The organism is Streptomyces sp. NPDC088116 (genome assembly GCF_044741745.1).
Lineage (GTDB): Bacteria > Actinomycetota > Actinomycetes > Streptomycetales > Streptomycetaceae > Streptomyces.
The window spans coordinates 248,395-709,767 of sequence record NZ_JBIUTF010000002.1 but is presented as its reverse complement, the minus strand read 5'-3'; the positions used below and the strand labels follow the sequence as shown (position 1 = coordinate 709,767).

General features: G+C 70.3%; 302 protein-coding genes, 8 tRNA genes, 8 pseudogenes and 1 CRISPR repeat array (1 of these 319 only partly in view). Of the genes and pseudogenes, 132 read left to right on the top strand and 186 right to left on the bottom strand.

From position 1 onward, the window contains the following. The 3 genes from ACIOJD_RS09405 to ACIOJD_RS09395 form a co-directional block, all read right to left on the bottom strand. Window positions 1–8, bottom strand: the beginning of a protein-coding gene (locus ACIOJD_RS09405; protein ID WP_401881099.1) for a TerD family protein. It extends 568 nt beyond the left edge of the window; only the first 8 of its 576 coding nucleotides appear in the window; it begins with the start codon at window positions 6–8; its stop codon lies beyond the left edge, outside the window. A 153-nt stretch (window positions 9–161) separates the two neighbouring features. Then, window positions 162–629, bottom strand: a complete 468-nt coding sequence (locus tag ACIOJD_RS09400; protein ID WP_401910235.1) for a peroxiredoxin — start codon at window positions 627–629, stop codon at window positions 162–164. A 188-nt stretch (window positions 630–817) separates the two neighbouring features. Continuing rightward, entirely contained in the window at window positions 818–1,255 is a 438-nt protein-coding gene (locus ACIOJD_RS09395; RefSeq protein WP_401881095.1) for a DUF3052 domain-containing protein, read from the bottom strand. 557 nt (window positions 1,256–1,812) lie between these two features. On the opposite strand from ACIOJD_RS09395, the gene aceE reads away from it, so the two are divergent. After that, the gene (gene aceE / locus ACIOJD_RS09390) at window positions 1,813–4,545 is read left to right on the top strand and encodes a pyruvate dehydrogenase (acetyl-transferring), homodimeric type (RefSeq protein ID WP_401910233.1); all 2,733 of its coding nucleotides are present in this window, start codon (window positions 1,813–1,815) and stop codon (window positions 4,543–4,545) included. Between the two features lie 170 nt (window positions 4,546–4,715). Here aceE and ACIOJD_RS09385 read toward each other — a convergent pair whose 3' ends face one another. Continuing rightward, window positions 4,716–5,102, bottom strand: coding sequence for a peptidase inhibitor family I36 protein (locus tag ACIOJD_RS09385; protein WP_401910230.1), 387 nt, complete (start codon window positions 5,100–5,102; stop codon window positions 4,716–4,718). A gap of 654 nt (window positions 5,103–5,756) precedes the next feature. Between ACIOJD_RS09385 and ACIOJD_RS09380 the strand changes: the two genes are divergently transcribed. The 6 genes from ACIOJD_RS09380 to ACIOJD_RS09355 all read left to right on the top strand — a co-directional run bounded on the left by ACIOJD_RS09380 (window position 5,757) and on the right by ACIOJD_RS09355 (window position 12,890). Then, complete coding sequence (locus ACIOJD_RS09380) at window positions 5,757–6,977, top strand: alpha/beta hydrolase (RefSeq protein ID WP_401910228.1); 1,221 nt, start codon at window positions 5,757–5,759, stop codon at window positions 6,975–6,977. 206 nt (window positions 6,978–7,183) lie between these two features. Next, window positions 7,184–8,089 (top strand): DUF4429 domain-containing protein, encoded by a 906-nt coding sequence (locus tag ACIOJD_RS09375; RefSeq protein ID WP_401910226.1) that lies wholly within the window; start codon window positions 7,184–7,186, stop codon window positions 8,087–8,089. 243 nt (window positions 8,090–8,332) lie between these two features. Then, window positions 8,333–9,772, top strand: coding sequence for a sensor histidine kinase (locus ACIOJD_RS09370; RefSeq protein ID WP_401910224.1), 1,440 nt, complete (start codon window positions 8,333–8,335; stop codon window positions 9,770–9,772). Then, on the top strand, window positions 9,769–10,452 hold the full coding sequence (locus tag ACIOJD_RS09365) for a response regulator (protein WP_401910221.1): 684 nt from the start codon (window positions 9,769–9,771) through the stop codon (window positions 10,450–10,452). The genes ACIOJD_RS09370 and ACIOJD_RS09365 overlap by 4 nt, the downstream gene beginning before the upstream one ends. A 159-nt stretch (window positions 10,453–10,611) precedes the next feature. Next, a complete protein-coding gene (locus tag ACIOJD_RS09360; protein ID WP_401910219.1) occupies window positions 10,612–11,655 on the top strand; it encodes an alpha/beta hydrolase in 1,044 nt (347 codons plus the stop codon). After that, on the top strand, window positions 11,652–12,890 hold the full coding sequence (locus ACIOJD_RS09355; protein ID WP_401910216.1) for an acyltransferase family protein: 1,239 nt from the start codon (window positions 11,652–11,654) through the stop codon (window positions 12,888–12,890). The genes ACIOJD_RS09360 and ACIOJD_RS09355 overlap by 4 nt, the downstream gene beginning before the upstream one ends. 119 nt (window positions 12,891–13,009) lie before the next feature. On the opposite strand, the gene ACIOJD_RS09350 is transcribed toward ACIOJD_RS09355, so the two are convergent. Continuing rightward, window positions 13,010–14,044 carry an aldo/keto reductase gene (locus ACIOJD_RS09350; RefSeq protein WP_401910215.1) on the bottom strand — a complete coding sequence of 345 codons (1,035 nt, stop codon included), beginning with the start codon at window positions 14,042–14,044 and terminating at the stop codon, window positions 13,010–13,012. Window positions 14,045–14,050: 6 nt separating this feature from the next. Continuing rightward, window positions 14,051–14,515 carry a MerR family transcriptional regulator gene (locus ACIOJD_RS09345; RefSeq protein WP_401910212.1) on the bottom strand — a complete coding sequence of 155 codons (465 nt, stop codon included), beginning with the start codon at window positions 14,513–14,515 and terminating at the stop codon, window positions 14,051–14,053. Window positions 14,516–14,689: 174 nt separating this feature from the next. Between ACIOJD_RS09345 and ACIOJD_RS09340 the strand changes: the two genes are divergently transcribed. Further along, on the top strand, window positions 14,690–15,508 hold the full coding sequence (locus ACIOJD_RS09340) for a serine hydrolase domain-containing protein (protein WP_401910209.1): 819 nt from the start codon (window positions 14,690–14,692) through the stop codon (window positions 15,506–15,508). Here ACIOJD_RS09340 and ACIOJD_RS09335 read toward each other — a convergent pair. Continuing rightward, window positions 15,500–16,234: a pirin family protein gene (locus tag ACIOJD_RS09335; protein ID WP_401910206.1), complete on the bottom strand. Its 735-nt coding sequence runs from the start codon at window positions 16,232–16,234 to the stop codon at window positions 15,500–15,502. The genes ACIOJD_RS09340 and ACIOJD_RS09335 overlap by 9 nt on opposite strands. A gap of 157 nt (window positions 16,235–16,391) precedes the next feature. Between ACIOJD_RS09335 and ACIOJD_RS09330 the strand changes: the two genes are divergently transcribed. The 5 genes from ACIOJD_RS09330 to fabF all read left to right on the top strand — a co-directional run bounded on the left by ACIOJD_RS09330 (window position 16,392) and on the right by fabF (window position 21,278). Then, a complete protein-coding gene (locus ACIOJD_RS09330) occupies window positions 16,392–17,573 on the top strand; it encodes a PucR family transcriptional regulator (protein ID WP_401910204.1) in 1,182 nt (393 codons plus the stop codon). Between the two features lie 89 nt (window positions 17,574–17,662). Continuing rightward, a complete protein-coding gene (locus ACIOJD_RS09325; protein ID WP_401911667.1) occupies window positions 17,663–18,604 on the top strand; it encodes an ACP S-malonyltransferase in 942 nt (313 codons plus the stop codon). Between the two features lie 12 nt (window positions 18,605–18,616). Continuing rightward, window positions 18,617–19,618, top strand: a complete 1,002-nt coding sequence (locus ACIOJD_RS09320; protein WP_401910203.1) for a ketoacyl-ACP synthase III — start codon at window positions 18,617–18,619, stop codon at window positions 19,616–19,618. 66 nt (window positions 19,619–19,684) lie between these two features. Then, window positions 19,685–19,936, top strand: a complete 252-nt coding sequence (locus ACIOJD_RS09315) for an acyl carrier protein (protein WP_401881063.1) — start codon at window positions 19,685–19,687, stop codon at window positions 19,934–19,936. A 79-nt stretch (window positions 19,937–20,015) separates the two neighbouring features. Next, on the top strand, window positions 20,016–21,278 hold the full coding sequence (gene fabF / locus ACIOJD_RS09310; protein WP_401910200.1) for a beta-ketoacyl-ACP synthase II: 1,263 nt from the start codon (window positions 20,016–20,018) through the stop codon (window positions 21,276–21,278). 145 nt (window positions 21,279–21,423) lie between these two features. Here fabF and ACIOJD_RS09305 read toward each other — a convergent pair whose 3' ends face one another. Together ACIOJD_RS09305 and ACIOJD_RS09300 are read right to left on the bottom strand one after the other, a co-directional pair. Continuing rightward, window positions 21,424–22,299 carry an NAD(P)-dependent oxidoreductase gene (locus tag ACIOJD_RS09305; RefSeq protein WP_401910198.1) on the bottom strand — a complete coding sequence of 292 codons (876 nt, stop codon included), beginning with the start codon at window positions 22,297–22,299 and terminating at the stop codon, window positions 21,424–21,426. A gap of 89 nt (window positions 22,300–22,388) precedes the next feature. Beyond that, window positions 22,389–22,883 (bottom strand): DUF3145 domain-containing protein, encoded by a 495-nt coding sequence (locus ACIOJD_RS09300; RefSeq protein ID WP_401910195.1) that lies wholly within the window; start codon window positions 22,881–22,883, stop codon window positions 22,389–22,391. Window positions 22,884–23,256: 373 nt separating this feature from the next. Between ACIOJD_RS09300 and ACIOJD_RS09295 the strand changes: the two genes are divergently transcribed. Then, a complete protein-coding gene (locus ACIOJD_RS09295; RefSeq protein WP_401911665.1) occupies window positions 23,257–24,138 on the top strand; it encodes an SGNH/GDSL hydrolase family protein in 882 nt (293 codons plus the stop codon). A gap of 73 nt (window positions 24,139–24,211) precedes the next feature. Beyond that, window positions 24,212–25,204, top strand: coding sequence for an aldose epimerase family protein (locus ACIOJD_RS09290; RefSeq protein ID WP_401910193.1), 993 nt, complete (start codon window positions 24,212–24,214; stop codon window positions 25,202–25,204). 83 nt (window positions 25,205–25,287) lie between these two features. On the opposite strand, the gene ACIOJD_RS09285 is transcribed toward ACIOJD_RS09290, so the two are convergent. Beyond that, the gene (locus ACIOJD_RS09285; protein WP_401910191.1) at window positions 25,288–27,837 is read right to left on the bottom strand and encodes a glycoside hydrolase family 3 protein; all 2,550 of its coding nucleotides are present in this window, start codon (window positions 27,835–27,837) and stop codon (window positions 25,288–25,290) included. Between the two features lie 189 nt (window positions 27,838–28,026). On the opposite strand from ACIOJD_RS09285, the gene ACIOJD_RS09280 reads away from it, so the two are divergent. Next, window positions 28,027–29,367: a pyroglutamyl peptidase gene (locus ACIOJD_RS09280; RefSeq protein ID WP_401910189.1), complete on the top strand. Its 1,341-nt coding sequence runs from the start codon at window positions 28,027–28,029 to the stop codon at window positions 29,365–29,367. A 137-nt stretch (window positions 29,368–29,504) separates the two neighbouring features. On the opposite strand, the gene ACIOJD_RS09275 is transcribed toward ACIOJD_RS09280, so the two are convergent. Beyond that, the gene (locus ACIOJD_RS09275) at window positions 29,505–30,308 is read right to left on the bottom strand and encodes an EI24 domain-containing protein (protein ID WP_401910186.1); all 804 of its coding nucleotides are present in this window, start codon (window positions 30,306–30,308) and stop codon (window positions 29,505–29,507) included. A 274-nt stretch (window positions 30,309–30,582) separates the two neighbouring features. On the opposite strand from ACIOJD_RS09275, the gene ACIOJD_RS09270 reads away from it, so the two are divergent. After that, a complete protein-coding gene (locus tag ACIOJD_RS09270) occupies window positions 30,583–33,174 on the top strand; it encodes a M14 family zinc carboxypeptidase (RefSeq protein ID WP_401910183.1) in 2,592 nt (863 codons plus the stop codon). 73 nt (window positions 33,175–33,247) lie between these two features. Here the strand turns inward: ACIOJD_RS09270 and ACIOJD_RS09265 are convergent, their stop codons facing one another. The 8 genes from ACIOJD_RS09265 to ACIOJD_RS09230 form a co-directional block, all read right to left on the bottom strand. Next, entirely contained in the window at window positions 33,248–34,744 is a 1,497-nt protein-coding gene (locus tag ACIOJD_RS09265) for a family 43 glycosylhydrolase (RefSeq protein WP_401910180.1), read from the bottom strand. 12 nt (window positions 34,745–34,756) lie between these two features. After that, the gene (locus tag ACIOJD_RS09260; RefSeq protein ID WP_401910177.1) at window positions 34,757–35,731 is read right to left on the bottom strand and encodes an arabinan endo-1,5-alpha-L-arabinosidase; all 975 of its coding nucleotides are present in this window, start codon (window positions 35,729–35,731) and stop codon (window positions 34,757–34,759) included. A gap of 211 nt (window positions 35,732–35,942) precedes the next feature. Next, on the bottom strand, window positions 35,943–37,448 hold the full coding sequence (locus tag ACIOJD_RS09255; protein WP_401910174.1) for an alpha-N-arabinofuranosidase: 1,506 nt from the start codon (window positions 37,446–37,448) through the stop codon (window positions 35,943–35,945). 149 nt (window positions 37,449–37,597) lie between these two features. Further along, a complete protein-coding gene (locus ACIOJD_RS09250) occupies window positions 37,598–38,521 on the bottom strand; it encodes a carbohydrate ABC transporter permease (RefSeq protein ID WP_401910171.1) in 924 nt (307 codons plus the stop codon). Further along, entirely contained in the window at window positions 38,518–39,474 is a 957-nt protein-coding gene (locus tag ACIOJD_RS09245; RefSeq protein WP_401911663.1) for a carbohydrate ABC transporter permease, read from the bottom strand. Before ACIOJD_RS09245 ends, ACIOJD_RS09250 begins: the two co-directional genes overlap by 4 nt. Before the next feature lie 11 nt (window positions 39,475–39,485). Continuing rightward, the gene (locus tag ACIOJD_RS09240; protein ID WP_401910168.1) at window positions 39,486–40,835 is read right to left on the bottom strand and encodes an extracellular solute-binding protein; all 1,350 of its coding nucleotides are present in this window, start codon (window positions 40,833–40,835) and stop codon (window positions 39,486–39,488) included. A 290-nt stretch (window positions 40,836–41,125) separates the two neighbouring features. Further along, on the bottom strand, window positions 41,126–41,554 hold the full coding sequence (locus tag ACIOJD_RS09235; RefSeq protein ID WP_401910165.1) for an organic hydroperoxide resistance protein: 429 nt from the start codon (window positions 41,552–41,554) through the stop codon (window positions 41,126–41,128). Window positions 41,555–41,675: 121 nt separating this feature from the next. Continuing rightward, a complete protein-coding gene (locus ACIOJD_RS09230; RefSeq protein WP_401910162.1) occupies window positions 41,676–42,695 on the bottom strand; it encodes an NADP-dependent oxidoreductase in 1,020 nt (339 codons plus the stop codon). Window positions 42,696–42,814: 119 nt separating this feature from the next. Here ACIOJD_RS09230 and ACIOJD_RS09225 point away from each other — a divergent pair, with 119 nt between their 5' ends. Beyond that, window positions 42,815–43,249, top strand: coding sequence for a MarR family winged helix-turn-helix transcriptional regulator (locus ACIOJD_RS09225; protein ID WP_401910160.1), 435 nt, complete (start codon window positions 42,815–42,817; stop codon window positions 43,247–43,249). A 105-nt stretch (window positions 43,250–43,354) separates the two neighbouring features. Here ACIOJD_RS09225 and ACIOJD_RS09220 read toward each other — a convergent pair whose 3' ends face one another. Beyond that, window positions 43,355–43,852: a hypothetical protein gene (locus ACIOJD_RS09220; RefSeq protein ID WP_401910158.1), complete on the bottom strand. Its 498-nt coding sequence runs from the start codon at window positions 43,850–43,852 to the stop codon at window positions 43,355–43,357. Between the two features lie 594 nt (window positions 43,853–44,446). On the opposite strand from ACIOJD_RS09220, the gene ACIOJD_RS09215 reads away from it, so the two are divergent. From ACIOJD_RS09215 to ACIOJD_RS09205, 3 genes are all read left to right on the top strand, one after another. Then, the gene (locus ACIOJD_RS09215; protein WP_401910156.1) at window positions 44,447–45,055 is read left to right on the top strand and encodes a hypothetical protein; all 609 of its coding nucleotides are present in this window, start codon (window positions 44,447–44,449) and stop codon (window positions 45,053–45,055) included. Between the two features lie 399 nt (window positions 45,056–45,454). Next, window positions 45,455–46,498 (top strand): rod shape-determining protein, encoded by a 1,044-nt coding sequence (locus tag ACIOJD_RS09210; protein WP_401910154.1) that lies wholly within the window; start codon window positions 45,455–45,457, stop codon window positions 46,496–46,498. Between the two features lie 23 nt (window positions 46,499–46,521). Then, entirely contained in the window at window positions 46,522–48,111 is a 1,590-nt protein-coding gene (locus ACIOJD_RS09205; RefSeq protein ID WP_401910151.1) for a GAF domain-containing protein, read from the top strand. 76 nt (window positions 48,112–48,187) lie between these two features. On the opposite strand, the gene ACIOJD_RS09200 is transcribed toward ACIOJD_RS09205, so the two are convergent. After that, the gene (locus ACIOJD_RS09200; protein WP_401910148.1) at window positions 48,188–49,021 is read right to left on the bottom strand and encodes an SAM-dependent methyltransferase; all 834 of its coding nucleotides are present in this window, start codon (window positions 49,019–49,021) and stop codon (window positions 48,188–48,190) included. A 320-nt stretch (window positions 49,022–49,341) separates the two neighbouring features. Between ACIOJD_RS09200 and ACIOJD_RS09195 the strand changes: the two genes are divergently transcribed. The 10 genes and pseudogenes from ACIOJD_RS09195 (at window position 49,342) to istB (ending at window position 63,071) form a co-directional block, all read left to right on the top strand. Further along, window positions 49,342–49,572 (top strand): hypothetical protein, encoded by a 231-nt coding sequence (locus tag ACIOJD_RS09195; protein WP_401910146.1) that lies wholly within the window; start codon window positions 49,342–49,344, stop codon window positions 49,570–49,572. A 521-nt stretch (window positions 49,573–50,093) separates the two neighbouring features. Then, a CRISPR array of direct repeats spans window positions 50,094–50,367; the repeat unit is 24 nt; unit sequence CCCCGCGCCAGCGGGGTTGGTCCC. Between the two features lie 183 nt (window positions 50,368–50,550). Then, entirely contained in the window at window positions 50,551–55,131 is a 4,581-nt protein-coding gene (gene casA, locus ACIOJD_RS09190; RefSeq protein ID WP_401910143.1) for a type I-E CRISPR-associated protein Cse1/CasA, read from the top strand. Window positions 55,132–55,218: 87 nt separating this feature from the next. Continuing rightward, on the top strand, window positions 55,219–55,986 hold the full coding sequence (casB, locus tag ACIOJD_RS09185; RefSeq protein ID WP_401910142.1) for a type I-E CRISPR-associated protein Cse2/CasB: 768 nt from the start codon (window positions 55,219–55,221) through the stop codon (window positions 55,984–55,986). A 92-nt stretch (window positions 55,987–56,078) separates the two neighbouring features. After that, window positions 56,079–57,308, top strand: a complete 1,230-nt coding sequence (gene cas7e, locus ACIOJD_RS09180) for a type I-E CRISPR-associated protein Cas7/Cse4/CasC (RefSeq protein WP_401910140.1) — start codon at window positions 56,079–56,081, stop codon at window positions 57,306–57,308. Further along, the gene (cas5e, locus tag ACIOJD_RS09175; RefSeq protein WP_401910137.1) at window positions 57,305–58,063 is read left to right on the top strand and encodes a type I-E CRISPR-associated protein Cas5/CasD; all 759 of its coding nucleotides are present in this window, start codon (window positions 57,305–57,307) and stop codon (window positions 58,061–58,063) included. Before cas7e ends, cas5e begins: the two co-directional genes overlap by 4 nt. Continuing rightward, on the top strand, window positions 58,063–58,779 hold the full coding sequence (gene cas6e / locus ACIOJD_RS09170; protein ID WP_401910134.1) for a type I-E CRISPR-associated protein Cas6/Cse3/CasE: 717 nt from the start codon (window positions 58,063–58,065) through the stop codon (window positions 58,777–58,779). The genes cas5e and cas6e overlap by 1 nt, the downstream gene beginning before the upstream one ends. Window positions 58,780–58,782: 3 nt before the next feature. Then, window positions 58,783–59,734: pseudogene (cas1e, locus tag ACIOJD_RS09165) on the top strand (type I-E CRISPR-associated endonuclease Cas1e). After that, the gene (gene cas2e, locus ACIOJD_RS09160; RefSeq protein WP_401910132.1) at window positions 59,731–60,093 is read left to right on the top strand and encodes a type I-E CRISPR-associated endoribonuclease Cas2e; all 363 of its coding nucleotides are present in this window, start codon (window positions 59,731–59,733) and stop codon (window positions 60,091–60,093) included. Before cas1e ends, cas2e begins: the two are co-directional and overlap by 4 nt. A 520-nt stretch (window positions 60,094–60,613) precedes the next feature. Beyond that, window positions 60,614–62,248 carry an IS21 family transposase gene (gene istA / locus ACIOJD_RS09155; RefSeq protein WP_401911660.1) on the top strand — a complete coding sequence of 545 codons (1,635 nt, stop codon included), beginning with the start codon at window positions 60,614–60,616 and terminating at the stop codon, window positions 62,246–62,248. Then, a pseudogene (istB, locus tag ACIOJD_RS09150) lies at window positions 62,245–63,071 on the top strand (IS21-like element helper ATPase IstB). The gene istA and the pseudogene istB overlap by 4 nt, the downstream one beginning before the upstream one ends. A 68-nt stretch (window positions 63,072–63,139) precedes the next feature. Here the strand turns inward: istB and ACIOJD_RS09145 are convergent. Further along, complete coding sequence (locus ACIOJD_RS09145; RefSeq protein ID WP_401910129.1) at window positions 63,140–64,078, bottom strand: MerR family transcriptional regulator; 939 nt, start codon at window positions 64,076–64,078, stop codon at window positions 63,140–63,142. Between the two features lie 213 nt (window positions 64,079–64,291). On the opposite strand from ACIOJD_RS09145, the gene ACIOJD_RS09140 reads away from it, so the two are divergent. After that, complete coding sequence (locus ACIOJD_RS09140; protein ID WP_401910126.1) at window positions 64,292–64,570, top strand: hypothetical protein; 279 nt, start codon at window positions 64,292–64,294, stop codon at window positions 64,568–64,570. After that, a complete protein-coding gene (locus ACIOJD_RS09135; RefSeq protein ID WP_401910124.1) occupies window positions 64,564–65,757 on the top strand; it encodes an amidohydrolase family protein in 1,194 nt (397 codons plus the stop codon). The genes ACIOJD_RS09140 and ACIOJD_RS09135 overlap by 7 nt, the downstream gene beginning before the upstream one ends. 430 nt (window positions 65,758–66,187) lie before the next feature. On the opposite strand, the gene ACIOJD_RS09130 is transcribed toward ACIOJD_RS09135, so the two are convergent. From ACIOJD_RS09130 to ACIOJD_RS09120, 3 genes are all read right to left on the bottom strand, one after another. Beyond that, window positions 66,188–66,261, bottom strand: a tRNA-Ile gene (locus ACIOJD_RS09130). A 233-nt stretch (window positions 66,262–66,494) separates the two neighbouring features. Further along, window positions 66,495–66,567: transfer RNA gene (locus ACIOJD_RS09125), tRNA-Asn, on the bottom strand. A 5-nt stretch (window positions 66,568–66,572) separates the two neighbouring features. After that, window positions 66,573–66,645, bottom strand: a tRNA-Asn gene (locus tag ACIOJD_RS09120). 217 nt (window positions 66,646–66,862) lie between these two features. Here ACIOJD_RS09120 and ACIOJD_RS09115 point away from each other — a divergent pair. The 4 genes from ACIOJD_RS09115 to ACIOJD_RS09100 all read left to right on the top strand — a co-directional run bounded on the left by ACIOJD_RS09115 (window position 66,863) and on the right by ACIOJD_RS09100 (window position 72,758). Beyond that, on the top strand, window positions 66,863–67,174 hold the full coding sequence (locus ACIOJD_RS09115) for a YtxH domain-containing protein (RefSeq protein ID WP_401881008.1): 312 nt from the start codon (window positions 66,863–66,865) through the stop codon (window positions 67,172–67,174). A gap of 97 nt (window positions 67,175–67,271) precedes the next feature. Beyond that, window positions 67,272–68,717: an FGGY family carbohydrate kinase gene (locus ACIOJD_RS09110; protein ID WP_401910122.1), complete on the top strand. Its 1,446-nt coding sequence runs from the start codon at window positions 67,272–67,274 to the stop codon at window positions 68,715–68,717. A gap of 385 nt (window positions 68,718–69,102) precedes the next feature. Beyond that, on the top strand, window positions 69,103–70,836 hold the full coding sequence (locus tag ACIOJD_RS09105) for an ABC transporter ATP-binding protein (protein WP_401910120.1): 1,734 nt from the start codon (window positions 69,103–69,105) through the stop codon (window positions 70,834–70,836). Further along, a complete protein-coding gene (locus ACIOJD_RS09100) occupies window positions 70,836–72,758 on the top strand; it encodes an ABC transporter ATP-binding protein (protein WP_401910118.1) in 1,923 nt (640 codons plus the stop codon). The genes ACIOJD_RS09105 and ACIOJD_RS09100 overlap by 1 nt, the downstream gene beginning before the upstream one ends. A 115-nt stretch (window positions 72,759–72,873) precedes the next feature. Here ACIOJD_RS09100 and ACIOJD_RS09095 read toward each other — a convergent pair whose 3' ends face one another. The 7 genes from ACIOJD_RS09095 to ACIOJD_RS09065 all read right to left on the bottom strand — a co-directional run bounded on the left by ACIOJD_RS09095 (window position 72,874) and on the right by ACIOJD_RS09065 (window position 83,443). After that, the gene (locus ACIOJD_RS09095) at window positions 72,874–74,031 is read right to left on the bottom strand and encodes an RNA polymerase sigma factor (RefSeq protein WP_401910115.1); all 1,158 of its coding nucleotides are present in this window, start codon (window positions 74,029–74,031) and stop codon (window positions 72,874–72,876) included. A gap of 221 nt (window positions 74,032–74,252) precedes the next feature. Beyond that, the gene (gene dnaG, locus ACIOJD_RS09090) at window positions 74,253–76,157 is read right to left on the bottom strand and encodes a DNA primase (protein WP_401910113.1); all 1,905 of its coding nucleotides are present in this window, start codon (window positions 76,155–76,157) and stop codon (window positions 74,253–74,255) included. Window positions 76,158–76,225: 68 nt separating this feature from the next. Further along, entirely contained in the window at window positions 76,226–77,503 is a 1,278-nt protein-coding gene (locus ACIOJD_RS09085; protein ID WP_401910110.1) for an NAD(P)/FAD-dependent oxidoreductase, read from the bottom strand. 375 nt (window positions 77,504–77,878) lie between these two features. Further along, window positions 77,879–79,198: a deoxyguanosinetriphosphate triphosphohydrolase gene (locus ACIOJD_RS09080; protein WP_401910108.1), complete on the bottom strand. Its 1,320-nt coding sequence runs from the start codon at window positions 79,196–79,198 to the stop codon at window positions 77,879–77,881. Window positions 79,199–79,317: 119 nt separating this feature from the next. Further along, a complete protein-coding gene (locus ACIOJD_RS09075; protein ID WP_401910105.1) occupies window positions 79,318–80,361 on the bottom strand; it encodes a sirohydrochlorin chelatase in 1,044 nt (347 codons plus the stop codon). Between the two features lie 206 nt (window positions 80,362–80,567). Continuing rightward, entirely contained in the window at window positions 80,568–81,974 is a 1,407-nt protein-coding gene (locus tag ACIOJD_RS09070) for an MFS transporter (RefSeq protein ID WP_401910103.1), read from the bottom strand. Window positions 81,975–81,976: 2 nt separating this feature from the next. Further along, window positions 81,977–83,443, bottom strand: coding sequence for a M20 family metallopeptidase (locus ACIOJD_RS09065; protein ID WP_401910101.1), 1,467 nt, complete (start codon window positions 83,441–83,443; stop codon window positions 81,977–81,979). Between the two features lie 173 nt (window positions 83,444–83,616). On the opposite strand from ACIOJD_RS09065, the gene ACIOJD_RS09060 reads away from it, so the two are divergent. Both ACIOJD_RS09060 and ACIOJD_RS09055 read left to right on the top strand, forming a co-directional pair. Further along, window positions 83,617–84,513 carry a LysR substrate-binding domain-containing protein gene (locus tag ACIOJD_RS09060; RefSeq protein ID WP_401910098.1) on the top strand — a complete coding sequence of 299 codons (897 nt, stop codon included), beginning with the start codon at window positions 83,617–83,619 and terminating at the stop codon, window positions 84,511–84,513. Between the two features lie 313 nt (window positions 84,514–84,826). Continuing rightward, a complete protein-coding gene (locus ACIOJD_RS09055) occupies window positions 84,827–85,492 on the top strand; it encodes a vancomycin high temperature exclusion protein (protein WP_401910095.1) in 666 nt (221 codons plus the stop codon). Window positions 85,493–85,662: 170 nt separating this feature from the next. Here ACIOJD_RS09055 and ACIOJD_RS09050 read toward each other — a convergent pair whose 3' ends face one another. Further along, a complete protein-coding gene (locus tag ACIOJD_RS09050; protein WP_401910093.1) occupies window positions 85,663–86,364 on the bottom strand; it encodes an NADPH-dependent FMN reductase in 702 nt (233 codons plus the stop codon). A gap of 75 nt (window positions 86,365–86,439) precedes the next feature. On the opposite strand from ACIOJD_RS09050, the gene ACIOJD_RS09045 reads away from it, so the two are divergent. Together ACIOJD_RS09045 and ACIOJD_RS09040 are read left to right on the top strand one after the other, a co-directional pair. Further along, window positions 86,440–87,246 (top strand): aminotransferase class IV, encoded by an 807-nt coding sequence (locus ACIOJD_RS09045; RefSeq protein ID WP_401910090.1) that lies wholly within the window; start codon window positions 86,440–86,442, stop codon window positions 87,244–87,246. 439 nt (window positions 87,247–87,685) lie between these two features. After that, on the top strand, window positions 87,686–87,970 hold the full coding sequence (locus tag ACIOJD_RS09040; protein WP_401910087.1) for a hypothetical protein: 285 nt from the start codon (window positions 87,686–87,688) through the stop codon (window positions 87,968–87,970). A 259-nt stretch (window positions 87,971–88,229) separates the two neighbouring features. Here the strand turns inward: ACIOJD_RS09040 and ACIOJD_RS09035 are convergent, their stop codons facing one another. Beyond that, window positions 88,230–89,009 carry a sulfite exporter TauE/SafE family protein gene (locus ACIOJD_RS09035; protein WP_401910084.1) on the bottom strand — a complete coding sequence of 260 codons (780 nt, stop codon included), beginning with the start codon at window positions 89,007–89,009 and terminating at the stop codon, window positions 88,230–88,232. A gap of 379 nt (window positions 89,010–89,388) precedes the next feature. Here ACIOJD_RS09035 and nirB point away from each other — a divergent pair, with 379 nt between their 5' ends. Both nirB and nirD read left to right on the top strand, forming a co-directional pair. Continuing rightward, the gene (gene nirB, locus ACIOJD_RS09030; protein WP_401910083.1) at window positions 89,389–91,938 is read left to right on the top strand and encodes a nitrite reductase large subunit NirB; all 2,550 of its coding nucleotides are present in this window, start codon (window positions 89,389–89,391) and stop codon (window positions 91,936–91,938) included. Further along, a complete protein-coding gene (gene nirD, locus ACIOJD_RS09025) occupies window positions 91,935–92,378 on the top strand; it encodes a nitrite reductase small subunit NirD (protein WP_401910081.1) in 444 nt (147 codons plus the stop codon). Before nirB ends, nirD begins: the two co-directional genes overlap by 4 nt. A gap of 64 nt (window positions 92,379–92,442) precedes the next feature. Here nirD and rph read toward each other — a convergent pair whose 3' ends face one another. The 3 genes from rph to ACIOJD_RS09010 all read right to left on the bottom strand — a co-directional run bounded on the left by rph (window position 92,443) and on the right by ACIOJD_RS09010 (window position 98,193). After that, the gene (rph, locus tag ACIOJD_RS09020) at window positions 92,443–95,151 is read right to left on the bottom strand and encodes a rifamycin-inactivating phosphotransferase (protein WP_401910078.1); all 2,709 of its coding nucleotides are present in this window, start codon (window positions 95,149–95,151) and stop codon (window positions 92,443–92,445) included. A 325-nt stretch (window positions 95,152–95,476) separates the two neighbouring features. Continuing rightward, complete coding sequence (locus ACIOJD_RS09015) at window positions 95,477–96,802, bottom strand: endo-1,4-beta-xylanase (RefSeq protein WP_401911657.1); 1,326 nt, start codon at window positions 96,800–96,802, stop codon at window positions 95,477–95,479. 293 nt (window positions 96,803–97,095) lie between these two features. Then, window positions 97,096–98,193, bottom strand: a complete 1,098-nt coding sequence (locus ACIOJD_RS09010; protein WP_401911654.1) for an ArsR/SmtB family transcription factor — start codon at window positions 98,191–98,193, stop codon at window positions 97,096–97,098. Window positions 98,194–98,781: 588 nt separating this feature from the next. Here ACIOJD_RS09010 and ACIOJD_RS09005 point away from each other — a divergent pair. Further along, window positions 98,782–99,870: a tetratricopeptide repeat protein gene (locus ACIOJD_RS09005; protein ID WP_401910075.1), complete on the top strand. Its 1,089-nt coding sequence runs from the start codon at window positions 98,782–98,784 to the stop codon at window positions 99,868–99,870. A 202-nt stretch (window positions 99,871–100,072) separates the two neighbouring features. Here the strand turns inward: ACIOJD_RS09005 and ppdK are convergent, their stop codons facing one another. Then, window positions 100,073–102,811 carry a pyruvate, phosphate dikinase gene (gene ppdK, locus ACIOJD_RS09000; protein ID WP_401910073.1) on the bottom strand — a complete coding sequence of 913 codons (2,739 nt, stop codon included), beginning with the start codon at window positions 102,809–102,811 and terminating at the stop codon, window positions 100,073–100,075. Between the two features lie 406 nt (window positions 102,812–103,217). Next, window positions 103,218–104,423: a tRNA dihydrouridine synthase DusB gene (gene dusB, locus ACIOJD_RS08995; RefSeq protein WP_401910071.1), complete on the bottom strand. Its 1,206-nt coding sequence runs from the start codon at window positions 104,421–104,423 to the stop codon at window positions 103,218–103,220. Between the two features lie 52 nt (window positions 104,424–104,475). On the opposite strand from dusB, the gene ACIOJD_RS08990 reads away from it, so the two are divergent. After that, window positions 104,476–105,948: an MFS transporter gene (locus ACIOJD_RS08990; RefSeq protein WP_401910068.1), complete on the top strand. Its 1,473-nt coding sequence runs from the start codon at window positions 104,476–104,478 to the stop codon at window positions 105,946–105,948. On the opposite strand, the gene ACIOJD_RS08985 is transcribed toward ACIOJD_RS08990, so the two are convergent. The 3 genes from ACIOJD_RS08985 to ACIOJD_RS08975 form a co-directional block, all read right to left on the bottom strand. Beyond that, window positions 105,915–106,850, bottom strand: a complete 936-nt coding sequence (locus ACIOJD_RS08985; RefSeq protein ID WP_401910066.1) for a helix-turn-helix transcriptional regulator — start codon at window positions 106,848–106,850, stop codon at window positions 105,915–105,917. The two genes, ACIOJD_RS08990 and ACIOJD_RS08985, sit on opposite strands and share 34 nt — an antisense overlap. 127 nt (window positions 106,851–106,977) lie before the next feature. Then, window positions 106,978–107,187, bottom strand: a complete 210-nt coding sequence (locus ACIOJD_RS08980; RefSeq protein ID WP_401910064.1) for a DUF397 domain-containing protein — start codon at window positions 107,185–107,187, stop codon at window positions 106,978–106,980. Next, a complete protein-coding gene (locus ACIOJD_RS08975) occupies window positions 107,184–108,002 on the bottom strand; it encodes a Scr1 family TA system antitoxin-like transcriptional regulator (protein ID WP_401910061.1) in 819 nt (272 codons plus the stop codon). Before ACIOJD_RS08975 ends, ACIOJD_RS08980 begins: the two co-directional genes overlap by 4 nt. 117 nt (window positions 108,003–108,119) lie before the next feature. On the opposite strand from ACIOJD_RS08975, the gene ACIOJD_RS08970 reads away from it, so the two are divergent. The 3 genes from ACIOJD_RS08970 (at window position 108,120) to ACIOJD_RS08960 (ending at window position 111,527) form a co-directional block, all read left to right on the top strand. Further along, entirely contained in the window at window positions 108,120–108,302 is a 183-nt protein-coding gene (locus ACIOJD_RS08970) for a hypothetical protein (protein WP_401910059.1), read from the top strand. Further along, window positions 108,299–108,556, top strand: coding sequence for a hypothetical protein (locus ACIOJD_RS08965; RefSeq protein ID WP_401910057.1), 258 nt, complete (start codon window positions 108,299–108,301; stop codon window positions 108,554–108,556). Before ACIOJD_RS08970 ends, ACIOJD_RS08965 begins: the two co-directional genes overlap by 4 nt. 130 nt (window positions 108,557–108,686) lie before the next feature. Then, window positions 108,687–111,527 carry a TIR domain-containing protein gene (locus ACIOJD_RS08960; RefSeq protein WP_401910054.1) on the top strand — a complete coding sequence of 947 codons (2,841 nt, stop codon included), beginning with the start codon at window positions 108,687–108,689 and terminating at the stop codon, window positions 111,525–111,527. A 401-nt stretch (window positions 111,528–111,928) separates the two neighbouring features. On the opposite strand, the gene ACIOJD_RS08955 is transcribed toward ACIOJD_RS08960, so the two are convergent. Beyond that, complete coding sequence (locus ACIOJD_RS08955) at window positions 111,929–112,120, bottom strand: DUF1918 domain-containing protein (protein ID WP_401910051.1); 192 nt, start codon at window positions 112,118–112,120, stop codon at window positions 111,929–111,931. 323 nt (window positions 112,121–112,443) lie between these two features. Between ACIOJD_RS08955 and ACIOJD_RS08950 the strand changes: the two genes are divergently transcribed. Then, entirely contained in the window at window positions 112,444–113,793 is a 1,350-nt protein-coding gene (locus ACIOJD_RS08950; RefSeq protein ID WP_401911651.1) for an MFS transporter, read from the top strand. A 121-nt stretch (window positions 113,794–113,914) separates the two neighbouring features. Here ACIOJD_RS08950 and ACIOJD_RS08945 read toward each other — a convergent pair whose 3' ends face one another. Beyond that, window positions 113,915–114,169: a DUF6243 family protein gene (locus tag ACIOJD_RS08945; RefSeq protein ID WP_401910049.1), complete on the bottom strand. Its 255-nt coding sequence runs from the start codon at window positions 114,167–114,169 to the stop codon at window positions 113,915–113,917. Between the two features lie 321 nt (window positions 114,170–114,490). Between ACIOJD_RS08945 and ACIOJD_RS08940 the strand changes: the two genes are divergently transcribed. Beyond that, the gene (locus ACIOJD_RS08940) at window positions 114,491–115,513 is read left to right on the top strand and encodes an aldo/keto reductase (protein WP_401910046.1); all 1,023 of its coding nucleotides are present in this window, start codon (window positions 114,491–114,493) and stop codon (window positions 115,511–115,513) included. A gap of 124 nt (window positions 115,514–115,637) precedes the next feature. Then, window positions 115,638–116,222, top strand: coding sequence for a TetR/AcrR family transcriptional regulator (locus tag ACIOJD_RS08935; protein ID WP_401910044.1), 585 nt, complete (start codon window positions 115,638–115,640; stop codon window positions 116,220–116,222). Between the two features lie 100 nt (window positions 116,223–116,322). Here the strand turns inward: ACIOJD_RS08935 and ACIOJD_RS08930 are convergent, their stop codons facing one another. Together ACIOJD_RS08930 and ACIOJD_RS08925 are read right to left on the bottom strand one after the other, a co-directional pair. Continuing rightward, window positions 116,323–116,526, bottom strand: coding sequence for a hypothetical protein (locus ACIOJD_RS08930; RefSeq protein ID WP_401910042.1), 204 nt, complete (start codon window positions 116,524–116,526; stop codon window positions 116,323–116,325). Window positions 116,527–116,617: 91 nt separating this feature from the next. Continuing rightward, window positions 116,618–118,000, bottom strand: a complete 1,383-nt coding sequence (locus ACIOJD_RS08925) for a glycine--tRNA ligase (protein WP_401910039.1) — start codon at window positions 117,998–118,000, stop codon at window positions 116,618–116,620. A 144-nt stretch (window positions 118,001–118,144) separates the two neighbouring features. On the opposite strand from ACIOJD_RS08925, the gene ACIOJD_RS08920 reads away from it, so the two are divergent. From ACIOJD_RS08920 to ACIOJD_RS08905, 4 genes are all read left to right on the top strand, one after another. Then, on the top strand, window positions 118,145–119,128 hold the full coding sequence (locus ACIOJD_RS08920; RefSeq protein ID WP_401910036.1) for a metal ABC transporter solute-binding protein, Zn/Mn family: 984 nt from the start codon (window positions 118,145–118,147) through the stop codon (window positions 119,126–119,128). 185 nt (window positions 119,129–119,313) lie between these two features. Next, on the top strand, window positions 119,314–120,054 hold the full coding sequence (locus ACIOJD_RS08915; protein WP_401911649.1) for a metal ABC transporter ATP-binding protein: 741 nt from the start codon (window positions 119,314–119,316) through the stop codon (window positions 120,052–120,054). Window positions 120,055–120,056: 2 nt separating this feature from the next. Then, complete coding sequence (locus ACIOJD_RS08910) at window positions 120,057–120,983, top strand: metal ABC transporter permease (RefSeq protein WP_401910033.1); 927 nt, start codon at window positions 120,057–120,059, stop codon at window positions 120,981–120,983. Window positions 120,984–121,056: 73 nt separating this feature from the next. After that, window positions 121,057–121,497, top strand: coding sequence for a Fur family transcriptional regulator (locus tag ACIOJD_RS08905; protein WP_401910031.1), 441 nt, complete (start codon window positions 121,057–121,059; stop codon window positions 121,495–121,497). Window positions 121,498–121,582: 85 nt separating this feature from the next. On the opposite strand, the gene ACIOJD_RS08900 is transcribed toward ACIOJD_RS08905, so the two are convergent. Together ACIOJD_RS08900 and recO are read right to left on the bottom strand one after the other, a co-directional pair. Beyond that, window positions 121,583–122,419 carry an isoprenyl transferase gene (locus tag ACIOJD_RS08900; protein ID WP_401910028.1) on the bottom strand — a complete coding sequence of 279 codons (837 nt, stop codon included), beginning with the start codon at window positions 122,417–122,419 and terminating at the stop codon, window positions 121,583–121,585. Window positions 122,420–122,432: 13 nt separating this feature from the next. Continuing rightward, window positions 122,433–123,182 carry a DNA repair protein RecO gene (gene recO, locus ACIOJD_RS08895; protein ID WP_401880928.1) on the bottom strand — a complete coding sequence of 250 codons (750 nt, stop codon included), beginning with the start codon at window positions 123,180–123,182 and terminating at the stop codon, window positions 122,433–122,435. Between the two features lie 185 nt (window positions 123,183–123,367). Here recO and ACIOJD_RS08890 point away from each other — a divergent pair, with 185 nt between their 5' ends. Continuing rightward, a complete protein-coding gene (locus ACIOJD_RS08890) occupies window positions 123,368–124,039 on the top strand; it encodes a PepSY domain-containing protein (protein ID WP_401910025.1) in 672 nt (223 codons plus the stop codon). 124 nt (window positions 124,040–124,163) lie between these two features. Here the strand turns inward: ACIOJD_RS08890 and ACIOJD_RS08885 are convergent, their stop codons facing one another. Beyond that, window positions 124,164–124,859, bottom strand: coding sequence for a TerB family tellurite resistance protein (locus tag ACIOJD_RS08885; RefSeq protein WP_401910023.1), 696 nt, complete (start codon window positions 124,857–124,859; stop codon window positions 124,164–124,166). Between the two features lie 154 nt (window positions 124,860–125,013). Then, window positions 125,014–126,774, bottom strand: coding sequence for a 2-isopropylmalate synthase (leuA, locus tag ACIOJD_RS08880; protein WP_401910020.1), 1,761 nt, complete (start codon window positions 126,772–126,774; stop codon window positions 125,014–125,016). Window positions 126,775–127,068: 294 nt separating this feature from the next. Here leuA and ACIOJD_RS08875 point away from each other — a divergent pair, with 294 nt between their 5' ends. Both ACIOJD_RS08875 and ACIOJD_RS08870 read left to right on the top strand, forming a co-directional pair. After that, window positions 127,069–128,133 (top strand): M4 family metallopeptidase, encoded by a 1,065-nt coding sequence (locus ACIOJD_RS08875; RefSeq protein WP_401910017.1) that lies wholly within the window; start codon window positions 127,069–127,071, stop codon window positions 128,131–128,133. Window positions 128,134–128,205: 72 nt separating this feature from the next. Continuing rightward, window positions 128,206–128,472, top strand: a complete 267-nt coding sequence (locus ACIOJD_RS08870) for a protealysin inhibitor emfourin (RefSeq protein ID WP_401910014.1) — start codon at window positions 128,206–128,208, stop codon at window positions 128,470–128,472. A 30-nt stretch (window positions 128,473–128,502) separates the two neighbouring features. Here ACIOJD_RS08870 and era read toward each other — a convergent pair whose 3' ends face one another. From era to hrcA, 13 genes are all read right to left on the bottom strand, one after another. Beyond that, the gene (gene era, locus ACIOJD_RS08865) at window positions 128,503–129,453 is read right to left on the bottom strand and encodes a GTPase Era (protein WP_401910012.1); all 951 of its coding nucleotides are present in this window, start codon (window positions 129,451–129,453) and stop codon (window positions 128,503–128,505) included. Between the two features lie 60 nt (window positions 129,454–129,513). Next, window positions 129,514–129,879, bottom strand: coding sequence for a cytidine deaminase (locus ACIOJD_RS08860; protein ID WP_401910009.1), 366 nt, complete (start codon window positions 129,877–129,879; stop codon window positions 129,514–129,516). A 146-nt stretch (window positions 129,880–130,025) separates the two neighbouring features. Beyond that, window positions 130,026–130,385, bottom strand: coding sequence for an MmcQ/YjbR family DNA-binding protein (locus ACIOJD_RS08855; RefSeq protein ID WP_401910008.1), 360 nt, complete (start codon window positions 130,383–130,385; stop codon window positions 130,026–130,028). 48 nt (window positions 130,386–130,433) lie between these two features. Beyond that, window positions 130,434–131,723 carry a hemolysin family protein gene (locus ACIOJD_RS08850; protein ID WP_401910005.1) on the bottom strand — a complete coding sequence of 430 codons (1,290 nt, stop codon included), beginning with the start codon at window positions 131,721–131,723 and terminating at the stop codon, window positions 130,434–130,436. Further along, window positions 131,720–132,217 carry an rRNA maturation RNase YbeY gene (gene ybeY, locus ACIOJD_RS08845; RefSeq protein ID WP_401880918.1) on the bottom strand — a complete coding sequence of 166 codons (498 nt, stop codon included), beginning with the start codon at window positions 132,215–132,217 and terminating at the stop codon, window positions 131,720–131,722. The genes ACIOJD_RS08850 and ybeY overlap by 4 nt, the downstream gene beginning before the upstream one ends. A gap of 51 nt (window positions 132,218–132,268) precedes the next feature. Then, window positions 132,269–133,288, bottom strand: a complete 1,020-nt coding sequence (locus ACIOJD_RS08840; RefSeq protein WP_401910003.1) for a PhoH family protein — start codon at window positions 133,286–133,288, stop codon at window positions 132,269–132,271. Window positions 133,289–133,500: 212 nt separating this feature from the next. Then, window positions 133,501–134,613, bottom strand: a complete 1,113-nt coding sequence (locus ACIOJD_RS08835) for a carbohydrate kinase family protein (protein WP_401910002.1) — start codon at window positions 134,611–134,613, stop codon at window positions 133,501–133,503. Window positions 134,614–134,759: 146 nt separating this feature from the next. Beyond that, window positions 134,760–135,668 (bottom strand): ribonuclease Z, encoded by a 909-nt coding sequence (locus ACIOJD_RS08830; protein ID WP_401910000.1) that lies wholly within the window; start codon window positions 135,666–135,668, stop codon window positions 134,760–134,762. 5 nt (window positions 135,669–135,673) lie between these two features. Continuing rightward, window positions 135,674–136,033: a histidine triad nucleotide-binding protein gene (locus ACIOJD_RS08825; protein WP_401909998.1), complete on the bottom strand. Its 360-nt coding sequence runs from the start codon at window positions 136,031–136,033 to the stop codon at window positions 135,674–135,676. A 134-nt stretch (window positions 136,034–136,167) separates the two neighbouring features. Next, window positions 136,168–136,914: a 16S rRNA (uracil(1498)-N(3))-methyltransferase gene (locus ACIOJD_RS08820; protein WP_401909995.1), complete on the bottom strand. Its 747-nt coding sequence runs from the start codon at window positions 136,912–136,914 to the stop codon at window positions 136,168–136,170. Beyond that, a complete protein-coding gene (locus tag ACIOJD_RS08815) occupies window positions 136,911–137,990 on the bottom strand; it encodes a nitronate monooxygenase (protein ID WP_401909992.1) in 1,080 nt (359 codons plus the stop codon). The genes ACIOJD_RS08820 and ACIOJD_RS08815 overlap by 4 nt, the downstream gene beginning before the upstream one ends. A 194-nt stretch (window positions 137,991–138,184) precedes the next feature. Next, on the bottom strand, window positions 138,185–139,324 hold the full coding sequence (gene dnaJ / locus ACIOJD_RS08810; RefSeq protein ID WP_401880911.1) for a molecular chaperone DnaJ: 1,140 nt from the start codon (window positions 139,322–139,324) through the stop codon (window positions 138,185–138,187). Then, window positions 139,325–140,341, bottom strand: a complete 1,017-nt coding sequence (gene hrcA / locus ACIOJD_RS08805; protein ID WP_401911647.1) for a heat-inducible transcriptional repressor HrcA — start codon at window positions 140,339–140,341, stop codon at window positions 139,325–139,327. Window positions 140,342–140,564: 223 nt separating this feature from the next. On the opposite strand from hrcA, the gene ACIOJD_RS08800 reads away from it, so the two are divergent. Beyond that, window positions 140,565–141,308 carry an MBL fold metallo-hydrolase gene (locus ACIOJD_RS08800; RefSeq protein WP_401909989.1) on the top strand — a complete coding sequence of 248 codons (744 nt, stop codon included), beginning with the start codon at window positions 140,565–140,567 and terminating at the stop codon, window positions 141,306–141,308. 65 nt (window positions 141,309–141,373) lie between these two features. Continuing rightward, entirely contained in the window at window positions 141,374–142,198 is an 825-nt protein-coding gene (locus ACIOJD_RS08795; protein ID WP_401909986.1) for a DUF3097 domain-containing protein, read from the top strand. Window positions 142,199–142,415: 217 nt separating this feature from the next. Here ACIOJD_RS08795 and hemW read toward each other — a convergent pair whose 3' ends face one another. Both hemW and ACIOJD_RS08785 read right to left on the bottom strand, forming a co-directional pair. Next, a complete protein-coding gene (gene hemW / locus ACIOJD_RS08790; protein WP_401909984.1) occupies window positions 142,416–143,648 on the bottom strand; it encodes a radical SAM family heme chaperone HemW in 1,233 nt (410 codons plus the stop codon). Between the two features lie 100 nt (window positions 143,649–143,748). Beyond that, window positions 143,749–145,827, bottom strand: a complete 2,079-nt coding sequence (locus ACIOJD_RS08785; protein WP_401909981.1) for a SpoIIE family protein phosphatase — start codon at window positions 145,825–145,827, stop codon at window positions 143,749–143,751. Between the two features lie 269 nt (window positions 145,828–146,096). Here ACIOJD_RS08785 and ACIOJD_RS08780 point away from each other — a divergent pair, with 269 nt between their 5' ends. Beyond that, on the top strand, window positions 146,097–146,681 hold the full coding sequence (locus tag ACIOJD_RS08780) for a two-component system response regulator (RefSeq protein ID WP_401909979.1): 585 nt from the start codon (window positions 146,097–146,099) through the stop codon (window positions 146,679–146,681). Window positions 146,682–146,817: 136 nt separating this feature from the next. On the opposite strand, the gene ACIOJD_RS08775 is transcribed toward ACIOJD_RS08780, so the two are convergent. Then, window positions 146,818–148,746: an AMP-dependent synthetase/ligase gene (locus tag ACIOJD_RS08775; protein WP_401909976.1), complete on the bottom strand. Its 1,929-nt coding sequence runs from the start codon at window positions 148,744–148,746 to the stop codon at window positions 146,818–146,820. Between the two features lie 267 nt (window positions 148,747–149,013). Beyond that, on the bottom strand, window positions 149,014–150,882 hold the full coding sequence (gene lepA / locus ACIOJD_RS08770; protein ID WP_401909973.1) for a translation elongation factor 4: 1,869 nt from the start codon (window positions 150,880–150,882) through the stop codon (window positions 149,014–149,016). Between the two features lie 213 nt (window positions 150,883–151,095). Between lepA and rpsT the strand changes: the two genes are divergently transcribed. Further along, window positions 151,096–151,362, top strand: a complete 267-nt coding sequence (rpsT, locus tag ACIOJD_RS08765; RefSeq protein ID WP_401909971.1) for a 30S ribosomal protein S20 — start codon at window positions 151,096–151,098, stop codon at window positions 151,360–151,362. A 214-nt stretch (window positions 151,363–151,576) separates the two neighbouring features. Here the strand turns inward: rpsT and holA are convergent, their stop codons facing one another. From holA to leuS, 8 genes are all read right to left on the bottom strand, one after another. Continuing rightward, window positions 151,577–152,563, bottom strand: a complete 987-nt coding sequence (gene holA, locus ACIOJD_RS08760; protein ID WP_401909968.1) for a DNA polymerase III subunit delta — start codon at window positions 152,561–152,563, stop codon at window positions 151,577–151,579. Window positions 152,564–152,719: 156 nt separating this feature from the next. Next, the gene (locus ACIOJD_RS08755; protein WP_401880894.1) at window positions 152,720–152,965 is read right to left on the bottom strand and encodes a hypothetical protein; all 246 of its coding nucleotides are present in this window, start codon (window positions 152,963–152,965) and stop codon (window positions 152,720–152,722) included. A gap of 20 nt (window positions 152,966–152,985) precedes the next feature. Continuing rightward, window positions 152,986–153,870: a YceI family protein gene (locus ACIOJD_RS08750; protein WP_401909966.1), complete on the bottom strand. Its 885-nt coding sequence runs from the start codon at window positions 153,868–153,870 to the stop codon at window positions 152,986–152,988. 293 nt (window positions 153,871–154,163) lie between these two features. After that, entirely contained in the window at window positions 154,164–156,686 is a 2,523-nt protein-coding gene (locus tag ACIOJD_RS08745) for a ComEC/Rec2 family competence protein (RefSeq protein WP_401909964.1), read from the bottom strand. Further along, window positions 156,683–157,468, bottom strand: coding sequence for a helix-hairpin-helix domain-containing protein (locus tag ACIOJD_RS08740; protein WP_401909961.1), 786 nt, complete (start codon window positions 157,466–157,468; stop codon window positions 156,683–156,685). The genes ACIOJD_RS08745 and ACIOJD_RS08740 overlap by 4 nt, the downstream gene beginning before the upstream one ends. A gap of 610 nt (window positions 157,469–158,078) precedes the next feature. Next, a complete protein-coding gene (locus ACIOJD_RS08735) occupies window positions 158,079–158,924 on the bottom strand; it encodes a DegV family protein (protein ID WP_401909959.1) in 846 nt (281 codons plus the stop codon). A gap of 99 nt (window positions 158,925–159,023) precedes the next feature. Beyond that, a complete protein-coding gene (locus tag ACIOJD_RS08730; protein ID WP_401909956.1) occupies window positions 159,024–159,797 on the bottom strand; it encodes a hypothetical protein in 774 nt (257 codons plus the stop codon). 240 nt (window positions 159,798–160,037) lie between these two features. Further along, complete coding sequence (gene leuS, locus ACIOJD_RS08725) at window positions 160,038–162,914, bottom strand: leucine--tRNA ligase (RefSeq protein WP_401909953.1); 2,877 nt, start codon at window positions 162,912–162,914, stop codon at window positions 160,038–160,040. 737 nt (window positions 162,915–163,651) lie between these two features. Between leuS and ACIOJD_RS08720 the strand changes: the two genes are divergently transcribed. Beyond that, the gene (locus ACIOJD_RS08720) at window positions 163,652–165,418 is read left to right on the top strand and encodes a hypothetical protein (RefSeq protein WP_401909951.1); all 1,767 of its coding nucleotides are present in this window, start codon (window positions 163,652–163,654) and stop codon (window positions 165,416–165,418) included. After that, window positions 165,415–167,013: an NADH-ubiquinone oxidoreductase-F iron-sulfur binding region domain-containing protein gene (locus tag ACIOJD_RS08715; RefSeq protein ID WP_401909948.1), complete on the top strand. Its 1,599-nt coding sequence runs from the start codon at window positions 165,415–165,417 to the stop codon at window positions 167,011–167,013. Before ACIOJD_RS08720 ends, ACIOJD_RS08715 begins: the two co-directional genes overlap by 4 nt. Before the next feature lie 229 nt (window positions 167,014–167,242). Here ACIOJD_RS08715 and ACIOJD_RS08710 read toward each other — a convergent pair. The 9 genes from ACIOJD_RS08710 to ACIOJD_RS08670 form a co-directional block, all read right to left on the bottom strand. Continuing rightward, window positions 167,243–167,315, bottom strand: a tRNA-Ala gene (locus tag ACIOJD_RS08710). Between the two features lie 183 nt (window positions 167,316–167,498). After that, window positions 167,499–167,732 carry a hypothetical protein gene (locus ACIOJD_RS08705; protein WP_401909945.1) on the bottom strand — a complete coding sequence of 78 codons (234 nt, stop codon included), beginning with the start codon at window positions 167,730–167,732 and terminating at the stop codon, window positions 167,499–167,501. A 514-nt stretch (window positions 167,733–168,246) separates the two neighbouring features. Further along, window positions 168,247–168,319, bottom strand: a tRNA-Ala gene (locus ACIOJD_RS08700). Between the two features lie 94 nt (window positions 168,320–168,413). After that, entirely contained in the window at window positions 168,414–169,067 is a 654-nt protein-coding gene (locus tag ACIOJD_RS08695) for a histidine phosphatase family protein (protein ID WP_401911644.1), read from the bottom strand. After that, on the bottom strand, window positions 169,064–169,519 hold the full coding sequence (gene rsfS, locus ACIOJD_RS08690; RefSeq protein ID WP_401909943.1) for a ribosome silencing factor: 456 nt from the start codon (window positions 169,517–169,519) through the stop codon (window positions 169,064–169,066). Before rsfS ends, ACIOJD_RS08695 begins: the two co-directional genes overlap by 4 nt. A 128-nt stretch (window positions 169,520–169,647) precedes the next feature. Continuing rightward, window positions 169,648–171,546, bottom strand: a complete 1,899-nt coding sequence (locus ACIOJD_RS08685) for an LCP family protein (RefSeq protein WP_401909940.1) — start codon at window positions 171,544–171,546, stop codon at window positions 169,648–169,650. 19 nt (window positions 171,547–171,565) lie between these two features. Continuing rightward, complete coding sequence (gene nadD, locus ACIOJD_RS08680) at window positions 171,566–172,132, bottom strand: nicotinate-nucleotide adenylyltransferase (protein WP_401909938.1); 567 nt, start codon at window positions 172,130–172,132, stop codon at window positions 171,566–171,568. Between the two features lie 212 nt (window positions 172,133–172,344). Then, window positions 172,345–172,509, bottom strand: a complete 165-nt coding sequence (locus tag ACIOJD_RS08675; RefSeq protein ID WP_401909935.1) for a hypothetical protein — start codon at window positions 172,507–172,509, stop codon at window positions 172,345–172,347. A gap of 83 nt (window positions 172,510–172,592) precedes the next feature. After that, complete coding sequence (locus ACIOJD_RS08670; protein WP_401880871.1) at window positions 172,593–172,745, bottom strand: hypothetical protein; 153 nt, start codon at window positions 172,743–172,745, stop codon at window positions 172,593–172,595. Window positions 172,746–172,895: 150 nt separating this feature from the next. Here ACIOJD_RS08670 and ACIOJD_RS08665 point away from each other — a divergent pair, with 150 nt between their 5' ends. Beyond that, entirely contained in the window at window positions 172,896–174,062 is a 1,167-nt protein-coding gene (locus tag ACIOJD_RS08665) for a M48 family metallopeptidase (protein WP_401909932.1), read from the top strand. 67 nt (window positions 174,063–174,129) lie between these two features. Here ACIOJD_RS08665 and ACIOJD_RS08660 read toward each other — a convergent pair whose 3' ends face one another. The 5 genes from ACIOJD_RS08660 to proB all read right to left on the bottom strand — a co-directional run bounded on the left by ACIOJD_RS08660 (window position 174,130) and on the right by proB (window position 179,300). Beyond that, complete coding sequence (locus tag ACIOJD_RS08660) at window positions 174,130–175,254, bottom strand: hypothetical protein (protein WP_401909929.1); 1,125 nt, start codon at window positions 175,252–175,254, stop codon at window positions 174,130–174,132. A 140-nt stretch (window positions 175,255–175,394) separates the two neighbouring features. Next, on the bottom strand, window positions 175,395–175,985 hold the full coding sequence (locus tag ACIOJD_RS08655; protein WP_401909926.1) for a hypothetical protein: 591 nt from the start codon (window positions 175,983–175,985) through the stop codon (window positions 175,395–175,397). Window positions 175,986–176,100: 115 nt separating this feature from the next. After that, window positions 176,101–177,384 (bottom strand): glutamate-5-semialdehyde dehydrogenase, encoded by a 1,284-nt coding sequence (locus tag ACIOJD_RS08650; RefSeq protein ID WP_401909923.1) that lies wholly within the window; start codon window positions 177,382–177,384, stop codon window positions 176,101–176,103. Between the two features lie 136 nt (window positions 177,385–177,520). Continuing rightward, window positions 177,521–178,036 (bottom strand): hypothetical protein, encoded by a 516-nt coding sequence (locus tag ACIOJD_RS08645; protein ID WP_401909920.1) that lies wholly within the window; start codon window positions 178,034–178,036, stop codon window positions 177,521–177,523. 139 nt (window positions 178,037–178,175) lie between these two features. Beyond that, on the bottom strand, window positions 178,176–179,300 hold the full coding sequence (gene proB, locus ACIOJD_RS08640) for a glutamate 5-kinase (protein WP_401911642.1): 1,125 nt from the start codon (window positions 179,298–179,300) through the stop codon (window positions 178,176–178,178). Window positions 179,301–179,725: 425 nt separating this feature from the next. Here proB and ACIOJD_RS08635 point away from each other — a divergent pair, with 425 nt between their 5' ends. Further along, window positions 179,726–181,798 carry a glycosyltransferase family 2 protein gene (locus ACIOJD_RS08635; RefSeq protein WP_401909917.1) on the top strand — a complete coding sequence of 691 codons (2,073 nt, stop codon included), beginning with the start codon at window positions 179,726–179,728 and terminating at the stop codon, window positions 181,796–181,798. 107 nt (window positions 181,799–181,905) lie between these two features. On the opposite strand, the gene rfbC is transcribed toward ACIOJD_RS08635, so the two are convergent. From rfbC to ACIOJD_RS08560, 15 genes are all read right to left on the bottom strand, one after another. After that, on the bottom strand, window positions 181,906–182,511 hold the full coding sequence (rfbC, locus tag ACIOJD_RS08630; protein WP_401909914.1) for a dTDP-4-dehydrorhamnose 3,5-epimerase: 606 nt from the start codon (window positions 182,509–182,511) through the stop codon (window positions 181,906–181,908). Between the two features lie 122 nt (window positions 182,512–182,633). After that, window positions 182,634–184,628, bottom strand: coding sequence for a glycosyltransferase family 2 protein (locus ACIOJD_RS08625; RefSeq protein ID WP_401909911.1), 1,995 nt, complete (start codon window positions 184,626–184,628; stop codon window positions 182,634–182,636). Between the two features lie 171 nt (window positions 184,629–184,799). Beyond that, on the bottom strand, window positions 184,800–185,594 hold the full coding sequence (locus ACIOJD_RS08620; RefSeq protein ID WP_401909909.1) for a class I SAM-dependent methyltransferase: 795 nt from the start codon (window positions 185,592–185,594) through the stop codon (window positions 184,800–184,802). A gap of 96 nt (window positions 185,595–185,690) precedes the next feature. Further along, a complete protein-coding gene (gene rfbD / locus ACIOJD_RS08615) occupies window positions 185,691–186,542 on the bottom strand; it encodes a dTDP-4-dehydrorhamnose reductase (RefSeq protein WP_401911640.1) in 852 nt (283 codons plus the stop codon). Between the two features lie 29 nt (window positions 186,543–186,571). After that, entirely contained in the window at window positions 186,572–187,558 is a 987-nt protein-coding gene (rfbB, locus tag ACIOJD_RS08610; protein WP_401909907.1) for a dTDP-glucose 4,6-dehydratase, read from the bottom strand. Continuing rightward, window positions 187,555–188,622, bottom strand: a complete 1,068-nt coding sequence (locus ACIOJD_RS08605; protein WP_401909904.1) for a glucose-1-phosphate thymidylyltransferase — start codon at window positions 188,620–188,622, stop codon at window positions 187,555–187,557. Before ACIOJD_RS08605 ends, rfbB begins: the two co-directional genes overlap by 4 nt. Before the next feature lie 324 nt (window positions 188,623–188,946). Further along, entirely contained in the window at window positions 188,947–190,206 is a 1,260-nt protein-coding gene (locus ACIOJD_RS08600; protein WP_401909902.1) for a glycosyltransferase family 2 protein, read from the bottom strand. A 217-nt stretch (window positions 190,207–190,423) separates the two neighbouring features. After that, window positions 190,424–192,583 (bottom strand): hypothetical protein, encoded by a 2,160-nt coding sequence (locus ACIOJD_RS08595; RefSeq protein WP_401909899.1) that lies wholly within the window; start codon window positions 192,581–192,583, stop codon window positions 190,424–190,426. 149 nt (window positions 192,584–192,732) lie between these two features. Next, on the bottom strand, window positions 192,733–194,244 hold the full coding sequence (locus tag ACIOJD_RS08590; RefSeq protein ID WP_401909896.1) for an SDR family NAD(P)-dependent oxidoreductase: 1,512 nt from the start codon (window positions 194,242–194,244) through the stop codon (window positions 192,733–192,735). A gap of 385 nt (window positions 194,245–194,629) precedes the next feature. Next, window positions 194,630–196,066, bottom strand: coding sequence for a GTPase ObgE (gene obgE / locus ACIOJD_RS08585; RefSeq protein ID WP_401909894.1), 1,437 nt, complete (start codon window positions 196,064–196,066; stop codon window positions 194,630–194,632). Window positions 196,067–196,189: 123 nt separating this feature from the next. Then, entirely contained in the window at window positions 196,190–196,444 is a 255-nt protein-coding gene (gene rpmA / locus ACIOJD_RS08580) for a 50S ribosomal protein L27 (protein ID WP_401880842.1), read from the bottom strand. A gap of 14 nt (window positions 196,445–196,458) precedes the next feature. After that, window positions 196,459–196,779: a 50S ribosomal protein L21 gene (rplU, locus tag ACIOJD_RS08575; protein ID WP_225017587.1), complete on the bottom strand. Its 321-nt coding sequence runs from the start codon at window positions 196,777–196,779 to the stop codon at window positions 196,459–196,461. A gap of 370 nt (window positions 196,780–197,149) precedes the next feature. Continuing rightward, entirely contained in the window at window positions 197,150–201,304 is a 4,155-nt protein-coding gene (locus tag ACIOJD_RS08570; RefSeq protein WP_401909891.1) for an Rne/Rng family ribonuclease, read from the bottom strand. A gap of 232 nt (window positions 201,305–201,536) precedes the next feature. Continuing rightward, a complete protein-coding gene (locus ACIOJD_RS08565; protein ID WP_401909888.1) occupies window positions 201,537–202,319 on the bottom strand; it encodes a TIGR03936 family radical SAM-associated protein in 783 nt (260 codons plus the stop codon). Between the two features lie 301 nt (window positions 202,320–202,620). Then, entirely contained in the window at window positions 202,621–203,154 is a 534-nt protein-coding gene (locus ACIOJD_RS08560; RefSeq protein ID WP_401909885.1) for a GNAT family N-acetyltransferase, read from the bottom strand. A gap of 329 nt (window positions 203,155–203,483) precedes the next feature. Here ACIOJD_RS08560 and ACIOJD_RS08555 point away from each other — a divergent pair, with 329 nt between their 5' ends. The 4 genes from ACIOJD_RS08555 (at window position 203,484) to ACIOJD_RS08540 (ending at window position 206,341) form a co-directional block, all read left to right on the top strand. Beyond that, window positions 203,484–204,728 carry a helix-turn-helix domain-containing protein gene (locus ACIOJD_RS08555; RefSeq protein ID WP_401909884.1) on the top strand — a complete coding sequence of 415 codons (1,245 nt, stop codon included), beginning with the start codon at window positions 203,484–203,486 and terminating at the stop codon, window positions 204,726–204,728. A gap of 129 nt (window positions 204,729–204,857) precedes the next feature. Then, complete coding sequence (locus ACIOJD_RS08550) at window positions 204,858–205,316, top strand: hypothetical protein (RefSeq protein ID WP_401909881.1); 459 nt, start codon at window positions 204,858–204,860, stop codon at window positions 205,314–205,316. 101 nt (window positions 205,317–205,417) lie between these two features. After that, window positions 205,418–205,756: a hypothetical protein gene (locus tag ACIOJD_RS08545; protein WP_401909879.1), complete on the top strand. Its 339-nt coding sequence runs from the start codon at window positions 205,418–205,420 to the stop codon at window positions 205,754–205,756. A 336-nt stretch (window positions 205,757–206,092) separates the two neighbouring features. Beyond that, the gene (locus ACIOJD_RS08540) at window positions 206,093–206,341 is read left to right on the top strand and encodes a hypothetical protein (protein WP_401909877.1); all 249 of its coding nucleotides are present in this window, start codon (window positions 206,093–206,095) and stop codon (window positions 206,339–206,341) included. 293 nt (window positions 206,342–206,634) lie between these two features. Here the strand turns inward: ACIOJD_RS08540 and ACIOJD_RS08535 are convergent, their stop codons facing one another. The 11 genes from ACIOJD_RS08535 to ACIOJD_RS08485 all read right to left on the bottom strand — a co-directional run bounded on the left by ACIOJD_RS08535 (window position 206,635) and on the right by ACIOJD_RS08485 (window position 222,244). Further along, window positions 206,635–208,557 carry a TIGR03960 family B12-binding radical SAM protein gene (locus tag ACIOJD_RS08535; RefSeq protein WP_401909875.1) on the bottom strand — a complete coding sequence of 641 codons (1,923 nt, stop codon included), beginning with the start codon at window positions 208,555–208,557 and terminating at the stop codon, window positions 206,635–206,637. A gap of 52 nt (window positions 208,558–208,609) precedes the next feature. Further along, window positions 208,610–210,241: a CHAD domain-containing protein gene (locus ACIOJD_RS08530; RefSeq protein ID WP_401909872.1), complete on the bottom strand. Its 1,632-nt coding sequence runs from the start codon at window positions 210,239–210,241 to the stop codon at window positions 208,610–208,612. Window positions 210,242–210,364: 123 nt separating this feature from the next. Further along, the gene (gene rodA / locus ACIOJD_RS08525) at window positions 210,365–211,564 is read right to left on the bottom strand and encodes a rod shape-determining protein RodA (RefSeq protein WP_401909869.1); all 1,200 of its coding nucleotides are present in this window, start codon (window positions 211,562–211,564) and stop codon (window positions 210,365–210,367) included. Between the two features lie 3 nt (window positions 211,565–211,567). Continuing rightward, complete coding sequence (gene mrdA, locus ACIOJD_RS08520) at window positions 211,568–213,745, bottom strand: penicillin-binding protein 2 (RefSeq protein WP_401909866.1); 2,178 nt, start codon at window positions 213,743–213,745, stop codon at window positions 211,568–211,570. A 172-nt stretch (window positions 213,746–213,917) separates the two neighbouring features. After that, a complete protein-coding gene (mreD, locus tag ACIOJD_RS08515; RefSeq protein ID WP_401909863.1) occupies window positions 213,918–214,586 on the bottom strand; it encodes a rod shape-determining protein MreD in 669 nt (222 codons plus the stop codon). Between the two features lie 11 nt (window positions 214,587–214,597). Beyond that, entirely contained in the window at window positions 214,598–215,662 is a 1,065-nt protein-coding gene (mreC, locus tag ACIOJD_RS08510) for a rod shape-determining protein MreC (protein WP_401909860.1), read from the bottom strand. Window positions 215,663–215,763: 101 nt separating this feature from the next. Beyond that, window positions 215,764–216,783 (bottom strand): rod shape-determining protein, encoded by a 1,020-nt coding sequence (locus ACIOJD_RS08505; protein ID WP_030352375.1) that lies wholly within the window; start codon window positions 216,781–216,783, stop codon window positions 215,764–215,766. 253 nt (window positions 216,784–217,036) lie between these two features. Next, window positions 217,037–217,450 (bottom strand): nucleoside-diphosphate kinase, encoded by a 414-nt coding sequence (gene ndk, locus ACIOJD_RS08500; RefSeq protein WP_401909857.1) that lies wholly within the window; start codon window positions 217,448–217,450, stop codon window positions 217,037–217,039. Window positions 217,451–217,574: 124 nt separating this feature from the next. Next, entirely contained in the window at window positions 217,575–217,946 is a 372-nt protein-coding gene (locus ACIOJD_RS08495) for a DUF4233 domain-containing protein (RefSeq protein WP_401909854.1), read from the bottom strand. A gap of 5 nt (window positions 217,947–217,951) precedes the next feature. Further along, window positions 217,952–219,466 carry a bifunctional folylpolyglutamate synthase/dihydrofolate synthase gene (locus tag ACIOJD_RS08490; protein ID WP_401909852.1) on the bottom strand — a complete coding sequence of 505 codons (1,515 nt, stop codon included), beginning with the start codon at window positions 219,464–219,466 and terminating at the stop codon, window positions 217,952–217,954. A 156-nt stretch (window positions 219,467–219,622) separates the two neighbouring features. After that, window positions 219,623–222,244, bottom strand: a complete 2,622-nt coding sequence (locus tag ACIOJD_RS08485; protein WP_401909849.1) for a valine--tRNA ligase — start codon at window positions 222,242–222,244, stop codon at window positions 219,623–219,625. A 137-nt stretch (window positions 222,245–222,381) separates the two neighbouring features. On the opposite strand from ACIOJD_RS08485, the gene ACIOJD_RS08480 reads away from it, so the two are divergent. Continuing rightward, the gene (locus ACIOJD_RS08480; protein ID WP_401909846.1) at window positions 222,382–223,386 is read left to right on the top strand and encodes a hypothetical protein; all 1,005 of its coding nucleotides are present in this window, start codon (window positions 222,382–222,384) and stop codon (window positions 223,384–223,386) included. Between the two features lie 92 nt (window positions 223,387–223,478). Here ACIOJD_RS08480 and clpX read toward each other — a convergent pair whose 3' ends face one another. The 5 genes from clpX to ACIOJD_RS08455 all read right to left on the bottom strand — a co-directional run bounded on the left by clpX (window position 223,479) and on the right by ACIOJD_RS08455 (window position 228,386). Further along, window positions 223,479–224,771: an ATP-dependent Clp protease ATP-binding subunit ClpX gene (gene clpX / locus ACIOJD_RS08475; protein WP_401889348.1), complete on the bottom strand. Its 1,293-nt coding sequence runs from the start codon at window positions 224,769–224,771 to the stop codon at window positions 223,479–223,481. Between the two features lie 181 nt (window positions 224,772–224,952). Next, window positions 224,953–225,627 carry an ATP-dependent Clp protease proteolytic subunit gene (locus tag ACIOJD_RS08470; protein WP_401909843.1) on the bottom strand — a complete coding sequence of 225 codons (675 nt, stop codon included), beginning with the start codon at window positions 225,625–225,627 and terminating at the stop codon, window positions 224,953–224,955. Between the two features lie 58 nt (window positions 225,628–225,685). Then, a complete protein-coding gene (locus tag ACIOJD_RS08465; RefSeq protein ID WP_401889488.1) occupies window positions 225,686–226,291 on the bottom strand; it encodes an ATP-dependent Clp protease proteolytic subunit in 606 nt (201 codons plus the stop codon). Between the two features lie 391 nt (window positions 226,292–226,682). Continuing rightward, window positions 226,683–228,137 carry a trigger factor gene (gene tig, locus ACIOJD_RS08460; RefSeq protein WP_401909840.1) on the bottom strand — a complete coding sequence of 485 codons (1,455 nt, stop codon included), beginning with the start codon at window positions 228,135–228,137 and terminating at the stop codon, window positions 226,683–226,685. 172 nt (window positions 228,138–228,309) lie between these two features. Beyond that, a tRNA-Pro gene (locus ACIOJD_RS08455) sits at window positions 228,310–228,386 on the bottom strand. A 153-nt stretch (window positions 228,387–228,539) separates the two neighbouring features. Between ACIOJD_RS08455 and ACIOJD_RS08450 the strand changes: the two genes are divergently transcribed. Continuing rightward, a tRNA-Gly gene (locus ACIOJD_RS08450) sits at window positions 228,540–228,613 on the top strand. A 105-nt stretch (window positions 228,614–228,718) separates the two neighbouring features. Here the strand turns inward: ACIOJD_RS08450 and ACIOJD_RS08445 are convergent. Beyond that, on the bottom strand, window positions 228,719–228,913 hold the full coding sequence (locus ACIOJD_RS08445; RefSeq protein ID WP_401889354.1) for a hypothetical protein: 195 nt from the start codon (window positions 228,911–228,913) through the stop codon (window positions 228,719–228,721). A gap of 450 nt (window positions 228,914–229,363) precedes the next feature. Between ACIOJD_RS08445 and ACIOJD_RS08440 the strand changes: the two genes are divergently transcribed. Together ACIOJD_RS08440 and ACIOJD_RS08435 are read left to right on the top strand one after the other, a co-directional pair. Then, on the top strand, window positions 229,364–230,674 hold the full coding sequence (locus ACIOJD_RS08440; RefSeq protein WP_401909838.1) for an acyltransferase family protein: 1,311 nt from the start codon (window positions 229,364–229,366) through the stop codon (window positions 230,672–230,674). A gap of 206 nt (window positions 230,675–230,880) precedes the next feature. After that, window positions 230,881–232,101, top strand: a complete 1,221-nt coding sequence (locus ACIOJD_RS08435) for a cation:proton antiporter (protein WP_401909835.1) — start codon at window positions 230,881–230,883, stop codon at window positions 232,099–232,101. Between the two features lie 172 nt (window positions 232,102–232,273). Here the strand turns inward: ACIOJD_RS08435 and ACIOJD_RS08430 are convergent, their stop codons facing one another. Beyond that, entirely contained in the window at window positions 232,274–233,419 is a 1,146-nt protein-coding gene (locus ACIOJD_RS08430; protein ID WP_401909833.1) for a PP2C family protein-serine/threonine phosphatase, read from the bottom strand. A 106-nt stretch (window positions 233,420–233,525) separates the two neighbouring features. Between ACIOJD_RS08430 and ACIOJD_RS08425 the strand changes: the two genes are divergently transcribed. Further along, window positions 233,526–234,761: a GNAT family N-acetyltransferase gene (locus tag ACIOJD_RS08425; RefSeq protein WP_401909830.1), complete on the top strand. Its 1,236-nt coding sequence runs from the start codon at window positions 233,526–233,528 to the stop codon at window positions 234,759–234,761. A 58-nt stretch (window positions 234,762–234,819) separates the two neighbouring features. Here ACIOJD_RS08425 and ACIOJD_RS08420 read toward each other — a convergent pair whose 3' ends face one another. Both ACIOJD_RS08420 and ACIOJD_RS08415 read right to left on the bottom strand, forming a co-directional pair. Beyond that, complete coding sequence (locus ACIOJD_RS08420; RefSeq protein ID WP_401909827.1) at window positions 234,820–235,629, bottom strand: Fpg/Nei family DNA glycosylase; 810 nt, start codon at window positions 235,627–235,629, stop codon at window positions 234,820–234,822. Between the two features lie 137 nt (window positions 235,630–235,766). Further along, window positions 235,767–236,255, bottom strand: a complete 489-nt coding sequence (locus tag ACIOJD_RS08415) for a ribose-5-phosphate isomerase (protein WP_401909824.1) — start codon at window positions 236,253–236,255, stop codon at window positions 235,767–235,769. 211 nt (window positions 236,256–236,466) lie between these two features. On the opposite strand from ACIOJD_RS08415, the gene ACIOJD_RS08410 reads away from it, so the two are divergent. Both ACIOJD_RS08410 and ACIOJD_RS08405 read left to right on the top strand, forming a co-directional pair. Beyond that, a complete protein-coding gene (locus ACIOJD_RS08410) occupies window positions 236,467–237,987 on the top strand; it encodes an amino acid permease (protein ID WP_401909822.1) in 1,521 nt (506 codons plus the stop codon). Between the two features lie 141 nt (window positions 237,988–238,128). Further along, the gene (locus ACIOJD_RS08405; protein WP_401909820.1) at window positions 238,129–239,460 is read left to right on the top strand and encodes an FAD-binding oxidoreductase; all 1,332 of its coding nucleotides are present in this window, start codon (window positions 238,129–238,131) and stop codon (window positions 239,458–239,460) included. Between the two features lie 33 nt (window positions 239,461–239,493). On the opposite strand, the gene ACIOJD_RS08400 is transcribed toward ACIOJD_RS08405, so the two are convergent. Then, window positions 239,494–240,078 (bottom strand): biotin transporter BioY, encoded by a 585-nt coding sequence (locus ACIOJD_RS08400; RefSeq protein ID WP_401909817.1) that lies wholly within the window; start codon window positions 240,076–240,078, stop codon window positions 239,494–239,496. A gap of 244 nt (window positions 240,079–240,322) precedes the next feature. Here ACIOJD_RS08400 and ACIOJD_RS08395 point away from each other — a divergent pair, with 244 nt between their 5' ends. Next, window positions 240,323–240,964, top strand: coding sequence for a superoxide dismutase (locus tag ACIOJD_RS08395; RefSeq protein ID WP_401909814.1), 642 nt, complete (start codon window positions 240,323–240,325; stop codon window positions 240,962–240,964). A gap of 210 nt (window positions 240,965–241,174) precedes the next feature. On the opposite strand, the gene ACIOJD_RS08390 is transcribed toward ACIOJD_RS08395, so the two are convergent. Beyond that, window positions 241,175–241,813 carry a DsbA family protein gene (locus ACIOJD_RS08390; protein ID WP_401909811.1) on the bottom strand — a complete coding sequence of 213 codons (639 nt, stop codon included), beginning with the start codon at window positions 241,811–241,813 and terminating at the stop codon, window positions 241,175–241,177. A 148-nt stretch (window positions 241,814–241,961) separates the two neighbouring features. On the opposite strand from ACIOJD_RS08390, the gene pepN (ACIOJD_RS08385) reads away from it, so the two are divergent. Beyond that, on the top strand, window positions 241,962–244,649 hold the full coding sequence (gene pepN, locus ACIOJD_RS08385) for an aminopeptidase N (protein ID WP_401909808.1): 2,688 nt from the start codon (window positions 241,962–241,964) through the stop codon (window positions 244,647–244,649). A 235-nt stretch (window positions 244,650–244,884) separates the two neighbouring features. Then, window positions 244,885–245,985 (top strand): hypothetical protein, encoded by a 1,101-nt coding sequence (locus ACIOJD_RS08380; protein WP_401909805.1) that lies wholly within the window; start codon window positions 244,885–244,887, stop codon window positions 245,983–245,985. A gap of 68 nt (window positions 245,986–246,053) precedes the next feature. Here the strand turns inward: ACIOJD_RS08380 and ACIOJD_RS08375 are convergent, their stop codons facing one another. Further along, window positions 246,054–247,331, bottom strand: coding sequence for a serine hydrolase domain-containing protein (locus ACIOJD_RS08375; protein ID WP_401909803.1), 1,278 nt, complete (start codon window positions 247,329–247,331; stop codon window positions 246,054–246,056). A gap of 125 nt (window positions 247,332–247,456) precedes the next feature. Then, window positions 247,457–247,912 carry an NUDIX hydrolase gene (locus ACIOJD_RS08370; RefSeq protein WP_401909800.1) on the bottom strand — a complete coding sequence of 152 codons (456 nt, stop codon included), beginning with the start codon at window positions 247,910–247,912 and terminating at the stop codon, window positions 247,457–247,459. Between the two features lie 251 nt (window positions 247,913–248,163). On the opposite strand from ACIOJD_RS08370, the gene ACIOJD_RS08365 reads away from it, so the two are divergent. Further along, the gene (locus ACIOJD_RS08365) at window positions 248,164–249,192 is read left to right on the top strand and encodes an aspartate-semialdehyde dehydrogenase (RefSeq protein ID WP_401909797.1); all 1,029 of its coding nucleotides are present in this window, start codon (window positions 248,164–248,166) and stop codon (window positions 249,190–249,192) included. A 119-nt stretch (window positions 249,193–249,311) separates the two neighbouring features. Here the strand turns inward: ACIOJD_RS08365 and ACIOJD_RS08360 are convergent, their stop codons facing one another. Together ACIOJD_RS08360 and ACIOJD_RS08355 are read right to left on the bottom strand one after the other, a co-directional pair. After that, a complete protein-coding gene (locus ACIOJD_RS08360) occupies window positions 249,312–249,659 on the bottom strand; it encodes a type II toxin-antitoxin system PemK/MazF family toxin (protein WP_401909794.1) in 348 nt (115 codons plus the stop codon). After that, window positions 249,646–249,876, bottom strand: a complete 231-nt coding sequence (locus ACIOJD_RS08355; protein ID WP_401909792.1) for a type II toxin-antitoxin system ParD family antitoxin — start codon at window positions 249,874–249,876, stop codon at window positions 249,646–249,648. The genes ACIOJD_RS08360 and ACIOJD_RS08355 overlap by 14 nt, the downstream gene beginning before the upstream one ends. Window positions 249,877–249,975: 99 nt before the next feature. Between ACIOJD_RS08355 and pepN (ACIOJD_RS08350) the strand changes: the two genes are divergently transcribed. After that, window positions 249,976–252,561, top strand: a complete 2,586-nt coding sequence (pepN, locus tag ACIOJD_RS08350) for an aminopeptidase N (RefSeq protein ID WP_401909789.1) — start codon at window positions 249,976–249,978, stop codon at window positions 252,559–252,561. 260 nt (window positions 252,562–252,821) lie between these two features. Here pepN (ACIOJD_RS08350) and ACIOJD_RS08345 read toward each other — a convergent pair whose 3' ends face one another. The 3 genes from ACIOJD_RS08345 to ACIOJD_RS08335 are packed head-to-tail and all read right to left on the bottom strand — an operon-like array spanning window position 252,822 to window position 255,583. After that, complete coding sequence (locus ACIOJD_RS08345; protein ID WP_401909787.1) at window positions 252,822–253,055, bottom strand: hypothetical protein; 234 nt, start codon at window positions 253,053–253,055, stop codon at window positions 252,822–252,824. A 20-nt stretch (window positions 253,056–253,075) separates the two neighbouring features. Then, the gene (gene malQ, locus ACIOJD_RS08340) at window positions 253,076–255,304 is read right to left on the bottom strand and encodes a 4-alpha-glucanotransferase (RefSeq protein WP_401909784.1); all 2,229 of its coding nucleotides are present in this window, start codon (window positions 255,302–255,304) and stop codon (window positions 253,076–253,078) included. Next, window positions 255,305–255,583, bottom strand: coding sequence for a hypothetical protein (locus ACIOJD_RS08335; protein WP_401909782.1), 279 nt, complete (start codon window positions 255,581–255,583; stop codon window positions 255,305–255,307). 358 nt (window positions 255,584–255,941) lie between these two features. On the opposite strand from ACIOJD_RS08335, the gene ACIOJD_RS08330 reads away from it, so the two are divergent. After that, window positions 255,942–259,031, top strand: a complete 3,090-nt coding sequence (locus tag ACIOJD_RS08330) for a beta-N-acetylglucosaminidase domain-containing protein (RefSeq protein ID WP_401909779.1) — start codon at window positions 255,942–255,944, stop codon at window positions 259,029–259,031. 118 nt (window positions 259,032–259,149) lie between these two features. On the opposite strand, the gene ACIOJD_RS08325 is transcribed toward ACIOJD_RS08330, so the two are convergent. Further along, window positions 259,150–259,686: an HNH endonuclease gene (locus ACIOJD_RS08325; protein WP_401909775.1), complete on the bottom strand. Its 537-nt coding sequence runs from the start codon at window positions 259,684–259,686 to the stop codon at window positions 259,150–259,152. Window positions 259,687–259,965: 279 nt separating this feature from the next. Here ACIOJD_RS08325 and ACIOJD_RS08320 point away from each other — a divergent pair, with 279 nt between their 5' ends. The 14 genes from ACIOJD_RS08320 (at window position 259,966) to ACIOJD_RS08255 (ending at window position 279,845) form a co-directional block, all read left to right on the top strand. Beyond that, complete coding sequence (locus ACIOJD_RS08320) at window positions 259,966–261,033, top strand: mechanosensitive ion channel family protein (protein ID WP_401909772.1); 1,068 nt, start codon at window positions 259,966–259,968, stop codon at window positions 261,031–261,033. A 247-nt stretch (window positions 261,034–261,280) separates the two neighbouring features. Next, on the top strand, window positions 261,281–262,489 hold the full coding sequence (locus ACIOJD_RS08315; RefSeq protein WP_401911638.1) for an ROK family transcriptional regulator: 1,209 nt from the start codon (window positions 261,281–261,283) through the stop codon (window positions 262,487–262,489). Between the two features lie 166 nt (window positions 262,490–262,655). Next, window positions 262,656–263,990 carry an ABC transporter substrate-binding protein gene (locus ACIOJD_RS08310; protein ID WP_401909769.1) on the top strand — a complete coding sequence of 445 codons (1,335 nt, stop codon included), beginning with the start codon at window positions 262,656–262,658 and terminating at the stop codon, window positions 263,988–263,990. A gap of 21 nt (window positions 263,991–264,011) precedes the next feature. Next, window positions 264,012–264,953 (top strand): carbohydrate ABC transporter permease, encoded by a 942-nt coding sequence (locus ACIOJD_RS08305; protein WP_401909767.1) that lies wholly within the window; start codon window positions 264,012–264,014, stop codon window positions 264,951–264,953. Between the two features lies 1 nt (window position 264,954). Beyond that, window positions 264,955–265,869 (top strand): carbohydrate ABC transporter permease, encoded by a 915-nt coding sequence (locus tag ACIOJD_RS08300; protein ID WP_401909764.1) that lies wholly within the window; start codon window positions 264,955–264,957, stop codon window positions 265,867–265,869. A 5-nt stretch (window positions 265,870–265,874) separates the two neighbouring features. Then, a complete protein-coding gene (locus tag ACIOJD_RS08295; protein ID WP_401909762.1) occupies window positions 265,875–267,140 on the top strand; it encodes a 6-phospho-beta-glucosidase in 1,266 nt (421 codons plus the stop codon). Window positions 267,141–267,223: 83 nt separating this feature from the next. Then, a complete protein-coding gene (locus ACIOJD_RS08290) occupies window positions 267,224–268,237 on the top strand; it encodes an N-acetylglucosamine kinase (protein ID WP_401911635.1) in 1,014 nt (337 codons plus the stop codon). A 431-nt stretch (window positions 268,238–268,668) separates the two neighbouring features. After that, window positions 268,669–270,126, top strand: coding sequence for a hypothetical protein (locus ACIOJD_RS08285; RefSeq protein ID WP_401909759.1), 1,458 nt, complete (start codon window positions 268,669–268,671; stop codon window positions 270,124–270,126). A gap of 11 nt (window positions 270,127–270,137) precedes the next feature. Next, entirely contained in the window at window positions 270,138–271,166 is a 1,029-nt protein-coding gene (locus tag ACIOJD_RS08280) for a glutamate ABC transporter substrate-binding protein (RefSeq protein ID WP_401909757.1), read from the top strand. Window positions 271,167–271,305: 139 nt separating this feature from the next. Continuing rightward, complete coding sequence (locus ACIOJD_RS08275; protein ID WP_401909754.1) at window positions 271,306–272,637, top strand: hypothetical protein; 1,332 nt, start codon at window positions 271,306–271,308, stop codon at window positions 272,635–272,637. Window positions 272,638–272,713: 76 nt separating this feature from the next. Beyond that, window positions 272,714–275,425, top strand: coding sequence for a tetratricopeptide repeat protein (locus tag ACIOJD_RS08270; RefSeq protein ID WP_401909751.1), 2,712 nt, complete (start codon window positions 272,714–272,716; stop codon window positions 275,423–275,425). A gap of 3 nt (window positions 275,426–275,428) precedes the next feature. Beyond that, window positions 275,429–276,889, top strand: a complete 1,461-nt coding sequence (locus ACIOJD_RS08265) for a protein phosphatase 2C domain-containing protein (protein WP_401909749.1) — start codon at window positions 275,429–275,431, stop codon at window positions 276,887–276,889. 159 nt (window positions 276,890–277,048) lie between these two features. Further along, window positions 277,049–278,407 carry a VWA domain-containing protein gene (locus ACIOJD_RS08260; protein WP_401909746.1) on the top strand — a complete coding sequence of 453 codons (1,359 nt, stop codon included), beginning with the start codon at window positions 277,049–277,051 and terminating at the stop codon, window positions 278,405–278,407. Between the two features lie 112 nt (window positions 278,408–278,519). Continuing rightward, entirely contained in the window at window positions 278,520–279,845 is a 1,326-nt protein-coding gene (locus ACIOJD_RS08255) for an FHA domain-containing protein (RefSeq protein WP_401909743.1), read from the top strand. Window positions 279,846–279,890: 45 nt separating this feature from the next. On the opposite strand, the gene ACIOJD_RS08250 is transcribed toward ACIOJD_RS08255, so the two are convergent. After that, window positions 279,891–280,952 carry a methyltransferase domain-containing protein gene (locus ACIOJD_RS08250; RefSeq protein WP_401909742.1) on the bottom strand — a complete coding sequence of 354 codons (1,062 nt, stop codon included), beginning with the start codon at window positions 280,950–280,952 and terminating at the stop codon, window positions 279,891–279,893. A 142-nt stretch (window positions 280,953–281,094) separates the two neighbouring features. Between ACIOJD_RS08250 and ACIOJD_RS08245 the strand changes: the two genes are divergently transcribed. After that, window positions 281,095–281,499: a globin gene (locus tag ACIOJD_RS08245; protein WP_401909739.1), complete on the top strand. Its 405-nt coding sequence runs from the start codon at window positions 281,095–281,097 to the stop codon at window positions 281,497–281,499. Between the two features lie 59 nt (window positions 281,500–281,558). On the opposite strand, the gene ACIOJD_RS08240 is transcribed toward ACIOJD_RS08245, so the two are convergent. The 7 genes from ACIOJD_RS08240 to ACIOJD_RS08210 form a co-directional block, all read right to left on the bottom strand. Beyond that, window positions 281,559–282,254: a hypothetical protein gene (locus ACIOJD_RS08240; protein WP_401909736.1), complete on the bottom strand. Its 696-nt coding sequence runs from the start codon at window positions 282,252–282,254 to the stop codon at window positions 281,559–281,561. After that, window positions 282,251–282,682 (bottom strand): acyl-CoA thioesterase, encoded by a 432-nt coding sequence (locus tag ACIOJD_RS08235; protein WP_401909734.1) that lies wholly within the window; start codon window positions 282,680–282,682, stop codon window positions 282,251–282,253. Before ACIOJD_RS08235 ends, ACIOJD_RS08240 begins: the two co-directional genes overlap by 4 nt. A 1-nt stretch (window position 282,683) precedes the next feature. Beyond that, window positions 282,684–284,348 carry an energy-dependent translational throttle protein EttA gene (gene ettA, locus ACIOJD_RS08230; protein ID WP_401909731.1) on the bottom strand — a complete coding sequence of 555 codons (1,665 nt, stop codon included), beginning with the start codon at window positions 284,346–284,348 and terminating at the stop codon, window positions 282,684–282,686. A 398-nt stretch (window positions 284,349–284,746) separates the two neighbouring features. Next, window positions 284,747–286,183, bottom strand: a complete 1,437-nt coding sequence (locus ACIOJD_RS08225) for a Cys-Gln thioester bond-forming surface protein (protein ID WP_401909729.1) — start codon at window positions 286,181–286,183, stop codon at window positions 284,747–284,749. 251 nt (window positions 286,184–286,434) lie between these two features. Further along, window positions 286,435–286,998, bottom strand: coding sequence for a single-stranded DNA-binding protein (locus tag ACIOJD_RS08220; protein WP_401909727.1), 564 nt, complete (start codon window positions 286,996–286,998; stop codon window positions 286,435–286,437). Between the two features lie 264 nt (window positions 286,999–287,262). Then, window positions 287,263–289,209: a GTPase gene (locus ACIOJD_RS08215; protein WP_401911632.1), complete on the bottom strand. Its 1,947-nt coding sequence runs from the start codon at window positions 289,207–289,209 to the stop codon at window positions 287,263–287,265. A gap of 110 nt (window positions 289,210–289,319) precedes the next feature. Then, complete coding sequence (locus ACIOJD_RS08210; RefSeq protein WP_401911630.1) at window positions 289,320–290,909, bottom strand: dynamin family protein; 1,590 nt, start codon at window positions 290,907–290,909, stop codon at window positions 289,320–289,322. A gap of 311 nt (window positions 290,910–291,220) precedes the next feature. On the opposite strand from ACIOJD_RS08210, the gene ACIOJD_RS08205 reads away from it, so the two are divergent. Together ACIOJD_RS08205 and ACIOJD_RS08200 are read left to right on the top strand one after the other, a co-directional pair. After that, window positions 291,221–291,293, top strand: a tRNA-Arg gene (locus tag ACIOJD_RS08205). 928 nt (window positions 291,294–292,221) lie between these two features. Further along, window positions 292,222–293,043, top strand: coding sequence for an endo alpha-1,4 polygalactosaminidase (locus ACIOJD_RS08200; protein WP_401909724.1), 822 nt, complete (start codon window positions 292,222–292,224; stop codon window positions 293,041–293,043). 93 nt (window positions 293,044–293,136) lie between these two features. On the opposite strand, the gene ACIOJD_RS08195 is transcribed toward ACIOJD_RS08200, so the two are convergent. From ACIOJD_RS08195 to ACIOJD_RS08185, 3 genes are all read right to left on the bottom strand, one after another. Further along, window positions 293,137–294,513, bottom strand: a complete 1,377-nt coding sequence (locus ACIOJD_RS08195) for an RICIN domain-containing protein (RefSeq protein WP_401909722.1) — start codon at window positions 294,511–294,513, stop codon at window positions 293,137–293,139. A gap of 97 nt (window positions 294,514–294,610) precedes the next feature. Then, window positions 294,611–298,288 (bottom strand): hypothetical protein, encoded by a 3,678-nt coding sequence (locus ACIOJD_RS08190; protein WP_401909719.1) that lies wholly within the window; start codon window positions 298,286–298,288, stop codon window positions 294,611–294,613. Then, window positions 298,285–299,199: a type VII secretion system-associated protein gene (locus tag ACIOJD_RS08185; RefSeq protein ID WP_401909716.1), complete on the bottom strand. Its 915-nt coding sequence runs from the start codon at window positions 299,197–299,199 to the stop codon at window positions 298,285–298,287. Before ACIOJD_RS08185 ends, ACIOJD_RS08190 begins: the two co-directional genes overlap by 4 nt. A gap of 663 nt (window positions 299,200–299,862) precedes the next feature. Between ACIOJD_RS08185 and ACIOJD_RS08180 the strand changes: the two genes are divergently transcribed. Next, the gene (locus tag ACIOJD_RS08180; RefSeq protein WP_401909714.1) at window positions 299,863–301,209 is read left to right on the top strand and encodes an RICIN domain-containing protein; all 1,347 of its coding nucleotides are present in this window, start codon (window positions 299,863–299,865) and stop codon (window positions 301,207–301,209) included. Between the two features lie 69 nt (window positions 301,210–301,278). Here the strand turns inward: ACIOJD_RS08180 and ACIOJD_RS08175 are convergent, their stop codons facing one another. From ACIOJD_RS08175 to eccD, 11 genes are all read right to left on the bottom strand, one after another. Next, window positions 301,279–302,184, bottom strand: coding sequence for a type VII secretion system-associated protein (locus ACIOJD_RS08175; protein ID WP_401909711.1), 906 nt, complete (start codon window positions 302,182–302,184; stop codon window positions 301,279–301,281). Window positions 302,185–302,259: 75 nt separating this feature from the next. After that, the gene (locus ACIOJD_RS08170; protein WP_401909709.1) at window positions 302,260–303,018 is read right to left on the bottom strand and encodes a type VII secretion system-associated protein; all 759 of its coding nucleotides are present in this window, start codon (window positions 303,016–303,018) and stop codon (window positions 302,260–302,262) included. An 18-nt stretch (window positions 303,019–303,036) separates the two neighbouring features. Continuing rightward, window positions 303,037–366,417, bottom strand: coding sequence for a lonely Cys domain-containing protein (locus ACIOJD_RS08165; RefSeq protein WP_401909706.1), 63,381 nt, complete (start codon window positions 366,415–366,417; stop codon window positions 303,037–303,039). 84 nt (window positions 366,418–366,501) lie between these two features. Further along, window positions 366,502–366,864 carry a hypothetical protein gene (locus tag ACIOJD_RS08160; protein WP_401909703.1) on the bottom strand — a complete coding sequence of 121 codons (363 nt, stop codon included), beginning with the start codon at window positions 366,862–366,864 and terminating at the stop codon, window positions 366,502–366,504. 2 nt (window positions 366,865–366,866) lie between these two features. Further along, window positions 366,867–367,334 (bottom strand): YbaB/EbfC family nucleoid-associated protein, encoded by a 468-nt coding sequence (locus ACIOJD_RS08155; protein WP_401909700.1) that lies wholly within the window; start codon window positions 367,332–367,334, stop codon window positions 366,867–366,869. A gap of 109 nt (window positions 367,335–367,443) precedes the next feature. After that, window positions 367,444–370,962: an AAWKG family protein gene (locus ACIOJD_RS08150; RefSeq protein ID WP_401909697.1), complete on the bottom strand. Its 3,519-nt coding sequence runs from the start codon at window positions 370,960–370,962 to the stop codon at window positions 367,444–367,446. Window positions 370,963–371,095: 133 nt separating this feature from the next. Beyond that, window positions 371,096–371,605, bottom strand: a complete 510-nt coding sequence (locus tag ACIOJD_RS08145; protein WP_401909695.1) for a type VII secretion system-associated protein — start codon at window positions 371,603–371,605, stop codon at window positions 371,096–371,098. An 89-nt stretch (window positions 371,606–371,694) separates the two neighbouring features. Next, a complete protein-coding gene (locus ACIOJD_RS08140; RefSeq protein ID WP_401909693.1) occupies window positions 371,695–372,015 on the bottom strand; it encodes a WXG100 family type VII secretion target in 321 nt (106 codons plus the stop codon). Window positions 372,016–372,121: 106 nt separating this feature from the next. Continuing rightward, a complete protein-coding gene (locus tag ACIOJD_RS08135) occupies window positions 372,122–372,466 on the bottom strand; it encodes a WXG100 family type VII secretion target (protein WP_401909691.1) in 345 nt (114 codons plus the stop codon). 215 nt (window positions 372,467–372,681) lie between these two features. Next, the gene (gene eccB, locus ACIOJD_RS08130) at window positions 372,682–374,130 is read right to left on the bottom strand and encodes a type VII secretion protein EccB (RefSeq protein ID WP_401909688.1); all 1,449 of its coding nucleotides are present in this window, start codon (window positions 374,128–374,130) and stop codon (window positions 372,682–372,684) included. A gap of 22 nt (window positions 374,131–374,152) precedes the next feature. Then, window positions 374,153–375,553: a type VII secretion integral membrane protein EccD gene (gene eccD, locus ACIOJD_RS08125; RefSeq protein ID WP_401909686.1), complete on the bottom strand. Its 1,401-nt coding sequence runs from the start codon at window positions 375,551–375,553 to the stop codon at window positions 374,153–374,155. Window positions 375,554–375,829: 276 nt separating this feature from the next. Between eccD and eccCa the strand changes: the two genes are divergently transcribed. Continuing rightward, window positions 375,830–379,798 (top strand): type VII secretion protein EccCa, encoded by a 3,969-nt coding sequence (gene eccCa / locus ACIOJD_RS08120; RefSeq protein WP_401911627.1) that lies wholly within the window; start codon window positions 375,830–375,832, stop codon window positions 379,796–379,798. 268 nt (window positions 379,799–380,066) lie between these two features. Here eccCa and ACIOJD_RS08115 read toward each other — a convergent pair whose 3' ends face one another. Next, a complete protein-coding gene (locus ACIOJD_RS08115) occupies window positions 380,067–381,260 on the bottom strand; it encodes a S8 family serine peptidase (protein WP_401909683.1) in 1,194 nt (397 codons plus the stop codon). Between the two features lie 375 nt (window positions 381,261–381,635). Here ACIOJD_RS08115 and ACIOJD_RS08110 point away from each other — a divergent pair, with 375 nt between their 5' ends. Both ACIOJD_RS08110 and ACIOJD_RS08105 read left to right on the top strand, forming a co-directional pair. Beyond that, on the top strand, window positions 381,636–384,953 hold the full coding sequence (locus ACIOJD_RS08110; RefSeq protein WP_401909682.1) for a right-handed parallel beta-helix repeat-containing protein: 3,318 nt from the start codon (window positions 381,636–381,638) through the stop codon (window positions 384,951–384,953). A gap of 139 nt (window positions 384,954–385,092) precedes the next feature. After that, window positions 385,093–387,237 (top strand): tetratricopeptide repeat protein, encoded by a 2,145-nt coding sequence (locus ACIOJD_RS08105; RefSeq protein ID WP_401909680.1) that lies wholly within the window; start codon window positions 385,093–385,095, stop codon window positions 387,235–387,237. Here the strand turns inward: ACIOJD_RS08105 and ACIOJD_RS08100 are convergent. Together ACIOJD_RS08100 and ACIOJD_RS08095 are read right to left on the bottom strand one after the other, a co-directional pair. Beyond that, window positions 387,150–387,740 carry a transcriptional regulator gene (locus ACIOJD_RS08100; RefSeq protein WP_401909678.1) on the bottom strand — a complete coding sequence of 197 codons (591 nt, stop codon included), beginning with the start codon at window positions 387,738–387,740 and terminating at the stop codon, window positions 387,150–387,152. The genes ACIOJD_RS08105 and ACIOJD_RS08100 overlap by 88 nt on opposite strands. Window positions 387,741–387,757: 17 nt before the next feature. Further along, complete coding sequence (locus ACIOJD_RS08095) at window positions 387,758–389,011, bottom strand: hypothetical protein (protein WP_401909676.1); 1,254 nt, start codon at window positions 389,009–389,011, stop codon at window positions 387,758–387,760. A 293-nt stretch (window positions 389,012–389,304) separates the two neighbouring features. On the opposite strand from ACIOJD_RS08095, the gene ACIOJD_RS08090 reads away from it, so the two are divergent. Next, entirely contained in the window at window positions 389,305–392,475 is a 3,171-nt protein-coding gene (locus ACIOJD_RS08090) for an AfsR/SARP family transcriptional regulator (protein WP_401909674.1), read from the top strand. An 832-nt stretch (window positions 392,476–393,307) separates the two neighbouring features. After that, window positions 393,308–394,228 carry a phosphotransferase enzyme family protein gene (locus tag ACIOJD_RS08085; protein WP_401909673.1) on the top strand — a complete coding sequence of 307 codons (921 nt, stop codon included), beginning with the start codon at window positions 393,308–393,310 and terminating at the stop codon, window positions 394,226–394,228. 36 nt (window positions 394,229–394,264) lie between these two features. On the opposite strand, the gene ACIOJD_RS08080 is transcribed toward ACIOJD_RS08085, so the two are convergent. The 3 genes from ACIOJD_RS08080 to ACIOJD_RS08070 all read right to left on the bottom strand — a co-directional run bounded on the left by ACIOJD_RS08080 (window position 394,265) and on the right by ACIOJD_RS08070 (window position 396,294). Then, window positions 394,265–395,083: an SAM-dependent methyltransferase gene (locus ACIOJD_RS08080; RefSeq protein ID WP_401909671.1), complete on the bottom strand. Its 819-nt coding sequence runs from the start codon at window positions 395,081–395,083 to the stop codon at window positions 394,265–394,267. 117 nt (window positions 395,084–395,200) lie between these two features. After that, window positions 395,201–395,434 carry a DUF397 domain-containing protein gene (locus tag ACIOJD_RS08075; RefSeq protein ID WP_401909669.1) on the bottom strand — a complete coding sequence of 78 codons (234 nt, stop codon included), beginning with the start codon at window positions 395,432–395,434 and terminating at the stop codon, window positions 395,201–395,203. Continuing rightward, the gene (locus ACIOJD_RS08070; protein ID WP_401911624.1) at window positions 395,434–396,294 is read right to left on the bottom strand and encodes a helix-turn-helix domain-containing protein; all 861 of its coding nucleotides are present in this window, start codon (window positions 396,292–396,294) and stop codon (window positions 395,434–395,436) included. Before ACIOJD_RS08070 ends, ACIOJD_RS08075 begins: the two co-directional genes overlap by 1 nt. 402 nt (window positions 396,295–396,696) lie before the next feature. On the opposite strand from ACIOJD_RS08070, the gene ACIOJD_RS08065 reads away from it, so the two are divergent. Both ACIOJD_RS08065 and ACIOJD_RS08060 read left to right on the top strand, forming a co-directional pair. After that, window positions 396,697–397,158, top strand: a complete 462-nt coding sequence (locus tag ACIOJD_RS08065) for an ATP-binding protein (protein ID WP_401909667.1) — start codon at window positions 396,697–396,699, stop codon at window positions 397,156–397,158. 462 nt (window positions 397,159–397,620) lie between these two features. After that, window positions 397,621–398,313 (top strand): DNA-binding response regulator, encoded by a 693-nt coding sequence (locus tag ACIOJD_RS08060; RefSeq protein ID WP_401909664.1) that lies wholly within the window; start codon window positions 397,621–397,623, stop codon window positions 398,311–398,313. Window positions 398,314–398,343: 30 nt separating this feature from the next. Here ACIOJD_RS08060 and ACIOJD_RS08055 read toward each other — a convergent pair whose 3' ends face one another. The 8 genes from ACIOJD_RS08055 to iolC all read right to left on the bottom strand — a co-directional run bounded on the left by ACIOJD_RS08055 (window position 398,344) and on the right by iolC (window position 410,578). Further along, entirely contained in the window at window positions 398,344–399,201 is an 858-nt protein-coding gene (locus tag ACIOJD_RS08055) for an ABC transporter permease (protein ID WP_401909661.1), read from the bottom strand. Further along, window positions 399,198–401,831 (bottom strand): alpha/beta fold hydrolase, encoded by a 2,634-nt coding sequence (locus ACIOJD_RS08050; protein ID WP_401909658.1) that lies wholly within the window; start codon window positions 401,829–401,831, stop codon window positions 399,198–399,200. The genes ACIOJD_RS08055 and ACIOJD_RS08050 overlap by 4 nt, the downstream gene beginning before the upstream one ends. Window positions 401,832–401,945: 114 nt before the next feature. Further along, a complete protein-coding gene (gene asnB / locus ACIOJD_RS08045) occupies window positions 401,946–403,805 on the bottom strand; it encodes an asparagine synthase (glutamine-hydrolyzing) (protein ID WP_401909655.1) in 1,860 nt (619 codons plus the stop codon). Window positions 403,806–404,130: 325 nt separating this feature from the next. Then, window positions 404,131–405,630 carry a CoA-acylating methylmalonate-semialdehyde dehydrogenase gene (locus tag ACIOJD_RS08040; RefSeq protein ID WP_401909652.1) on the bottom strand — a complete coding sequence of 500 codons (1,500 nt, stop codon included), beginning with the start codon at window positions 405,628–405,630 and terminating at the stop codon, window positions 404,131–404,133. 11 nt (window positions 405,631–405,641) lie between these two features. Beyond that, the gene (iolD, locus tag ACIOJD_RS08035; RefSeq protein ID WP_401909650.1) at window positions 405,642–407,570 is read right to left on the bottom strand and encodes a 3D-(3,5/4)-trihydroxycyclohexane-1,2-dione acylhydrolase (decyclizing); all 1,929 of its coding nucleotides are present in this window, start codon (window positions 407,568–407,570) and stop codon (window positions 405,642–405,644) included. After that, window positions 407,567–408,562: a 5-deoxy-glucuronate isomerase gene (iolB, locus tag ACIOJD_RS08030; protein WP_401909647.1), complete on the bottom strand. Its 996-nt coding sequence runs from the start codon at window positions 408,560–408,562 to the stop codon at window positions 407,567–407,569. The genes iolD and iolB overlap by 4 nt, the downstream gene beginning before the upstream one ends. Window positions 408,563–408,578: 16 nt before the next feature. Then, window positions 408,579–409,496, bottom strand: a complete 918-nt coding sequence (locus ACIOJD_RS08025; RefSeq protein WP_401909645.1) for a deoxyribose-phosphate aldolase — start codon at window positions 409,494–409,496, stop codon at window positions 408,579–408,581. After that, the gene (gene iolC, locus ACIOJD_RS08020; RefSeq protein ID WP_401909642.1) at window positions 409,493–410,578 is read right to left on the bottom strand and encodes a 5-dehydro-2-deoxygluconokinase; all 1,086 of its coding nucleotides are present in this window, start codon (window positions 410,576–410,578) and stop codon (window positions 409,493–409,495) included. Before iolC ends, ACIOJD_RS08025 begins: the two co-directional genes overlap by 4 nt. Window positions 410,579–410,876: 298 nt before the next feature. Here iolC and ACIOJD_RS08015 point away from each other — a divergent pair, with 298 nt between their 5' ends. The 3 genes from ACIOJD_RS08015 (at window position 410,877) to ACIOJD_RS08005 (ending at window position 412,784) form a co-directional block, all read left to right on the top strand. Then, window positions 410,877–411,788: a sugar phosphate isomerase/epimerase family protein gene (locus ACIOJD_RS08015; RefSeq protein ID WP_401909639.1), complete on the top strand. Its 912-nt coding sequence runs from the start codon at window positions 410,877–410,879 to the stop codon at window positions 411,786–411,788. Window positions 411,789–412,084: 296 nt separating this feature from the next. Further along, window positions 412,085–412,282 carry a helix-turn-helix transcriptional regulator gene (locus ACIOJD_RS08010; protein ID WP_401909636.1) on the top strand — a complete coding sequence of 66 codons (198 nt, stop codon included), beginning with the start codon at window positions 412,085–412,087 and terminating at the stop codon, window positions 412,280–412,282. A 190-nt stretch (window positions 412,283–412,472) separates the two neighbouring features. After that, window positions 412,473–412,784, top strand: coding sequence for a heavy-metal-associated domain-containing protein (locus ACIOJD_RS08005; RefSeq protein ID WP_401909633.1), 312 nt, complete (start codon window positions 412,473–412,475; stop codon window positions 412,782–412,784). Window positions 412,785–413,439: 655 nt separating this feature from the next. Here ACIOJD_RS08005 and ACIOJD_RS08000 read toward each other — a convergent pair. Both ACIOJD_RS08000 and ACIOJD_RS07995 read right to left on the bottom strand, forming a co-directional pair. Beyond that, window positions 413,440–414,738, bottom strand: coding sequence for a citrate synthase (locus tag ACIOJD_RS08000; RefSeq protein ID WP_401885481.1), 1,299 nt, complete (start codon window positions 414,736–414,738; stop codon window positions 413,440–413,442). A gap of 365 nt (window positions 414,739–415,103) precedes the next feature. After that, a complete protein-coding gene (locus ACIOJD_RS07995) occupies window positions 415,104–417,341 on the bottom strand; it encodes an ATP-dependent RecD-like DNA helicase (protein WP_401909630.1) in 2,238 nt (745 codons plus the stop codon). Window positions 417,342–417,595: 254 nt separating this feature from the next. Between ACIOJD_RS07995 and ACIOJD_RS07990 the strand changes: the two genes are divergently transcribed. Together ACIOJD_RS07990 and ACIOJD_RS07985 are read left to right on the top strand one after the other, a co-directional pair. Beyond that, on the top strand, window positions 417,596–418,984 hold the full coding sequence (locus ACIOJD_RS07990) for a glycoside hydrolase family 30 beta sandwich domain-containing protein (RefSeq protein WP_401909628.1): 1,389 nt from the start codon (window positions 417,596–417,598) through the stop codon (window positions 418,982–418,984). 306 nt (window positions 418,985–419,290) lie between these two features. Next, window positions 419,291–419,689: pseudogene (locus ACIOJD_RS07985) on the top strand (DJ-1/PfpI family protein); the annotation flags it as partial. A gap of 48 nt (window positions 419,690–419,737) precedes the next feature. On the opposite strand, the gene ACIOJD_RS07980 reads toward ACIOJD_RS07985, so the two are convergent. The 3 genes from ACIOJD_RS07980 to ACIOJD_RS07970 all read right to left on the bottom strand — a co-directional run bounded on the left by ACIOJD_RS07980 (window position 419,738) and on the right by ACIOJD_RS07970 (window position 422,945). Continuing rightward, window positions 419,738–420,529: a sugar phosphate isomerase/epimerase family protein gene (locus tag ACIOJD_RS07980; RefSeq protein ID WP_401911623.1), complete on the bottom strand. Its 792-nt coding sequence runs from the start codon at window positions 420,527–420,529 to the stop codon at window positions 419,738–419,740. A 65-nt stretch (window positions 420,530–420,594) separates the two neighbouring features. After that, a complete protein-coding gene (locus ACIOJD_RS07975; protein ID WP_401909626.1) occupies window positions 420,595–421,797 on the bottom strand; it encodes a dihydrodipicolinate synthase family protein in 1,203 nt (400 codons plus the stop codon). Continuing rightward, complete coding sequence (locus tag ACIOJD_RS07970) at window positions 421,794–422,945, bottom strand: Gfo/Idh/MocA family protein (RefSeq protein WP_401909624.1); 1,152 nt, start codon at window positions 422,943–422,945, stop codon at window positions 421,794–421,796. Before ACIOJD_RS07970 ends, ACIOJD_RS07975 begins: the two co-directional genes overlap by 4 nt. 172 nt (window positions 422,946–423,117) lie before the next feature. Here ACIOJD_RS07970 and ACIOJD_RS07965 point away from each other — a divergent pair, with 172 nt between their 5' ends. The 4 genes and pseudogenes from ACIOJD_RS07965 to ACIOJD_RS07950 all read left to right on the top strand — a co-directional run bounded on the left by ACIOJD_RS07965 (window position 423,118) and on the right by ACIOJD_RS07950 (window position 427,332). Continuing rightward, on the top strand, window positions 423,118–424,206 hold the full coding sequence (locus tag ACIOJD_RS07965; protein WP_401909621.1) for a LacI family DNA-binding transcriptional regulator: 1,089 nt from the start codon (window positions 423,118–423,120) through the stop codon (window positions 424,204–424,206). A gap of 114 nt (window positions 424,207–424,320) precedes the next feature. Continuing rightward, window positions 424,321–425,112 (top strand): sugar phosphate isomerase/epimerase family protein, encoded by a 792-nt coding sequence (locus tag ACIOJD_RS07960; RefSeq protein WP_401909619.1) that lies wholly within the window; start codon window positions 424,321–424,323, stop codon window positions 425,110–425,112. Window positions 425,113–425,166: 54 nt separating this feature from the next. Further along, window positions 425,167–425,283, top strand: a pseudogene (locus ACIOJD_RS07955) (LysR family transcriptional regulator); the annotation flags it as partial. 165 nt (window positions 425,284–425,448) lie between these two features. Continuing rightward, a complete protein-coding gene (locus tag ACIOJD_RS07950; RefSeq protein ID WP_401909616.1) occupies window positions 425,449–427,332 on the top strand; it encodes a glycoside hydrolase family 3 protein in 1,884 nt (627 codons plus the stop codon). A 104-nt stretch (window positions 427,333–427,436) separates the two neighbouring features. On the opposite strand, the gene ACIOJD_RS07945 is transcribed toward ACIOJD_RS07950, so the two are convergent. The 8 genes and pseudogenes from ACIOJD_RS07945 to ACIOJD_RS07910 all read right to left on the bottom strand — a co-directional run bounded on the left by ACIOJD_RS07945 (window position 427,437) and on the right by ACIOJD_RS07910 (window position 439,378). Further along, on the bottom strand, window positions 427,437–428,906 hold the full coding sequence (locus tag ACIOJD_RS07945; RefSeq protein ID WP_401909613.1) for a S28 family serine protease: 1,470 nt from the start codon (window positions 428,904–428,906) through the stop codon (window positions 427,437–427,439). A gap of 209 nt (window positions 428,907–429,115) precedes the next feature. Further along, a complete protein-coding gene (locus tag ACIOJD_RS07940; protein ID WP_401909611.1) occupies window positions 429,116–429,571 on the bottom strand; it encodes a hypothetical protein in 456 nt (151 codons plus the stop codon). A 112-nt stretch (window positions 429,572–429,683) separates the two neighbouring features. Beyond that, complete coding sequence (locus ACIOJD_RS07935; protein ID WP_401909608.1) at window positions 429,684–433,598, bottom strand: ABC transporter ATP-binding protein; 3,915 nt, start codon at window positions 433,596–433,598, stop codon at window positions 429,684–429,686. Window positions 433,599–433,784: 186 nt separating this feature from the next. Next, the gene (locus ACIOJD_RS07930) at window positions 433,785–434,642 is read right to left on the bottom strand and encodes a serine hydrolase (protein ID WP_401909605.1); all 858 of its coding nucleotides are present in this window, start codon (window positions 434,640–434,642) and stop codon (window positions 433,785–433,787) included. A gap of 231 nt (window positions 434,643–434,873) precedes the next feature. Next, a pseudogene (locus ACIOJD_RS07925) lies at window positions 434,874–435,473 on the bottom strand (thiamine pyrophosphate-dependent enzyme); the annotation flags it as partial. Window positions 435,474–435,605: 132 nt separating this feature from the next. Next, window positions 435,606–436,679 (bottom strand): annotated as a pseudogene (locus tag ACIOJD_RS07920) (thiamine pyrophosphate-binding protein); the annotation flags it as partial. Beyond that, window positions 436,679–437,692 carry an agmatinase gene (gene speB / locus ACIOJD_RS07915; protein WP_401909603.1) on the bottom strand — a complete coding sequence of 338 codons (1,014 nt, stop codon included), beginning with the start codon at window positions 437,690–437,692 and terminating at the stop codon, window positions 436,679–436,681. The pseudogene ACIOJD_RS07920 and the gene speB, both read right to left, overlap by 1 nt. Window positions 437,693–437,887: 195 nt before the next feature. Further along, window positions 437,888–439,378 (bottom strand): sodium:solute symporter, encoded by a 1,491-nt coding sequence (locus ACIOJD_RS07910; RefSeq protein WP_401909601.1) that lies wholly within the window; start codon window positions 439,376–439,378, stop codon window positions 437,888–437,890. A 157-nt stretch (window positions 439,379–439,535) separates the two neighbouring features. Here ACIOJD_RS07910 and ACIOJD_RS07905 point away from each other — a divergent pair, with 157 nt between their 5' ends. From ACIOJD_RS07905 to ACIOJD_RS07890, 4 genes are all read left to right on the top strand, one after another. Beyond that, window positions 439,536–441,110, top strand: coding sequence for a PucR family transcriptional regulator (locus ACIOJD_RS07905; protein WP_401909598.1), 1,575 nt, complete (start codon window positions 439,536–439,538; stop codon window positions 441,108–441,110). Window positions 441,111–441,372: 262 nt separating this feature from the next. Continuing rightward, the gene (locus ACIOJD_RS07900; RefSeq protein ID WP_401909595.1) at window positions 441,373–442,824 is read left to right on the top strand and encodes an amidase; all 1,452 of its coding nucleotides are present in this window, start codon (window positions 441,373–441,375) and stop codon (window positions 442,822–442,824) included. A gap of 290 nt (window positions 442,825–443,114) precedes the next feature. Next, entirely contained in the window at window positions 443,115–444,272 is a 1,158-nt protein-coding gene (locus ACIOJD_RS07895; protein ID WP_401909592.1) for an acyl-CoA dehydrogenase family protein, read from the top strand. Between the two features lie 52 nt (window positions 444,273–444,324). Next, complete coding sequence (locus tag ACIOJD_RS07890) at window positions 444,325–445,200, top strand: acyl-CoA thioesterase (RefSeq protein WP_401909590.1); 876 nt, start codon at window positions 444,325–444,327, stop codon at window positions 445,198–445,200. Window positions 445,201–445,505: 305 nt separating this feature from the next. Here the strand turns inward: ACIOJD_RS07890 and ACIOJD_RS07885 are convergent. Continuing rightward, window positions 445,506–445,676: pseudogene (locus ACIOJD_RS07885) on the bottom strand (helix-turn-helix domain-containing protein); the annotation flags it as partial. 258 nt (window positions 445,677–445,934) lie between these two features. On the opposite strand from ACIOJD_RS07885, the gene ACIOJD_RS07880 reads away from it, so the two are divergent. Next, entirely contained in the window at window positions 445,935–446,225 is a 291-nt protein-coding gene (locus tag ACIOJD_RS07880; RefSeq protein ID WP_401909587.1) for a hypothetical protein, read from the top strand. 184 nt (window positions 446,226–446,409) lie between these two features. On the opposite strand, the gene ACIOJD_RS07875 is transcribed toward ACIOJD_RS07880, so the two are convergent. Both ACIOJD_RS07875 and ACIOJD_RS07870 read right to left on the bottom strand, forming a co-directional pair. Next, window positions 446,410–447,189 carry a phosphatase gene (locus tag ACIOJD_RS07875; RefSeq protein WP_401909584.1) on the bottom strand — a complete coding sequence of 260 codons (780 nt, stop codon included), beginning with the start codon at window positions 447,187–447,189 and terminating at the stop codon, window positions 446,410–446,412. 172 nt (window positions 447,190–447,361) lie between these two features. Continuing rightward, complete coding sequence (locus tag ACIOJD_RS07870; protein ID WP_401909581.1) at window positions 447,362–447,964, bottom strand: TetR/AcrR family transcriptional regulator; 603 nt, start codon at window positions 447,962–447,964, stop codon at window positions 447,362–447,364. Between the two features lie 99 nt (window positions 447,965–448,063). Between ACIOJD_RS07870 and ACIOJD_RS07865 the strand changes: the two genes are divergently transcribed. The 10 genes and pseudogenes from ACIOJD_RS07865 (at window position 448,064) to ACIOJD_RS07820 (ending at window position 461,145) form a co-directional block, all read left to right on the top strand. Beyond that, window positions 448,064–449,680, top strand: a complete 1,617-nt coding sequence (locus ACIOJD_RS07865) for a carboxyl transferase domain-containing protein (RefSeq protein ID WP_401909579.1) — start codon at window positions 448,064–448,066, stop codon at window positions 449,678–449,680. Between the two features lie 95 nt (window positions 449,681–449,775). Beyond that, window positions 449,776–451,761 carry a biotin carboxylase N-terminal domain-containing protein gene (locus ACIOJD_RS07860; protein ID WP_401909578.1) on the top strand — a complete coding sequence of 662 codons (1,986 nt, stop codon included), beginning with the start codon at window positions 449,776–449,778 and terminating at the stop codon, window positions 451,759–451,761. After that, entirely contained in the window at window positions 451,758–452,756 is a 999-nt protein-coding gene (locus ACIOJD_RS07855; protein WP_401909576.1) for a hydroxymethylglutaryl-CoA lyase, read from the top strand. The genes ACIOJD_RS07860 and ACIOJD_RS07855 overlap by 4 nt, the downstream gene beginning before the upstream one ends. 7 nt (window positions 452,757–452,763) lie before the next feature. Continuing rightward, window positions 452,764–453,924 (top strand): acyl-CoA dehydrogenase family protein, encoded by a 1,161-nt coding sequence (locus tag ACIOJD_RS07850; RefSeq protein WP_401909574.1) that lies wholly within the window; start codon window positions 452,764–452,766, stop codon window positions 453,922–453,924. 436 nt (window positions 453,925–454,360) lie between these two features. Next, window positions 454,361–454,627, top strand: a pseudogene (locus ACIOJD_RS07845) (ABC transporter substrate-binding protein); the annotation flags it as partial. Then, window positions 454,624–455,613 carry a siderophore-interacting protein gene (locus ACIOJD_RS07840; RefSeq protein WP_401909572.1) on the top strand — a complete coding sequence of 330 codons (990 nt, stop codon included), beginning with the start codon at window positions 454,624–454,626 and terminating at the stop codon, window positions 455,611–455,613. The pseudogene ACIOJD_RS07845 and the gene ACIOJD_RS07840, both read left to right, overlap by 4 nt. Window positions 455,614–455,926: 313 nt before the next feature. Beyond that, entirely contained in the window at window positions 455,927–457,369 is a 1,443-nt protein-coding gene (locus ACIOJD_RS07835; protein WP_401909570.1) for a pyridoxal phosphate-dependent decarboxylase family protein, read from the top strand. Further along, entirely contained in the window at window positions 457,353–458,714 is a 1,362-nt protein-coding gene (locus ACIOJD_RS07830) for a lysine N(6)-hydroxylase/L-ornithine N(5)-oxygenase family protein (protein ID WP_401909567.1), read from the top strand. The genes ACIOJD_RS07835 and ACIOJD_RS07830 overlap by 17 nt, the downstream gene beginning before the upstream one ends. After that, a complete protein-coding gene (locus ACIOJD_RS07825) occupies window positions 458,711–459,298 on the top strand; it encodes a GNAT family N-acetyltransferase (RefSeq protein ID WP_401909565.1) in 588 nt (195 codons plus the stop codon). The genes ACIOJD_RS07830 and ACIOJD_RS07825 overlap by 4 nt, the downstream gene beginning before the upstream one ends. Continuing rightward, window positions 459,295–461,145 (top strand): IucA/IucC family protein, encoded by a 1,851-nt coding sequence (locus ACIOJD_RS07820; RefSeq protein ID WP_401909564.1) that lies wholly within the window; start codon window positions 459,295–459,297, stop codon window positions 461,143–461,145. The genes ACIOJD_RS07825 and ACIOJD_RS07820 overlap by 4 nt, the downstream gene beginning before the upstream one ends. Window positions 461,146–461,373 lie beyond the last annotated feature (228 nt).

The following is a 461,373-nucleotide window of genomic DNA, read 5'->3' as shown; positions in this document are numbered from 1 at the left end:
ACTCCCACGAGTCCTCCCTATGGTTTCTCGGGTCCGGCGACCGCGGTCGGCGACTGGTGCCGCGAGTCGCGCGTCCCCTGAAGCGTTGGCATCGGATCAACGAGTGGATCCTAGTGACCGGTTCCCCGCGGCTGCGCGATTTCGGGGGACCCGGGCGGATTTCAGAGAGCGGCGAGCGCCTTGACGTACTGGTCGAGGTCCCTCGCGTCCGGCAGACCGTTCACCACGGTCCAGCGCACGATGCCCTCTTTGTCAATGATGAACGTGCCGCGCACCGCGCACCCCTTTTCCTCGTCGAACACGCCGTACGCGCGCGAGACCTCGCCGTGCGGCCAGAAGTCCGACAGCAGCGGGTACTCCAGGCCCTCCTGCTCGGCGAAGACCCGCAGGGTGTGGATGGAGTCGTTCGAGACGGCGAGCAGCTGGGTGTCCTCGTTGACGAACGAGGGCAGCTCGTCGCGGAGCGCGCAGAGCTCGCCCGTGCAGACACCGGTGAAGGCGAACGGGTAGAAGAGCAGGACCACGTTCTTCGCGTCGTCGGACCCCCGGAAGTCGGACAGGCGCACGGTCCGCCCGTGATTGTCCTTCAGTTCGAAGTCCGGGGCGAGGGTGCCGACCTCGATCGCCATGGAGAAACGTCCTTTCAGGTGGCTCAACAGATGCTGTCCGATGACATCGGCCCGATGCCGTCGGATGCCGTCAGGCGCCGTCCACCCTACGCACAGGGCCCCCACCGACGGGAGGTCGGCGGGGGCCCTCGAGAGCCGCTCACTGCGAGCCGCTGCGGTGTCTTGCGCGCTCGATACGGCGCTCGGCGTCAGCGCTTCGTCTTCGCCGCCTTGGGAGTGACGAGCCGACTGGCGCTCCAGTCCTTGCCGGCGCTGATGCTCTTGGTCTGGGACAGGCCCGAGGTCTGGGCGGCCTCGTTGATGTCGCTCGGTTCGACGTAGCCGTCACGGCCCGTCTTGGGCGTCAGCAGCCAGACCGCTCCGCCGTCCTCGATCAAACCGATGGCGTCCACCAGCGCGTCCGTAAGGTCGCCGTCCTCGTCACGGAACCACAGAAGGACGGCGTCGGCCACGTCCTCGTAATCCTCGTCGACGAGCTCCTGGCCGATGACGGCCTCGATGGACTCGCGGAGCTCCTGCTCGACGTCGTCGTCGTAGCCGATCTCCTGGACCACCTGTCCGGGTTCGAACCCCAGCCTTGCGGCCAGGTTGGTCCGTTCCTCCGCGTGGTCCGCGGTCGCGCTCACGGATTGCCTCCTGATCATGTTTCGGAAAATGCTTCAGCCACGCGCGCACGCGGGGCACTGGCCGTAGTCCACACGGGCGGGGCGGATCGCGCAAGTACCCGGCCGCCGAGACCGCCGAAACGGTGACGATCCAGGCCTCTTCGTCGCATCTCCTGCCACTTCGATACCTACCCCTGTGACGCAGGCCATATATTTCCTCCTCCTTTGCCATGGTATGCCGTTTCAGTATGCCAATCAGAGCCGAACGACCGAACGAAACGCATAACCGGGTTGAGCGTAAGGTTGCGATTTGAGCGGCGCGAAAACCCGCGCGGATACCGGCCTCGGGCCTGGTTTTCCTGGCGAAATGCGGGTTACTCCTCAGTAGAGGTGACGTTTGCGTCGTTGCGGTACACGATGGAGACGGCGTACGAGTCCACCCCCTTGCGGCTCCGGTGAGACACCCGCAGACCCTTCGGATCGCCGGGCCCGCGCAGAACCCGCTGAGAAGCAGTATCCCGACGGCGTGCACCGCATCGATCGCGTGCGGGGCACGACACGACGAGCGAAGGAAAAGCGTGGCTTCCGGATCCGATCGCACCCCGATCATCATTGGCGGCCTTCCCAGCCAGGTCCCGGACTTTGATCCCGAAGAGACCCAGGAGTGGCTCGACTCCCTCGATGCCGCTGTCGACGAGCGCGGTCGTGAACGCGCCCGTTATCTGATGCTCCGACTGATCGAGCGCGCGCGTGAGAAGCGTGTGGCTGTGCCCGAGATGCGCAGCACGGACTACGTCAACACCATCGCGACCAAGGACGAGCCGTTCTTCCCCGGCAACGAGGAGATCGAACGCAAGGTCCTCAACGCCACCCGCTGGAACGCGGCCGTGATGGTGTCGCGCGCGCAGCGCCCCGGGATCGGCGTGGGCGGCCACATCGCCACCTTCGCCTCTTCCGCCTCCCTGTACGACGTGGGCTTCAACCACTTCTTCCGGGGCAAGGACGACGGCAAGGGCGGCGACCAGATCTTCTTCCAGGGCCATGCCTCCCCCGGCATCTACGCCCGCGCCTTTCTCCTCGACCGGCTGAGCGAGACCCAGCTCGACGCGTTCCGCCAGGAGAAGTCGAAGGCTCCCTACGGACTGTCCAGCTACCCGCACCCGCGGCTGATGCCGGACTTCTGGGAGTTCCCGACCGTCTCGATGGGCCTCGGCCCCCTCGGCGCGATCTACCAGGCCCGGATGAACCGTTACATGGAGGCGCGCGGCATCGCCGACACCTCCGGCTCCCATGTCTGGGCGTATCTCGGCGACGGCGAGATGGACGAGCCCGAGTCGCTGGGCCAGCTGTCCATCGCCGCCCGTGAGGGCCTGGACAATCTGACCTTCGTCGTCAACTGCAACCTCCAGCGCCTCGACGGCCCGGTGCGTGGCAACGGCAAGGTCATCCAGGAACTGGAGTCGCAGTTCCGCGGGGCCGGCTGGAATGTGATCAAGCTGGTCTGGGACCGCTCCTGGGACCCGCTGCTCGCCCAGGACCGTGACGGTGTGCTGGTCAACCGGCTGAACACCACACCGGACGGGCAGTTCCAGACGTACGCCACGGAGACCGGCGCGTACATCCGTGAGCACTTCTTCGGTGACGACCAGCGGCTGCGCGCCATGGTCGAGAACATGTCCGACGACCAGATCCTGCATCTGGGCCGCGGCGGTCACGACCACAAGAAGGTCTACGCGGCGTACGCGGCGGCCAAGGCCCACACGGGCCAGCCGACCGTGATCCTGGCGCAGACCGTCAAGGGCTGGACTCTCGGGCCGAACTTCGAGGGCCGCAACGCGACCCACCAGATGAAGAAGCTGACCGTCGCCGACCTCAAGGGCTTCCGCGACCGGCTGCACCTCCCGATCACGGACCGGCAGCTGGAGGACGGCCTGCCGCCGTACTACCACCCGGGCCGGGACTCGGAGGAGATCCAGTACATGCACGACCAGCGCAAGTCGCTGGGCGGTTACGTACCGACCCGGGTCGTGCGCGCGAAGCCGCTGACCCTCCCGGAGGACAAGACCTACGCGGCGGTGCGCAAGGGGTCGGGCCAGCAGTCGATCGCCACCACCATGGCGTTCGTCCGGCTGCTCAAGGACCTGATGCGGGACAAGGAGATCGGCAAGCGCTTCGTGCTGATCGCCCCCGACGAGTACCGCACGTTCGGAATGGACTCGTTCTTCCCGAGCGCCAAGATCTACAACCCGCTGGGCCAGCAGTACGAGTCCGTGGACCGCGAGCTGCTGCTCGCGTACAAGGAGTCGCCGACCGGCCAGATGCTGCACGACGGCATCTCCGAGGCGGGCTGTACTGCCTCGCTGATCGCGGCCGGCTCGGCCTACGCCACCCACGGCGAGCCGCTGATCCCGGTGTATGTCTTCTACTCGATGTTCGGCTTCCAGCGGACCGGCGACCAGTTCTGGCAGATGGCCGACCAGCTCGCACGCGGCTTTGTGCTGGGTGCGACCGCCGGACGTACGACTCTGACCGGCGAGGGCCTCCAGCACGCGGACGGCCACTCGCAACTGCTGGCCTCGACCAACCCGGCCTGTGTCGCGTACGACCCCGCCTACGGCTTCGAGATCGCCCACATCGTCAAGGACGGTCTGCGCCGGATGTACGGCCCGGACAGTGAGGATGTCTTCTACTACCTCACCGTCTACAACGAGCCGATCCAGCACCCCGCCGAGCCGGCCGATGTGGATGTCGACGGCATCCTCAAGGGCATCCACCGCTTCAAGCGGGCCGAGCGGGGCTCGATCCCGGCGCAGATCATGGCGTCCGGTGTGGCCGTGCCCTGGGCGGTGGAGGCGCAGCGGATCCTCGCCGAGGAGTGGGACGTCAAGGCCGATGTCTGGTCGGCGACGTCCTGGAACGAGCTGCGCCGTGAGGCCGTCGAGGTGGAGCGGCACAACCTGCTGCACCCGGAGGAGGAGCAGCGCGTTCCGTACGTGACGCGCAAGCTGTCCGACGCGCAGGGACCGTTCGTGGCGGTTTCCGACTGGATGCGGTCCGTACCGGACCAGATCGCACGCTGGGTTCCCGGCACGTACCAGTCGCTGGGCGCAGACGGTTTCGGCTTCGCGGACACGCGTGGCGCGGCCCGTCGCTTCTTCCACATCGACGCGCAGTCGATCGTGCTCGGTGTGCTCACGGAGCTGGCCAAGGAGGGCAAGGTCGACCGCTCGGCGCTGAAGCAGGCGCTGGACCGCTACCAGCTGCTGGACGCATCGGCGGCGGACCCGGGCGCAGCCGGCGGCGACGCGTGAGCGCAGCGGCGGCGGAATCGACTGTCGTGACGGTGGCGGCAGGGGTGGCAGCGGCGGCGGCTCGGTAGTACGCGGGGCCGATGTGCGGCCCCGGAGGGCGGCGGAACGTGTCTGTTCCGCCGCCCTCCGGCTTTTCCCAGCCGGTGGACGCCCGCCGCCGTGGAGAACGCTCACGTCTCCCAGACCTTGAACGCCCGTACGCGGTACGGCGAGCGGGGCAGCCAGGTGCCACCTCCCGGATAGGTCTCGAACTCCCCCGTCTCCGCGCACTCCTCGGACTGATAGGTGGTCACCGGCCGCCCGGTGCGGTTGGCCAGCGAGTGGGCGGTGGCGCCGGCCGGGAGCGGCACACAGCTGTCGATGTCGATGCCGGACAGCTCATGCGTCCGCCGTGAGCCCCTGAAGTCGTCCTTCTCCCAGAGGCACAGTTCGCCCGCCGCGCACTCCCCGAGCCGGGGTGGTGCGGCCTCGGCGACGGTCTGAGGCAGCAGGGCGGCGACAGCCAGTACCCCTACGGCGACGGCTTTCGGCGTCCCGGTGAATGTGGTCCTACCCATATGGATCAGCCCCCGTGTCATGTCATGCCGGATGGGATCGGTCGGCGAAAGGTCGATCGACGCCTCGGTTCACGAGCCGGTCGGCGATTCGCTCGACAGCAGCCTGACCTGCGGCGCACGGCCGACGGAAGGGGGTCCGGGCATCCTCCACCCGGATAGGCGACAGCCCCGCCGGAAGGTTCCGGCGGGGCTGTCGCGGGCACGGAGTTCACGTCGGGTCACCCGTGGATTGACATTGGATGCGCACCCTTTGGCCCGCCACGTCCGCGTTGTGGCCGTGCTTCGTCAGCAGGACGCCAAAAACCGCCCCGGCCGCGACACCGCCGCGACCGGGCAGGCCAGTCCCATGCCGGACATGAAGGTCTCGTGGGCGACGGTCGTGATCTTCTCTCCGACCGAAGCCGGGGTGCCCGCGCGGCACGCCACGCCGAATGCCCCTTCGTATCCGTTCCGTTCCCATTCCGTGCTTGCCTCGTGCTTGCCTCGCCGCCGCCGCGCCTTCGTTCCGTTTCCGCTCCGGGCGCCCACAATGCGCCGGAGCGTGAGCGCCGCGTACACAATCGGTGAAGTTACCGGCGGTTCAACCCTCTGGAACCCGTGATCTGCCTCACGAGCGTCGCGAGGGTCCCCACGCTCGGCCTAGGGTTATACGTAGTGACTTCCTTCGACTCCTCCCCCACCCTCAACGCATGGCGCGCTCTGCTCGCTATCGCCGTGGTGTTCGTGATGCTGGCGAGCACCGGATGGACCGCTGTCCAGCATCAGCGCGATCCCGGCGAGCCTTTGAAGGTCGCCCTCTCGGCGTGGGAGCGGGGCCGGATAGGAGCCCACGACCTGCCGTCGCCCAACGCCTCGGCGAAGCGGCTGGCCGCTTTCTTCGCTTCTCTCAGCTCCGCTCAGCAGCGGAGACTGGCCATCCGGTATCCGCTCGTCGTCGGCAATCTCAACGGCGCGCCGGTCACGCTGCGCTACCGCGCCAACCGGCTGGCGCTCCTCCAGGCGCGTGGGGTGGAGGAGCGCCGTATGCAGGACAGCAGACTGTCCGCCGACGGCCGGCAGCAAGCGAGCCGCCGGATGGGCCGGTTCGAGTCGATGCTCGGCAGCGGTCGGCAGATCCTCGCTTTCGACCCGTCGGGGAAGGGCCGGGCAGCCGAGGTCTTCGGCGATCTCGACCGCGCCAAGCGCGTCTCGGTGGTGGTTCCCGGGGTCGACACGAACGTCCTGACGTTCGAGAAGACGAACCGCTCCTACACGGCGCCGGTGGGCATGGCCGAGTCGCTGTACTCCGCCGAACAGAAAGCCGGTCCCGGCACCCGTACCGCCGTCATCGCCTGGGCCGACTACACCTCGCCCGCCGGTCTCGGTGTGGACGCCGCGATCGGCAAGCTCGCCGAGGACGGTGCCGTACGGCTCTCCGCGCTCACCGCTGCGCTCCCGGGGAAGTCCAAGGTCTCGCTCTTCTGCCACAGCTACGGCTCCGTGGTGTGCGGCGTCGCCGCCCATACGCTGCCGGGCCGGGTCACGGACGTGGCGGTCGCGGGCAGCCCCGGGATGCGGGTCGGGAGCGCGGAGCAGCTGCACACCGACGCCCGTGTGTGGGCCATGCGCGACCAGGACGACTGGATCCAGGACGTCCCGTACATGGCGGTCGGCGGGCTCGGACACGGCGCGGACCCGGTGACCCGGGCCTTCGGGGCACGGGTGCTCTCGTCGTCCGGCGCGGTCGGCCACGCCGGCTACTTCCAGCCCGGTACGGAGAGCCTCGACAACTTCGCCGATATCGGGGTCGGTTCGTACCGCGCGGTGACCTGCGCGGACGGGGCGACGGCCTGCCGGAGCGGAATCGCCTCGTCCGGCGTGAGCATGGCGGGCTGACGCCGGAGCCGGCGCAGGGCGGTCGGGAACAGACTCCGCACCGAACGGGAACGGGCTCCATACCGAAAGGAAACGGGCTCGGTGCCGAACAGGAACGGGCTCAAGGCTGGACAGAACGGGTTCGGACCTGACGTACATCGGACGCGCGTAGAATTGGTTCGCTGTGGCAGGGGACTCACGGGCGTGCGCCGCCTACGATGAGGCACATGGGTGATGTGCTGGCGGGGATTCATGCCACCTGGGAGTTCGAAAGCGACTCCGTGCTCATCCGCTTCGAACGGGGGATACGGACGCCGAAGCTCTTTCAGGCGCTCGGCGAACGTCGCATCCCCCACGAGGCGTTGTCATCGGTGTCGCTCACTCCCGGCAAACGCGGAACGGTCGTGCTGCACGCCGTGCCGAGAGCCGGCGCCGACCCCCTCGTGGAGGCGGCGGCCGGGCAGTTGAAGGAGAGCGGCGATCCGTACCGACTGGTGCTGCCGGCCGATCGCGAGACACTCGCGGAATACTACGCCGACGAGTTGCGGGCCGCGCTGGACCGTACGCGCGGCCGGAGCCAGGGGCTACCCCTGGGACAGGAGCCGGCCGAGCGCTATCTGGTGAGCGCGCCCGAACCTCCCCTGAACTTCAAGGCGTACGACGGCAAGGCCTCCTTCGACGGGGAACGGGTCGTCTTCCGCTGGTTCTGGACGGGCGCGTCCTCCGCCAAGTGGAAGGCGGGCGACCAGAATCTCCCCGTAGGGGAGTTGCAAGGGGTCGAGTGGCGCTCCCCCGAACTCTTCGACGGCTATCTGCGTCTGCTGCGGCGCGACGCGGACGGTACGGCTCCGGCGCAGCCGGCCCCGGTCGACCACGACCCGACGGCTGTCGTCTTCGGGCTCGGCTACGGACCGGTCCACGAGTCGCTGCCGTTCGCGGCGGCCGTCCTGGAAGCGGTCCAGGGCGCGGCGACGAACCGCGCGGCGGTTCCGGTGCACGCCGTGGTGTCCGGCCGGCGCGACCCGGCCGATGTCGCGGACCGGATACGGCATCTCGGCGAGCTGCATCAGGCAGGGCTGGTGACGGACGAGGAATTCACGGCGAAGAAGACGGAGTTGCTGGCGGAGCTGTGAGGGACAGCCCTCCGGCCGGGACCGTGACCGGCGCGGGGACAGGAGCAGGGGGGAACAAGAGCAGGGGCAGGGGCGGGGGGGCAGGAGCAGGGGGCAGGAGCAGGGCCTGGGGCTCGGATGCGTCCGGGACCGGTGACGGGTACGGGCCAGGGCGGCACCGGGATGTCATACCCCGGTATGACATCCGGACCAGCTCCCCGGTATGACGCCCGTCCGTTCGCCGCTGCCTACCCTGAGCGGGTCATGAGTAGCGCACCCCCGCCCCCGCGCGGTTCCCGGACTCCGCTCGGCTCGTCGGCGCTCCCCGCTCTACGAGCGCTGTTCGGCGCGCTGCGCACGCCGGCGGATTCCACCGACCCGCTGTTCGCACACGCGCCCCGGCCGTGGCTGCGGCTCGCGCCGTACGTCGTGGCCCTCGGCTTCGCCGTGTCGCTGCTGCCGACCACCGCCTCCGTCCTCATGACCGACTACCGGCTGGGCGGCGCCTGGTCGGGCGCGCTCGCCACCGCGCAGAGCGCGCCACTGCTGCTCGCGGTGACCCGTCCGCTCCAGGCGTGGTGGATCATCTTCACCGCCGATGTCATCGGTGCGGTGCTGCTCCTGGGCGCGGACGGCATCGCGGGCCGCTCCTGGCCGTGGCCCCCCACGGTCGTCGTCGGCTACGTGGTGCTGATGATCTGCCTGGGGCTGCGTGAATCACGCCGTACCCTGCTCGCCGTCTGGCTGGCGACGGGCGCGGCCGGATTCTTCTTCGAGCTGATCTCGCAGAAACACAGCGACGGCTCCCATCTGCTGCTGACCGTGCTCACCGGCGTGACGCTGGTCGTCACGGCCGCGCTGCGCGAACGCGGCGACGCCCAGCGCAGGTTGGTGGAGCAGGAGAACATCAGCGAGGCGGAGCGCGCCCGGCGCACGCTGCTGGAGGAGCGCGCCCGTATCGCCCGTGAGCTGCATGATGTGGTGGCCCACCACATGTCGGTGATCACCGTGCAGGCGGACTCCGCTCCGTACCGGATCGAGGGCCTGCCGGATCCCGCGCGCGAGGAGTTCTCCACGATCGCCGCGAGCGCGCGCGAGTCGCTGGCGGAGATGCGACGGCTGCTCTCCCTGCTGCGCAGTGACGGTACGGAGAGCGAGCGGGCGCCGCAGCCGGGGCTCGGCCGGGTGCAGCAGCTGGTGGAGGCGACGGTACGGGCCGGAGTCCCGGCCGAGTTGTCGCTGGCCGCCGGCCTGGGCCCCGTACCGCCGGCCGTGGACCTGTCCGCGTACCGCATCGTGCAGGAGGCACTCGCCAACGTGGTGCGCCACGCGCCCGGCGCGCGCACCCGGGTCTCGGTGACCTCCGGCGGCGACCGGCTGACCGTCCTGGTCGTCAACGGCCCGGCTGCCGCCCGTACTTCACCGCTGGAGACCACCGGGACGGGGCACGGGCTGATCGGGATGCGTGAGCGCGTACGGCTGACCGGCGGCACGCTGGACACCGGTCCACTGCCCGACGGCGGCTTCCGGGTCGCCGCACAGCTCCCCCTCACGGACACGACCCTGCTCGCGGACACGGCTCAGCAGGCCCGGCTCGCGGACGCGGCCCGGTTGACGGACCCCGCCAGGCCGGACCACACCGAACCGGACTCCGCTCCGGCCCACTCCGCTCCGACCGACTCCGGCCCGAAGGACTCCCCTTGACCATCCGTGTGATCGTTGTCGACGACCAGGCCATGGTGCGCGCGGGGTTCGCCGCGTTGCTCTCCGCGCAGGCCGACATCGATGTGGTGGGCGAGGCACCGGACGGCCGCCGGGGTGTCGAGGTGAGCCGTTCCGTCCATCCGGATGTGGTCCTGATGGATGTCCGGATGCCGGAGATGGACGGACTGGCCGCCGCCCGCGAGCTGTTGAACCCGCCGACGGGCGTGGTCCATATCCCGAAGGTGCTGATGCTGACCACCTTCGACGTGGACGACTATGTGTACGAGGCGCTGCGCGCCGGGGCCTCCGGCTTCCTGCTCAAGGACGCGCCCCCGGCCGACCTGATCGCGGCGGTACGGATCGTCGCGGCCGGCGAGGCGCTGCTCGCGCCGTCCGTGACCCGACGGCTGATCGCGGACTTCGCCCAGCGGCGGCCCGCTCCGCGCAGGGCTCCGTCCCTGCGGCTGAACGGCCTCACCCCTCGCGAGACCGAAGTGCTCGAACTGATCGCCCGGGGCCTGTCCAACCAGGAGATCGCCGACCGTCTCGTGGTCGCCGAGCAGACGGTGAAGACGCACATAGGCCGCGTGCTGTCCAAGCTCGATCTGCGCGACCGCGCGCAGGCGGTGATCTTCGCGTACGAGTCGGGCCTGGTCACACCGGGCGACGCGCCCGCCTGACAACCGCCCCGGCTCGGACGGAGCCCTCTTCCGTTTCCAGGACCACCCCTACCCGGGTATCACCCGGCAGTTGGCTCCCCGGTGTGACGCCCGCCCGCGCACCGTCTCCTTACCTTCCTGCTCGCCACCTCCACGGACGAGCAGCGGAAGGAGGCGCACATGCGCCGCTACAAGAGGACCCTGGTCGCCGCAGCGCTGGCGACGGCCATGGCCGGGGGCACGGTGGGCTGGGCCTCCGGGAGTGCGCAGCGGGCCGTGACCGGTCCGCCCGTGGGAAGCGCCGCCTGGCGTGCGGACGGTTCGCTCGGCCGGGCCCTGCCCGATCCGGCGACGGCCTCACCCGCCCAAGTGTCGCGTTTCTTCGCCTCGCTGACATCACGTCAGCGAAAGAAGCTGCTCCGCGAACATCCGCTCGTCGTCGGCAATCTCGACGGTGTGCCGGTCGCGCTGCGGTACGAGGCCAACTCCCTTGCGGTACGCGCCGCGCACGACCCGCGCTACGACCGGCTCGCGGGACCCGGCCGCCAGATCCTCGCCTTCGACCCGCGCGGCCGGGGGCAGGCCGCCGAGGTGTACGGCGATCTGGCCGCCGCCCGCCATGTGTCCGTCGTCGTACCGGGTTCGGACATCGACGCGGCGAACTTCGACCGTACGCACGATCCGTACGGCACCCCCGCCGGTATGGCCGCCTCGCTGCGGGCCGCGACGGGCGGCCGGACCGCCGTCGTCGCCTGGACCGGCTACACCACTCCCCTCGGGGCCGGCCCGGATGCCGCCGGCGGTGAGCTCGCCGAGGCCGGGGCCGCGCGCCTGGCCCGGTTCACCCAGGGGCTCGCGGCGGCCGGGGCCCGGAAACCGGTGCTGTTCTGCCACAGCTACGGCTCCGTGGTGTGCGGGCTCGCCGCCCATGAGGTGAACGCCTCCGACATCGTGGTGCTCGGTTCCCCCGGTATGCGCGCCGCCGACGTGGCGGACCTCCGTACCGACGCACGCGTCTGGGCGGCCAAGGACCGTTCCGACTGGATCTCGAAGGTCCCGAACGTCGAACTCATGGGCCTGGGCCATGGCCAGGACCCGACCGCCCGGGACTTCGGCGCCCGCCGGGTGCCCGCCGAGGAGGCCCGGGGACACACCGGCTACTTCGCCCCCGGCAGCGACTCGCTCCGCGCTTTCGCCGCCATCGCCCAGGGAGAGATCCGATGAGCCGGACAGATTCCACGAGCCGGACGACGCTCGCCGGGGCCATCGGGAAGATCGAGGCGCGCACACCCGTCCACCGCGACCGCGCGATCGACGGACTGCGCGCCCTCGCGCTGCTCGCCGTACCTACCGGGCACTGGCTGCTCGGCGGCTTCACCCTGGATGGTGACGGCGCGCTCCACAACGCCAGTCCGCTCGCCACCTTCGGCGGCTTCGCGCCCGTGAGCTGGGTGCTCCAGATGCTGGGCATCTTCTTCCTGGTGGGCGGGTACGCCTCCGTGCTCTCGTACCGCAGGAGGCCGTCCACGACCACCGCCTGGCTCCGGCGGCGTCTGGTCCGGCTGGGCAGGCCCGTCCTCGGGGTGACGGCCGTCTGGGCGGTGCTGGTCCCGGTGCTGTACGGGCTCGGGGTGCCCGAGGCCACTCTGCGCACCGGATCGACGCTGGTCGTCCAGCCCCTGTGGTTCGTGGGCGTCTACACCGTGGTGACCGCGTTGACTCCGTACTGTGTGCGCGCCGCGCGCACGATGGGCGCCTGGGCCGCCGCTCCGCCGCTGGTGACCGTCGCCGTGGTCGATTTCCTGCGCTACGGACCGTACGCCGACACCATGCCGTCCTGGCTGAGCATGGTGAACGTGCTGCCGGGCTGGCTCTTCGCCTATCAGCTCGGCGTCTCCTGGGGCGAGGGCAGGATCGGCCGGCGCGGGGCGCGGGTCCTGCTCGTCGGCGGCTCGGTGCTCTTCGCCGTGCTGCTGCTCGTCTTCCACTACCCGGCGTCGATGGTCGGTGTCCCCGGCGAGGTCCGTACGAACTCGCATCCGCCGTCGCTGCTCGTCCTCGCCCTGGCCGCCGCCCAGAGCGGTGCGGCGATCCTGCTGCGGGACCGGATCGGACGTCTGCTGACGAAACCGGCCGTGTGGGCGCCGGTCGTCGTCGTCAACCTCTCCGCCATGACGATCCTGTGCTGGCACCAGACGGCGATGCTCACGGCCGCCGTGCCCGGCTCCTTCCTCGGTCCGGTGGCGGGCCTGACGACCGCCCCCGACTCCCTGGGCTGGATCGTGGCCCGGCTGACCTGGATGCCGCTGTTCGCCACGCTGCTCGTGGTCATCGGGCGGTACGCGCGCGGCTTCGACGGGCCCTGGAGGGCCGGGACGCGCGCGGCGAAAGCCCGCCGCGCGGCAGCGGCGGGGCTGCTCGCGGCGGGCTTCGCCCTGTTCGCGCTGGGGCTGGCGTGAGCCGGAGGTCCCGGCGGCAGCCGACAGGGGCTACGGCGTCACGGCGGCCCCGACAACCCCGGCGGCCACGGGGCCTACTGCGCCTACTGCGCCTACTGCGCCTACTGCGCCTACGAGGACTACTCGCGGCCGGCCGAGGTGAACGTCATGTCGTAGTACCGGCCACCGGCCACCCGCCCCGCGATCGGCTCCAGCAGCTGAAGCTCGCTCTCGGTGAGGATCAGGTGCGTCGCCGCGGTGTTCTCCTCGACCCGGCTGCGCTTGCGGGTTCCCGGGATCGGCACGACGGCCAGTCCGCGCACCGCCGCCTGCTGCTGCACCCAGGCGAGCGCGACCTGCCCCAGCGTCGCGTTCCGCCCCTCGGCCATCTTGCGCACCGGTTCGAGCAGCGCCGCGTTCGCGGCGGCGTTGTCACCCGTGAAGCGGGGCTGCTGACGGCGGAAGTCGTCGGCGCCCAGTTCCTGTTCGGCGTTGACGAACGCGCCGGTCAGGAAGCCACGCCCGAGCGGCGAGTACGGCACGAGCGCGACGCCCAGTTCGGCGGCGGCGGGCACGACCTGCGCCTCGATGTCCCGGCTGAACAGCGACCACTCCGACTGCACGGCGGCGATCGGGTGCACGGCGTGCGCCGCGCGCAGCTCGGCGGCCGTGACCTCGCTGAGCCCCAGGTACTTGACCTTGCCCTCGGCCACCAGCTCCGCCATGGCGCCGACCGTCTCCTCGATGGGGACGTTCACATCGCGCCGGTGCATGTAGTACAGGTCGATCTCGTCCACCCCGAGGCGCTGGAGGCTTCCCTCGACGCACTCGCGGATGTACGGGCGGTCATTGCGGATGATCCGCTTGGTGGGATCGGCCCGGTCCATTCCCAGCGCGAACTTCGTGGCCAGGACGATCTCGTCGCGGTGCTCCCGGACGAACGGCGCGATGAACTTCTCGTTCTCGCCGAATCCGTACACATCCGCCGTGTCGTACAGCGTCACGCCCAGTTCGAAGGCGCGCTCCAGAGTGGCCCGCGCCTCGTCGGTGTCCGTCGGCCCGTACGCGAAGCTCATCCCCATGCAGCCGAGGCCCTGAGCGCCGACCTCCGGGCCCCCGGCTCCGAGCAGCACCTTTTCGATCTTGTCGCTCTTGTCGCTCTTGCTGTCGCTCATCAGGGTTCAGACCCTCTCCGACGCCTTGCGGGCGTCCGCGTAAATACCGATCTTCAGATCGAGAACGGCGACCGTGTCCTGGAGCTCCTCGATCCGCTCCAGCACATCACGCCGCGTGCTCTCCAGCAGCTCCCGCCGCTCCTCGAACGTCTCCTCACCTGCCCGGACCAGCTCGGCGTAACGGACCATGTGGGCCACCGGCATCCCGGTCAGCCGCAGCTTCCCGACGAAACCGAGCCAGTCCAGGTCCTTGTTGCAGAAGCGGCGCTGTCCGGTGTGCGACCGGTCCACGTCGGGCAGCAGGCCGATCCGCTCGTACCACCGCAGGGTGTGGGCGCTGAGGCCGGTGAGAGCGGCGACCTCGCTGATCGTGTACCGGTCCTTGCCGTCGGGGCGCGGATGCGCCGGAGGAGCCGAAGCGCAGTCGTCCACGCGATCCGTCCGTACGGCCCTGCTCTCGGTCAGCGTCATGGTGTCAACGCTAAATCCTTCGAGTGCACTCCAAGCAAGGGGAAAGGGTGCGGGAGTTTCGTGGCGCCCCCGATTGGCCTCCTGCCCCAGGAGCCTCACGGTCCCGGACACCGCTCCTCGACGGGCGGACCTTGACGGGCGGACACCGCCGGGAGGGGCACTAAAGTCGTAGCCATGCAGAGCAAGGCGCTGATCGAGAACTGGCCCGTGACCACCGCAGCGGCCGCCGTCGTACGAGCCGACGGCACCGTCTTCGCGTCCTACGGCCCCACGTCGCACCGCTTCCCCCTCGCCTCCGTGACCAAGCCGCTCGCCGCGTACGCGGTGCTCGTGGCGTACGAGGAAGGGGCGATCGAGCTGGACGAGCCGGCCGGGCCCGAGGGGTCCACGGTCCGTCATCTGCTCGCGCACACCAGCGGTCTGGCCTTCGACGAGCACCGCGCGTCGAGCGGGCCGGGCACGCGCCGGCTCTACTCCAACGCGGGCTTCGAGGTGCTCGGCGACCATGTCGCCAAGGCCACCGACATCCCGTTCGCCGACTACCTGCGCGAGGCGGTGTTCGAACCGCTCGGGATGGACGCGACGTCCCTGGACGGTTCGCCCGCCAAGGACGGCGTCTCGACGGTGGACGACATAGTGCGGTTCGCCGCCGAACTCCAAGCCCCCCGGCTGCTCGACGCGCGCACGGTCCTGGACGCGATGACGGTCGTGCACCCCGGGCTCTCCGGTGTCCTGCCCGGTTACGGCAACCAGAAGAACAACGACTGGGGTCTGGGCTTCGAGATCCGGGACGCCAAGTCCCCGCACTGGACGGGTGGTTCGTCCTCGCCCCGTACGTTCGGGCACTTCGGCCAGTCCGGTACGTTCCTGTGGGTCGACCCGGACGCCGGGGCTGCGTGCGTGGCGCTGGCCGACCGGGACTTCGGCTCCTGGGCCATCGAGGCCTGGCCGCCCTTCACCGACGCGGTGCTGGGCGAGCTGCGCTCAGCCTGACATCTCCCAGAGCAGCACCTCGGCCGGCGACGGGGCCCCGGGTCCCGTCGCCGTGGGATCCCCTCCCACCGGCTCCGGCCCGGTCGCCGTCAGCTCCAGTCCCGCCGCGTCCGTGATCCGCGCCGAGTCGCCGGGCCCCAGCTCCGTACCCGCGCCGGCCGCGGCGCCCTCGCCGCCGTCGATCCGTACCCCGCCGCGCACCACATGGACGTACAGGGACCGCGCGTCCGGCACGGCGGAGCGCTCGCCCACCTTCAGACGCCGCACGTGCAGCATCGCCCCCGCCTGCGGAAGGGCGTACGGTGTGGAGTCGGCGATGCCCCGCACGACCTCGTACGCGGGCTCGCCGCCCGGCTCCAGCGGCGCGAGCCACATCTGTACGAAGACCAGCGGCCGCTCGCCGTCGTTGCGCTCCACATGCCGCACCCCGCCGGCCGAACTGAGCCGCTGGACGTCGCCCGGCCCGACGAGCGTGGCGTGCCCGGCCGAGTCGCGGTGCGTCAGCTCGCCCTCGACGACCCAGGTGACGATCTCCGTATGACTGTGGGGATGCTCGTCGAACCCCGCGCCCGGCGCGAGCCGCTCCTCGTTGCAGGCGAGGACCGCGCCGAAACGCAGGTTGTCCGGATCGTAGAAGTGTCCGAAGGAGAAGGCGTGCAAGGACTCGGTGCCCGCGGCCGGGTCGCCGCCGGCGTAACGCTCCGCCGCGTGCCGTACGAAAATCACGGTCCCACGGTAGTGGAGGGTGCCCCGTGGGCCGGGCCGGTCAGGCAGGATCAGCGCGCGGGGCCCGGTGCCGGAAAGATCCACCGGACGCCCCTCGACCCCGCCCCCTCCACCCCTCCCCCGCGCCGGCCCTTCCCGATAAGGCAGTCTTGTCCCCGTGTCTGAACCCTCGAACGAACCCCATCCGCATCCCGCGACGCTGCGGCGGCTGGAGCAGTCATCAGGACGACTCGCCGCGAACGCCATCGCCCGTATGGACGAGACGCTGTCGTGGTACCGCGCGATGCCGCCGGAGAACCGTTCCTGGATCGGGCTGGTCGCCCAGGCCGGTATCGCCGCGTTCACCGAGTGGTTCCGTCACCCGGAGGCCCCGCAGGCCATCTCCACCGATGTCTTCGGCACGGCACCGCGCGAGCTGACGCGGGCGATCACCCTGCGCCAGACCGTCGAGATGGTGCGGACCACGATGGTGGTCATGGAGTCGGCGATCGAGGAGGTCGCGGCGCCGGGCGACGAGTCCGTACTGCGCGAGGCGCTGCTGGTGTACGCGCGGGAGATCGCCTTCGCGACGGCCCAGGTGTACGCGCAGGCCGCCGAGGCCCGGGGCGCGTGGGACGCGCGGCTGGAGTCCCTCGTCGTGAACGCCGTGCTCTCCGGGGAGGCCGACGAGGGCGCCATCTCCCGGGCGGCGGCCCTCGGCTGGAACTCGCCCGAGCATGTCTGCGTACTGCTCGGCACCGCCCCGGACGGGGACAGCGAACTGATCGTCGAGGCGATCCGCCGGGCCGCCCGGCACGCCAAGCTCCAGGTCCTCACCGGGGTGCTCGGCGACCGGCTCGTGGTGATCGCCGGCGGCAGCGACAACCCCCTCCAGGTCGCCAAGTCGCTGATCGGCCCCTACGCCGCGGGCCCGGTCGTGGCCGGCCCGGTGGTGCCCGACCTGCTGGCCGCCACCAAGTCGGCGCAGGCCGCGGCCGCCGGGCTGAAGGCCTGTTCCGCCTGGCAGGACGCACCGCGCCCGGTGCTCGCCGACGATCTGCTGCCGGAGCGCGCGATCGCCGCGGACCCCGCCGCGCGGGACCAGTTGGTGGAGGAGATCTACAGACCGCTGGAGGAAGCGGGGTCGGCGCTGCTGGAGACTCTGAGTGTCTATCTGGAGCAGGCGAGCAGTCTGGAGGGCGCCGCCCGGATGCTCTTCGTACACCCGAACACCGTGCGCTACCGGCTGCGACGTGTGACTGACGTCACCGGCTGGTCACCCTCCGATGTCAGGTCCGCCTTCACGCTGCGGATTGCCCTGATCCTGGGACGCCTGGCCGACGGGGATCCTCAGTCCTAGACTTTTGTAGTATTCCAACAATTACCCTGACAGTTCTTCGTCCCTGTCCTCACGGGCGCCGAGGACCGTCCGCAAGAGAGAGTGTGAGTGTGCTCGTACTCGTCGCTCCCGGCCAAGGCGCTCAGACGCCCGGCTTCCTGACTCCCTGGCTCGACCTCCCCGGCGCCGAAGACCGGCTGCGGGCCTGGTCCGACGCCCTTGACCTGGACCTTGTCCACTACGGCACACAAGCCGACGCGGACGAGATCCGTGACACCTCCGTCGCCCAGCCCCTGCTGGTGGCCGCCGCGCTGCTGGCCGCCCGTCAGCTCTTCCCGGCCACCGAGGACGTGGCGCGTGAGGTCGGCGCCACGGCGGGCCACAGCGTCGGTGAACTGGCCGCCTCGGCGCTGGCCGGTGTGCTCACGGACGACGAGGCCCTGAAGCTCGTGCGGGCCCGCGGCCTGGCCATGGCCGAAGCCGCCGCGATCACCGAGACCGGGATGGCGGCGCTGCTCGGCGGCGACCCCGAGACCACCGTCGCGCATCTGGAGAAGCTCGGCCTGACCCCGGCCAATGTGAACGGCGCCGGCCAGATCGTGGCCGCGGGCACGCTCGAGCAGCTCGCCGCGCTGGAGGCCGACAAGCCGGAGGGCGTACGCCGCGTGGTGACGCTCAAGGTCGCCGGGGCGTTCCACACGGAGCACATGCTCCCCGCGGTCGCGAAGCTCGAAGCGGCCGCCGCCTCGCTCGACGCCGCCGACCCGGTCGTCCCGTACGTCTCGAACCGGGACGGGCTGACCGTGGCAGCCGGTGCCGACGTCGTGACACGCCTGGTCGGTCAGGTCGCCAATCCGGTCCGCTGGGATCTGTGCATGGAGACTTTCCAGGACCTGGGCGCGACCGCGCTGATCGAATTGTGCCCCGGCGGCACCCTCACCGGCATCGCCAAGCGCGCCCTGCCCGGTGTGAAGCCTCTGGCGCTCAAGACCCCCGACAACCTCGACGCCGCCCGGACGCTGATCGCCGAGCACTCCTCCACGGCTGAATAGGAGTCCGAGAGCATGTCGAAGATCAAGCCGAGCAAGGGCGCCCCGTACGCGCGCATCATGGGTGTGGGCGGTTACCGCCCGACCCGTGTCGTGCCCAACGAGGTGATCCTGGAGACGATCGACTCGTCCGACGAGTGGATCCGCTCGCGCTCCGGCATCGCGACCCGGCACTGGGCCTCCCCCGAGGAGACCGTCGCCGCGATGTCCGTCGAGGCATCGGGCAAGGCGATCGCCGACGCGGGGATCACGCCCGAGCAGATCGGCGGCGTGGTGGTCTGCACCGTCTCGCACTTCAAGCAGACCCCGGCCGTCGCGACCGAGATCGCCGACAGGATCGGCGCGGGCAAGCCGGCCGCGTTCGACATCTCGGCGGGCTGCGCCGGCTTCGGTTACGGGCTGACCCTGGCCAAGGGCATGGTCGTCGAGGGCTCGGCGGAGCATGTCCTGGTGATCGGTGTCGAGCGGCTCTCCGACCTGACCGACCTGGAGGACCGCGCGACGGCCTTCCTGTTCGGTGACGGCGCGGGCGCGGTCGTGGTCGGCCCGGCGAAGGGCCCGATGATGGGACCGACCATCTGGGGCTCCGAAGGTGACAAGTCCGACACGATCAAGCAGACCGTGCCGTGGGACGATTACCGCGACGGCACCGTGGCGAAGTTCCCGGCCATCACGCAGGAGGGCCAGGCGGTCTTCCGCTGGGCCGTCTTCGAGATGGCGAAGGTCGCCCAGCAGGCGCTGGACGCGGCCGGGATCAGCGCGGCGGACCTGGACGTCTTCATTCCGCACCAGGCCAATATGCGGATCATCGACTCGATGGTGAAGACTCTGAAACTGCCGGAGAGCGTCACGGTCGCCCGTGACGTGGAGACCACCGGCAACACCTCGGCCGCCTCGATCCCGCTCGCGATGGAGCGGCTCCTGGCGACCGGACAGGCGAAAAGCGGTGACACCGCGCTCGTCATCGGCTTCGGGGCGGGTCTCGTGTACGCCGCGACGGTCGTTACCCTCCCCTAGGCACACCGGATCTTTCCGGAGCGTGTTCCCATATTTCCGTCAGCTCAATATCGAAGGAGCGCCCACATGGCCGCCACCCAGGAAGAGATCGTCGCCGGTCTCGCCGAGATCGTGAACGAGATCGCCGGTATCCCGGTCGAGGACGTCCAGCTGGACAAGTCCTTCACCGACGACCTGGACGTCGACTCGCTGTCCATGGTCGAGGTCGTCGTCGCCGCCGAAGAGCGCTTCGACGTCAAGATCCCGGACGACGACGTCAAGAACCTGAAGACGGTCGGCGACGCCGCCGCCTACATCCTGAAGCACCAGGCTGCCTGACCCGGGCAGCACGGCTGACGCCACCTGGTGGTGGCGCCGTAAAAATTCAGCACCCTCTACACGTGGAGAAAGAATTCCAGTGAGCTCGACCAATCGCACCGTGGTCGTCACCGGTATCGGCGCAACCACACCACTGGGTGGCGACAGCGCATCGACCTGGGACGGCCTGCTCGCGGGCCGCTCCGGGGTACGGCCCCTGGAGGGCGAACGCTTCGCCGAGTTGCCGGTCCGTATCGCCGCCACGGCGGCGGTCGACCCGGGCGATGTACTGCCCCGTCCGCTCGCCCGCAAACTGGACCGCTCGGCGCAGTTCGCGCTGATCGCGGCCCGGGAGGCGTGGGCGGACGCGGGTTACACCGCCAGGGCCGGCGACGACACCTCCGTCGACCCCGACCGGCTCGGCACCGTGATCGCCTCCGGCATCGGCGGCGTGACCACCCTGCTCGACCAGTACGACGTGCTCAAGGAGCGGGGCGTCCGCCGCGTCTCCCCGCACACCGTGCCGATGCTGATGCCGAACAGCCCCTCCGCCAACGTCAGCCTGGAAGTGGGCGCCCGAGCGGGCGTGCACACCCCGGTCTCCGCCTGCGCCTCGGGCGCCGAGGCCGTCGGCTACGCCGTGGAGATGATCCGTACCGGCCGCGCCGACGTGGTCGTCACGGGCGGCACGGAAGCGGCCATCCATCCGCTGCCCGTCGTCGCGTTCGCCAACATGATGGCGATGTCCAAGAACAACGACGAGCCCACCAAGGCCTCGCGGCCGTACGACAAGGCGCGTGACGGCTTCGTCCTCGGTGAGGGTGCGGGCGTCCTCGTCCTGGAGTCCGCCGAGCACGCGGCGAAGCGCGGGGCGCGAGTCTACTGCGAGGTCCTCGGACAGGGCCTGTCCTCGGACGCCCATCACATCGCCCAGCCGGAGCCCACCGGCCGGGGGATCGCCAAGGCGCTCCAGAACCTGCTGGACTCCACGGATCTCAAGACGTCCGAGGTCGCCCACCTCAACGCGCACGCCACGTCCACGCCTCAGGGCGACCTGGCGGAGATCAAGGCGCTGCGCATGGTGCTGGGCGACGATCTCGAACATGTCGCCATCTCCGCCACCAAGTCGATGACGGGCCACCTGCTGGGCGGCGCGGGCGGCATCGAGACGGTGGCCACGGCCCTCGCGCTGTACCACCGCACGGCCCCGCCGACGATCAACGTCGACGACCTGGACGAGGAGGTGGACGCGGACGTCGTACGCGACGAACCGCGCGCGCTTCCCAGCGGCACGATCGCGGCGATCAACAACTCGTTCGGTTTCGGCGGCCACAACGTGGTGCTGGCGCTGCGTACGGTCTGATCGCACGATCGCTCTGATGCTCGAACGAGACGCCCGGCCGGGGCTCCCCCGGCCGGGCGTCTCGTTTCGTCCATACGTGGCCCGTCCGTACGTGACTCGTCCATACGTGACTCGTCCGCACGTGGCTCGTCCGTACGCGCCGGTCTCAGCTCTCGAAGCTGGCGAAGTACGTCGCCGCCATGTCCTTGTCGCCGTGGCCCTGGGCCTCCGCCCGGCGGAAGCGTTCCGCGCCCGCCGCCGCGACGTCCAGGCGTACGCCTTCGGCCGCACCGGCCTCGACGATCAGGCGGGCGTCCTTGCCCGCCGTGGTGACAGAGAAGCTCGGGGTGTAGTCGTCCCGCATGATCGCGGCGGCCTTGGCGTGGAGGTAGCCGCAGTCCAGGGAGCCCCCGGCCATGGCCTCCAGGAAGTACTGCGGGTCCACGCCCAGGCCCTTGGCCAGCGAGAGCGCCTCGGCGGTGCCGTTGGTGAGGGCCAGCACCCAGCTGTTGCAGACGAGCTTGAGGCGGCTGGCCGCACCGGTGGTGCCGTCGTCGGACAGCCAGACCGTGCGTCGGCCCACTGCGTCGAGTACGGGGGCCAGCGGGGTACGGGCCTCTTCGGGACCCGCCGCCAGGATGAGGAGTTCGCCGTCCTCGGCGGGTGCCTTGGTCCCGAGGACGGGGGCGTCGACGAAGACCAGGCCCTGCCGGCGGGCCAGATCGGCCAGTGGGGCGATGGCCTCGACGCCGGCGGTCGTGGACTGGAGCCAGATGGCGCCGGGGCGCAGTCCGGGGCTCGCGGCCGTCATGGCCTCCAGAGCGGCCGGGCCGTCGTACAGCATGGTGAGGACGACATCGGCGTCGGCCACGGCCTCGGCGGGCGTTGCGGCGACCGTGGCACCGTCGGCGGCGAGGGGTTCGGCCTTGGCGGGGGTGCGGTTCCAGACGCGGACGTCGTGTCCGGCGCGGCAGAGGTTACGGGCCATCGCGGCGCCCATGATGCCGGTGCCGAGGACTGCTACTGCGAGTTGGTCGGGCATGGGACCACGGTAAGACGGCTCGCCCCGGCGCGCTCGGACGACCGGGGGACCCGGGGCTTGCGGGCGCGCGCCCACAGGCTCCTGCGCGCTCAGACGACCTGGTGCAGCCAGCGGACCGGAGCGCCCTCGCCCGCGTACCGGAACGGCTCCAGTTCGTCGTCCCACGGCTTGCCGAGCAGCTTGGCGACCTCCGCCTCCAGGCCGCTCTCGCCCTGCTGGGAACGTACGAGCGCGGCGCGCAGCCGGTCCTCCGGGATCAGGATGTCGCCGTGCATTCCGGTGACGGCGTGGAAGATGCCCAGGTCAGGGGTGGCGCTGTAGCGCTCGCCCTCGGCCGTGGCGCACGGCTCCGCGGTCACTTCGAACCGGAGCATCTGCCAGCCGCGCAGTGCGGAGGCGATCTTGGAGCCGGTTCCCGCCCGGCCCTTCCAGGACACCTCGGCTCTCCAGGTGCCCGGCGAGGCCGGCTGCCGGATCCAGTCGAGCTGGACCCGCTGGCCCAGCACACCCGCCACCGCCCATTCGACGTGCGGGCACATCGCGCGCGGTGCGGAGTGCACGTACAGAACTCCACGTGTCGTCACCGGGACCTCCAGTGTGGGACGAGGTTCGCGTTTCCCAGCGGCCTCAGTAAACAGCATCGGGAGTGAAACCCCGCAAAAGGGACAGCATGTGACGTGATGTAATTTACCGGAGCCCAGAGATCGGGCGCCTCTGGTTCGACGTGGGAAAAGCTACCGTGCGGCGAGGGACCCAGGGTGACGTACCGTCGGTCTCGGCTCCGATATACGCGAAGCTTTCACTCGCCAGGACTCCGCCGGATGTCTGAAGGCACCGTAGGACGACGAAGATGCCAGAGGACGCCAGACGATGCCGACCGGGGAGGCCTTGGTGCGGAAGACCCTTCAGAGCTCGGAACGAGGCGGAAGCCCCGTCCCGCGCCGGGACCGTGGTGAGCTGCCGGGTCCCGGTCACCGCTCACGCGCCGGCGTCGCCGCCGTGACCGCCGGGCTGCTCGCCGTGTCCGGCGCGCTGGCGGGCTGCTCCGGCGACCGGCGCGCCGAGCCGTCCCCGCGCCCCACTCCCGTCTGGAACCGCAGCCCCGCCTCCGTGGCCGCCGTCGGCGACTCGATCACCCGCGGCTTCGACGCCTGTGTGGTGCTCGCGGACTGCCCGCAGGTGTCCTGGTCGACGGGTACGGACAGCGAGGTGCGCAGCCTCGCGTTCCGGCTCCTGGGCGCGCCCGCCACGAAGAACCGCAGCTGGAACCACGCCCAGACCGGCGCCAAGATGTCCGACCTGCCCGGTCAGATGGCGCAGGCCGCACAGCGCGAGCCGGAGCTGGTCACGGTCATGGTGGGGGCCAACGACGCCTGCCAGGACACGGCGAGGCAGATGACACCGGTCGACGACTTCCGCGCGTCCTTCGAGGCGTCGATGCGCCAGCTGCGCGCCGGGGCGCCCAAGGCGCAGGTGTACGTGTCGAGCGTGCCGGACCTCAAGCGGCTCTGGTCCACCGGGCGGGGCAATCCACTGGGCCGGCAGATCTGGAAGCTGGGGATCTGCGCCACGATGCTCAGGGACTCGCAGGACATGAGCGAGCGGGCGAAGAAGCGGCGGGACACGGTCTACGAACGGGTCGTGGCGTACAACGGGGTGCTGAGGGACGTGTGCGCGAAGGACCGGCGCTGCCGGTACGACGGCGGCGCGGTCTTCGATTACCGGTTCACCGGCGAGCAGTTGAGCCACTGGGACTGGTTCCATCCGAGCAAGAACGGGCAGGGCCGGCTGGCGGAGATCGCGTACCGCAACGTCACATCGGCCAAGCCCCCCGTGTAGGGCCTGTTCTCCGGGACTGCGTGAGTGGCCTCGGCCGCGGGTCGCGCGGCGTAGGGTCTCGATCGTGACTGTCATGAACACGGAACGTGTCGGTACGACTTCCGAGGGCACGCCCTTTCACCGCTGGACCCTCGAACGCGCCGGTACCCGGATACGGCTGCTGACATACGGCGGTGTCGTCCAGTCGGTGGAGGTGCCCGACCGGAACGGGGACGTCGCCGACGTGGTGCTCGGCTTCCCGGACGCCGCGGGCTATCCGGAGTCACGGGGGTCGTATTTCGGCGCTCTGGTGGGCCGTTACGCGAACCGTGTCGCGGGCGGGGCGTTCACGCTGGACGGCCGGACGTACCGGCTCGCGCGCAACGACGGGCCGAACAACCTGCACGGCGGCGAGGACGGCTTCGACCGGCGGGTGTGGGACGCGCGGGCGGCCGGCGACCACGGTGTACGGCTGTCCCGGATCAGTCCGGACGGCGAGGAGGGCTTCCCCGGCCGCCTCGAGGTCTCGGCGACGTACACCCTGGACGCGGCGGGCGCGCTGCGGATCGACTACCGCGCGGTGACGGACGCCCCCACCCACGTCAATCTGACGAACCACACGTACTGGAACCTGACCGGCGCGGGCAGCGGCCCGGCGACCGGGCACGAGCTGCGGATCGCGGCCGGACGGATCACTCCGATGGACGGCTCCACCGTGCCGACCGGGGAGCTGGCGCCGGTCGACGGCACGCGCTTCGACTTCCGTACGGCCCGCCCGGTGGGGCCCGGCTACGACCACAACTTCGTTCTGGACGGGGACGAGAGCCAGGACGGGGAGCGGACCGCGGCCGAGCTGTACGACCCGGTGTCGGGGCGGATGCTGACCGTCGCCACCACCGAACCGGGGCTCCAGCTCTACACCGGTGACCACTTCGACGGGAAGCCGTACGGTCCCGGCGAGGGCATCGCGCTGGAGACCCAGCACTTCCCGGACTCCCCCAACCGGCCCGCGTTCCCGAGCACGGTGCTGCGGCCCGGTGAGGTGTACGCGTCGACCACGACGTATGCCTTCGGTGTGCGCCGGTAGGGCCTGTCCGGGGCACACGGCCCCGGGGGCGGTGTCAGGTCCGCTCCCGGGGGCGTATGTCTCTCTGCCCTCGTCGTGCGCGGTTACGCCCGCGCCTCCACCAGGCCGTTCAGCCTGCGGTCGGTGACCGAGCGGGCGGCCTGGACCTCGTACGTACCGGGGACGAACGACCAGGCGCCCGACTCCTCGTCCCAGATCTCGAACGCCCGGCGCCGCAGCGGGATCCGGACCTCGACGCTCTGGCCCGATTCCGCCTCGACCGGGGCGAAGCCCGCCAGCCAGCGCGCGGGGCGTTCCGGGGTGTCCGGACTCCGGCCGGGTACCGGCGCGAGGTAGATCTGGACGACCTCACGGCCCGTGCGCGTGCCGGTGTTGCGCAGGCGCACCCGGGCGTCGCTCGGGGTGGCCGTGAGCGTCTCGTACTCCCAGTCGGTGTAGCCGAGGCCGTGGCCGAAGGGGTACGCGGGTGTGGTCCCCGCCCGTTCCCAGGCGCGGTAGCCGATGAACACGCCCTCGGTGTAGTGGAGTTCGCCGTCGGCCGGGGTGGTCGCCGAGACCGGTGCGTCCGCCAGGGCGACCGGCCAGGTGGTGGGCAGCCGGCCGCCGGGCTCCGCCGCGCCGAGCAGGACGTCGGCGAGGGCCGCGCCGCCCTCCTGTCCCGGGAACCAGCTGAGCAGGATCGCGGCCACCTCCTCGCGCCACGGCAGTTCCACCGGGGAGCCGGTGTTGACGACCACCACGGTGTTCGGATTGGCGGCGGCGACGGCTCGTACGAGGTCGTCCTGACGGCCCGGCAGCCTCAGGTCCGCGCGGTCGAAGCCCTCGGACTCGACGCGCTCGGTGGTGGCGACCACGACGACCGCCGTGTCCGCGGCGCGTGCGGCCTCGACGGCCCGCGCGATCAGTTCGTCGGGGTCGTGGCGCGGGCCGAGGTGGAGGAGGGAGAAGGCGACGGCCTTGATCGGGGCGTCAGGGATCTTGTGGACGGTGTGCAGGAGTGAGATCTCGACCTTCTCGCCCTCGGTCAGCCCGGCGCGGGCGCGCTCCACCGGTCCGCCGAAGAATGCCTCGAAGGGGTCGGAGGACAGGCCCAGTTCCTCCGCGCCGTCGAAGACGGTGTCGCCGTCGACGGTGAGGACGAAACCGCCCAGGCCACGGGTGCCGAAGGCGTGCTCGCCGCTCTCCCGGGGGGTGAACCGGCCCGTCAGCTCGACGGTGTGCAGTTCCTCGTGGGTGACTCCCTCGGGGAGGTCGGCGCCCGCCCACTGCACCCGGCCGCCGGGGACGGTGGAGGTTCCGAGCACCCGCCCGTCGGCCGCGCGGCAGACGGCGGTCAGCTCGAACCCCTTGTCGGCGTCGGCGAGTTCCTCGTTGGGGTCGGCGCCGAGGGAGTAGGTGAGGGCGCCCTCGGGCAGGGCCCGGGTGAGGCCGTCGAGCGGGGAGACGATGTGGTCGGGGAAGACCACGGCCGAGCCGCCGCCGAGGATCCGCGCGTCGCGGGCGGCGGCCCCGATGAGCGCGATGGTGCCGGTCCGGCCGGGCGCGGTCCCGTCGGGCGCGGTCCCGTCGGGCGCGGTCCCGTCCAGCGTGATCGGGAGGACCGGGCGCCCGCCGCCGGAGTCGCCTCGTCCCTCGTTGCGTACGAGGACGAAGGAACGGCGCGCGACCTCGCGGGCCAGGGCCTCGCCGTCGAGGGGCGCGGGGAGTTCGGTGACGGCCGGCGGGGCGCCGTCCAGGATGCCGACGCGGGCGGCCAGCCGCAGCACACGCCGTACGGCGTCGTCGACGGCGTGCTCCGCCACCTCACCGGCACCGACTGCGGCGACGAGGGCCTCCCCGTACACCGTCGTCGGTCCCGGCATCGCGACATCGAGACCGCCGAGGAGTGCGCCGACGGTGGAGCGGGCGGCCAGCCAGTCGGAGACGACATAGCCGTCGAAGCCCCATTCACCGCGCAGGACTTCGTTCTGGAGGTGACGGTGTTCGGTCATGGTCGAGCCGTTGACCTGGTTGTACGCGGCCATGATGCCCCAGGGGCGGGCCTGGGCGACGATGGCCTCGAAGGGCGCGAGATACAGCTCGCGCAGCGGGCGCGGGGAGACGATGTTGTCGACGGTGAAGCGGTCGGTCTCGGCGTCGTTGGCGACGAAGTGCTTGACGGTGGTGCCGACTCCGCCGTCCTGGACACCGCGGACATAGCCGGTGCCGATCTCGCCGGTGAGGTACGGGTCCTCGCTGTACGCCTCGAAGTGGCGCCCGCCGAGCGGCGATCGGTGCAGATTGACGGTCGGCGCCAGCAGTACGTGCACGCCCTTGCGGCGGGCCTCCTGCGCGAGCAGCTGCCCGGCCCGGCGGGCCAGCTCCGGGTCCCAGGCGGCGGCGAGCGCGGTCGGCGAGGGCAGGGCGACGGACGGGTCGTCGGCGGTCCAGCGGACCCCGCGGACACCGATGGGGCCGTCGGACATCACCAGGGACGCCAGTCCGATCTCGGGGATCCCCGGCAGGGACCACATGTCCTGACCGGCCAGCAACCGTGCCTTGGCGTCCAGATCCAGCTTGCCGAGCGCCGCCTCGACGACCGCTTCGCGTGCCTGGTCGGCCCGGGTGGTGGATGCGCCTGTCACGGATGCCACGGACGTACCTCCTCGTCGATGTGTGCTGAATGGTTACATGACGATCCGCGAATCTGTAGGTCTCTTTCCCGGACAGAACTCAGGCCGAGGAGCACCGGCACGCACCGGCAGATGACAGGAATCGGGCGGCCATGGTCAACGGCCCGGCGGGAGGCCATACTGCCGCCAGCCGACGGAAGGACATCCCTCATGAGACTCACGCGCCCCACGGAGCGGATACGCGTACGGACGCGGACACAGGCCCGTGCACGGCCGCGCGTGCAGCTGCGCGTACGGCCTGACCTGCTCGGACTCGTCCTGCTCGGCTCCGCCGCCCTCGCCCTCGCCGCGCCGCCGCCTCTCGCCGCCGCGACGACTCATGAGTCCTCCGGCACACGGGCGTTCACCGTCGAGGAGCGGCGTCTCGACCAGGACGTACCGCGGGAGATCCTGCGGCGCAGTGGTTTCGACGGTGTGGCGCCGGACTTCGTACGGTCGCTGCACGGCGCTCGGTCGTACGCGCAGGCCGAGCGGGCCGTCACGGGTCAGGGCACGCGGCTGTGGCAGCGGGCCGTGGACCGCGCGCAGGGGCGAGGGAGCGCGCACGGCGATCTGAGCCGGGACGACGACCGGCCGCTGTACTGGGCGCGGCTCGGGATGACCCGTGAACTGCGCCAGTGGCAGCCGGAGTTCGCGCTGTCCGAGGCGGCGCGGTCGCGGCTGCTGGGAAAGCTGGAGCGCTCCTCGCGCGGCCAGGACTCGATGGCGTTCCCTTCGGGCAAGGGCGACGCGGGCGTCAAGCGGATCGTCGTGACCGGATTCGACCCGTTCACGCTGGACCGCGACATCCGGATCAGCAACCCCTCCGGGGCGATGGCGCTGGCCCTGGACGGCACGGTCATCAGGACCGCCGACGGCCCCGCCCGTATCCAGGCCGCCGTCTTCCCGGTGCGCTGGCAGGACTTCGCGGACGGCACGGTCGAACGCGCCCTGCGCGAGCCGCTGTCGCGGGCCGACCTGTTCACGACGGTCAGCCAGGGCCGGGTCGGCCGGATCGACGTCGAGCGCTTCAACGGCGCCTGGCGCGGCGGGTTCGGGGACAACGAGAACGTCTCGGAGACCGGGCTCGTGCCGGTGGCCGACCCGGCCTCGCAGCCTCAGTGGACGACGACCAGCCTGCCGTACCGCGCGATCGTGGCGGCGGACACCGGCCGGTTCCCGGTGTACGACAACACGTCGGTGACGGAGGTCCAGGCGGGCGGAACCGCTCCGGTGGTACGGCCCGACGGTCCGACGGCCGGGTCCGCGGCCCGCGCCGGAGGCGGCGGGGACTATCTGTCCAACGAGATCGCCTACCGGGCGACGCTGCTGCGGGACCGGCTGGGCCGGGAAGTCCCGGGCGGCCATGTGCACACGCCGGTACTGGAATTCGGGGCGGGGAACACGGACCCGGCGACGGGGTCCGTGACCGATCCGGAGTTCGTCCGGAACCGGCTGGACATCATCGCGCAGCTGACGTCGATCGTCACGGTGGCCGCCGACGCGTCCTGAGAGCCGCCGGAGGATTCGCCGCACATGAGTCCGCCGCCGGATCCGGGACGGTAGGTACGGCCTCGGATCCGGCGGCGGTGACGTCTGGCTGTCGGCCTTTGGCCGCTTGCTACTCGCTACTCGCTACTTGCTACTTGCTACTTGTCGAGGGTGAGCGGTACGCCCGGCTGCCGCGTGCCCTGCCCGGCGCCGTCGGCGTCCTCCGGCCGCGCCGTCAGCTCGCGCGCCATCAGCGTCGCTCCCGCCACCGCGCCCGGCATCAGGAACACCGCCACGAACGGAACCAGGAAGGCGAGCGTCAGCGGTACGCCGAAGCCGAGGGTGAGCATGCGGCGGCCCCGGAGCAGGCCGAGGCGTTCCTTCAGCTCGATGCCGCGCCGCTGGAGCGCCACCGCCGTCAGCTCCTCCGCCAGGAAGAAGCCGGAGACACAGAAACCGAGCACGGGAACGACCGTCTGCCCGACGACCGGAATGAATCCGAGGCCGAAGAGCAGGATGCCGTACAGCGCCACCCGCACCAGGATCCGCAGGCTGTCCCGCGCGGAGATCCACAGGTCGCGCCAGAACGACAGGCCCGACTCGGGGACTTCGCCGCCCTCCGTACGGTCGACCTCCTCCGAGAGCGACTCGTAGAAGGGCTGGCCGACGAGGAGGGTCACGGCGGTGAAGGTGATCACCGCGAGGAACAGGCCGAGCCCGAAGAGCAGCGCGGTCAGGAAGCCCCGGAAGAGACCGAGCCAGGGCGAGGACCAGTCGTCGGCGAAGGGGGTCGACCAGGCTGTGAAGTCATCGGCGCCGTACCAGAGGCCGACGAGCGCGCCCGCGTACAACACCAGTGTCACCAGACCGGGCAGCAGCCCGAATCCGAACCACCGACCGTGGCCGGCGACCCAGCGCTGGCCTTTCCACAGATAGCCGAAGCCTGCCCCGAGATCACGCATGCGGCTCACCCTACCGGCGGATCGCACGCCCTCTTGTTCTTCGAGGGCATAACAGGTAGACCCTGCCTAACGATCACCGTCGATCGCTTCAGATCAGTTCAGGTCAGTTCAGGTCAACTCGGATCATTATTCAGACCACATCTGATCATCTTGGAGCGTTTCGGATCGTTCCCGTTCTCTCTGGATGATCACGGATCGCTTTGCCCACCACGAGCCACCCGCGCGCCATCCACCCGCCACTCACCCTTTCTCGGAAGCCCGGAGGTACACACGTATGGGGATGCCCAGACCCGTCCTGCTCACCACCGCCGTCACGGCCGGTGCCCTGCTGCTCGCCCCGCTCCCCGCGACCGCCGTTCCCGGCCGCGACGTGCCCCGGCCGCATCCCGTGCGGGAGAACGGCGCCCCCGACGCGGCCACGCCCCTCGGCGCATCGGCGAACCGCGCCGCACCTGCGGCCGGGACGGCGGCCACCACCGCACCCGCCCTGCGCAAGGACGGCGGCTATCCGCGCCGTACGGTCCTCACTCCTCCCCCGGCGAACCCCGCCGACAAGTCGATCAAGCTCGGCCTGACCCCGTACCACTCCCTCGCCCCCAGGCTCAACGCCCTCCAGAAGCTGGGCAATCGGGTCAGTGTGGAGGTGGCGGGCCGGTCCGCGGGCGGCCATGAGCTGTATCTGGTCACCGTCACCGCGCCCGAGAGCACGCGCGAGGCCCGCGAGCAGGACCGGATGCGCGAGCTGATCGAGGACTCCCCCGCGGCCGCCGCGAAGGACCGCCGTATCAAGTCCGCCTACAAGACACCGGTCTTCATCAACAACAACATCCACGGCAACGAGTGGGAGGGCACCGACGCCGCCCTGCGGCTCATCGAGGAGCTGGCGAAGGCGAAGGACGGCCGGACCCGCGACCTGCTCGACAGGAACCGGATCTATCTCAACGTCACCGCCAACCCGGACGGCCGGATCGCCGGGACCCGCGCCAACTCCGAAGGCTTCGACCTGAACCGGGACTTCATCACCGCCTCGCAGCCCGAGGCGCGCGCGGTCCGGCAGATCGGCGTCGACAAGCAGCCCGCCGTGATGCTCGATCTCCACGGCTATGTCAACGGCACACTGATCGAGCCGACGACCCCGCCGCACGGCGAGAACTACGAATACGACCTGTTCCTGAAGAACAGCTATGCCAACGCCCTCGGCATGGAGAAGGCGGTGAACGATCTCGGCTACACGCCCGGCGAGGACGGCGTCGAGGCGCCCGTCATCCCCTTCCGCGACCAGGAGGAGGGCTGGGACGACTGGCCGCCGGTCTTCACCCCGCAGTACATGGCGTTCCAGGGCGCGGTCGCGTCGCACACCGTCGAGTTCCCGATGCGGGTCAACAACAGCGACTACGAGACGCTCCCGGTGGCGGAGCTGCGCCGGCGGTCCGCGATCAACACGGACATCGCGGGCGCGGTGATGCGCGCGACCCTCACCTACGCGCTCGCCCACCGCACGTCGGTGATCGCCGACCAGATCGAGACCTTCCGCCGGGGCGCGGCGGGCGAGGCCCAGCGGCCGGTGTCGGCACAGACCGTGCCGGGCGTGCCGGGCATCGGCCCCGAGGACGTGTACACCACGGCCTTCCCTCGCGCGTACGTCATCCCGGCGGGCGGCGGTCAGCGCTCCGCGCCCGCGGCGGCCCGGCTGGTGGACCACCTGATCGCCAATGACGTACAGGTACGGCGGGCGACCGCGGGCTTCCGGCTGGCGGGACGCTCCTATCCGGCGGGCTCGTACGTGGTCGACATGCACCAGGCCAAGCGCGGTATCGCCAATGTGATCCTGGCCGAGGGCCGCGACATCAGCGCGGACGTCTCCACGATGTACGACATATCGGGGTGGAGCCTCGGGCTGCTGTGGGGCGCGAGCGTGGAGAAAATCCAGCGGGCCGACGGCGCCCTGCGTGTTCCGGGCCGTACCGTCCCGGCCGCATCCCCCACCGGCTCCGTGGCGGGCGTGACGGGCGGCGGCGCCCTGCGGCTGCGCCTCGACGACCCCGACGAGCTGGCGGCGCTCAACTCCCTGCTCGCGCAGGGCGTGAGGGTACGGCGGGCGGCGGACGGTTCGGCGATCGTGCCGGGTTCGGCCCGCCGTCAGGCCGCGGTCCTGGCCGACCGTCACGGCGTGGTCTTCGCCGCGACGAAGGAGAAGGGATCCGGGGAGCTGCGCCGTACGCGCGTCGCCGCCGCGGTGACGCCCGGGGAGCGGTTCGCGCTGCGCGAGATGGGCTTCGAGGTGCTGCCCGTGTCGACGCAGACACTGAACGCGGGCTTCGACTGGTCGACGGCGGATGTGCTGTACGTGTCCTCCGGCCTCGAGTACGGCGGTCTGAACCCGGCCGCGCGCACGGCCCTGGACGGCTTCCTCGACGGAGGAGGCGACAGAGCCGGACGCCTGGTGGCGCTCGGTTCGGCGGGGGCGGCCTTCAACACCGCCGCCGGTCTGCTCACGGCCGAGCCGGTCGCGGGCAACGGCGACGCCAACGGTGTGGTGCGGGTGACCAACGCCGGTGGCCCGGTCACCGGCGGCGCCCCGGCCCACTCCTTCGTCTACTCGCCGCTCTGGTTCACGGGCCTCGGCGACGAGGTGCGCGTCGACCAGTCGTACGGCACCGGCAACCCGCTGGTCTCGGGCCACTGGCGCGCGGCTGAGAACGGTACGGGCGGCCCCACGGACGCGGCGGGCAGGCCGTCGGTCGTCAGCGGTACGGCGGCGAAGGGCACACGGGTGGTGCTGTTCGGCACGGAACCGCTGTTCCGGGCCCACCCGAAGGGTCTGTTCCCGCAGGTCGGCCGAGCGCTGCTGGGCGCGGCGGGCTGATCTGGTCAGGTACGACGTCAGGGGTGTTCTTCGGCAGGGAAGAACACCCCTGACGCTCTGCCGACCCGGTTTGTCAGACGGGCTTCAACTGCCACTGCTGGCACGCGTTGTTCAGCCAGGGCCACTGCCGTACATCGGCCCCGTCCGCCGTGGAGCAGTCGGCGACGTCCGCGACCTTGCCGCTGCGCGCGCCCACCACCCGTACCCAGCCGCCCTGATCGGTGACGACGAGACGGAACGCCTGGCAGATGTTGTTCAGCCAGGACCACTGCCGCAGATCGGCGCCGTCGGCGACGGAACAGTCCGCCGTGTCCAGCACCTTGCCGCTCGCGACGTTGACCAGACGGCTGGTGTCATTACCGAGATCGTCGACGCGCCAGCGCTGGTTCGTCCCGCCGTTGCAGGTCCACTGGAGGACATTGGCGCCGTCCGCGCCCGAACCGCCTTCCACCTCAAGGCACTTGCCGCTGTTGCGGTTCACCAGGGTGTACGCGGCCGGGGTGGCCGCGCTCTCGCCCGAGGGCCCGGCGAGGGTGGTGCCGAGCGCGACCGGGCTGCCGAGGTCCGGTGTGCCGTCCGCGTTCCAGGTGAACTTCTGGGCGCGGGTGGTGCGGCCGTTGTCACAGCCCTCGCCCGCCGCGTCGTTGGCGTGGTAGACGATCCAGCTCTCCGTCCCGTCGGGCGAGCCGAAGAACCCGTTGTGGCCGGGTCCGTAGACGCCCGCCCCGTCATTGCGGCTGAAGACCGGCGTGGACTTCTTTGTCCAGGAGGAAGCGCTCAGCGGGTTGGTCCCGGTGTACGCCAGCTGCCCGAGCTTGTAGTCGGCGGTCCAGCAGCCGCTCGCCGAGTAGACGATGAACGTCTTCCCGCCGCGTTGCAGGACCTCCGGCCCCTCGTTGACCGAGCCACCCGACTTCTCCCAGCCGTACGTCGGTGTGGAGATGGTCGAGAAGGCGCCGCTCGGGGTGTACGGGTTGCTCATCGGGGCGATGACCAGGTTCTGCGTACCGCCGCCGTTCGCACTGCCCAGCAGGTAGAGGCTTCCGTTCAGCGTCAGCAGGCTGGCGTCCAGCATCCAGGCGCTGCCCAGCTGGTTCTTGTACCGGTACGGACCCATGGGGTCGGAGCCCGCGCTCTCCAGCACATGCACGCGCTGTGTGGGGTTGTAGTCCACGATGCCCTGGCCCGCCACGTAGTAGAGGTACCAGTGCCCGTTCCAGAAGTGGATCTCGGGCGCCCACATGTTGCAGCAGCGCGAGGCGGTGGAGTCGGCCCACACCTGCACGCTCGGCGCGGTCGCGAGCCCGGCGAGGGTGGGTGACCTGCGCATGGTCAGCTCGGACGTCCAGGACGTCGTGACCAGGTAGTAGTTGCCGTCGTAGTACTGGATCCAGGGGTCGGCGCCCTTCTGGGACTTGACGGGATTGGTGTACGGACGGCCCTCGGCGGCCCCGGCCGGCTGGGCGACGAAGGCGGCGAGCAGCAGGGCCAGCAGGAAGGCCAGCGAGCGGTTGCCCCTGCGGGTACGAGGGCGGAGGCGGGTGCCGCTACGGCTACGGGTGCGAGTCATGGCCACACCCCGTCAGTACGCCGTCGGCCAACCGCCGGACCAGCTCAGCAGATTGACGCCGAGCTTGGGCGTACCGTTGTCCTGGCCGTCGTAGTAGTGGTAGACGAGCAGGTCACCGTCGTTGTCCGGCATGATCGACTGTCCGCCGGGCCCGATGTAGCGGCCATGGCTCTCCAGCACGAGCGAGCCGCCGTTGTTCATCATGTTCACGCCGTTCTTGTCGACGTAGGGCCCGGTGACGCTGGTGGCACGGCCGACCTTGATCTTGTACGTGGAGCTGGTTCCGGCGCAGCACGTGTCGTACGAGGCGAACAGGTAGTAGTAACCGTTGCGTTTGACGACGACGGGCGCCTCGACCGCCTTGGTCCCGGTGGGCCGTGAGGCGAGGCCGCGGCGGGCGGTGTCCCCCGCGTACTGCTTGCCGGTCGAAGGATCGATCCGGATCATCTTGATGCCGGTCCACCAGGAGCCGAAGGACAGCCACCACTTGCCGTCGTCGTCCACGAAGAGGTTGGGGTCGATGGCGTTGTAGTCGCTGCCGGAGTTGGACGTGTAGACGATGCCCTGGTCGGTCCAGCTGCCGGCCTGCCCGGTGGCCGAGGTCGCCAGCCCGATCGCGGAGGTGCTGGAGCCGAAGGACGAAACGGCGTAGTACATCAGGTACTTGCCGCCCCGGTACGAGATGTCTGGTGCCCACGGGTCCTTGGCCGAGGAGTAGGTGGACCACCAGCCCGGCAGGGTGGTGAAGGCCGAGCGGTTGCGGCTGAAGGCGATCCGGTCGGTGGAGGTACGGGCCTGGAGGCCGTCCCCGGTGGAGTAGAGCAGGTACTGGCCGGACGAGGTGCGGAGCATCGTCGGGTCGTGGACGACGATGTCGCCGGTGACCCGGCCCGGGTTGGGATAGGCCGAGGCGCTGCTCGGTACGAGGGCGAGGAGGAGGGCTGCGGGCAGGGCGACGAGCGTGGTTCTGCGAGAGGTGCGGCTCACGCGAACTCCTTACGGCGTGGAGAGGCGGGGGGACCGTTCGGAATATCGAACTGCGATCGCGACGTCGAACGGGAAGCTAGAGTCGAAGCGCTTCCGCGTCAATGGTTCGCCCGGAATTGGGGCCTGTCCGGCGGGGGCGGCCCTTCGCATGACGTGACGGGCGGCGCGTGGGGCGCCGCCCGTCACCGGGTCGGAGGTCAGGGGGCCGGGATCACGCCAGCCGGATCACATTCCAGGAGAGCGGCTCCAGCGTCGCCCTCAGCGTCCCGTCCGTGAGCGTCGCGCCCTCACCCGCGTGCGGGGCGACCCTGTTCTGGTCCTCCAGGGTGTTCCTGGCCTCCGGGTCGGCGTCGGCGAGCACGCTGTGCTCGACCAGGGTCGTCAGGTCCAGGCCGGACAGCAGTACCTCCAGCGGCAGCGGCTCGGTCAGGCAGCGGTTGACCGCGAAGACGGTGACCGTGCCGTCGTCGGCCCGTACGGCGGTGGCGTGCAGCAGGTCCGTCTCGCCGTACTTCCTCGTCTCTCGCGTCGGCGAGTCGACCCGTACGTCCAGCACCGTCCCCCGCCCGTACCGCGAAGCCTGGGCGAAGGGGAAGAAGGTGGTCTGCCGCCAGGCAGCGCCGCCCGGCTCGGTCATGATCGGCGCGATGACATTGACCAGCTGCGCGAGGCACGCGACCGTCACCCGGTCCGCGTGCCGGAGCAGGGCGATCAGCAGGGAGCCGACGACGACGGCGTCCGTCACCGAGTAGACGTCCTCCAGGATGCGGGGAGCCTCCTGCCACTCCTCGACCTCGTGCGGATTCGGCCGGTCCATGTACCAGACGTTCCACTCGTCGAACGAGAGGTTGATCTTCTTGTCGGACTTCAGCTTGGCCCCGACATGGTCACAGGTCGCCACGACCTTCTCGATGAAGGACTCCATGTCCACCGCCGAGGCGAGGAAGGAGTCCCGGTCGCCGTCCTGCTCCCAGTAGTAGGCGTGCAGGGAGACGTAATCCACCAGGTCGTACGTCTCGGTGAGGACGGTCGCCTCCCACGCGGCGAAGGTGTCCATCCCCGAGCCGGAGGACCCGCAGGCGACCAGTTCGACGCCCGGGTCGATCTGCCGCATCGCCCGCGCGGTCTCGGCCGCGAGCCGCCCGTACTCCCGCGCCGTCTTGTGACCGGTCTGCCAGGGCCCGTCCATCTCGTTGCCGAGACACCACAGCCTGATGCCGTACGGATCCTTGTCGCCGTGCGACCTGCGGCGCTCGGACAGCTCGGTCCCCGCGGGGTGGTTGGCGTACTCCTGGAGTTCGATGGCCTCGGCTACACCGCGCGTACCGAGGTTGACGGCCATCATCGGCTCGGCCTCCGGGCCGGCCTTGCGTACGAAGTCGATGAACTCGGCGAGTCCGAAACGGTTGGACTCGGTGGTCTTCCAGGCCAGATCGAGGCGGCGCGGCCGCTCGTCCACCGGACCGACGCCGTCCTCCCAGCGGTAGCCGGACACGAAGTTGCCGCCGGGGTAACGGATTGCGGTCGGGCCGAGTTCACGGATCAGGCCGAGTACGTCCGTACGGAGCCCCGCGTCGTCGGCGGACGGGTGGCCGGGCTCGTGCACGCCGGTGTGGACACAGCGGCCGAGGTGTTCGACGAACGAGCCGAAGAGACGGGGGTTCACCTCACCGACGGTGAAGTCGGGGTGCAGGGTGAAGCGTGCGGTTCGGGTCATGATTCCTCAACTCGGTAGGACACGGGCACGGGCAGGGCACGGGCAGGGGCACAGGCACGGGCAGGGGCACAGGCAGAACATCGGTGGGACAACAGCGAGGGGACAACAGCGGCGGGACAGGGGCGCATCCATCGCGGAAGCGCTTCGACTCACTGACCCGCCAGGCCCGTATGGGCCACACCGCTGACGATCTGGCGCTGGAAGAAGACGAAGACGACGACCAGCGGGAGCCCCGCCATCAGACCGCCCGCCATCAGCTGCGCCCACTGGATGCCGTAGGAGTTCATGACGGTCGCGATGCCGTTCGGCATGGTCATCAGGTCGGGGTTGTTGGTCACCATGTACGGCCACAGGAAGTTGTTCCACGAGGCGATGAAGGTGAAGATGCCGACCGCCGAGAGGGAGGGCCGTGACAGTGGCAGCACGATGGTGAAGAAGACCCGCCAGCGCCCGGCGCCGTCGATGAACGCGGCTTCCTCCAGCTCACGCGGGATCGACTGGAAGAACTTGTAGAGGATGTAGACCATCGCCGCCGGCGCGCACTGCGGCAGGATCATGCCCCAGTACGTGTCGACCATCCCCATCGACTGGACGGTGGCGAACAGCGGTACGCCCAGTACCGCCGGCGACACCATCAGACCGGCCATGACGAGGGTCATCAGCGCGCTCTTGCCACGGAACTCGGTGCGGGCGAAACCGTAGCCCGCGAGCGCGCCGACCAGCATCACGATGAAGGTGACACAGACCGAGACGACCGCTGAGTTGACGAACCAGTTCGGGATGTTGCCGGTCTCGAAGATGCCCTCCCATGCCTGGGTCGTCCACACCTTCGGCAGCCACCGCACCGGGACGGCGACGGCCTCGGTCTCCGACTTGAACGAGGTGAACAGCGCCCACAGCAGCGGCGCGGTCCAGATCGCGGAGACGACGACACCGGCCGCCGTGAGCACGATCTGGCCGCCGGTCCACTTCCTGCGGACCGTCGGGGCTTTCGCGGCCTTCGGGGCTTTCGCGGCCGTCGGGGCCTTCCGGGTTTTCGGGTCCTCCCGGGAGAACACCGTGTCGGCGGTCATCGCACACCCTCCTCACGCTTGCGCAGCAGCCACATCCGTCCCAGGGCGACGACCGCGATGATCACAAAGAAGATGATGGAGATCGCGGAGGCGTAACCGACGCGATAGCTGGTGAACCCCTCCTCCAGCGTGTACTGGACGAAGGTGCGGGTGCTCTCCTCGGGCCCCGGGCCGAAGTCGTACATCACGACGACCTGGTCGAAGACCTGGAGCGAGGCGAGCACCTGAAGGGTGATGACGAGTCCGGTGATGTTGCGCAGCATCGGCAGGGTGATGCGCGCCATGCGGTGCCAGGCGTTCGCTCCGTCCAGCTCCGCGGCCTCGTACAGATGCCGCGGAATGCTCTGTAGCGCCGCCAGGTAGAGCAGAAAGCTGAAGCCGACCGTCCACCACAGGGTGGCGATGACGACGGCGATCATGGCGGTGGACTTCTGGGTGAGCCAGGGAGTCCCGATGCCGAGGACATGGTTGACCATGCCCGTGCCCGGGTTGAACAGCCACTGCCACAGATTGCCGACGACGGCCGACGGCAGCAGGAACGGGGCGAAGAAGCACAGCCGCCACAGCCACTTGGCGCGCTCGATGTGGTGCGCGAGCATGGCCATCAGGAAGGCGAGGACGACGATGCAGGGCACCACGAGGAGCGTGAAGTACGCGCTGTGGCCGAGCGATTGCCACACCAGCGGGTCGCCGAACGCCTCGCGGTAGTTGTCCAGGCCCACGAAGCGGGCCCCGACGCCGGAGATGTTGGCGTCGGTGAAGCTCAGGACCAGCCCGCGGACCACGGGCAGCAGGACGAAGAGCGTGAACAGCACCAGGAACGGGGCGACGAACCAGCCGCCGTGCTGCGTCGCCCGCCCCAGCCGGGCGCGCGCGGTGTCGTCACCGGCCGCGCGGGCGGGACGTACGGCCTCCACGGCCGGGACCGGGGACTCGGCGGTCGTCGCAGACATCGCGTTCGTCGTCATACGCCGGAACCTCCCTCGGCCGCGGCCTTGCCCTCCATCGGGTTCTTCGTCACCAGGAGCCGCTCCAGGACACCGTTCATACGGCGGGCCGTCGCCGCGGGCCTGGCGGACCCGAGGTTGGAGGAGGTGATCACGGGACCGATACGCGCCGCGAGGGTGCCGGACGAGCCGGCGAACCACGCCTGCGGTTCCAGCGCCATGGTGTCCATGGCCGAGACGTACTCGTGCTGCGGTTCGAGCTTCTTGTACGCGGGGCCCTCCAGGGTCGGCAGATAGGCGGGGATGTGGCCGCCCTTGGCCCACTCCAGGGCGTGGAGCACGACGTACGCGGCCAGTCGGTGCGCCCCTTCGTCGACGGCGCCACCGCGGTCGCTCCGGTGCGGCAGGACGAAGCAGTGCGACTCGGCCTGGGTGGCGGGCCTGCCGAAGACGGACGGCAGCACAGTGGCCCCGTAGTCCAGCTTCGGCCCCGAGTAGACCGGCACGGACCAGTCGCCCTCCCAGACGAAGGGGCTGCCGTTGACGAACTGCTCGGAGTCGGCGGCGCCCACGATGGAGTACCCGTCGGTGACATGCCGGCGCAGGAACTCCAGGACCTCGGTGGCCTTGTCCTCGTCGAACGTGACGTCCGTGAGACCCGCGTCGAAGTACGTTCCGCCGAGCTGCGCGTAGAAGGAGAGGAAGAACCACCAGGAGAAGTTCGGGTCGTTGGCGTGCAGTCCGAGGGTCTGAAGGCCGGACCCGGTCGCCTTCTTGGCCGCCTTCAGCGCGCCGAACCACTCGTCGGTGGAGGTGATCGGCACGAGACAGCCGTCGTCCCCGATCAGCCCCGCCTTCTCGCACACGTCCTTGCGGTAGAAGCTGACCTGGGGGTGGATGTCGAGCGGCAGCGCGTACAGCTCGCCGTCGATGACGGCGCGCTTCCACAGCTCCGGGTTGAAGTCCCGCTCGTGGACGCCGTATCGGGCCAGCAGTTCCCTGTCGAAGGGGTCGAGCAGCCGTCCCGGGGCGAAGCCCGCGATACGGCCCAGATGCATCACGCCGAGGTCGGGCGCGCGGCTGCCGGAAGCCGCCATGGCGAGCTTGGTGTAGTACGGATTGCCCCACTGGAGGGTCGAATCCTTCACGTCGACACCGGGATTGGCCTTACGGAAGGCATCGAGCATGGCGATCATGTTGCCGCCGTCGCCACCGCTGAACAGATTCCAGTAGCGGACGCGTACCTCCGCGTCCGAAGTGAGCGCGGAGGCGCCGCTCCCGGCGGCGGCCAGCCCGAAGCCGCCCGCGACGGCAAGTGCTCCGAGCCCGCCGAGCACACCGCGGCGGCCCGGAAGGGAAGGTGACATAGCGGCTCGTTTCTGTCGTCGCACGGCCCCGCCCGCACCGGTCCGACATACCGAACGGCGACCGTAACTTCGAACCCGGAAACTAAGGTCGAACAGAAAGCACGTCAATGCCTGGCGCAAGAATCCCGAACGATGTCCGGGATGCCGAACATGCGCGAGAGCGGCCTGCGCGAAGAACCGCACGGGAACCACGCGGAACCGCACAAAGGCCGAGGGCCGCACCCCTGGTTCGGGAATGCGGCCCTCGGCCGTACGCCGCGGTCACGGCGTGCGATCGGGCGGAGGGACCGTCAGACGACGGTCAGCTCGACCTTGATGTTGCCACGCGTCGCGTTGGAGTACGGGCACACCTGGTGCGCCTTCTCCACCAGCTCCTTGGCGGTGGCCTCGTCCACGTTCGGGATGGAGGTGGTGAGTTCGACCTCCAGGCCGAAACCACCGTCGGCCAGCTTGCCGATGCCGACTGTGGCGGTCACGGTCGAGCCGGAGATGTCGGCCTTCTGCTGACGGGCGACCACACCGAGCGCGCTCTGGAAGCAGGCGCTGTACCCGGCGGCGAAGAGCTGCTCCGGGTTGGTCCCGTTGCCGCTGCCGCCCATGCTCTTGGGCGGGTTGACGACGACGTCCAGGTTGCCGTCGTCGCTGGAGACCCGGCCGTCACGGCCGTTCTCGGCGGTGGCGACGGCGGTGTAGAGGACGTCTACCTGCTGGATGCTCATGTGCTGCTTTCCTCCTGTGAAACCAACTGGTGAGACCGGTAAGGCTGTTGAGGCCGACGAGACCGGTGAGACTGGCGAGACTGGCGAGACTGGCGAGACTGGCGAGACTGGCGAGACGAATCTAGCTGTCGAGTGTGACGATCATCTTCCCGGCGTTCTCACCGCGGAGGAGCCCGAGGAAGGCGTCGAAGCCGTTCTCGATGCCCTCGACCAGGGTCTCGTTGTACTTCAGCTCACCGGAGGCGAGCCAGCCCGCGACATCCTCGACGAACTGCGCCCTGAGGTCGAAGTGGTCGCCGACGAGCATGCCCTGGAGCCGCAGCCGCTTGCCGATGGCCAGCGCGAGGTTGCGCGGCGCCGGGGTCGGCTCCGTGCTGTTGTACTGCGCGATCGCGCCGCACAGGGTGGCCCGGCCGTGGACGTTGAACGAGGAGAGCGCGGCTTCCAGGTGGTCGCCGCCCACGTTGTCGAAGTAGACGTCGATGCCGTCGGGCGCCGCTTCCCTGAGCTGGTCCCTGACCGGGCCGTTCTTGTAGTTGAAGGCCGCGTCGAAGCCGTACTCCTCGGTCAGCAGCTTGACCTTCTCGTCGGAACCCGCCGAACCGATCACCCGCGAGGCGCCCCTGAGCCTGGCCATCTGGCCGACCTGGCTGCCGACCGCCCCGGCCGCGCCGGAGACGAAGACGATGTCGCCCTCCTTGAAGGAGGCGGTCTCGAAGAGACCCGCGTAAGCGGTCAGGCCGGTCATGCCCAGCACACCGAGGTACGCGGAGAGCGGGGCCAGCGAGGCGTCGACCTTGGCCGCGCGCTCGGCCGGGACTTCGGCGTACTCACGCCAGCCGAGACCGTGCAGGACATGGTCACCGACGGCGAAGCCCTCGGCGCGGGAGGCGATGACCACACCGACCGCTCCGCCGTCCATCGGCCGGTCCAGCTCGAAGGGAGGTGTGTACGACTTCACGTCGTTCATCCGTCCCCGCATGTACGGGTCGACCGAGAAGTGGAGGTTACGGACCAGGATCCGGCCCTCGCCCGGCTCCGCCACCGGGACCTCGCGCAGGGCGACGTCGGCCGGCTCGGGCCAGCCGTGGGGGCGGGCGACGAGATGCCAGGCACGGCCGGATTCGGGAAGTGCGGTCATGGGGGCGAAACCTCCTCAGATAGTCCTGCGACGGTGAGCCATGGGGAAAGCTTCACCACCTGAAACAACCATGCTCCTGAATATTTCATGTTGTCAAGTAAGCGCGTATCCTGCTGCCCATGGCCACACCGCGCAAGGACCCACTGACCCTCGAAGTCATCGAACTCATCGGCTCCGTCGTGGCCCGCTACTACGAGGAGTACGAACGGGCCGCGGCCAGGCACTCCCTCACCGGCGCGCAGGCGCGCGTACTGGGGCTGCTGTCCCTGGAACCTATGCCCATGCGTCGGATCGCGCAGAAGCTGAAGTGTGAGCCGTCGAACGTGACGGGCATCGTGGACCGGCTCGAAGCGCGCGCCCTGGTGGAGCGCCGCCCCGACCCGGCCGACCGCAGGGTGAAGCTCGCGGCCCCGACCGAGCAGGGGCTCGCGACGGCCGCGCAGCTGCGGGACGGGCTGGGCTTCGCCCGCGAGCCGCTCGCCGAACTGTCCGCCGAGGAGCGCGGGATGCTGCGCGATCTGCTCAAGCGGATGCTGGGCGAGGGCGCGCCGTAGCGCGTGGAGCCGCGTGGCGTGACCGGTGCCGCGTGAGGGCGGCCGGCGCCGCGCGGAGCGGCCGGTGCCGCGCGGCGCGGCCGGCGCCCGGTGCAGCCGCCCGGATCAGCTGCACCACCAGAGGAACGGGGTGCAGGTGTCGGACGGCTCGGGATCGGGCTCCGGCTCCGGGTCCGGCTCGGAATCCGACGGAGTCGGCTGGCCGGGCGTCTGCGGATCACCCGAGGTGGGACCGTCCGTCGGCACGGAGGGCCCGCTCGCACCCGTCGTGGGACCGTCGGAGCCGGGCGCTCCGGGTGATCCGGGCGTTTCAGGCCGCGACGAGTCCGCACCGTCGGCGCCCGGCGCGGCGGAGGACGACCCGGTCGCGTCCGGGGACCCCGAAGCGCCCGGCTCCCGGCTGTCGTCCGGGCTCGCGGTTCCGCTCGCGCCGGGCCCCGATGACACGGCGGGCCGGGGATCATCGGGGTCGGCGGGACGGTCCGAGCCGTCCGGTCCGCCGTCGAGGCCGACGGTCGCCTCCTCCTTCACGGAGCTGGCGCCACCCCTGCCCGGCGCCTCCATGGCCAGCTCGGCCAGGCTCAGCGCGGCCGCCGCGAGCACCACACCGAATATGACGGTCCGCGTCCGGCGACCACGCTTGCTGCGTGCCCGGCGCGGTCCGGTACGACGGGAAGCCTCGCGACGGGAGGGGCGGGAGGCCTTGCGCCGCGAGGAACGCGAGGAGTCCGATGAGCGGAACGAGCGGGAAGACCGCGAGGCGGCGCGGCCAGAGGCCCGTCCGCCGCTCCCCCGCCCGTCACTCTCCCGCCCGTCACTCTCCGGTCCACCGCCCTCGGGGTCGAGGCTCACCCGCCCGCACTCACCCTCCGGCGCGACCTCGTACGCTCCGTGACCGCTCCCGGCGTCGCCACCGCGCTCGTCCCGGTCCGAGCGCCGACGGCGTCGCGAACCGGACGGTGCGGAATCTCGCTGCCGCAGCTCCTCGACGGGGGTGCCGCAGTCGGCACAGGTCAACGCCCCGTTGAGATGCCGTCGGCACTGGTGGCAGTAGTCCATGGCGCCCGCAGAGTATGCGGCGGCCGGACAAGCCCGATAGCCATGGCTGTGAGGATCCTGTGTGAACCACCACCCCTCACGGATATGCCCCGTTTCGGCCCGCCCATCAGAAGGGGGCACAGCGGGCAGGATGGCGCCATGACGTCCAACGGGCCGTTCGGGCCGCGCGAATTCCAGCTCGTACTGCTGCGCAGGATGGCCGACCACCAACCGGAACTGGTCGAGGACGCCCGCCGCGAACTGGGCGCGTCCCTGGCCGACATGCGCGAGGCCAACCGCCGCTGGCAGGCGATGGTGCGCTCCCCCCGCGCCCGGGGCACGCTGTCCCGCTACCGCTCCGTACTCGGCGCCCCCGAGCGGACCTTCCGGCGGACGGTCGGCGATCTGGAGTGCGAGGCCCTGCTGTGGCCGGTACCGCTCTGGCCCGACCTGCGCTTCGAGGTGATGGCCGCGCCGGGCGGTGCCGTATGGAACGAGTGGCTGATCCGCGCACCGGAGGCAGCGGACCCCGGGCCGCGCACGGCCGAGGACCTGCGCCCGTGGTCCTGCACCGTGGACGAGGTCGCGCGTGCGTTCCCGCCGGCCCGTCCCCTGGAGGGCACCGCCCCGACCCGGCTGGGGCTGGCGTTCACCCTGCCGGACGGCGGAGAGGGCGTCGCGGAGTTCACCTGGGGGCTGTTGCAGCGCTGGTCGCGCCGGACCGCGCCGGGCGGATCCGACAAGGGACCTGACCGTCCGACCGGGTGACGCGGTCATACGGGTACGACCGGATCGGTCGTACGGTGCGACAGACGCCGTCACACGAATACGCCGGGCGGGTCCGGCCGCACCGACGCCGAACAGGCCGGCGTACGGGCCGGGAGCAGCCCGGCCGCACGGGCGGAAGGCGGGCCCCGTACGCGTCCCGCCCACACATCCCGCACCAGGCCCCCCGCGCGAGCACCGCGTTCGAGTCGGCCATCCGGGTTGGTCGCGCGCGTCGATCGTACGATCCGACGCGTCAGGGTCATGCTTTCTGACGTGCCGTCAGCTTCGTACGCCCGACTGGCGTAGTCCAGCGCGCGTGGCGGGGCCCCTCGACGCACGATGCGAACAGGGCCCGGCGGCCGCCGGTGAACCACCTCAGCGTTCTCGGGAGAACCTGCCGTGACCGTCAGTCTTGAGCAGTTGCGCCGTTGCCACATCGCCGTCGACCTGGGGGCCGCCAGGACTCGGGTCTTTGTGAAGGGAGCCGGTCTCGTCGTCGACGAGCCGAGCGTCGCCGCGGTGAACACCCGTACCGGTGCGCTCATCGCCGTCGGAACCCTCGCCGAGCGGATGACGGGCCGTACACCCGACTACATCCGGGTCACCCGCCCCGTCACCGGCGGCACCGTCGTCGACATCGAGATGGCCCAGCGGATGCTGCGCCATCTCCTCGGCGACAAACTCCGCCGCCAGCTGCGCCGCAAGCCGCGACTGCGCGCCGCCGCCTGCACCCCGCACGACAGCGACCCGCTCGCCCAGCGCGCCACCGTCGAGACCCTCGTCGGCCTCGGCGCGCGCCGGGTCGAACTGGTCGACACCCTGATCGCGGCCGCCGTCGGCTGCGGGCTCCCGGTGGAACAGCCCACCGCCACCATGATCATGGTCTGCGGCGCCGCGACCACGCAGGTCGCCGTGCTCTCGCTCGGATCCATCGTCACCGCCCAGCGGATCCCGGTCGGCGGCAATTCCATCGATCACGCGGTGATCCAGTATCTGCGCCACCAGCACGAGTTGATGCTGCCCAGCCATTCCGTACGCCCGTTGCAACTGGCGCTCAGCGGCAACGGCCTCACCCCGGGCGGCCCCACCACGACCGAGATCCACGGCCGGGACGTGGCCACCGGCATCGCGCGTTCGGTGCTCGTGGACACCGCGGCCGTACGGGCGGCGATCTACACCCCGCTGACCTCCGTACTCGACGGCATCGGCAAGGTGCTCCGCGACTGCCCGCCCGATCTGGTGGCGGACCTGGCCGACCGCGGGATCATGATGGTCGGCGGCAGCGCGCTGCTGCCCGGCCTCGACCAGATGCTGCGCGACGCGACGGGCATGCCGGTGGCGATCGCGGAACGCCCCGACATCTGCACCGTTCTCGGTCTCGGGGCGATGCTGGAGGGCAAGATCCAGCCGATGGTCCTGAACCCACTGGCCGACGCCCACTGAGGCGTCGCGGGCCGGCCGACGCGATGAGCGACGCGCAGGGAGGCGGGACCGAGGAAGCGGAGGCGGCGGCGCCCCGGCTGCCCATGCTGCTGGAGGCGGTGCTCGGCATCGGCACCGACCTCGAAGTGCGCACCACACTCCAGCACATCGTGGACACCGCCACCGAACTCATCGGCGCCCGCTACGGCGCGCTCGGCCTGGTCGACCCCGAACGCGGCAGGCTCACCGAGCTGTTCACGGCCGGCATGAGCGACGCCGACCGTGAGCGCATCCGCCGGCTGCCCGACGGGCACACCGGGATCATCGGAGTCCCCGTCCAGGATCCGCGTCCCCTGCTGCTGGACGATCTGACGGCCGACCCCCGGTCGTCCGGCGTACCGCCCGGCCACCCCCTGATGCACTCCTTCCTCGGCGTCCCGATCCAGGTGGGCGGCGAGGTCTTCGGCAGCCTCTACCTGACGGAGAAGCGGACCGGTCTCTTCACCGAGCGGGACCAGAGCCTGCTGCGGGTACTCGCCTCGCAGGCCGGCATCGCGATCGGCAACGCCCGGCTGTACGGGACGGCCCGGCAGCGCGAGAGGTGGATCGAGGGGGCCGCGGCCGTCACCACCGTCCTGCTGGCCGGGGAGAATCCGGCCGAGGCGCTGATGACCGTGGCCGAGTCGGCACGAGTCCTCGCCGACGCCGACGCGGGCGTGGTGCTCCAGCCCACGGACGAGGGCGGGATGGAGATCGTCGCCGCCTCCGCGGTGGAGGACCCGGGCGACATCATCGGCACCACCATCGAGCCCGGATCACCCGTCCTGGTCCAACTGCTGGGCGGGGAACCGGTATTCATCGAGGACTCGGCGACCGACCCCCGGATGACCACACCTGTACGGGCCCGTTTCGGACCGAGCATGATGCTGCCGCTCCAGAGCGGCGGCAAACTCATCGGCACGCTCGCCCTGCCCCGCCGGCGCGGAGGCCTCCCGTACAGCGCCGTGGACCGGCTGCTGGCCACCCAGTTCGCCTCACAGGCGGCGCTCGCGCTCGTACTCGCGGACTCCCAGCACGACCGGGAGCAGCTCGCGGTGTACGAGGACCGCGACCGGATCGCCCGCGATCTGCACGATCTGGTCGTCCAGCGGCTCTTCGCCACGGAGATGATGCTGGAGTCCACCCGACGGCGCGCGGCCACACCGGAGCTGGACGAACTGCTGGGCCGGGCGGTGGACGAGCTGGACTCGACCATCCAGGAGGTACGGACCACCATCTTCGCCCTCCAGCAGCCCCCGGCCGACGCGCCGACGAGCGTACGCGGGCAGGTGCTGCGCGAGACGGCCGGAGCGGCGGTCCTGCTGGGCTTCCGGCCCTCCGTACGCTTCAGCGGGCCGGTGGACACCCTGGTGGGCGAGCCGGTGTCCGCGCAACTGCTGGCGGCCCTGCGCGGCGCACTCGCGGCCGCGCACAGGCGGGAGGGTGTGACGGGCGTCGAGGTGGAGATCGACGCGGCGGCGGAACTGCCGGACGGGCGGGACGCGGTACGCCTGCTGGTCACGGACGACGGCCTGCGCGAGGACGGCGCACCGGGCGATCGGGGTACGACCGTGACCTGGGAAGCGGCGCATTAGCACCTGCTCTCCCGACTGCTCTCCGCCCGCCTTCCACAGGCCTCCACACCCGCATGCCCGACTGCCTTCGTACGTACTACGGTTTACGGCCCACTGCGCAATAGGCGTCGACGGCCATGGCGGCCCCGGCCCCGCCACCCGGACCGTCCGCCTCCGGACGCCACCGCGTGACCTGCGCGACGCCGGGGTCCACCAGCTCCAGTCCGCCGAAGAAACCGGCGATCTCCTCGACACTGCGCACGTAATACGGGATCGCCCCGCTGGAGTTGTAGGCCTCCGAGGCCGCGATCATGCCCGCGCTGGTGGAAGTGCTGTCACTGATCACCAGGTAACTGCCCGACGGCAGGCCCGCCATGAGGCCGGACACCAGCGAACGCGCCTGTTCGTAGTCGGCGACATGACCGAGCGTGTTGAGGATCATGAGCGCGACCGGCCGGGACAGATCCAACGTCCCCTCGGCGGCCTTCAGGATCGACTCGGGCTCGTACAGATTGGCGTCGAGGTAGTCGGTCCTGCCCTCGGGCGTACTGGTGAGCAGAGCCCGCGCGTGCGCCAGCACCAGGGGATCGTTGTCGACATAGACGATCCGCGCGTCCGGCGCCACACGCTGGGCGACCTCATGCGTGTTGTCGGCGGTCGGCAAGCCGGTCCCGATGTCCAGGAACTGACGGATCCCCTGCTCCCCCGCCAGATGCCGGACCGCCCGCCCGAGGAAGTGACGGCTCGTACGGGCCACATCGACCAGGCCGGGAAATATCTCCTTGATCTGGTCCCCGACCTCACGGTCGATGTCGTAATTGTCCTTGCCGCCCACGAAGTAGTTCCAGAAGCGTGCGGAATGCGGCTTGCTGGTGTCGATCCGCGCCCTGATAGCTGCGGCGGACTCAAAACCGGGGTCACGATCGGACACGGAAACGCCTCCTTGGAACGGACATGGACTCAGGCCATGTGTCACCAACCCTAAAGAATCTTCACGCTTTACGCACACTTCAGATCTTGCCAACTGCCCATCCAAACCTGCGTTTTGGCCTGGATCCGCCTGCCACCGACCGACGCCGACGCACTCACCGGCAGCCCGTCACGCTCCCCACGCGAGCGAGGCAATGGGGTGGCGCCATGATTTATCCGATCTTTTCGGCCGATCGGGTGGGATCAGCCATGGATCGACATCACCCACAGGTCGTCCGGGGCACGCATGCGGTGTTCGCATCAACCGACGTAGGAGTTCGAATGCGTATCCGTACCGCGCTCGCTGCCACCGCCCTCGCCGCCACCACTCTGCTGGGTGGCGCCAGTTCGGCATTCGCCGGAGAGGACCATGGGGGGATCGCTGCGACGGCCGGCTTCCACAAGGAGGCCAAGAAGGGCTCCTACCACAGCGTGGGCGGCGACGCCGGAATCGTCGACGCCACCTTCGCGAAGCGCGACGCCGTCGGCTGGTTCGCCTTCCTGAGCGGCTGACCCTCCGCACTCCCACCGATCACCCCGCCCCCTGCGTACTCAACGCAGGGGGCGGTCCGCTGTCGGCTGCCCGTTCCCACGACCAGCGGCAGCGGCGACTCGTCGGGGGGAGGCAACAAGGGAGCACTTGATCACGCTGACACGCCAACGGGACGCCGACTGAACCGAAGGCCCTCCCACCGCCTACAGGAAGCTGAAGCCTGGCGCCGAAGGAGGGCAACCGGGCGCGTGCGTCCCACACCGCACACAGCCTGGACCGATCACTCCTGCCGCGAGATTGCGGGACGGTGGAAGCTCATCCGAAGCGAAGAGACCAAGCAGGGTAAGTTCAGCGGCAGGCAGGCAGGCAGGCGGGCACCGACGCCGACTCGCGAAGTGGAAGTAGAGGAGGCGGGGATGCAAGTGACGAGCAGGGCAGAGCTCCACGGAATTCCCCATGAGCGAAAAATGACCGCTATGCCGGAATCTGAAGAGGCAAGCAAAAACAGCCGCCTGCCCAAATAAACCCCCAGGTCAGCTCCTGTGATCCCCGCGCCAGCGGGGTTGGTCCCGACTGTGCCATGAAAAGACACAGGTTGGGTCGGTGATCCCCGCGCCAGCGGGGTTGGTCCCCGCGTTGAGTTCGTGCGCTCGGCGCTCGTTGGGTGATCCCCGCGCCAGCGGGGTTGGTCCCCGTGACGGTGCGACTCTCATGTCGGACTGGATCGTGATCCCCGCGCCAGCGGGTTGGTCCCTTGTGGTCGACTAGGTGGGACGACGACGCCAGAGTGGCCCCCGCGCCCGCAGGTAGGTCCCTGTGAGGTCGGCAGCTACCACCCGGAGCTGCCGACCTCCACCGCAATCAGCGACCGCGAGTCGGGCAAGCAGACACACCTGATACTCACGCGCACATGGTCAATTGTGGCCACCATCCGGCCATCCGCGCTCTCTTTCGGAACACCGCACCCTGGTGAGGGTCCAGTCATGTCGAATACGTCCATGAATCAAGATCGCCCCACGTCCGGGGCGCCCTTCGATCTCTTGTCCACGACGGCCCGGCTGGCCTGGGGCAAGCATGACCGCAAGACCGAAGGGTGGCTTCCGCTGTGGCGTCACATGGCGGACAGCCTGGCGGTCTCGGGGAAGCTTTGGGACGAGTGGGTTCCCGGAAATGTAAAAGCGCTCGTCGCCGAGGCGTTGCCGGCCGGGGCGGATGACGCTCGCCGATTGATGGTCTTCCTGGCAGCCGCTCATGACATAGGCAAGGCAACTCCTGCCTTTGCTTGCCAAGTTGACGGTCTCGCGGATCGCATGCGGGCGGCTGGGCTGGACATGCCGTATCAGAAGCAGTTCGGCACCGACCGGCGGATGGCCCCGCACGGACTCGCAGGTCAACTACTCATCCAGGAATGGCTTTCCGAACGGTTCGGATGGGCCGGCAGGGCCTCCGGGCAGTTCGCCGTCGTGGCCGGCGGGCATCACGGAACTCCCCCGGACCACCAGCAGATCCACGATCTGCGCCTGCACCCACACCTGTTGCGTACACCAGGTGCGAGTGAAGAGAACTGGCGCGCCGCGCAGTATGAATTGTTGGACGCCTGCGCTCGGGCGGCGGATGTGGAGGGCCGGTTCCCCGACTGGCAATCGGTTCGTCTGCCGCAGACCGTGCAGGTGGTGCTGACCGCTGTAGTGATTGTCTCTGACTGGATCGCCAGTTCGTCCGAGCTGTTTCCTTACGAACCCTCCTCGTGGTCGCCGCCGGGTGCGATCGGCGAAGCCCGGCGTCTGGAGGCCGCCTGGGCGGGACTTGATCTGCCCAGGCCGTGGGCGCCAGCGGAACCGGTGCACTCGGCCGCCGAGTTGTTCAAGGGCCGTTTTGACCTGCCGGATGGTGCTGTGATCAGGCCGGTGCAGGAGGAAGTCGTACGGATGGCACGGGAGATGCCTGCCGCCGGTCTGCTGATCATCGAGGCGCCCATGGGTGAGGGCAAGACCGAGGCGGCCTTTGCGGCGGCGGAGATTCTGGCGGCCAGAGTCGGAGCGGGCGGCGCTCTGATGGCGCTGCCGACCCGGGCCACGGGCGATGCCATGTTCCCCCGTCTGTTGAGCTGGCTGGAGCATCTGCCCGCCGACGGCCCCCGGTCCGTGGTCCTCGCCCACGCGAAGTCCGCCTTGAACGATGTATGGGCAGGACTACTGCGAGCGGGTAACCGTACGATCGCGGCTGTCGAGCCGGACAGTCCGGACGCCATCGCCGCTGCGAGGACGGTCCGGCGGTCCAGCCCTTCCGGACTGCATGCCCATCAATGGCTACGCGGACGTAAGAAAGCACTCCTCTCGTCGTTCGCGGTGGGCACCATCGACCAAGTGCTGTTCTCCGGTCTCAAGAGCCGCCATCTGGCGCTGCGGCATCTGGCGGTCGCGGGCAAGGTCGTCATCATCGACGAGGTCCACGCTTACGACGCCTACATGAACGCGTATCTCGACCGGGTGCTGGAGTGGCTGGCAGCCTACCGAGTGCCGGTGGTTCTGCTGTCCGCCACACTGCCCGCGGACCGGCGGAGGGAGCTGGCCGCGGCGTATGCCGGGGAGAGCGGTACGGCCTCCGTCGGGAGCGGCGGTGACTCGATGGACGTACCGGAGGATGCCTACCCACTGATCACAGCGGTGGCGCCCGGCCTGCCTGCGGTCACCGCGACCCCGGCCGCCGCGTCAGGTCGTCGTACCGAGGTGGTGCTGGAGAAGCTGGACGACGATCTGTCGTTGCTCGTGCTGCGCCTGGAAAACGAACTGCGCCATGGCGGATGTGCGTTGGTCGTGCGCAATACCGTCGACCGGGTACTGGAAGCGTCGGAGAGGCTACGAGAACACTTCGGTGCGGACGCGGTGACCGTGGCGCACTCGCGGTTCCTGGCAGCCGACCGGGCCCGTAAGGACACCGAACTGCGAGAGCGTTTCGGGCCGAACGGTGATCGCCCCACCGGGCCGCACATAGTGGTGGCCAGCCAGGTCGTCGAGCAGTCACTGGACATCGATTTCGATCTACTGGTGACCGATCTGGCGCCGGTGGACCTGATGCTTCAGCGTATGGGACGACTGCATCGTCATCCGCGCCGCCGCCCAGCTGGGCTGAGGCAGGCGCGATGTCTGGTGACGGGAAGCAACTGGCAGTCGGATCCACCCGAGCCCGTTCGCGGTTCGCTCGGCGTCTATCAGGGACCGCACACCCTGCTGCGGACGCTCGCCGTCCTGGGCCCGCATTTGGCTGGAGCGCCGCTCGTTCTGCCCGACCACATCAGCCCACTGGTCCAGTCCGCCTACGGAGACGGGCCGGTCGGCCCCGCCCACTGGGCATCCGCCTTGGACGAAAGCCGTCGGGAGTATCTGACCCGGCTTGCCGGCAAACGGGAAAGCGCCGACGTGTTCCGGCTCGGGCCCGTCCGCAGAGCTGGGCGGCCGGTGGTCGGCTGGCTGGACGCGAACGCGGGGGACGTGGACGACAGCCGCACCGGCCGTGCCCAGGTGCGGGACAGCGAGGAGAGCCTGGAGGTGCTGGTCGTCCAGCGGCAGCGGGACGGCCGACTGACCACCGTGAGCTGGCTGGACGGAGGGCGCGGCGGTCTGGATCTGCCCGAGCACACTCCACCGACGCGAGTGGCCGCTGAAGCTGTCGCGGCCAGCGCGCTGACTCTGCCCTGGCAGTTCTCCAAGCCGTGGGCGATCGACAGAACAATCCACGAGCTGGAGCGTTTCCTTGTTCCGGCCTGGCAGGTGAAGGAATGCCCCTGGCTGGCGGGCGAGTTGCTGCTTGTTCTCGACGGGGATTGTCAGACCCGACTGGCAGGCTTCGACCTCCGATACAGCTGCGCCGACGGGCTCCGTGTGACACCCGTCGGCGCACCGGAAGCAAAGGTGCTGGATCCCATGCCGCCCTCCTTCGATCTGGTCTCCCGGCCCTGGCTGCCGGCGCAGCGCCTCGACGGAACGACAGTGGAGCTTTCCCTGCTGGAGGTCTTCGCCCAGGCGCACATGCTCAGGCGGCTGGTGGGGGACCTTCCCACGCAGGAGTTCGCGTTGCTCAGACTGCTGCTGGCGATCCTCCACGACGCGGTGGACGGTCCGAAGGAGCTGGAGGACTGGGAAGAGTTGTGGCTGGCGAAGGACGCGGCCGCCTTCGCCGCCGTACCGGACTACCTCAACCGTCACCGCGAGCGCTTCGACCTGCTCCACGTGGAGCGCCCGTTCTTCCAGGTCGCCGGGTTGCGTACAGGGAAGAACGAGGTCGCCTCGCTGAACCGGATCGTGGCCGACGTGCCCAATGGGGAGCCGTTCTTCGCGATGCGCCGCCCCGGTGTCGAGCGGTTGAGCCTCGCCGAAGGGGCCCGGTGGCTTGTGCATACGCACGCGTACGACTCGTCCGGCATCAAGTCCGGTATGGAAGGCGACGACCGGGTCAAGGGTGGAAAGGTCTATCCGCAGGGGGTCGGCTGGGTGGGCGGCCTCGGCGGGGTCTTCGCGGAGGGGGACACGCTGCGCGAGACGCTGTTGCTGAATCTGATCGCCGTGGACGAGGACATTCTGACGGCGGACCGGACGGCCGACATGCCTGTCTGGCGCCGCCAATCCGCCCCCGGCCCAGGCGTGTTGGAGGAAGATCCGTCCGTTACCCGCCCCTCGGGCCCGCGTGATCTCTACACCTGGCAGTCCCGACGACTGCTTCTGCACACCGAGGACAACGCCGTCACCGGAGTGGTCCTCGGTTACGGTGACGCGCTCGCCCCGTACAACAGGTGGAAAACGGAGCCCATGACGGGCTGGCGGCGCAGCCAGGCTCAGGAGAAGAAACAGGGCCGCCCCACGGTCTATCTGCCGCGTCAGCACGATCCGAGCCGTGCGGCGTGGCGGGGTCTGGCCAGTCTGCTGTACGCCCAGAAGTCGGAAACGGACACCACGGGCCGGGGGACGGATCAGAGCATGCCGTCCGGGGTGGTCAAGTGGCTCACCCTGCTGTGCAACGAGGAGACTCTCCGCCCCGACTCGCTCATCCGTACCCGCCTCGTCGGGGCGGTGTACGGAACTCAGCAGTCCGTGGTGGACGAAGTGGTCGATGATGGCGTCACGTTGCCGGTCATCCTGCTTCACCAAGCGCGCCCGCTGCACGGTGCGGCGGCAGTCGACGCGGTCTCGGACGCCGAGAAGGCGGTGTCCGCCTTGGGGCACCTCGCAGGCAATCTCGCCCGCGCCGTCGGTTCGGAGCCTGGCCCCGCCGCAGAGACAGCCCGCGACTTGGGGTTCGGGGCGCTCGACGGCCCGTACCGGAGTTGGCTGCGGACGCTCGGGGAGAGTGACGAGCCGGTCGCTGCCCGCGCCGCGTGGCAGTCCATCGCCCGCCGGATCGTCCATGGCCTCGGCCGCCAACTCCTCGATACCGCCGGCCCGGCCGCAGCAGAGGGGCGCGTCGTCGATATCCCTCGTGTCGGCAAGCGCTGGGTCGACGACTCCCGAGCGGACTTGTGGTTCCGGACCCGGATCAACAAGGTGCTGCCCCCGGAGCCTCGCTCTCAGGATCTGGAGGGCTAGCGAGCCATACGCCCCGGACATGGCGTCCCTCACTACCGCGGATGCCCGGCCCGACGACGACCCCACCAAGAGCACGGAGCCCACCGCATGACGACTACCGGCCAAGGCCCCCAACGGGCGCAGCCCGCCGCATCTTCCTCGCTTCCCTCCCCGGACCGACGTCGCCCTCCAGGTCCGGCCGGCCTGGCCGCCGGGCGCTGTATCTCACAGCTTCAGCGCAGGTACCGCCAGGACAACCCGGCCGCCGTGGCGGACCTCGCCAGACTGCGACGCGGTGCCGGAAAGATGGCACACGAGGTCCAGGACCACTGGGGGCTCGGCGGCTTGGAGGAACTGGCCGAGGTCCTCGCGGACACCGAGAGGCATGTACGACGCGAACACGCCGAGGAGGCTGTGTACCTGGCGGTGACTCTCTGGGCGCTTCACCAGCAGTCCGTTCGTGACAGCGATATGCACAACCCCAAGAGCAGCTTGGGAGGTGCCGTCCGAACGCTGATGCGAAAGAAGAGGAGCGAGAACCGTTCCGAGGACGAACCGAACGAGCCGCTTCGGACACGTCTCGTCCGGGTCGGCACCGCCGAGTCGATCGAATCGGTGGCCGTACGGCTACGGGAGATCGTGCTGCTGCTCCGCGGCGAGCAGGTGCCGCTCGACTACGGGCGCCTCGCCGATCAGCTCTACCGCTGGCAGTCCCGACCGGATCGAGCCGCCGTACGCCGTGAGTGGGGAAGGGAGTTCCACCTGGCCGCTCCCAACCGCAAGACCGGACAGCGCAGCGATGGCAACGATGGCGACGCGATCGACCACACCTTGAGTGCTGATGAGGAGGACAACAGCTACGGGTCCGGAGAGTGACCTCTCCCAACCCGGCCAGTTCTTCACTCTCCGCCGCTCCCCTATCCCGACCACGACAAAGCCCGTTGACCAGGAAAAGGAACTGAGCACGCGTGACCAGGACGATCCTCGACATCCACATCCTCCAAAGCGTCCCGCCGAGCAATCTCAACCGGGACGACACCGGCACACCGAAGTCCGCGATTTACGGAGGCGTACGACGCGCCCGCGTTTCCAGCCAGGCCTGGAAGCGAGCCACGCGCAAAGCGTTCTCCGAACTGCTCGACGACTCCGAACTGGGAGTCCGCACAAAGAAGGTCGCCGAAGTACTGGCCAGGCGGATCACCGCCCTGGACCCGTCAACGTCCACCGCCTCAGGTGAAGAGTTGGCCGCCGAGACGATGCGGATGGCAACCGGCTCAAAGATCGAAGTTCCCAAGCGCAAGGCTAAGGACAACGAGGACGGCGAAAGCGACGCCGCCCCAGAGTCCGCCTATCTGATGTTCCTGAGCGGGCGTCAGATCAACGCTCTCGCAGAGCTGGCGATCGAGGGCGGCAAGGGCGGAGACCTGAAGGCGCTCAAGGAGTTCTTCAAAGCCAGGGAGAACAAGGCTCGCGCACGGCAGTTGGTGAACACGGAACACTCGGTGGACATCGCACTGTTCGGCCGTATGGTCGCGGACTCGACCGACCTCAATGTGGATGCGGCCGCTCAGGTGGCACACGCGATGAGCGTGCACACGGTCGAGGACGAGTCGGACTATTTCACGGCCGTCGATGACAAGAACACGGACGCCGAAATGGGCGCCGGCATGATCGGCTCCGTCGATTTCAACTCGTCGACTCTCTATCGCTACGCGGCGGTCGATGTCGACAGGCTCCAGGAGAACCTGGGTACCGGACTGCGCGAGGGCCGGCCCGTCGAGCCCACGCGGCGGGCTGTGGCCGCCTTCCTCGAAGGCTTCATCACTTCCCTTCCCACCGGGAAGATCAATACCTTCGGCAACCACACACTGCCTGCGGCAGTCATCGTCAAGTTGCGCTCCCGGCGTCCTATCAGCTTCGTCGCCGCATTCGAGAAGCCCGTGCCCATGGGTGCGGAGGGGGGCTATCTCCAGCAGAGCTGCGAGCAGCTCGCGAAGTACGTACCCACGCTGGAAAAGGCGTTCGGGCTCACAGGTAACGGACAGAGTTGGGTGCTTCGGGTGGGTACGGAGACCGAAGCGCTCTCCGCCCTCGGCACCGAGCTTGCGTTGCCCGAACTGGTGACGGCTGTGGGGGACGCCGTAGTCGCTGGACTGGAGCCCGAGTCCGCAGCCGCCGCGCCGGAGACCGAAGCATGAGCGTGCTGCTGCTGCGGCTCGCGGGCCCCCTCCAGGCGTGGGGGTCCGCGGCTCGCTTCACCCGCCGCACCACCGAGAACGCCCCGACGAAGAGCGGCGTCCTCGGGCTCCTCGCCGCGGCTCAGGGCCGCACGCGGGACGCTGACCTCTCCGACCTCGCCGCGCTGGAATTCGGTGTGCGCCTCGACCAGCCCGGTATCCGGCTTCGTGATTTCCAGACCGCGCATCACGCCGACTCGGGCAAGGCCATGCCGCTTTCGGAGCGCTTCTATCTCGCGGACGCGGTATTCGTCGCGGGCGTGGCAGGCGATTCCAAACTCATCAACGCGCTGTACAGAGCGCTGTTGGATCCGGTGTTTCTTCCCTATCTCGGGCGGCGTTCCTGCCCTCCCTCGCAGCCGCTCACCATAGCGAAACCCCTTGACATCAGCCTCGAACAGGCCTTGCGAGAGGCCGAATGGGAGGCATCGGAGTGGTATCGGAAAAAACGCGCCGACTCCTCCCGTCGCCTCACCCGTTCTCCTGGCGAACTGGAGCAGTTGGAACTCCTGCTCGACTGCCGAGCCGGTGAGACCCCGGACATCACGTTGCGCGATCTTCCACTGAGTTTCGATCCGCGACACAGGCAGTACGGGCTGCGCGGCGTGCGCGGAACACACACCCCGCTTCCTGATGAGTCCCCCGCAGCCGCATCGCCGCCTCCGTCCCACGATCCGACCGTTGGGCTTTCGCCCGCCGCACCGAGGACAACCTGATGTATCTGACCCGCTTCCGCGTCAACACCGGACGATCCGATGCCCAGCGGTTGCTCAGCTCACCGCACCTTATGCACGGCGCAGTGAACATGTCCTTCCCCATTCCCCCGCCCCGGGACGGATCGGGCCCCCGGGTGCTGTGGCGAATCGACCGCGACACGGCCGCCGAGACGCTGCTGTTCATTGTCAGTCCCACCCGGCCTGATCTGACCCATCTGGTCGACCAGGCGGGCTGGCCGGCGGCGGACGGCCCCGGCTGGACGACCTTCGCCTACGGCCAGTTCCTCACCGCACTCGCCAAGGGGGACACCTGGGGCTTCCGCCTCACGGCGAACCCTGTGCACAGCATCCACCACCAGCACAGCAAGAAGGGCGAGCCCACCAAGCGCGCCGCACACCGTACCCCGCATCACCAGATGCGCTGGCTGCTGGACCGGCAGGAGCGCGCGGGATTCGAGATCGTTCAGAAACCGGAGGAGCGTCGGCTCCTGGAGCGCGGCGACGAGCACGAACTGATCGTCCGCGATCAGCGGCCGTTGCAATTCCGCAGGCCCCCGGCGAAGGCCAGTCGCGACGACGTCCGCTTCACCAAGGTCACCTTCGACGGACGGCTACGGGTCACCGACCCGGATGTCCTCCGCCGGACGCTCACCCACGGCCTGGGCAAGGCCAAAGCGTACGGCTGCGGCCTGATGACACTCGCACCGGTGCGGTGAACCATGAGCACCGTCAGCCGTCGGGGCGCCTCCTCGCCTCGCGACCTCGCCCGGATCGGTGACCGTCTCTCCTTCGTCTACCTGGAGCGGTGCACCGTTCACCGGGACTCCAACGCGATCACCGCGGAGGACGCGGACGGGGTAACGCACATTCCGTCCGCCACCATCGGAACACTCCTGCTCGGGCCAGGAACACGCATCACCCATCAGGCGATGGCCGTCCTCGGTGACTCCGGCGCGGGAGTCGCCTGGGTCGGTGAGCACGGAGTGCGCTACTACGCGGGCGGACGCGCCCTGACCCGCTCGTCAGGTCTTGTCGAAGCACAGGCCACGGCTTGGGCGAACCGCCGTACCCGCCTGGAGGTCGCCCGCGCCATGTACCGGCTGCGCTTCCCGGACGAGGATCCTGACGGCCGTACCCGGCAGGAACTTCTCAGTATGGAGGGCCGACGCCTCAAGGACTGCTACAAACGCGAGTCCCTGCGCACCGGCGTCCCCTGGCGCCGCCGTGAGTATCACCGTAACGACTTCTCCGCCGGAGACGCCCCCAACCAGGGCGTCACGGCGGCAGCGCAGTGCATGTACGGAATCGCCCACTCCGTCGTCGCAGCCCTCGGCTGCTCCCCCGGCCTGGGCTTCGTCCACTCCGGCCACGAACGTTCATTCGTCCTGGACGTAGCCGACTTCTACAAGACCGACATCGCTATTCCGGCAGCATTCGACGCGGCGGTTGAGGGGGGAGGAAGACGTCGCGGCGCGAACACGGAGGATGCTCCGGGACCGTATCAACGAAACCGGGCTTCTCGACCGCTGCGTCCGGGACATCAAAGGCCTGCTCGGCTACGACGGCACGCGCGACACAGGAGACACGTCTCGGGACCGGGTCACCCTCCAGTCCGACGGAGACCTCCACGTCGAGAGCGGCCGTAACCACGGTGACGAGATCATCTGGTGACCGTCATCGTCCTCACCAACTGCCCCGTCGGCCTGCGTGGTTTCCTCACCCGCTGGCTCCTGGAAATCTCCCCGGGCGTCTTCCTGGGCGCCCCGTCCGCCCGCGTACGCGAAGCGCTGTGGAACGAAGTACGCCAATACGCCGGTCAAGGCCGAGCGCTACTCGCGTACCAGACGAACAACGAGCAGGGCTTCACATTCGAAACCCACGACCACTCGTGGCACCCCGCCGATCACGAAGGCCTGACGCTGATCCACCGACCAAGCTCCAAAACGCAACGCGGCTCACCACCTCCGCCGGAGGTCCCACGCCAAGGCTGGAGCAAGGCGTCCAAGCGACGGAAGTTCGGTGGTAGGTAGATGGTGCCAATGAAAGCGCGAGCACGGCAGAGTTTCACTGGGTTCCACAAAGCAAAGAATGCCTGTTATGTCAGAATCTAAAGAAGTAAGTAAAAACAGGTACCTGCTTGGATAAAAGCCCAGGTCAGCTTCTGTGGTCCCCGCGCCTGCGGGGTTGGTCCCGGGCTCCCGTCGCTGCGGCTGTGCGGGGGTTGGTGGTCCCCGCGCCTGCGGGGTTGGTCCCTCTGTGACATCTGGGTCAGACAATCCCTGGGTGGTGGTCCCCGCGCCTGTGGGGTTGGTCCCATCGCGTGCACGGAGCGCCCCGGCTCCGGTGCGTGGTCCCCGCGCCTGCGGGATGCCCCCAAGTTCGGAGGTTTACCCGGCTGGCTTTATCGAGCAGTAGTGACGTCACTTGTCGATGGGTTTGGGAGGCGCCCCGATCCACGGTCGGGTGATGTTGATGAGTTTGGGAGGCATGGCGGCTATTGCCAGGGCAGCATCGGGATGCTCTTGGTGAAAGGTGCTGGTCATGCCGCAGATGTCGAAGGTCGAGCTGTATGCGGCGATCCGGCGTGATCACCGCGACGGCATGTCGATGCGGGAGCTTGAGCGCAAGCACGGTGTGACCTGGCGGACGGTACGGAAGGCGCTGGACTCGTCCTGGCCGGAACCTCGTAAGAAGCTGCCTCCCCGGGCCACCACGCTGGATCCATACAAGCCGGTGATCGACGAGATCCTGCGGGCGGATCTGGACGCGCCGCGCAAGCAGCGGCACACGGTCACCCGGATCTTTCACCGGCTGGTCGAGGAGCACGGGGCGGACGTCTCCTACGGCGTGGTGCGCTACTACGTCGCCGGCCGGAAGCCCGAGATCCTGGTCGAGTCCGGCAAAGCGCCGCTGGAGGCGTTCGTCCCGCAGACCCACCTGCCCGGCCATGAGGCGGAGGTCGACTTCGGTGACGTGACCGTACGCCTGGCCGGCGAGCTGGTGACCTGCTACCTGTTCTCCCTCCGGCTGTCGTACTCAGGAAAGGCTGTCCACCGCGTATTCGCCTCCTGCGGCCAGGAAGCTTTCTTCGATGGCCACGTCCACGCACTGCGAACCCTGGGCGGGGTCCCCCGGACCAAGGTCGGCTACGACAACCTGAAGGCCGCCGTCGCCAGGGTGCTGGGGCAGAGCCGGGGAAGAGTGGAGGCCCACCGGTGGATCGCCTTCCGCTCGCACTTTGGCATCGAGAGCTTCTACTGCCGGCCCGGTATCGAAGGCGCCCACGAGAAGGGAGGCGTCGAAGGGATGATCGGCTACTTCCGCCGCAATCACTTCGTTCCCGTCCCCGAGGTTTCCTCGCTCGCCGAGCTGAACGAGATGGTCGAACAGTGGGACCGGCAGGACGACGCCCGCCGCATCGGATCCAGGCCCAAGACGGTCGCGGAGTACTACGCACTCGAACAGCCACTGCTGATGCCGCTGCCTGACGAACCGTTCGAGACAGGCCGGGTGTTCACACCGCGGGTCGACCGCTACGGCCAGATCCCGGTCCGCACCAACCGCTACTCGGTCCCGATCCGGCTGATCGGCAAACGCGTGCGGGTCGTGCTGCACGCTTCCCACCTGGTGGTTTACGACCAGAACATGGAAGTGGCCCGGCACGAGCGGCTAATCGCGAAGGGCGCCGTCCGTCTGGACTTGGACCACTACCTGGAAGTCCTGGTCCGCAAGCCCGGCGCCTTTCCCGGCTCCACCGCCCTTGAGCAGGCCCGCTCCGCAGGCAGGTTCACCCCGGTCCACGATGCCTGGTGGGACCAGGCCCGCAAGATTCATGGCGAGCGGGACGGCACCCGGGCCCTTATCGAAGTCCTTCTGCTGGGGCGGCATCTGCCTCACGAACATGTCGTCGCCGGCCTGGCCGCAGCCCTGCGGGCCGGGGCCATGACCGCTGACGCGGTCGCGCTGGAGGCCCGTAAGGCTGCTCAGGCCGAGACCGAACCCACCCCTGCGGCCGACCGGCTGGCTTCCGGCAAGCCGTCGGCGACGCTGACGTCCCTGCACGAATGGCGACTCGCGCACCTTCCCCCGGACACCAGGCCGCTGCCGTCGGTGACCCCCTACGACCAACTACTCCGACGCCGCCGCACCAGCGGCGGCGACCACCGTGAGGGAGAAGCGCAATGACCACTCTGCCCCGCCAGCGCGGCTTGACCGAGCAGGCCGCCGACGCCGCCATCGACAGCGCCTGCCGCCTGCCGCCTGCCGCCTGCCGCCTGCCGCCTGCTGAGGCTGCCCTCGATCCGCAACGTGTTCTCCGACATTGCCGAGCGGGCGTTGAAGGACCAGATGAGCTACCGCGGGTTCCTCGCCGAACTGCTGATGGCCGAGTGCGACGACCGGGCACGGCGCCGCTCGGAGCGGCGGATCAAGGCGGCCGGCTTTCCACGGGAGAAGTCGCTGCGGGCGTTCGACTTCGACGCCAACCCGAACATCGACGCCGCGACCATCCACACCCTCGCCAGCTGCGAATGGATCAAGAAGAGCCAGCCGCTCTGCCTGATCGGGGACTCCGGCACCGGCAAGTCCCACATGCTCATCGCGCTCGGCACCGAGGCGGCCATGAAGGGCTACCGCGTCCGCTACACCCTCGCCACGAAGCTGGTGAACGAGCTGGTCGAGGCCACCGACGAGAAGCAGCTGAACAAGACCATCGCCCGCTACGGTCGCGTCGATCTCCTCTGCATTGATGAGCTCGGCTACATGGAGCTTGACCGGCACGGCGCCGAACTCCTCTTCCAGGTCCTGCCCGAACGCTAGGAGAAGAACAGCGTCGCCATCGCCTCCAACGAGTCCTTCGGCGGCTGGACCAAGACCTTCACCGATCCGCGCCTTTGCGCGGCCATCGTCGACCGCCTCCTTCAACGGCACGATCATCGAAACCGGCACCGAGTCCTATCGCCTCGCCACCACCCGCGCCCGCGCCGAAGAGCAGGCAAAGGCCAACTGACAGCCTCTGCCCACTTGCTCTGCGGTCCGCCATCCCTGCGGCGGATGTGTCCGGGGCTGCGCGGCGTGCTATCGGCTCAGCTGCGAGCGCAGAGCGGTGATGAACCAACTGAAGACCGGCGCGAGAGTAGGCGGTACCGGCCAGCCGTTGATGGTCGACAGAAGCTGCAAGTAGCGCTCCGCCCTGGGGTCCGCACCGGTCTCCAATCGGGTGACGAGCCATCGCCGCAGGTCGGCATCGTCGGCGCGTCCGAACGTCTCGGCATAGAGACCGGCGAGGGAATCGACGATGGGCGCCGCCTGGTCGGACTCCGGCTGGATTCCTGCCGCGAGACCTTCGCCGACCTGCTCACGCACCGCAGTGGTCAGATCATGATGCAGGCCGGTCGTGTCGCCCTGCGCCCGCTCCGCCGCCTGATGTTCGGCCATCCTTCGGACGGCGGCCCGGAAGTCCGTGTCCTGGCAGAGTTCTCCGAGTTCGACCCATGCCTCGACCTGTTCGGGCGCCGGATCGTCGGGGAGTTGGGGCATGGCCGACCGCATCATGGCTACGAACTCCGGGTTGGCGTCAAGCCCGCCGAAGGTGTCATCGATGAAGTCGGTCACCAGCCGCTGCCGTTCGCTGTCGGAAAGCTTGGCGAGTTTGTGCATGAGATCCAGCTCCTCAGGTGTAGGGCCACGCTTGGCTACCGCTCTCAGTACGGATCGACGCAGACGAAGCGTACGAATCTGCACGTCCAAGGCATCGGCGTGCGCTGAAGCCACTTCGGGGACGGAGACTTCCCGGTCGAGGACCTTCCTGATGGCGGAAAGGTCTAGCCCGAGGTCGCGCAGGGTACGCACGAGATCGAGACGTGTGACGGCGTCGATGTCGTAGAGCCGGTAGCCGGCCGGGCTTCGGTCGGTCGGCGGCACGATTCCCGCGTCGGAGTAGAACCGAATGGTCTTCACCGTCAGCCCGGTCCGCCGGGCAAGATCACCAATCGAGTAGAGCGCGTCGCCGTTCATGTGCTCCACCCTGTTGTCTCCCCCTACTGGAGACACAAGCGGTTAAGCCCTCCGGTTGAACGAACCGCGCCTTCAGGGTCCCGACAGGGATCGCACCTGATCTCCCGAAGTGCCGTCATTTCCCGTGAACACTCGCGGGCTCCCCGGCCACTGATCGCCGTTGAAACTCGTCGACAAACGCTGTCCTTACAAGTTAACGAAGCCACCCGGCGGATGGCGGCATATCGCGACGGGCTGGTGGACACAAGTCCCTACTGGGTTAACCAGGCGGACGACAGCTCTGCACTCGACCTCGCCCCAGACGAACTGGCCGACCGGCTCTGTCAGGCGGTCGCAAGGAGCGGGCGGGGCGAGCCCGCGCCGCGTCCGGCCGTTCCGCTGGCGATGTCTCTGGGGCGCGACCGGGAGTCGGACGTCAGACAACTGATCGCGGTGTCGGACGCGCTTCGCGCCTCCGCACCGTCGGCGAAGACCAAGGAGACGCCATGCTGATCACCGCGGACCGAGTCCTGGTGGGCTCCGGAAAGTATCTGGAGGACGGCGCGGTCCTCGTCGAGAGCGACTCCATCGCCGCGGTCGGTCCGCGGGAACAGCTCACTGACCAGGCCGGCCCGAACGCGACACACCTCGTGTTTCCCGGCACCGTCATGCCCGGTCTCATCGACGCGCACGTCCACCTCGCGTTCGACGGCGGCACCGATCCCCGGGCCGTCTTCCAGGGATCCAGCAATGAGACTCTGCTCCAGGACATGCGCCGCCGCGCGGAGCAGCTCCTCCTCAGCGGTGTGACCACCGCGCGGGACCTCGGGGACCGTGACGGATTCGCGCTTCGCGTGGCCGCGGAGATCGCCGACGGCCGCACGCCGGGCCCTCGGATCGTGTCGGCGGGTACGCCCGCCACCCCGCCCGGAGGGCACTGCTACTTCCTGGGCGGCGAAGTCTCCGGCGCGGACGAAGTTCGCGGCCTGGTGCGGCGCAACATCGCGGCAGGTGCCACCGTGATCAAGGTCATGGCCACCGGAGGCGGGCTGACCAAGGACGGGCCGAGGAGCTGGCAGAGCCAGTTCTCCCCGGAAGAGCTTGAGGCCCTTGTGAGCGAGGCCCACCAGGCCGGCGTGCCGGTGGCCGCCCACGCACACGGAGCGGACGGCATCGAGGCATCCGTGACGGCTGGCGTGGACACGATCGAGCACTGCACGTGGATGACTGCCGACGGCTTCGACCTCCGGCCCGACGTCCTGGCCCGAATCGTGGAGCAGGGAATCTTCGTCTCTCCCACCGTGAGCCCGCACTGGCAGATGGCTGCCCGCTTCTTCGGCGAGGAGCGGACAGAGGCGCTCTTCGATGGAGTGCGGCAGATGGTGAAGGCCGGTGCCAAGCTCGTCGCGGGGACCGACGCGGGAGTCGGCCGTGCCGGTTTCGACGGGCTCACCTCGGCGCTGGGTTTCTACGCGCACCTGGGCCTGCCCAACAGCAGGGTCATCGACATGGCGACCATCGACGCCGCTGACGCACTGGGCCTGGGCGCGGTCACCGGCCGGATCGCACCTGGCTTCCGGGCGGACCTGCTGCTCGTCGACGGAGACCCGCTCGCCGATCTCGGCACGCTGGAGGCGGTCAGGGCCGTGTTCGCCGCAGGTAGGCGTCATGAGCCGCGAGAGGTCACCGGCCACGCATAGCTGACAGGAGATGTCCGGGCGCCTCCGCTGCCCCTGACAGCTCCTACAGAGGGGAGACTCCGAAGAGGACGGTCAGACCGTCGAGGACGACTCCGAAGAGCTTCGACATCTGCCGCTGATGCGAGGTACCGCTCCTTGAGCCGCCGGTCCCCTCGCTCCGCTCCGGCCACCCCAACCGACGGAACCATGTGGATGCGCCCGTCAACTGCCCTGCACAGGCGCGGGCATACACCGGGCACTTCTGTCACAGGCACCACCCGCGCGCCGGACGGCCGCGTATGACACGCCGCCAGCTTCGCTTGCGCGGGATTTGCTCGATGTCATGCCTACCATCGCAAGGATCGCCCTGTGAGGTGCTCGTGCGGCGAGCACCTCCCCCCAAGGGAGACGATCTGACACATCGTCGCAGGTCAGATCGTTTCTCCTACGGTGGGGCGGGTGGGACTCGAACCCACGGCCGACGGATTATGAGTCCGCTGCTCTAACCGGCTGAGCTACCGCCCCTAACGGCGCGTCGCGCACATTTGTGCGCGCCGTCTGCCGCAGCATAGCCGCTCATACGATCTCCTGCCTCGGATGGTCGGCATCGCCTGACCTTGAGGACTTCGCCGCGCACCGACCGGTTCCAAGAACTTCACAGAAGAGCCGAAAGAGGGACGGAAACGCGGCGAACGGGTCCGGGTGAACGTCTGTGGACAGACGAAAGAGGACCCCGTAGGGTCCTCTTCGTTTTCCCGCTCCCCCGGCTGGACTCGAACCAGCAACCCTCCGGTTAACAGCCGAATGCTCTGCCAATTGAGCTACAGGGGACCGCGCTCCCCCGACTGGACTCGAACCAGTAACCTGCCGGTTAACAGCCGGCTGCTCTGCCAATTGAGCTACAGGGGATTGCTGCGTGTGCACCGAACGTACCTACCCCGGACGCCCTGGGCGGCGCACGTTCGCTGCGACACATACATTAGCGCAAGCAGGGGGGTGCTTCGCCAATCGCTTACGGGCCGGGGCAGCTCGGGTGATCTCGGGTCCCTACGGGGTAGGCGGAGAGCACACACCGACGGTCCGGCGCTGACGCTGGGTACTCCGACGCACAGGAAGGGTGGCGGCCATGCGGTACCGCCTCACGTTCATCGCTGGCCTGGCCTGCGGATACGTTCTCGGAACGCGCGCCGGACGCGAGCGTTACGAGCAGCTGAAGAAATCGGCGCGACAGGTGTCCCAGAACCCGGCGGTGCGCAACGCCGCCGAATCCGCCGCGCAGACCGGGCGTGAGGTCGCGGGCAAGGCGTACCACTCGGTGAGCGGGGTGGTCGGCGAGCGGGTCGGGGACAAGGTGCCCGACTCCGTCGCCCAGCGGGTGCGCTCGCTGCGGGAGCGCAGCCAGAACGGGCAGGACGACTGGGGGACCAGCAACACGTAGCCCGGCGCCGGAAGGGGCGACGCGTCCGGGTCCGCGTCGGCGGGCCCGGGATCCCGGCAGCGCCCGGCACACCGGGAGTGCGGCAGAATCGGGTGCCATGGGAATAGTCGCCGGGTTGGACAGTTCGTCCGGGTTCACACGTGTCGTCGTCTGTGACGCGGACACGGGTGCCGTGCTGCGGCAGGGGTACGCGCCGCATCCGGTCGAGCCGAAGGCCACCGAGGTCGATCCGCAGGCCTGGCTGCTCTCCCTCGGTGAGGCCGCGTCCGGCGGGCTGCTGGAGGGGGTGCAGGCCATCGGGGTGTCCGCGCAGCAGCACGGGATGGTGGCGCTGGACCGGCAGGGCAACCTCGTACGGCCCGCGCTGGTCGGCAACGACAAGCGGGCGCAGGTGGCCGCCGCGGATCTGATCGACGCGCTGGGCGGCCGGCATGCCTGGGCCGATGCCGTCGGGTCCGTACCGCAGTCGGGTCAGCTCGTGGCGAAGCTGCGGTGGATGGCGCGGAACGAGCCGGAGGCGGCGCAGCGCACCGCGCTGGTGCTCCAGCCGCACGACTGGCTGGTCTGGCAGTTGCTGGGGCGTCCCGCGCGCAGAACGACGGACCGGGGGGCCGCCTCCGGGACCGGCTACTGGTCCGCGCGTACGGGGGCGTACCGCCCTGATCTCGTGGAGCTGGCGCTCGGGCACCAGGCCGCGCTGCCCGAGGTGCTCGGCCCGGCCGATTCCGCCGGGACCACTCCCGAGGGGCTGCTGATCTCCGCGGGGACCGGCGAGACCATGGCCGCCGCCTTCGGGCTCGGCGTGGGGGTCGGGGACGCCGTGGTGTCGCTGGGGGCCTCGGGGTCGGTGATGGCCGTGCATCACGAGGCGCTGGCCGATCCGGCCGGGATGATCACTTCCTTCGCCGACGCCACCGGGATGCATCTGCCGGTCGTCCATACGCTCAATGCCGTACGGACCCTGCGCGGTACGGCGGAGCTGCTGGGGGCGGAAGAGCTGGGCGAGCTGTCCACGCTGGCGCTCAAGTCCACGCCGGGCTCATCGGGGCTGGTGTTCCTGCCGTATCTGGAGGGCGAGCGGACTCCGCAGCTGCCGCACACGGCGGGCACGCTGACCGGGCTGCGGCGCGAGTCGATGAAGCCGGAGCACCTGGCACGGGCCGCGTTCGAGGGGATGCTGTGCTCGCTCGCCGACGCGATGGACGTCCTGCGCGGGCGCGGGGTGGAGGTCCGCCGGGTGTTCCTGCTGGGGGCCGCAGCCGAGCTGCCCGCCGTGCAGGCCCTGGCTCCGGCGATCTTCGGGGCGCAGGTCGTCGTACCGCAGCCCGCCGACTACACGGCGATCGGCGCGGCCCGGCAGGCGGCCTGGGCGCTCGGGGTCTCGCGGGGGTCGCTCGGTCCGCACAACCCGCCGGCCTGGCAGGGCGCGGCGGCGCAGGTCTTCGAGCCGGGTGACGACGTGGCCGTGGGGACGGCGGTACGGCAGCAGTACGGGGCGACGAGGGATCAGATCCACCCGGGGGCGTTCGGCCCCACGGTCTGAACGGCCTCGGGTCTGGGCCTCCGCCCGGCGAAGCGTTCCGCGCCCGCCGCCGCGACCCCCGGGCCCCGGGGGTGTTCGGCCCCACGGTCCGAACGGCCTCGGCGGTCCTCGGTGACCTGGCGGTCCGAGTGGGCGCGGAATTGCGAACCTCCGCCGGTGGGAAGGGTTCAGGAGTCCGGACGTCCGCCGTCGCGAGCGCCCTCGCACCCCGTACGCCCCGTATTTGACCCGTCCTTGGACAGAAACCCTTGGGGTTCGGCGGGCCGGATAACGCAAGATGGGTCGGGACCCCTGATCTTCGCCGACCGATCCTCGACGATGACCTTCGTGGACGATCTTCACGGACGGTCCTCGCCGATTCCGAGCCGACTCCGAGAGACTGCGTGTGCTGCTACGACTTCTGCGAGCCCATCTCGCTCCGTACAAGAGACCGATAGCCCTGCTGGTGGCGCTCCAGCTGTTGCAGACGTGCGCCACTCTCTATCTGCCCACCCTGAACGCCGACATCATCGACAACGGTGTCGTGAAGGGGGACACGGGCTACATCCTGGAGTTCGGCGGCATCATGATCGCCGTCAGCGTGATCCAGGTGATCTGCAACATGGGCGCCGTGTACTACGGCGCGCGGACGGCTTCGGCCCTGGGCCGGGACGTACGGGCCGCGATCTTCGACCGGGTGCAGAGCTTCTCGGCGCGTGAGGTGGGCCACTTCGGGGCTCCCTCGCTGATCACTCGTACCACCAACGATGTCCAGCAGGTACAGATGCTGGTCCTGATGTCGTTCACGCTGATGGTGTCCGCGCCCATCATGTGTGTGGGCGGCATCGTCATGGCGCTCGGCCAGGACATTCCGCTCTCCGCCGTGCTGCTGGCCGTGGTGCCGCTGCTCGGTATATCCGTGAGCCTCATCGTCAAGAAGATGCGGCCGCTGTTCCGGACCATGCAGACCCGGCTGGACACGGTGAACCGGGTGCTGCGGGAGCAGATCACCGGCAACCGCGTGATCAGGGCCTTCGTCCGGGACGAGTACGAGAAGGGACGATTCCGCGGCGCCAACACCGAGCTGACCGATGTCGCTCTGTCGACCGGCCGGCTGATGGCGCTGATGTTCCCGACCGTGATGACGGTCGTGAACCTGTCGTCGATCGCCGTCGTCTGGTTCGGTGCGCACCGTATCGAGAGCGGCGGGATGGAGATCGGCGCGCTGACCGCGTTCCTCGCGTATCTGATGCAGATCGTGATGGCTGTGATGATGGCCACCTTCATGTTCATGATGGTGCCGCGTGCCGAGGTCTGCGCCGAGCGCATCGAGGAGGTGCTGGACACCGAGTCGAGCGTCGTGCCGCCCCGCGATCCGGTACGGGAACTGCGGCGGCACGGGCATCTGGAGTTGCGGGGCGCGGAGTTCCGCTTCCCCGGCGCCGAGGAGCCCGTGCTGCGGAGCGTGTCGCTCGTCGCGCGTCCCGGCGAGACGACCGCGGTCATCGGGTCCACGGGCAGCGGCAAGTCGACGCTGCTCGGGCTCGTACCGCGGCTGTTCGACGCGACCGACGGGGAGGTGCTGGTCGACGGGCAGGACGTCCGGGAGCTCGATCCCGTACTGCTCGCGAAGACCGTGAGCCTCGTGCCGCAGAAGCCGTATCTCTTCTCCGGGACGGTCGCGACGAATCTGCGGTACGGAAACCCGGACGCGACCGACGAGGACCTGTGGCACGCCCTGGAGGTGGCCCAGGCGAAGGAGTTCGTCGAAGCCCTGGAGGGCGGGCTGAACGCGCCCGTCTCGCAGGGAGGCACGAATGTCTCGGGCGGGCAGCGGCAACGGCTGGCGATAGCGCGGACGTTGGTGCAGCGGCCGGAGATATACCTGTTCGACGACTCGTTCTCGGCGCTGGACTACGCCACGGACGCGGCGCTGCGCGGCGCGCTGACGCGGGAGACCGCGGAGGCGACCGTCGTGATCGTCGCCCAGCGCGTCTCCACCATCCGCGACGCCGACCGGATCGTGGTCCTGGACGAGGGCAAGGTCGTGGGGACGGGTCGGCACCAGGAGCTGATGGCGGGCAATGAGACATACCGGGAGATCGTCCTCTCCCAGCTGACCGAGGCGGAGGCTGCCTGATGAGCGGTCCGGGCGGACGCATGATGATGGGCCCGACGCAGCGGTCCATGGACTTCAAGGGGTCGTCGAAGCGGCTGCTGCGGCTGCTGGTGCTGGAGCGGACCACTCTGTGGTGGATGCTCGGGGCCGGTGTGCTGAGCGTCGCGTTGTCGGTCGTGGGGCCCAAGATCCTCGGGCAGGCGACGGACCTGATCTTCGCAGGGGTCGTCGGCCGGCAGACACCGGACGGTGTCACCAAGGCGCAGACCGTCGAGGGGCTGCGGGAGAAGGGCGACGACGGGCTCGCCGACGTCCTCTCCGGCGTGGACTTCACGCCCGGCCACGGCATCGACTTCGGCTCGGTGGGCGGGGTCCTGCTGATGGCGTTGGTGGTCTACGTGGGCGCCGGGCTGCTGATGCTGGTGTCGACGCGGCTCTCCATCCGGGTCATCAACCACACGGTGTACCGGATGCGCGAGGACATCCAGGCGAAGCTGTCCCGGCTGCCGCTGTCGTACTTCGACCGGCAGCCGCGCGGCGAGGTGCTGAGCCGGGCGACGAACGATGTCGACAACATCTCGCAGACCCTTCAGCAGACGATGGGCCAGCTGATCAACTCGTTGCTGACGATCGTCGGTGTGCTGGCGATGATGTTCTGGATCTCGCCGCTGCTGGCGCTGGTCGCGCTGGTGACGGTGCCGCTGTCGATCCTCGTGGCGACGAAGGTCGGCAAGCGGTCGCAGCCGCAGTTCGTACGGCAGTGGAAGGTCACCGGCACGCTCAACGCGCACATCGAGGAGATGTACACCGGCCACGCGCTGGTGAAGGTCTTCGGGCGGCAGCACGAGTCGGCCGAGGCGTTCCGCGAGCAGAACGACCAGCTCTACGAGGCGGTCTTCAAGGCGCAGTTCAACAGCGGGATCATGCAGCCGCTGATGCTGTTCATATCCAACCTGAACTATGTGCTGGTCGCGGTCGTCGGCGGGCTGCGGGTCGCCTCGGGCACGCTGTCGATCGGTGATGTGCAGGCGTTCGTCCAGTACTCGCGGCAGTTCTCGATGCCTCTGACGCAGGTCGCCTCGATGGCGAACCTGGTGCAGTCCGGGGTCGCCTCCGCCGAGCGGATCTTCGAGCTGCTGGACGCGGTCGAGCAGGAGCCGGACGGCGTGGCCGTGGAGCGGCTGCGCGAGCCGGAGGGCCGGGTGGCGCTGGACCATGTGTCGTTCCGGTACGAGCCGGAGAAGCCGCTGATCGACGATCTGTCGCTGTCGGTGAACCCGGGGCAGACGGTCGCGATCGTCGGCCCGACCGGTGCGGGCAAGACCACGCTGGTCAACTTGCTGATGCGGTTCTACGAGGTGACGGGCGGCCGGATCACCCTCGACGGCATGGACATCGCGAGGATGTCCCGCGAGGAGCTGCGGGCGGGGATCGGGATGGTGCTCCAGGACACCTGGCTGTTCGGCGGCACGATCGCGGAGAACATCGCGTACGGCGCCTCGCGCGACGTCACTCCGAAGGAGATCGAGGACGCGGCACGGGCGGCCCACGCGGACCGTTTCATCCGTACGCTCCCCGACGGCTACGACACGGTGATCGACGACGAGGGCTCGGGGGTCAGCGCGGGCGAGAAGCAACTGATCACCATCGCGCGGGCGTTCCTGTCCGACCCGGTGATCCTGGTGCTGGACGAGGCGACCAGCTCGGTGGACACCCGTACCGAGGTGCTGATCCAGAAGGCGATGGCCCGGCTGGCACACGGCCGTACGAGCTTCGTGATCGCACACCGGCTCTCCACCATCCGCGACGCGGACGTCATCCTGGTCATGGAGAAGGGCTCCATCGTCGAACAGGGCACGCACGACGACCTGCTGGCCACAGGAGGCGCGTACGCACGCCTCTACGCGGCCCAGTTCGCGCAGGCGGTCGCCGAGGTCGACTGATCCGCGGCGACTTGTCCTACGGCGCCGGGAGGCTCGTGCGTGCGTCTCCCGGCGCGACCGTGGTACGGGCGTCTCCCCGGCGCGACCGTGGAACGGGCGTCTCCCCGGCGTCGGGTCAGTCGAGGTAGCCGCGGAGCTGGTCGGCGAAGGCGTGGTCGCGCAGTTTGCCGAGGGTCTTGGACTCGATCTGGCGGATACGTTCGCGGGTCACGCCGAAGATCCGGCCGATCTCCTCCAGTGTGCGGGGCCGGCCGTCGGCCAGTCCGTACCGCAGCTGGACCACCTTGCGTTCGCGTTCGCCGAGCGTCGAGAGCACGGCGTCCAGGTGCTGGCGCAGCAGCAGGAAGGCGGCGGACTCCACGGGGGACGCGGCGTCGCCGTCCTCGATCAGGTCCCCGAGCGCCACATCGTCCTCCTCCCCCACCGGGGCGTGCAGGGAGACCGGTTCCTGGGCGAGCCGCAGCACCTCGCTGACCCGCTCGGGAGACAGATCCAGCTGGACGGCCACCTCGTCGGGGGTCGGCTCGTAGCCGCGCTCCTGGAGCAGGCGGCGCTGGACCCGCACCACTCGGTTGATCAACTCGACCACATGGACCGGGACCCGGATGGTACGGGCCTGGTCGGCCAGCGCGCGGGACATCGCCTGGCGTATCCACCAGGTCGCGTATGTCGAGAACTTGTAGCCGCGCGCGTAGTCGAACTTCTCGACTGCCCTGATCAGGCCGAGATTTCCCTCCTGGACGAGGTCGAGCATGGTCAGTCCGCGGCCGACGTAGCGTTTGGCCACGGAGACGACGAGGCGCAGATTGGCCTCGATCAGACGGCGTTTGGCCATCCGGCCCAGGACGACGAGCCGGTCGAGATCCAGGGCGAGCCGGGAATCCAGATCGGCGGCGCCGCTCAGCTTCTCCTCGGCGAACAGACCGGCTTCGACACGGCGCGCCAGGTCCACTTCCTCGACGGCCGTGAGCAGCGGGATACGGCCGATCTCGCGCAGATACTGGCGGAAGAGGTCCGAGGAGGGACCTCCGGTGTCGGCGCGGGCGCCTCCCCGGCGGGTCTGGGGCTCGGGTGTGTAGGGCACGTGCACCGGGTCCTCGGTGAGGGGCTCGGTGGGCGCGCGCGTGATCGTCTCTGGGTGGTACGCGGCGCGGGTCTGGGACGGGACCGCCGTGAGCTCGGGCGGAGGAGCGGGGGCGGCCGGGCCGGGAGGAGTGACGGGCGCGGGGGTGGCAGGTGCGGTCAGCGTCTCGGTCAGGGTCCGGGTCTGCACGGGGGGCGACCTCCAGGGTGATCGCTGCCGGGGCGGGGGCGTGTGCGCCGGGCGTCGCGGGCAGGCCGACGTCTCCGACAGGACCTGGCACCGCACCCCAGTGTGGGGTACGACACAAGGCCGCCACGAGGGGCGTGCGACGACTTTCTGAGTCCGGTACGTAACCGGGCCGTTACGGGAAGAGCCGCGGCCGGACAGGGCCCAGGAGCGCGCCGAAGACCTCAGAGCGCGTCGGCGCCTCGGTTGCGCAGGGACTGGCCGTACTGCTGGAGCACCCACAACTCGTTCTGTACGGCGCCGAGTTGCTCCGGATCGGCCTGCGAGCCCAGCCGGGTCAGGGTGCCGGTGACCTCCCGGACGCGCCGGTCCACGGCGCGCAGCCGGACCTGGACGAGCTGCTCCCCCGCATACGTCTCGTCGATCGTCTTGCCGTGGAACACCTCCACCGCCAGCTCGGTGACCATGGAGCGCACGGCGTCGTTCGGCGCCGCCTCGCGGACCCGGGCCAGATACTCCGGGGCGGACCTCAAACCCTGCTCGGCGCCCCCGGCTTCCTCTATGGCGCGGCGCACGGCCGCGTACGGCGGGGCGGTGAACTCGTCCTCCCCGTAGGCGTCGAAGGCCGGGGAGACCAGCTCGGGCCGCTGGAGGGCGAGCTTCAGCAGCTCGCGCTCGGTGCGGTGGGCGGGGCTGCGGAGGTTGAGCGCGGGGCCCGAGGGGGCCTGCGACGGCTGGTTCTCGTACGACTGCTGCGAGCGGCGCTCGGGGGCCGCCGCCGGGCCCCGGCCGCCCCGGTCGCGCGCCCAGCGCGCCATCTGGGCCACGCGCTTGACCACGAACTGGGTGTCGAGGATGCCGAGGATGCCGGCGAGCTGGACCGCGACCTCGTGCTGCGAGGAACCGCTCTTGATACGGGCGACGATCGGCGCGGCCTCGTCCAGCGCCGCCGCGCGGCCCGCGGGGGTCTCCAGGTCGTACCGGGACACGATCTGGCGGATCGCGAACTCGAAGAGGTGCGTGCGCGGTTCGACCAGGTCCTGGACGGCGTCGTCGCCCTTGGCGAGGCGCAGGTCGCACGGGTCCATGCCGTCCGGGGCGATGGCGATGTACGTCTCGGCGGCGAACTTCTGGTCGTCCTCGAAGGCGCGCAGCGCGGCCTTCTGGCCGGCGGCGTCCCCGTCGAAGGTGAAGATCACCTTGGCGGTGCCGTTGTCCATCAGCAGCCGGCGGAGGATTTTGATGTGGTCGCCGCCGAAGGCCGTGCCGCAGGTGGCGATGGCGGTGGTGATCCCGGCCAGGTGGCAGGCCATCACATCGGTGTAGCCCTCGACGACCACGGCCCGGCTGGCCTTGGCGATGTCCTTCTTCGCCAGGTCGACGCCGTACAGCACCTGGGACTTCTTGTAGATCGCGGTCTCGGGCGTGTTCAGATATTTCGGACCGTTGTCGTCCTCGCGCAGCTTGCGCGCGCCGAAGCCGACCATTTCGCCGGAGATGTCGCGGATGGGCCACATCAGCCGGCCCCGGAAGCGGTCGATCGGGCCGCGCCGGCCGTCCTGGGAGAGGCCGGAGAGCAACAACTCCTTGTCGGAGAAGCCCTTGCCGCGCAGGAAGCGGGTGAGGTGGTCCCAGCCGACCGGGCTGTAGCCGATGCCGAAATGCTCGGCGGCCGCCTGGTCGAAGCCGCGCTCGGCGAGGAACTGGCGGCCGGGCTCGGCCTCGGCGCCGGACAGCTGCTCCACGTAGAACTGCGCGGCGATCTTGTGCGCCTCGACCAGCCGGGTGCGCTCGCCGCGCTGGCTCGCCGGGTTGTACCCGCCCTCCTCGTACCGGAGCGTGATGCCGGCCTGCGCGGCGAGCCGCTCGACCGTCTCGGAGAAGGAGAGATGGTCGAGCTTCATCACGAAGGCGATGGTGTCCCCGCCCTCCTGGCAGCCGAAGCAGTGGAAGAGACCCTTGCTCGGACTGACCTGGAAGGAGGGGGACTTCTCGTCGTGGAAGGGGCACAGGCCCTTCAGATTGCCGCCGCCCGCGCTGCGCAGCTGGAGGTATTCGGAAACGACGGCGTCGATCGGGACCGCGTCCCGAACCGCCTTCACGTCGTCATCGTTGATCCTGCCGGCCACGCGTGAATTCTACGGGGACGCACCGACACCGCCGGACCGTCCCGTCGCCGCCGGGGCGGGTGGGCCGGTCACGTACCGAGGGAGTCGAGCGGGACACCCGGGTCGGCGAGGGCCTCCAGGTCCTGCCGGGCACCGGACCGGATCAGGCGCTGGATGTCTTCGGTGACATCCCACACATTGACGTTCATCCCCGCGAGCACCCGGCGGTCCTTCAGCCAGAAGGCGACGAACTCCCGTTTTCCCGCGTCGCCCCGTACCACCACCTGGTCGTACGAGCCGGGCGGGGCCCAGCCCGAGTACTCCAGGCCCAGGTCGTACTGGTCGGAGAAGAAGTACGGGATCCGGTCGTACGTCACGTCCTGGCCGAGCATGGCGCGGGCGGCGGCGGGGCCGCCGTTGAGGGCGTTGGCCCAGTGTTCGACCCGCACCCGCGTCGTGGCGAGGCCCGCGCCCCAGCCGGACACCGGGAAGGCCGCCGCGTCCCCGGCCGCGAAGATGTCGGGGTCGGAGGTGCGCAGACCGGAGTCCACGACGACGCCGCCGCCCTGGGCCCGGTCGGCGAGAGCGAGACCCGCGGCCTCGGCGAGGGAGGTGCGCGGGGCGGCGCCGATCGCGGCGAGCACGTCGTGGGCCGGGTGCTCCTCTCCACTGTCCGTACGGGCCGCCAGGACCATGCCGTCCTGACCGATGATCTCGGTGAGCCGGGCGCCGAAGTGGAACCGGACGCCATGCTCCCGGTGCAGCTCGGTGAAGAGCTGGCCCAGTTCGGGGCCGATGACGTGGTGGAGCGGGGTCGCCTCGGACTCGATGACGGTGACCTCGGCGCCGTAACCGCGGGCCGCCGCCGCGACCTCCAGGCCGATCCAGCCCGCACCGGCGATCACCAGATGGCCGTTGTCACGGCCGAGGGCCGCCAGCACCTGGCGCAGCCGGTCGGCGTGGGCGAGGCGGCGCAGATGGTGCACGCCCGCCAAGTCGGTGCCGGGGATGTCGAGTCGGCGCGGTTCGGCGCCGGTGGCCAGCAGCAGTTTGTCGTACCGCACGGATGTGCCGTCGCCGAGACGTACGCAACGGGCGTCCCGGTCGACGGAGGTGACGGTCTGGCCGAGATGCAGCTCCACCTGGGCCCGTGCGTACCAGGCACGCTCGTGCACGAAGACGCTGTCGCGCTCCTCCTTGCCGGCCAGGTAGCCCTTGGACAGGGGTGGTCGTTCGTACGGGTGGTCGCGCTCGTCACCGATGAGGATCACCCGGCCGGTGAATCCCTCCGCACGCAGGGTTTCCGCGGCTTTCGCCCCGGCGAGCCCTCCGCCGACGATGACAAATGTCTGATGTGCGTCGACCACTTGATGCCTCCTCTTCGTGCTGCCGCCATCTGCGAGCGTCCCGCACGGAGCGTGATGGCGAAAGAGGGAGCGCTCCACGGGCCGGTCTCACTGCCGTGATCCGGCTACTTTCGTACACGCGTGAGGCGGAAACCGTGAGGCATGAGGGGCATATGTCACCCATCCTCTGCCTCACCGGGGTTCCGCGTGCGCCGGATGCGCTCCGATCGGGCTTGAGTGCTCCGAACGGTCCCGAGTGCGCCGGAGCGACGGAAGTACGCCGGACGGGCAGGAATGCGCCCTGTGCCGGAGCAGGGACTTTGGGGGCCGGGGACTGTCCGGGCACGCGGAGTGTCCGGGGTCTCCGACTGTTCGGGGCTGGGCCCGCGGCGCGGATCAGGGGCGGCCTGCGTGTGCCGTGTGCAGGGAGCGGGCCGTCGCGTCGGTGAGAGACGCGATCTGATCGACGATGACGCGTTTGCGCGCCCGGTCGTCGCGGGCGGCGTCGAACAGCGCGCGGAACTGCGGGTCCAGGCCCTCCGGGGCGCGGGCCGTGAGCGCCTCGGCCAGCTCGGCCAGAACGATCCGCTGGTCGGCGCGGAGCGCCTCCTGTTCGGCGCGCTGCATGACATAGCGGTCGGCGACGGCCTTGAGGACGGCGCACTCGTGGCGGGCCGCGCGCGGGACGACCAGTTCGGCGGCGTACCGGGTGAGCGGGCCCGTGCCGTACGCCTGGCGGGTGGCGCCCTCGGCCGCCTCGCAGAACCGGCCGATGAGCTGGCTGGTGGCGTCCTTGAGGCGGGACTGCGCGACGGCCGAGCCGTCATAGCCGTGCGGCCACCACTCCTGCTCCATGAGCCGGTCGAGCGCGGCCGCCAGCTCCCGCGGGTCGGTGCCGGCCGGTACGTACCGGCCGATCGCCACCGCCCAGATCGCGTTCCGCTCGGTCTCGGAGGAGAGTGCGGCGGGGTCGACATGCCCGGCGTGCAGGCCGTCCTCGAAGTCGTGGACGGAGTAGGCCACATCGTCGGACCAGTCCATGACCTGCGCCTCGAAGCAGGTACGGTCCGCCGGCGCGCCCTTGCGGGCCCAGGCGAAGACCGGCAGGTCGTCCTCGTACACCCCGAACTTCACCGAACCGGGCTGGGTGGGGTGGGAGCCGCGCGTCCAGGGGTATTTGGTGGCGGCGTCCAGAGCGGCGCGCGTGAGGTTGAGGCCGACGCTGACCAGCTCGCCGCTGTCGGGGGACCGTACGAAACGCTTCGGTTCGATACGGGTCAGCAGGCGGAGCGACTGCGCGTTGCCCTCGAAGCCGCCGCAGTCGGCGGCGAAGTCGTTGAGCGCCTGCTCACCGTTGTGGCCGAAGGGCGGGTGGCCCATGTCGTGGGCGAGGCAGGCCGCCTCCACCAGGTCCGGGTCGCAGCCGAGGGCCGCGCCCAGCTCGCGGCCGACCTGGGCGCACTCCAGGGAGTGGGTCAGGCGGGTACGGGGGCTGGCGTCCCACTCCTGACTGCGGGATCCGGGGGTCACCACCTGGGTCTTGCCGGCGAGCCTGCGCAGCGCGGCGGAGTGCAGCACGCGCGCGCGGTCGCGCTGGAACGCGGTGCGGCCGGGGCGTTTGTCGGGCTCCGCGGCCCAGCGTTCGGTGGCCGTGTCGTCGTATGCGCCCGCGGGTCCGGAGGGGTGCGATGTGGTGGTACCGGTGCTGCCTGCCATGCACCGACGGTAACCGGTACGGGTGACAACTGGTCGGGATCCGTCGGACTGGGGTCAGCCCGCGGCCTGCGGGTCCGGGGCCTGCCGGTCCGGGGCCTGCCGGTCCGGGGCCCGCCGGTCTAGGCGGAGGCCAGTTCGCGGTGGCCCGTCTCGTACGGCGTCGCCAGGGCCTCGTCGTAACGGTGGAGCAGCAGCCTGGCCATCGCCGGGTGCGCGCCGAGCGGGGCGGCGGCGATCCAGGGTGCGGCGGCGGTGCTGCGGGTGGCGAAGTGGCCGGGGGCCGTGAAGTACGAGGCGATCGCGGTCCGGTGGCGGCCCCGGGCGGCGAGAGCGCGGAGGGCCTCGGCAACGGTGGGCGAGGCGGCGGAGGCGTATGCGGGGACGACCGGTACCCCGCCGAGGCGCTCGCTGAGCTGGGCGGCCGTGCGGCGGGTGTCGGCCGCGGATTCCGGGTCGCGTGATCCCGCGGCGGCCAGGACGACTCCGGCGCCGTTGCGCGCGCGGGCGCGGGTGCGTGCGGAGCCGGTGGCGTGCGTACGCCAGCCGGCCTCGACGAGACGCGCGTACAGGGTCTCGACCAGCAGCGGATGCGGTCCGAGCGGGGCGGCGATCCGGGCCTTCAGGCCGGGTACGGACGCGGCGGCGGCCGGCAGGTCCCGTTTGATGTGGAAGCCACGGCTGAGCAGCAGCGGTACGAGGACGGCCCGGCCGGTGCCCCGGGCGGTGAGCCTGCCGAGGGTGTCGGACAGCCGCGGCTCGTTGAGCTCGATGTGCCCGAGGCGTACGTCCAGGCCGGGGCGGAGTTCACGGACGCGTTCGAGGAGCGTCGTGATCGTGCGCAGGGCGCGCGGGTCGCGGCTGCCATGGGCGACGAGGACGAGGCTGGGACCGGCGGCGGAGGCGTGGCCCGGACCCGGACCGGCGGAGGCGGGACCGTTGCTGTGCATACTCCTGCGGGTTCCGTTCCGTGCGACTTTTCCGAGCTGGTGGCCAAGCTGGGCGGTGATACGGGTGAACAGCTGCGCGGCGCTGTCGAGCGGGAGGCTGTCGATCGTTGCGGTGTCGAGCGGCGCCTTGTCGAACGTCGCGGTGTCGAGCGGGTCGCTGCCGCCCGGCGGGAGTGGTATGGGCTGGGGCATGCGGTGGTACGCCGACTGCGTCATGGGCCGATCCTGCCGGGTCCTGATTGCCGAGCGGTTGCACGAGGGTGACGGGGGTTTTCCACCACCTCACAGCCGCTGCCGGGGCATTGTCAGTGCCATCACTTAGCGTAATCACCATGAAGCGATCAGAGGCATCGGAAAAGACCGTGTGCGGGTGCGCGCCCGCCGAGGCGGTGCGCACCCGCACACGGCGGGCACGTCACGCGTTACCGCACTCCGAACCGCCGCCGGGCGACAAGCACGGAGGTCAGGCTGAGCAGAGCGAGCGCCATCAGGTACCAGGTGGGCGCCAGCTTGTCGCCGGTCACATCGACCAGCCAGACGGTCACCGCCGGTGTCATGCCGCCGAACAGCATCACGCCGATGTTGTAACTGAGCGCCATGCCTGTCGCCCTGCTGCTGATCGGGAACAGGTCCGCCAGCAGCGCGGGGAGCGACCCGAAGTACCCGGCCTTCAGGACGCCGACCAGGAACATCACGGCGAGGATCACTCCGAATCCGGGGTGCGCGACGAGGAAGGCGAAGGCGGGGTAGAGCAGCAGCAGGATCAGCACGGCGAACGCTCCCATGATGCGCACCCGGCCGACCTTGTCGGACCAGTAGCCGATGAAGGGCGTCATGACCGTGAGGACTCCGCCGGTCACCATGGTGGCCGCGAAGCCCGTCGAGGCCGGCAGATCCAGCTCCTTGACGGCGAAGGTCGGTATGTAGGAGATGAAGTAGGTGATGGCCGTGGACACGGCGAGTGTGCCGACGGACAGGAGCACCCGGAGCTTGTGGTGGCGCAGCACCTCCGCGACCGGCTTGCGCTCGGCCTTTTCCCGGGCGGTCGCTTCGGCGTTCTCGGCGGCCTTGTCCGCCGTCTTCTGGCCGGTGTGCTCGCCTGTTTTCTCCCTTGCCTCCGCTCCCGCTTCCGCATCGGCCTGCCGGGCCCGTTCGAACTCGGGGGGCTCGTCGACGAAGCGGCGGATGTAGTAGCCGATCGGCCCGATCAGCAGACCGAACACGAACGGGATGCGCCAGCCCCAGGACTCCAGCTGCGCGGTGGACAGGGTCGACGTCAGCACCGTTCCGAAGGTCGCGGCGAGCAATGTGCTGACGCCCTGGCTGGCGAACTGCCAGCTCGCCATGAAGCCGCGCAGCTTCGGGGCGTGCTCCACGAGGAAGGCCGTCGAGCTGCCGAATTCGCCTCCGGCGGAGAAGCCTTGGATCAGGCGGGCGAGCAGGACCGCGAGGGGAGCGAGGAGGCCGATGGAGCCGTAGGACGGCATGAAGGCGATCAGCGCGGTGCCCAGCATCATCAGCCGGATCGACAGCATGAGCGCGGCCTTGCGGCCCACGCGGTCGGCGTAGCGTCCGAGCACGATCGCACCGAGCGGGCGTACGAGGTACGAGACGCCGAACGTGCCCAGGGCGAGGAGCAGCGAGACGGTGTCGTCCGTGGCCGGGAAGAAGATCTTGGCGATGGTCGTCGCGAAGAACGCGTAGATGAGGATGTCGAACCACTCGAGGGCGTTGCCTATCGACGCCGCGGCGATGACGCGGTACGCCTTGGCGGGTATCGCCGGTTCCGCCGCGCTTTCGGGCCTGATGTCGGTGCCGGGTGTCCCCATGGTCAGTGCTCCTCTTCGCGACAGGGGCCGTCGCCGGACCCGGTGCCGAGGCGGTCGCCCCGGTCTTCTTCAAGGGCTTCGCCAGGGTCTTCGCCGGGTCCCTCGCCCAGGTCCCAGAAGAGCCCGGCCATGATTTCCAGGGCTTGTCGCGCCAGGGGGGCGAGGAGGTGTTCGTCCGGCGCGTGCTGGGCGCAGGCGGGGTACGAATGCGGCACCCAGACCGTGCTCAGTCCGAGTACGTCGGCGAACGCGTCGTTGGGGATGCTTCCGCCGAGGTTGGGCATGATGGCGGGCCGTTCACCGGTGGTCCGCTCCACCGAGCGCGCGGCCCGGCGCACCCACGGATCGTCCGGGTCGGTCCTGGTGGCGCCCATGGTCCGGCCCACCTCGATCTCGACCATGGGGAAGCCGTGTGCGTCCAGATGGTCACGGAGGACCTGGCCGAGGGTGGCCGGGTCGGTGCCGACCACGAAGCGGAGCTGGCAGTGCGCGTGCGCGGAGCCGGGGATCGCGCCCACCGGGGTGACGGGGTTCCCGGCGGCCAGGGAGAGGACTTCGAGGGTGTTCCAGCCGATGAGCCGCTCGGCCGGGGTGAGTTCCGGCTCTCCCCAGCCCTCGTCGACGGCGGGGTCGTCCTTGCCGCCTCCGACGGTGAGGTCGGCCAGGGCCGCCTTGACGCCGGCCGGGATGTGCGTCGGCCGCAGGCCGGGGACGAGGATCCGGCCCCGGCCGTCCACGATGGTCGCCAGGGCGTTCGCGAGCACGGTCGCCGGATTGCGGAGCAGCCCGCCCCAGTTGCCCGAGTGGTGGGCGCGCTCGCGCAGCGGGACGCGCAGGGTGAAGGCGGTCATGCCGCGCGATCCGAGGAAGAGCGTCGGCCGCTCCGCGTGGATCCGGGGCCCGTCGGAGGCGATCAGCAGATCCGCGGCCAGTTCGTCGCGGAGCAGGGCGCAGACTTCGTTCAGCCCGGGAGAGCCCGACTCCTCGCCGGTCTCGATTATCACCTTGAGGTTGAAGCCCAGTTGTCCGCCCCGGGCGTGCAGCACGTGCTCCAGGGCTGCCAGGTTGATGGTGTGCTGGCCCTTGTTGTCCGCGGTGCCGCGTCCGTACCAGCGGTCCCCCTCGACCACGACCCGCCAGGGGTCGAGGCCGGCCCGCCAGCGCTGTTCCTCGCCCAGGACCACATCGGCGTGCCCGTACACGAGGACGGTGGGCAGCCGCTCGGCCTCGTGCCGATGCGCCACGAGGAACGGGCCGCGGCCGGTCACCGGGTTGTCCACGATGCGGGTGGTACAGCCGAGGCCCACGAGGGCGGGGACCATTTCCTCTTCCAGATACGACCGCAACTCGTCCACCGGGTCGGCGGCCTGGCTCTCGGTGGGCAGGGCCACCCGCCGCGTGAGATCTGCCAGAAAAGAGCCTGAATCAAAGTAATCGACCGCCCGGTCGATTGCCGTGGAACGCGTCATCGTGACCCTTTCTCGTAATAGCCAGGAAACAATTGCCGAGTGGTGAATTCATGTCATTGACATGGCAGGCTACTGACGCCCGAGGGTTGACACAATTGCAATAATCAGAAGGCCGCGTTGCTCGATGGGCAACGTCCTTGGGATTGACAAGCGGGAACGAGGAGCAGATGGACGTGACGGGATCCGGGCTGCGGTACTTCCTGGAAGTGGCGCACATCGGCTCGATCGGCCAGGCGTCCGAGCGCCTGCATGTGGCGGCATCGGCGATCAGCAGGCAGATCGCCAAGCTGGAGCACGAAATCGGCGTGCCGCTGTTCGAACGGCGACCGCGCGGAATGGTGCTCAGCGAGGCCGGTGAGATACTCGCGGCCTACGCCCGGCGCAGCCAGCTCGAATCCGAGCAGATCCTCGCCGATATCCGCGGTCTCGGATCCTTGCGACACAGCACCATCAGGCTCGCCAGCTCGGAGGGATTCGCCCGGGATTTCCTCCCCGAAGCAATCGTCGCATTCCGCGAGAACTACCCGGGGGTGCACTTCCAATTGCATGTCACTTCGCCCGGGGGAGCCACTCAGGAAGTCCGTGACGGTAGCGCCGATCTGGCCATCACGTACAGCCTCGCGCCGGAGATGGATATTCGGGTCGAGTTCTCCGAGGCCCAGCCGGTGTACGCGCTGATGCCGACCGGCCACCCCCTCGCCGGGCGCGAGGAGATCTGGCTCGCCGACCTGCTCCCCTACCCGCTGGCGCTGATGGAACAGGGCACGACCCTCCGGCAGGTCTTCGACATCTGCGTCAGTCTGGAGGGGCTGGCATTCGAGCCCGCTTTCGTCAGCAACTACTCCGGCGCCCTGGAGAGCTTCGTACAGATGAAGGGCGGCATAACACTCGTGGGACATCTGACGATTCGGCGACGGCTGCACGCCGACTACGAGTTGACGGCCGTACCGATCAGAAATCCGGAACTGTCCCGCCGGACCGTCCAGATCCAGTCCATGGCCCGCCGGAACCTCCCCGCGGCCGTCTCCGCGTTCCTCGCCCATCTCATCGCGCACACGGAAGGGCCATGAGGCCGGGCGGCCCTGGCCCTGCCCACCCCCGGACCTCCAGCGCCACCGTCACCGTCACTGCCACCGCCACCGCCACTGCCACCGCCACCGCCACCGCCACCGCCACCGCGAACTGTTCGGCGGTCTCGATCGTCGTACAGAGCAGAACGGACGAGAGCGGAACGGAAATGGCCGGGAAAGCGGGATCCGGCCGAGGGGAACGGGACCGGGGAACATGCCACTGCCGAAGCTGTCGCGACCGCGCCTCACACTGCCGCGACGGGCGCGCCTGCCACGCCTGCGCGGGCCACAGCTACGCGTGCCACGGCCGCGCATGCCACGACTGCCGCGCACAAGACGTGGGCAGCGGCGCGCGGTGCAGGCCGTCATGCTGGGGTGCGCGCTCGCGCTGACGCCGGCGACGTGGATGTACGCGGTTGCCGACGACCGTGTCCGTACGGTCGCCGACGTCCCGGCCCGGGATGTGGCCGTGGTCTTCGGCGCCGGACTGCGCTCCGGCCAACCGTCGCCGTATCTGGCCCACCGCCTCGACGCGGCGGCGGAGTTGTACCGCGCGGGCAAGGCACGGGTGGTGCTGGTCACCGGGGACAACAGCCGCGAGGAGTACGACGAGCCGGACGCGATGCGGACGTACCTCGTCGGCCAGGGGGTGCCGGACGGGCGGATCGTCAGCGACTACGCGGGCTTCGACACCTGGGACTCGTGCGTACGGGCCAAGAAGATATTCGGCGTCGAACGGGCGGTGCTGGTGACACAGGGCTTCCATGTCCGGCGCGCGGTGGCGCTCTGCGAGGCGGCGGGCGTCGAGTCGTACGGCGTCGGGGTCGACGAGCGCCACAACCTGACCTGGTACTACGGCGGGGTACGGGAGGTCATCGCCGCGGGAAAGGCGGCGGCCGACGCCCTCACACGGCCGGACCCCCTGTTTCTCGGGCCGACGGAGACGGGCGTGACCGAGGCGCTGGCGGACGCTCCTTAGGCCCTGCCCGGCCGGGTCTTCGCCGGGCGGGCAGGGCCTGAGCGGCGACGGGGGACGAACTGGCCCGCGTAGAGGCGGGCGTACGCGCCTCTACGGCCAGCAGGCCGTCGTGTGCGCCCCGTTCGACGATGGAGCCGTCCTCCACGGGAGAACAGGTCGGGTCGGGCCGATCAACCCGCGTACGGACGAACGGACTTGGCGTCCCGCAGCGCCTGCCCCCACCAGGCCAGCTGGTCGAGCATCGTCTTGGCGGCCGCATCGCAGTCGGCGGGGTCCTTGTGACGGCCCTCGTCGTCGAAGTGGGCGCCCGCGTTGTGGAAGGAGACCGTGTCCCGCACGGTGACGGCGTGCAACTCCGCGAAGACCTGGCGCAGTTGCTCGACAGCGCGCAGTCCGCCGGAGATCCCGCCGTAGGACACGAATCCCACGGGCTTGGCCTGCCACTCGCCGTAGTGCCAGTCGATCAGGGACTTGATACCGGCGGGGAAGGAGTGGTTGTACTCGGGGGTCAGTACGACAAAGGCGTCCGCCTCGGCCAGCCGTGGGGTGACTTTGGCGAGTTCGGCCCGGACGGCGGGGTCCGGCTGGAAGGAGAGGGCGGTCGGCAGGTCCACCTCGGCCAGGTCGACCAGTGAGGTGGTGAAGTCCTGGCGCGCGGCGGCGTGGGAGAGGAACCAGCCGGAGACGACCGGACCGAAGCGGCCTTCGCGGTTGCTGCCCAGGATGACGGCGAGCTTCAGCGGCTCGGATGAGGATGCGAATGCGGAAGCGGAAGCGGAAGCGGCTGCGGAAGTGGCTGCGGAAGTGGAAGTGGCTGCGGAAGTGGCTGTGACGGCAGATTCGGCTGCGGATTCCCGCGTGGTGGTGTCCATGAGAAGAGCCTCATACCTCAACCATGATTGAGGTCAAGCCGCCAGATGAACCACGCACGCCATACGGTGAGGAGCATGACGACTGTTGCACCGAACCTGCTGATCGAGGTCGACGGCCGGCCCGTCACCGAGGCCGGTCTGCGACTCCGCGCGCTCGACACCTACGGTCACTTCACCGCCATGCAGGTCAGGGACTACCGGGTACGCGGTCTGGCCCTCCATCTCGACCGGCTGGACTCCGCGACCCGCGAGCTGTTCGGCGTGGGCCTGGACGGTGAGCACGTCCGGTCCCTGCTCCGGCACGCGCTCGGTGACGTACGTGACGCCTCGGTCCGCGTGTATGTCCACCGGCCGAACGAGACGGACGAGAGGGACGAGACGTCCGGCACAACTCTGATGGTGACCGTACGGCCGCCCGTCGCCATCGACGGCCGGGCGCAGAGCCTGATGTCGGTCCCGTACCAGCGCCCGGTCCCGCACATCAAGCATCTGGGCGGCTTCGCCCAGATCCACTACGGCCGGCTCGCCGAACGCGCGGGATTCGACAGCGCGCTGCTCACCGGTCGTGGCGGGGTGGTCGCGGAGGGCGCTATCGCCAATATCGCTTTCTGGGACGGCAGTTCGGTGGTCTGGCCGGATGCCCCGGTCCTGACGGGCATCACCATGGCGTTGGTCCATGCCTGTCTGCTGTCCGCCGGTCTCCCGTCGGTCCACCGCGAGGTCACCCTGGCGGACCTGGGCCAGTACCGGGCCGCCTTCGTCACCAACTCGCACGGAGTCGCCCCGGTGAGCCGGATCGACGAGACGGTCTTCCCGGGCGACGCGACCCTGCTGAAGACGGTGACGGAACTGTACGACGGGGTGGAGTGGGCCCGCCTGTGAGGGCGACCGACCTCTCGTCACCCGTTCAGCACGACGGTGGAACGAATCGCCGCCACCTTGCCGTACACGCCCGTGACCTGCGACAACAGCGGCTGTCACGTGCGACACGCCGACGCCGGTAAATGGATCTGATGGTGCATCAGCAGGCGCCGACGCCGAGCCGCGCTTTATCTCGGAGGTGACGGATCCCCCAGCCGCCTCGGAGGACGCTCTATGCGCACGATTGCCCGCCTGCTCACCTCTACCGCACCGGCGTCCGCTTGGATAGCCCTGGCCTCCGCGAATGCGACCGGGGCCGTCGCGGAGGTATCGAGACACTGGAACAGTCTCCCTACGACCGCGCGCCCCGGCGACCCCCGTCACCGTCAACACCAAGGCCCGCGGCCTGGACGGACACGGGAAGTGCTTCCTGGAAGCTGTCGACGCGGCGAAATGGTGAGTGGATCCCGGTACGTGCGGGGAGGCCGTCGTCGGAGAGTGCCGACCGCCGCCCGCCCGGCCCTGTACGTACGGCATCCGCGCGACGTGTGAGAACGGCAACGAGGCCACCGGCGATCTCACCATGGGGTACGCCGGGCCGAGGAGCCGGATGAAGACCGGGGTCGGTGGCACCACCGCCTCCGACACCACCCGGATCGCGGCGGGCACGGCTGTGACGGCCGTGCCCGCCGTCGGCGGGACCCGGCTCCTGCGTCGCCGGGCGAGCGGCGCGCAGGGCAGCTGACGGGGCCGGTATCCACCGCGCCTCGGTTCCGCCCCGCGTCCCCGTCCCCGTCACGCTCGTCGCTGATGGGGGCGGGGAACCTTCATGTGGACCGCCGCGATCACCCGCGATCACCCGCGATCACCTGGACCGCCGCACTCCTCCGTGCCCCCGCCGTTCATCCGAGCCCACGTCACTCGTCCCGGGCTCCCGCCGCTCGTCCCGGGCCACCGCCGCTCGTCCCGGGCCACCGCACGCGTCTTGGCCTCACGACCGGCGATCACGCCGTCCACTGGTCGAACGCCAGCTTCGCGACCAGCGAGAACACCACCACCAGCAGCACCCCGCGGACGAACTCGCTGCCCTTCCTGAGCGCCGTCCGCGCGCCGAACATCCCGCCCGCCAGATTGAACACCGCCATCAGCGCGGCCAGTTGCCACAGCACCGTGCCCTGATAGGCGAACATCGCGAGCGCCCCGGCGTTGGTGCAGACGTTCACGATCTTGGCGGTGGCGGAGGCGGTCACCAGATCCAGGTGGAGTACGGCGGTGAGCGCCAGCACCAGAAACGTTCCCGTACCGGGCCCGAACAGCCCGTCGTAGAAGCCGATCCCGCCGCCGACCAGCACGATCGCCGTGACCGTACGCGCCCGGGTGACCTGGCCGCCCGCCTGCGTCCGGCCGAAGGCGGGCCGCAGCATGACGAAGGCCGCCACTCCCAGCAGCACCACCATGATCACGGGCCTCAGCAGTTCGCTGCTGATCCCGGCCGCGAAGAAGGCACCGCCCATCGATCCGGCGAGCGCCGCGAGCCCGATCCGCACGGCCGCCTTCACATCGACCGGAGCCTTGCGCGCATAGGTCACCGCCGCGCCCGTGGTGCCGACGATGGCGACCGCCTTGTTGGTGCCGAGGATGTACGCGGCGGGCAGGTGCGGCAGCCCGAGCAGCATCGCGGGCAGGAGCAGCAGCCCGCCACCGCCGACGACGGCATCGATCCAGCCCGCCGCGGCGGCGGCAAGGCAGAGCAGAACGAGCACGGTCAGCGATATCTCGGGCATGATCACGAGCTTATGGACGCGATGAGTGCCCCGCCCATGTAACCCGGGAGTCTTGAGCAACGCCTGAGGTTGCGGTGGCGGCTGAGGCAATCCGTAGACGCCGTGGCCGAGTGAGCCCGAAGTCCCGTCCCATCCCCGTCCCCTCCCCGTCCCCTCCCCCTCCCACCTCCCTCCCATCCGGCGGCCCCTGCCGGCCCCCTCACATCCCCGGCGGCCCCGTGCTGAGGGCAGCGTTCCGTGCGGGAAACGGTGGCGATGCGGACGGGTAACAGCCGCCGCGCACGCTTCCGGACATGGCCCCACGATGAGCCGTCCCGCCCGCCACCGCGCTGCCCCCCACTCCCCCGATTCCCCGATCTCCCCGATGGAGGCTCCTGAGATGCCCACTCCCACGATCGTGGTCGTCGGCCACGGCATGGTCGGCCAGCGGTTCCTGGAGGCCCTCGCCGAACGGGGTGTGACCTCACGGGCGCGGGTGGTGGTGCTCTGCGAGGAGCCGCGTCCCGCCTACGACCGGGTACGGCTGACCTCGTACTTCTCCGGCAGTACGCCCGATGATCTCGCCCTCGGCGAGCCGGACTTCCTGACCCGCCATGGTATCGAGCTGTATCTGGACGACCCCGCCGAGAGCATCGACCGCGCCGCGCGCACGGTCACCTCCCGGGCCGGGCTGACCTTCGCCTACGACACGCTCGTACTGGCCACCGGCTCGTATCCGTTCGTACCGCCCGTGCCCGGCCAGGACGCGACCGGCTGCTTCGTCTACCGCACCATCGAGGATCTCCTCGCGATCGAGGAGTACGCGATGACGGCCCGTTCGGGCGCGGTCGTCGGCGGCGGGCTGCTCGGGCTGGAGGCGGCGGGCGCGCTCAAGGGGCTCGGGCTCGACACGCACATCGTGGAGTTCGCGTCGCGCCTGATGCCCGTCCAGGTGGACGACGGCGGTGGCGCGGCCCTGCTGCGCACGATCGAGGACATGGGCCTGACCGTCCACACGGGCGTGGGCACGCAGGAGGTGACGACGGACGCCGGGGGCACGGTCACCGGCATGGCGCTGTCGGACGGTTCGGCCCTCGCCACCGACCTCGTGGTCTTCTCGGCGGGCGTACGGCCCCGGGACCAGCTCGCCCGGGACGCCGGCCTGACGGTCGGCGAGCGCGGCGGCATAGCGGTCGACGAGCGGTGCCGTACGTCCGACCCCGCCGTGTTCGCGATCGGCGAGTGCGCGCTGGCGGCGGACGGCCGCGTGTACGGGCTGGTGGCGCCCGGATACGAGATGGCCACCACCGTCGCCGATCTGCTGGCCGACGGCGGCGCCGACGCCGTCGACAAGGGCTTCACCGGAGCCGACCTGTCGACCAAGCTCAAGCTGCTCGGGGTGGACGTGGCGTCGTTCGGTGACGCGCACGGCGCCGCCCCCGGCAGCCTGGACGTCGTCTACTCGGACTCCCGCTCCGGTGTCTACAAGAAGCTGGTGGTGGCCGAGGACGGCACCCTGCTCGGCGGTGTCCTCGTCGGCGACGCCGAGTCGTACGGCATGCTCCGGCCGATGACCGGCTCCGTACCGCCGGTCTCTCCCGAACACCTGGTGCTGCCCTCGGGCGCGGGAGCACCGGTCGAACTCGGCCCGTCCGCCCTCCCCGACGACGCGGTGATCTGTAGCTGTCACAACGTCAGCAAGGGCGCGATCCTGGCCTGTTCCTCGCTGCCCGAGGTGAAGAAGTGCACCAAGGCCGGTACGGGCTGCGGGAGTTGCGTGAAGGTCGTCGGCCAGCTGCTGGCGGCGAACGGCTCCGGCCCCGCCGACAAGGGGCTGTGCGGCTGCTTCCCGTACACCCGGAGCGAGTTGTACGAGATCGTCCGCACCCTGCGCGTCACCACGTACGCCTCGCTCCTCGACTCGCACGGCCGCGAGGGGGCGCGCGGTGGGGACGGCTGCGAGATCTGCAAGCCGACCGTGGGCTCGATCATCGCCTCGCTGGCACCGGCGCTCGGGGTGAGCGGCTATGTCCTGGACGGTGAGCAGGCCTCCCTCCAGGACACCAACGACCACTTCCTGGCGAACATCCAGCGCAACGGGTCCTATTCGATCGTGCCGCGTATCCCCGGCGGTGAGATCACCCCGGAGAAGCTGATCGTGATCGGCGAGGTGGCCCGGGACTTCGGCCTCTACACAAAGATCACGGGCGGCCAGCGGATCGACCTGTTCGGCGCGCGGGTGGACCAACTGCCGTTGATCTGGACCCGGTTGGTGGACGCCGGATTCGAGTCGGGACACGCATACGGAAAGTCCCTGCGGACGGTCAAGTCCTGTGTGGGGCAGACCTGGTGCCGCTACGGCGTGCAGGACTCGGTCAAGATGGCCATCGATCTGGAGCTGCGCTACCGGGGCCTGCGCTCGCCGCACAAGCTGAAGTCGGCGGTGTCGGGGTGCGCGCGGGAGTGCGCGGAGGCGCGCGGCAAGGACTTCGGTGTGATCGCCACGGCGAACGGCTGGAACCTGTACGTCGGTGGCAACGGCGGCGCGGACCCGCGCCACGCGGACCTGCTCGCCCAGGATCTCTCGGACGCCGAACTGGTGCGGCTGATCGACCGGTTCCTGATGTTCTACATCCGTACGGCCGACCGGCTGGAGCGCACCTCCGCCTGGCTGGAGCGGATCGAGGGCGGGCTGGACCACGTACGGGACGTGGTGGTCCATGACTCGCTGGGGCTCTGCGCGGAGCTGGAGCAGCTGATGGCCGCGCATGTCGACGCGTACCGCGACGAATGGGCGGAGACGATCAACGACCCGGAGCGGCTGCGCCGTTTCGTCTCGTTCGTCAACGCGCCCGACGCGCCGGACCCGTCGGTGAAGTTCGTACCGGAACGCGATCAGGTCAAGCCCGACCTGGTATTCCTCACGCTGGAAGGGGCGACCGCCCGATGAGCACAGAGCCGAGCACGCAGATGAGCACCACGACGTTCTCGCCCGGCACACTCGAAGTCCTGCTCGGCGTTCCCGCAGGCGCGACCGGCACCGAAGGCCCTCAAGGCACCGGCGACGGCGGTGGCGAGGAGTGGTTCGCGGTGTGCGAGCTGTCCTCGCTCACTCCGGGCCGGGGTGTCGCGGCGCTGCTCCCGGACGGCCGCCAGGTGGCGGTGTTCCTGGACCGTGCGGGACACCCGTACGCGATCAGCAACCGCGATCCGTTCTCCGGTGCGCAGGTGTTGTCGCGCGGGCTGACCGGCACCCATGACGGGCGGCCCTTCGTCGCGTCCCCGCTGCTCAAACAGCGCTTCGACCTGGCGACGGGGCAGTGCCTGGACGACGACGAGGTCGCCGTCCAGGCGTACGAGGTACGGGTCAGGGTCCCCGTTTCGGCGTAACGCCGGGGCTTTCACGGATAGGGCCTCCCGGTGTCCCGGTGGGGCCGGTCACGGCGGGATTCGCTCAGGGCAGGATCTCGACGTACCCGTCGGATCCGTGCACGCGGATCCGCTGCCCGTCCCGGATCAGCCGGGTGGCCCGCTCCACGCCCACGACGGCGGGCAGGCCGTACTCCCGGGCGATCACCGCGCCATGGGTCATCAGGCCGCCCACCTCTGTCACCAGGCCCGCGACCGCGACGAACAGCGGCGACCAGCTGGGGTCCGTGAAGGCCGTGACCAGGATGTCGCCCGATTCGAGATCGGCCTCCGCCATGTCAAGGATGACGCGGGCCCTTCCCTCGACGGTCCCGGCGGAGACCGGCAGGCCGGTCAGGGCACCGGCCGGCACACCGTCGCGCCGGTACGCCCCGGTCACGGCCTCACCGTCCGAGGTGAGCACCCGGGGCGGGGTGAGCGCGTGGTACGAGCGGAACGCGTCCTTGCGCCGCTGGATGAGCTGGTCATCCACCCGGTTCGCGCGCACGACGTCGTGGAGTTCCTGGAACGTGAGGTAGAAGATGTCCTCCTTCCCGGGAAGCACGCCGGACCGCACGAGGCGCTCGGCCTCCTCCAGCAGGGCCCGCTTGTAGACGAAGTAGCGGCTGACGATGCCGTACTTCGGGTACTCCCGGTATCCGATGAAGGTTCTGACCCGGTCGATCATCCGCTTGGCCTCGTCGGCCTTCCGGTCCCCGTCCGGCAGGGCCCGCAAGCGTGACAGCACGTCCTGTTCCTTCTTCCGCGCCTTCTGCCGCCCCTGCTCGAAGCGCCGCCCGGCGGCGCCCGGTTCGAAGTTCCTGACGTTGTCGAGGATCACGGGCACGAGGGTGCTGGGGCGCTCGCGCCAACGTGGTCTCGTGATGTCGATCTCGCCGACGCAGCGCATGCCGTACCGGCCGAGGTACGCCTCCATGGCGTCGCGCGCCTCGGTTCCGCCCGCGAGCTTCGCCAGCTCGTCCAGGAAGGCTTCGTCCTCGCTGTACTCGACGCCCCGCAGGAACGCCACCACCTCCGGCCACGGGCGGATCACGTCCGCGACGTCGAGCAGCGCCAGTCCCATCTCCGACGTGACGTTGCCGGGGGCGGACAGCGTCAGCGTGTCGGCCGCGTTCTTCTCGCCCAGCCACTCGTGCAGCTTGTCGTTGAGCCACCACGTGGCCTCCATCCCCGCCGTGATCGCCTGAAGGCTCAACGGATCGCCGAGGGCCCGCTTGTGCTCCTCGAAGGCCTCCAGCAGGAAGTCGAACAGCGCCGGTCCGCTCTTCGTCCGGATGTCGCACTCCAGGGCGGCGACGGACATCCGGCTGCGCTCGATCAGCTCGGTCACGATGGCCGGATCGGTCTCGACGGGGGCGGACGCACCGTGTCCCGGCGGCCCGGCGGGACGCTCGTCCGGGAGTGACGGCACGAAATCGTCGCGGTCGAGGACGGTCTCCAGAGCGTCCCTGGTCAGCGGATCGCCTCTCCCCATGACGTCCAGGAGGCCGGCGCGGCTCGCGGGCGAGGCCAGCCGCCGGGTGACGTCGACGAACAGCCTCCCGCCGGCCTCGTGCATCGGCGCCATGGCCGTCAGCCGCCATACGGAGAGCCCCAGGGGCTTCATGGGGTCGGTCATCATCTGCCCATGACCGACGGAGACGTAGACGCGATTCTCTCGGTCGCCGGTCCCGGGAATGTCGCCGGTCCCGGGAATGTCGCCGGACCCGGGGATGTCGCCGGACCCGGGGATGTCGCCGGTCCCGGGGATGTCGCCGGTCCCGGGGATCGGGAACAGCGTCGTGATCGGCCGGCTCTGAACGATCTGGAAGCCGTCATCGTCCAGGCACCATTCGATGTCCTGCGGGCGGCCGAAGTGCGCCTCGATCGCCCGCCCGAGCCGCACGAGCCGTACGGCCTGCGCATCCGTCAGCGCCGGCTGCTCCTGGCGCCGCGAGTCGATCGCCACTTCCCTCGTACCGCCGGCGGGCAGGGCGTGAACGGCACGCTGTTTCGCGGCGATCTTCTTGGCGACGACTTCGCCGTGTCGCACCGTGAAGACGTCCGGGTTCACCAGGCCGGAGACCAGGGCCTCGCCGAGGCCGAAACCGGCGTCCACGGTGGCGACCTTCCGGTTGCCCGTGACGGGATCGGCCGTGAACAGCACACCGGCCGCGTGCGGGAGGACCATCCGCTGCACGACCACGGCCATGTGGACCGTACGGTGGTCGATTCCGTTCCGCCGTCGGTAGGTCACGGCCCGCTCGGTGAACAGCGAGGCCCAGCACCGGCCGATGTGCTGGAGGATCGCCGTCGGCCCCACGACGTTCAGGTACGTGTCCTGCTGGCCGGCGAAGGAGGCCGTCGGCAGGTCCTCCGCCGTCGCGCTGGACCGGACGGCGTAGGCGGCCTGCTCGCCGAGCCGGGCGAGCACGCGGGTGATCGCCGCCGCGAGATCGCCAGGGACGGCGATCTCTTCGATGGTCCGACGCATCCGCGCGCTGAGCGTGCGGATCGCCTCCCGGTCCTCCGGGTCCACGCGCGACAACTGATCGTGCAGATCGCCGATCGACGGCGCCTGCGCCTGCGCCTGCGCCATAATCCGCCGGAAGGCGGCCGTCGTCACGCAGAACCCGGCCGGCACACGGATGCCCTCGATCCGCGACAGCCCGCCCAGGTGCGCGCCCTTGCCGCCGACGACCGCGACCTGCTTCTCGTCAACCTCTCGAAGATCCCGCACGTACTGCTCGGTCATCGCGACACCTCCGAGCCGAGCACCCGCGACTCCACTGCCGGTCCCACCACTGTTCCGACTGGTCCGACTGGCTCTCCTGGTTCAACTGGCTTTACCGGCTCTACCGGCTCTACCGGCTCTACTGGTTCGACGTCACCGCGTCCCCCATACGTCACCGACAACGCACGCACGTCGGGCCCCATTTCCGCTGGTTGTGGCATCGGCCGACGATTCTGCGCCGTGACCCGGGTCTTGCGGCAAGCCCCCCGGCGCGCTATACGTTGAGAGTGGCAAGGAGAGAGTTCTCCTTGCCTTTGTCATGTGTCGTCCGATGGAGCGCCACGGCCTACGCCGTGGTGCAGGCGGCACCGTTCAGGGTGAAGGCGCTCGGGGCGGTGTTCGCGCCGCTCCAGGCACCGTTGAAGCCGAAGGTGGCCGATCCGCCGGCGGCGATCGCCCGGTTGTGGGCGGCGTTGACGGCGGTGACCTGGGTGCCGGACTGGCCGACGGTGGCGTTCCAGGCCGAGCTGACGCTCTGGCCCGAGGGCCACGTCCACTTCAGCGTCCATCCGTCGATCGCCGAGGAACCGGTGTTCCTGACCGTCACACCGGCGGTGAAGCCGGTGTTCCACTGGCTCTGTACGGCGTAACTCACCGCGCAGCCGGTGACCGGCCCGGGATCACCACCGCCACCGGTCCAGCCGAGGGCTTCCGCGATGCCATAATACGCGGGCTTGGGCTGGAAGTTGGCGTCGTACGGGGTGGCCGCGCCCTGGCCGGGGAAGACGTCCGGGATCCAGGAGTCGGAGTCGGTGAAGCCCCAGACCGTGACGCCCTTGCAGCGCGTGACGGCGAGGCAGGCGCTGGTGACGGCCTTGAAGTCGGCTTTCTGCTGGGCGAGTTTGGCGTCGGTGGCCGGGAGCGTCATCCGGATGTCGAGTTCGGTGATCGCGACATCCACCCCGAGGTCCGCGAAGCGCTGGAGATTCGCCTGGAGCGTGGACGGCACCTGCCCGAGGATCAGATGGCCCTGGAACCCGACCCCGTCGATCGGGACGCCCTGTGCCTTGAGCCGCTGGACCAGGGAGTACATCCCGTTGCTCTTGGCGCCCGTACCGTCGGTGTTGTAGTCGTTGATGTACAGCTTGGCGGCGGGATCGGCGGCGCGCGCGGCCCGGAAGGCGTCGGCTATGTAGGACTCTCCGAGCTGCGTGTAGAACTTGCTGGCCCTCATCGTGCCGTCTTCGTTGAGCGGCTCGTTGACGACGTCCCAGTGGTCGATACGGCCCTTGTAGCGGGCGACCTCGGTGGTGACGTGACCGGTCGTGATCGTGCGCAGTTCGGCGTCGCTGAAGGTGCCGTTGGCCAGCCAGTTGGGCATCTGGCTGTGCCAGACGAGCGTGTGTCCGCGCACCTTCTGCCCGTGGGCCTCGGCGAAGTTCACGATGCCGTCGGCGCCCGCCCAGTTGAAGCTCCCCCGGGTCGGTTCGACCGCCCCCCACTTCATCTCGTTGCCGGGCGTGATCGAGTCGAACTGGGCGCCGGTGACACTCCCGTACGTACCGGTCAGCTTCGACCCGGTGACGGCGGTGCCGTAGTACTTGCCCTTGGCGGTGGCGAGATCCCGCAGGACGGGGTCGGCCGCGTGCGCCGGGGCGGCGAGTCCGACCATGGCGACGGCTACGGCGGTCAGGGCGGAGACGGCTGTCGCGATGCGGGCCGTCACGGCGCGGGCCGTCACGGCATGAGCGGTCACGGCGTCAGCGGTCGCGGCATCACCGGTCGCGGCCCGGGGGCGGGCGGCTCTGGATAAGGCGGGAAGGTTCCTCACGGTCGTCCCTCTCTCTCCTGGGAGCAGCCGGCTCTCCTGGGAGCCTGACTCTCCTGGGAGCAGCTGGAGTTTCGGAAAGTTGACTGAAAGTTTCGAGGACGCTGCTCGGAAAATAGAGGCACGCGTGGGGTTCGTCAACGGACGTGCGCGCAGCCTCGCAGCAGGGCGGCGCCTAGCGGGGTCAGCGTGTGCAGAACGGCGTTCCCGTTCCGCAGGGTGACGACCAGCCCCGCTTCGCGCAGGACGCACGCGTGCTGACTGGCCGAGGCGAGGGACACGCTGGTCCTGCGGGCCAGTTCACTGGTCGTACAGCCGTGTTCGATGGCCTGGAGGACGGCCGAGCGGGTGTGACCGACGAGCCGGCCGAGCGAGGGTCCCGCCCGCTCCGCGACCGCGGGCCCGTCGGAGTGGGTGATGGGGTAGACGAGGACGGGCGGCCGTTCCGGGTCGCGGTGTTCGCGGTGGACCACCGCGGTGGAGCGGCAGAAGAAGGACGGCTGGAGGAGCAACCCACGTCCGTCCAGGCGCAGTTCGCGATCCACCGGATAGTCGGCCTCCAGCACCGGGGAGCGCCAGCGCAGCATCGGCGGCAGGGTGGAGAGGAGGGCGTCCGCGCCGCCGTCGAGCAGGGCCCGGCCGCGCAGCGCGCGGTCCGCCTCGGCTCGGGCGCGGAGGTACGGCCAGTACGGCTCGACGGCGGCCCGGTGGTACGTACGCAACACCTCGACGAGGCGGGCGAGCCGCCCGGTGCCGCCGTCGGTGAACGCGGCGAGGGTGGCGAGCCGCCTGCCCCTGCCCGGACCCGGGTGCCCCGGGCCCGTCCTCCCCGTACGGGCTCTGCCGCCGGCGACCAGGGAGAGTTCGGCGTGGATCCGCTCCGGCGGGGTGGCCCGGACCGCCTCAAGACCCGCCTCAAGGCCCGCCGCGCCGCCCGACTCCAGGCCGGACGGGCCGGACGTACGGGCCGTCTCCAGGCGGGCGCCGCGGCCGGACAGTCCCGGACCCGGCGTCAGGAAATCGGGGAAATAGCCGCGCTGCGGAACGAGCGCGGAGAGGAGCGCCGTTTCACCATTCAACCGGGCACGCGTTTCCCTGCGCCATTCACCGAAGACGAGCGGACCCCGCCGATCCCTTATTCGATGAAAGCTGAGAATCGTTTCCCAGAGCGGGTCGGGACCGGCGGCCATCCTGACCCCGCCGAGATCCCTGCCCGTGAAATGAATACGCAGCATCGAAATTCCCATCTGTGCCAGCCACTTCCATGCCCCGTGTCCCAATCGAAGAGTATGCATGCCATCACAGGTGGTTACCACGGTGTTTCGGCCACAGTTGAAACGGGTCGCGGCGGTGCGCTCCGAAGCGAAATGCTGTACAGCGTCGGACATGAAACCTGAACGACCGAATGGCTCGGTGAAGGCCGTGGGGGGCTTTGCCGACCGCCGGCGGCGGTCGATGACGGTGGCGGCTCGATGTCCGGCCCGCGTAATGGAGCGCGGCCCGTTGGGTGGGGATCCACGGGTCGCGCTCCGAGGCCTGTCCAATTCAGCGAGTCGGCCTTGCGAGAGACGAAAAGGCGACAACACACCGTGCCCGTGGCCGAATACACCGTTCCCGCGGCCGGGAAACCGACTCCCTCGTACGACCTGCTGATGACGATGGAACCTCGTGTAGCACTCCTGGGGGACGCCACAACCCCGTACGCGGAGGGATTCGCCGCCCCCTCCCCACCCCCTAGCTTCGTGATCAAGGCAGCGGCGACCGGTCGGCGCAGCAGGGGACGGCAACCGGTCGGGCGCGCACGATCAGGAGGCCACCCGGACATGTACAGCAAGGCATTCGCTCCCGAATACCAGGGCGAACTGAGGACCGTACTGGGCGTGAACTCGTCGTACGAAGAGGTACTGACGGCGGCGGGCGAGGTACTGCGCACCGCCGTCACCCCGCTGGAACGGGCCCGTGCCTCGCTGGCCGTGGGCGAGGCCAACCGGCGGCTCGGCCGGGTGGACGAGGCCGGCGCGGCATGGCGCGAAAGCTACCGGAGCGCCCGGCAGGCCGAGGACCGGGGCGCCATGGCCTGGGCCCTGTGGAGCGGCGGCACGCTCGCCCGCCAGTGCGGCACGCTGCCGCTGGCCCGCCGCCTGCTGGCCCACGCCGTGAAGCTCGCGGCCGGCAGCGGCGACCGGATCGTGCACGGCTACTCCCTGGCCGGACTCGCCGAGACGGGCCGTATCCAGGGCGATTACGAGGCGGTCGCCGCCATGCATGAGGAACTCCTCGCCCAGGCCAGGGCGCACGGCGAGGCACGGCACATCGTCTGGGCGCTGTCCGGCATCGCCCAGATGCACCGGAACACCGGGGCGCTGGACTCGGCGCTGGAGATGTTCGAGGAGTCCGTACGGATAGCCACCGACGGCGATGACGCGCGGGGCCGCGCCTGGTCGCTGCGCGGCGTCGCGGACGTCCTGTCCGCCCAGGGGCACACGGAGCGCGCTCTGGCCCTGCTGTCCGAGGCCGAGGCCATCTGTTCCCGTATGGACCTCACCAGTGCCCACGCGTACGCGCACAAGATGCGTGGCAACGTCCTCTACCGGGCGGGGCGTTACGCGAGCGCCCGGGATGTGTACACGCAGGCGCTGGTGGAGTTCCGGGCCATCAACGAACCGCGCGGCGTGGTGCTGTCGCGGCTGGGGCTGGTCAAGTCCCTGCATTTCCTGGGGCGTTCGGCGAAGCTGACGCGGCGCGACCTGGACGAGCTGGAGCGCGAGGTGGACCGGATCGGGCTGGGGCACGCCGGGAAGATGATCGGGATCTTCCGGTCGCAGCTGTCGGAGTACGACGCCCAGCTGTCGGAGTACGGGACCGGCCCGTCCGAGTACGAGACCGGCCCGTCCGAGTACGCCGCCGCGTAAGCGGGTTACGCGACGGCCCGGCACCCCGTAAAGCGGCCCGGCGGCCCGGCGGCCCGTAAGCGAACCGGCAGTCGTGGCGAAGGGACGGGCACCCCGCACAAAGGCACCCGCCCCTCCCATGTCCCGGAGCCGCCCGCCGCATCACCGAGGTGAGGGCCAAGGTGACCCGGCGACGGCCGCTCCGGCGTCCTACCGGGCGGCGTTACCGCGAGTCGCTCCCGGTCGACTCGGCCGCCGCGCGACCCGCTTCCAGCCGGGCCACCGGGATCCGGAAGGGCGAGCAGGAGACGTAGTCCAGGCCCACCTCGTGGAAGAAGTGCACCGACTCCGGGTCACCACCGTGCTCGCCGCAGACGCCCAGCTTCAGACCGGGCCTTGTCGCGCGTCCCGCCTCGACCGCGCTCCGTACGAGCGAGCCGACACCGTCCCGGTCGATCGTCTCGAACGGCGAGACCCCGAAGATGCCCTTCTCCAGGTACGCGGTGAAGAAGCTCGCCTCCACGTCGTCGCGGGAGAAGCCCCAGACGGTCTGGGTGAGGTCGTTCGTACCGAACGAGAAGAACTCCGCCGCCTCCGCGATCTGCCCGGCGGTCAGCGCGGCGCGCGGCAGCTCGATCATCGTGCCGAGCGCCAGCTTGAGTTCGACGCCGGTGGCCTGCCGTACCTCCTCGATGACCTGCTCTGCCTCGTCGCGGACGATCTCCAGCTCCTGGACCGTACCGACGAGCGGGATCATGATCTCGGCACGCGGGTCGCCCTTGGCGTTCTTGCGCTCGGCCGCCGCCTCCGCGATGGCCCTTACCTGCATGGCGAACAGCCCGGGGATGACCAGCCCGAGCCGTACCCCGCGCAGACCGAGCATCGGGTTCTGCTCATGGAGCTTGTGCACGGCCTGGAGGAGGCGCAGATCGTTCTCGTTGTGGTCCTTGCGCGACTCGGCGAGCGCGACCCGTACGGACAGCTCGGTGATGTCGGGCAGGAACTCGTGCAGCGGCGGGTCGAGGAGGCGGACCGTGACCGGCAGGCCGTCCATCGCCTCGAACAGCTCGACGAAGTCCTTCTTCTGGAGCGGCAGCAGGGCACCCAGTGCCTCTTCCCGCTCGTCGTCGGTGTCGGCGAGGATCAACTTCTCAACCATCGTGCGACGTTCGCCGAGGAACATGTGCTCCGTACGGCACAGCCCGATGCCCTGGGCTCCGAACCGGCGGGCGCGCAGCGCGTCCTCGGCGTTGTCGGCGTTGGCGCGCACCCGCAGCCGGCGGCAGCGGTCGGCGTACGCCATGATCCGGTGGACGGCCTTGACCAGCTCGTCGGCGTCGTCGGCGCCCGCGTGCATCCGGCCTTCGAAGTACTCCACGACGGGCGACGGGACGACCGGGACCTCACCGAGGTAGACCTTGCCGGTCGAGCCGTCGATGGAGACGACGTCGCCCTCCTCGATGACGGTCCCGCCCACGGTCAGCCGGCGTGCCTTGGTGTCGACCTCCAGCTCCTCCGCGCCGCAGACACAGGTCTTGCCCATGCCACGGGCGACGACGGCGGCGTGCGAGGTCTTGCCGCCGCGCGAGGTCAGGATGCCCTCGGCGGCGATCATGCCGTCCAGGTCGTCGGGGTTGGTCTCGCGGCGGATGAGGATGACCTTCTCGCCGGACCGGGACCACTTGATGGCGGTGTACGAGTCGAAGACGGCCTTGCCGACGGCCGCGCCGGGCGAGGCCGCGATACCGCGCCCGAGGAGCGTCCGCGCGGCGTCCTCGTCGAAGCGCGGGAACATCAGCTGGGCGAGCTGGGCACCGTTGACGCGCTGGAGCGCCTCGGCCTCGTCGATCAGCCCCTGGTCGACCAGCTGGGTGGCGATCCGGAAGGCGGCACCGGCGGTGCGCTTGCCGACACGGGTCTGGAGCATCCACAACTGGCCGCGCTCGATGGTGAATTCGATGTCGCACAGATCCCGGTAGTGCGTCTCCAGGGTCTCCATGATGCCCATGAGCTGGTCGTACGACTTCTTGTCGATGGTGGCCAGTTCGGCGAGCGCCACGGTGTTGCGGATGCCCGCGACGACATCCTCGCCCTGGGCGTTCTGGAGGTAGTCGCCGTACACGCCCTGGTGTCCGCTGGCGGGGTCACGGGTGAAGGCGACGCCCGTACCGGAGTCGGGGCCGAGGTTGCCGAAGACCATGGAACAGACGGTGACGGCGGTGCCGAGGTCGCCGGGGATGCGCTCCTGACGGCGGTAGAGCTTGGCCCGGTCGGTGTTCCAGGACTCGAAGACGGAGCGGATCGCGAGATCCATCTGCTCGCGCGGGTCCTGCGGGAAGTCGCGGCCGGCCTCACTGGAGACGATCTTCTTGAACCGCTTGACCAGCTTCTTGAGGTCGGCGACCTCCAGATCCACGTCGGTGGCGGCCTTCTTGGCCTGCTTGGCCTCCTCCAGCGCCTCCTCGAAGAGTTCGCCGTCGACGCCGAGCACGGTCCTGCCGAACATCTGGATCAGCCGGCGGTACGAGTCCCAGGCGAAGCGCTCGTCACCGGACTGGGTGGCGAGTCCGGTGACGGAGGCGTCCGAGAGGCCCACGTTGAGGACGGTGTCCATCATGCCGGGCATGGAGAACTTGGCGCCGGAGCGTACGGAGACGAGCAGCGGGTCGTCGGCCTGGCCGAGCTTCTTCGCCATCTTCGTCTCGAGGGCGTCGAGATGGGCGCTGACCTCTTCGCGCAGGGCGGCCGGTTCCGTGCCGCTGTCGAGGTAGATGTTGCAGGCCTCGGTGGTGATGGTGAAGCCCGGGGGGACGGGCAGCCCGAGGTTGGTCATCTCGGCGAGGTTGGCGCCCTTGCCGCCGAGGAGGTGCTTCAGATCCTTGTTGCCCTCGGTGAAGTCGTAGACGAACTTCTCGCGCTCGGGCGCGGGGGTGGCTGCGTGGGGACCTTTGTTTTCCGGCACGGGTCTCGACTCCTCGAGGACGCGGTGGCTGCCCTGACGGCAGGGAACATACCCAGATCAAAGGTGGCTGGGTACGTCCACTTGACCGTCATACGGCCTTAACCACCCGTCCGCCACCAGATCGAAAGTGGCCCCTGGAGAGGCGGCGGTTCGCGACTCCTTCACTCCTCGAAGCGGGCATGACTCGCACATGACCAAGTTCGCTCAGACGAGCGGAGACATCGACGTCCGCGTTTAAGACTTGAACACAGAAGGGGTGGCACTGCGTGCCACCCCTTCTGGAGGTACAGCCAGGCATGCTCCGCTCATCTGAGTTGACGATCGATCAAACGTGGCGAGAATCACGCCCTCGAATGGCCGCGTGCACCCCTCGATTCCAGAATCTGGACCAGGACTGCGCGTGCGCTCACCCGCCCGAGGTGTCCAGCTCGGCGTCGGCACCGATGCCCGCGCAGTCGTACGGGTCCTTGAGCCAGCCGTCCGGCAGGACAACCCGGTTGTTCCCCGACGTACGCCCGCGCGGCCCGTCCGCGCCCTCCGGCCACGGCTGGTCCAGATCGAGCCCGGCCATCAGCTCGTCGAGTTCGGCGAGGGACGAGGTGATCGCCAGCTGCTTGCGCAGCTGCGAGCCGACCGAGAAGCCCTTCAGGTACCAGGCCACGTGCTTACGGAAGTCGATCACCCCACGGGCCTCGTCCCCGATCCACTCCCCCAGCAACTGGGCATGGCGCCGCATGACCCCGGCGACCTCGCGCAGCGTGGGCCGCGCGGGCGCCCCCGTACCTTCGAAGGCCGCGACCAGGTCCCCGAAGAGCCACGGCCGCCCCAGGCAGCCGCGCCCCACGACCACACCGTCGCAGCCGGTCTCGCGCACCATCCGCAGCGCGTCGTCCGCCGACCAGATGTCGCCGTTGCCGAGCACCGGGATCTCCGGGACGTGCTCCTTGAGCCGTGCGATGGCGTCCCAGTCGGCCGTGCCGCCGTAGTGCTGGGACGCGGTCCTGCCATGCAGCGCGATCGCCGTCACGCCCTCCTCGACCGCGATCCGCCCGGCGTCCAGATAGGTGATGTGGTCGTCGTCGATGCCCTTGCGCATCTTCATCGTGACGGGCAGGTCCCCGGCGTTGGAGACGGCCTCGCACAGGATCGCCCGCAGCAGCGGCCGCTTGTACGGGAGCGCCGAGCCGCCGCCCCTGCGGGTCACCTTGGGCACCGGGCAGCCGAAGTTGAGATCGATGTGGTCGGCCAGCCCCTCGTCCACGATCATCCGGACGGCCTTGCCGACGGTGACCGGGTCCACTCCGTACAGCTGGATCGAGCGCGGCGTCTCGGTCGCGTCGAAGTGGATCAGCTGCATGGTCTTCTCGTTGCGCTCGACCAGCGCCCTCGTGGTGATCATCTCGCTGACGAAGAGGCCCTTGCCACCGCTGAATTCCCGGCACAGCGTACGGAAGGGCGCGTTGGTGATCCCGGCCATGGGTGCGAGCACCACGGGCGGCCGGACCTCGTACGGGCCGATCGCGAGCGGGGCCGCCGCTGCGGTCACCGGTGCGGACGTCGCGGCGGTCTGAGAGGCATCGGGGCTGGCGAGCGTGGCGAGTGGAGCGGTCATCCGCCCATTGTCGCGCACGACAGGGTTCATTAGTTAGTCGTACTATCAATGAATGTCCGAGCTCAGCCACCGACGGAAAATGCTGGTTCTGGCGATCTGCTGCATGAGTCTTCTGATCGTCAGTCTGGACAACACCGTCCTCAACGTCGCCCTGCCCTCCATGCAGAAGGAACTGCACGCCTCGGTCTCCGGGCTGCAATGGACGATCGACGCGTACACCCTCGTCCTCGCCTCGCTGCTGATGCTCGCGGGCTCGACGGCCGACCGGATCGGCCGACGACGGGTCTTCAAGGCCGGGCTCGTCATCTTCACGCTCGGCTCGGCGCTCTGCTCGCTCGCGCCGAACCTCGAATCACTGGTCGCCTTCCGCATGGTGCAGGCCGTCGGCGGCTCGATGCTCAACCCCGTCGCGATGTCGATCATCACCAACACCTTCACCGCCCCGCGCGAGCGCGCCCGCGCCATCGGGGTCTGGGGCGGCGTCGTCGGCATCTCGATGGCGGCGGGGCCGCTGGTCGGCGGGCTGCTGGTGGACTCGGTCGGCTGGCGGTCGATCTTCTGGCTCAACCTCCCGATCGGGCTGGCCGCCCTCGTACTGACCTGGCGGTACGTCCCCGAGTCCCGCGCCCCGAAGCCCCGCCGCCCCGACCCCGTCGGGCAGTTGCTGGTCATCGGTGTCCTCGGCGCGCTGACCTACGCGATCATCGAGGCGCCCTCGGCCGGCCTGACCTCCCCGCTGATCATCTCCTTCGCCGCCGTCGCCGTCCTCTCCCTGACCGGCCTGCTGCTGTACGAACCGAGGCGCGCCGAGCCACTGATCGACCTGCGGTTCTTCCACAGCGCGCCCTTCAGCGGGGCGACGGTCATCGCCGTGTCCGCCTTCGCCGCGCTCGGCGGATTCCTCTTCGTCAACACGCTCTACCTCCAGGACGTACGGGGGCTGTCCGCGCTGAGCGCCGGGCTCTACATGCTCCCGATGGCGGCCATGACCTTCGTCTGCGCCCCGCTGTCGGGCCGGCTGGTCGGCAACCGCGGGCCCCGCCTCTCCCTGCTGATCGCCGGAACCGCGATGACGGTGAGCGGAGTGCTGTTCGCGGCCTTCGACGCGGAGGCGACCACCGCGCTGATGTTCACCGGCTATGTGCTGTTCGGCGTCGGCTTCGGCATGGTGAACGCGCCGATCACCAACACCGCCGTCTCCGGCATGCCCCGCTCCCAGGCGGGCGTCGCGGCGGCCGTCGCCTCCACCAGCCGCCAGATCGGCCAGACGCTGGGCGTCGCCGTGATCGGCGCGGTGCTGGCGGGCGGGGTCACGGCCGCGGCGGGCTCGGCCCCGTACCGGGCCGGATTCACGGACGCGAGCCGCCCGGCCTGGTGGATCATCACGGCCTGCGGTGTCTGTGTCCTGCTGGTGGGCGCGCTGACCAGCGGCGACTGGGCCCGGCGGACGGCGCTCCGGACGGCGCGGCGTCTGGAGGAGCCGTCTACGGCTCAGGCGGTGACGGGCACCGACTCCAAGGCCTGAGCGGACGGGCGAGCCGGTGCCTGTGCTGATGTCCGCGCCAACGCGTGAAGCCGGTCGAGGCGGAGCCGGGACTCCTCGTCCACGGGAACGTAACTGACCAGCCGGGGGCCGGAGGAGGGCCCGAGCCAGAGGTTGGTGTGCTCCAGGCTGAGCCCGCCCACATGGGCGTTGACGAAACGCTTGGTCCGGTCCCCGACGGGCGCGACCACCTCGTGCCGCTCCCAGATCTCGCAGAACTCGGGCGAGGCCGCCCGCAGCCGCCCGAGCAGCGTCTTCCAGGCCGGCTCGGCGAGGTGCTCGGCCATGGCGGAGCGGAACTTGCCCGCCATGGTCCGGATCGTCTCCTGCCGGTTGGCGAGCGCGGCCCGCCACTCGTCGTTGGTGAACGCCAGCCACATGCAGTTGCGGTCCTCGGGCGGTATCGCGTCCAGGTCGCACATGAGCAGCCCGTACGTCCGGTTGTACGCGAGGATGTCGTACCGCGAGTTCTGCACGCAGGCCGGGAACGGCTCCAGCCGCTCCAGCATCGCCCGCAGCGCCGGAGTGATGGTGGGGCACGGCGTGCCGGGCGCGGGATCGGTGGCCGCCGCGAGCGCGAACAGATGGGCGCGCTCACTGCGGTCGAGCAGCAGCGCACGGGCGAGGGCGTCGAGCACCTGGGCGGAGACCTGGATGGAACGAGCCTGCTCGAGCCACGTGTACCAGGTGACCCCGACGGCCGACAGCTGAGCGACCTCCTCACGCCGCAGCCCGGGAGTACGCCGCCGGGCACCCCGCGCAAGCCCGACCTGCTCGGGCGTGATGCGCTCGCGCCGACTACGCAGGAAGGCGGCCAGTTCATGCCGCCGGATGTCGGTCTCCCGCTCGCGCAGGCTCGCGGGCGAGGTCACAGTCGTACTCATGACTTCCAGCGTGCCGCACGAGCATAAAAACGAACAACTGCTCCCCTGGGGCGCCCGTCGTCAGCGACCGTGTACGGGAATTCCCGTGTGGCGGGAATTCCCGTACGGGAAGCTCTCCCGGCGCGGCTCAGGAGACGTCGAGGCCGCCACGTCGCAGGGCCCGCACGAAGGAGGCGAAGGCGTCGTGCGGGAAGGTGAGGTGCGGGCCGTGGGGGGCCTTGGAGTCACGGACGGGGACGACGCCGGTGAGGCCGTCGGCTATCTCGACGCAGTTCCCACCGTTGGTGCTGTAGCTGCTGCTCCGCCATACGGCAGTCAGGGTGTTGGCACACGTCATCGTTCCAGTCCTCCCAGGTGCGCGCCGATGAGGTCGGCGGACTCTTCGGGCGACAGAGCCACTGCCCTCAACAAATCATAGGCGTGCGAGGCTGCGGCGACCTCGTTCGCATCCAGGGCAGTTCGCCCCTGGGAGAAGCCGTCGACGTAAAGCACATCGGCCCCCTCATCGAAGCCCAGGACCGTGAACGGCCCGGCCAGACCCGCATGGGCGGGGACCGTGCACGGCACGACCTGGATCACACAACGCGGGTCGCGTCCCTGTTCGATGAGATGCTCCAGCTGAACACGCATCACCTCGGGTCCACCGATCAGGCGCCGCAGCGCGTTCTCGTCCATGACGAACCACGTCCGGGGCGGGACGTCCCGCTCGAACACCTCGTGCCGGGACATGCGGGCCGCGACGAGATCGTCAAGATTGTCCGGCCGGACGGCGCTGAGCATCGCGCGGGCGTAGTCCTCTGTCTGTAACAGCCCCGGGATGATCTGGCTCTCGAAGACCCGCATGACGACGGCTTCCCGCTCAAGTTCGACGAACGGCAGGAACCACGACGGGTACGCGTACTTGATCACCAGCGGATAGAGCCGCTTGAAGTGGCCGTCGGTACGGAACGCCGTGTCGAGATCCCGGGCCAAGTCCTCCGACGGCACCCGCCTCGCCGCCTCCACCTTGCTGATCAGCGACTGCGTCGTGTGCGCCCGCGAGGCCGCCTCCTCCTGGGAGACACCGCGCTCCGTACGAATGCGCCTCAACTCGCTGCCGAAGAAGGCCAGAAGCGAGGTGGTCGGATCAGGCGCGTCGGTCTCCACCGTCATCGGTGCTCCTCCTCATGCCAAGCGCCCTGTCATGGGCCGGTACCTGTTGCCCGTACTCGCGACGACCGAAGCTTGAACACAGACAGCGAGTACTCGATGACGGAAGGTACATCCCCGATGCGTGAACAAGCCACCGATACGCGGACCTACGACCCGGAAGAGCTGGCCGCCCTGGCATCACTGGTGGCCGCCGACGGCTTCTGGCGCTTGGCGCCCGAGTGGGTGCCCGTCCAGTTCGCCGTGCCCACGCGGGAGTTGGTGGAGCGCGTGGAGCGCGGGCTCAGGCGGCTGGCCGCATGACCGGGAGCGAGGTGCGCAAGCGCCTGTCCCTGCTCATCGCCACCTTCGGCTCGGACGGCGCCCTCGTCGTACCGAAGTCCGGCCTCGACGCGGACGGCGCGGACCTCGCCCCAGGGTCCGCGCTCAAGTGGCCGCCGTGCCAGTGCGGGAGCCGGAAGTGCCCGGACTACAAGACGCCGGGCGCGCCGTCCGCCGAAGAGCTGAGCGCGCGGGTGAAGGAGAGGAACAGGCGCAGCAGCAGGGGCGGGATGTGAGGGAGCGCTGCCGCACCGGACGGTGTCGGTGGCGGCCGGGGCGCTGAGCCTCTCCCGTGTGACGAACTCGTCATGCGACCCTACGAGTTACACAAGATCGCACAAGAGGTCGGGCGAGCTGGGGGCAGCCATGGAGCACGTACGCGACGCTTTTATCTCGTACAGCCACAAGCGTGACGTAGAACTGGCCCAGGGGCTCCAGCGCGGGCTGCAGCGGCTCGCCCGCCCCTGGACGCGCCGTCAGATGATCAGCGTGTTCCGGGACACCACCAGTCTCTCGGCCAACAGCGATCTCGGCGGATCCATCAAGAGGGAACTGGCCCGGTCCCGTTACTTCATCTACTTGGCCTCCCCCGAGGCCGCGGCATCACGCTGGGTCCGCGAAGAAATCGGCTACTGGGTCGCGAACCGTCCGATGGACCACTTCCTCATCGCGATCAGCTCCGGCTCGATCGCGTGGGACGCGGACTCCGGCGACTTCGACTGGTCCAGGACGACCGCATTGCCGCAGGACGCGCTCCGAAGCAAATTCAGCCGGGAACCCCTCTGGGTGAACCTCACCGACATTCGCAGGTCCGGGAAATTCTCCTTACGTGACGCCGAGTTCCGCGACGCCGTGGCCGCTCTCGCCGCCCCGCTTCACGGCATGGACAAGGACGCGCTGGAGAGTGAGGACCTCCGCCAGCACCGCTTGGCCACCCGTGTGCTCCGTAGCGCCGTAGCGGCCCTTTCCGTACTCCTGGTGACCTCCCTGGTCGCCGGCGTCGTCGCCTGGCAGCAGCGGGGAGAAGCCCTGGCTCGCGCACGTACGTCCGCTTCCCAGGCCCTGGCCGCCCGTGCTCTTGAGGTCGCCGCCTCCGATCCGCGCAAGGCCGCCCAGTTCGCGCTGTACGCGGAACAGGTCCAGCCGACCGGGGAGTCAACCGAAGCTCTGGCCCGCGCGATGACCGCCAACGAAGGCGTGTCACGGCACTTCGAAGCCGGCACGGACGCGGTGGCGGACTTCCGCGGTGCGGGTACGGTGCCCGCCTGCCGGGTGGCGATCAGCCCTGATGGCGGCACTTTCGCCTATTACGTGGACTTCGGTGAGGTGCACGTGTATGACGTGCGGTCCGGTCGGTCCCGGCCGAATCTGCCCACGAACGGGCCGCAGAACGGTGGCGTGCTCCAGTTCAGCGGGGACGGATCTCTGCTGGTGGTGGAGGCGGCCTACAACAAGATCGAGTTGTGGGACGTGGCTCGCTCAAAGCTGTTGCGGACGATCGACACCGGTGACGGCAAGAAGCTTTCCCGGGCCAACCAGAGGCTGAAAGGCTTCGCTCTGTCCAGGGACGGGAAGTGGCTGGCCGCGACCTACTACACCGCGGCGATGGACCGGCAGCACCTCGGTGTCTGGGACACGGCGACAGGGGACCCGGTTCACCAGGGGCCGGCCGAGTCGGACGACCTCACTCTCGCCTTCGACAGCTCCGACCGCCTTGTCACGTTGAGTGTCTCACCGAGCACCACACGGACCTACACCCCTGCCACGCGCACCTGGAGCGCACCACGAGAACTCCCCGCCCGCCCGGCTCAGGACCGCTACGTCGCGCTCTCCCCGGACGGTGACCGCGCCTACGTGGGAACGCCGAAGGGGAGCGACAAGGCCGAGCTGTGGGACTTGCTGAAAGGACAACGCGTCCTGGGCGAGATCGATGAACCTGTCCTGGCCGCCAGCTCGACCGGAACGTTCGCCCTCGCCCTGACGTCCGACGAACGCGACGGGATCGCGATGGCGGACGGCCAGGCTGTCACCCTGTACGACCCCGTACTGCACCGCCGCCGCACCCTTGGATCCTTCAGCTGGCCCATTCTCAGCATCGCCGCGTCCAGCGACGGGAAGTGGGTGGCCGCGGGCACCGAGAACGGGGCTGTGTCCCTCTTCTCCACGTCGAAGGAGCAGAGTCGCGAGAGCCTGCCGAACAAGGACCGGGTGAAGCCCGACGAACTGATCCCACCGGGGCGGATCGCACTGCGACGTGCCAAGAACAGCACAAGCCTGTGGAGAGTCACGGACGGCCCCTCCGGGATGCTGCGGCTCGGGCGCATCCCCCGAAGTGTCAGCACGGAGGAGCCGGTGGTCGCCGCGAATGCAGACGGCACCCGCGTCGCGCTCGTCCAGGACGGGGATTTGACACTCTGGAATCCGCGTACCGGCAGCCAGGTGGGCCCCGGCAAGACCTTCGCCGAGCAGGACTCCGGCGACCGCAACCGCCGCACCCTTCTCTTCATGCCGGACACCATGCATCTCGTCGTGGCAGTCAACGGCCGCCTGCTCCTGCTCGACACCCGAACCTGGGAAACCCGCCAGGACCTGGGCGAGTTCGACACCTTCGCGGACAGCGCGGACATCAGCGGGGACGGAAGCACGCTGGCCGCTCTCGTCGCCGGCGAAGCGATCATGTGGCGCTGGACCGAGGACAGTCGCCTGAAGCAGGTACGCAAGAGCACGTTGAATGTGGACGCCGATTCCATCAATGTCAGCCACGGTGGGGAGAAGGCTGTCGTCATCGACAAGGACCAGGTCATCTCGGTCGTGGACGTGGACACCGGCCGGATCGCCAAGAGTTCGGGCGGACTGCAGTACGGCGGCAACGATGTGGTGTTCAGCAAGGATGTGCGGCTCCTGGTTCAGCGCACCTCCAGCAGCTCGGAGTCAGGGATCCAGTTCTGGGACCCGGCCTCCGGGGATGCCCTCGGCAGTTGGAACGTCCCGTCCTGGAGCAGCGGTGACCGCGATACCACACGGCTGCTGGCCGGGCCGGGCGGAAAAGTTCTCTCGCTCACCCCGGACGGAACTTTCGCCCGCCATGCCGTCGGCGTCGCCGCGTGGCGCTCAGCCCTCTGTGATCTCGTCCCGGACCCGCTTCCGAGTGCCGAATACGACCGCTATCTGGAGGACTTGAAGACGAGCGCCCCCTGTGGCGGTTAGGGTCTTTCGTTTGGATCAGGCCGGATCAGGGAGCGGGGTCTGGTGCCGTGGATCGCAAGGCGGAGGAGTGAGGCGACGCGGAGCGTCGTGGAGTGACGACAACGCGGCGAGGCGCGGTGCCGGGGCACGCGAGCCCGGCAAGATCCAAACGAGAGGCCCTAGGTCCTCCGGCCGAAGGAGGCGCGAGCAGCGAGGGGCAGCGAGACCCGGGACCACTTCGACGGCGTCCGCCTGACATGCCGTTACGTCGAGGTCGGCGTGTCCGATCTGCATGCCAACTCCACGGGACACCCGAGCACTCCCTCCGACATCGGCCACGACTTCCACATCGGCCCTGCCGTCTGGTCGACGGCGTCCCTGTGGGCGCGCGATATCGGAGGGTGCATCCGTGACCGCCGGCGTCAGTGCTTACGACGCGTCTCCACCGCCGTGTCGGGGCCGGGCGAGACGATCGACTCGTGGCCGTCCTCGGCCCGCACCCGGAAGGGCGGCGTACCGTTCGGTCCCAGTACCTCCACGACTTCCACGACCCGGTCCTGCTTGCCCACGACCCTGCCGTGCATCACCAGACGGTCGCCCTTGCTTGCTTTCATCCGCACTCCCACGTCAACACGTCACTTGAGCACCCGATGGTCACTCGACGTAATCGCGAGTGTACGGAACAGCGCGATCGGTGGCACCTCGGGGGCGCAGGCCATTGCCGGGTAGTCCGTGTACCAGGATAAGGACACTCTGGTACCAGGCTCAGTGATGGACGACCGTGGACGCCGTGAGTACAGCATCGACGTCCACGACGTCTTCCACCGCTGCCGGGGCCACCGGCAGGACCGGCCCCGACGGGACCGGCGCCTCCGGCGGCGGCTCGCCCGTCGTCCATGACCACGGGGCCGCCCTCGGCACGCTCGGCCTGTTCACCGTGCTGCTCGGGGCGGCACTGCCCCTGATCGACTTCTTCATCGTCAATGTCGCCCTGCCGACCATCGACCACGACCTGGCCGCCGGGCCGGCGCTGCTGGAACTGGTCGTCGCCGGGTACGGGCTCTCGTACGCCGTACTGCTCGTCCTCGGCGGGCGGCTCGGGGACATGTTCGGGCGGCGCCGGCTCTTCCTGGTCGGCATGGCGGCATTCGGACTCACTTCGCTCGCCTGCGGCCTCGCGCCGACCGCCTGGACGCTCGTCGGGGCGCGGGTCGCACAAGGGGCCGCCGCCGCGCTGATGCTGCCGCAGGTGCTGGCCACCATCCAGGCCGCGACGGCCGGACCGCGCCGCGCGAAGGCGCTGAGTCTGTACGGCGCCACGGCCGGGCTGTCGATGGTGGCGGGCCAGATCCTGGGCGGTGTACTGGTCTCCGCCGACATCGCCGGGAGCGGCTGGCGGGCGATCTTCCTGGTGAATGTGCCGGTCGCGCTGGTGGGTCTGTTCCTGGCGTTCCGTTCGGTGCCCGAGACCCGCTCCGAGCGGCCCGCACCCATCGACGTACCGGGGACGCTGCTGCTGGGCGTCGCGCTGATCACGCTGCTGGCGCCGCTCACGGAGGGCCGGGCGGCCGGCTGGCCGGTGTGGACCTGGGTCTCGCTCGCGGCCTTCCCCGTCGCGGCGCACGCCTTCCTCCGGGTGGAACGGCGGGCCGACCGGCAGGGCCGGACCCCGCTCGTACCGCCGAGTCTGTTCGCGCTGGTTTCGCTGCGGCGCGGACTCGCGCTGGTGGTGCCGTTCTCGATCGGCTTCGGCGGCTTCATGTTCGTGATCGCGGTCGCGCTCCAACAGGGCCTGCGCATGGGCCCGGTGGCGGCCGGATTCGCGTTGGTGCCGATGGCCGTGGCGTTCTTCGCCGCGTCACTGGCGGGGCCTCGCCTCGTACGGCGCCACGGCAGCCTCGTCGTGACGGCCGGCGCGGTGGTGCAGGCCGTCGGTGTCGTGCTGCTGGCGCTCACCGTATGGCGTGACTGGCCGTCGGTCGGCATGCTCGACCTGCTGCCGGGAGTGGCCCTGGCCGGTCTCGGCCAAGGGCTCCAACTGCCCGTCTTCTTCCGGATCGTGCTCTCCGACATACCGGCCGAACGGGCCGGGGTGGGCGGCGGCGTGATGGTGACGACCCAGCAGTCCGCGCTGGCGCTGGGAGTGGCGACGCTGGGCTCGCTCTTCCTGGCTCTGGAGGCCTCGGCGGGGATGCGGGACGCGCTGACCGTCACGCTGCTCGCGCAGTTGGCCACGGTCGTCCTGACGGCGCTGCTCAGTCTTCGACTGCCGCGTTCGGTCACCTGACGGTGCGTCACAACCGGCCGCCCGAGGATCTCCCTGCCGGGTGGCAGACCATGAGATGGGCCCGGATCACGTCGGTGATCCGGGCCCGTGTCGCATGTTTCTACGGGGAGTTGGCGCTACGTCAGCTCTGCGTCGCGGCCCCGTCCGACGCCTGGGCCGCGCCGTTGTCGCCGGCCGTGTCGGTTGCCTCGGTCGCGCTGTCCTGTCGGCCCTGCCCGGCCGCGCGCTCACGCATCTTGCGCAGCAGTTCCTGCTTCTGGTCGGTGGCGACCTTGCGGTCGGCCTCGCGGGCGGTGGGGTTTCCTTGCCGGTCGGCGCGGGACAGCTTCTTGCGCTGTCCACCCACGCCGAGAAGGTTGTTGCGGCTCTTTGCCACGGGGTTCTCCCGATGTGATGAGAAGTGATCTTCGGATTCGTCGGTGGGGGGCGGGTCGTCGCCGCCGCGCTCTCACTCGTAGATCTGGAAGAACATGCCCGTGACGCTACCACCGGGCGGGGGCGGGGCGTTACGCATTTTTCCGGCGCCGCCATGTATTCGATGACAGATATTGAAATCTGTCATCGGTCATGTCATGGTTGTTGCATGAGGCTCAGACGTCGGTCCGGGTCCGGCCCCTGACCGACGTCGCACACGCACCGACAACGCATCGAAAACCGCACCGAGAACCGCACCGAGAACGCACCGGAGGAATCCCGCATGACCCCCATCCCCGCTCTCCCCACCCGCCCCCTCGGCACCACCGGCCCCCAGGTCTCCGCGTTGGGCCTCGGCTGCATGAGCATGTCCGGGATGTACGGAGACTCCGACCGGGCCGAATCCGTCGCCACCATCCACGCCGCCCTCGAAGCGGGCGTCACCCTGCTCGACACCGGTGACTTCTACGGAATGGGGCACAACGAGCTGCTGATCAACGAAGCGCTGGGCAAGGCACCCTCGGACCTTCGCGAACGGGCCCTCACCAGCGTCAAGTTCGGCGCCCTGCGCGACCCGGACAACGGGTGGCACGGCAACGACGGCCGTCCCGCCTCCGTGAAGAACTTCGCCACGTACTCCCTCCAGCGCCTCGGCACCGACCACATCGACATCTACCGGATCGCCCGGGTCGACCCCGACGTCCCGATCGAGGAGACCGTCGGCGCCATCGCCGAGCTGGTCCAGGCCGGCCATGTGCGCCACATCGGTCTCTCCGAGGTCGGGGCCGCGACCATCCGCCGGGCGGCAGCCGTCGCCCCGATCGCGGACCTCCAGATCGAGTACTCCCTGATCTCGCGCGGGATCGAGGCAGAGATCCTGCCGACGCTCCGCGAACTGGGCATCGGCATCACCGCGTACGGCGTGCTCGGACGCGGGCTGATCAGCGGCCACTTCGCCCGCGACCGCGAGTTGGCGCCGGGCGACTTCCGCGCGGCGAGCCCCCGTTTCCAGGGAGAGAACCTCCAGCACAATCTCGGGCTGGTCGATGCCCTGCGCGAGATCGCCGAGCGCAAGGGCGTCACGGTCGCGCAGCTGGCCGTCGCCTGGATGCTGTCCCGGGGCGACGACATCGTGCCGCTGATCGGGGCCCGCCGCCGCGACCGGCTGACCGAGGCCCTCGGCGCCCTCGACATCACGCTGGACGCCGACGACCTGGCCAGCATCGAGCGGGCCGTACCGGCCGACGCGGCCGTCGGAGACCGCTACCCGGCCGCCCAGATGGCCCACCTGGACAGCGAGCACTGACCGTGGCCGGGAGTCACGGGGAGCGGATACCCGCCGCCACGGCTCGACCGTGGGCCCGCCAGACCTGACGGGTAGTGTCGTCTGCCGTGTCCCCTCGCACGCACCACGAAAGGCCGGACATCCCATGGCCGCCGAGACCCTGACCGCCGAGCGCATCCTCGAAGCCACCGAGGAGGTGCTGCGCCGCTACGGACCGGCGAAGGCCACGGTCGTCGATGTGGCGCGGGTGCTGGGCGTCAGCCACGGCACGGTCTACCGGCACTTCCGTACGAAGGCGGCGCTGCGCGAGGCGGTCACCACACGCTGGCTGCGGCGTACGGAGATCATCCTGGAGCGGATCACCGACGAGGGGACCGGACCCGGGCCGGAGAAGCTGCACGAATGGCTGCTGGCGCTGTTCGACACCAAGCGGCACAAGGCGGGTGACGATCCCGAGCTGTTCGCCACGTTCTCCGTGCTCACCGGGGAGAACAGCAGTGCGGTCGAGGCCCATCTGGCGGAGCTGACGGGGCAGCTCACGCGGATCGTCGAAGAGGGCGTGCGGGCGGGCGAGTTCGTGGCTCAGGACCCGGCTAGCGCAGCCGGGGCGGTGTTCGCCGCCACCGCGCGCTTTCACGACCCGGCGTACGCCGGGGACTGGCAGAAGCCCACGATCGACGCCGAGTTCACCGCCGTGTCCGATCTGCTGGTGCGCGGCCTCCGCGCCTGAGACGGGCGTGAGGAGGTACGGCCGACGGCTCTCCGAGCCGTACCGCGTCAGCCCCTTCAGCCTTTGAGCCGCCTCAACCGCCTCAGCCCTTCCGGCCTCCTCAGCCGCCGGGGTTCACCGTCGCCTGATGCGCTTCGGTGAGATGTTCCTCGGCCTTGAGCCACGGCAGGAACTGCGCGTTCTTGCGCCAGCCGCAGGTGTCGCAGACCAACGACCGCTGCACACCCGCCTTCTGGACACGTACGACATGCTCACGGCCGTGCTGATCCCACCGGTTGACCTTGCTGGTGGTCGTGGACGGCATCCGTTCCTCCTGTTGGCGTCTGCGCACAGTGTGCGTCGAAGCCCCCGGTTCCGGTGCGGAACCGAGGGCTTCGACCCACGAACGTAATGTGTCAGCAGCCGATCAGCCGGCCACCCAGGTAGCTCTGGATCTGGTCCAGCGAGACCCGCTCCTGCTTCATCGTGTCGCGCTCACGCACGGTCACCGCGTTGTCGTCGAGGGTGTCGAAGTCGACAGTGATGCAGAACGGGGTGCCGATCTCGTCCTGGCGGCGGTAGCGGCGGCCGATGGCACCGGCGTCGTCGAACTCGATGTTCCAGTTGCGCCGCAGGTCGGTGGCGAGGCCCTTGGCCTTCGGCGAGAGCTGCGGGTTGCGGGAGAGCGGCAGGACCGCGACCTTGACCGGCGCGAGGCGCGGGTCGAGACGCATCACGGTGCGCTTCTCCATGACGCCCTTGGCGTTGGGCGCCTCGTCCTCGACGTAGGCGTCGAGAAGGAAGGCCAGCATCGCGCGGCCGACACCGGCGGCCGGCTCGATGACGTAAGGGGTCCAGCGCTCGCCGGCCTCCTGGTCGAAGTACGACAGGTCGTGGCCGGACGCCTTGGAGTGCGCGGAGAGGTCGTAGTCGGTGCGGTTGGCCACACCTTCCAGCTCGCCCCACTCGCTGCCGCCGAACTGGAAGCGGTACTCGATGTCGGCGGTGCGCTTCGAGTAGTGCGAGAGCTTCTCGGCCGGGTGGTCGTACCAGCGCATGTTCTCCTCACGGAGACCCAGGTCGCGGTACCAGTTCCAGCGCTGCTCCATCCAGTATTCCTGCCACTGCTCGTCCTCGCCCGGCTTGACGAAGAACTCCATCTCCATCTGCTCGAACTCGCGGGTGCGGAAGATGAAGTTGCCCGGAGTGATCTCGTTCCGGAAGGACTTGCCCATCTGCGCGATGCCGAACGGCGGCTTCTTGCGCGACGTCTGCTGCACCTGGGCGAAGTTGGTGAAAATGCCCTGCGCGGTCTCGGGGCGCAGGTAGGCGACGGACCCGGAGTCCTGGGTCGGACCGAGGTGCGTGGAGAGCAGCCCGGAGAACTGCTTGGGCTCGGTGAAGGTGCCCTTGTTACCGCAGTTGGGGCAGTTCAGCTCGGCGAGGCCGTTCGCGGGGGCCTTGCCGTGCTTCGCCTCGTACGCCTCCTCCAGGTGGTCCGCGCGGAACCGCTTGTGGCAGGAGGTGCACTCGGTGAGCGGGTCGGTGAAGGTCGCGACATGGCCGGACGCCTCCCAGACCTCCGTGGCCAGGATCACCGACGAGTCGAGACCGACAACGTCCTCGCGCGAGGTGACCATGTAACGCCACCACTGACGCTTGAGGTTTTCCTTCAGCTCGACTCCGAGCGGCCCGTAGTCCCAGGCGGCCCGCTGACCGCCGTAGATCTCACTGCACGGGTAGACGAAGCCACGGCGCTTGCTCAGGTTGACGATGCTGTCGATCTTGTCGGCGGCCACGTTGCTCTCTTCATTACGACGACGACGAACGGCGAATGCTTCAGATTAGCGGCGGCCGCACCCCTTGGATCAAATCGGTGCGGGGTAAGAGACCTCCCTGGCTCTTGTTGACAACCGTTTCCACTTTTGTTGAAAATGAGTGTCATGAACGTACGACGTCTGATACCCACCGCCACCATCGCCGGAGCGGTCGCTCTCGGCCTGGTGGCGCTGTCCGCCTGCTCCTCCTCCGACGCCTCCGGAGGCGCGGGGAGCGACGGCAAGCTCGCGGTGACCGCGTCGTTCTACCCCATGCAGTACCTGGCCCAGCAGATCGGCGGCGACCATGTCGACGTCTCCACCCTGACCAAGCCGGGCGTCGAACCGCACGACCTGGAACTCAAGCCGCGGCAGACCGCGCAGCTCGGTGAAGCGGACGTCATCGTCTACCTCAAGGGCATCCAGCCCTCCGTGGACAAGGCCATCGCCCAGTCCGGCGTGGAGAACACCGTCGACGCGGCCTCCCTCACCAAACTGGAGAAGCACGGCACCGAGGTCGGCCACGCGCACGAGGGCGGCGAGCACGGCCACGAGGCCGAGGGCGGGGACGAGGCCAGCGGCCTGAACGGCGCCGACCCGCACATCTGGCTCGACCCGGTGAAGTACGCCGAGGTCGCCAAGGGCGTCGGCGCCTCCCTGTCGCAGGCCGATCCGGACCACGCCGCCACGTACAAGAAGAACACCGCGGCGCTGGTCAAGAAGCTCGACGCCCTGAACAGCGAGTTCCGGCAGGGCCTCGCCGACACCGGCACCAAGACCTTCATCACCACCCACGCCGCGTTCGGCTACCTCGCCGAGCGTTACGGTCTGGAGCAGGAGGCCATCGCCGGTATCGACCCCGAGGCGGAGCCCAGCCCCGCCCGGGTCAAGGAACTGGAGACCATCGCGAAGCGCGACAAGGTCAGCACCGTATTCTTCGAGACACTCGCCAGCGACAAGACCGCCAAGACCCTCGCGGGGGACTCCGGACTCAAGACCGATGTCCTGGACCCGCTGGAGGGAATCACGGACAAGTCCAAGGGCGATGACTACCTACAGGTCATGCGGTCCAACCTCACCGCGCTCCAGAAAGCACTTGGCGCGAAATGAACCAGCCGGCAGCAGTATCGGAGGCGCCCGACATGGCGACGGTGGAGAGCGGGGACTCGGCGGACAGCGGTCCGCGAGCGGCTGAGCACGCCGAGCGCTCCGCGCGGGCCGGGAGCGCCCCGGAAGCCGCAGCCACGACGGAGACCGCCGCCGCGCGGCCGGAGGGCTCCGCCCCCGTCATCTCCATGCGTGGGGCCACCGCGACCCTCGGTTCGCGCCCCGTACTGCGCGGCATCGATCTCACCGTGCACCCCGGCGAGGTCGTCGCCCTGCTCGGCGCCAACGGCTCGGGCAAGTCCACCGCCGTACGCTCCGTGATCGGGCAGATACCCCTCACACATGGCGAGATATCACTGTTCTCGACCCCGCTGCGCCGCTTCCGGGACTGGGCGCGCGTCGGTTACGTACCGCAGCGCACGACCGCCGCGAGCGGAGTGCCCGCGACCGTCCGCGAGGTCGTCTCCTCCGGCCGGCTGTCCCGCGGCAGGCTGCTCCCGCCCTCCAAGGCCGACCGTGCGGCCGTCGAGCGGGCCATCGACCTGGTGGGGCTCACGGACCGCGCCAAGGACTCCGTGGGCGCCCTCTCCGGCGGCCAGCACCAGCGGGTACTGATCGCCAGGGCGCTCGCCTCCGAGCCCGAACTGCTGATCATGGACGAGCCGATGGCGGGCGTCGACCTGGCCAGCCAGGAGATCCTGGCGGCGACCCTGCGCGAACAGGTCGCGGCCGGTACGACCGTTCTGCTCGTCCTCCATGAACTGGGCCCGCTGGAACCGCTGATCGACCGCGCGGTGGTGCTGCGCGACGGCTGTGTGACCCACGACGGGCCGCCGACCCGGGCCGTCGGCCAGCACGCCCTGCCCGGCCACGACCACGTCCACCCCCACGCGGCCGGCGAGCCGCTCCGTACAGGACTGCTGACCTGACCATGGAAATCCTCCAGACCGCCTTTATGCAGCGCGCGCTGATCGCGGCCGTACTGGTCGGCGTCACCGCCCCCGCCGTCGGCATCTACCTCGTCCAGCGCCGCCAGGCGCTGATGGGCGACGGCATCGGCCATGTCGCGATGACCGGGGTGGGCCTGGGCTTTCTGCTCTCGGTCAGCCCCGTGTGGATCGCGACCCTGGTCTCGGTCGCCGGCGCCATCACGATGGAACTGATCCGCGCCTACGGCCGTACGCGCGGTGACATCGCGCTGGCGATGCTCTTCTACGGCGGCATGGCGGGCGGTGTCCTGCTGATCAATCTCGCGCCGAACGGCTCGAACGCCAACCTCAGTTCGTACCTCTTCGGTTCTCTGTCGACGGTCTCGCCGGAGGATGTGACCGCGATCTCGGTACTCGCCGCGTTCGTGGTGCTGGTCACGGTGGGGCTGCGGCGGCAGCTGTTCGCGGTCAGTCAGGACGAGGAGTTCGCCCGGGTCACCGGGCTGCCGGTGCGCGCGCTGAACCTGCTGATCGCGGTCACCGCGGCGGTCACGGTCACCGTCGCCATGCGGGTGGTGGGACTGCTGCTGGTCAGCGCGTTGATGGTGGTGCCGGTGGCGGCGGCCCAGCAGATCACCCGGTCGTTCGCGGTGACCTTCGTGCTGGCCGTGGTGATCGGTACGGCCGTGACGCTGGCCGGGACGGTCACCTCGTACTACCAGGACGTGCCGCCCGGCGCGACGATCGTACTGATCGCGATCGGTGTCTTCGTGCTGCTCACCGCCCTCGCCACTCCCCTGGCCAGGCGCCGGGCCCGCGCGTTGCGGGCGGCGCGGGAGCCGGACGCGGATGCGGCGGGGGACGCGTGCGGAGCCGCCGTACGAGAGGTGCCCGGCGCCCGGCGGCCCGCCGACGACGTTCCGGTCTGACCCCGAGCTGGCAGAATGGCCCGTTGGAAGCGGGCAACGCCCGAGAGACACGGGCAAAGGCAAGGAGACACCTGTGACGACTGCGCCCAGTGGTGGATCAAGTGCGGCCCCCGTGCGCGGCCGATCGACCCGCCAGCGCGCCGCGGTGGCGGCCGCGCTCGACGAGGTGGACGAGTTCCGTAGCGCGCAGGAGCTCCACGACATGCTCAAGCACCGGGGTGACTCGGTGGGCCTGACCACGGTCTACCGCACCCTGCAGACTCTCGCCGACGCGGGTGAGGTCGACGTCCTGCGGACGAACGACGGCGAGTCCGTCTACCGGCGCTGCTCGACCGGCGAACACCATCACCATCTGGTGTGCCGGGTCTGCGGAAAGGCCGTCGAGGTCGAGGGACCCGCGGTGGAGCAGTGGGCGGAGACGATCGCCGCGCAGCACGGCTATGTGAACGTGGCGCACACGGTGGAGATCTTCGGCACGTGCGAGTCGTGCGCGGCGAGAGCCGAGAAGAACTAGGCCCTGTCGGGTCGATCTTCGCCGGACAGGCCCCCTCGGCGCCGGACGGGCTCACGCTCAGCCCGTCCGGCGCCGACGACACCGTTCAGGCCTGCTGAGCCTCTGCTTCCCCCGCCTCGCCCTCGTTGGGCAGCGCCCCGCCGAAGCGCCGGTCCCTGGAGGCGTATTCCAGGCAGGCCCGCCACAGATCACGGCGGTCGAAGTCCGGCCACAGCACGTCCTGGAAGACCATCTCCGCGTAACTGCTCTGCCAGATCAGGTAGTTGGACGTGCGCTGCTCACCGCTGGGGCGCAGGAACAGGTCCACGTCCGGCATGTCCGGGTAGTACAGGTACTTGGCGAACGTCTTCTCGTTGACCTTGGACGGGTCGAGCTTGCCGGACGCCACATCGGCCGCGAGCGCCTGTGCCGCGTCCGCGATCTCGGCGCGGCCACCGTAATTGACGCAGAAGTAGAGCGTCATGGCGTCGTTGTCCTTGGTCTGCTCCTGTGCGACCTGGAGCTCCTGGACGACCGACTTCCACATCTTGGGCATCCGGCCGACCCAGCGGATCCGGATTCCCAGCTCGTCCATCTCGTCGCGGCGGCGGCGGATGACATCGCGGTTGAAGTTCATCAGGAAGCGCACCTCGTCGGGCGTGCGCTTCCAGTTCTCGGTGGAGAAGGCGTACAGGGAGAGGTTTTTGACACCCATCTCCAGGCAGCCCTTGAGCACATCGAGGACGACGCCCTCGCCCACCTTGTGACCCTCGGTGCGCGGCAGCCCGCGCTCCTTGGCCCAGCGGCCGTTCCCGTCCATGACGCATGCCACATGCTTCGGCACGAGTTCGCCGGGGATCTTCGGCGGAACGGCACCGGACGGGTGCGGTTCCGGGGTCTTGTACTCGCGGCGGGAACGTCCCAGGATTCCGCGTCGTGCCATGCGCTCTTGTCTCCTAATTCTTCTCTACGTACCTGAGCGAGCGCAGCCCGCGCTCCAGATGCCAGTGCAGATAGGCGGACACCAGCCCGCTGCCCTCCCTGACGTGCCGCGCCTCGCACGCGTCAGCGGTCTCCCAGTCGCCGGTCAGCAGCGCGCTGAGCAGCTGGACGGCCTCCGCCGAGGGTACGACGCTGCCGGGCACCCGGCAGTCGCCGCAGACCACTCCGCCCGACCCGACCGAAAAGAAGCGGTTGGGGCCGTGGAGTCCGCATTTGGCACAGTCGTCGAAGCTCGGCGCGTAGCCGTTGACGGCGAGGGAACGCAACAGAAAGGCGTCCAGGATCAGATGGGGGGCGTGCTCTCCGCGGGCGAGCGTGCGCAGCCCGCCGACGAGGAGCAGATACTGCTGGACGGCCGGCTCGCCCTCGTGGTCGGTGAAGCGCTCGGCGGTCTCCAGCATGGCGGTGCCCGCGGTGTAGCGGGCGTAGTCGGCGACGATGCCGCCACCGTACGGAGCGATGGTCTCGCTCTGGGTGCACAGCGGCAGTCCGCGCCCGATGAGTTCGCTGCCGCGCGCGAAGAACTGCACATCGACATGCGAGAACGGTTCCAGCCGCGCCCCGAACTTGGACTTGGTCCGTCGCACTCCGCGGGCGACGGCGCGGACACGGCCATGGCCGCGGGTCAGAAGCGTGATGATGCGGTCGGCCTCACCGAGCTTCTGGGTGCGCAGCACGATGCCGTCGTCCCGGAACAGACTCATGGACTTCATTGTCCCGCATGGCCGCAGGCCTCATCGCACAGCCCTTTCGCGCCCCTTTCAGGTTCCTTCAGGTTCCTTCAGCGGGGCTTCAGGTTCGGTTCGGCAGTGTTGCGGTTGTCGGAAGGCGCACGGAGCCCCCGGCGAAAGCACCTGGCAGGACCGCAACCATCTGGAGGATCGCCGTCATGAAGGCCACCATCAAGCGCACGTTCAGCAACCGCCGCCGCGTCACCGCCGCCGCCGTCGCGGCCGCCGCGCTGCTCGGCACCGTGGGCGCCACCGCCGCCTTCGCGGACGGGTCCGACGACGGCGGCCGGGACGTGAGCTCGTCGGTGCGAATCACGGAGAACCGCGAACTGGACGACACGGCCAGGGACCTCGCGCTGGTGAAGGCCGCCAAGATCGGTGAGAGCGAGGCGGCGAGCGCGGCGCTGAAGGCCGTCCCGGGCACGGTCACCTCGGCCGGCCTGGACGACGCGGACCGTGACGGCTCGGTGATCTGGGAGGTCGACGTCCTCGGCGAGGACGGCAAGAACCACGACGTGACCGTGGACGCCGGAAACGGCGAGGTGCTGCGGCAGCACATCGACAACGACGACGACACCGCCGAGGACCGGGCACTGGTGAAGGCCGACCGCGTCGGCCGGGACGGCGCCACGCACCAGGCCCTCCAGGCCGTCCCCGGGACCGTCACCTCGGTCGAACTGGACGACAGGGACAGCGGTTCGGTGGTCTGGGGGATAGACGTCCTCGGCAAGGACCGCGAAAGCCACGACGTGACCGTGGACGCCGGCAGCGGCAAGGTCCTCGACCAGCACGTCGACCACGACGACAACGACAGCGGCGACGACAGCTGACGTCCTCTCCCCCACCCCCCACACGGCGTCCCGCCCCACCCTCGCACGGGGGGCGGGACGCCGGACGCGTACGCCCGTGGGCGGGACGCCGGACGCCCAAGCCGTGGGCGGGACCGCGGCAGCCTCAGGACGGCGTGCCCGACGCCGCCAGCAGCAGCCTCTCCCTGTCGTCCGAGCAGAGCCGCAGCGCGCCGCCGACGATGCTGAGCACCTCGCGCTCCGCCGGGCTGTACGGCCCGTCGGCCACGGCGATCCTGGCGCCCTGCAACAGGACCGACTCCCGCCCCGCCGGGGCCAGATGCGGGGCCAGTGGCTCCAGCGCCTCGTGCAGCTCGATGGCGAGCGCCGCACCGCACGGGCCCGGTTCGACGATGAACCTGCCGGTGTCGGCGGCCAGCGCCTCGACCAGGTCCGTCAGCCGGTCCTCCGTGCAGTCCTCGAACCCCGCCGACCGGACGATGTCGACAGCGGTCTCCCGGACCGCACGGGAAGAGATGCCACCGGCCGCGAGGACGGCGAGCGCGACCGTATGGACCGCGTCGCGCAGCATCGCCGAGAAGCGGACCGTGGTCGGGTGGTCGAGGACATCCATGCCGAAGTGGGCGTGGCAGGCCGCGCATTCGGCGACGGGCCCGGCGAGGCCGCGCGAGAGCAGCGGGACGCCGAGCACGGTGAAGCGCCGACGGCCGGTGCGGCGGCGGTAGTTGCGGTCACCGCCACAGTCGGGGCAGAAGAACTCCCCGTCGCCGACGGTGTTCCACGACGTATGAATGCCGCAGACGCGCACTTTTCGGCCGCTTGATCCTTGAGCTGGCAGCACGTCGCGCACCTCCGTAACGCTCCGGCAACATTGCCGCGTTGACGTGATGTTAGCCACATCACGTGGGTGCCGTCAGCACCACGGCGTGAGCTCGCCATGACATGGCTGAACCCCGCCCTCCGGGTCCGGTGAGCGGGGTTCGTGAAATATCAGGTCAGCGGGTCGCGCGGTTCACCGCGGAGATGACCGCTTTGAGTGACGCGCGGGTGGTGTTCGGGTCGATTCCGATGCCCCACAGCACCTTTCCGTCGACCGCGCACTCGATGTACGAAGCGGCCTGCGCGCTCGCGCCCTCGCTCATGGTGTGCTCCTGGTAGTCCAGCAGCCGGGCATCCACCCCGACCGTGGCCAGGGCCTCGAAGAAGGCCGAGATCGGACCGTTGCCGGTACCGGTCAGTACGGTCTCCGCACCGTCCACGACGGCCTGGACGGTGAGCGTGTCCTTGCCGTCCGTGTCCGTCGTGGTCTGCCCGGAGCGCAGCTGCACCCGGCCCCAGGAATTGTCCGGGTTGGGCAGGTATTCGTCCTGGAAGACCGACCAGATCTGGGCGGGCGTGACCTCGCCGCCCTCGGCGTCGGTCTTGGCCTGAATGATCCGGGAGAACTCGATCTGCATCCGGCGCGGCAGGTCCAGTTTGTGGTCGTTGTTCAGGACGTACGCGATACCGCCCTTGCCGGACTGCGAGTTGACCCGGATGACCGCCTCGTACGAACGGCCCACGTCCTTCGGGTCGATCGGCAGATACGGCACGGCCCACTCGGTCTCGTCGACCGATTTGCCCTGCGCGGCGGCGTCGGCCTCGCGCGCGTCGAAGCCCTTCTTGATGGCGTCCTGGTGGGAGCCGGAGAAGGAGGTATAGACCAGATCGCCCGCGTAGGGGTGGCGCGGGTGGATCTCCATCTGGTTGCAGTACTCGCTCGTACGACGGATCTCGTCGATCTGCGAGAAGTCGATCTGCGGGTCGACGCCCTGCGAGAAGAGGTTCATGCCCAGTGTCACCAGGTCGACATTGCCGGTGCGCTCGCCCTGTCCGAACAGGCAGCCCTCGATACGGTCGGCACCGGCCATGATCGCCAGCTCGGCGGCGGCGACGGCCGTACCGCGGTCGTTGTGCGGGTGCACGGACAGGCAGACGTGCTCACGGCGGGACAGGTTGCGGGACATCCACTCGAACCGGTCCGCGTGCGTGGACGGCGTCGAACGCTCCACGGTGGCGGGCAGGTTGAGGATGATCTCGCGGCCGGCCTCGGGCTGCCAGACGTCCATGACGGCCTCGCAGACCTCCAGGGCGAAGTCCAGCTCGGTGTCGGTGAAGATCTCCGGGCTGTACTGGTAGCCGAAGCTGGTCTCGGGGCCCAGGATCTTCTCCGCGTACTCCATCACCAGCCGCGTACCGTCCACCGCGATCTGCTTGACCTGCTCCTTCGTGCCGCGGAAGACGACACGCCGGAAGGTGGGGGCGGTGGCGTTGTAGAGGTGGACCGTCGCGCGGTTGGCGCCCTTCAGCGCCTCGATCGTGCGCTCGATCAGCTCCTCGCGCGCCTGGGTCAGGACGGAGATCGTCACGTCGTCGGGGATCGCGCCCTCTTCGATGATCGACCGTACGAACGCGAAGTCGGTCTCGCCGGAGGCCGGGAAGCCGACCTCGATCTCCTTGTAGCCCATGCGCACCAGCAGGTCGAACATCTCGCGCTTGCGGGCCGGCGACATGGGGTCGATCAGCGCCTGGTTGCCGTCGCGCAGATCGGTGGAGAGCCAGCGGGGAGCGGTGGTGATCCGATTGTCGGGCCAGGTGCGGTCCGCGATGTCCACGGCTTCGTAGCGGCCGTATTTGTGGATCGGCATCCCGGAGGGCTTCTGGGTGTGGGTCGCGTTGGTGATGGGGGTGGGGCGACCGACAGGAGAATCAGACATTTGCGTGGGGCTCCTCGTATTCCGCTGAGACGGCCGACGGGGCGGGACTACCGCAACACCAGACTCCGCGGGGAGGGGGTCGGCCTACGACTACAGGCCCTCGCCGCGGCAGCTAAGGAGAAGCAGCCCGAAACGCATGATGCCTAGCAGCGTAACCGAGTCGCACCGACCACGCGGATCCGTATCAGCATGCGGAATCGGCGAGGTAATCACGGAACGCCAACAGATCACTCCATTTCAGGAATTCCGGCCGCATTCAGTGACAGCGTGATGACGGACTGCCACCGTTTCTCCATGGACGCCATCAATTCCGTTTTCTGCACCATCGTGCCGCCCCATGTTCTCGACAAGCTCGCGCAGGCCGAGAATCCGGCCCTGTCCGAGTCCGCCCGCCGCACCTTGGAGGCGGACGCCGCCCGGCGTACCCGCCGTCAGCTGGTCATGGCCCGGACGGCCGCCGCCCCGGACGGCGAGCGCGCGGAGAAGGCCACCGGAAAGCCCCACCGCACCATTCACGACTGCGAGCACCGCACCGCCCTGCCGGGCACGAAAGTCCGCGACGAGGGCGGGGATCCCGGCCAGGACGCGACCGTCAACCGCGCGTACAGCGGACTCGGCGCCACCTTCGAGCTGCTGCTGACGGCGTACGGCCGCGATTCGCTCGACGGCGCCGGGCTGCCGCTGATCGCGAGCGTCCACTACGACAAGAAGTACGGGAACGCGTTCTGGGACGGCGAGCAGATGGTCTTCGGGGACGGGGACGGGGAGATCTTCCTCGACTTCACGCTCCCGGTCGACGTGATCGGCCATGAGCTGGCCCACGGCCTCACGCAGTACACGGCCAACCTCAGCTACTACGGGCAGCCGGGCGCGCTGAACGAGTCGGTGTCGGACGTCTTCGGCTCGCTGGTCAAGCAGTACACCCTCGACCAGACCGCCGAGCAGGCCGACTGGCTGATCGGCGCGGGCCTGCTCGCCCCGGGCGTCACCGGGGTCGCCCTGCGCTCCATGAAGGCGCCGGGCACGGCCTACGACGACGATGTCCTCGGCAAGGACCCGCAGCCGGCGACCATGGACGACTTCGTCCGTACGGGCCGTGACAACGGCGGGGTGCACATCAACTCGGGCATCCCCAACCACGCGTTCTACCTGCTCGCCATCCAGCTCGGGGGCAAGGCCTGGGAGAAGGCGGGGCAGATCTGGTTCGACGTGCTGACCGGCGGTGAGCTGGCGATCGACGCGAGCTTCGCGGACTTCGCCAAGCTGACGGTCAAAGCGGCGCGGGCCCGGTTCGGGGATGGTACGGAGCTGGAGGCCGTGACCAAGGCGTGGTCGACGGTCGGGGTCCCGACGGCATGACACGTGGGACAGGCGGTGCTCTCACCCAAGGGGCCCTTACGCCGCAGGCCGTCACGGACTAGACAGGAACCCATGCTCATCCAGGTACGGCGCACCGGCGGTTTCGCGGGCATCGAGCGCGTGGCCGAGGTCGACACCTCGGCCCTGCCCGATGCCCCTGTGTGGCACGAGCTGGCAGAGAGGGCCCTGGCCGACGGCCAGGGCCCCCGGCCGACGGGGGTGCGGGACGGCTTCTCGTACGAGATCACCGTCGACGGCCGTACGCTCCACTGCTCGGATCCACGGCTGTCCGAGGCCCAGCGCGCCCTGATCTCGCACGTCCTGAAGGAGGGAGCCTAGGAACAGGACCGAGAGGCGAAGCGGAGACGCTCAGAAACCGAGTTTGCGCAGCTGCTTCGGGTCGCGCTGCCAGTCCTTGGCGACCTTGACGTGCAGGTCGAGGAAGACCGGCGTGCCCAGGAGCGCCTCGATGTGCTTGCGGGACTTCGTCCCGACCTCCTTGAGCCGCTTGCCCTTCGGGCCGATGATGATGCCCTTCTGACTGGGCCGCTCGATATAGACATTGGCGTGGATGTCGAGCAGCGGCTTGTCGGCCGGGCGGTCCTCGCGCGGGAGCATCTCCTCGACCACGACCGCGATCGAGTGCGGCAGTTCGTCCCGTACGCCTTCGAGCGCGGCCTCACGGATCAGCTCGGCCACCATGACCTGCTCGGGCTCGTCGGTGAGGTCGCCCTCCGGGTAGAGCGGCGGGCTCTCCGGGAGCAGCGGGACCAGCAGGTCCGCGAGCAGCCCGACCTGCTGGTCGCCGACCGCCGAGACCGGGACGATCTCCGCCCATTCCAGGCCCAGTTCCTTGCCGAGCTGGTCGATCGCGATCAGTTGCTCGGCAAGCGCCTTGGAGTCGACCAGGTCGGTCTTGGTGACGACGGCGACCTTCGGCGTCTTCTTGATCGCGGCCAGTTCCTTGGCGATGAACCGGTCGCCGGGGCCGAGCTTCTGGTCGGCGGGCAGGCAGAAGCCGATCACGTCGACCTCGGCCCAGGTGGTCCGTACGACATCGTTCAGACGCTCACCGAGCAGCGTGCGCGGCTTGTGGAGACCCGGGGTGTCCACCAGGATCAGCTGCGCCTCGGGCCGGTGCACGATGCCGCGCACGGTGTGCCGGGTGGTCTGCGGCCGGTTGGAGGTGATGGCCACCTTCTGGCCGACCAGAGCGTTCGTGAGGGTGGACTTGCCCGCGTTGGGGCGACCGACGAAGCAGGCGAAGCCGGCCCGGTGGGGGGCTTCGGCTGTCTCGGGAAGGGAGGTACGAGCGCTCATGGCGCCCATTCTCCCCGATCGTTCACCCCCCGCCGACCAGATGGTCCCCGGTGTCCGCCGTCAGCCGGCCGTGACGGTCGCGCGAAGCGCGCCGTCGGGGCCCGCCAGCAGGACCGGGGTCCGCACCCCGCCCAGATCGCGCACGGCGGCACGGTCCTCGTCCGACACGCCCTCCGCGCCGGTGACGACGGCCGCCGCCTCCAGCGAGGTGGCGCCGCTTGCCACGGCCATCGCGACCGCCGTGCGCAGCGCGCTGAGCTTGAGGGAGTCCAGCTCCACGGTGCCCGCGACGTACGTACGCCCGGTCTCGTCCCGCACCGCAGCGCCCTCCGGTACGCCGTTACGGGCACGAGCGCTGCGGGCCAGGGTGATGATCTTGCGGTCCTCGGGATCGAGGCCGGTGCCGGGGTCGGTGCTCTGAGTCATGTGCCGAGCATATTCAGCGAGCAGGGAAGCACCACGGACGGGCCCTGCCCGCGGCTCGGGCCTGGCGGGAGCGCGGAGCGCGGTAGGCGCCCCGCTGAACGCGGCCCGGCCACTCGCGGTGGCCGGACCAGGCCCAGGCCCTCCGTCTACGGCCGGTCCAGGCGGAGTCGTTCCGCCTTCGGCAGGCCCGCCGCCACCAGGTCGTACGAGTCCTCGATCAGCTCCCGCACCATGCGTGCGGGGAGCGGGCCGACCGTCACCGTGTTCCAGTGGCGCTTGTTGAGGTGCCAGCCCGGGACGATCTCCGGGTGGGCCTCCCGCAGTCGGACCGCCTCGTCGGGGTCGCATTTCAGGGAGACCTTCAGGGGCTCCTCCTCCAGCGCGCAGATCGCGAAGATCTTGGCCCCCACCCGGAAGACCGTGACTCCGGGGCTGCGGGGGAACGGGATGTCCTCGGACGTCCCGTTGAGCCCCAGGCAGCAGGCCCGCAGGTCCGCAGGTGTCATACGGTCCTCAGCTCCGCCGGTGTCATACCGCCCTCGGCCCCGCCGGTGTCATGACGCCGTCGCCTCCTCGCGCACCGGTTCCGCGAGGACCGTGACGATCTTGTTCCGGCGGCCGGCCGGGGACTCGGCCGTCAGGCGCAGGTGCCGGCCGTCGGGCAGTTCGACCTCGGCGCTGGCGCCGGCGATCGGGACCCGGCCCAGGGCCTTCGCGAGCAGGCCGCCGACCGTTTCCACGTCCTCGTCGTCGTACTCGTCGAGCCCGAACAGCTCCCCGAGGTCGCCGACGTCCAGCCGGGCCGTGACCCGGTAGGAGCCGTCGCCGAGTTCCTCGACCGGGGGCAGTTCACGGTCGTACTCGTCGGTGATCTCGCCGACGATCTCCTCCAGGATGTCCTCGATCGTGACGATGCCGGCCGTGCCGCCGTACTCGTCGATGACGACCGCGACATGGCTGCGCTCCTGCTGCATCTCGCGCAGCAGGTCGCCCGCGTTCTTCGTGTCGGGCACGAAGGCGGCCGGGCGCATCGCCGTGGAGACCAGCTCGGACTCGGAGTCCCGGTTGATGTGGGTCTTCCTGACCAGGTCCTTGAGGTAGACGATGCCGACGATGTCGTCTTCGTTCTCCCCGGTCACCGGGATCCGGGAGAAGCCGGAGCGCAGGGCCAGCGTGAGCGCCTGACGGATCGTCTTGTAGCGCTCGATGCAGACCAGGTCGGTGCGCGGGACCATCACCTCCCGTACGAGGGTGTCGCCCAGCTCGAAGACGGAGTGCACCATCCGGCGCTCGTCGTCCTCGATCAGGGACTCCTGCTCGGCGAGGTCGACCATCGCCCGCAGCTCGGCCTCGCTGGCGAACGGTCCCTTGCGAAACCCCTTGCCGGGCGTGAGGGCGTTGCCGAGCAGGATCAGCAGCTGCGGGATCGGGCCCATGATCCTGGCGAGCGGCAGCAGCACGTACGCCGAGGCCGTCGCCGTGTTCAGCGGGTGCTGACGGCCGATGGTCCGGGGCGAGACGCCCACCGCGACGTAGGAGACCAGGACCATCACACCGATCGCGACGACCAGCGCCGCCCAGGTCTGCCGGAACTCCTCCAGGCAGACGTACGTGACCAGCACTCCGGCCGCCATCTCGCAGGCGACCCGCACCAGCAGGGCCACATTCAGATAGCGCGTCGGGTCGGTGGCGATCCGCTCCAGCTTGGCCGCGCCCCGGCGCCCGGACCGTACGGCCTCGGCCGCCCGGAAACTGGTGACCCGGGCCAGGCCCGCCTCGGCGCACGCCGCCAGCCAGGCCACCACGACCAGGGCGACCGCGCCGACGATCAGTTGCGCGGTCACGAGACGGTCGGCGCGGGCGACGGGCCCGTGAGCCCCTGCTCGGTCCGCCAGCCGTCCACGATCGCCGCCTGAAGACCGAACATCTCGGCCTTCTCGTCCGGCACCTCGTGGTCGTACCCGAGGAGGTGCAGCACACCGTGGACGGTGAGGAGCTGGAGCTCCTCGTCCATGGTGTGCTGCGTCGGGGCTTCCTCGCCCTGCTTCTTGGCGACCTCCGGGCAGAGCACGATGTCACCGAGGAGTCCCTGCGGGGGCTCCTCGTCGTCCTTGACCGGCGGACGCAGCTCGTCCATCGGGAAGGACATGACATCCGTCGGACCCGGCAGGTCCATCCACTGGATGTGCAGCTGCTCCATGGCGGCTTCGTCCACGACGATCACCGAGAGCTCGGAGAGCGGGTGGATGCGCATCCGGGTGAGCGCGTAGCGGGCGACATCGAGAATCGCCTGCTCGTCGACCTCGGTCCCTGACTCGTTGTTGACGTCGATCGACATGGTGCGCTCTTGCTCTCCTGCTCTCGGTTTCGCGGCTCGGTCCGGTGACCGTCAGGTCCCGTTCCGGCTGTCGTACTGCTCGTACGCGTCGACGATACGGCCGACCAGCTTGTGCCGTACGACATCCTGGGACGTCAGCCGCGAGAAGTGCACGTCGTCCAGGCCTTCCAGAATGTCCTGGACCTGGCGCAGACCGCTCTTCGTGCCGCCCGGGAGGTCGACCTGGGTGATGTCGCCCGTGATCACGATCTTCGACTCGAAGCCGAGTCGCGTCAGGAACATCTTCATCTGCTCGGGACTGGTGTTCTGCGCCTCGTCCAGGATGATGAACGCGTCGTTGAGCGTCCGGCCGCGCATGTACGCCAGGGGCGCGACCTCGATCGTGCCCGCCGCCATCAGCCGCGGGATCGAGTCGGGGTCGAGCATGTCGTGCAACGCGTCGTAGAGCGGCCGCAGATACGGGTCGATCTTCTCGTAGAGCGTGCCCGGCAGGAAGCCGAGCCGCTCACCGGCCTCGACTGCGGGCCTGGTCAGGATGATCCGGTTGACCTGCTTGGACTGGAGCGCCTGGACCGCCTTGGCCATGGCGAGATACGTCTTGCCCGTGCCGGCGGGGCCGATGCCGAAGACGATCGTGTGCTTGTCGATCGCGTCGACATATCGCTTCTGGTTGAGGGTCTTGGGGCGGATCGTCCGGCCCCGGCTGGACAGAATGTTCTGGGTGAGTACATCGGCGGGCGTCTCGGGACCGTCCGCACCGCCGTTCTCGCTCGCCCTGAGCATGGCGATGGAGCGTTCCACTGCGTCCTCCGTCATCGGCTGACCGGTGCGGAGCACCAGCATCATCTCGTCGAACAGGCGCTGGACCAGCGCGACGTCCGCCGCGCTGCCGGTCGCACTGATCTCGTTTCCCCGGACATGGATGTCTGCGGCCGGGAACGCCTTTTCGATCACGCGGAGCAGGGAGTCCCCCGAACCCAGGACCGTGACCATGGGGTGCTTGGCGGGAACGGTGAACCGGGCACGTGCCTGCCCCGGTGCGGGGGTCTTGGCTGTAGGTGTCTGAGTCATGGGCCGGCGCTGTGGCCTGCGCATACCTCCCGTTGCAGGGTTCTCGCTGCTCGACAACCTCTGGGCTACCAGCCTACGGCTCCCCACTGACAAGGCCCTAGGGCTTTTCCCTGCGCCGTCGCACAGATTTACGGACGACGATCACGGGAGGCGTACCCGGCGTCACCGGACGCGTACCCCGTATCAGGCGCCCCAGGAGTGTGGCCCGCGCCTCACCCCGAGCGACCGAAACCGATCGTCGGTACGGCCCTGCGCAGCGGCCACGGCCGCGTCGGCGCGGGCAGCAGCTCCCCCAGGAAGGCGTAACGGCGCAGCGCCGCCGGGTCCTGGTCGGAGCAGGCGCGTACGTAACTCCACCAGGCCGCGACCTCCGCCCAGCCCGGCGCGGAGAGCGATCCGCCGAACTCCTGCACCGAGAGCGCGGCCGTCAGGCCGGCGAAGGCCAGCCGGTCGGCGAGCGGCCAGCCCGCGAGCGTACCGGTGACGAAACCGGCCACGAAGACATCGCCCGCGCCCGTCGGATCGAGGGCCTCCACCGCGATCGCCGGGACCGCTGCGGTCTCGCCGGTGGCACCGTCCACGGCGTACGCGCCCTCCGCGCCCAGCGTGACGACGGCGACCGGCACCCGCTCGGCGAGCAGCCGCGCCGCGGCCCGCGGGCAGTCGGTGCGGGTGTAGCGCATCGCCTCCTCGGCGTTGGGCAGGAAGGCCTCGCAGTGCTCCAGATCGGCCAGTCCCGACAGGTCCCAGCGGCCCGTGTCGTCCCAGCCGACATCGGCGAAGATCCGTGCCCCGTGCCGGGCGGCATGGGCGATCCACTCGTCACGGCGGCCGGGCGTGAGCGCGGCGACGGCGGCACGCGCGCGTGGCGGGCACTCCGGCAGGGCTCCTTCGGGCGGCGGGGCCTCGTGGCCGTGCGAGACCATGGTCCGTTCGCCTTCGTACGCCATGGAGACGGTGACGGGCGAGTGCCAGCCGGCGACCGTACGGGACCGGGACAGGTCGATGCCCTCGCCGTGCTCCAGCGCGTCCCAGCAGTACTCGCCGTAGTGGTCGTCGCCGAAGGCGGCGGAGAGCGAGGTGCGCAGTCCGAGGCGGGCCAGCGCGGTGGCCATGTTGGCGATGCCGCCTGGGCTCGACCCCATCCCCCGGGCCCAGGACTCGGTGCCGCGTACGGGCGCGCTGGCGAGGCCGGTGAAGATGATGTCGAGGAAGACCGTGCCCGTGAGATAGACATCGCACTCCGGGTCGTCCGGTGCGCGCAGGGCGCTCAACGGATCGACATGGGCGGTGTGGTCGTACGTGTCTCCGTTGGATGTGATCACGGCGGGCTCCCCGATCGTGTGCAGATCCGGACAGTCTGCACGATCGGACGCGGCGCGGCGGACGCGCGCGAGGTCCGCCCGCCGCCGTCCCGCCGTCGCCGCCGCGCCGCCCCAGGTGGCCCGGGGGCCGGTCGCGGGGAGCGGCCTCAGGGGGACCGTTTGGGCAGCGGCACTCGTACGAGGTCGGCGGCGACCGTCAGTTCGCCCTCGAAGCCGGCCGCGCGGGCCTGCCGCTCGAACTCGTCCGGATCGCCGTACCGCTGCGAGAAGTGCGTCAGCACCAGATGCCGTACGCCCGCCTCCCGTGCCACGCGCGCCGCCTGGCCCGCGGTGAGGTGACCGTGGTCGGTGGCCAGCCGCTCGTCCTCGTCCAGGAAGGTCGACTCGATGACGAGCATGTCGCAGCCCTCGGCCAGCGCGTGCACGCCGTCGCAGAGCCGGGTGTCCATGACGAACGCGAACCGCTGGCCCCGGCGCGTCTCGCTGACCTCGTCCAGCGTGACGCCGTTCAGCACGCCCTCGCGCTGGAGCCGGCCGACGTCCGGGCCCGCGATGCCGTGCGCGGCCAGCCGCGCGGGCAGCATCCGGTGTCCGTCGGGCTCGGTGAGGCGGTAGCCGTAGGACTCGACGGGGTGCGAGAGCTTGTGCGCGTCCAGGGTGTACGCGGCCGTGCGCGCGAGGATGCCGTCGCCGGTCACCGGCGCCTCGGTCAGCGCGACGGACTCGCGGTAGGCCGTCGCGTACCGCAGCCGCTCGAAGAAGCGCTGTCCGCTCGCCGGGTAGTGCGCGGTGACCGGGTGCGGCACCTGGTCGAGGTTGATGCGCTGGATGACCCCGGCCAGCCCCAGCGAGTGATCGCCGTGGAAGTGCGTGACACAGATCCGGTTGATGTCGTGCGCGGCGACCCCGGCGCGCAGCATCTGGCGCTGGGTGCCCTCGCCGGGATCGAAGAGCAGGCCCTCGCCGTCCCAGCGCAGCAGATAGCCGTTGTGGTTGCGATGGCGGGTGGGCACCTGGCTGGCGGTGCCGAGCACCACCAGCTCGCGTACGGACAAGGCTCTTATCCGGGAGGCCAGTTGAGGCCGCGTCCGCCCAGTACGTGGGCGTGCGCGTGGAAGACGGTCTGGCCGGCGCCCGCGCCGGTGTTGAACACGATGCGGTAGCCGGTGGCGTCGGCCTTCTCCTGGGCGGCGACCTCGGCGGCCTCACGCAGCACGTCGGCGGCGATCTGCGGCTCGGCGGCGGCGAGGGACCCGGCGTCCGCGTAGTGCACGCGCGGGATGACCAGGATGTGGGTCGGGGCCTGCGGATTGATGTCCTGGAAGGCGACGGTGGTGTCGGTCTCGCGTACGAGGGTGGCCGGCACGTCCCCCGAGACGATCTTGCAGAACAGGCAGTCGGCCTGTGGTTCTCCCGCCATGGTCCTGGCCTCCTCGACGCTGCTGGTGATCAGTTCGGTACGGACGCATGGTATCCGGACCGGTGGTCGCTGTCCGTCGAGGGCGTCACCTGCCCGCCGAGGGCATCACCGCGGCGCTCCCCGGGGCCGGGCGGTCAGGACCAGCGGCCCGTGCGGCCGAGCAGCAGGGCCGTCGCCGCCGTCCCGGCGGTGGAGGTGCGCAGTACGCTGCGGCCGAGCCGGTACGGCTTGGCGCACGCAGCCTCGAAAACCGCCAACTCCTCCGGGGACACGCCCCCTTCGGGGCCCACGACCAGCACGATCCGGCCCTTTGCGGGCAGCGCCGCGGTGGCCAGCGGTTCGCTGCCCTCCTCGTGCAGTACGGCCGCGAAGTCCGCGTCCGCGAGCAGCGCGGCGACCTGCTTGGCCGAGAGCGCGTCCATGACCTCGGGGAAGCGGAGCCGTCGCGACTGCTTGCCCGCCTCCCGGGCCGTGGCCCGCCATTTGGCCAGGGACTTGGCGCCCCGGTCGCCCTTCCACTGGGTGACGCAACGCGCGGCCTGCCACGGCACGATCGCGTCGACACCGGTCTCGGTCATCGTCTCGACGGCCAACTCCCCCCGGTCGCCCTTGGGGAGGGCCTGGACGACGGTGATCCGGGGCGAGGGCTCCTCCTCGGTCCGCACCTCCGTGACCTCGACGACCAGCCGGTCCTTGCCCTCGACCGCCGCGACCGTTCCGTACGCGCCGGTGCCCGCGCCGTCCGTCAGCACGACCTCCTCGCCGACGCGCAACCTCCGTACGGAGACGGCGTGCCGCCCTTCGGGGCCGTCGAGCGTGACCGTGCCCACCGTCAGGGCACCCGGCCCACCGTCGCCCACGACGAAGACCGGAGCGGTCACGAGGTGCTGCCGAGGCCCGGCATGAACGACGCCCGGGTCGCGTCGAGTTCGCCCGAGAGGACCTCGACGAGCCGGCCGGCCGGCAGGTCGCGCGCCATCCGGTGGCCCTGTCCCGCCCAGAGCGCCATGCCCTGCGCGTCTCCCACCTTGGCCGCGGCCTTGCGCAGTCCGGAGGTGAGGTGGTGGACCTCGGGGTAGGCGGGCGGGGCGTACGGGCCGTGCTCGCGCATGAAGCGGTTGACGAGGCCGCGGGCGGGGCGGCCCGAGAAGGCCCGGGTCAGTTCGGTCCGTACGAACAGCGGGTTGGTCATGGCCTGCTTGTGCAGCGCGTTCGCCCCGGACTCGGGGCACACCAGGAACGCCGTACCGAGCTGTCCCGCGTCCGCGCCCGCCGCGAGCACCGCCGCGATCTGCCCGCCGCGCATCAGCCCGCCGGCGGCGATGACCGGGATCTGCACGGTCTCTCTGACCTGGGACACCAGCGAGAGCAGCCCGATGCCCGCACCGTCGGTGGCCGGGTCGTCGCGGTGCGTGCCCTGGTGGCCACCGGCCTCGATGCCCTGCACACACACCGCGTCGGCGCCGGACCACTGCGCGGTCTGGGCTTCCTCGGGGGTGGTCACCGTGACCACGGTGAAGGTGCCGGCGTGGGCGAACGCGTCGAGAACCGTCCGGGTCGGGCATCCGAAGGTGAAGGAGACCACCGGCACCGGGTCGTCGAGCAGTATGGCCAGCTTGGCCTCGTAGCCGTCGTCCCGGCCGGCCTCGGGGTCGCCGAGCGGTGTCTCGTACCAGGTCGCCTCACCGGCGAGCTGGTTCCGGTAGACCTCGACGGCCGCGTTGTCGGCGTAGTGGGCCTGCGGCATGAAGAGATTGACGCCGAACGGCCGGCCGGTGAGCCCGCGCAGCTGTTTGATCTCTTCGTACATGCCGTCCGCGGTCTTGTATCCGGCGGCGAGGAACCCGAGACCCCCGGCCTCGGAGACGGCAGCGGCCAGCAGAGGGCAGGATGCGCCGCCCGCCATGGGGGCCTGCACGATCGGATACCGGCAAAGATCGGTCAGTGCGGAGGACATGGAGGCATCGTGCCATGTCCTTGGTGAGAGGTCCGAATCGGTGCCACGTATGGCATGCGCCGGGGAACACGGCGTACGCGGGGCGACACGCACGGGCGTCGCAGTGGCCGAATCCGGCCCCTGGACGCCCGTCCCGTACGCGGCTGCCCCACTCGACGGGCCGCCCGCGAACGCGCCGCCCGGCCACGAGCGGCCTACCGCCCGTTGAACGCGTCCTTCAACCGCGAGAACAGACCCTGCTGCCCCGGCTGGAACTGCCCCGTGGGCCGCTCCTCACCGCGCAGCTTCGCCAGCTCCCGCAGCAGCCTCTCCTGCTCCGGATCCAGCTTCGACGGCGTCATCACCTCGACGTGCACGATCAGGTCGCCCCGGCCGCCGCCTCGCAGATGTGTGATGCCACGGCCGTGCAGCGGGATCGACTGACCCGACTGCGTACCGGGCCGTACGTCGATCTCCTCCACCCCGTCCAGCGTCTCCAGCGGGCACTTCGTGCCCAGTGAGGCCGCCGTCATCGGAATGGTCACCGTGCAGTGCAGGTCGTCGCCGCGCCGCTGGAAGGTGCTGTGCTGCACCTCGTGGATCTCGACGTACAGGTCACCGGCGGGACCGCCGCCGGGGCCGACCTCGCCCTCGCCGGCGAGCTGGATGCGGGTGCCGTTGTCGACGCCCGCCGGGATCTTGACCGTGAGCGTACGACGCGACCGGATGCGGCCGTCGCCCGCGCACTCGGGGCACGGCGTCGGTACGACCGTACCGAAGCCCTGGCACTGCGGGCACGGCCGCGAGGTCATGACCTGGCCCAGGAAGGACCGGGTGACCTGCGAGACCTCGCCACGGCCGCGGCACATGTCGCAGGTCTGCGCCGAGGTGCCGGGAGCGGCTCCCTCGCCCGAACAGGTCGTACAGACAACGGCCGTGTCGACCTGGATGTCCTTGGTCGTACCGAAGGCCGCCTCGTTGAGGTCGATCTCCAGCCGGATCATCGCGTCCTGGCCGCGCCGCGTCCGCGACCGCGGGCCGCGCTGCGAGGCCGTACCGAAGAACGCGTCCATGATGTCGGAGAAGTTGCCGAAGCCACCGGCGCCGAAGCCACCCGCGCCGCCTCCGCCCCCGGCTCCGGAGAGCGGGTCTCCGCCGAGGTCGTAGACCTGTTTCTTCTGCGGGTCCGACAACACCTCGTAGGCGGCGTTGATCTCCTTGAAGCGCTCTTGCGTCTTCGGATCGGGATTCACATCCGGATGCAGCTCGCGTGCGAGCCGCCGGAATGCCTTCTTGATCTCATCCTGGGATGCGTCGCGGCGCACGCCGAGAACGGCGTAGTAGTCCGTGGCCACTTACGACTCCGCCAGGATCTGTCCGACGTAACGTGCCACTGCGCGTACCGCTCCCATCGTTCCGGGGTAGTCCATGCGGGTCGGTCCGACCACGCCGAGTTTGGCGACTGCCTCGTCGCCCGAACCGTAGCCGACCGCGACGACGGACGTGGAGTTGAGTCCCTCATGGGCGTTCTCGTGCCCGATTCGTACGGTCATGCCCGGGTCCTTGGCCTCACCGAGGAGCTTGAGGAGCACCACATGCTCCTCAAGTGCCTCCAGCACCGGCCGGATGGTCAGAGGGAAATCGTGTCCGAAGCGGGTGATGTTGGCGGTACCGCCGATCATCAGCCGCTCCTCGGTCTCCTCGACCAGGGTTTCGAGCAGTGTCGCGAGCACCGCTGTCACGGTGCCCCGGTCCTCCAGCTCGAAGGAATCGGGAAGGTCCTGCACCAGCGGCGGGACGTCCGCGAAACGGCGTCCGACGATCCGGCTGTTGAGCCGGGCCCGGAGATCCGCGAGCGAGGTCTCGCCGAAGGGTGCGGGACAGTCGATCATCCGTTGCTCGACCCGTCCGGTGTCCGTGATCAACACGAGCATCAGCCGGGCGGGGGCGAGCGCCAGCAACTCCACATGCCGCACCGTCGAGCGGGTCAGCGAGGGGTACTGGACGACCGCGACCTGCCGGGTGAGCTGCGCGAGCAACCGGACCGTACGCCCCACGACATCGTCGAGGTCCACGGCACCGTCCAGGAAATTCTGGATGGCGCGGCGCTCCGGCGGCGACAGGGGCTTGACCCCGGCCAGCCGGTCGACGAAGAGCCGGTAGCCCTTGTCGGTCGGGATGCGCCCGGCGCTGGTGTGCGGCTGGGCGATGAAGCCCTCGTCCTCCAGCACCGCCATGTCGTTGCGGACGGTGGCCGGGGAGACACCGAGCTTGTGCCGCTCGGTGAGCGCCTTGGAGCCGACGGGCTCCTCGGTGCCGACGTAGTCCTGGACGATCGCGCGCAGCACCTCGAGTCTGCGTTCGCTGAGCACCGCGCACACCTCCAGCTGTCGTCGATCCCGGTCCGGCCCTCGCTCTGGCACTCGCTCTCCGTGAGTGCCAGCGCTTCCCCCGGCCAGTGTACGGCCGTCGGGTACGCCCCGGGCAAGGGCGGCCGACCACGCTTCACGATCACCGGTGATCAAGCGGGTCGGCTGCGATCAGCCTGCCCGTTTCGCACGCGATCACGCTGGTCGTTGCGGATAGCGTCCTCGTATGAACCTCCGTTGGGAAGAGTGCGGGTGGGAACGGTTGAGCCCGGGGGTGGGCCGGCGACGACTGCCCAGGTGGGACGCGACGGCCGGGCTGGTGACGGGGGATGGGGCGGCCCTCCTGTACGACACCGGCTCGACGGTCCGCGAGGGCGCCGCGATCCGGACGGCGGCCCAGTCGCTGCTCGGCGGCCGCCGAGTGACACATGTCGCACTGAGCCACCCGCACTTCGACCATGTGCTGGGCACGGCGGCGTTCTCCGGGGTCGAGGTGTACGCGGCGGTGGGCACGGCGGAACTGCTGGCTGCGGGCGGCGCCGGGCGGTCGGCGCTGTACGAGGACGCCGTACGGGAAGGTGTCGATGCCGCGCGGGCCGCCGAGGCGGTCGACCTGCTGGTCGTGCCGCGTCACGCGGTGTCCGGGGAGCTGACGGTGGATCTGGGCGGCCGTCAGGTGCTGTTGGCCGACGTCGGCCCGGGGCACACCGGTCACGACCTGGCGGCGCTGGTGCCGGGCGTCGGTCCCGGCTCCCCCGATGTGGTCTTCTGCGGCGATCTGGTGGAGGAGTCCGGCGAGCCCCAGGCGGGCCCCGACGCGGTGCCCGCGCGCTGGCCGGCGGCCCTGGACCGGCTGCTGGCGCTGGGCGGTGAGGACGCGCTGTACGTGCCGGGGCACGGGGCGGTGGTGGACGCGGCGTTCGTACGGGCGCAACGGGACGCGCTGGCGGCGGGTTTCGGCGGGGCTTAGACGCTGGGCACATGGGTGGGGCGGCCTCTTAGCCGTACCGGCCCGGTCCGCTTATCGTCTTCCGTATGCGCAGCTACAGCCCCGATCTGACGCCCCCGTGGAAGAAGTCCACGCCCGCGCCCGAGATCCCCGCCGAGCCGGATCTGGTGGTCGAGGAGGTGTCAACAGGCTTCTGCGGTGCGGTGATCCGCTGCGAGAAGACCGCCGAGGGTCCGACGGTCACCCTGGAGGACCGCTTCGGCAAGCACCGGGTCTTCCCGCTGATCGCGGGCGGCTTCCTGCTGGAGGGACGCGTGGTGACGCTGGTCCGCCCGACGGCGGGCGGCCCGGTCCGGCCCGCGCGTACGGCCTCCGGCTCGGTCGCCGTCCCCGGGACCCGCGCGCGGGTGGCGCGGGCGGGCCGCATCTACGTCGAGGGCCGGCACGACGCGGAACTGGTCGAGAAGGTCTGGGGCGACGATCTGCGCATCGAGGGCGTGGTCGTGGAGTACCTGGGCGGCATCGATGATCTCCCCGCCGTCGTCGCCGAGTTCGCCCCCGGGCCGGACGCCCGGCTGGGCGTCCTGGTCGACCATCTGGTGCCGGGCTCGAAGGAGTTCCGCATCGCGGCGCAGGTGACGGGCCCGGACGTCCTGGTGGTGGGCCACCCGTACATCGACGTGTGGGAGGCGGTGAAGCCGTCCTCGGTGGGTATCGAGGCGTGGCCGTCGGTCCCGAGGGGCGAGGACTGGAAGACGGGCGTGTGCCGCGCGCTGGGCTGGCCGGAGAACACGGGGGCGGCGTGGCAGGACATCCTGTCGCAGGTCCGCTCCTACAAGGACCTGCGGCCCGAACTGCTGGGCAGGGTGGAGGAGTTGATCGACTTCGTCACCGTCGGCGGCGCCAACTGACCGGGGGGAGGGTCTGGAATTCGGCCGTGTCCAGTTCGACCCCGAGCATGTCCAGGGGACGGGGTCACCGAACTTGGTGGTCCGCTCCACCTGGTAGCCGGCCTCCTCACCACTGCCGGTCGGCTCGGTGAGCCTCCGCTTCCGTTCCGTCGGCGGCAGCTTAGGAACAGCCCAGGCAGACGCACCCGCGATCAGCCGGGATTCACCCGCCGAGTGCTCAGTCCACCAGGTCCCTGACCACCGCGTCCGCCAGCAGCCGTCCCCGCAGTGTCAGCACCGCCCGGCCCGCCTCGAAGGGCTCCGGGGCCAGCAGGCCGTCCCCGACCGCTCGCCGGGCCGCCGTGAGGCCCGCCGGGGCCAGCAGGGACAGCTCGCAGCCGTCGGACAGGCGCAGCTCCAGCAGGACGCGTTCCACCCGGCGGTCCTCCGCCGAGAGGATCTCGCGGCCCGCGCCCGGTGAGCGGCCCTCCGCCAGGGCCGAGGCGTACGCACCGGGGTGTTTGACGTTCCACCAGCGGACCCCGCCGACGTGGCTGTGGGCGCCGGGGCCCGCGCCCCACCAGTCCGCGCCGCGCCAGTACAGCTCGTTGTGCAGGCAGCGGGCGGCCTCCGAGGTGGCCCAGTTGGACACCTCGTACCAGGCGAAGCCCGCCTCCCCGAGCACCGAGTCCGCGATCAGGTACCGGTCCGCGTGCTCGTCGTCGTCCGTCATCGGGACCTCGCCGCGCCGGATGCGCCGGGCCAGCTGGGTGCCCTCCTCCACGATCAGCGCGTACGCCGAGACGTGGTCGGGCCCCGCGCCCACCGCCGCCGCGAGCGTCTCGCGCCAGTCGGTGTCGGTCTCCCCCGGCGTGCCGTAGATCAGATCGAGGTTCACATGATCGAAGCCGGCCGCGCGGGCCTCCGCGACGCATGCCTCGGGCCGGCCGGGGGTGTGCGTACGGTCCAGCACCTTCAGCACATGCTGCTTCGCGCTCTGCATCCCGAAGGAGATCCGGTTGAAGCCGCCCGCCCGCAGGGTCGCCAGATAGGCCGGATCCACGGATTCCGGATTCGCCTCGGTGGTGATCTCGGCGTCGTCCGCCAGCCCGAACTCGTCGCGGATCGTCCCCAGCATCCGTACGAGATCGGCGGCGGCCAGCAGCGTCGGGGTGCCGCCGCCGACGAAGACCGTACGGACCTGCCTCGGGTCGTCGCCCAGCACCTTCCTGGCCAGCCGGATCTCGTCGGCCAGGGTCTGCGCGTAGTTGTCGCGGGAGGCCAGCACACCGCCCGAACCGCGCAGCTCGGTGGCCGTGTACGTGTTGAAGTCGCAGTAGCCGCAGCGGGTCGCGCAGTACGGAACGTGCAGGTAGAAGCCGAGAGACCGGTCCGCCGCACCCGTCAGGGCGTGCCGGGGCAGGGCCCCGGTCTCGGGCATGGGGTCACCGTCGGGCAGTGCGGAAGGCATGCCCCCAGTGTCCCGTACGCCGTGGGTGTCCTCGTACGCCGACGGTGGACGGCGTACGGGAGGGGCCCGTGCGGCGCGGTACGGGCCCCTGCCGCCGCGGCTACTCGGCCTGGAACACCAGCAGCGCGAGATCGTCCCCCGGCGGTGTCTCGGCGAACTCGTGCACAGCGCTCCGTATGCGCTCCGCGACGCCCTGCGCCGTCAGCCCCACGCACCCCGCCAGGGCCCGCGCGAGGCCGTCGCCGTCGTCGAGCATCCGCGGGCCGGAGCGGCGCTCCGTGACGCCGTCGGTGACGCAGAGCAGGGTGTCGCCGGGCTCCATGTCGAACGTGCTGCTCTCGTACGCGACCTGCTCGACCACCCCGAGCAGCAGCTGTGGCTCGGCCGCGGGCCGGACCGTACCGTCGGGCCGCAGGAGCAGCGGCAGCGGGTGACCGGCGCTGGCGAGGGTGCACCGTACGCCGCCGCCCTCGCCCGGCAGCGGCCTCAGCTCTCCGTACAGGAGCGACAGGAAACGGGCCTGGCTGCCCTCGGACGGTGCCGGAGCGCCCGAGGACAGGCCGGGGAGCGAGCCGGGGCCGGCGCCCGGACCGGTGGCCGCCGCGGCGACCATCAGGGACGCGGATTCCGCGGCCTCCGTGGCGTCGTCGAGGAGCAGCCGGTTGAGGCGGTCGAGGACGGCGCCGACGCGGTAGCCCTCACGGGCCAGCAGCCGCAGCCAGGGGCGGGCCAGGCCGGTGACGACGGCGGCCTCGGGGCCGCTGCCCTGGACGTCGCCGAGCATGAAGCACCAGCGGTCGCCGGGCGGGCACGGGAAGATGTCGTAGAAGTCGCCGCCCGCCAGCCCCTCGTCGCTCGGTTCGTACACCAGCGAGCTGGCGACGCCCGGAATCCGCGCGACCTGGCTGGGCAGAAGTCCGCGTTGCAGGACGCGGCTGATGGTGGCCTGCCGGGTGTAGCGGCGGGCGGCGCCGATCGCGAGGGCGATGCGTCGCGCGAAGTCCTCGACGAGGGCGGTGACCTCGTCGGCGACACCGCTCTGGCCCGGACGGCCGAGCAGCAGCGTGCCGAGCACGCGTCCGTTCGAGACCAGTCGGCAGGCGAGAGCGACGCCGCCGCCCGTACCGGCCTCGCGGGCTCCGGATCCGGAGCCCGAGCCGCCCGGCCACGGCACCCGTACCGGCACCCCGCGCGGCGGGTCCGGCAGCCTCGGCGGCTCCTTCTCCAGGACCGCGCGCAGCCGCTCCAGCCGCGACTCGTCCGCGTGCCAGACCCGGGCGAGCCGGGGCGCGGCGCCCGCGTGGGCGCCCTCGCCGTCCAGCCAGACCGCGCACCACTCCGCGAGCCTCGGCACCAGCAGCTGCCCGGCGAGCGCCGCGACCAGGTCCTCGTCGAGCTGTCCGGCGAGCAGCTCGGATGCCTCGGCGAGGAAGGAGAGGGCGCCCCGGCCGGCCCAGTCCGGATCGTCGCGCGCGCTGCGCCGGGACGCGTACGCGGGCGCGAGGATCTCGGCGGCGCGCAACCCGCGGCGCAGCACCGGTTCGGTCTCCCGGGCCGGCCCCGTGTCCCGCCCTTCGAGCGGCAGGCGCGCCCATACGGTCTTGAGCCCGGCGCGGTAGGTGATGCCCCAGCGCTCGGCGAGGGCGGTCACGACATGCAGCCCCCGGCCGTACTCGGGCAGCCCGGAGGACGGTTCCCGCCCCGGCCGCTGTCCGCCCTCCCGTCCCGGTTCCTGTTCCTGTTCCCGGGGATCGCTCTGTATGGCCCGTGACGGGTGGTGGTCGGAGACTTCGAGGACGAGGGCGGCCGGCTCGTCCTCCTCCCCCGAGGCACCCACCGAGGGGGCTTCCAGACGGCAGAGGAGTTCGACGGTGGTCCCCGCGTGCACCACCGCGTTGGTGACGAGTTCGTCGACGATCAGTACGGCGTCGTCCGCGAGCAGATCGGTGCTGTGCCTCCCTGGTGAACAGCTCTCGTCCGCCTGGCAGAAGGTGCAGGTCGTGAGCAGCCCGAGGCTGGTCCAGTCCGCCAGCGCCGCGCGGGTGAAGCGGCGTGCGGCGGACGGTGCGAGCGGGTTGCCCGGCAGGCTGGTACGTGATGTGGACCGCGCGTCCCCGCGTGACGGCACCGTGGGTGCCGGACGGTGAAGGGATTCGCGCGGGATCGGAATGGGCCCCACTGCGGCTCCTGATCCGGTTCTGGCGTTGTGCCGCTTACGATCCCGACAGACTGACAGACAGATCGCGCCCATATGCGCCGAGTCATGGAAGTTGGCAGATATTGACCAAGGTTTGGTGGTAGGGCCGCCGCCGTGGGTGGGGTGCGGACGTACGGAATACGCCGCCACGTACGACACGGTCCCAAACGCGGTGAAGGACGTGCGGATCCGCCCCGGACGGAGCATTCTTGCCTCGCTGGCCGAAAGTCGGGGCCGGACAAGGAGACGGGATGAGCGGGACAACAGCCACCACGGAGCGCGCGAGCATCCTTCTCGTCGACGACATGGAGGACAACCTCGCCGCGCTGGAAGCGGTACTGGCCTCACTGGACGAGCCGCTCGTACGGGCCCGTTCCGGCGAGGAGGCGGTGCGGGCGCTGCTGCGGCAGCCGTTCGCGGTGATCCTGCTGGATGTCCGGATGCCCGGTATGGACGGCTTCGAGACCGCGAACCGGATCAAGCGGCTGGACCGGACCAAGGACATCCCGATCATCTTCCTGAACGGGCCCGAATCCGACGGCGGTTACGCGTTCCGTGGGTACGCCTCGGGCGCGGCGGACTTCCTGACCAAGCCGTTCGACCCGTGGATGCTGCGTGCCAAGGTCAGCGTCTTCCTCGATCTGCACCGCAAGAACCGCCAGCTGGAGCGGATGCTGGCGCGGGAGGAGAAGCATCTGGGGGAGATCGCGGGCCGGTTGTCGGTGATCGAGGAGACGTTACGGCGCGACGTCACGAACGATCTCACCCTGGTGGGGCGCCAACTGGCCCGGATCGAGGACACCTTGGGCGAGCTACGGCGCGAGCGGGGCAGCTAAGGTCTGTCCGGCGGATCTTCGCGGGCCCGCGACACCGCGAGCGTACGTCTGTGACCTGCGACCGCACGCCCCGCGACCGTACTGCTGCGGCTCTGCGGCCCGCGCCCGATGCCCCGGCTCCCGCTCCGCGCGGCTTTCACTTCTCCCGCGAGCCCTCGTACATCTCCTCGATCAGGTCCTTGTACTCCCGCTCCACGACCGGCCTCTTGAGCTTGAGGCTGGGCGTCAACTCGCCGTGCTCGATGTCCAGATCGCGGGGCAGCAGCCGGAACTTCTTGATCGTCTGCCAGCGCTGAAGGCCCTCGTTGAGGCGCTTCACATAGCCCTCGATCAGCCGCTCGGTCCGCGCGGAGGCGACCACCTGCGCGTACGACTTGCCCTCCATGCCGTTCTCGGCGGCCCAGCCGAGGATGGCCGGCTCGTCGAGCGCGATCAGCGCCGTACAGAAGTTACGGTCCGCGCCGTGCACCAGGATGTTGGAGACGAACGGGCACACCGCCTTGAACTGTCCCTCGACCTCGGCCGGTGCGATGTACTTGCCGCCCGAGGTCTTGATCAGGTCCTTCTTGCGGTCGGTGATCCGCAGATAGCCGTCCGCCGACAGCTCCCCGATGTCCCCGGTGTGGAACCAGCCGTCGGATTCCAGGACCTCCGCCGTCTTCTCCGGCAGCCCGTGATACCCGGCCATGATCCCCGGGCTGCGCAGCAGGATCTCCCCGTCGTCGGCGATCCGTACCTCGGTGCCGGGCAGCGGCTTGCCGACCGTGCCGGTGCGGTATGCCTCGCCCGGGTTGACAAAGCTGGCCGCGCTGGTCTCGGTCAGGCCGTAGCCCTCCAGGATGTGGATTCCGGCGCCGGAGAAGAAGTAGCCGATGTCCGGCGCGAGCGCGGCGGACCCGGAGACCGCCGCGCGCAGCCGGCCGCCGAACGCCTCGCGCAGCTTGGAGTAGACGAGCGCGTCGGCGACCTTGTGCTTGGCGCCGAGGGCGAACGGCACGGACTTCGTGCCCGTACGGCGGAAGTTGTCCTGAGCCGTCCTGGCGTGTTCGCGGGCGACCTCGGCCGACCACTGGAAGATCTTGTACTTGGCGGGGCCGCCGGCCCGCGCCTTGGTGGCGACCCCGTTGTAGACCTTCTCGAAGATCCGCGGCACGGCCGCCATATAGGTCGGCCGGACCACCGGCAGATTCTCGATGATCTTGTCGACGCGCCCGTCCACGGCGGTGACATGCCCGACCGCGATCTGTCCGGAGGTCAGCACCTTGCCGAAGACATGGGCGAGGGGCAGCCAGAGGTACTGCACGTCGTCCGCGGTGACCAGGCCGGTCGTCGCGATGGCCGTGGCCATGTACGACCAGGCGTCGTGCGCCAGCCGTACGCCCTTGGGGCGGCCGGTGGTGCCCGAGGTGTAGATCAGGGTGGCCAGCTGCGTGGAGGTGATGGCCGCGAGCCGCTCCTTGACCGCCTGCGGATTCTTGGCCAGGTACTCCGTGCCGCGCGCCTCCAGATCGGCCAGGGAGAGCACCCAGCCCTCCGGGTCGCCCTCGGCGGGCAGGGCGTCGGCGGCGTCGATCACGACGACATGGGCGAGGTGCGGCAGCTCCGCCCGTCGCTCCCGCGCCTTGGCCAGCTGGGCGGCGTCCTCCGCGATCAGCACCCGGCTGTCCGAGTCGGCGAGGATGAACGCGGACTCCTCGGTGTTGGTCGAGGGATAGACCGTGGTGGTGGCGGCGCCCGCGCACATCACCCCGAGGTCGGCGAGGATCCATTCGACGCGGGTGGCGGAGGCGAGCGCGACACGCTCCTCGGGCCGTACGCCCAGCTCGATCAGGCCGGCGGCCATGGCGTACACCCGCTCGGCTGCCTGGCTCCAGCTCAGCGAGCGCCACTCGTCGGGACCGGCGGGACCGCTCTGGCCGTTGTGGCTGCCCTGGCCGCCCCCGCCGGGGGACCGGCGTACGGGGTAGCGATAGGCCTCCGCGTCCGGCGTCGCCGCCACCCGTTCGATGAAGAGAGTCGCCACGGAGGGCGGCCGGTTCTCGATCAAGTTCTGTGTGTCGCTCACGACATCCTCCGGGCCAGCGGCAGCGCTGCTTAACTGACTGACTGATTGTGCGACTGACGAGTAACTAACCGGCGAGTAACCATGGATCCGTGATCAGAGTAGAGGCCACCCGCCCGGCGCGTAAGAGGCAGTGTGGTGCCTCTTCATCACGAATCCGCCGCAAGAACCACCATGGGCCCCCACGCAACAGCGCGGGGGCCCACCGGACACCGGACGACCACGTCGGCCGGCTTCTTCGTACTACTTCCGCATCCTGCTTCCCCGTACCTACTTCTTCGCCTTGCCGCCGGAATCGTCGCTGGACAGCACCGCGATGAAGGCCTCCTGCGGGACCTCCACGCTGCCGACCATCTTCATCCGCTTCTTGCCTTCCTTCTGCTTCTCCAGCAGCTTCCGCTTCCGGGAGATGTCACCGCCGTAGCACTTGGCGAGGACGTCCTTACGGATGGCGCGGATCGTCTCCCGGGCGATCACCCGGGAGCCGATGGCGGCCTGGATGGGCACCTCGAAGGCCTGGCGCGGGATCAGCTCGCGCAGCTTGGCGACAAGCCGTACGCCGTACGCGTAGGCCTGGTCCCGGTGCGTGATGGCGGAGAAGGCGTCGACCTTGTCGCCGTGCAGCAGGATGTCGACCTTGACGAGATGGGCGGTCTGCTCGCCGGTGGGCTCGTAGTCGAGCGAGGCGTAGCCCCGGGTCTTGGACTTCAGCTGGTCGAAGAAGTCGAAGACGATCTCGGCGAGCGGCAGCGTGTAGCGGATCTCGACCCGGTCCTCGGAGAGGTAGTCCATGCCCAGCAGCGTGCCGCGGCGGCTCTGGCACAGCTCCATGATCGAGCCGATGAACTCGCTCGGGGCGAGGATCGTGGCCCGTACGACCGGCTCGTGCACCGAGTCGATCTTCCCCTCGGGGAACTCGCTCGGGTTGGTGACCGTGTGCTCCTTGCCGTCCTCCATCAGCACGCGGTAGACCACGTTGGGGGCGGTGGCGATCAGTTCGAGGCCGAACTCGCGCTCCAGGCGCTCCCGGATGACATCGAGGTGCAGCAGGCCGAGGAAGCCCACGCGGAAGCCGAAGCCGAGGGCCGCCGACGTCTCGGGCTCGTAGACCAGGGCCGCGTCGTTGAGCTGGAGCTTGTCGAGGGCGTCGCGCAGCTCGGGGTAGTCCGAGCCGTCCAGCGGATAGAGGCCGGAGAACACCATCGGCTTGGGGTCCTTGTAGCCGCCGAGCGCCTCGGTCGCCCCCTTGCTGAGGGTGGTGATCGTGTCACCGACCTTGGACTGACGGACGTCCTTCACGCCGGTGATGATGTAGCCGACCTCACCGACGCCGATGCCGTCGGACGGGGTCATCTCCGGGGAGGAGACACCGATCTCCAGCAGCTCGTGGGTGGCCCCGGTGGACATCATCCGGATCCGCTCACGCTTGTTGAGCTGGCCGTCGACGACACGGACGTACGTCACGACACCGCGGTAGGAGTCGTAGACGGAGTCGAAGATCATCGCGCGGGCGGGCGCGTCCTTGACACCGACCGGCGGCGGAACGTCCCTGACCACCCTGTCGAGCAGGGCGTCCACGCCGACACCGGTCTTCGCCGAGACCTTGAGCACATCCTCCGGCTGGCAGCCGATGAGGTTCGCCAGCTCCTCGGAGAACTTCTCGGGCTGGGCGGCCGGCAGGTCGATCTTGTTGAGCACCGGGACGATGGCGAGATCGTTCTCCATCGCCAGGTACAGGTTGGCGAGAGTCTGCGCCTCGATGCCCTGGGCGGCGTCCACCAGGAGGATGGTGCCTTCGCAGGCGGCGAGCGAACGGGACACCTCGTAGGTGAAGTCCACGTGGCCCGGCGTGTCGATCATGTTGAGGACATGGGTCGTGCCCTCGTCCTCACCCGTGTTGGGGGCCCAGGGCAGCCGGACCGCCTGGGACTTGATCGTGATGCCGCGCTCGCGCTCGATGTCCATGCGGTCGAGGTACTGAGCGCGCATCTGCCGCTGGTCGACCACTCCGGTCAGCTGGAGCATCCGGTCGGCGAGCGTCGACTTGCCGTGGTCGATGTGCGCGATGATGCAGAAGTTGCGGAGCAGCGCCGGGTCCGTACGGCTCGGCTCGGGCACGTGGATAGGGGTCGCGGGCACGCAGGGTCCTGATTCTTGAGACGCGCGGCGTCTCGTCTCGGGTCGACTCGGATCGATACGTAGGCTCCATCGTCCCACGGTTGGGGGACTGCGCCGGGTTTGGGAGGGCGGGAGGGGCGCTGGTAGCCTGAACAGCTGCGTCGCGTGCCGTTTAGGTACGGGGCGAGCTCAGACAGCGTTTATCGAGTCATCAAAGCTGAAAAGGCATTCAACGTGGCGAACATCAAGTCCCAGATCAAGCGGAACAAGACCAACGAGAAGGCACGCCTGCGCAACAAGGCTGTCAAGTCGTCGCTCAAGACCGCGATCCGCAGGGCCCGCGAGGCCGCTGCCGCGGGTGACGTCGAGAAGGCCACCGTGGCCGCTCGTGAGGCGTCCCGCAAGCTCGACAAGGCCGCCTCGAAGGGCGTCATCCACAAGAACGCCGCCGCCAACAAGAAGTCGGCGCTGGCTTCCAAGGTTGCCGCCCTGCAGGGCTGAGCACTCTCTTGATCTGATCGTGATCTGATCGCCGGAAGGGACTCAGCGGGCCCTCTCTACCGCTCCTGACCGGCACACCTCAGAACTCGCACGCGACTGCGTTCGCCACGCGGGTGCGAGTTCGTCCGGTTCACGTCGAAGGCCCCGGTCCCGTCCTCCCCAGGACGGAACCGGGGCCTTCGGCATGCCGGGCGGGGACGCGTGTGCCGGGTGCTCAGCGGCCCGAGCGGGCCGCTCGGGCGATCGTGACGACCGCCTTCTCCAGCGCGTACTCCGGATCGTCGCCGCCACCCTTGACGCCCGCGTCGGCCTCGGCGACGGCGCGCAGCGCCACCGCCACCGCGTCCGGGGTCCAGCCGCGCATCTGCTGGCGCACCCGGTCGATCTTCCACGGGGGCATTCCCAGCTCACGGGCGAGATCGGCGGGCCGGCCGCCACGGGCGGACGAGAGCTTGCCGATGGCCCGTACGCCCTGGGCCAGAGCGCTGGTGATCAGTACGGGAGCCACACCGGTCGACAGCGACCAGCGCAGCGCTTCGAGCGCGTCGGCCGCCCGGCCCTCCACGGCGCGGTCGGCGACGGTGAAGCTGGAGGCCTCGGCGCGGCCCGTGTAATACCGGCCGACGACGGCCTCGTCGATCGTCCCCTCGATATCCGCGGCGAGCTGGGAGACGGCGCTCGCCAGCTCACGCAGGTCACTGCCGATCGAGTCGACCAGGGCCTGGCAGGCCTCGGGCGTGGCCGAGCGGCCCACCGCGCGGAACTCCGAACGTACGAAGGTCAGCCGCTCCGCGGGCTTGGTCGTCTTGGGGCAGGCGACCTCGCGGGCCCCCGCCTTGCGGGCCGCGTCCAGCAGCCCCTTGCCCTTGGCCCCTCCCGCGTGCAGCAGGACGAGCGTGATCTCTTCGGCGGGCGCGTCGAGGTACGCCTTGACGTCCTTGATCGTGTCGGCGGACAGATCCTGCGCGTTCCGTACGACGACGACCTTGCGCTCGGCGAACAGCGACGGGCTGGTCAACTCGGCGAGGGTGCCGGGCTGAAGCTGGTCGGAGGCGAGGTCGCGTACGTCCGTGTCGGCGTCGGAGACGCGGGCGGCCGCCACCACCTGCTGCACGGCGCGGTCGAGCAGCAGGTCTTCCTGCCCCACGGCGAGGGTCAGCGGGGCGAGCGGATCGTCGGATGAAGTCTTTCTGGTGGCCATCGCGGTCCAGCATCCCACGCGCCACTGACAACCGGTGCTGCCGCTGCGGACCTTCCCGCCGGCCCGCCACGGCGTTCCCGCCCACCGCCCCGGCGGCTTTCCGCCGGCCCGCCACGGCGTTCCCGCCCACCGCCCCGGCGGCTTTCCGCCGGTCCGCTACGGCGCTTCCCGCCAGCCTTCCCAGTCCGCCACGAACGCGTCCAGTGCGGCGCCGTCCATCCGCCCCTGCGGGTCCTCGACGACCACCAGCCACTGAGCGTCCTCGGCGTCGTCCTCGCCGGCCAGGGCGTCCCGTACGAGCTGTGGTTCCTCGGTCACCGCGAAGCGCTCGCCCAGCGCCTGCGCCACCTCCTCGGCGGCGTCGCGGTCGGGCAGCACCAGCACGTGTCTCACATCGCTCACGGCCGCATTCTTCCAGGTGCTCAGGTCTTGGGAATGATCTGGATGTCCATCTCGATCTTGATGCTGGACCCGACGACCGCGATGCCACGCGCCACCATGGACTGCCAGTTGACGGTGTAGTCCTCTCGGTGCAGTTCGGTGGTGGCCCGGACGGCCGCGCGGGTCTCGCCCTCCATACCGTTGCCGATGCCGAGGTACTGGGAGTCGAGCGTCACCGTACGCGTGACGCCGTGGAGGGTGAGCGCTCCGGTGATCGACCAGTTGCTGCCACCGCGGTGCGTGAAGCGGTCGCTGTAGAACTCCAGCGTCGGGTACTTGTCCACGTCGAGGAAGTCCGGGGAGCGCAGATGGTCGTCGCGCATCTGCACGCTGGTGTCGATCGACGCGGCGCCGATGACGACATGCATCGCCGACTGTTCCATCGTCTCGCCGATCCGGATCGCCCCGGCGAAGTTGTCGAAGCGGCCGTGCACGCGGGCGAGTCCGATGTGACGGGCGATGAAACCGATCCGGGAGTGGGCCGGTTCTATCTCCCAGTCGCCGGGGGTGGGCAACGGGAGCGACGGGGCCACCTGGAGCGTGATGTCCCCGACGCCCGCGGTCTCGCCGCCGTCGGTGATGGATACGTTGCCCCGGTACGGGCTGAAACTCTCGGCGGATATGGCCAGCCGGTATCCGCCGAAGGGAACCATCGCCACCAGCATCCCGAACGGATCGGTCTCACCGCTCACGATCTTGCGGCCGTTGTTGTCGCTCACGGTGAACTCGGCCTGGCCCACCGGTTCGTTGACGGGGTCGAGGACTCGGCAGCTGAGCAGACCCGCGCCGTCCGGCACGGTCAGCCCGGCGAGCGGGTCCCGTCTGTCACGAGCAGACGGCCGTCGGCCGAGGAGACGACTGATCATGGTGTGGGTACCCCTGTGCGATCGGACTCGGCGTGGCCGCGCACCGCAAGGCGTCCCGGATGGAACGGCGGCCCCAAATGAAAGGGCATTCGATCACTCTTGCACTGTTCGAGGCAAACACACCGACAGGTAGCGAAGTCGCCCGTTACACACCGTTACCCGACTGGTCCGGGCCACAGGCTCCCGATCGAACGCAACCCAAAACGTTCACGACAGGTGGCCAGGATCTCTTCCTCGCCGTCCATCGTCCGCTCCTGCCGTCGTCGTACCCGGTGGTGACGAACCGTCGCCACTCAGCGTGATGCGCGTGACGCCGCCGGACCATCGCTCCCCCGCGGCACGGCCCGCAGCCCGGAGCCGGTTCCCACCACCGCGATGGCGCCGTCCGTGTCCGTGCGCAGCACCGTCGCTCCCCCGGCACGCAACGCGTCGACCGTACGGGGCGCCGGATGGCCGTACGAGTTGTCACTGCCGACGGAGATCAGGGCGAACCGGGGACGGACCTTGTGGAGCAGCCCGGGGTCCTGGAAGGGCGAGCCGTGATGGGCCACTTTGAGCACATCCGCCCGGGGCAGCGCCGGATAGTCGCGCAACAGGCCACGCTGGGCGGGCGGTTCGAGGTCGCCGAGGAGCAGCAGACCGGGACCACGGGCGATCCGCACGAACAGGGTGACGCTGGAGTCGTTCGGCTCCACCGTGGCCGGTCCCGCCGGAGCGGCCGCGCGCGGCTCGGCGCGCGGCCACAGCACCCGCCAGGTGAGCGGCCCGACCCTGCGCTGCTCCCCCGGCACGGCGCGGACGACCGGCACCCGCGCCTCCGCCGCCGTTCTCCGTACGAACGCGGCCTGCTCCGGGGGCTCTTCGGTGGTCGTGGTCTGGATCGTGCCGACCGCCCTGCCGCGCAGTACGCCGGGCAGCCCGGCGACATGGTCGGCGTGGAAGTGGGTGAGCAGCAGCAGCGGGACGCGCGTGACGCCGAGGGACCGCAGGCAGCGGTCGGCGGGCTCGGGGTCGGGACCGGCATCCACGACCACGGCCGTACGGTCGCCCGCCGCGAGCACGGCCGTGTCGCCCTGCCCCACGTCGCACATCGCGAACGTCCAGCCCGGAGGCGGCCAGCCGGTGACGAACCGGGTGAACGGCGGCGGCCGCAGGACCGCCAGCAGCAGAAGCACCGCGCAGGCCGCGGCCGTCCACGGGTGGTGCTGGATCCGTCGCACGGCGAGCAGGACGAGGACCGTCAGGACGGCGAGCGTCAGCCCGCCCCACCAGCCGCCCGGCCAGGCGGCCTCGGCACCGGGCAGCGCCGCCCCGGTGCGGGCGACCGACGCGATCCAGCCCGCCGGCCAGCCCGCGCACCGGGCCAGCGCCTCGGCCACCGGCATGGCCAGGGGCGCCACGGCGAGCGCGGCGAAGCCGAGGACGGTGGCCGGGGCCACCGCCAGTTCGGCGACGAGATTGCACGGGACGGCCACGAGACTGACCCTGGCGGCGAACACGGCCACCACAGGAGCGCACACGGCCTGCGCTGCCCCGGTCGCGGCCAGCGCTTCCGCGAGCCGCGCCGGCACTCCGCGCCGCCGTAGCGCGGCGCTCCAGCGCGGCCCGATGGTGAGCAGGGCGCCGGTGGCCAGCACGGAGAGAAGGAAACCGTAACTCCGCGCCAGCCAGGGGTCGTAGAGCACCAGCAGCAGGACGGCGGCGGCCAGCGCCGGGATCAGCGTTCTGCGTCGGCCCGTGCCGAGGGCGAGAAGAGTGATCAGCCCGCAGGCCGCGGCCCGCAGCACACTCGGCTCCGGCCGGCAGACGACCACGAACCCGAGCGTGAGCACCCCGCCGAGCAGCGCGGTCGACCGCAGCGAGATCCTCAGACGTGGGGCGAGACCGCGGCGCTCGGCTCTCATGGCCAGCCCGGCCGGCCCGATCAGCAGCGCGAGAACGACCGTCAGATTGCTTCCGGACACAGCGAGCAAGTGTGTGAGGTCGGTCGCCGTGAACGCGTCGTGCAGCTCGGGCGGTACCCGTGAGGTGTCGCCGACGACCAGTCCGGGCAGCAGCGCCCGAGCGTCGGGGGCGAGGTCCTCGGTCGCCGCGCGCAGCCCGGCGCGGAGCTCTCCCGCCGTGCGCTGTACGCGGGTAGGCGACCCGGTGATCTCCGGCGGCCCGGTCCCTTCCACACGTAACGCCGCCGCGTAACGGTCGTCCGCGTGCAGGGGCGGCGAGAGTCTCGCGGTCAGCCGCAGCCGGGTGCTCGGCAGCAGCCGCTGCCACCGGTCCTTGTGCTCGCCGGACCTGGTGAGCACAAGGACGGGCGTCCGGGCCGTGGTCACCGCGCCGTCGGACGCCGTCACCCTGGTGATGTCCGCGTCGAGAACGAATCCGCCGGCGGACATCCGGTCGCCGAGGACCCTCGGGCGTGTGGGCCGTGGGTCGGAGGTGACCGTCAGCTCCGTGGTGACGCGCGCGTACCGCTCCGCGAGGCCCGGCACGGGCCCCCGGTGCCGCTCCGCGCCGTGCAGCCCGGCGGAGGCCGCCCCGGCCGCCGCGCACAGCAGCACCCCGGCCAGCGCCACCCCTTTGAGCCGCCGCCCCGCCTCCGGCGGCCGCCTCCCGCTCCGTACCAGAATCAGCCCGGCCGCCAGCAGACAGACCAGCACACCGACACCGGTCCACCGTCCGGGAACACCCAGTGCCACGGCCGAGGCTGCCCAGGCGGCCAGGGCGAGCGGGACCAGCCGGTAGTCGGCCGGGGCCTCCTGCTGGGGGTTGGCGGCCCCCAGACGTCCGGCCGCCGCGTGAACCGCGGGGCGTGTCACGGGCTTACGAGCGGCTGGAGGTCCGCGAACCGGCGGTCGCCGATGCCGTTGACCTCACGGAGCTCGTCGACGGACCGGAAACCTCCGTGCCGGGCGCGGTAGTCGATGATGTGCTGGGCGAGTACGGGACCGACTCCGGGGAGCGTGTCCAGTTGTTCCGCCGTGCCGGAGTTGAGACTCACCGGTCCCGCACCCTGAGACCCGCCGACGCCCCCGGTTCCGCCGACGCCCCCGGCACCCGCACCCGCACCGACACCGCTGCCGACTCCGCCAACTCCACCCGCGTTCACACCCGGTGGGGCCGGACCACCGACCACCACCTGTTCGCCGTCCATCAGCACCCGTGCCCGGTTGAGCGCGGTGATGTCCGCTCCGGGCCTGACGCCCCCGGCGGCACGCAGCGCGTCGGCGACCCGCGATCCGGTCGGCAGTCTCAGGACCCCCGGCTTCCGCACCTTGCCGCTCACATCGATGACGACGCGCTCCGTCACCGCCGAAGGGGACGGAACCAACTCCGTGTTGGGGACAACGGCTTTGGGGACGACAGCCTCCGCGCTGACGTTCTCCGGCGCCGCGACGGACCGCGGCCGTGCGACCCAGAAATGCTGTGCGGCCAGAGCCGCGGCCACCACCAGGACCACGGCAAGCGCGGCGAGTGTCCTGGGCTCCAGCCCGCATCTGAGCTGAACCCACATCGGCAGCCGCTCACGCAGCGCCACCCCCACCAGCTTGAGCCTGGCCCGTCGGCGAACCGTCGCGGGCGCCCCAACCGCGCTGCTCACACGCTCCGCCCCCTGGGCCGCACCCAGCGGGCCCACGTCCCCTCCCCCGACGGGGGCGGGCACCGTATCCACCGACACACCGGCGAAGAGGGCATCCCCACGGCGGCGCAGAGCCGTGAGAGGCGGAGCCGTACCGCCGGCCACCCGCCCGACGCGCGACAGCGCCGTACGCTGGCCGCGAGAGCCGGAGCGGGAGCGGATGTCGGTATGGGTGTGAGGGGCACGGTGGGGGTGAGCGGCGCTGTGAGTATGAGCGTGAGGAGCGGTACCGACGTCGGTGTCAGTGTGCGTACGGACCCGGCCTTGGCGGCCGTGGCGGACATGACGACCGTGACGGGCACGGCCGTCGGAGCCCGGCCCGCGACCCGGGCCACTGGTTACGGAGCGTGTTCGTAGAGTCATGTCACAGGACGGTAGACACTTCGGCCCGAACTCGCTGAGCGGCACGGATTTCCGTGGATAACCCGGCAGTTGTGGATAACTCGACCACCGGTACGAGTGGCTGACCCGGCAACGGGACCGCCCATGGCCGACCGCTCCTCAGCCCCTCGGCCCGCCAAACCCCTCGGCCCCCTCGGCCCCGTCAGACCCGTCAGACCCGTCAGACCCGTCAGCGTGGCGAGACCACAGCCCCCAGCAGCCCTGGCCCCGTATGGGCCCCGATCACCGCGCCGACCTCGCTGACATGCAGATCCACCAGGCCCGGCACCCGTTCCCGCAGCCGCTCGGCGAGCGCCATGGCCCGTTCCGGCGCCGCCAGATGGTGCACGGCGATGTCCACCTGGCTCGTGCCTGCCCGTTCGGCGACGATCTCCTCCAGCCGAGCGATCGCCTTCGACGCCGTACGTACCTTCTCCAGAGGTTCGATACGCCCGCCGTCCAGCTGGAGCAGCGGCTTCACCGCGAGCGCCGAGCCCAACAGCGCCTGCGTGGCGCCGATACGGCCGCCTCGGCGCAGATAGTCCAGTGTGTCGACATAGAAATACGCCGTCGTACCCGCGGCCCGCTTCTCGGCGGCCGCCACCGCCTCGTCCAGCGTGCCGCCCCCCTCCGCGGCCTCGGCCGCCGCCAGCGCGCAGAACCCGAGCGCCATCGCCACCATGCCCGTGTCCACCACCCGGACCGGCACCGGCGCGTCCTTCGCCGCGAGTACGGCGGCGTCGTACGTTCCGGAGAAATCGGCCGAGAGGTGCAGCGAGACAATCCCGGTCGCGCCCGCCTCAGCCGCCGCGCGGTACGCGGCGGCGAAGACATCCGGGCTCGGCCGGGACGTGGTCACGGAACGTCGCTTCTGGAGCGCCAGGGCCAGTGAACGGGCCGAGATCTCGGTGCCCTCTTCAAACGCACGGTCACCGAGCACAACAGTCAGCGGCACCGCGGTGATGCTGTGCCGCTCCATCGTCTGCGGCGGCAGGTAGGCCGTTGAATCGGTGACGATCGCGACATGGCGGGACATGAGACGGGAGGTTACCGGTCGTCGCCCCTGGTCGGCAGACCACCCCCAGGTCAGAGATCGATTCCCTGATCGATTTCGGGCCGCCCCGGGGGGATGCGGTCAGTTCGTGGCCTCGGGCCTGCGCTCCCGGGCAGGCTTCTGCCAGGGATACGCCGTCCGTCGCCGGGAGTCCGGCGGGTCGATCGCCTGCGGTTCCGCAGGGGACGTGGGCTCTGTCCAGTCCGTGTCCTGCTCGCGGGGCCGACCCGCACCGGAACGCCGCTGATCGGCGCCGGACGGCCGCTGCTCCTCACCCGCCCGCCGCTGCTCCGCCGCCGGCTGGTCCTCCGCCACCGTCCAGTGCCGCAACGCCCCCGACTCCACATCGATCTGCGCGCTCAGCGACGACAGATCGTCCTCCGCGAACTTCCGCGCCCGGTCCCGCGCCGCCCAACGCAGCGATTCCGCCGCGTGCGTGATCTGCTCAGTACGCTCGCGCAACTCCTCGCGGTGCTCGGCGACCCTTGCCCGGTCCGGGTCCCGCTCCAGCTGCCTCAGCTCGTCGTCCAACTCCCGTGCGTGTACGCTCAACCGCTCGAACAGATCGATCGACTCCGACAACGAGGCGTCCTCGGCCGCACCCGCCTGGAGGGCCTCCTGAGTCGCCCGCATGGAAGTGCGAAGCTTCAGCCGCAGCTGCGCCAGCTCCCCCGGCACGCCCGCCTGCCCGAGGCTCCTCGCCCGCAGCGTGGTGTCCTCCACGGTCCGGCGCGCGTTCGAGATCGTCCGGTCGACGCCGCGCCTGGCCGCGCCGACGGCCTTCACTCCCGCGTACACCCCCAGTGCGACGAAGGCGACGAAGAGCAACGCCATGATCAGGATCGCGGCCTCCATGGACGCCCCTTCGTAGTCGGTTCTGCTCCTACCACCGTAAACGGAGCAGGCAGGCTGAGGGTTCCGTCAGAACCCCCAACCTGCCCGTAGGGGAAAGCCCCAGTAGCGGAAAGCCCCCGCGGAGGAAAGCCCTGTGCCGCCGCCGGCTCATCACCGCCCTCGCCCCGAGACCGCCGGAAGGATCCACGAGATCTCCGCGATCTCCGCGATCTCCGCGATCTCCGCGACAAACGATCCCCGCTACGCGGGAACGATGTTCACCAGCTTCGGCGCCCGCACGATCACCTTCCGGATACCCGCGCCGTCCAGCGCCGCGACCACCCCTTCGTCGCCCAGCGCCAGCGCTTCCAGCTCCGCGTCCGAAATCGACGGGGAGACCTCCAGCCGCGCCTTGACCTTGCCCTTGACCTGCACCACGCAGGTCACGCTCTCGTCCACGACATACGCCGGGTCCGCGACCGGGAAGTCCTGGTGCACGACCGAGTCGGTGTGGCCCAGCTTGCGCCACAGCTCCTCGGCCACATGCGGGGCCAGCGGCGCGATCAGCAGCACCAGCCGCTCGGCGACCGGCCGCGACAGCGGGCCACCCGCCTTGGTCAGGTGATTGTTCAGCTCGGTGATCTTGGCGATGGCCGTGTTGAAGCGCAGCCCCGCCATGTCCTGCGTGACCCCGTCGATCGCCTTGTGCAGGGCGCGCAGCGTGGCCTCGTCGGGCTCGGTGTCCACGACCGTGACCTCGCCGGTCGTCTCGTCCACCACATTGCGCCACAGCCGCTGGAGCAGCCGGTACTGGCCCACCACGGCCCGTGTGTCCCACGGCCGCGAGACATCCAGCGGGCCCATCGCCATCTCGTACAGCCGCAGCGTGTCCGCGCCGTACTCGGCACAGATCTCGTCCGGAGTGACCGCGTTCTTCAGGGACTTGCCCATCTTGCCCAGGACACGGCTGACCTTCTCGCCCTGGTACCAGAAACCGCCGTCCCGCTCCTCGACCTCGGCGGCCGGCACCGCGATACCGCGGCCGTCCCGGTAGACGAACGCCTGGATCATGCCCTGGTTGTACAGCTTGTGGAAGGGCTCGACCGAGGAGATGTGCCCCAGGTCGAACAGCACCTTGGACCAGAAGCGCGCGTACAGCAGGTGCAGTACGGCATGCTCGGCGCCGCCGACGTACAGGTCGACACCGCCGTGCGGCTGTCCCTCCCGGGGGCCCATCCAGTACTGCTCGATGACCGGGTCGACCAGCTTCTCGCTGTTGTGCGGGTCCAGGTAGCGCAGCTCGTACCAGCACGAACCGGCCCAGTTCGGCATGGTGTTGGTCTCACGGCGGTAGCGCTTGACGCCCTCGCCCTGACCCAGGTCCAGCTCGACATCGACCCAGGCCTCGTTCCGCGACAGCGGCGTCTCCGGCTGAGTGTCCGCGTCCTCCGGGTCAAACGTGCGTGGCGAGTAGTCGTCAACCTCCGGCAGTTCCAGCGGCAGCATCGACTCGGGCAGCGCGTGCGCGGTGCCCTCCTCGTCGTAGACGATCGGGAAGGGCTCGCCCCAGTAGCGCTGACGGCTGAACAGCCAGTCACGCAGCCGGAAGTTGACCGTCCCCTCGCCGATACCCTTCTCGACCAGCCAGTCGATGGTCCTCGCCTTGGCCTCGACGACTCCCAGCCCGTCCAGCGTGATGCCGGTACCCGTCGAGTTGACGATACGGCCGTCGTACGAGGAGAACGCGTCGTCCCACTCTGCGGGGTCGGTGGAACGGCCGTCCGTGGGCTCGACCACACAGCGCATCGGCAGCTCGAAGGCGCGCGCGAACGCGAAGTCGCGGCTGTCGTGCGCCGGTACGGCCATGATCGCGCCCGTTCCGTACCCCATCAGCACATAGTCGGCGATGAAGACGGGTACTTGCTCGCCGCTGACCGGGTTGGTGGCGAACGCACCGGTGAAGACACCGGTCTTGTCCTTGGCCTCGGCCTGCCGCTCGACGTCGGACTTCGACGCGGCCTGCTTGCGGTACTCGCCCACGGCGTCGGCGGGCGTCGCGTGGCCACCTGTCCAGACCTGGTGCGTACCCTCCGGCCAGGCGGCCGGGACGATCCTCTCGACCAGGTCGTGCTCCGGCGCCAGCACCATGTACGTGGCGCCGAACAGGGTGTCCTGACGGGTGGTGAAGACGGTGATGGCGCCCGCGTCGCCGACCGGGAAGTCGACACGCGCGCCCTCGCTGCGCCCGATCCAGTTGCGCTGCTGCAGCTTGATGGCCTCGGGCCAGTCCAGCGCGTCCAGGTCGCTCAGCAGCCGGTCGGCGTAGGCGGTGATACGCATGTTCCACTGGCGCAGCTTCGCCTTGAACACCGGGAAGTTGCCGCGCTCGGAGCGGCCGTCCGCGGTGACTTCCTCGTTGGCCAGGACGGTGCCCAGTCCGGGCGCCCAGTTGACGGGCGCGTCGGAGGCGTACGCCAGCCGGTACTCGCCCAGCACGTCGGCGCGCTCGGAGGCACTCAGGTCGCCCCAGGGCCGCCCGTCGGGCGTCGGGCGCTCCCCGCTCTCGAACTGGGCCGCCAGCGTCTCGATCGGGCGCGCCTTGTCCGCGTCCTTGTCGTACCAGGAGTTGAAGATCTGTACGAAGATCCACTGGGTCCACTTGTAGTAGTCCGGGTCGATCGTCGCCACGGTGCGGCGCTTGTCGTGTCCCAGACCCAGCCGGCGCAGCTGGCGCTTCATGTTGTCCATGGCGGCCTCGGTCGACACCCGGGGGTGCGTACCGGTGGCGACCGCGTGCTGCTCGGCGGGCAGCCCGAAGGCGTCGAAGCCCAGCGTGTGCAGCACGTTGTGCCCGGTCATGCGCTGGTGGCGGGCGAACACGTCGGTGGCGATGTAGCCCAGCGGATGCCCGACGTGCAGTCCGGTGCCGGACGGGTACGGGAACATGTCCATGACGAACTTCTTGGGCTTCGCCACCAGCTCCGGATCACCGGCCAGCTCGCCCGTAGGGTTCGGCGCCTCGTACGTGCCCTCGGCGTCCCAGACGTCCTGCCAGCGTGCCTCGATGTCGGCGGCCATGGCCGCCGTGTAGCGGTGCGGCGCTGCCGACTCGGCGGCAGCGGAATTCGTCTCGCTCATGATTCTCTGAAGCTCCATCGGTCGTCTCTGCCCGCGGACCCGGCCGTTCCGTCCGGCGGCTGTGCCGCCCAGCGGCGCACTGTCCGGCGAATGAAAAAACCCCTCGCACAGGAGGGGACGCCGCGCTGATGCCGACCGGATCTCTCATCGGTCGGGACTGATCAGCGCGGCCCGCTAAGCAGAAGGCGTACGGCACGCATGGCGTCAGGGTACCGCAGCGCCTGGACGGCTCGCACGGGAGTATCGCGCAGAGACCCCGCCCGCACACGGCGATCCCTCACATTGAGACGTCACTCCCACGGAAACGTCACCGCAGGATGAGACATCACCCCCTGCCGAGCCGTATCACCACCTGCGGGGGTGCGTGGCGCTCCCCTACGGGAGAGGCGGCACTCCTCCGGAGCGGTGCCATTTCCCCACGGACCACTACGGACAGACACCACACGACCCCGCGGCCGGCACCCGAAACCGTGAAGGTGCCGCGTGACGACGGCGAAGTTACCGGGCGAAGGAGGTGAAGAGATTGACAGAAGCGGACACGCGGTCTTGACAGGCGACGATCGAAGGCTTGCGGGGAACCCGGCGTTACCCCGCGTATCAGCCCCTATCCGGGCAACCGCGGAGTCGGATAACTCACCTTCCCTCGGTTAAACCTGCAAACGGAGTACCGCCTGGTATGGCTCCACTTAGCATGCCGCAACGGGACCGCTTTCCCGAGCCCTTCGGAGTTGCCCCCTATGAACCCTCAACGCAAGCCCGACGCCTCGTCCTCCCTGAACCCCGGCACGCGCCGCAAGGTCCAGGGCGGAGCGACCGTCGCCGCACTGGTAGTGATACCCGTACTCGCCGTCGTAGGAGGCGACGCCTTCCGCGCATTCATCGACTTCGGCGCCGGTGTGCTGTCGCTCCTGTCGCTGTCAGGGGCCGTCGTCTGGGGTCTGATAGCCACCGACCGGCTGTTGCTCTCGCCGAAGCACCGGCTGTTAGCCCAAGGCGTCCACCGGGCGACCGCGGTCGCCTCGCTCGGTTTCCTGTTGCTGCACATCAGCATCAAGGTCTCGCTCGGCAAGGTGGCGCTGATCGGCGCCCTGCTGCCGTTCGGCCTCGGCATCACCGGTACGAACGGCCTCATCGGCTTCGGTTCACTCGCCGGACTGCTGATGGTCGTCGCCGCCACGACCGGCGCGCTGCGCAGTGTCTTCGTCCCCACCGGCCGTTTCGCGGGCCGCTGGCGTGCGATGCACATGGCGGCCTACCCCGCCTGGTGTTTCGCCCTGGTGCACGGGCTCTTCGCCGGCCGTGCCGCGGCGACCTACGTCACCGTGATGTACTCGATGACCCTGATCGGAGTGGCCGCCGCCGTATCGGTACGCCTCCTCCCCCGCCCGGTCCAGACCAAGATCGCCGGCCGTATCGTGTCGATGGTCGGGAGCCCCGGGGAGAAGGCCGAGCCCGGCAAGTCCCGCCGCGACCTCTCCTCGGCCCCGCTCCCGGGCGCGACGGGCATCCCGCCACAGCGCGAGTACACACCCCGGCCCCAGCAGGAACCGGCCTTCTCGGCACAGCCCATGGGCTCGTCGCTCGGCGCCGCGCGTACGCCCCCGCGCCTGGCCCCGCCGTCCCCGCCTGTGTACGAAGCGACGCGGCCGTCCGTCGACCCCATGGCCGAGACCTTCATCGCCTCCCGCACCAACGGCTTCGCCGGCCTCGGCGCCGACCCGCTGGCCGATTCCGGTACGGGGCTCTCCGCCGGCTACCGCGCCGCTTCCCGTGGCGACGACGGGACGGCGCGGATACCGCCACCGCCCCCGGGACCGCCGGGAAGTCCGCCCGGCGGCGACATCCCGTTCGCCGAGCGCATCCCCATGACCGAGGAGATCCCGGTCATCTCGGACGAGCCCTCGGGCAGGGGAGGCTCCTGGCCCGCGCCGTCTCCCCCACGGCCTGCGCAGGCCTTCGTCCCGCCCACCCCGGCCCCCTCGTACGACAGCGGCGCGTTCCCCACGTACACCAACGGCGCGAACCAGCAGTTCGACACGGGCGCCACGCCCGCGTACGTCATCGGCGCTACTCCTCAGTACGACACCGGTGCCACGCCCGCGTACGACATGGGCGCGGCCCCCCAGTTCGACACGGGCGCCACCCCTCTGTACGACCCGGCGTCGGTCGCCTCGTACGACACCGGCGCGGCCCCGCCGTACGACACCGGTGCCGCCTCGGCATACGGCCCCGACGCCGCCTCCCCGTACGGCACGGGCCCGGCGCCGACGTACGACACCGGCGCCGGCCCCCAGTACATCGCCGGTTCCGCTCCCACCTACGACACCGGAGCCATCCCCGCCTACGACAGCCAGAGCTACGGCGGTCAGCCCTACTCCGGCCAGTCACCGGCCACACCCCCGCCGTCCCCGTCCGCGTTCGACGGGACCGTGCCCCCGCCCGGTCCCCTCTATCCGCCGCAGGCCGGGGAACCCTGGAACGCACCCGCAGGAGACCGACCGTGACCGCCCTCCCCGATGTCCCCGAAGTCCGCGTCATCGGCCTCCCTCACCTGACCCAGGGGTTCGACCTGGTCGAACGTCTGGATCTGCCCATGCATCTCAAGGTGCACGGGCCGCTGGAGGCGATGACCGGCGAGCGGCTGGCCCAGCTCGCCGAACACATATCCCTGACCGGCCGCGGCGGCGCCGGCTTCCCCTTCCACAAGAAGCTGCGCGCCGTCGCCAACTCCGCGATCAAGAAAGGTGTACGACCGGTCGTCGTGGTCAACGGCAGTGAGGGCGAGCCTCCCTGCCGCAAGGACACCGTCATGCTCAACCGGGCGCCGCACCTCATCCTCGACGGTGCGCTGCTGGCGGCCGAGGCGCTCGGCGCCCGCACGCTGGTCGTGGTCGTCACCCGCAACTCCACCGAGGTGTCGATCCGTGCCGCGCTGGCCGAGCGCGGCCTGTCCGACCGGCGTGGCCAGCAGCTGAGAGCACGGGTGGTGCGTACCCCCGAACGCATGGTCTCGGGTGCGGGCGCGTCCGTGATCCGCGCGGTCAACGGCGGACCGGCGCTGCCGCCGGGCCGGAGCGCGCGTACCTCCGACTCGGGTGTCGCCGGGCTGCCGACGCTCCTGTCGAATGCCGAAACGTTCGCGCAGCTCGCCGTAGCCGCGCGCTTCGGTGCCCGGCGCTACAACCACACGGGGCTGGAGGACGAGCCCGGCACGGTCATGCTCACCATCTCCGGAGCGGTGGCCCGGCCCATGGTGATCGAGGCCCCGACGGGCGTGCCCCTGCCGTACGTTCTTCAGATGGCGGGCGCGCCCCCGGTCCCCCAGGGCGTGCTGACGGGCGGCTACCACGGCAACTGGATGGACTCGACGGCCGCCCACGAGGCCGTCATCTCGAAGGCGTCCTTCTCGGCCTACGGCGGCGCCCTGGGCGCCGGCGCCATCCTGCCGATCGGCCCGGAGAGCTGCCCGCTGGGCGAGGCCCTGCACGTGGCCAACTGGCTGGCGGCCGAGACCGCGGGGCAGTGCGGTCCCTGCTACCGCGGCCTCCCGGCGGCGGCGGGCGGCCTCTCCGACGTCATCAACGGAGGCGGCCAGGCCGCTCTGGAGGCGCTGCGCATGGTGACCCAGGCGGTGAAGGGCCGGGGCGTCTGCCATCACCCCGACGGTTCGGCACGCTTCTTCGCCTCGACCCTGTCGGCGTTCACCGACGATCTCGCGGCACACGTGCTGCACGGCGGATGCGGGCGAGAGACGTACGGGGTACTGCCGCTGCCGGGCCCGGAGCAGGAAGAGGCGGCGGAGGAGTCGATCCCCAGCGGCGAGAAGCTCGTGATCGACTGGACGCTCTGCGAGGGACATCTGCTCTGCACGGATGTGCTCCCGGAGCTGATACGGAAGGCCCCCGACGGGTTCCCCGCGCTCTCGGACGCGTCGGTTCCGACACATCTGAAGGCGCGTGCCGAGCGCGCGGTGGCCAGGTGCCCCGAGCTGGCGCTCCGTCTCGAGCCGTCGGGGCCCCCGCGTCCCGCCAAGCCCTCCGCACGCGCGGAGCTGCCTCCGGGCGGCGGCCGCAAGGCGCTGGGCCCCGGGCGCGGTTAGGGTCTTTCGTTTGGATCAGGCCGGACCAGGCCGGACCAGGCCGGACCAGGGAGCGGTCGGCGGGCTTTGCGGGGCCCGCCGCCCCTACCCGGCCCCCACCCGCCCGCAAGGGCATCCCTCGCAAGGGCATCCCTCGTAAGGGCATCTCCCGTAAGGGCATACAAAAGAGCGGACCATCCGGATCGGATGGCCCGCTTCTCTTTATCGATCAATACCGCTGAATCTGCTGTGGAGCTAAGGAGAATTGAACTCCTGACCTCCTGCATGCCATGCAGGCGCTCTACCAACTGAGCTATAGCCCCTTGCGATCTACCGCTCTCCGGGCTGTCCCTTCGGCGGCATCGCCTACATTACACGCTCTCTCAGGCTCCTCACCAATCGTTTCCGTTCTGGGCGGATACGGCCGGTACCGCCGCCCTTCACGATCGCCGCCACCGGGGCGGGGGCACGGTCTCGACGGCCGGGATGAAGGGCCGTCAGACCCGTCAGGCCGTGGCGAACGAGTAGAACCGCTTGAGCGTGCAGTGCTCCTCCAGAAGCCGGCCGTAGATCGGCTCGCCCTCCAACTCCCGGTAGGTCTCGATGGGATCGCCCTTTATGATCAGCGCCCGCGCGCACTCCTCGCACCAGTACTGGTAGTCGGGGTTGAGCGGATCCATGTCCCGGACGATCGGCGTACCGCTGTCGCACCAGTCGCATTTTCGCCTGTGTGCACCCATGTCTCAGCTCCAGCTGTGGCCGCAGGCCGTGCACACGTAGGAAATCCCGCCATTGTCACCGAGCACTTGAGCCACATGGGCCGAACCGCACGAAGGGCAGCTGAGGCAGGTACGAACCCCCGCCGAGGCGAGCAGATCATCGGTCTCGTCGATGCTGCTGACGGACAATACGGTCTCCCTCCCGATCCGGTACTTCGTCCCCTCCGGCCGTCCGATTCTGCCACGCCCGAGCAAGGGGGGCAGCCGGAAAAGGCGTGCCTGTAAGGGGCAATACAGGACGTCAGCGCCTTTCGGGCCGTCGTACGACGCCGCCGGGACCGGTCGTCGGCCGGGCCGGCGAGGGGGCCGACACCGCGCCGACACCGCGCCAAAGCCCGCGCGCCCGGCGTCCCGCGTACCCGCCGCCCGGGGGGTGTGGGCGACGAACACAGCGAGATCGCTGTACAGCGATCGCCGTACAGCGATCTCCGTACAAAAGAAATCCCGCCCCCCAAAGGGGACGGGATCCGAATTGTGGAGCTAAGGAGAATTGAACTCCTGACCTCCTGCATGCCATGCAGGCGCTCTACCAACTGAGCTATAGCCCCGCGTGTTCCCCGCGCTCCGCGCTGCGAACAAGAAGAACTTTAGCCTGCGACCTGCCGGAAAGTGAAATCCGGCCCCACGGCCGCCCCGGACCGCTCAGACGTCGTCACCGAGGACCGGTTCCGGCAGGGTGCCGGCGTTGTGCTCCGTGAGCCGCCAGCCGCGCGCGCCCTCGCCGAGGACCGACCAGCAGCAGTTGGAGAGCCCGCCCAGCCCCTCCCAGTGGTGCGCATCCAGGCCCAGCAGACGGCCGATGGTGGTGCGGATGGTGCCGCCGTGGCTGACCACGACCAGCGTGCCGTTGTCGGGCAGCTTCTCGGCGTGCCGGAGCACCACGGGAGCGGCCCGGTCCGCGACCTCGGTCTCCAGCTCACCGCCGCCGCGCCGCACGGGCTCGCCGCGCTTCCAGGCCGCGTACTGCTCGCCGTACCGCTCGATGATCTCTTCGTGGGTCAGGCCCTGCCAGGCGCCCGCGTAGGTCTCGCGGAGCCCGGCGTCGTACGAGATGTCCAGCCCGGTGACCGCGGCCAGCTCACCGGCCGTGAGCGCGGCCCGCCGGAGGTCGGAGGCGACGATCGCGGCCGGCTTCAGGGAGGCGAGCAGCCTGGCGGACCGGCGGGCCTGGGCGAGACCGGCTTCGGTCAGCTCGATGTCCGTGGTGCCCTGGAAGCGGCGCTCCAGGTTCCAGGCCGTCTGGCCGTGCCGCCACAGGATGACTCGGCGGCCCCGGCCGCCTTTGCTGCCGTTCAGCTCAGCTCACCGTCCGCGAAACGGTCCGCGTCCGCGTCGGCGGCAGCGGTGGCCCCGGCGTGCTCCTCGGCCTTGCCGCGGGTCTTGACGGCGTCCTCGGGCAGCGCGATCTCGGGGCAGTCCTTCCACAGCCGCTCCAGGGCGTAGAAGACCCGCTCCTCGCTGTGCTGCACGTGTACGACGATGTCGACATAGTCCAGCAGGATCCAGCGGGCGTCACGGTCGCCCTCACGGCGCACCGGCTTGGCTCCGAGCTCCTTCTGGAGCCGCTCCTCGATCTCGTCGACGATCGACTTGACCTGGCGGTCGTTGGGCGCGGAGGCGAGCAGGAAGGCATCGGTGATCGAAAGCACATCGCTGACGTCGTACGCGATGATGTCGTGGGCGAGCCGGTCGGCCGCCGCCTGGGCAGCGGCGTTCACGAGCTCGATGGAACGGTCAGTGGCGGTCACAGGCAAGCTTTCGTCGACGGTCGTGGAAAACCCCAGGATCTCACGGACCACCGACAACCCACGCAGACGGGAGGGGCCCGGGTCCTGCTCTCCGGGAGAGCAGGACCCGGGCCCCTCCCGGACAGGCGTCAGCCGGCCTTGTAGTCCTGGCCCAGGACCACCGAGACATCGGCGTTCGAAGCGGCCGTGCCCTTCTTGACCGCGCTCGTCGGCAGCCCGAGGGTCTTGGCGACCTCCACCGCGTCCGCCTTCTGTGCCGCGTCGCCGTAGGTGACCCGCGAGGAGGTCGCCGCGCCGCCCGTACCCGCGTCCACGACGTCATGGCCCGCGTTGACCAGGGTGATCCGGGCGGACTCCTTGGCGTCCTGGTCGCCGGTCGCGTTCTTCACGCCGACCCGTACGGCCGAGCCCTCTTCCGGAGCCTTGACCGTGCCGCCCAGGATCTTCTTGACCACACCCTCGGTGGCCTGCTCGCTGACCGTGCCGTCCGCCTGGGTGGGCAGGAGCGTCGTCCTGTAATCGCCCAGCTTGGCGTGCTCGGCGAGCTTGGCGAGGGACGCTCCGAGATCCTTCTCGGGCAGCGACGGGTCGAGGACCTGCCCCAGGGTCTGGACGGTGACCGTCGCGGACTTCGGGTCGTCCGACATCTTGCGCAGTACGCCCTGGATGACCTGGCCGAAGCGCTGGAGCTGCGCGCTCTCGGTCTCGCCGGGTCCCCGGTACGTGGCGTAGGCGACGGCCGCCCGGCCGCTGAGCGTCTGCTTCTCGCCCTTCTTCACCAGCGGGTCCTCGCCCCTCTTGGCGGCGGGCACCGCGGTGTCGGTGGTCAGCTCGATATTGCCGACCAGTTCGACGAGGTTCTCCAGATACGGGGTGTCGAGCCGCCAGGTGCCGGTGATGTCGGTGCCGAGCAGGGAGCCGATGGACTCGCGGGTGCCATCCGAGCCGTCGTCGTCCACGGACTTGGCGAGGGTGGTGGAGGCACCGCCCTCCTGGTCGGCCGGGGTGACGGAGAGGGAGTTGGGCAGCAGGACGGTGGTGCCCTGGCCGGTGGTGGAGTTGTCGACCAGCAGCGCCGTGGAGGTGCCCTTCTGCTTGGTGTTGTGCAGATGCACCACGATCACGTCGCGCTTCTGCGGCCCCGAGGCGGTGTTCGCCTGTTCGTCCGCCGCGGACAGGCCGGGCAGCTTGCCCGCGTACCAGAGGTAGCCGACGCCTCCCGTGACCGCCAGGACGAGGGCGACGACCAGCGCCACTACCCGGCTGCGGCCACGCCGCCTGGCCTCCTCGCGCCGTTCGGAGCGGCTCTCGGTGAACTTGAGCCAGTCGATGACGTCTTCGGAGTTCTCGTTCGGTTCCTCGATGAACGAGAACTGCTCGGTGCGATAGTCACGGTCCTCGTCGGGGCCGCGCTGTCCGGGCACGGAGGCCGAGCCGGAAGCGGACGTGGCGGCCTGCGCACGGGTCGGCCCCGGCTGCTGTCCTCGGTCCTGCCCAGGTTCCTCGACCGCACCGGGTCCCGAGACGGGCGCGGATCCCTGTGACTGCCGCTGCTCGTGGGGCTGTTGCTGCTCCTGCGTCTGTTGCTGCTGTTGCTGCTGTTGCTGCTGCTGAGGCTGGGACTGCTGCTGTTGTTGCTGCGGGATGTTCCACTGCTGAGCGGGGTCGACCGCCACAGGCGGCTGCTGACCGGTGTCATACGGCTGTTGCTGACCGGTGTCATACGGCTGCTGCTGACCCGTTTCGTACGGCTGCTGCTGACCGGTGTCGTAGCCGTAGCCGTCGTAGCCGTACCCCTGCGGGGTCTGCTGCTGCGCATAGGGGTCGTACTGCTGCTGGGCGTACGGGTCGTGGCCGTACCCCTGTTGCTGTTGCTGCTGGTTCTGCTGCGGCTGACCGTAGGCGTCGTACTGCTGCTGAGGCTGCTGCTGCTGGTACACCGGCTGCCCGTACTCGTCGTACCCGACGATCTGGGGCTGCGTGTAATACGGGTCGTACGGATCGTACGGCTGCTGCTGGTCGTTCACCGGTGCCCCTCTCCGTGGCTCATTCGCCGCGGTACAACTGCCGCTTGTCGATGTAGCGCACCACACCGTCCGGCACCAGGTACCAGACCGGATCGCCCTCCGCGACCCTGCCCCGGCAGTCCGTCGAGGAGATCGCCAGCGCGGGAACCTCCACCAACGAGACGCCGCCCTTCGGCAGCCCGTCGTCCGTCAGATCGTGGCCCGGCCGCGTGACTCCGATGAAATGGGCCAGCGAGAAGAGCTCTTCGTGATCTCGCCAGCTCAGGATCTGGGAGAGCGCGTCGGCTCCGGTGATGAAGAAGAGATCCGCGTCGCCGTGGAGCGCCCGCAGGTCCCGGAGCGTATCGATCGTATAGGTCGGGCCGCCGCGGTCGATGTCACTGCGGCTGACCGAGAACTGCGGATTGGACGCCGTGGCGATGACCGTCATCAGATAGCGGTCCTCGGCCGGGGAGACCGCGCGGTGGCTCTTCTGCCACGGCTGCCCGGTCGGCACGAACACGACTTCGTCGAGGTGGAACAGGGCGGCCACTTCACTGGCCGCCACCAGGTGTCCATGATGGATCGGGTCGAATGTGCCGCCCATGACGCCGAGTCGGCGCTTGCCAGGAGCGGACGACCGCGGACCGGACGGCACCTGACCGGGCGACCCATGACCGGACGATTCACGACTGGACGACTCGCGGCCGGACGGTTCGCGGCCGGACTTGTCGGGCTCACTGCCGGATTCGGGACCGGTAGGCGATTGCTGCTCTCCCATGCGTGCAGAGCCTACTGGCACACAAGTGCGGCTTCGCCTCAGCGGTCGCGGTTGAAGCGGGTGGTGATCCACAGCAGCAGAAGCAGCGCGAACAGAGAGCCGCCGCCAGTGAGGTAGGGGCTGAGACTTTCGTGGTTGCCGCCGTGCTCGGCGCCCTCGGCGAGCGTGACCAGGCTGGCGGCGGCGGTACCGGTGAGGCTCATCTTCTGCGGGCCCTTTTCGTCAGGAGTCGGAGCGGGACTTCGCCCACATCGTATGCGGGGGCCCCGGGCACGCTTACGCCGACTCAGTCGTTGTGGTCGTTGTCGCGGTATCCGCGCAGCAGGAACCAGGCGAGCAGGGCGGCTCCGATCAACGAGACGACCAGCACGATCCGCACCGTGTTGCCCGGTCCCTCCTGGTTCGATGCGGCGGCGAGCAGTGTCGCGGTATCCGGCATGTCGGTTGTGCTCCTCGGTCTCCTCGGGCCGCGGCCCCGGGACCCACCCCGGGAAGCACGGCCACGGTCCCCCGTCACACGGTAGTGCCAGCCTCTAGGGTGGGCCGTCAGGGGGACGAGCAGTGGACTCGTACGAACAGGGGACAATCCATGACCGAAGACAGTCACGACGGCCGCGAGCCCGGCCTTCACAAGAACGTGCCGAGCAGGCAGCGCAGGCGCTTCCCGGGCATTTCCTCCCGGGCGTACGAACACCCCGCGGACCGCTCGGCGCTGGTCGCCCTGCGCAAGCTCAGTGGCTTCGACACGGTGTTCAAGGCGTTGAGCGGGCTGCTGCCGGAGCGCAGTCTGCGGCTGCTCTTCCTCTCCGACTCCGTGCGGGTCGGAGAGGCGCAGTTCACCCATCTGCACACCATGCTGCTGGACGCCTGTTACATCCTGGATCTTGAGAAGGTCCCCGCGATGTATGTGGCCCAGGACCCGAAGCCCAATGCCATGTGCATCGGCCTGGACGAGCCGGTCATCGTGCTGACCACCGGGCTGGTGGAGCTGCTCGACGAGGAGGAGATGCGGGCGGTCGTCGGCCACGAGGTGGGCCACGCCCTCTCCGGTCACTCGGTCTACCGGACGATATTGCTCTTCCTCACCGGCCTCGCGCTCAAGGTCGCGTGGATCCCGCTGGGCAATGTCGCGATCATGGCGATCGTGACGGCGCTGCGGGAGTGGTTCCGTAAGTCCGAGCTGTCGGCGGACCGGGCCGGGCTGCTGGTCGGTCAGGACCTCCAGGCGTCGATGCGCGGGCTGATGAAGATCGCCGGTGGCAACCACCTGCACGAGATGAATGTGGACGCGTTCCTGGAGCAGGCCGAGGAGTACGAGGCGAGCGGCGATCTGCGCGACTCCGTGCTCAAGATCCTCAACGTGCTGCCGCGCACGCACCCCTTCACGACGGTGCGGGCCGCCGAGCTGAAGAAGTGGGCCGAGAGCCGCGACTACCAGCGGATCATGGACGGCCACTACCCGCGCCGCGACGAGGACAAGGACACCTCCGTCACGGACTCGTTCCGCGACTCCGCGTCGCACTACGCGGACACGGTCCGCACCAGCAAGGACCCGCTGATGAAGCTGGTCGGCGACATCACGGGCGGGGCGGGCGACCTGGGCGGGAAGCTGCGTGACCGGTTCATGGGCGCAGGCGGCGGCAACAGCGGCAGCGGTTCCGCCTCCGGTGGTGACGGTGGCGGTAGTGGCAGCGGTACGGCCGACGGGAACGGCAACGGCAACCGTCCCCGGAATGACGACGACAGCCAGAACTGAGCGCCGCGCGAGCCGGCGTCGCGCAACGGCTCGCTGACCAAGCAAGCGGGCGGACGGCCGAGCCCGGTCACCCGGCCGGGCTCGGCCGACCCGGGCTCGGCTGGGCCGCGTCGGACAAGGTGCCGCAGAGCGTCCCGTTCCCCGGGCCCGTCGAGTACGGGTCCGTGCCCGCCGGGTCGTTGGGTCTGGCCCGCTGACCGTCCAGCAGCGGACGCAGCGTCCTCGGCACCTCGGCCGAGCAGTCCTGCGGACCGGCCTGGACCGCGCTGGTCAGCAGCTCCACGCGGTGCTTCGGCAGATCGTCCGTGTCGAAGCGGAAGCGCAGCTCCCGCCGGACGGTGAACAGCGAGGCGTCCCCGGTCGGCCGCGCGTCGGACGTGGCCGGCCTCAGCGCGTACACGAAGACATGGTCGGAGGTCACTTCGAGGGTGCCGGGCGCGGTCTCCTCGTAGCGCAGCGTGCCGTGCACCCGCACCGCGGCGTCGGCCTGCGCCACCTTCCCCGGGTCGAAGCGCACCAGCCAGCCGACCGGGGCATGCCTGCCGTCGTTCGCCGGGGCCGCGAAACTGCTGTCGAACTGTGCCAGCTGGTCGGGGTCGATCAGAATCCGTACGGGCCGTACGGAACGGCCCTCCAGGACGTCCGGGTCCAGCGAGGACGCCACGAGATAGTCCTTGACGGTGGCCAGCGCGGCCATGACCTGGCCGTCCGAGAAGCCCCCGGAGCTGTGGACGGCGGGCAGGGTGATGCCGGCGGCTCCGGCGCGGAACTGTGCGGCCGGGCTGCGCCGGAAGAGGTCGTCGGGCGTGCCGCCCGGCACCGGCCCCTTGGGGGCCAGCGGAGTCACCGACATCCGTACCTGCGCCGCGACACCGCCGGTCGTCGGCCGGTACGGACTGCGCACGCCCAGGTAGACCGCCGTCCCGAAGGCCAGCACGACCACCAGGACGAGCATCAGGAGCTGCTTGGGACCGTTCCTGAGCCGCCGGATGCCCCGGCGGCGCGGAGGCGGGGGCGGCGGCAGCCTCCGTACGGCGTGGGCGTGGTCCCGCATCCGCTCCTTCGCGGAGGCTTCCTGGAGGCGAGCGGCGCGAATGAACGATTCGTCGAAGACGACGGACCGGTACTCGTCGTCACCGCCGCCGGGGAGCCCCTGAGGTTCCCCTTCGGGTGGGTCTCCACGCGCTGCCATATCTTCAGAGTAGGTCGGCGGGGCCAAACGTAAACGCGGAGCCGACAGCCGAGTTGTTCCGGTACGCCTTCCGGGGAGCGCGCTCGACGGCCCCGGTGCGGGCGACGGTTGAAGCCTTCACGACGTGTCCGGGCGGCGGCTCACGGCGTACGCGGCAGTGTGGACACCGCCGACGGGCTGCCCGGGGTGCCGGTCGCCGCCGAGACCGAGGGCGCGACCGGTCCGGGCTTGTCGATCCCGGTCGTGGCGGGCTGCGGCACCGTGTCGTCACTGCTGCCGGAGGCGCCGCGATAGACGGCGGTGAACGCGAGCGCGACCATCCCGACGCCCATCAGCAGGGCGAGCAGCCAGGCGACGGGGCGGTGCCAGCGGGCGGTCCCCCGGTACGGGCGCAGAGCGCCGCCGTGGCGTCCGTACGGACTCGCGGGCGCGTCGGGGTCGTCCGGGTCGTAGTCGTCGTCGTAGCCGTACTCATGGCCGTACGGGCCGTACAGCTCGTCGTACTCGTCCTCCGACGCTCCTCCACCGGACCTGGCCCGTGCCGCCTCGGCATCCGCCCGCGCCTGGGCGGCGGCCAGCAGCCGCTCGACGGCGGAGGGTTCATGGATGGTGGCGGATCGGACGAAGTCCTCGTCGAACACCACGGAGGCGAAGTCCTTGTCCGCGCCTCCGCGGTCGTCGTCGGGCTCCCAGCCGTCCGGGAACGGCCTGCCCCCCACGTCGTCCGGCACGTCTTCAGAGTAAGCCTGGGACGTCGTTTTGGGCAGGCGGAGTCCGAACTCTCCCGAATTCGTTTTCGTCACCCGCTCCGGACGTTCACCGGCCCGGCGTCGTCGGCCGTCGCGGCTACCGGATGTGACCGTCGCCCGTGACGATGTACTTCGTCGACGTCAGTTCCGGCAGCCCCATCGGCCCCCGCGCGTGCAGTTTCTGCGTGGAGATCCCGATCTCGGCGCCGAAGCCGAACTGACCACCGTCCGTGAAGCGCGTGGACGCGTTGACAGCGACCGTGGTGGAATCGACCAACTGGGTGAAACGGCGGGCGGCGGCCTGCGATGTGGTGACGATCGCCTCGGTGTGACCCGACGACCAGAGCCGGATATGGCCGACGGCCGAGTCCAGCGAGTCCACGACCGCGGCTGCGATGTCGTACGAGAGGTACTCGGTCTCCCAGTCCTCCTCGGTGGCCGCCACGATCTTCGCCTTCGTCCCCGTGGCGTACGCCCGCACCCGCTCGTCGGCGTGCACCGTGACCCCGGCGTCGGCGAGCGCGTCCAGCGCGCGCGGCAGGAACGCGGCCGCGACGTCCTGGTGGACCAGCAGCGTCTCGGCCGCGTTGCAGACGCTGGGCCGCTGCGCCTTCGAGTTGATGAGGATGTCGACGGCCATGTCGAGATCGGTGTCGGCGTCCACGTACACATGGCAGTTGCCGGTGCCGGTCTCGATGACGGGGACGGTGGATCCCTCGACGACCGTTCGGATCAGGGAGGCGCCGCCGCGCGGGATCAGTACGTCGACCAGGCCGCGGGCCCGCATCAGCTCCTGGACCGCGTCGCGGCCCTCGCCCGGTACGAGCTGTACGGAGTCGGCGGGCAGCCCGGCCCCGCCGACGGCGTCGCGCAGCACCCGTACGAGGGCGGTGTTGGAGGAGAGGGCGGAGGAGGAACCGCGCAGCAGCACGGCGTTGCCCGACTTCAGGCAGAGCGCGGCGGCGTCCACGGTGACATTGGGGCGGGCCTCGTAGATGATCCCGACCACGCCGAGCGGCACCCGCACCTGGCGCAGGTCGATCCCGTTGGGGAGCGTCGAGCCGCGGACGATCTCACCGACCGGGTCGGGCAGTGCCGCCACGTCCCGTACGTCCGCGGCGATGGCCCGGATCCGCTCGGGTGTCAGCGTCAGCCGGTCGATGACCGTCTCGCCGGTGCCCGCCTCCCTGGCCCGTGCGACATCCTCCGCGTTGGCCGTGACGATCTCGTGCGTACGGACCTCCAGCGCGTCCGCGATCGCCAGCAGCGCGTCGTCCTTGGCGGCGCGCGGCAGTGGCGCGATATCCGCGGACGCGGCGCGGGACCGGTAGGCGGCCCTGGCGACCGGGGAGAGGTTGTCGTACGGCGAGAGGGAGGTCATGCCCGCAGGGTAATGCGCGCCCTGCGGGCATTCCGCGCGTATTCCGCACTTCGAGACGCCCTACGAGACGGCGCGGGCACACGGGCTTCCACCGGACCCCGGGGCCCCGGTCCCGATCTCGGATGCCCGGTCCCGGTCAGAAGGGATGGACCCCCACAGGAGCCGCGGGCGGCGGACCGTACCCCTCCGCGATGCGCTGGTGGTACGTCTCCCGGTCGATGACCTCGAGTCCGACGATCTCCCACGGCGGCAGCTTCGCGCTCGACCGGTGCTCACCCCAGAGCCGCAGCGCCACCGCGGCGGCGTCATGCAGGTCCCGGGCCTCCTCCCAGTAGCGGATCTCCGCGTGGTCGTTGGCGTAACGACTGGTCAGCAGGAAGGGATGGTCATGCGCCAGCTGCTCCAGGCCGCGGCGGACCTCCGTCAGCGGCGACTCCGCCCCCGAGACACTGAGCGTGATGTGCCACAGCTTCGACACCGGGCGCCTCTCCGCGCGCGCGTCCGCTTCCGATACCGCCTCCGGCTGTTGCTCGTCGTCGAAGTCTTCCCCCGCTTCGACGCTGGTCAGGGCTCGTTCCTCCGCCACGGCCCTGCGGGCATGGACGCTGCCCCCGGCCCCTCGGGGCACCGCCCCCGGGCGCGCTCGTCTCACCAGCGGCCTCCTGTTGTGCGTCGTCGTGCTTCCCCGTCGTTCCCCTGGGACAAAGTTGACCAGTCCTGGGCTGGGCATGGGGTGGTTTTGGTAAAGGTCCCTGTTCAAAGGCGGGACTTTCAGCCGTTTCAGGGGCGGGTCAGGGATGCAGGATGACCAAATCGTCCCTGTGTACGACCTCGCGCTCGTAGGCCGGACCCAGTTCACGGGCGAGCTCCCGGGTGGAGCGGCCGAGCAGCTGGGGCATCTCCTTGGCGTCGAAACTGACCAGCCCACGGGCGACGGCGCGGCCCTCGGTGTCCCGCAGTTCGACCGGGTCCCCCGCGGTGAACTCGCCCTCCACGGCGGCGATTCCGGCCGGAAGCAGTGAGGTGCGCCGCTCGACGACGGCCCGTACCGCGCCGTCGTCCAGGATGAGCGCGCCCCGCGGCGTGGAGGCGTGGGCGAGCCAGAGCAGCCGGCCGGCTGAGCGGCGTCCGGTGCTGTGGAAGTACGTCCCGGTGTCCCGGCCCGCGAGCCCGTCGGCTGCCCGGCTGGCGGAGGTGAGGACGACCGGGACGCCGGCCGCCGCCGCGATCCTGGCGGCCTCGACCTTGGTGACCATGCCGCCGGTGCCGACGCCGGCCTTGCCCGTACTGCCGATGGAGATACCCGCCAGGTCGGCGGGGCCGCGCACCTCGGCGATCCGGGAGGTGCCGGGCTTGCTGGGGTCGCCGTCGTACAGCCCGTCGACGTCGGAGAGCAGGACGAGCAGATCGGCCCGTACGAGATGGGCGACCAGGGCGGCCAGCCGGTCGTTGTCGCCGAAGCGGATCTCGTCCGTGGCGACGGTGTCGTTCTCGTTGACGACGGGGACGGCGCCCATGCCGAGCAGCTGGTCGAGGGTCCGGTAGGCGTTGCGGTAGTGCGCCCGGCGGCTGGTGTCGTCCGTGGTGAGGAGCACCTGGCCTACGCGTACGCCGTAGCGGGCGAAGGAGGCGGTGTAGCGGGCGACGAGCAGTCCCTGTCCGACACTCGCCGCGGCCTGCTGGCGGGCCAGGTCCCGGGGACGGCGGGCCAGTCCGAGCGGTGCGAGTCCGGCGGCGATGGCTCCGCTGGACACGAGCACGATCTCCTTCTCGGGGCCGCCCTCGCCGCGCCCCTCTCCCCGGACGCCCGCCAGTACGTCCACCAGGGCGTCGACCCGGTCGGCGTCGAGTCCTCCGGAGGCCGTGGTGAGCGAGGAGGAGCCGACCTTGACGACGATTCTGCGGGCCCGCGCCACGGCGTCCTGCCGGGGCGCCGTGGAGTTCCCCGCGACCGCGTCCCCTGCCGCCGTGTCCTGCCGTGCCGCTGCCACCCGTTCCGCCTCCGCTCTCGCCGGCGGCATGACCTCCGGCGCGCGGCCGGCATGCCCTCCGGCCGGTCAGCGTACGCGAGCGGCCCGTCCGGAAGCGGGCCGGTTTCAGTGGCCGGACGGTCCACCGCTCCCGTGCCCGGACCCTCCCGCCACCGTGCCCGGCAGGCCGTCAACCTCACGCCACCCACCCATGCACATGGCGTGACACGACGGTGACCCGGTGTAGTACAGGTCGGGAAACGTCACTGCCCGGAGCGGAGACGGCCCGCCGCCGCGACACCCGCGCACTCAGGCCACTGCCCTTTTCGACAGCGCGCCGGGAAACCACAGAAGAGATAGGCAGTTCAGCGATGCCAGTAAAAGTGACCGTCGTCATTCCGGTGTACAACCCGGGCAAGTACATCGACCCCTGCATCGATTCCCTGCTGGCCCAGACTCTGCCACCGGAGGACTTCGAGGTTCTTTTCGTCGACGACGGATCGACCGACGACAGCCCGGACCGCCTCGACAAACTGGCGGCCGAACATCCGCACTTCCGGGTGATCCACATTCCCAACTCCGGCTGGCCGGGCAAGCCCAGGAACGTCGGCGTGACCGAAGCCGAGGGCGAGTACGTACAATTCCTCGACCAGGACGACCACCTCGCGTCCGACGCACTGCGACGCCTCTACGAAATGGGGCAGCGGAATGGTTCCGACATCGTGATCGGCAAGGTCGCATCGAATTTCCGGGGCGTCCCGCACGGAGTGTTCGCGAAGAATCGAGAGAAGTGCGACCTGAGCAACGCCCCGCTGTACGACAGCCTCACCCCGCACAAGATGTTCCGCACCGACTTCCTCCGCACCAATAAGATCGCCTACCCCGAGGGAAAGCGCCGCCTCGAGGATCAGCTGTACATGATGCAGGCCTATTTCCCCGCGAAAGTCGTCTCGATTCTGGGCACGTACACCTGCTACTACTACTCGAAGCGGGACGACGGACAGAACGCCGGTTCGGCGAAGATCGTCCCGGCCGGCTACTACGGCAACCTGCGCGAGGTCCTCCACGTCGTCGTGGACAACACTGAACCGGGTGAATTCCGTGACCGGTTGCTGAGGCGCTTCTACCGGGTCGAGATGCTCGGACGGCTGAGCGAGCCGGGTGTGCTCAAGCTCGATCCCGAGTACCTCGACGAGATGTGCGAGGCGATCCGGCCGCTCGCCGCGGAGTTCATGCACGACGGCGTGCACGACGGCCTCGGCGCGCTCCCCCGGCTGCGCTCCACGCTGCTGCGCGAGGACAACCGCGAGGGGCTCGTACGGGTCGCCCGCTTCGCCGCGTCCGTGAAGGGGGCGGCCCGGCTGGAGGACTTCGACTGGCAGCCCGACGGCAGGGCGGCGCTCTGGGTACGCGCCCGGCTCGTCCACGGTGACGACCAGGAACCGCTGCGCGTCGTCCGGCGCGACGGCCGGTACTTCCTGCACCCGGACATCAGCGAAGGGCTGCTGCCGGACGGACAACTCCTCGACGTCACCGACGACATGGCCGACTTCAAGGGCGAACTCTCGCTGCGAAACCGCGAGACGGCCGTCGAGTGGCCCTGCCCGGCCACCTGGACCACCGAGGTGGAGAAGGTGGAGAAGGTGGAACACGAGAACGCCGAGAACGCCGAGAACGACCAGGACAACGCGGTCTACGAGGTCGTCCTGCACGGCCGTGGCCATGTCACCAGCGAGGCGGTCAAGGGCCGCGGCCGGGTGTCCCGCGGCTTCTGGGACATCTGGGTGCCGGTGCGGGGCTACGGCCTCGTGCGCAAGGCACGCCTCGGCGCGGACCGCGCGGCGCACGTCGACGCCAAGTGCCTTCCGGCACTGCTCGGTTCACCGGCGCGCGCGGTCATTCCGTACTTCACCGACCCGCACGGCAACCTGACCCTCGATGTCGCGGGCCGCGCCAAGAAGATGGCCGCTTATATGGCCGACCGCCCGGTGCTCAGGGTGCCCGGCGGCCGGTCCGAGGTCCGTCTCGACGTGTTCACCGGCACCACGTCCGGTTCGAAGGCCGTCGAGGTGGCGGTGACCGGCGCGGATGGCGGGACCAGGACCGTGGCGGCCACGCTGCGTCCCGACCACGGCCGCGCGCACCTCGGTATTCCCTCGCAGGTGCCGGGTCTGCCCACCGGCACGGCACAGCTCTCCGTACTGCTGGACGGGCCGAAGAGCCCCGGGCTGCCGCTGTGCGAGGTGCCGGTGGCCAGTGGCGGCCGACTCCGGCTGGACCGCGGCGGCCTGAAGGCCGTCGACGCCCTCACACTCCGGCTGATGAGGGTGAAGCGCCGCAGGGCCACGATCCGCAAGGTGCTCCGCTCGGTCGGTGGACCGCTCGTGCGCCGACTGCCTCCGGTCACGCGCAAGAAGGTACGTCTCCTCGCGGCCCGTTTCTGAGGCCCCTGGGCCCTGTCCGGCGGATCTTCACGGATCAGCCGGACAGGCCCTGGCCGCGCCCGGGGTCCGAGCGGTCCGACATCGCCCGGACCGCGCCGGCGCTCCGCTCACGACTCTCGTCGCGCGCCCAGCTGATCGCGGTAGGACACGCAGTCCTCGTACCGGGGCAGCATGCCCCGCTCCTCTGCCTCGGCCAGCGTGGGGGCCGCGGAGTCCTTCGGGGAGAGGATCGGCGTGATGTCCGCCGGCCAGTCGATGGCCAGATCGGGATCGAGCGGATGGATGCCGTGTTCGCGAGTCGGCGCGTATCCCTCGGAGCAGAGGTAGACGACGGTCGCGTCGTCGGTCAGCGCGAGGAAGGCGTGACCGAGCCCTTCGGAGAGATAGACCGAGTGGTGGTCGACGTCGTCCAGACGGACGATCTCCCACTGCCGGTACGTCGGTGAGCCGACCCGGATGTCGACAACGACGTCGAGGATCGCGCCACGTACACACTTCACGTACTTGGCCTGTCCGGGCGGCACATCCGCGAAGTGGACACCCCGCAGTGTGCCACGGCTCGACACCGAGCAGTTGGCCTGGGCCAGACGCAGCGGATGACCGGCCGCCGCGGCGAAGTCGGGCTCCCGGAACCACTCGTGGAAGCTCCCCCGTTCGTCGGGGAACACCTTCGGCTCGTGTACCCAAGTACCTTCGATGGACAGTGATCGCATGGTGTGTCCGTGTTTCCTTGCCGGGAGAGTTGAGGTCCGTAGCGCGCCGTCATGGGGCATCCGGGAGCCCTGCCCCGCACGCGTCCCTGCCGCTGAGAGCCAAGGCCGCGTGTCGGTGAAAGCTACGACTTGAGCATACGGCGGATTTTCCGGGCGATCCGGCCCAGCGGCCGGCGCAGCCGGGCGGCCGGAGTACGCGGTCCCCGCTCGGCCGCCCCCTTCGGCAGAGCCTTGACCTTGGTGATCGTCACACTGCCGTCGGCGCCGACCCGCAGACCGACCGCCAGCTTCGTCCAGCGGGTCCCGTCGCGTTGCGGGGAGGGGAGTCCCATGTCAACCGCCCAGGTACGGCCGGTGAGTTGTGCGATGGCCGGCTCGGACGACAGGAGTACACCGGCGTCCTTCGGCACGAGTGAGGCGGAGGTCTCAACCGTCGCGCCGCCCGACGAGTCGGTGAACCGCAGCGCCACCTTCTCGGTGTCCGGCGCCTGGAGCGGCAACGCTATGTGCAGGCCACCGTCCCAGGTGACGTCCTTGGGCGACACCTTCGAGACATCGCGGTCGAAGCGCGTGGTGGCGAGGTCGACGTCCAGCGAGAGGTTGCCGTGCGGCTCGGTCCAGTAGGGAAGGACCAGTCGGCGAGGGGTCCCGCTGAGCGATCCCTGCCGTGCCGCGTCGACGCCATCCGCGCGGACAGCACCCAGCCGGGCGTGCTTGGTCCAGCCGCACACGCTCATGCGGATGAAGATGTCCCAGATCCCCGGGCCGAGCGGAGCCTGGTGGGCCGCGGACTGGGGATCGACGACCGACTCGGCCTTCAGGACCAGTCGGTAGCCCGAGTCGGAACGGCCCGTGACCGGCACCCGCTCACGAATGATCTCCGCGGGCTGGAAGAACTCGGCGGCGGTGGACCGTTCACGGACCACGAGGTCGACCTTGGCCGCCTTGACCGGGGCCGTGATGGTGGCTCCCTGTTCACGGATCGAGGCCATCGCGGCATCACCGATGGGGAGATCGAGCAGGTCTTCGCCGTCCTCGGTACGGAAGACGAGCGGGGCACCGTCCACCTGGTACTCGGCGGTGAAGCCGACCCTCAGGGATCCGCCCTCCCATGTGAGGCCCTCCAGGCGGGCCTTGGGCTTGATCTGCGATTCCCAGCGGGCCAGTTCCTCCAGCTTGGCGAACTCACCGGCTCCCACGAGCGCGGCGACGACCTGCTGAGTGGGCTGGAGTCCGGCGACAACGCCCTCGCCCATACGCTCGTTGAAGACCGCGCGTATCTCGTCGAAAAGCTCCCTGCGGTAGTCCTCCGGCAGGACGAGCAGCCGACGGCCGCGCAGTCGTTCCAGCATCTCGTTACGAAGCCAGCGGCGGTAGAGCTTGTCACGCAGCGGGCCCGGCTCGGTATTCCGCTCGACGACATCCAATGCCTCGCGCATATTTCCGTAGTAGCCCACCGGGTCGAACCGCTGGAAGCCCGCGTTGGAGGCATCGTCGCGCTTGACGTGGTAGTAGCACAGATAATCGCTCAGGACAGCGACATTGGAGGCCAGAAGGTATGTCTCGGCGACGAAGACATGGTCTTCGAGGCGTCTGCGGCCTTCCTTGAAGCGAATGTTGTTCCGGTCCAGGAATTCCTTGCGGAACATCTTGTGCGGGGTGAGACTGTCGATCAGGGGCGCGTTCTTGACGCTCGCGCGCGGCCGGTTGACACGGAACAGTTCGAGCGGCACCGGCCGGCCTTTGCCCGCCATCTTGCCGACGATGACGTCGGCCTCGTTGGCGACTCCGTATGCGTACATGCGCTCCAGCGCCTCGTCGCCCAGCCAGTCGTCGTTGTCGACGAACATGACGAACTCACCGCGTGCGGTGGCCGTTCCGACGTTGCGCGGCTTGCCCGACCAGCCGGACGGCTCCTGATGGATGACGTGCATGTGCGGGTGCTCGGCGCTGAGCCGGTCGAGGCGCTCGGGCGTCTCGTCGGTGGAACCGTCGTCGACGAAAATCGCTTCGTACTCGTCATCGGGCAGGCTCTGACGCAGCAAGGAGGCAATACAGTCCTCGATGTACGGACCGGGGTTGTACACCGGTATGACAACACTGACCTTGACGGACATGCAGCAAGCCCCAACTCGTCGCGAAAGCACCCCCGCAAGAAGTTGCCAGGGCATCGGATATTCATATTATCCTCTGCCTAAAGACGCGTCGGGGCGGAAGCGAGTTCCGCCCCGACGGCCTGAACTTTCCGCGTCAGGACCAGGATCCAAGGCAATGATCCCGGTCGAGGATCAGTGGCCGACGGCCTCGATCCGCTTGCGCAGCGGGCCGAATGCCGAGTACCCACGGCGCAGATCACGGGCACGGGAGAGCGGACGCCAGAAGTCGGCGCCGAGAAGGATCTCCGGAGCGACCGCGTTCTTGCGCACCATTACCTCGTCCGGGACCTGCTGAGGATCGGGAACGACATATTCCTTGATGATTTCGTCATACGAATCCTTGAGAACGGTGCTCTCGGGGTTCGCACCGAAGACGACCACCACACCGGTGGGCTTCGTGTCGACCTCGACCACCAGCAGATCGGGGCGGTAACGGCGCAGCACCGTCGCGACCTTGTAGACGTCTCCGGTCCACGCGTTGGTGTGACGGTCACGCGCGGCCTCGTCGATGTCGCGCGGCAGCATGTCGTCAAGGACGATCACGCTGGACCAGCGGGAGTGCTTCTCGACGTTCATGAAGTCGCGCAGCGCGAACTCGAAGAGGTGCATGCCGTCGATGAACGACAGCTCCAGCTTCGGGTCCCCGCCGAGAAGGTTGACCGGATCCCGCCGGGCCAGCGCGCGGAACGGGTTGCGGCCGTTGCGCAGATGGAGCAGCGGGTCCTTGCGGGCGAAGAAGTCGTCGCTGGTGGCCTTGACCAGGTGGACATCGCAGCTGATGGACGTGACCACCTTGAAGGCTGGGTCGATGGCCACCGACGGGACCCGGGAGAGTGCCAGGCTGCGCCCGTCATTGACCCCGATTTCCAGATAATTGCGGGGCTTGTACACACGGTGCAGGTGGCGCAGGAAGCCGTGGCGATCCACGTAAGGGCCCTTCACTTCGAATCAACAACAGGGGATTGATTCTCAGTGAACTTAGTGGGACACGGGACCATCCGTAAACATCTACCGGCCAGTAGTTCACTCGTGTCGCTCAATCTTGGCCATGCCGGGGAACGCTTCGGCGAGCGCGGAGCGCCAGTCGCGAATCGGTTCGATTCCGGCATTCTTCCACCGCTCGTGTCCCAGCACGCTGTACGCGGGCCTGGGCGCGGGCCGTACGAAGGCCTCGCTGGTCGTCGGACGGACCCGCTCCGGATCCGCGCCGAGCAGCCGGAAGATCTCCCGGGTGAATCCGAACCAGGTCGTCTCGCCGCCGCTGGTGCCGTGGTAGACGCCGGGCTCGGCCGTGCCCGCGAGGGCCGCCCGGCCGAGCTGGACCAGCCGGTCGGCGAGGTCGCCGGTCCAGGTGGGCTGGCCGCGCTGGTCGTCCACCACGTCCAGGGTGTCCTTGATGCCCTCCAGCTTGATCATCGTACGGACGAAGTTGCCGCCGCCCGCTCCGTACAGCCATGCCGTACGGACCACGTAGCCGGTGTCGGGGAGCGTGTCGAGCACGGCACGTTCCCCGGCCAGCTTGGTGCGGCCGTACGCGCTGCGCGGGGCGGTGGGGGCGTCCTCTCCGTACGGGGCCCGACCGTCGCCGGCGAAGACATAGTCCGTGGAGACCTGGAGCAGGACGGCGCCCGAGGCACGGCATGCCTCGGCGAGGACCCGGGGCCCGGTGCCGTTGACCGCCAGCGCATCGGCCTCCTTGGCCTCGGCGTCGTCAACGGCCGTCCAGGCCGCGCAGTTGACCACCACGGCCGGCGCGTGCGCCTCCAGCGCGGCACGTACCGCGCCGGGGTCGGTGATGTCCAGCGCGGTACGGTCCAGACCCTCCACGCGCTCCCCCGCCTCGGCGAGCCGGGCCAGCAGATCCTGCCCCAGCATCCCGCCGGAGCCGGTGACGAGCCAGGTACTCACAGCGCCGCACGCTCCTTCAGGGGCTCCCACCACGCGCGGTTGTCGCGGTACCACTGAACGGTTTCCGCGAGACCCCTGGCGAAGTCCATACGGGGCTCGTATCCCAGCTCCGAGCGGATCTTGGCGCAGTCCACGGAGTAGCGGCGGTCGTGGCCCTTGCGGTCGGTGACGTACTCGACGCTGGTGTCCCAGTCGGCGCCGCAGGCCTCCAGCAGCAGGCCGGTCAGCTCCTTGTTGGAGAGCTCCGTGCCGCCGCCGATGTTGTAGACCTCGCCGGCGCGGCCCTTCGTACGGACCAGCTCGATGCCCTGGACGTGGTCGTCGATGTGCAGCCAGTCGCGGATGTTGCCGCCGTCGCCGTACAGCGGGACCTTCTTGCCGTCCAGCAGGTTCGTGATGAACAGCGGGATGACCTTCTCGGGGAAGTGGTGGTGCCCGTAGTTGTTGGAGCAGCGGGTCACCCGCACGTCGAGACCGTGGGTGCGGTGGTAGGAGAGGGCGATCAGATCGCTGGACGCCTTCGCCGACGAGTAGGGCGAGTTGGGCTCCAGCGGGTGGGTCTCCGGCCAGGAACCCTCGTCGATCGAGCCGTAGACCTCGTCGGTGGAGATGTGCACGAAGGTCTTGACGCCCGCGCGGTGCGCCGCGTCGATCAGCGTGTGGGTGCCCACCACGTTGGTACGGACGAACTCCGCGCCGCCGTCGATGGAACGGTCCACATGCGACTCGGCGGCGAAGTGCACCACCTGGTCGTGCTCGGCCATCAGCTTGCCGACCAGCTCGGGATCGCAGATGTCGCCCTGCACGAAGGCGAATCCGGGCCGGTCGCGCACCTCGTCGAGATTGGCCGGATTACCCGCGTAGGTCAGCTTGTCGAGGACCGTGATCTCGACGTCGCCGGGGCCCTGCGGGCCCAGGACCGTACGGACGTAGTGCGAGCCGATGAAGCCGGCACCGCCGGTCACGAGAATCCTTGTGGTCATGAGGAGATCTGCACCTTGCTGTGGTCACCGAGGACGAGACGGTGGGCGGACGGGTTACGGGGCGCGGGGGTGATCTCGACATCGCGGCCGATCAGCGATGCCTCCACCCGGCGCACGCCGGTGAGGGAGGATCCCCGCAGCACGATGGAGTACTCGATCTCGCTGTCCTCGATCCTGCACCCCTCGGAGACCGAGGTGAAGGGACCGATGTAGGCGTCGCTGACCACCGTGCCCGCCCCGATGATCGCGGGGCCGACGATCCGGCTGCCGGTCACCTGCGCGCCCGCCTCGATCCTGACCCGCCCTATGATCTCCGTCGCCTCGTCGACGTTTCCGTCCCGGCACGGCTCGACGGTCTCCAGCACCGAGCGGTTGACCTCCAGCATGTCGGTGACATTGCCGGTGTCCTTCCAGTACCCGGAGATGGTCGTGGAACGGACGTCGCGCCGCTGGTCGATCAGCCACTGGATGGCGTGGGTGATCTCCAACTCGCCACGCCAGGACGGCTCGATGGCACGAACGGCCTCGTGGACGGCCGGGGTGAAGAGGTAGACGCCGACGAGGGCGAGATCGCTCTTCGGCTCCTTCGGCTTCTCCTCCAGGGCCACCACCCGGCCGTCGGCGCCGAGTTCGGCCACACCGAAGGACGTCGGGTTGGGCACCTTCGTCAGCAGGATCTGCGCGTCGGGCCGGTCCTCGCGGAAGCCGTCCACCAGGCCGGTGATGCCACCGACGATGAAGTTGTCCCCCAGGTACATGACGAAGTCGTCGTCGCCGAGGAAGTCACGGGCGATGAGGACGGCGTGCGCCAGCCCGAGCGGGGCGTCCTGCTGGAGGTAGGTGACCTTTATGCCGAACTGGGAGCCGTCACCGACCGCGTCACGGATCTCCTCGGCGGTGTCGCCGACGATGACGCCGACCTCGGTGATGCCCGCCTCGGCGATGGCCTCGAGGCCGTAGAAGAGCACGGGCTTGTTCGCCACGGGCACGAGTTGCTTCGCGGAGGTGTGCGTGATGGGGCGTAGACGGGTACCCGCCCCACCGGACAGTACGAGAGCCTTCACAATCCCTATCCCATGCTGAGATTCCGATGCTGTCCGGGCGTCGCCCGACAGTCCGATTTTACCTACGATTTCCGGCCCGGCTTCCCGCCGGCCACCTCGGGAGGGTGAATCCGGTCTGCGCGGAGGCGCGCGCGTGAGCGCCAGGGAGTGCGTGGAGGAGTGGGCGGTGGCTTTCACGCGGGCGGACACACGGGTCAGTACCACGGTGGCCGCGCGCCCGGTCCGTACCTCTGTCCGGCACCCGCGCCATCACGACGGCCGCCGCTGACGGGCGACAGGCCTCGGCGCTCCCCACGCGTCACCGGGCGCGCGCCGCTGCCTCGCTCATCCCGGTCCGGGGCTTCCCGGTGCCACCGCGGACGAGGCCGGTACGGACACTCCCCGCAGCTGGGTGCGCAGTCTCCGGATCACCCTGCGCGTGAGGGACTTGCGTCTTCGTACGACCGAGGGCGGCTCTATGCGCTCCAGCCCCGGCCTGCCCACCCAGTCGCGCACGGTCACCTCGTACGAGGCGTCCCTCAGGCCGGTGCCCTTCTCCCCGTAGTGCGGGTAGGCGAGGTACGGCGTCCGTGCCAGGCCCCGGCGGACCACCTCGGGCCTCGTCTCCGCCTTGATGAAGGTGAGCATGTCCCGCAGCAGGTCGAACCGCCCGAGGGCGACGCACTCCAGCCGCAGCCGCTCGGCGACCTTGATGTGTCTCGCCACACCGGGGCTCCAGTACTGGGCCATCAGGGGCGCCGCCAGTTCCATCCGGTGCCGCTGGGCCTTCTCCGGCTGCTTCAGGATGCCGTGGGCGAACTGCTGGAGCAGCCCGACCGTGAAAGGTCTGACCAGCAGCCGGTCGCGCTTGGGGCCCGCCGGCACGAGTTCGGTGATGAGCCGCATCAGGGCCGCCGCGGACTCGAACCGCAGCTCGTAGCCGCCGCTCTTCGTCACATGCTTGCCGTCCGCACGGCCGACCAGGTAGTAGCAGGTGTAGTCGGAGATCACCGAGACGCCGCCGCCCCGGATGTACGCCTCCATCGTGAAGAGGGCGTCCTCCCCGGTCTTCAGGCCCTCGTCGAAGCGCAGGCCGATCCGCTCGATCAGCTCGCGCCGGAAGAGCTTCTGCGCGCTCAGTGTGAACATCACCTGCGACTGGTGGATGTCGACGCGCTCGGCCGTCCGGCCCCACATGGAGCCGGGCGCGCCCCGGTTCACGCCCTCGACCTTGCCGAGCACCACGTCCGTTCCGGCGCGGTCGGCCATGGCCACCATGCGTTCCAGCGCTTCCTCGCCCAGGTGGTCGTCCGCGTCCAGGAAGAACACGTAGCGCCCCCGGGCCAGACCGAGGCCCACGTTGCGCGGCCCGCTGGGGCCGCCCGAGTTGGCCTGTCGTACCACCCTGGTCGGGATGGTGGACGAGGCCGCGAACTTCTCCAGATATTCCCCCGTGCCATCGGTCGAGCCGTCGTCTACAGCGACGACCTCGATGCGGTGGGCCAGCGTCTGGGCCCGCACCGACTCCAGGCAGCGGACCAGGTAGGGCATGGCTTCGTACGCCCCGACGATCACGCTCACATCAGGAAATGACAATTCGTTCATCGAAAGTCAAGACAAGCGGAACGTAATATTGGTTGTCCGGTAAGCATCGTCATCATCGTGATGCCAGTCACATGCGCACGTCAAGTGCCGTCGTACGCCGGGCGATCGCTCCCCCGCGGACCGCACGGGACCACAGCGGACCACGGACACGACGGCCCGGCGGAGCGCTCGAAAGCGCCCGGCCGGGCCGTCGTCGAGTCGTACCTACCAGGAGGCGTCAGCCCCGCACGGGCGAGTCCAGGTCATTGTTCTCGGGCTCGGTCCGCGCGTCCTTGGACGTCTCCAGGCCTTCCTCGGCCCGCGGTTCGGCCGGTACGGAATCGTCCGGCGCCGGTGCCTCCGCGGGCTCCGCGAGGCGCTCTTCCACACCCACGTTGCGCGCCTCGGACTTCACGGCCAGCGCACGCGCCGCCGCGTTGAACTGCTCTATCGACGTCGGCTCGTCGGGACCCAGCAGGTACCGCTTGAGCTCGTGGCGGTCGTCCGCCAGCCGGTCGGCGGACGGATCGGCGACCGCCGCGAGCAACTGGCCCAGTTCCTCGGCGCTGTTGGAGAGGATCACGGCGGCCCGCACCGCGGTGTTCTGCCGCCTGAACTCCTCGGCTCCCAGCTCCGCGGAGTCGGTGACCGCGTACGGCTTACCGCTAGCGATGAAGTCCGAGACCACGCTGGAGATGTCGGAGACCATGGCGTCCGACTCGTTGAAGCAGTCGTACAGCCGGGGCTCGGCGCCGCTGATGACCCGGTGCTCCCACCAGGGGAAGGACTGCCAGTACGCGGTGTTCCACTCGCTCCGCAGCCGCGCCAGCTCCGCCTGCCGCGCCGGGTCCGCCTTGGCGTCACGCGATGCCTCGGCCTCGTCCCTGCCGCCCTCCGACACTCCGGACAGCTCGTTCAACCGCGCCTGGATACGGGCCAGTTCGGCGTTCGCGGCGCTCTGCCGCTCGCGCAGCCCGGCCGCCTCCTTCGCCCAGCGGGCGTCGGTGCCGCGGGCGGCGGCGGCCTTCTCGACCAGCGAGATGATCCGCGCGTGCACGGCCTTCGCCTTGGCGCTGCGCGTACCGGTGAAGGGGTGCGGCTTGTAGAGAACACGCACCGGCTGCTCGGCGTTGAGCAGCCGCTTGATGATGTTCTCGCCGGCCAGCAGCAGCGAGGTGTTGCCGGGGTTGTCGTCCCAGCCCTCCCAGGTCGGGGCGTAGAGCACCGTGGGGATGGGGTTCTTCGGCGAACCGGTCCCCTTCTCGATCGGGGCCAGCTGCGGGCGGCCCACCTCGACGATGTCCTCGTCCCGCACACCGACGTCGGCCAGCGCGTAGCGGTCGCGGCCGGCCCGGCCCGCCGTCCACACCTCGTCGTAGGCCTTGCTGTACGGGTTGACGCTGGCCAGCTTGTCGCTGTCGCCGTGCCCGATGAAGACGTGCTTCATGGTCGGCACGCGCAGCATGTGGATGTTCTTGCCGACGTTGGCCGCGTACAGCGCGACCCGCACGGTCGACAGGTCCAGGTTCATCAGGTGTACGCCGCCCGGGACGCAGAGCACCGGCACGGCCGTCGGGGCCAGCTGGTTCGCGATGGCCCGCTCCCGCAGGACGATCAGCGGCCGGCCCTCCATCTTGTCCATCGTGTCCAGCCACATGTTGACCTGGTACGCGGACTCCTTGGATCCGGAGAAGTACAGCATCACGGTCGGCCGGTACTCGCCCAGCCATTCGTCCACCGCCGCGAGCACCTTGTCGGCCGGGGGTACGAGCCGGCTCGGCCGCATGTACGGCAGCAGCGCGGCGATGTAGCCGACGGCGAGCAGCAGGCTGAGGCCCAGGCCCGCGAAGCCGTAGATGTTGTCGCGGGTCTGGAGCGTGACGATCACACCCACCATGGCGAAGACGTCCAGGTGGAGCATCTTCTCGGCGGAGCGGTTGAGCAGCTTGCGCGGCGGGGCGTCCGGGATCCGGATGGCGCCGAGGTCGATGTTGCGGGTGACCACGGGCAGCCTGCGGCGCAGCCGGAGCAGCGTGACGATCGCGCCGTGCGGTGCCTGGAGCCCGTAGAACATCAGCACCGCGATGACGGTCACATAGAAGATCCGGTCCTCACCGAGTCCCGAGCGCGCCACCAGCAGCACCAGCAGCATCTGCCGGATCAGGAAACGGATCGACAGGCCGGCCCGCACCTTGGCGAGCCGGTTGACCAAATAGCTGCCGCGCCGGTGCAGAAACGTGTCCGCGAGATAGGTCACGGCCGCCGCGGCGGCGAAGAGCCAGATATTGGGAAGTATCGCGGCGAGCATGACGCACGGGAAACTCAGCCCCAGAAGAAGTGCGGCTGCCAGCTCTGATCCGCTGCCCACTCGGGCCAGGCGGATGGCTGTCGAAATCACGGAAAACCTGCTCCAGACCGTGCCGGAAATTGACCTTGCAACAAAGTTGACCTGCAACGAAAGTGTGAAGAGACACTTTCAAGAACTCGGGCCTCCGTAGTTCGCACAGCGGCGACCACGGAGGCCCTTATCAAGATTGTCGAGAATTATTACACATCTTCCTGACGGTCCAGAACGGCCGCCAGCGCCTGCTCGAATCCGGAGGCCTCCGAGGCACCCCGGGTCGGGTCCTGCTGACGTACGTCGATGACGTGGCCGGTCAGCTCGGAAAGCAGCACATCGAGTGAGGTCTTGGCGACGGCCTCGGAGGAAAGCAGCGAACCCTCGGGCTCCTGGCCGAACGCCTTGGTACGCATGGGAGTGGCGGTGCGCTCGGGATTCACGCAGTTCACCCGGATTCCCTCACCGGCCCATTCGTCCGAGAGCGCCTGGGTCAGATTCACCATGGCGGCCTTGGTGGACGAGTACAGGCTGTACTCCGCGCGGCCCCGGGTGTAGCTGCTGGAGGTGTAGAGCAGCAGCTGGCCCTTGGTCTCCACCAGGTACTTGTACGAGGCGCGGGCGATCTGCACCGGCGCCAGGTAGTTGACGTTCAGTGCTTCCTGAATGGTGGTGTTGTCCGTCTCGGCCAGCTTGCCGATGCGCAGCACGCCCGCCGTGTTGATGACGTAGTCGATACGGCCGGTCTCCGCGTAGGCGCGGGACAGCGCGTCGTCCACGTGCTCCGGGTTCTCCACATGCGTACCGGTGGTGGAGCGGCCCAGCGCGTACACCGTGGCGCCGAAGGACTCGGCGAGCTGCGAGATGTCCGCGCCGATGCCGTACGAGCCGCCGAAGACGACCAGCGTCTTGCCGGTCAGCAGCTCACGGTAGGCCTCTTCGGAGGGCTGCTCCGGGGCCGTGGCGGTGGCCAGCTGGAAGAGCTTGTCGGCGATGAAGACGTCGACCGGCTGGGTCACCTTCATGTTGTACTCGTCGCCCGCGACGACGTAGATCGGCACGTCCGGCAGGTACTTCAGCACCACGGAACAGTCGTCGGTGGCCTGGAAGTTGGGGTCGGTCGCGGCGACCTCGTACGCCTTGCGGACGGTGGAGAGCTTGAACGCCTGCGGGGTCTGGCCGCGCCGCAGCCGGGACCGGTCCGGGACGTCCGTGATGAACTCGCCGTCGCCGCCGTGCGTACGGGTCACGATGATCGTGTCCGCGGACGGGATCGCCACGTCCACCGCCTGGTAGCGGTCCAGCGCGTCGACACAGTCCTTGATCACGCGCTGCGACAGCAGCGGGCGGACGGCGTCGTGGAAGAGGACATTGCGGTCCTCGCCCTCGGCCAGGCCCTCACCCAGGGCGGCGATGGCACGCTCGGTGGTCTCGTTCCGGGTCTGGCCGCCCTCGATGACCTTGCTGACCTTGGTCAGTCCCGCCTTCGCGACGATCTTCTCCACGTCGGGCACGAAGCCGGGGGCCATCAGCACGATCACATCGTCGATGGACTCGGCCTGCTCGAAAATCCACAGCGTGTGCTCGATGACCGCCTTTCCCGCGATCTTCAGCAGCTGCTTCGGGATCGACAGGCCCACACGCTGACCGGTACCACCCGCCAGGACGATGGCGGTGGTGCGGGGCTTCGCGGACGACGCGGAAGCGGGAGTTGCAGACACAGGACTGACCTACCTTGCGGGCTCAGAGGATGCAGCGATGGTCCCACCCCCGGCAATCCTCTTGCAAGGTGGACCACGACCGAGCGACACCGGCCCGCAACCCCTGATTCACCTGCGAAGACCAGTACACCAACGGTGCGTGGCCGGGAGTCGTACGTGAAGGAGACCACATAAGTTTCACGTCAGAGCACGGGGGGTCCCAGATGAGAGGCTACGGAACGGCTGTTCGCGGTCACCTACGGCGACGCCGCGCTGGTACAGGGGCGGGGGAAGCGACGGCGGCGGGACGGCGGCGAGAGACATGACGGAGCGGGCGGCCACGGCGAAAGCGCCATGACCGCCCGCGTCGGCGACGGTTCCGGGCCGGGAACCGTCGCAACACGCCCTAGAAGGGGCCGAACTCGTCGTACTCGCGGTCCGCGTCGTCCCGTTCGCCCTCCCGGTCCCTGCGGCGCTGCGCCGCCGGACGCGGGACCTCCATACGGTGGTCCTCACCGCGACGGCCGAGCATCTCCGCGCCCGCCATCACCGTGGGCTCCCAGTCGAAGACGACCGCGTTGTCCTCGGCGCCGATCGCCACCGCGTCGCCCGCGTGGGCTCCGGCCTTCATCAGCTCCTCCTCGACACCGAGCCGGCTCAGCCGGTCCGCGAGGTAGCCGACGGCCTCGTCGTTGCTGAAGTCGGTCTGGCGGACCCAGCGTTCCGGCTTCTCACCGCGCACCCGGTAGATTCCGTCGTCCTCCAGGGTGACGACGAAGCCCGCGTCGTCGACGGCCTTCGGACGGATGACGATCCGGGTCGCCTCCTCCTTCGGCTTGTCGGCACGGGCCTGGGCGACGATCTCGGCGAGCGCGAAGGACAGTTCCTTGAGTCCCATGTGGGCCACGGCGGACGCCTCGTAGACGCGGTAGCCGCGCTTCTCCAGGTCGGGACGGATGATGTCGGCGAGGTCCTGGCCGTCCGGGATGTCGATCTTGTTGAGGACGACGATGCGCGGCCGGTCGTCCAGACCGCCGTACTGCTTCAGCTCCTCCTCGATGACATCGAGGTCGGAGACCGGGTCACGGTCGGACTCCAGCGTGGCCGTGTCCAGGACATGGACGAGCACCGAGCACCGCTCGACATGGCGCAGGAATTCGAGGCCGAGGCCGCGGCCCTGGCTGGCGCCCGGGATCAGACCGGGGACGTCCGCGATCGTGTAGACGGTCGAACCCGCCGTGACCACGCCCAGGTTGGGGACCAGGGTGGTGAAGGGATAGTCCGCGATCTTGGGCTTGGCGGCGGAGAGCACGGAGATCAGCGAGGACTTGCCGGCGCTCGGGTAGCCGACGAGCGCCACATCGGCGACCGTCTTGAGCTCCAGGACGACATCCCCGCCCGTGCCGGGCACGCCGAGCAGCGCGAAGCCGGGGGCCTTGCGGCGGGCCGAGGCCAGCGCGGCGTTGCCGAGGCCGCCACGGCCGCCCTCGGCGGCGACGAAGGTGGTGCCCTGACCGACCAGGTCCGCGAGGACATTGCCCTGCTTGTCGAGGACGACCGTGCCGTCCGGCACCGGCAGGACCAGGTCCTGGCCGTCCTTGCCGGAGCGGTTGCCGCCCTCGCCGGGCTTGCCGTTGGTGGCCTTGCGGTGCGGCGAGTGGTGGTACTCGAGCAGGGTGGTCACCGACTGGTCGACGACCAGGATGACGTCGCCGCCCCGGCCGCCGTTACCGCCGTCGGGTCCGCCGAGCGGCTTGAACTTCTCACGATGTACGGAGGCGCAGCCGTGGCCTCCGTTACCCGCGGCGACATGCAGCTCGACGCGGTCCACGAAGGTGGTCATGGGGATTGCCTCCAGTACATACGGAAATGTCATACCTCTAACGCGCGAAGGGCGGACCCGCTTCCCGTCTCCGGGAAGTGAGGTCCGCCCTCGCGAAGAAACCGTTCTACGACTACCTGAGGATCAGGCGACCGGAACGATGTTCACGACCTTGCGGCCGCGGCTGGTGCCGAACTCCACCGAGCCGGCGTTCAGCGCGAACAGCGTGTCGTCGCCGCCGCGGCCGACGCCGGAGCCGGGGTGGAAGTGCGTGCCGCGCTGGCGGACGAGGATTTCACCGGCGTTGACGAGCTGACCGCCGAAGCGCTTCACGCCGAGCCGCTGTGCATTCGAGTCGCGCCCGTTCCGGGTGGACGATGCGCCCTTCTTGTGTGCCATGTCTCCTCAGTCCCTTACTTCGCAGCCGCGGGGATACCGGTGACCTTGATCGCCGTGTACTGCTGGCGGTGACCCTGGCGACGGCGGTAGCCGGTCTTGTTCTTGTAGCGAAGGATGTCGATCTTCGCGCCCTTGTGGTGGTCCACGACCTCGGCCGTGACCTTGATGCCGTCCAGCACCCACGGGTCGCTGGTGACGGCTTCGCCGTCAACCACGAGCAGGGTCGAGAGCTCGACCGTGTCGCCAACCTTGGCGGTGGAAATCTTGTCAACCTCAACGATGTCGCCGACAGCAACCTTGTGCTGGCGGCCACCGCTGCGCACGATGGCGTACACGCGGAACTCACTCTCGCTCGGAACGGACCCCCTGATGCCAGCCGCTCACACGGCCCGGGGGCCGTGATGATCCGGAGAGGATGAGCGGCCTCTCCCGGAGATCCGGGAGGTGGGTGCTCAGGGGTGGGCGCGCATGGAACACGCCGAAGGTTTAGAGTACGGGGCCGCTGTACAGGGGGTCAAACCAGCCCCCGTGCCCGCTGACCCGCGCCGGACCGGCGACGGCCCGCCGGCCGGCCCGGATGTCCGGGCCGGCCGGCGGGCCGTCGTCGTACGCACGTTCCGTACGGCTTACTCGTCCGTACGGAACGTACGACCTGCTCGTCCGGCGCGGTCAGTCCTCCGTGGAGGCTCAGCGCTCCGTAGCGGCTCAGTCCTCCGTGGAGGCCGTGACGCCCGAGGGCGCCTGCTGCTCGGCCGCCGCGGTCTTCTTCGTCGTCGACTTGGCCGTCTTCTTGGCCGTCGCCTTCTTCGCCGCGGTCTTCTTCGCCGTCGTCGTCTTCTTGGCCGCCGTCTTCCTGGCGGCCGTCGACTTCGCCGGGGCCTTCTTGGTGGCGGCCTTGCGGGCCGTCTTCTTGGCCGGCGCGGGAGCCTCGGGCTCCGGCTCCTCCGGCGCGGCGGGCGCGTCGGCCTTGGCCGACTCCACGACGACGACCGCCGCTTCCTCGGTACCCGAGGGCGAACCGGCCGGCGCGGTGGCCTTGCGGGTCGCCCGGCGGCACGCTCGCGGCGGGGCCGCGACAGGCGCGTCCTCGACGGCGGGCGCCTCGGACACGACCGGCTCGGACACGGCGGTCTCCGGTACGGCCTCGGGCTCGGCGGCGACGGGCACGACCACCTCGGCGGCGGCAGCCGCCTCCGTGGCCTTCGGTGAACCGGCCGGAGCCGACGCCTTACGGGTGGCCCGACGGCGCGGACGCGTGGGAGCCGCGTCCTCGGCAGGCGCCTGCTCCTGCGGCTGCTCCTGTACGGGAGCGGCCACCGGGGCCTCCACCGGGGCTTCGTCGACGGGCGCCTGGGCCACCGGAGCCGCCTGCGGCGCCTCTGCGACCTGCGGCTCCGCCGCCTTCGGGGAACCGGCGGGGGCCGACGCCTTGCGCGACGCGCGACGGCGCGAACGGCCACGTACGGCCGCCTCCGCCTCCGCCACGCTGCTGAACAGCTCCTCGTCCGGAACGAACTCGGGCTCGGGCAGAGCGGTCGGCGCCGCCACCTCCGCCGCGACCTCGGCCTCGCTCTCGGCCTCGGTCTCCGTACCGGCGTACTCGTGCTCGTGATCGTGATCGTGGTCCGTACCGGACGCACCGCCACGGCCGCGCTTCTTGGAACGCTTGCCGTTACCGCCGCCACCGGACGCCACGGGCTGTTCCATGTGGACGATCACGCCGCGGCCGTTGCAGTGGACGCAGGTCTCGGAGAACGACTCCAGCAGTCCCTGGCCGACCCGCTTCCGGGTCATCTGGACCAGCCCGAGCGAGGTCACCTCGGCGACCTGGTGCTTCGTACGGTCCCGGCCCAGGCACTCCAGCAGGCGCCGCAGCACCAGGTCCCGGTTGGATTCGAGCACCATGTCGATGAAGTCGATGACGACGATGCCGCCCAGGTCGCGCAGCCGCAGCTGGCGCACGATCTCCTCGGCCGCCTCCAGGTTGTTCCTGGTGACGGTCTCCTCGAGGTTGCCGCCCTGGCCGGTGAACTTCCCGGTGTTGACGTCGACCACGATCATGGCCTCGGTCTTGTCGATCACCAGCGAGCCACCGCTCGGCAGCCAGACCTTGCGGTCCAGCGCCTTCATCAGCTGCTCGTCGATGCGGTACGTCGCGAAGACGTCGACCTCGCTCGTCCAGCGCGTCAGCCGGTCGGACAGGTCCGGCGCGACATGCGCGACATAGCCGTGGATGGTCTGCCATGCCTCGTCACCGCTGACGATGACCTTCGAGAAGTCCTCGTTGAAGATGTCGCGGACGACCCGGACGGTCATGTCGGGCTCACCGTAGAGAAGGGTCGGCGCGTTACCGCTCTTCGCCTTCTTCTTGATGTCCTCCCACTGCCCCTGGAGCCGCTCGACATCGCGGCGCAGCTCGTCCTCGCTGGCGCCCTCGGCGGCCGTACGGACGATGACGCCCGCGTCCTCGGGGACGATCTTCTTGAGGATGGTCTTCAGCCGGGCGCGCTCGGTGTCGGGCAGCTTGCGGCTGATGCCGGTCATCGAGCCCTCGGGCACGTAGACCAGGTAACGGCCGGGCAGCGACACCTGGCTGGTCAGACGCGCGCCCTTGTGGCCGATCGGGTCCTTCGTCACCTGGACGAGCACCGACTGGCCGGACTTGAGGGCGGTCTCGATCCGGCGCGGGCCGTTGGCCATGCCCAGCGCCTCGAAGTTGACCTCACCGGCGTACAGGACGGCGTTGCGTCCCTTGCCGATGTCGACGAAGGCGGCCTCCATGGAGGGCAGTACGTTCTGCACCTTGCCCAGGTAGACATTGCCGACGTAGCTGGTGGCCTGTTCCTTGTTGACGTAGTGCTCGACGAGCACGTCGTCCTCGAGGACACCGATCTGGGTGCGCTCGCCGCTCTGGCGGACGACCATCACGCGTTCGACGGCCTCACGACGGGCGAGGAACTCCGCCTCGGTGATGATCGGCACCCGGCGGCGGCCCTGCTCGCGCCCCTCGCGGCGGCGCTGCTTCTTGGCCTCCAGACGGGTCGAGCCCTTGATGGACTGCACCTCGTCGGAGCTGGTGCTGTGCTCGCGCTCTTCCTTCTTGCGCGGCTCACGGACCTTGACGACCGTACGCTCCGGGTCGTCGCCGCCCGACTCCGCGTCGGAACCGCCGTCACCGCTGCGACGGCGCCTGCGGCGACGGCGACGGCTGCTGGAGGAGCCCGAACCCGAGGAGCTCTCGGGCTCGTCCTGCTCCTCGTCGTCCGCGTCGGCCTCCCGGCCGCTGTCGCCGTCCTCGGCGCGCTCGGCGGTGGGCTCGGAACGGTCGGCGGGCTCGTCCTGCTGCTCGTCCGCGGCCTCGTCCGCCTCGGCGGACTCGCCACGGCGACGGCGGCGGCCGCCCCTGCGACGGCGGCGCGAGGGACGGTCGTCGTACTCGGTGGTGTCGTCGCCGTCGGAGTCGTCGGACTGCTCCGCCTCGGCCTCGGGCTCCTCCACGGGCGCCTTCGGCGTCTGCGCGGCGGCGGCCGGAGCGGCCTCCACGGGCTCGGCGGACTCACCACGACGGCGGCGACGGCGACGGCCGGCGGGCTCCGGCGCGGCGACGGGCGCGGCCGCCGCGACGGGCGTCTCCGTCTCGTCCTCGTCCTCGTCGTCCACGGGTCCGGCGGCGGCCGCGGCAGCGGCGGCGGTCTCCGGGGTCTGGAACATCGGCTCGGTGAAGACGGGCGCCTGGAAGACGGCGACGGCGGGCCGCGCGGAACGGCGGCGCGAGCGCTCGGGCGCCTCGGTCTCCCTCTGCTTGGCCTTCGTCTTCTCGGCGGGCTTCCCGGCGGGCTTCTCGGCGGCCCTGTCCTTGGGCTTCTCCCCGGCGGGCGCCGCCTCAGGAGCGGCCGTGGCGGTCTCGGGCGCGGCGCCCCGGCGGCGGGTACGGCCACGGGTGGCGGCCTTCTCGGCGGCCTTGACGTTTTCCTCGTCGGCGGCGATCTGTACGACAGCGCCCTGCGGCAGGCTCTCGCCCGCGACGGTCCCGCTGTCGGTCACCGGCTTGTCACCGGCCGCCTGCGTGCCGTCACTCGCCGGCTTCTCGTCGTTCCCCGGCGCACCGGCGGGCGCGGTGGCCCTGCGGGTGGCACGGCGACGCGCACGCGGCTCGGCGGGGGCGACCTCCTCGGCCGGGCTCTCCACGGCCGCGACCTCGGCGGTCTGAGCCGCCTTCACCGGCTCGGCGATGACCTCGGGAGCCACGGTCCCGGAAACGGCCTCGGGGCTGCCGACCGGGGCGGTGGCCTTACGGGTGGCACGGCGACGCGCACGCGGCGCGGCCGGCTCCTCCGACACAGCGGCCTCCACAACCTCAGCGGGCTGCGCGGCAGGCGCCTCGGAAACGACCACCTCAGGAGCCACGGCCTCGGGTGCGGCGGCCTTACGGGTGGCACGGCGACGCGCACGCGGCGCGGCCGGCTCCTCCGACACAGCGGCCTCCACAACCTCAGCGGGCTGCGCGGCAGGCGCCTCGGAAACGACCACCTCAGGAGCCACGGCTTCAGGAGCGGCGGCCTTACGGGTCGCACGGCGACGCGCACGCGGCGCGGGCGCCTCGGCGGACGGTGCCTCCTGCGACGCCACGGTGGCGCTCGTGTCGCTCTCGGCCGCCCCAGCGGCCTCGGCGGCCGGTATGGCCGGAGTGACGGTCTCGGTCACACTCTCGGCGCCCTTGGCCTCGGCGGCCGAGGTGGGCGGGCCCGCCGGGCGGGACGCCGCGCGGCGCCTGCGGCGCGGCGGCAGCGTATCGCTGGGTGTGTTGTTGTCTTCGTTGTCGGTGTCCCCGGGGGTGCCGGGTTCTGTGGGCTCAAGCATGCGGGCGGTTCTCCCGTCACGCTCCCGGGCGCCACGCCTGATTCCGGTCCGGCCGCGGCCCGCGCAGTGCGCGAATGCCGCCGTCCGGGGCGCGGGCGCCGCACGGGAGCTGTTATGTCTGGCTCGCCGGTTCCCTACGCGTTGTGCGCACGGCCTGGCGAAAGTCTTCTGGTCAGTGCGCCGCCCGATCCCGGTGACTGCCGAGTACCAGGGCTGCGCTACAACGACCGCCTTACGCGGAACCTGCACCTTCCGGCGCCTTCGCGGCGGCGGATCCGGCGGCCTTGGATGGGGCGGGCCGGGCTGCCTCGCGGTCGGGCGCGAGCGGGTCGGTCACCGTGCCGGTCTCCTCGTCGAAGAGCCCCTGCGCCAGCCTGGTCACCGCTGCGGGGACCGGCGGCGCCAGGTCGGCCACAGCTCGGAGACCGGACAGGACGTCGTCGGGTCGCACGGCAGGTGTCACGTGCCGAACAACCAGGCGCAGTATCGCACAGGGCCCGTCCCCCGGCCTATCGGCCGCCGACTGGGCGACCTCCAGGCCGACCACGGCGCCCCGTGCGTCGAATGTCCTCATGCCGTTCTTCGTACGGCGCTCGACCTCGACCGTTTCGGCGGCGAGGAAGGCGGACACGGCTTGTCCGGCCTCCTCCGGGCCGACGCCGTCCAGCCTCAGCTCCCATACGGAAGCGGTCAGCCGGTCGGCGAGTCCCGAGGTGCGGGCCTCGACAGCGTCGATGATGTCGAGACCGGTCGGCAGCGACTCGTCGAGCAGCTCACGCAGCTTGTCGGGATCGCACGCCTCCACCAGGGCGATTTCCAGGAACTCGGCCTCACTGCCCGTGCCGGTGGGGGCGGCATTGGCGTAGGAGACCTTCGGGTGCGGAGTGAACCCCGCCGAGTAGGCCATGGGCACCTCGGCGCGGCGCAATGCCCGCTCGAAAGCACGCTGGAAGTCACGGTGGCTGGTGAACCGGAGGCGGCCGCGCTTGGTGTAGCGCAGTCGGATGCGCTGCACCGCCGGTGCGGGCGGCGGGCCTTCGGGCTGTCGCTTGCCCAGTGGTTCTTCTCCTCGGTGCGGGCGGTACGCGGTAACGCGCCGCCCTCGGACGTCGGGGCTGCCCCCGGGTCCCGGCTCAGCCCCGCCTGTACGAGGAGATCTCGGGTGCGGGGTCCGCGCCGGGGACGATCGTTGTACTACCCAGAGTACGCGCACGGTCCGCCAGAGGTTCCCCAGGCTTGGACAGGCGGCCCCACACGCAGTCCTGCCCCGCCCGCGCTCCCGTACACCCAGTGCGGGAATCCCGCACACACGGCTCTCAGCCGTCCGTCCGAATCCAGTAGCGCAGCTTTCCGCCGCGCACGTCCTCCAGAACACCGCCGGCCGCCTCGATCACTTTGCGCGATGCCGTGTTGTCGGTGTCGCAGGTGACCAGCACGGACGAGATGCCGATCTCCCGCGCCACGGGCAGCGAGGCGGCGAGCATGGCGGTGGCATGCCCCCGGCGGCGGGCGCTGGGGCGTACGGCGTAGCCGATGTGGCCGCCCACTTCCCGCAGGAACGGGTTGAGCCGGTGCCGGATGGCGAGGCGCCCCAGGAAGGTGTTGCCCTCGACGTACCAGAGAGTGGTGTTGGGAACCCAGCCCTCGATGCGTGGAGTCTCCTCCAAGGGTTCGGCGTTGAGCCGCTCCACGTACGACGCGAAGACATCGGGCCGATGCCAGGTCGTCGCGTACTGCTCCATTTCGTGGAGGAGTAACGACCGTTCATCGGCTCCCTCTTCCACGAACTCCTTCATCGCGTCGAGGAAGGAGGCCTGGACACGGACATCAGGGGCGATGAACTGCGGCATCACGCCATTGTGCACGCGCACCGAGGCCCGGCCCCGGATTCCCTCCCGTGACGGGCCCGCGCCTCGGCTCAGCCTGAGGACGCTCAGCCGACACACGCGGCAGTGCCCGCCCGACCCCTACAAGGCCCGACGGGCCTCACCCCACGGTGAGCGGCAGCGGCTTCTGATCGGTCGGGCCGATCTCGATCACCATCCGACGGACTGATCACACAGCCACACAACAGGGAGCGTCACCGCGAGCTAGGGCCCGCCGTTTTCAGCGCGTCACGCAATGGCACCCGGGTACCGTTCAAAGACAGCCCGAGCCCCTGAACGGAGTTGAGTCGAAGATGACGCAGTGGTCCGACTACAGCACGGGTGAACGAATCCAGTTTCTACGCGGGCGCGATGTCTCCCAGGTCCAACTGGCCCATATGACCGGCCTGTCAGTCGCGACCATCCAGTCCGCCGAGCAGGACCGGCGTCTGACCCTTCCCACGCTGATGGCTCTCTCTGATGCCCTGGGTGCGGATATCTCGGTCATCCAAGGTCAGCAGGCTCCCCGCCGCAAGATGGCACAGGACGACCGCAAGATGGTGCGAGCGCTGTCCTCCGCCGTTCACGACACGGCCGCCGGCATCCTCCCGGAGACTGCCGAACCAGTCACTCTCGACGAACTGACTGCCGCGACGGCACGGTGCTGGGAACTGTATTGGAAGGGTCGGTACGTGGAGGCGGGGGCCGTGTGCGCTCCGTTCCTCATCTCGGCCGCCGCCTACCTCCGCGAGCAGCCGGCCGACGCCCGGACCGGCGGATGGGCGGTACTGGCAGACGCCTACCGCATCTCCGCCTACGTGGCCAACCTGATCGGGGTGCGCGATCTCGCGTACGCGGCGATCGGGCACGCACAGGTGGCCGCCGACCGTTCAGCCGACGAGATGCGTTCCGCGCTGGTCGCTTCGGGGCGCTCCTGGGTCTACTTGCGGGACGCACGGCTGAGTGACGCCCTGAAGCTCGCTGAGCGGTCTGCGACGGCTATCGAGCCTCGCTTTTCGAGCGCGACGCCGGCCGAGTTGACGGCGTACGGCAGCCACATCAACTTCGCAGCCGTCGTGGCGAGCAGGATGGGGAACAAGGAACTCGCCGCTGACTACTTGTCGCAATCCCATGCGACAGGCGCCCGGATGACCCGAGAGCACAGGGCACACGGGACTCTCTTCGGCCCCGTGTCAGCGACAACGCAGGCTGTCGGGATCAACTTGAGCCTCGGCCAAACGGGCAAAGCATTGAAGCTGATCGATTCAATTCATGACGAGGACACCTCCGCTCTCCCGAAAGCGGCGCAGAACCGCTTCCAGATGGATAAGGCGTTGGCCTTGGCTGACGCTCGCTTGTGGGACCGATCCCTGGACACGCTGGAAGCGGCTCTTCGTGAGGTCCCTGACTGGGCTCGGCATCAGACCCTGCCCTCTGTGATCGCCGAGAAGGTGGGCAATGGCTCAACTGCGCGCCTTCGCCGTGTCCACAAGCTCATCGGAATGCGCCCGCCCATTGACGGCGGCTTTGCGCGAGCGACAGGAAAAACAGCCCTCTGAGCAGGTGTGACGCCCCAAGCTCCTACGAGACGTAGGAGCTGCAATTGGGCGATCACCAAAACCCCTACATGGCGTACGACTTGATATATGGCGATTCTTCAAGGTCGTACGCCCAGGGCGTTCCCGTAAATGGGCGGCACCGGCAGTCTGTTGGACATGCCCCGGACCGAAGCAGACACCAGCCGTCGTCGCACTCTCGCCGACGCGGCTTCAGGATTCCCCGAGCGCACGCGTGTCGTGCTCTACGCCTGCCTTCCCGACTCCCCTTCACCTGCCGCTGTTGCCACCATGCATGGCTTACGAGTTCACGCCGAGGCACGTGACTGGGTCGTGGCAGCCGAACACCATGACCACTCGCCACTCACCATCCCGCGCGCCGAACGTCAGCAGTGGCCCGAGGTCGAGCTTCTGGTGCTGAGCGGTGCCGTTGAAGGAATGGTGGTGCCAAGCGAAGCGGAGATCGCCCATTCCCCTGAGGTTCGACAGCGGTTACGTGACTGGCTCATCGAGCATCGGGTCTTCGCGGCCTACATCGGCAAGTGCGACGCGGGCAGCGCGTCGACCACGGCTGATGAGGTAGCGGGGTGAGCACCACAACAGGGACTTCGAACGAGCCCAATGCCACCGGCAGAGCCGGAAGTACAGGATTCGAAGAGACCTGCGATTCGGCGTCTTACGCGATCGACTTCATGACGATCGCGCACACCGTGAAGCAGGCCCTCGAAATCCGCCTCGCGCTCCCCGAGCGATGGTGGGTGGACTCGACGACAGCGAAGCTTCGTGGACACCTCGCCCTCCTGATCCACAGCGAGATCTGGGACGTTGAGACTCCCCAGTCGCGGGAGCTGCACAAAACGGCTCGGCAACTGCTCAGCGACGAGGCGCAGCCCAGCAAGACCACGCCGCCCGGATTCGCGTACGAGCACATGCGGGCCCTGGCCTTGGCCACTCGTACGACTGCCGCCGTCTACCAGCTCCGCCAAGTGAGGCACGGCAGGAAGCCGGGAGCCTTGGAGCGCGACGAGTGAACCCCCGTACGGAGCAGGCCATCTGCGTAGCGACGATCGGCGCCCTGAGCGGCACCCTCGTATTGGCGGTGTGGCGGTGACGCACCTAACGCGGTCCCGCCCGCCTCGCACACCGATCAACACCTACGCCACCGACGTGCATCCCCTGGATGTGCGGGTCGGGGACAGCGTTCTCCTCGACGGCGTGTATCACCCGATCAGAGATATGAGGTCGGTCGGCCCCGGCGGCGAGAAGGTTCTGATCTTCGATGCCCACGCTCCCTGGCGCATGGCTCAACCTCACCGCGTCTTCCGGCCGATCGAGCACAGGACCACCGAGCTGGAGGCGTCCCCCTGATGACCGGAGTCGCCGTGAGCGAGGCCATCCCTCCGCTCGCCGGTGGCAGGCGTGAGTGGGTCGTCGGGGCCTGCTGGCTCTATTGCCGCCGGGACGGCGTCACCGTCTCGTGGGTGGGCCCTGTCTGGTCCAGCGGGGCGCACGCTCCGCTCTTCGCCTGCTCCGACTGCATCACCGAGCTTGACGGCCTCGTCCGCCGGCACCTCGCGATGGAGGACGGATACAAAGCCCCCTCCCCCTCCGAGTAAAAGACACTCGGCCTCCCGTGCGGCGAGACAAAGCCTCGGAGGAGGAGGGGTTCAATCGCCCGCCCCGGCTGCTTCGCCACCCCGCGAAGAAGGACAGGCCGAGCAGCCGGGGCGGGTCAGCAAGGTCAGTTCCCGGTCCAACCAGAAGGGTCATGACAGTGACAAGAAGCGTCGAAATCATGCCGGCCCCGACGCCGCCCGGACGTGGGCTTCTCATCGTGGCGTGACCGTGTGAACCGCCTCTGAGCGGGCGCAGAAACCCCCGACCACGCCGGCCGGGGGTTTCCTGGGCGTCACTTGACCGTGAGCGGCAGCAGCTTCTTCCCCGTCGGGCCGATCTGGATCTCGGTGTCCATCTGAGGACAGACGCCGCAATCGAAGCAGGGCGTCCAGCGGCAGTCCTCGACCTCGGTCTCGTCCAGCGAGTCCTGCCAGTCCTCCCAGAGCCAGTCCTTGTCGAGACCCGAGTCCAGGTGGTCCCAGGGCAGGACCTCCTCGTACGTGCGCTCACGCGTCGTGTACCAGGCCACGTCCACGCCGTACTCGGGCAGCGCCTTCTCCGCGCAGGCCATCCAGCGGTCGTACGAGAAGTGCTCACGCCAGCCGTCGAAGCGGCCGCCGTCCTCGTACACCGCGCGGATGACCGAGCCGATCCGGCGGTCGCCGCGCGACAGCAGGCCCTCTACGATGCCGGGCTTGCCGTCGTGGTAGCGGAAGCCGATCGAGCGGCCGTACTTCTTGTCCGCGCGGATCTTGTCGCGGAGCTTCTCCAGCCGGGCGTCCGTCTCCTCGGCGCTCAGCTGCGGCGCCCACTGGAAGGGGGTGTGCGGCTTGGGCACGAAGCCGCCGATCGAGACCGTGCAGCGGATGTCGTTCTGCCCGGACACCTTGCGGCCCTCGGCGATGACGTTGACCGCCATGTCGCCGATCTGGAGGACGTCCTCGTCGGTCTCGGTCGGCAGGCCGCACATGAAGTACAGCTTCACCTGCCGCCAGCCGTTGCCGTAGGCCGTGGAGACCGTACGGATCAGGTCCTCCTCCGAGACCATCTTGTTGATGACCTTGCGCAGCCGCTCGGAGCCGCCCTCGGGCGCGAAGGTCAGACCGGACCTGCGGCCGTTCCTGGTCAGCTCGTTGGCGAGGTCGACGTTGAAGGCGTCGACACGGGTGGACGGCAGGGACAGGCCGATCTTGTCCTCCTCGTACCGGTCGGCCAGCCCCTTGGCGACATCGCCGATCTCGCTGTGGTCGGCGGAGGACAGCGAGAGCAGGCCGACCTCCTCGAAGCCGGTCGCCTTCAGTCCCTTGTCGACCATGTCACCGATACCGGTGATGCTGCGCTCGCGTACCGGACGCGTGATCATCCCGGCCTGGCAGAAGCGGCAGCCGCGGGTGCAGCCACGGAAGATCTCCACGGACATGCGCTCGTGGACGGTCTCGGCGAGCGGTACGAGCGGCTGCTTCGGGTACGGCCACTCGTCCAGGTCCATGACGGTGTGCTTGGACACCCGCCACGGGACACCGCTCCTGTTCGGTACGACGCGGGCGATCCGGCCGTCCGCGAGGTACTCGACGTCGTAGAAGCCCGGCACGTACACGCCACCGGTCTTCGCGAGCCGGAGCAGGACCTCCTCGCGCCCGCCGGGGCGGCCCTCCGCCTTCCAGGCCCGGACGATCTCGGTGATCTCCAGGACCGCCTGCTCGCCGTCGCCGATGACCACGCAGTCGATGAACTCCGCGATCGGCTCGGGGTTGAAGGCCGCGTGGCCGCCCGCGAGCACGATGGGGTGGTCGACGGTCCGGTCCCTGGCCGCCAGCGGGATGCCCGCGAGGTCCAGGGCGGTGAGCATGTTGGTGTAGCCGAGCTCGGTGGAGAAGCTCAGCCCGAAGACGTCGAAGGCGCTGACGGGCCGGTGCGAGTCCACCGTGAACTGCGGGACCTTGTGCTCGCGCATCAGCTCTTCGAGGTCCGGCCAGACGCTGTACGTACGCTCGGCGAGCACGCCCTCGCGCTCGTTCAGTACCTCGTAAAGGATCATGACGCCCTGGTTGGGCAGCCCGACCTCGTACGCGTCGGGGTACATGAGCGCCCAATGGACATCGCACTCGTCCCACGGCTTGACCGTGGAGTTGAGCTCACCACCGACGTATTGGATCGGCTTCTGCACATGCGGGAGCAGAGCTTCGAGCTGTGGGAAGACCGATTCGACAGGCATAGCGAACCTTCGTGAGCGGGCAGCTGGGTGACCATCCAGACTACCCCGGAGCTCACCCCCGCAGCGCCGCCCGCAAACGGGGGGCGGACGCCTCCGCCCACACCCCCGGCAGCTCCCGCTCCCTGCGCTCTCCCCGCGCCTCCTCCTGCCCGTACAGCAACCCCCAGGTGAAGGCGGACTCCCCGGCCGCGTGGGCCTGGATCGCCAGGGTCCGCAGGGCGTCACGGGCCACCACGCTGTCCTGGTGGTCGCCGAGCACGTTCTGTACGGCCTTCATCCGCTTGGCGAACCGCTTCGCCGGCCCGCCGAGGTCGGGCCGGGCCGCCTCGGCCGCGTACCGGGCGCGCTTGGCCGCCTTGCGGGCGTTGTGGAGGGCCAGGTCGCGCTCCTCGCCGGGCGGGAGGGCCAGGGCGTGCTCGACCCGGCCCGCCAGCCGGTCGTAGACCTTGAGGACCGCCTTGGGCATCGCCTTGTCGGGCGTCGCCGCGGCGGCCTTCCGCAGCGGCGGGTCGGCGAGCAGCGCCTCGATCGTCTCCAGCAGGGCCAGGTAGCGCGCGCTGTCGAGTACGGAGAGTGTCCGCTCCCTCGATCCGGCCCGCTGGGAGACGGTCCACGTCTGGAGCCGGGCGCGTACGGGGCCGAGGAGCAGCGTCCCCGGCAGCGCGTCGATCTGCTCGCGCATCCGCGCGCCGAGCACCTCGTGGTCGCGGTCGATGCCCAGTTCCGCCGCGAGCCACTTGAGTTCCTCGCCGATCGGTTCGGTGACGGTCCGGTCGAGGATCTGGCGGAACGTACGGAAGGCGGAGCGGATCCGGCGGGTGGCGACCCGCATCTGGTGCACGGAGTCCGGCAGGTCGCGGCGGACTGCGGGGTCCTGGGCGATGATCGCGTCGGCCTGTGTGCGGAGGTAGGCCAGTACGTGGTCGCCCGCGGTGCCGGGGCCGGCATCCTTTCCGGGCCCGCCCTTCTTCACGGGCCCGCTCTTCTTCTCGGACCCGCCCTTCTTCCTCCCGGAACCGGCCGCCCTCTTCGCCCCGGCCCCCACGGGCCCCGACGTCTCGGCCAGCGCCCTGCCCAGCTTGGACGCCGAGGACGACGGGCGCAGGCCCGCCCGGCGCAGCCGCTTCTCCACCGCGTCGAGGAGCGCGGGATCGGCGCCGTCGGCCAGTTCCACCTCGACCTCGGTCCACGTGGTGACGACGACGGCCTCGCCGAGGCGTTCCGCGCGTACGGCGTCGACGCTCACCTCGGCGAGCGGCACGCCCTCGGCGTCGACCAGGTGGCCGAGGTCGCGGGAGGAGCGCAGCCGTACGACCGGGAGCAGCTCGGCGTTGCGGACGCGGGAGCGCAGCAGGAGGGCCAGGTCACGCGGCACGGTGTCGGCGAGCGGCGCCTGGATCTCGTCGCGGATACCGGTGGACACCGGGAACTTGAGGTGCCAGCCCGCGTCGTCGCCGCCCGTCCTGCGGCGCAGGGTGAGCTGGTCGGCGGCGAGACGCAGGTCGGCGGTGTCGTAGTAGACGGCGTCGAGTTCCACCACGCCCTGCGGGGAGAGGGCCGAGACACCGTCGATCCCACTCAGATCCGGCAGGTCCGACAGGTCCGACTGCCCGGACCGCCCGGACGGTCCGCCGTCCGCGGGGAACTCGTACTTGCGCTCGATCTCTCGCTTTGTGTCCGTCATGTACCGAATTTAGTCGCTGGGGCCGCCCAAGGGCAGCCCCAGACGTCCATCCGACCGTACGGACTCCACATCGACCAGCCTGACCAGCCTGATCGGCCTGGTCAGGACTCCGGCCAGGACGGGTCAGGCCGTTATCGGCCGCTGCACCCGGATCGACTGAAGCAGCCCTACGGCGATCCAGACCGCGAACATCGCCGTACCGCCGTACGACACGAACGGCAGCGGCAGTCCCGCCACCGGCATGATGCCCAGCGTCATCCCGATGTTCTCGAAGGACTGGAACGCGAACCAGGCGATGATCCCGGCGGCCACGATCGTCCCGTACAGCTCGGTCGTCTCCCGCGCGATCCGGCAGGCCCGCCACAGGACCACGCCGAGCAGCAGCAGGATCAGCCCGGCGCCGAGGAAGCCCAGCTCCTCGCCCGCGACGGTGAAGACGAAGTCGGTCTGCTGCTCGGGTACGAACTGCCCGGTGGTCTGCGAGCCGTGGAAGAGCCCGGTGCCGGACAGTCCGCCCGAACCGATCGCGATCCGCGCCTGGTTGGTGTTGTAGCCGACGCCCGCCGGGTCGAGTTCCGGGTTGGCGAAGGCCGCGAAGCGGTTGATCTGGTACTCGTCGAGCACCCCGAGCGCCGCGACCGCGACGGCGCCCGCCACACCCGCGGTGACCAGGCCGATGATCCAGCGGTTGGAGGCGCCGGAGGCGAGCAGCACGCCGAGCACGAGGACCGCCATGACCATCACGGAGCCGAGGTCCGGCATCAGCATGACGATGACCATCGGGAGGACGGCGAGGCCGAGGGACTTCGCGACCGTGCGGTGGTCCGGATGGGGCTGGTCCCCGGCGTCCACCCGGGCCGCCAGCAGCATCGCCATGCCCAGGATGATCGTGATCTTCACGAACTCGGAGGGCTGGAGCGTGAAGCCTCCGCCGATGACGATCCAGGCGTGGGCGCCGTTGATGGTGGCGCCGAGCGGGGTGAGCACCAGCAGGACCATGATGACCGAGAGCCCGTACAGCACGGGGACGGCGCCGCGCAGCGTGCGGTGCCCCAGCCAGATCGTGCCGATCATCAGGGCGACCCCGATGCCGGTGTTGAGCAGGTGACGGAAGAGGAAGTAGTACGGATCGCCCTGGTTGAGCTGGGTGCGGTTACGGGTCGCCGACCAGACCAGCAGGGAGCCCAGCACCGACAGGGCCAGGGCCGAGAAGAGCAGCGGCCAGTCGAGCCGGCGCACCATCGAGTCGCGGGCGGCGAGCCGCGCCCAGGCGCCGCGCTGCGGACCGTATCCGGAGACCGAGAAGCCACTTGTACCGGCCATGGCTCAGTCCCTCCGGGTCGTCGTCGTGCCGGGTGGCCCGGCGAGCACCTGCTGGTCCGGCGGGAGTTCCCGCTCCGGCTCGTACGGCCTGACCTTCGGCGCGTCGATCGAACCGTCCGGCTGGATCCTGGGCAGTGCGACGCGCGGCTGGGGCATGAGTGCCTTCTTGACGTCCTGGTCGCCCTTGGCGTTGAGCCCGTACATCGACTCGTAGATCTTGCGGACGGCGGGCCCCGAGGCTCCGGAGCCCGTACCGCCCTGCGCGATCGTCATGACGATCGTGTAGTCCTTGGTGTACGAGGCGAACCACGAGGTCGTCTGCTTGCCGTAGACCTCGGCCGTACCCGTCTTGGCGTGCATCGGGATCTTGTCCTGCGGCCAGCCGCCGAATCGCCAGGCGGCGGAGCCACGGGTCGCGACACCCGCGAGGGCTTCGTCTATCTGGTCGCGCGTCTTCCGGTCGAACGGCAGCTTGCCGTGGGACTTGGGCGCGATCTCCTTGACCTGCTTGCCGTCGGCGCTGATGACCGCCTTGCCGACGGTCGGATTGTAAAGGGTGCCGCCATTGGCGATGGCCGAGTAGATCGTGGCCATCTGGATCGGTGTGACGAGGGTGTCGCCCTGGCCGATCGAGTAGTTGACGGAGTCACCGGCGCGCATCAGGTTGCCTTCGAGGCAGCCTTCGTAGGCGAGTTGCTGGACGTAGGTGCCGCCCTTCTTGCCCTGCTTGCACCAGCCGTCCTTGTTGGCCTCCCAGAAATTCTGCTTCCACTCGCGGTCCGGGACGCGTCCGGCGACCTCGTTGGGGAGGTCGATGCCGGTCTCCTTGCCGAGGCCGAACTGGTGGGCGGTCGTGTAGAACCAGTTCTTGGCGTTCTTCTTGGGCTTGGTGCCGCCGTCCTTCTGCCACTCCTTGTGCGCGAGGCCGTAGAACACGGTGTCGCAGGAGACTTCGAGGGCCTTGCCGAGGGTGATGGAGCCGTAGCCCTTGGACTCGAAGTTCTTGAAGACCTGGCTGCCGACGTTGTACGAGCTGGGGCAGGGGTAGTTGCCGTTGAACTTGTATCCGGCGTTGACGGCCGCGGTCGACGAGATGACCTTGAAGATCGAGCCGGGGGCCGCCTGGCCCTGGATGGCCCGGTTCAGCAGCGGGAAGTTGGACTTCTTGCCGGTGAGCCTGGCGTACTCCTTGGCGGAGATACCGCCGACCCAGGAGTTGGGGTCGTACGTCGGCTGGGAGGCCATCGCGACGACCCGGCCGGTCTTCGCCTCCATGACCACGGCGGCGCCCGAGTCCGCCTTGTAGTGCTCGTTGGTGTTCCGGTCCATCTCCTTGCGGGCGGCCTTCATCGCCTCGTTCAGCTCGTACTCGGTGACGGCCTGCACGCGTGCGTCGATGGAGGTGACGACATTGGCGCCGGGCTGGGCCTCGTCGTTCTGTGCCTGGCCGATGACCCGGCCGAGGTTGTCGACCTCGTAGCGGGTGACACCGGCCTTGCCGCGCAGTTCCTTGTCGTACGTGCGCTCCAGGCCGGAGCGGCCGACCTGGTCGGAGCGGAGGTACGGCGAGTCGGTGTCCAGGGCCTTGGTGATCTCTTCGTCGGTGACCGGCGAGAGGTAGCCGAGCACCTGGGCGGTGTTGGCGAGGCCGGGCGCGGCGTAGCGGCGTACGGCGGTGGGCTCCGCGGTGATGCCGGGGAAGTCCTCGGCGCGCTCCCGGATCTGGAGTGCCTGCTGGGTGGTGGCCTCGTCGGTGACCGGGATCGGCTGGTACGGCGAACCGTTCCAGCAGGGCTGGGGGGTCTTCGCGTCGCAGAGCCTGACCTTGTACATGACGTCCTTGGGCTTCATGTCCAGGACATCGGCGAGACGGGTCAGGACGGCCTTGCCGTCGTCCTTGGTCTTCATCAGCTCGGTGCGGCTGGCGGAGACGACGAGCCGGGTCTCGTTGTCGGCGAGGGGAACACCGCGGGTGTCGAGGATCGAGCCGCGGACGGCCGGGTCGACGACCTGCTGTACGTGGTTGTTCTTGGCCTCGTCCGTGTACTCCTGGCCGTTGCGGATCTGGAGGTACCAGAGCCGGCCGCCGAGGGTGAGGAGGAGGGAGAAGACGAGGACCTGGATGACGATGAGCCGGATCTGGACCCGCGGTGTCCGCCCGGTCTCCGGAATATTGCTCACTGCGACCCCCCACGGGCGGTACGGGTTGTCCGAGCGGTTCGGGCCCGGACGGTGCGGGCTGTCCGGGCGATACGAGTCGTGCGGGCGGTGCGGGCTGTCCGGGCGGCAGGGGCGGACGGTGCCTGGGCCGTGTGCGGAGGTCGGTCCGTGTACGGCGCCGGGTCGAGCGGTGTCACAGTCGCTTGACCCCCTTGATCCGTCCGGCTCGTGCCGCGCGGTTCCTGGCCGCCTTCAACCGCAGCCCGCCGCGCTGGCCGCCGATCCGCAGGCCGGTGCCGGAGGTGAGCCAGCCGGCGGCGACATCGCCGCCGTTGCCGCTGTTGGTCTCCGCCAGCGGATCGTTGTCCGCGCGTCTGGCCAGGGCCATGATCAGTGGCACGGTGAACGGCGCGAGGAGCAGATCGTAGACCGCCGCGGTGAACAGCAGGCTGCCGAGACCGACATGGCGGGCGGCGGTGTCACCGACGAGGGCGCCCACGCTCGCGTACAGCAGGGTCGAGCCGAGCGCGGCGGCGACGACCGCGGTCATCGGGGCGAGTGCCGATCTCATCTGCCCCTTCTCGGGGCGGGCGAGCCCGGCCAGATAGCCGATCACACAGAGCACCAGGGCATAGCGGCCCGCGGCGTGATCGGCGGGCGGGACCAGGTCGGCCAGCAGCCCGGCGCCGAATCCGATGAGCGCGCCGCTGACATGCCCGTACACGAAGGCCAGGGCGAGGACGACGAGAAGCATCAGGTCGGGGACGGCACCGGGAAGTTGCAACCGGGCCAGCACGGACACCTGGATGACCAGGGCTACCACGACCAGTGTGGTCGAGAGCAGAATCCGGTTGAAGCGCATGGGGATCAGCCCTACTCCTGCTCGTCTGCTTGGCCGTTGCCGGCGGCATCGTCATTGCCGGCCGCGTCGACGTTGCCATTGGCATTCGCGTTGGGGTCGACGGCGTTCTCGTCGGCGTTGGGGTTGCCCGCCGCTTCGCCTTCGGCGTTGGGGTCCGCCTCGGCTTGCGGCGAGGGGGTGACCGTGACGGTGACGGTCGGCGTGGGCTCCGCCTTGGGTTTGGGCGGCAGGACCGTGTCTCTCGGGTCCTCCCGGGGGGCCTCGACCACGACACCGACGATGTCCAGCTTGGTGAAGCCGACGAAGGGGCGTACGTAGAGGTTCCGGGTCAGGTCACCGCCGGACGGGTCGACCCGGACGACCTCGCCGACCGGGACTCCGGGGACGAAGGGCTTGTCCCTGCTGGACCCGAAGGTGACCAGCCGGTCGCCGTTCTTGATCTTCGCCTTGCCGTTCAGGAGCTGGACGGAGAGCGGGCGGTCGCCCTGACCGGTGGCGAAGCCCAGTTCGTCGGAGCTCTCCATCCGCGTACCGACGGTGAAGTCGGGGTCGTTGGCGAGCAGTACGGTCGCGGTGTTCGGGCCGACGGTGGTGACACGGCCGACCAGGCCGTCACCGTTGAGGACCGTCATGTCGCGCGAGATGCCGTCGTTGGCGCCGACGTCGATGGTGACCGTCCAGGAGAACCCCTGGGCCGCCCCTATGGCGATGACCTCGGCGCCCTTGATCCCGTACTGGCCCGCGCCCGCCTTGTGGAGCATCTTGTCGAGTTCGCGCACCCGGCTGCGGTTGCGGTCGTCGCTGCCGAGCCGCTGCTTGAGCGCGATGTTCTCGCGCTGGAGAGTGGCGATGCGATTGTGCCGCGCGCCGGAGTCCCGTACGGCTCCTATGGCATTGCCGACCGGATTGACGGCGGAGGCGACGCCGTTCTCCACCGGGCCGAAGACCGTCGCGGCCGCTCGCCGCGCGCCGTCGACCGGGGATTCCTCACCCCCACGGATATCGACCGTGATCAGCGCGAACGCGATGGCGATCAGCAGCACCAGGAGCAAACGGCTCTCTCGTGTGTCCCTCACGTGCGGCGGCCGTGCCTTCCTCGTAGGAATGATTCTGCCTGTATATCAACGATCCGCCGTACGGGAAGTTCAGGGCCCGTACGACGGATTCGGATATTCCGTCACCGGCGGGGCTGCGCGTCCAGTACCTGCTGGAGAGCTTCGAACTCTTCGACGCATTTACCGGATCCGAGCGCCACGGAGTCCAGCGGGTCCTCGGCGATATGGATGGGCATCCCGGTCTCCCGGCGCAGCCGCTCGTCGAGTCCGCGCAGCAGGGCGCCGCCGCCGGTGAGGACGATCCCGCGGTCCATCACATCGCCGGACAGCTCCGGCGGGCACTTGTCGAGGGTCGTCTTCACCGCGTCGACGATCGCGTTGACCGGCTCCTCGATGGCCTTGCGGACCTCGGCCGCGGAGATCACCACGGTCTTCGGCAGGCCGGAGACCAGATCACGGCCGCGGATCTCGGTGTGCTCGTCCTTGTCGAGGTCGTACGCCGAACCGATGGTGATCTTGATGCTCTCGGCGGTCCGCTCACCCAGGAGGAGGGAGTACTCCTTCTTGATGTGCTGGATGATCGCGTTGTCCAACTCGTCGCCGGCGACCCGGATCGACTGCGCCGTGACGATGCCGCCGAGCGAGATGACGGCGACCTCGGTGGTGCCACCGCCGATGTCGACGACCATGTTCCCGGTGGCCTCGTGGACGGGGAGCCCGGAACCGATGGCGGCGGCCATGGGCTCCTCGATGATGTGCACCTGGCGCGCGCCGGCCTGGGTGGATGCCTCGATGACGGCACGGCGCTCGACGCCCGTGATACCCGAGGGAACGCACACCACGACGCGCGGTCGGGCCAGATAGCGTCGCTTGTGGATCTTGAGGATGAAGTAGCGCAGCATGCGCTCGGTGATTTCGAAGTCGGCGATCACGCCGTCCTTCAGCGGCCGGACGGCAACGATGTTGCCCGGCGTCCGGCCGATCATTTTCTTCGCTTCGGCGCCGACCGCGAGAATGCCGCCCGTGTTGGTGTTGATGGCGACCACGGACGGCTCGTTGAGTACGATCCCCCGGCCCCTGACGTACACCAGCGTGTTGGCGGTCCCGAGGTCGACAGCCATGTCACGGCCGATGAACGACATGTTGTTCCCCATGAGGATGCGTCTGGCCTTCCCAAATCGAGCATTGGCGACTTTTCAGGATGGCGAGGTGGGTGCTGCGGTTTGGAGGCTCCCATCGTAGTGCCGTCGGAACGCCGACGACGCGGTGGCCCACCTCAGTAAGGGTGACGAAGTGTCGGTGCGATGCGTTCCCGCAAGCGCCTCACATATGCCCAAAGGCGACCGAATTCCTTCGGTCGCCCCAGGTCATCAGCTCCGTTTGGCTGACACTCGGTCAGGAAAGTCCCGGGAAGAAGAGTTTCAGTTCCCGAATGGCGGACTCCTCGGAGTCCGAGGCATGGATGAGGTTCTCCCGGACGATGGTACCGAAATCCCCCCGGATGGACCCGGGCGCTGCGGCGATCGGGTCAGTCGGGCCGGCGAGCGCGCGCACGCCCTCGATGACCCGCTCGCCCTCGACGACGAGCGCGACGACCGGCCCGGAGGCCATGAACTCGACCAGCGGCTCGTAGAAGGGCTTGCCCTTGTGCTCGCCATAGTGCTGCTCCAGCGTGTCCTGGTCGAGCGTGCGCAGCTCCAGCGCGGTGATGGTCCAGCCCGCCTTGCTCTCGATACGGCCGATGACCTGACCGATGAGCTTCCTCCTGACCGTGTCGGGCTTCAGAAGGACGAGAGTGCGCTGGGACATGGTGTGCGGCTCCTTGCAGGCAGGCGAAAGGGTGCGGTGGAGTGGAGATTACCGGGGCCCTCCGAGCCGACAGCACCCGGACCACCCCACCGGCCACGCGACCGGCCCAGGCCGGCCGCACGGGTCAGCCCGCCTGGGGCTGCCCCGCGTCGGCCTCTTCCGACTCGGCCAGGGCCGCCCAACGGGCCTTCGCCTCGTCGATCGCGCGGCCGTAGTGGATCGACGCCCACCACAGCCCCGCGAAGACGGCACCGAGGAAGAACATCGTGGGGACGACGAAACCGCTGGCGATCAGCGCGATCTGGAGCGCCCAGCCGAGTTGCAGACCGCCGGGGCGGGTGATCATTCCGCAGAGCAGCAGCGACACCAGCATGGCGACGCCGCAGACCGTCCAGACCGTGTTCACCGGCAGGTCGTCCGACTTCATGGCGACCAGCCCGGCGAAACCGATCACGAAGAATTCACCGATCAAAGTCGATGCGCAGAGCGTACGCATGGAATTCAGCGCCTCCCCAGGAGCAGCCGGGCCTCGCCGACCGTGATCACCGAGCCGGTCACCAGAACCCCGGCCCCGGCGAACTCGGACTCTTCCTCGGCGAGCGTGATCGCCGCCTCCAGCGCGTCGTCCAGGCGGGGCTCGACCTGGACCCGGTCCTCTCCGAAGACCTCGACGGCGACGGCGGCCAGTGTGTCCGCGTCCATCGCGCGATGGCTGGAATTCTCTGTGACGACCAGCTCCGCGCAGATCGGCTCCAGCGCTTCGAGGACGCCCCGGACGTCCTTGTCGTCGCTGGCTCCCACGACCCCGATCAGCCGGCTGAAGCCGAAGGACTCGGTGATGCCGTCGGCGGCCGCGCGTGCCCCGGCCGGGTTGTGCGCCGCGTCCAGCACCACCGTCGGCGAACGCCGGACGACCTCCAGCCGGCCGGGCGACGAGACCGCGGCGAACGCCTTGCGGATCGTGTCCAGGTCCAGCTTGCGGGCGTGCTGCGCGCCGATGCCGAAGAACGCCTCCACGGCAGCGAGCGCCACCGCGGCGTTGTGCGCCTGGTGGGCGCCGTACAGCGGAAGGAAGATCTGCTCGTACTCACCGCCGAGGCCGCGCAGGGTCAGCAGCTGGCCGCCGACCGCGATCTCGCGGGCGACCACGCCGAACTCCATGCCCTCACGCGCGACCGTCGCGTCCACGTCGACGGCCTTCTTGAGCATCACCTGGGCCGCGTCCACCGGCTGCTGCGCCAGGATCACCGTCGCGTCCGCCTTGACGATGCCGGCCTTCTCCAGCGCGATCTCGCCGGGTGTGGACCCGAGCCGGTCCGTGTGGTCCAGGTCGATGGGGGTGACGACGGCGACCGAGCCGTCGATGACGTTCGTCGCGTCCCAGCTGCCGCCCATGCCGACCTCGACGACCGCGGCGTCCACCGGGGCGTCGGCGAAGGCCGCGTACGCCATGGCGGTCAGCACCTCGAAGAAGGAGAGCCGGTACTCCTGCATGCCGTCGACCATCTCGATGTACGGCTTGATGTCCGCGTACGTCTCGATGAACCGCTCGGCGGAGATCGGGGCGCCGTCCAGGCTGATCCGCTCGGTCACCGACTGGACGTGCGGGCTGGTGTACCGGCCGGTGCGCAGCTCGAAGGCGCCGAGGAGCGACTCGATCATGCGGGCCGTGGACGTCTTGCCGTTGGTGCCGGTGATGTGGATCGACGGGTAGGCGCGCTGGGGGTCCCCCAGCACATCCATCAGCGCCGCGATCCGCGCGACCGACGGCTCCAGCTTGGTCTCGCCCCAGCGGCCCGCGAGCTCCTGCTCGACGGCGCGCAGCGCTTTGTCCACCTCGGGGTCCGAGGGACGGTCCGGAACACCGTCATCCTGCACGGGCCCGGCCTGGGCGCGCAGGGTGCGGCTGCCGGCCTCGATCACCGCGAGGTCGGGGTCTCGGTCGGTCTCGGCGTCGACGATCTCATCGAAGTCGTCGTACTCGCCGGGCTGGTCGGAAGGACGGGGCTCGCTCACGGGACCAGTCTACGGAGCACCACCGACAGCGGATCGGCCCCCGCCTCCGAAGGCCCTCACCAGCGCATCGATCCCTCCTGACCAGCATGGTCAGGAGGGATCGACCCCGTACATACGAACGACGCGGTACGGGCTCCGGCCCCCGCGACGGCTCCGTCAGCCCTGGGGCAGGTTCGCCACCTGCGCGGTGAGGCGCTCGATGTCCGCCTCCGCCTTGGCGAGCCGGCCGCGGATCTTGTCGACCACGTTGTCCGGGGCCTTCGCGAGGAACGCCTCGTTGCCGAGCTTGGCCGTCGCCTGCGCCTTCTCCTTCTCCGCCGCGCCCAGGTCCTTCGTCAGCCGCTTGCGCTCCGCCTCGACGTCGATCGTGCCGGACAGGTCCAGGGCCACGGTCGCCCCCGCCACCGGCAGGGTCGCCGTCGCGTGGAAGGACTCGCCCTCCGGCTGGAGGCGCAGCAGCTGGCGGATGGCCGCCTCGTGCGCGGCGAGCGAGGTACCCGCCAGGTCCAGCCGGGCCGGGACCTTCTGGCCGGGCTGGAGTCCCTGGTCGGAGCGGAACCGGCGGACCTCGGTGATCACCTGCTGGAGGTGCTCGATCTCACGCTCGGCCGCCGGGTCGCGGAATCCGCTGTCGGCCGGCCAGTCGGCGATGACGACCGACTCCTTGCCGGTGAGCGTGGTCCACAGTGTCTCGGTGACGAAGGGGACGATCGGGTGCAGCAGCCGCAGGGTGACGTCGAGCACCTCGCCCAGGACGCGTCCGGAGACCTTCGCGGGCTCGCCGCCCGCGAAGAACGCGGTCTTGGACAGCTCGACGTACCAGTCGAAGACCTCGTCCCACGCGAAGTGGAAGAGCGCGTCCGACAACTTCGCGAACTGGTAGTCCTCGTAGTACGCGTCGACCTCGGCGACCACGGCGTTCAGCCGCGAGAGGATCCACCGGTCGGTGGCGGACATGTCGGCCGCGTCGGGCAGTCCGCCCTCGACGGTCGCGCCGTTCATCATCGCGAACCGCGTGGCGTTCCAGATCTTGTTGGCGAAGTTCCGGGAGCCCTGGACCCAGTCCTCGCCGATCGGCACGTCGACACCCGGGTTGGCGCCGCGCGCGAGCGTGAAGCGGACCGCGTCCGAGCCGTATGTGTCCATCCAGTCCAGCGGGTTGACCGCGTTGCCGAAGGACTTCGACATCTTCTTGCCGAACTGGTCGCGGACCATGCCGTGCAGCACGATCGTGCCGAACGGCGGGGTGCCGTCCATCGCGTACAGGCCGAACATCATCATCCGGGCGACCCAGAAGAACAGGATGTCGTAGCCGGTGACCAGGACGGAGTTGGGATAGAACTTCTCGACGCTCGGGGTCTGTTCGGGCCACCCCAGCGTGGAGAACGGCCACAGGCCGGACGAGAACCAGGTGTCCAGGACGTCCGTGTCCTGCGTCCAGCCGTCACCGGTGGGCGCCTCGTCGTCGGGGCCGACGCAGACGACCTCGCCGTTGGGCCCGTACCAGACGGGGATGCGGTGGCCCCACCACAGCTGGCGCGAGATGCACCAGTCGCGGAGGTTGTCGACCCAGGCGAAGTAGCGGGGCTCCATCTCCGCCGGGTGGATCTTGACGCGTCCGTCACGGACGGCGTCACCGGCGGCCTGCGCCAGCGGCCCGACCTTGACCCACCACTGCATGGACAGCCGGGGCTCGATGGTCGTCTTGCAGCGCGAACAGTGTCCGACGGAGTGCGTGTACGGACGCTTCTCGGCGACGATGCGGCCCTCGGCCCGCAGCGCGGCGACGATCGCGGCGCGCGCCTCCATCCGGTCGAGCCCCTCGAAGGGCCCCGGCACGGTGATGACGGCCCGCTCGTCCATGACCGCGATGTTCGGCAGGTCGTGGCGGCGGCCGATCTCGAAGTCGTTCGGATCATGGGCCGGGGTCACCTTGACCGCGCCCGTGCCGAACTCCGGGTCGACGTGCTCGTCCGCGACGACCGGGATCGTACGGTCGGTGAGCGGCAGCTTGATCCGCTTGCCGACGAGGTGCGCGTACCGCGCGTCGTCGGGGTGGACCGCGACGGCCGTGTCACCGAGCATCGTCTCGGCCCGTGTCGTCGCGACGACGACGGAGTCCTCACCGTCGCCGTACTTCAGCGAGACCAGCTCGCCGTCGTCGTCCTGGTACTCGACCTCGATGTCGGAGATCGCGGTGAGGCAGCGCGGACACCAGTTGATGATGCGCTCGGCGCGGTAGATCAACTCGTCGTCGTACAGCTTCTTGAAGATGGTCTGGACGGCCTCGGACAGACCCTCGTCCATCGTGAAGCGCTCACGCGACCAGTCGACGCCGTCCCCGAGCCGCCGCATCTGCCCGGAGATCTGCCCGCCGGACTCGTCCTTCCACTGCCAGACCCGCTCGACGAACGCCTCACGCCCCAGGTCGTGACGGGACTTGCCCTCCTTGGCCAGTTCGCGCTCGACCACGTTCTGCGTGGCGATGCCCGCGTGGTCCATCCCGGGCTGCCACAGCGTCTCGTACCCCTGCATACGCTTACGGCGGGTGAGGGCGTCGATCAGTGTGTGTTCGAAGGCGTGCCCGAGGTGCAGGCTGCCGGTGACGTTCGGCGGCGGGATGACGACGGCGTACGGCTCTTTGTCGCTCTTGGCGTCCGCTTCGAAGTAACCGCGGTCTACCCAGCGCTCATACAGCTTCCCCTCCACCTCGGCCGGAACGTACTGGGTCGGCAGTTCGGGGTTGCTGGCTGGCTGCTGCTGAGCGTTGTCGGTCACGCGGATCAGTTTAGAGGTGTCACAGCCCTGTATTGAAACGAGATGTTCCGTAACGGTGCGGCCCCCGATGACCGGCTCGCGCGCACCTTCCGTCAGGATGTTCGAAGCGCATAAACATTACGAGGGGACATGACCAGATGAGCTACAACCAGCCGGGTCCGTACGGTGGGCAGCCGCCCCAGCAGCCCGGACCCTACGGTCAGCAGCCCCCGCAGCCCGGCCCCTACGGTCAACAGCCGCCCCAGCCCGGACCGTACGGTCAGCAGCCGCCGCAGGGCCCTCCGCAGCCCGGCTACGGCTACCCGCAGCAGGCGCCGCAGGGTCCCCCGCCGCCGCCCGGGTACGGCTACCCGCAGCAGGGCCAGCCGGGCCCGTACGGACAGCCGCAGCAGCCTCAGTACGGCCAGCAGCCCCCGTACGGCGGCCAGTACCCGGCGCCCCCTCCGGCCGGGGCTCCCAAGAAGAAGACGGGCCTCGTCGTCGGGGTCTGCGTCGTGGCTCTCGCGGTGATCGCGGGCGGCGCGTACTTCCTGACCGGCGGCGGCAGCGGCTCGGTGGCGGACGACGGCAAGGCGTACAAGCTGACGACGCCGGCGACCGTGCTCGGCGGTGCGTACAAGAAGGGCAGCGGCTCGGGCAGCCAAGGCATGAGCGAGAGCGACGCCGCGGAAGCCAAGCAGTGGGGCGTCACCGATGCCACCCAGAGCGGCGCCAACTACACGGCCGGTGAGGGCGTCACCCAGAAGACGCTCAGCTTCTCGGGCTTCTACGGTCGGATCGAGGACCCGGAGAAGGTCGTGGACGCCATGTTCGCGGAGATGAAGAAGAACTCCGAGAAGTCGAGCAGTGGCGACGAGGCCCCCGAACTCGTCGGCGAGCCGCAGGAGTTCACGCCGGCCGGGTTCGAGAACGGCGTGATGAAGTGTCAGAACATGAAGCTGACGATGACCGGCTCGGGCGCCGCCGCGGGCGGTCCCGGCAGCTTCACCGTACCCATGTGCATCTGGGGCGACCACAGCACCCTGGTGTACACGGCGTCGTCGGACGCGGGAGCCGTCCTCGCGGGCAAGGGAATGTCTCTCGATGACGCCGCCACGCAGGCGGCCAAGCTGCGCGAAGAAGTGCGCGTCGAGGTCAAGTAGTCACGTAGTGCGGTCGGACAACCGACTCCGTACATGCCACAGGGGCGCCCGGCCGGGCGCCCCTGTGGCGTACGTACGCGTATCCGCGACCGCTACGCGGACTTCTCGTGGCGGCCGTCGTTCTTGATGATCCTCGGCTCGCGCGGGACCAGGGTCGGGTTCACGTGGGAGTGCACGACTTCCTCCGTGATGACCACGCGGGCCACGTCCTTGCGGGACGGGACCTCGTACATCACCGACTGGAGGACCTCTTCCATGATGGCCCGCAGACCACGCGCGCCCGTGCCGCGCAGGATCGCCTGGTCGGCGATGGCCTCCAGGGACGGCCGGTCGAAGTCCAGCTCCACGCCGTCGAGTTCGAAGAGGCGCTGGTACTGCTTCACCAGCGCGTTGCGCGGCTCGACCAGGATCTGGAGCAGCGCCTCGCGGTCCAGGTTGTGGACCGAGGTCAGGACCGGGAGGCGGCCGATGAACTCCGGGATCATCCCGAACTTCACCAGGTCCTCCGGCATGACCTCCTGGAACTGGTCGCTCGCCTCGATCTCGCGCTTCGAGCGGATCGTCGCGCCGAAGCCGATGCCCTTCGCGCCCGCACGCGACTCGATGATCTTCTCCAGGCCGGCGAAGGCGCCGCCCACGATGAAGAGCACGTTCGTCGTGTCGATCTGGATGAACTCCTGGTGCGGGTGCTTCCGTCCGCCCTGCGGCGGGACCGAGGCGGTGGTGCCTTCCAGGATCTTCAGGAGGGCCTGCTGGACGCCCTCGCCCGAGACATCGCGGGTGATCGACGGGTTCTCGCTCTTGCGGGCGACCTTGTCGATCTCGTCGATGTAGATGATCCCGGTCTCGGCCTTCTTGACGTCGTAGTCGGCCGCCTGGATCAGCTTGAGCAGGATGTTCTCGACGTCCTCGCCGACATAGCCGGCCTCCGTGAGCGCCGTCGCGTCGGCGATGGCGAACGGTACGTTCAGCATGCGCGCCAGCGTCTGCGCGAGGAGCGTCTTGCCGGAGCCGGTGGGGCCCAGCAGCAGGATGTTGGACTTCGCGAGCTCGATCGCGTCGTCCCGTCCGGAGCCGCCGCCGTTCTCGCCGGCCTGGACGCGCTTGTAGTGGTTGTAGACCGCTACCGAGAGGGCCTTCTTCGCGGGCTCCTGCCCGACGACGTACCCCTCGAGGAACTCGTAGATCTCGCGCGGCTTGGGCAGTTCCTCCCACCGCACTTCGGAGGTCTCTGCGAGCTCCTCCTCGATGATCTCGTTGCAGAGGTCGATGCACTCGTCGCAGATGTACACACCGGGACCTGCGATGAGCTTCTTCACCTGCTTCTGGCTCTTCCCGCAGAACGAGCACTTGAGCAGGTCGCCGCCATCACCGATGCGTGCCACGAGGTGCTTCCCCTTCGCCTGGGAGCAGCTTGGTTCAGCGGCTCCTGTGCCTCATATCCGACGGTACCTTGCCCGGCCCTCGGTTCGGGCCCCCCTTGGCGCGGTTCACATGGTCGTGGGAGTTCATGACGACCGATATGTTCCGCGCCAAGGGCGCCTGGCCAAGCGTCCGGGGCACGCTCTAGGCGGCCGCAGCGGCCGTCGTCTTGCGGGTCGACACGATCTGGTCGACCAGACCGTACGCGAGCGCGTCCTCGGCGGTGAGGATCTTGTCGCGCTCGATGTCGTCGCGGACCTTCTCGATCGGCGTGGTGGAGTGCTTCGCCAGCATCTCCTCCAGCTGCGCGCGCATCCGCAGGATCTCGTTGGCCGCGATCTCCAGGTCGGAGAGCTGCTCACGACCGGTCTGGCTGGACGGCTGGTGGATCAGCACGCGCGCGTTCGGCAGGGCGAGCCGCTTGCCGGGGGACCCGGCCGCGAGCAGCACGGCGGCGGCCGAGGCGGCCTGGCCCATGCACACGGTCTGGATGTCCGGCTTCACGAACTGCATCGTGTCGTAGATGGCCGTGAGGGCCGTCATCGAGCCGCCGGGGCTGTTGATGTAGATCGAGATGTCACGGTCCGGGTCCATCGACTCCAGGCAGAGCAGCTGCGCCATGACGTCGTTGGCGGACGCGTCGTCGATCTGCACCCCGAGGAAGATCACGCGCTCCTCGAAGAGCTTCGCGTACGGGTCGTACTCGCGCACGCCCTGCGAGGTGCGCTCCACGAAGCGCGGGACGACATAACGGTTGTCCACCTGCGGGCCGGTGTAAAGGCCGCTCGCGGAGATGTTGTTCATGTGGGTGTTCACCATCCTGTGGCGTTCCTGTGGCGTGTGGTGGGCTGGGCCGGCTGATGCGGGACCGTACTGGTCAGGCCCCCGTACCGCCGCCGCCCGGAACACCCGAAGCAGCGGAGATGATCTCGTCGATGATGCCGTAGTCCTTGGCTTCCTCGGCGGTGAACCAGCGGTCGCGGTCACCGTCGCGGATGATCGTCTCCTCGGACTGACCACTGTGGCGAGCCGTGATCTCGGCCATGCGCTTCTTCGTACGGAGAAGCTGCTCGGCCTGGATCTTGATGTCGGAGGCGGTGCCACCGAGGCCGGCGGAGCCCTGGTGCATGAGGATGTCCGTGTGCGGCAGCGCGAAGCGCTTGCCGGCGGCGCCACCGGTCAGCAGGAACTGACCCATCGAAGCGGCGAGGCCCATACCGATGGTGACCACGTCGTTCGGGATGTACTGCATGGTGTCGTACACGGCCATACCGGCCGTCACCGATCCACCGGGGCTGTTGATGTAGAGGAAAATGTCCTTCTCGGGCTCTGCCGCGAGGAGGAGAAGCTGCGCCGTGATCTTGTTGGCGATGTCGTCGTCGACCTGCTGGCCGAGGAAGATGATCCGCTCTCCGAGCAGCCGGCTGTAGACCTGGTCGCCGAGGCCACCACCGAGGGACGGCTCACCGGCGGCGTAAGGCATCAGATTCGTCACGTATACACCTGCTCGTCTCTGACGGCTTTGGCCGTCTCAGCGTCTTCGTACCGGGGACGGGAGACTCCCCTGCCCTCGTATTCATGGACCCTAACGCGCTGGTCGGCGGGCGCCATCCCGCTTCCGTTGCTGTTCGCTGGGAGCGCAAGGTAGTTGAGGCCTCCTACGGGCCTCAGCGGGCCCGTAGGGGGTCTCGGCGGGCCCGTGAGCCCGTCGAGGCCTCCACGCCCCTGCCCACGTGTGTCCGGGGCGGGACGGGGCGGGCCCCGGGCGCATGTCGCGTCCGGGGCCCGTCCTTACGATCCACGCGAACCGCCGGATCCTCACGATCGGATCCTCGCGGCGGGACCCTCGCGACTCGCGGTCGGAACGAGACCGCTCAGGCCTCGGTCTTGTCGGCCTTGTCGTCGGCCTTGTCGTCGGCCTTGCCTTCAGCGGCCTCGGTGGCAGCCTCGGCGGGGGCGTCGGCCTCGGTGGCGTCCTCGTCGGAGGAGGCCTCGACCGTTTCGGCGGTCTCGTCCTCGTCGTCCTCGAGGTCGACCGGCTCACCGTTGGTGTCGACGACCTTGGCGGCCTCGACGACCACCGCGAGCGCCTTGCCGCGGGCGACCTCGCCGACGAGCATCGGCACCTGGCCACCCTCGACGACCGCCTTGGCGAACTCGTCGGGGGACATGCCGGAGGACTGCGCGCGACGCATGAGGTGCTCGGTGAGCTCCTCCTGGTTCACGTTCAGCTTCTCCTTGTTGACCAGTTCGTCGAGGATGAACTGGGTCTTGATGCCCTTGACCGCCTGCTCCCTGGTCTCGGCGTCGAACTCTTCCTCGGTCTTGCCCTGGATCTCCAGGTACTTGGCGAGGTCGAGGCCCATCTGACCGAGCTGGTGGTGCTCCAGGTTGTGCTTACGGGTGTTGATCTCGTCCGCGAGCAGCTTCTCGGGGATCGGGACCTCGGCCAGCTTCAGCAGCTCGTCGAGGACGCGCTCCTGGGCCTGGGTGGCCTGGTCGTACTGCTTCGAGCTCTCGAGGCGCTTGCGGCTGTCGGCCTTCAGCTCCTCGATGGTGTCGAACTCGCTCGCCATCTGCGCGAATTCGTCGTCCAGCTCGGGCAGCTCACGGGCGGCGACCTGAGTGACCTTGACGCTGACCTCGGCGGTCTTGCCCTCGGCGGTGCCACCCTTCAGCTCTGAGGTGAAGGTGGCCTCGCCACCGGCCTCCAGGCCGGTGACGGCCTCGTCGATGCCGTCGAGCAGCTCGCCGGAACCGATGGTGTACTGCACGGCGCTCGCGACGCCGTCGGGCAGGACCTCTCCGTCGACCTTGGCCTCCAGGTCGATCGTCACGACGTCGCCTTCGGCGGCGGCGCGCTCGACCGGGTTGGTGGAGGCGAAGCGGTCACGGAGCTGCTCCACCGACTTCTCGAGCTCTTCGTCGGTGACTTCGATGGCGTCGACAGTGACCTCGATACCCGAGTAGTCCGGGATCTCGATGGTGGGACGAATGTCCACCTCGGCGGTGAAGGCCAGCAGCTCGCCGTCCTTGAGCTCGGTGATGTCGACCTCGGGCTGGCCGAGGACATTGAGCTCACCCTCGTTGACCGCGTCGGTGTAGAACTTCGGGAGGGCGTCGTTGACGGCCTCCTCCAGCACAGCACCACGCCCGAACCGCTGGTCGATGACGCGGGCCGGGATCTTGCCCTTGCGGAAGCCCTTCACCGTGACCTGCTGGTTGATCTTCTTGTACGCCGCGTCGAGGCTGTCCTTGAGCTCCTCGAAGGGCACCTCGACTGTGAGCCGAACCCGAGTCGGGTTCAGGGTCTCCACGGCGCTCTTCACGGTTCGGTCTCCTTGGTGGCTGATTCTGGGGTTCTGCTGTGTCCGCCGCACCGCGGCGGCCCCAGCGAATCGGCCCGGTTCCTCAGATCTTCAGAGACTCTTCAGACACGCGGGCACGCAACTTGCATAGTAACCGCAAGCAGGAACAGGCCCACAACGTGATCTTGAATGCTGGTCGGGGTGGCCGGATTCGAACCGACGACCTTCCGCTCCCAAAGCGGACGCGCTACCAAGCTGCGCCACACCCCGTCGGTGCGACACGTAGGGTACATGCCCACGGGCGCCACGTCGGCCCCTTTGTCGGGCACCCGCGCACTCCGTCTGTACGGGTGTGCGGTGAACGGCCTGGACCCGCTACGATGTTGTTCGTGCCCGGGTCACACGACCTGCGGCACACGGTGTGCGGGCGTAGCTCAATGGTAGAGCCCTAGTCTTCCAAACTAGCTACGCGGGTTCGATTCCCGTCGCCCGCTCCAAACGCCTCCGGCCCGACCCGTGTGTGTACACCACGGGTCGGGCCGGAGGTATTTACGGACCCGGTCGGAAACCGATCCGGTCCGGTCAGACAGAAACCGATCCGGTCAGAAACTGATCTGGTTGATCGTCTCGGCTATCGAGTTGAGGAACCTGTTCACCGACGGCGCCATGTTGGTGGAGGCGAGGAAGAAGCCGAACAGGATCGCGACGATCGCGGGTCCGGCCTTGAGAGAGCCACCGCGGATGAACACCACAAGGATGATCGCCAACAGAAGCACCACAGACAGTGAAATGGCCACTACTGATCACACCCTCGGTCGGTCCGACTGGCCAAGCGACCGGAGCGCACGACGTCGGACACCCCGTTCCGAACCATCGTGCCATCAACATCCCCGGATGTGGCCCCCGGTGACGAATCATCGCCGTCGAAATCTCGCCAGCACCACACCCCGCACGCGGGGGCTCGCACGTGCGGGGCATGGCATCCGGCCGATAAATACGGATGTGAATTCGAGCCAACCCATTCAGGGGGCACACAGTTAATTCACAGATCATTCTCCGCGGGGCCGCGGGGTGGTCGGCGACACAATTGACTGGGCGTGACAACACAGGGCACAGCTTGCCGATATGCACCATTTAGTACCGATTAATTGGTGCATAGCGCCCGGTTGTCGGTGGTTTCAGATTCGAATCGCCTACCTGGCCAGGAGGTTTTACGAATTGGATTAATCAGGGCTAGGGTGCCTCAAATGTTCCAGGCGCCACATGGATATGAGACGTCCCCGTCCCCGCGCATCGGGGAGCCGGAGCCCACCACCGGAACGGCTCCGCCCGTGGTGGCCGACACGCTGATGCCGACCGGTCGGCCGTCGGCCAAGTCGGCGGCGGACCGGCCTCCGACGTCCACCCAGCGAGACGCGTTCTTCGACAACGCCAAGTACCTGGCGATCGTTCTCGTGGCCGTGGCGCACTCCTGGGAACCCGTCATGGACGGCAGCCGGGCCACCAAAGCTCTCTATCTGTTCGTCTACAGCTTCCACATGCCGGCCTTCATCGTCATCTCCGGCTACTTCTCGCGGAGCTTCACCGCCCGCCCCCACCAGATCAAGCGGATGATCACCGGCATCGCCGTCCCGTACGTGGTCTTCGAGACGGCCTACTCGCTCTTCAAGCGGTACGCGGACGACACCCCCGGCCATCCGGTCAGCCTGCTCGACCCCTGGTACCTCACCTGGTTCCTGATCGCGCTGTTCGTCTGGCGGCTGACCACCCCGCTCTGGAACTCCCTGCGCCACCCGCTGGCGGTCTCCCTGGTCATCGCCTCGCTCGCGTCGCTCACCCCGAGCATCGGTGATGACCTCGACCTCCAGCGTGTCCTCCAGTTCGCGCCGTACTTCGTCGTGGGTCTGTGCCTCAAGCCCGAGCACTTCCAGATGGTCCGGCGGCGCGAGGTACGGCTGCTGGCCGTGCCGCTGTTCGCGGGCGCGCTGGTGTTCTCGTACTGGGCCGCGACCCGGATGCGCAACGGCTGGCTCTACCACAACAGCAGCGCCCAGGAGCTGGACTCCCCCTGGTGGGCGGGCCCGGTGATGACGTTCGCGCTCTTCGGCTGCTCCCTGCTGCTCACGGCCGGATTCCTGGCCTGGGTGCCGGGTCGCCGGACCTGGTTCACCGCGCTGGGCGCCGGCACGATCTGCGGCTACCTGCTGCACGGATTCCTGATCAAGGGCGCCAACTTCGCCGGGGTCTTCGACACCTACCCCTGGCTGAAGGAACCCGCCGGGAAGGTCGCCCTGTCCCTCGCGGCCGCCGTCGCGGTGACGGCGCTGTGCTCGCCTCCCGTGCGGCGGTTGCTGCGTTTCGCGACCGAGCCCGAGATGAAGTGGGCGTTCACCCGGGACGAGGCGCCGGCTCCGGCTTCCGCCCGGACGGCGACCGCGGCGACAGCGACAGCGACAGCGACCAAGGAGACGGGCCGCGCTCCGGTCGCCGCCCCCGACAGCGCCACCGGACCCGCCCCCGAGCTGGTATCCGTCGCCACCTCGGAGTCCCGCTCGTAAGCCCCGGCAACTGACGCGCGTCCACGCGCACTTCTCAGCGACACGGATCCCGGGTCGCCTCGTCCAGCACGACGAGGCGACCCGGGATCCGCTGTATGACGGGCCGTCAGGTAATCCTTTGGTAAACTAATTACTGACGATTCCTTGACGCTTCCTTGACTTGATGGAGGAACGATCCCATCGGACACGCAGAGACCCTCATAGCCATGGGCGGCGCTTTCCTCGCCGCCGCCGTACTCGCCCGACTCGGCGGGCGTATCGAACTGCCCACCATCCCCCTGTTCATCCTGGCCGGGATCCTCCTCGGCCCGCACACCCCCGGCATCGTGCTGGTCTCCGACCCGCACGACCTGGAGATGCTCTCCGCTCTGGGCCTGGTGCTGCTGCTCTTCTACCTGGGCCTGGAATTCCATCTGGACGACCTCAAGGCGGGCGGCCGGAAGATGGCCCTCGCCGGCGGTGCGTATCTCGCGCTGAACGTGGGCGCCGGCCTCGGCTTCGGCTTCGCCCTCGGCTGGGGCACGTCGGAGGCGCTGGTGCTCGCCGGTGTCCTCGGCATCTCCTCGTCCGCGATCGTCACCAAGGTCCTGGTCGACCTGGGACGTATCGGCAACCCGGAGACGAAACCGATCCTCGGCATCATCGTCGTCGAGGACATCTTCCTGGCCCTCTACCTCGCCGCTCTCCAGCCGATCCTCTCGGGTGCGGACAGCCTCTCCGCCGCCCTCATGGACGGCGGCAAGGCCTTCGGCTTCCTGCTGCTGCTCGCGCTGGCCGCGCGGTACGGGACCAGGGTCGTCGGCCGGTTCGTCGCCACCAAGGACGACGAGCTGCTGGTCATCTCCTTCCTCGGGATCGCCGTCTTCGTGGCCGGTGTCTCCGAGTGGTTCGGGGTCGCGGACGCGATCGGCGCGTTCATGGTCGGCCTCATGCTCGGCGGTACGACGTCGGGCGACCGGATCCGCAAGCTCGTCCACCCGCTGCGGGACGCGTTCGGCGCGATCTTCTTCTTCGCCTTCGGTCTGTCGATCAACCCGGGCGACCTGCCGACCGTGCTGTGGCCCGTACTCGCTGCCGTCGTGGTGACGCTCGTGATGAACATCGCGGCGGGAGTCTCCGCGGCCAGGATCTTCGGCTTCGGCTCCGGGCCGGCGGCGAACATCTCGACCACGTTGCTGGCACGGGGAGAGTTCGCCCTGATCCTCGCCACCATGGCGGCGGGCGCCGGCCTGGACAAGCGGCTCGCCCCGTTCATCGCGGGGTACGTCCTGGTCCTCGCGGTCCTGGGCCCGCTGGCCGCAGGCCGCTCGCACTGGCTGGCCCGCATCCTGCCGGGCCGCGGCAAGGACGACGGCGGTGACGGTGACGGCCGCGGCGCGCCCGAGGGAGGCGATACCTCACGAGAGGCGGCACCGGCGACGACCTGATTCCGTTACGTTCGCTCTCCTCGCATCCTTGCCAGGCCCCCGGACACCACACTGCCCAGCCGCTCCCCGGCCGCGGCCCTCCGCCCGTCACCCGGTCACCCGACGCGCAGAGCGCCGCGGCCCTTTCGCTGCCACGGGCCGCTTCGGAGCGGCCGGCCCTGCCCTGTCGGTGTCAGGCCGCGCGGCAGATCAGCAGCAGCGCCCGGTCATCGTTCACGTCCTTCGCCACCGCCTCGATCAGGTGCCAGGCCGCGCCCTCGAAGCCCGGGGTGACATAACGGTCCGCCTCGCCCGTCAGGCGGTCGATGCCCTCGCCCAGGTCGCGGCCCGGCGCCTCGACCAGGCCGTCCGTGAAGAGCATCAGCACATCGCCGGGTCGCAGGGAGCCCTTGACCGGGTCGAACTGGGCTCCGTCGTAGACGCCCAGCAGCGGGCCCTCGCCCGACTTCTCCTCCCAGCGGCCGCTGCCCGCATGGAGCTGGAGGGCGGGCAGGTGGCCCGCCGAGAGGAGTTCGTAGTCGCCCGAGTCCAGGTCCAGGACGAGGTGGATGGAGGTGGCGAAGCCTTCCTCCCAGTTCTGCCGGAGCAGATAGCCGTTGGCCGCCGGGAGGAAGCTGTGGGGCGGGAGCGAGCCGAGGAGGCCGCCGAAGGCGCCCGAGAGCAGGAGGGCGCGGGAGCCCGCGTCCATGCCCTTGCCGGAGACGTCGGTGAGGACGACTTCGAGGGTGCGGTCGCCGTTCGTACGGGCCGCCACGACGAAGTCGCCCGAGAAGGACTGGCCGCCGGCCGGGCGCAGCGCCATCTCGCGGTGCCAGCCCTGCGGGAGGCGGGGCAGGGCGCTCTGGACCCGGATGCGTTCACGAAGGTCGAAGAGCATCGTCCCGCCGCGCCGCCAGGGCACCCCGACCCTGGCTCTGAACTGGGCTATCAGCAGCCCGAAGAGACCGCAGGCCGCCACCACCAGCACCGTGCCGGGGGTGACCCGGCCGGGGCCTCCCGGGTACGGGCCGAGGACCATCGACTCGATGATCAGTGCGGCCGCCGCCGCGGCGTACAGGCTGAGCAGGCTCGACGGGCGCAGCAGCAGACCGCCGGCCACGATCGGGAGGACGAGCGCGGAGGGCGCGCACCACACGGGTATGGCGATCGTCGTGAGGGCGATCGCCGGGACGGTGAGCAGCAGACCGACGAGCGCGATCCAGTCGGAGCCGTCACCGCGGAAGTAATCGACCCCGGATTTGCGCACGCCGGTGCGGGCCCGGTGCAGCGTCTTGCGCATCCGGGCCGAGTACGAATCCGCTCGCGCGACGCCGGCCATTGTTGTGGACCTTACCGATCCGCGTGCACGCCGTGCAGGGGGACCCCCGTGACATTGCGTTCGAAATCGGGTCGCCCTGCCCGTACACGCCTGGTACTGATGGCATATGACTACGGATTCGCGGGTATTGCAACCGCCCGAATGGGACCGCTGGTTCTCGGCGTTCGAGCTGGCCTTCGGCGGTGTCGGTGAGCCGGCGGGCAAGCGCGCCCTCTACCGCGATCTCACCGAGTTCGACCGCGCGATCGGGGTCTGGGACGGGGACGAATGCGTAGGCACAGCAGGGGCGTTCAGCTTCCGGCTGACCGTCCCCGGCGGCGCGCGGGTGCCGACGGCCGGCGTGACGATGGTGAGCGTGGCGGCGACCCACCGGCGGCGCGGGTTGCTCACGTCGATGATGCGGCGCCAACTCGACGACGTCCGCACGTGGGGTGAACCGCTCGCCGTGTTGACGGCGTCCGAGCCGGTCATCTACGGACGGTACGGATACGGCGTCGCGACCCAGCGGCTCTCCGCCGAGATCGACACGGCCCGGGTACGGATCTCGGTGCCCGAAGGGCCCGGAGATGTACGTCTTCGCCGGGTGAAACCGGATGACCCGGCCGTACGGGACGCGTGCGAGGCGGTGTACGCGGCGGAGGTCGCGGAGCGGCCTGGGATGCTCACCCGTGGGCCCGGCTGGGAGCGGCTGCCCGTCGTGGACGGCGAGACGGCCGCGGACGGCCGGTCGGCGCTCCAGTGTGTCCTGGCCGAACGGCACGGCGAGGTCGTGGGGTTCACGCTCTTCCACAACAGGCCGCAATGGGACGTTTCGGGCCCCGCGGGCGTGATCGAGCTGCGGGATCTGTACGCGCTGGACCCGGTGGCGTACGCGGAACTCTGGCGTTTCCTCTTCGGGATCGATCTGACCTCGACGGTCAGGGCGCACGAACGGCCGGTGGACGACCCGTTCCAGTACCTGGTCTCCGATGTCCGGCGCTGCGGTCTGGCGTTGCGGGACTCCCTGTATCTGCGGCCGGTGGAGGTCGGGGCGGCGCTGGCGGCCCGTACCTACCGGGCGCCCCTGGACGTGGTGTTGGAGGTGGAGGACTCCTTCTGCCCCTGGAACGAGGGGCGTTGGCGGCTGTCCGGCGACACCGGGGGCGCGTCCTGCGAGCGCACGTCCGATCAGCCCGATCTGGCGCTGTCCGTCAACGAGTTGGGCGCCGCGTATCTGGGCGGCGTGTCCCTGACCGCGCTGGCGCGCGCGGGGCGGGTGGCGGAGTTGCGCCCCGGCGCGCTGACGGCGGCATCGGCCGCCTTCGCGTCGGATCTCGCGCCCTGGCTGCCGCACGGCTTCTAGGGCCTGTCCGGCGGATCTTCGCGGGCCCGCGAAGATCCGCCGGACAGGCCCTAGGCCTCTAGTGACGCTGGCAGCCCGGACACCAGAAGAGGTTGCGGGCGGCGAGGGTTTCCGTACGGATCTCGGCACCGCACAGGTGGCAGGCCATCCGGGCCCGCCGGTACACATAGACCTCGCCGCCGTGGTCGTCGACGCGCAGCGGGCGGCCCATCGCCTCCGGGGTGTGCTCGGGGCGGACGGTGTCGATCCGGTTGTGCCGTACGCCCTCGCGCATCAGCGCCACCAGATCCGCCCAGATCCCGTCCCACTCCCGTCGGGTGAGGTCCTTGCCCGCTCGGTACGGGTCGATGCCGCCGCGGAAGAGCACCTCGGCGCGGTAGACGTTGCCGACTCCGGCGATGACCTTCTGGTCCATGAGCAGGGCGGCGACGGTCGTGCGGGACCGGGAGATCCGGGCCCAGGCCTTCTCGCCGTCGTCCTCGGGGCGCAGCGGGTCCGGACCCAGGCGGTCGTGTATCGACTGCTTCTCCGGGGCGGTGATCAGTGCGCAGGTGGTCGGGCCGCGCAGATCGGCGTAGTGGTCGTCGTTGAGCAGACGGAGGCGGACGGTGTCGGTGGGGGGCGGGGCCGGGGCCGTACCGAAGCCCAGCTTGCCGAAGAGACCGAGGTGGACATGGACCCAGCCGAGGTCGCCGAAGCCGAGGAAGAGGTGCTTGCCGTGGGCGTCCACGTCCGCCAGGACCCGGCGGTCGAGCAGTGCCGCGCTGTCGGTGAACTTGCCCTGCGGGCTGCTGACCCGGGCCGGCCGCCCGCCGAAGCGGTCGAGGTGGTCCTCGGCGAGGCGGTGGATCGTATGCCCCTCGGGCACGGCGTCTCCGTAGGTCTTCAGTAGGTCTTCAAGCAGGTCTTCACGTGGCCGGGAGGCTTCCGGCAGGCGGAACGGCCGGAGGCCGCATGGCTGTGCCGCCGGACCCGGGCCCGGCGGCACGGAGCGAACCGGGGTTGTCAGTCCTGCCGCGGGTGGTGCGCCGGGACCGGCGGCAGCTCGTGCGTCGTCTCGTACGCCGAGAGCATGTCGATCCGGCGTGAGTGGCGCTCCACCCCGGAGTAGGGCGTCTTCAGGAAGACCTCGATGAAGGAGGTCGCCTCGTCGCGGGTGTGCATCCGGCCGCCCACGGAGATGACGTTCGCGTTGTTGTGCTCGCGGCCCAGGGCCGCCGTCGCCTCGCTCCAGGCGAGGATGGCCCGCACTCCCCTGACCTTGTTCGCGGCGATCTGCTCGCCGTTGCCGGAGCCGCCGATCACGATGCCGAGGCTGTCCGCGTCCGCCGCCGTGCGCTCAGCGGCGCGCAGGCAGAACGGCGGGTAGTCGTCCTCGGCGTCATAGATGTGGGGACCGCAGTCGACGGGCTCGTGGCCGTGGGCCGTGAGCCACTCCACAAGGTGGTTCTTGAGTTCGAAGCCGGCATGGTCGGAACCGAGGTACACGCGCATGGGGCGAAGTGTGACACGCGTGGTGTGACGGCCGTGTGGCTGGGTATCGGTCAGCGGGTCGGGGCTCGGCATCCGAGTGACCCTTCGAGTAACGTCCCCGCAACCGTCTTCAGGTAAAGATACGGAATATTCCCTTCCGCATTCCGGGAAACGGCGGCTTCAATGCGGGGAGCTCGCCCGCTGAGCGGACTGCAAACGTAAGGACACCTGCATGGCCTCCCTGCCCCCCTCAACCGAGGACAGAACTCCCGGTGAAGCCGGGGACACTCAGTCCTCCGACGGCCTCCAGGCCGGTCTCAAGAACCGTCATCTGTCCATGATCGCGATCGGCGGTGTGATCGGGGCCGGCCTGTTCGTCGGGTCCAGCTCCGGCATCGCCGCCGCCGGGCCGGCCATTCTGCTGTCGTACGCGCTGGTCGGCGCGATGGTCGTGCTCGTCATGCGGATGCTCGGCGAGATGGCGGCCGCGCAGCCCAGCTCGGGGTCCTTCTCCGCCTACGCGGACCGGGCGCTGGGGCGCTGGGCCGGATTCTCGATCGGCTGGCTGTACTGGTTCTTCTGGGTCGTCGTGCTGGCGGTCGAGGCGACCGCGGGCGCGCAGATCCTGGAGGGCTGGGTGCCCGCCGTACCGCAGTGGGCCTGGGCGCTGATCGTGATGGTCGTGCTGACCGCCACGAACCTCGGATCCGTCGCGTCCTACGGCGAGTTCGAGTTCTGGTTCGCCGGGATCAAGGTCGTGGCGATCGCCGCGTTCGTCGTCATCGGTCTGCTGGCCGTGTTCGGGCTGCTGCCGGGATCGGACAACCCGGGCGCGGGCTTCGCGCATCTCACGGATTCCGGCGGATTCCTCCCCAAGGGACCCGGCGCGATACTCACCGGCGTCCTGATGGTCGTCTTCTCCTTCATGGGCAGCGAGATCGTCACGCTCGCGGCCGGGGAGTCCTCGGACCCGCAGCGCGCCGTCGCCAAGGCCACCAACAGCGTGATCTGGCGGATCGCCGTCTTCTACCTGGGCTCGATCCTCGTCGTGCTGACGCTGCTCCCCTGGAACGACCCGTCGATCACCAAGGACGGCTCGTATGTCGCGGCCCTGAACTCCATCGGGATCCCGCACGCAGGTCAGGTCATGAACGTCATCGTGCTGACGGCCGTCCTGTCCTGTCTGAACTCCGGCCTGTACACCGCGTCCCGGATGGCCTTCTCGCTCGGCCGGCGCGGGGACGCGCCCAAGGCCTTCGCCCGGACGAACTCGCGTGGCGTGCCGCAGGCCGCGATCCTGTCGTCCGTCCTCTTCGGTTTCGTCGCGGTCTTCTTCAACTACCAGTGGCCCGACACCGTCTTCGCGTTCCTGCTCAACTCGTCGGGTGCCGTGGCCCTGTTCGTCTGGCTGGTCATCTGCTTCACGCAGTTGAGGATGCGCGGGATCATCCTGCGCGAGGCGCCGGAGAAGCTGGTCGTACGGATGTGGCTCTTCCCGTATCTGACCTGGGCGACCATCGCGATGATCTCGTTCATCCTGGTCTACATGCTCACCGATGACGCCGGCCGGGAGCAGGTGCTGCTGTCGCTGCTGGTGGCGGCGATCGTGGTGGGCATCTCGCTGGTACGGGAGTCCCGCCAGAAGAAGGCCGCGGCCGGGGTACCGGGGCAGGTGCCGGGACAGGCGTCCGGCGCGCTCCAGGACGCGGGACCGACCGGGCCGGTCGAGGTCGAGGCGACGGACCGGACATGAATGGACCGGCCGTTAATGGACCGGACGTGAAGCGGCCGGTCATAACAGTGGTCATAACCTGACGGAAACTGTCAGGTTATGCCGTGAGGCTCTCCGTACGCACCGAGTGGACCCCCACCGAGCGAACGGAGAGCCTCACTCATGTCCGACAACCGCGCCACCGTCGGTTTCCGCGACACCACCGCCCTCTTCCGTCCCGGCGATCCCGGCTACGAAGCCGAAGTCGCGGGCTTCCAGACCGGTTTCACCCCGCGCCCGGAGCTGGTCGTCGGCGCCACCGACGCCGAGGAGGTACGGGCCGCCGTCGCGCACGCGGCGGCCCACGCGTGGCCCGTCCGCGTCCAGGCGACGGGCCACGGGCTGCCGGGGGCCTCGGAGGGTGGCGTCCTGATCACCACCCGGCGGATGGACGGCGTACGGATCGACGCGAGCACGCGCACCGCGCGGATCGAGGCGGGCGTGCGCTGGCGGCAGGTCATCGAGGCGGCGGCGCCGCACGGCCTGGCCCCGCCGAACGGTTCCGCGCCCGGCATCGGCGCCGTCTCGTACACCCTGGGCGGCGGGCTGGGGCTGCTGGCGCGGGAGTACGGATACGCCGCCGACCATGTGCGCGCCCTCGATCTCGTCACCGCGGACGCCCGGTCGCTGCGCGTCACGCAGGAGAGCGAACCCGAGCTGTTCTGGGCGCTGCGCGGCGGCGGGCACGGCCTCGGGGTGGTGACGGCGCTGGAGATCGGCCTCGTACCGGTCGCGCGGCTCTACGGGGGCTCGCTGCTCTTCGGCGGTGAACTGGTGGGCGAGGTGGTGCGGACGTATCTGGAGTGGACCCGGACCGTGCCGGACACGGTGACGTCGAGCCTGTCCGTGATGGAGTTCCCGGATCTGCCGATGGTGCCGGAGCCGCTGCGCGGCCGGTACACCGTGTCCGTACGGGTGGCCCACACCGGGACGGAGGCGACGGGCGAGCGGCTGGTGGCACCGCTGCGGGCCGTCGGGCCCGCGCTGAGCGACTCGCTGCGGGAGATGCCGTACACCGAATCCGCGTCCATCCACAGCGATCCCGAGCACCCGCACGCGTACTACGGGGACAGCGCGATGCTCCGGACCCTGGAAGCCGACGCGCTCCTGGACGTACTGGCGCCGACCGGTCCCGGCGCGCCGATGATGTGCGTCGTCCAGATCAACCATCTGGGCGGCGCGCTCGCGAAGGAGCCCGACGTGCCCAATGCCGTGCCGCACCGCGAAGCGGGCTTCCTGGTACGGGTGTTGTCACCGCTGGACGGGACGGATCCGGGAACGGTCCGGGGACTGTACGACGAGGTGTTCGGGCGGCTCGCCCCGCTGGCCGTGGGGCGTTCGCGCAACTTCGGCTTCGCCGACGGTTCCCGTACGGAGGGCCTGTACGGCGCGGAGACGGAGCGGCGGCTCGCCGGGCTGAAGGCCGCCCACGACCCGGCGAACCGCTTCCGGTGAAGGGGAAAACGAGGGAACGGACCACGAACGGCGTCAGCCGCGGCGGCCGATGAGCTTCCAGGTGGTGGGCAGCGCACCCATCGCCAGTGCCGCCTTGAGCGCGTCACCCAGCAGGAAGGGAACCAGTCCGGCCGCGACCGCTGCGCTCAGTGACAGGCCGGCGGACATCGCGAGGTAGGGCACGCCCACGGCGTAGGTGACCGCGGAGCCCACCACCATCGTCCCGGCCGTACGCAGTACGGAGCGGTCACCGCCCCGGCGGGCCAGCGCCCCCACCACCGTCGCGGCGAGCAGCATGCCGAGGACATAGCCGAAGGAGGCGCCGCCGGGGCCGGACCTGCCGTCGGCGAACCACGGCACGCCGGCCATCCCGACCAGGGTGTAGACGGCGAGCGAGAGGAAACCGCGGCGGGCGCCCAGGGCGGTGCCGACGAGCAGCGCGGCGAAGGTCTGGCCGGTGACCGGGACGGGCGAGCCGGGAACCGGGACGGCTATCTGCGCCGCCAGACCGGTGAGCACCGCTCCCCCGGCGACCAGGGCGATGTCCCGGGTACGGGTGGCGGGGAGCAGGTCGGCGAGGACGACTCCGGTTCGGGGGGTGGCGGCGACAGCGCTCATGGGGACTCCGCGGGCGTGGGGAGGGTTCGGAACAGCCCGACGTTAGCCCACCGGTGCGGGCCGGGACACCGTCGGTCACCGACAGAGCGGAGGCCGGGAGGTTGTCGGAGATCCACGTCGATCGAGGCCGTTCAAGGAGTCGATCGAGCCCGTGCGGGAGGTGTCACAGCGATCACGTCCACACACTTGCTGCTAGCGTGCACTTGCACAAGATGTGCAATAAGAGGTCGGAGGGCCCGGACACATGGCCATGTACACGCTTCCTGAACTTCCGTACGACTACGCGGCGCTCGAACCGGTCATCAACCCGCAGATCATCGAGCTGCACCACGACAAGCACCACGCGGCCTACGTCAAAGGCGCCAACGACACCCTCGAACAGCTGGCGGAGGCGCGCGACAAGGAGTCGTGGGGAGCGATCAACGCTCTGGAGAAGAACCTCGCCTTCCATCTCTCCGGCCACATCCTGCACTCGGTCTACTGGCACAACATGACCGGCGACGGCGGCGGCGAACCGCTGGCAGCGGACGGTGTCGGCGAACTCGCGGACGCCATCGCCGAGTCCTTCGGATCCTTCGCCGGTTTCAAGTCCCAGCTGACCAAGGCCGCCGCGACCACCCAGGGATCGGGCTGGGGAGTCCTCGCGTACGAGCCGGTCAGCGCGCGCCTGATCGTCGAGCAGGTCTACGACCACCAGGGCAACGTCGGCCAGGGATCGGTGCCGGTCCTGGTGTTCGACGCCTGGGAGCACGCCTTCTATCTCCAGTACAAGAACCAGAAGGTGGACTTCATCGAGGCGATGTGGGAGGTCGTCAACTGGCAGGACGTGGCGAAGCGTTACGCCGCGGCGAAGGAGCGCGCGAACAACCTGCTGCTGGTGCCGTAGGGCCCCTGACTCCGCCGCCCGCCCCCGTGGGCGGGACAGGCAGACGTCCTGCTCGTGATCGTCTTCTCAACCTTCACCGGCAGGCGGAATGACGAAGGACCCCCGCGAGGACATGACTCGCGGGGGTCCTTCCACGTTCCGGTGACAGAGTCCCGGTGACGGCGTCCGGCGACGAGGCCGGTCCGGGGGTCGGTCGGTCGAACAGGCCCGTCAGTCGAAGATGGGGCCCTGGGTACGGGTCCTCTTGATCTCGTAGAAGCCGGGGATCGACGCGACCATCAGCGTGCCGTCCCAGAGCTTCGCGGCCTCCTCGCCCTTGGGCGCCGGCGTGACGACCGGGCCGAAGAAGGCGACCTGCTCGCCGTCCGCCCCGGGGACGGCGATGACCGGCGTGCCGACCTCCTGGCCGACCTTGTCGATGCCTTCCTTGTGGGAGGCGCGCAGTTCGGTGTCGTACGTGTCGGAGTCCGCGTAGTCGATCAGATCGGCGGGCAGTCCGGCATCCGCCAGGGCGCCGGCGATCGCCTCGCGGGTCGGGCCCTCGCCCTGGTTGTGGAAACGGGTGCCGAGCGCGGTGTAGAGCTTGCCGAGGACCTCGTCGCCGTGGAGCTGCTGGGCGGCGATGACCACACGGACCGGGGCCCAGGACCTGCCGCCGGGGAGCATGTGCTCCCGGTACTCCTCGGGGAGCTGGTCCAGCTTGTCCTCGTTGAGGACCCCCAGGCTCATCACATGCCAGCGGACCTCGATATCACGGACTTTCTCCACTTCGAGGACCCAGCGCGAGGTCATCCACGCCCAGGGGCAGAGCGGATCGAACCAGAAATCAACAGGGGTCTTGTCGGACATCTCTCTCCTCATCACGGCTGCGGTACGCCTCTTCAGCACAAACGTGCCGGACCGTGGAAGGCATTCCCGGATACCGGCTGTCAGTGGCACATGCGAGGATCGGTCCGGTTTTGAACGTGCCCTGAAGGCGAGCCACGAAGGAGTGACCGTGCCCGGTGAGAATCTGTCCCGCGACGAGGCCCGCGAGCGGGCGGGCCTGCTGTCCGTAGACGGGTACGAGGTCGCCCTCGACCTGCGCTCGGCGGTCGACGCGACGCCGGACGGCGGTGCGCCCGGCGCCGATGCGCGGGACAGCGGCACGCCGGAGAGTCCGGGCGGTCCGCGCACCTTCCGCTCGGTGACGACGATCCGGTTCCGCTGCACGGAGCCGGGGGCGGCCACCTTCGCCGATCTGATCGCACCGAGCGTGACCGCGGTGACCCTCAACGGGACCCTTCTGGACCCGGCCGCCGTCTTCGACGGCTCACGTATCGCGCTGGAGAACCTCCAGGCGGAGAACGTGCTGGTGGTGGACGCGCAGTGCGCGTACAGCCGGACCGGCGAGGGCCTGCACCGCTTCGTCGACCCGGAGGACGGCGAGGTCTATCTGTACACGCAGTACGAACCGGCGGACGCCCGCCGCGTCTTCGCCAACTTCGAGCAGCCGGACCTCAAGGCGCCGTACCGCTTCGAGGTGACCGCGCCCGAGGGCTGGACGGTCTGGGGCAACGGCGCGGGCACTCCGAGCGCCCGGCCGAGCGCCGAGCCCGGTGACACGCCCGGTGACACCCCCGGTGCCAACACATGGCACTTCGCGGAGACGAAGCCGATCTCGACGTACATCACGGCCGTCGTGGCCGGCCCGTACCACTATGTGACCGACTCCTACCGGCGTACGTTCGACGACGGCACGGTCCTGGAGATCCCGCTCGGCGCGATGTGCCGCAAGGGGCTCGCCCGGCACTTCGACGCGGACGACGTCTTCCTGATCACCAAGCAGGGCCTGGACTTCTTCCACGACCACTTCGACTACCCGTACCCCTTCGGGAAGTACGACCAGGCCTTCGTGCCCGAGTACAACCTGGGCGCGATGGAGAACCCCGGTCTGGTGACCTTCCGCGAGGAGTACATCTTCCGCGGCCGGGTCACCCGGGCGTCGTACGAGCGCCGGGCCAACGTCATCCTGCACGAGATGGCGCACATGTGGTTCGGCGACCTGGTCACCATGCGGTGGTGGGACGACCTGTGGCTGAAGGAGTCCTTCGCGGACTTCATGGGGACCTTCTCGATGGTGGAGGCCACCCGCTTCACCGACGGCTGGATCACCTTCGCCAACAACCGCAAGTCATGGGCCTACCGCGCCGACCAGCTGCCGTCCACCCATCCGATCACGGCCGACATCCGTGATCTGGAGGACGCCAAGCTGAACTTCGACGGCATCACGTACGCCAAGGGCGCGTCGGTGCTCAAGCAGCTGGTCGCGTACGCCGGCAAGGACGCGTTCCTGGAGGGCGCGCGGCGCTACTTCAAGCGGCACGCGTACGGGAACACCCGGCTGGGCGATCTGCTGTCCGTGCTGGCGGAGACCTCCGGGCGGGACATGGCGGACTGGTCGCGTTCCTGGCTCCAGACCGCCGGGGTCAACTCGCTCACCCCGCAGGTGCTGTACGACGCGCAGGACCGGATCACCGAGCTGGCCGTCGTGCAGGACGCCCCCGAGTCGCACCCCGAACTGCGGCCGCACCGGGTGGCCATCGGGTTGTACCGGCGTACGCCGGAGGGCGAGCTGGTGCGGTACGCGCGGGCGGAGACGGACGTGGCCGGGCCGCGTACCGTCGTCACCGAGCTGGCCGGGACCGAGAAGCCCGAACTGATCCTCGTCAACGACGACGATCTGACGTACTGCAAGGTCCGCTTCGACGCGGGCTCCTTGGACACCCTGCGGGCGCGTCTGGGCGACCTCGCCGACCCGCTCGCGCGCGCCCTGTGCTGGTCCGCGCTGTGGAACCTCACGCGGGACGCGCTCATGCCGGCCCGGGACTTCATCGCGCTGGTGCTCACCCACGCGGGCCGCGAGACGGACATCGGCGTGCTCCAGATGCTGCACGCCTGGGCGCGTTCCGCGCTCACCCACTACGCGACGCCGCACTGGCGCGAGGAGGGCGGACGGCTGCTGGCCGAGGGTGCGCTGCGTGAGCTGCGGACGGCGGAGCCGGCCGGCCAGCACCAGCTGACCTGGGCCCGCTTCTTCGCGTCGGTCGCGACGACGGAGTCGGACTTCCAGCTCCTGCGGGGGCTGTTGGACGGTACGGCGAAGATCGACGGGCTCACCGTCGACCAGGAAGTGCGCTGGGCCTTCCTGGAGCCGCTGGCCTCGCACGGCCTCGCCGACGAGTCGGTCATCGCGGCCGAACTGGCCCTGGACGACACGGCGTCGGGCAAGCGCCACCAGATGCGCTGCCTGGCGGCCCGGCCCTCGGCCGCGGTCAAGGCGCAGGCCTGGGCGCAGGTCGTCGAGTCGGACGCGCTGTCGAACGCGCTGGTCGAGGCGACGATCTCCGGCTTCACACAGCCCGGCCAGCGGGAGCTGCTCGCGCCGTACGCGGCCACGTACTTCGACGCGATCGAGCGGGTGTGGAGGGAGCGTTCGATCCAGATCGCCATGGTGGTGGTGCGGGGGCTGTTCCCGGGGCTTCAGGGGGACCGCCGGACGCTGGACGCGACGCACGCCTGGCTCGACACGCACCAGGACTCGGCGCCCGCGCTGCGCAGGCTGGTGCTGGAGGCGGGTGACGATCTGGCACGGTCGCTGCGCGGGCAGGAGTGCGACGCCGCGGCGGCGGCGACGGCCGGCTGAACGGACCGAGCGGGCTGCACGGGCTGGCGGACCGAACGGACTGAACAGACTGAACAGACCGAACGGGCCGAGCGGGCTGAACGGGCTGAACGGGCGAAAAATGGTTGCCCGGACATCCGGGTGGGCATCCTGATCGGCCGTCGAACTCCCGTACTTTAAGCCGAACTTGTCCGGTTTTGTCGATGAAGGCGTAACAAGGGTTGAGGTCGGGTGAGGCATGGGGAGATCCCGGGACATGAACAACAATGCCCCAGCCGTTCCCCTCCTCCTCACCAACCTCTCCGGTGACGTCCAGCACCGCGTGCTCTCCCTCGCGCAGCTGCGCGAGCACGGCGTCCCGGCCGGCCGGGTCGCCGCCCGGTGCCGGCCCGGCGGCCCCTGGCAGCAATTGCTGCCGGGGGTCTACGTGTTGCACACGGGCACACCGACCAGCGAGGAGCGGCTGCGCGCGGTGCTGCTGTACGCGGTGCGGCCGAGCGCGGAGGGCGCCAAGGAGGTGCCGGCACAGACCGGGCCGCAGTCGGCCCGGCGGCCGTCCGAGTCCCGGGCGTCGACCGCGCCCCCGTACAGCGGGGTGATGATCACGGGCCTCGCGGCTCTGGCGCTGCACGGCTTCTCGTCGACCCCCTCACTGCCCTCCCTCACGCACATCAACGTGCTCGTACCGCGCACCCGGCGGCTGCGGTCCACGGGCTGCGCCCGGATCATCCGCGCCCACGCCCTGCCCTGGTCCGAACAGATCGAGGGAGTGCCGGTGGCGCCCGTGGGGCGTGCGGTGGCCGACGCGGTCGCCGAGCTGTCCGACGCCGACTCCGTGGTCGGGCTGCTGACCGAGACGGTACGCGGCGGGCACTGCGAACCGGCCGCGCTCGTACGGGAACTGAACCAGTCCGGGCTGCTGGTGCGGCCGCACGTGGTGGACGCGGTGGACGCGCTGCTCGCCGAGGGGCGCTCGCTGGCCGAGGGGCGGCTGTACGAGATGGTGCGGACGTACGGGCTGCCCGCCCCGGTGTGGAACGTCGACCTGCGACTGCCGGGCGGACCGCATCTGGGCGGTGCGGACGCCTACTGGCCCGAGCAGGCGGTCGCCGTCGAGCTGGACACCCGGGCGCAGCGGCAGGGCGGCCGTAAGGGGGAGTGGCCCGACGACGACGCGCAGTGGTCGGCGACCGTCCGCAAACGCGAGCATCTGGAACGGCTCGGCATCACGGTCGTCCATCTCACGCCCAGGAAGCTGCGGGAGTCGCTGGAGCAGCAGGCGACGGTGGTCCGTACGGCCCTGACGGCGGCGGACGGCAGGGATCCGGCGGCGCGGGTGGTCGTCCTGCCGCGATGAGGCCCCCGGCACGGTGAGGAGGGCGGCCGCGTCGCCACGGCCGCCCTCCTCACCGCCCCTCCGCGTCGTCAGCCGCAGAACTCCGCGTCAACGACCTTGCCCGCGTTGCCCGTCCAGTCGGCGTTGAAGTTCAGGGCGATCGAGTGGCGGCCGTCCCGGGTGGTGACCGCGATGGACGTCGAGCCGTGAATCCCCCCGCTGTGGCCCCAGACCTCCTTGCCGCAGGCCGTCCTCTGCTGGATGAGGCCGAGTCCGTAGCGTTGGCCGGCCGGGCCCTGGTCCCCCGTCGCCACCGTGTCCGTCATCTCCTCGAACTGCTTCGCGGGCAGCAGCTCGCCCGCGAGCAGCGCGCTGTAGAAGCGGTTCAGATCGACCGAGTTGGAGATCATCGCGCCGGCCGCGCCCGCGATCGTCGGGTTGAGTTCCGTGACGTCGTGGATCTTCACGTCAGGTTCCGCGCCGTCGCCGGACTCCAGCGTGGAGTAGGCGCGGCCGGACGGCCGGGGCACGGTGACATCGGTGCCCGGCACACTCGTGGCCCGCAGATTCAGCGGGCGCAGGATGCGGCGCTCGATCTCGGTGCCGTACGAACGGCCGGTCACCTTCTCCACGACCATCCCGGCGAGGACGTAGTTGGTGTTGGAGTACCGCCAGCTCGTGCCGGCGGCGAAGTCGGGCTGGTGCCCCATGGCGATCTTGACCAGCTCCAGGGGCCTCCAGGTCTCGTAGCGGTGTTCCAGAAAGCCGTCCCCGAAGATCCGCTCGGCGAATTCCCGGTCCGAGGTGTAGGAGAAGATCCCACTGGTGTGGTTGAGCAACTGCCGCACGGTGATCGTGCGCCCGTCGTGGCCGTGACCGCTCACCACCCCCGGCAGCCAGGAATCGACGGTGTCGTCCAGGCTCAGCCGGCCCTCGGCCTCCAGTTGGAGGAGCACGGTGGCGACGAAGGTCTTGGTGATGGAGCCGACGCGGTAACGATCCTGCGCCCCACGCTCGCGGCCGGTCGTACGGTCCGCCACTCCGGCGTCGCCGCTCCAGCCGCCGGAGCCGTCCCGGACCGTGGCCACCGCTCCGGGGACGCCTTGCTCCACGGCGGCTTCGAGCGCCCGCCGCGTGGCGGTGTGGGCGGCTCTCGTGTCCTCCGCCGCCTGGACGCCCTCCGCATGAACACCCGTCGCCGGGACGGCCGTGGCGGGGCCCACGAACACGGTGCTCACGACGGCCGCCGCCACCAGCGCCCCCGTCCGCAGGAGCCGGACCCGCCGGGTCGGGCCGACCGCTCGGGCCGGTCGGGTCAGGTGGGGCGGGCGGGTCTCGCCGGTCGAACGGTCCGTACCTGCTGCCATGCGAACTCCCCTGTCTGCGCGTGCGATTGTCTGCGCGTGCGATCAATGGTCTGCGCGTGCGATCGGCGGACAGGACTCCGTCCCCGCGGGCGGAGTTGCCCGGCTCGGGGAGGGTTGACCCACTTTCAGCCGTTGGCGACGGCACGGCCGAGCAAGGGCCGCTCGCGCCACAACCGCAGCGCGATGTCGACCAGTTCGACACGGTCGAGACCGTGGACCGCGTCGAGGGGATGCCAGGCGGCCAGGTCGGTGGACCCCTCGATCTCGGGGCGCAGCGAACCACCGGTGATACGGCCCTCGTAGACGATGCGCAGCCCCTGGAAGTCGGCGAACAGGCCCAGTTTGCGGGGGTAGCGGCGGCGGATCGAGTCGATACCGAGCAGCGCCGTCATCTCGGCGACGTAGCCGGTCTCCTCCTCGACCTCACGGATCACGGTGTCGAAGGGGTCCTCGCCGTGTTCCATCCCGCCGCCCGGGAGGGTCCAGCGTTTGGTGCCGTCGCTCGCCACCCAGCGTGCGAGGAGGATCCGCTCGTCCCGTACGCACACGGCGTAGGCCGCCACTCGTAGCTCCTGGTTCATCCCGCGAGGGTAGATCGCACGGACGCCGCACCAGGCCTGAACAGCCTTCTCCGGTCCCTCGGCGGACCCGGCCGGTGACCATGCGTGATCGGCGGTGGCGCACGGGCGCCTCCATGGGCGGCTTCCGGCTGCGCTGTGTGACGTAACCGGCACCGTCCCGCCCCTCGGACAGAGGATTGGACAAGCGGACCCGGGACATACGCATCATGATGGGACGCGTTCCCGGGACAGTCGCGAGTGAAGGAGCCCCAGTGAAGGTCGGAATTGTCGGAGCCACCGGTCAGGTCGGCACGGTCATGCGCAGCATCCTGGCCGAGCGGGGCTTCCCCGTCGCTGAGCTGCGGCTTTTCGCCTCCGCCCGGTCCGCGGGCTCCATCATCGAGTGGCAGGGCCGGCAGATCACGGTCGAGGACGCGTCCACGTCCGACTACTCCGGGCTCGACATCGTGCTCTTCTCCGCGGGCGGCGCCACGTCCAGGGCACTGGCCGAGAAGGTCGCCTCGCAGGGCCCCGTCGTGATCGACAACTCCTCCGCCTGGCGCCGTGACCCCGAGGTCCCGCTGGTCGTCTCCGAGGTCAACCCGCACGCGATCAAGAACCGCCCCAAGGGCATCATCGCCAACCCGAACTGCACCACGATGGCCGCCATGCCCGTGCTGCGCCCGCTGCACGACGAGGCGGGGCTGACCGCGCTGATCGCCACCACCTACCAGGCCGTGTCCGGCTCGGGCCTGGCCGGTGTCGCCGAGCTGCACGGCCAGGCGCAGAAGGTGGTCGCCGAGGCGGACAAGCTCACCCACGACGGCGCGGCCGTCGACTTCCCGGAGCCCGGTGTCTACCAGCGCCCCATCGCGTTCAACGTGGTGCCACTCGCGGGCGGGATCGTGGACGACGGTTCCTTCGAGACCGACGAGGAGCAGAAGCTCCGTAACGAGTCCCGCAAGATCCTGGAGATCCCGGAGCTGAAGGTCTCCGGAACGTGTGTCCGGGTGCCGGTCTTCTCCGGCCACTCCCTCCAGGTCAACGCCCGGTTCAGCCGTCCGATCAGTGTGGAGCGCGCGTACGAGCTGCTCAAGGACGCGCCGGGCGTGGAGCTGTCCGAGATCCCGACCCCGCTCCAGGCGGCCGGCAAGGACGCCTCGTACGTGGGCCGGATCCGTAACGACGAGACGGCGGAGAACAGCCTGGCGCTGTTCCTCTCCAACGACAATCTCCGCAAGGGCGCGGCGCTCAACGCCGTTCAGATCGCGGAGCTGGTGGCGGCGGAGCTCAAGGGCTGACGCCCGAGCCGACTGTCCGGCTCGGTACGGGCGGGGCGGGACTCCTCACGGACGTCCCGCCCCGCCCGTACGCGTTCCTCCGGCCGCCGCACAGCGGACGCCCGGCGGGGCCGGCCCGGTCACAGGGCCAGATGCCGCCGCAGCGCCACGTCGAGCTCGGCCATCCGCTGTCGGGGCACCGCACCGATCCGCTGCCGCATCCGGTCGGGCGACACCGCGCGCACTTGTTCGCACTGGGCCTTGGAGTCCTTGGCGAGCCCGCACTCCGCCGCTCGCAGGATGGTCTGGAAGGCGAAGACACGGGAGGTGTTCGAGGTGACCGGCACCACCGTCACCACGCCCCGGCCGCTGCGCTCGGCCGAGCGGTTGGCCGCGTCGTTGGACACGATCACGGCGGGCCGCGCCTTGCCGGCCTCACTTCCGCACACCGGTTCGAAGTCGATCAGATAGATGTCACCCCTGCGCATCGGCCAGCCCGTCGGCCGTGGTCCGCTCCCAGAACGCGGCGTCCTCGCCCGTGTCCCACTCCTCGAACGCGACCGCGTAGTCCGCCTCCAGCTGTGAGGCGCGCAGCAGCTCGATCGCGGCGTGTATCACCGCGGACCGCGACGCGGATCGCGATGTCGCCGCGTACTCGTCGACGAAGGCGACATCCTCCTGCGGCAGGCTCACACTGATCTTCATACTCCCCATGCTACCCAGGTAGGAACTACGGTGCTACCTCGCGGCGGGCGGCGACATGGAAGGATGACGGAAAACGTCACATACCGAGGAGATGACCGCGTGCCCGGCACCAATCTGACCCGCGAGGAAGCGCAGCGGCGGGCGAAGCTGCTCACCGTGGATGCGTACGCGATCGACCTCGACCTCTCCGGCGCGCAGGAGGGCGGCACCTACCGGTCCGTGACCACGGTGCGTTTCCGGAGCACGGAGGCCGGGGCCGAGACCTTCATCGACCTGGTGGCCCCCGCCGTGCACGAGGTCGTGCTGAACGGCACGCCGCTGGACGCGTCCGCCGTCTTCGAGGACTCGCGGATCGCCCTGAAGCAGCTGCACGAGGGTCTGAACGAGCTGACGGTCGTCGCGGACTGCGCGTACACCAACACCGGCGAGGGCCTGCATCGCTTTGTCGACCCGGTGGACCAGCAGGCTTATCTGTACACGCAGTTCGAGGTGCCGGACGCGCGGCGCGTCTTCGCGTCGTTCGAGCAGCCCGACCTGAAGGCGACCTTCCAGTTCACCGTGAAGGCCCCCGAGGGCTGGACCGTCGTCTCCAACTCGCCGACGCCGGAGCCCAAGGACAACGTCTGGAGCTTCGAGCCGACCCCGCGCATCTCGTCGTACATCACCGCGCTGATCGTCGGCCCGTACCACTCGGTGCACAGCTCGTACGAGAAGGGCGGCCAGTCGGTGCCGCTCGGCATCTACTGCCGTCCCTCGCTTGCCGAGTACCTCGACTCGGACGCGATCTTCGAGGTCACGCGGCAGGGCTTCGACTGGTTCCAGGAGAAGTTCGACTACGCCTACCCCTTCGCCAAGTACGACCAGCTGTTCGTACCGGAGTTCAACGCGGGCGCGATGGAGAACGCGGGCGCGGTGACCATCCGCGACCAGTACGTCTTCCGGTCGAAGGTGACGGACGCGGCGTACGAGGGGCGGGCCGAGACGATCCTGCACGAGCTGGCCCACATGTGGTTCGGCGACCTGGTCACCATGGAGTGGTGGAACGACCTGTGGCTGAACGAGTCGTTCGCCACGTACACCTCGATCGCGTGCCTGGCGTACGCGCCCGACTCCCGGTGGCCGCAGTCCTGGACGACGTTCGCGAACTCCATGAAGACCTGGGCGTACCGGCAGGACCAACTGCCCTCCACGCACCCGATCATGGCGGAGATCCGCGATCTGGACGACGTGCTGGTCAACTTCGACGGCATCACGTACGCGAAGGGCGCGTCCGTGCTGAAGCAGCTGGTCGCGTACGTCGGGCAGGACGAGTTCTTCCGGGGCGTGCAGGCGTACTTCAAGGCGCACGCGTTCGGGAACACCCGGCTGTCCGATCTGCTGGGCGCGCTGGAGGAGACCTCGGGGCGTGACCTGAAGACCTGGTCGAAGGCGTGGCTGGAGACGGCCGGGATCAACATCCTGCGCCCGGAGATCGAGCTGGACGAGTCGGGCCATGTGACGTCGTTCTCCGTACGGCAGGAGGCTCCGGCGCTGCCAGCGGGCGCGAAGGGCGAGCCTGTGCTGCGTCCGCACCGGATCGCGGTCGGCTGCTACGACCTGGACGAGAACGGCAAGCTGGTCCGTACGAGCCGGATCGAGCTGGACGTGGACGGTGCGAGCACCGAGGTGCCGTTCCCGGCGGACACCCCGCGCCCGGCCGTGATCCTGCTGAACGACGACGACCTGTCGTACGCGAAGGTCCGCCTCGACGAGGAGTCGCTGCGGGTCGTCACCGAACACCTCGGGGACTTCACCCAGTCGCTGCCGCGCGCGCTGTGCTGGGCGTCGGCGTGGGACATGACGCGGGACGGCGAGCTGGCCACGCGCGACTACCTGGAGCTGGTGCTGTCCGGCATCACCAAGGAGTCGGACATCGGGGTCGTGCAGTCGCTGCACCGCCAGGTGAAGCTGGCGCTCGACCTGTACGCGGCGCCCGCGTGGCGCGAGGCGGGGCTGACACGCTGGACGGACGCCACCCTGGCGCACCTGCGCGCGGCGGACGCGGGCAGCGACCACCAGCTGGCGTGGGCACGGGCGTTCGCGGCGACCGCCCGTACGCCGAAGCAGCTCGACCTGTTGCAGGGGCTGCTGGACGGTACGGAGACGGTGGAGGGCCTGGCCGTCGACACCGAGCTGCGCTGGGCGTTCGTCCAGCGGCTGGCGGCGGTCGGTCTGCACGACGAGGAGGACATCGCGGCGGAGTACGAGCGCGACCGGACGGCGGCGGGCGAGCGCCACGCGGCCGCGGCCCGCTCGGCCCGCCCCGACGCCGGTGCCAAGGCGGAGGCCTGGGCCTCGGTGGTGGAGAGCGACAAGCTGCCGAACTCGCTCCAGGAGGCCGTGATCGGCGGCTTCGTCCAGACCGACCAGCGTGAACTGCTCGCTCCGTACACGGAGAAGTACTTCGCGGCGGTCACCGGGGTCTGGGAGTCGCGCTCGCACGAGATGGCCCAGCAGGTCGCGGTCGGCCTCTACCCGGCGCTCCAGGTCGCGCAGTCGACCCTGGACGCGACGGACGCCTGGCTGTCCACGGCGGGCCCGAACGCGGCGCTGCGCCGGCTGGTCTCGGAGTCCCGCGCGGGCGTCGAGCGCGCGCTGAGGGCGCAGGCGGCGGACGAGGCGGCGGGGGCCACCAGGGCCGCGTAGCGGCTGCGACCCGCGCGCAGGAGTGGGCGGGAGCGGGTGGCGGGAGCGGCCTTACGGGGCCGTTCCGCCGCCCGCGGCCGGAAGGCGTCGCCACCGGCGCGCGCAAGCCGCGGGCACCGATGCTCCGCGGGCATCCGTACGTCGTCGGCACCCGTGAGCCGTCGCGCGGAAGCGCCGCCCCGCACATCTGTGCCGGACGGCGCTTTCTCGGATCATGTGTCCCGCGGGCGTGAGGCGAGCGCGGGATGTGTGTCCGGGCGTCAGGCCTGCTGCTTGCGGGACTTGTCCAGGACCATCACCAGACCCGCGATGATCCCGAAGATCACCACCGGGGCCACCACGAAGAGGCCGAGCGTCTCGGCGACGCTCAGGCCCGAACCCGGTTGGTCACCGTCGTCGGGGGTCAGCGCGAGGGCCGGGGACGACATGAGCAGCATCATCAGCGTCGTACCGGCCGTCAGGGCGCCGGCGCGCAGAGCGTTCTTCTTGTCCACGGTGCAAACGTAGCGAACGCCTATACCGGCCGCGCGCGCGGGGGTGCCGTACGGGAGCGCAGGACCTCCGTCAGGCCGCGCAGCCGTGGTGACGCGGTCAGTTCCTCCAGGGTCATCGGGCGGCCCCGCGCATCCGCGACCGGCAGTCTCCAGTTGGGGTACTGGTCCCAGGTGCCGGGCAGATTCTGCGGGCGGCGGTCGCCCACCGCGTCCGGCAGCCAGATGCCGATCATCCGGGCCGGGGTCCGCGACAGGAAGCCGTAGACCGCGCGGATCTCGTCCTCCTCGCCGCCGCCCTCGGGCAGCAGCCCCAGCCCGACCAGGCAGTGCAGCCACTCGGCGACCTCCGCCCGGTCGTCCGCCTGCTCCTGCTCCAGCGGGCGGGTGAGCAGGCCGAGGCGGTGCCGCAGCTCCACATGCTCACCGGTGAGTCGGGCCGCGGTGGACGGGAGGTCGTGGGTGGTCGCGGTGGCCACGCAGCCCTCGCGCCAGCTCTCGGGCGCCAGCGGCTGCCCCGTACCGGCCCAGTCGCGCTCGAACCAGAGCACCGAGGTGCCGAGCACACCGCGCCGCTCCAGCGCCTCGCGCACGCCGGGCTCGACCGTGCCCAGGTCCTCCCCTATGACGACGGCGTCCGCACGGTGCGCTTCCAGAGCGAGGACGGCGAGCATCGCCTCGGCGTCGTAGCGGACATACGTTCCCCGGGTGGGTTCCTGGCCCTCGGGCACCCACCAGAGGCGGAACAGGCCCATCACATGGTCGATCCGCAGCGCGCCCGCGTGCCGCAGGAGGCCCGTGAGCAGTCCGCGGTACGGGGCGTAGCCCGACGCGGCCAGCACGTCGGGGCGCCACGGGGGCAGGCCCCAGTCCTGGCCGAGCGCGTTGAAGGCGTCCGGTGGGGCGCCGACCGACATCCCGGCGGCGAAGGCGTCCTGCTGGGCCCAGGCGTCGGCGCCGTCCGGGTGCACCCCGACAGCCAGGTCGTGGACGATCCCGACGGGCATTCCGGCGTCCCCGGCTGCCTTGGAGGCGGCGGCGAGCTGTTCGTCGGTGAGCCAGGCCAGCCGGCAGTGGAAGTCGACCCGTTCGAGCAGCTCACGCCGGGCCTCGGCCGTCTCGGGCGAGCGGGGGTCGCGCAGCCCGGCCGGCCAGTCGCGCCACCGGGGGCCGTGCGCCTCGGCGAGGGCGTACCAGGTGGCGTGGTCCTCCAGGGCCTGGCCCTGTGCGGCCAGGAAGTCGCAGTAGGCGGCGCGGCGGCCGGGACCGAGCGGGGCCGTGGCCAGGATGTCCAGGGCCGCGCGTTTGAGCGCCCAGACGGCGTCGCGGTCGATCAGCGCGCCGCCCTGGTCCGTGCCTGTGCTTGCGCCTGCGCTTGCGACCTCGCCGACGCCCGTGTCCTGGGCGGATACGAGCGGGACCGGCTCGCGCAGCACCGATTCGCGCAGCGCCGCCGCCTTCTCCACCAGCGCGTCGAGCCGCTCGCGCTCGGGGCCGCGGGCGTACGCGTACTCCGGAATGTCCTCGATCCGCAGATGGACCGGGTCGGGGAAGCGCCGCGAGGACGGGCGGTACGGCGAGGGGTCGGTCGGGGCGCCGGGGACCGCCGCGTGCAGCGGGTTGATCTGGACGAACCCCGCGCCCAGCACCCGCCCCGACCAGGCGGCCAGCTCGGCGAGGTCCCCCAGGTCGCCCATGCCCCAGGAGCGGCGGGACAGCAGGGAGTAGAGCTGCACCAGGAAGCCGTGCGTACGGGCAGGGGGCTGCGGGACATGACCGGGCGCGACGACGAGCGTGACCCGGGCCGTACGGCCGTCAGGGGCCCCCACGGCCAGCCGGTGCACCCCGAGAGGCAGCCGCGCCCAGGCGGAGGCCTGGACGGCGGGCCCCGTCAGCTCCTCGGCCTCCACCGGCTCGGCGGAGCCCGCCCGGGGCAGCTCCACCGAATCGCCCCGCTCCGTCTCCACCCGGAGCGTCGCACCGGGCGGGAGGGTGGCCAGGGAGGGCGGCAGGTCGGGCGCCGCGCCGTCCGGGGCGCTCCACAGGACCAGGGTCGGGGGCAGCAGGCGGCTCGCGGCGGCGGACTCGGCGCGGCTCAGCGCGGCGTCCACCGCCACAGGGGTGGACGCGTCGACGCTCAGCGCGGCCAGCACCGAGATCACCGTGTCGTCGGGAACCGGGACGGTCACGCCCGGAGAGGGTGAGTACGCGGTGGCGACACCGTGCAGCTCGGCGAGCCTGGCCAGGCCCATTCAGACTCCTGGGTACTCCATGCAGTTGCAGCCTGCCGTGCCGTACGCGGTCGGCTCGCTGGTCAGCGGGGCGGTGTCGGCGGCGAGCGGCGGCTCGCTGGTGAGGGGGGCGTAGTCGGCGAACGCGGGTTCGCTGGTGAGAGGAGGGCAGTCGGCGAACGCTGGTTCGCTGGTCAGAGGCCCCGCACCGACCTCGGCGAGCGGCGGCTCGCTGGTCAGAAAGGCGGGCTCCGTCCGTTTGGAAAGAGCGGAAAGCAGAAGCTGAGCGGATGCGGCCATGATGGCCCCTCCAAAGAGTCGGGGAGCAGAACTGTTCGGCGCCTACCCAGGGAACACGACCGCAGACCCGTACCCCCCGTAAACGTGTGTCGAGTCACGATCTGTTCCCGGGTTCGCCGTGATCCGTCACGATCTGTTCCCCGCTTCGCCGTGATCCGTTTCCCGGGATCCCCGTGCGGCGGGCGAAGCCCCTGCCTATCACAAGCAGCGGCCAAAAGGGACACAACGGCCTTGCACGTTGACACCCTCATCGCGGGGTGGTGGGCTCTTGCCGCTCGGCCGGACCGCTCGGTGAGTCAGCTCGTCGGGACTTCCGTACTTCGGTGGAGCCAGGGGAACCACTGAGGGGAGCAAGGGCATGCGGCTCGGGCGAGTGAAGACCGCGACCGCCGTCGCGGTCGCCGTGATCGGCGGTCTCCTCGGCACGGCGCCGGGCGCGCTCGCCGCCCCGCACGACCCGGCGGCCCCGTCGGCCGCCACGCCCGGCCGCGAGAGTGCCCCCTCCGTCCCCTCCGTCTGGCCCCGGCCGCAGGAGATCCAAGCGTCCGGAGCCGCCGTGCCGCTCGGGGACGAGGTCACCGTCGTCACGGGCGCCGGAGCCGACCCGTACGCCGTACAGGAGCTGACGGAGCTGCTGCGCGCGGCAGGTGTCCGTACGGTTCGCACCACGTCGTCCATCGGAAAGGCCCCCGGGGAGCCGCACGCCGGTACCGGGTCCGTCTTATTGGCCGGAGGCTCCGGCGCGCAAGAAGCGCTGCGCGCCCTGCGCGCGCCGGAGCGCGCCGACCTCCCGACCGGCGGCTACCGCATCGCCGCGGGCACCGTCGCCGGACGGGCCACCGTCGCCCTGGACGGTCTCGGTGACGACGGCCTCTTCCACGCCGTGCAGACCCTGCGCCAGCTGATCGTCACAGCGGGCGGCCGGGCCACCGTCCCGGGAGTCGTCGTACGGGACTGGCCCGGGACGGCGCTACGCGGCACGACGGAAGGCTTCTACGGGCAGCCCTGGAGCCACCGGCAACGGCTGGCGCAACTCGACTTCATGGGGCGCACGAAGCAGAACCGCTACCTGTACGCGCCCGGCGACGACGCGTTCCGCCAGGTGCGCTGGCGCGATCCGTATCCCGCCGCGCAGCGCGCCGAATTCCGTGAGCTGGCCGAACGCGCCCGGCGCAATCATGTGACGCTGGCCTGGGCCGTCGCCCCCGCCCAGGCCATGTGCATGACCTCGGACGCGGACGTCAAGGCGCTCAACCGCAAGATCGACGCGATGTGGGCGCTGGGCGTGCGCGCCTTCCAGCTCCAGTTCCAGGACGTCAGCTACAGCGAGTGGCACTGCGACGAGGACGCCGACACGTTCGGTTCCGGCCCCGAGGCCGCCGCCAGGGCGCAAGCCCGCGTGGCGAACGCGGTGGCGGACCATCTGGCGGACCGGTACACGGGCGCCGAGCCGCTCACGGTGATGCCGACCGAGTACTACCAGAACGGCACCACGGACTACCGCGAGGCGCTCGCGGACGCGCTCGGCACCCGTATACAGGTCGCGTGGACCGGAGTCGGTGTCGTACCGCGCACGATCACCGGCCGGGAGCTGATGGGGGCGCGCGCCGCGTTCAAGCGCCCCCTGGTCACCATGGACAACTACCCGGTCAACGACTACGAGCAGGGCCGGCTCTTCCTCGGCCCGTACACCGGCCGCGAACCGGCCGTCGCCGCCGGCTCGGCCGCGCTGCTCGCCAACGCCATGGAGCAGCCGTCCGCGTCCCGGATCCCGCTGTTCACGGCGGCCGACTACGCCTGGAATCCGCGCGGCTACCAGCCTCAGGAGTCCTGGAAGGCCGCGATCGACGACCTCGCGGGCGGGGACGCCGAGGCCCGTGAGGCGCTGAGCGCGCTGGCCGGAAACGACGCGTCCTCCATTCTCGACCCCTCGGAGTCCGCGTACCTGAAGCCGCTGCTCGACGACTTCTGGGAGTCCCGTACGAACAGGGACGTCACGCGCACGGGGCACACGGCGGCCGGGGACCGGGCGGCGAGCAGGCTCCGGGCGGCCTTCTCGGTGATGCGGGAGGCCCCTCGGCGACTCGCCGGAGCCGCAGGCTCCCGGGAAACAGGCTCCCAGGAGGGGCGGCTGGACGACGAGGTACGGCCCTGGCTCGACCAGCTGGCGCGCTACGGCGAAGCCGGTGAGCTGGCCATCGACATGCTCCAGGCCCAGGACCGCGGCGACGGAGCGAGCGCCTGGCAGGACTCGCTGGCCCTCGAACCGCTGCGGCAGGCCGCCGGGGCGAGCCGGGTCACGGTCGGCAAGGGCGTACTCGGCCCCTTCATCGACAGGGCGGTCGAGGAGTCGTCGGCCTGGACGGGCACGGACCGCGCGCCGGTCGCGGAGGACTCGGCAGACTCCGCGGGCAGCGCCGGCGGGACCGGCGAGAAGGTCAGCAAGGACGCGCAGTCCTACACCGTCCACCTCGGCAGGACCAGGTCCGTCGAGACGGTCAACACGATGACCGAACCCGGCACGGGCGCCGGCGCGAGCGTCGAGGTCCATGTCCCCGGCGAGGGCTGGCGTGCGCTGGACTCGCTCTCCACGAGCGGATGGACCGAGACGGCCGCGAAGGGCGTAAGGGCCGACGCCATACGGATCCGCTGGACCGGCGCGGGCCTCGGATCCGGTGTCGTCGGGCCGAGCGCGTCCGGCTCAGCGCCGGCCATCCGGCACGTCGTGCCCTGGTTCGCCGACGAACCGCAAGCCGAACTGGACCTGCCCCGGGGCGGGACCGACGCCCAGATCGGCGGGAAGCCCGAGACGGTCGAGGCCCGGCTGTCCGCACGGCGGCCCGTCGACGTACGGGGCAGACTCACCGCGAAGGCGCCTTCCGGCATTCGGGTGAAAGCGCCCAAGGGAACGACGGTGCCGCGCGGGTCCCGTACGACCGTTCCCGTCGAGGTCAGCGTCCCCGAGGGCACTCCGGTCGGTACGTACGAGGTGCCGTTCACCTTCGCCGGGGACACACGCACGCTGACGGTACGGGCCTCGCCCCGTACCGCCGGCCCGGACCTCGCCCGCACCGGCAGAGCCACCTCCTCCGGCGACGAGACCGCCGACTTCCCGGCGTCCGCCGCGATCGACGGCGATCCGGTCAGCCGCTGGTCCTCCCCCGTCGAGGACGGCGCCTGGTGGCAGGTGGAACTGGCGCGGCCGGCCCGGATCGGCAGGGTGGTACTGCACTGGCAGGAGGCGTACGCGAGCCGCTACCGCGTCCAGGTCTCGGCGGACGGGCGGAACTGGCGGACGGCGGCGACGGTGAGGGACGGCGCGGGCGGACGCGAGGTGGTGGGCATGGACGCGAAGGAGACGCGGTTCCTGCGGGTGCAGGGGGATGGGCGGGGGACGCGGTTCGGGTACTCGCTGTTCTCGGTGGAGGCGTACGGGGTGGCGGGGTGAGGCGCGCCCCGGAGGCGAACCGAGCCCTCGGGGGCGGGGGGAGGCACGCCCCGGAGCCGCCCCGCGCCTGCGGGGGCGGGGTGAGGCACGCCCCCGCAGGCGAACCGAGCCCCCGGAATCACGCCGAGATGCCGTCGATGCGGGCCATGGCATCCTCCGCTCCGTACGGTTGTAGGTACGGAAGCCACCTCGGATCGCGGTGTCCCGTCCCGATGATTCGCCAGGCCAGGCCCGATGGCGGGGCCGGCTGGTGGTTGAGTCTCCAGCCCAGTTCCCTCAGGTGCCGGTCCGCTTTGACGTGGTTGCAGCGGCGGCAGGCCGCCACCACGTTCTCCCACGCGTGCTGCCCGCCACGGCTGCGCGGAATGACGTGGTCGACGCTGGTTGCGACGCCACCGCAGTACATGCAGCGACCGCCGTCGCGGGCGAAGAGCGCGCGGCGGGTGAGCGGGACGGGGCCCCGGTAGGGGATGCGTACGAAACGCTTCAGCCGTACGACGCTGGGTGCGGGGATGACACGGGTTTCGCTGTGCATGAAGGCGCCGGATTCCTCGAGGCAGAGGGCCTTGTTCTCCAGGACGAGGACGAGCGCGCGGCGGAGCGGTACGACGCCGAGCGGCTCGTACGACGCGTTGAGGACCAGAACGTGCGGCACGGGTGCCTCCTTGTACGCCGGCGGCGCGTGGCTCGCGCCGGGACGATCTGTACTCAGTCTCTCCTCATGCCTGGTCGAAACGCCACCACGTCCAGGTAACGGCCTCGGGGTGTTTTCGACCACACCACGTCCTGCCGTGCCGGTGGCCGCTCCCGGCCCGTACGGGGTACACGTGAGTCGTGTCTCTCCCCCCGGCGGAGCGCCGGAACGGCCGCACTGCCCCGTTAGTGTGGTTGGCCAGCCCGGCAACCTGTCCGGCCATACCTGGAGGTCTCTGTCGTGTCCTGGTCCGCTCCGTCGGCCGCCGCCGCTCCACCCCCCGACCCCGTCACTCTGGACGAGGCCGCGGACCGGGCGACCGACGCGGCGAGCTGGGTGGAGGAGAACTGGTCCACGTGGCTGAGCGTCGGGCTGCGCATGGTGCTGATCCTGGTGATCGCGCTCGTCCTGCGTCATGTGATCCGCCGTGCCCTGACCAAGCTGATAGAGCGGATGAACCGCAGCGTTCAGTCCGTGGAGGGCACCGCGCTCGGTGGTCTGCTGGTGAACGCCGAGCGGCGGCGCCAGAGGTCCGAGGCCATCGGGTCGGTGCTGCGGTCGGTCACGTCGTTCCTGATCCTGGGGACGGCGGCGCTGATGATGCTCGGGGCGCTGAACATCAATCTGGCCCCGTTGCTGGCGTCCGCGGGTGTCGCGGGGGTGGCGCTGGGCTTCGGTGCGCGCAATCTCGTCACCGACTTCCTGTCCGGCGTTTTCATGATCCTTGAGGATCAGTACGGCGTCGGGGACACGATCGACGCGGGTGTGGCGTCCGGCGAGGTGATCGAGGTCGGCCTGCGTGTCACGAAGCTGCGGGGCGACAACGGGGAGATCTGGTACGTACGCAACGGCGAGGTCAAGCGGATCGGCAACCTGAGTCAGGGCTGGGCGACGGCCGGCGTCGATGTGATGGTCAGGCCGTCGGAGGACCTGGATCGGATCCGTACGGTCATCACACAGGTGGCCGAGAAGATGGCCAAGGACGACCCGTGGAACGAGCGGCTGTGGGGTCCGGTCGAGATGCTCGGCCTGGACTCGGTGCTGCTGGACTCGATGACGGTGCGGCTCTCGGCGAAGACGATGCCGGGCCAGTCGCTGGGCGTGGAGCGCGAGTTGCGCTGGCGGATCAAGCGCGCGTTCGACGAGGCGGGCATCCAGATCGTCGGCGGCATCCTGATCGCGACGGAGGACGGGGCGGCGACCGACCCGACGGCGGGTGTGTCGGCCCCCTCGGCGCTGGCCAGCCCGACCTCGCCGCAGTCGCTGGCGGCGTCCCCGATAGCGCCGCCCACCAACCTCACGAAGTAGTAGGACCGGCCGCTCACTGCTCATCTCCGCGCCCCCGGGTAACTCTTTGGTTGCCGCGGGGGTGTGTTGTGCCGGAAGGTATTGACGGCTTCCCTGCCACCGGCCTACGTTCCATGCCTGATAGGAAACCTTCCTAACAGAGTTCGGTGTCGTCGGTGAGTTTGCGAGCAGCAAGTCGAAAGGCAGGCGCCAGGCCGTGACCGGATCCACCACTCCGTCGCCGGGAACTCCACGGGTGCTGCGGGCCATGAACGACCGGGCCGCCCTTGATCTGCTGCTGCTCCACGGGCCGCTCTCGCGGACGCGCATAGGGAAGCTGACCGGGCTGTCGAAGCCCACCGCCTCCCAGCTGCTGGCCCGCCTCGAAGCGGCCGGACTCGTCGTCGCCACCGGGACCACCGAGGGCCGTCCCGGTCCCAACGCGCAGCTGTACGCCGTCAACGCGCGGGCCGCGTACGCCGCCGCGCTCGATGTGAACCCGCGGCGGATCCTCGCGGCCGTCGCCGATGTCACCGGCGCCACCGTCGGCGAGTTCGAACTGCCGACTCCGGGCCGCCGCACCGACGATGTCGTCCGTCAGGTGACGGACGCTCTGGAGGGAGCCGTGAAGGCCGCCGGGCTGACGCGCGCGGAGGTCCGCCGGGTGGTGATCGGCACGCCCGGCGCGTTCGACCCGTCCACCGGGCGGCTGCGGTACGCGTCCCATCTGCCCGGCTGGCACTCCCCCGCCCTGCTCGACGAACTGGCGGCGGCCCTGCCGATGCCCGTCGAGTACGAGAACGACGTGAACCTCGCGGCGGTCGCCGAGCAGCGGCTCGGGGCGGCCCGTGGTCACGAGGACTTCGTCCTGCTGTGGAACGAGGAGGGGCTCGGCGCCTCCGTGGTCATCGGCGGGCGGCTGCACCGCGGCTTCACCGGTGGCGCCGGCGAGGTGGGCTTCCTGCCGGTCCCCGGAACTCCGCTCGTACGACAGGTCGTCAGGGCCAACAGCGGCGGCTTCCAGGAGCTGGCCGGCGCGCAGTCCGTGCCGAGGCTCGCCAAGTCGCTGGGGTACGACACCCCGGAGAAGCCGTACGTCGATGTCGCCGCCGGACTGCTGGCACGGGCCGCTGCCCGATACGGGGAGGACGGAGAGCGGGCCGGTGGTAGCGGGCGGGACCGGGACAAGGAAAGTGGTCAACTGGCGGAGCTGCTACGGCTGTACGCCCAGCGCCTCGCCACCGGTCTCGCGTCCGTGACCGCCGTCCTCGACCCCGAGCTGATCATCCTCGCGGGCGGGGTGATCGCCGCCGGCGGTGAGCCGCTGCGCGCGCTGGTCCAGGCGGAGCTGGCCGAACTCGCCGCGTCGCGCCCCCGGCTCCTCGTCGGAGAGGTCCAGCACCGTCCCGTACTGCGGGGCGCCCTGGAGAGCGCTCTCGCGACCACGCGCGACGAGCTTTTCGACACCTCGCGCTGACGGCCCCTCACGTCAGCACCGGTCCACGGTGACCGCAGCGTGCGCGCCCGCGCGCGCCACCACGGTCACGCCCGCGTTCACCCCCACGGTTCACCCGCGCCGCGTACGCCCCGCAAGCCTCCCCGTACGTCACCTTCCCGAACCTCGACCACCCGGGAGTACCGTCATGCCCAAGAACCGACGTCTGACCGTTTCCGCCCTGGCGGTCGCCGCGATATTCGTCGTCGCCACCGCGTGCACCGGCCAGTCGGGCGCCGGCGCGTCCGACGATCCGAGCGCCAGGACCTCGATCACCTTCTGGCACGGGTGGAGCGCGCCCGCCGAGACCAAGGCGATCCAGGACAACATCGACCGGTTCGAGAATGCCCACCCGAACATCACGGTGAAGGTCGTCGGCAACATCAATGACGACAAGCTCAACCAGGCGCTGCGCGCGGGCGGTTCGAACGGGCCCGATGTGGTGTCCTCCTTCACCACGTCCAATGTCGGCAAGTTCTGTTCGTCCGGCGCCTTCGCCGATCTGAAGCCGTTCATCGAGAAGTCCGGGCTCGATCCGGAGAAGATCTTCCCGAAGGTGCTGCTGGAGTACACCCGGTTCGAGGGCAAGCGGTGCGCGCTGCCACTGCTCAGCGACGCGTACGGGCTCTACTACAACAAGGACGCCTTCAGGAGGGCCGGGATCACCTCGCCGCCGAAGACCATGTCGGAGCTGGCGGCCGACGCGAAGAGGCTCACGAAGACCAAGGGCGACAGCTATGAGCAGGTCGGTCTGATGCCGACCTATCACGGCTACGAAACGGTCGTCGATCACTACATGTCGAGCTGGGACCACACCTATTTCGGCAAGAACGGTAAGTCCGCCGTCGCCAAGGACCCCGCCTTCGCGGAGATGTTCACCTATCAGAAGAAGCTCGTGGACGACCTCGGCGGCTACGGGAAACTGGAGAGGTTCCGCAGCACGTTCGGTGACGAGTGGGGCGCGAAGCACCCGTTCCACACCGGCAAGGTCGCGATGCAGCTCGACGGCGAATGGCGGCTCGGGATGGCCGAGGACGCGGACGTACCGTTCGAGATCGGAGTGGCGCCGATGCCCGTGGCGGACGACGAGGCCGACAGTTACGGCAAGGGTTTCCTCTCCGGGACCATCATGGGTATCGCCCCGCAGAGCCGGAAGCAGAACGCCGCGTGGGAGCTGATGAAATACATGACCACCGACACCGAGGCGGTTGTCCAGTTCGCGAACGCCATCCGCAATGTGCCGTCGACCTTCGCGGCGCTCGCGTCGCCCGGCCTGAAGCTCGATCCACGTTTCCGGACGTTTCTCGACATCGCGCGGCACCCCGATTCCAGCACACCGCCGGCCGCCGTCAACGGTTCGGCGTACCAGCAGACGCTCCAGGACTTCGGATTGCAGTACGAGAAGGGCGGCGTGAAGGATCTCCAGGCCGGTCTGGAGAAGACCGCCCGGCAGATCGACCGTGATATCGAGCAGGCCAAGTAACGGGCCCGGAAGTCTTTTTCGATGTCCACCTGCACGCCGCGTTCGAAGCGCCGCAGGTCGGCGCTGCGTACGGCGGCGTTCATGTCGCCCTGGTTGATCGGCTTCACCGTCTTCTTCGCGTATCCGCTGATCTCGACCGTGTACTTCTCCTTCATGAAGTACGACGGCTTCAACCCGCCCTCCTGGAACGGCCTCGGGAACTGGTCGTATGTCTTCACCGACTATCCGATGTTCTGGCCGTCGCTGCGCAATACGCTCTGGCTCGTCGTCATCATGGTGGCCTGCCGGGTGGTCTTCGGGCTGGGCACCGGCCTGCTGATCACCAGGATCAAGACCGGTACGGGGATCTTCCGCACTCTCTTCTACCTGCCGTATCTGGCGCCGCCGGTCGCCGCGACCCTCGCCTTCGTCTTTCTCCTCAATCCCGGTACGGGGCCGGTCAACACGGTCCTCGGGCAGCTCGGTCTGCCGGCTCCGGGCTGGTTCAACGACCCGTCCTGGTCCAAGCCGGCGCTGACGATGCTGGCCGTCTGGGGCATCGGCGACCTGATGGTGATCTTCATGGCCGCGCTGCTCGACGTGCCGAAGGAGCAGTACGAGGCGGCGGAGCTGGACGGCGCGTCGGCCTGGCAGCGGTTCCGGTTCGTGACCCTGCCGAACATTTCGCCGATCGTGCTGTTCGCCGTGGTGACCGGGGTGATCTCCGCGATGCAGTACTACTCCCAGCCGCTGGTCGCGGGAAAGGTCGCCTCCGGTGTCATCGGCGGCTCCGGCCAGCAGTTCGAGCCCGGCTATCCCGACAAGTCGACACTGACGCTGCCCCAACTGGTCTACAACCTGGGCTTCCAGCGCTTCGACTACGGCGCGGCGTGCGTCGTCGCGCTGGTGCTGTTCCTCCTGGCCATGGCCTTCACCGCGCTGCTGATGCGGCGGCGCGGCGGACTGATCGGAGCGGGTGGCTGAGATGACGTCCGTACTCGACCCGGCGACCGCGCCGGCCGGAGCACCCCGGCCGGCGGCTCGGAACCGTACGCCCGCCGCCCGGACCGCACGCCGCAGGGTGCTGCTGCACTGGATCGCCGTCCATGCCCTGGGCGTCGCGGCCGCGCTCTTCTTCCTGCTGCCGTTCGTCTTCCTCTTCCTGACCTCGGTGATGAGCGACCAGCAGGCACTCACCCGCGACCTCACCCCGGACACCTGGGAGTGGGGCAATTACGCCAAGGTCTTCGACACCCCGGGCTTTGTGACCTGGTGGAAGAACACCCTGCTGTACGCGGGACTCGGCACCGTCCTCTCGGTGACCTCGTCGATCCCGGTGGCGTACGCGCTGGCGAAATTCCGCTTCCGGGGACGCCGGTTGTCGCTGATGCTCGTCATCTCGACGATGATGCTGCCACCACAGGTGATCATCATTCCGATGTATCTTTTCTGGGCGAAACAACTCGATCTGTCGGGCACGCTCTGGCCGTTGATCATTCCGATGGCATTCGGCGACGCGTTCTCCATTTTCCTGCTGCGGCAGTTCCTGCTGACCATTCCCGACGAGTATCTGGACGCCGCGAAAGTCGACGGCTGCGGTGAATTCCGTACGCTGCTCCAGGTTGTGCTGCCGATGGCGAAACCGGGGGTGGCGGCGGTGGCACTGTTCCAGTTCTTCTACGCCTGGAACGACTACTTCGGACCTCAGATCTACGCCTCGGAGAATCCGGCCGCCTGGACCCTCAGTTACGGCCTGGAATCCTTCAAGGGCGCGCACCACACCGACTGGAATCTGACCATGGCCGCGACCGTCCTGGTCATGGCCCCCGTGATCCTCGTGTTCTTCTTCGCCCAGAAGGCGTTCGTCGAGGGAGTCACACTGACCGGAGTGAAGGGCTGAGAATCATGAAGCTCGCAGTGGTCGGCGGCGGATCGACCTACACACCCGAACTCATCGACGGTTTCGCCCGTTTGAGGGACACCCTGCCGATCGGGGAACTCGTCCTGATCGACCCGGCGGCCGACCGTCTCGACCTGGTCGGGGGGCTGGCCCGGCGGATCTTCGCCAAACAGGGGCACCCCGGCCGCATCACCGTCACCCAGGACGTGGACGCGGGTGTCGCGGACGCCGACGCGGTGCTGCTCCAGCTGCGTGTCGGCGGACAGGCGGCGCGCCTGAAGGACGAGACGTGGCCGCTGGAGTGCGGCTGTATCGGGCAGGAGACGACGGGCGCGGGCGGTCTGGCCAAGGCGCTGCGGACGGTTCCGGTGGTCCTCGGCATCGCTGAGCGGGTACGGCGCGCCAACCCCGACGCCTGGATCATCGACTTCACCAACCCGGTGGGGATCGTGACCCGGGCGCTGCTCCAGGCCGGTCACAGGGCCGTGGGCCTGTGCAATGTGGCGATCGGCTTCCAGCGCAGGTTCGCGAAGCTGCTGGAGGTCGCCCCCTCCGAGGTCTATCTGGAGCATGTGGGGCTGAACCATCTGACCTGGGAGCGGGGCGTGCGCGTCGGCGGCCCGGAGGGCGCCGACGTACTGCCCGAGCTGCTGGCGAAGCACGGCGACGCGCTCGCGGCCGATCTGCGGCTGCCCCGTGCGGTGCTGGACCGGCTCGGGGTCGTACCGTCGTACTACCTGCGGTACTTCTACGCGCACGACGAGGCCGTACGGGAACTGGGCACCAAGCCCTCCCGGGCCGCCGAGGTGGCCGAGATGGAGAAGCGGCTGCTGGAGATGTACGGCGACCCGGCGCTGGACGAGAAGCCGGAGCTGCTGTCGAAGCGCGGCGGCGCCTTCTACTCGGAGGCCGCGGTGGACCTCGCGGCCTCGCTGCTGCGCGGCGAGGGCAGCCCGGTCCAGGTGGTGAACACCTACAACAACGGCACGCTGCCGTTCCTGCCGCCCGACGCGGTCGTCGAGGTCCAGGCACGGGTGGGCACGTCGGGCGCGGTGCCGCTGGCGGTGCCCGCGCTGGATCCGCTGTACGCGGGACTGGTCGCGAATGTCTCGGCGTACGAGGCCCTGGCGCTGGAGGCCGCGCTGCACGGCGGCCGGGACCGTGTCTTCAAGGCGCTGCTGTCCCACCCGCTGATCGGCCAGTACGCATACGCCGAGACGCTCACGGACCAGCTGATCGCACACAACCGGGAGCATCTCGCGTGGGCGTGAGCGGGGATCTTGACGGGGGTACGGGCGTGGCCGGGGGCGGGGGCGTGGTGAGGCCCACCGATGCGGCGGGGCGTACGGGCTCCGTGGGGCGTACGGGCTCGGCCGGCCCGGCGGCGGGGCGCGGCAGCGTCCTGGCCGTCGACGCGGGGAACAGCAAGACCGATGTGGCCGTGATCGGCCCCGACGGGTCGGTGCTCGGAACGGCCCGCGGGGGCGGCTTCCAGCCGCCGGCCGTCGGGATCGAGGCGGCGACCGACGCGCTGGCGACGGCGGTCGCCGAGGCGCTCGCGGCGGCGGGACTGCCGGAACGGGATGTCGTGGATCATGTGTCGGCGTGTCTGGCCAACGCCGATCTCCCCGTCGAGGAACGGGAGTTGACGGCGGCCGTGCACGCGCGGGGGTGGGGCCGTACGACCGAGGTCCGCAACGACACCTTCGCGATACTGCGCGCGGGGCTGCCGAGCGGCGCGGCGCCTCGGGGCGTCGCCGTCGTGTGCGGTGCGGGCATCAACTGCGTGGGCATGCTGCCGGACGGCCGCACCGCCCGCTTCCCCGCGATCGGCCGGATCTCCGGTGACTGGGGCGGCGGTGCGGGCCTCGCGGAGGAGGCGCTGTGGTTCGCGGCGCGCGCGGAGGACGGCCGGGGCGAGCCAACGGAGTTGGTACGGACGCTGCCGGGGCATTTCGGCCTGGGGTCGATGTACGAGCTGATCGAGGCGCTGCACCTGGGGCGCATCCCGTACGTGCGCCGGCATGAGCTGACGCCGGTGCTGTTCGCGACCGGGGCGGCGGGTGACGCCGTGTCCCGGTCGCTGGTCGACCGGCTGGCCGAGGAGGTCGTGGCGCTGGCGACGGTCGCGCTGGACAGGCTCGGGCTGCTGGGCGAGGAGGCGCCGGTACTGCTGGGCGGGAGTGTGCTGGCGGCCCGCCATCCGCGGCTCGACCACCGGATCGGGGAACTGCTGGCCGTCAAGGCGCCCAAGGCGGTCGTCGCGGTGGTGACGGCTCCGCCGGTGCTGGGCGCGGCGCAGTTGGGCCTGGATCACGTACGGGCGAGCGGGGAGGCTCACGCGCGACTGGGGGCGCATTACGCGTGAGCGCGCCGGGCGCGCGCGACCCGCCCCGGTGGCATGGCGCAGCCGCCATTGCATCCGTCCGCCGGATAACTCATCCGAACGCGTACGAACTCCCGTGGAGGGGAACCGATCAACGGTGTCCGGCGTATTCACAGGAGAGCGGGGACCGCACGGCCGCCGGAGGCCGGAGAGCCGAAGATTCGACAGCTCGACGACTCAATAGCTCGACTCGATGGCTCGATGGCTCTTCAGCTCGGCAACTGGCACGGAACGTAGTTCGGCGTAGGTCGGCACCAACCGGAACAGCTCGTGAGCACCCCGGTACGTAACAAGATCCAGTCAGGCCTGGTGTAGTTGTCGGTCCCGGGCGCCATACTGCTGACCGGGAGTTTGTCCCCCCGAATCCGCCGGGGGCCGCATCGTCGTCGTCAAATGACCGAGGGGGAGGTCACGTGACATACCCGCCGAATGTGCGCACCGCGCCACCATCGGCTCCGACGCATGCGCCCGCGCGTCCGTCGGCGCCACCGGCCCCGGGCGGACCGGCGGGACCGCCACCGGGGCGGCACAGCGCGTGGACGGAGACCAAGGCACGGCTGCGCGCCGCGGCGACGACGGAGCCGGGGCGGCTGAGGATCATCGGCGCGGCCCTGGCCGTGCTGGTCCTGGCGTTCGGGGCGGCGGCGACGCTGGAGGGGGCCGACCGGTTCACCTCCGCCGACGCCGTGGTCGAGGGGAGTCAGCCGCTGAGCGAGGACGCGGCCAACATCTACGGATGGCTGGCCGACGCCGATTCGGCCGCGGCGAGCGGCTTCCTGTCGGGCGCGCAGAACACACGGACGCGGGCCGACGAGCGCGAACGCTACGAGGAGGACGTCACGTTGTCGTCGCGCTACCGGGACGGCATCGAGGAGGCGTCCAGGCTGCTGGTCAGGGCCGCCACACATACGGACAGTTCCAGCGAATCGGGCCGGCAGATAGCCACGCTGAACGAGGGCCTCCCCCGGTATACGGGGCTGATCGAGCGCGCCCGTGCCAACGAGCGTCAGGGGCTGCCGCTGGGCGGTGCCTATCTCCAGTACGCGAACCAGGTGATGACCGAGGAACTGCTGCCCGCCGCACAGAGGTTGTACGACGCGGAGACAGCCCGGCTCACCCGGGACAACGACGACGCGAGGCTGTGGCCGTACGTCTCGCTGGTGCTGGGGGTGGCGGCGCTGGGCGGCCTCGCCTGGACGCAGCGGCGCGACTACCGCAGGACGAACAGGGTGTTCAACCGGGGCCTGGTCGCCGCCACCCTCGCGTTCACCGTGCTGCTGTTGTGGCTGGCCGGCGGTCAGGCCGTCGCGCGCGTGCAGCTGAACAACGCGCAGGAACAGGGCCAGGCATCGCTGGAGGCTCTCAACGACGCCCGGATCAGCTTCCTCAAGGCCCGCGCGAGTGAGAATCTCACGCTGATCGCGCGGGGCTCCGTCCTTACGGAGGACGGCCGCGACCAGTACGAGACGGACTTCAACGCGAGCATGGACAAGCTGGACGCCGCGCTCGGCAGGGCCGGGAAGCTCGCCGACAACGAGGCGGGCGCCGAACCGGTGCGCGTCGCGCAGGCGTCGGCCGCCCGTTGGCGGGAACTCCACACGTCGGTGGCCGCCACGGACAAGGCCGGTGACTTCGATGCCGCGCTGAAGAAGGTCATCGGTGGCAAGGGCACCACGGGCGAGTCGTTCGACGAGGTGCGCACGGAGCTGGACAAGGCGCTGGGGCAGGAGAAGAGCGACTTCTCCCGGTCCGCCGAGAAGGGCAGGACCGCGTTGTACGGACTGGGAATCGGTGCGGGCGCGCTGCTGGGTCTGCTGGGCGCTGTGGGCGCCGTGCTGGGCATCGGCCGCAGGATTTCGGAGTACCGGTGAGAGGCGCGGGGATGACGTCCGTGAAGGGGCCCCGTCGGCCCCGCTGGTCCTCCACGTCCCGCCGGTCCGGCAGGTTCCACGGCTGGGGTGGCGTGTCGGCCATGGCCGGTGCCTGTGCGCTGACCGCCGCGCTCGCTCTGCCGCAGTTGCCCCACGCGGCCGCGGAGCGGTCGGACCGGGCCGCTCAGCGGACCGCCACGGCCGTGCCCGCGCGGGCCGACGCCTGCGTGGACCCGGAGCCCGTGCCGCCCTCCGACGACAACAACGCCCCGGGCGTCAAGGCGATCCGGGATCGTCAGGGCGCTGCGAGGAAGCTCATCGTCGGTGTCGATCAGAACAGCTATCGCTGGGGTTCCCGCAACCCGGACACCGGCGAGCTGGAAGGCTTCGACATCGATCTCGCCAAGGCCATAGCCACGGACATTCTCGGCAGTCCGCAGGACGTCACCTTCCGCGCCGTTCCCACCGAACAGCGCGAGGAGGCGCTGGCGAAGGGCACGGTCGACCTCGTCGTCAGGACGATGACGATCACCTGTGAGCGCAGCGAGAGGGTGACGTTCTCCACGCCGTACTTCCAGGTGGGCCAGCAGGTCCTGGTTCCCGAGGGCTCGCCGGTCACGGGCTTCGACGAAACGCTGCGCGGCAAGCGGGTGTGCACGGCCAGGGACTCGACGGCGTACAACGCGCTGAAGAAGAAGTCGTACGGCGCGGTCTTCGACAAGCCCGAGTACATCGTGCCCAACCAGCTCGACTGCCTGGTGCGGCTCCAGCTGGGCGAGGTCGACGCGGTGGTGACGGACAACGCGCTCGCGGCCGGCCAGGCGGCGCAGGATCCGGACGTCGAGCTGGTCGGGGAGCCGTTGCCCCCGGAGTACTACGGCGTCGCCGCGAAGTTGGGCAACGACGATCTGGTCGGCCGGGTGAATCACGTGCTGGAGGAGTACCGCGCGGGCGGGAAGGACAGCCGTTGGATGAAGGCGTACAACCACTGGCTGAAGGCGGGACTGCCCGGCATAACCGAGCCGCCGTTCGCCGACTGACGAGACCGGCCGGCGCGGCGGGGATCAGGAGCAGGACAGGAGCAGGACAGGGCGGCGCGCGGCGGAACAGCGCGGGGCAGAGCTGAACAGCAGGGCAGCAGGGCAAGGCCGGGCAGGGATACGAGCGGAGAGGTGATCGATGGGCGTCATGGGTTCCTTCCCCGACTCGTCGGGGAGGCCGCCGGGACCGGTGATGGACCGGGACGAGGTGGACCGGGCCTTGGCACGCCTCGAAGCGGAGTACGAGGCGATCGAGACCTCTCTGCTCGCCCTCCAGGACCACTCCGGCCGCAGACTCCTCGAAGGGGCCGAGCTGACCGGGGTCACCAAGGACCGCTGGGCCGCCGCCGAGCAGTCGATCACCTTGCTGTGGACGTACTTCGACAGCTACACGGAGGCGCTGACCGGCGCCCGGGAGGCGCGTGCCAGGCGGCGCTGGCCGAACCGCGACGATCTGGTGGAGCTGACCGAGACGCTGCGCGGCCGCGGTGTCACCGTCGCGGGCGCCGCGGCAGGCGGGTCGGCGGCCCTCGGCACCCCGGCCAAGCTCTCCGAGCACTTCACGCTCGCCGAGCTGGTGTCCCGGATGAACGAGCTGTACGCGTCCTCCCTGGACATGGTCGTGGCGGCCGACGCGGTCTGGTCGGCGCTGCCGGCCCGGATCGATCTGCTCTCGGCGGAGTTGCGGCGCACCCGTTCGCTGGCGCACTCCGTCGGGGTACGGCCCGGGGAGCATCCGGCCGGTGACGACCTGGAGTCGATCACGCGGGAGCTGACCACGCTGCGCGCCCAGGTGGTCTCCGATCCGCTGGCCTTCTGGCGTCCCGCGCCCGGCAGTTCGGCCCCGGGCGGCGGCCGTCCCGACACCGAGCGCTACGACCGGGAGGCGCGTGCCCTGGAGGACGTACGGCGGGAGATCGAAGCGGTTCTCGCGGTGCGCCAGGACTCGGAGGAGCGGCTGAAGCGGCTGCGTGACGTCCTGTCGCGCGCGGACCGCACGCTCACCGAGGCCCGGTCGGCCCGTGGCGAGGTGCTGGCGAAGATCGCGGCGTCCGAGGTACCGGCGGTCAGCGGCCCGCCGACCGCGCTCCAGGAGCGGCTCTCGACCGCCGCCGAGTACCGCAGGCACGCCCAGTGGAACCGGCTCTCGCCGCTGCTGGAGTCGCTGGAGCGCGACGCCGAGGACGAACTGCTGCGGGCTCGCGAGTCGTTGACGGCGGTCACGGCGCCGCTGGCGGTCCGCGCGGAGCTGCGCGGCCGGCTCGACGCGTACAAGGCGAAGGTCGCCCGGCACGGCATGGCCGAGGATCCGCTGCTCGTCGAGCGGTACGACGCGGCCCGCCGGATGCTGTGGAGCGCGCCCTGCGATCTGCGCGTCGCCGAACAGGCGGTGCTGCGCTACCAGCGGGCCGCGGCGGACGTCCTGGTCCCGGGCCGGCCGGAGCCGGCCGACGGCGAGGGGGACGCATGACGGGCGAGGGGGGACGTATGACGCGCGTTTCGCGGGCGCACGCGGCAGAGGAAAGAGAAGGCGGGCGGGGGACCGGATGAGTGCGAAGAACGCCTGCCAGCGCCCCGGCTGCGAGGGGTCGTACGAAGACATGGGCGGCGGTGAGATGTACTGCGACACCTGTGGTCTGGCCCCCGTCGTCTCGCCGGGCGGAGTGCCGGCCGCACGGGGCGGCGGCGGGAGCGGCGGCCCCGGCTCCGGAAGCGGCCCGTCCGCGCGCTCCTCGTCGGGCGGCGCCACCCGCGCCTCCTCCGGGCCCTCCGCGCGCTCGTCCACCTCACGGCGTTCGGTCTCGGGCCGGCTGTCCGGTCAGCAGTCCTCCCGGTCGGTGTCGGTGCGCAGTTCCGGTTCGTCCGCGTCCGCTTCGGGCCGTAACCGGCTGGGCGCCGGCCTGGTCTCCGTACCGGACGTACCGCGTCCCGACCCGCGGTCCGCCGTGATGGGGAAACCGGAAGTGCCGGAGCGGAAGCGGTACTGCTCGCGCTCCGACTGCGGGGCGCCGGTGGGCCGCGCGCGCGGCGACCGGCCGGGGCGTACGGAAGGGTTCTGCACCAAGTGCGGGCACCCGTACTCGTTCGTGCCGAAGCTGCACAAGGGCAATGTCGTGCACGGGCAGTACGAGGTCATGGGCTGTCTGGCCCATGGTGGCCTCGGCTGGATCTATCTCGCGGTCGACCGTGCTGTCTCGGACCGCTGGGTGGTCCTCAAGGGCCTGCTCGACACCGGTGATCAGGACGCCATGGAAGCGGCGATCTCCGAGCGCCGCTTCCTCGCCGAGATCGAGCACTCCAACATCGTCCGCATCTACAACTTCGTGGAACACCTCGACCAGCGCACCGGATCCATGGACGGCTACATCGTCATGGAGTACGTCGGCGGCAAGTCGCTCAAGGAGATCCTGACCGAACGGCGGGCGGAGACCGGCGGCCGCGATCCGCTGCCGGTCGAGCAGGCGTGCGCGTACGGCATCGAGGCGCTGGAGGCGCTCGGCCATCTGCACAGCCGGGGTCTGCTCTACTGCGACTTCAAGATCGACAACGCGATTCAGACCGAGGACCAGCTGAAGCTCATCGACATGGGCGCGGTCCGCAGGATGGACGACGCGGACTCGGCGATCTACGGCACGGTCGGCTACCAGGCGCCGGAGGTCGCGGAGACCGGTCCGTCGGTGGCCTCCGATCTCTATACGGTGGCCCGCACCCTGGCCGTGCTGGCCTTCGACTTCCAGGGCTATGCGAACGTGTTCGTGGACTCGCTCCCGGACCCCGGGAACATCGAGATCTTCCGGACGTACGAGTCCTTCTACCGGCTGCTGGTGCGGGCGACGGATCCGGATCCGGCACGGCGGTTCTCGTCGGCACAGGAGATGGCGGAGCAGCTGACGGGCGTGTTGCGGGAGGTCGTGGCGCTCCAGACGGGGCAGCCGCGCCCTTCGTTGTCGACGCTGTTCGGCCCTGAGCTGCGGATCACGGACACGGAGCTGTTCCCGGAACTGACGGACGACGTCTCGCGGTTGGGTGTGCGGGCACGGTCGGCCGGGAGCGGTGGGGGCAGGGGCCTGTTCCGCCGTCGTACGAGGGCGGTGACGGCGGGGCCCGCCGCGGGGCCCGCGGGTTCCGCGAGCGCGACGGGTTCCGTGAGCGCCACGAGCGCCACAAGTGCCGCGGGAGCCCACGGTTTTCCGCCGCCTCCGGTCCTGCCACCGGCGGTCGGCGGTACGGGCCCGGCGCCCGTGCCGGACCCGCGGCACACGCCCCCGGCCGCTCCCGCCGCCGGGACGGACGCGCGCGGGCCGGTGCTCACACCGGTCGACGCCCACGCGACCGCGCTGGCACTGCCCGTACCGGCAGTCGATCCGAACGATCCGAACGCCGGGTTCCTGGCCGGTCTGACGGCCGCCGCCCCAGCCGAGGCGCTCGCCGCGCTGGCCGGCGCCCCCACCGAGTCCGTGGAGCGCGGGCTGCGCGAGCTGCGCGCCCGGCTGGAAATGGGTGATCCGGCCGCCGCGGCCGGGGAGTTGGCCACCCTGGAGGAAAGCCGTCCCGACGACTGGCGGGTCGTCTGGTACCGAGGGGTCACCTCGCTCGTGACGGGCGATCACGAGAGAGCGGCGGACTCCTTCGACGCGGTCTACGACGCGTTCCCCGGCGAACCGGCCCCGAAGCTGGCGCTGGGCGTCTGCTGGGAGGTGCTCGGTCAACTGGACAACGCGGCCGCGTACTACCGGCTCGTCTGGACGGCCGACCCGAACTATGTGAGTGCCGCGTTCAGCCTGGCCCGGGTGCGGCTGGCCGCCGGTGACCGGGCCGGTGCCGTACGGACCCTGGAGTCCGTGCCCGAGTCGTCGATCCACTACACCGCGGCGCGGGTCGCGGCCGTACGGGCCCGGCTGCGCCGGCGCGGTCCGGACGTGCCCGCCCCCGGATCCGGTGCGCAGGCGCGGCTGATCGACGATCTGACGGCCGCCGCGCACCAGGTGTCCGCGCTCCAGCGGTTCGGTCTGGACGCGGTGCGGCGTGAACAGTTGTCGACCGAGGTATTGGGGACGGCTCTGGACTGGGTACTCTCCGGTAGTCCCGGAACCCGTCCCGCTCAGACCTCGCTGCTCGGCAGCGAACTGGACGAACGCGGGCTGCGTTTCGGACTGGAACGCTCGTACCGGGTGCTCGCCCGGCTCGCTCAGCGCGGCGAGGAGAGGATCGAACTGGTGGAGCGGGCAAACCGTTTCCGCCCTCGGACGTGGGTGTGATTGATGTCCCAGATGCCCCATCCGGCCGCTCGGCCGGTCTGCCCCAGCTGCGAGGAACCGCTGGAGTCCGGCGACCTGTTCTGCGGGGCGTGCGGTCACGACCTGTCGGCTGTGCCGCCGCCTCCGGGCGACCACCCCACGCTCGTCATCAGCAACGCGCCGGACGGCGTTCCGGTCGCCGGTACGCCGTGGCCGACGGCCGCCGGGACGGACGGCACGGGCCCGGCCGCGGCCACGTACAGCGCGGAGGAGCTGCTGGAACTGGAGTCGAGCGGTTCACGACCGCCCGCGCATCCGGAGGACTACGAGCTGCCCGCGCCGTTGGCACCCGTACCGGGGGCTCCCGCAGGGGGTGTGCCGGCACCGGACGTGCCCGCGCCGGCCGCGCCGGTATCAAGCGCCGCCGCCGGTCCGGGCGCGACCGGTCCGGTCTCCGCCTCGGTTCCGGCCTGCGTCGAAGCGGCGGGCGACCCGGCCGGGGACCCGGTCGATCCGCGGACGGCAGATCCCGCGCTGACGGCCCCGCCCGGTTCCAAGGTGTGCGTGGCCTGCCGCGCGGGGCGCGTCGACAGGGACGGCTACTGCGAGAACTGCGGGCACGCCCAGCCGCGCGAGCGTGACCATATGGAGCAGGAGCTGGGCGCGGTGGCGGCGGTCAGCGACCGCGGGCTGCGTCATCACCGTAATGAGGACGCGTTCGCCGTGTCGTCCGCCGCCCTGCCGGACGGTTCGCCCGCCGTGGTCGCGGTCGTCTGCGACGGGGTGTCCTCCGCGACCCGCCCCGACGATGCCTCGGCCGCCGCCGCGTCCTCGGCGAACGAGTCCCTGCTGGGCGCGCTGGAGCGCGGTACGCATCCGCGGCAGGCGATGCACGACGCCATCGTGGTGGCCGCCGACGCGGTCAACTCCCTTGCCGTATCACCGCCCAGCGCGTTGGACCGCGACGCCCACCGCCATCAGAACGCCCCCGCGTGCACGATCGTCGGCGCGGTGGTGGCGAGCGGTCTGCTGACCGTCGGCTGGGTCGGCGACAGCCGTGTGTACTGGGTCCCCGACGACCGCGGCGGCCCGCCCGCCCGGCTCACCGAGGACGATTCCTGGGCCGCGCAGATGGTCGCGGCGGGGCTGATGAACGAGGCGCAGGCGTACGCGGACGAGCGGGCCCACGCCATCACGGGCTGGCTCGGCGCCGACGCGTACGAACTGGAGCCGCACACCGCGTCGTTCAAACCGGACCGCCCGGGGGTGGTGGTGGTCTGCACGGACGGCCTGTGGAACTACGCGGAGGGCGCGGACGAGATGGCCAGGGCGCTGCCCGCCGACGCCGCCGCACGGCCGCTGCACGCGGCCCAGGTGCTGGTCGGGCACGCGCTCGACGGCGGGGGCCACGACAACGTAACGGTGGCTGTACTGCCGTTCGCCGTGCCACCACGAGGGGCAGGATCCGCCTACAACACGGCGTGAGTCCCGCTCTGCCCGCTCTCGACCACTCATGTCCGCTTTATTTGCGGCCTTTTGGTCTTTCGACCCCTGAGCCTGGTGCCGCGCAGCCCCACGCGATGTCCCGGATTTCACTGTCTTTCACTTGTCTCTGCTACGTGGAGCGCCAAGGAGCCGATACGGATGGCGATTTTCTCGAAGTCGACGGTGCCGCAGTTCTCCGTCGACGTGTACCAGAACGCATACCTGCCCGAGGGCGGGCGCGAGGTCAACGCGATCGTCACGGTCACCTCGACAGGAGGCGGCACCACCGGCGGAGCACCACTGGCGGGAGCCTCGGCCACCCCCGCGTCCACTCCCGGACCGAGCCCGGACGCGGCCGTGGTGATCATGGTCGACTGTTCCGGGTCGATGGACTACCCGCCCACGAAGATGCGCAACGCGCGCGATGCCACGGCCGCGGCCATCGACACCCTGCGCGACGGAGTCGCCTTCGCGATCGTCGGCGGTACGCATGTGGCGAAGGAGGTCTTCCCGGGCAACGGCCGCCTGGCGGTGGCCGACGCGGGGTCCAGGGCGCAGGCCAAGGACGCGCTGCGCCGGCTCAGCGCCGGCGGGGGTACGGCGATCGGGACCTGGCTGCGGCTGACCGACCGGTTGCTGGCCTCGGCGGACGCCCCCATCAGGCACGGGATTCTGCTCACCGACGGCCGTAACGAGCATGAGTCGGCGGTGGACCTGAAGGCCACGCTGGACGCCGTCGCCGGCCGCTTCACCTGTGACGCCCGGGGCGTGGGAACGGACTGGGAGGTGAAAGAGGTCACCGGTGTCGCCTCCGCGCTGCTCGGGACCGCCGATATCGTCGCCGATCCGGCGGGCCTGGCCGGGGACTTCACGCGGATGATGGAGAACGCGATGGGCAAGGAGGTCGCGGACGTGGCGCTGCGACTGTGGACGCCGGTCGGGGCGGAGATCGCGTTCGTCAAGCAAGTGGCACCCACGGTCGAGGAGTTGACCGAGCGGCGCACGGAGGCGGCGCCACGCGCCGGGGACTACCCGACCGGCTCCTGGGGCGACGAGTCGCGCGACTACCACCTGTGCGTCAAGGTCCCCGAGGCCGGTATCGGCCAGGAGATGCTGGCCGCGCGCGTCTCGTTGATCCTTCCCGCACAGGGAGGCGGCTCTCCCGAGGTGCTGTCCCAGGGGCTGGTACGGGCCATGTGGACGGACGACATGGCGGCCTCCACCTCCATCAATCCCCAGGTCGCGCACTACACGGGGCAGGCCGAACTGGCCCAAGTCATCCAACAGGGGCTGGATGCGCGCAAGTCGGGAGATTTCGACAACGCGACCGCGAAACTGGGGCGAGCCGTACAGCTCGCCGCCTCCTCGGGGAACGCGGATACAGCGAAACTGCTTTCGAAGGTGGTGGACGTCGTCGACGCGGCGACGGGTACTGTGCGACTGAAGGCGAAGGTCGCGGACGCGGACGAGATGACTCTCGAGACGCGCTCGACCAAGACCGTTCGCGTCAAGAAGTAACGTCGAGAACAGCGACCGGCAGGGCAGTGGCCAGCACGGCGGCGACCCGTACCGGAGCGACAGCGGTGAGCAACGGCCTGCGGGCCGGATGAGGAGAGGGGGAAGCGCCGACATGCCGACCTGCCCGAACGGACACCAGTCGGGTTCCGAAGACTGGTGCGAGGTCTGCGGACATCGCATGGCCGGACCAGGCGCTCCCGCGGGGGCCGTACCGCCACCGCCACCGCCACCACCCGCGCCTGGTTACGGCTACCCGCCCGGTCCCGGCCAGGGGCACGGACCGGGCCCCGGTCAAGGCCCCGGTCCCGGCTTCGACACCACCGAGCAGGCCCAGCTGTGCCCGCAGTGCCGCACCCCGCGCGAGCCGATGGCTCCGTTCTGCGAGGAGTGCCGCTGGAACTTCCTCACGAACACGGCGACGTCGTACACACCGCTGGCGCCACAGCATCAAGCGGGACCGGGCGGTCCCGGTCAGGGTCCCGGTGGTCCCGGTGGTCCCGGTGGTCCCGGTCAGGCTCCGGGGCTGAATCTGCCGCCGGGCTTCCAGTCCCAGCCCGGACCGCCCCAGCCTGGTCCGCTCCAGCCCGGACCGCCCCAGCCGGGGCCCCACCAGCAGGCGCCGCATCAGCCTGGGCCGCCCGCGCCGCCCGACGCGTTCGACTACCAGAGTTCGCGTCCCTCGCAGCTGAACCGGCCCGCCGAGTCGCTGTCGCCCGAGCAGCCCGCGCCTCCGATGCCGCCGTCACCACACGGCCGGCACCAGCAAGGGCCGCACCAGCAGGGACCGCCGCCCCCGCCGCCGTATCAGCACCAGGGCCCGCCGCCCCCGCCGGTCTTCCAGCAGCAGTCCGCCGCGCCGCCGGCTCCTCCGCAGCAGCAGAGGCCCGGGGCCGGTGAGGACGACTGGATGCTGCCGCCGCCCTCGCACGCCCAGGGGCCGCAGACACCACAGCCTCCGCAGGCGCAGCAGGCTCCTTCGCAGCAGGGGCCGCCCCAGCAGCAGGACCCGATGGGGCAGTATCAGCAGGCGCCCACGAGCTGGACGGCCGTCATCGGTCCCGACCGTGACTACTTCATGGCGATGATGCAGCGCAGCGGCCCCGAGGCGACCGGGCTGAATCTGCCGGCCTTCTCCCCGGAGCAGCACCTTCCGCTCGTCGGGAACCAGATCACCATCGGCCGTCGCAGGCACTCCACCGGCGAGTCCCCCGACATCGATCTGTCGGTCCCGCCGGAGGACCCGGGCGTCTCGCACCAGCACGCGGTCCTGGTCCAGCAGCCGGACGGCAGCTGGGCCGTGGTCGACCAGAACTCCACCAACGGCACCACGCTCAACGGCGCCGAGGACCCGATAAAGCCCTATATCCCCGTCCCGCTCAACGACGGTGACCGGGTGCATGTCGGAGCCTGGACGACGATCGCGATCCGCCGGGGCTGAGCCGTCGGGCCGGGTGGCGCCTCGGCGCCGCCCGGCGGACCGGACTCAGGGGCCGCTGAGCGGCCAGACGTACGGCCCCGCCGGGTCGTCCAGCCAGGCCCACTGCCCGTCGCCGGTCACGGTGATGCCGAACCGTTCCCGCCCGGGGCGCCGCTCCCGCTCCCACAGGGAGAGCGCCTCGTGCGGGTCCAGGCTGCCCGCCGTCAGCGCCAGCAGAAAGCGGAAGAGGTCGTTCTCGATCGTGCGCCTCGGCAGCCCGCCGAGGGGCCGGTGCGCCATCGGCCCGCCGCCGGACGCACCAGGAGCCACGGGTGTACCGCGCAATGGTACGAAGTAGGCGGCGGTGTGCAGAAAATGCCCCTCCGCGTAACGGCGGCGATGGACTCCGCCCGCCCCACCGTTTCCGTCCGCCCCGCCGTCCCCGACCCGCAGCGCGATCAGCCCGGTGGCGAACGGGGCCAGGATCCGCGCCCCCGGCAGGCACTGCGCCAGCCAGGCCGTCGGCACCGACGGCAGGGTGCAGGTCGCGATGATCCGGTCGTACGGAGCCCGCTCCGGGCATCCGCGCGCCCCGTCGCCGGTCACGACGGCGGGCCGGTAGCCGGCCGCCGCGAGATGGGTACGGGCGGACTCCGTGATCTCCGGGTCCAGATCAACGGTGGTGACCTGCGCGTCCCCCAGCCGGTGGGCGAGCAGGGCGGCGTTGTAGCCGGTGCCCGCGCCGATCTCCAGGACCCGGTCCCCGTCCCGTACGTCCAGTTCCTCCAGCATGCGGGCCATCAGGGAGGGCTGGCTGCTGGACGAGATCAGCTCACCGTCGCGTACCCGGGTCGCGAGCGGCCCGTCCGCGTACGCGCCCTTCAGCCAGCGGCGCTGCCGCACGGGGTCCGGGTCCCCGCTCCACAGCCGTTCGTAACCGCCGGGGCGGCTGACGAAGTAGTACGGCACGAACACATGGCGCGGCACCTCCTCGAACGCCGCCCGCCAGGCCGGATCGTCCAGTGCCCCGCCCGCCACGATGTCCCGCACCAGCACGGCGCGCGCCTCGGCGGCGGTCGCGTCGTCCGGGCCGTACTCGTCCTCACGGTGTGCACGGTGTGCGCCCATGCCTCCACTGTCCTGGGTGAGCGGCCAGGAAGCGAGTGGGCCTCGCGCCCCGGAATCCACCGGAGTCCGCCCGGAATCCGGGAGTCCGGGGGGAAGTCCTAGGACCGATGTACTCGGCCGACGCGTCTGAGACCATGGACGGGTGAAAGAGATTCCGCGCGGCACGCTTCAGGAGCAGACCTTCTACGAGCAGGTCGGCGGCGAGGAGACCTTCCGGCGCCTGGTCCGCACCTTCTACCAGGGGGTCGCGGAGGACCCGCTGCTGCGTCCGATGTACCCGGAGGAGGATCTGGGCCCCGCCGAGGAGCGCCTGGCGCTCTTCCTGATGCAGTACTGGGGCGGTCCCCGCACCTACAGCGACAACCGCGGTCATCCCCGGCTGCGGATGCGCCACGCGCCGTTCACGGTCGACAGCGCCGCGCACGACGCCTGGCTGAAGCACATGCGGGTGGCCGTCGACGAACTGGAGCTGTCCGAGGAGCACGAGCGGCAGCTGTGGAGCTACCTCACCTACGCCGCCGCCTCGATGGTGAACACCGCGGGCTGACGACACCGGAAAGGTCTCCCCTTCCCGCCCGTACGCCACAGGCCGGACTCGGGCCGGCCTCAGGCCGGGGTGACCGTGAGTCTGCCGAGTCCCGCGTGCCGTACCGCGATCGAGCCGTACGGCGTACGGAGCCGGAGCCAGTTGCCGGACGCGAGCAGCGCCACCGGCTCCTCGGGCGCGGCGGCGGCCGGCACCATCGCCCGCACCGGGCGCAGGAAACCCAGCGACTGCGCCGCGTGCGCGGCCCGCAGCGGGAGACGGGTGTCGCCGAGCGTGCGCGACCAGATCTCGCGGCCGATACGGTCGCGCTCCGCGCGCGTACGTGTCTCGGGCGTCAACTGTTCGTCCCGGGCCCGGAATTCGGCGACCGCGGCGGCCAGCGCGCCCCGGATGGCCTCCTCGCCGGGCAGCCCCGCCACCTGCTGCCAGCCTCCGCGCGGCGGCAGCATCCCGGCCCATGGCGGGCCGGTGACGGCCGCCGGGACCACCGCGCTGCCCGCGGACTCGTCGAGGGATTCGAGGAGTTCGCCGGCGGAGACGGTGACATCCAGCTCGTACGGGGCGGCCAGCCTGGCCGTGCGGATGGCCAGCACCTCGAAGGACACCGGCCGGCCGAACACCGCGAGCGCGCCGCCGCCGGCCTGGAGCCGGACGGCGGCGGCACGGTCGTAGTGGATCAGCCGGGCGAGGAAGGCGCCGAGGTCGGCCGCCTCCCGCGCGTCGGCGAACTCCAGTGTCTGGACCGGTGCTGTCATGCGGCGAGAGCACCCTTGTCGTCATCGTCCACGTACCGCAGGAGATACGACTTCTCCTCCGCGGTGATCCGCCGGGGCCGCGCCGCCTCCAGGTCGTACGGGACGACGACCGTCGAGGCCCGCACGTACACCTGGTCCGCGTCCTTGATCTCGTACGCGATGGTCAGCGACGCGGCGTTGATCTTCGTCACCCACGACTCGATGGTGACCGGCTCGTGCCGGTGCAGCAAAGGCCGCTTGTAGTCGATCTCGTGCCGGGCGACGACGGAACCGCCGGAGAAGGACGGCGAGCCGTCCCCCGGCGCCAGCCGGAACATGAAGTCGATCCGGGCCTCCTCCAGATAACTGATGAAGACCGCGTTGTTGACATGCCCGAAGGCATCCATGTCCGACCAGCGCAGAGGACAGCTGTAGATATGCCGGCTCATCTCAGCCCCGCGTGAGCTTCTTGTAGGTGGCGCGGTGCGGGCGGGCGGCGTCCGCGCCGAGTCGCTCGATCTTGTTCTTCTCGTACGACTCGAAGTTGCCCTCGAACCAGAACCACCGGGAGTCGCCCTCGTACGCCAGGATGTGCGTGGCGACCCGGTCGAGGAACCACCGGTCGTGGGAGACGACCACGGCCGCACCGGGGAACTCCAGCAGCGCGTTCTCCAGCGACGACAGGGTCTCGACGTCGAGGTCGTTGGTCGGTTCGTCGAGGAGCAGCAGGTTGCCGCCCTGCTTGAGGGTCAGCGCCAGGTTGAGGCGGTTGCGCTCACCGCCGGAGAGCACCCCGGCCGGCTTCTGCTGGTCCGGTCCCTTGAAACCGAAGGCGGAGACGTAGGCGCGCGAGGGCATTTCGACCTGGCCGACGTTGATGTAGTCGAGCTCGTCGGAGACGACCGCCCACAGCGTCTTCTTCGGGTCGATGTTCCCGCGCGACTGGTCGACATAGCTGATCTTGACGGTGTCGCCGACCTTGATGGTGCCGGAGTCCGGCTCCTCGAAGCCCTGGATCATCTTGAACAGCGTGGTCTTGCCCGCGCCGTTCGGGCCGATGACGCCGACGATGCCGTTGCGCGGGAGGGTGAACGACAGGTCGTCGATGAGGACCTTGTCGCCGAACGCCTTGGAGAGGTTCTCGACCTCGACGACGATGCTGCCGAGACGCGGGCCCGGCGGGATCTGGATCTCCTCGAAGTCCAGCTTCCGCATCTTGTCGGCCTCGGCGGCCATCTCCTCGTAACGGGCCAGCCTGGACTTGGACTTGGCCTGCCGCCCCTTCGCGTTGGAGCGGACCCACTCGAGTTCTTCCTTGAGCCTCTTCGCCCGCTTGGCGTCCTTGTGGCCCTCGACCTTGAGACGGGCCTGCTTGGTCTCCAGGTACTTGGAGTAGTTGCCCTCGTAGCCATGGAGACGGCCGCGGTCGACCTCGCAGATCCAGCCGGCGACGTTGTCGAGGAAGTACCGGTCGTGGGTGACGGCGACGATGGTGCCGGGGTACTTGGCGAGGTGCTGCTCCAGCCACTGCACGGACTCGGCGTCCAGGTGGTTGGTGGGCTCGTCGAGGAGCAGCAGGTCGGGCGCTTCGAGCAGCAGCTTGCAGAGCGCGACGCGACGGCGCTCACCGCCGGAGAGGTTGGTGACGGCCCAGTCGCCGGGCGGGCAGCCGAGCGCGTCCATGGCCTGTTCGAGCTGGGTGTCCAGGTCCCACGCGTTGGCGTGGTCGAGGTCTTCCTGGAGCTTGCCCATCTCCTCCATGAGGGCGTCGGAGTAGTCCGTCGCCATCAGCTCGGCCACTTCGTTGAAGCGGTGGAGCTTGCCCATGATCTCGGCGGCGCCGTCCTGGACGTTCTGCAGCACGGTCTTGGACTCGTCCAGCGGCGGCTCCTGGAGGAGCATGCCCACCGTGTACCCCGGGGACAGGAACGCGTCGCCGTTGGACGGCTGTTCCAGACCGGCCATGATCTTCAGAATGGTGGACTTTCCGGCGCCGTTGGGTCCCACCACACCGATCTTCGCGCCCGGCAAGAAGCTCTGCGTCACATCATCGAGGATGACCTTGTCGCCGTGCGCCTTACGCGCCTTGCGCATCGTGTAGATGTACTCAGCCAAGAGAAACCGTCCGGCAGATCGAGAAGGGCCAATGTGCGGCTCCGCCGCGTGAGGGCAGATACACCCCATCTTGCCTGACGTCCACCCCCCGATGGAAACCAGTACCGCTCCCCGGACCGCTCCTCCCCCTCCGCTCTCCAACCGCTCCGTGATTGCTCCGCGACTCCTTCACGGACGTCCCCGCGCGGCCCACGGCCGCGCTCGCCGGAACGCTCCCAGGTCAGGGCCGTGGGGCAGTTCTTCGAGAGCCGTACGACGGCCGCGCGCCGGTGGTACGGCGGCCGTACGGCCGTGGCCCCCGCACGCTTCCACATGCCGGGGGCCACGGCGCACTCGGTGTCACACAGCGCGCGGGGTCACTCACCCACTGTCCGTGACGCGTGGCGTCACGGGTCGGGTCACGGGGCCTCGGGAGCCGAGGAGTCCTCCGGGGCTTCGGGGGTCTGCTTCTTACGGACGAGGAACACCGCGGCGCCACCGAGCACCACGAGCGCGATCGCGACGCCCGCGATCATCGGGGTGGCGCTGGAGGAACCGGTCGCGGCGAGGTTGTCCGTGGCTCCCTCGGACGAACCGCCGGCCGCGGCGGGGAGGGGCCGCGAGGAGGCCTGCTGGGTCACCGGTCCCGCGTCGCTGGTGGTCACGCAGTCCAGGACGCCCTTGAAGTTCTGCGTGAACCCGGCGGCCGTGACCGTGAAGTCGTATGCCTCGTCCTCGCCGACGGGGACGGTGAAGGTCTCGGACCCGCCCGCCGCGACCGAGTGCTCGGTGCCGGCCAGGTCGAACGTGAACGGCTCGTCGCCCCGGTTGGTGGCGGTGACGTCGACGCCGCCCTCGGCGCAGTTCTTCTCGGCGGTGATCGCGGGTATCGCGCCCTGCTTCGCCCAGTTCGCGGTCGCCGTCGAGGAGACCGTGGAGTCGCTGGACCCGGCCAGGATCTGCGTCTGGCTCTTGGTCACCCCGGCGAACGCGCGGCCGACCGGCACGGATGTGGTGGCCTGCACGCCGAGCGAGGCCGTGCCGCTGGAGGCGCCTTCCGGGACGTCGAAGTACAACTCGGTGCCGTTGACGGCGGAGCTGACCGGTGTCCCTTCCTTGTCGGTGATCCTGATACCGCTGGCGGCCGCGTCGGCGGGCGGCGTGACCGTGACGCCGGCGGCGTCGGTGCGGACCGTGACGGGACCGAGCTTCTCGCCGGCCCTGCCGGAGACCGCACCGGGCTCCAGGGTGAGCGAGGCCCTGGGCTCCGCGCTGGTCCGGGCGCTCTTCTCCAGCCAGTCGGCGAGCTTCTCGGCCTGCGGGTCCGTCGCGTCGACGTCGACGCCGTCGGAGTAACGCCAGATCGCCACCTGGGTGCCGGCCGCGGCGGTCTTCTCGGTGAGCGCTCCGGTGCCCGCGCTCCTGGCCAGGTCCGAGAGGTTGTCGATCTGCGGGTAGGAGCGCTCCAGGATCCAGCGGATCTTGCCGGCGTTCCGGTTGGCGCCGAGCGAGGTCTGGTCCCAGGGGGTCTCCTGGTAGGTCGCCTGGTCCTGCGTCGGGTTGTGGATGTCGATGCAGTACGTCTTGAGACTGCCGCCGCCGTCCACGGTCATCTCGAACAGTCCGGCGGGCAGTTGCTGGTCTCCGCCGTCCGCGTGCAGCACGGCGCCGTCGTAGGTCCTCAGGCCGTCCAGGGTGGCGGTGGCGCCGCCCTGGTGCTGGGGGACCTCGTCCGCGACGGCCGCGCCGCCGCCCGCCAGAGAGCCCATCGCCACCAGAGCCGAGACCACCGCAGCGGCGCCGAGCCGGGCGGCGCCCCGCCTCCGCACCAGTGACGCAGATATCGCAGAAAACACAGAATTCCCCTTCGAGCAAGGCCTTCTCGCGTGTGAACGCATCGGGGGATGCCTCGCCGGCAGACTCAAGCGCCCCGTAAGTACTGGGAATACTAAGGAAGGCGAGAACCGCCGAAGCTCGCCCCGGCGCTCAGCCAACCGTTCCGAATCGGAATCGTTACCGACCCTCCCGCGAGACTCCGGAATGGGACTGGGAATATCGACAAATCTCCACAACTTCCGCCCAGGGCGGGACAGTCCGCTCCGGTGGATCATGCCAGACCTCCTGCGGCCGCGTCGGCTCCGGCACCCACCGATGTCGCCGCCGGGCCGGGAGACCGCGACGCCCCTTCACCCGCCCCTCGGACCGACTCATGGGCCGGTTCACGGACCGGTTCCCGGCTTCCCGGACCTCTCTCCTGGCCCCACCCCTGGCCCTGTGTCGCACCGACGTGACGCTCCGTCAATGACGGAGTCGCCCTGGCCACACGCCTGAAGGCCGACGTCCCGCGTGTCAGGTCGTGGCCGACCGCGACCGCGTCGATCTCGACGGACGTCCTGCGCTGTCCGTCCCGCTCGTCCTCGCGCACCCGCAGCCGGCCATGCACCACGAGCGGCTCACCGACGGAGACCGAAGCGGCCAGATTCTGCCCCAGCGTCCGCCACGCCCACACCGTGTAGAAGCTCGTCGGCCCGTCCGTCCAGACGCTCCGCTGCCGGTCCCAGCGACGCGAGGTCACCGCGAACCGGAACCTCGCCGCACCCCCCGTGACCGACTCCCTGAATTCCACACCCGTTGCGACATTGCCCACCAGGGTCACCACGGTGTCGTTCATAACTCCCCCTCCCGGTCCGCTGCATTGACTGAATCCATGCTGGACCGGACGGAAAGAATCTGCTGACGCCTGTGGATTACCTGTCAGTTGTGGAAAACCCCGTCACCCGATCGTGAGGGTATGCCTCCCCCAATTCCTCCGTAAGCAGCTCACACCCGTTCACGACAACTCGCCCCGGGACAAGCCCGATTGCTCCTCGCCGACCCGATCGCCCGCTCCTCCGATCGCCCGCTCCCCCGCTCGTACACTCACCCCCTCGCCCGATCACGGCGTCGCGCCCGAGACCGTCACGTACTGCTCCCGCACCTCCCGGTAGCGCATCAGCTCCGCCGAGATCGGATCCAGCACCCGCGCCCGCCCGCAGCCCGCCGCCGCCTCGCGCAGCCGTCGCTCGGCGTCCTGCCCGTACCGCCGCGCGGGCCCTCTGGCCGCCGCGCCGCAGGCCCACTCCACGAACGGCCCGCCGATGATCCCGGCGAGCATGACCAGCACGGGCGGGAGCAGCCCCGGTTCCAGTACGCCGAGGATCTGCCCCATCAGCCAGAGCGCCCCGTAGAACTGAAGCAGCGTCATGGACGCCTGCGCCAGGACGGCCGCCGGCCACCAGGCGGGCCGCGGCGGCCGGCCGCTCGGCACTCCCGCCGTCACCGCCAGCGCGTCCAGCGCCTCGGGGAGCCCCTCCGCGCCCCGTAGCGCCGCCTCGCGCACGGAGTGCGCCCACGGCGCGGGCAGCCCGGCGGACGCGTCCTCCGCCACCGTACGCACGGCCTGTTCGACCCGCTGCCGTGCCGTCAGCTCCTCCTCCACGATCTCCGGGGCCTGCGGCAGCTCCCCGCCCGGCGTCCGCTTGCTCTCGTACCAGCGCCACAGCCGCAGCCACGGTGTCCCGCACGCGCGCCCGGCGTTCCTGCTCCACTCCCGCTCGGCCGCCTCGCCCGCGGCCACCGCGCCGACCGCCCAGGCCAGCCGGTCCACGAACTGCTCGCGGGAGCGCTCGCCCAGCCCCGCGCGCCCCTCGGCGACATACGCCGAGCGCAGCCGCCCGGCCGCCGCGTCCACATCGGCGGAGAGCCGCCGGGCGGCGGCGTTCCGGTCCTGCACCAACAGTCCGAGCAGCTCGCGCAGTTCCCCCACGCCCTGCCCGGAGAGCGCGGAGAGCGCCAGCACGGTGGCGCCCGGCTCGCCGTGCTCCCCCAGGGCCATTCCGTCCTCGTCGAGCAGTCGGCGCAGATCGTCCAGCACCTGGTCGGTGGCGTCGCCGGGGAGCCGGTCGATCTGGTTGAGCACGACGAAGGTGATCTCCGCGTATCCGGCGAGCGGCCGCAGATAGCGCTCGTGCAGGGCCGCGTCCGCGTACTTCTCGGGGTCCACGACCCAGATCACCGCGTCCACGAGCCCGAGCACCCGGTCCACCTGGTCACGGTGGACGACGAGCGCGGAGTCGTGGTCGGGAAGATCGACCAGGACGAGGCCGTGCAGTTCCTCGTCGCCGTCGCCGCCCGCCAGCGGCCTGCGGCGCAGCCGCCCCGGGATGGCGAGCCTGTCGAGCAGCCCCGCCGCGCCGTCCGTCCAGGTACAGGCGATGGGGGCGGACGTCGTCGGCCTGCGCAGGCCGGTCTCGGAGATCGGCACCCCGGCCAGGGCGTTGAACAGGGTCGATTTCCCGCTGCCCGTCGCGCCCGCGATGGCGACGACGGTGTGCCGCGACGACAGCCGCTGACGGGCGGACGCCTCGTCCAGTACGCGCCCGGCCTCGGCCAGAACTGATCCCTCGACCCGGGTCCTCGACAGCCCCACCAGCTCGCCCAGCGCGTCGAGGCGTACCCGCAGCGGCCCCCGGTACGGGCCACCGATGGGTGTGTGCGCCCCGCGCTCGCCGGGGGCGGCCACAATGCCCTCCTGTGCGCCGGTGAGACCGTTCAGGCTCACCAGGCCGTCCAGACCGCCCCCCAGGCCGTCGAATCCGTCCGTAGCGCCGTCCAGGGCATCCTTCTCACGGCCTCGCCGGGCGATCAGCCCGTCGTCCCAGTTGCCGGCGGGGTCGTCGTCACCGGGAGCCCCGATCGCCCCGGCCTCCACAGCCTTTTCGATCATGCCGGCCTCCGCCCTACCACCAGAGGCATCAGTACCACCAGCATCATTCGCGCCACCTGCGTCACCACCGCCACCAGCACCTTTGATCTTGTCCAGCACGGAAATCCTGCCCGGCACGGAAATCCTGCCCGGCACGGAAATCCTGTCCGGCACGGAAATCCTGTCCGGCACGGAAATCCTGTCCGGCACGGGCGTCTCGGGTGTCTCGGGTGTCTCGGGCATCTCGGTCACCTCTCCTTCTGCACCATGGACAGCGCGGCGATCAGCTCGCCCTGCGGCTCCGGGGTCACCTCAAGCGCGTCGAGGGGCGCCAGCCGCCGGTCGCGCTCCCCGTGCAGCACTCGGTCGATGTACGTCGTCACCAGCTCGCCGCCCCGGTCGCGCAGCCGCACCGCCGCCTGCACTCCGATCCGCTCCGCGAGCCGCTCACCGGCCAGCCGCGCCCGCCGGCCGCCGAGCAGGGCCGCCGCGAGGAGCGCGGCCACCGTCTCGGAGTCGGGCGCGGCGTTCCGCTCCAGCTGCCGCACCTCCTCCTCGGCCAGCTCCTCCAGCACCCGGCGCCAGCGGCGGACGGCCATCCCGACCCGTTCCGCCGACTCGGCGTCCAGGCCCGAGACGTCGACCGCTCCGGACGCCGGTTCGCGCTGCCACACCTCCACGACCCGCTCGTCGGCGGCGGCTACCGCGCACTGCAACAGCGCGCCCAGGCTCTCCACCAGCGAATCGAGCAGTTCCCGCGCCGAGCTGTCCCTCGGGTAGCCGCGCCAGCGCGTCCGCGCGTCCCCGGCGAGCACCGCGCCCCGCTGAAGCTGCCGCCGTACCCGTTCCCCCTCGGCCGCGTAGGCCTCCTCCACCGTGCCCGTCAGCCGTACGGACGCGGCGTACTGCGCGGCCACCGCCCCGGCCAGCTCCGGCATCCGTACGTTCAGCGAGTGGATGACCCCGGCCGCGGTACGCGCCACGGCCTGTTGCCGGGCCGCCGGATCCTGCACGCGGTGCGCGAGCCAGGCGAGCAGCGGCGCGACGGCGGTGGTGGGCAGCAGCCCCCTCCCGGCGCCCGCGGACTCGGGCAGTTCGGGAATGGTGAACCGCGGGACGTCGCCGAGCCCGGCCCGCCTGAGCAGCGCCCCGTACTGCCGCGACACCTCGTCGATCACCTGGTGCGGCACCCGGTCGAGTACGGTCACCAGCGACGCGTCGTACTCCTTGGCGGTACGCAGGAGATGCCACGGCACGGCGTCCGCGTACCGTGAGGCCGTGGTCACCATCACCCACACGTCCGCGGCGCAGATCAACTCGGCGGCCAGCAGCCGGTTGTCCACGACGAGCGAGTCGATGTCGGGGGCGTCGAGCAGCGCGAGCCCGCGCGGCAGGGAGGAAGCGGTGTCGATACGGAGCTCGTCCTTCTCGGCGCCTTCCGAACCCGGCCCCCCGTCCTCCTCCTGCTGCGGCAGCCATACGCGCGTGAGATGGGGCAGTACCCGCATTCCCGCGAACCAATGGTGGTCCTCGGGGTGACACACCAGTACAGGCGTGCGCGTGGTGGGCCGCAACACCCCCGCCTCACTGACCCGGCGCCCCACAAGGGAGTTGACGAGCGTGGACTTTCCCGCACCGGTGGATCCGCCGACGACCGCGAGCAAGGGCGCTTCGGGGTCCCTGAGTCTGGGAAGCAGATAGTCGTCGAGCTGTGCGAGCAGCTCGGCCCTCGTCTGCCGGGCCCGGGGCGCCCCGGTGAGCGGCAGTGGAAGACGCACGGCGGCGACACGGTCGCGCAGTGCGGAGAGTGCGTCGATCAGCTGGGGCCGTACATCCAAGGTCACCACATGCGAAGAATGCCCAATTTTGGAGCCTTTTTGAAGCGTATGGACATCCCTGCGCGCCGGTCAACCACACAGGACAGACGGGACGAGTGGGGCACAGGCATAACGAGTGCACAACACCCGGGGCGTGAGAGGCCAAAAGCGATGCGTGAATCGCACCCGCCTGCGATTATCGGTTCGCTTCACTGAACCTCCACATCGTGCCACGCACGTGAAGCAACCGGGTCAAGGTGATCGGAGCTTTATCCTTGTCCCCGGCAGGCCACGGAGCCCCACCGGGACTCCAGGCCACCGAGGCCACATCGGCCCCCGTAGCTCAGTGGATAGAGCAGGCGCCTTCTAAGCGCTTGGCCGCAGGTTCGAGTCCTGCCGGGGGCGCTTCTACGCGCGGTGCGAGACCCTCCTTCGGGAGGGCCTCGCACCGGCCGGACGGTACACATCTGATCTTCCGGGGTGGTTCGCCCCCATGTGTCGCCGGGCGGATCGGCCGGGCGGCCGCTCGCGCGTCCTCGGCGGCATGGGACATGAGAGCCGCGCACGCGAACGGCGCCGCACCTGTGGAGCGGCTCCGCGGGCTCACCACCGGGGCCGGGACCGGTGGTCCCGATGGGCCGGCCATGGCCATCCGACTGATGCGCACGGCCATTTGCGAGGGCGATTCCGAGGGGATTCCGAGGGGATTCCGAGGCGATTCGGAAGCGCTTTGGGATGCGCTTTGGGATGCGCTGATGCGCTTTGGAAGCGAGTGGCCCGCGGCGGACAATTGCCGGTCCGGGATCCTCACCACGGAGCACCGGTCAAGGTACGAACGCAGCCGGAAGACCGGTCGAATTACCTTCGGCGCAGTCGATATACCGGTCAACTCGCCCAGGCCGCTGGGCGTATGCCCGACCGCCACCGCGCCGTTGCGGCCTGGTCCGGGTGCGCGGCCCGGCGCGGTGCGCACGCGGATCGCGCTCGGGGCGCGCTCGGGGCGCCACCTCCCAGGGAGCCTCAACTGCCCGCGCACGACGCTCGGTTTCAGCGTATTGCGAGCATCGTCCTGCGGGAAAGAGTGCAACTTACCCTTGTTATGGGTGGTTTCACGTATCAAATGCACCGCGGATTCGCGCGGTCCGGGCAACTTCGATTCATTGACACCGGGTACTCCACTCGCTTTACTCCATGGAACGCCGGAGTTGAGCACTCGGCGGCAGCGGTACGCCCAGCCGGTAAGCAGCCCGTGGGCCGCGAGCCCGGACAAAGTCGCCAGGACCGTTTCCGGTCCGAGGCGGGGACGTACCCTCTCATCTTCTGGAGTTCGAAGGTGCCTAGCAAGCGTGTCCGATCCCGTCGTCTCACCGCCGCCGCTGCGGTCCTCGCGGCAGCGGTTATCACGCCGCTGTTCGCCGCCTCCACCGCCGGTGCGGCGGCACAGGCCGTGACCCTGCCGCCGGTTCACGAGGGGTTCGACTATCAGATCGGCGGGGCCTACGCGCCGCCGGCCGGAGTGGGGGTGGTCAGCCGCGACCACGAGGCTTCTCCGGCGGCCGGGCTGTACAACATCTGTTACGTCAACGCTTTCCAGGCGCAGGAAGGCGCCGAGAGCGAGTGGGACTCCGACCTGCTGCTGCGGGACTCGTCCGGGGAGATCGTGTACGACGGCGGCTGGGGAGAGGCCCTGCTGGACATCCGTACGGCCGCCAAGCGGGACCGGATCGCCGCGAAGGTGAAGACCTGGATCGACGGCTGCGCGGGCAAGAAGTTCAATGCCGTGGAGCCCGACAACCTCGACAGCTACGACCGGTCCGAGGGCCTGATCAGCGAGGCCAACGCCAAGGCGTTCATCAAGTCGCTCTCCTCCTACGCCCATGGGAAGGGCCTGGCGATGGCGCAGAAGAACACCGCGAACTTCTCCACCGCGCGCGCGGAGACCGGGCTCGACTTCGCGGTCGCCGAGGAGTGCGGTGAGTGGGACGAATGCGGTGATTACACCGAGGGATTCGGCGACAACGTCATCGTGATCGAGTACCAGGAGTCCGCCTTCAAGAAGACGTGCTCCGAGTTCGGCAGTCGGCTGAGCGTCGTTCTGCGCGATGTGAATGTCACCACTCCCGGCAACAGTCAGTACGTGCGCAAGACCTGCTGACAAGGCCAAGTCGGCCCGGTGTACCCCCGTCGGACGGGTACACCGGGCCGCGTCGGCATCGGGGCCGGGGCCGGAACAGTCGGAACTGTCGGCTCAGGCGAAGGTCCAGCGGTCGTCGTCGGCGCTGGTGTCCTCACACCGACCGAGGTCGAGCGGGACATCGTTGCGGCGGTCCGCCTTCCCCTTCACGTTCAGGCACAGGCCGTCGCTGACGAAATTGCGGATCCAGTACGTACCGTCCGGCCTCGGGTCGAGCCACCACCGCTGATTGTCGTTGTCCAGATCGCACGCGTACTGCTGGGCCCGGGTCATCCCCGGTGTGGCACCGCGACCGGGCAGATCCAGGCAGAGGCCGTCCTTGCTGTTGCGGATCTGGAAGAGAGCGGCCCCCTGGGGACCGCCGTCCTTGTCGCTGACCAGCAGGTCCCACAGCTGGTTGTCGGCGTCCGTGCCGTTGCAGGGGTACTGGTTGACGCGGGTCTCGTTCGCTCCCTTACCGAAGCCGGGAACGTCGGCGCACAGGCCGGTCGTCGCGTTCTTCAGCAGGACCTTGGAGGCGCTGGAAGCGGCGTTGGCCTTCTGGCGGAGAACCTCGGCGGCCGTCGGCCCCTTCTTCTCCGTGTTCTTCTTCGTGGGGGACGGGGCGGCAGGCGGGGGCGCCTTCACGGTGTTGCTCGGCTTGACCGTCCGTGAGGGCGAGGGGGACGGCGACTCGCTCGTGTAGTCGCCTTGAGGGCTCTGGGACCGGGCGGTGTCCAGGACCGTGTCGCCCGCCTGGTCGATCCGGTCGTTACGGGTCGGCTCGTCGTCGTTCCGGACCAGCATGACGACCGGGAGCGCGATCAGTATCGTCCCGATGATCGCCGCGGCGGCCAGCATCGGCTTCTTGGGACCGCCCGGGGGCGTATGGCCTCCGGTGGCCGAACCGGCCCCGCCGCCACGCGCCTCCGCGACGGCTCCGTCGGCGGCCGAACCCGTGGTGGCCGAGGACGCGGAGGCTGAGGACGCGGAGGACGCTGCGGCGCCGGAGGAGGACGCAGCTGCGCCTGATGCCGCGGAAGCCGGCGCCGAGGAGGCTTCCTCAGCCGCCGAATCCGCTCGCCCCGCCGCCTCCGCGCCGGACCGGGAGGTCGGCTCGTCGCTCTCCCGGCCGTCACTCTCCCGGCCGTCGCTCTTCGGGTGCTCGTCCTTCGAGACCTCGCTCTCCCGGTCGGCGGTCTTCGGCTCCCGCTGGACCGAATCGCCCGATCGGACCGGGGACGGTGCGTCCGCGGCGGCCGACGCGCCCTCCGACGAGCTTCCCGTATCCGCCGCGGCCGGATCACCGCCCCGCCGGGGACCACCCGGCGCCAAGTCGTTGCCCGGATCCCCGGCCGCCCCCGACACCGTCACCGCCCGGCGGACCGTCACCTCGGACGTACTCGACGTCACCGACGGCGTGTTGGCGGAAGGGTCTTGCGGACGAGCCATTTCAGCCCCCTCATTCCTTGTGCTTCATGTCATCGAAAAGGACGCTGGTGTCCTCTCGAAGGGCGCTGGTGTCCTCTCAAAGGACGCTGGTGTCCTCTCACGGTCCGGTGCCGATCGGCCCGGCGCAGCGTTGCGGCCACTGGCCGGTGCCCACCTCGGCGGAGCGACCCCGTACGGCTTCGTCGAGCCGGGCCAGCGCGGCACGGTCCGCGTCGAGATCACGTTCGGTGCCTGTGTGGGGACCGGTCAGTTCCCGCAGGAAGATCTGTACGGGGGCGTCGTCGGGCCGGACGTCCAGAACCTGGAAAAGGGTGCCCGGGGCGAAGACCACTTCCTCGGCGCCCCGACCGGCGCGGAGCAATTGCCGTACACGCCGGCCGGTGGCCGACCAGATGACGTAACAGGCACCCGGCGTCGTGGTCGCGTTCGCGGGGTCGAGCGGCACCGCGCTCACCAGGGCGGGATCGCGAAGCATCGTCCCGGGGCGCGGGCCGTCGGCACCGCCCGGAACGGGCCCGGCGCCGGTGCCACGCAGTGTTGCGCCCCGGTAGGACGGCAGCCTGTTCAGCGCCGACGCCACGCACGCCGCGTACGGCAGCATCGCGTCCTCGTACTCGCGCAGCGCCCGCGTCACCGCGCCATGGCTCAACGGGCCCTCCGCCGTGTGCAGATAGAGCCGCAGAGCGATCAGGTCGGCGCGGGCGGCCTCCTGTTCCTTGCCACGCAGGGCGGGCATACGGGCGAGCGACTGGGCCACGGCCGCGCCGTGCCGGTCCCACTCCGCCTCGGCGAGCGCCCGGAAGGCGTTCCGTTCGGCATCGGTACTCCGATGCCCCGGGCCGAGCGGGGCGGGGGCGAACGGAGCCTGGACACGGGCTCCGGGGCCGGACGACGGTCGAGCCGGATCGGTTCCGGCCCGTGCGGTCGCGGCTCGCGCAGCCGTGGTCCGGGAAGCCGCGGCCGGTCCGGCGGACGTCGATGCGGACGAGGACGGGCCGGGGCCGGTGCTCGGAGCGGTGTCCGGGCTGGGCCCGGTGGCCGGGGAATCGGTATCCGGCACCGTCCGTATACGTGCTGGGGCCGGGAACGAGGCCCCGTCCGGTTCGCCGGGGCCGGCCGACCGCACGGCGGGCTTCTCGGGGACACCCTCGCGCCCGGTGGATCGGCGCTCCCGCGCGGGAGCCGGAGCGGCCTCGGGAGCCGGAGCCGTCTCAGGAGCCTGAGCCGTCTCGGGACGCGGAGCCGTCTCAGTCACCGCGGCGGGAGTCGAATCGGGTTCCGGGGACCGAGGCCGGGTCGCGGGCCCGGGTATGGAGCCCGGGGCGGATTCCGGCCCGGCACCTGGCTGTTGACCCAGTGGTCGGCCGGACGTGGCCCCGGCGGTCGCGCCGGAAGCCGGCCGCCGTACGGGTGTCGAGCCGTGCCCCGCCTCACCCGCCACGGACGTTCCACCGGCCGTACGCATCGGTCCGGGCACCGTCGTGGGCTTCTGGCCCTCCGGCTCCCCCGCTGCCCCACGCGGCCGGGCGGGCCCGGCGGACGTGCGGCTCGCGGCCGGACCCGGCTCACCGGAACCCGGCACAGGGGTCGACCGTGTGTCGGGCCCCGCGTTCGGCATCGAGTCCGGTGCCGTCCTCGGCCGGCCCTGCGGCGCCCTCGGTGCCGGACAGCCGTCGGTGGCCTGATCCGGCCGGGATCCGGTCACCGGACCAGCACCGGCACCGGTACCGGAACTCGCGCTCGCACCGGCATTGGCACTGGCACTGGCACTGGCACCAGGAGCAGCCTCCGGGCGTGTCCGTGGACCAGCCGTCGCACCGGCCTCGGCACCGGGACCGGCGCCGGTCGCCGGACGTGCGTCCGCCGAGTTCGGCGCGGGAGCCACGGGGCGACGCGTCTCGTCGGCCCGCTCCGGAGCGGACTGTCCCGGGGATACGGACTGTCCCGGGGATACGGGCCGCCCCAGGGATACGGGCCGCCCCGGGGATACGGGCCGCCCCGGCAAGGCGGGCCCTCCCGAAACGGCTGCCGCCCCCGGCGCCACGGCCCGTCCCTGCCCGGAAGCCGTCGCCGGACCGTCCGCCCGTACGCGACCCTCCGCACCCACCGGGCCATCCGCCCGTACGTGGCCTTCCCTACGCACCGGGCCCCCGGCCCGTACCTGGCCTTCCGCACCCACCGGACCGTCCGCCCGCACGCGACCCTCCGCACCCACCGGACCCCCGGCCCGTACCTGGCCTCCGGCCTCTTCCCGCGCCCCGGGCCCGGTCCGCCCCGGGACCGCGGACCGTGCCGCGTCCGCGCCCCTGGCCACGGGTGCGGCCGACGCGTAACGGATGGTCCGCAGCCCGAACCGCGCGGCCAGGCGGCGCAGTTCACGGCCGCCGTCCATGGCGATGCCGTGGACCTGCAAGGTGGCGCGCTCGCGCAGGTCCGCCGCCAGGGCGTCCAGCAGTCCCGACAGGGCCGGTGCCAGGGAGGCGTCCATCCGCTCGCCGGGAACACCCACCTCGACGACCGGACCGTCGGAACTGACCTTGCGTGTCGTATGGGAGAGGCCGGGGCCTCCGCGCGGGCCGACCCACAGGCCCGCCCTGGTCACCGTGACCTGCCACCGGTCGTCCAGGACCACCACGCCCTCCTCCGGGCGGGCGTGGCCGCGCAGCGGCGGGGACCATCGCAACAGCCTGGGGGCGGGCGGCTGTTCGCCGCCGCGGGCCGGGCTGCACAGGACGGCGTCCACGAACGGCAGCCATCGGGGCGCGCTGTCGGGACCGACCAGGACGGACCGTACGGAGTACGCGCCCATCGGGCCGCCGGAGGCGCTGAGCGGCAGACCGGTCAGCACCTCCACCTCGGTGTCCAGCTGATCGGACACCGACTGGCCCAGCGGCAGCAGATCGCGCAGACCTCCGGGGGCCAGCCGTACGCGGGACCTCACCGGCTCGGGCAGGGCGGCGAGCACACCGGCGACCTCCGCCACCGAGACGTCCTCGCCATAGGGCACACCGACCACCACGGCCAGACGCTCGGAATCGACCGGTACCGCGTGGTACAGGTCCCCCGGCCGCGACGCGGCGGCCTCGGCGGGCCGTACCAGCAGCCCCGCCGGGATCTGTTCGACCACGGATCCGCCGTCCGTCCTCGACGGCACGCCACGCAACGCCGTCTGCCATGGCGGCGCGGGGCTGCGCGGTCCCAGCGGCTCCGGATTCTCCCCCGGCGCGAACCGCCACCAGCCGCTGCCGACTCCCGACCCGGCGGAGGCGCCCGACCCGGCCGAGGCGGACGGTACGAAGAGCGAGCCGCCGGGCACGACCACGGCGGGCCCGTCCGGCGCCTCCACCTCCAGCCGCCAGGCGTCGGCGATCCGGCGCGCCGTGGCGGGCCGGTCCTTGGTGTCGTGCCCGGCGCCGGCCATGACCAGTTGTACGGTCTCGGTGCCCGATTCCCGCAGGGAGTCGAGCAGTTCACCGAGCCGGGGCCAGAAGGCGGCGGACGTCACGCCCTCGGTGCCCGCGATCACGGTCACGGTCCCGTCGTCGGAGTACAGCCCACGGGCCAGATCGGTGACATCGGCCGGGCTCAGCGTCTCGTCCGACGGCGAACGGAGCAGCAGCAGACCGTCGTAGTCCTCGACCAGGACGGCCTCGGCCGCCCGGTCACCGGCCGGTCCGTCCCGGTCCGCAGGCACGGCCACGGTCCGCTCACGCCCCGTCGAGCCGGAGGGCCGGCCGCCGCGACGCCGGGTGAAGGCACTGCCCCACCGTGTCACGGCCGGCTCCTCCCGTCGGCGGGAGCCTGCGCGGTCTCAGCAGGATCCGCGGGCGCGGTCGGCCCCGGAAAGCTGATCGGATCCGGAAAGCCGATCGGCTCCGGAAGGTCAAGCGTCTGCGGCACATCGGCCGGCTCCGGGAGGTCGAGGGCCTCCGCCGGTGAACCGTCGGCCGCCGGGTCCGCCACCCGTACCGCCTGGATGTGCGGCGCCCTCTCCTCGCCCGGCTCGCTCACGCTCGTCGGCCGCGGCTCGCCGCGCTTCTGGGCCTCGATCTCCTCGACCAGCGCCTCGGTCTCCATCACCATGCCCGCGGGCCCGGTCGGGTTGACGTAGAGGGAATGCCCGTCGGCAAGCTGCCCGACCAGGTCGGCCACCGGTATGAGCCGGGCCGCGAACGCACCGACGACGCGGTAGTACGCGGGCGAGGTGAAGACGGGGACCACCGGTCGGCCCTCCGACGACCGTACGGCCAGCGGCTCGCCGTCGGGGCCGGTGAGCACCGCGGCCTTGGCGGCGGCCAGCGTACGGAGGACCTCGTCGGCGGGGCCGTACCCCGTGGCCGCGCGCTGGATGGCGGACTCGACCGGGTCGGTGGGCTCCGGCCAGCCGAGGGCTTCCGGTGAGGGGCGGTAGTCCTCGTTGTCCGCCCACTGGGTGATCTCACCCGTGGAATCCGTGCGCCAGCGGCCGGGAACCGCCCAGTCCGGCGGCACTCCGTCGCCGGACCAGGCGGGGTCGGGCACGCTCACCCACTGGTCGGGAAGGAGCCGGGCGGCCTCGATGACTTCCTGGGGCGGTTCGGGCATCGGTTCGCCGGCAGCGACACCGGCGGTCCGCGCCACCGCGGGAGCGGCGCCCGGGAAGGAGTGTTCGTCGCGCTCACTCACCGGCACGCCCTCCAGCAGCACGAGACGTGTTCCACACCTGAGAAGTCACCTTTCACAGTTGGCAGTCTGATGGGGCAGACCACTGTCTGATGGAGCAGACCACTGAACGAGGGCTCCGTCCGATTGCCTGACAGCGTGCGCCGGATGAATACCGAGCGACCAGGGAGGCCGGGCCCCGACAGAGGCGACGGTGCCCCTCCTCCGAGGAACCCGGCACGGCCGAATATCCTGAAGGTGCGTCAGGCCCTCGTTCCCCGCCTGCGGCCGATCCTCCCGGAGGACGGCCTGTGTAGGCTGATCGAGGGTCAACGGTATCCCGAACTCCTGGATTTCCACTGTGGCGGTCATCTCGTCTGGACCAATGAGGCGCACTGTACCGGGAGGGCGTCCCTCCGTACCCTCCGGTCCCACCCCCGTAACCTCCGGTCCCTCCGCCCCCATCCGTTCCGGCCTCCCGCCCGGCCCGTGCACCGCACGAACGGGCCCGGGGCGCCCGGCTCCTGATCACGACCCGGGCGCATCACGTCGGCCGCGGCGGTGGAACCGCTCACCGAGCGGGGTCGTCTTCCCCATGCCGGTGAGACCCGTACACACCCCTGTAGGCCCTACGCACGCCCATCACCACGATCCCTCCAACTGCCCCCAGTGCCACGGGCTCCACGCCGTGGCCACGAGGAGAACCTCATGCCCGACGAGCAGCAGGCCTCAGGCGCCCCGGCGCCGCGCGGCCGGACCAGCGCCGATTCCTCAGCCGAGGAATCGGCCGCCGGGAACAAGAGCGAGAGAGAAAGCGAGACGACGAAGGAGCGGGAACCCTCGCCGGGTCCGGCGAAATTCAGCGCCTCGGTGCGTGTCGGCGAAGGCACCGCGAGCGACGCCGGATCGCCGGGAAGCACCTCCCGTACCGCCACGTCCGACGGCGCCGGCACGGTAAGCACCACATCGGGCGCCACGTCCGGCACCGCCTCCAGCGCCGGGAGCGAGGAGTCGGCCTCCGGCGGGCGCGCCGAAACGGCCGCCGCGGCCGATGCCCCGGCCACGAGCGCCTCCTCCAAGACCGGCGCCTCCACCAAGGCCGGTGCCTCTGCCGCCTCCGCGGTCACCACCGACAGCGACGCCGCCCCGCGCGGTTCGGCGAAGGCGGCCACCGGGACCGCTGCCTCCGGCGGCACCGCCTCCGCCGCCGACCCGGGCGTTCCCGGACGCCCCAGGAAGCCCATGCTCGCCGGCGCGGCCATAGCGGGGGCCATCCTCGTCTCCGTACCGCTGCTGCTCCTGGGTACCAACTCCGATGACGACCGCAAGGAGAACACCTCTTCGTCGAGCGCGGCCGACACCGTCCTCGGGGACGACGAGCAGCGCAAGGCTGGCGTGTTCGTCGCGGAGTCCCCGTCCCCCACGAAGAGCCCGGTCGCCAAGAAGACGACCAAGGCTCCCGAACCCCCGAAGGCGCAGCCGCCCGCCGCCACGACGTCCCCGAGCCCCTCGGCCTCGGAGAAGAAGGAGTCGAAGCCCAAGCGCAAGGCGGTGGTCAAGGCGGACACCGGCGGGATGCCGTCCGTGGTGACCAGCGTGCTGGTCAAGAACTGGACGAACAAGACCTGCGCCGACATACCCGGCTTCAGCAAGGGCGTCAACGACGGTCCCGTCCACCAGTCGGCGTGCAACAGCAACACGGACGACAACCAGCTGTGGAACCTGGAGCGGAAGCTGCCCAAGGCCGGGCCTGGAGGCAAGGACCTCTTCGTCATCCGGAACGTCATGGACGGTCTCTGCATGGACCTGCCCGACTACGGGTCCGTGGGGGTGGCGACAAGGGTCACGGAGTACCCCTGCAACGGCACGACCGCCGACAACCAGCTGTGGTGGCTCGACCCGCGGCCGGACGGTACGTACTGGGTCCGGAACTTCGCCAGCAATCAGCAGTGCCTGGACTCGCAGTCGGCGAACGACAAGAACCGCGAGCTGATCATCTACCCGTGCGCCGCCGAGAACTTCAACAACCACCAGTGGTACTTCCCCCGCAAGTGAGGCACCACCCGGGGTTCTGACAGGACGTGACCCGTGGCCCCGGCGTTCTCCGCCGGGGCCACGGGCGTATCAGTTCTCTTCCGCCGTCCCGGGCCCGGGACGCTTCCGCTCCTCCGCTGTCCCGTCGCCGGTACCGGATCCGTCGTCCGTCTTCCCGGGCGTCGGCCACTGCTCGTCCGTCACGAAGTCGGGCCAGCCTTCGACCGACCCGAGGTCCGGCAGATCCGCGATGCCCTCGGGCGGGCCACCGGCAGGCGCGGACGCGGACGCGGGCGGCCACTCGTCGAAGGCCCCCTCCGCCTCGTACTGCTCCAGTTCGGCCTTGCCCGCCCGCAGCGCGCTCGCCGTGACAAGCTGCCCGACCGGAGCGGAGGAGCTGAGGAACAGCACCTCCTTCCCTTCCGGCAACCGGTCCAGGAGATCGGGCACGAACATCACCTCGTGCGGAGGCAGTTTGTCCTCCTCCAGCTCCGGTGATGTCGAGAAGACGGGCACGGCCTCCGTACCGTCCTCCGCTTCGGTCACCGCCAGGCCGCCGGTCTCATCGACGCATACGGCCACCTCGGCGTCGGCGAGCATCAGGGCGAACAGCTCCTCCGAGGCGTATCCGGTGGCGACCAGTTGTACGGCGGCGTCCACCGGGCCGACCGGTGGGGCCCAGCCGTGCGCGTCGGGTGAGGGACGGTACTCGGTGTTCACCTCCCACTCGACGATCTCCCCGTTCTCGTCGCTGCGCCAGCGCCCGAGGGTCGCCCACGCGGGCGTGGGTTCGCCCTCGTCACCGCTCCAGTGCCGGTCGATGACGGACAGCCAGTGGTTGGGGGCCACCTTGGCGGCCTTTACGTAGTCCTCGGGCGGCTCCCGGAAACCCTCCTGGCCCTTGAGCACGGCGGACGGGCCGCCTTGGACCTCGGAGGGGCCCGCCTCGGCGGTGTTCTCAGGCTCGTGGTCCGGGGGACCGGAAGGGCTCGTCATGGGAGGTAACTCCATCGGTGTGCGATGTGCGATGTGCGGTGCGGGGTTCGATGAGCGGTGCGGGGTGCGCCGCGGTCAGTTGTCGAGGCCGGGGGCCGGATCCTGGCCGCGGGCGCCGGCGGAGGGCTCGGCGACCGGACGCTTCGGCACCTCCGCGCCACCGGCCGTCGAGGAGCGCGAGGGGGCTGACGGCCTTTCGGATTCCTTCCCGTCCCGCGCCTCCCGGGCCGCCGCTTCGACCGCCTGACGCAAGGCGTCGCTCTCGACGGTCATACCGACCGGTCCGGAGGGGTTGAGGTAGAGCACATGGCCTTCCGGTATCCGGTCCACCACCTGGGTAACGGGCGTCAGTTCGTAGCCGAAGCGCCCGGCCGCGTGCAGGTACGTGGGAGACGTGAAGACGGGCACCACCGACGCCCCGTCGGGCGAGGTGGCCGACAACGGGACGCCGCCGGGGCCGAGGAGGAGGGCGACCTCCGCCACGGCAAGCGCCCGCGGCACCGCCTCACCCGGACCGTAACCGGTGGCCGCGAGCTGGACCGCCTCGTCCACCGCGTCGGTCGGCGCGGGCCAGCCGAGCGCCTGGGGCGAGGGGCGGTACTCCTCGTTGGCGCGCCACTCCTCGATCTCCCCGTCCAGGCCGGACCGCCACTGGCCCACCACCGCCCAGTCCGGCGGTTCGCCCTCGCCGGACCACGCGGGGTCGACCATGCCCAGCCAGTGGTCGGGGGCGAGCCGGGCGGCTTCCTCGATCTCCGCGGGGACCGGCGGCGCGGTGTCGTCGGCGGGCCCGGCCTCGGCGGTGGGCGCTCCGGCGGCGGTGTTGTCGTTCATGAGCTCCTCGCTGGGATGTTATGCACGGTCGTTCAGTATGCGGCCGAGGTCGTCGGCCAGGGAGCCGGACGGGGTCAGGCCCCGCGCGTGGAACCAGGCGTCGACCAGGTGCTCCAGCCGCTCGGCGGTCAGGACCCCGTCGTCGGGGTCGGGCAGGACATCGGAGCCGGGCAGACCGTCGGGGCTCAGTACGGCGAGGATGTCCAGGCCGTCGGAGCCGGACAGACCGTCGGAGCCGGACAGACCGTCGGAGCCGGACAGGCCGTCGGAGCCGGGCAGGCCGTCGGAGCCGGGCGGACCATCGGGGCTCAGTGCCGCCAGGACGTCCAGGATGTCCTCAAGGACGTCCCGGTGAGCCGCCAGCCACGCGTCCACCGCCGGGTCGGCCGGCTCCCCGCCGGTCGGCCGACCCTCCGTCTCCAGAGCGTGCTCATCGGGGAACTTGCCGTCGACGGCCACATGCTCCCGCAGCTCCGCCTCGGTCAGCGGGGCGATACGCCAGTAACGGCCCCAGTTGTCGGTGTAGTCGAGATCCGGTGACTCCGGGGTGCCGCGCTCCCGCAGCTCGTCGAAGACCAGCTGGGAGCCCCGCATGATCTCGTCCAGGGAGTGATGCTCCGCCTGCACCATCTCGGCGATCAGCGCGAGGCGCACCAGGCCCAGGTCGACGTCCAGGCCCCATATGTCCCGCATCTTCACGACCTGCGCCAACAGCCGGTGGGCCGAGCCGGACGTGCCGGCCCGGACCAGGCTGCCGTCCATTTCGCCGTCGGACTGCGGGAAGCTGTCCATCGCGATCTCGAAGCGATTCATCCCCGGGATCCACGGGACGGACTCGTCCGGCATCAGGGCCCGCTCGGCCTCGCTCAGCGGCGGCGACAGGTCATCGGGACGCACCTGCGCCCGCAGCGTCCGCTCGGCGTCGGCCATCAGCGCCTGCTCCTCGGGCGTTCTGTCCGACCGCGCGCTCAGCTCCTGGTAGGCCGTCATCACATCCGACGGCGGCCTCGACGCCCTGTACTCGGCGGTGATCACCTCAGGGGTCCACTCAGGGCTGCCCAACAGATCCGAGATCAGTCCTCCATGCCTGTCCGGCGACTGGGCACCGATCCACAGCATGCCCATCCGCTCCCGCAGATTGCCCGACTCCACCACCGCTTGGAGCCGCTCCCGGCCGGTGCCCACCGCCCCGTCGACGGCGGGGTCGTCCGAGCCCAGTTCCGACCAGCGGCCCGCCTCCACGGCCCGCTTCCACAGCTCGCGTACCACCACGCCGAGCTGGGCGTTGGCCGCTTCGTCACCGCCGAGGTACCGGGCCAGCCGCTGCTCGAAGCGCTCCGCCTCCTCCATGTAGCGGATGCGGCCCCGGACCCAGCCCGGTGCCTGCCGCGTCGCCAGCCGGCGCCGTACGGGCACCGGTGCGAAGGACAGGGCGTCCGCCACCCGGCGCAGCCGCGCCTCGCTCCCGGTGGTGGTGTCGCCCGGCCCGTCCGGAAGCCCGGCGAGGTGGCGGTCCCCGTCCTGGACCAGGAGGGCGGGGGGTGCGCTCCCGGTGCGGTCACCGTGGCCGGTGCGGTCACCGTGGAACGTCATCTCGCCGTCCGGGCCCGCCACGGCCACCCGCACCCCGAGCCCGCGAGCCGTCGTCGCCACGAGCGGCCCCATCGGTACTTCCGCGCTCTCGTCCCCGTAGGAGGGGTCGGTCATCAGCACCCGGAGACGCTGAACGGGGCTCAGGGAGACCCGCGAGGCCGGGAGCTGGTCGCCGAGGAGCATTCCCTCCGCGCGCAGGGAAAGGTCGGGGGGCGCCCCGATCGTGTCCAGGAGGCTCAGCGGAAGGTTCCGGCTCCCGTCGAGCGGAGGCACCGTCACCTCGGACACGTCGTCGTCGGTGAGGGAGCGGTCCAGCCAGGCGCGGAAGTCGTCGAGGGTCTCGATGCCCGCCTCCCGGAGTGCGTCGGTCGCCACGTACCGGAGGGCGAACAGCAGGGTGTCGATGCTCCGGTCGCCCTCCCCCGGCGACTCGTGGAGGGCGAAGACGGTGCCGTCGAGCTCGGCGGCGTACGGCCCGGTGCGCCGGTAGCCGGCACGGGGCACGGGAGCGTCCGACGGCGCCGACTCCGCGGCCGCCTCACGGCCGACGACGGTGTCCTCCCCGGGCGGCGGTGCCGGGTCCGTGTGCGGCGGTGCCGGGTCCGTGTCCTCGTCGTCGGCGAGCTCCACGATCCGCGGCGACGGGTCGTCCTCGGCGTTGTGGTAGGCCGTGTGCGGGTAGGGGGGCGCCTCCGCCAGCTCGTAGTCGGCGAACAGCTCCCCGGTATTGGGGTCGGTCTCGATGTCGCGGCTGATGATGCTCATGGCCATGCCCGGCGGGTAGAGCACCTCGTCCTCCTCGATCCACGCCGAGAAGGGCGTCACCACGCGGGCGGTGGAAACATCCACGTACCCGCGCATCGCGTGCCGGTCCTGAGCGCCGTCCATCTCCTGGATGTCGCCCCGTGTGTACCCCACCGCCGTGGACGCGTCCTCGGTGGTGCTGCGGAACCGCGGCATGTACATCGTGGTCGCGGTGACGAGCGGCGAGTCCTGCTGGATCTCGTCCAGGCGTCCCGGGAGCCAGCCGCCCCACCACACCTGTCCGTTCACCGGCGGCAGGATCTCCAGGGCCTCGACCGCCATGTCGGTGTGCAGGGCCAGATCGTCGTACACCCGGTCGGCGACGCGGTTCACCGCACGGCGCACCTCCGCGACGGCCGGTCCGGTCGCGTCCGGGCCCAGTTGCCGCAACTCGTCGATCGCGTCGCCGAGGTCCTCGTCGGAGATCAGCAGCTCCGGCAGGATCGGGTCCTCGCTCGTGGCGTCCTGTCGCGCGTACTGCCACACCTGCTGCCTGATCATCCAGCGGCCGACGGCCTCACCGAAGCGGCCGGCGGTGACATAGGTCTTGAAGAGCTTGTGGTCCTCGCCGGTGTAGAGGTACAGCGCGGTCAGGTGGCCGGGGCTCAGGGCGCGCAGGGCCGCCCGGCCCCGCTCCCCGAACCGCTCCAGCCACTTCTCGGTCACCTCGACCCGTTCCTCCTGGGACTCCATCGGGGTCCCGGTCAGCGCCGCGTTCAGCGCCTTGCCGATGTCCTCGGGAACGGCGACCTGGTACTTGGATTCGAAGCGCGTCCTGCGGTCATAGGCGTGGTGGTGCGGCAGGGAGGGACCGATACCGAAGGCGCGCCCGGCCCACTGGTGCAGCCGCGCGCCGTCGCGGGCGACCGCGGTGCGCTCCGCCTCGGCACCCAGGCCGACCAGGTGCGAGGCGCGCAGCACCTCGTGCAGGGAATGGGTGTCGGCCGGGATCGACCAGGCCAGCAGCGCCTTGCGGAAGGCCGTCAGTTCGGGCCCGCTCGCCCCGATCGCCCGGTAGGCCTGCATCAGCCACAGGGCCGGGCCGACCGTCCCGCCGACGTACCGGAACCCGCGCGGGTCGTGCGCGGTGCGGTACGCGCCCCGCCGGTGCCCTTGCGGCCGGGGCGGTCGCGGCGAGCGGAGCCAGCCGGGCAGGGTGTGGAGCAGGGTGACGGGCCCCTGGCCGCCGTAGGCCGCGTGGCCGAACGCCTGCATCAACTGGTGCACGGACGGCCCGGACTCCAGGAAACGGCGCACCGCGTCCGGCTCCCCGAGCCACCGCTCGGCCTCCGGCCCCTGGAAGAAGGCACGGTCCGCGGCGGGCGCGCCGTGCCGCCGCGCCAGGACGTGGTGGAGCCGGGCGACGGCCCTCGCGACGCCCTGGGCGCTTTCGGGGTCGGCGGCCAGCTTCCGCGCCAGGGTCTGCTCGAAGTGGAGGCTGAGGTGTCGCCACTCGCGCTGCCCGTAGAGCGGGGCGAAGTGCACGGCCTCCGGCGTTCCGGCGACCTGCCATCCGGGCACCGACCAGGGTGGGCCGGCGGGCGCGGGCGGGCCCGGTTCCACGGCGGACGCCGGGGGCTCGGGGAGGCTCGGGTCCGAGCCGGCCCGGGACCTCGGGGGGACGTGCAGCATGCTCGTGGGGCTGCCGTCGGCGGACTCCAGGAGGTGGATGTCGGCCGTCGGATCGCCTTCCTCGTCCCGACCGGGCGTGACCGCCGTCCGGCCGGTGTTGAGATACACGTCCAGGCCGGTGGCGTCGGCGATGCCCCGGGCCCGTTCGACAGCGCGCCGCAGACTGTCGCCCCGGGGCGCGGTGCCGGTGTTCGTGCCGGTGGCGGTGCCCGTGCCCGTGCCGGCGGCGAGGTCGCACGCGAGAACCGTGATGCTGGTGAAGCCCGCCGCGGCCAGGTCCTGGCCGAGGAGGCGCCCCACCATCTCGCTGTCGGCGCCGGCGGGCATGTCGTTCTCGCGGACGACGGCGTAGCCGCTTTCCGTACCGTGGGCCGTCCAGAAGAACGTGCCGGAGTCTCCCGTGGCGGGCAGCGGACGCCGCCGGGCCACGCGTTCCCCGCCGGGGCCGCGACTCCACTCGGTGTAGTGCGTGGCCTTGGGCAGATGGCCGTAGAAGGGCTCGCGCAGCGCCCAGTCGCGCCGGGTGAAGGACGCCTTGCCGACCGTCCGGCCGTCCTCACGGATCTCCTGGACGACGATCCCCTCCGCGGACGGCGCCGTCTCGTGGCCCGCCCACGGGGTGTTCCAGTAGTCGGGCTCCGGATAGACGGGGGCCGGTGCGCCGGACGGGTCCTCTTCGCCGAGGCGGGAATCGACGTCCGTGCCGGGGTCGGAGTATTCGGCGATGTCCGACGCTCCGGCGTCGGACACGTCGGAGTCGAGGGCACCGAGGTCGAACAGATCGTCCACCGAGTCCTCGAACTCGGCCGGGGCGTAGGGAAGCGGGTCGGCCTGCGACGTCGCGGCGAGGCTGTCCGGCATCGGGGTCGCCTCTTCGACCACCTCGCGCAGCATCGACGGCCGCTTCTCGGTGACGACGAGCCGTCGGCTGAGGACGTTGAACCTCATACCCGGCGGATACAGCGCCTCTCCCTCCGACAGATGCTTGAGGAAGGGAACGCCGTCGCGCGCCGTCGAGTCCCTGATCTCGATCAGCTTGCGGTGCGAACGCGCGGGAACCGGCTTGTCGCCCAGTGCGAACTCGGTCGCCTCCTGGACCAGGAGTGAGGTGCTGCGGAAGAACGGTACGTCGATCGTCGCGTCGCCGTACATGGGGCCGTTCACGGCCGGCGCGTCCAGGGGGCCGGGCGCTCCCCGCTCGCCCCACCAGGAGGTCCGCCCGACAGGCGGCAGGATCTCCAGCGCCTCGATGGCCATGTCGATGTGCAGCTTCAGCTCGCCGTGGAGCCGGTCGGCCATCATGTCCACGCGGCGCCGCAGCCGGGCCAGCTCCGGGCTCGGCGCATCGAGATCGGGCAGGGCGCACAGTTCTTCGTACACGTCGGTGAAGTCGGGCTGGCTGACCAGGGTGAGCGGCGCCATGTCCAGCTCCTCCTCGCGCGCCGAGTCGAGGATGTAACGCCAGGTGTGGAAGCGCACCAGGTGACGGCTGACGCCCTGGCCGAGGCGCTCGCCGTTGAGCAGCGCCTTCATCAACCGGTAGTCGTACGAGCTGTAGAGGTACAGGGCCGTCATATGGGCCGGGGTGAGCCGCCTGAGCGCCTCCATGCCACGCTCGCCGTACCGGTTCAGCCACCCGGACATGACGAGGAGCCTGCCGGTGGGCCGGGGCGGGAGTTCGCCGTCGAGCGCGGCATCGGCCATCGCGACGAGGGCGTCGGGCACGTCCATCGTCTCGGTGACCTCGGACGGGAACGTCATGCGCTGCTGGTAGATGGCCTGATGCGGTGGGGCCAGGGCGTCGAGCGCGCCGCTGTCGGTGTCGGGCGAAATCAGCCCGCTCTCCAGGAAGTGGCCCACCGCCCAGGTGTGCAGCGAGGCACCGTCACGGGCGGCGGCGGCGCGCTCGTCCGGGGTGCCCATTCCGATCAGGTGGGAGGCGCGCAGGACCTCGTGCAGCGACTGCAGATGGGTCGGAACCATCCAGGCGGCCAGGGCGGCACGGAACGCCGGCAGCAGGGTGGCCGGCAGGTCGAGCGCGGCGGCCATCCGCAGCAGACGCAGCGCGGGACCACGCGCACCGCCCACCCGGCGGAAACCACGGCTGTCGTACACGGCACGGTAGGCGCTGTCCGCCATGACCCGTCCGAAGCCGTCGCCGGTCCCGGAGAGGGCCTCCCCGACCTGGCGGGGCAGCCCCTGGCCGGCGTACGCGGCGTGGAGGAGGGCCCTCATCAGCCCGTCCAGCGCCTCTGCCCCCGGGGGCGCGTCGAGCAGCTGTCCCAGCTCGGCGACCGGGTCCGCCGGCGTCTCGTCCGGGGCGAAGAAGGCGCGCAGGGCGGCCTCTTCCCCGTTGCGCTCGGCGAGCGTGTCGAGGACCCCTCGCACCACGTCCCCGACCGCCTCGGCGAGTTCGGGGGAATCGCTCAGCACCTCGGCGAGGGAGTCCTCCCAGTCGACGCCGGCCTGTCGCCACTCACGGTCCCGGTAGAGGGTCGTGAACCGTGCCGTGTCCGGGGCCCCGGTCGGCTGCCAGGACGACACCGCCCAGGTCGCTTCCCCGGCCGCGTCGATGGCCTCGATCTGCTCCGGGGTGGCGTCCCGCACACTGCCCGTGACGTTGAACTGTTCGGGGGCCGGATAGCCGAACGCGGCGCGCCCGCCGGTTCCCGCGCCCGGGGCCGGTACGCGGGGACCCGTGAAGCCGTCCGGATATTCCGTCACCCATCCCGTGGCCCGCCCGTCGGCGTCCTCCAGCAGCTGCGGCAGCCCGTCGGACACCGCCGAGCGCCCCACCGGCAGATGGACCGGCAGCCCCGCCCCGTTCGCCATCCGCCTGGCCCGCGCCCGGGCCTCCGCCTCGCTTCGCGGGACATCGCCGGGTCCGCACGCGAGCACCGTCACGCTGCGGAAGCCCCGGCCCCGCGCCGCCCGCAGCAACCGTCCCGCGTACGCACCGTCGTCCCGCCGCACGCCACCGTCCTCGGTGACCAGCGCGAGCCCCTCGGGACCGCCGTGCGACGCGAAGAAGAACGTACCGTCGGCCGCGCCGCCACCCGGCAGCTCCCGCTCTGTCGCGACCGGCCGGTCCTCGCCGTCCCGCTCCCACGACACGAAGCCCGTCGCACTGCCCAGCCGGGTGTACTGCTCCCGCCGCACCGCCCAGTCCGCGTCGTCGAACGACGCCACACCGATGAGCTCGCCGTTCTCCCCGTGAACGGGCCGCACCACCGGTGCGGGGCGCGGCCCGTCCTCGGCGGCGGCGGTCGACGGACCGATGCCGAACAGATCGTCCGTGGAGCCGAGTTCCGCGACCGGCCGAGCGGTACGGGACGCGTCGTGACGCGTCGTCGCCTCCGTGACATCGATCGACTCGTACGGTTCCGCCCGCCGGTCGCCGGGAACGACCGTCCGGGTGGAGATGTCGAAGGAGGCACCCGGCGGATACAGGGCCTCCGTCTCCAGCGGCAGGACCGCGAACGGGTTGACCTCCCGCGCCGTCGAGCGCACCACGTGCACCAGCCCGCGATGCGCGTCGCCGGGCATGCCCTTGCTCCGGTGCATGAAACCGAGCGCTTCTTCCCGCGAGCGCGCTGTGCTGCGGAAGAACGGCATCGTGATCCCGTCCCGGCCGTACACCGGTCCGTCCACCGGCGGCTCGCCCAGCGGACCCGGCATCCCACGGTCGCCCCACCAGACGTCCTCGTTCAGCGGGGGCAGGATCTCCAGCGCCTCGATCGCCATGTCGACGTGCAGCGAGAGCTGTTCGTACAGCGAGTCGGCCATCGCGTCCAGGCGGCGGCGCAGGCGGGCCACCTCGGGGGTCGGTTCCTGGAGGTCGTCCACCTCCCACATCGCGTCGAACAGGGCGGCGAAGCCGGGTTGTTGACGGAGCGTCATCGGAAGGAGGTCCGCGGCGCCGACCTCGGCCATCTGCCGGGTCATTGTCCAGGTGTTGAGGCGCACCAGGCGACGCCCCATCCCGGCGCCGAACCGCTCGCCGTTGAGGAACGCCTTCATCAGGCGGTAGTCGGCGCCGCTGTAGAGGTGCACGGCCGTCAGGTGGGCCGGGTCCAGCCGCTCCAGGGCCTGCCTGCCCACGTCGCCGTAGCGGTTCAGCCAGGTGTGGAACGCCCGGGCGCGGTCCGTGCCGGACGGCAGGTTCCCTGCGAGCGCGGCGTCGACCAGGTCCACGAGGCCGCCGGGGAGATCCAGCCTGCTGCGGGTGATGCCCCGGCCGAACGTCATCCGCTCGGCGTACAGCGCGCGATGCGGCGGGACGAGCCGCTCCGAAGAGGGGGCATCCGGGTCGGTCCGGTGAGCGCCGGACGTCCTGACCGAGTCCGCCACCCAGGTGTGGAGCCCGGCACCGTCGCGCAGCGCGAGGTCGCGTTCCTCGGCGGTTCCCACCCCGAGCAGGTGGGAGGCGCGCAGGATCTCGTGCAGCGACTGCAGATCCGCCGGGACCGCCCAGGCGATGAGCGCGTCGCGGAACGCGAGCAATTGATCGCTCGACGCGTCGAGCGCCGCGTAGGTCCGCAGCAGCCGCAGCGCGGGACCGTCCTCCCCGCCCACGCGGCGGAAACCACGGCTGTCGTGCACTTCGCGGTACGCGCTGCCCGGCGCGTACCGCGCACGGCGGCCGACCGGACGGGACAGCGCCTCGGCGTGCTCGTGCGGCAGCCCGGGACCCGCGTACGACGCGTACGTGAGCGCGGTCATCAGCTCGTCCAGCGCGAGCGGCCCCGGGGACAGCGTACGCAGCCGCTCCAGCGCGGCGGCGGGATCGGCCGGAACCGCGTCCGGGGCGAAGAAGGCACGCTGCGCCGCGGCCTCGCCGTGGCGCGCGGCAAGTTCCCGGTACATACGGGACACCATGTCGCGGGCGGACTCGGTGAGCCCGTCGGACCGGCCCAGGTGCCCGGCGAACGCGAACTCCAGGGCCACACCGCGACGACGCCATTCACGGTCCCGGTACAGGCTCGCGAACCGCACCGTGCCGGGCGATCCGGCGGGCCGCCAGGACGACACCGACCAGCCCGGACCGCCGGTGGCGTCGATGGTCCCGTCCTCCTCCAGGACGGTGTCCGCCGTGTCCCCCGCCGCGTTGATCTGCTCGGGAGCCGGATAGGGGGCGGCGAAAGGCACACCGGTCTCCGTGCCCGAAGCCTGTGCCGGGACCGGCCGGCCGTCCGGATACTCCGTCACCCACTGCGTGGCCCGCCCCTCGGCGTCCTCCAGCAGATGCGGCAGCCCGTCGGGCACCGCGGCACGGCCGGTCGCCAGATGAACCGGCAGTCCCGCCTGGTTCGCCAGCCGCCGTGCCCGCGCCCTGGCCGCCGCCACGCCCATCGCCGCATCGCCGGGACCACACGCCAGCACGGTCAGGCTACGGAAACCACGGTTGCGCGCACCTGCCAACAGCCGCCCCGCATACGACCCGTCGTCCCGCCGGACGCCGCCACCGTCCTCGGCGAAGGCCAGCCCCTCGGCCCCACCGTGCGACGCGAAGAAGAACGTCCCCCCGGCAGCCCCGCCACCCGGCAACGCCCGGTGCGTCGCCACCGGACGCCCCTGCGCGTCACGCTCCCACGACACGAACCGCGTCGCACCGTCCAGCCGCGCGTACGCATCCCGCCGCACCGCCCAGTCCGCGTCGTCGAACGACGCCACACCGATGACCCGGCCGTCCGCCGCACGGATCTCCCGCACCACCGGCGCGGGACGCTGCCGGCCCTCGGCCGGGCCGACACGGAACAGGTCGTCCGGGGAGCCGGGTTCGTGGAGAGCGGCGGGAGAGCGGTCGGACCCGTGCTCCCCGGGCGGCGTGGCCTCCCGAGCGGTGATGGACTCGTACGAGACCGACCGCTCGCCGTCCCGGACGACGCCCCGGCCGTCGACGCGGAAGAACGCACCCGGCGGATACGTGACCTCGGTCTCCGACAGGGAGGCCACGAAGGGAGTGATCTCCCGCGCCGTCGAGTCCGGGACGTGCACCAGACCGGGGTGGGAACCGGCGGGCGGCTGCTTGCTCCACGTCATGAACTCGTGTGCCCGGTCCCGCACCAGCGAGGTGCTGCGGAAGAACGGCATCGTGATGGTGTCCCGGCCGTACGTCGGCCCGTCCACCGGCGGCGCGTCCAGCGGACCCGGCATACCGCGGTCGCCCCACCAGACGTCGGCGTCCACCGGCGGCAGGATCTCCAGCGCCTCGATCGCCATGTCCACGTGCAGCGGCATCCGCGCGTACAGCCAGTCCGCGATCACGTCCGAGCGGCCCCGCAGTTCGTCCACCTCGTCGCTCGGCGTCTCCAGGTCCGGCTCGGCCCGCATGTCGTCGAAGAGCTCTTCGAGGTCGGGATGGCCGCGGAGCATCGTCGGCAGGAACGCGGGCGCGTCGATCTCCACCGCGTTCCGGGTCAACGACCAGACGCTGAAGCGCAGCAGCCGACGGCCCATCCCCGCGCCGAGCCGCTCACCGTTGAGGAACGCCTTCATCAGCCGGTAGTCGGGCCCGCCGTAGAGATGGATCGCCGTCAGGTGAGCCGGTGCGAGACGTGCCAGAGCCTGCGTGCCCGCATCGCCGTAGGTACGGAGCCACTCGTGGAGCGCCCGCTCCCTGCGGGTGCCGGACGGGAGATTCCCGGCGAGCGCGGCGCCGGTCAGTCTCACGAGGTCGCCCGGGAGATCCAGCTCGCTGGAGGTGACGTCCGAGCTGTACGACATCCGCTCGCCGTACAGCCGGCGATGCGGCGGGAACAGATGCCCCTGAGGATCGAACCTCTGGAAGCCGACCCTCCTCGCCTGCTCCGCCACCCAGTTGTGCAGTGCCGCGCCATCACGCAGCACAGCGCCGCGTTCCTCCGCGTTCCCCACCCCGAGCAGGTGGGAGGCGCGCAGGATCTCGTGCAGCGACTGCACGTCGGCCGGGACCATCCAGGCGATGAGCACGCCACGGAACGCGAGCAGTTGGGCGGACGAGGCGCCGAGCGCCGCGTAGGTCCGCAGCAGCCGCAGCGCGGGACCGTCCTCCCCGCCCACGCGGCGGAAACCACGGCTGTCGTGGACCGCGCGGTAGGCACTGCCCGGCGCGTACCGCGCACGGCGGCCGACCGGACGCGACAGCGCGTCGGCCAGCCCGCCCGGCAGCCCCGGACCCGCGTACGACGCGTACGTGAGCGCGGTCATCAGCTCATCCAGCGCGAGCGGCCCCGGAGGCAGCGTACGCAGCCGCTCCAGCGCGGCGGCGGGATCGGCCGGAACCGCGTCCGGGGCGAAGAAGGCACGCTGCGCCGCGGCGTGGCCGTGCCGCGCGGCGAGCCCTTGGTACATGCGGAGCATGCCGTCGCGAGCCGACTCGGTGAACGCGGGGACCTGGCTCATCAATCCGGCGAACACGGACTCCAGGGCCACACTGCGATGGCGCCACTCACGGTCCCGGTACAGGCTCTCGAACCGCGCCCTGTCCGGCGATCCGGCGGGGCGCCAGGACGACACCGACCAGCCCGGACCGTCGTCGGAAGCGGTCCCGGTGTCCGCCTCCGGGGTGTTCTCCGGGCCGGCCGAGGACACGGGAGCGGCGTTGATCTGGACGGGCGACGGATAGGCGATACCGGATCGCTCGTCCCACTCACCGGAACCGGCACCGTCCTCGTCGACGGTGGGGACGGTGGGAGGAACGTCGGGCGCGAAGTGGAACGTCCCGACGCCGGAGTCGTGCCGACGCGGCGGCTTCGGCCATGACGTACCCGGAGGTGCCGGAGTGCCGCCCGCGATCACCTCGGATCCGCTCGGCGTCGCACCGTACGTGAGCGCGCCGTCCGTGAGGACCGGACCCGGCGACGGCGGCGTCGGCGCCCCCGGCTGCGGCGCCCCCGACGACGGCGGAGGCGGCGGCAGCTGAAGTCCGTTCCGCAACCACTGCCCCGGCGCCCCGGTGCTCATCTCGGGGTAGGTCTGGATGGCGAGCGGGCCCGCGAACCAAGGAGACGGCGGAGCCACCAGGAGGAGATCGCTGTAACCCCAGTTGATGTGGCCGGTGCGGCGGAAGAACTCCGACAACATCTGCCGTCCCGGGGCTCCGAGACCGGATCCGAGGAAGACGAACGGAATGTTCAGGGGCGCCGTGCGCACCATCGGAGCGAGCCACAGAAGTGCCTGGAACTCCTCGTCGGGCACCCGGACACCGGTCAGCCTCGGCAGGTGCAGGACCAGGGTGCCGTCCGGTTCCGTGCCGGTCCAGATCACCTTGGGGTTGTGGGTCGCGGTCTGCCCGGGAACCTTCCACAGCGGGTCGGTCGGCGTGAGGCCCTGCGTCGACGGTGCCTGGTTCATCACCACATCCGTGTTCACGCCCTGGGGCGCCGCCTGGCCGCTCCAGTTGTAACCCTGGACGGTCCCGGCGGCGCCCCGCAGCAGGGCGGACGCTTCGAACGCACCCGTGGAGACCAGGTGGTAGGCGGCGAGCACATGCTGATCGGTGATGTCCAGGCCCGCCGCGAGCGCCTGCGCGGCCAGCATCCACAACTCGCCGAAGCGTGCGGCATCCCACGGGGCGTGGGGCGGCATGTGGAGCACCCGGCGGCCGAGTCCCTCCAGAGCCGGCGCCGACAGTTCGCCGAGCATCCGGTAGGACCGGGCCAGCGGCCAGACAGTCCGTGCGGTGTGTTCCTTCCCCAGCGGCATGTGCCACGGGGTGCTGGTCAGGTTCCGCACCAGGGTCTCGCCCTCGCCGGCGAGCCGGGCGACGGTGGTGTTCACGGCGGGATGCCACAGATTCGTGCCGAGTTCGCCGGCCGGCTGCGCGGCCAGCCGTGTCCGGGCGGTGTCCAGGACTGCCAGATAGGCGGCCTGGTCCGGGGTGTTGCCGCCGGACGCCTGGGCGTAGAAGGCCCACAGATCCATCCGGAAGGGCGTGAACCGGCCCAGCGCCGGGTCGTTGGCCCGCAGGTTCTCCAGCGCGACGATGCCCTCCAGCACCCGCTGGTACCGACCGCCCGGCACGCCACGGTCGTTCTCGATCTCGTTGCCGAAGGCCCGGCGCAACGCCCGCACCAGCCGGAGCATGGCTTCCCGCGTGTCCTGCGGCGACTCGATCAGGTGGGCGTGGAGCCTCATGTCGCGGGCCAATTGGTCCAGTTCGTGGTCCAGTGGCTCCGGGCGGTACCTCACGATGCGCCCCTGCAGACCGTTGCCCGCCGTGGGCAGGACGAAGGCGTCGGCCGCTATGCCACGGGCCATGAGGGACGCGTCGGCATCCCGCCTGCTGTTGTTCGCGGCATGCTGACCGAGCTCGACATCCGCCAGGGGATCGTCGACATGCGGCGGCGGCATGGTCTCCGACTGGGGCTGTGACGGGTCGCCCCCCGACGCGCTCCAGCAGCTCTCCAGCCCCAGCCGGTGGCCGGGAGGCAGCTGGCTCAGCTCGGGCAGCCCGCCGATGTAGCGTCCGCCGTCCGCGGCGGTCAGCATCACCTTCCGGCCGTCTCGCAGGACGAGTTGGAGCCCGCCCGGCACTCCATGGGCCATGAAGACGTAGACCGCCCGGTCGACGGGCGCCAGCTGCTCGGTGCGGTAGTCCCGGATACCGTCGCCGGTGAACATGTAGCGCTCGATCAGCCGCTTCTCGAAGTACGAGCGAACGTTGGCGTACCGCTGCCTCAGGTTGTCGTTGAGGGACATACGGCCGAACCACTTGTGGTGGTTCGTGACCATGGGCCTGGTGTCGACGTCGCTGTCCCGGAACCTGGCGCCGTCCACCGCGGTCCACTCACGGTCGACGGACGGCGGCACGGATGCCGGCGGATCCATCCGGATCCAGTCCCCGTACAACAGGCCGGGGTCGCCGTCGATCAGCGCCAGGACGTGCTCGTGACGGGTTCCGTTGCGCTGCGGACGTCCGTCGCCGCTGGGGCCCCACACGGTCCGTCCCAGCCGGGCGGCCACGATCGTGAGGAACTCCTGGTACTGGGCACCCGCATACGGTACGGCCAGCACCACGGGCACGTTCGCGGGCAGCTTCGCCAGCTCGGGGTCCGCCGCCAGCTTCTCGGCCAGCTGACGGGCGTCGAGCACCTGGCCGTCGAAGGCACGGACCCGGCCGCCGCCGTCGCTCTCGGCCGCCACCACATAGGCGTCGTCCGGCCACGGCGCGCGCTCCTGCACACCCTTCGACACCCGCTTGAGCGGCAGGCCCGGCCGGGACTCGTAGACCCGGATCCTGCCGGTCAGCAGGCGCTCGATCTTCTCGCTCGTCAGGTTGCGTCCGCGCACCGCCCCGGAGGCGTCCCGCATCAGCGTCCCCGGCGACAGCAGCGGGTCCGGCGCCCCGGGGTCCTCGACCGTGGGAGGACCGGACGGCTGGGAGGACGCCTGACCGGTTGCCGGCGCGCCCGGCTGTCCGACGGAGTCGCCCGGCGCGTCCAAGACGGTCTGGGCCCATTTACCCCGCTTCCCGGTGTTGTCCCTGCGGTGCGCCACGATGCGCAGCGGGCCCGACGGGTCGTCGGCCTCGACCACCTCGTGGGGCGCCGTGTACACGTATCCGAGCCGCCCGGTGTGGTTGGAGTACGCCTGCGACACCGAGTGCTGCTGTCCGGCTCCGGGGCCGGACATGAGGAAGAGTGCCGGAACGCTCAGGGGGATCCGGTGGAACCGCGCCATGAGGTCGGTCAGGGCCAGGAACTCCCCCTCGGACACCGGTACGGGACCGAGCCCGGGCACGTCCAGCACCAGCCCCCCGGCCTGGTCCGTACCGGCCAGCAGCAGGATCGGCATCTCCCGCTGCTTCGCCCGCCACACCGGCTGGTACGGCTTGACGGTGGTCGTTCCGTCGGACGCGGTCGTCACCTCGTGCACACGGTCCCACTCGATGCCGTTCGGCGCCGGCCTGCCGCTCCAGTTGAGGCCCCGCAGGGACTCGCCGGCCGTGCGGGGACCGTCGCTCTTCAGCTGCCTGGACTTGTCCAGCGCGCCGCTTTCCTCAAGGTGGTACGCGGCCTGCACATCGGGGTTCGACGCGTCCGCGCCCTGGGCGATGGCCCTGGCCGTCACCCGCCACAGCGCCCGGACCTTCGACGGGTCCCACGGGGTGCCGGCGGGCAGGTGGAGCACCTTGCGGCCGAGGGCCGCCAGCTCCTGCGGCGGCAGGGCGATGCGCTGGGACGCGCCGACGCCCGCCCACAGGGCCCGCGCGACCTCCCGGGGCCCCACGGGCGCGGAGGAGCGCAGCTTCAGGAGCTTCCGTACGTGCGCGTCGCCGCCCTTCGACATCTGGTCGAGGGCGTACTCCAGGGCGGGTTCGGAGGCCGGGGTGAGCCGGGCGTCCGGCTGCGCGGCCAGCCGGTCGCGGGCGTCGTCGAGCACGGCCAGATAGTCCGTCCGGCCCGGGGCGAACCCACCGGCCCGGCGGGCGAGGAAGGTCCACAGATCCTTGCGGAAGGGCGTCAGCCGGCTCAGCTCCGGGTCGTTCGCGCGCATCCGCTCCAGCGCGCCGATCCCCTGGAGCACCCGGGCGTACCGCGCCTGGTCGTCCTCGATGCCGTTGCCGAGCACCTGCCGCAGCGCCCGCACCAGCCGCAGCGTGGTCTTCCGCACGTCGGGGGACGCCTCACCCGGGCCGGTGTGCAGGCCCGCGCCCCGCGCCAGGGCGTCGAGTTCACGGGGCAGCGGCTCCGGCCGGTGGGTGACCCTTCTGGCGACCTCGCCACCGGGGCCGTCGAACACCACCCTGCCGGTGTCGAGCGCGCCGGTCTGCCGGCTGTACGTCGTCGCCTCCCGCCTGCTCTCGTTGGCGGCGTGCTGCCCGAGCGGCACGTCCTCCAGCGGATCGTCGACGAAGGGGGCCGGGGCGGACGAGGGGTGGGGGACCGACGGGTCGCCTTCCGAGGCGCCCCAGCACACCACGATGTCCAGCTTGTGGCCGGGGGGCAGTTCGAGTACCTCGCGGAGCCCGCCGATGTAGCGTCCCGCGTCCCGGCTGCTCAACCACACCGTGCGGCCGTGTACGGCGAGCCCCACCCTGCCCGGTTTGCCGTGAGCGATGAAGGTGTGGACCGCCGAGTCCGGGTGCAGCTCTTCCGATCCGGCCTCGCCGAGGCCATCGTGCAGCGGCACATAGTGCGTGAGCCGGCGCATGGAGCGGAACAGACGGTAACGCTGCTCGGCGGTGCGCCGCTGGGGCTCGTCGTCCCGATGCGATTCCAGGCCGAACCGCTCATGGTTCTCGTCGACCAGCGGCATGGTGTCCACGTCGCTGTCCCGGAACTTCGTACCGTCCAGAGCCGTCCACTCACGGTCCCTGTGGGGCACCTTCACCGTCGGCGGATCGAACGGCGCCCAGACGCCGAGCGGCCGGCCGGGGCCGGGGTCGATCAGCGCGAGGACGTGCGCGTCCAGATCGGTGTCGTACCGCAGACGCCCCTCACCACTGGGAGCCCACGCCCGCCGCCCCAGCCGGGTGGCCACCGCGCGCTGCAACGCCATGTACTGGCGGCGCGCCGCGTACGGCACGGCCAGCACCACCGGCACGTCCGTCGGCAGCTTCGCCAACTCCGGGTCGTGTCCCAGCCTCTCCGCGAACTCCTCGAAGCTCAGCACCTGCCCGTCGTGGGTCCGCACACCGCCGGCGACGAGTTCGGCGCCCACCACGTACGCCTGGTCACCCCACGGCGCGCCGTCGTCCGACACCCGCTTCGGCGCCGCGCCCGGTTCGGTCGCGTACACCGGCGCCCGGTCGATCCGTACCCGGTCGATCCGCTCGCCGGTCGCATTGCGCCCGCGCACTGCCCCGGAGGCGTCCCGCATCAGCGTCTCCGGCGACAGCAGCGGGTCCGCGGCCGGGGGCGCGGAGCCGGCCGCGGGGGCCGTGGTGACGGCGCCGGAGGAGGACGCCATGACCGGCCTGGCCTTCCAGACGGTCTGGCTCCACTGCCCCAGCTTCTTGTCGCGGATGGCGGTGATGCGCAGCGGGGCGGAGGGGTCGTCCTCGATGAGGTCGAGCGGTCCGGTGTAGCCCCAGCCGTTCCGGCCGGTGCGGTCGGAGAACGCCTGCAGCCGCTTCTTTCCCTGGGCCGCGAAACCGGGCATCGGGAAGAGGACGGGGATGCCGATGCTCGCCTCGGTCACCAACGGGGCGAGGTCCAGCAGTGCCCACAACTCGTCGTCGGGTATGCGCATCGGAGGGTGCCCGGGCAGATGTATGACCAGCGTGCCCTGGTCGGTCCCGGTCCAGATCACCATGGTTTTCCCGGGCGGCTGCTTGGACTTCCACTGTGCCGGGTGAGAGCGGGTGTCGGTGTCGTTGCCGTTTTTCACCAACGCGTACGACTGGTCCAGGTCCACACCGTTCGGAGCCGGGCGACCACTCCAGTTGTAGCCGGTCGCGTCGATGCCGTCGGTGAGGATTTGATCGAAGGCGCCCAGTTCACGGAGGTGGAAGGCGGCCAGCACATGCCGGTCGGTGATGTCCAGACCCCGCCCGTGGGCCCGTGTCGCCAGGAGCGTCAGCTCCATGACCCGGTCGTCCGCCCACGGGGTCGTGTCCGGCATGTGGAGAACGCCGCGCCCCAGGCTCTCCTGGTCCGCCGGCTGCAGCTGGAACAGGATCCGGTCGGCCGCGGCCACCGTCGCCCAGAAAGCCCGGGTGATTTCCTTCGGACCCACCGGCGTGGAATCGGGCAGGCCCAGCACGTCCTGTACGAGGCCCAGGTCGGCCGAGAACTCGTCGATGGCGTATGCCAGGGCGGTGTCCTGGACCAGCTCGCCGAGCCGGGCGTCCGGCCGCTGGACCACCTGGGCCCGGGCGGCGTCCAGGACTTGCACATAGGCGGCCTGGTCCGGGGTGTCCCCGCCGATCCGCCGCGCGAGGGACGTCCACAGGTCCATCCGGAACGGCGTGAACGCCCGCAGGGCCGGGTCGTTGGCTCGCAGGGTCTCCAGTGCGCCGATGCCCTTCAGTACCCGCTCGTACCGGCCCCCCGGCACACCGCGGTCGTCCTCGATGCCGAGGCCGAACGCCTCCCGCAGCGCACGCACCAGCCGCAGCGTGGTCGCACGGGCCTCCGGCGGCACGGCACCCGGGCCACGGTGCAGCTCCGCGTCCCGCGCCAGCTGGTCGAGCTCGCCGTCCAACGGCTCCGGTCGGACGCGGTCCACGCGTCCGACCACACCGCCCGGAGTGTCCTCCACCGCGTAGTAGTCGTTGTCCAACGCCCTGACCAAGGTCGCTGCCTCGACCTCCCGTCGGCCGGCGTTGGCCGTGTGCTGCGCGAGCGACACCTCCTCCAGGGGATCCTCCACGCGAGGTACCGGGCGGCCTTCCTCCTGGCCGTGCCAAGGATCGCCGGCCGACAGGCCGTAGCAGACCTCCAGACCCATCCGGTGGCCGGCCGGCAGCTCGGCGACCTCGCGCAGCCCGCCGATGTACCGCCCGCCGTCGGCCGCGCTCAGCAACACCGTGGAGCCGTCGCGCAGGGTGAGCGCGAGTACGCCCGGGAGCCCATGGCCGTAGTACTTGTAGATCGCACGGTCATGGGTGAACGGCTCGGAGCTGACCTGCTTGTCCCCCTCGCCGGTGGCCACGTAGTGGATCAGCTGCCGCTTGTCGAAGAAGGTCCGCAGCAGCTCCTCGCGCCTCGCCATGTCGTCGTTCATCGATATGCGGCCGAACCGCTCACGGCGGTCGAAGACCAGGGGCCGGGTGGCTACATCGCTGTCGCGGAACGTCCTGCCGTCGATCGTCGTCCACTCGCGGTCCTCGAACGGCGCCGACACCGTGGGCGGGTCGAACGGCACCCAGTCGCCGTGCCAGTCGCCGGTGTCCCGGACCATCAACGTCGGTATGTGGGCGGCCAGTTCGTCGTCGTACCGCAGACGGCCGTCACCGCTCGGCGCCCACACCCGCCGCCCCAGCCGGGTGGCGACCGCGCGCATCAGCTCCAGGTACTGCGACCCCGCGTACGGAATCGCCAGCACCACCGCCACGTTCCGCGGCAGCTTCGCCAGCTCCGGATCGTTTGCCAGCTTCTCCGCGAACTCCTCGTAGCTCAGCACCTGCCCGTCGGATGTCTGCACACCACCCGGGGCCAGCCGGGCCCCGTACGCGTACCCCTCGCCGCCCCACGGCGCGGGCTCGTCCGGCTTCCGTACCTCCGGCCTGCCCAGCCCGCCCAGGACCACCCGCACGCGATCGGTCCGGACCCGGTCGATCCATGACCCCGTCAGGTCGCGCCCGCGCACCGCACCGGAGCCGTCCCGCAACAGGGTGTCCGGGTGCAGGAACGGGTCGGTCGCCTGCGTGGTGGGGGCTGTGGGGCCGAAGGTGATCAGGTCTTCGGTGGTGGTGGAGGTCTCGGGGGTGACGGGCTGCCGGGCGGCCACGGTCCACGGGCCCGGGGCCTGGGTGGCCGGGTCCGGCAGGGCGAGGATGCCGAGGGGGGCGGAGGGGTCGCCGCTGGTCAGCATCATCGGGGCGCCGTAGCCGAAGGCCGGCCGTCCGGTGCGCTGGGAGAACCGCTGGACCAGCTGCGGACTCAGCGCCCCGGCACCCGTGGTCAGGAACAGCACCGGAATACCCAGGGGGACCGTGCGCAGCACCGGGGCCCGGCCCATCAGCGCCAGGAACTCGCCTTCGGAAACGAGGGCAGGAGCACGGCCTGGCAGGTGCAGCACGATGTTCCCGGCCTGATCGACCTCCACCACACTCAGTACCGGCATGGGCTTGCCCGGCCCGACCCAGTCCGGCTGAACCGGCCGCATGGCGGTCCCGTTGGGGCCATGCGTCATCTGCCGCACATTGCTCCAGTCGACCCCGGTGGGCATGGGCTTCCCGGACCAGTTCACGCCCTGGATGTTCGGTCCCTGCCGCAGCAGAGCCGCCGGGCCGAAGGCACCGCTCTCCTCCAGGTGATAAGCGGCCAGCAGATCGTGGTCGGAGACGTCCACGCCCTCCGCGATCGCCTTGGCCGTCAGCCCCCACAGCGCTTCCCGCCGCGTCCCGTCCAAGGCCCCGGTCGCGCCCAGATGCAGGACCTTACGGCCCATCGCCTCCCGCTCCGCGGGCGTCATCGAACGGAAGACCTGGGCGGCACGGGCCGTGGCCCAGAGAGTCGATGCCAGATGCCGCTGGGTGAACGCCGCGGGAGCCGGCAACGACTGCACGTAACGGGTCACCTGCTCACCCTTGTCCGCCAACTGCTTGAGGGTGATCTGGACAACCGGCGACGGCACCACCTCCGTCAGCTTCGCACCGGGGTCGGCCGCCACCCGGGCCGCGGCGAAGTCGAGCAGCGCCACATACCCGGCCGGATCCGGAGCCCTCCCACTGTGCTCCCGGACGAAGAAGTCCAGCATGTCCAGCCGGAACGGCGTGAACTGACTGATCGCCGGATCGTTCGCCCGCATCCGCTCCAGCGCGCCGATGCCCTTCAGCACCCGCTCGTACCGGCCACCCGGCACACCACGGTCATCCTCGATCTCATGGCCGAACACCGACCGCAGAGCACGCACCAACCGCAGCGTCGTCGCCCGCGCATCCACACCGGCAATGGCGTCCACGCCCGCGTCCCGGGCCAGTTGGTCCAACTCATGATCCAGCGGCTCAGGACGGCGCCGGACCCGGCGCCCGCGCTCGCCGTCCGCGGAGGTGAGAGCCGACCGGTCGATGTCGCCCAGGCCGGTCTGCCTGGTGGCCCCTTCCGTTTCCCGCCGGCTGAGGTTGGCCACGTGCTGGTCGAGGGAGACGTCTTCCAGCGGATCGTCGACATGGGGCGCCGGGCTGTACGTGGGCTGCTGCTGCCGCGGGTCGCCGTCCGACTCACTCCAGCAGACCTCCAGATGCACCCGGTGCTGCGGCGGCAGCTCCCGCACCTCACGCAGCCCGGCGATGTACGCGGCGGCATCCCGCTTGTCCAGCCACACCGTCCGGCCGTTGCGGAGGGGGAGTTCCATCCGGCCGGGCAGCCCATGGCTCGCGTAGACGTAGACCGCCGGATCCGGGGAGACCTGCTCCGAGCCGGCCTCCTGATAACTCGCACCGGCGGGCATCCAGTGCACGATCCGACGCATCTGACGGAAAGCCCGGAAATGCCGCTCCCGCCGGCGCAGCCTGTCCCCTTGCAGAACAGCCAACCGGCCGAACCGCTCATGGTTCTCATCCACCAGCGGCCGGGTGGACACATCGCTGTCCCGGAACGTCGTCCCGTCCAGCGCCGTCCACTCACGATCCACGTACGACGAGCTCGCCGACGGGCGCACCGACACCCACGCACCGACCGGTGCGTCCGGGTCACGGTCCATCAACACCAGAACATGCGCGTTCCCGGAACCGTCCGGAGCCAGACGCCCCTCGCCGCTCGGACCCCACACCGTCCGGCCCAGCCGGTCGGCCACCGCCCGCAGCATCTCCTGGTACTGCTCCCCCGCGAACTCAATGGCCAGCACGACAGGGACGTCCTTCGGCAGCTTGGCCAGCTCCGGGTCGGCCGCCAGAGCAGCTGCGATCCCCTCGGCGTCCAGCACCCGGCCGTCCGGCAGGCGCACCCGCCCACTCTCGCCCTCGGCCGCCACCACATACGCACCGTCCGGCCACGGCGCCGGCTCGCTCGAAACCACCTTCGGCGCGACACCCGGCCGGATCTCGATGACCCGCACCGTCCCCGGCAGCACCTGGCTCACAGGCTTCTTCGTCCAGTTACGGCCCTGCGGACTACCGGACGGCCCCGTGACCACGGTCCGCGACGACAACATCGCGTCGTTCGGCCCCGTGAACCTCCCCGACACCGCCGCAGGCGCGGGAGGACTCACCACGGGCGCCGACGCGGCCGGCCCCGGCGCCGGGGCGAAGAGAGACATCTCCTCGTCCTGCGCGGGGGTCCGGTCCCAGGCCCGCACACTGTGATGCCGCGGGACGAGCGAGAACCGCGAGAGCTCCAGGTCGACGCCCACGGAACCCGCCGCCGACACCAACAGGAACTGCAGAGCCACCTGCAACGGCGGCACAGACTGTCCCTGAACGGCGAAGTACGAATTGACCGCGAGCCGCAGATCGCGCCAGGTCAGCGGGGACTGGATGCCGTTGGCCGCCCGGGCCTGCTCCAGCGCCCAGAAACCCCGCAACAACGCCTCGAACGCGGCCGTGTCGTCCTCCAGCAGCGGACCGTAGACCAGCCGGATCGCCCGCACCCACCGCAGCACATCCGGAGCACGCCAACGCTCACCCGTCACCCGCTCCGCCAGCCGGCCCAGCTCAGCGGTCGACGGCTCGGGACGGAAACCGGCCCACCAGTCCCCCTCCGCGAGCTGCAGCCGCGCCCCCTGGTTCCCGTCACCCGGGACCAGCACCGCCTCCAGCCCACGGCCCGTCGCCCACACCCATCGGGCCATCCCGTTGGCAAGCACCTGACCGGCCAGCGGAACGTCCAACGGGTCGCCCTCCGGCGGACCCGCCAGGTCAGCCCCCGAAACCAGCACCGCCGTCTCCGGCGACGCCGCCGTCAGATCACCGTCCACCGCGAAGAGGAAGTCCACGATCCGCGCGTAGTCGAAGACCGCTTCCGTACCGTCCGACAACGCCAGCACGGCAGCACTGGCATCACCACGCAGACCCACCAGATGCGCCTCGCCGAACGGCAACGGCTGCACCGGACTCTCCAACGGCACCGGCCCCTGCCGCACCAAGGTGTATCCCGCCACCTCCGGCAACAAGCCGTAAGCCTGCCGTCGCGTGTCCTGCCAGGCCTGCACCGGACGCGAGGACACCCCCACCGCCCGGCCGTCCGCGTCCCGGTGCTTGACCATCAGCACCCGGTCCACCAGAACACGGGACCCGTCCAGTGCGACGATCTCCGACACCAACGGCAGCACCGGCGGCGTCTGCGCGGGATCGGCCAGGATGTCGAGAGCACTCCGCGCCGCCTCGAAGACGGCCCGGGCCCTCGCCTGCCCTCCCGGGGGAATCTGAGGCAGCAGGCCGAACGCCTCCGCGACGGCTGCCCGCAGACGCTGATGGACGGGGTTGTCGGCAGCGAGTCCGCGCCCCAGGGCGTACTGGCCCAGCGCGAGCCCGATGGTCCTGCTGTCCCATTCGGTCATCAGCTCCCTGGTGGGACCGTCGGCCTGCGGTACGCCCAACCCCGCGGCCACCACGAGGAAGCCCGCGACGTCCTGCACCACCGGATTGTTCACGATCCGGTGGATCGCTTCCCGGAGGACATCGTCCGGCAGCGGGGCACGGAACAACAGCGCGCGCTCGTAGGCGTCCCGGCTGAGCTGGATCGCCTCGGCGACGGCACGCCGGATCTCGTCGGGCGTCATGAACTGACCCGTGTACCCGAAGTGCCGCAATTCCGTGGGGACCAGCGGAACGGCCAGCCGGCCGCCGTCGGTGTCCAGGGACGAGTAATCGCCGTCGTCCATGCCGACCGCATAGCGCTGGCTGACGGCGGTGCCGTGGGACGTGCGACCGGTGAGTACGGCCGTCCAATGCTCCCGGGGTGTCGGCACATCGTCGCCGACGGCGTCGAAGAATCCGGCGTCGAAGGACTGGTCCGGCGTCATCGCCTGCCGATAGAGCTCCATCACGTGGGAAAGATGCGCAAGGAGCCTGGCTGTCAGTTCGTCATGGCGCTCGTCGAGGAACGTACGGGTACGCGGCCGCAGCGCCCGCAGAACGCGGTCGAGCGCAGGCCGCGACGCCGCGGACAGCAAGTTCTTGATGAGGGTCGGATCCGTGCCTTCGGGCAGGGCCTTGTCGAAGATGGTACTGATCGGCGAGGCCGCGACATTCTGGAACCCCAGCCACCCGTAGCCCCACACCTCTTCGACGTCCGGAACGGCCGCGAGGAACGGCATGAGGTGGCCCGCCACACCGCCATGACCGAGGGCACGGTTCACGAACGCCGTGGTGACCATCTGTCCCAAGGCCCGCCCCTCGGCCATCAGGGACTCGAACTGCGGCTGGCTCAACCGCTTGAAGGCGAATTCCTGGAGGTCCCTGAGCCCCATGGCGGGGTTCCCCAGGGTGAGCTGGGAGTAGGCGCTCCAGTCGAAGCCCTCGGGAGCCGGATTGACCTTCGCTCCCCTGCCCACCTCGGTGAACTCCCAGCCGCCGAGTGGCCCCAGCACCTCGGCCAGCGGGACCGATTCCCGCCGCTCGTCCGCGATCCTCGCCGCGGCCCGTGCCCGCCACAGCTGAGTCAGGGCCTCCTCCGGAGACTGCCTCCGCTCCCCCGGCAACGAGGCCATCGGCTCGACCACGAACTCACCGATGACGAACTTCTTCCGGACGGGCTGCGGCTCACCCGGTGCCACCTGCGGCCGCTCAATGTGGAGCAGCCCGTCGTCCGTCTCCCAGAAGCTCCGGGCATCCGTGACGAGCTTGAGCCCGGGGCCGTGGGCCAGCGTCAGCGTGCTGGTGACGCGGCCCGGCACATTGAGGAAGATGTCCCGCCGCTCCTCGACCTCGAGGCCGACGCCGAAGACGAGCAATCCGTCGCCGGTGTTGGAGGACCCGGGGGTGGTGGGTTGGCGGGTGGCGGCGGTCCACTGGCCCGGGATCCTGGTGGCCGGGTCGGCGAGGGCGAGGATGCCCAACGGAGTGGTGGGGTCGGCGCTGGTCAGCATCATCGGGGCGCCGTAGCCGAAGGCCGGGCGTCCGGTGCGCTGGGAGAACCGCTGAACCACCTGTGGGCTCAAAGCACCGGAACCGGTGGTCAGGAACAGCACCGGAACACCCAGCGCCATCGTGCGCAGCACCGGATCCAGCCCCATCAGCGCCACGTACTCGCCTTCGGACACGGGGACGGGAGTGCGGCCGGGCAGGTGCAGCACGATGTTCCCGGCCTGATCGACGTCCACCACGTTCAGCATCGGCATGGGCTTGCCCGGCCCGGCCCAGTCCGGCTGAACGGGATGCGTGGTGGTCCCGTTGGGCCCATAGGTCATCTGCCGCACGTTGCCCCAGTTGACCCCTGCGGGCGCGGGAGTCCCGGACCAGTTGAAGCCCTGGATGTTCGGTCCTTGTCTCAGCAGAGCCGCCGGGGCGAAAGCGCTGCTCTCCTTCAGGTGATAGGCGGCCAGCAGATCAAGGTCGGAGACATCCGCACCCGCCGCGATCGCCTTGGCCGTCAACGCCCACAAAGCGCCCTGCCGCGTCCGGTCCCAAGCGACACCGGCCTCCAGATGCAGGACCTTACGGCCCATCGCCTCCTGCTCCGCGGGCGTCATCGAGCGGAAGACCTGGGCGGCACGGGCCGTGGCCCAGAGAGTCGATGCCAAATGCCGCTGGGTGAACGCCGCGGGAGCCGCCAACGACTGCGTGTAACGGGTCAGCTGCTCACCCTTGTCCGCCAACTGCTTGAGAGTGATCTGGACAACCGGCGACGGCACCGCCTCCGTCAGCTTCGCACCGGGAACGGCTGCCACCCGGGCCGCGGCGAAGTCGAGCAGCGCCACATACCCGGCCGGATCCGGTGCCTTACCGCTGTGCTCCCGGACGAAGAAGTCCAGCATGTCCAGCCGGAACGGCGTGAACTGACTGATCGCCGGATCGTTCGCCCGCATCCGCTCCAGCGCGCCGATGCCCTTCAGCACCCGCTCGTACCGGCCACCCGGCACACCACGGTCGTTCTCGATCTCATGGCCGAACACCGACCGCAGAGCACGCACCAACCGCAGCGTCGTCGCCCGCGCATCCACACCGGCAATGGCGTCCACGCCCGCGTCCCGGGCCAGTTGGTCCAACTCGTGATCCAGCGGCTCAGGACGGCGCCGGACCCGGTGTCCATCCTCGCCGCTCGCGGCTCCCAGAGCCACACGCCGGGTGCCGTCCATGCCCGTCTGCCGGGTGTTCCCGTCCGTTTCCCGCCGGCTGAGGTTGGCCACGTGCTGGTCGAGGGAGACGTCTTCCAGCGGATCGTCGACATGGGGCGCCGGACTGTACGAAGGCTGATCCTGCCGCGGATCGCCATCCGTCGCACTCCAGCAGACCTCCATATGCAGCCGGTGCCCCGGCGGCAGCTCCCGCACCTCACGCAGCCCGACGATGTACGCGGCCGCATCCCGCTTGTCCAGCCACACCGTCCGGCCATCGCGCAGCGGAAGCTGCATCCGGCCGGGCTCCCCATGACCGGCGTAGACATACACCGCCGAGTCCATGGAAACCGTTTCCGAACCGGTCTCCTGATACCCCTTACCGGCGGGCGTCAAGTGCACGAGCTGACGTATCTGACGGAAAGTCCGGAAACGCTGCTCCCGCCGACGCAGCTTGTCCCCCTGGCCAACGGCCAGCCGGCCGAACCGCTCATGGTTCTCATCCACCAGCGGCCGGGTGGACACATCGCTGTCCCGGAACGTCGTCCCGTCCAGCGCCGTCCACTCACGATCCACAGACGACGTGCTCGCCGACGGGCGCACCGGCACCCACGCACCGACCGGTGCGTCCGGGTCACGGTCCATCAACACCAGAACATGCGCGTTCCCGGAACCGTCCGGAGCCAGACGCCCCTCGCCGCTCGGACCCCACACCGTGCGCCCGAGCCGGTCGGCCACCGCCCGCAGCATCTCCTGGTACTGCTCCCCCGCGAACTCAATGGCCAGCACGACAGGGACGTCCTTCGGCAGCTTGGCCAGCTCCGGGTCGGCCGCCAGAGCAGCTGCGATCCCCTCGGCGTCCAGCACCCGGCCGTCCGGCAGGCGCACCCGCCCGTTCTCACCCTCGGCCGCCACCACATACGCACCGTCCGGCCACGGCGCCGGCTCGCTCGAAACCACCTTCGGCACGGCACCCGGCCGGATCTCGATGACCCGCACCGTCCCCGGCAGCACCCGGCTCACAGGCTTCTTCGTCCAGTTACGGCCCTGCGGACGACCCGACGGCCCCGTGACCACGGTCCGCGACGACAACATCGCGTCGTTCGGCCCCGTGAACCTCCCCGACACCGCCGCAGGCGCGGGAGCATTCACCGTGGACGGCGGCACGGACAGCCCCGACGCCGGGGCGAAGAGAGACATCTCCACATCCCCGTCCCGCACCGCACCGCCATCGACGACACCCCTCGTGGGGAACTGGTCCCAGGCCCGCACGCTCTGATGCTGCGGGACGAGCGAGAACCGCGAGAGTTCCAGGTCGACGCCCACGGAACCCGCCGCCGACACCAGCAGGAACTGCAGAGCCACCGGCAGCGGCGGAACGTCCTGCCCCAGAACGGCGAATTGCGAACCGATCGCCACCCGCAGATCGCGCCATGTCAGCGGGGACTGGATGCCGTTGGCCGCTCGGGCCTGCTCCAGCGCCCAGAAACCCTGCAACAACGCCTCGAACGCGGCCGTGTCGTTCTCCAGCAGCGGACCGTAGACCAGCCGGATCGCCCGCACCCACCGCAGCACATCCGGAGCACGCCAACGCTCACCCGTCACCCGCTCCGCCAGCCGGCCCAGCTCAGCGGTCGACGGCTCGGGACGGAAACCGGCCCACCAGTCCCCCTCCGCAAGCTGCAACCGCGTCTGCGTATCCCCCTGACCCGGGACAAGGACCGGCTCCAGCCCACTCCCGGTCGCCCACACCCAACGGTCCATCCCGTTGGCAAGCACCTGACCCGCCAGCGGGACATACAACGGGTCATCCGCGGGCGGGCCCGCCAGATCAGCCCCCGAAACCAGCACCGCCGTCTCCGGAGACGCCGCCGTCAGATGACCGTCCACGGCGAAGAGGAAGTCCACGATCCGCGCGTAGTCGAAGACCGCTTCCGTGCCGTCCGACAACGCCAGCGCGGCGGCACTCGCGTCACCACGCAGACCCACCAGATGCGCCTCGCCGAACGGCAACGGCTGCACCGGGCTCTCCAACGGCACCGGCCCCTGCCGCACCAAGGTGTATCCCGCGACCTCCGGCAACAAGCCATAAGCCTGCCGCAAGGCGTCGTGCCAGTCCGGACGCGAGGAAACCCCCACCGGCCTGCCGTCCGGCCCCGGCCCCCGGTGCTTGACCACCTGCACCCGGTCCAGCAGAACCCGGGCCCCGTCCACCGCCACGATCTCCGACTCCAACGGCAGCAGCGGCGGGGTCAGCTCGGGATCCGCCAGCACTTCGAGAGCGGCACTCGCAGCCTCGACAAGTGCCCGGAGCCGCGGCTGGTTCTGCGGCGGAACAGAGTCGAGAAGACCGGTGGTCTCGTCGACAGCTGCCCGTAGCGCCTGGTGCACCGGGGCATCGAGAGGCAGCGGGGTTCCCAGAGCGTAAGCGCCCAGCGCACGGGCGACCTTCTGGCTGTCCCCCACCGACATCAGCCGCCGGGCCCCACCCCCGGCCTGCGGCAGACCTGCCATCAGAACCATTTGCACAAAGTGGGCCAAGCCCCGGACCACCGGGTTGTCCAGGATTCGCACGACGGCTTCACGCAGGACGTCCTCGGGCAGCGGCGCCGCGAACATCTGCGCCCGCTGGTAGGCCTCTCGGCTGAGCTGCGACAACTCGGCGACGGCCCGCCGGATGTCCTCGGGCGTCATCAACTGACCGTTGTACGCGAAGTGCCGAAGCTCCGTGAGAACCAGCGGAATCTCCAGCCGGCCCTCATCAGTGTCCAGAGTCGGATACAGATCGTCGTCCATGTCGACCATCTGCTTCTGCGTGATGACCTTGCCCTCGGAAGTACGCCCCGTCAGTACAGAGGTCACATGCTCCCGGGCCGACGGCACATCACCGATGGTCGCGTCGAAGAACCCCGGGAAGAACGGCTTGTCCGGCGTGATGCTCCTCCGGTACATCTCCAGCAGTTTCGCGAGCACGGTGGCGAGATTTCCGCTGATGCCGTCGTGCTGCTTGTTGAGGAAGTCCCGGTTGCCGGGCCGCAGAGCCCGCCAGACCCGGTCCAGGGCGGGGCGGGATCCCACCGCCAGGCCGTTCTTGACCATGAACGAAGTCGGGGCCTGGTTGAGGATGACGCCGGTCGGCCTGGCGACAGTGTGGGCATACGCGAACCGCAGGTAGCCCCAGAGGTCGTCGACGTCCGGGATGACCCCGAGGATCGGAACGACCATGTCGGGCACCTCGCTCCGGCCGGTGAGACCACGCACGAAATCAGCGACGGCCTTCATCCCGAATTCCCTGCCCGACGCCTCCACCGCCCCGACGGCCCCCCTCGGCATCCGGTCCACCGCCGCGTCCTGGAGCACGGTCAGGCCCAGCGCGGGGAAACCCGTGGTCGGCTGCACATAGGCAAGGTTCGACCTGACCGGAGTCGGGCCGACCATGGCCTTCTCACCCAACTTGGTGATCTTCCAGCCGTCGTCGGCGGGAAGAAGAGCCTCGAGAGACATCGGCACAGCATGGGGCTCATCCCTGGCGTCCAGCGCCAGGCCGACCCTCTCCAACCGCGCCAGCGCCACCTCCGGAGACTGCCTCCGCTCTCCCGGAAGCACCGCCATCGGCTCGACGACGATCTCCCCGATGATGTAGGCGCGTTGCTCGGGCTTCGGATCTCCCGGCGCCATCGTGGGGAACGTGAGGTGCAGCCGCCCGTCAGCGGTTCGGTACAGCCCGGCATGATCAGTAACGATCTTGAAACCGGGGGCAGTGGCCAGCACCTGCTTGGCGGGAACATCGCCCATCCCGCTGATGACGAACACCTGACGCTTCTCGACCTCAAGGCCAAGAGCTCCGTAATCGCGTCCGGTCGCCGCGTCGAGCACCGGGTGTGCCGGGGAGGCCGACTGCGCGAACTCCGGCAGCGCGCCCTCCACCACAGGCCCGTCAGGATCGATCGCCCGCCCGGAAGAATCGATCACCACCGCCCGCGCGTCGGACGCCGCCACCGCCGGCGGGAACGCGGACACCTGACCGTAGGCACCAGCCGACACATCCACCCACACCACGCCGTCCGACCCGTCCGGCCCGCCCAGGTGATACGCCGCCCACGCATGCCCCGGCGCCTTACCCTGACGCCGCGCCAGAACCAACGCCGCCGCACCCGGCCCCGCCGCCGCGACCGCGTCCTTCACCGCGTCCCACGACCGAACCCCACGCCACCCCGGACCCACCACCAGAGACGACTCCGCCGAGGTCCCGCCGACCACCGCATCGTCCAACGCGACCGCCGGACGCACACCGCCGCGGTACAACTCGTCCCGCAACGCCCTCAGCAGCACCAGACAACGCTCGACGGACATGCCTGCCGCCGGCCCACCACCCGCCACCCGACGCACCAACCGCGCCAGCTCCTCACGGCTGAGCGGCGACGGCATGGAGACCGGGGCCGACGGGGCGAAGGTGATCGTGGGGCCCGACGACGCGGTGGACTGCCCGGGCGGGCTCATCGTCTGCTGGTTGGCCGCGGTCCACTGGCCGGGAGCCTGGGTGGCCGGATCCAGGAGGGTGACGATGCCGAGCGGGGCGGACGGGGCGGGGGCGGTCAGCGTCATGGGCGCGCTGTGGCTGACGGCGGGACGTCCGGTGCGCTCGAAGAACCGCTGCGCCAAGTGCCCCAGGGCCCCGGGGCCGGTGGTCAGGAACACGACGGGGCTCGTCAGGGGGGTGCTCCGCAGCGCCGGGTCGAACGCCAGCAGCTCCAGGAACTCCGCCTCGGGCACCAGGACGCCGGGACGGCCGGGCAGCTGCACGCCCACGTTCCCCGCCTGGTCCACATGGATCAGGTACAGGAGCGGCATCGGCTTGCCCGGACCGGCCCAGACCGGCTGAACGGGCTGGGTGGCGGGTCCGCCCGGTCCCATGACCGTCTGGTGGACGGCGCCCCAGTTGACGCCCGCGGGGGCCGGCGTACCGCTGTAGTTGACGCCTTGGACGTGCTGCCCCTGCCTCAGCATCCGGCCCGGTGCGAAGGCGCCGCTCTCCGCCAGGTGGTAGGCGGCCAGCGCATCGTGGTTCGTGACGTCCACGCCCCCTGCGATGGCCTTGGCGCTCAGCGCCCAGAGCATCTCCTGCTTCTGCCGGTCCCACGGGTCCGCGCCGGACAGATGGAGCACCCTGCGGCCGAGTGACTCACGGTTCTCCTTCGGTGTGTCAGCGAACAGCGTCTTGGCGGCGCGGGCCGTGGCCCAGAGGGTGGACGCCACATGCCGCGGGGTGAACATCTCGGCGGGGGACAGCGATTGCGTGTGCCGGATGAGCTGTTCGCCCTTTGCGGCGAGTTCGCCCAGCGTGAGTTGCAGGACCGGTGCCGGCACCGCCTCCGTCAGCTTCGCACCGGAATCGGCCGCGACCCGGTCGGCGGCGAAGTCGAGCAGCGACCGGTACCCGGCCTCGTCCGGAGCCCTTCCGCTGTGCTCCCGGACGAAGAAGTCCAGCATGTCCAGCCGGAACGGAGTGAACTGACTGATCGCCGGATCGTTCGCCCGCATCCGCTCCAGCGCCACGATGCCCCGCATCGCCCGCTCGTACCGGCCGCCCGGCACCCCACGGTCGTTCTCGATCTCATTGCCGAACACCTGCCGCAGCGCCCGCACCAGCCGCAGTGTGGTCGCCCGCGCCTGCGACGGTCCGGCACCGGGGATGGTGTCCACGCCCTCGTCACGCGCCAGCTGGTCCAGCTCGTGCTCCAGCGGCTCGGGCCGGTAGGTGACCCGGCGTCCGGCTTCGCCACCGGGCGCGTCGATCACCACCCGGTCACGGGAGTCCAGGCCGGTGGGCCGGGTGACCGCCGTCGTCTCCCTCCGGCTGTCGTTGGCGGCGTACTGACCAAGCGGAACATCGTCCAGAGGGTCGTCGACGTGGGGCGCGGGCTGGGTCGCGGAAATGTTCTGCCGCGGGTCGCCGTCCGACGCCCCCCAGCAGACCTCCAGGTGCAGCCGGTGCCCCGGCGGCAGCTCCCGTACCTCACGCAGCCCGCTGATGTACCGCCCGGCATCCCGCTTGCCCAGCCACACCGTCCGGCCGTCACGGAGGGCGAGCTTCAGCCGGCCCGGCTTCCCATGAGCCGCATAGACATAGACCGCCGGATCCGGTGTCACCTCTTCGGAATCGACCACCCGGTAGCCATCACCGGCCGGCGTCTTGTGCACCAGCTTGCGCATCCCGGGGAACGCCCTCAGCAGGCGCTCACGCATCCGCATACTGTCCCCGACCTGCACCGAGATCCGGCCGAACCGCTCATGGTCCTCACCGACCAGCGGCCGGCTGTACACGTCGCTGTCGCGGAACGTCGTCCCGTCCAGCGCCGTCCACGCGCGGTCCTCGAACGGCACTGTCCCGGCCGGCGGGTCGAACGGTACCCAGCCGCCGAACGGCAGGTTGGCGTCGCTGTCGACGATGACCGGACGGTGGCCGCCGGCGGAGGCGTCGGCCACCATGCGCCCCTTGCCGCTCGGACCCCACGCCCTCCGGTCCAGCCGGGTCGCCACCGCCCGCAGCACTTCCTGGTACTGATCCCCCGCATCCGGCAGCACCAGCACCACCGGCACGTCCTTCGGCAGCTTCGCCAGCTCCGGATCGGCCGCCAGCGCGTCGGCGACCCCCTCGCCGTCCAGCACCCGGCCGTCCGGCAGCCGCACCCGCCCGTTCTCACCCTCCGCCCAGACGACATACGCGTCATCCGGCCACGGCGCGTCCTCCTCCGACACAATCACCGGTGCCACGCCCGGCCGGGTCTCGATGACCCGCACCTTCCCCGGCAGCACCCGGCTCATGGACTTACCCGTCCAGTTACGACCCTGCGGACGACCCGACGGCCCCGTGACCACGGACCGCGACGACACCATGACGTCATTCGGCCCCGTGAAACTCCCCGACACCGCCGCGGGCGCGGGAACGTTCACCACGGGCGCCGGCGCGGACGGCCCCGACGCAGGCGCGAAGAGGGACATCTCCACGTCCTGAGGTGCCGGAGCAGGGGCGTGCGGCTGCGGCCGGTACGTGTTCTCCGCGTCGTCCCACATCGCCCGGAAACCCGCCCAGACGTCCTCCTCCTGCCGGGGGTTGGACTGCCAGGGGTGGATGCCCCTCGGGTTGGTGCCGTACAGCTCCCGCAGCAGCGGCAGCAGCTCCGGCACGTGGCTCCGGATCCACTTCGTCCCGTTGTTGCGGGGCCGGCCGGTGTACGGGTCCGTCCCGGTGTTCGTTCCGAGATAGACGTTGGTGAGCTGGGCGAAGTACTCGAACTCGTTCAGGGCGGAGTAGTTCCGCTGCTTGCCGGAGGCGTCGTACAGCGACCCGTCGGGCCACTGCGCGAAGCCGCCCGCCTTCAGCTTCGCGTTGAATGCCTCCAGGATGAGCCGCCGCTGACCGTCGGTCAGCCCGTAGTGGTGGATGGCGTGCGCGAACTCATGCGTCGTCGTGGAGTAGCCGTCGCGGTACAGACCCGCGCCCGGCACGCTCGTGGTGCCCCCGAGAAGGTTCTCCTCGGCGGCCGCGACGTGCCCGTCGAGATGGGTGCCGCGTTCGGTGTCGAAGGGGCGCGCGTCCTGTGTCGATCCCCCTTGGAGGGTGCGGAACGCGTCCAGCGACGTCATGGCCGCGTCCTTCGGGACCACGATCATCCGCGCGCCCTCGTTCAGCAGCCTCTCCGCCACGGCGGGGGAACGCAGCATCCGTGCGACCTGTGCCCGTGCCTCCAGGCCCGCCGAGACGCGCAGGTCCACACCGGCCGGAACGTCCACCATCAGCAGCGCGGCCGTACGCGCGAACTCGTCGGCGGGCAGGGCCCGACGCAGGGCCCGCACCAGGTCCCGGTCGGCGGCCAGGGTCTCGCGGTCCTTCGGTGACAACGGCAGCAGTCGGGAGGTCCGCTCCTTCTCGGGCATCACGGGCAACCGCGTGACCAGGTCCGCCAGTTCGGCCGACGACAGGGCGGCCTGCGGCGTCGGCACGGCCTGCGGCGTCGGCACGGAGGACGGGGTCGGAGCGGAGGCCTCGGCCGTCACCCGCTCCTCGGCCGGTGGCGCCGGCAGGGGCTGCCCGCCGAACCGGCCGGAGCGGGTCGCACGGGCGGGTGCCGAGGACAGGGAGCTGAGCAGTGACGGCCCCGTACCGGTGCCCTCCGTACGGCGGCCGGTCTCCAGCGTGCTCGCGAGGCCCGGCAGCCGGCCCCACGCCTGGCTGTGACGACGCGCCTGCTCGCTCAGTTCCCGCCGGACGGCGTTCACGTCCCGCTCGATACCGCGGACCTGGTCCTGGACCGCGTCCCGGGCCCTGGTCTCGCGCCTCAGGTCACCGTCCGCCCGCCGCAGTGCACGATCCGCCGGGGCCACGGCCCCCTCGGCGCGTACGAGTTCCTGAGCGAGGGACTCCTCCTGCTCGCGTGCCCCTTCGAGTTCGCCGCGGAGTTCGTCGGCCTCCTCGCGGGCGGTGGTCATCGCCTCGACGTACCGCTGACGCTGCCCGCGGGCGGCCAGCCCTCGCTCCCGGGTGGCGTCGGCGCGCTCCTCGGCCTCGTCCAGGGCGCTCTGCCGTTCGGCGGCGGCCGGGTCGGTCTCCGGGGTGGTGTCGACGAGCTGATCGAGGCGTTCCACCTCGGCCAGTTCCCGCTGCCACTGCTCCCGCAGCCGCTGTTCCTCCGCCGTGGCGGCGTCGTTCCGTACGCGCGCGTCACGCGCGACCTCGTCCAGCCGCGCGATCTCCTCCTCCGTCTCGCCGATCCGGTCCCGGACCCCGTCGAGCCTCGTCCGGACGGCCCCGGCGGTCCGGACGGCGTCGGTGTGGGCCCGGTCGGCGTCCCCGTGCGCGGTGGTGGCGGTGTCCACGGCACGGCCGGCGGACTCCAGGGCCCGCAGCGCGCCGGGCTGCCGCCGTGCCAGCACGGCTTCCCGGTGACGTGCCGTCGCCTCGGCCCGCACCGCGTGGAGGTAGGTGCCGACGGCGTCCCGTATCCCCTCCCAGGCGTCGCGGGTGGCCTCGGTCGTATCGGCGAGGGAGCCGTCGGCGGCGAACGGCCAGTGACGCAGGCCCTCGTCGGTACGTACGACCAGTTCGACCGGCTTCCCGGCCAGCGCGGCCGTACGGGAGGCGACGAACAGGGCGCGGGCCAGGCGGGAGCCGTCCGGGTCGGATCCGAGCGCGAGCCACAGCTCCGCCGACCCGTCCCGCTCGTCGATGCCGTCCGCCAGCACCCCCGGCAGGTCGGTGACCGGGTGCCGCGCCCAGTCCCGCAGATCGTCCGCGTCCTGGTCGGCGAGCATCGCGGGCAGGTCGTAGATACGAGGGCCGGGGCGCGGCGGGGTGACACCGAAGCCGAGCACATCGCGTTCCCACAGCCGCGCGGTGGAGCTTCCGGTGACGTACCGGGTGCCCTCGGGGCCGTTCACCGTGACGACGGTGTCGACCAGAGCCTCGTAGCTACGCGTGCCGCGCCGGTCCGCGGGCTCGGAGGCGGTGCCGGTCCGCAGGCTGGTGAACCCGGTGGAGGACGCGTTGCCCCCGGACGTGTTGGTGTGGGGCTGCTGCGCCGCCAGGGGGAAGGTCAGGCCCAGCAGGTGGAAGTTGCCGTTCCTCAGGCTGTAGGTGCCCTGGTGGTTCAGGACGAAGGAACTCCCGGCCGACGAGGTCGTCGAGGAGGTACGGACCTGCCTGCGGACCCGGTCCACGGCGACGTCGCCCGCGTCCGTGACCGGCCGCGCGTTGTGCAGGGTGATCTGCAGGGACGGCGCGGAATCAGGGCTCTGGAGCGGCCAGCTGCCGGGCACGGTGGTGGTCAGGCCCGCCGCCGTACGTGACGGGTCGAGGCTGATCTCACCGGCCTGGACCAGCTCGCCCAGGCGGGCGGCGACGGCTTCCGCCGAGGCGTTCGCGGGCAGTCCCCAGGACGCGGCCGTGCGCGGGGCGACGTCGCGCAGCGCCTGCATCAACTGCGGGGCGGCGTTGGTGTCCTGCACCGGCGTCGGCCCGGTCGGCACCAGGTGCGCACCCCCCGGGAACGGCAGTGTGCCCTGAGCCCGCGCGTCGCGCGCGGACAACAGCAGCGGGTCCCGCATGAGCAGGGCAGGGGGCCGGGGCCCGGCGTGCGTCCGCGGCTCCGCGGCCTCGGAGCCGATGAACCGCAGTTCCGTCGCGGCCGGCACGGTGACCAGGGTCTCCGGCCGGCCCCGCAGCAGGCGCCTGATCCAGGTGCGCACCCGCTGTGCCACATCCCCTTCGAGGCCGGACAGGTTCAGCAGCCCGCCCTGGAAGATCCCGCCGGGGATGTTGGGCGGCCACTCCCACACGAGCTCGGAGCGGACCGACGCGGTGTAGCGGTAGTCGAGTTCGAAGTCGGCGGAGCGCCCCGTACGCGTCCAGAAACGGTCCTCCCTCGCCGTGTCGGTCCGGCTGGTGCGGGTCCTGGCGCTGGTCAGCGCGAGGGACGGGCCCTCGCGGTCCGTACGCCCGGTGGAACCGGGGCGCGGATAGCGGGAGATGGGATTGGCCGTGATCTGGCGCGTCTTGGTGACGGCGGAGGAGGTCGCCGTCGCCTGAGGGGTGTGCGTGTCGACCTGCTCCAGGCCTCGGCCCTCACCGGCCGGCCGGCCGCGTACGCCGCGCAGGGCGGGCGTCTGCATCATCGGCTCGGCGCGCAGGGTCGCCTCGACCAGCCGCGCCCCGCCGTACACGACGTGGAGGAAGTGGATGCGCGCGACGCCGCCGGGACCGCGTGCGGGGAGGGCCCGCAGCCCCGCGGGGCCGGTGAGGCGGGCGATCTCGGCCTCCACACCGGACAGGTAGGAGGCGTGTCCTGGCTGGAGGGAGCCCGGCGCCTCGTTCTCCATCAGCCTGGTCAGCTCCCGGCCCAGCCGGTCCCGCCGCTCCCTGCGGTTCGTCGTGCCGTCGAGCTGGATGACGGACAGGACACTCGCCTTCCCCAGCCGGCGGGAGCGGACGAACCGGACGGGAAGGGGGACGCTGGGCTGAGGGAGCGTCAGGTCCGGGATGCCCGCCATGCCCTGGAACCACGCCGCCAGGCGGGCCACGCCCTCGGCGGGGGCCAGGTACGTCACGCCGCGGGGCAGGTCGATCGCGACCGTCACCGGGGCGAAGCTGCCCAGGCCGACGGCGTTCCCGGCCACGTTGCGCACACCCCACTTGACCGTCATCAGCAGCGTCACGTCGTTGCCGATCCACAGCTTGTCACCCGTCTCCTCCGCGGCGTGGGTGACCTTCGTGGTGGAACTCACCGTGCTGGTGTCGTCGGTGCGGCGGGACTGGGTGTACCGGCCGCTCGGGTTGGCCTGATGGACCAGGCGGTCGGGCGGGGTCGGCGCCGCCTGCACCGCGGTGAGCTGGAAGTTCCCCTGGCGGGTGAGGCCGACACCGCGCTGCCGGCCCGCGGTGTCGCCGACGGCGACGTCCTGCTCGGAGTAGACCGACCCGGAGCCCAGCAGACGGGGGTTGGTCAGATAGCCCCTGATCTCCAGCATCATCGTCTGGTCCGCCGCCATGCCCGGCAGCGTCAGGCCCTCCACCACATGCACGCCGCCCAGGATCTGCGCGGCACGGGAGATGAGCTGGGCCGGCCGGATCGCGTCGTGCCGGGCCTCGGTGGCGAGGGTGCCCTGGTCGTTGAGCGACGCGCCCGCCACGGCGACGGACGTCCACTTGTAGGTCGCCACCGCCCCGTCGACGGAGGTCCTGGCCGCCCAGGTCACCGGCGTCGCGGCCCAGTTGACGGCCGTGCTGACCCGGTTGACGGCACCGGTCAGGGCCACGGGCAGCGACTCCTTCACTGCGGATCCGCGCCTGGCGGTTTCCGTGGCCAGGCCGGTCAGCGTCACGGAGGCACGCCGCACCGCCCGGCCCAACGGCCCCTGCTCCGGGTGTCCCGGATAGGTCCCCGCGATGATCTGCTCCAGGGCCTCCATCACGGCGGCGGTGCCACGGAAGGTGTCCACGGTCGCACCGCCCGGCAGCCGGGTCAGCCCCGGCAACGGACGGCCCTGGGCGTCGACCATGTCCAGGCGCCGGTAGTCGTCCGCCGTCCCGCCGTCGGTGACCGGTTCCCGGATCACATGTCCCGGCCGGGGCCCGGCGGGTACGAGGCTCCTGTTCGGCGGGCGGGTGCGGTAGTGCGGCACCAGTACGGTGACGCTGCCGGGCACGGTGTGCGGGGTGGCGCCGGGGGCCCGCAGCGGTGTCCCGTCCGTGGCCGCCGTGGCGCCGTCGCCATCCGTTCCCGCGCCGTCGCCGTCACCGTCACCGTCACCGTCGGCGAAACGGATGCGCGGCTCGTCGGCGTCGCTCTCGTACAGGTCCAGGGCGAGCCTGGCCGGTATCCGGAAGAGCTCGCTGCCGTTTTCGGCCGCGATGACGAACTGGTCGTATCCGACCGAGTCACCGCTGTTCGCGGTGTCCGTGAGCTGCCCGGTGCCCGTGTAGTCCGGAGCCGGGTTCAGTGTCCAGTCGCCGTCCGCGAGGGGCACGCTGAAACCGCCGCCGGCTCCCGCGGAACCGCTCAGCGCCGTACCCCGCTGCCGCCCGCCACTGGCCTCGTGCGAGCTGAACCCGACGTGGTGGACATCGGGGAGCCTGCGCGTGTGAACCGAAGGCCGCGCGGTGTCACGGGCGACGGAGAACCGCAACTGCACCCGCCGGGTGCCCGTGACCGCATTCGGCCGCTCGAACCACACCGGCTCCCCGCCGTCCACGCCGTCCGGGACCGACGTGGCCAGGCCGAGCCGCGAACGCATCTGCCGCAGCCGCCGCAGGTTCTCCAGTTGCGCCAGGACCAGCGGCTCGTCCAGCCGGAACGGGAGCGACCTCCGCCGGCGTTCGGCGGGCGGCAGGAACCCTTCCTCGCGCAGCGTCGCCTCCGCCCGCGCGAACATCGCATCGGCCCCGTCGACCTTCAGGGGGGTCTCGCCGTATCCGATGCTGTCCAGGTTCTCCAGATGCTCGGGAGGCTCCCGTACCTCGTCCGGGCCGGGCGGGTGTCCCTCCATCGTCGCCCGCTGGGCGATCCGCAGCCGCAGACCGTCGTCCCACGGCCCGAACGTGCCGGTGACCCGACCGCCACCGGCGCGGTGCAGCGTCACGTCGTAGGTGACCCGGCCGGCGGTGAGCACATGACTGCGCTTGGTGCGCAGGCCGTGCATCAGCGTCGCGCTCTCGACGGTGTTCAGCCCCTCGTTCACCTGCCAGTTGACACCGGCCTTGCCCAGGAGGTTGCCGCCGAACGACGCCGCGGCGCCGGGGTGTCCCGCGGCGTGGTCGGTGGTGAACGCCGGCCCGCCCGAACCCTCGATCCCCAGACCGCTGGTCAGCTTCGCCGACCGGTCCACGCTGGACGCGTGCGTGAGCCACGTCTCCAGCGTGGCCTTGCCGTCGGGGCTCTTCCGCAGCGGCTCTCCCGGCTCGATACGCGCGGTGAGCTCCAGCATGCCGATCGCGTTGCCGTCGTCGTCCAGCAGCGTCGGCGAGAACACCCCGCCGTCGCGCTGGAGCTGGGGAGTGCCCCGCAGCATCTGCTCGTGCAGGAAGTTCTCCAGCGCCCGCTCCGAGACGTCGGGCAGGTCGTGCAGGTCACGGAAGTCGTCGTCCTGGAGGAGTTCGGTCAGCAGCCGACGCGGTTCGGCGACGCTGTCGGCGCCCCACAGCGGCAGGACGTCGTCCACATCCCCGGGTTCCGGCAGGTCGGTGGTGCCGTCGCCGTCGAAGGCGAGGTGCTCGTGAAGCCAGATCGTGAGGGCGCCGTGCGACTGCTCGGGCTGCCAGGTGCCGACCGGATCCTCGCGGAGGGTGTCCACCTGGACCTGCCAGCGCCCGTCGACGTCGATCGGGTGTGCGGGGTCCTCGGCCTGCCGCTTGTTCATGACCGAGAATGTCTCGCTGACGGTGATGGACTGGGCGAGCTGGTTGTGCGTCGCGGACAGGTTGACGGTGCCGTCCCACCAGCGCAGCGCCCCGGGGCCGTCGGCCGGGTAGAGCGCCGTCCAGGGCAGTGAGCCGGTGCGGATGTTCCCCGAACCCTCGGCGTCCGAGGACGACTGCCCGCCCGATGCCCGGTGCTCCACCTGGATGTCGGGCATCGTCGGAGGGCGCTGATCGCCGTCCCGCCCGTACTTCGCCGACTTCACGGCATCGGCGTAGGCGAGCCGTACGTCCACCGACCGGTCACGGCCGCCGTGCCGGACGGTGATCCGGTGCCCCTGAGTACTGCGCAGGTAGGGCCGGTTCAGCTCGACTTCCTCCGCGCTCAGCACATCGCGGAGCCGGGTGCGCAGCTCCTGGCCCTCGGCGCTGTCCGGGTCGGCCCCGAGGGCGTCGATGATCTGCCCGTACAGGCCTTCCAGGACGGGGTCCGGGGTCGGCTCGTGGATGACCAGACCGACGTGCCCGTCGTACCGGGTGCCGTAGGTACGCAGATACTCCGACAGCTCGCCGGCCGGGGGCCCCTGGGTTCGGAGGGTGCCCTGCTCGCCGGAGGTGTCCGGAGCCGGATCCTGCCCCGGAGCCGAGGAGCCGGCGGGGCCAGGGGGGCTCTGGATGGTGGGCGAGGTGATGGTGGTGGGGTTGGGCCGGTCCAGCCACGTCTTGCTCCAGCTGCCCGGCGTCCCGGTAGCCGCCTCGGGCAGGGCGACGATCCGCAGCGGGGCGGACGCGGCACCCGCGGGCGGAGTCGTGGGCACCACCGACAACGGACCGCTGTAGGCCCAGTGGTTGCGGCCCGTATGGTCGGAGAACTGCTGCGACAACGACACCGCACGCCCCGCGCTACCCGCGCCACCCGTGCCGCCCGCACCGGACGTGACGAACACCATCGGCACACCGAGGGGTGTCACACGCAGCAGCGGGGCCAGGTCCAGCAGCGCCATGAACTCCCTGTCGGCCAGCCGCAGCGCAGGCATCCCCGGCAGGTGCAGGACCACGAAACCGTCGGCGTCGGTATCCGTCCACACCGCCATGACGTCCTCGGGCTCCCCGGGAGCCGTCCACGCCGCACGGAGGTACTTGACGGAGGACCCGTCGGCCGCCTGGTCCTGCCTGCCGACGATACGCAGATACACCCCGTCCGGCGCCGGCGTGCCGCTCCAGTTGTAGCCCCGGACCTTCTCGCCCTCCTTGAGGAGGTGCGCGGGCCCGAACGCCCCCTTGGACGCGAGATGGAAAGCGGCCAGCGTGAAGTGGTCCGACGGATCCAGCCCCGCCGCGATGGCCTGCGCCGTCAGGAACCACAACTCCTGCTTCTTCGCCGGGGTCCACTGCTCGCCGGGGGACATGTGGAGCACCTCGCGCCCCAGCCGCTCCGTGGACACCGCATCCATGCCGCCCATCTGCCGAGCGGCACCGGCCATCGCCCAGAACGCCCACGTCACCTCCGGCCGGGTGACCGGCCCGTCCCCGGGCCTCCTCAGCACGTTCCGGACCAGACCCGCACCCCCCTTCGTCATCTGGGCCAGGGCGTGCCGGATGAACGGATTCCCGATGTCCTCGCCCAGCCGGGCGTCCGGCTTCTGCGCCAGTCGCGTCGCGGCGAAGTCCAGAACCTTCCGGTAAGCCTCCTTGTCCGGCGTCGTACCGCCCACACGCTGCGCGATGAAGGTCCACAGCTCCATCCGGAACGGCGTGAACCGGCCCAGTTCCGGATCGTTGGCACGCATGATCTCCATGGCACCGATGCCCTTGAGCAACCGCTCGTGCAGGCCACGGTCCGCCTCGGCCTCCGGACCGAACACGATCCGCAACGCCCGCACCAGCCGGAGAGTGATCGCGCGCACCTCGGGCGCGGCCTCGCCCTCACCAGAGTGCAGACCCGCCTTCCGGGCCATCTGGTCCAGCTCGTGCGGCAGCGGCTCGGGCACCGAGTCCCCACGACGCCCGGCCACACCACCGGGGGTGTCGATCAGGATGCGCGTGTCGGCATGGAAGCCACTGCTCATCATCGACCCGTTGGTCACCCGACGGCTCGCGTTCGCCGTGTGCTGAGCGAGGGACACATCCGCCAGCGGATCGGGCAGCGGTGGCGCCGGCCGGTTGTCCAACTGCGGCAACAACGGATTCCCCGCCGAGTCACTGAAGCACACCTCCAGCCCCACGCGGTGGCCTTCCGGCAGCTCGGCCACCTCGGGCAGCCCGCCGATGTACCGCCCGCCGTCCGCAGCGGACAGCCACACCGACCGGCCATCACGCAGAGCCAGCTGCAGGCCGCCCGGCAGCCCGTGGGAGACGTACGCGTACACCGCCGGATCCGGGGTCCTCGTCTCCTCGCTGACCAGCGCCGTCCGGGCACCCGACGGCACCAGATGCACCAGCTTCTTCGCATGCAGATACGACCGCAGCTTCTCTTCCCGGTCCCGCGCGTCGTCCCCGTGCGACATCCGGCCGAACCGCTCATTGCGGTCGGAAACCAACGGCCGGGAATCCACATCGCTGTCACGGAACTTCGTCCCGTCCAACGCCGTCCACTCACGGTCCTGGAACGGCGCGGACTTCGCCGTCGGATGGAACGGCACCCATGCACCGAGCGGCTGGTCAGGACCGTGATCGATCAGCGCCGGAACGTGTTCGCGCTTCTTGTTCCGCACCAGACGTCCGTCACCACTGGGCGCCCACACCGTCCGGCCCAGCCGATTCGCGACCACCCGCATGTACTCCAGGTACCGCTCGTTCGCCAGGTGCGGCACCACCAGCACCACCGGCACGTTCTTCGGCAGCTTCGCCAGTTCGGGGTCCGCGGCCAGTTGCGCCGCCAACTCCTCGGCGTTCAGCACCCGCTCATCGCGGAAGCGCACACCATCCGGAGCGCTCTGACCCCACACGGCATACGCCACGTCACCCCACGGCGCGTCCGCGTCCGCACCCGCCACCTCCTTCAACGAGGCATCCGGCTGCTCCTCGAACACACGCACCCGCCCGAGCCGCAGCTGACGCACCTTCTCGCCCGTCAGGTTGCGCCCACGCGGCCCGCCCGACGCGTTCGTCATCAGCGTTTCCGGTGACAGCAGTGAGCCGGGCGAGGGCTCTCCCCCCTGACCGATCGTCAGCGCCCCGATGTCCGGCATCTGTGCCGACGCCGGATCCGGATCGCCGAAGAGGACCACGTCCTCCCCGACGGTGGAGGGCCCAGGGGTGATCTTCTGCCGGGTGGCCGCGATCCACTGGCCCGGGGCCTGGGTGGCCGGGTCCGGGCCGGCGACGATGGTGAGCGGGGCCGACGGATCGGCGGCGGTCAGTGTGAGGGGCGCGCTGTAGGCGAAGGCGGGACGGCCGGTGAGCTGGGAGTACCGCTTCACCAGTTCCGGCCTCAGGGCCCCGGGGCCGGAGGTCAGGAACAGGACGGGAGTACCCAGGGGCCTGGTGCGCGTCATCGGTTCCAGGCTCATCAGCGCCAGGAACTCGTCGTCGGACAGCTCGATCAGAGGTGCGCCGGGCAGGTGCAGCACCACGTTCCCGGCCTGGTTCACATGAACCAGGTTCAGGATGGGGTCGGGCAGCCCCGGTCCGACCCATTCCGGCACGACCTGCTGGGTGGTGGTCCCGCCCGGCCCCTGCGTGATCTGGTCCACGCTGCGCCAGTTGACGCCCTCGGGCGCTGGTTGCCCGCTCCAGTTGGCGCCCTGTGTCGTCTGTCCCTGCTTCAGCAGATTGGCCTTGACGAACGCGAAATCCTTCAGGTGGTAGGCGGCCAGCAGGTCGCGGTCGGTGACGTCCAGACCCTCGGCGAGGGCCTTGGCGGTCAGGGCCCAGAGTCTTTTCTGCTTCGGCAGGTCCCACGGGCCCGTGTCGGGCAGGTGGAGCACACCGCGGCCGTGTGCCTCCCGGTCCGCCGGCGGTATCTCGTTGAACAGCATCTTCGCGGCCCGGACCATCGCCCAGAGGGTGGACGCCACCTGCCGCGGGCTCGCGTTCGCGGCTGCGGGCAGCCCCTGAACGGTACGCAGCACGGCCTCGCCCGAAGCGGCGAGCTCATTGAGCGTCACCTTCAGCGCCGGTGCCGGGACCTCCGTGCTGAGCTCCGCATCGGGATCCGCGGCGACACGGGCACGGGCGAAGTCGAGGAGAGACTCATAGGCCGCCGCGTCCGGGGTCCTCCCACTGTGCTGCTGGGCGTAGAAGGACACCATGTCCTTCCGCAGCGGGGTGACCCCGCTGAGCGCCGGATCGTTCGCACGCATCGTCTCCAGCGCGCCGATGCCCTTGACCAGCCGCTCGTACCGGCCCCCCGGCACACCACGGTCGCTCTCGACGTCATTGCCGAAGAGGTCCCGCAGGCCTCGCACCAGCCGCAACGTGGTCGCACGGGTCTCCGCCGGTACGGCACCCGGCCCCGTGTGCAGACCCGCGTCACGCGCCAGCCCGTCCAGCTCAGGATCAAGCGGCTCGGGCAGGAACGTGACACGACGCGCCTTCTGCCCATTGGCCGCGGCGAACAGCACACGAACGGTATTCGTCATACCGGTCCGCCCGGTGGCCGAAGTCGTCTCCCGCCTGCTCTCGTTGGCGGCGTACTGAGCGAACGGAACGTCGTCCCAGGGGTCGTCGACGTGGGCCGGCGGCTGGGTCGCGGGATGGTTCCGGCGCGGATTGCCCTCCACCGCGCCGTAGCAGATCTCCAGGCCCATCCGGTGCCCCTTGGGCAGCTGACGCACCTCGCGCAGCCCGGCGATGTAACGCGCGGCGTCCCGCTTGCCCAACCGCACCTTCCGGCCGTCGCGGAGGGCGAGCGATATCCAACCGGGTTGCGCGTGTGCGGCGTAGACGTAGACCGCCGGATCGGGGGTTATCTCCTCGGTCTCCACGTCCTGATGGTCGGAGCCGGCCGGAAGCGTGTGCACGAGCCGCCGCATGTCGAGGTACGACTTGAACTGCTGCTCCGACCTCCGCAGGCCCTCGCCGTCCGGCGCCGAGATCCGGCCGAACCGCTCGTGGTCCTCGGAGACCAGGGGCTGGCTGCTCACCTCGCTGTCCCGGAACGTGATGCCGTCCAGCGACGTCCACTCCCGGTCCTCGAACGGCAGCGTCTCGGCCAGAGGCTCGTAAGGTGCCCAGACGCCGACCGCCTTCTTCGCGTCACTGTCGACCAGCGCCGGAAGATGCGCGTTCCCCGACGCGACCAGACGCCCCTCACCACTGGGACCCACGACCGGCCGGCCCAGCCGGTTCGCCAGCATCTGCAGATCCAGCGTCCGCTCCGCGAACGGCACGACCAGGAGCACCGGCACATGCTTCGGCAACCGCGCCAACTCGGGGTCGGCGGCCAGCACATCGGCCAGGGCCCCCGTGTCCAGCACCCGGCCGTCAGGGACACGGAGGCCACCGGGGTCACCGTCCGCCGCGACGACATACGTCTCGTCCGGCCACGACGCGTCCTCCTCCGACGCGATCCTCGCCGGCACACCCGGCCGGGCCTCCATCACACCCACCCGACCGGACCGCACCCGGCTCACCGTCTTGCCCGTCCAGTTCCGCCCCTGCTTCTCACCCGACGGACCCACCATCAGGGTCTGCGGCGACAGCATCGGGTCGGTTCCACCGGTGACAGGGCCCGTTGTCTGGCGGAGCGTCTTCGGCGGCTGCCGGGTGGCCTTGGTCCAGTGGCCCGGGGCCTTGGTGGCCGGGTCCAGGAGAGCGGTGATGGTGAGCGGGGCCGACGGATCGGCGGCGGTCAGCGTGAGCGGCGCGCTGTAGCCGAAGGCGGGACGACCGGTGCGCTCGGAGTACCGCTCCACCAGCTCCGGCCTCAGGACTCCGGGACCGGAGGTCAGGAACAGGACGGGAGTGGCCAGGGGCCTGGAGTACCGGTCCGGATCCAGGTCCAGCAGCGCCAGGAACTCGTCCTCCGACACCGGGAGAGGAGTGCGGCCGGGCAGGTGCAGCACGATGTTCCCGGCCAGGTCCACCTCGACCAGCTTGAGGATGGGGTCGGGCTGCCCCGGTGCGGCCCAGTCCGGCACGACCTGTTGGGTGGTGGTGGTCCCGCCCGGCCCCGGCATCGTCTGGTCCACGCTGCGCCAGTTGACCCCCTCGGGCGCGGGCACGTCGCTCCAGTAGACGCCCTGGACGTTCTCCCCTTGCCAGAGCAGAGCGGCCGGGCTGTACGCGCCGGTCTGCTTCAGGTGGTAGGCGGCCATCAGGTCGCGGTCGGTGATGTCCAGACCCTCGGCGAGGGCCTTGGCGGTCAGGACCCAGAGTGTTTTCTGCCTCGACAGGTCCCACGGGTCCGTGTCGGCCATGTGGAGCACAGCGCGGCCGTAGGCCTCCCGGTTCGCCGGCGGTATCCCGTTGAACAGCATCTGCGCGGCCCGGACCGTCGCCCACATGGTGGACGCCACCTGTCGCGGGCTCGCATTCACCCCGGCGGGCAGCCCCTGGACGGTACGCAGTATGGCCTCGCCCGAAGTGGCGAGCTCGTTGAGGGTCACCCGCAGAGCCGGCGCCGGCACCGCCGTGCTGAGCTCCGCATCGGAATCCGCCTCGACGCGGTCCCGGGCGAAGTCGAGCAGGGACTCATAGGCGGCGGTGTCCGGGGCCCTCCCACTGTGCTGCTGGGCATAGAAGGCGACCATGTCCTTCCGCAGCGGAGTGACCCCACTGAGCGCCGAATCGTTCGCACGCATCGTCTCCAGCGCACCGATGCCCTCAAGCAACCGCTCGTACCGGCCACCCGGCACACCACGGTCCTTCTCCACCTCATTGCCGAAGAGATCCCGCAACCCCCGCACCAGCCGCAACGCGGTCGCACGCGTCTGCGCCGGCACCGGACCCGAATCCGTGTGCAGACCCGCGTCACGCGCCAGCCCGTCCAGCTCATCATCAAGCGGCTCGGGCAGGTACGTGACGCGACGCCCCTTCACGCCGTTGGCCGCGTCGAACAGCACACGATCGGCATGGGTCATGCCGGTCGCGCTGGTGGCCGAAACGGTCTCCATCCTGCTCTCGTTGGCGACGTACTGACCGAACGGAACATCGCCCCAGGGGTCGTCGACGTGAGGCGGCGGCTGGCTGTCGGAGTGGTGCTGATTCGGATCGCCGTCCGACGCGCCGAAGCAGACCTGCACGTCCATCCGGTGGCCCTTGGGCAGCTGGCGCACCTCGCGCAGCCCGGCGACGTAACGCGCGGCGTCCTGCTTGCCCAACCACACCTTCCGGCCGTCGCGGAGGGTGAGCGTCACCCGGCCGGGCTTCCCGTGCGCGGCGAAGATGTAGACCGCCGGATCAGGGGTCACCTCCTCGGTATCACCGTCCAGCAGGTCGGAACCCGCCGCGATCTTGTGCACGAGTCGCCGCATGTCGAGGAACGACTTGAACCCTCGCTCGAACGCCCGCTGCTCGCCGCCGGACACCGAGATCTGGCCGAACCGCCCGTGGTTCCAGGAGGTCAGGGGGCGGGTGTCCACGTCGCTGTCCCGGAACTTGGTCCCGTCCAGGGACGTCCATTCGCGGTCCTCGCCCTGCAGTGTCGCGGGCAGCGGATCGAACGGCACCCAGAAGCCGAACGGCTTCTTCGGGTCACGGTCGACCATCACCGGAAGATGCGCGTTCCCCGACCCGTCACCGACCAGACGCCCCTCACCACTGGGACCGATCACTTTTCGGCCGAGCAGGTTCGACAGCAGTTGCAGATCCAGCGTCCGCTCCGCGAACGGCACAGCCAGGAGCAACGGCACATGCTTCGGCAACCGCGCCAACTCCGGGTCGGCGGCCAGCACCTCGGCCAGCGTCTCCGTGTCGAGCACCCGGCCGTCGGGGACACGCAGCCCGCCGGAGTCACCGTCCGCCGCGACGACATACGTCTCGTCCGGCCACGACGTGTCTTCCTCCGACACGATCTTGGCCAGCACTCCCGGCCGTGTCTCGATCACGCGCACCATTTCGGGCCGCACCCGCTTCACCGGCTTGCCCGTCCAGTTCCGCCCCTGCCTCGCACCCGCCGGGCCTGCCAGCAGAGTCTGCGGCGCCAGCATCGGATCGGACGCACCGGCGAAGATCTTGGACGTGCCGTCCTCGCTCTCGTCGTCGCTGTCTTCGTCGCTCTCCTCGTCGCTCTCCTCGTCGGCAATGTTCAGGTTGGCGACATCGAGGCCGGCAGTGGCATCGCCTGCGACGTCATCATCGCTGTCGCTGTCGTCGTCGCTGTCGCTGTCGGATTCGCCTGCCGCCGGGGCGGCGGAAGAAGGCTGCGCGGCAGCCGACGCCTGTCCCGGGAACTTGTGCAGGGTGCCCTGTTCGTCGGAGGTGTCCTCCAGGGCAGCGGGCTGCCGCGTCTGCCAGTGGTCCGCCTGCTGGGCCGGGTCCCCGGCCAGCACGATCACGTTCTCACCGCGGTCCGCGTCGAAGACCAGCTCACCCGGCAGCTCCGCCAGCGCCGTCGTCCGCGCCGTCCCCCCGCGGCCCGCGACATGGCCGGGCAGCGAACCGGGATTGGTGTGAGTGCCCACCATCAGCAACGGCATGCTCAGCAGATGCATCTGCGCGTCCCGATCGTGCCGCAGCAGCGCCGCGATCTCCCTGCCCGGTATCCAGCGACGGGAACCGTCGGGCCACGGCATCGACACATGCCCGTTCGTACTGTCCGCCAGCACCAGGAACGCGTCCGCCTGCGAACCGGACCCGGCCTTCGGCCACGTCTGATCGAACGGCACCCCACCCGCGAGGGTCCCGTCCGGCGACACCACATAGCCCCGCACACCCACCGGACCGTTGACCGGGTCACCGGTCCAGTTGCGGCCCGCCGGCAGACCCCGGGACGTGAACACCCGCGTGCTGTCGTCCAGGGCGCCGTTGCGTACGAGGTCGAACGCCGCCAACTCGGCGGCATCGGACGGATCGAAGCCCGAGAGGGCGGCCCCCGCCATCAGCCACAGCAGCCTGTCCCGCGCCTCGTCCGGCGTCGGCTCGGGACTCGCGGCGGGCAGATGCAGAGCCTTCTTCGCCAGCGCGACCGGGTCGTCGAAACCGTGCAGCGCCTTCGCGCCCTTGACCGTCCCCCAGACCAGCTTCGTCACGTCCGCGCTGGTCACGGACTGCGTGTCCGGCAACCGCAGCACATCGGCCGTCAGCTGGGCGAGGTTCTCGCCGTGCAGCCGCTTCAACGCCCAGTCCAGAGACGGCATGTCCACGTAGCCGTGCAGGGACAGCGCCCCGGACGCCGCGTCCTCGGCCCGCTTCGCCGCGTCGAGCAGGACCAGCCGGATCTCGCCCGGCGTCGGCGCCTCGTTGCTCGTCCGCCGGTAACGCGCGTGCACCACCAGATGCAGATGGTTCAGGCTGAACGGCCCTGTCACCGGCAGATGCTTGTCCGCCGCCCGCATGTTCTCCAGCGCACCGAGACCCCGCAGCAGCTGCCGGTACTCACCCGCCGGATCGGCCTTGCTCGCCTCGATGTCCACGAGGAACGTCCGCCGCAACGCACGGACCAGCCGCAACGTCGTGTCCAGCGTCTCCTGCGCCACCGGACCGGAACCGTCGTGCAGCCCCGCCCACTGCGCCAGCTCGGCCAGCTCCCCGGGGTTCGGCTCCTTCTTCAGCAGCCGCCGCACACCCTTCTCACCCGACGGATCCGCCATCGTCCCCCGCTTGACCGTCGTCCGATTGCGGAACAACGCGTTGGGACGATCCGTGGCGAGGACTCCGGCCGCCTCGCTGCCGTTCGCCAGACCCTGTGCGTACGAGACGATCCCCAGCGGATCGAACACGTACGGCGCCAAGGCCGCGTCGGACAGATACGGCAGATCCTCCGCCTGCGCGTCGGCCCAGCAGGCGCCCAGGTCGATGACCGCTTTCTTGCCCAGCTTCTTGAAACTGGGACGGCGCTTGAGGAACCGGCCCGTCTCCGGACCATCCACCTCCACCGCCCGACGAGCGCCCGTCCGCTCCATCACACCGCGCAACGGCACACCGTGCAGATACCAGTGGTAGACCGGCCCGTCGACCTCCAGCAACGCCTCCGCGTCACCGAACAAATTTTCACTGACCGGATCGAACTGCGCGAACTGGCCGATCTCCGTCAAACGGTCGAACATCGGCTCGTTCACGACCAGATCGGCATCCGACATCGTCACCCGGCCGATCGACCGGCCCTTGTCACCGATGGTCCGAACCTTGATCTCGCTGTCCGGGATGACCGTGCCGTCCAGCGCGGTGACCCAGCCCTCCTCGACCTCCCCGTCCGGACCTAGATCATCACGCTGACCGGCGAACCAACCACCCAGCGGCTTCCCTTCCGACGACCGGAGGTTCTCGACCACGATCCGGTTGAGGCCACTCGCCGAGTCATGCACCAGCCCGACGGTGCCGCTGTGCCCCCACACCTCGTCCTTGCCGGACCTGAACGCGATCCTCCGGGGCATCGTCAGCCCCTGGTCACCGGATCCCGACCACACCAGCACAGCCGGCACCCGCGCGCCGCCTGCGGTCATCCCCGGGTCCCTCGCCAACAGCTCGACGAGTTCCTCCAGCGACACCCGCAACTCGCCCTGGCCCCACGGGATCATCACGTGATCGTGACCGCCCTTGGCCACCACCACATACGCACCCGCGTCGTCCGACCACAGCGGATCCAACGGCCCCTGGAACTCGCCACCACGACGCTGGAAGTACTGCGACGTATCCACCGGACCAACCGGATCGGACGTCAGGTTCAACCCCTGATACGAACCATCCCCCGCAACAATGTGCCGCTCGGGATTGAGCACTCCCGCCGAAGCCAGGTGGTACGCACCCAACGCCGCCACACTCGACGACCACCCGGCGGCGATCGCGCTCTCCACCAACTCGAACAACTGGCGCCGCTGCTCTTCGCCCACCTGGGCATCCGGCCCCAGGTGCAGAATCCCCCGCGTCAACTCCTTGATGTCGAACGCACCATCGCCCGACAGCGAGGCAAGCACCCGCACAGCTTCCGTGAACGGCGGCACCGCGATCTCGATCGTCGCCTGCCCGTCCGAACTGCTCCCGGCGGCCATATCGATACGGACGCCACGGCTCAGACCGTCCCGTCCCGTGATCTCACGCAGCGCGGTCTCAAGACGCGCACGGAACACACCCTCGACAGCGGTCGCACGCCCCTGCGCAGTGGGCGCGTCGTCGCCGTACCCAGTGATCCGCACCTGAGGCACCAGGGCCCCCGCCCGCATATTGCGAGCCGCCACCTCCGCGAACTGCTGCGCCAACTCCTCGATCCGCTGCGTCCGCCCCGGCCCCAGGGTGGTGGAACCGTTCTCGAACGGGATCCCCGACCGCTGCGGCAACGACTCCGCTGCACCGGCCGGCTGCTCCGCACCGGGCGCCCCGCCGGCGCCACGGGGCGGCAGGCCCAGACCGTGCCGCAGCCGGCCCGCCACGTCCACGCCCGTCCGCGCGTCCGGCCCGTGCACCGCCAGATGTTCGGCCACTTCCCGTACCGCGTCGCGGAACTCGCTCCCGGCGTACCGGGAGTCCGCGAGGACGGGATGCAGTTCCAACGGCAGTACGAGGGACACCGCGCGGTGCCACGCGTCCGCCGGGTCCGTCCCGGCCGGGACTCCGGCGGCCCGGGAGGTGGCGAGCGCGAAGTCCTCGTACGCCTCCAGCCACACCCGGCGCGACGCCCGCGCCGCCGCCGCGTCCAGCGTCTCGTCCCACGGACCGGGCCCGGCCATCAACAGGCGTACGTGGTCGAGCGGTCGGAGATCGCTGTCACGTACTTGAATCTCACCGTTCAGGGCGAGCTGAATGGAGGGGCTCCCGGTCAACGAGATGCCCGCCTTGCCCAGTTCGACCGTGCTCAGCGTCTCGTCCGGGCCGAGCCTCGGTGAGTTCTCGGACAGGTCCTCGGCCGTCACCAGCGCGGCGGCCAGTTGCCGTTCGGCGTCCGTACGGCTGATCCGCGGGACCACCGCGACTGCGGCGGCGTCCGCGGCGGCGTCGGCGCCGAGGTCCCGCAGCCGGTCCACGGCCACGTCGAGCGCCGCGCGCGCCCATCGGATCTCTTCCTCGGCTCCGTCCAGCCGTGCTGCGGCATCGCTGCCGCTCCTGTTCGTCTCCACGCCCTCGTTGAGGAGCGACCACATGCGCGCGGCCTGGTTGAAGGCGTCGAGGGCCGCCTCGTGGTCCCGGCGGGCCTCGTCGATCTCGAACGCGACCGAGTTGTCGTCCGGGGCCTTGCCCTTGCCCTTGTTCCCGCCGGTGTCGTCCTTGGTCCCGTCCAGGTCGACGGGCTCGGCGTCACTGCCCTCGTAGTGGTTGTTGCCCGTGTAGTAGACCTGGATCTGCCGGGGCGCCGAGTCCGGCCCGACGGTGGTGACCAGCCGGTCCGGCCGCCCGTCGCCCGGTACGAGGATGTCGGCCCTCAGGTCGAAGGCGTGCGCGACGAGCGGTGCGAAGATCTCGCCTTCCGGCGTGTTCCAGCGCGTGCCCCAGTTCTCGACGGCCTCTGTGATCGCGGCGTACTCGTCGGACTCCAGCGGCGCGGAGCTTCCCGTGTAGGCACCCTTGAGCAGCTTGCGCAGCCCGCTGGCGCCGAGGGAGTCCACGGTCGGCAACTGACCTTGTTCGGCGAGGTAGTTGAAGAGGTCCCGGCCTTCGGCGGTGCCGGCGATGGCCAGCACGTCCGCCTCGGTGGTGCCGGGTGGGAGCGACCGTGTACGGGCCTCGACGTAACGCGTTCGCAGAACGGCGTCGCCGAGTGCCTCCAGTGTCACGGTGTCGATGTCGTGGTGTGCGACCTGGGCGAGCAGTTGGTCGCGCTTCATCGTGTCGAAGCGGCGGGACAGGTTCGCCGTCTGATGTCCCCGGAACTGCATGCGGGTCGTGCCGTCCAGCCCCGGACCGCCCGCCTCCGCGCGCTTCAGGAACTCCAGCACCTGCGCGCGCATGGCCTCGGCGACGGCGGGTGACAGGTCGGTGGGGAGGGTGCCCCCGGGGCGGCGCAGTTCGTCGCGTACCGCGTCCGGGACCGTGAGCCAGGCGTGGGCGGCGGGGTTCGACGTCTCCAGGCCGGGGATGCGGTCGCGGATGTGCAGGGGGGCGCTCGCCATGAACGAGGAGAGGATGCACCGTCCGTCGGGCGGCACCGGCAGCCGCCGCCCGCGTCCGGGCCCGGACGTTCCCGTGCCCTTGCCCTTGCCGGGCCCTGTGCTGTCCTTGTCGGTCCCGGTGGTGTCCTTGACCTGCCCGTCGGTCCCCGCCTCGGTCCCGGCCTCGGTTCCCGCGTCGGTCCCCGCCCCGGTCTTCTGGCCGGTCACGACGTCGGCCGTAGCCGTCTCCGTCCCGTCGGTGCCCTTCCCCGACGTGTCGGAGTCCGTGCCGGGCACCTCCGTACCCTCGACCGAACCGGTGGTGTCCCCGTCCGCCGGGGGCGTGACCAGGACCGGCGGTGCCTGCACCGGGAGCGCCAGCTGGTAGCGGCCGTCGGCCAGGCTCATCACCACATGCGGCGGCGGGGAGTTCGCGGGGACGGCGACGCCCAGCTTCCCCTCAAGGATCTCGGTGTTCCGGCCGGGGCCGGACGCCGGGCCGAAGTCCTGGAAGTTTCCGTCCTCGTCGACGACGGTGACGCGCACGGGCAACGCCCGGACCGCGAGCGCCGGGCGCAGGTCGGACGCGGAGTGGTTCCATCCGGCCTCGTCGTCGGCGTCGGCGGGACGGTTCAGCTGTGCCTCCGCCAGGCCCGCCCGGACCTGGGGGTCCAGGTCGACCGAGAGCGGGATCATGCTCGTGTCGTCGAACTCGGCCCGTTCCAGGGCTCCTTGCGGCAGGTCGAGCCCCGCCGCGGTGATCTCGCCCGCGGTGAACGTGTCCGCCTCGTCCGGAGCGACGAAGTCGAGCAGGCCGGTCTCGCTCGGGTCGGTCAGCCTGCTCGCCAGCAGCTCGCGCAGCCTGGTGACCGCCCCCGCCGGATCACTCACGTCGACACCCACCGCCGGGAGCAGCTCCGGGGCGGCCCGGTCGATGCCCTGCGCGAGCGCGTGGAAGAACCCGCTGTCCCTGGGTACGTCGTGGAGCGTGTACTCCGTGCCGTCGGGAGAGGTGAGGCGCGTGTCCGCGTCGGTGCCGGTCCTGGTGTAGCGGGACGGCTCCGGCTTCTTCGGGGACGCGTACCTCACCGCCGGGGGCTCGTCGAGACCGTCGAGCCGCTCCCGGCCCTGCTCGGTGGCCGCGAGCTGGTGCCACCGGGTGAGGTCGTCGGCGCCCGCGCGTATCCGGTGGTACTCGCTCGCCAGGGTCTCCGCCGTTTCCCTGAGCGTGTCCAGCTGGGCGGGCAGCGCGTCGTAGGCGCCGGTCGCCGACTCCAGGCTGCGCCGTGCGGTTTCGGCCGCCCGCCTGGCGGTGCCGAGGGCCGCTTGTGCCGTCTCGTAGCGGGTCCGGACGGCGATGTACGCGTCACCGGCTGCTCCCGTACCGACCGCGAGTCCCTTCCCCGGGACGGCGCCGCCGAGTTCCGGCACCGTGTCGAGGGCCTCGTACGCGTCCGCCGCCGCGTCGAACTCCCGCTGGGCGTCGGCGACCGTCGCGTCCGCCGTTGCAAGGACGCTCTGCGCCGCGTCCCGCTCGCCCTTCAGGCCGGGGGCCGTGCGGCGCTTCTCCCAGTACGCCTGGTCCGCCGCGACCCAGTCGTCGCTGACGTCCTTGACCGCGTCCCACGCCGTGGCGACGCTGTCGGGGAAGTTCGTGTCGTCGATCAGCCGCAGGTCCCGGGCGATGTCCTCGCGTACCCAGGCGATGACGTATGCGTCCGATTCGAGCGCCTGCGGTCCCGTCCTGGCCCTGCTGAAGGTCCCGCCGCGGATCCTGTTCGCCGCCCTGGAGTCCAGGACACCCCGGTGTACGGCGGCGACGCTGAGCCAGGTGGCGGGGAAGGCGAACAGGAACGACCGGCCGGTGGCCGGCTTGAGGTGGCGTGACGTCAGCTGGTCGGCGGCGATCACGACCGCGTCGCCCTCACCGTCGTGGGGGCCGGTGCCCTGCGTGCCCGGCTGGTTGAAGCCGGTGGCACCCTCGACCAGCGCCCCGGCGCCCCACGTCGAGTCCTGGGTGTTCTCGCTCGACCCCGAGGTGTTCGCGGTCTCGCTGCTCCGCCTGAGGACTTCCAGCCGCCTGCCGTCGGCGACCGTCAGCAGGGTCCCGGCGCTGAAGTCGGGCGTCGAACTCAGCGACAGCGCGCCGGAGTCGGTACCGAGCAGGAGGTACTTCTCCACCAGCCCCGCCACCTGGTACGGGTCGGCTTCCAGCGTCTGCGGGTAGAACGCGCTGAGCGCCGAGTAGCTGGTGCCGTCCTCCAGCGCCTGTGCCGAGCCTGTACCGAGCCGGGTCAGGCCGGTCCGCTTGGCCTTCTGGAGGAGCCTGTCCAGCTCCGTCCGGTCCGGACCGCCGTCGGCTTCGAGGGCGGCGAGGGAGAAACCCGCGTCGTACGCCTTGGTCAGCGCGAGGTCGTTGGCCGCCCGGATGTTCTCCACCCCGACGATCCCGCGGACGTGGAAACCGTTCTCGGGGAACGTGAACGGCCGCTCGACGCCGTCCCCGTACCGGACCTGGAGTTCCTGGCCCGGCCGCCTCGACGGGAGGGCTCCCGGCCGGGGCGTCTTCGTCAGCACGTCGGTGAGGTCCGGCGCGGACAGCGGGTTGCCGGCGAGGGACGGGCCGACCGGTACCGGGCCCATCAGGCTGAGCGGGATGTCCTCGCGCAGTTCGCCCGCGTCGTGCTCCTCGACGATCCGCCACCTGCCCAGGAACCGGTCCGCGTTCGAGACCGTCCGCTCGGACGGAGCGTCCCGCAGGCCAGGAGGAGCGTCGGGGGCCGGGCTGTCGTCGGCTTCCAGGGTGATGCGCAGCCGGTACGGGGTGACGATCCGCGCATGCGGTTCGGTGGACGGCGACCGGTAGATCACGGTGGTGGTCGTGGAGTGGTTCGACGCGACCGTGTTGCGGCTGGAGCCGGTGTCGGCGTACGTGGGACCGGCGGCCGGAGCGGACGGCTCGCCGGTGTACACCATCTGGCTGACGGCGGTTCCGAAGTCCGCGCCGGACGAGGCGTCCGAACTCTCCTGGACGGTCTCGGCGGCCTCCCTGTTCTCCTCGATCTCCACACCGTGGTCGAGCCCCATGAACCGGGGCTCCCCCGGGACCAGTTCGGCCCGCGCCCGGACCCACCGGTCGCCGATCCACAGGCCGCCCCAGCCCCATCGGCCGGTCTCGACGGGTACCGAGGGGGCGGTGGTCGTCATCTCCCCCTTCAGCGCGCGTACGACGCGGCCCGTCACCAGCCGCCGGACCCGCTGGCGGTCCGCCTCGTCCAGCCCCAGCCCGCGCATCCTGCCCTCGAACGCGCTCATCGCCGCGTTGGGATCCAGCGCGTTGACCGGGTACGTGCCGAAGGCGGTGCCGCTCATCCATGGCTGGGGCGTCCAGAGCTGCTCCACGTAACGCGGGACGGGGCCCATCCCGTCGTCGATCAGGCCCAGTTCATGCGCGCTCTTCTCGGGCAGATGGCCCACCACACCACCGGGCGAGAGCTGAGTGACGCCCGCCGCCCCGGCGATCAGGCCCGGGATATGCGAGTTGCCCGCCAGGGCGGTCCCGATCCGGCCCATCCCGACCCGGCTCGTCATCATCGCGAACCAGTGCTCGACGTCCCCCGCCACCAGCACCTGGTTGCCGGTCAGGCTCCAGGACATGTCGGTGGAGACGGACCGGCTGACGACCTTGCCCGCCGACCTCGTCCTCGACAGGGGGTTGGCGACAATCCCGTAGTTGCCCAGCGTGCCGGGCCCGGCGGTGGTGGTCGCGGAGTAGACCAGCTGACCGCCGAAGACGAGGCTGCGGCCCGTGCCCACCTTGCCCGACGCCTGGCGTGTGCCGCCGAACGTCAGCTCGGTGTCCATGGGGACCGAGGGCGTGAGGACGCGAAGCCCGTCCACCGTCGTCACATGGCGGAAGCTCGCCCACAGCGTCCCGTACGGCCCCTTGGCCATCAGACCGCTGCCCGCCAGGCCCAGGGGCGCCGAACTCTGGTCGAAGCTCGACGTCATGTACTGGGGCTGGAAGGCACGGACGACCGCTTCCCTGGTGGGCGCGCCCTCCTGCACCAACTGCCAGGCCGCGCCCGACGCATCGCTCATGGCCTGGCCGACCCCGGCGATCAGTACGGGCGACGGCACCATGCTCACGATCGCGAACGGGTGCATCCGGAAGTCCCGGAACGCCTGCGAGCCGCGCCCGGAGAGCAGTGCGGCGGCACCGGGCGTGATGATGTCGCCCGTCGCCAGTTCGAGGGCCTGGTCGCTGTCCATGGACCGGGCGGGCGGCTCGGGGTCCAGGTAGGGGTTGAGCGCGCCGTCGGCATGCGGGTCGGTGGCGGGAGCGTGCAGCTCGGGGACGCTGAGCAGCACCTGCCCGGTCAACGGGCCGCCGCCGCGCGCGGGGCCGATGAGAATGTCCGCCGGCTGGCCTCTGACGATCAGTCCGGGCAGACCGAGCCCGACGCCCCGCAGCAGGCCGCGGGGGCGCCAGTAGCCGCCCCTGCTCGCGGTCAGGGTGAGGTCGTAGCGGTACCGGTGGGAGGGCTTGTTGGTCACCGACAGCATCTCGTTGCCGGCCGTCGAGCCGAAGCCGATCTCCGCGTCCCGCTGCCACCCCTTGCGCAGGCCGGCCGTCAGGCCGAGCGTGTGGCGGCGGAAGCCGGAGTCGTCGGCGCTGTTGCTGCGGCCCGCGAGGGTGCCCTCCACACCCAGCTCCGTGCCGCGCTTCCAGCCCACCTGACCGTCCAGCTTTTCGGCTCCCTGGGTGCCGAAGCGGAGCCCCTGGTCGATCCGTTTGCCCTCGTACCGCCGGTTGGTCAGGTCTCCGTGCACCCAGATGTACCGGTAGCCCTGCCCGATCCGGCCAGGGTCGACGATCCGGATCCGCATGCCGATCGTGGTCAGTGCCTCAAGATTCGCGGAGATGCCCTGCTGCGCGAGCATGCCGAGGATCTCCAACGTGTTGGAGAGCGCGATCTGGTAATGCGCGGCATTGCGCCAGTGCGGGGCAGCGGGCCGGCTGAGAGCCTGCTGGAACAACTCGCCGGGGTTTCGCAGCGAGTTGAGGCGCGCGCGCCAGCTCTTCGGCGCCGGGGCCAGGAGCTGGTCCAGCGGCGCCACCGTCCCCGGGTACTCGGCCGCCACGGCTGCCACCACCTGGTCGGCGAACGCCTCCAGCAAGGTGCGGCCGGTGCCGTCGCCCACGTCGCGGGTCCGTCCGCCGTCCGCGAAGACGAAGTCCACGACCCTGAACATGCCCAGGGTCCGAGGCCGGTCCTGGGTGAGGTAGGCCGGGACGAAGGGGGCCGGCAGACCGGGGCGCGGGGCCACCGTCATCCCGTCGTCCCACCCGGCCAGTCGCCGCGCCTCGGAACCGGACATCCGGTCCAGGCTCCAGGTGTGGAACCGCATCGGAGTGCCGCTGTCGCCGCTCAGCCGTACGTAGACCGACTTCTTGACCAGGTAGAGGGCGGTCTTCTGGTTCTTGAGCTGTGCCACGATCTTGCTGACACCGCTGCCGCCGAGGCCGGTCGAGCGGAGCTTGGCGAACTGGTACCGGAAGACCGCGCCGCCCTGTAGCCGCAGGTCGAAGTCCGCGACGCCCGGGTCGAAGATGTTGAACGAGGGCCCGACAATGGCGTCCAGTCCGGCGCTGGTGCCCGATGCCCGGTTCCTCTCGGTGCGGACCGTCCACTTGTTGATGTCACGCAGTTCGTACAGGGACGTCTCCCCGACGAGCTTCGCCGACTCGGGGACCACCTGTTCCACCACGAAGGCGCCCAGCGGTGTCCTGCGCCGGTCGTCGGCGAACAGCGGCGGGCTGGTGAACCGGCTGTTCCACATCATGCCGCCGTGCCGCTGGAAGCTCTCGCTCGAAAAGAGCGTGTCCAGCTCGCGGTAGGCGGTGCTGCCCGGCAGGACACCGATCCGCTGGGCCGCCCAGTCGCGGATCAGCGCGACGGGGCCGAACCCCTCGATGTGCACGGACCGGTAGTCCGAGTTCCGGTCCAGCCGCAGCGACCGGGGGACCCGGCCCGGCTTCGACATCTTCGTCACGCTGTCGGGCAGGCGCACCAGCAGCCCGTGGCGGACCGTGAAGCTGAATTCCGCCCGTTCGTCGGGGCTCGCCGCGGGCCCCGTCACGAGCTGTCCCCAGGCGTCGGTGACCCGTACCGCGTAGTGGATGTGGTCCAGGTGCGGGCGGGAGCTGTCCAGTGAGCGGGACTCCATCTGGTTCTGCCGCTGGTCGTTGAGCGTATAACCGACCTTGTCGACGAAACCGAACTTGAGGGAGACGCGGCCGAAGGCGCTGAACGGGTCGGCGCCCACCGGGCCGAGCGACGTACCCAGCCCCACCTGGGTGCTGGACACCACGTTCTTGGTCTGCCCGAGCGTCGCGCCGGCCCGGACCATGCTGTCGATCTTGGCGGGGTCGCCGAAGTCGTCCTTGAACTGCTCCCACTGGCCGTGGTGGCGGGCGGTGAGGTGCAGGACGCGGACCTCACCGTCGGCGTTGTAGTACGTGAACGGGCGGCCCCGGTCCGTCACCAGGGACTTCGGCCCGTGCCGCAGGACATGCCAGATACCGGTCATCAGTTCGGAGTCGCCCTCGGGCCGCGCGGCCGGCCGGGCCTGGAGCGCGGTGTCGATGGCCGCGACCACCTGCGCGATGCCACGCAGGACGACCGTGCTCTGCCCGAAGGTGCCCGGACTGGCGGTGAGTTGCCGCTGTACGTGTTCGGGGAGGTTGTCCGGCAGGAGCGACTGGATGTCGTCGATGTAGGCGGGAATCCTGGAGTCGGTGTCCTCGAACCGGGTCTCCTTGCGGGGGCCGGTGCCCGGGGCGGCCATGTCGCGCACCAGACGCGGCGGGTGGCTCTGTTCGAGGGTGGAGTTGATCCACTTCTTCTGGGCCGGCGGACTCTTCGGGGCGACCGGCGGGACGACGGCCGTCTCCGACTCCGTCTGCTGATCGGTGGGCGGCGCGGGGGTGTTGGAGTCCGCGGTGGGCTCCACGACCGTGTCGGTGTCGGCGGGCGTGGACGTCTCGCTGACCGTGCCGGGCACGGTGGACGTGGTCTGTACGGGGACGGCCGGCGCGACGGAGGTGTTCCCGTCGACAGTCCCGGTGGCTGTGTTCCCGTCGGCGCGGGAAGGCGGGTGGACGGGTGGCGCGTCCGCGGGGGCGAGCAACCGCAGGGCCCGCGCGTGGTCGTCGGTGCCGGTGGTCGTGGTCGGCGGCGTCGACGCGCGTGCGGAGAGCGGGTGGTCGCGTACGACCGTGCCGGTGTCGATGACGCTCTCGATGGTCCCCAGGTAGTCCTTGGGCATGACCGGGCCCGCCGGGTCCGGCAGCCGGGTGGAGTCCGCCATCAGGCCATAGCTGTCGCTCTGCCGCAACAGGCGGCGGAAGAGCGAGGCGGCCGACCGGCCCCGGTCCGCGAGGCCCGCGTAGTGGAACAGTTCGTGCAGGGCGGTCGCGTCGTCCCGCATCCGCTTCTCCGCGGCCGCTTCGGGGGAGGCCGTCGGATCGTCGGCGTGGAGGCGCAGATTCAGCTGGTCGGAGTCGCCCGGGTCGAGCGTCCTGCTCAGTGTCACGGCCTCGGGATGATCCGGGGCGGGGGTGAGCACGAGGTCGATGTGCAGTTGATCGCCCGAATCCGGCAGCAGCAGACCGTTGTTGACGTACGTGTCCAGGAGGGTGTTCATCCGGTCCTGGTACGCGCCCAGGTCGTCCGGCCCGAAGCCCTCTCCGAACTTCACCGGCAGGTGCAGGGACGCGTTCCGTACCCAGCGGTTCCTGGAGTCGTCGGCCTGGATCCGGCGGACCCACATACGTATCAGGGTGTCCCGGCCGTCCAGCAGCCCCGGCCCCAGGCTCCCCTTCCCGGGGTCGCGGTCCGGGTCGAAGCGTTCGGTGAACAGCGACTGCGCCGGGGCGGCCTGCCGCTGGGACCACCACTGGTCCTTGCGCACCGGATCGGCCACCGGCACGGCCGGTTCGGGAGTCTGCGCGGCGGGCGCAGGAGTGTCCGGCCCGGGGGTGGTGTCCTGCCCGGCGGGTATGTCCTTTCCGGTGGGTACGTCGGTGCCGACGACCGGCACATCGGAGGAGGACGTACGCAGCCCCGGGGCGATCGCGTCCGGGTTGTTCGCCGCAGGCAGCGGCGGAGGCGGCGGAGGCGCGGTCGCGGGAGCGGGGGTGTCGAGGTCCTGGACGGCGCTGTCGCGCTTTCCGGACCCGGCCGGGTCCGCGATCGCGTCGGCGGGACGGGAGTCGCCGGTCGGCGGCGCCGTCAACTCCTTCGGATCATGGGTGAGTTCGCGCCTGTCCAGCTCGTCCAGCTGCTCCGGCTGCGCGGGCGCGTCGGACTGGCCCGGACGGCCTGGCTGCTGGGTCTGGCCCGGCTGTTGGGTCTGACCGGGCTGTTGGGTCTGACCGGGCCGACTCGGCTGATCCTGCGTGCCCTGGGCGCCGGGTGCCTGCGGTGTGCCCTGGTTGCCCTGCGCGCCCTGGTTGCCCTGCGCGCCGGGTGCCTGCGGTGCGCCCTGCGGGCCCGGGGTCCTGCCCGCTCCCGTGTCGACCGCCGGTGCCGGGCCGGCCGAGGTGACCACGGGAGCCGGGGGCGCGAGAGCGTCGGACTCGGCGTCGGACTCGGATTCGGACTGCGTCCCGGGCCCGTACTGGTTCGTGCCGTCCTGCGCCCCCTGTGCTCCGCCCGGGGTACGGCCGGCCGCCCCGGACCCGGGGAGGTCCTGTCCGGAGGGGGTGTTCCGAAGGTCCGACGTCCCGTCCTGGGCGCCCGTCTTGCCGTCGGGGCCGGTCCGCGCGTCCGCGTCATCCGCGTAGTCCGTGTCGTCGGTCTCGTACCCGGACTCCGATTCGTACAGGCTGTCCGTGTCGTACGTGGAATCCGTGTCGTACGCGCTGTCCGAGTCGTACGCCCCCGGGGCCGTGTTCGTCTTCGGGTTCGTCAGTCCGCCGGGGGTGTCCGTGAGCGGCCCCGGCGGGGTGCTGCGGAGGTCCGGTGTCGTGTCGAGATCGGTGTCGGTGTCGGTGTCGGTGTCGGGCAGGAAGTCGTTGTCCGGTGTGTACGGGGAGTCGGTCGTACGCGAGGACGTGGGCCCGGTCAGGGACCCGCCCTGCGGCCCCGAGGTCAGCGGCGTGGTGGTGGTCAGGGGTGAGGGTGGCGGGGGTGTGGACGACGACAGGGGCGGGAGACCGGTGTCGTCTGTGATGCCTGTGTTGCCTGTGCCGTAGGTGCCGTCCGGCCGTTGGTTCGTCGGGTCGTTGCCCGTCGAGGTGAAGGGGCTCGTGCTGTTCGGCCCGCCGTCATAGCCGCCGAGGGGCAGTGTGTTCGGTGCGAGCGGCGGTGGTGTGTTGAGGCCGAGACCGTCGGGGAGATCGGCCGAGGACGTCGTGTCCGGCTGCGGGGCCACCGGGCGAGGAGGAAGAGGGGACACGTTGGCGGGGTTGAAGTTACCGCTGTTGACCACGCTCGAAGGACCCGGGGAAACAGGAGACTTCGAGGGCCCCGGGCCGTTGTTCCCCGACCCGCCACCGGCCGGATCACTGCCCAGCACGTCACCGGACTTCGGCGGGGGGTTGACCTGGCCGAGCAGGTCCTTGTTGAAGTACTTGTTGTAGACCACCAGGCCGCCGGCGCCCAGACCGGCCGCCGCACCGAGCTCGGCGACACCACTGAGACCGGAGCCGACGAACGTCTCCCACTTGAACTCCCAGTTGCCGTGGAACGCGCCGTTGATGATGACCTCGGCCGCGCTCTCACTGGCACCGGACACCACGAACACCGTGACCACCACGGGCGGCCCGTTCACCAGCCCGTTGAACAGCGGAGTGTCCCGCTTGACGTTCAGCTTGCTGAAGATGTCGTCCAGCAGATTCTTGAAAATGTTCTTGATCGGCGCCAGGAACTTTTCCAGGATCTGCATGAAGAAACCGGTCAGCGCCCCGAACGCCGCCGCCTTGCCGACATCACCCCAGTCGACACCACCCGGCCTGCGCGCACCGGAGTTCAGACCGATCTGCGCCAGCCGGACCGCCAGCGTCTGAACGGCCTCCTCCAACGCCTCCGACAGCGTCGGACTGAGATGACTCATCCGCAGCAGCCGGTCCACGATCAGCAGGATCGCCATCTTTCCCCGGGCCCTGGCCAGGAAAATCTGCGACAGCGAGGCACCACCGGTGAACGCCATCAACGCCGTCAGCAGCGCCAGCTCCGCGATCAGCATGATGATCTCGGAGATGATCTCCCACTTCGACGCCTGGATCTTCTGCGAGTAATCCACCTGCGCGTCCGCGAGACCATCGAGCTGATCCAGCAGCCCCTGCACCGGGTCCGGCCCCTTGCCGTCCCCCACCAGCATGGTCAGACCCGCGATGTACTCATCCGCGACGCGCGGAGGCAGCGAATCACGGGCCTTCCCGATCCTGCCCCGCGCGTCTTCCCGGAGACCATCCACCGCTGTCCGCAGCGAGGAGTAGAGCTTCCTACTCGAGTACGCCAAATTCTCCCTGGCCTCAAGGGGCATCTCCCCAATAAGGACAAAGAGCATCTTCCGGACATCCGGAGGAAAATTGATCTCCTCCACTTAGTGCTTCCCGCCTCCGCTTTCATCGGAGGACGCGTCGAGCTTCGACACCTGCTGATCGATGGCGTCCTGCGCGTAGGACTGTGTGCCCTTGATGTTGGACAGATTGCCGAGCGTGGCCGATTCGAGTGCCGCGAACGCGCCGCTCATGCCCCGGAGGAACGACAGGCACATTTCGTTGTTCGCCTCGTACTTCGGGTGGACCTGGCGGTAGAAGTCGTCCGAATAGCCGTCCCACTGCCGGTAGTTCGCCTGGTCGGCGATGAAATCGTCGGCGATCTTGTCCGTCTGGTCCGACAGGCCCGAAATGTCACCGGCCCCCTGCTGAAGACCGGGGATGTTCGCCGTGTACTTGCCCGCCATGCTTACCGTCCCCTCGGCAGTGTGTCGTCCTCGTCCTCATGAATCTCATCTCGCAGCCGGTCGCCCGCGGACCGCCCCATACCGCTTCCCGCACCTCCGTCGAATGCCGAGCCGAAGGCCCGCTCCCAGTCGATGTCCACTCCCCTGACCCCTGACGCCCCGCCGCTCACCTGCGCGAGTGGCGCGAAGGTGTCCATTACTTTACGGGCCATCTGCGCGCGTCCTTCATCGGCCGCCTCCAGTATGGACGCAGCCAACTGCGGTCCCGTCATGGTCTGGTGCTTGCCGTCCAGGAACTTGAGCCCGGTCAGCTCGCCCTGCGGGCCGACCGTGGCCTCCACGACGCGGTCACGCGACCGCACGGTGGCCGTGGCCCGGCTCAGTTCGCCCTCGGCGTGTGCCACGGCGTTCTGCACGGCCTCCAGTTCGGCCATGGCCTGCGACAGCTTCTGTTCCATCGACTCGCTCAACGAACACCCCTCCAACTGGTTGTGCGGGCTTCCCCGGTCGTACGGGTCACCCCGGTCGTACACATCCGGCGCATCCGATACGGCGTCACCGTCACGCTCCGCGTACTGTTCACCGGCCGATCACCGCCGGCGCGCCGCCTTCGTCCGTTCCCCAGACATCCTCGTCCTCGGGCACCCACGAGTCGCGGGCACGGTCACCACTCTGGGTCTGGGTCTGGTTGGGCGCGCCGCCGCCGGCCATCGGTGGGAGGAACGGGTTCTGACCGGCGGTGTTACCGCTCGCCGCGACCCTGACCTCGTCGTCGGCGTAACGGCGGCTCCCGGGAAGGGGCGGCCTCGCGCCCGGCTGCGGACGGCGGTTGTTGACGACATCACCGTCGATCACACTGCGCACGCGCTCGGCCTTCGAGTCCTGCCCGCCACCCGCGCCGCCCATACCGCCGCCCATACCGCCCATGCCGCCGCCCATACCGCCGCCCATGGGCATCCCGCCCGGTGAGCCGGTGCCGCCCGAGGACGAGCCGGTGCCGCCCGAGGCTCCGGCCATGGCGTCCGCGCCGCCCCCTCCGAGGCCCGGGAACGGTCCGCTGTTCAGCTGGGTGCGGTTGTGGTTGGGCGTGCTCGACCCGGAGGACGCCGCGTTGATGTCCTGGGGCGACTCGTAGGGGTTCTCGTCGAACAGTTCCTCCTCGTAGCCGGAGGGGTCGTACGAAGACGAGTTGTAGCCGTCGAGGGAGCCGCCGTTGAGGGGGCCGGAGGTGGGGGGCTGGTAGCCGTTCAGCGGGTTGTCGAGGTCGTTGAGGTAACCGGACCTCGTAGAGCCGTCCGGGTCGGTGATGGTGGTGGAGCCGGTGTCCGGGTCGATCTTCTGGGAGGTGCCGTCCTGGTACTCCGTGACCACGTTGCCCTGCGAGTCCAGCTGCGTACGGCTGCCGTCCGGATTGGGAAGCAGATCACCGGTGTTGAGGGGGCCCGAGACGGTCGATCCGTCGGGCCGCGTCAGGGTCGAGCTGTGCGTGACCGGGTCGATCGTGGTGCGGCTGCCGTCCGGGTATTCGGTGACCACCCGGCCGTTGTCGTCGATGTGCGTCTCGCCGCCGCCGGGTACGTCCAGGACATCGCTGACGGGGAGGTTCAGGGAGCCGTCGTTGACGGGGCCGGAGATGTCGGGCGAGAGAAGGTCGCCATTGTTCAGGAGTCCCTGGCTCTGGCGCTCGTACCGCGACTGGGCCTCGTTCTGCTTCTTCTCCGCCTCTTGCTGAAGCTGGTCCTGCTTGGCCTCGGCCTCGTTCTGCTTCTTCTCCTGCTCGGCCTGGAGCTGTTCCTGCTTGGCTTCCTGTTCGGCCTGCTTGGCCTCTGCCTTGGCCTCCTGCTCGGCCTGCTTCTGCTCGGCCTCCTGCTCCTTGGCCTCCTGCTTCGCCTCCTGCTCGGCCTGCTTCTTCTCCTGCTCGGTCTGGAGAGCTTCCTGCTTGGCCTCCTGCTCGGTACGGATGCGGTCCTGCTTGGCTTCCTGTTCAGCCTGTTTCTGCTCGGCCTCCTTCTCCTTCTCCTCCTGCTTGGCCTCCTGCTCCTTCTCCTTCTCCTCCTGCTTCTTCTCCTGCTCGGCCTCCTTGGCCTCCTGCTTCGCCTCCTGCTCGGCCTGCTTCTGCTCGGCCTCCTGCTCCTTGGCCTCCTGCTTCGCCTCCTGCTCGGCCTGCTTGGCCTCCTGCTCGGCCTCCTTCTTCGCCTGCTCCTTCTTCGCCTCCTCCTGCTGGGCCTTGGCCTGGTTCATCTGGAGCAGCTGCATCTGCTCCTGACGCTGCTGCGCCTCTGCCTGCTTGGCCTCCGCCTCCTTCTCCTTCTGTTCCTGCTTGGCCTCCTGCTCGGCCTGCTTGGCCTCCTGCTCCTTCTCCTTCTCCTCCTGCTTGGCCTCCTGTTCGGCTTCCTTGGCCTCCTGCTTGGCTTCCTGCTCGGCCTGCTTCTGCTCGGCCTCCTTCTCCTTCTGCTCCTGTTCGGCCTTGGCCTCGGCCTCCTTGGCCTCCTGCTTGGCCTCCTGCTCGGCCTGCTTGGCCTCGGCCTCCTTCTCCTTCTGCTCCTGCTTCGCCTCCTGCTCGGCCTCCTTGGCCGCCGCCTTGGCCTCCTGCTCCTTCTCCTTGGCCTCCTGCTCGGCCTTCTCCTTCTCCCGCTCCGCCTTCGCCTCTTCCTTCTCCTTCTCCGCCTTGGCCTCCGCCTCGGCCTTCTCCTTCTCCGCTTCCTCCTTCGCGATCCTGGCCTGCTCCTTCTGCCAGGCTATGAACTCGTCCTGCTTCCGCTGGGCTTCTTCAGCGGCCTTCTTCGCGTCGTCCTCCTTCTTCTTGTTGTCGTCCTCCAGCTTGTCGGCCTTGTCCTCGGCGAGCCCCTCCTTGAGGGAGCCGCCGCCTCGGGACTTGATCTCCCCCAGGTCGAGACTGCTGTTGCTCCAGCTGTTCTTCACATATGCCATGGCATCGATCGCGGCGGCCTCAAGATTGTCCTTGACGGACTGCTGCCACATCCTGAGGGCTTCGTTCCCGATTTCCTCCCAGGTTTTCAGATCCTTCAGGTCACCGAAGTCGAACAGCTTGTCTCGCTGCGCCTTGGCCCTGTTGTCGAACCCCTCATCCGCCACATAGTTCGTGACGTAGCTGTCGTAGGATGGTTCGATCTCGTAAGTGATCTTCGTGATGTTGTGGTCCCACGTATATTCCATCACGTCCGTCAGCAGATCACTGAGCCAGCGCAGCGGGTTCCCCATCTTGAGTTCCCAGTCCATCCAGACGGTGTGCAGATCCACCACCGCTTTCTGGAAATCCTTCTTCGCCTGCCGGATCTCATTCCCCTGCTTCGAACGGAAACTCCCGTTCGCGCTCATGTCATCCGCGTAATCGGTGTACTGCTTGTTGATTTTATGAAGGAGGTCCCAGAAAACACCTGCCGCCTGGCCGCGCCACGCGTCGTTCTTCTCCGTACCGAGCCTGCCTTCCCACTCCTCCACTTTCTGCTGCTGGTTCACGAAAAACTCGGCGACCCGGTCGAAGGAACCGGCCACCACGTCGAAGCTCCCCATCGAGACGGAGTCGACGTCGGCCACGGGAAGGCCGTTCCAGGCGAAACCGTGGGTGCCGAGCTTCTCGTCGTTCCGCAGCTTCTCCAGCGCCAGTCCGGTGCCGTAGGCGTACTGCGTGAGCTTCGTCGTGTCCCAGGTGGGCTTGCCGTCCATCCCCAGGTGTCCGTCGATACTGCTCGTGAAGGTCCCGCCCTCGTAATAGCCTCCGGTAGGCGGTCCGTCCACCGACTTCTGGCCGAGCAGGGTGATGCGCGCCTTGTGCATCGTCACATCCGACCCCGCGCCGCCGCTCGTCGAGTAGAACGGGATGACGAAGTCCGTGTTGTTGATGTCGTAGCCGGCATTCTCGTACAGCCAGTTCAGGTCTTCAGTATCGACGTAGTCGACATAGCCGACATCAGATATCTCCACCTTCATCTGGGGGATACCTTCGTTGCCGACCAGCGTGTCGAACAGATCGGCCCGAGGCGGCGCCTTGAATCCCGTGAAGAACTTGACGGCCTCCGCCCACTTGTCGTTGGTGCCGTCGATGTCGGTAGTAATCTTGCTGGGATCGAGCGCCATGCCGGAAGCCCTTTTCGGTCGGAGGGTACAGATCAGGGAGTACGCGACAGAAGGCGTACGAGAAATCAGAGGAGCGGGCGGAGCCGGAGAATGCGGGAAGGTTCAGACACCGAGCGAGGAAAGCGCGACCGGATCAGTCCTCGTCCTCATCGTCGCCCCCACCACTCCCCCCGGTACCTTCGGAGAGCACATCGTCGACGTCCTCGAAGAAGTCGATGAACTTCTTGCCGTCGATCTTTTCCAGGCTGTCATCCTGCGTCTTGAACATCTTTTCGATGCTGTCCTCGAGGTTGGCCTCCATCTCCTCGAACAGTTCACTCTGCATCTTCAGGATCTCTTCGAGCTGCTCCAGAACGGCGTTCAACGACTTGATCACGTAAGCGCCGTTGGTCCGCTCCCCTTCGTCAGCCGCCATCAGGCCGATCGCGAGCGGAACCTTCTGTCCGTCGTGAAATCCCGCGGCCGTCTTCGCCCCGTTGCCCGCCAGCAGATTCCCCACCGCCGGAGCCTTCAGGTCGCTGGCGGGGGCCTCCCCGTCCTCCCTGATCGCCGCGATCGCCTTCCGGAACGGCTTGATGTCGTCGTCGAGGAACTTCTGCATCCAGGCCTTGTTCACATTGACCGTGGGGGTGTTCTCAGCCATGTCCTACTCCTCCTGCTTGCGCGAAGGGCGGCCGCCGCATGACGTGCACGCGGACGGCCGCCCGGGGAAATGGGGTGTCGCCTACGCGGTCAGCCGCCGATGCGCACGGTCTCCCACAGCTGCGTCAGGGACTTCTCGCTGTACTGGTAGCTGTCGGAGACGTCGGTGAGCAGGGCCGAGTTGTCGGCGAGGATCCGCTTCATCTCCGTGACAGCGTTGTTCCACGCCGTCTGCTTGTCGGTGTACACACCCCGGTCCTCACCCTCCCAGGACTCCTTGAGCGACTGGAGCTCCGCGTCCAGGTTGGTGAGGATGCTGTCGATCGCCTTGGTCTGCTGGACCATGTCGTCGGCGGCGTTGTTCATGTGGGAGTAGTCGACGTAGATCTGTCCGTCGTTGAAATCAGGCATCGTTGACCTCATCTCGCAGCAAGTGCGTCAGGTACAGGCGGGGGAAACGTTCATCCGGATACCCCTGGCGGAGGGGCATCCGGTGCGTGGGCGACCGGTGGCCGGATCAGCCGTGCAGCGCGTTGAAGATCGCGTCGGCCCGGCCGCGCTGCTGCTCGATGGCGTCGCTCGACTCGACCTGCTGCATGCCCTTCGCCCGGCGCGTCTCTTCGAGCGTGTCGGTCATGTTCTGGAGGTTGACGGAGATGATCTCCGCCTGCCGGTCCCACGCCTCCAGCAGCTTCTGGTAGGCCCCGCCGTCGCCGCCCTTGTAGCCGGACGACAGGTTGTTCTTCATGTTCTCGACGTCCTGGCGGCAGTTCTGCACACCGGTGAAGGCACTCTCCAGAGCGGTGATGCCGTTCGCTGTTGCCTGATCCTCTGACTGCTGCCTACCACTGGGACCTGCCATGGGCGTGTGCCTCCTGATTTTCGCCGCCCGGCGTACGACCCGGCGGCATGCGCGACCGGACTTGGAACGTCTGCATCCGGTTGGTCTGGACAACTGAGACTAGAGAGTGGCCAGTTCCGGCTTCAATGGCCTCACTCACTTTCTTCTAGACACGTGTTCGCTTTAGGTGGTTCCCGGTGGAGTTCTCACGCTGGTGAAACATCCTGAGACAAAGCTCACTCCTTGCCGCACCGTGGTGCGGTCGTGCCGCTGCGGCCCAACGCGGCGGCCTCCGGTGTCAGATCGGGCCCCGTCGGCAGCATCGCCAGCAGCGGCGACGGGAGTCCCCGCGCCTGGCCCTCCGAGTAACCGAACGCCGCGAGCGCGTCCGCCGAGCCCACCCGGTACTTCATGCCGGTGTCCGTCACCAGATAGACCGTGGCGCCGACCTTGCTGCCGCCCGCGCCCAGCGCGCGCACCAGGGCCCCGCCGCCCGGCGGCACGGTGATCCTGCCGACCCGCAGACAGGCCGGCGTCAGGCCCTCGGCCGGCGCCTGGGCCTCCGGTCCGAGTTCGCCCGCGCCGACCAGGGCCACGCTGATGCGCGGGCCCCGGTTGTCGGGCTCGACCCGTACACAGGCGGTCCGGTCCTCCGGGACGGCCACAGCCTCCGGCGGCGCCTCGGGGAGGTCCGCGTCGTGCACCGACTCGCCCGCTCCCGGCGCGAGATGACCGCTCAGCACATCCGCGCCCAGCACGGCCACCTTCGCGGCGCCGCCCCCGTACACCTTCTCCCGGGTCTCCGGGGCGCCGAGCAGCAGCGCGGCGCCGGTGGCGGTGAGCGGGGTCAGGCCCTCGCTCCGCAGCAGGTAGTAGCGCTCCTCGGAGCCAGGCACCGTGACCCGGAAGACCTCGCCGACCTTGGTCTCGCGGCCGCCGAGCGACGGTCCGTCCTCGCCCATGTCCGGCACGTCCTGCGGAGTCAGATCGGGCCCCGACGGCAGGGAGTTGAGGAAGGCCGCCGACACGGGCGCCGGCGGTGTGGAGCCGTAACCGAGGGCTTCCCTGGAGCGGTTGTCCTTGTCAAGCCGCAGTTTGCTGCCCCGCCAGACCAGGTAGCCGGCCTTGTCGGGCCCGGCCACCAGCAGGGTCTTCGAGGTGGCCAGGCCGGACGCGTCGGACTGGGCGCCCACGGCGAGGATCGTGCCGGCCGGACCGGTGCTGCCGCCCGAACACACCTGCCATGGGCCGCTGTCCAGGTCGCCGCTCGCGGGCAGCGCGTCGGGGGCCCCGGGAATGCCGACCGGCGCCCCGTGCGGCGTACCGCTCAGTGAGGCGGTGCCGACCGCGGCGGTCTTCAGCTTGGCGCCCAGGAGCATCCGTGCCGAGGCGTAGTTGCGTACCGGCCGCAGCCGCCCGTCCAGGAAGAGATAGCGGGAGCCGGTGTCCTTGTTGACGACGAGGGTTCCGGATGCCCGCCAGGAGTCCTTGGTGCCCGGCTTGAGCAGACCGAGGACGAACGCCCCGGCCGACAGCAGTACGGCGATCACCACACCGATGACCACCCCCCTGTTGGTCCTGCCCTGCGGGCTCTCCGGGGCGTCCGGGTCGGCGCGCAGCATGCCCGAGGTGAGCCGCCCCATGACGAACATGTGCGCCTGAACCTGATCACGTTTGTTCTGCATGTCAGCGTTCGTCCCCTCCGGTTCAGCCGTTGATGGCGCGCAGCATGCCGTACACGCCGAGCACCCACAGCCCCAGGGGCAGCAGGCTGATCGCCAGGCCCGTGTGCAGAATCTCCCCGAGGCGCCCCCAGTACGGGACGAGCCGCCGCCCGGGAACGGTCCAGGAGGCGATGGCGACGGCCGCCGTGGCGGCCAGCAGGCCCGCGGCCGACACCAGTCGCATGCCCGGCGAGTAGTCCGGGACGTAGACGATGACCAGCAGGAGCAGGCCGCCCACGCCCGGGATCACCAGGGAGAGGCGCTGCCAGATGTTGCCCAGGCCCTGCGCGTGCAGGATGAGCAGCAGGGCCAGCGCGACCGTCATGATCGTCTCGGCGAGTTCGGCCTGCCGGGCCAGTACGGCGAGGCAGGCCGCGCAGACCACGCCCACCGCCCCGTACAGCGAGGTCATCCAGCCGTCGGCGAGGATGGCGCGGGCGGACACCGCGGCGGTGGAGTGCGGTTCGATGCCCTCCTGCAACTGCTGCGCGTTGGTCGGCAGGGGCGGCATCCGCATCCCCGACATACGGAACGACAGCGAGGGGACGAACGCCCCGAGGATCACCGCGAGGACCGAGAGGATCCCGGCGGTGTGCACCGGAGCCAGGTCCGTGGCGATGATCAGGACGGCGGCGAGCGCGCCGAACACCGAGATCACGGCGACGCCGAGGTAGAGCGCGGCGAACGAGGCCACGATGGCCAGCGCGAGCACCGCGCCGCCCGCTCCCGCCGCGCAGGCCGCGAGCAGCCGCGCGCCCAGCGTCTCGTACGCGTGCGGGCCGCTGAGCTGACCGCCCGGCAGCAGCCAGCCGGCCAGCGCCAGATACGGCCCCACCATGAAGCCCAGCACCGCTCCGGCGCCGGAGTCGCCGACCGCGCGGCTCGCCGCGCCCGCGCCCGCGAGCAGCAGCAGCCCCGCTGCGGCGGCGAACGCGGCCCTGGGGAGCGCGGAGCCGCCCGGCAGCGCGATCACGATCATGCCGCCGACGAGCACCGCGACCACGACACCGAGGAGCGCCCACCGGCTGACCTTCGGGCTCCAGCCGTACGGGTGCTCCCGCATGGTGGTGGAGATGCCGTCCACCAGGTCGTCGAGGTGCACTTCGGGCAGTGCCTCGTTGCGCGGTCTGAGGTAGAGGGTCTCGCCGTCCCGCAACCCGTACGAGTCGAGGGTGCGTTCCTCGTCCATCGGTTCGCCGCCGAGGCGCTGGAGTATCCAGCCTCCGTGGTCGATACCGGCTTCTTCGAGGCCGTCGCCGCCGTAGCCGAGGACCGCGGGGAGCAGGTCCGCGACGGGGACGTCGGCGGGCACGGCGAGATCGATGCTCTTGGCGGGGGCTCGTACCGTCAGACGGCACAGCTCGGCCACCTGATTGTCAGTCATCGGGATGGCTCACGCTTCTCCGTTGGTACTGCTGAGAATGGGACGGAACGCTGGAAGACGCGCCACCGAACATCACGCGTCGCTGTCGCGCTCCATAACAAGCTGAATGGGGCCGGTTGGTATCGGCCAGCGGGACGATCGTAGTATCAGCCGCCTGCCGTGGACGATGTGGCCTGTGGCACAGACTTTCTCATGACGAGTGGGCGTCCCAGCCCGTCAACGACGTTCTGCCCCGCTCTCCCTCACCCTGCCCCGTAAGGAGACGGTTCCTTGAGTGTGGTCCTGTTCCGCCGCCCGGCCCGACGCCGCGGCCCGGAGATGCCCGACGGGGAGCTGAATCTCCAGGAGCCGCCGACGCTCCCCGAAGTGGTGCCCGACACCTCCGCCGTGTGGACCTATCTCCCCATGGCACTCATGTCCGTTTCCATGATGTTCATGTTCATGCGCCCCGGCATGACCAGGGGCAGCGGTGGATTCATCTATCTCGCCCTGGGTCTCATGGTGGTGGCCTCCGCCGCCATGCTGATCGGCCAGATGATGAAGCGCAGCAGCGAGCGCAAGCAGAAGCTCAAGGGCGAGCGACGCGACTACCTGCGCTACCTCACCCAGATCCGGCGCAAGGTGCGCGGCGCCGTCGTCGACCAGCAGCGGGCGCTGGCCTGGCGCCACCCCGAGCCCGCCGCGCTGTGGTCGATGGTGGGCACCACCCGGCTGTGGGAACGCAGGCCGCGCGACGAGGACTTCGGCGAGATCCGGGTCGCGGTCGGCGAGCAGAAGCTGGGCCTGAAGCTGACCCCGAACGCCACCACCCCCGTCGAGGATCTGGAACCGCTCAGCGCGCACGCCCTGCGCAGCTTCATCCGCGCCTACGCGACCGTGCCCGACCAGCCCATCGCGCTCTACCTGCGCGCCTGGGCCCGGGTCCTGTTCCGGGGTGACGAGGAGCGGATACGTTCCGTCGCCCGCGCCCTCGTCGCCCAACTGGCCACCTTCCACTCGCCGGACGACGTGTGGATCGCGCTGTGCGTCTCCGACGAGCGGCGCGCGGACTGGGAGTGGGCGAAGTGGCTCCCGCACAGCCTCCACCGGCACGACACCGACGGAGCCGGGCCCACCCGGATGACCGTCTCCGCCTTCAACGAGCTGGAGGACCTGCTCGGCGCGGAGTTCCTGGAGAGGCCCCAGTTCGACCCGGACGCCGTCGCCGGGCGCGAGGAACCGTTCACCGTGATCGTGGTGGACGGCGGCACCATCCCGGGCGGCCACCGCCTGGACGGCCCCGGCTTCCGCAACACCGTCGTACTGGACCTGACCGGCGCGCTCAGCTGGCGGCCCGGCCGGGTCACCCTGCGCTTCGAGGTGACCGAGGACTCCTTCGCGCTGGTACGCACCGACCGGGACCGCAAGGAGCAGACCACGCGGCTCGGCAGCCCGGACAGCTTCGGCCCGACGGCCGCGACGGCCCTGGCGCGGCGGCTCGCCCCGTACCGCATGGGCATGGGCGGGGGTTCGGACGCCTCCGAACCGCTGGCGACGAACGTCGAACTGACCACGCTGCTGGGCATTCCGGACCTGCACCGCCACGAACCGCCCGACCTGTGGCGGCAGAACATCGGATCCAGCCGGCTGAAGGTGCCGATCGCGCTCGGCGCGGACGGCGAACCGGTGGAACTCGACATCAAGGAATCCGCACAGGGCGGTACCGGGCCGCACGGCATGCTCATCGGCGCCACCGGCTCCGGCAAGAGCGAACTGCTGCGCACCCTCGTCCTCGCGCTCGCGCTGACGAACTCCTCCGAGACGCTCAACTTCGTCCTCGTGGACTTCAAGGGTGGTGCCACCTTCCTCGGCCTGGACGAACTGCCGCACACCTCCGCCGTCATCACCAACCTGGCCGGCGAGGCGGCGCTCGTCTCCCGTATGCAGGACGCCCTGCACGGTGAACTGATGCGCCGTCAGGAACTGCTGCGGTCGGCCGGCAACTACACCTCGGCCCTGGACTACGAGAAGGCACGGTCCTCCGGGGTCGCGCTGGAACCGCTGCCCAGCCTGTTCGTCGTCGTCGACGAGTTCAGCGAACTGCTCGCCGCGCACCGGGAGTTCATGGAGCTGTTCGTGATGATCGGCCGGCTCGGCCGAAGCCTCGGTGTGCATCTGCTGCTCGCCTCGCAGCGGCTCGACGAGGGCCGTATGCACCAGCTGGAGAGCCACCTCTCCTACCGGATCGGCCTGCGGACCTTCTCCGCCATGGAGAGCCGTGGCGTCCTGGGCGTGCCGGACGCCTACCAGCTGCCGCCGCACCCCGGCAGCGGCTTCCTCAAGTCCGGTGTGGAGGCGCTGGCCCGCTTCCGTGCCGCGTACGTCTCCGGCCCGTACCAGCAGCGGCGCGGCAGCGCCAACCAGGCGCGGGTGGCCAGCCAGACCGTGCCGTGGACCAACAGCTACGTCGTACCGCGGCAGTTGCCCGACGCGCCGGAGCCCGAGCCCGTGCAGGAGGAGGAGACCGGCGACACGCTGCTGTCCGTGGCCGTGGAACGCCTCCAGGGCGCCGGGCCGCCGGCCCGCCAGGTGTGGCTGCCGCCGCTGGATCTGCCGGCGACGCTCGACCAGGTCCTGCCGCCGCTCACCCCGGACCACGACTTCGGGCTGACCACCGCCGGCTCGGCGCACCGCGGCAAGCTCACCATCCCGATCGGCATCGTCGACCGGCCCTTCGACCAGCTCCGCGACCTGCTGACCCTCGACCTCTCGGGCGCGGGCGGGCACATCGCCATCGCCGGTGGTCCGCAGAGCGGCAAGAGCACGATGGTGCGCACCATCCTGACCGCGCTGGCGCTCACCCACACACCCCAGGAAGTGCAGTTCTACTGCCTCGACTTCGGTGGCGGCACGCTCGCGGGGCTGAACGGACTGCCCCACATGAGCGGGGTCGCCGCGCGCCTGGACGCCGAGCGGGTGGGCCGTACGATCTCCGAGGTCACCTCGCTGCTGGAGGCGCGGGAGCGGTTCTTCCTCGACCAGGGCATCGACTCCATGGCGAGCTTCCGCCGCCGCCGGGCCGCCGGGGAGTTCCCCCACGAGAAGCACGGCGACGTGTTCCTGGTGATCGACGGCTGGTCGACGGTCCGTCAGGACTTCGACCGGAAGATCCAGACGTTCGGCGCGATCGCCGCGCGCGGCCTCAACTACGGCATCCACCTGATCGTCACCACCGCCCGCTGGGTGGAGCTGACCTCGTCGATCCGTGACCAGGCCGCGACCCATCTGGAACTGCGGATGGGTGACCCGATGGACTCCGAGATCGACATGCGCCGTGCCGCGACCGTACCGCGCCTGCCCGGCCGGGGCCTGACCCGGGAGGGCAAGCTGCACTACCTCACGGCGCTCCCCCGGATCGACGGGGTGGAGTCGGCGGACGACCTGTCCGAGGGTGTCGCCGGACTCGTCGCGGCCGTCAAGGAGAGCTGGCAGGGCCCGCCCGCCCCGCGGGTACGGATGCTGCCGACCAAGCTGCCGATCGCCGAACTCCCCGCGCCCGAGGGCGACTTCCGGGTGCCCATCGGTCTGGAGGAGGAGCGGCTCTCCACTGTGTGGCACGACTTCTCCGAGACTCCGCACATGATCGTGGTCGGCGACACGGAGAGCGGCAAGACCAACATGCTGCGCCTGACGGCCAAGGCGATCATGGACCGGTACACCCCGGCCGAGGCCCGGATCATGGTCGTGGACTACCGCCGCGCCCTGGTCGAGGCGATCCCGGACGAATACCGCCTCGGACACGCGGTGTCCATGGACGCGTTGAAGGAACTGGTCGCCGGCGCCGCCCGCGCGGTCACGGCGCGCCTGCCGGGAGAGGACATCTCCCCGTCCCGGATGCGGCTGGCCGACTGGTGGACCGGCCCGAGGCTGTTCATCCTGGTCGACGACTACGACATGCTGGGCACGAGCCCGATGAACGCGCCGTTCGACCCGCTGCTGAACCACCTGGCACTCGGCTACGAGGTGGGCCTGCACCTGATCGTCTCCCGCTCGGCGGCCGGCGCGGGCCGCGGCCTGGGCGAGATCCTGCTGCGCCGCATGCAGGAGGTCAACACGCCGACCCTGCTGCTGTCCTGCCCGCCGTCGGAGGGCTTCATCCTCGGCAGCCTCAAGGGCCGCAACCTGCCGCCGGGGCGGGGGACGCGGATCACCCGTCGCAAGACGACGCAGGTGCAGACGGCGATGCTGGGAGACGGAGACATCTGACGGGGCCAAGCCTCCCGGAAGCATGACCGGGCCCTCCCCGAACCGGGGAGGGCCCTTTCCGGTTGGGGGCCCGGACGGCCCGGGGCGCGGGGCACGGGGGAGCACGAGGCGCGGGGCGCGGGGGGCACGAGGCGCGGGGGCACGGGGCGCGGGGCCGACCGTACCGAATTTCCCGGGATACGGAGTTCCGGGTACGAGTGGCTGCTCGTACCCCGGCCTCCCTCACGAGCCCCGCTGAGCGCCGGGCGCCGCGCGCCGGGAGGGTGCCCTAGCTTCCCGCCGGGCGCCAGCCGCGTGCGCGGCCTCGGGGGATGACCGCCGCCGCCGCGGCCACCAGCAGCACGATTCCCCCGCCGACTCCCGCGATGATCAGCGCCCGTTCGCGCGGTTCGGCGGAAACGGGGGGCGGGACCACTGCCGCCGCCGGCTTGGGCCTGTCGCCCTGACGGTCCGTCAGTACGGCTGTGAGCGCGGCGTACGGGTCCAGCCGCGGCGGGGCCGCCGGGTAGGCCGCCACCGTGAGCTGGCGGGACACCTCCGTCGCCGACATGTCCGGATGCCGCGTCCGCACCAGCGCCGCCGCTCCCGCGACGTTCGCGGCGGCCAGCGAGGCGCCCGAGCCGATGAAGTGGCCCGAGCCCTCGGGGCCGACGCTCACCACCGCGTCGCCGGGCGCCGCCAGGTCGGCGCCGGGCACCACCGGGGCGTTGTCCGGGCGGCCCCCGTCGGGGCCGTAGTCCGTCACGGCCAGCACCCCGGGGGCCGCCGCGGGCCAGTACCAGGGTTCCGGCTTCTCGGTGTCGCCGGTGGCGCGGTCCTTGGGCAGCGCGTCCGGGGCGAGCGGGGCGACGACGAGGGCGTCCTTCTCGCTCGCGTACACGACGGCCGCCGTCAGCACGGACTTGCCGGTGGCCAGCGCCTGTCCGACGTAGATGACAGAGGCCCCGGCGTCGGCGGCCTCGCGTATCCCGCCGGCGAGTTGGTCCGCCGTGGCCTGGCCCCGCTGGTCCGTGCCCTGTACGGCCAGGATCCGCGCCTGGGGCGCAACCCCCGCTATGCCCTTGCCGCCGGTGCGTGTCGCGGCGATCAGACCGGCCGCGAAGGTGCCGTGCCCGACACAGTCCTGGCCCGCGCCGCCGAGCGCGGTGACCCGTCCGGACAGCCCGGCCGCGTCCTGCCCCACCCCCGTGTCGACGACCGCGACCGTCGTCCCGGCGCCCCGCGAGAGCGTCCGGGACCGTTCGAGCCCCAGCGCCCCCGATGTCCACGAATCGGCCTCGGCCTTCTTCGATGAGGCCTCCACGCACGGCTCGTCCGGCCCCAGGGCGGACCGTACGACGGGCAGTCCGACGGATTCCGCGGCGGCGGGCGCCGCTCCGGCGACGGTCAGCGGTACGGCCACCAGCAGGGCGGCGGCCACCGCCGACGCGACCGGACGGCGGTGGGTACGAGCACAGTCCATGGCGCGCATGATATGCGCCGCCGGTGGAGGCGGAACGTACAGGTGGGGGCCTTGAGTTCAGGAACGGGCGGAGGCCGGACATCCAAAAGGGCCGCGACCCCGGCGCCGCCCCGGGGCGACCCCGGCGCCGCCCAGAAGGACACCGCCCGGAAAACACCGTCCGGCCCCGGAAGCGCACGCGGCGGCCGACACGTGTACGGCGCCCCACCCGCGGCCGCCGGGCCGACAACGTGAACTCCTCCCTCTCGCCTGGAAGATCTCAGCCTCGTTCCCGTAGCCTTCACGCGTGCGCACAGCCGTACGAAGATCCTCTCCCCGTTCCGCCCCGGGCGGGGAAGACCGGCGGCAGCGGCACCACAACGAGGAGGTTCGAGCGTGTCACGGCAGTTGCTCACGGTCTGCCCGGAACAACCGGAGAGCTTCCGGACGATCGGTGAGGCTCTGGCTCAGGCGCGTACCGGTGCGGTGATCCGGGTCCGTCCCGGCCGTTACCCCGAGAACCTCACGGTCAAAACCCGCGTCACCATCGCCGCCGAGGGCGAGCGGGGCAGCGTGGAGATCTGCCCGCGCCGGGGCACCGCGATCCTCCTGGTCGCCGACGCCGTGATGCTCACCGACCTGACGCTGCGCGGTGGCAGCGAGGACCTGCCGGTGGTGGACTCCCCGCGCGGCCAGGTCGCCATGGACGGCTGCACGGTCGTGGGCTCGGGCTGGACGGCCGTGATCGCCCGGGACACCGGCTCCGTGGCCATGCGGGACTGCCGGGTCAGCAATCCGGACGGCGCCGGAGTCGTGGACTCCGCGCCCACCGGCAGCACCGTGGCCGATTCCGTCCTGGAGAATTTCGGCACCTCCGCCGTCGTCATGGGCGAGCAGGCCCGTACGACCGTGCGCGGCTGCCGGTTGCGCGACGCCCGCGCCAACGGCGTGCTGGCCAGCGGCGAGTCGCAGGGGCTGGTGGAGGACTGCGAGATCTCCGGCACGGACAAGCCCGCCGTCGCCCTGGAGGGCCGGAGCAGCACCCGCGTCGTGCGCACCACGGTCCGGGGCAGCGCGGTCGGTGTCTACATCACGAGCGGCTCCCGCCCGTCCCTGGAGTACGTGACGGTCACGAACACCACGGGCCCCGGCTTCATGCTCGCCTCGAACGCCGATCCCGAGCTGCTGGGCTGCCGCACCTCACGTACCAAGGGCAGCGGTCTCGCCGTCACCGAGCGCTCCCGGGGCACCTTCCAGGACTGCGAGTTCGACTCCGCGGCCGAGCCCGCGATCCGGGTGATCGGCTCCAGCGCGCCCAGCCTCACCGGCACGGTGGTGCGGGACTGCGCCGACAAGACCGCCGCCGTCCTGCTGGAGGAGGAGTCCGCGCCGGAGTTCGACGGGCTGGTGGTCACGGACGCGGCCGCCACCGCGATCCGGATACGCACCGGCGCCAATCCGCTGGTGCGCCGCGCGCGGATCACCTCTCCGGGCGGACACGGCGTGGAGGTGATCGAGGACGGGCGCGGCCGGCTGGAGCACTGCGAGATCGAGAAAGCGGGCGCCACCGCGCTCCGTATCGCCTCGGGCGGCAACCCCGAGGTCCGCGACACGGTCATGCTCGCGGCGGCCGAGGTCTCGGTCTCCGTCGGCGCTGAGGGTCTCGGCACCGTCCGGGACTGCCGGATCGAGAACAGTTCGGCGTCCGCCATCGCCGTGGAGAACGGCGGCGAACTGTCCGTGGTCCGCGCCCACATCATGGACTCGGGCGCCCACGGCATCCTGCTGTCGAACGGCGCCCGCGCCGCCCTCAACGCCTGCCAGATCACCGGCTGTCTCGGCGACGGCATCCGGATCGACAGCACCGAGACGGTCTCCGTCGTCGGCTGCTCGGTCCGGGACAACCGCGGCGCGGGCCTGCGGCAGTCCCGCGCGAGCGAGCGGCTCACGGTGGAGGACCTGAACAGCGCGGGCAACGTCACACCGGACGCGTGGGGCGACACGATCGAGGCGGGCGGGGCGGGAGGGGCGGACGGCGAGAAGGCCAAGGTCCCCGAAGGCCCGCTGGAGGAGCTGGAGTCGCTGGTCGGCCTCGCCGACGTCAAGCACCAGGTCCGTACCCTCGTCAACCTCAACCAGCTCGCCCAGCGCCGGGCCCAGCTCGGCATGCCGGTCCCGCCGATGAGCCGCCACCTGGTCTTCTCCGGCCCGCCCGGTACCGGCAAGACCACCGTCGCCCGGCTGTACGGAGGCATCCTGGCGGAGCTGGGAGTGCTGCGTTCCGGACATCTGGTGGAGGTGTCCCGGGCCGACCTCGTCGCGCAGATCATCGGTGGTACGGCCATCAAGACCACCGAGGCGTTCAACGACGCCCTCGGCGGTGTGCTGTTCGTCGACGAGGCGTACACCCTGCTGTCCGACGGCAAGGGCTCCGGCGCGGACTTCGGCCGCGAGGCCGTCGACACCCTGCTCAAACTGATGGAGGACCACCGCGACGACGTCGTCGTCATCGCCGCGGGCTACACGGACGAGATGGGCACCTTCCTCTCCTCCAACCCGGGCCTGGCCTCCCGGTTCACCCGCACCATCGAGTTCGCCAACTACTCGGTCGACGAGCTGGTGACGATCACCGAGAGCATGTGCGGGGCCCACCGGTACGAGCTGGACCCGCGGACCCTGGACGCCCTCGCCCGGCACTACGAACTGATGCCGCGCGACGCCACCTTCGGCAATGGCCGTGCGGCCCGCCGGGTGTTCGAGGAGATGGTGGACCGGCAGGCCTTCCGGCTCAGCTCCATGAAGGACCCGGCGGAGAGCGACCTGACGCTCCTGCTGCCCGAGGACGTGACACCGGACACCGCCACCGGCGCGGACTCCGGCCCGGACTCGGGGCAGTTGCTCGCCGAGCTGGACGCCATGGTCGGCCTGGCGGCCGTCAAGAACGAGGTGACCGCCCTGGTCAACCTGCTCACCGCCACCAGACAGCGCGAGGCCGCCGGCCTGCCCACCCCGAAGATCAGCCAGCACCTGATCTTCTCCGGCCCGCCCGGCACCGGAAAGACCACCGTCGCCCGGCTCTACGCGGACCTGCTGCGCTCCCTCGGCGTCCTGCCCAAGGGCCAGCTCGTCGAGGTCGCACGCGCCGACCTGGTGGGCCGCTACGTGGGCCACACCGCGCAGAACACCAAGGAAGCCTTCGAACGGGCCATAGGCGGTGTGCTGTTCGTCGACGAGGCGTACACCCTGACGCCCGAGGGCTCGTCCTCCGACTTCGGCCGCGAGGCCGTCGACACCCTGCTCAAACTGATGGAGGACCACCGCGACGAGGTCGTGGTCATCGCCGCGGGCTATACGGAGGAGATGCAGCGCTTCCTGTCCTCCAACCCGGGCCTGGCCTCGCGGTTCTCCCGCTCGGTCGAGTTCGAGAACTACACCACGGACGAGCTGATCGAGATCCTGACCAAGCACGCCTCGGGCTATGGGTACGACTCCGCCCCGGAAACCCTCAAGGCGCTGCACACCTATGTGGACGCCCTGCCGCGCGACCGTTCCTTCGGCAACGCCCGCACGGCCCGCCAGCTGCTGGAGACCATGATGACAAGGCAGGCGGGCCGCATCGGCGCCCTGCCCGCGCCGGACCTGGACGACCTGCGCCTGCTGCTCCCGGCAGACCTCCCTCCGCTGCCCGTCCCCGCCTCACCGCGCACCGGCTGAGAGGCGGCCGGGGGCCCTGGGCCCCCGGCCGTCACCGCGGGGCCGGAGAGCCAGATCACCCCTCGCGCGGCGGATATCGATTGCGTGCACGGAAAGGATTCCTCCCACGGGCGGTAGTCACGCGGTCGGAGGGGGACGGGTGCGGGGGCATGAGCGTGGAGACCACAACGAACTGAGCGGTACGGTGCACGGCGCCGCTGTGCAGGCCGGGGCGGTGTACGGCGGCATCCACATCGGCGCCGGGGTGGCCTCGGGAGCTGCCAGGGCACCCCAAGTGCCCTGGCAGCTCCCGCCGTCGGTGCCCATCACCGACCGCTCGGCGGAGCTGGACGCGCTGGAGCGTCACCGAACCCGCGCCGAACGGGCGGGCCACCCCACACTGACGGCGGTCAGCGGTCTGGGCGGGGTCGGCAAGACCGCTGTCGCGCTGGCCTGGCTGCACTCGCTGCGCCCGCACTTTCCCGGTGGTCAGTTGTACGCGGACCTGGGCGGTCAGGCCTCGAACGGGCCGACGACGCCCGGCGAGGTGATGAACGGCTTCCTGCGGGTGCTGGGGGTGCCGGCCGCACAGGTGCCCGCGACACTCGCCGAACAGACAGCGCTGTACCGCTCGTTGACCGCGGACCGGCGGATCGTCGTGCTGCTCGACGATGTCACCACCGCGGCCCAGGTCCGGCCGCTGCTGCCGGGAGGCCGGAGCGTGACCGCGGTGACAAGCCGATGGCGGATTCCGGGCCTGACCGTCGACGGCTGCTACGCGGTACATCTGGAGCCCCTCGGCACCGAGGCCGCGGTCGAGTTGCTGGCGGCGACCCTCGGTGACGACCGGGTGGCCACACAGCCGGACGAGGCACGCGCCCTGGTGGAGCTCTGCGCCGGCCTGCCGCTGGCGGTCCGCGTCGCCGGGGCCCGGCTCGCGGCCCGCCCCCGACGCCGTATCACCACGATGGTGCGCGCGCTCACCGAGGAACACGACCGGCTGGAGGCGTTGGCCATCGACGGCGATCACAACGTACGGGCGGCGCTGGATCTCTCGTACCACGGGCTGCCGCCGGGGGCCGCCCGGCTCTACCGGCTGCTGGGGCTGCACCCGGGCCGGGAGTTCGACGGCGTGGCGGCCTCGGCCGCGCTGGCCGGGGACGCGACGGAGCCGCTCGACACCCTGCATGACGCGAATCTGCTCATCGACATCGGGGAGGAGCGCTACCGCTTCCACGATCTCGTACGGCTGCACGCCGCCGCGAGGGCGGCACAGGACGACTCCGCCGAGGACCGCGCGGCGACGCTGCGCCGCATCGCCGACCACTACCTCGCGACAGCCACCCGCGCCGAGGAGATCATCGATCCTCAACACCGCACGCTCTCCCGCGACTACGGCAAGGGACCACTGTTCACGACGGATCTCGGCGATGACGCCGAGGACGCGCTGAACTGGCTGGAGCGTGAGCTGCCCAATCTGATGGCCGTCATCCGCCGGGCCCGCTCCGCGGGCTTTCCGACGGTCGGCTGGCAGCTCGCGGACGCTCTGTGGCCCCTCTTCCTACGGCGCAAGTTCTACGAGCACTGGCGCGCCGCCCACGCGGAAGGGCTCGTCGCCGCGAGGGAGTTGGGCGACACCGTGGCCGAATGCCGCATGCTCACGTCGGGTGGGGTGGGTGAACTCGGATCGGGGAATCACGAGGCCGCCCTGGAGATGTTCGAGCAGGCGGCCGGGATCTTCCGGAGCGGCGGTGACGTTCTTGGCCATGCCCGCACGCTCAACTACCGGGGACTGGCCCACCAGAGACTCGGCCGCCTGGACCGGGCGGCCGAGTTCTTCTCGCGCGCCGCCGCGGAGTTACCCCGGTGCGGCGACGCACGGGCCGGCGGACTGGCCCGGCTCAACCTGGCCGATGTCGCCCTCACCCGAGGACTGCCCGAGGAGGCGATCGCCGACGCGGACGCCGCCCGCCGCGTCCTCGCGGACGCGGGCGACACGTACAACGCCGCCCGCGCGGCCACTCTGCTGGGCCGCGCGTTCCTCGACCGCGGTCTGTTCGACCGGGCAGCGGAGCTGCTCTCGGGCGCGCTGGCCACATTGCGCGGCGTAGCCGCCGACTTCGAGACAGCCCGCGCCGTGGAGAGCCTGGCCGTGCTCTCCGAGCGGCGCGGGGAGCCGGGCCGCGCCCGGAATCTCTACCGGGAGGCGCTGGATCTCTACTCCGCGGCGGGCCGGTCGGAATCGGCCGACGCCCAGGGCGTACGACTCCGGGTCGAACAGCTGGAGGGCGATGCCACGGCCTGAGCCCGCCGCAGCCGCACCGACGCCGATCCCAGTGCCTCGGCCGGCAGCCCGGCCACCAGGCAGGTGTGGGCCAGCGAGGCCCAGATCCCCCAGCCAGGCGCCGGGGCCCGCCGGGCTCGCAGCGTCAGTGTCGGGCCGTCGGCACCGAAACGCATCCAGCAGTCGGGGCCACGATGCACCGCCACCACCAGGGCGCCCGGATGGCACGCCGCCAACTGCGCGGCGCTCTCGGCTCCTTCGCCCTCCCCCAGCAGTACGTCGGCGAGCTGGGCCCACCGGCCCGGCGCGGGGAGATCGACACGCAGATGCTCGTCCACGACCGGGGCGCCGGAGTCCAGCCGTACCAGCGCGACCCGGACCCGGAGAACCGGCCCTCGCACCCCGGCCGAGCCGGGGACTGCCGAGCCGGGGACTGCCGAGCCGGGCGCCACCGCGCCGAACTCGACCGCCTCGGACATGGCCACGTCGTAGTCGGTCGCCTCGGACACGGCTGCCTCGGACACGACGACACTCGGCGCCGTCACAGCGCTGCGCTGCCGGGCTCGTCGTGGCGCACCGTGAGCGGCAGGCGCGCCGGCTCCACCGTCTGTCGTATCGCGGGTGCCCGCAGGCGGAGCTTCCGGTAGATCAGCGCGCGCATCTTGCGGGCGAACTGCCCCGGCTCGGAGGTGATCCGGGCCGCGACGCGTTCGTGACGCAGCGCGTCGTACGCCGTGGAGCTGCGGCTGAGCTGCGGGCGCAGGGGCCGGTCCCCGCGCAACCGGGGTGCGAAGCGACGCAGCTCCGCCAGGGGGGAGCCGGGGTCCACCTCCGCCTCGGGGAGGCCGGCCATCAGTACGGGGGCGCCGGTCATGACGCCGTAGAGCGAGACGGAGCCATGGTCACCCACGATGTAATCCGCGGCGACGAGCGCCCCGACCCAGTCGCCGTACTGACTGATCAGGGTGAGCCCCGCGCGCTCCAGCTCCGCCAGCCAGCTGCGGATCTGCCACTCGCCGTGGGCGTTCCAGACGTGCGGGTGGAGCAGCGCGGCCACGCGGTACTCGTCCCGGGGCAGTTCGTGGACCAGTCGCTCCAGCAACTCCCAGTTCCGTCCCAGCAGCGAGTCGGAGCCCCAGGTCGAACAGGCGAGGACCAACCGCTGCCGGGCCCTGGTGCGCAGAGCCTCGCGGTACAGCGCCCGCGACGGCAGGCTCGCCGTGATGCGGTCGAAGCACGGGTCGCCGACCACTTCCGCGGCCGGCAGGGCTTCGGGGCACTCGCGGCCGAGGCGGGTCAGCTCTTCGTGGTGCGCCAGGACGATCGCCTCGGGCACCACCGTGCCGTCCCTGACGAGCCGTTGCCTGCTGAGCCCGTACACACCCCGTTCCGCCACCAGCCGCCCGCGCCGACCACCTGGGGTGATCTTGTTGTGCCCGGCACCGTGCGGAAGCACGATCACGGGGGCGTGAAGTTCGTGGAGGCCGCCGTGGCTCGCGGCCAGCGCGAGGTCGAACTCCGTCTGCACCGCCTGGCTCCATGGCAGGACCAGCCCTTTGAGCTGGTCGAGAAAGGTGGCGACGCCATTGCTGAAGACATCGGGCGCCGAGGTGAAGAACACCTGCACCTGCGAGTCGCCCGCCAGCAGTCGTACGGCCTCGAGCAGCCGCTGCCCCGAGACCACCGTGTGCACGACGGCCAGGACCCTCCTACGGATACGGCGGGTGGCCCAGCGCTCGACGTCAAGGCGCACCGGCACATGACGCCACTGGGTTTCCGGCGCTGTCACACTCATCAGATCAATCCCCCGGTTCTTCTCAAGTCCAGTGATCGGTCCGCTCTGCCGCGACGATCCGGCGCGGCCACGTACCAGAGTTCCCCGGGGGGTTGGACGGTCGGCTTGCAGGAATCCTGCATTCCCCGGACAGCGGTCCTGGCGATGGGCGACCGGGGGAGGGTGTGCGCCCGCCGCGCTCCTGTGCGCCGTTCTCTGCTACTCCTGGCCCCGCGGAAAGAATGGGACGAATGCCATAGAAATATTCAGGCGCTGCCGGAGGCGGCAGGAAAGAAGCACACCTATCGGGGGCGATGGTGGAACTTCTTGCTCTGGGATCCCTTGAGTTGTGGCATGAGCAGCAGCGGCACGCGCTCGGCTCGGTGAAACAGCGCTGCGTGCTGGCCGTTCTGGTCCACGCCCGGGGCGAGCCGGTCACCGTGGACACGCTGATGGACCGTGTCTGGGACGGCGACCTTCCGCCAACAGCCGTGGGCACCATGCAGACTTACCTGTCGAGGCTGCGGCGACGGTTGCATCACGCGGTCGGTGACCTGGCCGGGATAGACCGGCCCTCCCCCCGCCTCTACCGGCTTCTCGCGGATCCGGAGGACATCGATCTGCTGCGGTTCCAGCGGTTGCGGAAGGCCGGTACAGCGGCCGCAGCAAGAGGGGAGCGGGAGGCGGCCATCAGCCTGCTGCACACCGCCGAAGGCCTCTGGCGAGGTGAGCCGCTGGCCGAGTTCACCGGGAGCTGGACCGTATCGGCGCGCGCCCGGCTGATCGAGGACCACCGCCGGGTACGGGAGGAACGGATCCGCCTTGAGCTGGAGTTGGGGCGGCACGCGGATCTCATCGGTGAGCTGCGGGAAATGGCGTCGCAGAATCCGCTCGCCCAGAAGGTGGTCGCCTCACTGATGCTGGCTCTGTACCGCTCCGGGCGGCACGACGAGGCTCTCACCCTGTACCGGACCACACATCGGCGCCTCCATGAGGAGCAGGGCATCGAGCCCCGGGCGGAACTCCAGGAACTGCATCGGCGCATTCTCGACCAGGACCGTACGCTCATGGAGACACACTCGGGCGCCGTCGCGTCGGCGGCTTCACCGGGCGCTCGCAACAACCTCCCCAGAGACACCCGGGATTTCACCGGGCGCACGGGCGAACTGCGCATTCTGCTCTCCAGCCCTGAATCGGACGACAGTGGGGCAAAAGCCCTGCCGCTCACCGTGATTCACGGCATGCCGGGCGTCGGCAAGACCGCGCTGGCCGTCCACGCCGCACATCAGTTGAGCGCTTCCTACCCGGATGGCGCGTTCTACGTGGATTTGCACGCCTACAGTGGCCACCCACCCCATGAACCGGCCGAGGCGCTCGCGGTCCTCCTCCGGGCCACGGGTTCATCCGGGGAGCTGCCGGCCTCGCTGGACGAACGTGTCGCCAGATGGCGGGAGTGGACCGCCCGCCACCGTGCGCTCGTGGTACTCGACAACGCCAAGGACGCCGCACAGGCCAGTCCCCTGCTGCCGGGTACTCCCACCTGCCGGGCGATCGTGACCAGCCGGAACCGACTGGCCGGGCTGGAAGGCGCCACGCCGCTCTTCGTGGACGTCCTGTCGGGGGCGGAGGCGGCCACGCTGTTCACCCGGGTCGCCGGCGCCGCTCGGCTGGCCCCGGACTCCGAAGCCCTGGGCCAGGTCGTGGACGCGTGTGGTTGCCATCCGCTCGCTCTTCAGATGACGGCGAGCCACTACCGCCACCGGGACTCCTGGGACCTGCGCCATCTGCTCGACCGGCTGACCCAGGCGGCGGACCCACTCGACGAGTTCGACGCGGCCGTCACCTCGGCCTTCCGGCTCACGTACGCCGAACTGAGCACTCCGGCGCAGACATTGTTCCGCCGTGTGGCGCTGCATCCGGGCCCTGACATCACCCTCCGGGCGGCAACCGCACTCGCCGGACCGGAGACGGGGACGAATTCCGGCACGAAAGCCAGGTCCGGCTCCGTACAGGTCCGCAGAAGCCTGGAAGAACTGCTGGACTGCCACCTGCTCGAAGAGCCCGTACGCGACCGCTATCGCCTCCACGACCTCGCCCGCGCTTTCGGCCTCCAGATCTGTTTCCGGACCGAGCCGGAGCCCACCCGTCAGGAGGCGGTCGACCGGCTCCTCGCCTACCACCTGACTACCGCTCACCGTGCCGACCGCCTCGCGAATCCGAACCGTCGGGCACTTCCTCTGCCCCCCGAACGGATCTCTCCGCACGCGATCGAACTCGCCGACCCGGACGAGGCGTCGGTGTGGCTCACCGTGGAACGCGCCAACATCCTGGCGGTCGCGCGTACGGCGGCTGCCGAGCGACCGGACTACGCCGCACTGTTCCCGCACGTACTGGCCAAGTCGCTCAAGACATGGGGAACATGGGACATCGCGGCCGAGCTCTACAGAGCCGCCGTGCCCGCCCTGCGCGCGAACGGCGACCGAGCGGCTCTCGCACGGACCCTGATGGAACGCGCGGACGTGCTGGCACAGAAGGGTCACGACGAGGCCCTGCGCTGTGCGACGGAGGCCCTGTCCCTCTTCCGGGATCTCGACGACCCGCACGGCTGCGCCGACGCCCTGTTCCAATCGGGCCGCGCCCACCTGGCGGCGGGCCAGCACGACACGGGCCTGCGCCTCGTGGACCAGTCGCTCGGGCTGTACCGGGTGGTTCACGACCGGCACGGCGAGGCCGAGTGTCTCAACCTCCAGGGCATGGTGCTGTCCCGGGCCGGCCAGTACAACGAGGCGATCCGCAAGGTCCGGGCCATGCACGACATCTACGAGGAGATGAACGACCTGTACGGGGTCGCTCAAGCCCTCAACAACGAGGGCGAGTTGCATGCCCTTCAGGGACGTGACGCGGACGCCCGCGACTGCTACGAGCGCTCGCTGGTGCTGATGCGGCGGCGCGGCGGCAGGCAACAACTGGCGATTCTGGAGACCAACCTGGGGGCGCTCCATCAGGCGACCGGGCAGACCGCACTGGCACTGGCCTGCTTCCAGCGGGCTCTCGACAGTCACCGGGCCGGCGGCGACACCCTCGGCGAGGCGAATGTGCTGATCAACATGGGCACGGCATACGCGGAGACCCAGCGAAGAGACAAGGCCCTGCTCCATTTCAACCTGGCGGAGAAAGTGGCCCGCGGTATCGACAATCCGTACGAACGTCAGCGCGCGCTGATCGGGGTGGCCGATGTCCAGCGCGATTCGGGACGGTTCGACATCGCGCTGAGAGTTTATGAGCAGGCGCTTGACGTGGCTCGGAGCATCGAATTCCCACTGGGTTGCGCACACGCGCTCGCGGGACTCGCGCGAACCACCCTGTTCTCGCACCGAATTGAACTGGCCCGGCAGTACGGGAGAGAGGCGATCGCTCTCTACCGGAGCCTTGAAGCGGATGCGGAGGCGGAGGGCCTGCGGCGCCTCCTGCGGGCCACGGCGTGACCGGCTTCTGAGACCAGAAGCCGGCTTTTCCGGATCACACGCCGACTCGGACGCTCACGCCGTCGCTACAACCCGGCCACCCACATCCACTGCTCAACGTTCTCCAGCACACCGGTGCCATCCGTCGTGGTGACCGCTCCGGCGGCGGTGGCGGATGCGCAGGCGGGACTACTCACTGTTCTCCTATACGTAGGCATGGTACGGCTCAGCAGCAAGAATCGTTCCTGCTGGCAGGAAACGGTAACCGATACGGATCATGAACGGCGACCTGGTTACCTCCCTGAACTCGCTGACGCCCAGAGCCAGTTGCATGGTTCCCCAGTGACGCGTGGTGCTGACGCCGCCGTCGCCCTCGCGGCCCGGCTCCCCGGCTCCTCCGGGCCCCGGCTCCCCGGGCCCCGGGCCCCGGGCCCCGGAGGAGCTCTTCCCGCATACGGGACCGTACCGCCGGCCCGGTCCCGTACCCTCACCTCACCGCCCCGCGCGATCCCCCGGTCGGGTGACCATCCACCTCACGGGTGATTCGAACGCACGATTACGGCCGGCCACGCCCACCCGGCACGACCTCCGCCTTCATCTCGAACATTTGTTCTATGATTCCCCTGGCGTCCCCCGTTACAAGCCCTTGATCAGGGGCGTTGTCCGGACGTCCGCCCCTACCGCCGTGAACCACCGGAGGAATCATGCGACCTGTCCCCGCTCCCCTTGGCGTCGCCCCCGGACATCCCGCGTTCGAGAACGCCGGTACGACCCGCCCGTCGAACCCCCGCCGGGTTGACGTCCCGCGTCGCCTCGCGGACCTGTCATCACGACCGTCACCGAGGTGGGGGGCATGAGCCTCGAGCACAGCCGGGGCTCCGCTCCCCTCCCCCTTCACGCCAAGGCCCTGCCGTCGCCGCTGCGGGCGTGGGCCGAGCGCGTCGTCGGGCCCCTCTCCTCCGTGCGGGACGCGTCGCACCCGCGTGCGAGTTCGCGCGTCTGGGGTGTCACCGACAGCCGTGGCCGGGACTTCTTCCTGAAGCAGTCACCGTCGCCCGCGTTCTACGAACGCGAGACCTTCGGGTACCAGTCCGCCGTACCGGCCCTGGGGTACGGACACGCGCCGAGGCTCGTGGACAGCGATGCGCGCCGGCTGGCGCTGCTGCTGACCGCCGTGCCCGGGACCCCCGTGTCGCGGCTGGCCCTCACCCCCGCGGAACACCGTTCCGTACACCGCCAGTTCGGCGCCCTGCTGCGGCGGCTGCACGGCGCGGAGAAGCTGCCGGCCGGGGCCCGCCGGGACGCCGAAGCGGCGATCGGGCGCACGGCCGCCGATGCCGGGAAACACCTCGCGCGCGCCGGTGACCTGCTGACCGACGGCAGGCGCGCGCTCGTCCGCCGCGCGGCCGGCCATCTGCTCAGGCTGACCGACCGGCTCACACCCGGCCATATCCACGGCGACGCCCAGGAGCGCAATGCCCTGTGGTCCGGCCGGCTCGCGGTCATCGACTTCGAACGGTCCCGGTACGCCCCCGCCGTCCAGGATTTCGTACGGCTGGCCTGCGGGCCGTGGCAGGACCGCGACGACCTGCGCACCGCGTTCTTCCAGGGGTACGGCCGGCCGCTGACCGAGGCGGAGCGCCAGGCGCTGCCGTGCCTGGCGGCGCTCGACGCCGTGAGCTGCCTGGCCTACGGACCGGCCCACGGCGAACACGACGTCACGGCGCGGGGGCTGCGCACCATGGACCGGCTGGAACGAGGGACCTTCGGATGACCCGGCCGCTCCGGCCGCGTCGTATGACCCGGTCCCTCAGGGCTTGCGGGCCACCCCCGCGTAGATGGAGACCGCCGCGTCGGTGAGGCCGTCCTGCGGCTCGCCCTCCGGACGCCACTTGTGGGACACCACGACGCCCGGCTCGACCAGTTCCAGGCCGTCGAAGAAGCGGACGACCTCGTCCCGGGGCCGCACCTGAGCGGGTATGCCACCTCGGTGGTAGACGTCTATGACCTTCGCCCACATGTCCGGGGCGAAGTCCGGAGTGCAGTGGGAGAGGACCAGGTAACTGCCGGAGGGCAGGGCGTCGAGGAGGTACGCCACGGTCTCGTACGGCTGGTCCTCGTCCGGAACGAAGTGCAGCAACGCGTTGAGGGACAGGGCAACAGGACGGTTCACATCGATCGTATGGTGCAGCCGCTCCGACCCGATGATGCCCTTCGGGTCCCGGACGTCCGCCTGGATGTACGCGGTGCGCCCCTCGGGCGTGCTGCGCATCAGGGCCTCGGCGTGGCGCAGGACGATCGGGTCGTTGTCGACGTAGACGACCCGGGAGTCCGGGGCCGCCTCCTGGGCCACCTGGTGGAGGTTGGGGCGGGTGGGGATGCCCGTACCGATGTCCAGGAACTGGCGTATGCCCGCCTCCTCGGCGAGCCAGCGGGTGGCCCGGTGCATGAACAGCCGGTTGGTCCGCGCGGTGATCTTGACGGTCGGGAACACCGACTCGACATTGGCGGCGGCCGCCTTGTCGACCTCGTAGTAGTCCTTGCCCTCGAGGTAGTAGTCGTACATACGCGCGGGGTGGGGCTTGGTGGAGTCGATGTCGTCGACCGCCGGGAGGCCGAGGTCCGTCATGCTGGTCCGTCCGTTTCTGAGGTCGCGGGGGGCGAGTGGGTGGAGGGCGGGGGTGGAGAGAGCGGAGGCGGGAGAGCCGGGCGGGTGGGGCGCCCGGCCGCTACGGCGGGAAGCCGGCTACAGCAGGAAGTCGGCGAGGCCGCCCTTCGCGCCCTCGATGAACTCGGCCATGGCGGCTGTCGTGCAGATGAGGCTCGGCCCCGACGGGTCCGTGGACTGGCGGAGCGCGATGTGCTCGCCGTCCAGCCTCTTGGTCTCGACGCAACTGCCCCCGTTGGGACCGCTCCACGGCTTCTCCCAGCCGTCGGCGCCCAGTTCGTCGGCGGGCATGCCATTGAAAATGTCCCGCATTAGAGCTCCTTGCGTATCCCCTGGAGAAAAGCTCTGGTTCCGTCAACGGGTGCCGCACGGGCGGACATGTTGTCGAGGACTTCGAGGTAGGCGGCGATGTCGGGACGCTGTTCCATATAGACCGCACCGGTCAGGTTCTCGGTGTAGACCACGTCCGGCAGTTCGGGGATGTCGAACCGGAAGAGATGGAAGGGGCCGAATGCCCCGAGATGCGGGCCGACCGAGAACGGCATGATCTGCAAGGTCACATTCGGCAGCTCAGTGGCCTCGAGTAACCGGTCGACCTGATTCCGCATGACCTCCGCGCCGCCCACCGGTCTGAGCAGAACCGCCTCCTCCATGAGAATCCACAGAATCGGCGCGTCCGGCTTGGCGAGCAGTTGCTGGCGCTTGATCCGCAGCGCGACCCGCCGTTCCAGTTCCTCGGCATTGCGGTGGGCGCCCACCTTCAGCACCGCGCGCGCGTAGTCCTCGGTCTGGAGGAGGCCGGGAATGTAGTGCGGTTCGTACGTCCTGATCAGACTGGCCTCGTCCTCAAGACTGATGTAGGCGCTGAACCAGCTGGGCAACGCGTCGCGGTAACGGTGCCACCAGCCGGGCCGGTTGGCGGCCTTGACCAGCTCGATGAATTCCTCGGCCTCGGTCTGGGCCACTCCGTACGCCTGGAGGAGAAGCCGCACATACGGGAGCTTGAGGCTGACTTCCGAATTCTCCATCCGCCGAACGGTCAGCGGGGTCACGTCCAGAACCTGGGCCGCCGCCTCACGGGTCACCCCGGCACTTTCGCGCAGCGCGGCGAGGCGCTTGCCGAGGACGATTCGCAGGACTGTGGGGGCAGTTCCCGTACGGGCCTCGCTCACGTGTGCCGCCTCCTGACGTCGACTCATCTCGCGAAGTCTGACAGGTAGTTGGTGCTCCATCCAGGGAGATGGTGAGCATTCTGAAATTATCAGAACGGTTGGTTGCGAGCTGAGCGCGTCAGCCCGCATAGTGAACGGGTGGCTCATATCACGGATCACCGTGCACACACGCAACGCCAGTCGGTCTCCGGGGAGTTAGACCCTGTCCGGCCGCTCTCTGCCGGACAGGGCCAAGAGGCGCGCGCCCATCACCCCTGGGGAGCCTGGTGCGCTTCCCTCCGCAGGCAGCCGGAGGGAAACACCTCCGGGCTCCGGTTCCGTGGGCACGGACAGGACTCACACGAGCACGACGCGCATGTGCGCGACTCTCACCCCCACGACGAGCATGCTCACGACTCACACATGCGCGACGCACACGTGCACGACTCACACATGCACGTCTCGCGCGGGCATGGGGCGCGCGCTCACGGGCACGCGCGCGAGGGCGTGTTCACGCTTCCCAGCCGTCAGGATTGCGTCGCCAGGGCGAGACACCGGGTGGGCGCCGAGCTCCGGTACCGGAGCGTGCCCGACGACCTGTGCGACGTGGCCGTCCTGCTGATCTCCGAGTTGTTCACCAATGCCGTACTGCACACGGCCAGCGCGCGGATCAGCTGCGAGGTACGGGTCACGCCCGAACACGTACGGCTCGATGTGCACGACCAGGGGGCACAGGACGAGGCACTCAGCCCCCGGCGCCCCGACTCCCGCGCGGAGAGCGGGCGGGGACTGCTCCTGGTGGACAGCCTGTCCGAGGCGTGGGGCGTGACGGCGCGAGCGGGCGGCGTCGGGCGCACCGTCTGGGCGGTGCTCCCCCGCACCTGAGCCACGCGTCAGCATGCGGGACGACGGGCTCCGACCGGCAGTACAGGGGTCTGCCGGTCGGCGGAACCCGTCACGATGCGGACGCGACGGGCGGATCCTGGTCCGCCGCACGGACCGCCCCGACGGCCGAGGGCCGTGGCCGGGGGCGGCACCGCTGCGGCGGCCAGGGGCTGCCGGTGACATCGCGAGCGGCCAACACCTTCCCATCCTCTCGCACCCGAAGACCCGATTGCCGATCACTGGCATGGAGTCGCCACTCTCTGAACTGGCACTTGTCACGGTACGCAATCATGTGCGTACATGGAGTGGCGTACGACTCCGAGGGGATGGCGGGGGTGGTCAGCCGTGGGGGATGTTCCAGGTTCTGTGCTCAACAGGTCGACGCTGTCTGCGGGGGTGGCAGGGGAGGACGTGTTGGACACGTACCATCCGCCAGGTCGGCCGATCCGAGGCGTGCGGCAAGTGACGGCCACGCTCACCGCGTTGGTCCGCTCCGCGCGCCGTGAGCTGCTCATCTTCGACGATCCGGGAAGCTGTCTGGGCCAGTGCATCCCGGAGCAGTTCCTGGAGTTCGCGGGAGCCTGTGTACGGGCCGCGGGTGAGCCGTCCTGGGAGGACGCCGGCCCGAGCGCCCTCGCCGGTACGGTCGCCGGCACCGGCGGGAGAGGCCGGGCGCGTCCGCCCACGATCGCCGTCCGCCGGATCGTGCCCCGGCACGGGCTGGCCGGGCTCACGTATCCGTTGCCCCAGCAGCTCCCCGGCCGGGCGAGACAGACGGACTCCATCCCGTTCAAGCTGATCCTGGTGGACCGCGCGGTCGCCGCCGTCCCCCTCGATCTTCAACTGCACTACCACGGGCTGCTGCTGATCCGTGATCCCGTGGTGGTCCAGGCCCTGGTCCGTACGCACCAGATGTGGTGGGAGACGGGCGAGGACCTTCCCACGGCCACCCTCCCCACACCCGGAGTCCTGCCGGGCCATCTGCGGCCGGTCCTGGAGGCCCTGCTGGCCGGGCTCACCGACGAGACGGCGGCCACCCGATTGGGCATGTCCAGCCGGACCTACAGCCGCCGGGTGGGCGACCTGCTCACGGCACTCGGCACGACGAGCCGCTTCCGGGCGGGCGCGGAAGCGGCTCGTCGGGGCTGGGTCTGATGCGTGACCGGCCCGGCTACGGTCCGGGCGTTACGACACGATGTCCTTACGGGAGAAGCCCCGGAAGGCCAGCGCGAACAGCACCACGGCATACGTCACCGAGATCGCCGCGCCCTTCGCCATGCCGCCCCACTCCAGCTGTGGCTGAAGCGCGTCCGCCCAGGCGAACTGCCAGTGCGCGGGCAGGAATTCCCGCCATGAGCCGAGCGCCGTCACGGCGTCCAGCACATTGCCGATGATCGTCAGCCCGACCGCGCCGCCCACCGCGCCCAGGGGGGCGTCGGTCTTGGTCGACAGCCAGAAAGCGAGGGCGGCGGTGACCAGTTGGGAGACAAAGATGAACGCGACGACCAGCGCGAGCCGCGGTACGGCGTCACCGGTGGCCAGGGAACCGCCGGTGGGCAGTTCGAGAGGCCCCCAGCCGTACGCCGCCGTGCCCGCGGCCAGCGCGACCAGCGGGAGCAGCAGCATCGCCGCGGCGCTCATCCCGAGAGCCACCGCCAGCTTGCTCCAGAGCAGCCGGGCCCTCGGCACCGGCGCGGCCAGGAGATAGCGCAGCGAGGACCAACTGGCCTCGGAGGCCACCGTGTCGCCGTGGAACAGCGCGACGGGCACCACCAGCAGGAATCCCGCCGAGACGAAGAGGCAGGTGGCGGCGAAGTTGGCACCGGAGGCGGTCGCGGTGTCCATCAGGGTCACCCGGCCTTCGCGGTCACCGCCCGGCGTACCGCCGATGGCGAAGGCCACGATCAGCACGAACGGAAGGACGGCCAGCATGATGCCCATGGCCAGGGTCCGCCTGCGCTTCAACTGCCGCAGCGCCTCGACCCGCAGCGGCAGCGTGCGGCGCGCGCGGTAGCCGGGGGCCGATTCGATCAGCGCGCTCATGCGGAGCCTCCTGAGATCAGGGTGAGGAACGCGTCCTCCAGGCGGCGGTGCGGTCCGACGCCCGTCAGGGGGACGTCCAGCCGGACCAGTTCGGTGATCAGGGTGCTGGTGCTCGCGCCGTCCAGCTGGACGAGCAGGCCGTCGTCCGTGCGGACGACGGAGCCGATCCCCGCCAGCGCGGAGAGCTTGTCGACCACGGGTTGGGGCACCTGTTCCGCGGTGGTGACGAGCAGGGTGTCGCCGGAGCCGGTGATCTCCGCGACGGGGCCGGCCTGGACGAGCTGTCCACGGTCCATGACCACCAGATGAGTACAGGACTGCTCCACCTCGGAGAGGAGGTGACTGGAGACGATGACCGTCCTGCCGCCGGCCGCGTACCTGATCATCACGTCTCGCATCTCGCGGATCTGGGGCGGGTCGAGACCGTTGGTCGGTTCGTCCAGGATCAGCAGGTCCGGCATGCCGAGCATGGCCTGTGCGATGGCGAGCCGTTGCCGCATGCCCTGAGAGTAGGTGCGTACGGCGCGGGCGAGCGCGTCACCGAGACCGGCGATCTCCAGGGCCTCCTCGATATGGGAGTCCTCGGCGGGGCGGCCGGTGGCCTGCCAGTACAGCTCCAGGTTGGCGCGTCCGGACAGGTGCGGCAGGAAGCCCGCTCCCTCGACGAACGAGCCGACCCGGGAGAGCACCGGAGCGCCCGGCCGGATGGCGTGCCCGAAGACCCGGATCTCACCGGCGTCCGGGCTGATCAGCCCCATCAGCATGCGCAGGGTGGTGGTCTTGCCGGCGCCGTTCGGGCCGAGAAGGCCGAGCACCTGCCCCTTCTCGACCCGGAAGGAGAGGTCGCGGACGGCATAGCGGTCGGCGGACTTGGCGTACCGCTTCGCCAGGCCGGTGATCTGGAGGGGCACGTCGGCGAGCGCGGGATCGGGCGCCGGGGCGGTGGTGCGGCGCCGGGCGGTGAGCAGCAGCGCGGCGGCGATCAGTACGCCGCCGGCCGGAAGTCCCCAGGTCCACCAGGGCAGTCCGGTGGAACCCGCGGTGAGGGCGGGCACGGTGGGTACGGTCAGCGCGCCGTCCACGGACACCTGGTAGGTGGCCGGGGTGAGGGGTGAGGCGTAGGCGAGGTCGGTGGCGGCGACGACGACCCGGAGCCGGTGGCCGGGGACGACCTGGTGGTCCACGGCGGGCAGGGTGAGTTCCACGCTCTTGCCCTTGCGCGCGTCCTCGACCCGTACGGGCGTGACGAGTTGCGAGGGCAGCACCTGGCGGCGGCCGTCGGGGCCGACGTCGTACACCTTGGCGAAGAGCACCGCGTCACCGCTGTTGGAGCTGACCGTGGCGCGGACGGTCGGTGAGCCGGTGATGCGGACCGACCGGTCGAGCGGCTCGGAGTCGAAGCGCGCGTACTGCCCGGGGAAGTCGAGGGAGAGCCCGACGCCGAGCGTCGACAGCTGGGAGAGTCCGGCGCCTCCCAGGCCCGGTACGGAGGAGATGGCGGGCGGGTTCGCGCCCGCCGGGTTCTTGAAGCTCTGCTTGCCGCCGGTGAGCGGGATGGATGTGGTGCCGCTCCCCAGGCCCGGATAGCGGTCGCTGCTCGCACCGCGCAGCAGGGCCTGGCCGTCGGTGGAGTCGACGCCTCCGGTCCGGCTGACCCGGAACGCGGGCCCGGTGTCCGCGCCCTTGTCGTCGTTCAGATAGCGGTCGAACCAGGAGGAGATCCGGCTCTCGACCCGTCCGGTCTCCCGGTCCCCGCCGTCGTGTCCGCCCGCCATCCAGTCGACGTCCACGGGTGCGCCGTTGTCGCGGATGGCCTTGGCCATGGCGTCGGCCTGGCCGAGCGGGAAGAGGGAGTCGCTCTGGCCCTGCACGATCAGCGCGGGCACATCGATCCGGCCGGCCCTGGCGGACGGGCTGCGCTCCTCCAGGAGCTTGCGGGCGGCGTCGTCCGGCTTCCCGGAGACGGCGACCCGCTCGTACATGTCGCACAACTGCTTCTCGAAGGTCTCGCAGCCGCCGCCGGTGGAGAAGAAGATCCCGGCCCACAGCTTCTTGAAGACACCGTTGGGGAAGAGCGCGTCGGCGAGGTTCCAGTAGGTGATCTGCGGGGCTATGGCGTCGACCCGCTGGTCGTATCCGGCGGCGAGCAGCGAGACGGCCCCGCCGTACGAGGAGCCGGTCATCCCCACCCGGGGGTCGCCCTTCGCGTCGAGCCGCACCTCCGGCTGCCGGGCGAGCCAGTCGATCATCCGGGAGACGTCCTTGACCTCGTGGTCGGGGTCGTTGAGCCCGATCTCACCGGTGGACTTCCCGAAACCGCGCGCCGACCAGGTCAGCACGGCGTATCCGTCACGCGCGAGCTTCTCGGCCTGCGCCCGCACATCGTTCTTGCTGCCGCCGAAGCCGTGCCCGATCAGCACGGCGGGCCTGCGCCCGCTGCCCGCGGTGAAGTACGACGTGTCGATCTTGGCGCCCGGCATCTCCAGGACCTGGTCCTCACGGTGCACGGCGGGCGCGCCGTCCGAGGCGACGGCGGTCCAGGTACCGGCTCCGACCAGCACAGCGGCGGCGGCCAGAACGGCCGGCCACCGTGCGCGCAGCCGGGACCTGCGGGGGGTTCGGGTCTCCATGATTGAACCCTAAACGGGCCCGGGACCGGGGAGCGCTGCCTGCGGTCTGAACGGCGAGACCTCCTCGGGTATTACACGGCGCCGTCGCCGTACACCAGACGCGGTACGCGCCCCTCAGGAGACCACGATCTCCGGGTTGTACATGTCCAGCCAGAGCGCCAGGTCCAGTGTGCGCTCCAGGCCCCGGCGGGAGGCCACGGTGACCTGGGGGGTCTCGCGTTCCGCCGCGCGGCGGAGTCGGTCCGGGTCGATCAGTTCGAATACCCGGTGGGAGGGGGTGGCGAGCAGGTCCTTGGCGTGGCGCTGGAGGGCCAGGGCGTACTTGGGGTCCTGGGTGGAGGGGTACGGGCTCTTCACCCGGTCGTAGACCGACTTCGGCAGCAGGTCCGCCGTCGCCTCGCGCAGCAGGCTCTTCTCCCGGCCGTCGAAGGACTTCAGGGACCACGGGGCGTTGTACACGTACTCGACGAGCCGGTGGTCGCAGAACGGCACCCGTACCTCCAGGCCGACCGCCATGCTCGCCCGGTCCTTGCGGTCCAGCAGTATGTGCACGAAGCGGGTCAGGTGCAGGTAGCAGATCTTGCGCATCCGGAACTCGAAGTCGCTCTCACCGCCGAGGCGTTCGACGCCGCTGATGGCCGTGGCGTAGCTGTCGCCCAGGAATCCGGGGACGTTCAGCGCCGTGTTCAGCTCGGGCCGCAGTACGTCGGCGTCGTCACCGACGTACTTGTCGTACTGCACCAGCCACGGGAACATCTCGGCCTGTCGCGCCTCCTCGTGGAAGAACTGGAGGTAGCCGCCGAAGACCTCGTCCGCCGATTCGCCGGAGAGCGCGACCGTCGAGTGCTCCCGGACCGCCTTGAACAGCAGATACAGGGACGCGTCCATGTCGCCGAGGCCCATGGGGAGGTCGCGGGCCCTGATCACCCTGGCCCGTACGGCCGGGTCGGCCAGGGCGTCCGAGTCGAGCACGATGTCCTGGTGGTCGGTGCCCGAGGCGCGCGCGACATCGTGCACGAAGGGCGCGTCCGGGGTTTTACGGAGTTCGTCGGCGACGAAGTGTTCCGTACGCCCGACGAAGTCGACGGAGAAACTCCGTACCGTCTCACCGGTCTCGGCCAGTTGCCGCGCGGCCAGTGCCGTCATGGCGGAGGAGTCGAGTCCGCCGGACAGGAGCGTGCAGCGCGGTACGTCGGCGACGAGCTGGCGTCGCACGATGTCGTCCAGCAGGGTGCGCACCCGCCCCACCGTGGTCGTCCGGTCGTCGGTGTGCGCGCGGGTCTTCAAGGCCCAGTAGACGTGTTGGCGCAGGCCGCCTCGGTCCACGGTCACCACCGTGCCGGGTTCGACTTCGCGCATGCCGTCCCAGATCGCGTGGCCGGGTGTTTTCACGAAGGTGAACAGTTCACGCAGCCCGTCCAGGTCGACCCGGGCGCGGGCGAGCGGGTTGGCGAGGATCGCCTTGGGCTCGGACCCGAACAGCACCCCGTCCGGGGTCGGGTAGTAGTAGAGCGGCTTGATGCCCATCCGGTCGCGGATCATCACCAGCTTCTGCTCCCGGCCGTCCCAGATGGCCAGGGCGTACATCCCGTTCAGCCGTTCCGCCATGGCCGCGCCCCACTCCAGGTAGCCGTGCAGCACGACCTCGGTGTCGGAGTCGGTGGTGAACCGGTGGCCCCGGCCGGTCAGTTCGCGGCGCAGCTCGGTGAAGTTGTAGGTCTCACCGGAGTAGACGAGCACCAACGTGCCCCGTGGTGTCTCGAGCGTCCGTGGTGTCTCCAGTGTCATCGGCTGCCGCCCGCCGGGCAGGTCGATGATCGCCAGCCGGCGGTGGCCGAGTCCGGCGGGGCCGCTGATCCAGGTGCCGGCGTCGTCGGGGCCTCGGCAGGACATCGTCTCCGTCATCGCGTCCAACGTCCGGGACGCGGCGCCCAGTTCACGGTCGAAGGAGACCCAGCCGGTGATGCCACACATGTACGTCCTCCTGCTTCCGGTCCGGGCCCGGGGCGCAGGTCATCAGCCAGGCCATGTCCATGTGCGTGTACGGACAGCGCGTCCATGGCAGGTGAGTGCGCCGGGGCCGGACCGGTTGTATCCGGCATCTATTGGGCGGGCGTGAGTCGTATGCCCGCGCCTGGTCAACGCGGCCGTGACGCGGTCGGTCACGGGACCTGGCGATATCGGCGGGAGGTGGCGATGCGTCGCGTACGTGCGAACGCCTGCGGCCCGTACGGGCGGGGAACGCCGTACGGGCCGCAGCGAGTTGGCCGATTGCGTGGGGCGGTGGTGCGCGGGTCGGTCAGTGGTTGCGCGGGAACCCCAGGTCCACGCCCGCCGGGGCGTCCGACGGGTCCGGCCAGCGGGTCGTGACCACCTTGCCGCGCGTGTAGAAGTGCACTCCGTCGTTGCCGTAGATGTGGTGATCGCCGAAGAGCGAGTCCTTCCAGCCTCCGAAGGAGTGGTAGCCGACGGGCACCGGGATCGGCACGTTCACACCGACCATGCCGGCCTCGATCTCCAGCTGGAACCGGCGGGCGGCGCCGCCGTCGCGGGTGAAGATGGCCGTGCCGTTGCCGAACGGCGAGGCGTTGATCAGGTCCACGCCCTCCTCGTACGTCTCCGTGCGCAGCACGACCAGTACCGGGCCGAAGATCTCGTCACGGTAGGCGTCCGAGTCGGTGGAGACCTTGTCGAGGAGGGACAGGCCGATCCAGTGGCCGTCCTCGCTTCCCTCGACCGTGTAGCCCGTACCGTCCAGGACGACGTCCGCCCCCTGGGCCGCCGCGCCCGTGACGTACGAGGCGACCTTGTCGCGGTGGGCCCTGGTGATGAGCGGGCCCATCTCGGAGGCCGGGTCGTTGCCGGGGCCGATCTTGATCTTCTCGGCGCGCTCGCGGATCTTGGCGACCAGTTCGTCGCCGATCCCGCCGACCGCCACGACCGCCGAGATCGCCATGCAGCGCTCGCCCGCGGAGCCGTACGCCGCCGAGACGGCCGCGTCCGCCGCCGCGTCCAGGTCCGCGTCCGGCAGCACCAGCATGTGGTTCTTGGCGCCGCCGAGCGCCTGCACCCGCTTGCCGTTGGCCGAGGCGGTCGTGTGGATGTAGCGGGCGATCGGGGTGGAGCCGACGAAGGAGACCGCGGCCACATCGGGGTGCGCCAGCAGGGAGTCCACCGCGACCTTGTCGCCGTGCACGACATTCAGCACACCGTCGGGCAGCCCCGCCTCATGCGCCAGCTCCGCCAGCAGGTTGGCGGCCGACGGGTCCTTCTCGCTCGGCTTCAGTACGAAGGTGTTCCCGCAGGCGATCGCCAGCGGGAACATCCACATCGGCACCATCGCCGGGAAGTTGAAGGGCGTGATGCCCGCGACGACACCGAGTGGCTGGCGGATCGAGGACACGTCCACCCGGCTGGCGACCTGGGTGGACAGCTCGCCCTTGAGCTGGGTGGTGATCCCACACGCCAGCTCGACGATCTCCAGACCGCGCGCGACCTCGCCGAGCGCGTCCGAATGCACCTTGCCGTGCTCGGCGGTGATCAGCGCGGCGATGTCGTCACGGCGTGCGTCGAGCAGCGCGCGGTAGCGGAACAGGATGCCGGTGCGCCGGGCCAGGGACGAGGTTCCCCAGTCGGCGTACGCGGCCTTCGCGGCGGCTACCGCTCCGGCGACCTCGTCGGCCGAGGCCAGCGCGACCTGGGTGGTCACGGCACCGGTCGCCGGGTCGGTGACCGGGCCCCAGTTGCCCGACGTGCCCTCGACGGCCTTGCCACCGATCCAGTGGTTGACGGTCTTCATTGCGTACTCCTTCACAGATGGCGTCGTCGGGAGGCTGCGTGGCGGTCGTACTCCGCACGGGCCCTGACGGCGGATGTACGGGTCGCGGTCTCGGCCACGGGAACATCCCACCACGCCTGGGCCGGGGGGACGCCCGACACGGTGTCTGCCGTTTCGGTCTCCACATAGACACATGTGGGGGCATCGGCCGCGCGCGCCTCGGTCAGGGCTTCGCGCAGGTCACGGACGGTCTTGGCGCGGATGACCCGCATTCCGAGGGAGGCCGCGTTGGCGGCGAGGTCGACGGGCAGCGGGGCGCCGGTGAAGGTCGCGTCGTCGGCCCGGAAGCGGTAGGCGGTGCCGAAGCGTTCGGAGCCGACCGTCTCGGAGAGGCCGCCGATGGAGGCGTAGCCGTGGTTCTGGAGGAGCACGATCTTCAGCGGCAGCCGCTCCTGGACGGCGGTGACGATCTCGGTGGGGTTCATCAGATACGTACCGTCCCCGACGAACGCCCAGACCGGCCTGCCGGGGTCCGCGAGCAGCACGCCGATGGCGGCGGGGATCTCGTAGCCCATGCAGGAGTAGCCGTACTCGACGTGGTACTGGTCCCGGGAGCGGGCGCGCCAGAGTTTGTGGAGATCGCCGGGGAGCGATCCGGCGGCGTTGATGAGGATGTCCTCGTCGGTGGCGAGGGCGTCGAGCACGCCCAGGACCTGCGCCTGGGTGGGGCGTACGAGTTCCTCGTCGGCGGCGAACGCGGCCTGGACGCGGTGCTCCCAGCGCTCCTTGTCCTCGCCGAACTCGCTGGTGTACGCGGGGTCGACGCGGTGGCCGGACAGCCCCGCGGTGAGCTGTTCGAGCGCCGTACGGGCGTCGGCGACCAGAGGATGCGCGGCGAGCTTGTGGGCGTCGAAGCCGGTGACATTGAGGTTGAGGAAGCGCACGGCGGGGTTCGAGAAGAGCGTGGCGGACGCGGTGGAGAAGTCCGACCAGCGGGTCCCGACGCCGATGACCAGGTCCGCGGTCCTGGCCAGTTCGTCGGCGGTGGCGGTGCCGGTGTGGCCGATCGCGCCGACGTCGCAGGGATGGTCGTGGCGCAGCGAGCCCTTGCCGGCCTGGGTGGAGGCGACCGGGATGCCGGTCCCGTCGGCGAACGCGGCCAGCGTGTCCTCGGCGGCGCTGTAGTGGACGCCGCCGCCCGCGACGAGCAGGGGGCGGCGGGCCTCCCTGACCAGCCGTACGGCCTCGGAGAGTTCCTCCGGGTCGGGTGCCTGGCGGCGGACCCGCCAGACGCGCTCGGCGAAGAACTCCTCCGGCCAGTCGTACGCCTCCGCCTGTACGTCCTGGGGCAGCGCGAGCGTGACGGCCCCGGTCTCGGCGGGGTCGGTGAGCACCCGCATCGCGGCGAGGGCGGCCGGGATGAGCGCTTCGGGGCGGGTGATCCGGTCGAAGTACTTCGAGACGGGCCGCAGGGCGTCGTTGACGGATACGTCGCCCGCGGTGGGCACTTCGAGCTGCTGGAGCACGGGGTCGGCGGGACGGGTGGCGAACGTGTCGCCGGGGAGCAGCAGCACGGGCAGGCGGTTGATGGTGGCGAGGGCCGCGCCCGTGACGAGGTTGGTGGCGCCGGGGCCGATGGAGGTGGTCACGGCATGGGCGGAGAGGCGGTTGCTCTGGCGGGCGTAGCCGACGGCGGCGTGCACCATGGCCTGTTCATTGCGTCCCTGCAAGTACCGCATGTCCGCGGTGGCTTCGACAAGGGCCTGGCCGATACCCGCCACATTGCCGTGTCCGAAGATGCCCCAGGTGGCGTTGATCAGCCGCTGTCGGCGGCCGTCCCGCTCGGTGTACTGCCGGGCCAGGAAGCCGATCAGCGCCTGGGCGACGGTGAGGCGGCGCGTCCCGCCCGGGGTGTCGTTCGACGTCGACCGCGGGGCCGGCGTCTCATGCGGCGGGGTCATCGGGGTCCCTCCTCGGCTCCGTCGGGGGCCTTCTCGTCTCCGTTTGGTCCCTTCTCCGGGCCGCGAGCGTCCTTCTCCGGTCCGTACAGCGGCAGCCGCGGGTCCACGGCGAGCCCCGGCCAAGTGTCCCGGATCCAGCCGTGGTCGGGATGGTCGCGGATCAGCCACTCGCGCGACTCCCCCGGGCCCGCCATGACATTGAGGTAGTACATGTCGCGGCCGGGCGAGGCGATGGACGGGCCGTGCCAGCCGTCGGGGACCAGGACGGTGTCGCCCGTACGGACCTCGGCCAGGACGTCCGTACCACCGGAGCGGGAGGGCGAGACCCGGTGGTAGCCGAGGCCGTCGCCGTCGATCTCGAAGTAGTAGATCTCCTCCAGTTCGGACTCGACGCCCGGGTGGTACTCGTCGTGCTTGTGCGGGGGGTACGAGGACCAGTTGCCGCCCGGGGTGAGCACTTCGACGGCGATGAGCCGGTCGCACTCGAAGACACCGGCCCCGGCGAAGCTGTTGACCTGGCGGGAGCAGGTGCCCGCGCCGCGCAGCTCGACCGGGACCTCCGACGCGGGGCCGTAGCGAGCGGGGAGTCGTCGCTCGCACTTCGCTCCTGCCAGGGCGAAGCGGCCTCCCGCGCCGGAGGCGATCTGTGCATGGGCGTCCCGGGGTACGTACGCGAAGTCCGTGGCTCCGCCGAACACGCTCTCCCTGCCCAGCAGTTCGAAGGACTCACCTTCTGCACGCACCGTACAACCGCCCGTGAGCGGGAGCACGACCCATTCGCTGTCCCCGGTGGCGAGGGTGTGCGTGCCGCCGGGCGGAAGCTCCAGGACGCGCAGCGCGCTGTGGGACCAGCCGGCCCGCTCGGGGCCGATGTCGAGGGCGTACGGGCCCGCGGCGGTGCTGCCCGCGGGGACATGGCGTTCGGGCGATTCCTGCGGCTTCTGCACGGCCTGCGACTCCTGGTCCGCCGGTTCGGTCGGGTTGGCTGTCATGAGGTCTCCGTACCTGTCAGAGCAGTCCCACTGCCGTGTCGACAGCCCCCGCCACGTCCCCGTCGACCGGGTAGAGCAGCGAGCGGCCCACCACCAGCCCCTGGACCGTGGGCAGGCGCAGCGCCGTGCGCCATTTCTCGTACGCGCCCTCCTGGTCGCCCCCGATCTCACCGCCCAGCAGGACGGCCGGGAGCGTCGAGGTCTCCATCACCCGGGCCATATCGTCGGGGTTCTGGGTGACGGGAACCTTCAGCCAGGTGTACGCCGAGGTGCCGGCCAGTCCCGAGGCGACGGCGATCGACCGCGTGACGGCCTCGGCGCTCAGGTCCGTACGGAGCCGTCCGTCGACGCGGCGGCATATGAACGGCTCGACGAAGACGGGGAGCCCGCGTTCGGCCATGGCGTCGACGGCGCGGGCGGTGGAGTGCAGGGTGTCCAGGGAGCCCGGGTCCTCGTAGTCGATACGGAGCAGCAGCTTGCCCGCGTCGAAACCGAGCCGGGTGAGGTCCTCGGGGCGGTGTCCGGTGAAGCGGTCGTCCAGTTCGAAGGCGGCGCCGGCGAGGCCGCCGCGGTTCATGGAGCCGACGACGACACGGTCCTCCAGGGCGCCGAGCAGCAGCAGGTCGTCGAGGATGTCCGCGGTGGCCAGGACGCCGTCGACACCGGGCCGGGAGAGGGCGAGGCAGAGCCGCTCCAGCAGGTCGGCGCGGTTGGCCATGGCGAGCCGGCTGTCCCCGACGGCGAGGGCGCCACGGGCCGGATGGTCGGCGGCGATGATCATCAGCCGGCCGGTGGAGCCGCCGGTGGTCACCTCATTGGCCGCGCCGGCCGGGCGCAGCAGGGGGCGGCGGCCTCGGCGGGCGGCGGCTTCGGCGATGGCCTCGGGGCGGTGGGCGCGCAGCCGGACCAGCTCGGACACGTCGACGCCGGTCATGACGCCGTTCCCGGGGACGGCGCGGGCGACAGCACAGGCGCCTGCGCGGGATCCTGTTCGGGGATCGGGCCGCCCGCGACGACCTGGGCGACCTCCGTGTCGTACGGCATCGCGGAGGAGCAGGCGAGGCGGCCGGCGACGATCGCGCCCGCGGCGTTCGCGTACCGCATGACGCGCTCCAGCTCCCAGCCGGCGAGCAGCCCGTGGCAGAGGGCGCCGCCGAACGCGTCCCCGGCGCCCAGGCCGTTGACGACCTCGACGGGGACGGGCGGCACTTCGGCCCGGGTGCCGTCGCGGTGCAGGGCGAGCACTCCCTTGGGGCCCTGCTTGACGACGGCCAGCTCGACCCCGGCGGCGAGCAGCGCCCGCGCTGCGGCGTAGGGCTCCCGCTCCCCCACGGCCACCTCGCACTCGTCGAGATTGCCGACGGCGACGGTGGCGTGCCGCAGAGCCCGCGCGTACAGCTCGCGCGGATCGGCGTCACCCAGGCCGCCCGGGTCGCCCGGATCGGCACCGGAGTCCGGACCGCCGACGGCTGTGCCGCCGTCCGCCGTCGGCCAGAACATCGGCCGCCAGTCAAGGTCGAAGACGGTGGTCCCCGACGCGCCGCGCGCCTCCAGCGCCGCGAGCGTCGCCGAACGGCTGGGCTCGGCGCACAGGCCCGTACCGGTCATCCAGAAGATCCTGGCCGCCCGGATCGCGTCCAGGTCCAGTTCGTGTGCGTGGATCTCCAGGTCGGGCGCCTTGGGCCGGCGGTAGAAGTAGAGCGGGAAGTCGTCCGGCGGGAAGACCTCGCAGAAGGTGACCGGGGTCGGATACCGCTCCACCGGCGTCACCCAGCGGTCGTCGACCTCGAACTCCCGCAGCGCCTGGTGGAGATAGTCCCCGAAGGGGTCCTGGCCGGTGCGGGTGATGACGGCGACGCGGTGCCCCAGCCGGGCCGAGGCGACCGCGACATTGGTCGCGGAGCCGCCGAGGAACTTCCCGAAGACGTCCACCTGCGCCAGCGGTACGCCGGTTCGCAGCGGGTAGAGATCCACTCCGATCCGGCCCATGGTGATCACGTCGTACGGCACGGGCATACGTGTCCCTTCGGTTCGGCGGCCATGACCGGCGCTGACTCGACCGGTTCCGGCTCGACTCGTCCTGTCGACCGGTCCCGGTTCCACTGACCTGGTTCCACTGACCTGGTTCCACTGACCTGGTTCCACTTGGCCCTGGTGCGCCCGGTCCTCGCCCGGCGCAGGGCCTGTCCGGCGAATCCCTCTTCGCCGGACACGCCTCAGGTCTAATGCTCTCGACCGAGTCCTGTCAACGCTTTGTCCTTACATTCGGACGAAGTCTTGACACTCTTTCGAGACGACGGGAAGGCTGACCCGTATGACCTCCTCCGCGCCCACGCTGAACCGCATCCGGGTCGGGTCGGCCCCCGATTCCTGGGGGGTGTGGTTTCCCGACGATCCCCGGCAGGTCCCCTGGCAGCGCTTCCTCGACGAGGTCGCCGACGCCGGCTACGAGTGGATCGAACTCGGCCCCTACGGCTACCTCCCGTCCGATCCCGCCCGGTTGGGCGAGGAGACCGCCCGGCGCGGACTGAAGGTCTCGGCCGGAACGGTCTTCACCGGACTCCACCACGGGCCGGCCGTCTGGGAGAAGACCTGGGCGCATGTCTCGGACATCGCCGAACTCACCCGGGCGATGGGCGCGGACCATCTGGTCGTCATCCCGTCCTTCTGGCGCGACGACAAGACCGGCGACGTACTGGAGGACCGCACCCTCACCCCCGGGCAGTGGCGCGATCTCACCACCCAGACCGAGCGCCTCGGCCGGGAGGTACGGGACCGCTACGGGCTGAGCATCGTCGTCCATCCGCACGCGGACACCCATATCGACAGCGAGGCGAACGTCAGCCGCTTCCTCGACGCGACCGATCCCGAACTGGTCTCGCTCTGCCTGGACACCGGGCACTACGCCTACTGCGGTGGCGACAGCGTCAAGCTGATCGAGACCTACGGCGAACGGATCGGCTACCTCCATCTCAAGCAGGTGGACCCGGAGATCCTCGCCGAAGTCGTCGCGCACGAGGTCCCGTTCGGGCCGGCCGTCGGGCGCGGAGTGATGTGCGAGCCGCCGGCCGGGGTTCCCGCCCTGGAGCCGGTCCTGGCAGCGGTGCAACGGCTGGGCGTCGACCTCTTCGCCATCGTCGAGCAGGACATGTATCCGTGCCCGCCCGACAAGCCCTTCCCCATCGCCGAGCGCACCCGGCGCTTCCTGCGAAGCTGCGGCGCCTGACCCCCGGCCGACACAACCGACGTACGGGGCAACGCCAGTTACCCACCGCGCGAGCCGGCAAAACCGGCCTGCCCCGATGAACCGCACCACATGTGGCGTATGCGTGACAAGAGTCCACTTTCCGTCACACATATCTCTATTACGGGGACCTCCGGTCACGGGGTGGTGACAACCTCGGCCTCCTGGTCACTCTGCGTCGCCCGACGGGCACAGGCTGGGTGATCGCCACCGCTCAGCCGCAGTTTCCTCGACGGCCCACCGGCCGCCCCTGCGGCGAGCGCAGGGAGGTGCCACTGATGACGGACAGAAAGCTCTGGTCCTACAAGGAGATCGCGGCGCACATCCGGGTGCAGCCGGACACCGTCCGTTCGTACCGCAAGCACGGGCTGCTCCCACCGCCGGACCATGTGGAGAACGGCAAGCCCTACTGGTACGCGGACACCGTCCGCACCTGGGTGGCCAACCGTCCGGGCAACAGAGGCAACAGACACTGACACGAGAGCCGACGCGGGGTCCCGTACCGGATCGCGGTACGGGACCCCGCCCCGCTTCCCGTCGCCGGACGTCCGCGACGATCCGCGAAACCCCTTCGGCAGACGACCCAACAGTTCGCTTCCATACCCCCTAGGGGTACAGTTTCCTCCACTGCACCCCCGAAGCTGAACCTTCGAAGAGGAGAAAGCCATGACCGCCGAGACGAAGACCGACACCACCGAGGCCACCGGCTCCTGCTGCTCACCCACCGGCTCCTGCCACGACAGCGCGGCGGAGGCCGAGACCGGCCAGGTCACCGCCGTCTACCAGGTCACCGGCATGACCTGCGGCCACTGCGAAGGCGCCGTCTCCGACGAGATCTCCGGCATCGAGGGCGTCATCTCGGTGCGCGCCGTGGCCGCCACCGGGCAGGTGACCGTCGCGTCCAAGGCCCCGCTGGACGAGGCCGCCGTACGCGCCGCCGTGGACGAGGCGGGCTACGAACTGGCCGACCGGGCCTGACCCGGCCCGCCCCCAGTCCCACCCCGGACCGGACCCGGCCCGACCAGGGCCGACCGGCGACCCTGCATAATTCCTCCAGCGAGCCGAGCCGGTTGCCGACTCTTTGCGTCGTCCGCCCTTCACATGAACCACAGGACCTTCACAAAGAGATCTAGATCACATAGATTAATGGGTAACCATTAGGTCGGCTCGCGTGTCTAAGAGGACGATGCCAGAGAACGTCTTGGGGGACGTTCGACGGCATGTCATGGGATGTCTTGGGGGACATCCCGGACAAGCGATTGGCCGGGGCACGTGCACCGGGGAGCTTTGAGCGGCCCTCCCGTACGTACCCCGGTCCGACCGCACGAGTAGCCGTTATCGGTTACGGCAGACGCCCGGCCGGATCCCGTGGGGGGAATCCGCTCCGGGGATATGGAAAGCGCCCCGCTCGCCGACCCGTGGGGGGATCGGTGGCGGGGCGCTTTTCCTGAGGCCGCTTCTTCAGGCCCGTCTTCGGGCTCCGTACGTGTACATGCTCCGTACGCGCTCCGTCTTCGGGCTCCGTACGGTTCAGCCCGTACGGACCGCGACAGCACTGAGCCGTACAGCGCGGGAAGCGCCGTACGGCAGGTGCGCGCGGGACGCGGGCGTCGTCAGACGCGGGCGTTCCGCCTCAGCGGGACTCGACCGGCACGAAGTCGCGCAGGACCTCGCCGGTGTAGATCTGGCGCGGGCGGCCGATGCGGGAACCCGGCTCCTTGATCATCTCGTGCCACTGGGCGATCCAGCCGGGCAGCCGGCCGAGCGCGAAGAGCACGGTGAACATCTCGGTCGGGAAGCCCATGGCCCGGTAGATCAGGCCCGTGTAGAAGTCCACGTTCGGGTAGAGCTTGCGCTCGACGAAGTACTCGTCGGCCAGCGCGTGCTCTTCGAGCTTGAGCGCGATGTCGAGCAGCTCGTCGGACTTGCCGAGCGCCGAGAGGACATCGTGCGCCGCCGCCTTGATGATCTTCGCCCGGGGGTCGAAGTTCTTGTAGACGCGGTGCCCGAAGCCCATGAGCTTCACGCCGTCTTCCTTGTTCTTCACCTTGCGGATGAAGGTGTCGACGTCGCCGCCGGCCGCCTGGATGCCCTCGAGCATCTCCAGCACCGACTGGTTGGCGCCACCGTGCAGCGGGCCCCACAGGGCGCTGATGCCGGCCGAGATCGAGGCGAACATGTTCGCCTGCGAGGAGCCGACCAGGCGCACGGTCGAGGTCGAACAGTTCTGCTCGTGGTCCGCGTGCAGGATCAGCAGCTTGTCGAGCGCCGAGACCACGACCGGGTCCGGTACGTACTCCTGCGCCGGGACCGAGAAGGTCATCCGCAGGAAGTTCTCGACGTACCCGAGGTCGTTGCGCGGGTAGACGAAGGGGTGGCCGATCGACTTCTTGTACGCGTACGCCGCGATGGTCGGCAGCTTGGCGAGCAGCCGGATCGTGGAGAGGTCGCGCTGCTTCTCGTCGAACGGGTTGTGGCTGTCCTGGTAGAACGTGGACAGCGCGCTGACCACGGAGGACAGCATCGCCATCGGGTGGGCGTCGCGCGGGAATCCGTCGTAGAACCGCTTGACGTCCTCGTGCAGCAGCGTGTGCTGGGTGATCTCGTTCTTGAACGAGGCGAGCTCGTCGACCGTCGGCAGCTCGCCGTTGATCAGCAGATACGCCACCTCGACAAAGCTGGACCCGTCGGCAAGCTGCTCGATCGGATAGCCGCGGTAGCGCAGGATGCCCTGTTCACCGTCGAGATAGGTGATCGCGGACTTGTAGGCGGCGGTGTTGCCGTAGCCGCTGTCCAGGGTGACCAGACCGGTCTGAGAACGAAGCTTCCCGATGTCGAAGCCCGTATCGCCGACGGTGCTGTCGATCACCGGGTAGGTGTACTCGCCGTCGCCGTACCGCAGTACTACCGCGTTGTCGCGTTTCTCGCTCACGTCATCCCTCACCGACGTAGTGCCTCTTCTCCGAGGTGCCCTGACTGTCTCTACCATCCCCCATTTGGCTCAGGAGAGTGCACTCGGGGTCGGCCTTTAGGCCTTTTGGCGGCACTCAGTGCCGCCAGCTTGCTCATCCTGCCCTCTTCGCCCCAGTTGTGGGAAGTGGAGGCGCCGAAAGTCCCCGGCCTCGTTTCGCACTCACCTACAGCCTCCCCCGTCTCCCCTACCTCACGCATCTCACCCGATTCACCCGTTTCACCCATCCGTCCGCCTCGGAGACAGGCCACAGGCGTGGGCTCGGCGCTGCCTCAACCACCGGCGTGGGCTGCGCTCTGCCTCAGCCACAGGCGTGGGCTGCGCTCTCAGACTCCGCCGGACAGCCGGTGGTCGAGCGCCGTGAAGCGTCTGCCCGCCGAGACCGTGCGTACCGCCTGGCCGATGGCCTTGCGGGAGCCGACCAGCACGACGAGCTTCTTGGCCCGGGTGACCGCCGTGTAGAGCAGATTGCGCTGGAGCATCATCCACGCCCCGGTGGTGACCGGAATGACCACGGCCGGGTACTCGCTGCCCTGGGAACGGTGGATGGTCACGGCGTACGCGTGCGCCAGCTCGTCCAACTCGTCGAAGTCGTACGGCACTTCCTCGTCCTCGTCCGTCAGCACGGTCAGGCGCTGGTCGTCCGGGTGGAGCGAGGTGACCACCCCCACCGTGCCGTTGAAGACTCCGTTCTCCCCCTTCTCGTAGTTGTTGCGGATCTGGGTGACCTTGTCCCCGACCCGGAAGACCCGGCCGCCGACGCGCTTCTCCGGCAGATCGGGCCTGGCGGGCGTGATGGCCTGCTGGAGCAGGCCGTTCAGCGCGCCCGCGCCGGCCGGGCCCCGGTGCATCGGCGCCAGGACCTGCACGTCCCGCCGGGGGTCCAGGCCGAACTTGGCGGGGATGCGGCGGGAGGCGACATCGACCGTGACCCGCCCCGCGTCCTCCGTCTCGTCCTCCACGAAGAGGAAGAAGTCGGCGAGGCCCTGAGTGATGGGCTGTACACCGGAGTTGATGCGGTGGGCGTTGGTGACCACGCCCGACTGCTGGGCCTGCCGGAAGATCCGGGTGAGCCGGACCTGGGGCACGGGACCGCCCTCGGCGAGCAGATCGCGCAGCACCTCGCCCGCCCCGACCGAGGGCAGTTGGTCCACATCCCCGACGAGCAGCAGGTGCGCGCCCGGCGCCACCGCCTTCACCAGCTTGTTGGCCAGCAGCAGATCCAGCATCGACGCCTCGTCCACCACCACCAGATCGGCGTCCAGCGGCCGGTCCCGGTCGTACGCCGCGTCGCCGCCCGGCTTCAGCTCCAGCAGCCGGTGCACGGTGGACGCCTCGGCGCCGGTCAGCTCGGCGAGCCGCTTGGCCGCCCGACCGGTGGGGGCCGCCAGCACCACCTTGGCCTTCTTGGCCCGCGCCAGCTCGACGATCGACCGGACCGTGAAGGACTTTCCGCAGCCGGGACCACCGGTCAGGACGGCGACCTTCTCGGTGAGCGCGAGCCGGACCGCCTGCTGCTGCTCGGGGGCCAGCTCCGCGCCCGTACGCCCCGCCAGCCACGTCAGCGCCTTGTCCCAGGCCACCTCCCGGAACGCCGGCATCCGGTCCTCGCCGGTGCGCAGCAGCCGCAGCAACTGGGCGGAGAGGGACAGCTCGGCGCGGTGGAAGGGGACCAGATAGACCGCCGTGACCGGCTCGCCGCCGTCCGGACCCGGCACCTTTTCCCGTACGACTCCTTCGTCCTCGCCCGCCAGCTCACCGAGGCACTCGATGACCAGGCCCGTGTCGACCGCGAGCAGCTTGACCGCGTCCGAGATGAGCTTCTCCTCGGGCAGGAAGCAGTGTCCCTGGTCGGTGGACTGGGACAGCGCGTACTGGAGGCCGGCCTTGACGCGCTCCGGGCTGTCGTGCGGAATGCCGACGGCCTGGGCGATCCGGTCGGCGGTGAGGAAGCCGATCCCCCAGACGTCGGCCGCCAGGCGGTACGGCTCGTTCTTGACGACCGAGATGGAGGCGTCGCCGTACTTCTTGTAGATGCGCACGGCGATGGAGGTGGAGACTTCGACGCTCTGGAGGAAGACCATGACCTCTTTGATGGCCTTCTGTTCCTCCCACGCGGCGGCGATCCGCTTCGTCCGCTTGGGGCCGAGGCCCGGGACCTCGATGAGTCTCTTGGGCTCCTGCTCGATGATGTCGAGCGTGTCGAGCCCGAAGTGCTCGGTGATCCGGTCGGCGAACACCGGGCCGATGCCCTTGATCAGGCCGGAGCCGAGATAGCGGCGGATGCCCTGGATCGTGGCGGGGAGGATCGTCGTGTAATTCTCCACCGTGAACTGCTTGCCGTACTGGGGGTGCGAGCCCCAGCGGCCCTCCATGCGCAGTGACTCGCCGGGCTGCGCGCCGAGCAACGAGCCGACCACGGTGAGGAGATCGGCACCCCGTCCGGTGTCGACCCGGGCGACCGTGTAGCCGTTCTCCTCGTTGGCGTACGTGATCCGCTCAAGGACGCCCTCCAGTACCGCAAGGCGGCCCCCCTCACCCTGCCTGGTCCCGCCGACGGACACGCCACCACCCCACAACTCTCGGTCTGGAATGGAGGCTACCGCCGGGGACCGACACCGCCCCTGCCCCTGTGGACCAAGGGCATACAGAAGACTGTCTACGAGCCGCGTGCCCCGTGATCAGCGCAACAGCGGCCGCTGTGCGGCGTGACCGCCGATCAGGAGGGAAGGGATCATGTCAGTGCCATCCTTACGCCCCCCACACGCAGGGATCACCACACGTGCCATCCTTTCGAGCCCCCACACGCAGCATCCCCGTGGCCGCGAGCGCCCTCGCGCTCGTTGTCGCCTGCCAGACCCTCACCAGTCCGGTCGCGCGGGCATCCGGGACCACGGCGGAGGTCTGGATCACCACCGCCGACGGCGTCAAGAAGCTCACCAGGTCCGCGGACGGCACCTTCGACAGCGGTCCGCGGAAGGTCGACATCACGGTCGACGCCGACGCACGCGCTCAGCGGTTCACCGGCGCGGGCGCGTCCCTCACCGAGGCCTCCGCGGAGCTGATAGCCGGCCTCCCCGATCGCCGTCGGACGGCTCTGCTGAACGATCTCTTCTCCTCCGGAGGCGACGGGATCGGCCTGGACTATCTCCGCCAGCCCCTCGGCGGCACGGACTTCGTGTCCCGGCTGCCGTACTACTCGTACGAGGACGACCCGGGCAAGTTCTCCATCGCCCGCGACAAGCAGAAGATCCTGCCCCTGGTACGCCGGGCCCTGAAGATCAACCCCGATATCCGCATCATGGCCTCGCCCTGGTCGGCGCCCGGCTGGATGAAGAAGAACGGCTGGCTGGGAGGCGGCCGTCTCAAGCCCGAGCGCTACGACGACTACGCCGGTTACCTCGTCAAGTCCATACAGGCGTACCGGAAGGCGGGCGTACCGGTCGACGACCTCACCGTGGCGAACGAGCCGCTTTTCGAGGCGGTCTATCCCTCGATGCGGATGTCCTCCGACGAACAGGTCAAGCTCTTCCGGATTCTCGACAGGAAGCTGTCGGCCGCGGGGCTCGGCACCGGCCTCTTCGCGTTCGACCACAACTGGAGCCGCCCCGACTACGCGTTGGACGTGCTCAACAAGACCTCGGACATCAAGCGCGTCCAGGGCGCCTCGTTCCACTGCTACCGCGGCCGCCCGGAGCAGCAGCAGGACGTGCGCGACGCCGGCGAGCGGGTGTTCTTCACGGAGTGTTCCAGCACCGACGGCGAGAACGGCACCCAGGACTTCTCACAGGCGCTCAAGTGGCAGACGGAGAACTGGGTGATCCGCACGCTCCGCTCCGGCTCCGAGACCGTGGTGCTCTGGAATCTCGCTCTCGACCAGCACGGCCGCCCGAATTACGGCTACTGCAAGGACTGCAACGGCGTGGTCGAGGTGCGGGGCGACACCGTCCGCAAGAACGCCGAGTACTACACCCTCGGCCATGTCTCGAAATTCGTGGACCAGGGCGCCCGCCGTATCGGCTCCACCACACAGGGCCCTGGGGGCGTCCAGAATGTGAGCTTCGAGAATCCGGACGGCGAACGCGTCTCCGTCGTCCTCAACAGCGCCCGTTCGGCGCGGACCTTCTCCCTCACGGAGAAGGGGAAGTCGCTCGTGTACAAACTGCCCGCGGGCGCCGTCGCCACCTTCACCTGGCCGGGCCCGTGACCGGGACCCGCAAGCCCTGACGCGTACGGGCAAAGACACCGGCCTCTCACGCGGGGCACTCATGGGGCCCGGTCCGACGGACCGGGCCCCGCTCCCCCCTCCAGCAGAGCTTTCCAAATCCCCCCGGATTCCTCCCCCGAAAGCCCTGACGCCGTATATGACTCACGTGACCCAGGAAGGGTTGCACGGCTTCGCAGAGTTATTTTTCCGTGTTCGGCGCCGTCGCCGTACGCACCGCCGTCGCCGTACGCATCACCGCCGGGCGTCCGCGGACGACGAGGGCCAGTAGCGCGGCCGCAGCGCAGAGCGCTCCGGATCCGGCCCGGCACCCGGATCGCCTCCATCTGCACCGGGTACTTCGTCCTGACGGCCGCCGGGCTGCTCGAGGGGCGGCGGGCGACCACGCACTGGAAGTCCTGCGACCAGTTCCGCGCGCTGCATCCGGACGTACGGCTCGATCCCGATGTCCTCTACACGGAGGACGGCGATGTGCTCACCTCGGCGGGCGTCGCCTCGGGCATCGGCCTCTGTCTGCACATGATCCGCGGCGACCACGGCGTGGCCGTCGCGAACGCCGTGGCCCGTACGACCGTTGTCCCGCCGCACCGGGACGGCGGCCAGGCCCAGTACATCCGCCGCCCGGTCCCCGAGCCGACGCTCTCCTCGACCCGCGCGGCCAGGGCCTGGGCGCTTGACCATCTCGGCCTCGGGGACAGCCCCCTGAGGCCCCTCCTCGCCCCCTCCTCGCCCCGCCTACAAGGCGTGCTCCACATACCGTTCCGCGACCTCCGTGAGCAGCTCCACGCCGTCCCGCTCCCACAGGTCGTCGTTGAACAGCTCCACCTCGATCGGCCCCGTGTAGCCCGCCTTGTCCACCCGTTCCCGCCAGGCACGCAGGTCGACCGCGCCGTCGCCGAGTTGGCCGCGCCCGTTCAGCACGCCGGCCGGGAGCGGTGTCGTCCAGTCCGCCAGCTGGAAGGAGAAGATCCGCTCGGCCGCGCGGGCGACGGCCGCCGGAGCGCGGTCGTCCCACCAGATGTGGTACGTGTCCACGACCACGCCGACCTGCTCGGCCGGGAAGCGTTCGGCCAGTTCGAGGGCCTGGTCGAGGGTCGATACGACACAGCGGTCCGAGGCGAACATCGGGTGGAGCGGTTCGATCGCCAGCCGGATCCCGCGCTCGCCCGCGTACGGTGCCAGCTCGCCCAGTGCGTCGGCGATGCGTTCCCGGGCGGCGGGCAGGTCCCTGCTGCCCGCCGGGAGCCCCCCGGAGACCAGCACCAGGGTGTCCGTGCCCAGCGTCACCGCCTCGTCGATCGCCGCCCGGTTGTCGGCCAGCGCCTCGGCCCGCCGGTCGGGGTCGACGGCGGTGAGGAAGCCACCCCGGCAGAGCGTGGTGACCGCGAGGCCCGCGTCCCGTACGAGCGCGGCGGCGGCCTCGGCCCCGTACGCCTGGACGGGTTCGCGCCACAGGCCGACGCCGGGCACACCGAGGCGTACGCAGGCCTTGGTCAGCTCGGGCAGCGACAGCTGCTTGACCGTCATCTGGTTGATGCTGAACCGGGACAGGCCGGGCGCGGGCGATCCTGGCGTCGGCACGGGCGATTCGGTCACTGGTCCACTCCGTACACGCTGAGCAGGGATGCCGTCCGGGCCTCGGCCACCGCCGGATCGGGGAACAGGCCGAGCCCGTCGGCCAGTTCGTACGCCCGCGCCAGATGCGGCAGCGAGCGGGCCGACTGGAGGCCGCCGACCATGGTGAAGTGGCTCTGGTGACCGGCCAGCCAGGCCAGGAACACCACGCCCGTCTTGTAGAAACGGGTGGGGGTCTGGAAAAGGTGGCGGGACAGTTCGACGGTGGGGTCGAGCAGTTCGCGGAAGCCCAACACATCGCCGGTGTCCAAGGCGCGTACGGCCTGCGCCGCCAGCGGCCCGAGCGGGTCGAAGATGCCGAGCAGCGCGTGGCTGAAGCCGCGTTCGTCGCCCGCGATCAGCTCGGGGTAGTTGAAGTCGTCGCCCGTGTAGCAGCGCACGCCCTGCGGCAGCCGGCGGCGCAGCTCGACCTCGCGCCGGGCGTCCAGCAGCGAGATCTTGATGCCGTCGACCTTGTCGGGATGCTCGGAGATGACCTGGAGGAAGGTCTCGGTGGCCGCGTCGAGGTCCGTACCGCCCCAGTAGCCGTCCAGCGCGGGGTCGAACATCGGGCCCAGCCAGTGCAGTACGACCGGTTCCGACGCCTGCCGCAGGAGGTGCGCGTAGAGGCCGAGATAGTCCTCGGGGCCGTCCGCCGCCGCCGCGAGCGCGCGGGACGCCATCAGGATGGCCTGCGAGCCGGTCTCCTCGACGAGCGCCAACTGCTCTTCGTACGCCCGGCGGACGTCGTCCAGGGAGTGCGCCCCCGGCGTGAGCTGGTCCGTGCCCACGCCGCACGCGATCCGGCCGCCGACGGTCTTCGCCTCGGCGGCGGAGCGGCGGATCAGTTCGGCCGCGCCCGCCCAGTCCAGGCCCATGCCGCGCTGCGCGGTGTCCATGGCCTCGGCGACCCCGAGGCCGTGCGACCAGAGGTGGCGGCGGAAGGCGAGGGTGGCGTCCCAGTCGACGGCGGCGGGCGCGTCGGGGCTGATGTCGGCGTACGGGTCGGCGACGACGTGGGCGGCGGAGAAGACCGTACGGGAGGCAAGCGGCGGGCGCCTCGTACCGGCCGGATCCGTGCCCCTCCCCGTGCCGTCGGCATCTGTAAGGAAGCGGGCCGGTTCGGTGCGGGGGACGTACGTACGGAACCCGCCCCCGGCGGCGGGGAGTCGGAGGGTCACAGGCTCAGCTCCGGTACGTCGAAGCGGCGGCCCTCCGCCGAGGAACGCAGCCCCAGCTCGGCGAGCTGCACGCCACGCGCGCCCGCGAGCAGGTCCCAGTGATACGGATGGTCGAGCGCGACATGGCGCAGGAACAGCTCCCACTGCGCCTTGAATCCGTTGTCGAACTCGGCGTTGTCCGGGACTTCCTGCCACTGGTCGCGGAACGACTCGGTGGCGGGCAGATCGGGGTTCCACACCGGCTTCGGGGTGGCGCTGCGGTGCTGGACGCGGCAGCGGCGCAGACCGGCGACGGCCGAGCCGTGCGTGCCGTCGACCTGGAACTCGACCAGTTCGTCGCGGTTGACCCGGACGGCCCAGGAGGAGTTGATCTGGGCGATGGCCCCGCCGGCCAGCTCGAAGATCCCGTAGGCGGCGTCGTCGGCGGTCGCGGCGTACGGCTTGCCCTGCTCGTCCCAGCGCTGCGGGATGTGCGTGGTGACGTGCGCCGAGACGCTGGTGACCCGCCCGAACAGCTCGTGCAGGACGTACTCCCAGTGCGGGAACATGTCGACCGCGATACCGCCGCCGTCCTCGGCGCGGTAGTTCCAGGAGGGGCGTTGGGCGTCCTGCCAGTCGCCCTCGAAGACCCAGTAGCCGAACTCTCCCCGTACGGAGAGGATCTCGCCGAAGAAGCCGCCGTCGATGAGGCGCTTCAGCTTGAGCAGCCCCGGCAGGAAGATCTTGTCCTGGACGACGCCGTGCTTGATGCCCGCGCTCCGGGCCAGCCGGGCCAGGTCGAGCGCGCCGTCGAGGTCGGTCGCGGTCGGCTTCTCGGTGTAGATGTGCTTGCCGGCGGCGATCGCCTTCTTGACGGCCTCGACGCGGGCGGAGGTGACCTGGGCGTCGAAGTAGATGTCGATCGTGTCGTCCGCCAGGACGGCGTCCAGATCGGTGGACCATTCGGTCAGACCGTGCCGTTCGGCGATCTGTTCGAGGGCGGGTGCGCGGCGGCCGATGAGGACGGGCTCGGGCCAGAGCACCTCGCCGTCCCCCAGATCCAGTCCGCCCTGTTCGCGAATCGCGAGGACGGAGCGCAGCAGATGCTGCCGGTATCCCATCCGCCCGGTGACGCCGTTCATGGCGATCCGCACTGTCCTGCGTGTCACGAAGTTCCCTCCATATAGACGTAGCAAGCGCTTTCTATGCGGTAAGAAGCTAGCCTGCGACAGCGGCCGGTACAAGGGCCCGGCCCCGATCCCACTCGTGGGGCGGCCCCGGCACCCGCCGCGCGTGCCACCCCATGGCACCCCGTGACATGTAACTCCTCGGAGGAAAGCGATGACAGTCACCCTGTCGGACGTGGCGGCCCGCGCCCGGGTGTCACCCGCCACCGTCTCGCGTGTGCTGAACGGCAACTATCCCGTCGCCGCCGCCACCCGGGAGCGTGTGCTGCGGGCCGTGGACGAGCTCGACTACGTACTGAACGGGCCCGCCAGCTCGCTCGCCGCCGCCACCTCCGACCTGGTCGGCATCCTCGTCAACGACATAGCCGACCCGTTCTTCGGGATCATGGCGGGAGCGGCCCAGACGGAGATCAGCGGGCAGGAGGGCACCGGCCGGGCGGGCGGCGAGAAACTCGCCGTCGTCTGCAACACGGGCGGCTCGCCCGAGCGCGAACTGACCTATCTGACGCTGCTCCAGCGCCAGCGGGCGGCGGCCGTCGTACTGACCGGCGGGGCGCTCGAAGACCCCGAGCACATCGCCGCGATGGACACGAAGCTCGCGAAACTCGCGGACGCGGGGACCAGGGTGGTGCTGTGCGGGCGGCCGCCGCTGCCGGGCAGCGACGCGATCGTGGCGTCCCTGGCCTTCGACAACCGGGGCGGCGGCCGACGGCTGACGGAGCATCTGATCGCGCTCGGCCACCGCAGGATCGGTTACGTCGCGGGCCCGGTGGAGCGGACGACGACCCGGCACCGGCTGGAGGGACACCGGGCGGCGCTGGCGGCGGGCGTGACGCCTCGGGGGTCCGGCCAGGAGCGGGGAGACGATCAGGAGTCGCTGACCGTGCACGGCCCGTACACCCGTCGCTCCGGGTACGAGGCGACGCTGGAACTGCTCCGCCGCGCACCGGACCTGACCGCCGTGGTCGCGGCCAACGACACGGTGGCCCTGGGCGCGTGCGCGGCGGTACGCGAACGGGGACTGCGCATCCCGCAGGACATCTCGGTGGCGGGCTTCGACGATCTGCCGTTCTCGGTGGACGCGGTACCGGCTCTGACGACCGTACGGCTGCCGCTGTTCGAGGCGGGGGCGCGGGCGGGCCGGCTGGCGATGGGGACGGAGACACCGCCGCCGGGCGGGATCGCCACGATCGCGGCGGAGCTGATGGCACGGGCGTCCACGGCGCCGCCCCGGACGGGCTGATCGGGGAAGCCGTGGGCGCGGCCGGCCCGGACGGTGCGTGGATTTCACCCGGGACCGGGTACCGGCAAGTGACACCAGGCACACCAGGCACACCAGGCAGGAAGGACCATCGACATGAAGTTCGCGTTCTCGACCCTCGGAGTGCCGGGGCTGCCCGTCCCGGAGGTTGTCGCGCTCGCCGCCGCGGCCGGCTACCAGGGGGTGGAGCTGCGCGCCCACCCGGAGGAGCCCGTACACCCCGGTATCGGGACGGCCGAACGGGCAGCCGTGGTGGACGAGTTCAAGCGAGCCGGCATCGAGATCCTCACGGTCGCCGGATACGTACGGGTGGCGACGGCGGACGCCGACGAGGCCGTACTGCACCAGGAGCTGGAGCAACTGCTCCTGCTGGCAAGAGACTTGGGCGCACCGAACATCCGCGTCTTCCCGGGCGGCGGCGACCAGGACCCCGCCGACGCGGACGCGACGGCCGCCCGGCGGCTGGGCAGGGCGGCGGAGTTCGCGGCGGACTGCGGCGTACGGATCCTGCTGGAGACGCACGACTCGCACCGTACGGGCGCCGACGCGGCCCGTGTGCTGGGCCCCGTGGGGCACCCGCAGGTGGGGGCGCTGTGGGATGTGATGCACACCTGGCTGGGCGGCGAGGCCCCGGCCGCCTCGCACGCGGTGCTCGCCCCGCACCTCGGTTACACGCAGGTGAAGGACATCGCGTCGGCGCAGGACACGACCCCGCTGGCCCTGGGGGCCGGGGTGCTGCCGCTGGGTGAGTGTCTGGCGTTGCTCGACGACGACAGCTGGGTGTGCTGGGAGTACGAGAAGCGGTGGTACCCGCAGGCGGACGACCTGCCGGGGCTGCTGACGGCGGGGCGGGAGCATCTGGAGGGGCTGATCGCGGGAGGGCGGTGACGGGGGTCGCGGGAAGGCCGCGAGGCCGGTGGACGACAGGCCGGTGGGCGGCAGCCGGTGCCCCTGCGCCGGTTGTACGCCCTGTGGCGTACGGGAGCGGCCAGGCGCCCGGCCCTCACGGCGGCCGTGGACACCTTGCGAGGGCACTATCCGCGGCTCTCGGCCACCTGACGGCCAGACCGGACCGGACCGGGGCAGGACTCCCCCATCCTCCGACGGCGCGTCTCCGGCACATCTCTTGACTGGCAGTTACCTTCCGGATATCCGTGAGTGCTTGGAAGTTTCTTTCACTTCCTCGCGCACGTCCCTCGCAGCGCACGGCCGGAAGGAGCACCAGTGCACGACCGGACCATCTCCAGACGCACTCTCCTCACCGCAACCGCCGTAGCGGCGGCTGCTGTTGCCACCTCAGCCAGCACAGCCATCACACCCACCCCAGCGCAGGCCGCTCCCCCGCACAACGACCCCGGCCACGCCCACAGCCACGGCCACGGCTCCGACCGCGACCGGCTCCGCCGGCTCGTCTCCCGTATGAGCCTGGAGGAGAAGGTCGGCCAGCTCTTCGTGATGCGTGTGTACGGCCACTCCGCCACCGCCCCCGACCAGGTCGACATCGACGCCAACCTGGCCGAGATCGGTGTCCGCACCGCCGCCGAGCTGATCGCCAAGTACCACGTCGGCGGCATCATCTACTTCGCCTGGGCGCACAACACCCGCGACCCGCATCAGATCGCCGCCCTCTCCAACGGCATCCAGAAGGCCGGTCTGGCCAAGGCCACCCCCGTACCCCTGCTGATCTCCACCGACCAGGAACACGGCATCGTCGCGCGCGTCGGCAAGCCCGCCACGCTGCTGCCCGGCGCGATGGCGCTCGGCGCGTCCGGCTCGCGCTCCGACGCGCGGGAGGCCGCCCGGATCGCCGGGGCCGAGCTGGCCGCCATGGGCATCAACCAGAACTACGCGCCCGACTCCGACGTCAACGTCAACCCGGCCAATCCCGTCATCGGTGTACGGTCCTTCGGCGCCGACCCGCAGGCCGTGGCCGGCCTGGTCGCCGCCCAGGTCAAGGGCTACCAGAGCGCCGGAATCGCCACCGCCGCCAAGCACTTCCCGGGGCACGGCGACACGAAGGACGACAGCCACTTCTCCCTGCCCACCATCCACCACACCCGCGAGCAGTGGGCGGAACTGGACGCGCCGCCGTTCCGGGCCGCGATCGCCGCCGGTGTCACCTCGATCATGACCGCGCACATCGTCGTCCCCGCCCTCGACCCGAGCGAGGACCCGGCGACGCTCTCGCACCCCATCCTCACCGGTGTCCTGCGCGAACAGCTCGGCTACGACGGTGTCGTGGTCACCGACGCGCTCACGATGGAGGGCGTGCGGAAGAAGTACGGCGACGCCCGGGTGCCCGTCCTCGCGCTCAAGGCGGGCGTCGACCAGCTGCTCAATCCGCCGGACTTCCCGCTGGCCTGGAACGCCGTTCTCGCGGCGGTCAAGAGCGGCGAGATCAGTGTGAAGCGCGTCGAGGAATCGGTTCTGCGCGTGCTCGAACTGAAGCGCCGACTCGGCCTGTTCCGCGAACCGCCGTACGTCTCCCGCGCGGACGTGGACCGTACGGTCGGCGTCCGGGCGCACCTGGCCGCCGCCGACCGGATCGCCGGGAGCACCACCACTCTGCTCGTCAACAAGGACCGGCTGCTGCCCCTGAGCCGCCGCCGGGAGAAGAACCTGCTGGTCGTCGGCGCCGACCCGGCCTCGCCCTCGGGGACGACCGGCCCGCCGACCACCGTCCTGGCCACGGCACTCACCGAGTTGGGGTTCACCGCCACCGCACTGTCCACCGGTACGGCTCCGACCGCCGAGCGGATCGACGCGGCGGTGGCCGCCGCACGCGGCAAGGACGCGGTCGTCGTGGCCACGTACAACGTCTCGGCCACCAGCTCGCAGCGCACCCTGGTCGCCGCGCTGACCGCGAGCGGGGTGCCGGTCGTGACGGTCGCCATCCGCAATCCGTACGACATCGCGCACCTGCCGGACGTCAGGGCATCGCTGGCCGCGTACTCCTGGACCGATGTGGAACTGCGGGCCGCGGCGCGGGTGATCGCCGGCCGGGTCGAGCCCCGGGGGCTGCTGCCCGTACCGGTGCCGCGGGCGGACGACCCGGCGCGGGTGCTGTATCCGGTCGGCCACGGTCTGAGGTACGGACCGAAGAACTGACCGAGTATCAGCGGAGGGATACGCCGCGTGCTGTGCCCGCCGTTCGTGAACGGCGGGCACAGCACGGCTTTACGAAACGGTCGAGGAGTTGGGGAGTTGGGAAGTCACGGCCTCAGGGCCTGCTCCCGCTCCATCTTCTGCTTGTCCAGCTTGGCGTCGAACGGTGCCAGCGGCTTCGCCTTCGCCTCGTCCTTCTGTACGGCGGCGGGCGCGACGCCCGCCCAGTCCAGGATCCTGGCCGTGGCCTTCGCCTGCTGGTCCGGGACCAGGCCCGCGACATTGGCGCCGTGGTTGGCGCCCGGCGCGACATACACATAGCTGTCGCGCGCCCCCTGGCCGAGGCGGAATTGCTCCGCGCCCCACGGGTCGTTCTGCCCGTACACGAACAGCATCCGGTCGGCGTGGTGACGGACCCAGTTGTCGACGTCCGGCATCGCCAGCGGGTTGAAGCGCATGGGGATGTCGCGCGGCACGAAGTTCCGCGGCGGCTGGTAGCCGTAGCGGCTCAGGTTGCCCAGGTGCGGCTGCTCGATGTCCGGCGAGCCCAGCTGGGTGCCCGCCTGGTAGTAGTACGGCGTGTACGTCTCCAGGCCCTGGTCCGTGTACGCGGAGAAGCCGGAGATCGTGTCGACGGTGTCGTAGATCTCCTGGTCGGAGGCGGTGGCGGCGTCCGGGATCAGCTCACAGTCCGCGAGCAGGCTGTACTGCCAGAAGCCCCAGACGAAGTCGAGGACCGTGGCCTCGTACGCCCGGTCGAGCGAGCCGATGGTGGTGAACGTCGCGCCCTCGGCGTCCGCCCACGCCTTGTACGTCTTCTCCAGCGGCTCCCGCCGGAGAAGCGCCTCGCGCTGCACCGCGTTGAGCCTGTCGCGGCACTCCTTCGTACCGACGCGCTCGAAGAACCGGTCGTACGCCGAGTCCTCCCTGTTGATCACGTCGTTGGGCGCGACGTACGCGACGACGCCGTCCATGTCACGCGGATAGAAGCGCTCGAAGTAGGTGGCGGTCATACCGCCCTTGGAACCGCCGGTGGACAGCCACTTCTTGGAGTAGATCTTCTTCAGCGCGGTGAAGATCCGGTGCTGGTCGCTGGCCGCCTGCCAGATGTCCAGCTTCGACCAGTCGGCCGGCTGCGGGCGGGACGGGGTGAAGAAGCGGTACTCCATCGAGACCTGGTTGCCGTCGACGATCCGGGTCGGTTCGCTGCGGCCGGGGTTGGTGGAGACGTTGTATCCGCCGGTGAAGAAGACGGTGGGCCGGTCGGTGTCCTTGTGCAGCAGCGTGACGCGCTGCTGGAAGGTGCCCTTGGACGGACGACGGTGGTCGACCGGCTGCGTGTAGGTGAGGACGAAGTAGCGGTAACCCTCGTAAGGCTTCTCCTGGACCAGGCTCATCCCCGGGATCGCGAGGATGCGGTCCTTGATGTCCGTGGCATCCGTGGTGTCGGTGCTATCAGTTGCATCGGTGGCGGCCTGGTGGTCCGCACTCCGATCGGCGGCGGTGGCCGCGCCGGCTGTTGCCACTGTGCCTATGACCAGCACGAACGACAACAACCATCTCAGCGCCTTGCGCATTCACACTCCCTGTGTTCATGACAGACGCCGTGAACCTAGCGGGGGAAACACCCGTCCCGCCAGCCCCGGCTCTCCTCAGCCTCCCCCTGACACACCATCAGCCAACCTCCGGCCCCGCCGCTCAGCCCCGCACGGGCGACCCGCGCACCACTCACCGCGCGCCGCTCGGCACACGCACCACTCGCTGCGTACCGCCCACTGCGTACCGCTCAGCAGAGGATCCACGCGGTCGACGCCTTCCTCCCCGAGACGGCGCCGGAGACCCGTACGCAGCGGTTCAGGGCGTGCACCGTGACCGGGCCGGCCCGCTGGGTGAATTTCCCGCTGTCCACCACCGGGCGCGCGCCGCGCGCCTGGAGGCTGACCGACATCGTGCGCCTCGGCCCGGGATTCCTGGCGACGGCGAGCGCGCAGGCGTAGGCGCGGTTCTTGTAGATCCGCAGCTCGCCGGTGGCGAACTTCACGGTCTTCTGCGCCCGCCCCGAGCAGACGGAGACCGCCTCGGCCTTCGCCGCACCGGGGCCGACCAGGATCAGGGCGCTTCCCGCGGTCAGCGCGACGAGGCAGCGCAGCAGCAGCCTCCTGACGGTGCCGCCGCCCCCGCCGCCTCTGCCACCCCCGCCGCCTCTGCCGCCCCTGCCGTCAGCCCCAAATGAAACGAACACACGTGCCCCCTATGGCCACTTTGGCGTACACGCGTACGACGCTCAGGGCATCCCGTCTGGTTGCGACGCCCCTGCGGGACCGGGCCCCCGAGGGCCGGGCCCCGACCGAGCCTCACCACACCGGCGCGGGCTCCTCCTCGCCGATCCCGCCTGCCTCGCCTGTGTCGGCGCCGGTCTCACCGGTCTCACCGGTCTCACCGATGAAGCTCCGCCACAGCCGCGTGTACCGGCCGTCCAGCGCGAGCAGTTCGTCGTGCGTGCCGTCCTCCACGACCCGGCCGTGGTCCATCACGACCACCCGGTCCGCACGGGCCGCGGTGGTCAGCCGGTGGGCGACCACCAGAGTGGTACGGCGGCCCGTCAGCCGGTCGGTCGCCTGGTTGACCAGCGCCTCGCTCGCCAGGTCCAGAGCGGCGGTCGCCTCGTCGAGCAGCAGGACGTCCGGGTCGACCAGTTCGGCACGGGCGAGGGCGATCAGCTGGCGCTGTCCGGCGGAGAGATTACGGCCGCGCTCGGCGACCTCGTGCAGATAGCCGCCGTCCAGCGTCGCGATCATGTCGTGCGCGCCGACCGCGCGGGCGGCGGCCTCCACCTGTCCGTCGCTCGCCTCGGGACTCCCGTAAGCGATGGCGTCGCGGACCGTACCGGCGAAGAGGTACGCCTCCTGCGGTACGACTCCGAGCCGGCGCCGGTACGCCGTCATGTCCAGCTCACGCAGGTCCGTACCGTCCGCCGTGACCCGGCCGCCGGTCGGGTCGTAGAACCGGGCGACCAGTTTGACCAGGGTGGACTTGCCCGCGCCGGTCTCACCGACGAAGGCGACGGTCTGGCCGGCCGGTATCCGCAGATCGACACCGATGAGCGCCGCGTCCTCCGCGCCCCCGCCTTCGCCTCCTGGCGCGCCCGCGCCGTCCGTCGCCCCCGCGCGCACGCTCTTGTCGTCGGCCGCGCCCGCGCCGTCCTCACCTGCGTACGCGAAGTGCACGCCCTCGAAGGCGATCTCGCCGCGCAGCGACAGCACGTCCATCGGCTCCTTCGCGGCGGCCGTGGACGTCGGCTCCCGCAGCAGTTCCTGGATCCGGCCCAGCGAGACGGTCGCCTGCTGGTAGCCGTCGAAGACCTGCGAGAGCTGCTGTACGGGGGCGAAGAACAGGTCGATGTAGAGGAGGTACGCGACCAGCGCGCCGGTGGTCAGCGTGCCGGCCTCCACCCGCCCCGCGCCGACGATCAGCACGGCCGCCGCTGCCACCGAGGAGAGCAGCTGGACGAAGGGGAAGTACACCGATATCAGCCACTGGCCGCGCACCCGGGCCGCGCGGTAGTGGTCGCTGCGCTCGGCGAAGCGCCGGGAGCCGTCCTTCTCGCGCCGGAACATCTGGACGATCCGCAGCCCGGCCACGGACTCCTGGAGGTCGGCGTTGACGGTGCTGATGCGCTCGCGCGCCAGCTCGTAGGCGCGCACGCTCTTGCGACGGAAGAAGACCGTACCCACGATCAGTACGGGCAGGGTCGCGAAGACCACCAGCGCCAGCTCCACGTCGATCACCAGCAGCACGACCAGGATCCCGAGGAAGGTGACGACGGAGACGAACGCGGTGACGAGGCCCGTCTGGAGGAAGGTCGACAGGGCGTCGACGTCGGTCGTCATCCGGGTCATGATGCGGCCCGTCAACTCGCGCTCGTAGTAGTCGAGTCCGAGCCGCTGGAGCTGCGCGAATATCTTCAGCCGCAGCGCGTAGAGGATCCGCTCACCGGTCCGTCCGGTCTTGCGGGTCTCGCCGATCTGCGCCGCCCACTGGACGAGGACGACCAGCAGCCCCAGCGCGGCGGCCACCCACACCGCGCCGAGCGCGAGCCGCTCCACACCCTGGTCGATACCGTGCCGGATGAGGACCGGCAGCAGCAGGCCCATCCCGGCGTCGACGGTGACGAAAGCGAGGCTGACCAGCAGCGGCACCCCGAAGCCGCGCAGCAGCCGGCGCAGCCCGTACGAGTCCTCGGCGGCGACCGCGCGCCCCTCGTCCACCTCGGGGGCTTCGGTGGCCGGTGGCAGCGCCTCGACCTGGGCGAGCAGTTCGGGGGTGGCGCCGGGCGCCGCCGAGTCGTCGGTGGCGGCTTCGTCCCGTACCCACAGAGCGGGCGTGACGCCGCGCTCCACGTCGAACTCGGCGTCGATCTCCCGCTGGAGGGCGCGGGCCTCCTCGGGACACTCGGCGGACGGCTTCCCCGTACCGCTCGGTTCGCCGTCGGCCCGCTCCGACGCCTCGGCGTCGACCGGGGCGTGGCCGGGCGAGGTCCCCGAGAGCTCGTCGGGTTCGGTGAGGAGCCGCCGGTAGAGGGCCGACCGCTCCTGAAGCTCGTCGTGCGTGCCGATGTCGGCGAGCCGTCCGCCGTCGAGTACGGCGATACGGTCGGCCAGGCCGAGGGTGGAACGGCGGTGGGCGATGAGCAGTGTCGTACGCCCGGCCATCACCGTGCGCAGCGCCTCGTGTATCTCGTGCTCCACCCGGGCGTCGACGGCGGAGGTCGCGTCGTCGAGCAGGAGCAGCCGGGGGTCGGTGAGGATGGCCCGTGCCAGGGCGATGCGCTGGCGCTGTCCGCCGGAGAGGGTGAGGCCCTGCTCGCCCACCTTGGTGTCGTAGCCGCCGGGCAGGTCGGTGATGAAGCCGTGGGCCTGGGCGGCCCGGGTGGCCTGGAGGATCTCCTCCTCGGTGGCGTCCGGCCGGCCGTAGGCGATATTGGCGCGGACGGTGTCGGAGAAGAGGAAGCTGTCTTCCGGTACGAGTCCGACGGCGGCCCGCAGCGAGTCGAAGGTCAGCTCGCGGACGTCATGGCCGCCGACGAGTACGGCGCCGTGGGTCACGTCGTAGAAGCGGGGCAGCAGGAGGGACAGCGTGGACTTCCCGCTGCCGGACGCGCCGACGACGGCGACGGTTTCGCCGGGGCGTATCTCCAGCGTCAGGCCCTTCAGGACGGGCCGCCCGTCCTCGTACGCGAACGAGACGTCGTCGAACTCGACCGATGCCTCGGCGTCCGCCGGCAGCTCCTTCGTCCCGTCCTGGATGCTCGGCTCGGTGTCGATCAGCTCCAGGACCCGCTCCACCCCGGCCCGTGCCTGCTGTCCGACGGTCAGCACCATGGCGAGCATCCGGACGGGGCCGACGAGCTGGGCCAGATAGGTGGAGAAGGCGACGAAGGTGCCGAGGCTGATCTCCCCGCGGGTGGCCAGCCAGCCGCCGAGCGCCAGCATGGCGACCTGCCCGAGCGCGGGGACGGCCTGGAGGGCGGGGGTGTAGCGGGCGTTGAGCCTGATGGTGCGCAGCCGCCCGGCGAACAGCCTGCGGCCGACCTCGCGGAGCTTCCCGGTCTCCTGCTCCTCCTGCCCGAATCCCTTGACCACGCGCACACCGGAGACGGCTCCGTCCACGACCCCGGCGACGGCGGCGGCCTGCGACTGCGCGTACCAGGTGGCGGGGTGCAGCCGGACGCGGCTGCGGCGGGCGATGAACCAGACGGCGGGGGCGACGGCCAGGGCGATCAGGGTCAGCGGCGGCGACAGCCACGCCATGATCGCCAGGGATATGAGGAACAGCAGGACGTTGCCGATCGTCATCGGCAGCATGAAGAGCAGGCTCTGGACGAGCTGGAGGTCGCTGGTGGCGCGGCCGACGACCTGTCCGGTGGAGAGGCTGTCCTGGCGCCGCCCGTCGAGGCGGGCGATCGTGTCGTACATCTCGGTACGGAGATCGTGCTGGACGTCGAGCGCGAGCCGGCCGCCGTAGTAGCGGCGGATATACGTCATCACATAGACGGCGAGCGCGGCGAGCATCAGCAGGCCGGTCCAGACGGCGAGGGACCGGTCGCCGCCCCCGATGACATCGTCGATGACCACCTTGGTGATCAGCGGGACGAGCGCCATCACCGCCATACCCGCGAGCGAGGAGCCGAGCGCGAGCAGCACATTGCGCCGGTACCGCCACGCGTACCCGGACAGCCGCCGCGCCCAGCTCCGGTCTGTCGCCGCCACTGAAACCTCCCGATCGTTCTGACCTGCCGGAAGGCACCAACGCGGGCCGGGGCGGATTTCATCCTTCCGCAACAAAGACCGGTCCGCGGTCCTATGGGGGCCCGTCCGTGGTCCTAGGTCCCCGGGCGGGCGCGTAGAGCCGCCTGGGGTTGTGGTCCCGGTCCCGGCAAAGACCGGCCGGACAGCCTAGGCCGGGTTGAGGTCCTTGTGGACGGCCTTGGCGACGGCCTGGATGGTGTTGACCCCGTCGTTCATCTTCTTGTCGTCATCGGTGAGCACGGCGATCTGGTAGTCGTGGCCCTTGCCGGTGAACGCGCCGATGCTGTGCACGCGCCAGCCGCGGTCGGACCGCTCCAGCCAGCCGTTCTTCAGCTGGACGGTGGCGGAGGCCGGGGCCCCGGCCGGAACGCCCCAGCGCTGGGACGGGACGACCTTGCCCATCCGGTCCAGGACGTAACGGCGCGAGGTGTCGCTGAGCACGCTGTTCCGGGCGGTCACCAGGGCCAGCAGCCGCTCTTCGTCATGTGCCGTGACCTGGGTGAGGCCCCAGTAGCCGCCCTCGCCCGGGGTGGTCTGGGTCATCCCCGCGGCCTTGAGGAAGCCCTTGATCTTCGTCGGTCCGAGCTGATTCCACAGCGTGGTGGTCGCCTCGTTGTCCGACTCGGTGATCATCGCTGTGGAGAGCTTGTTCTCACGCTTCGTGAGCGTGCGGTGCGTCTTCTGCGCGTCCCAGAGCAGGGCCGAGAGAACGGTCACCTTGACCACGCTGGCGGAGTCGAACTTCTGCGAGCCCCGCAGGCTGCAAACCGTGTCGGTCGTACGGTCGCGGACCGCCACGGCCGTGGTGGACTCCCGTCCCCTGAGCGCCGCGAGAATGTCCTTGGACAGCTTGTCGGCGAGGCCGGGCTTGCCCGAGACACAGTCGACACCGCGCGTCGTGCCCAGGGCGGGTGACGCTCCCGAGACCGTCGGCAGAAGCACGCCCGCGATCAGGACGACTGAGAGCGCGCCCCGGCCATGCCGGGGTATTCGGTGGTGAGTCACTTGAGGTTTCCCGCCCCTGTCGCATCGGTCCTGTCACGTCGGCGGGCGCGCCCTGATCGACGCACCCGCCCGACATGATGCACGGACAGGGGCAGACAGGACTATGAGGCCGAACACAATTCCGGCGGGCAATGGTCAGACCAGGTGTGCGCAGGTCAGTCCGGGTGAGCGCGGATCAGTCCAAGTGGGGCGGTCCAGGCGGGTCAGTCCACGTGGGTCAGTCCAGGTGGGTCAGGTCAGGTGGGTCGGGGCGAACATACGGAGCAGGGCCGGGAGGACCACGACCGAGGGGCCCGGGGCGGCCAGGGACGCGGACAGGTCCTCGCGCAGGGACTCCGGGGTCGTACGGACCGCCGGGACGCCGAAGGATTCCGCGAGGGCCACGAAGTCCGGGCGGGACAGTTCCGTACCGGTGGTGTCGCCGAAGGCGTCCGTCATGTACTCGCGCAGGATGCCGTAGCCACCGTCGTCCACGATCAGCCAGGTGACCGGGAGGTCGTACTGGCGGGCGGTGGCCAGCTCCGCGATCGAGTACATCGCGCCGCCGTCGCCCGAGACGGCGAGGACGGGGGTCGTACGGTCGGCCGCGGCGGCGCCGATCGCGGCCGGGAAGGCGTAGCCCAGGCCGCCGGCGCCCTGGCCCGAGTGCAGCGGGCCCGGCCAGGCGGACCAGGCCCAGTAGGCGAGGATCGTCATGTCCCAGAAGCTGGGGGACGTGCCGGGCAGGGCGTCGCGTACGGAGGCCAGCACCCGCCGCTCCAGCGTGAGGTCCTGGGCGTCGATCCGGGCCCGTACCTTCGCCAGCACCTCCCGGACCGCTTCGGCCGCCGACGAACTCGCCGTCGAGCCCGCCGCCTCGGCCGCCGACGAATCCACAGCCGGGCCCGCCGTCGGGTCCGCTGTCGGATCCGGCGTCGGGTCCGGCGTCGGGTCCGCTGTCGGATCCGCAGTCGGATCCGGCGTCGGGTCCGCGCGCTCGGTGACCGAATCCAGCAGCGCGGAAAGCGCGTTGCGGGCGTCGGCGTGGATGCCCAGCGCCGGGTGGTTGGACTCCAGCTTGCCGAGATCCGCCTCAATCTGGATCACCCGGCCGCGCGGCCGGAACGTGTGGTAGTTCGAGGAGAGTTCCCCCAGGCCGGAGCCCACCACCAGCAGGACGTCCGCCTCTTCGAGGAAGTCCGTGGTGTGGCGGTCCTCCAGCCAGGACTGGAGGGACAGGGGGTGGGTCCAGGGGAACGCGCCCTTGCCGCCGAAGGTGGTGACGACCGGCGCGGCAAGCTTCTCGGCGAGCGCGCGAAGCTTGCCGGCCGCGTCCGCGCGTACGACTCCCCCGCCCGCGATGATCGCCGGACGGGACGCGTTCGACAGCAAGTGGGCTGCCACTGCGGTCAGTTCGGGGCGGGGATGCAGCTCGCGCGGGGTGGCGTCCATCGCGGTGACGACCGGCAGGATCGTCTCGGCGAGCAGGACGTCCTGCGGGATCTCCACCCAGACCGGGCCGTGCGGCGCGGTGAGCGCGGACTCCCAGGCGGCGGCGATCGCGGACGGGATCTGCGAGGCCGTACGGACCTGGTGCACGGACTTCACGATGTCCCGGAAGGACGCCTGCTGGTCGCGCAGTTCGTGCAGATAGCCGTGCCGGCCGCCGCCGAGGCCCGCCGACGGGACCTGGCTGGAGATCGCCAGCACGGGCGCGGACGCGGAGGCGGCCTCCTGGAGCGCGGCGAGGGACGTGAGCGCGCCGGGCCCGGTGGAGAGCAGCAGCGGGGCGACCTCGCCGGTGACCCGGCCGTACGCGTCGGCGGCGAACCCCGCGTTGTTCTCGACGCGCAGCCCGATGTACGTGAGTTCGGACCGGCGCAGGGCGTCGAACATGCCCAGCGCGTGCTGACCCGGCAGGCCGAAGACGGTGGTGGCGCCGAGGCCGTACAGCGTCTCGACCACCAGATCACCACCGTTGCGCCCGGCGGGCGGGGCGAGGGCCGCCGCGGTCTGCTCGGCGGTGAAGGGCGGGGGCTCGTGGTCGTGGTCGTGCACTACTTCGTCCTCTCGGCGGCGGTCTGTCGCGACGCGGCGATCTGTCGCGACATGATCGTCGTCAGTTCGTACGCCGTGTGGGAGGCGGCGACGGACGTGATCTCCGCGTGGTCGTACGCGGGCGCGACCTCCACGACATCCGCCGAGACGAGCCGGCAGGAGGCCAGGCCCCGCAGTATTTCGAGGAGTTCACGGGAGGTGAGCCCGCCGGCCTCGGGCGTGCCGGTGCCGGGCGCGTGCGCCGGGTCGAGCACATCGATGTCGATGGAGATGTACAGCGGGCGGTCCCCGATGCGCTGCCGGAGCTGGTCGGTGATCTCGTCCACGCCCCGGCGCATGACATCGGCGGAGGTGACGATCCCGAAGCCCATCTTGGCGTCGTCGTCCAGGTCCCGCTTCCCGTACACCGGACCGCGCGTGCCGACGTGGGAGAGCGCCTCCGTATCGAGGATGCCCTCCTCGACCGCCCGGCGGAACGGCGTGCCGTGTGTGTACTCGGCGCCGAAGTAGGTGTCCCAGGTGTCCAGATGGGCGTCGAAGTGGAGCAGCGCGACGGGCCCGTGCCGCTTCGCCACCGAACGCAGCAGCGGGAGCGCGATGGTGTGGTCCCCGCCGAGGGTCATCATGCGGGCGCCGGTGCCGAGCAGGTCGTCGGCCGCCGCCTCGATGGTGTCGACGGCCTCGTTGATGTTGTACGGGTTCGCGGCGATGTCCCCGGCGTCCGCGACCTGGGCGAGCGCGAAGGGCGAGGCGTCCTGGGCCGGGTTGTAGGGGCGCAGCAGGCGCGATGCCTCGCGGATCGCGTTGCCCCCGAAGCGGGCGCCGGGGCGGTAGGAGACCCCGGTGTCGAAGGGGACGCCGACGACAGCGACATCGGCGGTGCCGACCTCGTCCAGCCGGGGCAGCCGGGCGAACGTGGCCGGTCCCGCGAACCTCGGGACACGGGACGAGTCGACGGGACCGCGCGGGCCGACGGCGTCGGTGGCCAGGGGCTGGTGTTCGTTGCTGCTCATCGTCGGACCTCTCCGGGTAACGCTTGTGCGGCTCCGCACAGCTCTGCGTCGCTGTATGTAGCTCTGTATTGCTCTGTATTGCTCTGTGTCGCTCGGTCAAGAATGGACCGACCCACTGACAGTGAGCCGGTCCAGGCCTCACGCCTGCGGTCTCATGCCTGCGGTCTCATACCTCCGGCCTCATTACCTACGGCCTCAGCCCACGGGGACGGCCTTCTCGCCCACGGTCTCCTCATCCGTCCCGCCCTCGCCCGCGAGGCGGAGGCGCCAAGCGGCCAGTACCGCCTCGTCCGTCGGCTTGGTGGCCAGGCTGACGATCACATGGGCGGCCAGCGAGGCGAGCAGCCCGTAGTAGATGGGCTCGTTCGCGAGGATGCCGTACGCCGCCATCAGCCCGACGACCGCGCCGCCGCCGACGATCACGGCGGACAGCGCCCCGTACACCGTGCCGCGCTTCCACAGGAGGCCGCCGAGGATCGGTACGAGCAATCCGCCCACCAGCAGGTTGTACGCGACGGTGAGCGCCTCGACCACGTTGTTCAGCGCGATGGCGATGGCGATGACGGCCACCCCCATGACCAGGATGAAGAGGCGGTTGCCCCGGACCTCGTCGTGATCGTCGTGCCCCGTACCGCCGCCGTCCCCCGCGCGGCCGGTCACCCCCCTCAGCCGCGACCAGATGTCGTTGTTGGCCACGGTCGCGCAGGCGATCAGCGCACCCGACGAGGTCGACATCACCGCCGCGAGCGCGGCGGCCAGGACCAGTCCCCGTACGCCCATGGGCAGTTCTTCCTTGACGATGGTCGCGAACGCGTCGTCGGCGCTGCCCAGGTTCGGGTACAGCACCTTGGCCGCCGTCCCGATGACCGCGCCGGCCAGCGCGTAGAGCAGACAGTAAGTACCGGCGACGGTCCCGCCCCAGCGCGCGACCTTGTCACCGCGCGCCGTGAACACCCGCTGCCAGATGTCCTGTCCGATCAGCATGCCGAAGGTGTAGATGAGCACATAGGTGAAGATCGTCTCGCCGCCGATGCCGAACGGCGTGAAGTACTCGTGCGGCAACCGCGCCTTCATCTCGCTGAACCCGCCCGCCTTGACGACCGCGATGGGCAGCAGAAGCAGCAGCACCCCGATCGTCTTGACGACGAACTGCACCATGTCCGTCAGCGTGATGGACCACATGCCGCCGAGCGTCGAGTACGCGACGACGATCGCCCCGCCGAGGATGATCGCGACGGTGCGGTTCAGGTCGAAGAGGACGTCGAAGATCGTGGCGTACGCGATGGTCGACGTGACCGCGAGCATCAGCGTGTACGCCCACATCACGATGCCCGAGATGACACCGGCCCGGCCGCCGTACCGCAGGTCGAGCATCTCGGAGACGGTGTAGACCTTCAGCCGGGCGATCCGCGCGGAGAAGAATATGGAGAGCGCGAGCAGCCCGAGGCCGATGGAGAAGACCATCCAGGCGCCCGAGAGGCCGTGCGTGTAGCCGAGGCCGACGCCACCGATCGTGGAGGCGCCGCCGAGCACGATGGCGGCCATCGTGCCGGAGTACATCCAGGGGCCGAGCCTGCGTCCGGCCACCAGGAACTCGCTCTTGGACTTGGCGCGGCGCATGCCCCACCAGCCCATGGCGAGCATGCCGACCAGGTAGACGACGATTACCGCGTAGTCCACAGCCATGGGCTTCCTCCGTCACGTCTCGTGCCGTCCGCACGTCACGCCGAGCGCCTGCCGTAAAGCCCGGCGTGCCTTGTGCGTCATGACGGTAGGTGGCCGGAAAGCAACGCTGAAGTGTATGTTTCATCCATTCTTTTCGCTGCCGATGGATGGACTGTCCATGCCGGAGATCACAGCAGCCCCACCCACTCCGTCCATCCCGCTCGCCGCACTGCTCGACCGCGAGGATCTCGCCCTGCGCCAGATCGCCGGGCCGAGGGACGCGGGCTCGGTGGTGCACTGGGTGCACACCTCCGAGATGGCGGACCCCTATCCGTACCTGCTGGGCGGTGAGCTGCTGCTGAGCGCCGGAGTGCTGCTGAAGGACCCCGATACGTATGTGTCGCGCATCGTGCAGGCGGGGGCGGCGGCGCTCGGTTTCGGGGTGACGCCGGTATACGACACCGTGCCGCCGGCCCTGATCGAGTCCTGCGACCGGCATGGACTGCCGCTCCTGGAGGTGCCGCCGAGCACGACGTTCGCCCTGGTGGCACGCGAGGTGTGGCAGCTGATGGCGGAGGCACGCCATCGGGAACTGCGCCGGGTGACACAGGCGCAGCAGGGTCTGGCAGCGGCGGCGGCCCGCCAGGACCCGGTGCCGGCCGTACTGCACCAGCTGGCCGTACGGCTGGGCGGCCGCGCGGTGCTGTTCGCGCCGGACGGCTCGGAGCTGCACGCGACGGGCCGGATCGCGTCCCCGGCGGCACGAACGGCGCTCGCGCGCCTGGCCCGGGTGGTACGCCAGGGGCCCGGCGGCCCGCCGCCCCCGCTCCCGACGCCACCCCCCTCCCCGACGACACCCTCCGTACGGAGGACACCCCTCTGCGCGCCGCCGTCCTCCGTACAGAGGACACCCCTCTCCCTGCCCCCGTCCTCCGCCGCTCCCTCCTCCGCCACCGACGCCGCCCACGGCGCGCATCTCACGGCCCACGCCCTCGGCGGCGCGCAGGGTCTGGTCCTCGGGGTGGCCGCCGAGGGGCGGGAGGCCGGGGACCACACCATCACCGGTGTCGCCGTCGTCCTGCTGTCCCTGCTGACCGCGCCCCACCAGGGCGCGGCCGAAGCGGGCCGCTCGGCCACGCTCGTACGGCTGCTGCTCGGGGCCACACCCGCCGAGGCCGCGCCGCTGCTCGGGCCCGGCCCCTGGACGGTGGTCCACGCGCGCGGCACCGAAGCGCCGTTCGCCGGGGGCGCGTTCGCCCCGGGCGCGCTCGCCGCGTCCCTGGGCAGCGCCCTGGTGGAGACGGACGGCACCACGGTCCGCGTCCTCACCGACCGCGAGGTCACCGCCCAGCCCGGCTGGACCCTGGGTGTCAGCGACCCGGTCGCCCCGGCGGAACTGTCCGCCGCCGACGTACGGGCCGGGCGCGCGCTGGCCCGCGCCGAGGCCACCCGTACCGACCTCGGACGCCACCACGAGACGGGACTCACCGGCCTGTTCGCCCCCGAGGAGGCCGCCGCCCACGCCCGCACCCGACTGGCACCGCTCACCGGCCCCGGCGCCTCCCCCGCCCTGGTCGAGACGCTGCGCGCGTGGCTGTCGCTGCACGGCAGCTGGGACCGTACGGCGGTGGCTCTGACCGTCCACCGCAACACGGTCCGCCAACGCATCGCCCGCTGCGCGGCCCTGCTGGAGGCCGACCTGGACGACGCGGACGTACGGATGGAGCTGTGGTTCGCACTGCGCTGGGTGTGAGGGCCGCGTGACGCGGGGGGCCGCGTGACGTTGAGGGCCATAGGACGTGGTCAGGCGCGGTAGTAGCCGGCCAGCGCGGTGAACAACGCCCCCTGGCCCGGCCCGACGACGCTCGGCCGGTGGCCCTCATCACCCGACTTTTCCCCCTGCTTCAGGTAAGTCACGAACCACCAGCGACCTGACGGCCTATCAGCTCAGGCGATAAGCCGTTGTGTGAAGCGGCATTTTATGGCCCATTCCAGAGGCCAGTACGGTCGGATTCATGGAGCTGAATTTAGAAACGGCCGAAAAACTCGTGGCTGCCTTGCGTGCCGGTGAAGTGACCTCGGCGGAACTGACCGACCGGGCGATCGCCCGTATCGAGCGGGACGACAAGGCGATCAACGCGATCTGTGTACCGGACTTCGACCGTGCGCGGGCCTCCGCGCACCGCGCCGACAAGGCGCGCGCCCTTGGTGAGGACCGGCCGCTGCTCGGCGTTCCGGTGACGGTCAAAGAGTCCTACAACGTCGCCGGGCTGCCCACGACCTGGGGTATGCCGCGGCACCGGAACTATTTGCCGGCCGAGGACGCGGTGCAGGTGTCGCGGCTCAAGGCCGCGGGCGCGGTGGTGCTGGGGAAGACCAATGTGCCCTTGGGTCTGCAAGATATGCAGAGCTTCAACGAGATCTACGGCACCACCAACAACCCGTGGGATCACGGTCGTACGCCCGGGGGATCCTCCGGCGGATCGGCGGCGGCCCTGGCGTCCGGATTCGGCGTGCTGTCCATCGGCTCCGACCTCGCCGGTTCGTTGCGCACCCCCGCACATTTCTGTGGTGTCTACGCACACAAACCGACGCTCGGACTCGCGGCGACCCGCGGTATGGTCCCGCCGCCCGCGCCGGCGTTGCCGGCCGAATCCGACCTCGCCGTCGTCGGTCCGATGGCGCGCACCGCCCGCGATCTCTCGCTCCTGCTCGACGTCATGGCCGGACCGGACCCGCTGACGCTCGGTGTGGCGCACGACGTGACGCTGCCGCCCGCGCGCCACGAGCGGCTGTGCGACTTCCGGGTCCTGGTCCTCGACGATCATCCGCTCATTCCGACCGGGGCCGCTGTACGGGCGGGCGTGGACCGGGTGGCCGACGCGCTTGTCGACGGCGGCGCCCGCGTCGAACGGCACAGTTCGCTACTGCCCGATCCGACCGAAGCGGCAACGCTCTACACGCAGTTGCTGTTTTCGGGCGCCGTGGCATATTTTCCCGTCGAAGCGTACGAGCAGCTGCGGACCCGCGCCGCCGCACTGAGCACGGACGACCAGAGTCTCGATGCGACGCGGCTGCGCGGCATGGTGTTCAGCCACCGCGACTGGGTCGAGACGAATAGTCGTCGCGAGCTCCACCGCCACGGCTGGCGGCGGTTCTTCGCCGAGTTCGACGCCGTGGTGTGTCCCATCACGCCCACTCCCGCGTTCCCGCACGACCACACCACCGATCCGAGGGAACGCCGGATCGACATCGACGGCGTCGAGTACCCGTACTTCGACCAGCTCGTCTGGGCCGGTGTGGCCACCATGCCGGGCCTGCCCGCGACCGCCGTACCAGCGGGCCGGTCCCCCGAGGGTCTGCCGGTGGGAGTGCAGCTCATCGGCCCGATGTTCGAGGACCGCACCCCACTGCGCCTGGCCGAACTGCTCGAACAGAAGATCGGCGGCTTCCAGGCACCGAAATAGGACGGATCACCGGGCATCCGTCGAGGACGAGGTGCCCTGGGTGGTTCTTGTACCGAAATTCCCGCCTCACGGGACTTTCGGTACAAGAACCGATGGCCCCGCCGAGTGTGACCCGCGTGACCCGTCCCCGCTCTCTCCGCCTCTGGACACCCGAACGAACCGCTGGGTAACTTTGGCCTGAGCAAGCGCTTAGAGCCATCACCGCAACCATCGATTGAGCAACCCACACGGCGAGCAGCCACCTCCGCGAGAGCGGCGGCGGTTCAGCCGCGAAGACGGAGGGGGTCACCGTGCGCCGTACGGTTTACAACGAGGACCACGAGGCATTCCGGGAGACCATCCGCGCCTTCATCGAGGCCGAGGTCGTCCCCGTCTACGACGAGTGGTACGCGGCGGGTGAGGCGCCCCGTGACTTCTACCGTCAACTCGGCGAGCTGGGCATCTTCGGGATCGAGGTGCCGGAGGAGTTCGGCGGCGCGGGCGAGGAGTCATTCAAGTTCCAGGCCGTCATGTCCGAGGAGTGCGCCCGCGCGGGCGTGTCCTTCGGCGGCTCCAGCGTCCATGTCACGCTCTGTCTGCCGTACCTGAAGGCGTACGCCACCGACGAGCAGAAGAAGCGCTGGCTGCCGGACTTCGTCAGCGGCGACGCCATGTACGCCATCGCCATGACCGAGCCGGGCACCGGCTCCGACCTGGCCGGCATGAAGACCACCGCCAAGCTCTCCGAGGACGGCACGCACTACGTCCTCAACGGCGCGAAGACGTTCATCACCGGCGGTGTCCACGCGGACCGCGTCATCGTCTGTGCCCGTACCGCCGCGCCGACGCCCGAGGACCGCCGCTTCGGCATCTCCCTGCTGGTCGTGGACACGAAGTCCGAGGGGTACGCGGTCGGCCGCAAGCTCGACAAGCTGGGCCTGAAGACCTCCGACACCGCCGAGCTGTCCTTCACCGACGTCAGGGTCCCGGTCGAGGACCTGCTCGGCGAGGAGAACAAGGGCTTCTCCTACCTGGGCCAGAATCTGCCGCAGGAGCGCCTCGGTATCGCCGTCGGCGCGTACGCGCAGGCCGCCGCCGCGGTGCGGTTCGCGCAGGACTACGTCTCGGAGCGGACCGTCTTCGGCAAGACCGTCGCCTCGTTCCAGAACACCAAGTTCGAACTGGCCGCCTGCAAGGCCGAGGTGGACGCGGCCGAGGCCGTTGTCGACCGCGCGCTGGAGGCCCACGACCTGGGCGAGCTGTCCGCCGCCGAGGCCGCCTCCGCGAAGCTGTTCACCACGGAGGTCGCGCACCGCGTGATCGACAAGTGCCTCCAGTTGCACGGGGGCTACGGTTATATGAACGAGTACCCGATCGCCCGCCTTTACGCGGACAACCGGGTCAACCGCATCTACGGTGGCACCAGTGAGGTCATGAAGATGATCATCGCCAAGTCCATGGGCCTGTAAGGCGCTCGCAGGACGCTCCGCCGGTAACTCCCCTCAAGAGATGTCGTCAGTCATGAACGAAGCCCTTGACGCACTGCTCGATCTGCTCGACCTGGAGCGGATCGACGAGGACATCTTCCGGGGCCGGAGCCAGTCCTCGGTCGTCCCGCGTGTCTTCGGCGGCCAGGTCGCCGCCCAGGCGCTGGTGGCGGCGGGCCGTACGGTCCCCGCCGACCGTACGGCCCACTCCCTGCACGCGTACTTCCTGCGGGCGGGCGATCCCGGCGCGCCGATCGTCTACACCGTCGACCGCATCCGTGACGGGCGTTCCTTCACCACGCGCCGGGTCGTCGGGGTCCAGCACGGCCAGCCGATCTTCCATCTCTCGGCCTCCTTCCAGACGTACGAGGAAGGCCTGGAGCACCAGTCGGAGATGCCGCCCGCGCCGGACCCGGAGACGCTGCCGACGGCGGCGGAGATGCTGCCGCGCTACGCCGACGGGTTCGTCGATCCGGGCATGGCGGACCGGTTCCTGGAGGCACGGGCCGCCGTCGATCTGCGGTACGTGGACGAGCCGCCGTTCGGCACGGTGGGGCGGCCGCGCGAGCCCCGCTCCCAGGTGTGGTTCCGTACGGCCGGCAAACTCGCCGACGATCCGCTGCTCCACGTCTGCCTGGCCACGTACGTCTCCGACATGACGCTGCTCGACTCGGTGCTGCTGGCGCACGGGCGGGGCGGCTGGGCGGTCGGCGACGTGGTGGGCGCGAGCCTGGACCACGCGATGTGGTTCCACCGGCCGTTCCGCGCGGACGAGTGGCTGCTGTACGACCAGCAGTCCCCATCGGCGGCGGGCGGCCGGGGCCTCGGCCAGGCGCGCATCTTCACCCAGGACGGGCGGCTGGCGATCTCGGTGATCCAGGAGGGCGTGATCCGCGTACCGCGCGAGTGAAGCCACGTACCGCGCGACTGATTCCGCGCAGGGTCCTGCTGCCGCGACGGAGCCCGGACATGAGGAAATCCTCCCGGATCAGGCCCATTTCTGGTGACGACGGCCGTCGCAGCCGATGACTCGCGGGCACGCCACGCGACCGGGGCGCCAGGGGCGGTTGAGGGACTCTCCGCGGGCGGCTGAGGTTCGGGGGCCGAGGTGCCGCCGGACTGTGCGGCTTTCTGGCCGCTGTCCGCCGCCTCCCACAAGGCGCGGTACTCGGCCGGATCGGCTCCCAGTGCCCGGCACAGGTCGCGGACGGTGGCCCAGGGCGGGACCGTATCGCCCCGGAAATAGGGCGACAGCGATGAGTCGCTGATGCGTACCCGCGTCTCCAGGCAGCGCAACGTGCAACCGGACCGCTGTTGCAGCGCGCGTAACGCACCGCCCAGCCTCCGGGCCGCCGCCTGCTCCCGTAACCCCTCGCCCTCAGCCATGAATGCGCCCCCGTGGTGGCCGTGGACCGTGTCCGGCCGGCCGTGACGTGTCCCGGGACAGGCGTGTCCCAGCAGGTCAGAACCCTAGGGATCCCGACATAGCTGAAGCAACCGGGACAAGCTTGCGAAGGCCCCCACACCGGCACAAAATCGGGGCACCCAGCCCGCAGGTTCACCCCACGAGGTGAAGCCCGCCGGCTCCTGGAGCCGCCCCGGCGCCGCCGGATCAACCGGTTCCCGAGGAAAGGAAACGCGGAAATGACACGCACTCACTCTGTCCTGACCGGACTCGTGGCGGCGGCCGCCGCCACGACGCTGGGCCTGGGAGTCGTCTCCCAGGCGACCGCCTCGCCGGCGGCGAGCCCGCAGCGGACCGTTGCCCACCCCGCCGCGGCGGCCGTGGCGGCCGACCTTCCGATCCATCGCGGCAAGTACTGGACCCTCGGCGGCTGCCAGGAGGCCGGACAGCAGGGGATCGACCGCGGGCACTGGTCACGGTACCAGTGCGCCAAGGGCACGCTCCAGTACAGCCTGTGGACGGACCGCTGACCGCTCCGCCCGTCACCACCGCGGGGTCACCACGCCGAACTCCGGTGACCCCGCCCGGGTGACAGACACCCGGGTGACAGACGCCCGGTTGTCGCCCGTCCGGGTGATACGCGCGTACGTGACAGAGGGCGCGTGACACCGGGCGACGCTGAACCTCGGCGATACAGATGCCTGCCCCGGAGCGTCAGAGCAGCCCCGCCTCATTGAGCAGGTAGTCCGTCATCGGATCGTAGAAACGCGGGTCCGTGACGTGGTCGTCCAGCGGAACCGTCACCTCCAGCGTGCCCTCGGCCTCGGCGATGAACAGCGCCGGGTCGTTGCAGTCCGCGTACCCCATGGAGTCCAGCCCGCGCTGCCCCGCACATCCCGCCCACCCGTGGTCCGCCACCACCAGGTCGGGTTGCGGTCTGCCCTCGCGCTCCAGCGCGTCCAGGATCGCGCGCATCGGCTCAGGCGAGTGCGTGTGCCAGAGGGTCGCGCCGCGCTCCAGCATCGCGACGTCGGCGAACTGGAAGACCATGCCCTCGTCCGCCATGAGCCCGCCCGGGATCCGTACGATCTCGCAGCCGGCGGCCCGCAGGGCGTCCGCGGTCCGCCGGTGGACGTCGAGCAGCCCGCCCGGGTGACCGGTCGCGAACAGCACGCGCTGGTGCCCGTCGGCGGCCTTGCGCAGCCGGGCGGCCATCCGCTCCAGGGCGTCGACGGTCAGTTCGGGATCGATGGTGTCCTGGCCGGTCCGGTGCTCGGGGTCGTCGACGACCCCGCACCGCTCGGCCATCACGGCGAGCACGTCCTGCTCGTCGGTCCAGCGGTCCCCGAGCTCGAGACCCAGCCAGTAGTGGCGGTCACCGTTGGCGAGCTTGCGGTAGTGGGAGAGATTGTTGTCGCGTGGCGTGGCCACGTCTCCGGCGATCCGGGAACGGACGAGGTGGTCGACAAGTGCGGCGCGGCTGGGTATCGGCATGAGCCCATTGTGCCGTCAGCGGTACGGGCGGCGCGGAGATTACCCGCTCCGGGCCCTGTCACAACCACGGCCCGTGCCGTGCCGTGCCCCTCACCGGCGGCACGAGGATGTACATGAGCCGGGCACGCTCGATGTGAGCCGGGCACGGGCCCAAGGCATGTTCAGGGGCGGCTCACGCCTCACCCAGCGCCGCGAACGCCCCGTGCGCCAGGCGCCGCAGCAGGGACTCCATCGCCGCTCGGCCCGGTAGTCCACTGCCGTACGAGCCGAGGTGCGGGGTCGAGTTCAGCAGTCCGAAGACCGCGTGGACCGCGCCGCGGGCCTGAGCTTCCGGGACGCGGGGGTGCACTTCGCGCACGACCCCGACCCACAGCTCCACGTACTGCCGCTGGAGCTGGCGCACCAGCTTGCGGTCGCTGTCCCTGAGGCGGTCCAGCTCGCGGTCGTGGAGGGTGATCAGCGAGCGGTCGTCCAGGGCGAAGTCGATATGGCCGTCGATCAGCGAGGCCAGCACGGCGGCCGGGTCCCCGGTCGCGTCCGCTCCGCCCACCCGTCGCTTCCCGCCGTCCAGCAGCCGGCCGCTGATGCCGACGAGCAGCTCGGCGAGCATCGCGTCCTTGCCCGCGAAATGGCGGTACAGCCCGGGGCCGCTGATGCCGACGGCCGCTCCTATCTCGTCGACGCCGACACCGTGGAACCCGCGCTCGGCGAAGAGGCGCGCGGCCTGCTTGAGGATCTGCTCACGGCGGGTCGGGGCGGCTGTCCTGGTGCTCATGGGAAATCATTCTAGACAGGGTCGTTAGCGGTCGTTAACCTGAGGGAAACTGGTTAACGCTCACTAACGTGAGACGTGGCGGCGAGGGAGCTACGAGCGATGCTGCAAGCACCGGTGCTGGCGAGCGCCGCGGACCCGGCGTCCGAGTCCTGGCGGGTGAACGAGGCGGCGCACGGGGAGCTGGCCGACGGCCTGCGCGCCCGGCTCGTCGCGGCTCGGCTGGGCGGCGGCGAGAAGGCCCGCGCCCGGCACACGGCGCGCGGGAAGCTGCTGCCGCGCGACCGGGTGGACACGCTGCTCGACCCCGGTTCGCCCTTCCTGGAGCTGGCGCCGCTCGCGGCGGAGGGGATGTACGGAGGCGCGGCCCCGGCCGCCGGGGTGATCTCCGGGATCGGCCGGGTCAGCGGCCGTGAGGTGGTGATCGTCGCCAATGACGCCACGGTCAAGGGCGGCACGTATTACCCCATGACGGTGAAGAAACACCTCCGCGCCCAGGAAGTGGCCCTGGAGAACCGCCTCCCCTGCCTGTATCTCGTGGACTCCGGAGGCGCCTTCCTGCCGATGCAGGACGAGGTCTTTCCCGACCGGGAGCACTTCGGGCGGATCTTCTACAACCAGGCCAGGATGTCCGGCGCCGGCATCCCGCAGATCGCGGCGGTGCTCGGGTCCTGTACGGCGGGCGGGGCGTATGTCCCGGCGATGAGCGACGAGGCCGTGATCGTGCGCGGCCAGGGCACGATCTTCCTGGGCGGGCCGCCGCTGGTGAAGGCGGCGACCGGCGAGGTCGTCACGGCCGAGGAGCTGGGCGGCGGCGAGGTCCACTCCCGTACGTCGGGGGTCACCGACCATCTCGCGGAGGACGACGCGCACGCCCTGCGGATCGTGCGCACCATCGTCTCCACCCTCCCCGCGCGCGGCGCGCTCCCCTGGTCCGTGGAGCCGGTCGAGGAGCCCAAGGTCGATCCGGCGGGGCTGTACGGCGCGGTGCCGGTGGATTCCCGTACGCCCTACGACGTCCGGGAGGTCATCGCCCGGCTGGTCGACGGCTCGCGGTTCGCCGAGTTCAAGGCCGAGTTCGGTACGACCCTGGTCACCGGCTTCGCGCGGATCCACGGCCATCCGGTCGGGATCGTGGCCAACAACGGCATCCTGTTCTCCGAATCCGCCCAGAAGGGCGCGCATTTCATCGAGCTGTGCGACCAGCGCGGCATCCCGCTGCTCTTCCTCCAGAACATCTCCGGGTTCATGGTCGGCCGGGCCTACGAGGCGGGCGGGATCGCCAAGCACGGCGCGAAGATGGTGACGGCCGTCGCCTGCGCGCGCGTGCCGAAGCTGACGGTGGTGGTCGGCGGTTCGTACGGAGCGGGCAACTACTCGATGTGCGGCCGGGCCTACTCCCCCCGCTTCCTGTGGATGTGGCCCAACGCCAAGATCTCGGTGATGGGCGGCGAGCAGGCCGCGTCCGTGCTCGCGACCGTCAAGCGCGACCAGATCGAGGGGCGTGGCGAGGAGTGGGCGCAGGAGGACGAGGAGGTGTTCAAGGCCCCGATCCGCGCCCAGTACGAGACCCAGGGCAACGCCTACTACGCGACCGCGCGCCTCTGGGACGACGGCGTGATCGACCCGCTGGAGACCCGGCAGGTGGTGGGTCTGGCGCTGACCGCCTGTGCCAACGCCCCGCTGGGTGAACCCGGTTTCGGGGTCTTCCGGATGTGAGCGCGGACCGTGGGCGCGCAAGTGCGTGAGTGCGGAGGTCCGGGAGCCCCGTAAGAGCCGGAGCCGTACATGAGAGCGGGAAGGTGAGGGTGGGAATGTTCGACACAGTCCTGGTGGCCAACCGTGGCGAGATCGCGGTCCGTGTCATCCGTACGCTGCGGTCCCTGGGCGTGCGTTCGGTCGCGGTCTTCAGCGACGCGGACGTGGACGCCCGCCATGTGCGGGAGGCCGACACGGCTGTCCGGATCGGCCCGGCCGCCGCGTCCCGGAGCTATCTCTGCGTCGACCGGCTGCTGGAGGCGGCTGCCCTGACCGGCGCCCAGGCGGTCCATCCCGGCTACGGCTTCCTCGCGGAGAACGCGGCGTTCGCGCGCGCCTGCGCGGACGCGGGGCTGGTCTTCGTCGGGCCGCCCGAGTCCGCCATCGACCTGATGGGCGACAAGATCCGCGCCAAGGAGACGGTGCGGGCGGCGGGCGTGCCGGTCGTCCCCGGCTCCTCTGGCAGTTGGCTGAGCGATGCCCAACTGGCCGACGCGGCAGGAGAGATCGGTATGCCGGTGCTGCTGAAGCCCTCGGCGGGCGGCGGTGGCAAGGGCATGCGCCTGGTGCGTACGGAGTCGGCGCTCCTGGAGGAGATCGCGGCGGCCCGGCGCGAGGCACGGTCGTCGTTCGGGGACGACACGCTGCTGGTGGAGCGGTGGGTGGACCGTCCGCGCCATATCGAGATCCAGGTCCTGGCGGACACCCACGGCCATGTGGTGCATCTGGGCGAGCGCGAGTGTTCGCTCCAGCGCCGCCACCAGAAGATCATCGAGGAGGCTCCGTCCGTCCTGCTGGACGACGCGACGCGCGCGGCGATGGGCGAGGCCGCGGTCCAGGCGGCCCGCTCCTGCGGTTATGCGGGCGCGGGCACGGTCGAGTTCATCGTCCCGGGCCGCGACCCCTCGTCGTACTTCTTCATGGAGATGAACACCCGCCTCCAGGTCGAGCACCCGGTCACGGAGCTGGCCGTGTCGATCGCGGGCACGGGCCACCCGGACCTGGTGGAGTGGCAGCTGCGGGTCGCCTCGGGCGAGAAACTCCCCTTCGCCCAGGCCGACATCACGTTCACGGGCCACGCGGTGGAGGCCCGGGTCTGCGCGGAGGACCCGGCACGGGGCTTCCTGCCCTCCGGGGGTACGGTGCTGGCGCTGCGCGAGCCGGAGGGCGACGGCGTCCGGACGGACTCGGGACTCTCCGAGGGCACGGAGGTCGGCAGTCTGTACGACCCGTTGCTGTCCAAGGTCATCGCCCACGGCCCCGACCGCGCCACGGCTCTGCGCAGGCTGCGTGCGGCGCTGGCGCAGACCGTCACCCTCGGTGTCCCGACGAACGCCGGTTTCCTCAGACGCCTGCTGGCCCACCCGGCGGTGGTGGCGGGCGATCTGGACACGGGCCTGGTCGAACGGGAGGCGGACGGCCTGACGGCGGACCCTGTCCCGCCGGAGGTGTACGCGGCGGCGGCAGCGGTCCGCCAGGCGGAGTTGGCGCCATCCGCGCCCGCCGGCTGGGTGGACCCCTTCTCCGTACCGAGCGGCTGGCGTCTGGGCGGCGAACCCGCCCCCGTACGGCACGCGTTGCGGGTGGCGGGACAGGATCCGGTGACGTACGAGGTGCGGCCCGAGGACCGGTTCCGGGTGGGGCCGGACCGGGTCACCGTGACCGTCGAGGGCGTGACCCACACCTTCCACCGCGCGGGCAGCTGGCTGGGCAGGGACGGCGACAGCTGGCACGTACGGGACCACGACCCGGTCGAGGCCGCGCTGCGCGGGGCCGCCGGGGCGGGGGGCGTGGACGCGCTGACCGCGCCCATGCCCGGGACCGTCACCGTCGTCAAGGTGGCCGTCGGGGACGAGGTGACGGCCGGGCAGAGCCTGCTCGTCGTCGAGGCGATGAAGATGGAGCACGTCATCTCCGCTCCGCACGACGGCACCGTCACCGAGCTGGACGTCGCCCCCGGTTCCACGGTCGCCATGGACCAGGTGCTGGCGGTCCTCGCGCCGCTCCTCGCGCCGGCCGGGGCGCCCGAGGAGGAGTCATGACCGACGGACTGCCCATGGCGGTGCCCGCGCAGGGCCTGCCGCCCCGGGTCCGTATCCACGAGGTGGGAGCGCGCGACGGCCTCCAGAACGAGAAGACCGTCGTATCGACCGAGGTCAAGGCGGAGTTCATCCACCGGCTCGCCGAGTCCGGGCTGACCACCATCGAGGCGACCAGCTTCGTCCACCCGGAGTGGGTGCCCCAACTGGCCGACGCGGAGCGGCTGTTCCCCCTGCTCGGCGACCTCGGCCCGAAGGACGGCAGGGACGGCAGGGGCGGCAGGGGAGGCGAGGGCGTCGCGCTCCCCGTCCTCGTGCCGAACGCGCGCGGACTCGACCGCGCCATGGCCCTCGGTGCCCGCCGCATCGCCGTGTTCGGCAGCGCCACCGAGTCCTTCGCCCAGGCCAATCTCAACCGGACCGTCGACGCGTCACTCGCCATGTTCGCGCCGGTCGTCGCCAGGGCCCGCGAGGACGGGATGCACGTGCGCGGCTATCTCTCCATGTGCTTCGGCGATCCCTGGGAGGGCCCGGTCCCCGTCCACCAGGTGGTCAGGGTCGCCAAGGCCCTGATGGACCTGGGCTGCCACGAGCTGAGCCTGGGCGACACCATCGGCGTCGCCACCCCCGGCCATGTGTGGACCCTGCTCTCCGAATTGAACGAGGAGGGCGTGCCGACCGACGCCATCGGCGTGCATTTCCACGACACCTACGGCCAGGCACTCTCCAACACCCTCGCCGCCCTCCAGCATGGGGTGACCACCGTGGACGCGTCGGCGGGCGGCCTCGGGGGCTGCCCGTACGCGAAGAGCGCCACCGGCAATCTCGCCACCGAGGACCTCGTGTGGATGCTCGACGGCCTCGGCATCGAAACCGGCGTCGATCTCGGCCGGCTCACCGCCACCAGCCTCTGGCTGGCCGAGCGGCTCGGCCGCCCCAGCCCCTCCCGTACCGTCCGCGCCCTGGCGCCGGATCCGGCACCGTCCGACAAGGAGTGACCCAGCGATGGCTCTGGACCACCGGCTCTCCGCCGAGCACGAAGAACTGCGCCGTACCGTCGAGGAGTTCGCCCGGGAAGTCGTCGCGCCCAAGATCGGTGACTTCTACGAGCGGCACGAATTCCCGTACGAGATCGTCCGCGAGATGGGGCGGATGGGCCTGTTCGGGCTGCCGTTCCCCGAGGACTACGGCGGCATGGGCGGCGACTATCTCGCGCTCGGCATCGCCCTCGAAGAGCTGGCCCGCGTCGACTCCTCCGTCGCGATCACCCTGGAGGCCGGCGTCTCCCTGGGCGCCATGCCTGTGTACCGCTTCGGTACGGACGCCCAGAAGCGCGAGTGGCTGCCCGCGCTCTGCTCGGGTGAGGTGCTCGGCGCGTTCGGCCTGACCGAGCCGGACTGCGGCTCCGACGCGGGCGGCACGCGCACCACGGCCGTCCGGGACGGCGACGAGTGGGTCATCAACGGCACCAAGTGCTTCATCACCAACTCGGGGACGGACATCACCGGTCTGGTCACGGTCACCGCCGTCACCGGCCGCAAGGAGGACGGCCGTCCGGAGATCTCCGCGATCATCGTCCCGTCCGGCACCCCGGGCTTCACGGTCGCCGCCCCCTACTCCAAGGTCGGCTGGAACGCGTCGGACACGCGCGAGCTGTCCTTCTCGGACGTACGGGTCCCGCTGGCGAACCTGCTCGGCGAGGAGGGCCGCGGTTACGCCCAGTTCCTCCGCATCCTGGACGAGGGCCGGATCGCGATCTCCGCGCTGGCGACCGGCCTTGCCCAGGGGTGTGTGGACGAGTCGGTGACGTACGCGAAGGAGCGGCACGCCTTCGGCCGTCCCATCGGCGCCAACCAGGCCATCCAGTTCAAGATCGCCGACATGGAGATGCGCGCGCACATGGCGCGGATCGGCTGGCGGGACGCGGCCTCGCGGCTCACGCACGGCGAGCCGTTCAAGAAGGAGGCGGCGCTGGCGAAGCTGTACTCCTCGACCGTCGCCGTCGACAACGCCCGTGAGGCCACCCAGATCCATGGCGGCTACGGCTTCATGAACGAGTATCCGGTGGCCAGGATGTGGCGGGACTCCAAGATCCTGGAGATCGGCGAGGGCACCAGCGAGGTCCAGCGGATGCTGATCGCGCGGGAGCTGGGCCTTACGGACTGAGGGCCGCACAGCGCACCTCATCACGCCGCGCAGCGCACCACACCACCCCGCGCAGCGCCCCGCGTCGTCCACGCACGCCGCACCGCGTCGTCCACGCACGCCGCACCGCGTCGTCCACACACAGCGCCCCGCGTCGTCCGCGCACATCCGCGTACGTACGGAACCGGCGTGAATAGGGGCACCCCCGGACTAGCCAGTGAGGTTAGGCTAACCTAGCTTGGGAGGGCATCACCCGTACCAGTACGCAGGAAGCGGACACCTCATGCTCAACGCCCGAGTTCCCCCTCCCACCCGTCGCGGCGTGCTCGCCGCCTGCGGCGGCGGCGACGCGAAGAGCGGCTCGGGCAACGGTACCGGGAAGTCGGGCCCGTGGTCCTTCCAGGACGACCGCGGTACGACCGTGAAGACCGACAGCACTCGGAGAACATCGTCGGTGCACGCGCAGGGCTTCTTCGAGGAGCTGAGCCGGGAGAACGCCGGCAAGTACGACGCCGACATCATCACGATGGACAACCGGTCCTCGGCCCTCCAGCCCGCGGCGCTCGCGTCCTGGCCGACATGGAAGCGGCTGCCTGCCGTCACGGCGGGCCAGGTCATCTCCCGTACCACCGAACCAATCTTCTCGTACGACAAGTGCGCCCCGATTCTGGACGATCTGGCCCAGGCCATCGAAACCGCGAAGAAGGTGAGCCGACACCCATGAAGACGGCTGAGACCGCCCCGCCGAGGACAGCCCCGAAGACGGCCGCGACCGCGCCGTCGGACACCTCCAAGACGTCGAGAACGCCGAGGACCGTGCGGACCGCGCGCACGACGGCGCCCGCGCAGGGGTCCAACGCGCAGGGGTCCAAGACGGCGCCGACGACGGCCGGGACCGCGCCATTCCGCTTCTTCTCCCTCCAGGTCGTACGGACCCGGCGGCTCGGCCCGTCGATGGTCCGCATCACCTTCGGGGGCGAGGAGCTGGCCGCCTTCGACGCCGGCGGCCGGGATCAGAGTCTCTCCCTCTTCCTCCCGCATCCGGGCCAGTGCGCGCCCGTCGTCCCGGTCGAGAAGGGCGACGGCTGGTGGGCCGCCTGGCGGGAACTGCCGGACGACGTACGGGCCGTGATGCGCTCGTACACCCTGCGCGAGCAGCGTCGCGACCCGGACGAGGTCGACATCGACTTCGCGCTGCACGCCGACGGCGGCCCGGCCTGCCGCTGGGCCGGGCGGGCGGCTCCCGGCGACCGGGTGCTGGTCCTGGGGCCGGCCGTCGCCGACAACACCGCCGTACGGTTCCGGCCGCCCGCCGACGCCGACTCCGTGCTGATCTGGGCCGACGAGACGGCGCTGCCCGCCGCGTCCGCGATCCTGGAGTGGCTGCCCGCCGGACTGAAGGCCGATGTGCTGCTCGAAGTGGCGCACTCCGGGGACCGGCAGCGGCTGCACACCGCCGCCGACGCCAGGATCACCTGGCTGGTACGGGAGGAGGGCGCGCCGTCGGCCCTGGACGCGGTGCGCGCCACCGAACCGCGCGGCTCCGCCCCGTACGCCTGGATCGCCGGTGAGTCGGGGACCGTCAAGGAGCTGCGCCGCCACCTGGTGCGTGAGCGCGAGTTGGACCGCCGCCGTGTGACGTTCGTCGGCTACTGGCGGCGCGGGGTCAGCGAGGAGGAGTTGCGGGCCGCGGCGGCGAAGGCCGCGTAGAGACGACGCCCGCATAGGACCGACCGGATCCGGGCAGGTGCGTACGCGCCCCGCGTGCGCACGCCCCACCAGGCGCGTACGCATGCCCCACCACGTACGCGCACAGCGACAGAAGTGGCACACAGCGGAACCGCCGCGGGCGGACGCATCGCGACGGACGCCCGTCACGGACGCGCCCCCGGGGGACGAGAACTGACGCGCCACCACATTGCAGGGTTGGTTAGGTTAGGCTAACCTAACCGAGGTCGCGCGCTCGTTCCTTGTCCTGTCCTGAGGCGTGCGACGAAACCCCCACTTCCCGGGAGGACCTTGCATGCGTGCGCACCTGCTCAACGACGCTACGGCGGAGCGCTACCGGCGTTCCGTGACCGAAGGGGTCGAGCGGGTGGCGGCCAAACTCGCCACGACCAGACAGCCGTTCACCGGAGTCACGCCGGACGCCCTGGCGCCGCTGGTCTCCGCCGTCGACCTGGACCGGCCACTGGGCGATGCCTCGGCCGCTCTCGACGAACTGGAAGATGTCTATCTGCGGGACGCCGTCTACTTCCACCACCCCCGTTATCTCGCCCATCTCAACTGCCCGGTCGTCATACCCGCCGTCGTCGGCGAGGCCGTGCTGTCCGCCGTCAACTCCTCGATCGACACCTGGGACCAGAGCGCCGGCGGCACCCTGATCGAACGCCGCCTGATCGACTGGACCGCGCAGCGGATCGGCCTGGGCGAGTCCGCCGACGGTGTCTTCACCAGCGGAGGCACGCAGTCCAACCTCCAGGCCCTGCTGCTCGCCCGTGAGGAGGCCAAAGCCGACGAGCTGACGAAAATGCGCGTGTTCGCCTCCGCGTGCAGCCACTTCAGCGTGCAGAAGTCGGCCACCCTGCTCGGGCTCGGCCCCGACGCCGTCGTCTCCATCCCCTGCGACCGCGACAAGCGGATGCAGACCGTCGCGCTCGCCGCCGAGTTGCAGCGCTGCCTCGACGAGGGCCTGACCCCGATGGCCGTCGTCGCCACCGCGGGCACCACCGACTTCGGCTCCATCGACCCGCTGCCGGAGATCGGCGCGCTCTGCGCCCAGTACGGCACCTGGCTGCACGTCGACGCGGCGTACGGCTGCGGGCTGCTGGCCTCCACCACCCGCCGCTCGCTCCTCGACGGCATCGAGAACGCCGACTCGGTCACCGTCGACTATCACAAGTCCTTCTTCCAGCCGGTGAGTTCCTCGGCCCTGCTGGTACGGGACCGGGCCACGCTGCGCCACGCCACCTACCACGCGGACTACCTCAACCCGCGCCGGACGGTGGAGGAGCGCATCCCCAACCAGGTCGACAAGTCCCTCCAGACCACCCGGCGCTTCGACGCCCTCAAACTGTGGATGACCCTGCGCGTCATGGGCGCCGACGGCATCGGGGAGCTGTTCGACGAGGTCTGCGACCTGGCCGAGGAAGGCTGGCAGCTGCTCGCCGCCGACCCGCGCTTCGATGTCGTCGTACAGCCCCGGCTCTCCACACTGGTCTTCCGCTACGTCCCCGAGCACATCACCAGCCCCGCCGAGATCGACCGCGCCAACCTCCAGGCCCGCAAGGCCCTGTTCGCGTCCGGCGAGGCCGTGGTGGCCGGGACGAGCGTCGACGGCCGGCAGTACCTCAAGTTCACCCTGCTCAACCCCGAGACATCGGTGAACGACATCGCCGCCGTCCTCGATCTCATCGCCGGCCACGCCGAGCAGTACCTGGGAGAGAACCTTGTCCACGCTTCCTGATCGCAGAGAGCGCGCCGAGCACACCGATCGCACCGATCGCACCGAGCCGTACGACTTCGTCGGCATCGGACTCGGTCCGTTCAACCTGGGTCTCGCCTGCCTGACCGAGCCGATCGACGAACTCGACGGTGTCTTCCTGGAGTCGAAACCGGACTTCGAATGGCACTCGGGCATGTTCCTCGAAGGCGCCCACCTCCAGACGCCGTTCCTCTCGGACCTGGTCACCCTGGCGGACCCGACCTCGCCGTACTCCTTCCTCAACTACCTGAAGGAATCGGGACGGCTGTACTCGTTCTACATCCGCGAGAACTTCTATCCGCTCCGGACCGAGTACAACGACTACTGCCGCTGGGCCGCCGCCAAACTCTCCAGCATCCGCTTCAACCGGACGGTGGCCTCCGTCAGTTACGAGGACGACACCGAGCTGTACGTCGTCCGTACCGAGGACGAGACCTACCGCGCCCGCCACCTGGTGCTCGGCACCGGCACCCCTCCGTACGTCCCCGAGTCCTGCCAGGGGCTCGGCGGTGACTTCCTGCACAACTCCCGCTATCTGCAAGGCAAGGCGGAGCTCCAGAAAAAGGACTCCATCACCCTCGTCGGCAGTGGGCAGAGCGCGGCGGAGATCTACTACGACCTGCTCTCCGAGATCGACGACCACGGCTACCGGCTCAACTGGATCACCCGGTCGCCGCGCTTCTTCCCGCTCGAATACACCAAACTGACGCTGGAGATGACCTCCCCGGAGTACGTCGACTACTTCCACGCCCTGCCGGAGGCGACCCGCTACCGGCTGGAGTCGGGGCAGAAGGGCCTGTTCAAGGGCATCGACTCGGATCTGATCAATCAGATCTTCGACCTGCTCTACCTGAAGAACCTCAAGGGCCCGGTGCAGACCAGGCTGATGGCCAACACCGCGCTGACCTCCGCCACCTACGAGGAGGGCGCGTCGGACGACGGCGCGTCGGGGCAGGGCACGTACACGCTGGGGCTGCGCCAGGAGGAGCAGGAGCAGGACTTCTCGCTCACCAGCCAGGGCCTGGTCCTCGCGACCGGCTACACATACGTCACCCCCGCGTTCCTGGAGCCGGTCGAGGGACGGATCCGCCGGGACGGGCACGGCCGCTTCGACGTCGCCCGCAACTACAGCATCGACACCACAGGCCGCGGGATCTTCCTCCAGAACGCCGCCGTGCACACGCACAGCATCACCTCGCCCGACCTGGGCATGGGCCCGTACCGCAACGCGTACATCATCGGCGAGCTGCTGGGGCGCGCGTACTACCAGGTCGAGAAGGCCATCGCGTTCCAGGAGTTCGCCGCCCCGGAAGGCACTGTCGCATGACCGAGCCCACGAGCGGGATCCTCTTCTCGCGTACCGACGAGCGGCTCGGCCGGTTCGAGGTGCGCGCCGTCGACCCCTTCTCCGACGTCGAGCTGCTGCACGGCTGGGTCACCCACCCCAAGGCCGCGTACTGGCTGATGCAGGGAGCCTCGCTGCCGGACATCGAGCGGGAGTACATGGGGATCGCCGCGGCCGGGAACCACGATGCCTTCATCGGGCTGCACGAAGGGCGGCCGGCCTTCCTGATCGAGCGCTACAACCCGGCGGAGGTGGAGCTGAAGGGGCTGTACGACCCGGAGCCCGGCGACATCGGGATGCACTTCCTGGTCGCCCAGGTCCCCGCGTCGAAGCGGCTGCACGGCTTCACCCGCGCCGTGATCACCACGGTGATGGAACTGCTCTTCGACGATCCCTCGGTACGGCGCGTGGTCGTCGAGCCCGATGTACGCAACACCGCCGTGCACGCCCTGAACGAGGCGGTCGGCTTCCGGATCGTGGAAAAGATCGAGAAGCCGGAGAAGGACGCCTACCTGAGCGTCTGCACCCGCGAGATGTTCCTGGCCTCCCAAGGAGTCACCCGATGAGCCGCCCCGCCACGTCCCCCCACACCCCGGCCGCTCCGGCCGCGACGCACACCGGTACCGGCATCGGTATCGGCGAGAGCGTCTCCCACCTGAACCCCGCGCTCTGGGAACAGGCAGGGCGGCTGCTCATACGAAAAGCGCTCGCCGAGTTCTCCCACGAACGCCTGCTGGCCCCCGAGTCCCTGGGCGGGGACCGCTACCGGGTCCGCAGTGACGACGACACGACCGAATACCGCTTCACGGCGCGGCGGTTCGCCCTGGAGCACTGGCAGGTGTCCGCCGAGTCCATCCAGCGCCACCGCGGCGACACCGAACTGGCCCTGGACGCGCTGGAGTTCTTCATCGAACTGCGCGACACCCTGAGGCTGTCCGCCAAGATCCTGCCGGTCTACCTGGAGGAGATCTCCTCCACCCTGGCCAGCACCGCGTACAAACTCACCAAGAAGCCGGCCACCTCGGCGGAACTGGCCACCGCCGGATTCCAGGAGATCGAGACGGGGATGACCGAGGGCCACCCCTGCTTCGTCGCCAACAACGGCCGGCTGGGCTTCGGCGTCGACGAGTACCGCGCGTACGCCCCGGAGACCGGCAACGGGATCCGGCTGATCTGGCTCGCGGCCCGCCGCGACCGCGCCACCTTCACCGCGGGCGCCGGACTCGACTACGCCTCGCTGATCCGCGAGGAGCTGTCCGCCGGAACCCTGGAGCGGTTCGACGCGACCCTGCGCGGCCAGGGCCTCGACCCGGACGGCTACTACCTGATCCCGGTGCACCCCTGGCAGTGGTGGAACAAACTGTCCGTCACCTTCGCCGCCGAGCTGGCCCAGCGCCATCTGGTCTGCCTGGGCGAGGGCGAGGACAGCTACCTGGCGCAGCAGTCGATCCGTACCTTCTTCAACACGAGCGACCCGGCCAAGCACTACGTCAAAACCGCGCTGTCGGTCCTCAACATGGGCTTCATGCGCGGGCTCTCCGCCTCGTACATGGAGGCCACGCCCGCGATCAACGACTGGCTCGCGAGCCTGATCGACGGCGACGAGCGGCTGCGGGCGGTCCGCTTCTCGATCATCCGGGAGCGGGCGGCCATCGGCTACCACCACCGGCAGTACGAGGCCGCCACCGAGAAGGGCTCCCCGTACCTGAAAATGCTGGCCGCGCTCTGGCGGGAGAGCCCGGTGCCCTCGCTCCAGGGCCGGGAGCGGCTCGCCACCATGGCGTCGCTGCTGCACACCGACCGGGAGGGCGCGTCCTTCGCGGGCGCGCTGATCGCCGAGTCCGGGCTGGACCCGGCCGACTGGCTGCGCCGCTACCTGGACGCGTACCTGGTGCCGGTGCTGCACTCCTTCTTCGCGTACGACCTGGTGTTCATGCCGCACGGCGAGAACGTCATCCTCGTCCTGGAGGACGGTGTCGTGCAGCGGGCGATCTTCAAGGACATCGCCGAGGAGATAGCGGTGATGGACCCGCACGCGGTGCTGCCGCCCGCGGTCGAGCGCATCCGGGCGGACGTTCCGGAGGACATGAAGGCGCTGTCGGTCTTCACCGATGTCTTCGACTGCTTCTTCCGCTTCCTCAGCTCGTCGCTGGTCTCGGACGGGGTGCTGGAGGAGGAGACGTTCTGGCGGACGGTCGCCGAGTGCGTCCGGGGCTACCAGGAGTCGGTGCCGCAACTGGCCGACAAATTCCGGCAGTACGACCTGTTCGCCGAGGAGTTCGCGCACTCCTGCCTCAACCGGCTCCAGCTGCGCAACAACGAGCAGATGGTCGACCTCCAGGACCCGGCGGGCGCGCTCCAGATGGCGGGCACGCTGGACAACCCGATCGCGCGGTTCGCCACGGGGGCCTGAGCCTGGAGAGTCCTCAGTCCTGTCCGGCGTCCCGGCCGCGAGGTCGCGGGTACGGTCCCTGTCGCGGTCGCGGCGCGGGGACGCCGGGCGGTCGGGGGGGGGGGGGGGGGTGGGGGGGCCCCCCCCCCCCCCCCCCGGGGCGGCCCCGCTTAGGGGTTGGGTCCGCGGGGGGCCCCGCCAACCCGCGCGGCCCGCCCGGGGCCCCGCCCGCCCCCGGCCGCCCCCGGG

Bases quoted from the DNA above. Each gene is read 5' to 3' on its own strand.
- ACIOJD_RS07965 (WP_401909621.1), top strand. From the start codon at position 423,118: ATGACAGTCACCCTGTCGGACGTGGCGGCCCGCGCCCGGGTGTCACCC.
- ACIOJD_RS08005 (WP_401909633.1), top strand. From the start codon at position 412,473: ATGACCGCCGAGACGAAGACCGACACCACCGAGGCCACCGGCTCCTGC.
- ACIOJD_RS08915 (WP_401911649.1), top strand. From the start codon at position 119,314: ATGCGTGGGGCCACCGCGACCCTCGGTTCGCGCCCCGTACTGCGCGGC.
- ACIOJD_RS08560 (WP_401909885.1), bottom strand. From the start codon at position 203,154: ATGCCGCAGTTCATCGCCCCTGATGTCCGTGTCCAGGCCTCCTTCCTC.
- ACIOJD_RS08555 (WP_401909884.1), top strand. From the start codon at position 203,484: ATGACGCAGTGGTCCGACTACAGCACGGGTGAACGAATCCAGTTTCTA.
- ACIOJD_RS07980 (WP_401911623.1), bottom strand. From the start codon at position 420,529: ATGACGGTCAAGCAGCTGTCGCTGCCCGAGCTGACCAAGGCCTGCGTA.
- era (WP_401910012.1), bottom strand. From the start codon at position 129,453: ATGAGCGCTCGTACCTCCCTTCCCGAGACAGCCGAAGCCCCCCACCGG.
- ACIOJD_RS09010 (WP_401911654.1), bottom strand. From the start codon at position 98,193: ATGCTGCGTATTCATTTCACGGGCAGGGATCTCGGCGGGGTCAGGATG.
- istA (WP_401911660.1), top strand. From the start codon at position 60,614: ATGTCGAAGGTCGAGCTGTATGCGGCGATCCGGCGTGATCACCGCGAC.
- leuA (WP_401910020.1), bottom strand. From the start codon at position 126,774: ATGTCTGATTCTCCTGTCGGTCGCCCCACCCCCATCACCAACGCGACC.
- ACIOJD_RS09265 (WP_401910180.1), bottom strand. From the start codon at position 34,744: ATGACTCGCACCCGTAGCCGTAGCGGCACCCGCCTCCGCCCTCGTACC.
- ACIOJD_RS09045 (WP_401910090.1), top strand. From the start codon at position 86,440: ATGACGACTGTTGCACCGAACCTGCTGATCGAGGTCGACGGCCGGCCC.
- ACIOJD_RS09005 (WP_401910075.1), top strand. From the start codon at position 98,782: ATGTACAGCAAGGCATTCGCTCCCGAATACCAGGGCGAACTGAGGACC.
- ACIOJD_RS08900 (WP_401910028.1), bottom strand. From the start codon at position 122,419: ATGGCACGACGCGGAATCCTGGGACGTTCCCGCCGCGAGTACAAGACC.
- ACIOJD_RS09145 (WP_401910129.1), bottom strand. From the start codon at position 64,078: ATGAACGGCGACGCGCTCTACTCGATTGGTGATCTTGCCCGGCGGACC.
- ACIOJD_RS08335 (WP_401909782.1), bottom strand. From the start codon at position 255,583: ATGGCCGCATCCGCTCAGCTTCTGCTTTCCGCTCTTTCCAAACGGACG.
- malQ (WP_401909784.1), bottom strand. From the start codon at position 255,304: ATGGGCCTGGCCAGGCTCGCCGAGCTGCACGGTGTCGCCACCGCGTAC.
- ACIOJD_RS08170 (WP_401909709.1), bottom strand. From the start codon at position 303,018: ATGAACGACAACACCGCCGCCGGAGCGCCCACCGCCGAGGCCGGGCCC.
- ACIOJD_RS09385 (WP_401910230.1), bottom strand. From the start codon at position 5,102: ATGGGTAGGACCACATTCACCGGGACGCCGAAAGCCGTCGCCGTAGGG.
- casB (WP_401910142.1), top strand. From the start codon at position 55,219: ATGACGACTACCGGCCAAGGCCCCCAACGGGCGCAGCCCGCCGCATCT.
- ACIOJD_RS08370 (WP_401909800.1), bottom strand. From the start codon at position 247,912: ATGAACCAGGAGCTACGAGTGGCGGCCTACGCCGTGTGCGTACGGGAC.
- ACIOJD_RS08395 (WP_401909814.1), top strand. From the start codon at position 240,323: ATGGCCATGTACACGCTTCCTGAACTTCCGTACGACTACGCGGCGCTC.
- ACIOJD_RS08255 (WP_401909743.1), top strand. From the start codon at position 278,520: ATGCCGACCTGCCCGAACGGACACCAGTCGGGTTCCGAAGACTGGTGC.
- ACIOJD_RS08920 (WP_401910036.1), top strand. From the start codon at position 118,145: ATGAACGTACGACGTCTGATACCCACCGCCACCATCGCCGGAGCGGTC.
- ACIOJD_RS07825 (WP_401909565.1), top strand. From the start codon at position 458,711: ATGACCGAGCCCACGAGCGGGATCCTCTTCTCGCGTACCGACGAGCGG.
- ACIOJD_RS08665 (WP_401909932.1), top strand. From the start codon at position 172,896: ATGACCGAAGACAGTCACGACGGCCGCGAGCCCGGCCTTCACAAGAAC.
- mreD (WP_401909863.1), bottom strand. From the start codon at position 214,586: ATGCGCTTCAACCGGATTCTGCTCTCGACCACACTGGTCGTGGTAGCC.
- ACIOJD_RS08430 (WP_401909833.1), bottom strand. From the start codon at position 233,419: ATGGCCGGCGTCGCGCGAGCGGATTCGTACTCGGCCCGGATGCGCAAG.
- cas6e (WP_401910134.1), top strand. From the start codon at position 58,063: ATGTATCTGACCCGCTTCCGCGTCAACACCGGACGATCCGATGCCCAG.
- ACIOJD_RS07865 (WP_401909579.1), top strand. From the start codon at position 448,064: ATGCTGCAAGCACCGGTGCTGGCGAGCGCCGCGGACCCGGCGTCCGAG.
- ACIOJD_RS09245 (WP_401911663.1), bottom strand. From the start codon at position 39,474: ATGTCTGCGACGACCGCCGAGTCCCCGGTCCCGGCCGTGGAGGCCGTA.
- ACIOJD_RS07960 (WP_401909619.1), top strand. From the start codon at position 424,321: ATGAAGTTCGCGTTCTCGACCCTCGGAGTGCCGGGGCTGCCCGTCCCG.
- eccB (WP_401909688.1), bottom strand. From the start codon at position 374,130: ATGCAGAACAAACGTGATCAGGTTCAGGCGCACATGTTCGTCATGGGG.
- ACIOJD_RS08025 (WP_401909645.1), bottom strand. From the start codon at position 409,496: ATGACCGGCGTCGACGTGTCCGAGCTGGTCCGGCTGCGCGCCCACCGC.
- ACIOJD_RS08530 (WP_401909872.1), bottom strand. From the start codon at position 210,241: ATGACGGACACAAAGCGAGAGATCGAGCGCAAGTACGAGTTCCCCGCG.
- casA (WP_401910143.1), top strand. From the start codon at position 50,551: ATGAATCAAGATCGCCCCACGTCCGGGGCGCCCTTCGATCTCTTGTCC.
- ACIOJD_RS08795 (WP_401909986.1), top strand. From the start codon at position 141,374: ATGCGCAGCTACAGCCCCGATCTGACGCCCCCGTGGAAGAAGTCCACG.
- eccD (WP_401909686.1), bottom strand. From the start codon at position 375,553: ATGACTGACAATCAGGTGGCCGAGCTGTGCCGTCTGACGGTACGAGCC.
- ACIOJD_RS08505 (WP_030352375.1), bottom strand. From the start codon at position 216,783: ATGTCGTTCATCGGCCGTGACATGGCTGTCGACCTCGGGACCGCCAAC.
- ACIOJD_RS08140 (WP_401909693.1), bottom strand. From the start codon at position 372,015: ATGCCTGATTTCAACGACGGACAGATCTACGTCGACTACTCCCACATG.
- recO (WP_401880928.1), bottom strand. From the start codon at position 123,182: ATGAGTCTGTTCCGGGACGACGGCATCGTGCTGCGCACCCAGAAGCTC.
- ACIOJD_RS09340 (WP_401910209.1), top strand. From the start codon at position 14,690: ATGCAGAGCAAGGCGCTGATCGAGAACTGGCCCGTGACCACCGCAGCG.
- ACIOJD_RS08675 (WP_401909935.1), bottom strand. From the start codon at position 172,509: ATGAGCCTCACCGGTACCGCCGCCGCCAGCCTGGTCACGCTCGCCGAG.
- ACIOJD_RS08935 (WP_401910044.1), top strand. From the start codon at position 115,638: ATGGCCGCCGAGACCCTGACCGCCGAGCGCATCCTCGAAGCCACCGAG.
- ACIOJD_RS07850 (WP_401909574.1), top strand. From the start codon at position 452,764: ATGGCTCTGGACCACCGGCTCTCCGCCGAGCACGAAGAACTGCGCCGT.
- ACIOJD_RS08080 (WP_401909671.1), bottom strand. From the start codon at position 395,083: ATGACGGACCTCGGCCTCCCGGCGGTCGACGACATCGACTCCACCAAG.
- iolB (WP_401909647.1), bottom strand. From the start codon at position 408,562: ATGACAGCCAACCCGACCGAACCGGCGGACCAGGAGTCGCAGGCCGTG.
- ACIOJD_RS08535 (WP_401909875.1), bottom strand. From the start codon at position 208,557: ATGCCTGTCGAATCGGTCTTCCCACAGCTCGAAGCTCTGCTCCCGCAT.
- ACIOJD_RS09075 (WP_401910105.1), bottom strand. From the start codon at position 80,361: ATGACGCAGTCGGCGTACCACCGCATGCCCCAGCCCATACCACTCCCG.
- ACIOJD_RS08825 (WP_401909998.1), bottom strand. From the start codon at position 136,033: ATGGCGGGAGAACCACAGGCCGACTGCCTGTTCTGCAAGATCGTCTCG.
- ACIOJD_RS08375 (WP_401909803.1), bottom strand. From the start codon at position 247,331: ATGGCAGCAGGTACGGACCGTTCGACCGGCGAGACCCGCCCGCCCCAC.
- ACIOJD_RS09205 (WP_401910151.1), top strand. From the start codon at position 46,522: ATGAGCGACGCGCAGGGAGGCGGGACCGAGGAAGCGGAGGCGGCGGCG.
- ACIOJD_RS08660 (WP_401909929.1), bottom strand. From the start codon at position 175,254: ATGGCAGCGCGTGGAGACCCACCCGAAGGGGAACCTCAGGGGCTCCCC.
- rph (WP_401910078.1), bottom strand. From the start codon at position 95,151: ATGACCGAGCAGTACGTGCGGGATCTTCGAGAGGTTGACGAGAAGCAG.
- ACIOJD_RS08055 (WP_401909661.1), bottom strand. From the start codon at position 399,201: ATGAGCGCGCTGATCGAATCGGCCCCCGGCTACCGCGCGCGCCGCACG.
- ybeY (WP_401880918.1), bottom strand. From the start codon at position 132,217: ATGTCGATCGACGTCAACAACGAGTCAGGGACCGAGGTCGACGAGCAG.
- rodA (WP_401909869.1), bottom strand. From the start codon at position 211,564: ATGGCCGGTACAAGTGGCTTCTCGGTCTCCGGATACGGTCCGCAGCGC.
- ACIOJD_RS08815 (WP_401909992.1), bottom strand. From the start codon at position 137,990: ATGTCCTCCGCACTGACCGATCTTTGCCGGTATCCGATCGTGCAGGCC.
- ACIOJD_RS09100 (WP_401910118.1), top strand. From the start codon at position 70,836: ATGAGCGGTCCGGGCGGACGCATGATGATGGGCCCGACGCAGCGGTCC.
- ACIOJD_RS08355 (WP_401909792.1), bottom strand. From the start codon at position 249,876: ATGAAGATCAGTGTGAGCCTGCCGCAGGAGGATGTCGCCTTCGTCGAC.
- ACIOJD_RS08310 (WP_401909769.1), top strand. From the start codon at position 262,656: ATGCCCAAGAACCGACGTCTGACCGTTTCCGCCCTGGCGGTCGCCGCG.
- ACIOJD_RS08305 (WP_401909767.1), top strand. From the start codon at position 264,012: ATGTCCACCTGCACGCCGCGTTCGAAGCGCCGCAGGTCGGCGCTGCGT.
- ACIOJD_RS08860 (WP_401910009.1), bottom strand. From the start codon at position 129,879: ATGACTCAGAGCACCGACCCCGGCACCGGCCTCGATCCCGAGGACCGC.
- cas5e (WP_401910137.1), top strand. From the start codon at position 57,305: ATGAGCGTGCTGCTGCTGCGGCTCGCGGGCCCCCTCCAGGCGTGGGGG.
- ACIOJD_RS08940 (WP_401910046.1), top strand. From the start codon at position 114,491: ATGACCCCCATCCCCGCTCTCCCCACCCGCCCCCTCGGCACCACCGGC.
- ACIOJD_RS08300 (WP_401909764.1), top strand. From the start codon at position 264,955: ATGACGTCCGTACTCGACCCGGCGACCGCGCCGGCCGGAGCACCCCGG.
- rfbC (WP_401909914.1), bottom strand. From the start codon at position 182,511: ATGCGATCACTGTCCATCGAAGGTACTTGGGTACACGAGCCGAAGGTG.
- ACIOJD_RS09375 (WP_401910226.1), top strand. From the start codon at position 7,184: ATGGGTGATGTGCTGGCGGGGATTCATGCCACCTGGGAGTTCGAAAGC.
- ACIOJD_RS08410 (WP_401909822.1), top strand. From the start codon at position 236,467: ATGGCCTCCCTGCCCCCCTCAACCGAGGACAGAACTCCCGGTGAAGCC.
- ACIOJD_RS09015 (WP_401911657.1), bottom strand. From the start codon at position 96,802: ATGGTCGGACTCGCCGCCCCGGCGCACGCGGCCGACCCCGTCCTGCGG.
- ACIOJD_RS08600 (WP_401909902.1), bottom strand. From the start codon at position 190,206: ATGAACGAATTGTCATTTCCTGATGTGAGCGTGATCGTCGGGGCGTAC.
- ACIOJD_RS09290 (WP_401910193.1), top strand. From the start codon at position 24,212: ATGAACACGGAACGTGTCGGTACGACTTCCGAGGGCACGCCCTTTCAC.
- ACIOJD_RS09050 (WP_401910093.1), bottom strand. From the start codon at position 86,364: ATGGACACCACCACGCGGGAATCCGCAGCCGAATCTGCCGTCACAGCC.
- ACIOJD_RS09070 (WP_401910103.1), bottom strand. From the start codon at position 81,974: ATGGGGACACCCGGCACCGACATCAGGCCCGAAAGCGCGGCGGAACCG.
- ACIOJD_RS08220 (WP_401909727.1), bottom strand. From the start codon at position 286,998: ATGAACGACACCGTGGTGACCCTGGTGGGCAATGTCGCAACGGGTGTG.
- ACIOJD_RS09215 (WP_401910156.1), top strand. From the start codon at position 44,447: ATGACGTCCAACGGGCCGTTCGGGCCGCGCGAATTCCAGCTCGTACTG.
- ACIOJD_RS07890 (WP_401909590.1), top strand. From the start codon at position 444,325: ATGAACGAAGCCCTTGACGCACTGCTCGATCTGCTCGACCTGGAGCGG.
- ACIOJD_RS08735 (WP_401909959.1), bottom strand. From the start codon at position 158,924: ATGTCCCGCCATGTCGCGATCGTCACCGATTCAACGGCCTACCTGCCG.
- ACIOJD_RS08240 (WP_401909736.1), bottom strand. From the start codon at position 282,254: ATGACAGCACCGGTCCAGACACTGGAGTTCGCCGACGCGCGGGAGGCG.
- ACIOJD_RS09250 (WP_401910171.1), bottom strand. From the start codon at position 38,521: ATGACCGCCGACACGGTGTTCTCCCGGGAGGACCCGAAAACCCGGAAG.
- leuS (WP_401909953.1), bottom strand. From the start codon at position 162,914: ATGAGCGAGACGAATTCCGCTGCCGCCGAGTCGGCAGCGCCGCACCGC.
- ACIOJD_RS08260 (WP_401909746.1), top strand. From the start codon at position 277,049: ATGGCGATTTTCTCGAAGTCGACGGTGCCGCAGTTCTCCGTCGACGTG.
- ACIOJD_RS08180 (WP_401909714.1), top strand. From the start codon at position 299,863: ATGCCCGACGAGCAGCAGGCCTCAGGCGCCCCGGCGCCGCGCGGCCGG.
- ACIOJD_RS08990 (WP_401910068.1), top strand. From the start codon at position 104,476: ATGTCCGAGCTCAGCCACCGACGGAAAATGCTGGTTCTGGCGATCTGC.
- ACIOJD_RS08095 (WP_401909676.1), bottom strand. From the start codon at position 389,011: ATGAGTGTGACAGCGCCGGAAACCCAGTGGCGTCATGTGCCGGTGCGC.
- ACIOJD_RS08930 (WP_401910042.1), bottom strand. From the start codon at position 116,526: ATGCCGTCCACGACCACCAGCAAGGTCAACCGGTGGGATCAGCACGGC.
- ACIOJD_RS08315 (WP_401911638.1), top strand. From the start codon at position 261,281: ATGAACGACCGGGCCGCCCTTGATCTGCTGCTGCTCCACGGGCCGCTC.
- ACIOJD_RS08330 (WP_401909779.1), top strand. From the start codon at position 255,942: ATGCGGCTCGGGCGAGTGAAGACCGCGACCGCCGTCGCGGTCGCCGTG.
- ACIOJD_RS09345 (WP_401910212.1), bottom strand. From the start codon at position 14,515: ATGACGCTGACCGAGAGCAGGGCCGTACGGACGGATCGCGTGGACGAC.
- ACIOJD_RS09275 (WP_401910186.1), bottom strand. From the start codon at position 30,308: ATGCGTGATCTCGGGGCAGGCTTCGGCTATCTGTGGAAAGGCCAGCGC.
- rfbD (WP_401911640.1), bottom strand. From the start codon at position 186,542: ATGCTGGGGCAGGATCTGCTGGCCCGGCTCGCCGAGGCGGGGGAGCGC.
- ACIOJD_RS08440 (WP_401909838.1), top strand. From the start codon at position 229,364: ATGTTCCAGGCGCCACATGGATATGAGACGTCCCCGTCCCCGCGCATC.
- ACIOJD_RS08750 (WP_401909966.1), bottom strand. From the start codon at position 153,870: ATGATCAGTCGTCTCCTCGGCCGACGGCCGTCTGCTCGTGACAGACGG.
- ACIOJD_RS09055 (WP_401910095.1), top strand. From the start codon at position 84,827: ATGCCACGACTGCCGCGCACAAGACGTGGGCAGCGGCGCGCGGTGCAG.
- ACIOJD_RS08175 (WP_401909711.1), bottom strand. From the start codon at position 302,184: ATGACGAGCCCTTCCGGTCCCCCGGACCACGAGCCTGAGAACACCGCC.
- ACIOJD_RS08650 (WP_401909923.1), bottom strand. From the start codon at position 177,384: ATGACCTCCCTCTCGCCGTACGACAACCTCTCCCCGGTCGCCAGGGCC.
- ACIOJD_RS07880 (WP_401909587.1), top strand. From the start codon at position 445,935: ATGACACGCACTCACTCTGTCCTGACCGGACTCGTGGCGGCGGCCGCC.
- iolD (WP_401909650.1), bottom strand. From the start codon at position 407,570: ATGACCCCGCCGCATGAGACGCCGGCCCCGCGGTCGACGTCGAACGAC.
- ACIOJD_RS08975 (WP_401910061.1), bottom strand. From the start codon at position 108,002: ATGACGGTGGAGACCGACGCGCCTGATCCGACCACCTCGCTTCTGGCC.
- ACIOJD_RS08495 (WP_401909854.1), bottom strand. From the start codon at position 217,946: ATGCGTACGCTCTGCGCATCGACTTTGATCGGTGAATTCTTCGTGATC.
- ACIOJD_RS09135 (WP_401910124.1), top strand. From the start codon at position 64,564: ATGCTGATCACCGCGGACCGAGTCCTGGTGGGCTCCGGAAAGTATCTG.
- ACIOJD_RS07855 (WP_401909576.1), top strand. From the start codon at position 451,758: ATGACCGACGGACTGCCCATGGCGGTGCCCGCGCAGGGCCTGCCGCCC.
- dusB (WP_401910071.1), bottom strand. From the start codon at position 104,423: ATGACCGCTCCACTCGCCACGCTCGCCAGCCCCGATGCCTCTCAGACC.
- ACIOJD_RS09280 (WP_401910189.1), top strand. From the start codon at position 28,027: ATGAGACTCACGCGCCCCACGGAGCGGATACGCGTACGGACGCGGACA.
- iolC (WP_401909642.1), bottom strand. From the start codon at position 410,578: ATGCCCGTGCCGTACGACGTGATCACCATGGGCCGGATCGGAGTGGAT.
- ACIOJD_RS09080 (WP_401910108.1), bottom strand. From the start codon at position 79,198: ATGGCAGGCAGCACCGGTACCACCACATCGCACCCCTCCGGACCCGCG.
- ACIOJD_RS08960 (WP_401910054.1), top strand. From the start codon at position 108,687: ATGGAGCACGTACGCGACGCTTTTATCTCGTACAGCCACAAGCGTGAC.
- ACIOJD_RS08380 (WP_401909805.1), top strand. From the start codon at position 244,885: ATGAACAACAATGCCCCAGCCGTTCCCCTCCTCCTCACCAACCTCTCC.
- ACIOJD_RS08705 (WP_401909945.1), bottom strand. From the start codon at position 167,732: ATGGGTGCACACAGGCGAAAATGCGACTGGTGCGACAGCGGTACGCCG.
- ACIOJD_RS07840 (WP_401909572.1), top strand. From the start codon at position 454,624: ATGAAGACGGCTGAGACCGCCCCGCCGAGGACAGCCCCGAAGACGGCC.
- ACIOJD_RS09230 (WP_401910162.1), bottom strand. From the start codon at position 42,695: ATGACCGCACTTCCCGAATCCGGCCGTGCCTGGCATCTCGTCGCCCGC.
- ACIOJD_RS08840 (WP_401910003.1), bottom strand. From the start codon at position 133,288: ATGACTCAGACACCTACAGCCAAGACCCCCGCACCGGGGCAGGCACGT.
- ACIOJD_RS08955 (WP_401910051.1), bottom strand. From the start codon at position 112,120: ATGAAAGCAAGCAAGGGCGACCGTCTGGTGATGCACGGCAGGGTCGTG.
- ACIOJD_RS09140 (WP_401910126.1), top strand. From the start codon at position 64,292: ATGGCGGCATATCGCGACGGGCTGGTGGACACAAGTCCCTACTGGGTT.
- ACIOJD_RS08545 (WP_401909879.1), top strand. From the start codon at position 205,418: ATGACGATCGCGCACACCGTGAAGCAGGCCCTCGAAATCCGCCTCGCG.
- ACIOJD_RS08040 (WP_401909652.1), bottom strand. From the start codon at position 405,630: ATGAAGACCGTCAACCACTGGATCGGTGGCAAGGCCGTCGAGGGCACG.
- ACIOJD_RS08890 (WP_401910025.1), top strand. From the start codon at position 123,368: ATGAAGGCCACCATCAAGCGCACGTTCAGCAACCGCCGCCGCGTCACC.
- ACIOJD_RS08910 (WP_401910033.1), top strand. From the start codon at position 120,057: ATGGAAATCCTCCAGACCGCCTTTATGCAGCGCGCGCTGATCGCGGCC.
- ACIOJD_RS08280 (WP_401909757.1), top strand. From the start codon at position 270,138: ATGACGTCCGTGAAGGGGCCCCGTCGGCCCCGCTGGTCCTCCACGTCC.
- nirD (WP_401910081.1), top strand. From the start codon at position 91,935: ATGAGCACAGAGCCGAGCACGCAGATGAGCACCACGACGTTCTCGCCC.
- ACIOJD_RS08295 (WP_401909762.1), top strand. From the start codon at position 265,875: ATGAAGCTCGCAGTGGTCGGCGGCGGATCGACCTACACACCCGAACTC.
- ACIOJD_RS09110 (WP_401910122.1), top strand. From the start codon at position 67,272: ATGGGAATAGTCGCCGGGTTGGACAGTTCGTCCGGGTTCACACGTGTC.
- ACIOJD_RS09320 (WP_401910203.1), top strand. From the start codon at position 18,617: ATGTCGAAGATCAAGCCGAGCAAGGGCGCCCCGTACGCGCGCATCATG.
- ACIOJD_RS08360 (WP_401909794.1), bottom strand. From the start codon at position 249,659: ATGCGCAGGGGTGACATCTATCTGATCGACTTCGAACCGGTGTGCGGA.
- ACIOJD_RS08150 (WP_401909697.1), bottom strand. From the start codon at position 370,962: ATGGCGCTCGATCCCAGCAAGATTACTACCGACATCGACGGCACCAAC.
- ACIOJD_RS08270 (WP_401909751.1), top strand. From the start codon at position 272,714: ATGAGTGCGAAGAACGCCTGCCAGCGCCCCGGCTGCGAGGGGTCGTAC.
- ACIOJD_RS08275 (WP_401909754.1), top strand. From the start codon at position 271,306: ATGGGCGTCATGGGTTCCTTCCCCGACTCGTCGGGGAGGCCGCCGGGA.
- ACIOJD_RS08720 (WP_401909951.1), top strand. From the start codon at position 163,652: ATGAACCCTCAACGCAAGCCCGACGCCTCGTCCTCCCTGAACCCCGGC.
- ACIOJD_RS08390 (WP_401909811.1), bottom strand. From the start codon at position 241,813: ATGTCCGACAAGACCCCTGTTGATTTCTGGTTCGATCCGCTCTGCCCC.
- ACIOJD_RS09255 (WP_401910174.1), bottom strand. From the start codon at position 37,448: ATGACCCGAACCGCACGCTTCACCCTGCACCCCGACTTCACCGTCGGT.
- ACIOJD_RS09350 (WP_401910215.1), bottom strand. From the start codon at position 14,044: ATGAGCGACAGCAAGAGCGACAAGAGCGACAAGATCGAAAAGGTGCTG.
- ACIOJD_RS08250 (WP_401909742.1), bottom strand. From the start codon at position 280,952: ATGGGCGCACACCGTGCACACCGTGAGGACGAGTACGGCCCGGACGAC.
- ACIOJD_RS08115 (WP_401909683.1), bottom strand. From the start codon at position 381,260: ATGGACTGTGCTCGTACCCACCGCCGTCCGGTCGCGTCGGCGGTGGCC.
- ACIOJD_RS08160 (WP_401909703.1), bottom strand. From the start codon at position 366,864: ATGGCGGGCAAGTACACGGCGAACATCCCCGGTCTTCAGCAGGGGGCC.
- ACIOJD_RS08570 (WP_401909891.1), bottom strand. From the start codon at position 201,304: ATGCTTGAGCCCACAGAACCCGGCACCCCCGGGGACACCGACAACGAA.
- ACIOJD_RS08195 (WP_401909722.1), bottom strand. From the start codon at position 294,513: ATGGCTCGTCCGCAAGACCCTTCCGCCAACACGCCGTCGGTGACGTCG.
- ACIOJD_RS08405 (WP_401909820.1), top strand. From the start codon at position 238,129: ATGTCCGACAACCGCGCCACCGTCGGTTTCCGCGACACCACCGCCCTC.
- ACIOJD_RS07860 (WP_401909578.1), top strand. From the start codon at position 449,776: ATGTTCGACACAGTCCTGGTGGCCAACCGTGGCGAGATCGCGGTCCGT.
- ACIOJD_RS09065 (WP_401910101.1), bottom strand. From the start codon at position 83,443: ATGACGCGTTCCACGGCAATCGACCGGGCGGTCGATTACTTTGATTCA.
- ACIOJD_RS09360 (WP_401910219.1), top strand. From the start codon at position 10,612: ATGCGCCGCTACAAGAGGACCCTGGTCGCCGCAGCGCTGGCGACGGCC.
- ACIOJD_RS09305 (WP_401910198.1), bottom strand. From the start codon at position 22,299: ATGCCCGACCAACTCGCAGTAGCAGTCCTCGGCACCGGCATCATGGGC.
- ACIOJD_RS09400 (WP_401910235.1), bottom strand. From the start codon at position 629: ATGGCGATCGAGGTCGGCACCCTCGCCCCGGACTTCGAACTGAAGGAC.
- ACIOJD_RS09240 (WP_401910168.1), bottom strand. From the start codon at position 40,835: ATGTCACCTTCCCTTCCGGGCCGCCGCGGTGTGCTCGGCGGGCTCGGA.
- ACIOJD_RS08480 (WP_401909846.1), top strand. From the start codon at position 222,382: ATGAGCTACAACCAGCCGGGTCCGTACGGTGGGCAGCCGCCCCAGCAG.
- ACIOJD_RS08970 (WP_401910059.1), top strand. From the start codon at position 108,120: ATGCGTGAACAAGCCACCGATACGCGGACCTACGACCCGGAAGAGCTG.
- ACIOJD_RS08855 (WP_401910008.1), bottom strand. From the start codon at position 130,385: ATGACACCTGCGGACCTGCGGGCCTGCTGCCTGGGGCTCAACGGGACG.
- ACIOJD_RS08265 (WP_401909749.1), top strand. From the start codon at position 275,429: ATGTCCCAGATGCCCCATCCGGCCGCTCGGCCGGTCTGCCCCAGCTGC.
- ACIOJD_RS08425 (WP_401909830.1), top strand. From the start codon at position 233,526: ATGACTACGGATTCGCGGGTATTGCAACCGCCCGAATGGGACCGCTGG.
- ACIOJD_RS09235 (WP_401910165.1), bottom strand. From the start codon at position 41,554: ATGAGCATCCAGCAGGTAGACGTCCTCTACACCGCCGTCGCCACCGCC.
- ACIOJD_RS08980 (WP_401910064.1), bottom strand. From the start codon at position 107,187: ATGACGTGTGCCAACACCCTGACTGCCGTATGGCGGAGCAGCAGCTAC.
- ACIOJD_RS07910 (WP_401909601.1), bottom strand. From the start codon at position 439,378: ATGGCTGTGGACTACGCGGTAATCGTCGTCTACCTGGTCGGCATGCTC.
- ACIOJD_RS08800 (WP_401909989.1), top strand. From the start codon at position 140,565: ATGAACCTCCGTTGGGAAGAGTGCGGGTGGGAACGGTTGAGCCCGGGG.
- ACIOJD_RS09315 (WP_401881063.1), top strand. From the start codon at position 19,685: ATGGCCGCCACCCAGGAAGAGATCGTCGCCGGTCTCGCCGAGATCGTG.
- ACIOJD_RS08435 (WP_401909835.1), top strand. From the start codon at position 230,881: ATGGGCGGCGCTTTCCTCGCCGCCGCCGTACTCGCCCGACTCGGCGGG.
- ACIOJD_RS07875 (WP_401909584.1), bottom strand. From the start codon at position 447,189: ATGCCGATACCCAGCCGCGCCGCACTTGTCGACCACCTCGTCCGTTCC.
- ACIOJD_RS09115 (WP_401881008.1), top strand. From the start codon at position 66,863: ATGCGGTACCGCCTCACGTTCATCGCTGGCCTGGCCTGCGGATACGTT.
- ndk (WP_401909857.1), bottom strand. From the start codon at position 217,450: ATGTCCCAGCGCACTCTCGTCCTTCTGAAGCCCGACACGGTCAGGAGG.
- ACIOJD_RS07900 (WP_401909595.1), top strand. From the start codon at position 441,373: ATGGAGCTGAATTTAGAAACGGCCGAAAAACTCGTGGCTGCCTTGCGT.
- ACIOJD_RS08870 (WP_401910014.1), top strand. From the start codon at position 128,206: ATGCTCATCCAGGTACGGCGCACCGGCGGTTTCGCGGGCATCGAGCGC.
- ACIOJD_RS08415 (WP_401909824.1), bottom strand. From the start codon at position 236,255: ATGCGCGTGTACCTCGGTTCCGACCATGCCGGCTTCGAACTCAAGAAC.
- ACIOJD_RS08090 (WP_401909674.1), top strand. From the start codon at position 389,305: ATGGTGGAACTTCTTGCTCTGGGATCCCTTGAGTTGTGGCATGAGCAG.
- ACIOJD_RS08465 (WP_401889488.1), bottom strand. From the start codon at position 226,291: ATGCCTTACGCCGCCGGTGAGCCGTCCCTCGGTGGTGGCCTCGGCGAC.
- ACIOJD_RS08635 (WP_401909917.1), top strand. From the start codon at position 179,726: ATGCCAGTAAAAGTGACCGTCGTCATTCCGGTGTACAACCCGGGCAAG.
- ACIOJD_RS08670 (WP_401880871.1), bottom strand. From the start codon at position 172,745: ATGCCGGATACCGCGACACTGCTCGCCGCCGCATCGAACCAGGAGGGA.
- ACIOJD_RS08010 (WP_401909636.1), top strand. From the start codon at position 412,085: ATGACGGACAGAAAGCTCTGGTCCTACAAGGAGATCGCGGCGCACATC.
- ACIOJD_RS07945 (WP_401909613.1), bottom strand. From the start codon at position 428,906: ATGCGCAAGGCGCTGAGATGGTTGTTGTCGTTCGTGCTGGTCATAGGC.
- ACIOJD_RS09225 (WP_401910160.1), top strand. From the start codon at position 42,815: ATGGCCACACCGCGCAAGGACCCACTGACCCTCGAAGTCATCGAACTC.
- ACIOJD_RS09195 (WP_401910146.1), top strand. From the start codon at position 49,342: ATGCGTATCCGTACCGCGCTCGCTGCCACCGCCCTCGCCGCCACCACT.
- ACIOJD_RS09355 (WP_401910216.1), top strand. From the start codon at position 11,652: ATGAGCCGGACAGATTCCACGAGCCGGACGACGCTCGCCGGGGCCATC.
- ACIOJD_RS08400 (WP_401909817.1), bottom strand. From the start codon at position 240,078: ATGAGCGCTGTCGCCGCCACCCCCCGAACCGGAGTCGTCCTCGCCGAC.
- ACIOJD_RS07870 (WP_401909581.1), bottom strand. From the start codon at position 447,964: ATGAGCACCAGGACAGCCGCCCCGACCCGCCGTGAGCAGATCCTCAAG.
- holA (WP_401909968.1), bottom strand. From the start codon at position 152,563: ATGGCCACCAGAAAGACTTCATCCGACGATCCGCTCGCCCCGCTGACC.
- ACIOJD_RS08050 (WP_401909658.1), bottom strand. From the start codon at position 401,831: ATGGAGACCCGAACCCCCCGCAGGTCCCGGCTGCGCGCACGGTGGCCG.
- ACIOJD_RS08015 (WP_401909639.1), top strand. From the start codon at position 410,877: ATGACCTCCTCCGCGCCCACGCTGAACCGCATCCGGGTCGGGTCGGCC.
- ACIOJD_RS08550 (WP_401909881.1), top strand. From the start codon at position 204,858: ATGGGCGGCACCGGCAGTCTGTTGGACATGCCCCGGACCGAAGCAGAC.
- ACIOJD_RS07905 (WP_401909598.1), top strand. From the start codon at position 439,536: ATGCCGGAGATCACAGCAGCCCCACCCACTCCGTCCATCCCGCTCGCC.
- ACIOJD_RS08065 (WP_401909667.1), top strand. From the start codon at position 396,697: ATGCGCGACGCACACGTGCACGACTCACACATGCACGTCTCGCGCGGG.
- ACIOJD_RS09035 (WP_401910084.1), bottom strand. From the start codon at position 89,009: ATGCCCGAGATATCGCTGACCGTGCTCGTTCTGCTCTGCCTTGCCGCC.
- hemW (WP_401909984.1), bottom strand. From the start codon at position 143,648: ATGCCTTCCGCACTGCCCGACGGTGACCCCATGCCCGAGACCGGGGCC.
- ACIOJD_RS09270 (WP_401910183.1), top strand. From the start codon at position 30,583: ATGGGGATGCCCAGACCCGTCCTGCTCACCACCGCCGTCACGGCCGGT.
- rpmA (WP_401880842.1), bottom strand. From the start codon at position 196,444: ATGGCACACAAGAAGGGCGCATCGTCCACCCGGAACGGGCGCGACTCG.
- ACIOJD_RS08540 (WP_401909877.1), top strand. From the start codon at position 206,093: ATGACCGGAGTCGCCGTGAGCGAGGCCATCCCTCCGCTCGCCGGTGGC.
- speB (WP_401909603.1), bottom strand. From the start codon at position 437,692: ATGAGCAGCAACGAACACCAGCCCCTGGCCACCGACGCCGTCGGCCCG.
- nadD (WP_401909938.1), bottom strand. From the start codon at position 172,132: ATGGGCGGCACATTCGACCCGATCCATCATGGACACCTGGTGGCGGCC.
- ACIOJD_RS08235 (WP_401909734.1), bottom strand. From the start codon at position 282,682: ATGAGCCGGCATATCTACAGCTGTCCTCTGCGCTGGTCGGACATGGAT.
- asnB (WP_401909655.1), bottom strand. From the start codon at position 403,805: ATGTGTGGCATCACCGGCTGGGTCTCCTTCGACCGTGAACTGGGCGCC.
- ACIOJD_RS08470 (WP_401909843.1), bottom strand. From the start codon at position 225,627: ATGGTGAACACCCACATGAACAACATCTCCGCGAGCGGCCTTTACACC.
- ACIOJD_RS07820 (WP_401909564.1), top strand. From the start codon at position 459,295: ATGAGCCGCCCCGCCACGTCCCCCCACACCCCGGCCGCTCCGGCCGCG.
- ACIOJD_RS08985 (WP_401910066.1), bottom strand. From the start codon at position 106,850: ATGAGTACGACTGTGACCTCGCCCGCGAGCCTGCGCGAGCGGGAGACC.
- obgE (WP_401909894.1), bottom strand. From the start codon at position 196,066: ATGACCACCTTCGTGGACCGCGTCGAGCTGCATGTCGCCGCGGGTAAC.
- ACIOJD_RS07835 (WP_401909570.1), top strand. From the start codon at position 455,927: ATGCGTGCGCACCTGCTCAACGACGCTACGGCGGAGCGCTACCGGCGT.
- ACIOJD_RS08625 (WP_401909911.1), bottom strand. From the start codon at position 184,628: ATGTCCGTCAAGGTCAGTGTTGTCATACCGGTGTACAACCCCGGTCCG.
- ACIOJD_RS08875 (WP_401910017.1), top strand. From the start codon at position 127,069: ATGGACGCCATCAATTCCGTTTTCTGCACCATCGTGCCGCCCCATGTT.
- ACIOJD_RS09370 (WP_401910224.1), top strand. From the start codon at position 8,333: ATGAGTAGCGCACCCCCGCCCCCGCGCGGTTCCCGGACTCCGCTCGGC.
- ACIOJD_RS08075 (WP_401909669.1), bottom strand. From the start codon at position 395,434: ATGCGGGACATTTTCAATGGCATGCCCGCCGACGAACTGGGCGCCGAC.
- ACIOJD_RS08730 (WP_401909956.1), bottom strand. From the start codon at position 159,797: ATGGAGGCCGCGATCCTGATCATGGCGTTGCTCTTCGTCGCCTTCGTC.
- ACIOJD_RS08780 (WP_401909979.1), top strand. From the start codon at position 146,097: ATGAGCGGGACAACAGCCACCACGGAGCGCGCGAGCATCCTTCTCGTC.
- ACIOJD_RS08085 (WP_401909673.1), top strand. From the start codon at position 393,308: ATGAGCCTCGAGCACAGCCGGGGCTCCGCTCCCCTCCCCCTTCACGCC.
- nirB (WP_401910083.1), top strand. From the start codon at position 89,389: ATGCCCACTCCCACGATCGTGGTCGTCGGCCACGGCATGGTCGGCCAG.
- ACIOJD_RS08965 (WP_401910057.1), top strand. From the start codon at position 108,299: ATGACCGGGAGCGAGGTGCGCAAGCGCCTGTCCCTGCTCATCGCCACC.
- rfbB (WP_401909907.1), bottom strand. From the start codon at position 187,558: ATGACCACAAGGATTCTCGTGACCGGCGGTGCCGGCTTCATCGGCTCG.
- ACIOJD_RS08145 (WP_401909695.1), bottom strand. From the start codon at position 371,605: ATGGCTGAGAACACCCCCACGGTCAATGTGAACAAGGCCTGGATGCAG.
- ACIOJD_RS08135 (WP_401909691.1), bottom strand. From the start codon at position 372,466: ATGGCAGGTCCCAGTGGTAGGCAGCAGTCAGAGGATCAGGCAACAGCG.